The sequence below is a fragment of the uncultured Castellaniella sp. genome, from assembly GCF_937988725.1.
In the GTDB taxonomy this organism is placed as follows: domain Bacteria; phylum Pseudomonadota; class Gammaproteobacteria; order Burkholderiales; family Burkholderiaceae_B; genus Castellaniella.
Genome location: NZ_CALKHS010000003.1, coordinates 1 through 449,872 on the forward strand (window position 1 = coordinate 1; position 449,872 = coordinate 449,872).

Below are 449,872 nucleotides of genomic sequence, written 5' to 3' on the forward strand. Positions count from 1 at the left end.
CTTCCATGGTGGCGGCGGTCTGCGCCAGGGAGCTGGCCTGCTGTTCGGTGCGCGACGATAGATCCAGGTTGCCGGCGGAGATCTGGCTGGCGGCCGAGGCGATCGAGTCGGCGCCGCTGCGCACTTCGCTGACCGCGCCCCGCAGGTTTTCGCCCATGGCGCTCAGGGCCTTCAGCAACAGACCGATCTCGTCCTTGCCGTCGGCCTGGATGTGCTGGCTGAGGTCGCGGCGGGCCACGGACTCGGCCAGGCTGACGGCGTGGCGCAGCGGGTGAGTGACGGACCGCGTCACCAGCCAGGCGAACAGGGGGCCCAGGATGAGCGCCAGCAGAGTGGCGACGCCCAGCGAGACCAAGCCCAGCTGGTTGGCCTGGGCGCCCTCGGCGAACGTGCGCTCGACCATGCCGCTCTGCATGTTGGACAGCTTGTCGATCTCCGCGATGTATTGCGCAGTGATCTTCGGCATTTCCTGGTTGAAGAAGGTGTCGGCCTTGGCGTAATCGCCATTGTCCAGGTCCTTGAATGCCTGCGCGCGCCCGTTGCGGTAGATGTCGCGCTGGGCGGTGGCTTGCTTGAACTGGGCGATCGCTTCGGGGATGTGCAGGCCTTCCTGGATCTGCTTCTGGAGCTCGTCGGAGCGCTTGTCGGAGGCCTCCATGCCGTCCTTGAAGGTCTTCAGCACGTCGGGGTTGGTCAGGTTGGCCGCCGCCAGGGCCTGGTTGGCGTTGACTTCCACCTGGCGCGCCCAGCGCAGCACCTGCGCGTTGTTCGACTGGCGCTGCAGCAGAGTGCCGCTGTCCTGTTCGGTGGCGATCATGCGCCATGCGCCGATGCCGGACATGATCAGCAGCAGAATGATGATGAGGCCAAATCCCAGCGCCAGCCGGGTGCCGATTTTGAGGTTACGCATGGAGTCCTCGAGGTATGGAGAGGCTTTCGGAACCACGCGGGCAGCCTTCCCGACGCGGACCGGACGAAATTTCACTTGATTGTACGAAGTGTGTCCGAATCCAAACGGCATAACAGGGGCCGTGTCGGGGGCCTGTTCTTTCTAAAATATCAGAACTCGGTCCATTCCTCGGTGTCGGCGGTGACGGGCGCCGGCTTGCCGGGCGCGCGCAGCGCCGGGCGGCCGGCGGCCGGGGCGGGCGCGTCCGTCTTGGGCTGGCGGCGGGGTCGTTGCGGGGCCGGGCTGACCACCTTTTCCGGCGCCGAGGCCAGACCGGGGCGCCGCGCGGCCGCGCCGTCATGAGCGCTCGACGAGGCGCGGCCGGCTCCCGTAAGAGGGTTCCGGGCCCCCTCGGCTGGGGCATCGGCCTGGTCCCCCAGCTTGAAGGTGCCCACCAGCCGGGCCAGCGTGTCGGCCTGTTCCTGCAGGCTGGTGGCCGCGGCGGCGGATTCTTCGACCAGGCTGGCGTTCTGCCGGGTGACGTCGTCCATCTGGGTGATGGCGGAATTGATTTCCTCGATGCCGGTGGTCTGCTCGCGGTTGGCGGCGCTGATCTCGCCCATGATGTCGGTGACGCGGTTGATGCTGTCGACGATCTCCTGCATGGTGTCGCCGGCATGGGCGGCCTGCTCGTTGCCCTTGGCGGCGGCCTCGACGGAGGTGTCGATCAGACCCTTGATTTCCTTGGCGGCGCCGGCCGACCGCTGTGCCAGCGCCCGGACTTCGGCGGCGACCACGGCGAAGCCGCGGCCCTGTTCGCCGGCGCGGGCGGCCTCGACAGCGGCGTTCAGCGCCAGGATGTTGGTCTGGAAGGCGATGGAATCGATCACGCCGATGATGTCGGCGACCTGCTGGGACTTGCTGTTGATCTCGCCCATGGTGCCCACCAGTTCGGCGACCAGGGCGCCGCCGTTGCCCGCGGTCCTGGCGGCGGCCGCCGCCAGGGTGTTGGCCTGCTGGGCGTTGTCGGCGTTCTGGCGCACGGTGGCGGTGATTTCTTCCATGGTGGCGGCGGTCTGCGCCAGGGAGCTGGCCTGCTGTTCGGTGCGCGAGGACAGGTCCAGGTTGCCGGCGGAGATCTGGCTGGCGGCCGAGGCGATCGAGTCGGCGCCTGTGCGCACTTCACCCACCGTGCCGCGCAGGTTCTGAGCCATGCGGCCCAGGGCCTGCAGCAATTGGCCGATTTCGTTGCCGGAGCCCGACGTGATCCGGCGGCTGAGGTCGTTGCGGGAAATATCTTCGGCGATGGACACGGCGTCGCGCAGCGGGTGCGTGATGGCGCGCATCACCCGCCAGGCGAACAGCGGCCCCAGGATGAATGCCAGCAGGGTGGCGATGATCAGGATGGCTTCGCTGGTCTGGGCATGCTGCGTGAGCAGGGCCTGGGCGGTGTTGGTGCCTTCACGGTGATAGGCGCGCAGCTTGTCGATGCTGTTGATATAGGCGCTGCCCACTTCCGGCAGCTTGTCGCGCACGATTTCCGTGGCGACGATGGACTGGCGGTTGTCCAGAGCCTGGAAGGCCATGTTCATGTCCGCCAGGTACTGTTTGCGCAGTTCCAGGATTTCGCCGTACATGTGCAGGGAGTCGCCCGATTTGAACAAGGCTCGAGCCCGCTCGTCGTACTGGACGATATTGGCCGTGGCGGTGTCGATGCCTTTTTTCAGATGTTCCAGCACGTCCGGATCGGAGACCAGCACGTAGCCGATGACCTGATTGGCGCGGACTTCCACGGCGCGGACCCATTCGGTCATCAACTGGTTGATCTGCTGGCGTTCGACGATCTCCCTGGAAAGCGCCTGGGAACTGCGGGCATTCCAGATGCCGATCAGAGCCAGGATCAGGGCCAGAAGCAACAGAAATGCGAACGCGGCCGTCAGCCGCGTGCTGATCTTCAGATTTTTCATGAGGGTTCGCCTGGGCGTGTCCGGAAGGAATGCCCATTATGTTAGGGAAAACCCCATGATTCTGATCGTTACAGTAAGCGGTAATTATCCGCCTACTTTTCCCGCCCGGCGTCATCCCCCGACGGATAGCCGTCCGGATTGCCGGATTGCCAGCGCCAGGTGTCGGCCATCATCTGTTCCAGTCCGCGCTGCGCCTGCCAGCCCAGATCGCGCCTGGCCTTGGCCGGATCGGACCAGCAGGCGGCGACGTCGCCCGGCCGGCGCGGGGCCAGGGCATAGGGGATGGGGCGGCCGCAGGCCGTCTCGAAGGCGCGGATCATGTCCAGCACGGAATAGCCGGCGCCGGTGCCCAGATTCCAGACGTGGGCGCCCGGATGCCGCCGCAGATAGGACAGGGCGGCCAGATGCCCCAGGGCCAGGTCCACCACGTGGATGTAGTCGCGCACCCCCGTGCCGTCCGGAGTCGGGTAGTCGTGGCCGAAGACCGACACGCGTTCCAGCCGGCCCACGGCCACCTGGCTGATGTAGGGCAGCAGATTGTTGGGGATGCCGTGGGGGTCTTCGCCGATGCGCCCGCTGGCGTGGGCGCCCACCGGATTGAAGTAGCGCAGCAGGGCGATGGACCAGCGCGGGTCGGCGGCGGCCAGGTCCTGCAGCAGCTGTTCCACCATCAATTTCGATCGGCCGTAGGGGTTGGCGGGCCGGCCCGTCGGACAGTCCTCGGTGATCGGCATGACCGTCGGGTCGCCGTAGACGGTGGCGGAGGAACTGAACACCAGCCGGTGGACGCCGGCGGCGGCCATGGCCCGGCACAGGGTCAGCGTGCCGCCGACGTTGTTGTCGTAGTACCGCAGGGGATCGCGCACGCTTTCGCCCACGGCTTTCAGACCGGCGAAATGCACCACGCCGCTGATGGCATGCTGCTCGAACAGTCGGTCCAGCAGCGCCCGGTCCCGCACGTCGCCCTGGACGAACCCGGGCGTCCGGCCGGTCAGGGCGGCGACCCGGGCCAGGGATTCGCGGGAACTGTTGCTGAGATTGTCCAGCACCAGCACGTCCTGTCCGGTGCTCAGGAATTCCAGGACCGTGTGCGAACCGATGTAGCCGGCGCCGCCCGTGATCAGAAGCGTCATGGTGAAAGACCGATGCGGTGGAAAGGCTCCATGCTATCAGTTTGACGCAGGCGGGGCCGCTAGCGCAGACCGGCGTCCGGCGATCGTGCCGGCCACCGGTCGGGGGTCAGGCTTTGGGCGTGTAGGCGGTGCACCAGCCTTTTTCGGACACGTCCTTGCCGCTGAAGATCGGACAGGGCCCCCAGGCGTCGCCCGCCTTGCCCTGGTACAGCTGGCAGTTGGCGCAGTGTTCGCCCGGCTTGAACTTGGGCTGGGACGCCTGGTCCACCTGGGCCGCGTCGTGCTTGTAGCCCATCTGCTTGGCCAGGGCGCTGTTTTCATCGACGTGATCGGCCGCCAGGACCTGGCGGGACAGCGCCAGGCTGGACACCAGCCCGGCGCTGGAGATCAAGAAAGTTCGACGAGATGTTTTCATGGGGACTCCTGAAAGACCCCCCGCGGGCCGGTGTATCTTTTGAAGCCCATTATTCGCCTGGTCGCCCGGCGTGGCAAGTTGCCCGCCGCCCCGTTTCCGGATGACGCCGCCGTCCGGATCGGGATGCGTCGGGCGCTATCGGGCGGTCAGGCGGTAGACCGTCGTGCTCATGCGGGTGACGCCGCGCGCCGCGAACTTCGGCTCGTTGGCCAGGACGTCGCGGGTTTCCAGGGTGTCGATCCCCCAGCGGGCCTCGTAAAGGGTTCGGACTTCCGCATCCGGCACGGAAAAGGGCGGGCCGTCCATTTCAGCCTGGGGGTAGTCCAGGGTCAGCAGCAAGGTGTGGCAGCCGGCGGGCAACTGTCCGTAGACGTGCGCGGCATAGCGGGCGCGCAGCGCCGGCGTCAGGGCGATCAGGGCGGCGCGATCGTAGCAGGCCTGGCAATCGGCCAGGGCGGCCGCATCCAGGCCGAAGATGTCGCCGCACAGGAAATCGATGCCGCCGGCCTGGTACAGGCGGCCCTGCGGCACGTCCGTCACCGAGGGCGTCAACTGGTGTTCGGCGAAGAACTGCTCGACCGCAAGCGGCGAGAGTTCCACCGCCAGGACGCGATGCCCTTGCGCCGCCAGCCAGGCGACGTCCAGCGATTTGCCGGCCAGGGGCACCAGCACACGGCAGTCCCGGGGCAGGCCCAGGGCGGGCCAGTGTTTCTGCAGCAGGGGCATGACGCGGCTTTGATGAAAGCCGGTCTGCCCGTGTTCCCAGCGTTGCAGCCAGAAATCCGTATCCATTTGTGTGTCCTCCTTGCTGGAATGGGTCGGGGGCCGAAGCTGCGCCCCGCGCCCGGGCGGCGTCAGGCAGCCGGAGAGCGCGCCTGGAAGGCCTTGGTCCGATCAGTGTAGCCGCCGGGGCGCATATTCCGGGAGGGCGGGCCGTGGTATGCCGTTACAGGACTGAGCATCGGGAAACTTGAAACCGGTGGGAGGCGTCGTCATCATGGAAACGTTGTTCACGCGAATCAGGAGTCAGAGATGAATCAGGTGATGAAAGCGTTCATGGCCGCTTCCGTGATCGCCCTGGGGCTGGCCGGACCGATGACGGCGGTCCGCGCGGCAGGGCCGGGCGCCGCCTACGAGACGATCGATCAGCCGACGGATGAACAATTGCAGCGTTACGCCAGCGCTGTGCGCGAGGTCAGCGGCGTGGTGGCCGAATATCAGCCCCGCTTCGAGGCGGCCCCCGACGAGGACGCCAAGCAGGCGGTCCGGGTCGAAGCCGACCAGAAGATGGTGGATCGGGTCGAAGCGGGCGGCATGAGCGTGGCCGAGTACAACGGCATCAGCCAGGCCGTGCGCAAGGACCCCGAATTGCGCAAGAAGGTCGAACGCATGGTCGGACAGAAGTCCCAGTAGGCGGCTACGTCTTTTCAGACCACAGCACGCCGCCGGTGGCCCAGTGATCTTTGCGGATTTCGGTCAGGATGATGTCCACGGCCCCCGGCTGGCAGCCGAGCACCTCGCAGGTGCGTTCGGTCAGGGCCTGCACCAGTTCCCGTTTCTTTTCGGGGGTGCGGCCTTCGAACAGTTCAATGTGCATGGTGGGCATGCGGATCTCCTGAAATTGGGAAAAGACAGGCAAGCCTAGCACATCCTCGCTCCGGCTCCGCGCCGAGCCGGTGTTCAGTGTTTACCCTTAATATGTTGTAAATATATTTATTGGATATTAGACTGGTCGTTCAGCCTCGACGCTGGCATCCACTACTATCCGGGGGAAACATGAAGACCATTTTTCGCAGTCTGGCCATTGCGGCCCTGTCGGCGTGCGCCGTTGGCGCGGCGTCCGCCGCCGACGTGACGTGGCGCGTGCCCACGTCGGTGCCCGAAGGGTCGCCGTTCTATCAGAATTTTCTCGAGCGTTTCGCCACCAACGTGAAGACCATCACGTCCGGGCGCGTGGAGATCCAGCCCTTCGGCGCGGGCGTCATCGTGCCGGCCCTGAAGGTATTCGACTCGGTGCAGGACGGGGTGGTCGAGGCCGGGCATTCGACGTCCAGCTACCTGGTCAACCAGAATCCCGTGAACGCCATCTTCGCCGGCTTCCCCGGCGGCATGGGCCCGGATGCGTACAAAGCCTGGCTGTACCAGGGCGGCGGCAAGGAAAAACTCGAAAAACTGCGCGCGCAACAAGGCCTGAAGACGATGATCGTCGGGATCGGCTCGACCGAAATCCTGGCGCACTCGAACAAGCCGATCCGCAACGCGGAAGACCTGAAAGGCATGAAATACCGCACCTCCGGCGCCTGGGCCGAAGTGATGCGCGATTATTTCGGCGCGGTCCCGACCGTCGTGCCGGCGGGCGAGACCTACACGCTGCTGCAGCGCAAGGGCGTGGACGCGGTCGAATGGGCGCCGCCCTCGGCCAATATGCCGGAAGGCTTCCACCAGGCCGCCAAGTACATCGTGGTGCCCGGCGTGCACCAGCCGACCTTCATGTGGGAAGTCTTCCTGAAGCAGGAAAACTGGGACAAGGTGCCGGCGGATCTGAAGCCGCTGATCGAAGCGGCCGCCCAGCTGACCACCGAGCAGAGCCTGGATTATTTCTATGACGCGGACATGAAGGCCATGGAAAAGTATCGCAGCGGCCGCAACGAGATCATCACGCTGGACCCGGCGTTCGTGAAGCAGCTGTCCGACGCCGGCTACGACTGGATGCACAAGACGGCGGAAGCCCAGAAGGCGGCCGGCAAGCCGGAAATGGCGGAAGTGCTGGCCGACTACGAGGCCTATCACAAGCGCTGGAAGGCCGAAAGCAACTATCTGATCCGTGACTGACGCCAGACCTTTCGTCCGCGAGGCAACGATGCTCAATGCCCTGACCCGATTCTCGAACGGCGTATCGTGGTGCGCTTCCCAGCTGGCCAGCGTGGCGGCGGCCGTGCTGACCCTCTCGATGGTCTATGAAGTGTTCGCCCGCTATGTGTTCGACGCGCCCACGGTCTGGGCTTTCGACATCGCCTACATGGCCAACGGCGCCGTCTTCCTGCTGGGGGTGGCCTACGTGCTGCGCGAAGACGCCCACATCCGCATCGACGTCCTGCGCAACCGCCTGCCCGCGCGCTTCAACGGCGCGGTGCAGGGAGTGGCGTACCTGCTGATCCTGGCGCCGTTCTTCGGCATGCTGTCCTGGATCGCCATGTCGCACACCTGGCGGGCCTGGGTGCGCCACGAAGTGGAAACCGTCAGCCCCTGGGCGCCGCTGATGTGGCCGTTCTATCTGCTCATCGCCATCGGCCTGGTGGCGCTGACTTTGCAGCTGGCGGCGGAAGGCCTGCGGGCCTTCTGCCGCCAGGGTCCGGACGCCAAGAAGGAACATTGATGAATCCGACTGTTGCCGCCCTGATGTTCCCGGGGATGTTCCTGCTGATCTTTCTGGGCATCCCCGTTTCGTTTTCCCTGATCATCCCCGCCCTGGTGGCCGGATGGTTCGCCTTCGGCGATCAGGTCTTCAACCAGCTTTACGGCGGCCTGTATTCGGCCACCACCAACTACATCCTGTCCGCCATCCCCATGTTCGTGTTGATGGGCGCCATCCTCGAACGCTCCGGCATCGCGGCGCGCCTGTTCCGCACGATGCAGCTGTGGCTGGGGCGCCTGCCCGGCGGCCTGGCCGTGGCGACCATCGCCATGGGCGCCACTTTCGCCGCTGCGGCGGGCGTGGTGGGGGCGGTCGAGGTCATGGTCGGCCTGATGGCGATTCCCGCCATGCAGCGCTTTCGCTATGACAATTCCCTGATCGCGGGCACCATCTGCGCGGGCGGGTCCCTCGGGACCATGATCCCGCCGTCCGTCGTGGCCGTGGTGTATGCGTCGCTGGCCCAGATCTCCGTCGGGGAACTGTTCGCGGCGATGCTCTTTCCCGGCCTGATCATGGTGGGGCTGTTCGTGCTGTACATCGTCGGCGTCTGCATCCTGGACCCGAAGAAAGGCCCCCGGGCGGACGATCCCGACATGCGCCTGCCGCTGGCCGAAAAGCTGCGGATCACGGCCAGCGGCCTGCTGCCGACCATGCTGCTGATCTTCGCCGTGCTGGGGTCCCTGATGGCGGGCATCGCCTCGCCCACCGAGGCGGCCGCCGTGGGGGCCATCGGCGCCCTGATCCTGTGCATCTGCTACGGACAGTTCAGCGTGACGATGCTGCGCCAGGCCCTGGCCATCACGGTCAGGATCTCCGCCATGATCCTGCTGATCGTGGCCGGGGGTATCATGTTCACGGGGATCTTCGCCGCCAACGGGGGCGGGCGCCTGATCCAGGCGCTGATCTCCGACATGGGGCTGGGCCTGACCGGCACCCTGGCGCTGTTCCTGTGCATCGTGTTCCTGCTGGGATTCGTGCTGGACTGGACCGCCAACGTCCTGATCTGCGTGCCCTTGTTCCTGCCCGTGCTGACGGCGGCGGGCGTCGATCCGATCTGGTTCGGCACGATGGTCATCATCGTCATCCAGACCAGCTATCTGACTCCCCCGATGGCGTCGTCGATCTTCTACCTGCTGTCCATCGCGCCGCCGGACATGAAATACGGCCAGGTCTGCCGGGGCGTCATCCCCTTCATCCTGGTTCAGTTCCTGACGCTCACGATCGTGGCGCTGTTCCCGGTCCTGGCGACGTGGCTGCCGCAGCGCATCGTGGGTTTCTGATTTTTTGCGGGGCTGTCGGCCCCGGCATCTGCCCGGCTGTCCGGGCATCCTTTTGTCATTAGGAAGGCATATGAATATCGAAGGTATCCTGGTTCCCATCATCACCCCGTTCACGGAAGATGGTCAGGTCAATGCGCAGGCCCTGGCGCAACTGGTGAACCGTTTCGTCGAGGCGGGCGTGGCCGGCATCGTGGCCTGCGGCACCACCGGCGAATACTATGCGCTGAACGACGAGGAACGCGACCTGGTCCTGCGCACCGTGGTCGAGGCCGCCGGGGGCCGGGTGAAGACCATCGCAGGGATCAACGCGCTGTCCACGCCGGAATCGATCGCCCACGCACAGCGCGCCCAGGCCCTGGGCTACGACGGCCTGATGCTGGCCACGCCGCCCTACAGCCTGCCCGAACAGGCCGGGATCCTGCTGCATTTCCGCACCGTGGCTGCCGCCACCCCGCTGCCCATCATCCTGTACGATTTCCCGCAGCGCGTGGGCGTGCAGATCGCGGTGGAAACCGTGATCGAACTGGCCAAGATCCCCAACATCGTCGGCATCAAGGAAAGCAGCGGCAATTTCAACCGCGCCCTGCACCTGATCCAGGCCCGCATCCCGGACTTCCAGATCATCAGCGGGTCCGACGACATGGCGGCCGATTTTCTGTTCTGGGGCGTGCGCTGCTGGATCAGCGGCGGCGCCAATGTCTTCCCGGCCGAACAGGTCGCGATGGTCAAGGCGGCCGTCGAAGGGCGCTGGGACGATGTCCGGTCCCTCATGGCGGGCATGTATCCGGTCATCCTGGCCATGGAGTCCGGCGACTACAACCAGAAAGCCAAGCTGGGCTGCCGCCGGCACGGCGTCGAGGCCGGCACGGTCCGCCTGCCGCTGGCGCCGCTGTCGGACGCCGATGCGCAGGAATTCCAGGCCATGCTCGACGCCTACGAGCGCTAAGGAGATCACCATGCCGCAAAGCAAAGAACAGATTTTCGCGCAGGCCCGCGCCGCCAAGCTGTGGGCCGGAAACCTGATTCCCGGCCAGACCGCGCCGGGCGCGCGCCTGGACAACACCACCCCCATCGACAACAGCGTCATCGGCGCCATCGAAGCCGGCACCGCGGCTGACGTGGACCGGGCCGTCAAGGCGGCGCGCGCCAGCTTCAAGGCCGGCGCCTGGTCCCAGCTGGCCCCCGCCGAACGCAAGCGCGTCGTGCTGCGCTGGACCGACCTGATGACGGAACACGCGGAAGAACTGGCCGCGCTGGACTGCATCGACGCGGGCAAGCCCATCACCGAATGCCTGAACACGGACATGCCGGCGACCCTGGACACCTTCCGCTGGTACGCCGAGGCCATCGACAAGTGCTTCGGCCGCATCGCGCCGACCGGCCCGGACGCCCTGGGCCTGATCGTCAAGGAACCCATCGGCGTGGTGGGGGCCGTGCTGCCCTGGAATTTCCCGGCCCAGATGTATGCCTGGAAGGTCGCTCCGGCGCTGGTGGCGGGCAACTCGGTCATCGTCAAACCGGCCGAACTGACCTCGCTGAGCGCCTACCGCATGACGCAGCTGGCCTACGAGGCCGGGGTGCCGGAGGACGTGCTGATGCTGGTCACCGGCCTGGGCGAGGAAGCCGGCCAGGCGCTGGGCCGGCACATGGACGTGGACGTGGTGTCCTTCACCGGTTCGACCGAGGTCGGACGCTACTTCCTGAAGTATTCCGCCGAGAGCAACCTGAAGGAAATCGTGCTGGAATGCGGCGGCAAGAGCCCGCAGGTGATTTTCGACGACGCCGACCTGGATGGCCTGGTCGACCACGTGCTGGCGGCGGCGTTCTGGAACATGGGCGAGAACTGCAGCTGCGGCTCGCGCCTGATCGTGCAAAGCGGCATCAAGGACGCGCTGCTGGCGCGGCTGCAAGAGCGCCTGTCCACCTGGACGGTGGGCCTGCCCACCGATGAGGCCGTCAAGATCGGTCCGATGGTCGAGCGCGCCCATTTCGACAAGGTGCGCGGCTTCCTGGACGGCGCCGCCGCCGAAGGCGCCAGGCTGGTGCATGGCGGCCGCGTTCACGCGGACCTGGGCAGCGGCTGGTACGTCGAGCCGACCATCTTCGATCAGGTTTCCGCCGGCTCGCGCCTGTTCAAGGAAGAAGTCTTCGGCCCCATCCTGGCGGTGACGCCCTTCGAGACGGAAGCCGAGGCCATCGAACTGGCCAACGACAGCGCCTACGGCCTGGCCGCGTCCCTGTACACCCGGGACGTCGGCCGCGCCCAGCGGGTCTCCCGCGCCATCCAGGCGGGCACGGTGTCCATCAACGGGTTTTCCGAGGGCGACATCAGCACCCCGTTCGGCGGCTACAAGCAGTCCGGCTTCGGCGGCCGCGACAACGGCCTGGAAGCCCTGGACCAGTACCAGCAGACCAAGACGATCTGGTACGTGAACTGATAAGGGCCCCCACGCTGCACGGGCTGCGCCCGCTTGCTGTCCACCTCGCGGCCTGCATGCCGCCCGGATTCGCCAGGCGCGAAGCAGTCCTCAAGGACTGCCTCGCGTCCGGGCTCATCCCCCAGGGGGGCGCTTTTTTCCTTGGGGCGGCCCGGCGGCGGAAGGGGCCTTCTTCTGCAAGGTCTAGGCTTCTATAACGGTACGCGTGAATTCCGTCAGATAGTCCATCAGCGCGTCGGCGCCGGCGACCGCCTGTTCGGGGTCGTTGGCGTGGATGCCTTCGACTTCCATCAGGTGGCTGCGGGCGCCGCGTTCCAGGTCGCCCTCGTGCTGATAGGCGTACCAGAACCGGCGGCACTGGATGATCATGGGCACGATCGCCTGTACCGCATAGGGATTGCGGCAGGCTTCGTGGTTGATGCGGTCCAGCGCCTGATCGGCCTGCATGTAGGCCGCCAGATCGCCGCGCCGGGCCGCATCGACCATGTCCTGGCCGCATTGCAGCAGGCGAGCCCGCTGGTCCGGCGTCGCCCTGCGGGCGGACGAAGTGGCGATCAGGCGTTCCAGCACACGGCGGGTGTCGATCAGGATCAGGTGTTCCGCGATGCGGATCTCGCTCACGCGCAGGCCTCGGCGCGGCTGCTGCTCGATCAGGCCGCTGGCGACCAGCCGCATCAGGGCCTCGCGGATGGGCGTGCGCCCCAGTCCGGTCAATTGGATCAGGTCGCTTTCCACGATGGGCTGGTTGGGTTCCAGCTGCAGCGTGGCGATCAACTGCTCGATGGCGTCGTAGGCGGCTTCGGTGGCGCGCGGCTTGGCGGTGTGGGGGGGGATGGTGGCGGACATGGTCAGGCTGTGATTCCCCAGGCGAAAGGATCGTCGTCCTGCAGGATCAGGGTCGTTTCGCCGCTGATGTGCGCCTGCCCCCGGATGGTGGGGATGACGGTGCCGTCCGGCCCCGGCTCGTAGCTGGCCTGGAAGCGGCTGCCGATGATGCTGGCCTGGTGCCAGATCTGGCCTGGCTGCAGCTTGCCGTCGGCGGCCAGGCAGGCGACTTTGGCGCTGGTGCCGGTGCCGCAGGGCGAGCGGTCGTAGGCCTTGCCGGGGCACAGCACGAAACTGCGGCTGTCGGCTTCGGGATCGTGGCCGAACAGTTCGATGTGATCGATCAGGGCGCCGTCGCGCCCGCGGATGCCCTGGGATTCCAGGGCGTCGCTGATGGCCGCCGCCTGTTCGGTCAGAAGCCGGGTGTCGGCGCCCGGGCGGACCTTGTCCGGGGCATGAACCAGGAAGAACCAGTTTCCGCCCCAGGCGATGTCGCCCGTGACGGGGCCCATCCCGGGCACGTCCACCGTGACGTCCTTGCGGTGGCGGTAGGCGGGGACATTGCGCACGCTGACGCTGCCGTCGGCATGCAGATCGGCTTCCACGGTGCCGACCGGCGTCTCGACCCGGTGCGTGCCGGGCCGGATGCGCCCCAGGTAGGCGAGGGACACGATCAGGCCGATGGTGCCGTGGCCGCACATGCCCAGATAGCCGGTGTTGTTGAAGAAGATCACCCCGGCCGCGGCCTGGGGATCCTGCGGCGGGCAGAGCAGGGCGCCCACCAGCACGTCGTGGCCGCGCGGTTCCAGGATGACGGCCTTGCGCCAGTCGTCGTGCTGCGCGGCCAGGCGGGCGCGGCGCTGGGCCATGTCGCCCGGCCCCGGATCGGGGAAGCCGTCGAGGACCAGGCGCGTGGGTTCGCCGCCGGTATGGGAATCCAGGATGGAAATACGTTTCATGAACGGGCGCCCCATAGGGAAAACCGATCGACCCGGTACGGGCGCAGGTCGATCGCGGAAGGTTGCTGCATCGCCAGGTCGCGGACCAGCCGCGCCGTGGCGGCGCTCTGGGTCAGGCCCAGGTGGCCGTGTCCGAACGCATAGATGACGGACGGATGGCGCGGCGAGCGGGCGATGATGGGCAGGGAATCCGGCAGGCTGGGCCGGAAACCCATCCACTGGGTGCCGCCCGTCGTGTCCAGATCGGGGAAGAAGGTCTTGGCCTTGTCCAGCATGGCCTGGGCCCGGCGATAGTCGGGGGCGCGGTCCAGGCCGCCGAGTTCGACGGCGCCGCCGACGCGGATGCCGCAGGTCAGGGGCGAGATGACGAAGCCGTGGTCGCTGAAGGTGACCTGCTGGCGCAGGTCCAGGGCGTCGGGCGTCAGGGTCGTGTTGTAGCCGCGCTCGGTTTCCAGCGGGATGCGGTCGCCCAGCCCCCGCGCCAGCAGGTGGGACCGGGCGCCGGCCGCCAGCACGACCTGGCGGGCCTGCAGCTGGCTGCCGTCTTCCAGGATCAGCTGGGCGCCGGGCGACGCCGGCAGCAGCCAGCGCACCGACTGGCGCAGCCGCCGCGCGCCCCGGGCCATCGCCTGTTCGCCCAGGGCCTGGCCCAGGGCGTAGGGATCGGCCACATTGCGCCATTCGGGGATGAAGACCCCATGGGTGAAGCGCGGCGACAGGCCCGGCTGCTGCGCGGCCAGGTCGGCGCCCTGCAGCAGGCGGCTTTCGACGCCGTAGCGTTGCCGCCACTGCGCCGTGTCCAGGGATGCCTGATACCGGTCGGCGCCTTCGTAGACTTCCAGCACGCCCTGGCTGTGCAGGTGGCCGGACAGGCCGGTGCGTTCCAGCTGGGCCAGCATTTCGCTGCGGGACAGGTCCATCAGCGCGGCCTGCGCCCGGATGCTGGCCGGGTAGCGGTCGGGCAGGCTGGAACGCCACAGGAGCAGCAGCCAGGGAGCGATGCGCGGCAGGTAGGCGGGCGGCAGGCTGAGAGGCCCCAGGGGGTCGAATAGCCAGTGGAAGGCCTTGCGGATGATGCGGGGGGATGCCAGGGGCAGGATGTCGGCGAAGGCCAGGCCGCCCGCATTGCCCTTGCTGGCGCCGCTGGACAGTTCCTGAGGATCGATCAGGACGACGTCCTGGCCGGTCTCGCTGAGCGCCAGCGCGCAACTGACGCCGATGATGCCGCCGCCGATGACGGCGATGTCGCAGGAAGATGCGTGCATGGGGTCCTTCGGACACTGCCGGCGGCCCTGTCGCCAAGGGCCGGGCCGCCATGAATTCAGGGTGACGGCGCCCGGGCGCGGGAAGTCCGGGCCGACGAGCAGCGCGGGACGCCATTTGCATGGTGGCACAGACCCGACAAATATGCAATGGATATATTTAAGCCGGCGCTGCGGCGCCCGAGAGAGGCTGGCGGCGGGGCGGCCGTTCTATTCGGTGCCCCAGCGGCGGGCCAGGACGGCGCGTTCCAGCGAGCCCACGTACTGCTGGATGGTGATCTCGCGGTTGGCGGGCAGTTTGAAAAAGCGGCAGGCGATGGTCAGCAAGGGTTTGTCGCCGTCCTGGGCGAGCCTGGCCTGGCGCAGCAGCCGCAGGCTGACGTCCAGCGGGCCGACGCCGGGCAGATCCAGGGTGCAGTCGTCGAAGATCGAGCCGATGGCGTGGTTCGCCAGCAGTTCGGCGCGATCGATCAGCTGCGCGCCGCCGGCGCTGATGTTGGCCAGGGGCAGGGTGGCCTTGCCCGAGGGCAGGGCCGGGTCTTCGATGGTGCAGGTGGCCGGGTTGCTGGCGGGGATGTCCATGCGGAAGAATTCCCGGCGCTGCATGCGGCGCAACTGGTCGGGCCAGACCATGGAAAATGCGGGATGGCCGTCGTGGAGGACGGGGCTGATCGGGCCGCTGAATTCGACCATGACGCGATCCAGCATGCCTTGCAGGCGGACCGCCGGCGCCCGCAGCAATTGCGTGTTGAGGGCGTCTTCGGTGGCGTTGTCCAGGACCAGGGTGCCCTGCTTGACGTTCACGTCCAGCAGCGTGGAGATGACCGACACGGCATGGCCGGGGATGTCCAGGCGCACCAGCGTGCGTTTGTTCAGCAGCCCCTGCAGGATGTTCTGGATCTCCAGCCGCTGCGATACCGAATACGGATCGTCTTCCTCGAAGGCCATGGTGGTGATTTATGGAATTGGAATATGTCAGTTTCAATTTTAAACGATTCCGGCCCGCGCAAGCAGGCCGGAAGGCTACGGGTTAGCCAGTATGGAGCCGGTCATTCCAGGGCTTTCAGCATGTCTTCCAGCACCTTTTTGGCGTCGCCGAACACCATCATGGTCTTGTCCATGTAGAACAGTTCGTTGTCCAGGCCCGCGTAGCCGGCCGCCATGGATCGTTTGTTGACGATCACGGTGCGCGCCTTGTAGGCCTCCAGAATCGGCATGCCGGCGATGGGCGACCCGGGGTCGTTCTTCGCCGCCGGGTTGACCACGTCGTTGGCGCCCAGCACCAGCACCACGTCGGTCTGGCCGAACTCGCCGTTGATGTCCTCCATTTCGAAGACCTGATCGTAGGGGACTTCGGCTTCGGCCAGCAGCACGTTCATGTGTCCGGGCATGCGGCCCGCCACCGGGTGGATGGCGTACTTCACCGTGACTCCCTGGCTGGAGAGCTTGCCCGCCAGTTCCTTCAGGGCATGCTGGGCGCGCGCCACGGCCAGGCCGTAGCCCGGGATGATGGTGACGGTGTCCGCATTGCTCATGAGGAAGGCGGCGTCGTCCGGGCTGCCGGACTTGACGCTGCGCTCGCCCGCCGGCCCGCCGCCGCCCGCGGACGCTTCCGCCCCGAAGCCGCCCAGGATCACGTTGAAGAAGGATCGGTTCATGGCCTTGCACATGATGTAGGACAGAATGGCGCCCGACGAGCCCACCAGCGACCCGGCGATGATCAGCATGGGGTTGTTCAGGGAAAAGCCGATGCCCGCCGCCGCCCAGCCCGAATAGCTGTTCAGCATGGAGATCACCACCGGCATGTCGGCCCCGCCGATCGGAATGATGATGAGCACGCCCAGCAGGAAGGCGATGGCCGTCATCAGCACGAAGGGCAGCCAGGACTGCGTGGCCATGAACCAGAAGCCGCAGGCCAGCATGACGATGGCCAGGACCAGGTTCAGCAGATGCTGGCCGGCGAAGGTCACGGGCGAGCCCTGGAACAGCCGGAACTTGTATTTGCCCGACAGCTTGCCGAAGGCGATGACCGAACCCGAGAACGTGATCGCGCCCACGAAGGTGCCGATGAACAGTTCCAGGCGGTTGCCCGTGGGAATCGGGCTGCCGGCCGCCGCGATGCCGAAGGCGTGCGGTTCGGCGACCACGGCGGTTGCGATGGCCACCGCCGCCAGGCCGATCATGCTGTGCATGAAGGCGATCAGTTCCGGCATCTTGGTCATTTCGACCTTGCGGGCCAGCACGGTGCCGATGCTGCCGCCGATCAGCAGCCCCAGGACGACGCGGCCCAGGCCCAGCGCGGCCGAACCGTCGCGGGCCAGGCCGATGATCAGCGCCGCCGTCGTCAGGATGGCGATGACCATGCCGACCATGCCGAAGGCGTTGCCGCGCCGCGAAGTCGTGGGGTGCGACAGGCCCTTCAGCGCCTGGATGAAGCAGACCGAGGCGACCAGGTAGAGCAGGGTGACGAGATTGGCCGAGATCATGCCTGCCCCCCCTTGCGTTCTTTCTTCTTGAACATCTCCAGCATGCGCTGAGTCACGAGAAAGCCGCCGAAGACGTTGACGGCCGCCAGCGCGACGGCCAGCACGCCCATGGTCTGCGCCAGTCCGCCGTCGGTCAGGCCGGTGGCCAGCATGGCGCCGACGATGACGATGGCGGAAATCGCGTTGGTCACGGCCATCAGCGGCGTGTGCAGGGCCGGCGTGACGTTCCAGACCACGTGAAAGCCCACGTAGACGGCCAGCACGAAGATGATGATGTTGATGAGTGTGGGGTTGACCGCTTCCATCAGGCGCTCCTTAGAACCTTGCCGTCCTGGCAGACCAGGCAGGCCTTGATGATGTCGTCGTCGGCGGGCAGCGTGAAGCGCCCTTCGGCGTCGATGACCAGCTTCAGAAAATCCAGCAGATTGCGGGCGTACAGGGCGGACGCGTCGGTGGCCAGCAGGGCGGGCAGATTGTTCAGGCCGACCAGGGTGACGCCGTCGTGGTCCACGACTTCGCCGGCGACCGACAGGGGGCAGTTGCCGCCGCGCTCGACGGCCAGGTCGACGATGACCGACCCCGGCTTCATGGCCGCGACCGTGTCCGCCTGGATCAGCACGGGGGCGGGACGCCCCGGGATCAGGGCCGTGGTGATGACGATGTCCGCCTGCTTGCAGCGTTCGGCGACCAGGGCGGCCTGCCGCGCCATCCAGGCGGCGGGCATGGGGCGGGCGTAGCCGCCGACGCCCTGGGCGATCTCGCGCTCCTCGTCGGTCTCGTAGGGCACGTCGATGAACTTCCCGCCCAGGGATTCCACCTGTTCGCGGGCGGCGGGTCGCACGTCGGACGCCTCGACCACGGCGCCCAGGCGCCGCGCCGTGGCGATGGCCTGCAGGCCGGCCACGCCCGCGCCCAGCACCACCACGCGGGCGGCCTTCAGTGTGCCGGCGGCCGTCATCATCATGGGGAAGATGCGGCCGTAGTACTGGGTGGCCAGCAGCACGGCCTTGTAGCCCGCCAGGTTGGCCTGGGACGACAGCACGTCCAGGCTCTGGGCGCGCGTGGTGCGGGGCGCGGCTTCCAGGGCGAAGGCGGTCAGCCCGGCATCCGCCAGGGTCTTCAGCCCGTCCGCGTCGAAGGGGTCCAGCATGCCCAGCAGCACGCCGCCGGCCTTCATGTGCGCCAGCTCGGCGGCGTCCGGGCGCCGGACCTTGAGCACCAGCTCGCTGCCCAGCGCCCCGGCGGCGTCGACCAGGACGGCGCCGGCCTGTTCGTAGTCGCTGTCGCGATAGCGGGCTGCCAGGCCCGCGCCGCGTTCGAGCCGCACCTGGTGGCCCGCCTGGACCAGCTTCTTGACGGTTTCCGGGGTGGCGGCGACCCGGGCTTCGCCGGGCAGGGTTTCACGGGGGATGCCTACCTGCATGGCGGCCTCCCGCATGTCGGAACAAACGTGGGCATGGCTTCTCCTTGTCTATTTTTTCGATTGCGGCGGCCAGGCGGGAACCTGTTGCGGCAATTGTGAATCATGGTACCGGGGATCGGTGTTTGAAACACGGATTCCGGGGCGGATTTACATATATCCAGTGGTTATATGAAACTGTGTTTTAAGGCTTTGCTAAGATTTTGAGACATAAAGCCCGAGCCGTTGGCCGGATTCCGGGACTATCGGCTGCGGGCATGGGTTAGCATTTCGCTTATTGCCCGCCCGGGTGGCGGCTTGCACTTTGGATATGCGGGATTCATCATGAATGTTTGGTTGAAGCGGGTTCTGTTCAGCCTGGTCGTGGCCTTGCTCGTGGCCGTGGTCGGTCTGGCGATCTTTCTGCTGACCTTCAATCCGAACGCCTACAAATCGCGGCTGGAACAGCTGGTGTTCGACCGCTATGCGCGGACCCTGACCATCGGGGGGGACATCAGCCTGTCCCTGTTTCCCCGCATCGGCCTGTCGGTCAGCGACGTGTCGCTGTCCAATCATTCCTCCAAAGACACCTTCATCTCGGTGGACAGCGCCCGCTTCGCCGTGGCGATCTGGCCCCTGCTGTCCAATCAGTTGGTGGTGGATCACGTGGCCATCGCCGGCCTGAAGGCCTGGGTGGTGCGCGACGGCAAGGGACATTTCAATTTCAGCGACCTGCTGGAATCCGGCGGGCCGGTCCGGACCTCGGGCATGCCGACGGTCGTGGCCGCGCCGCTGGCCGCCGCGGCCAAAGCCGTGTCGGACGACCCCGAGAATCGTTCCGATCTGAACATCGACATCGCGGGGCTGGAGCTCAAGGACGGGCAGATCCATTACCTGGACCAGGTCAGCGGGCTGTCCACGACGCTCTCCTCGATCGAGGCCAACACCGGGCGCGTGACCTACGACCAGCCGTTCGACGTGTCGCTCAAGGCGCAGGTGGCCGGCGACGATCCCGTGCAGGACGCGCAACTGCAGGCCCAGGCCCTGCTGCGCCTGAATCCGGGGGGGCGCGGCTACTACTCGGCGCAGAAGATCAACGTCCAGCTGACGGGGCGGCTGGGCAATCTGGATCAGGCCAATGCCACCCTCAAGGGCAATCTGGGATACAAGGGCAGTGAACGCCGCCTGACGGCCGGCAATCTGGAACTGGCGCTGGCGGGCAATATCGTGGGGGCGCATCCCATCCAGGATCTGAAGGCCAACCTGACCGCCGGGCAACTGCGCCTGGACCCGCGCAATCTCGAATTGAAGGTCGCCAAGCTGGCCTTGCGGGCGTCCGGGCAGGACCGGGGCCGCAACCTGGAATTGGCCCTGGATGCGCCGTCCCTGGCCGTGTCGCCGGAATCCGCGCAGGCGGACCCCGTCGCGGCCACCCTGAAATCGTCGGGAGACCAGACCCTGGCCGTGTCCCTGGGCCTGGAAGGCCTGAGCGGCAATGCCAATGACTGGCAGTTCCGCAAGGCCAGCCTGGATGGCGCCCTGACGCAGGGGAAGCGTCTGGTGCAGGTGAAACTGACCTCGCCCCTGAACTGGAATACCTCGCTGCGCAAGGGTTCGCTGACCGCCCTGAAGGGCGACGTGACCGTGCGGGATCAGGCGCAGCCCAAGTTCATCAACGAAATTCCGATGATCGGCAGCGTGCATCTGGACCTGGTGCGCGACGCGCTGGACGTCGACCTGAACGCGGTCATGGACGGCGGACAGACCTCTCTGAAGTCCACCACGACCCGCCTGATCCAGCCCCGCACCCAGTTTTCCCTGAACGCGGAAAAAATCGACCTGAACCACTGGGTGCCCAAACCCGCGGCCGCCCCTCCCGCCAAGCCGCCGGCCGAGGGCAAGGACGAGTCCGCCAAGGCCTCGGGCGAGAAGCCCGCAGCCGCCGCCCCGGCGCCGGCCGCCGCGCCGGACGTGATCGACCTTTCTTTCCTGAAAGGGCAGGACATCCAGGGCGATCTGCGCATCGCCGATCTGCGCATCCGCGACCTGCAGCTGACCCAGGTGGCCGCTCCGGTGCGCGTGGTCGACGGCGCGCTGACCCTGCCCAAGGTGACTGCGAAGCTGTATGACGGCAGTCTGAACGCCCAGGTGCGGGCCGCCGCGGACCAGACGGTGGCCCTGAAGCTGGGCCTGGACAAGGTGGCCGTCGCCCCCTTGCTGCAGGCGGCGCTGGGGCGCAACCTGCTGTCCGGCCAGGGCGCCGCCCAACTGGATCTCAAGACGCAAGGCAATACGACGGATGCCTGGCTGCGCGGGCTGTCGGGCCGGGCCGCCTGGCAAGTGAAGGACGGCGCGGTGCAGGGCATCGATGCCTCGCAGACGCTCTCGGAAGTATCCGCCGCTCTGGGCAATGTGCTCAAGGGCCGCATGGACGCCCTGGCCTCGCCGTTCAACAAGCAGCGCAGCACGCCCTTCAGTTCCCTGGAAGGCCGGATCGACCTGAAGGACGGGCAGGGCACGGTGTCCAAGCTGCTGCTGGCATCCAGCCTGGTGCGGGTCACGGCCGGCAAACCGGCCCAGATCGATGTGCCGGGGCAGCGCGTCAATCTTCAGCTGCTGGCCCAGGTGGCCGCCCGGGCTCCCAAGCCGCTGGCCGGCGCGCTGGGGTCCCTGCTCGGCGCGACGATTCCCGTGCTGGTCACGGGCGACTGGGAGCATCCCGAATACGTGGTGCAATGGGAGGCCATCCGGAACCAGAGCATCCAGCAGGCGGTCAAGTCAGGCCTGATGGAACTGATCAAGGGCAAGGACCCGATCGAACAGGCCTTGCCCAGCCCCGAACCCGAGCCGCGCCGGCCGGGCGCCGAGGCGCCGGCCAAGTCCGATCCGGTCGAGCGGATCGGCAACGCCCTGAAGGGCCTGCTGGGCCAATGAATCTTCTACAAGGACAATCCGGATGACGCATTCCCTCGCTCAACCCATCGCCTGCGGGCCCGCACTGGCGCAGGCCGATGCCTATGACCGCCGCTGGCTGGTCGTCGATCCGGACCATGCGTGGCTGAGCCTGGATCAGGCGCCGCGCCTGGGTCAACTGGAACTGAGCCTGCGCTTCGGCTATCTGGTCGTGCGGGCGCCGGGCATGCTGCGCCTGGATGTGCCGCTCGATGTGATCGAGGACGACGCCAGCGTGGAACGCAGCGCCCAGGTGGGGTCGCAGGCCGTGCGGGTCGTGGATGAAGGCGACCTGGCGGCTGCCTGGCTGACGGAATGGCTTGGGCAGCCGTGCCGGCTGATGAAGGTCCACCCGGACGCGAGCGCGGTCGCCTGGCCGGATCGGGACTGAGAAAGGACCCCCACGCCGCGCCTACGGCTTGCTGCCCCCCGCGCCGGCCTGGCCGATGACGGGGATCAGGCCAGGCCCTGTTGTTCGCGCAGGATCTTGGCTTTGGCGTGCAGCCAGCGTTCCACCGAGGGAAACACGAACTTGCTGACGTCGCCGCCCAGGATGGCGATTTCCCGCACGATGGTGCCGGAAATGAACTGGTACTGGTCCGACGGCGTCATGAACAGGGTTTCGACTTCCGGCAGCAGGTGGCGGTTCATGCCCGCCATCTGGAATTCGTATTCGAAGTCGGACACGGCCCGCAGGCCGCGCACGATGACCCGGGCGTCCTGTTCGCGCACGAAATCCTTCAGCAGGCCGCTGAAGCTGCGCACGCGCACGTTGGGGTAGTGCCCCAGGACTTCCTCGGCGATTTCCAGGCGTTCCTGCACGCTGAAGAAGGGGCGTTTGTTCTGGCTGACGGCCACGCCCACCACCACCTGGTCGAACAGGCTGGCGGCGCGTCGCACGAGGTCTTCGTGTCCGCGGGTCAGGGGGTCGAACGTTCCGGGATAGACGGCGGTGATCATGCACTCTCCGATGGCGTAGGGGAATCGCAGGCCGATTCCAGCTGGTCATTATTGCGATTTTTTTGCGTTGCAGCAAACTGCAACAGGGCGTAATGCACCTGTCCGGCACGGCCCTGGCGCAGCAGCAGACAGTCGGGCGGCGTGGCGGACAGGGGCGTGCCGGATTCCAGGTAGAGCAGCCCGCCCGGTTCCAGGGCGCGGCCGATCAGGGGATGCACACGTTCCAGCCAGCCGCCGCCGAAGGGCGGATCCAGCATCAGCAGATCGAATGCCGGCGCGGGCAGGGCCTTCAGGTAGGCCAGGGCGTCTCCCGCATGGATGCGGACGGCGGGCGCCAGGAGGCGGGCCTGTACGGCGCGCAGCCCCGCCAGGGCCGCGGGGGCCTGTTCCACCAGCTGGGCCACGTCGACGCCGCGCGAGGCCGCCTCGAAACCCAGCGCCCCGGTGCCGGCGAACAGGTCCAGCGCCCGGTGCCCGGCGAAGGAGCCGCCCCAGAAATGAGCCAGCCAGTTGAACAGCGTTTCCCGGACCCGGTCGGGGGTCGGGCGCAGATGGTCGCCGTCCGGGACCGGAATCGGGGTTTTGCGGTAGTGACCGCCTACAATACGAATCTGATGTTTTTTCATGCGCGGCCCGTGATGTTCGGCACGGCGTCGGGCGCTCGCCGGATCGTTCAGTGTAAAGCCTATGTTCAGTTTTTTTAAACGCAAGAAATCCCCGCCGCAACCGGATTCCGCCGCGCCCGCGGACGCGCCCGAGATCGCTCCGGTCGCGCCCACCGAATTGCCGCCCGAAACCCTGGCCGGCGGCATCGCCGACTCCGATCTGCGGGAAGTCGCTCCGCAGGCGCCGTCCGAGCTGCCCCTGCAGGGGCCGGCGGCTTCGGAACCCGAAGCGCCCCTGCCGCCCGATCCCTGGTCCGATGCGGTGGACTCCGCCAGCGACCCGCTGGCGCGCCTGGATCAGGCGGCGGCCCCTGCGGCGGACGCGGGCTCGTGGCTGTCCCGCCTGCGGCGCGGCCTGTCGCGCACGGGTCAGAGCCTGGGAGGCCTGTTCGTCGGCGTCAAGGTCGATGAAGACCTGTTCGAGGAACTTGAAACCGCGCTGATCATGGCGGATGCCGGGGTCGAGGCCACCGGCAAGCTGCTGACCGAACTGCGGGCGCGGGTGCGCAGGCAGCGCATCGATCAGCCCGATGCCGTGCGGGCCGCTTTGCAGGACATCCTGGCGGATCATCTGAAGGTGCTGGAAAAGCCGTTCGTCGTGGGCGAGACCGCGCCCATGGTGGTGATGATCGCGGGGGTGAACGGGGCGGGCAAGACCACCTCGATCGGCAAGCTGGCGCATGCCCTGCAGGAACGCCAGGCCACGGTGCTGCTGGCGGCGGGGGATACCTTCCGCGCCGCCGCCCGCGAACAGCTGGTGGCCTGGGGCGCCCGCAACGGCGTGACCGTCATCGCCCAGGAGGGCGGCGACCCGGCCGCCGTGGCCTTCGACGCGGTCAATGCCGGGCGCGCGCGGGCCGCCGACGTGGTGCTGGTGGATACGGCCGGCCGGCTGCCCACCCAGCTGCACCTGATGGAAGAACTGAAGAAGATCAAGCGCGTCATCGGCAAGGCCGATGCGGGCGCGCCCCACGAAGTGCTGCTGGTGGTCGACGGCAATACCGGTCAGAACGCCCTGGCGCAGATCCGCGCTTTCGACGCGGCGCTGGGCCTGACGGGCCTGATCGTGACCAAGCTGGACGGCACGGCCCGGGGCGGCACCCTGGCGGCGGTGGCCGCCGGCAGCCAGGGCGTGCGGCCGGTGCCGGTCTACTGGATCGGCGTCGGCGAAGGCATGCGCGACCTGCAGCCTTTCGTGGCGGCGGAATTCGCCGAGGCTTTGCTGGGCAGCCGTTAAAATGGCGCCACAGTCTTTTATTGGGACAGCATTGAAATGAATACGGATACCGGGGCGGTGCGCGACGCATCTTCATCCTTCCAGATCGCTTCCGTCCAGGAAATCGTGGCCGAATTGCGGGCCGGCCACATGGTCATCCTGGTGGACGAGGAAGACCGCGAAAACGAAGGCGATCTGGTGATGGCGGCCGATTTCGTCACCCCCGATGCGATCAACTTCATGGTCACGCATGCGCGCGGCCTGGTGTGCGTGACCCTGACGCAGGAACGCTGCGAACAGCTGCAGCTGCCCTTGATGGCCAACCAGAACGGCACGCGCTACGGCACCAACTTCACCGTCTCGATCGAGGCCGCGCAGGGGGTCAGCACCGGCATCTCGGCGGCGGATCGCGCACGCACCGTCCAGGCGGCGGTGGCGCGGGACGCCCGTCCGGCGGATCTGGTGCAGCCGGGCCACATCTTCCCGGTGCGGGCGGTGCCCGGCGGGGTGCTGGTGCGCGCCGGCCATACCGAAGCCGGCTGCGACCTGACCGCCATGGCCGGCCTGACGCCCGCCGCCGTCATCTGCGAAGTCCTGAAGCCCGACGGCACCATGGCGCGTCTGCCGGACCTGATGGTCTTCGCCCGGGAACACGGCCTGAAGATCGGCACGATCGCCGACCTGATCCAGTACCGCAGCGAACACGAGACCATGGTCGAGCGGTTGGTCGAGCGCGCCGTGACCACGCCCTGGGGGAATTTCCAGGCGGTGGCCTACCGCGACCGCGCCTCGAACGCTCCGCACCTGGCCCTGGTGCACGGGCAGATTCGCGCCGATGCGGAAACCCTGGTGCGGGTGCACGAGCCCACCAGCGTGCTCGACGTGCTGTGCGAAGGCGCCACCCGCCATAGCTGGACGATTCCGCAGGCCCTGCGCACGATCGCCGCGGCCCCCAGCGGGGTGCTGGTGCTGCTGAACTGCCATGGCGAAGCCGACCTGCTGTTCGCCCAGTTCGACGCCTGGGCGCGCAGCGCGGCGGACGCCGCGCCGGCGCCGACCATGCCGGACGGCGAGCGCCACGGGCTGCGCACCTTCGGGATCGGCGCCCAGATCCTGCGGGACCTGGGGGTGGGCCAGGCGCGCCTGCTGGCTCGGCCGCGAAAAATGCCCAGCATGGCAGGGTTCTCCCTGACCATTACGGGGTACCATAACGAACCTGGCGTCTCCGACGCCATCAACTGACATGGAATCACGACTATGAACCCTTATGTGATGACCCCCGACATGAACGGCGAAGGCCTGCACATCGGCATCGTGCGTTCCCGGTTCAACGCCGACATCGGCGAAGCCGAATTGCAGACCTGCCTGGATGAATTGGCCGCCCTGGGCGTGGACGAGCGCGACGTGATGGTCGTCTCTGTGCCCGGCGCGCTGGAACTGGGCGTGGCCCTGGCCCAGATGGCCGAAACCTTCGAATTCGACGCCCTGATCGCCCTGGGCGCCGTGATTCGCGGCGAGACCTATCACTTCGAGATCGTCAGCAACGAATCCGCCTCCGCCATCAGCCGCATCGCCCTGGAAACCGGCATTCCGGTCGCCAACGGGGTGCTGACCGCCGATACCGACGAGCAGGCCCAGGCGCGGGCCGCCGACAAAGGCCGAGACTGCGCGCGCGCCGCGGTCGAGATGGCCAATCTGGTCGCCGCGCTCGAACCCGAATCGGAAGACGACGATGACGGCGACGACGATGACGACGAGGATTTCGACGAGGACGCCGATGACTGAACCCAAGGCGCGTAACGGGCGGGCCAATGCCCGCAGCGCCCGCCGCATGGCGCGTGAATTCGCGCTGCAGGGGGTCTATGCCTGGCTGCTGCGCGGCGGCTCGGATCTGGGCGAACTCGGCGCGATCGACGCGCACGTGCGCGACGGCGAGGACTTCGATCAGGCCGACACGCAGTGGTACCAGACGCTGCTGCAGGGGGCTGCCCGCCAGGCGGAATCCCTGCGGGCCAGCTTCGTGCCCTACATCGACCGGCCCCTGGAAGAACTGTCGCCGATCGAACACGCGGTCCTGCTGATCGGCAGCTTCGAACTGGTCCATCACGTCGAAGTCCCCTATCGCGTGGCCATCAACGAGGCCGTCGAACTGGCCAAGTCCTTCGGCGGCACCGACGGCTATCGTTTCGTGAATGGCGTGCTGGACAAGCTGGCAGCAGAGGTCCGCGCGTCCGAGGTGCAATCCACCGCGCGTCGCTGACGCGCCCAGGTCCGGCCTATGCCTTCAGGCGGCGAATTCGATCTGATTGCCCGGTATTTCAGCCGGCCGGCTCCCAGCGGCATGCTGGGGGTGGGCGACGATTGCGCGCTGCTGGCGCCCTCCCAGGGTTGCGAACTCGCGGTCAGCACCGACATGCTGATCGAGGGCCGGCACTTCTTTCCGGATACCGACCCCGGCCTGCTGGGGCACAAGGCCCTGGCCGTCAATCTGTCGGACCTGGCCGCCATGGGGGCCAAGCCCCTGGCCTGCACGCTGGCCATTTCGCTGCCCCGCATCGACGAGGCCTGGCTGCAGGCATTCGCCGACGGCTTTCATGCCTTGTCGCGGGAATGCCGCTGCCCCCTGGTGGGCGGCGACACCACCGGGGGTTCCTCGGGAGTGGTCCTGAGCATCACCGTCATGGGCGAAGTCCGCCATCACCATGCGCTGCGCCGCGATGCGGCGCGGGCGGGCGACGACGTCTGGGTATCGGGCACGCTGGGCGGGGCGGACGTCGCCCTGCGTCTGGTTCAGGGCCGCCTGCCGCGCGATCCCGCGCGCCTGCGGGCCGCCCTGCCTTTCCTGGAACGGCCCGTTCCGCGCCTGAAGCTGGGCCGCTATCTGGCGGGGATCGCGCATGCGGCCATCGACATCTCGGACGGCCTGCTGCAGGATCTGGGCCATATCCTGGATGCCAGTCATTGCGCGGCCGAACTCTGGCTGGATGCCCTGCCGGCCGATCCGGTGCTCGACGGCCTGGATGAAGACGTCCGCCGCGATGCGCTGCTGGCGGGCGGCGACGTTTATGAATTGTGTTTCACCGCGCACCCGCGCCGCCGCGAACAGATCGAGATCCTGGGGCGCCAGCTGGGCCTGCGGCTTTCGCGGATCGGCGCGATCCAGCGCGGGTCGGGCGTGCGTGTGCTGGATGCCGCCGGCGACGCGCTGACGGTGGCGCACCAGGGCTTCGACCATTTTGCGGACTCCGAATGAGTTCTTCCCCTCCTCCCGACCGGGGCCGCGCGCCCGACAATCCCGAACGGCCGCCCGCGGCCTGGGTGTTCGCGCGTCCCGAACGCATCCTGGCCTTCGGTTTCGGATCCGGTCTGATCCACCCGGCGCCCGGCACCTGGGGCACCCTGACGGGCTGGCTGCTCTGGGCCGTGCTCCTGCGCGGACTGCCGGACGGCTGGATGGTATTCATCCTGCTGCTGGCCTTCGGCGTGGGCTGCTGGGCGGCCCAGCGCTGCAGCGACGACCTGGGCATCGCCGACCACGGCGGCATCAACTGGGATGAGATCGTCGCCATCTGGCTGGTGCTGTGGCTGATGCCGGCCGGTTTCTGGGCCCAATTGGCCGGAGTCGTGCTGTTCCGGATATTCGACATTCTGAAACCGCCGCCCGTCAGCGTGCTGGATCGGCGTTTCAAGAACGGTTTTGGCGTCATGATTGACGACATATTCGCGGCTGTGTACGCCTTGCTGGCGGCCGCCGTGCTCATCCGCCTGGGAGTTCTGTGATGATCGATCGCGACTTGCGCGCCCTCGCGGGCGAACTGGGGGCCGCCCTGCGGGCGGCCGGCTGGCTGTGCGCCACCGCCGAATCCTGCACCGGGGGCCTGCTGGCCGGGGCCATCACCTCGTGCCCGGGGTCCAGCCAGTGGTTCGAGCGCGGTTTCGTCACCTACAGCAATGCGGCCAAGGTCGAACAGCTGCGGGTGTCGGTCGATACGCTGGAACGCTACGGCGCCGTCAGCGAGGAAACCGCCATGGAAATGGCCGGCGGCGTGCTGGGCGCGGTGCCGGCCGCGCGGCTGGCCCTGGCGACCACCGGGATCGCCGGGCCGGGCGGCGCCACGCCGGGCAAGCCGGTCGGCATGGTGTGTTTCGGCATCGCCCATCGGGCGGGCTCGGGCATCACCACCCGGGCCGTGACCCGCATCTTCGAGGGAGACCGGGAGGCCATCCGCTTGGCGTCGGTGCGCTTCGCCCTGCAGGTGGCGCTGGACGACCTGAGCCGCCGCTGATTCCGGATGTCAGCGAGAGGCGGCCGGGGCGGAGGGCTCCAGCGCCTGGCGGATCGCGTCACGGGTGGCGCCGGCCGCCTGGGCGGCGGCTTGCGCCCAGTCGTCCCCCTGGCTGGCGTACAGGATGGCGCGGGATGAATTGATCATCATGCCGGCCCCGGCGGGCGTGCGGCCCGCCCGGACTGTCGCCTGGACGTCGCCGCCCTGGGCGCCGATGCCGGGGATCAGCAGCGGCATGTCGCCCACCCGGCGGCGCACCTGGGCGATTTCCTCTGGAAATGTCGCCCCCACGACCAGAGCGCATTGCCCCGTGGTGTCCCAGACGCGGGCGACCTGGTCCGCTACGTGCAGGTAGAGGGGCGTGCCGTTGGCCAGGCGCATGTCCTGCAGGTCCGCCCCGCCGCGATTGGAAGTCCGGCACAGAATGATCACGCCCCGGTCGCCGTAGTCGATGTAAGGCTGCACCGAATCGCGGCCCATGTACGGGTTGACGGTGACGGCGTCGGCCCCGTAGCGTTCGAAGGCTTCGCGGGCGTATTGCTCGGCCGTGCTGCCGATGTCGCCGCGCTTGGCGTCCAGCACGATGGGCAGGCCGGGATGGTGTTCGTGGATGTGGCGGCAGATGTCCAGCAGCTGGTCTTCCGCGCCCAGGGCCGCGAAATACGCGATCTGCGGCTTGAAGCCGCAGGCGTATGGGGCGGTGGCGTCTACGATCCGGCGGCAGAATTCGAACACGGCGTCCGGGCGGCCCGCCAGTTCCGCCGGAAAGCGGCGGGTGTCCGGGTCCAGCCCGACCATCAGCAGGGAGTCCTGGCCGGCCCAGGCGCGATGCAGTTTGTCGATGAAAGTCATAGGGAGTCTCTTTGCGTCATGGCCTATGCCAGGCGGGGAATCAGCACGCAGGCCCAGGCGGCGCCGGCCAGCAGCAGCATCAGCAGGACGGCGGCGCTGCCGATGTCCTTGGCGCGCCCCAGCAGCGGATGATGGTCCGTGCTGATGGCATCGGCCAGGGCTTCGATCGCGGAATTGAGCAGTTCGACGATCAGCACCGCCACCAGCACGCCGGCCAGCAGCAGCCGTTCCATCACGGTATCGCCCAACCAGAGGCCCAGGGGGATCAGCACCACGGCCAGCAGCGTTTCCTGGCGGAAGGCGGCCTCGTGCCGCCATGCGGCGCCCAGCCCCTGCAGCGAATAGCCGAAGGCGCGGACGATGCGGATCAGTCCGCCGGTGCTTTTATAGGGGGAGGGCTGGGTCATGGCAGCATTGTACTGATCCTGGATCGCGATTCGATCCGGTCTTACACCGCGCTGCCGTGCCTCTGGATGCAGGTGTCCAGCACTTCTCCCATGTCGCGTTGCCACCAGTGCGCCGCCGAGAAGATCTCGACTTCGCTGTAGCCCGCGAAGCCCTGATCCTCGACCCAGCCGCGAATGAGGGGAATGTCGATGGCGCCATCGCCCATCATGCCGCGATCGTTGAGCAGGTCGGTGGTCGGCGTCAGCCAGTCGCAGACGTGAAAAGCCAGCAGCCGGGACCGGCCGGCGCGCTCGATCTGCGCCTGCAGCTTGGGGTCCCACCAGACGTGGTAGACGTCGCAGGCGACGCCCAGGGCGCCGGTCCGCTCGGGGTCGAGCAGGTCGCACAGGTCCAGGGCGTGTTCCATCGTGTTCACGCAGGCCCGATCCGCCGCGTACATGGGATGCAGCGGTTCGATGGCCAGCGGCATGCCGGCCGGGCGCGCGTAGTCCAGCAGGCGGTGGATGCCGTCCGCGACCTGGTGTCGCGACAGCGCGATGTCCTTGTGCAGGGGATGTCCCGCCAACGCGCCCGGCAGGCCGCCGACCACCAGGACCAGGCAGGGCGCGCCCAGTTCGCAGGCTTCGTCGACGGCGCGTCGGTTGTCCTCGTCGGCCGCCCGCAGGCCGGCCTCGTCGGCTGCCGGGAACATGCCGCCTCGGCAATAGCCGGACAACTCCAGTCCCAGGGATCTCAGTTGGCGGGCGATGGGCTTGACGCCGATGGCGGCAACCTGGTCGCGCCAGGGCGATACGGCGCGGATGTCGCGCGCCGCGCAGGCGTCCAGGATCGTGTCCAGGGGCGCGGGCTTGCCCTGGCTGAAGCGCACGGTTGCCGTGTTGATGGATAGCCAGCGATGGCTGGTGCTGAAGTCGCGCATTCGCATGCTCCTGTCTTCTGTGGGGCGTGGCTGCCGGCGTCTCAGTCGATTCCGTGCAGCGCCAGCAAGGTCCGCATGCGGTGTGCGGCCAGATCGGGCGACTGCAGGAGGTCGGCCTGGTCGGCCAGCCGGAACAGTTCGGCCAGGTGCACGAGGCTTCGGGTGCTTTGCTGGCCGCCGACCATGGTGAAGTGACTCTGGTGCCCGTTGAGCCAGGCCATGAATACCACGCCGGTCTTGTAGAAGCGCGTGGGGGCCTGGAAGATGTGCCGCGACAGCGGCACGGTCGGGCTCAGGATGGCGTGGAATCGGTCCGTGTTGCCCTTGGTCAGCTCGGCCAGCGCCGCGCTGGCCGCGGGCGCGATGGCGTCGAATATGCCCAGCAGGGCATCGCTGTGCTGATGTTCGGGCGCCTGGCCCTGGCCGTCGCCCGCGATCAGTTCCGCGTAGTTGAAATCGTCGCCGGTATACATGCGCACGCCGGCGGGCAGGCGGCGGCGCATGGCGATTTCCTTGTCCTTGTCGAGCAGGGAAATCTTGATGCCGTCGACCTTGTCGGCATGCGCGTCGATCACGGCGAGGGCGGTATCCATGGCCTGGTCCAGGTCCCGCGATCCCCAATAGCCGCTTAGCGCGGGGTCGAACATATCGCCCAGCCAGTGCAGGATGACGGGTTCGCGGGCCTGCGTCAGGATGCGGTCATAGACCTGCTGGTAGTCCTGCGGCCCTTTGGCCAGCCGTGTCAGCGCGCGGCTGGCCATGATGATCAGCCGCCCGCCCAGGGCCTCGATGGCTTCCATCTGCATCTGGTAGGCGTCGAGCACGTCCGGCAGCGAACGGGCCTCGTCGGCCGCCAGGTGGTCGGTGCCGCAGCCGCAGGCCACGAGCGCGCCGGGAACGTGCCGGGCGGCCTCCTGGGTGCGCCGGATGAGTTCCAGCGATGTCGGCCAGTCCAGCCCCATGCCGCGCTGGGCGGTGTCCATGGCCTCGGCCACGCCCAGCCCCAGCGACCACAGATGCTGCCGGTAGGTGATGGTGGCATCCCAGTCCACGGCTGTCTGCAGCCAGGGGTCGATGGCGGCGCGGGGGTCGGAGACGACGTGGGCGGCGGAATAGGCGATGCGGTTGAAGGCGTGCCTGCCGCCCGGCGCCGCGACGGGCGGCTTGCCTTGCAGTGCATAGGGGATCAGTCCGCCGTCCGCTTGCGGGAGGTTCAGAATCAGGGACATGGCGAGCTCCTAGAGGGTCAGTTCGGGAACGTCGATCCAGCGCCTTTCGCGCCACGACTGGAGGGCCAGGTCCACCAGCTGCACGCCTTTCGCGCCTTCCAGGAGCGTCCAGCGATAGGGCGCGTCCTCGGCGACGTGGCGAATGAAATGCTCCCACTGGATCTTGAATCCGTTGTCATAGGTTTCGGTATCCGGCACTTCCTGCCACTGGTCGAAGAAGTTCATGGATTGCTTGACGTCCGGGTTCCAGACCGGCCTGGGGGTGGCGACCCGGCTCTGGATGCGGCAGTCCTGCAGGCCGGCGACGGCCGATCCGTGCGTGCCGTCGACGTGGAACGTCACCAGATCGTCGCGCCGCACGCGCGTGGCCCAGGACATGTTCATCTGCGCGATGACGGGTTCCCCCGAATGCCCGATCAGTTCCGCCGTGGCGTAGGCGGCATCGTCCGCCGTGACCCGGTAGGGGCGGCCCGCCTCGTCCCGGCGTTCGGGCACGTGGATGGCGCCGAGGCAGGAAATCGACTTGACCTGGCCGAACAGATTGTCCAGGACGTAGCGCCAGTGGCACATCATGTCCAGTATCATGCCGCCGCCGTCCTCGGCCCGGTAGTTCCAGCTCGGACGCTGGATCGGCTGCAGGTCGCCTTCGAACACCCAGTAGCCGAACTCCAGGCGCACGCTGAGCATGCGCCCGAAGAATCCCGCGCGCCGCAGCATGTCCAGCTTGCGCAGGCCGGGCAGAAAGAGCTTGTCCTGGACCACGCCGTGCTTGAGCCCGGACGATTGCGCCGTGCGCGCGATGGCCAGCGCTTCCTGCAGCGACGTGGCGATCGGCTTTTCGCAATAGATGTGCTTGCCGGCCGCGAGGGCCTGTTCCAGCAGGGCGGGCCGCATCTGGGTGCTGCCGGCGTCGAAGAACACCGTGTCGTCCGGATTGGCGAGCGCGTCCGCCAGGCTGGCGCTCCAGCGCTCGATCCGGTACTGCCGCGCCAGCGACTGGAGCTTCTCCGCGTTGCGGCCCACCAGGATGGGGTCGGGCATCACGCGGTCGCCGTTGGCAAGCGGCACCCCCCCCTGTTCGCGGATGGCCACGATCGACCGGATCAGATGCTGGTTCATGCCCATGCGGCCTGTGACGCCGTGCATGATGATTCCCAATCGTTGTGTGGTCATGGTGAAAACTCCTTTGAGAATGTCGGAAGGGCGCAGGCGTTGCGTCGGTATCCCTCAGTCGCGCATCACGTAGCCCAGGATCAGGTCGCACATGTGCGTCAGGCGCTCCTGGCGCGCCTTGGGCGCGAGCAGCTGGCGGTCGAAGATGGCGGATAAGGTATGGTTGTTGGACAGATAGAAGAACGTGAGCGCGGCGATGGAAATGTAGAGTTGCGTGGGGTCGATGCCGCCGCGAAAAATGCCGTCGCGTCGGCCTTGCTCCAGGATGCGGCCCAGCGTGTCGACGACCGGGGAATTCAGTTCCCGGGCCCGGGATTGGCGCAGATGGCGGGCCTTGTGCACGTTGGCGCTGTTCAGCAGGGATTGGAATTCGGGGTGCGTCGTGCTGTAGTTCCAGGTGAACTCGACCAGCCTGCGCACGGCATCCGGAGGCGATAGCGACAGGAGATTGAGCTTCTGTTCGGCGCTGCGGATGTGCTGGTACGCTTTTTCCAGCACCGCCTGGAACAGCTGGTCCTTGTCGCGGAAGTAGTAGTAGATCAGCCGCTTGTTGACCTGGGCGCGTTTCGCGATCGCGTCCATGCGGGCTCCGTCGAAACCCAGTTCCGCGAACTCGTCCTGGGCCGCGGACAGGATCGCCGCCTGCGAGCGGTCCGCATCGCGTTGACGTTCGGGAACAGGCGCTGGCGCGACGTTGCTCATGTTGCGGCTCCCGGGCCCAAGGCCTGCATGGCGGAAAAATCAGGGTCCGCGCCGCTGGCGTAGCCCGCGCGGTCCAGGGATGCGCACCGGATGCGCCCGGCGCGGATCGCCAGGCGCACGGCGCCGTGACTGCGTTCGTAAAGATCGGGATGCGCCTGCAGGAAGGCTTCCTGTTCCGCCTGGGGCTGCGCGGCCATGCCGTTGACGTAGTGGTGGCCGTTGCGTTCGACGTGGGTGATGCCCAGCAGGTTGACGAGGGCCAGGTCCTGCTGCACCGACAGGCCGGCCTGCGTGGTCAGGTCCTCGGCGGACATGAAATAGCGCGTGCCGCTCTGTTCGCGATTCCAGGCGGCGCAGCGGGCGGCGTTGAGCATCGAGCGATAGATGCCCTTGCAGGTCTTCGACGATACGCCGGCGTAGCCGCATGCCCGGGCCTGCGCGAACGCATCCAGGACCCCGTCGGATTCATCGATGATCACGGGCTTGCCCAGGTCGACGCCGCGCAGGTCGGTCTCGAGCGCGTGCAGGCGCGAGATGGGCTGTTCTATGAAGGCGATGGAGGACCACAGGCGCGCCAGTTTCGGTGTGGCGCGTATCGCCGTGGTCAGTTCCGCCACTTCCCGGGCCGTCGCGTATTGTTCGTTGCCGTCCAGCGAGACGAAGTATGGGTCGGAGCGGCGATCCAGCACCGAAGCGATGTGGCCCAGGCGCTCGATGTCCTGCTGCCGCCGGCCGCTGACCTTGAGCTTGAACCATCGGTGGCCGTAGGCGGCGATGACCTCTTCCAGCGTTTCGGGCAGCCCGTCGTCGACGCGCTGCACCAGGTCAGCCGCCGTGATGGCGTCGAGCAGGCCCACCGTATGGCGGGCCTCGATGGATGCGGCCGGGCGCAGGCTGCGCAGCAATCCGGGCATGTCCAGGCCTGCGAACGAGGGCAGGGCGCCGTCCATGCCCGCCAGATTGGCCTGCATGGCTGCGTAGAATGAGATGTCGTGCAGACGGCATGCCGCGTCCAGCACGGCGCGATCCAGCAGCGCCGGGCCATAGCTGGCCAGCAGCGCATTGAACCCGTGCGCGGCGCAAGCGTCCTCGTGGGCCTGTTGATGGCGGGCAAAGTGGCCGAAGGCGGTGGCGGGCCGGGAGTCCGACAGGTAGGCGTCCCGCGCCATCCACAGGACGGTCCGCAACTGCTGGAAGTTGTCCTCGTTGGACAGCTGCAGGTTCTTGTCGAACCACTTCGGGGCCATGAGTTCCGCCGCCGCGCCCCAGGCGGCGTGTCCGTCGGCGCCTCGTACCCGCACGCGCGCGAAGGCCTGGGGGCATTCGGTCAGTGTCACGACACCGAACCGGAAGGGCAGGCGCAGGCGCACCGGCCGTTCGTACAGCTCGATGGCTTCGATGTTCAGTCGGGGTGCATCAATGGTCACTGCCATGCTCCTGCAGTATGCCGCGCAGGTAGCCGATGGCCCGGGCCGCGCAGCCGGGTCCGTCCGGCACGTAGTCGAAGGGTTCGACGGCGATGATGCCGTGGTAGGCCCCTGTCCGCTGCAGCGTCCGCAGCCGGCGCAGTATGGGGCCGAAGTCCATGGCGCCCTGGCCGGGGCCCTGGCGGTTGGGGTCGTTGACCTGCACGTGCGCGATGTGTCCGCCTGGCACCCAGCGATCGATCAGTTCGGTGACGGATTCCCGCTCGGTCTGCCCGGCGGCGCTGCAGTCGATCATGGTCTTGAACCCCGGGGAATCGATTTCCTCCACCATGCGCACGGCGTCGCCGACGGTATTGACGAAATCCGTTTCGCGCGTCGATAGAGGTTCGAGGCAGTAGTGAAGCTCGCATGCCCGGGCGTGTTCGGCGGCTTTCCGCAGGCAGTCCCGCGCGCGCGCCCAGGCCTGCTCGCGGCTCGATCCTGGCGGAACCGAGCGCTGCTTGGGCGAACCGTGCACCAGATAGCGCCCGTCCATGAGCGCGCAGAGTTCGATCAGCCGCATCATGACCTCGACGGTGCGCTGCCGCTGCGCGGCGTCGGCGCTGACGATGGACAGCCCCGCGGGCGCGACCAGCAGCCAGTGAAGCCCTGAGATGAACAGGCCGTGATCGCGCGCAATGCGCGCGTAGTCCCGCGCCTGCGCGTCCGCGATGCTCAAGGGATCGGAGTTGAGCGTGAACGGGGCGACTTCCAGCGCGTCGTAGCCCAGCTGGGCCGCCAGGCGGCATTGCGCCGGGAAATCCAGCGGCTGCAGCACTTCATTGCATAGAGCGATCCGCATGTGCTTGGCGTGTTCCATTCAGGCGCCTCCCTTGCCGAGGAGTCTGTGCAGATTGCGGCCGGCGAGAGCGGCGAGGCGGCCGATGGCGGCGCGGACCGCCGGCACGTAGAGCAGGAAGGTGAAGATCGTGATGGTGGCCAGGACCAGCGCGATCGGCCGCGTGAAAAACGGGATCAGGCTGCCGTCGGAGAGCACCAGGCCCCGGCGCAGGCTTTTGTCCAGCAGGGGGCCCAGGACGAGTCCGAGGACCAGGGGCGCCATCTCGTAGCCCCGCCGGCGCAGGAAGTAGGCGCCGACGCCGATGGCCACCATGACGTAGACGTCGAACAGCCGTGAAGCGACGGCGAACGAGCCCACGACGCACAGCAGGAATACGATGGGCATCAGGATGTTCCTGGGAACCTTCAGGACCTGCAGCATGGGGCGAACGCCGAACAGGCCGAACAGCAGGATGGCGATGGATGCCAGCGTGGTCATGGCGACCACGTGGTAGATGAAGTCGGGATGTTCGATCATCAGCATCGGGCCGGGCTGCACGCCGTGGATGATCATGGCCGCCATCAGCACCGCTGACGGCGCGGAACCGGGCACGCCCAGGGACAGGACGGGGATGAGGTGGCCGGGGACGGAAGACATGTCGCCGGTTTCGGCAGCCATGAGGCCGTCGATGGATCCCTTGCCGAACTTTTCCTTTTCCTTGCTGACCGCCTTGGCTGCCGCGTAGGACACCCATGATCCCGCGTCTTCGCCGACCCCGGGCAGCAGTCCCGTGAACACGCCGATGAGGCCGGAGCGCATGACGGTCCAGCGATACTGGAACAGATCGCGCCAGCGGGGCAGGACCGAATCGGTGAGGTCGTGGATCTTGCGTTCCACGGGGTCGGACAGCGCCATCAGCACTTCCGCCAGGCCGAAAGCGCCGACCAGGGCCGGTATCAGGGCGATGCCGCCGGCCAGTTCCTCCCAGCCGAAGGTGAATCGGTCGTAGGCATAGAGGCTTTCTTCCCCGACCTGGGCCAGGAAGAGCCCCAGCAAGCCCATCATCCAGCCTTTGAGAGGGTCGCCGCCGACGATGCTGCCGGACAGCGTGACGCCGAACAGAGCCAGCCAGAAGAACTCGAAGGCGCCGAACTGGAGCGCGATGTCGGACAGCAGGGGCGTCAGCGTCGCCAGGAAGATGACGCCGAACAGCGTGCTGGTGACGGCGCCCGATGTGGCGATGCCGATGGCGCGGCCGGCCTGTCCCTGCTGGGCCAGGGCGAAGCCGTCGGCGCAGGAAGCCGCGTTCGCGGCCGTTCCCGGGATGTTCAGCAGGATGGCCGTCCGGGAACCGCCGTACAGGGCGCCGACATAGGAGCAGATCAGCACCAGAATGGCTTCGTTGCCTTGCAGGTTGATGGTGACGGTGGTCAGGAGGGCGATGGCCAGCGTCGCGGAGAGACCCGGCAGAATGCCCATGATGAGGCCGACGAACGCCCCTCCCAGGCCGTACAGCAGGGTCATGGGTTCCATGAAGCTGAGGTAGGCAGCGCCCAGATCTTGCAAACCGTTCAGCATGTGCGTGTCTCGCGAAAAAGAAGTCCGGCCCTAGGGCAGTCGGACCAGGAAAAGCCGTTCGAATACGAGCCAGACGACAATCGAGGAGCCGACGCCGACCAGCAGCGCGTGGCTGAGGGATCTCAGGCTGAAGGGGTGAAGATCCGGGGCCAGGTGGAGGCGGTCCAGCGCCAGGATCGACCCGGTGACGTAGATGGAGGAAGCCAGCCAGAAGGGCAGGCCATGGCCGATCAGCACGATGCTGTAGCCGCAGCACAATATGATCGTCAGCAGCACGCGTTTGCGCCGCAGACGGGCGGTGTCATCGGTCGTCGGCGCGGTGTGCGCGGATTCGCGCCGGTGGCGTTCCCAGCTGCGCAGGCCCAGGATGGCGCCGATGATGATCATGCCCGCGCCCAGCAATCCCGGGACCAGGCCCGGGATCGTGAGCGGGTTGATATGCTGGTCTTCCAGTCGGCTCATCTTCCAGGAGGCGATGACGATCGCCAGGCCGAGCACCATCCAGCCCAGTGCGTCGTGCAGATCGGCCCGGGGCGAAGAGGCCTCGTCGGGTGGCGGGCCTGCGTCCCGGGGCTTGGCGAGATCCGGTTGTGGAAGATCCATGGCGGCCTCAGGGTTTCGGGATGCCGATGGTGTCCGGGGGCACCTTGGCCTTGCCGCTGTTGAAGATGTTCCAGGCGTTCAGCTGCACGGCCGGGAACACGGCTTTCTGGGCGGCTTCGCCATAAAGCGGGTCGTAGACGGCGCCCCGGGATGTGGCGTATTTCTTCAGCGCCGCATCCGCCGGCATTTTCTCGGCCCAGATCTTTTCCAGGGTCTGGATGACGTTGTCGGGCACGCCCTTGGGGATGAAGATGCCGAAATAGTTCAGGGGGGCCTGCAGGTTGGGGATGTCCTTGGACAAGGACGGGATCGTGCCGTAGCCTTCCAGTTCCAGCGGCTTTTCGCCCACGACGCCCAGGGGGCGCAGCCGCTTGCCCCGGATCATGTCGGCCTGTTCGACCGCAAGCTGGGAAGTCAGGTCGGTTTCCCCGGCGACGGCGGCCAGCACGGCCGGATTGCCGCCATCGTAGGACACTTCCTTGTACTTGACGCCGGTCGCGCTGACGATGCGGTCCATGGCCGCGTGGCCCGCCGAGGTGACGCCCGCCGTCGCCACGCTGATCTGCCCGGGTTTGGCTTTCATGGCATCGATCAGTTCCTTGCCGGTTTTCCAGGGGCGCTGGGGATTGACGCCCAGGACGGAGACGTTGGCGACGTTCAGGAACAGATGCCAGTCCTTGATGCTCGCATTCAGGGACCCCAGGGTCTGGTAGGCGCCCAGGTCCTGGGCGGCGCCCGCCGTCCACGTGTAGCCATCCTTGTCGGCGGTCAACGCGTTGCGGGTGCCGATGGCGCCCGATGCGCCGGGCTGGTTGACGATGACGATGGTCTGCCCCAGGATTTTTTCCAGCTCCGCGGCGGTGATGCGGGTGACCTGGTCGGTGGAGCCGCCGGCCGCCCAGGGGACGATCAGATTGATGGGACGCGTCGGCTTCCAGTCCTCGGCGCTGGCGGGAAGTGCTGCGGCCAGCACGGCGAGGGCGGCCGTCGCTTGAAGGAATACACGCTTTTTCATCGGAGCTCTCCTTGTGGTTGCTCAGTGAATCCGGGCGGTAGGGTGGTCACTCCAGCCACCGGCCGAGGTTTTTGGCGACGAATGCATCGTCCACCAAATGCGGGTAATCGTTCTGCACCCGGGTCAGGGCTTCGGCCTGCCCGGGGCTGAGACCTTCGCGCGGGTCCAGGCACCAGATTCCCTTGAACAGGCCCTGGCGGCGCAGGATTTCATGACAGCCCGCGATGCAGCCGCGAAAATCGTGGGCCACGTCGAACAGGGCCGCGTTGCAGTCCGTGATTTGCGCGTCCAGGGTCAGCAGCGCGGCGTCTATCCGTTGCGCATGGGCGGCTTCCTGGATGCGCCTGAATACGTGCGCGGCGCGTTCGGTCCATACGCTCCAGTGGCCCAGCAAACCGCCGCGGATGCGGATCGTGACGGCCTGGCCTTCGCGCATGAATGTGAACGGCGTCAGGAGATCGAGCACGATGTGATCGTCGTTGCCGGTATACAGGGTGACGCGGTCCTCCGCCCTGGCGGCGAGAACGCCGCGGATGACGTCCTGCGTGCGGTAGCGGTTGAAGGGGGCCATCTTGATCGCCAGCACGTTGTCGATGCTCGAGAAGCGTTGCCAGAACGATTGCGACAGGAACAGCCCCCCTACGGCGGGCTGCAGGTAGAAGCCCATTAGCGGCATGACGTCGGCCACGGCCTGGCAGTGGGCGATCAGTTCCGATTCGCCGGCTCCCGGGAACGCGGCCAGGCTGAGCAGTCCGGCGTGGTAGCCGAGATCGCGGGCCGTGCGCGCTTCCGTCACGGCCTGTTCCGTCTTGCCCGCCAGGCCGGCCACCATGAACAGCGGCCGGCGTCCGCCCAGGGGAGTCCAGTCCCGGGCCGTCCGGATGGCGAGTTCCAGGACGGGACGGTACAGGCCGGTTTCGCGGATGACGAATTGGGTCGAGTGCACGCCCACCGCCAGGCCGCCGACCCCGGCGTCCAGGTAGTAGCGCGTCAGGGCTTGCTGGCGGTCGGTGTCGAGGGTCCGATCGGCATTCAGGGCCAGCAGATGCGCTGGAATCATGGACCCTGCGCGCAAGGCCGCCAGAGTGTCGTCAGGCAGGGAGGACCAGTGCATTACCGGGGCCTCGGTTCAGTATTTGCCATCGCGCGCCTCGTAGTGGGTGGGCTTGTCCAGGCTGAGCCCGCCTTGCCGCACCCAGTCGGCGGTCCAGTCCAGCAGCGTGTCCAGGCCGACCCGGGGAGGGCCGAAAAGCCGGTCGGCTTGCGAGCAGTCGACCAGCAGGGCGCTGTCGGCCTCGGCGCCTGTGAAGCCGGGCTCGATGCCCAGGCGTTCGCCCATCCCGGCCGCGACCTCGCGGATCGCGATCCTGGGGCCGCTCAGGTTCAGGGGAGAAGTCGGGGTGTCGCAATGGGCCAGGGCGCGAAGCGCCCGTTCATTGGCGTCCCCCTGCCAGATGATGTTGGCGAACCCCATGTTCAGGTCGATCGGCTGGCGCCGCAGGATCCGGTTGGCTACGTCGTGCAGAACGCCGTATCGCATGTCGATGGCGTAAGACAGCCTGAGCAGGCGTCCGGGCGTCCGGTGCTGGTGCGAAAAATACTGGAACAGGCGTTCCCGTGCGACGCAGGAATTGGCGTATTCACCAACTGGTTCAAGCGCTGCGGATTCCGGAGCCCCCTTGCCGCGCGTTTCCACGAACGGGTAGACGCAGGCGGTGGAAAAAACCACCAGGCGGGATTGCGGGAATCGCTGGGCCACCAGCGCCGGGAGATGGCTGTTCATCGCCCAGGTCATCCATTCGCTGCCGGTGGAGCCGAATTTGCGGCCGGCCATGAAGACGATGTTGGGGGCGGAGGGCAGTTGAAGAAGTGTCCGGGGATCGAGCAGATCGCCCGAAATGCAGTCTATGCCTTGCTCTTGGAGCTGAGCGCGCAGGCCCGGCTCGGAAAATCTGGCCACGGCGATGATGCGCCGGCCGGGAGAGGCGCGCTTGGCCATGCGGGCCAGCGTCGGCCCCATTTTGCCGCCCGCGCCCAGGATCATCAGATCGCCCGGCGCCGTGCCCAGATCTTCGATCAGGGCTTCGGAGGGCCTGGACAGGCATTCTTCCAGCTGGGAGACATCGTTGAAGCGGTGGGGTAGCGACATGGCATTTTCCCAAAGCACGATGCCATTATTTTCACCGGATGGTGAATTGAATCAATCAGGGTATTCCCTGGATGGCCGGAGGCTGCTCTCGCTGCAATGCCGTGTCGTTTTGCCGGTATGAGGCTGATCGGTCGCTCGACTTTGATGTCGTTTGTCGATTGACGAATAGAGATAATAAGGTCACGCTGCAGGCTCAGTTGGAGGGCCGGCCGCAGCCTTGTGCTGCCAATGCCATGCCCATCGCCGTGTCGGGCTCTGATCATCCTCAAAAAAGGCTCATGTCATGGACAGTCTGGACCGGCCCGTCCGGTATTTTCTGAAGATCGCGGAATTGTCTTCGCTGTCGCGCGCGGCCGAAGATCTGGGCCTGAGCCAATCCGGCCTGAGCCGCACGCTGGCCTCTCTGGAGTCCTATCTGGGCAAACCGCTGTTTCTGCGCACCGGCAGGGGCATGGAATTGACCGAGGCGGGCCGCAAACTGGCCGAGGTGGCTGCGCCGGCCTATACGATGGTCGATGACATGCTGGTGCAACTGCGTGACAGGGAAGGCCTGACGCAAGGCAGCTTGAGCATCGCCATCATTCATACCGTCAGCTACTATTTTGCCTCCTCCCTGCTGTCGCGCTTTGTCGGCAAACATTCTCAGGTCAACCTGAATGTCCTGGCGCGCAGCTCTCCGGAAGTGGTCGAATTGGTGGAAAGGGGCAAGGCCGATATCGGCCTGGTCTATGACTCGGCCGTGGCCAGTGACAAACTGGAATCGACCCCGCTGTTCATGGACGAGATGTGTCTCATTGCGCGTGAGCAGGATCTGCCTGACCGGGTGCCTGTGGATCTTGCCAGTTCATCTTTGATGCTGGTGGGCTTTCCGGAGCCCTACGCTTTGCGCCGCATGCTGAAAAGCGCCGGGTTGGACGAGCGCGTGGTCGTGGTGGCGGAAACGGTCGATGCCATGCTGCAGCTCAGCGCGACAGGCATCGGCGCCTGCGTGCTGCCGACCAATATCCCGACGTCGCTGTTGCGGGACTATGGCCTGGTCAAGACTCCCTTGCAGGCGCCCGGGCTGCAACGCCTGGTGGTGGCCATCGTGCGCAGGGACGTCGGCGCCGACAGCCTCGCGCGCCAGTTGCTGAGCATGGCTCGGACCATTTCCACAATGGCATAGCAGGTATGACCTGAGGTTCATGGTTCTGGAAAGACCTTGTCTCTAGAATGACTAATGTCAATCAATCACATAACCGGGACGAGTCATGACAGCGGTACTGAGGGAAAAATCATATTTCGATCAACGCGCTACGCAAGAAATGCGCGAACACCTGCACCCTGTTGAGCGGACTGTCCAGGAAGACTTGGCCTATGCCTGTCGGATCCTGGCCGCGACCGGTCAGGAAGCAGGGCTGGCCGGGCAGATCAGCGCGCGCTCCGACACCCCAGGGGCTTATTGGACTTTGCGCTTTGGCCTGGGCTTTGACGAGGCCACGCCCAATGACTTTATAGAGGTCGGCCCGGATCTGGAAACCCTGTCGGGGCAGGGCATGGCCAATCCGGCCACCCGCTTCCATTTGTGGGTCTACAAGAGCCGGCCGGATGTCAACGCCATCATTCATACGCATTCCCCCTGGGTCAGCGCTCTGGTGGCGGCGCGGCAGCCCTTGGTAGTGGCGCAAATGGACATGACGCCTTTTCACAATGACTGCGCATTTCTGGCCGATTGGCCCGGGGTGCCCATAGCCGACCAGGAAGGTGTGTTGATCTCCGAGGCGCTTGGTGGCAAGCGGTCCATCGTCCTGGCGCATCATGGTTACCTGACGGCTGGCGGCACCGTGGCCGAAGCCGCCTACTTGTCCGTCTACCTGGAGCGTGCGGCCCGCATGCAGACCCGTGCCCGCGTCTATGGCGAGCTGACCCCCGTGCCGGATCATCTGGCGCAGGAAGCCCACGACTATCTGCTCAAGCCCTCGATCGTCAAAGGCACGTTCGATTACTGGTGCCGCCAGATCGACCGATCTGCAGCCTGACGAGCAGTACCCGCCTGATCGGGGCCTGAGACCCCGACGCACAAAATCATCAAAAACATATGCCGGCCAAAGCCGGCAGGGAGACATGCATGCAAAAGCAACAATCTTCTGGCAGGCCGGGCAGGCCTGGGTCATCAAGGCATTACGTGACCGCTGGTGTCGCCAGCATGCTGGGGACCACGATCGAGTGGTATGACTTTTTTCTGTATGGAACGGCAGCCGCCCTGATTTTCAACAAGATATTCTTTCCGGCGTTCGATCCCCTGATGGGGACGCTGGCGGCGTTTGCCACGTATTCGGTAGGTTTTTTCGCCCGTCCGCTGGGCGGGATCGTGTTCGGGCATTTCGGCGACCGGGTCGGACGCAAGTCCATGCTGCTCATTACCCTGGTGATGATGGGAGTGCCCACCATCCTGATCGGCCTGATTCCGTCTTACGACAGCATCGGCTATTGGGCTGCCATTTTGCTGGTCATCCTGCGATTTCTGCAGGGCGTGGCCGTCGGTGGCGAATGGGGGGGCGCCGTGCTGATGGCGGTGGAACACGCCCCCGAAGGCAAGAAAGGCTTTTTCGGCAGTTTGCCCCAGGCCGGGGTGGCGCCGGGCCTGCTTCTGTCGTCTTTTGCCATGGCCGCTGTCGCGGCGTTGCCCGAAGAGCAGATGCTCAGCTGGGGCTGGCGCCTGCCGTTTCTGGCCAGCGTGGTGCTGTTGCTGGTGGGTTGGTTCATTCGTATCCGCGTGGCCGAGTCGCCCGATTTCGAGGCCATGCAATCCGCCGGCAAGAAAGCCGAAGTGCCTCTGCGCACGGTGCTCACCAAGCATCCGCGCAGCGTCTTGCTGGTGATAGGCGCCCGTTTGGGCGAAGTCACCTGGTTCTATACCGTGGTGACGTTCGCCCTGGCCTATGCCACCGGGACATTGGGGATTCCGAAAATCACGGTGCTCGATGCCATCATGTGGGGGGCGGCAGTCTCTTTTTTCACCATGCCTTTGTGCGGCATGCTGGGCGATCGCATCGGGCATAAGTACGTCTTCATGCTTGGCGCCATCGGCGTGCTGATCGTCGGCAATGTGTTTTTCGACCTGCTGGCGACTGCTGAATTCGGCATGATCACCCTGGGCATGGTGCTGGCCATCGGCTGCGTCTATGCCATGCTCTACGGCCCCGAAGGCAGCCTGTTTTCGAGCCAGTTCCCGCCCGAGGTCCGCTATAGCGGCATTTCCCTCGCAGTGCAGATTTCCGGCGCCATCGGCGGCGGTCTGGCTCCCTTGGTGGCTACGTGGCTGCTGGCCTTGGGCGACGGCAATCCGCGCTACGTGGTGTGGTACCTGCTCAGCCTGGGCGCCATCGCCGGCGTGTGCGCCTGGCGGATGCGTTCGCGGTCCCTCGTGCTCGAAGGGCGGCAATATGAAGCGGCTTGATTATTATTTCTGGCTGAATTCCGATTGGGCCTTGCTGGGGGCGGATCGCCTGGCGCTGCTGGCTGATCGCCATGGCGTCCAGGTGAACTACAAACCCGTGGATCTGCTGGATGTCTACGCGCGCACGGGGGGCATCCCCTTGCCCCAGCGCTCAGTCCAGCGCCGGAATTACCGGGAACAGGAATTGCGCCGCTGGATGCCGTTGCTGGGCATGCGGATCAACGTGACGCCCCGGCATATGTGCCCGGACGCTTCGCTGGCTTCGCGATTCTTGATCGCGGCCGCGCTGCTGGGGCATCCCGTGGCTCGGTTGCACAAGGACATTCTGGCGGCGCAGTGGTGCCACGAACAGGATATTTCCCAGGCCGACGTGCTGCTTGATGTAGCCGCGCGGCTGAGCCTGCCCGGGCCTGTCATGCTGCAGCGCGCAGCACAGCCTGATGCGCAGCAGCAGTACCGGCGATACACGGACGAAGCGGTGTCGGCCGGCGTGTTCGGTTCACCCAGCTATGTGCTGGCGGGGGAAGTCTTCTGGGGACAGGACCGGCTGGAATTTCTGGACCGGGCCTTGGCGGCCTGAGACCAGACGCCTGTCTTGTGGCAAGCGTTTCAACATTGAGGATATTCGCATGAGCACTGTCATGATGAGCCCGCCTGAGCCGACACAGGCGCACCCCGTCGTTCCGGTCTGGACGGGGGTTGTGCGGCATCTGCACATCACGCCGCGCGCTTTTTTGCCCATGGAATCTTTCCAGGAACTTACGCTGGTGGCTGGCAAGGGCATTGTCGGTGACCGCTATCTGGTCGGTCATGAAAAAGGGTTTTATTCGCATAAGCCCGAAGACGGGCGCCAGATCACCTTGTTCGAGATCGAAACGCTCGAAGCGCTGCGGCGGGATGCCGGCATTGAAATGCTGCCGCAGGAACATCGCCGTAATGTCACGGTTGAGGGTGTCCCTCTGAACCATCTGGTTGGAAAGCGATTCTGGCTGGGCGAGGCGCTGCTGGAAGCCACGCGCCTGTCCACGCCGTGCCGGCACATCGAGGAAATTCTGGATAAGGCCGTGTTCGATCCCATGATCAATCGGGCGGGGCTCAATTGCAAAATCCTGCAAGGCGGCGTCGTCCGCGTAGGCGATCTCGTTCGGTGGGCGTGATATGGCGTCCCCGATCAAACATCTCCAGTTGATCGTTCAGGCGCTTGACGAGCCGGTTCCCGGCGTGAAGCGGTTGCTGTTGGTCGATCAGGATGGTTGGCGATTGCCGGCTTTTCGGCCCGGAGCGCATATCGATCTGCATTTGGACAGCGGTGTGGTGCGCACCTATTCGCTGTGCAATGACCCCGAGGACAACCGGCGATATATCGTTGCCGTGAAAAAGGAAACGAATGGCCGGGGCGGGTCCCGCTATGTTCACGAAACCCTGCAGCCGGGCCAGATCATTGGCGTCTCGGTGCCCAGATGCGGGCTGGAATTCACCGATTCGGCGATGAATGTCTTCATCGCAGGCGGCATCGGCGTCACGCCCTTTGTGTCGGCCATTCGTACGCTGGAGCACCAGGGCAGGGACAACTACGTTCTGCATTGGGCCAGTATGGGGCCGCCCAGCCTGATTGACATGCTGCAGCCGGCGCTCGCGGCAGGGCGTGTGCATCTATATGATACGAGGCAGGTGGCTCCCCCTGATCTGGGAGCGCTCATTGCATGCTATGGCGGCGCCGCCAAAGCCTTCTGTTGCGGACCCGGCGGCATGCTGGATGCTTTTGAGGCTCTGGTGAGTGATTGGCCCGAAGATCGCAAGCATGTCGAGCGCTTTGTCGCGCCCGTCCATGTGCCGGATCCGCGCGCCCACCCCTATCGTGTCGTCCTGGCCAAGAGCGGTCGTGAACAGGAAGTGCTGCCCGAAGTTGGCTTGCTGGCTACCTTGGAATCCATGGAAGCCGACATCATCGTATCGTGCGGAGGCGGGATCTGTGGGGCATGCCGCACGCCCTGGATCGAAGGGCCGCCCATCCACCATGATCGGGTGCTGACGCCCAGAGAGCGTGAACGCGAGGTCTGCGTTTGCGTTGCGGACTGCGTTGGTCCGACGCTGGTGCTCGATATTTAGGCTTGCTGACGACGATTAGGGCCGCAGACAGGACATCGGAGTCGGCCATGAAAAATCCCCGCTGCGGAAAAACCGCAGCGGGGATTTTTCTGGCATGTCCTGGCGCGGCGTTTGACACGCTGCTCCAGGACGGAGCGAGGCAGGGACTTAGAAGCCGCCCATGCCGCCCATGCCACCCATGCCGCCCATGTCGGGCATGGCCGGGGCCGGCTTGTCTTCGACGATCTCGGCCACGGCGGCTTCGGTCGTCAGCAGCAGGCTGGCCACGGACGCGGCATTTTGCAGCGCGGTGCGAGTGACCTTGGTCGGGTCGATGACGCCTTGCTCGACCAGGTCGCCGTATTCGCCGGTTGCGGCGTTGTAGCCGTAGTTGCCTTCGCCCTTTTCAACGGCGTTGACGATCACGCTGGCTTCGTCGCCGGCGTTGCTGACGATGGTGCGCAGCGGGGCTTCGATGGCGCGCAGGACCAGCTTGATGCCGGCGTCCTGGTCGGCGTTGTCGCCCTTGACCTTGGCCACGGCGACCTTGGCGCGGATCAGCGCGACGCCGCCGCCCGGGACGATGCCTTCCTCGACGGCCGCACGCGTGGCGTGCAGGGCGTCTTCGACGCGGGCCTTCTTTTCCTTCATTTCGACTTCGGTGGCGGCACCGACGCGAATCACGGCAACACCGCCGGCCAGCTTGGCGACGCGTTCCTGCAGCTTTTCACGGTCGTAGTCGGACGTGGCTTCCTCGATCTGGGCGCGGATCTGCTTGACGCGCGCTTCGATGTTGGCGGCCTGACCGGCGCCGTCGATGATGGTGGTGTTTTCCTTGGCCACTTCGATGCGCTTGGCCTGGCCCAGCAGATCCAGCGTGGCTTTTTCCAGCGACAGGCCGGTTTCTTCGGAGATCACCGTGCCGCCCGTCAGGATGGCGATGTCTTCCAGCATGGCCTTGCGGCGGTCGCCGAAGCCCGGGGCCTTGACGGCGGTGGTCTTCAGGATGCCGCGGATGTTGTTGACGACCAGGGTGGCCAGGGCTTCGCCTTCGACGTCTTCAGCCACGATCAGCAGCGGACGGCTGGACTTGGCGACTTGTTCCAGCACCGGCAGCAGGTCGCGGATGTTGCTGATCTTCTTGTCGAAGATCAGGATGAACGGGTCTTCCAGGACGGCGACTTGCTTGTCCGGGTTGTTGATGAAGTAGGGCGACAGGTAGCCGCGGTCGAACTGCATGCCTTCGACGACGTCCAGTTCGTTGTCCAGCGACTTGCCGTCTTCGACGGTGATGACGCCTTCCTTGCCGACCTTGTCCATCGCGTTGGCGATGATTTCACCGACGGAGGTGTCGCTGTTGGCCGAGATCGAGCCGACCTGGGCGATGGCCTTGCTGGTGGTGCAGGGCTTGGACAGGGAGTGCAGTTCGTCGACGGCGGCGACCACGGCCTTGTCGATGCCGCGCTTCAGGTCCATGGGGCTGATGCCGGCGGCCACGTATTTCAGGCCTTCTTCGACGATGGCCTGGGCCAGCACGGTGGCGGTGGTGGTGCCGTCACCGGCGTTGTCGGAGGTCTTGGAGGCGACTTCCTTGACCAGCTGGGCGCCGATGTTCTCGAACTTGTCCTTCAGTTCGATTTCCTTGGCGACGGACACGCCGTCCTTGGTCACGGTGGGGGCGCCGAAGGAGCGGTCCAGCACCACGTTGCGGCCCTTGGGGCCCATGGTGGTCTTGACGGCGTTGGCCAGGATGTTGACGCCGCGGACGATGCGGGTGCGGGCGTCGTCACCGAAATAAACTTGCTTTGCAGCCATGTTGAAATTCCTTAGGTGTGAGCGATGAGGCGGCTTACAGGATCACGGCGAGGATTTCTTCCTCGCGGATGACGAGCACTTCGTCGCCATCGACCTTGACGGACTGGCCGGCGTACTTGCCGAACAGGACCTTGTCGCCGACCTTGACGTCGACGGCGACGACTTTGCCGTCTTCGGTCTTCTTGCCGGGGCCGACGGCCAGGACTTCACCCTGATCGGGTTTTTCAGCGGCGCTGTCGGGGATGACGATACCCGAGGCAGTGGTGCGCTCGTTGTCCAGACGCTTGACGATCACGCGATCGTGCAAAGGACGCAGTGCCATGGAGGAACTCCTGTACATAAGAAATTGAGGGATGCGAGGCGGTGCTGTGTTGTTAGCACTCAACCCCATCGAGTGCTAATTATAGGGATGATTGGCGGCATTTCAAGGGGGCGGCAGGGGCAGTTACATTTGGATGCGGTGCGTCGGAAAGGATGCCGAACCACTGGCGCAGCCTGGAGGGCCGATCTGCGCCGGGTCATTACAGTGTTCGTCATGGTTGTAATTTTTTTAGGGATTTCCCGGATGGCTTAGGGGTCGCCGGTGATTCATTTCAACAGCAACGATAAATTTTAGAAATAGATTTGCCGGGCTTCTCCCTCCAAGATGCATTGACTCGCTACCCGACAGACGTGACTGGGTAACGAGCCGAAATCATTACAGGAGAGCCCTCGAATGACTGCTTTTAACGTCGCTCCGATAGGAACCTGCCGCATCCATACGCCGCTGCGCGATGCCGCGGGGCGCTACCCGATCAAGCTGCAGCTCGGCCGCAACTACGGTTTCGTGCACACGGCTGCCGAAGCGCTGCAGCAGGCGCGATTCATGTTCGGCCAGACCGACATCCCCGCCGACGTCCAGCGTCTGGTCTTCCGACCTTCGAGCGGCGGACAGGCTCGCCGCGGCACCCACAATCCGGCCGACTTGTACGTGGTCGAGCTGTCTTCGCGCAAGCTCCTGACCATTGACGGCTTGCCCATCCAGTCCAACTACCTGGTCCGCTATTTCAGCGAGTTCTTCGCCGACCGGGCGCGCACCCGCCAGTTCTGGTCCATGGCCAACGCCGACCGGCTGGCCGAACGCCGCGCCATCCTGGACCAGGACCCGGTCTTCAGCAGCCTCAACGCGGACGATCGTGACCTGCTCGCCCGCATCGTCAAACGCGATGAGACGGACGAGGAGATCGAACAGGAAATGCGCCAGCTCGTCGAGCTGCTGGGCAGGGACAAGGTGGTGTTCGTCACGCACGTCAATGCCACCACGCCGGACAACGCGACCATCGAACAGCGGGCGCAGCTGATCGCTGCCGTGACCGCCGCCGCCCAGCGCATCGGCGTGCCGTGCTACGACCCGACGCCGCTGATGAACAAGATCGGCCAGGCCGACGCGATGGAGGACGGCGGACTCGATCTGACGCACTACACCGCGGTCTTTGCCGAGCGCCTGTACACGGACTGGTACAAGAACTTCATGCGTCCGCGGATGGGCGAATCCGTCCCGCAGCCCGCCGCGCCCAAGCTCGCCGCCGACGAGAGCGCCGAACACATCGAAAAGCTCTGGGACTCCGGCGATCTGCGAGGGGCCTCGTGCCGCGTGCGCGAAGTGCTTCGCCGCCACCCCGGGCTGCCCGATCATGTGCTGCTGTTCGCCCGGATCCAGGGGGAACTGGGCGACTACGAGGGCTCGAAGGCGCTGCTGGACGGCCTGGATGGCGCCCTGGCATCGGGCAGCAAGGCCGAGCAGATCCTGATGCGAAACGAGTTCAAGCTGGGCCACTATGACGTGGCGTACTCGCTGGCGGCCAGCCTGCTGGGCGACGAAATCGAGACGCCGGACATCGTCCGGATCGCGGCGGTGTCCGCGGGCCATCTGGGCTACGTGGACGAAAGCCTGGGCATGTGGAAGCAGTCGTTCCGCATCTCCTCGCCTCAGGACGCGACGGCGGTGGAAGCGGCCGACACGGTGCTGTCGCTGCTGCAGGCTGCCGGCGACATGGAGGCGGCCGTCCGCTGGGTCCATGAAGTGCGCGCGGCGATCCCTGGTTATGGCCGCGGCTTCGCGGTGCTGTGGCGGGACCGGCTGCTGGCGGGGGACCGCGAAGCGCTGCGCGGCCTGGCCTCGGAGCATCCCGCGCTGGAGGACGCCGACGCCCTGGAACTGGTCAAGGAGGCCTCGTGGCGAGGCTGCATCATGGCTGCGGCGACGCTGGCGGTATCTTGCGGCCTGCTCAAGAGCGAGCGGGAGGAGATCGGCGCATGGCTGCGGACGCAATCTTCGGCCTGGGCCGAGGAAGGCAATCGCGCGCTGGAGGAAGGACGCCTGCGCGACGCGGCCGAGCGGATCTGCGCGCACCGTCTGCTCAATCCCGACGAGTTGGCCGGCGTGCGGGCGCAGCGGGCGTTTGAACGCGCGATGCGCCTGGGCGTTCGCGCCGCGCTGGTGGCTGGCAATCACAAGGAAGTGATCGACCTGACCGACCTGGCCATCGACACCAACGTGGACTTCCCCGAACTGCACGCGATGCGCGGCCGCGCCGCCGATGCGCTGGGGGACAAGGAGACCGCGATGCGGCATCTGGGGCGGGCGGCGGCCGGCGAGGCCGCGCCGCTCAGCGCCAAGCTGCACTTCGCGCGGGTCGCGTTCAGCGGCGGCTGGTTCGGCGAAGCCATCGACGCATACAAGGACGTGCTCGCCCATGCGTCCGCCGACCAGAGCGCTCGCGACGAAGCGCAGCGCCAGCTCGGCAGGCTGGGCCCGCGCGCGATCCGCGGCGCCCGCCAGATACTGTCCCAAGGGGACCATCAGGCCGCCTGGAACCTGCTGGAGCGCGTCGCCCGGTCGTGGCCCGAGATGGCGGAAGTGGCTCACGAGAAGCGGCGCATCCTGGCCTATCTGTACGCCGACGCGCGCGCGCTGGAGTCGTCGAGCACGACCGAGCGCCTGGACCTGGGCGAGCGCATCCTGAAGCTCGTGCCCGATGATCCCATCGGCCTGCGTCTTGCCGCCGTGGGCGCCATGCGCCTGCGCCGCTTCGAACAGGCCTTGCCATACTGGAAAAAGCTGAGAGAACGCTCGGATAACCCCGCGCAGTTCGACCGTTACATCGAGCGCTGCGCGGTGTGGATCGAGAAGTTCAATCGGAGAAAGGTGGCATGAGCTCGCCACTGGTTGTCGAGCAAGAGGACGTCACATTCGATCTTAAACAGGCCCAGGCGCAACTGGCGGAAATCGTCGCGGAGTCGGGGCGGGTCCAGATTGCGCAGGAAAATCTGGCCCGGGCGGAGGCGCTGGCCGAGGGGCACATGCAGGACTCGAGGGTCCGCTTCCTTCTGCTTCGATTGCAGGAGCTGGCGGGCCTGAACGAGGGCATGGCCGAGCAATGGGCGACCTTGCTGGAGGAATGCCCCGACGATCTGCTGATCGTCCGCTACTGCGCCACGCGCCTCGTGAAGGAACGGCGCGTCGAAGAGGCCCTGGCGCTGGTCGATCGCCATCTGCCCGAATCCAAGAGCAACGTCGAGCGCCTGTTCGCGCGGGCGAAGCTGCTGAGCGACATCCGTGCGCATGAACAGTCCGACGCCTTGTTCCGCCGGCTGATCTCGCAGCATACGGATCGCAACATGCGTGCCGAGTTCGCCAAGCGCCTGCGCAAACGCGGCTTGCTGGCCGACGCGTTCGAGGTGATCGCGCCGGTGGTCAAGCACCTGGCGCCCGGCAGCAAGGCGGCCGAGCTCGCCGAGGGGCTGGCAAGCGACTATGCGTTCTACCAGCGCTTCGAATCCGAGGAGGCGCTGGCGGGAAAAGACGTCCGGATCGTGTCGATGAAACATGCGATCCTGCACTTCCGGAACCGGAAGATCGCCGAACATGGGCTGGACAAGTCCGTTTCCGTGGCGCTGGTCACCGGCAGCCTGGGCCCCGGCGGCGCCGAACGGCAGCTGACGCGCCTGGCCGGCGAGCTGACCCGCATGGCCAAATCCCGCCGCCGGCGGCCTTGCGCCGACATCCCCCTGCGGCCCAAGAAGGTCGAGGTGCTGGTCAAGCAACACACCGAGCCGACGGGCTCGCCCAAGAAGCAGGACGATTTTTTCCTTCCCGTCCTGGTCAAGGCGCATATTCCTGTCACGGAGATCAACCGCTTGCCGGCCGTCTCGGTGTCCCACCAGACCGTTCCCGAGGGAAACCTGGCCCGTCTGCTGGAGCAACTGCCCCCGCCTGTCCACTATGGCGTGACGCGGCTTGCGCCGGTGCTGCGGGCCAATCCGTTCGACGTGGTGAGCCTGTGGCAGGACGGCACCTGCCTGTTCGGCGCGCTGGCGGCCTTGCTGGCGGGCACTCCGACCATCCACCTGGTGTTCCGCGGCTTGCCGCCGAACATCCGCAAGGATCGCTTTCGCGCCGAGTATCCGGAGCTCTACCAGGCCCTGGCCCAGGTGCCGGGGGTGGTCTTCGTCAGCAACAGCCGCAAGGCCGCGCAAGCCTACGCGGAATGGCTGGACATTCCGATCGAGCGCTTCCACATCCTGTACAACGGCGTGCCCGAACTGCCGACCAACGCGTCGGCCGCCGACAAGGCGCTGTGGAAGGCCTTCCATGCAAGCACGGACGACGCCACGGAAACGATTGGCGGCGTATTCCGGCTGGAACCGGACAAGCGACCACAACTATGGATCAAGCTGGCCGCGCTGTACCTGAAGGAGCGACCGCATGCGCGCTTCGTCATCGTGGGCGACGGGCGTTTGCGCGAGAACATCGAGGCGCTGGCGCAGGAGCTGCACGTGAACGAGCGGCTGTTGCTGGTGGGCCTGTCGAACCACGTCGGCTATTGGTATTCGCGGATGGATGCCAGTGTGCTGCTGTCGCGCTACGAAGGCTTGCCGAACGTGCTGATCGAGGCTCAGCTGCAGGGGGTTCCCGTGGTCTCGACGCCAGCCGGCGGCGCGGGCGAGTGCTTCGTTGAAAACGAGACGGGCCACCTGCTCAGCGACGTCGTTCATCCGGATCTGCACGAGGCGTGCGAGAAGGTCACATCGATGGTGGACAAGGTGCGCAGCAACGAGGACCTGGGGGCGCACAGCCGCCGCCGGGCGCAGAAGCTGTTTTCGCTCGAGGCGATGCTCACCAAGTTCCTGAGTCTGTGCATGCCCGGCATGTCCGAGCACGATGAGCGCATCGATCTCGCGCCGGCCATGGGCCTGATGCGGGCGTGATCGGCGATTGCTCTTTTTGCCGCCAGGCCGCCCTAAGGCAAAAAGCGCCCCCTTGGGGGCAGCAAGCCGAAGGCGCAGCGTGGGGGTTTTTCCAAGCTGCTGGAGTTGAAGGATCTTATGCACATGAAAGTCCCGACCCTGAACGGGCGGCGGCACGCGACCCTGGCCATGCTGCTGCTTGCCGCGCTGACACTCACGGGTTGCCAGCTGCCGCGGTCCGGCCCCATGCTGAGTGAAATGACGGGGGCTCACGATGACAAGGACGTCATCGTGATGCCCGTGTCGCGCGAACTCGCACAGCAGAGCCGGGATCCCGAGGTGGCCAACTTTCCCGCGCGCTATCGCGACCTGACGCAAGCGGGATTCGACCGCCTGGTGCCCGGCGACGGCATCAACGTCAAGGTGTGGGAGCGCGGCGGCCTGGGCGTGTTCGCGTCGGACCCGTCCGGCGTAAGCGACCTGGGCAATCATGAAATCAACCGTTCGGGCCATGTCTCGTTCCCCATCCTCGGCAAATTCCGGGCCGAGGGCCTGACGCTGGAGCAGCTGCATGACGCCATGATGGCTCGCCTGAGCAAGCTTGCGGTGGGCGCCGACATCAGCGTGACACGTGTTGCCGACGAACGCGGGCAGATGGTGACGGTGCAGGGAAACCTGACCAAGCCCGGCATGTATCCCGTCACGCAGACGTCCCAGCGGCTGAGCAGCGTGCTGGCGCAGGCGGCGCCGGTGCAGGAGAATCCGGAGCAGATGGTCATCAGCCTGCGCCGCAATCACCAGGTGGCGTCGGTGCGGCTGTCGGATATCTACCGGAACCAGAACAACGACATCCTGTTGAGGGCGGGGGATGTCATCACCGCCTATGACCCCAAGGAGTTCCTGACCGTGCTGGGGGCGGCTGGCACTCAAGGGCGCGTGGCCATCAGCAAGCGCAATTACAGCGTGCTGGATGCGCTGGCCGATTCCAGGGGGCTGGACGACAAGCTGGCGGATCCGCGTTCCGTGTTCCTGTTCACGCCCGCGAAGGCCGGGGCGGAAGGCAAGCCGGACATGCTGCCCGTGGTCTACCGGTTCGACATGACCCGCCCGGAACAGGTGGCGCTGGCGCGCGAATTCACGGTGCATGAAGGCCAGGCGATCTACATTTCGGACGCGCCGTTCACGCAGGTGCAGAAGGTCCTGTCGGCCTTCCGCTTCACGATGAGCGCGGGCTTCAGCGCCACGAAGGCCATCGACAGCGATACGGGCGCCGGCGCGTCTCTTCCAGCCCAATAGCATGTCGACGAGCAACGAGGACCGGATCAAAGGCTGGCGATCGCGCCGAAAGGGCGGTCACTACACGGTAGGGGCCGGCGTCGCCAGCTGGCGGCTGGATCCGGCCGCGTTGTTCGAAGCCAGGGCCGCGCCGGCCGTGCTGTTCAAGCCCTTGCTCGCCCGCCTGCAGGGCGAGCCGCACGATTCCGTGGCGGCCCGGCGGGCGGTATACGAGGCGGTGCAGGCGGAGCTGGAGGCGGAGATCGCGCGCAGCGCGGTCGATGAAGACCTGGCCAGTTTTTCCCGGCGGCGCCTGCGCATCATCGTGCGCCTCCTGGAACAGGACATCCGTGCGGGCGTGGCGGTATTCGAGCCGGGCTACATGCCTGCCAGGCTGGTGGCCGAGGACGAACGCCTGGCCGCGGCGCATGCGCGGCGCGTGGAGCGGCGCAAGCAGGACGAGGCGCGTGAAGCGCGGCGCCATGCCTCGCGCAACGACATCGCGCTGGAAATCGAGGTGGCGCGGGACGAAGTGGGCGACCTGGCGATCCTGAGGGACCGTCTGCGCGCCCTGCATGAGGGATGCCCGCAGGACGCGGTCGGCACGGTCCGGCCCGTCGGGCGCACGCTGATGGCGATGTTCATCTACCAGGTGCGCGTGATTCAAGGCGAGAGCCGCATCGCCCTGGTGTGGGCGCTGCTGGGCCCCGTCGTGCTGCTGACCTTGATTTCGTCGCTGTATATCCTGATGGGCATGCATTACATCATGGGCATGGACGTGCAGACGTTCGCGCTGTTGGGTGCGACGACCTGGATCATGTTGCGGCAGATCGCCTTCCGGAGCAGCACGGCCTATGTGTCGGCCCGCGGCCTGTTGAACTTCCAGGGCGTCACGCCCTTGATGTGCGCCCTGGTCCAGTCGCTGATCTATGTGTCGATCTATCTGGTGGTGTTCGGGGTGCTGATCAGCGCGGGCCACGCGCTGGGGTTCATCACCTTGCCGATCAGTTGGGCCGGCTTCATTCTTTTCGTCGTGCTGATGGGGGGTTGCGGCGCGGCGATGGGACTGCTGTTCGGGACGATCGCGACCTTCTGGCCCTTCTTTCTGCGGCTCGCGCCGATCATCGAGCGTTTCCTGCAGATCTTCGCGGCCGTCTTTTTCGTATCGGAACAGCTGCCGGAGCAACTGCGCCCATGGATGCTCTGGTCGCCGTTCGCGCATGGCATGCAGCTGCTGCGTTCGGCTTACTTCCTGGCGTATCAGTCGCAGGATGCCAGCCTGGGCTATTTCCTGACCTCGCTGGTGTTCCTGATGGTGGTCGCCCTGATGGCCGAGAGCCTGGCGCGTCCCAATGTCCAGCCGATGTGAGGTAGAACCTGTGCGAGGTCCCTTTCAGTGTTGACAGATTCCGGAAATGTAATCCATCTCAATGGCGTGACCGACGAGCCCTATGCCTTCGGCCGCAGGCAGCCGCTGCTGGCCAATGCCAACCTCGATATCCCGGTCGGGCGCTACGCCTTGCTGTCGCCCGTGCCGGAAATGCATCGCCAGCTGCTGGACGTGCTGTGCGGCCTGCGTCCGCCGCGCCAGGGATTCGTCAAGCACGATGGCAACGTATCGTGGGCGATCGGCCGGCAGGGTTTCATCCGCGGCAAGGCGACCGGCCTGAGCATGATCGATTTCGTCAGCGACATGTACGAGATCGATGCTGATGCGACGTACGAGCTGGTGGCGGATCTGATCAGCGATCCCGGATGCCTGGCCAAGCCCATGGAGCATTGGCCGCTCTACGCGCGGCAGGAGTTTTCATTCGCGCTGGCCTTGGCGCCGGCGTTCGATGTCTACGTGATTGAAGGGAGCATGCCCTTCGAACCCTGTCGTTTCACGCGCCTCTGGCTCGCCCTGTTCGAAGAGCGGCTGGTGAGCCGGACGCTCATTTTCTCTAGTTATCGCCAGAACCAGTTGGCGGACTATTGTTTCAAAGGCTTGATCTATGAACGAAGCGCGCTCCACATCGACGACGACCTCGACCAGTGCCTCCTCAAGTTTCCCCCGCGACGGTCGCGAAGCGACGCCGGAACGCACGGCGACGACCTCGGAGGCAGCCTCGACGAGGGCCAGCTCGGGTTCTGAAGGCGGGTCGGAGATCGAACGCCGTCGCCGCGAGCGGCAGTCGGCGCTGCGCGAGCGCCGCCGCCATCGCTGGATCAACGCGCTGATCGTCGTCGCGCCGGTGGCGCTCGCCCTGGTCTACGTATGCTTCTTCGCCACGCCGCGCTACGAGGCGGAGTCGCGGTTCTTCGTGCAGTCGGCGTCGGGCCAGCAGGGCGGGGCGGGGGCGGCGGCCAGCCTGCTCACCACCGGAAATTCGGGCGGCATGCTCGGCGGATTCGTGGACGGGTGGGCGGTCGCCGACTTCTTGAAGTCGCGCGACAGCATGCGGCAGCTCGATCAGAAGGTCGACCTGCGCCGCTATCTGACGAACACCGGATGGGATCCGCTGAATCACCTGTCCGAGGATTCCAGCGAGGATGATCTGTACCGGGCCTACCAGGCCTCGGTGCATGTCTCGTTCAACGCCCTGGAGCAGATCGATGTGCTGCGGGTCAGCGCGTTTTCCCCGGAAGCCGCGGCCACGCTTTCCAAGGCGCTGATCGGCCTGGCCGAGGAATTCGTCAATACCATGAACGAGAAGGGCGTCGCCGACAAGCTGACGGTGAGCCAGGAGGCGGTCAAGCTGGCGGAGCAGAAAGCGCTCGCGGCCCGGGACACGCTGACGACATGGCGCACGGCGCATGGAAACGTCGATCCCGCCGCCACGGTGTCGATGCTGTTGAATCTGTCCAGCCAGCTGGAAGGGGAGCTCAGCACCGCGCAGATCAGGCTGGACAAGATCCAGGCCTTGAACAACAAAGATCACTTCATGCTCAAGCCCGCCGAGCAGCAGGTCGCCACCCTGAAAAGGCGGCTCGCGTCCGTGCGCGATCGTCTGAGCGGAGGCGGCAATGCGGAAGTCAAGCTGCTCAAATCGTACGAGGCGCTGCGCAATGCCCAGGCGTTCGCGGACTCGAACCTGACCCTGGCGCAGCAATCGTACCAACAGGCCATGACGGACACTTTGCGCTTGCAGCGGTATCTGTCCATCATCGCGCAACCGGTTCCCACGGACCGGCCCAGCAGCCCGCGCACGGCGATCCTGTTGTTGCAGGCGCTCGCGCTGGGCTTCGTGCTCATGTTCATCGCTCGCGTGGCGATGGCTTTGTTGAGAGGACTCCGCCATGGTTGACACGGCTATGGAGAATCGTCGGCCCGCGGCTGACGCCGACCCGCGGGACGCCACCGCCCGCTTGCGCGAAATCATCGGGCGCATCCGCGACGCGGCCGACCCCGAGCGCGACATGGCTGCGCTCGAACCGGCGTTGCGACAGGCCAGGGACGGCTGGCGCGATGTCCGGCGATTGCTGGTTTCGCCCTTCGTGCGCGAGGGTCGGCTCGGGCCCGCGATCGCCGCGCTGGGCGTGCTGATCGCCGTCCATCCGTCGCGCGCCGAAGACCGCCGCCTGCTCGCCAGTCTGTTCGGGCGCATGGAGCAGTGGGATCGGGCGGTTGCCGAGGCGGATGCCGCCGCCGACATCGAGCCCGGCAACGCGGCCTTGCATGCCGGCCGGATTCAATTGCGCGTGCAGGCGGGCCGGGTGGCCGAGGCGGCCGAAGTCGCCCGCGCAACCCTTGCCCTGGCCCGGAACGAGCCGGGCGAAGCGTATGCCTGGATGATGGCTTTCGTGCGCAACGGCGATGCGGCCGAAGCGGCAGGCATCGCGGCGTCGCTGGATCCGGCCGCGCTGCCGAATGAACGCGTGGCGACGATGGCCGTGCGCGCCCTGATGGAGGATGGCCGCATTGCGGCGGCAATCCAGCTTGGCGACGCCGCGCTGCGCGCGGGCCACGATTGCGCGGCGCTGCGTTCGTCGCTCGGGCTCTCGCACCTGCGGCGCGGCACGGAAGAAGATCGCAAGGTGCATGCGGCGGCGCATTTCGAAGCGGGCTTGGGGATGGCGCCGGAGGACGTGAGGCTGTTGACGCTTTATGGGGAAACCCTGTTGCGCGCGGGCCGCTACCAGGAAGCGGTGGGGCCGCTGGCGCGGGTCATCGAACTGGCGCCGGAACTGGAACAGACGCGCGCCCTGTATGCCCGCGCGCTGCGCCACACCCTGCAGTATGGCGATGCGGCTGATCAGTGGATGAGACTGGTCGAGAAATCACCGGACAAGCTGCTGTGGCAGCGGGCCGCCATCGGCGCGCTCACTCAAGCGGGCCGCAGACAGGAGGCCGGGGCGCTGTTCTCGCAGTACATCGCCACGCGCAGTGCGCGGCTGCCGGACACCTTCCAGGAAGCCCTGGCCCGCATGGAGGAAAAACTGGATACCGCGCCCATTCCGCAGGCGCGGCTGGACTGGGCCTGGTCGCTGCGTGGCGATACGTCCATCGATCGCGCAACCTGGGAGCGCCGGGCGCGCTGGGGCCATATGATCGACCATCTGCTGCTCGATTGGCTCGAATGCCGCGAGGAGCGCGCCGAAGAGGCCATGTACCTGCTGGGCGAACTCGACACCGGCGAACGTTTTTTTGCGCCGCTGCTGGCGGCTGGCCGCGGTGTCGTGGTCGCCACGGCGCACGTGGGCCCCATGTACGCCGGCTTGATGGCCATGGAGCTGGTGGGCATTCCGTCTCGCTGGCTGGCGACGGCGCCCAGCATCGCCCGCAGCAGTTATGCCCAAGCGCTGATCTCCACCGCCGATCAGACCGAGGCCCAGGTCGCCAAGGCCTGCATGCGCGCGATCAACGAGGGCTACGTGCTGTGCCTGGCCATCGATGGCGCAATCAATCCCGCCGCGCCGCGCACGACCTTCGAAGGGCAGGACGTGACGTACTCCGGTTTTGCGTCCCATCTGGCGTATCGCTTGAACGTGCCGTCGGTGTTCTACGTGCCCCGCTGGGAGAGCGGCCGCATGTCCTACACGCTCGCGATGCTGCCGTCGCCCGATCCGGGCGAGGATGCGCAAGCCTATTCGCTGCGCTGGCAGAAGGCGTATTTCGAACGGCTTCGGGAGCACTTGGCCAGCGAGCCGGAGAACCTGCGCCTGAGCGGCGGCATCTGGCGCCATGTGACGCCCGCGGACCGGTCCGCGCAAGAATAGGCGGCTTCGATGCTTGCGCGAACGCACGCGATGATCTGGCTGCTGGCGCTGGCCGCGCTGTGCGGCGGCCCGGCGGCGGCCGGCGAGCGGTGCGCGGCGCCGGATGAACACTGCCCGTTCGTTTCCGCCTTGTTGCAACAGCGCGAAGGCTATGGCGCCAAGGCCACGGGCGGGCTGGGCGGCGAGTTCATCGAGGTGACATCCGACCGGGATGCGGGGCCCGGTACGCTGCGCGCCGCGCTGAAGCGGGCCCGCAAAGGGCGGGCGTGGATACGCTTTGCTGCCGACATGACCATCGTCCTGGATTCGCAGTTGCGCGTGCCGTCCGACACGACCATAGACGGACGCGGCCGGCGGGTGGTCCTGATCGACGATGGCCTGGGTGTGTATGGAAGCCGGAACGTCATCCTGACGCATCTGACGATAGACGGGCGCCTGAATCGGCTTACGCAAGCCGTGAACGTGGCCAATGGCAGCCGCGACGTGTGGGTCGATCACATGGACCTGTCGCGCATGTCCGACCGCCTGTTGAATGTGAAGAACGGTTCGACCGACGTGACGATCTCGTGGACCAAGTTCCATGACTCGAACAAGGTGATGCTGCTCAACAACATCACCTCGAAGAACCTGTTTCACAACTACGCGCGCGATTCGATCGCACGCGTGACGCTGCACCACAACTATTTCTTCAACACCGTGCAGCGCAACCCCAGGGCGCAGTTCGGCACTTTCCACCTGTTCAACAATCTGGTGGAGAACTGGGATTTCTACGGCATGAGCTTCAGCCTGGAGGCCAAGGCCCTGGTCGAGGGCAACATCTTCAACAACGACTCCCGGCGCAAGTGCGTGGAGCCGGCGTTCTTTCCCACGGTGGAAGGCATCAATGTGAATTACTGCCGCTATATCTCCAGCGCGCCCGGACGCAGCGCGCTGGGCAACGGCGAATCCGATCGCGGGGCCTACGAGAAACTGAAGTCCCGATACGGCTATACCCGCGGCTACAAGGCCTTTCTGCGCTTGAAGGACAACCTGTATCTTGGCGATGCGAAGCCGGTGCTGCGGGACTACCGTCCTGAATCGGTTCCGGCGCCTCCGTACTGCTACGGTTACGACGAGCCGACGCAGGCCCTGGCCGAGAAGATACGAAAGTTTGCGGGCAACACGCCCGCGGACGATCCGCCGCCCGAATCGCGCGCAGCCATGCATTGTCCGGGCTGAAGCGGGGGCGCCTCAAAGGCACTCATGCGCCCCCCGGGCGATGGCCCGGGCCAGGCGCGCGATCGTTTCCGGCTTCCCGAGACGGATTTCCTCGCGGGGATTGACGATGACGCCCGCCTCGATCAGGACGGCGGCCATGGGCGCCGTCCGCAGCACCGCCAGGCCGTCGTAGCGGTGGACGCCCAGGCGGCGATCGACGAAGGGGCGGTTCTCGCCTTCGATCGGTTCGGCATGGTATCGGGACGGGTGCTCGCCCGCCGCCTGCAGACGTTCGCCGATGCGTCGGGCGCACCTCAGGCTTTGGGCGGGGCGGGGGTTCAGGCTCGAGACGAAGATCGAATATCCGGCGAATTCGGCCTGGCGGCCCGCCCGGAGATATCGCGCCTGCACCGAATCGTGGTGAATCGAGACGAGCAGGTCGGCGTCCGGGGCGCCCGCCGCGCGCCGGCCCGGCGGGATGTCCGCGCCGACGCCCTCGACCCGGGTCGTCCGGTCGCCCAGCGCGGCAAGCGCGTGAGCGAGGGCGGCGGCCAGGTCCCGGTTGTACAGATACTCGGCGCGGCCGCTGGCGCCCGTCGCGCCCGGGCGTTCCGGGCCGTGGCCCGCGTCCACCAGGATGTGCGCGGCATGCGCCGGCCAGATGCAGCACAGGGCCAGCAACAGGGCCGGCGAGGCGCGGGCGGGAAGTCCGCGAAGAGGACAGGATGGCGTCAAGGGGCGATCCTTCGGAATGAGGAGGCCATGCCTGCAGTGTAAGACCGGGGGGCGGGGAAACCTCGGAATCTTCATGCCGACTGCGAGGTCTGTGCCGCTTCCTCGGTGCTCCTGGGCGGGCCGCCATTTGTCAAAGACCGCGCTGCGGCGATAATCAGGGCACGCATGGGTTGTCTCGATCGGGCGCCCCTGCGGATGGATGAGGATAGGGAATGGTACATCTGATCATGCTGCTCCTGGGCGTCGGCTACCTGCGGCGGCGCGCGCGTGCGCTCTCCGTCGCCGGGTGGATCTTCATCGTCGCGGGGCTCGTCGTGGGCGTGGATGCGCTGGATGGCGCGCCGTATTTCCCCATGAACCTGTTCGCCGCCCTGCTGATGCTGGAAGGGCTGGCGACATTGATGGTCGCCCAGTCCGGCGTCGGGGGACAGCGCGTGTTGCGATACGCCAAAGGCACCTTCGTGCTGCTGGCGGGCGGCATGATCCTGGCGGGGCATCATCACGGGAATCAACTGCTGGCGCTGACCTTTGGCTTGCTGTTCCTGGCGGATGGCCTGCTGCAGTGCACGGCGGCCTATGTCGTGCGCTACGAGCGCTGGCGGTATGCGATGGCGGCCGGCATCGCGGAGATCCTGCTGGCGATTTTCATCTTCCAGCCGTATCCGACGCATTACGTCGGCACGGCCCCCTATTGTCTGGGATTGTTCTTGATGTTCACCGGGGCCTGGATGCTGATGCTCTCGAAGCGCGTGCGGAACATGCAGACCAACCCGGCGCTGGAGGACAACCCGACCGCGGGCGCCGCGCCGATGCGGCCCGAGCTGCCTCGAGGCGGCACCTTTGACGGCCCGCCCGCGGATCACGAACACGCGCTCACCGTGCATGTCTGGACGCCGACCGGTTCGGCGAAGACCGCCACGCGCCGCCAGCCGATCATCGACCGCTATATCGCCGCCGTCGACGTCAACGGCGTCGTCTCCACCGGGCACGCGGCCCTGGAAGCTCCGGAAGGGGTTTACATCAGCCTGTACCCCGCCGAGGAGATCGATCATTCGCCGGAGCAGTTCGGCGCGCTGCTCAAGGCCACGGCGGAAAACAACGTGCCGGGAATATTTCAGCCGGACTATGCGACGGAGTCCGCAGCCTGGTGTCCTTCCACCGCCAAAGTCAGGATCCGCAACTATGGCGCCAGGAAGCTGCAGGCCTTCTGGGCCGACTATCGCCGCGATACGACCTACAACCTGACGCATCGCAATTGTTCCAGTTCCGTGGCGTATGCCCTGGAGGCGGCCCTGGACGGCGCCGTGGGACGCCTGCATGAGGGCAATACGAGCTGGCGCATCCTGTTGCGGCTGTTGCTGACGCCCGAACTCTGGGTCGCCGCGCAGATACGCAAGCGCGCGATGACGATGGCCTGGACGCCGGGCCTGACCCTGGACTACGCCAGAGCCTTGAGCATGCTGGCGGATCCCCGGCCGTTCGCATGGTCGGGCGTCTTGCGGACTTTGCGGCGACGCGCCCCCTGACGGCCGGGCCTCGCGTTCCGGGCCTCTGTTACAGCTTGAAGTGCGGAACCCCGTGGCGCCGGTGTACTGTAGGAAGGCTTCTCATCGACAATCAGACGGGGCGCCGCCCCCGCCTTCAGAAGGAGAATGAACATGGGAATGACACACAAGATCGCCCTGGCTGCCGCCCTGGGCCTGAGCGTCGCGACCCTGGCGGGGTGCTCCGTCGCCAATCATCAGGAATCCATGGGCGAATACGTCGATGGCTCCGTGGTGACCACCCGGGTCAAGGCCAGCATCGCCGATGACCTCGGGGCGGGTCCGGCGGCCAACATCAATGTGAAGACCATTCAGGGCGGCATCGTCCAGCTCTCTGGCTTTGCCAAGACCCAGAAGGAAAAGGACCGTGCCGGCCAGGTTGCCAGTTCGGTCCACGGCGTCAAGGAAGTCCACAACAACATCGTCGTGGCGCCCTGATCGCCCGGGATCCGGCGGCTTGCTGGCGACCCTGCATCGCGCCGGAGCAAGCCGCCGGCCAAGCGCCGCGAAGGCGCGGGAAGATGAGCCGGATGCCGGCTACAAGCGCCGTCCGCTGATCAGTCGCACGAGGATCATGACCACGGCGATCACCAGCAGAATGTGAATGAACCCGCCGATAGTGTACGAACTGACCAGTCCCAACAGCCACAGGATCAGCAGGACGACGGCAATGGTATAGAGCATGTGTTTTCCCTTCTTGTTCGTATGGTCGGATATTGATATTGCCGGGCGGCCGTCCGCCTGAATGCCGGCCGGCCGCCCGGAAGGACGTCATGCAGGGTTATTGCGGAGCGCCGCCTCCGCCACCGGCAGGAGCTCCGCCGCCACCGGCGGGCGCTGGAGACCCCATGGGCGCGGGCTGCGACTGGGATTGCGCGGCCTCTTTCTCCTTGGACTGTTTATCGGCCAGCGTCACATAGGCCGGAGCCTTTTCCAGTTCTTCCTTGCTCATGTGCACGACGGCGGTCTTGGCCTGGGTGTTGAATTCCACCTTGTCCAGCGGCACCCCCACGTCCTTGGAGCCGATCCCCAGGAAGCCGCCCACGCCGATCAGCACGTTGACGGTCTTCTGGTCCTGGTTCAGCACCAGATCGGTGACTTTCCCGATGTCCTGGGCCTTGTCGCCCGTGCCGTTCCTGACTGGCATACCGAGGATATTGCTGGCCAGCATCTGGGATGCTTCCTGCTGACCGGCGGATGCATCGCCGGATGCGCCGCTGGCTGTCGGCGCGGGGGTGGAAGCAGGGCCTGAGCCGGTCTGGGCGAACCCGGTTCCGGCCAACGTCATCGACATCACGGCCATTGCGGCCAGAGTATGTTTTGCTCGCATAAGACGTATCCTCCGTAAAGTGAGAAGGCAGTACTTTCACGCTACCCCCCGTCTTTCGAGACCGTCAACGACCAGATGACTATAACTGTTAGCAATTATTCAGCCGCCATTTTCGGGGCGGTCCGCGCTGAAAACCGGCTGAAAGACGGTGAAGCGCCCGTCACCGGCCATTGGCAATCCCGGATATGATGTCCAGACCGGCGGGATGGAACGCCTTCTTTAAGATGTGGGTACGATTCCGGAGGTCTTGTTGCACGTTTTGCCGGTATTCTGATAGTCAATTCCAATCGTAACAATAAAAACTATCAATTTTACTTATCAATAGGGATTGCCTACACTAGATCCCGTAGCCACTGAGGCAACGTCCTGAACCAACCACAAGGAGTCCTTATGTCCCTGATCAACACCACGATCAAGCCCTTCAAAGCCACCGCCTATCACAATGGCAAGTTCGTCGAGGTCAGCGACCAGACCGTCGCCGGCAAATGGGCAGTGTTTGTGTTCTACCCCGCCGACTTCACCTTCGTGTGCCCCACCGAATTGGAAGACCTGGCCGACCACTACGCTGAATTCCAGAAGCTGGGCGTGGAAGTCTATTCCGTGTCCACCGACACCCATTTCGCCCACAAGGCCTGGCACGACACGTCCGAAGCCATCAAGAAGGTCAGCTACCCGATGATCGGCGACCCGACCCACGCCCTGTCGCGCAACTTCGACGTGCTGATCGAAGAAGAAGGCATCGCCCTGCGCGGCACCTTCGTGGTCAACCCGGCCGGCGAGATCAAGGTCCTGGAAATCCACGACAACGGCATCGGCCGCGATGCGTCCGAACTGCTGCGCAAGGTCAAGGCCGCCCAGTACATCGCCGCTCACCCGGGCGAAGTCTGCCCGGCCAAGTGGGAAGAAGGCGCCAAGACCCTGACCCCGTCCCTGGATCTGGTCGGCAAGATCTGATCTCCGTCGCCTGACGGCGCGCGGCGGCAGGAGCCGCCCGCGTCCCTCGCGATGCGAAGCGGCCCGTCCGCGGGCGGGCCGCCCGTTTTCTCCCCGTGCATTTGATTGGGCAGTGCCATAATGGCTTGTCCGGGGGAAGTTTTTTCCAAAAAGGTGTGAATATGCTGGATGCAAACCTCAAAGGACAATTGGGAACCTATCTCGAGCGGGTCACTCTGCCGGTCGAGCTGCGCGCCTCCCTGGATGGAAGCACCCAGGCGCAGGAATTGCGCGTCTTTCTGGAAGAAATCGCCAGTCTGTCCGACAAGCTGTCCGTATCGGAAGTCGCGGCCGCCGATGGTCGCAGCCCTTCGTTTGAAATCGCCCGCGCCGGCAGCGACATCGGCGTGCGCTTCGCGGGCATTCCGCTGGGCCACGAGTTCACCTCGCTGGTGCTGGCGCTGCTGCAGGTCGGCGGCCATCCGCCCAAGCTGGACGATGCCGTGATCGAGCAGATCCGCGCGCTGCCGGGCGACTACCAGTTCGAAACCTATTTCTCCCTGTCGTGCCAGAACTGCCCGGACGTGGTGCAGGCGCTGAATGCGATGTCGGTCATCAACCCGCGCATCCGCCACGTGGCCATCGACGGCGCCCTGTTCCAGGCCGAAGTGCAGAAGCGCGAGATCCTGTCCGTGCCGGCGGTCTTCCTGAATGGCGAGCTGTTCCATCAGGGCCGCGCCGGGGTCGAGGAATTCCTGGCGAAGCTGGATGCCGGCAATGACGACGCCAAGGTCGAAGCCCTGAACGCCCGCGAAGAATTCGACGTGCTGGTGGTGGGCGGCGGCCCCGCCGGCGCGGCGGCGGCCGTCTATGCGGCCCGCAAGGGCATCCGCACCGGCGTCGTGGCTGAACGCTTCGGCGGCCAGGTGCTGGATACCATGGCGATCGAGAACTACATCTCGGTGCTGGAAACCGAAGGCCCCAAATTCGGCGTGGCGCTGGAACAGCACGTCAAGGCCTACGAAGTGGACATCATGAACCTGCAGCGGGCCACGCGCCTGGTGCCGGGCAAGTCCATCCAGGTGGAACTGGCCAGCGGCGCCGTGCTGAAGGCCAAGAACGTCATCCTGTCCACGGGGGCCCGCTGGCGCCAGATCAACGTGCCGGGCGAGGACGAATACCGTAATCGCGGCGTGGCCTACTGCCCGCACTGCGACGGTCCCCTGTTCAAGGGCAAGCGCGTGGCGGTCATCGGCGGCGGCAATTCGGGCGTCGAGGCGGCGATCGATCTGGCCGGCATCGTCGGCCACGTGACCCTGATCGAGTTCGGCGATGCCTTGCGCGCCGACGAGGTCCTGCAGCGCAAATTGCGCAGCCTGCCCAACGTCGTCGTTCTGACGTCGGCGCAGACCACGGAAATCCACGGCGACGGCAAGCGCGTCACGAGCCTGAGCTACAAGGATCGCAGCAGCGGAGACGTCCATCAGGTGGAGCTGGAAGGCGTGTTCATCCAGATCGGCCTGGTGCCCAACACCGAATGGCTGAAGGGCGTGGTGGACCTGACGCAGCACGGCGAAATCGTGGTCGATGCGCGCGGCCAGACCTCGGTGCCGGGCGTGTTCGCCGCCGGCGACGCGACGACGGTGCCTTACAAGCAGATCATCATCGCCGCCGGCGATGGCGCCAAGGCCGCCTTGTCCGCCTTCGACCACCTGATCCGCAGCTCGGTGGACGCGGACGCGGTCGCCGCCGCCTGATCGGCGTCCCGGTCTCCATCGAACGCGCAGCCGCGAGGCTGCGCGTTCTTCATTCCGGGGCCGATAAAGCCGGACCTGTTTCGAGGGCGTTCGCCGCCAGCCAGTTGCGGGGCGACATGCCAGTCCTTGCCGAGAACGCCCGCGATAGCGCCGAGGGGTTCGCATATCCGAGTTCATCGGCCAGCAGCTTGATCGGACGTCCTTCGCGCAACCGGCTTTGCGCCAATGCGATACGCCAGCTCGCCAGATAGTCGGCGGGCGTCCGCCCCACCGCCTCGCGGAACGCCATGGAAAACGCCGTTCGGGACATTCCCGCGCGTTCGGCCATGCGCTCCAGCGTCCACGGCTCGCCGGGGCGATCATGTACGGCAACCAGGGCGCGCGCCAGACGCGGGTCCGACAGGCCGGTGATGAGCCCAGGGCGGATGCCCGCCGCCTGAGGGTGATCCAGCAGCCAGCGCAGCAGCTGGAGCACCACCACCTCGAACAGCCGGTCGGCGATCAGCCGCTGGCCGCAGCGCACGCGCTCGGTCTCGGCGAATAGCAGTTCCAGCGCCAGGTCCAGCCCGGATACGTGCGCCAGCGGCAGCGCGATCAGGGGCGGCAAGGCCCGCGCCAGAGGGTTCTCAGAGCCGCCGTCGAAGATCAGCCGCGCGCACGTGAAATCGGCGCCTTCCGTGGGCGGGTTGTGGAAACGGTGGGTGAACGGGCGGGGATAGAACAGCAGCGCCGGCTCGTCGAAGCGGAGCCGTGCGGGGACGCCGTGCGCGGCGGGATGGCTCACTTCCAGCCGGCCTCTGCGCAGCACGTGCAGATACCCATGTCCGTCGCAGGCATCGAAATGGTTGAGTCCGCATAGCGCGCCGGAGTGGTGCAGCTGCGCCCGGACGCGGAAGCGCTGGAGGAGGCCGGAGAGGCGGTCTGTGGGCGGATCGGTGCGCATTTGGATGAACGGGTATGTTTTGTGTATTGAACGTATCCAATCATACATTCAATGCACGCATACTGCATGCACAGCCGGCTGCATTTCCTTTCCTGCCGTCTCTAACCGTTCAAGGAGATCAACATGTCTCGCGTCAGCATTGAATCCCGACTCGCCCCTTCCGCCAGCCAGCCCTTGTTGGCCCAGATCGACGAGGCCTTTGGCGCCACGCCCAACATGTTCAAGGCGGTAGCCAACTCGCCGGCCGCCTTGCAGAGCATGTGGGCCGCCTTCGGCGCTTTGGGCAAAGGCGCTCTCGGCGCCAGGCTCGGCGAGCAGATCGCGGTGGCGATCGCCGACCGGAATCGTTGCGAATACTGCCTGGCGGCCCATACTGCGCTTGGGCGGAACGCAGGAGCTTCGGCTGCCGAAATGGCGGCGGCCCAGGCCGGCGAATCCACGGACGCCAGGACCGCCGCGGCGCTCGCCTTTGCCCTGAAAGTGGTGGATCGGCGTGCGCAGATCGGCGACGCCGACGTCGCCCGCCTGCGGCAGGCGGGCTTCGACGACGGGCAGATCGTCGAGATCATGGCTCATATCGCCTTGAATCTCTTTACCAACTACATCAATGTCGCCCTGGACGTTCCGGTCGATTTCCCCAAGGTTGCGCTGCGCGCGAGGTGATCCGGGCGCTTGCGCGCCCGCCATCGGCTGCCTGGCCCATGCATGCCGGGGACCCGATGCAGATACAATGAGCGCTGCGCAATTTCCGCGCGTGGCCGCGTCGGCGCCCGGTACGGATCGACCGGGCCGGGCGCCGGCGCGGCCTGTCTGATCGAGCCCACCCATGCTATCTGAATACGGCGTTCTGGATGTCTGGACCTACCTGGCCGGCGTCATTTTCATCGTGCTGCTTCCGGGACCCAATTCCTTGTTCGTGCTGGCCGTCGGGGCGGGGCGCGGAGTGCGGGCGGGCTATCAGGCCGCCTGCGGGGTGTTCCTGGGGGACTCCATCCTCATGACCCTGACGGCCGCCGGCGCCGCGTCCGTCCTGCGGCTGCTGCCGGTGCTGTTCCTGGCCCTGAAGGCCGTGGGGGCCGTGTATCTCAGCTACCTGGGCATCCGCCTGCTGTGGTCGGCCTGGCGTCCGGGTCAGAGTTCGGCCAGGACTGTTTCCAGTTCCGCCGGCAATCCCTTCCACAAGGCCCTGCTGCTCAGTCTGCTCAATCCCAAGGCCATCCTGTTCCTGCTGTCGTTCTTCGTCCAGTTCGTGGACCCGGCCTATCCGCATCCGGCCCTGTCCTTCCTCATCCTGGCCGCCATCCTGCAGGTGTGCAGCGCGCTGTATCTGTCGTCGCTGATCTTCGGCGGCTCGCGCCTGGCAGCCGCCTTCCGTCGGCGCCAGGGGCTGGCGCGCACCGGCAGCGGCCTGGTGGGCGCGCTGTTCCTGTGGTTCGCCGGCCGCATGGCCTTCGAAGCCTGAGTCAGGGCGCCGGCGGCCGTGCGACGGCCGCATGACAGCTATCATCACTCTGCGCTAATATCCGACATTCATCAAACGTGATGTCCCGGTGCCGGGAACCCGCACACGACCGTGTGGCGGGCCTGGCGGTTCGCGTCGCTCAGGTTCGTCCGGCTTGCCTAGGGGTTTTTCCCCTTTAGGCCGCTTTCCGCTTCCTGAGTAGAATTTTTCGAATCCGGCTGTTTCACGAACGATTCGAACAGGACGCCTGCATGCCGCCGCGACTGGCCTTACGCCGCATCACCAAAACCTACCCCGCCGTCCGCGCCAACGACGCGGTGGACCTGACGGTCGAGCCTGGTGAGATCCATGCCGTGCTGGGTGAAAACGGGGCGGGCAAATCCACGCTGATGAAAATCATCTATGGCGTGGTCCGCCCCGACGAGGGCACCGTCGAATGGGACGGGCAGGCCGTGCAGATCGCCAATCCGGCGGCGGCGCGCGCCCTGGGCCTGGGCATGGTGTTCCAGCATTTTTCGCTGTTCGACACCCTGACGGTGGCGGAAAACATCGCCTTGGGCCTGCCGCCGGACACGCCCTTGCAGGCCCTGGCCGGCCGCATCGAGCAGACCGCCGGGCAATACGGGCTGGATGTCCAGCCGCACCGGCATGTCCATACCCTGTCCGTGGGCGAACGCCAGCGCGTCGAGATCGTCCGCGCCCTGCTGGGCAAACCGCGCCTGCTGATCCTGGACGAACCGACTTCGGTGCTGACCCCGCAGGCCGTGCAGCGGCTCTTCGAAGTGCTGCGCCAGCTGGCCGCCGAAGGCTGCAGCATCCTGTACATCAGCCACAAGCTCGACGAGATCCGCAGCCTGTGCCATCGCTGCACCGTGATGCGCGCGGGGCGGGTGACGGGCGTCTGCGATCCGCGCCAGGAAACCGAGGCCAGCCTGTCGCGCCTGATGATCGGCGCCGATCTGCCGGTGCAGCAGCGCCAGGCGCGCGCGGCCGGGCCGGTGCTGATGCGCGTGCAGGGGCTGGACCTGCCGCGCGCGCATCCCTTCGCCACGCCGCTGTCGCAGGTCGCCTTCGATCTGCATGCCGGGGAGATCCTGGGGGTGGCGGGCGTGTCGGGCAACGGCCAGCAGGAACTCATGGGCGTGCTCTCCGGCGAAGACCCGCGGGCGGCGTCCGATGCCATCGCGCTGGACGGAACGCCCATCGGCCGGCAGTCGGCGGCCTGGCGGCGGGCGCGAGGCCTGGCCTTCGTGCCCGAAGAGCGCCTGGGACGGGGCGCCGTGCCCGAACTCAGCCTGGCCCGCAATCTGCTGCTGTCCCACCAGGAAGCGCAAACCGTCCGCCACGGCTGGATCCGGTCCGGCGTCGTGCAGCGCATCACCGCCGACATCATCGACCGCTTCCACGTCAAGGCCGCCGGGCCGCAGGCCCTGGCCGGCAGCCTGTCGGGGGGCAATCTGCAGAAATTCATCGTCGGCCGGGAAGTCGTACGCCGGCCCCGGCTGCTGATCATCGCCCAGCCCACCTGGGGCGTGGACGTCGGCGCGGCGGCGCAGATCCGGGGCGAACTCCTGGCCCTGCGCGATGCGGGGTGCGCCATCCTGCTGATTTCCGAGGAGCTCGACGAATTGCTGGAACTCTCCGATCGCCTGGTCGTCATGGCCAAGGGCCGCCTGTCTCCATCGATCACGCGGGAACAGGCCAGCCGCGAACAGATCGGCCAGTGGATGAGCGGCCTGTGGCCGGGCGCGGCGCAAGCCGCGCAGGAGACCGCCCATGCTTGAACTGGTCCCGCGCGCCCAGCCTTCGCGCCGCATGGCCTGGGTGTCGCCGCTGCTGGCCCTGGCGCTGACCGCGCTGTGCGGCGTGTTCATGTTCCTGGCGGTCGGCAAATCGCCGCTTCAGGGGCTGGCGGTCTTTTTCATAGAACCTCTCAGCAGCCTGCGGGGCTGGTCGGAGATCGGCGTCAAGGTCGCGCCGCTGCTCCTGTGCTCGGTGGGGCTGGCCCTGTGCTTCCGGGCCAACATCTTCAACATCGGCGCCGAAGGGCAACTGGTCCTGGGCGCGATCACGGCCGGCGCCTTCATCCTGCAGTTCGACGACGGCTCGGGCAGCGGGGGCGGTCCCCTGATGATCACCCTGGCGCTTCTGGCCGGGGCCCTGGGCGGGGCTTTCTGGGCGGCGCTGGTGGCGTGGCTGCGCGACCGCTATCACGCCAACGAGATCCTGGTGTCCCTGATGCTGGTCTATGTGGCGCAACTGCTGCTCAGCTACCTGGTGCACGGTGTGATGCGCGATCCGGACGGCTTCGGCTTCCCGCAGTCCCGCCTGTTCGATCAGGGTTTCCTGCTGCCGGTCTGGCCGGGCACGCGGCTGCATCTGGGCATCGTCCTGGCGCTGCTGGCTGCCTTGTTCGCCTGGTTGCTGCTGTCGCGGCTGTTCGCGGGCTATCGCCTGACGGTCGGCGGCCTGGCGCCGCTGGCCGCCCGCTATGCGGGGTTCTCGTCCAGACGGGCCCTGTGGGGCTGCATGCTGGGATCGGGCGCCCTGGCCGGCGTGGCCGGCGCCTGCGAAATCATGGGGCCCATCGGCCAGGTGACGCCGTCCGTTTCGCCGGGCTACGGCTTCGCCGCCATCATCGTGGCCTTCGTCGGGCGCCTGCATCCGATCGGCGTCATCTTCGCCAGTTTCATCATGGCGCTGTTCTACATCGGCGGGGAATTGTCCCAGACCCGTCTGGGCATGCCCAACGCCATCACAGGCATCTTCCAGGGAATCCTGCTGTTTTCCCTGCTGGCCTGCGATGTCCTGATCCATCAACGACTGCGCTGGAGACGCTGACCATGGATGCTTTGGCGCCTCTCATCGCCGCCGCCATGAACGCCGGCACCCCCCTGATGCTGGCGGCCCTGGGGCTGCTGATCAATGAAAAATCCGGGGTTATCAACCTGGGCTCCGAAGGCATGATGCTGGTGGCGGCGGCCCTGGGCTTCGCGCTCACGGTCCAGACCGGCAGCACGGCGGTCGGTTTCGCCGGGGGCGCCGTCGTGGGCGCCCTGATGGCCGGGCTCTTCGCCTGGCTGGTGGTCTGGCTGGGGGCCAATCAGATCGCCTGCGGGCTGGCCTTGTCCCTGTTCGGGGTGGGCCTGTCGGCCTCGATCGGCCTGCCTTACGTCGGCGCCACGATCCAGGCCTCGACCTGGTCGGTTCCCGTGCTGAGCGGCATCCCCTTCGTCGGGCCGGCTCTGTTCCAGCACCACCCGATGGTCTATGGGGCGCTGGGCCTGTCCGTGCTGCTCAGCCTGTTCCTGTACCGGACCCGCGCCGGGCTGGTGCTGCGGGCGGTGGGCGAATCCCCCGAGTCCGCCCATGCCCTGGGGTATCCGGTGCGCCGCATCCGCCTGGCGGCCCTGCTGTTCGGCGGCGCCTGCTGCGGTCTGGCGGGGGCGTTCATGTCTCTGGTCTATACGCCGATGTGGGTCGAGAACATGGTGGCCGGGCGCGGCTGGATCGCCCTGGCCCTGACGCCGTTCGCCACCTGGCGGCCGCTGCGCGTGCTGATCGGTGCCTACCTGTTCGGCGGCATCACGATCCTGACCTATCACATGCAGGCCCTGGGCGTGCCCATCGCCTCGCAGTTGCTGTCCATGCTGCCCTACCTGGCCACGATCCTGGTGCTGGTCCTCATCTCGCGCAATGTGGACTGGATCCGCATCAACATGCCCGCGTCCCTGGGGCGCGTGTTCAACCCCAACAGCTGACGGCGCCCGCTGTCCGACCCGACCCACACCTTGACCCGACGGAGATCTCCCACCATGAAAACTCGTGTGATACGCCAAACCCTGGGGGCCGTGACGGCCGCCGCCTGCCTGTGGGCCGCCGGCCCCGCCGCGGCCCAGGAACCCCTGAAGATCGGCTTCGTGTACGTCAGCCCCGTGGGCGAGGCGGGCTGGTCCTGGCAGCAGGATCTGGGCCGCAAATACATGGAGAAGCAGCTGGGCGACAAGATCAAGACCCAGTACGTCGAAGACGTGCCGGAAGGCGCCGATGCCGAACGCGTCATCCGCGACCTGGCCCAGCAAGGCAACAAGCTGATCTTCACCACGTCCTTCGGCTTCATGAATCCGACCATCAAGGTCGCCAAGCAGTTTCCCGACGTGAAGTTCGTGCATTCGACCGGCTACAAGACCGCCCCCAACGTCGCCACGACCAATGCGCGCTTCTACCAGGCCCGCTACGTGGCCGGCGTGCTGGCGGGCCACAAGACCCAGACCGGCGTGGTCGGCTATGTCGGCGCCTATCCGATTCCCGAAGTGCTGCAGGGCATCAACGCCTTCACGCGCGGCCTGCGCAGCGTCAAGCCGGACGCGACGGTGCGGGTCATCATGGTCAACAGCTGGTTCGATCCGGGCAAGGAGCGCGACGCCGCCCTGGCGCTGCTGGACCAGGGCGCCGACATCGTCACGCACCACACCGATTCCACCGCCACCGTGCAGGCCGCCGAGGAACGCGGCAAGTGGGCCATCGCCTACCACTCCGACATGCTGAAGTTCGGGCCGCATGCGCAGCTGGGCGCCGTCACCCACCACTGGGGGCCGTACTTCACCCGCGAGGCCCAGGCCATGCTGGACGGCACCTGGAAATCCGATCAGGTCTGGGGCGGCTTCAAGGAACACATGGTGGCTATCGAAGGCTTCGGTCCCGCGGTCGATGACGCCCTGAAGGCGGAGGTCAAATCCAAGGAAGACGCCATCGCCAACGGCACGCTGAACGTCTTCGCCGCGCCCATCAAGACCAATGAAGGCAAGGTCGTGCTGGCTGAAGGCGCCCTGGACGACAAGGGCCTGAACGCCATGGACTACTACGTCGAAGGCGTGGTGGGCAAACTGCAAAAGAATTGAAGCCCCCCACGCTGCGCAGCCTGCGGCCGCTTGCTGCCCCCCCAAGGGGGGCGCTTCCGCCTTGGGGCGGCCCGGCGGCGAAAGGCCTTCTTAACCGGCTTTTTTGGGCACCGACCAGGTGCTCATGACCTGGGCGACGGGTTCCCCGCCGCCTTCGGGCAGCAGCAGGACTTCACCGGCCGTCATGCGGCCGGTTTTCAATATTCGCGCCTGGGCGATGATGCCGCCGGCCGGCGCGCCGCGCAGGAAATGGATGGTCAGGCTGGCCGTGACGGCTTCCGGCACGCCGGTGGCGCTGACCACGGCCGCGTACAGGGCCAGGTCCGCCAGTCCCATCAGCATCGGCCCCGCCACGATGCCCCCCAGGCGCTGGTTGGCCGGGTTCGGGGGTAGGCGCAGGGTGGCCTGCCCGTGGCGGATGTCCTGGACTTCGATTCCCAGCACGGCGGCAAAGGGATGCAGCCGCGCCAGCAGGTCCCGGAAGCCGTCGGGGGTGATGTGCGCGGCGGGCGCAGCGGCTGTGTCCGCTGGTTCGGCAAGATTGGACATGGCGCAAAAGAAAGCGGAAAAGCCCATAGTACACTGGCCTGAGCCGGTGTCGCGCAGAGCCATGGGGGCAGACTGCGCCCCGTTTGAAATGTGGTGGAAAAAAATGAATCGGATAAGAATGATGGCGGGCGGCGTGTCGGCCTGCATGGTGCTGGCGACGTCCGCGTGGGCCGCTGGCCACGGCGCGATGGCGCAGATGCCGGCCGCCGATGCGCCCGTGTCGACGGCCGTCACGGCGTCGGACTGCTGGATCCGCCAGCTGCCGGCCCCGGCGCCCTCGGGCGGCTTTCTCGTCCTGCACAATGCCGGGACGCAAGCCGTGAACCTGGTGGGCGCTCGCTCGTCCGACTATGGCCAGGTCATGATCCATCAGACGAAGGAAGAAAACGGCGTCAGCAAGATGTCCATGGTGCATCAGGTCGCCCTGCCGGCCGGCGGACAGCTGGCGCTCAAGCCCGGCAGCTATCACCTGATGCTGGAACAGGCCCGCAGCGGCCTGAAGGTCGGCGATCAGGCGCAGGTCGACTTCGCCCTGGACAATGGCCAGCGCGTCACGGCGCAGTGCGAGGTCAGGCCCGCCAACGCCATGCCCGGCATGGCCGGCCACGGCATGAAGCATGGCATGAAGCATTGATGCCCTTGCCGGGGTCGTCCATCGGTCCGACTCCGGTCATCAGCGCGCGGCGGCGGAGACGGTCGTCGCGCGAACCGAATCCACGAATTCCAGAACGGACCGGTTGAAGGCCCTGGGGTTGGCCAGGTTCATGCCGTGCGCCGCCAGGGCGATGCGCGCCCGGCGGGCGTGGGGATGCAGCTGTTGCAGCCGGTCCTGGCGGACACCGTATTTGGCGGGGCTGTTGGCTCCGCCCAGCAGCAGCAACGGGCCGTTCAGGGCGGCGGCGTCCAGCAGCCGCACGGGGGTGTTGGCCTCCAGGATCTGCGACAGCAGCGTCATGGCGTTGTCGCGGGTCATGTCCTTGAACCAGCCGACCATCTTGCGCCAGGTATCGGCGCCGTTGACGGTATCGATGAAGCCCTCCAGGGCGCCGTCGACGTCGCCGGCCCGCAGTTGTTCGACCGCGTGCGCGTAGAAGGGCGTGGTTTCCGGCTCGTCGTCGAACCGGAAGCCCGGATCGGCCAGGGTCAGGGACCGGCACAGGGCGGGAGCCTGGACGGCCAGGGCCAGCGCCACCTGGGCGCCGCGCGAATGCCCGACCACATGCACGCCCCGTCCGAGATCCAGCGACCGGATCAGGCGGGCCAGATCGCGCGCATGGGCGTCGACCCGATAGGCGGCCTGCGGATGCGGCTGCGGGTCGGGCCAGCAGCCGCGCAGGCTGGGCGCCAGGACGCGGTGGCGTTCCGCCAGAGCGGGGACCTGCCAGCGCCAGTAGCGATAGTCGCAGAGCGAGCCATGGATCAGCAGGATGGCGTCGCCGCCGTCTCCGGCCTGGGTGTAGTGCAGCTCGCCGTCGTCCAGCGGCAGGATGTGGTGCGGCAGGTCGGGGGCGGCCGGCATTACAGCAGTTTCAGGCGGCTCTTGGCGGTTTCGGCGGCGGAGCTCTTGGGGTAGTCCTTGATGATGCGCTGCAGGCTGGCCTTGGCGCCCTTCATGTCGTTCAGTTCGATCTGGTCGGCGGCCACCACCAGCAGGGCGTCCGGGGCGCGGGCGTCATCCGGATGCGACTTGACCAGCGACTGCATGGTCTGGATGGAATTCTTGAAGTCCTTGGAGGCGTACTGGCTGCTGCCCAGGTAGAACTGGGCGTCGGTGGCCTGCTCGCTGTCGGGATAGGACTGGACGAAGGTCGCGAAACTGCTCGCCGCTTCCTTGTAGCGGCCGTTGCGGTACTGATCGGCTGCGGCCTCGTAGGCGGCTTGCTGTTGCGGGTCGCCGCTTTGCGGGGTCTGTTGCTGGGGCGCATTGCCTTGCCCCGGGGCGGCGGCATTGCGGTTCAGCTGGTTCAGTTCTTCCATGCGCCCGCGCAGGGTGGCGATTTCCTGGTGCAGCATGTCCATCTGGTCGGCCAGTTGCAGTCGGGCCTGCTGGTTCTGGTCTTTCATCTGCTGGATCTGCGTGCGCAGTTCCAGGATGGCGCGGCGGGCCTCGTCGTCGGTAAAGGCATGGGCGGCCGGGGCGGTGAGCGCCAGGGCCAGCAGCGCCGCCGCGGGCAGGGCGTTCAGGCGGTGAGTCGGTGCATGCATGAGTCGGTTCCTTCCATCCAGAGTGTCAGCACAAATGAAAACGCCGTAGCGTCAGCCGCTACGGCGCTGTCATGGCCAGACGGCGATCAACGTTGGTAGTTGATGTCGGCGCGGCGGTTCTCAGCGTAGTCGGCTTCGGTATTGCCTTGAGCCTTGGGACGCTCTTTGCCGTAGCTGATGGCTTCGATCTGGTTGGCGTTGACACCCAGCAGCTTCATCATGCGCGCCACGGCATCCGAACGACGCTGGCCCAGTGCCAGATTATATTCGGAGCTGCCGCGTGCGTCGGTGTTGCCTTCGACGCGGACTTTTTGCGCCTGATGGCTCGTCAGGTAGTTGGCGTGCATTTCGACGACGCTGCGATACTGTTCGGGAACAGTGTAGCTGTCGAAGTCGAAATAGACCGAGCGTTGCTGCGCGAGCGGGCTTTGCGGATTGAACGGATCCATGACTTGCCCGGCGGACGCCGAATCCGAGCCGGCGCCGTTAGCGCCGTTTTGATCCAGCGGCACGGAGCTGCAAGCGGCCAGAGAGGCGGCAAAAGCGGCTATGGTCAGGGTCCTGGTGATGCGCGAGCTCATTTAATGTCCTTTAAGAGAAAGAGTCACACGGAAAAATCAATTCGTGAAAGGGCCCCAGGCCGGCTCGCGGACCTTGCCGTTGAGCACCGACAGCGTCTGACGGACCCGGCCGTCGATCGAAGTCACTGCCAGTACGCTGCGCCCGTTCTGGATGGAACTGTAGAGCACTTGCATGCCGTTGGGAGCGTAACTGGGAGACTGATCGTCCGGACCGTCCGTCAGGATCTGTTCGGAGCCCGAACCCAAGGACAAGCTTGCAATTCTGAAAGCACCGTTTCTGCGAGTAACGTACACCAGTTGCTGTCCATCCGGCGATACCCTAGGTGAGATATTGTAACTGCCGGAGAAGGTCAGGCGCTGGGCATCGCCGCCCGCGGCGGGGACCTTGTAGATCTGGGGGCTGCCGCCCCGGTCGCTGGTGAAGACCAGAGACTGGCCGTCGGGGGTGTAGTTGGGCTCGGTGTCGATCAGCGGCGAGCGCATGACGCGGCGCAGGTTCGAGCCGTCGGCATTGATGGTGTATATCTGCGAGATGCCGTCCATAGACAGCACGATCGCCATGTGGCTGCCGTCGGGCGACCAGGCCGGGGCGCTGTTGTTGCCCTTGTAATTGGAGATCGGCTGGCGCTGGGCGTTGGCCAGCGTCTGCACGTAGATCACGGATTTGCCCGATTCGAAGCTGACGTAGGCCAGTTTGCTGCCGTCCGGAGACCACGTCGGAGAGATGATCGACTGTTTCGAACGCAGCATGACCTGGGGATTTTGACCGTCGGCATCTGCAATTTGTAACTCATAGCCGTTGCTGGTCTGCAACACATAAGCGATCCGGGTGGAGAAAACCCCGCGCACGCCGGTGATCTTTTCGTAGATGCGATCGGCGATCCGGTGGGCGATCCGGCGCATTTCGGCTTCGCCGCCGCTGAACACGGCGGAGTCCAGTTCGGACTTGCGCACGTTGTCCACCAGCCGGTAGCTGACCGTGTATTGGCCGCCGTTCTGCGCCACGGTGCCGTAGGCCAGATAGTCGGCCCCGCGGGACTGCCAGGAGCCGTAGTCGACCGAGCTTTGCGCGGTCAGGTTGGCGCCCGCGGCGTTGATCAGGCGGAACTGGCCGGAGCGGGTCAGGTCGGCGCGGATGACTTCCGGGGTGGACGTGCTGCTGGCGGCGCCGGAAAAGTCCGCGATGGCGATCGGGTACTGGGTGGCGCCGACGCCGGAAATATCGACGCGCAGCTGGGCGTGGGCGGTGGTGGACGCTACGGCGGCCAGCGCCAGACCCAGGCCAGCTGTCGTCGCGCGCCGCCACAGGCGCCCGATGAAGCCGGAGGCTGTAAATACGGTCATGGTAACGATCTCCTTAGTCGTACATGCGGTAATCCACGTCAATATACGATGGATACCGGCCGCTAGGCGGTTTGGGGAAGGGGGAACACGCCAGGATACCCTTGCGCACGGCATCGTCAAAGCGAGGGTCGCCCGAGGACCGGGTCAGGTTGACGTCCTGCACCTGGCCGTTCGATGCCAGGCGCGTGCGGAAGCTGGCGGTGGGGTTGCCCGAGCCGCTGCGCGGCGGGACGTTGTAGATGACGCCGGGCTGGACGCAGGCGCGGACCTTGGCGGCATAGCCGTCATTGCCTCCGCCGCCGCGCTGGTTGCGGTCGGCATTGCCGTTGGGGATGCCGGCGGCTTCCAGGGCGGCGCCGCGCATGGCGGCCTTCAGGGCTTCGCGCTTGGCGGCGGCGTCCTTGGCCGCTTTTTCCTTGGCGGCCTTGTCGGCGGCCGCTTTCTCGGCGGCGGCCTTGGCGGCTTTTTCCTTCGCCGCCTTGTCGGCGGCCGCTTTTTCAGCGGCGGCCTTCTCTTTGGCGGCTTGCTCCTTGGCAGCCTTGTCGGCGGCGGCCTTCTCGGCAGCTTTCTCGGCTGCAGCCTTTTCCGCCGCTTCCTTGGCGGCCTTTTCCTTGGCCGCTTTTTCCTTCGCGGCCTTGTCGGCGGCTTCCTTGGCAGCCTTTTCCTTGGCGGCCTTTTCAGCGGCTTCCTGTTCGGCCTTTTCCTTAGCGGCTTGTTCCTGGGCCAGGCGTTCGGCTTCTTCCTTGGCCTTGCGTTCCTTGGCCAGGGCGATTTCCGCGTCCGCCTGAGCCTTGGCCGCGGCGGCCGCGCGCGCCTGCGCCTCCGCCTGCTGGGCGGCGGCCTGTCGGGCGGCCTCGGCCTTGGCGGCTTCGGCTGCCTTCTGTTCGCTGTCGTCGGGTTTCGGCGGCTCGGGTGTCGGCTCGGGTTTTTCTTCCGGCGTCGGCGCCTCTTCCGGCTGTTCCTGCGGCGGAGCGGCTTCCGCGACCGTGCCCTTGGCCCAGAGCTCGACCTGGACCGGACCGGCGTTGTCGGGCGCGGACGAGAAGCCCACGACCATCAGCAGGATCAGCAGGCCGTGCGCGATCAGCGACAGGATCAGGCCGCGCCGATCGTCGCGCCCATCGGACTGCCCTTCGGTGTCGGTGAAGCGATCAAACCAGTTCATGAAACGGAAGTCCTGCCAGGGGGAGCGTCACTGGCGGCCGCCCGGCGCATTTTGATTGACGAGCAGGCCGAGTTTGGCGACGCCGCCGTTGCGCAGCTCGTCCATGACCTGCATCACGGTTTCGTAGGGCACCTTGCCGTCGGCCGAGATCACGACCGGGGTTTGGGGCGTCGCCGCGGCGCGGACTTCCGCCAGCAGGTTGGCCTTGTCCACGGGGCGGAACGAGGCGCCGCCTTCGCGCAGGCGCATCGCCAGCGCCCCCTGGGCGTCGATCTGCACCTCGATGGGCTGGACCGGGACTTCGGAGGCGGTGCCCACCGAGGGCAGTTCGATCTGGCCCGGGGTGATCATGGGGGCCGTCACCATGAAGATGACCAGCAGGACCAGCATGACGTCGATGTAGGGGACGACATTGATGTCGTTTTTCAATCGCCGTCCGCGACGGCCGCTCAGAGAGGTCATCTCAGTGCACCTGGCGTTGGAGAATGTTCAGGAACTCTTCCACGAAGCTTTCAAAGCGGATCGACAGGCGGTCGATCTGGTTCGTGTAGCGGTTGTAGGCCAGCACGGCGGGAATGGCGGCGAACAGGCCGATGGCGGTGGCGATCAGGGCCTCGGCGATGCCGGGGGCCACGGCCGCCAGCGTGGCCTGCTGCATGGTGGACAGGCCCATGAAGGCGTGCATGATCCCCCAGACCGTGCCCAGCAGGCCGATGTAGGGGCTGACCGAGCCGGTGGAGGCCAGGAAATTGAGGTGGGATTCCAGGCCGTCCATTTCGCGCTGCAGGGCGGCTTTCATGGCGCGGCGCGGCGCGTCAAGCAGGCTGTCGCCCCGGCCGGAGGAACGCCGCGCCTTGACGAATTCCGTCATGCCGGCGTCGAAGATGCGGGCCAGCGCCCCGTGCTCGTTGCGGCGGCTGGCAATGGCCTGCTGCAGGACCGTCAGGTCGCCGCCCGCCCAGAAGTCGTCTTCGAAGCGCCGGGTCTGTTCGTCGGCGCGCCGCAGCGCGGCCCGCTTGCTGAAGATGTAGGTCCAGGACAGGACCGAGGCCGCGAGCAGGATCAACATGACGATCTGCACGGGGATGCTGGCGTTGCCGATCAGGGATAGCAGCGACAAATCGCTAGAGGCTTGCATGGTTAATGAAGGGCCTTGTTCAAAAGATCCCGCAGGGTGGGGGACAGACGGATGGGTTTGAAAGTGGTGGCATGCACGGTGCAGATTTGGACCGTGGCCGAGGCGAGTAGTTCACCGTCGCGTAGCGCCTGCTGCCGGAACACCAGGGTCGATGCCCGCAGATCGGCGACGGTGGTGCGGATGTCGATCTGATCGTCCAGACGGGCCGGTTGCCGATAGGCAATGTCCGCATGTCTGACCACAAACATCATTTGTTCCCGGGCTGCAAGTTCGCGTTGATCGACTCCGAGCGCCCGCAGCCATTCGGTGCGGCCGCGCTCGAAAAATTTCAGGTAATTTGCGTAATATACGACGCCACCGGTATCGGTGTCCTCGTAATATACGCGAATGGACAGGTCGCCGGAAGGATAGTCGGGGCTTGGGCTCATTTTTTCGTTAAGCCGTGTGACATGTCCGGCCGACCCGCGCGATGTCGCGGGCCGGCCGGGCGATGCCGGGTTCAGAGGGCCGCCAGCGCATTCACGATGTGGGCGACGGCGTCGTCCGGGGCCACGCGCTGCGCTTCGGTGTCGCGGCGCGCCTGGATCTCGACGATGCCTTCTTTCAGGCCGCGATCCCCCAGCGTGACCCGCAGCGGCACGCCGATCAGTTCCCAGTCGGCGAACATGATGCCGGGCCGGGTGTCGCGGTCGTCCAAAATGACGTCGACCCCCTGCGCCTGCAAGGCCTGGTACAGGGATTCGGCGGCGTTGCGAACGGTTTCACTTTTGCCCAGGCCGATGGGACACAGCACGACTTCGAACGGCGCCAGGGCGCGCGGCCAGATCATGCCGCGGTCGTCGTGGTTCTGCTCGATGGCGGCGGCGGCGATCCGGCTGATGCCGATGCCGTAGCAGCCCATCTGCAGCACGGCGGGCTTGCCGTCGGTTTCCAGGAAGGTGGCGTTCAGGGCGCGGGAATACTTGTCGCCCAGGAAGAAGACGTGGCCGACTTCGATGCCGCGCTGGATGGCCAGCGTGCCGCCCTGGGGGTCGGGGTCGCCCGCCACCACGTTGCGCAGGTCCGTCACCAGGGCGGGTTCGGGCAGGTCCCGGCCCCAGTTCACGCCGGTCAGGTGGTAGCCGGCCTCGTTGGCGCCGCAGACGAAATCGCCCATGTGCGCGACCGTGCGGTCGGCGATCACCGTGACGGCGGCGTCCAGGCCCACGGGTCCCAGGTAGCCCGGGGCGCAGTGGAAGGCGTCCTGGATCTCGGCTTCGGTGGCCAGGCGGTAGCCGTCCTGGAAGCCGGGCAGCTTGCCGACCTTGATCTCGTTGGTTTCATGATCGCCGCGGATCAGCAGCAGCCACAGGCGCGCGGGGCCGTCGGCCGGGTCGGTCGCCAGCACGACGGCCTTCACCGTGCGCGACAGGGGCAGGCCCAGCTGGTCGGCGACGATTTCGCATTTGGGGGCGTCGGGCGTGGCGCGTTTCGTCAGCGCCTCGCGGGCCGGCTCCCGGGCCGGCAGCAGGCAGGGCGCGTCGGCCAGCTCGATGTTGGCCGCGTAGTCGGAGTCGGGGTTGTAGACGATCAGGTCTTCGCCCGTGTCGGCGATGACCTGGAATTCATGGCTGCGCGAGCCGCCGATGGACCCCGTGTCGGCCGCCACGGCCCGGAACGTCAGACCCAGGCGGGCGAAGATGCGCTGGTAGGCGGCGTACATGATGTCGTAGCTGGCCAGGGCGCCGGCCTCGTCGCGATCGAAGGAATAGGCGTCCTTCATGGTGAATTCGCGTCCGCGCATCAGCCCGAAGCGGGGCCGGCGCTCGTCGCGGAACTTCGTCTGGATGTGGTAGAAGTTCAGCGGCAGCTGGCGCCAGCTGTGGATCTCGTTGCGGGCGATGTCGGTGATGACTTCTTCGGACGTGGGCTGCAGGACGAAGTCGCGTTGGTGGCGGTCCTTGATGCGCAGCAGTTCGGCCCCGTACTGTTCCCAGCGCCCGGATTCCTGCCACAGCTCCGCCGGCTGCACGACCGGCATCAGCAGTTCGATGGCGCCCGAGCGGTTCATTTCCTCGCGGACGATGGCTTCGATCTTGCGCAGCACTTTCAGCCCCAGGGGCATGTAGGTGTACACCCCGCCGGCGATCTTGCGGATCATGCCGGCGCGCGTCATCAGCTGGTGGCTGACGACTTCGGCTTCTGCAGGGGCTTCTTTCAGGGTGTTCAGGTGGTACTTGCTGGCGTGCATGGTAGGGATCCCGCTGGGTACGTATAATCGATGGTAATTGTATTGAATTCACAACCGAGGTGGCCCCATGTTGGATCGCGAAGGCTACCGTCCCAATGTCGGCATCATTCTCGTGAACCAGAAAAACGAGGTTTTCTGGGGTAAGCGCATCCGCGAACACGCGTGGCAATTTCCGCAGGGCGGCATCAAGCACGGCGAAACTCCCGTGCAGGCGATGTATCGAGAACTTCACGAGGAAACCGGCCTGCAGGCCGAACATGTCCGCATTCTGGGGCGTACGCGAGACTGGCTGCGCTATACCGTGCCAGACCATTACGTGCGCCGCGAATTGCGCGGCCACTACAAAGGCCAGAAGCAGATCTGGTTCCTGCTGCGCATGGTGGGGCGCGACAGCGACGTCTCGCTGCGGGCGAGCGATACGCCCGAATTCGACGCCTGGCGCTGGAACGCCTACTGGGTGCCGCTGGATGCCGTGATCGAGTTCAAGCGCGAGGTCTACACCCTGGCGCTCAACGAACTGTCCGGCCTGCTGTTCCGGCGCGGGCGGGAAAACCGGTATTTGCGTCATCGGGGGCACCGCGGTACCGTACAGGCCAGCCCGCCCCCGGCATCGCCGGGAGGGCATTCCTCCCAGTCCTCTTCCTAGGGTAGCCGCATGCTCGAAGATCTCGACGCCTTATCCCGACGTATCCAGACGGTCGTGCAGTTCGCCCAGAGCCTGCAGACCGAACGTCGCACCCTCCAAGCCCGGATCCAGCAGCTGGAACAGGAATGCCAGGCGCTCAAGTCCCAACAGGCGCGTGAACATGACGAATTCGCCCGCATGTCCGAACGCATGGCCCGGCACGACCAGGAATTGCAGGCCGTGCGCGACGAAACCGCGCAAGCCAGCCAGTCGCTGGAAACCCAGTTGCGGGACCACCAGGAACGTTCGGCGTCCCTGCAGCAGCGCCTGACGACGACGCAGGCCGACTACGACCGGCTGCGCGCCGTGGCCAGCGGCGCCCAGCAGCAGATTGATCTCATCCTAGAGCGCCTGCCCGGCGCGGAGGCCTGATCCATGGAACGAGTCGATGTATCCATCCTGGGGCGCGATTATTCGCTGGCGTGCCCTCCCCAGGAAAAAGACGCCTTGCTGGCGGCGGTGCGCCAGGTCGATCAGCGCATGCTGACCATCAAGGGCAATGGCAAGATCGTCAGCAACGAACGTATCGCCGTGATGGCCGCCATCCAGATCGCCAACGAACTTCTCACCCTGCGCGCGCCGGATGGTCCCCTCAGCCATATTGCCCTGGGCGATTTCAGAGGTAAAATTGAGGCCATGAACCGCATGCTCGACTCGGTCTCCGAGGATGCCGTTTAACCGACTTTCCCCGGCCGCGCTCTGGCGTCCGGCTGTTTAAGTCCCTGCCGTGTTCGAGACCTGGCCATACATTCCTTGAACCAATGCTAATTGGCATAGGTTGCCGGATTGACAGATGGGAGCGCTACCTTAACCTGGATAGCCCGAAACCTGGCTGAAGGCGACCACCGTGAACCTCCGGTTCCGGGATGCCGGCCTAGACGGCACAGGTGGGGCATTTACAAATGGTCCGCCGTGGTAACACGGCGGGCTTTTGTTTGCCGCTGGGCCGCCCCAAGGCAAACGCGCCCCCTTGGGGGGCAGCAAGCGGGCGTCAGCCTGCGCAGCGTGGGGGGGCCTTGGTTTGCCTGCTCTTTGCAGGTATCCTGCAGTCTTCCAGCCGCGCTCGGCGGTGCTTGCAGGGATTTTCCATGGCGCATTCTGTCCTGTTTCACAAATCGCTGATGGCCGGCCTAGCGCTGGGTGTCGCACTGGCCGTGGCGCCATCGGCGCGCGCCGAATCCCACCATGACTCGCGGGAATCGCGACAGGATCGCCCGCAGGCGACGCTGTCGGCCCAGGCCAGTGCGGAAGTGCAGCAGGATACGGTGGTGGTCACTCTGGCGGCGGAGGTGTCCGGGACGTCGCAGACCCAGGTGTCCGATCAGCTGAACGGCCGGCTGGATGCCGTGATGAAGCAGGCCAAGGGCAGCGACGGGATCGAAGCCCGCAGCGGCAACTATCGCATTTGGCCCATGACGGATCGGGACGGCCGCATTTCGGAATGGCGGGGGCATGCCGAGATCCTGCTGGAATCCCGGGACTTCGCGGCGGCGTCGAAACTGGCGGCCCAGCTGGCCGATCGGATGCCGATCGCCGGGATGTCGTTTTCGGTGTCCCGGGAACGCCAGGCGGCCGAGGAGCAGAAGCTGATGCGCCAGGCCGTCAAGGCGTTCCAGGACCGCGCCCAGGACCTGACGCAGGCCCTGGGATTCGGCGCCTATCGGCTGTACAACGTGGATCTGGGCGGGGCGGGCGACGTGCCGGCGGCGCCCATGCCGCGCATGATGATGAGCGCCATGACGGCGGACAAGGTCGCCGCACCCATCGAGGGCGGGCGCCAGACGCTCAGCGTGTCCGTTCAGGGGACGATCGTTTTGCTGCCCGAGCGAACAGCCACAGGCCGATGAGCACCATGGGAATGGACAGGATCTGTCCCATGGACAGGCCGCCCACCAGCAGACCCAGGAAGTCGTCCGGCTCCCGGGTGAATTCCACCAGGAATCGGGCGACGCCGTAGCCCATCAGGAATACCGCGCTGACCTGCCCCATGGGGCGGGGCTTGCGGGCGAACCACCAGACCAGCGCGAAGAGCGCGAGCCCTTCCAGCCCCATTTCGTACAGCTGCGAGGGATGACGCGGGGTTTCGTCGTGGGCGCCCGGGAAGATCATGCCCCAGGGCAGGTCCGTGGGGCGGCCCCAGAGTTCGCCGTTGATGAAATTGCCCAGCCGTCCGGCCGCCAGCCCCAGGGGGATCAGCGGGGCGATGAAGTCGCCGATGGCCAGCAGGGGCTGGCCGCGCTTGCGGGCGAAGATCAGCATCGCCAGGATCACGCCCAGCAGGCCGCCGTGAAACGACATGCCGCCCTGCCAGACTTCGAAGATCGACAGCGGGTGGGCCAGGTAATCGTCGAACTTGTAGAACAGCACGTAGCCCAGGCGCCCGCCCAGCACGACGCCCAGCACGCCGTAGAAGATGATGTCTTCCAGATCCCGCAGCGTGAGTCCGTTGGGATGGTGCTGGATGCGCCAGCGGCCCAGCAGCCAGGCCAGGGCGAAGCCGGCCAGGTACATCAGGCCGTACCAGTGGATGGCGATGGGCCCCAGCTGCAGCGCGATGGGGTCGATTTGAGGGTAGTGCATGTGAGACGCCCGCAGGAAAGACAATCAAGGATAATACCGTGATCAGTCTGATGGGGGTGACAGCCACGCCATGCAATATCGTCACACAATGATCCGGATGGCCCGCCTGGGCGCGCTGTCGGGCCTGCTCGCGCTGGCGGTCGGTCCGGCGATGGCGGACGGGGGCAGCCTCGCCGCAGGCCAGGCCCTGGCCAGCCAGCGCCAGTGCCTGGGTTGCCACCAGGTGGATGCCCGCCGGGTGGGGCCTCCCTTCCGCGCCATCGCGCAGCGTTTCCAGGGACAGCCGCAGGCGGCGCAGTATCTGGCGCAGGCCATGCGCCGGGGCAGCAGCGGCCAATGGGGGGCGATCCCCATGCCGGCCCAGACGCGGCTGTCCGATGCCGACGCCCTGCGCCTGGCGCAGTGGATCCTGTCCCTGTCGGATGCCGGGCAGCCCTGAAGATCGGGCGGCCTGGGGTATCCTGAAGGCGAATGATCAACGGACGATCGGGGGAACAACATGGAACAGGCGATTCTTGGCGGCGGGTGCTTCTGGTGCCTGGAACCGGTCTTTCGGGCGCTGGCGGGCGTGCTGGACGTGCAGCCGGGGTACTGCGGCGGGCACGTCGATCACCCCACGTATGAACAGGTCTGTCGCAAGGATACCGGCCACGTCGAAGCCGTGCGAGTGGATTTCGACCCGGATCGCGTCAGCTACCGCACCATTCTGGAAGTCTTTTTCGGCACGCACGATCCGACCACGCCGGATCGCCAGGGACATGACGTCGGCCCCCAGTACGCCTCGGTCATCTTCCATCGGGACGAGGCGCAGCGCATCGCCGCCGAGGCCGCGCGCGACGACGCCCAGGCCTTTTTCGATACGCCGATCTGCACCCGGATCGAGCCGGCGGGCACGTTCTGGCCCGCCGAATCCCTGCATCGGGAATATTTCGAGCGTCATCCGGAACAGGGTTACTGCCAGTTCGTGATCGCTCCGAAAATGGCGAAGTTCCGCCAGCGCTACGCCCACCTGCTGGCGGGTTGAGGGCGCGCCGCTTGCAGGCGGTTCGGGTTCGTCGGATGCACCGCGGTCCGGAGGACCGCGCTGCATCCGGGCTCATTCCCGCTGGCAGCGGGTGCAGACGGCGCGCAGTTCCGTTTCATGGCCGTCCAGCACGAAGCCCGCCTGGGCTACGCAGTCGGCCAGCCGCCGGCTGAGCGCCGGGTCGCTGAGTTCGGCGACGCTGCCGCAGCGGGTGCAGACGATCAGCAGGTCGTGCGGCTTGCCGCCGGCGTCGGTGCAGGCGGTCCAGGCGTTGATGGCGTCCAGCCGGTGGATCAGGCCCTGTTCCGTCAGGAAGTCCAGGGCGCGGTACACCGTGGGCGGGGCGGCGCCGGGCTGGGCGGTGCGCAGCGCATCCAGCAGTTCGTAGGCCTTCAGGCTGCCGGAATGCCGCAGCAGGGTTTCCAGCACCAGGCGGCGCAAGGGCGTCAGCCGCGAGCCGCGCTGGGCGCAGAGCTGTTCCGCCGTGCGCAGCCGCTGAGCGATGGAGGTGGGCGGATGAGAATGGGCCGGAGTCGTCATGATAGTTATGTTATAACATAACGAATCTTCCGAGTCCCTTCAGCCATGCCGCGATTCCTGCCGTCTTCCCGATCCGATCATTACCGGGGGTCTTCCCTGTTGCTGTCGGCCGCGTGCCGCATGCGGCGCGTGGCCTGGGCCGTGCTGCTGCTCTGGGCCCTGACCGGGTGGGCGCTGCAATGGTGGTAGATCATGCGGAGGCCTGCTCCGTGCATGGCGGGGCGGCGGGTGGGGAATCGTCCGCGCCGGCCATCGAACTGCAGCAGGTCTGGCTGGGCTGGCGCGACCGCGTCGCCGTGCGGGACGCCTGCGGCGCCTTTCCCCAGGGGACGCTGACGGCGCTGGTCGGGCCCAACGGCGCGGGCAAATCGACCCTGATCAAGGCGCTGACCGGGCGGCTCAGCCCGATCCGGGGGCACATCCGCATCGAACCCGAGCTGGGGCGCAGCCTGGCCTGCCTGCCGCAGACGGCGGAGCTGGATCTGGACTTTCCCATCAGCACCTTCGATCTGGTGGCGCTGGGCGCCTGGCATCGCGTGGGGGCCTGGAAAGGGCTGGATGGCGGGGGCCGGGATGCCGTGGAATCGGCGCTGCACGCGGTGGGGCTGTCCGGTTTCGGCCATCAGCCGGTGAATACGCTGTCGGGCGGGCAACTGCGCCGGGCCCTGTTCGCCCGGCTGATGCTGCGCGATGCCCGGGTGATCCTGCTGGACGAGCCCTTTGCCGCCGTGGACCGGGCCACGACCGAGGATCTGCTGATCCTGCTGCATCAGTGGCACGAGGAAGGCCGCACCGTGATCGCGGTGCTGCATGACCTGGACATGGTGCGCCACCATTTCCCTGAATCGCTGCTGCTGGCCGGCCAGGTGGTGGATTGGGGGCCCAGCGACCGCGTGCTCAACACCGCCAATCTGCATCTGGCGCGGCACTTGTGCGCCGGGGGGCTGTCATGATGCATCTGTGGGATCTGCTGGTGCAGCCCTTCATCGATTTCGGTTTCATGCGCCGCGCCCTGGCCGGGTCCTGGGCGCTGGCTTTCGCGGCCGGTCCCCTGGGTGTGTTCCTGGTGCTGCGGCGCCTGAGCCTGATGGGCGACGCCATGGCGCATGCCATCCTGCCGGGGGTCGCGGTGGGATTTCTGACCGCCGGCCTGTCGATGACCGCCATGACGGTGGGCGGCCTGGTCACGGGCGTGATCGTCGCTGTGCTGGCCGGGCTGGTGTCGCGCCTGACGCCTTTGCGCGAGGACGCCAGCTTCGCCGCCTTCTATCTGGTGTCCCTGGGGCTCGGGGTGCTGCTGGTGTCCCTGAAGGGCACCAATCTGGACCTGATCCACGTGCTGTTCGGCACCGTGCTGGGCCTGAGCGCCGCCGCGCTGCTGCTGGTGACGCTGGTCAGCAGCATCACCCTGCTGGCGCTGGCGGGCATGTTCCGGGTGCTGGTCACGGAATGCCTGGACCCTCTGTTCCTGCGCACCGAAGGCCGGATCGGCGCCTGGGCCCACATGGGCTTCCTGCTGCTGCTGGTGCTGAACCTGGTCGCGGGCTTTCAGGTGCTGGGCACGCTGATGGTGGTCGGCATCATGATGCTGCCCGCCACGGCAGCCCGGTTCTGGGTGCGGTCGGTCGGCGGCCAGATGGTGCTGGCCGCCATCCTGGGGGCCCTGGCGTCCTATGCGGGCCTGCTCGTGTCGTATTACGCGGATGTGGCGGCGTCGCCCGCCATCATCCTGGCCGCGGGCGCGGCGCATTTCGTGTCGGTGGCCGTCGGGCCCTACGGCGGCCTGCTGCAGACCGCCCGGCAGATCCGGGCGGGACGCGCCCGCTTGTTGCAATCCATGGAGAATGATCATGCGTGAACTCTGGCGGCATCTGGGCGCAGGCCTGGCGCTGTGCCTGGCCCTGGGGGCCGCGGCCCGGGCGCAGGAAGCGCCGGCCCCGCAGGCGCCCGAGGCCCGCCTGCGGGTGGTGGCGTCGTTTTCGATTCTGGCCGACATGACGCGCGAAGTCGGCGGCGACGATATCCGGTTGGATGTCCTGGTGGGGCCGGGGCGCGACGCACATACCTTCGAGCCCAGCCCCAAGGACGCCCGTGCCCTGGGCGCCGCCCAGGTGCTGGTGGTCAACGGCCTGGGCTTCGAATCGTGGATGCCGCGTCTGCTGGAGGCCTCCGGCTTCAAGGGGCGGACCGTCGTCGCGTCCCAGGGGGTGGCGCCGCGCCACCTGAGCGAAGCGGAGGCCGCCCGGGACGAGGAAGGGCACGAGGAGCATCCGCACGATGAGGCGGATGCCGGACACGGCCATGGGCACGAGGCCGGCTCGGTCGACCCCCATGCCTGGCAGGATCTGGGCAACGGCGTGCAGTACGTGCAGAACATCGCCCAGGGGCTGGCGCGGGCCGATCCGGCCCATGAATCGGCCTATTTCGCCCGGGCCGACGCCTACATCCGGCAGTTGCGCAAGGCCGATGCCCAGTGGCGCCAGCAACTGGCCGCCGTGCCGGAAGAGCGCCGGGTCCTGGCGACCTCGCACGATGCCTTCGGCTATTTCGGAGCAGCGTATGGCATCCGCATTCTGTCGCTGGTGGGCCTCTCCAGCGAGGCCGAGCCGTCCGCCCGCGCCATGGCGGATCTGCTGAAGCAGGTCCGCGCGCAGCACGTCAGCGCCGTCTTCCTGGAACATGGCAGCGGTTCCCAGGCCTTGCGCCAGGTGGCCGCCGAAGCCGGCGTCACCCTGGGCGGGGCGCTCTACGCCGACACCCTGGAGCAGCCCGGCCAGGACGCGTCGACGTATCTGGGAATGTTCCGCTGGAACACGAAGCAGCTGCTGGCGGCCTGGCAGGGGGACGCCGCGCCGGCGCAATAGGGCTTGACGCGGCCGTCCGGGTTATCGGGGCGTCTTGTCGTCCCGCGTCCTGCGCCGGGCCCGGGGATGCGCCTGGTCGTAGCTGGCGGCCAGGTGCTGAAAATCCAGCCGGGTGTAGATCTGGGTCGTGGCGATGTTCGCGTGCCCCAGCAGTTCCTGCACCGCGCGCAGGTCCTGGGCGGACTGCAGCAGGTGGCTGGCGAAGCTGTGCCGCAGGCTGTGCGGGTGGACGTGCAGCGGCAGGCCGACGCGCTGCGCCAGCGCCTGGAGCTGCAGTTGCACGACGCGCGGGCTGATGCGCCGGCCCCGGGCGCCGAGAAACAGCGCCGCCCGGGTGTCTGCATCCGGATCCGGGGGCAGCAGCGGGCCACGCGCGGACAGCCAGGCCTGCAGGGCGTCGATGGCATGCTGGCCCAGGGGCACGGCTCGCGTCTTGCGGCCTTTGCCCTGGACGATGGCTTCGCGTTCGGCCAGCTGGATCCAGCTGTGCGAGGCATAGCCGGGTTCGCGCATCGGCTGCCAGTCCAGGCCGACCAGTTCCGACAGCCGCAGCCCGCTGGAATACAGGACCTCGAACATCGCCATGTCGCGTTTTTCGAGCGGGGTTTCCGCCGGCGGCAGGTGCGTGCGATCCAGCAACGCCTGGGCCTGATCCACCGACAGGGCCTTGGGCAGGCTGTGGGGGATGCGGGGCGCCCGCACGCCCTGGGCCGGGTTGCGCCGCAGGCCGGCCTGCGGCGCCCGCCAGGCGAAATAGGCCCGCCAGGCCGATAGCGTGCGCGCCAGGCTGCGCGGCTGATGTCCCTGGGCGTGCAGGCGCCCCAGCGCCTGGCGGATGTGGATCTCTTCCAGGGTGTCCAGGGCGTTGTCCGGAAAGCAGGCCTGCAGGGCCTGCAGGTCGCGCCGGTAGGCGGCGACCGTGTGCGGCGAATACCGCTGCCCGGCGCCCAGCTCGGTCAGCCAGGACTCGATGTGCCGGGTGTCGTCGGCGGACATGGCGCTGCCCGGCGGCTCAGGCCGCCTGGGGCGCGGGATCGATCAGGCGTCCCAGCGCGGCGCCGGCCAGGGATGCGATCAGCGACAGAAAGGCGGTGCCCATGTCGGCGGTGAAGCGCTGGGCGTCCGCGGATCCCAGCACCAGCAGCCCGATGGGGTCCGCGCCGTTGAGCGCGCGCAGGGGCACGATGGCCAGCGACGCGGGCTCGTTGGCCAGCCAGCCGGCGGCGGCCTGGCCCTTGACCGGGCCGCAGTAGGGCTGGTTCATGTCGGCGGCGTCGCGGCGGATGTCGGGCGTCACGTCCTGGGCGAATTCGCTGTCGGCCAGGGCCGGCAGGTCCCAGACGCGCAGGGCGATGGCGTCCAGGTCGAACTGGTCGCCCAGGCTGCGGATGATGTGGGCGGGGATCTGCAGCGCGTCCGGTTCCGCCAGCATGCGGGCGCACCATTGCATCAGCGCCTGGTTGATGCGTTCGTTGCCGCCGGCGTTCTGCAGCAGCTGCATCAGGCGCTGTTCGTGTTCCTTGACCCGGGCGCGCAGCGTCAGGATCTGGCGCTCGCCCAGGGAAATGGTGCGGGCCTGATGCGGGTGGGGCACGCTGAGCGAGGCAAAGACGTCTGCGTGTTCTTCGAAGAACCGGGGGTTCTGGCTCAGGTAGTCGGCGATGTCCTGGGGGCTTGGGGCTTCCTGTGTCATGTGGGGTTCCATCAGCGAGAGGCGACCAGGGCGTCGATATCGACCTGGCCGTGAAAAACCGTGGTGGCCGGGCCGCGCATGTGCAGGGCCTTGCCGTTCCAGTCGATATGCAGGACGCCGCCGCGGGTGTCTACCCGCACGGGGCTGTCCAGCAGGCCGCGGCGGATGCCCGCCACGGCGGCGGCGCAGGCGCCGGTGCCGCATGCCAGGGTTTCGCCGGCCCCGCGCTCGTAGACGCGCAAGCGGATGTGGTGACGGTCCAGCACCTGCATGAAGCCGGCGTTCACCCGGCGGGCGAAGCGGCGATGGCCTTCGATGGCCGGGCCGATGCGGTCGACCGGGAACGTGTCGGCATCGTCCACCAGGGTGACGGCGTGGGGGTTGGAGATCGCCACCAGGGAACACCAGAGCGGGCTGGCTTCGTCCTGCAGGTCCAGACCGTACAGGGTGTCGGCGAAGACGGAGCGGGTCTCCAGCCCAGTGGCGTCGAAGGCCAGCCGGTCGGGCGTGAACGCCGTCTGGCCCATGTCCACGGAAACCGAACCGTCGTCCGCTTCGCGCAGCACGAGCAACCCCGTGGCGATTTCCGCCCGCAGCGGATTGCGCCGCGACAGGCCCTGATCGTGCACGAAGCGCACGAAGCAGCGGGCGCCGTTGCCGCAGTGTTCGACTTCGCCGCCGTCGGCATTGAAGATGCGGTAACGGAAGTCGGCGCTGGGGTCCAGCGGGTCTTCGACCAGCAGAACCTGGTCGGCGCCGATGCCGAAATGCCGGTCCGCCAGAGCGCGGGCGCGTTCCGGGGTCAGGTCGATGGATTGGCGCACACCGTCGAGCACGACGAAGTCGTTGCCGGCGCCCTGCATTTTGGTGAAATTCCAGATCATCCGACAGATTATCCTGCAAAAAACGGAGGGCGCAAGCGCCATTCGGGTCCGGCGGCGCCCTCGCGCCCCGTCCGGCCGCTGCGCGCCCGATCAGGGGCACGGCATGGCCGGGCGGGACGCGGGTCAGTAAAAGCCGGCCTCGCCTTCGGGCCGCGTCTTGAAGCGCCGGTGCACCCAGTAGTATTGCGCCGGATCGGGGCGGACTTCGTTTTCGATCAGGCGGTTCAGGCGGGCCGTGGCGGCTTCGGGAGTGTCGTCCCCCGGGAAATCGTCCACCGGCGGGCCGACGATGACCTGGTAGCGGCCGGTGTCGGGGTCGAGACGGCTGATGACGGGCACCACCGCCGCGTCCCAGGCGGCGGCGATCTGGGCCGCCGACAGCAGCGTGGCGGCCGGCACGCCGAAAAACGGCACGAAGGCGCTGCCCTGGCGGCCGAAGTCCATGTCCGGCAGGTAATAGACGGGGATGCCTTTGCGCAGATGCCGGATCAGGCCGCGCACGCCGTCGTGGCGGCTGACCAGGTGGACCTGGTTGAAGCGCCCGCGCCCCAGGCGCACGATCTCGTCGACGTCGGCATCGCTCTGGCGGGTGTAGAGCGTGGCGGATTCCTTCAGGAACAGGGTCAGGCGGGTGGCGGCCGCGTCCAGCGCGATGAAGTGCGGGGCGAACATCAGGATGCGCCGGCCCTGGCCCAGCAGGGCCTGCAAGTGCTGTTCGCCTTGCAGTTCGACGGTGGACAGGATCCGCTCCGGCGTGCCGAACCAGCACAGGCCGCGGTCGATGAAAGACTGGGCCAGCAGCCGGAAATGACGGCGGGCCAGCGCTTCGCGCTGCGCGTCGCTCAGTTCCGGGAAGCAGCGCGCCAGGTTGACGCGCACGATGTGGGCGCGGGACTTCAGCAGCCGGGGCGTCAGCCAGCCCAGAATGCGTCCCCAGCGCAGCCGGGTGGCGGTCGGACAGCGGCCGAAATACGAGAACACCGCCCGCAGCAGGGGTTTTTTATCGAAAGCCATGATCCGGGCATTGTAGGAGGATCAGGGCCGGCGCGGGCAGGCGGCGCCTGCTTGCCGCCCGCAGGGCCGCCCGGCGGGATGCGTCAGGCATCACGCGGCGGATCGTTCAGGGGATCGGGCTGCGGAATGGCCGGGTCGCCGGGGTGCGGCGGCGCGTCATCCGGCCACTTGTAGCGGTTGTAGCTCCACAGATATTGTTCCGGGAAGCGCCGGATCACGGTTTCCATGGCCTGGTTGATCGCCAGGGCCAGGGCTTCCGGCGTCTGCGGCAGGGGTTCCGGCAGGCGCAGGTAGTGGATGCGCCAGCCGCGTCCGCCGGGCAGGCGTTCGCCGGCCGTCAGGATGACCGCGACCCCCGTCTGCAGGGCCAGGCGGGCCGCCAGCGTCATGGTCAGGGCGTATTCGCCGAAAAACGGCAGCCACAGGCCGTCGCCCTCGCGGGGGACCTGGTCGGGCAGCATGCCCACGGCCTCGCCGCGCTTGAGCGCCCGGACGAATTCGCGCACGCCGTTGCGGTTGGCGGGCACGGCTCGCAGATTGTGCATGTCGCGGGCGGATTCCACGATGGGGTCCAGCAGCGCGCTGCGCGACGGGCGGAACATCACGGTCAGCGGGCCGTGCTGCGTCAGGTGGCGGGCGGTGATCTCGAAGCAGCCCAGATGCGGGGTCAGGTAAAGCACGCCGCGGCCTTCGGCCAGCGCGTCATGCACGACGGATTCCTGGTCGCTGCGAGTCAAGGCCAGGCACTGGGACGTGCGCCACCAGACCTTGGGCATCTCCAGGATCATGGCCCCCGATTCGGCCGCCGCCCGGCGCAGGAACGCGGGCGTGTCGTAGCCGGCCCGGCGGGCGTTGGCCTGCAGGCGGCGCCGATAGCGCCCCGGAAAGCAGTACACGAGCAGGCCGATCAGCCGGCCCAGGGACTGGAGCCAGGACAGGGGCAATCGGGCGAGCAGGCGGACGAGGGACAGCAGCATGAGAGGCAGGATGTCCCTGTCGGGCGAGGCGTTTTCAGCAGGCATGGGGTATTTTCGCTTAAAATCCCCTTGATCGCTGAGTTAACCCGACAACTTGCGGAGCGATCCCCGTGCCGGCGACGGCATGGTCTAAACCGCTAAAGCGTCGCGCCCCGATATATCCAGAGGTGCAACGCGTTTCGTTCAACCTCGCGCCGGTCTCCGGCGTACATACAGGACGTATCGCTGTGGCAAACAACGATTTTCTCTTTACCTCGGAATCCGTTTCCGAAGGCCATCCCGACAAGGTCGCCGACCAGATTTCCGACGCGATTCTCGACGCCTTGCTCGAACAGGACCCGAATTCCCGGGTCGCCGCCGAAACCCTCTGCAATACCGGCCTGGTCGTGCTGGCCGGCGAAATCACGTCCCGCGCCAACGTGGATTACATCCAGGTGGCCCGCGACACGATCCGCCGCATCGGCTACGACAATACCGACTACGGCATCGACTACAAGGGCTGCGCGGTGCTGGTCGCCTACGACAAGCAGTCCCCGGACATCGCCCAGGGCGTGGACCGCACGCCGGAAGAAATCCTGAACCAGGGGGCGGGCGACCAGGGGCTGATGTTCGGCTATGCCTGCGACGAGACACCCGACCTGATGCCGGCGCCCATCTGGTACGCGCACCGCATCGTGCAGCGCCAGGCCGAACTGCGCAAGGACGGCCGCCTGCCCTGGCTGCGCCCGGACGCCAAGTCCCAGGTCACCTTCCGCTACCTGGACGGCAAGCCCGCCGAGGTCGATACTGTGGTGCTGTCCACGCAGCATCATCCGGACATCTCCCAGGCGGAAATCCGCGACGCGGCCATTGAACACATAATCCGCCCGGTCTTCGCGGAAGGCCTGCTGACGGACAAGACCCGGTTCCTGATCAACCCGACGGGCAAATTCGTCATCGGCGGCCCGCAGGGCGATTGCGGCCTGACCGGGCGCAAGATCATCGTCGACACCTACGGCGGGGCCTGCCCGCACGGCGGCGGCGCCTTCTCGGGCAAGGACCCGTCGAAGGTCGACCGCTCGGCCGCCTACGCCGCCCGCTACGTGGCGAAGAACGTCGTCGCCGCCGGCCTGGCCCGCCAGTGCCAGGTGCAGGTCAGCTATGCCATCGGCGTGGCCGAACCGATCAACATCACGGTCTACACCGAGGGCACGGGCGTGATCCCCGACGAGCAGATCGCCCGCCTGGTGCGCGAACACTTCGATCTGCGCCCCAAGGGCATCATCAACATGCTGGACCTGCTGCGTCCCATCTACTCCAAGTCCGCCGCCTACGGCCATTTCGGCCGCAGCGAGCCGGAATTCAGCTGGGAAGCCACCGACAAGGTGCAGGTGCTGAAGGCGGCCGCCTGATCACCCGGACGCGGGGCGCGACGCTATCGCGGATGGGTCGCGCCCTGTTCATTCCGGGCCCCGATCCATGGCGGGCCCCGGTCTGGCTCCTTGAAATTTCTCCTTGCCCCGATGCGACGCGTTCGCTGACGGCGCGTCTCGTTTTCCCGTAAATCCGTTTGAAACCAGGATCTTGGTTCTGGGGTCAGGGTTGTCCCTAATCCATTTTTGCCGCCAAAATTGGATACGATATTGGATATGAAGTAATGAATTCCAGGACTGCTTGTCCTGTCTGGTTCCGGGGGGCGTGTGTCAGAAAACTCAATTCAATCCGTGGATGTGGCGGTGATCGGCGCGGGCAGCGTGGGCATCGCCGTCGCCTATTACCTGGCGGTCGAGGAAGGGGTGCGCAGCGTGGCGCTGATCGACCCGCTTGACCCCATGAGCCTGACTTCGGCCCAGTCCGGGGAAAATTACCGGAACTGGTGGCCGCATCCCGTGATGACCGCCTTCACCGATCACTCGATTTCGCTGATGGAAGGCATCGATCGGCAAAGCGGCGGGCGGCTGAACATGACCCGCGGCGGGTACGCGCTGGTCACCCGGCGGCGCAAGCCGCAGGACCTGATCGACAGCCTGTACCAGGGCTATGCGCAATCGCATGCGCCCATCCGCATCCATGACCATGTGTCGTCGCGCTACGACCCGCCTCGGCGGACGCCCTGGGAAGACGCCCCGAACGGCGTCGATGTGCTGCTGGATGCCGCGACCATCCGCAAGACGTTTCCCACCTGCGCGCAGGACATCGCCACCGTCATCCACATCCGCCGCGCCGGATCCATCAGCGCCCAGCAGATGGGCCAGTACATGCTCGAACAGATCCGGGCCCGGGGCGGGCAACTGATCCGCGCCGAGGTGCGGGGCGTGACGCGTGGCGCGCGATACGGCCTGGATCTGAACGGCGGGGCGGGGCGCGGCACCCTCATGGCGGACCGCGTGGTCAATGCCGCGGGCCCGTACCTCAAGGATGTCGGGCAGATGCTGGGATGCGATCTGCCGGTGAAGTCCGTCTTCCAGCAGAAGATCGCCTTCGAGGACCGCGAGGCGGCGATTCCGCGCGATCTGCCGTTCACCATCGATCTGGACGACCAGGTCCTGTTCTGGGAAGACGAAGACCGGGCCCTGCTGGCCGAAGACCCCGACACCCGCCACCTGACCGAACCGATGCGGGGCGGCATCCATTGCCGTCCGGACGGCGCGCCCGACGGGAAATGGATCAAGCTCGGATGGGCGTACAACCAGACGGCGACGGACCCGCACCAGGAAGATCCCATCGATCCCCAGTTCCCCGATACGGTCCTGCGAGGCGCCAGCCGCCTGCATCCGGGCCTGGCCGCGTATATCGGGCGCCTGCCGCGCGGCGCCCGCCATTACGGCGGGTACTACACCATGACCGAGGAAAACTGGCCACTGATCGGTCCGCTTGACGGGCAGGGCGCCTTTGTCGCCGGGGCCTTGTCGGGGTATGGCTCCATGGGGGCCTGCGCGGCGGGGGCCTTGTGCGCCCGGTGGGTGACGGGCCGGCCGCTGCCGGATTTCGCTTCGTCGCTCAGCCTGAGCCGCCATGCGGATGCGGCCTTGATGGCCGAACTGGCCCGGATGGGCAAGGGCAGCCTTTAAGGATTTCACCGCTAGTCGCGCGGCGCGCATCCCCGCCCGGACGGCGCCGCGATTCGTTCTTGCCACAGGAGTGCGATCGGCCATGTCTGATGCTGAACCGGTATCCCTCAAAATCGTCAGGGCCTTGCGCCATGACATCCTGAACGGCGTCCTGCCTCCGGGCCTGCAGATCCGCCAGGAAGCCCTGGCCGACCAGTACGGCGTCAGCCGCGTGCCCGTGCGGGAAGCCCTGCGCCAGCTCGAGGCCGAGGGCCTGGTGGCGTCGGAACTGCATCGCGGCGCCTTCGTGTCCTCGCGCAGCCTCGACGAACTGGAGGAAATGCTGGACATCCGGATCGCGCTCGAATCGCGCGCCTTGAAGCTGGCCATCCCGAACATGACGCCGGAGGTCATCGCCCAGGCGGAAGCGGTGCTCGCCCGGTACGACGGCAGCGAGAACCCCGAAGAATGGCGCGATCTGAACATGAGCTTCCACATGACGCTCTATCGGCCCTGCGGCAGGAACCGGCTCCTGAAGATGATCGAGGACGCCGTGCTGGTCAATCATCAGTTCCTGCGCACCTATATTTCCGTGACGGTCGGCCGCTCCGGTCCGCAAGCCGACCATCACCGGATCTTGCAGGCGTGCGCGGCGCAGGACGCGAAGCGGGCGGTGCGCCTCCTGGAGGCGCACATCGAGAAGACCCGCACGGTATTGCGCCGCAAGCGGCAGGAAGCATCGCGCGACCGGCCTTTTTAGCATTCGACGGATTATCGGGCTTGCCGCCCGACCCACCAAGGAGACAGACCATGAAGAGATTGTTTGCTGCCCTGCTGGCTTCGGGCGCCGCACTGACGTTTTCCGCCGTCCCCGCCCAGGGACAGGCTCTGGACGGGACGCTTGCGAAGATCAAGCAAAGCGGCGAGATCAGCCTGGGCTATCGGGATGTGTCGGTCCCGTTTTCCTATCTGGACGACCGGCCCAAGCCGGTCGGGTTCGCGATGGATCTTTGCAAGAAGGTGGCCGATGCCGCCCAGGCGAAGCTCAAGCTGCCGGACCTGCGCATCAAGCTCGTCCCGATCCAGCTGAGCAATCAGATCCCCCTCATCCAGAACGGGACCATCGATCTGGTGTGCGGGCCCGCCACCAACACGCTGGAACGGCAGAAGGTCGTGGCGTTCAGCGACACGATCTTCGTGTCCAGCATCCGCGCGGTCGTCCGCAAGGACGGCCCCATCAAGTCCTTCAAGGACCTTGCGGGGAAAAACGTCGCGCTGACGGCGGCGTCCACATCGATCGCCTTGTTGAACGCCTATGAACAGAAGCACGATTTCAAAACGGTCCGGGTGCTCAGTTCCGACCATGCTGGGTCGTTCCTGGCCCTGACGACGGGGCGAGCCGATGCCTTCGTGATGGACGACATCCTGCTGGCCAGCATGGTGGCCAACAGCCAGGATCCCGGGAAATGGCGCCTGCTGGACGATGCCCTGCGCGTGGAGCCCTACGGCCTGATCCTGCGCAAGGACGATCCGCAGTTCAAGACTCTGGTCGACAAGACGCTCGTCGGCCTGATGCGCTCGGGCGAATTCCAGTCCCTGTACGACAAGTGGTTCACGCAGCCGATTCCGCCCAAGGGCCTGAATCTGAACTTCCCCATGACGCAGCCTTTGAAGGACGCGATCGCCCATCCGAATGACAAGGGAGTCTGACCGGACGCTTTGGCTTCCATGAGCCGTCGCCGGCCGCCAGCCCGGGGCCGTCGATGACGCAACGCGATCAGTCTGCGGACAAGCCCCTGACCTTTGCGGGTCGGGGGCTTGCTGTTTCTGGGCGGGCCGCGGCGAAGCCTTTCGCGTAGCGCCGATCAGGAACTGGCGCAGCCAGGCTTGTCCTTTCGTCCTTCGGAACTGGCATCGGGGTTAATCCTGATGAAAATTTTTTTTCATCAAACAAAATTTAATGTAAATTTAATATCAAGTCATCAGCCGGGAATCACAAGCGCCTGCCGAGTCCGAGCCGGGCGTTTCGCGGGGTCCCTGCATCTATCTTTCATCGTGGAGTCCGACATGGCCGAACAGACGATTGCCAGCCGCATCCAGGATGCCATGTCCGCTTTGAGCGAGTCGCATCGCCGGATGGCCGATCATGCGCTGGCCCACCCTTTCAAGGTGGCCACGATGTCCATCGACGAGTTCGCTCAGCAGTGCGGGGTATCCGTGGCGACCGCCAACCGTTTCGCGCGGGCCTTGGGGCTGCCTGGGTACGCGCAGTTTCGCGCGGAACTGGCCCGTGGCTTCGAGGAGGCCCTGGCGCCCGTCGAACGCCTGCGCCTGGAGCGCGGGAAGTCGGCCAGCGCAGCCGACATCTTCGCGGCTTCCCTGTACGAGGACGAACGCAACGCGGAGCACACGCGCATGGCGCTGAGCCCGGAACAGTGCGAGCAAGCGGTGCAGGCCATATTGCGGGCGGAACGGATATTCATCATCGGCTTCGGTTCCAGCGGCTTTCTGGCGGGCTTGCTGCAGCGGGGCCTGAGTCAGCATTGCCGGATGGTCGAATCCCTGGCCGGACCCGGGGGCGTCTCGCATGCGGCGCGCCAGTTGTCGCGCCTGCAGCCCAGCGACCTCGTGATCTGCATTGCCTTTCCCCGCTACCTGGCCGATACCGTCACCCTGGCTCAGGCGGCGCGCAATGCGGGCGTTACGGTTCTGGCGCTGACGGATAAACCCTCTTCGCCCCTGGTGCCCCTGGCCGACATCTGCCTGTATGCCGCTACTCAGCGGCAGCTGCTGTCGAACTCCGAGACCGCCGTGCTGGGCCTGATCGAGGCCTTGTCCGCCGCGGTCGCCCACCAGTCCCAACATTCGCTCGTCGCAGCCGCCCAGCTGGCCGAATCGGTCATGCCCTGGCTGATTTATGGAAAACCACGTCATGATTGAACCCGTCATCGCCATCCACGGAGGCGCCGGCGCCATTTCCCGGTCGCGGATCACGCCGGATATGCAGCGGGCCTACGAAGAGGCTTTGTGCGAGGTTCTCCAGGGGGGCGGCCAGGTGCTGGCCCAGGGCGGCTCCGCGCTGGACGCCGTCACGGAGGCCGTGCGCCTGTTGGAAGAGTGCCCCTTGTTCAACGCAGGCCATGGCGCCGTTTTCACGCGGGATGCCGGTCACGAGCTGGACGCCGCCATCATGGACGGCCGCTCGCGCGCCTGTGGCGCGGTGGCCAATGTGCGCACCGTGCGCAATCCGGTGCTGGCCGCCCGGGCCGTGATGGAACATAGCCCTCATGTGTTCTTCGTCGGCGAAGGCGCTGAAGCGTTTGCGCGCGAACAGGGCCTGGAGTGCGTGGATCCCGCGTTTTTCTCCACCCCGCATCGCCTGGAGCAACTGCGCGAGGCCCAAAGCGCGGGCGCCGAGTTCATCGTGCTGGACCACGACGCGGCCCGCGTTGCGCCGCTGGACGAAACCCGCAAGATGGGGACCGTGGGCGCCGTGGCGCTGGACGCCCGGGGCGATCTGGCAGCGGCCACTTCGACCGGCGGCATGACCAATAAGTGGCCGGGCCGGGTGGGTGACAGCCCCATCGTGGGGGCCGGCTGTTATGCCAATAATGCGACTTGCGCCGTGTCTTCCACCGGCAAGGGCGAAGCTTTCATCCGCGCGGTGGCGGCCTACGATATTTCCGCGCTGATGGAGTACGGCGGCTTGCCGTTGGCCGAGGCCGCCCGTCGCGTGGTGCATGACAAGCTGCCGCTGGTGGACGGTGCGGGGGGGCTGATCGCCGTCGACGCGCAAGGCCATGTCGTGATGCCCTTCAATACGGAAGGGATGTATCGCGGCTGTCTGCGTTCGGGCGGCAAGCCCGAAGTGGCGATCTACCGATGACCGGGCGGGCATGATGCGAACGGCAGACACCACCTTTGCGCCTTCGCCCCTGGAAGAGGGGCGCGTGCTGCGCGTCACGGACCTGAGCGTTCAGTTCCGCAGCGCCGATCGGGTCGTGGACGCGGTGCGCAATCTGTCTTTCCACGTGGATCGGGGCGAGACCCTGGCGGTCGTGGGGGAGTCGGGATCGGGCAAGTCCGTGACGTCGTTGGCGCTGATGCGCCTGCTGCGGCATGGCGGCGGACGCATTTTGCAGGGGGAAATGCTGTTGCGCCGGCGCAGCGGCCAGGTTCTGGACCTGGCGACCGCCGGATCCGCGCAGTTGCGCGGGGTGCGGGGCTCGGACATGGCGATGATCTTCCAGGAGCCCATGACGTCGCTCAACCCCATCTTCACCGTGGGCAACCAGATCGCCGAAAGCCTGATCCTGCACCAGAACATGGGGCGCAGGCAGGCGCTGGCGGAAGCCCGGCGCCTGCTGGACCAGGTGCGCATTCCGGATGCCGCCGCCGTTCTGGATCGTTTCCCCCATCAGCTTTCGGGAGGCATGCGCCAGCGGGTGATGATCGCCATGGCCTTGGCTTGCCGGCCGGTGCTGCTGATCGCCGATGAGCCGACCACGGCCCTGGACGTCACCATCCAGGCGCAGATCCTGCAGTTGATCCGTGAGCTGCAGAATGACATGCACATGGGGGTGATTTTCATCACCCACGATATGGGCGTGGTCGCGGAAGTGGCGGACCGTGTGCTGGTCATGCTGCGCGGGGATCGGGTCGAGGCCGGGCCGGCGCAGCAGATCTTCGATCACCCTCAGCAGGCCTATACCCGCGCGTTATTGGCGGCGGTGCCGCGCCTGGGTTCTATGCAGGGAACCGATCATCCCCGCCATTTCCCGCTGGTGGACGCAGCCGCGGCCATGCCGACCGCGGACGAGCGGCAGGGCGGGCAGCCGGTTACCGTCCCGGACGTGTCGCCGGAGGATGTACGGCCTGATCAGCAGGCAGGTTCGCCCATCCTGCGAGTGCGCGATCTGGTAACGCGCTTTGACATCCGCTCGGGATTGCTGGGCCGGGTCACGCATCGCATCCATGCGGTGGAGAAAGTCAGCTTCGACCTCTACGCCGGCGAAACCCTGGCATTGGTGGGTGAATCGGGGTGCGGAAAGTCCACCACAGGCCGTTCCTTGCTGCGCCTGGTGGACAGCCAGGCCGGCGAGATCGAGTTCGACGGACGCAGCATCGGCGCTCTGAAAGGGGCGGAACTGCAATCCTTGCGTCGCAGCATCCAGTTCATATTCCAGGACCCTTTCGCATCGCTCGACCCGCGTTTGACCGTGGGCTATTCCATCATGGAGCCGCTGCTGATTCATCGCTTGGCGAGTCCCCGGGAAGCCGAGGCCGCCATGCTGGCGCTGCTGGACAAGGTCGGCCTGCCGCGCCAGGCAGCGCAGCGCTATCCCCACGAGTTTTCCGGCGGCCAGCGCCAGCGCATTTGCATCGCGCGGGCGCTGGCCTTGCGCCCCAAGGTCATCATCGCGGACGAATCCGTGTCGGCGCTGGACGTTTCCATCCAGGCCCAGATCGTGAATCTGATGATCGATCTGCAGCGGGAAATGGGACTTGCCTTCCTGTTCATTTCGCACGACATGGCGGTGGTCGAGCGCGTCAGTCACCGGGTGGCCGTGATGTACCTGGGGCAGATCGTCGAGATGGGCCCGCGCCGCGCCGTATTCGAGGACCCGCGCCACCCCTATACCCGCAAACTGATGGCGGCGGTGCCGATCGCCGATCCCGCGAAGCGGCAGCGGGACCGGCGATTGCTGTCCGGCGAAATTCCCAGTCCCCGCCGCCGGGTCGGAGACGAACCTGTGACGCAGCCGCTGGTCGAGGTGGCCGCTGGTCATTTTGTCGCGCCGCATCAGCCTGATGCGGCCTATTGAGGAGAGCACTCATGCAGCATTTCAATCTCAAGCGGACTGTGGCCGCGCTGAGCCTGGGGGTCGGTCTGCTGGCGGGGATGCCCGCCATGGCGAGCGACGATGTCACGGTCGCCGTGCCGATCTCGCTGGATTCGCTGGATCCGTACAATACCAATTCCACCCTGGCTCAGGCGGTGGGCAAGAGCTACTACGAGGGCCTGTTCGCCTTCGACAAGGATTTGAACATCCAGCCGCTGCTGGCCACCGGCCACACGGTCAGCGATGACGGCAAGGTCTATACCTTCACCCTGCGCCAGGGGGTCAAGTTCCATGACGGCACGGACTTCAATGCCGAGGCGGTCAAGGTCAATCTCGAGCGCGTGCTGGACAAGGCCAACGGCCTGGCGCGCTACAACCAGTTCAACCGGATCGAAAAGGTTGAAGCGGTCGACCCTTCCACCGTGAGGATCACGCTCAAGGAGCCGTTCTCGGCCTTCATCAACGCGCTGACGCACCCCTCGGCCATGATGATTTCGCCCACGGCCCTGAAAAAGTGGGGCAAGGACATCACCTTCCATCCGACCGGCACCGGCCCCTTCGAGTTCGTCGAATGGAAGCCCTCCACGCATCTGAAGGTGAAGAAGTTCGCGGGCTACTGGCAGAAAGGCTATCCCAAGATCGACACCCTGACGTTCCGCACGGTGACGGACAATAGCTCCCGGGGAGCCATGGTTCAGACCGGCGAAGCCCAGTTCACCTATCCGCTGCCCTATGAACAGGCCAAGCTGCTGGAGAAGGACGACAAGCTGAGCATTGTGGCCGCCCCCTCCATCGTCGCCGACTATGTCGCCCTGAACGTGCAGCACAAGCCGTTCGATGACGTGCGTGTGCGCCAGGCCCTGAACTACGCGATCAACAAGGAAGCGTTGGCCAAGGTCGCATTCGCCGGCTACGCCGTGCCTTCCGCCGGCGTGATTCCCCAGGGCGTGCAGTATGCCGAAAAGATGGCCCCCTGGCCCTACGATCCCAAGAAAGCGCGCGAGTTGCTGAAGGAAGCGGGCTACCCCGACGGCTTCACCACGTCGCTCTGGTCCGCTTACAACGACGGCACCGCTGCCAAGGTCGTGCAGTTCCTGCAGCAGCAGCTGAGGCAGGTCGGCGTGAAGGCTTCCATCGAGCTGCTGGAGTCCGGCCAGCGCGTCCAGCGGGTGCAGTCGGTCAAGGACGCGAAGACGGCGCCGGTGCGCATGTACTACGCGACCTGGTCGGCCTCCACGGGCGAAGCGGACTGGGCTCTGCGGCCGCTCTTTGCCAGCACGGCCTGGCCGCCTGTGTTCAACAACGTCTCCTACTATGCCGACGCCCAGGTGGACAAGTCCATCAGCGATGCCTTGCTGACCACGGACCCGGCCGCGAAGACCCGCCTCTACAACCAGGCGCAAGAACGGATCTGGGAACAGGCCCCCTGGATGTTCCTGGTCAACCGGCGGCTGTTGTCGGCTCAGAGCAAGTCGCTTGAAGGCTTCTACGTGATGCCCGACGGGTCCTTCCAGTATCGGGACGTTGCCCTGAAGCATTGATCGGGCGGGGGCTTCGGCCCCTTGCTCATCGGCGAGACATTATGTTCAGCTACATCATCAAACGCCTTCTGGGCATGATTCCCACCCTGTTGCTGGTCATGGCGGTGGTCTTCCTGTTCGTGCATGCGCTGCCGGGCGACCCCGCCCGGCTGGCGGCGGGCGCGGAGGCCGATCAGGCCACGGTGGAGATCGTGCGTCATCAGCTGGGGCTGGATCTGCCGCTGCCGCAGCAGTTCGTCCGCTACGTCGATCATCTGGCGCATGGCGACCTGGGGAATTCCTTGCGGACCAAGCGTCCTGTGGCGCAAGAGATCGGCGAACGCTTCATGCCGACCCTGACCCTGACGCTGACCAGCATGATCTGGTCGGTGGTCTTCGGCTTGATGGTGGGCGTGGTGTCCGCCGTCTGGCGCAATCGCCTGCCTGATCACGTCGGCATGACCGTGGCGGTTTCGGGCATTTCCTTCCCGGCATTCGCGCTGGGGATGGTGTTGATCCAGGTGTTCTCGGTGCAATTGGGATGGCTGCCCACGGTCGGGGCGGACACCTGGAGGCATTACATCCTGCCGTCCTTCGCCCTGGGCGCCGGCGTGGCCGCCGTCATGGCCCGGTTCACCCGCGCGGCCTTCATCGAGGTCATGCAGGAAGACTATGTGCGCACGGCGCGCGCCAAGGGCCTGGCGGAGCGGGTCGTGGTGATCAAACATACCTTCCGCAATGCGCTCATTCCGGTGGTCACGATGATGGGACTGCAGTTCGGCTTCCTGCTGGGCGGCTCGATCGTCGTGGAAGTCGTCTTCGCCTGGCCGGGCATGGGCAGCCTGCTGATCGACTCCGTGATCATGCGGGACTATCCCGTGATCCAGGGGCTCATCCTGCTGTTCTCGCTGGAATTCCTGTTGATCAACCTGATCGTCGATGTGCTGTACGGCTTCATCAATCCGACGATCCGCTACAAGTAGGTGAGGGCCATGACACAGACCGCCTCCGCGGCGTCCCTGCCGCTCCCGGAAACGGATGTGCGGGTACGCACGCCCCTGCGCGAGTTCTGGCGCAAATTCCGCAGGCAGAAATTGGCCATGTGGGCCGGCGTCTTCATCCTGCTGCTGATCGTGGTCGCGGTGATCGCGCCCTGGATCGTGCCCTTCGATGCGGAGAATTTCTTCGACTATGACGCTTTGAACAGCCCGCCCAGCGCGGTCCACTGGCTGGGTGTGGATTCGCTGGGCCGGGATATTTTCAGCCGCGTCTTGATGGGCGCGCGTATTTCCCTGGCGGCCGGTTTCGTGTCGGTGGCCCTCGGCGCGCTCGTGGGCACGGTCCTGGGCCTGCTGGCGGGGTACTACGAAGGCTGGTGGGATCGCATCACGATGCGTGTGTCGGACGTGCTGCTGGCTTTCCCGGGCATTCTGCTCGCCATCGGCGTGGTGGCCCTGTTGGGGTCGAGCATGGTGAACGTCATCATCGCGGTGGCCATCTTCAGCGTGCCGGCTTTCGCACGGCTGGTGCGCGGGAGCACGCTGGCGATCAAGCACATGACCTACATCGAGGCCATGCGCAGCATCGGCGCTTCGGATCTCGTCATCCTCATGCGCCATATCCTGCCGGGCACGATCTCCCCCATCGTGGTGTACGGTACGATGCGCATCGGGACTTCGATCATCACGGCCGCCAGCCTGTCTTTTCTGGGGCTGGGCGCGCAGCCGCCCACGCCCGAATGGGGCGCCATGCTGAACGAGGCCCGCGCCGACATGCTGCTGGCCCCGCACGTGGCCATCTTTCCCGCCCTGGCCATTTTCCTGACCGTGCTGGCCTTCAACCTGGTGGGCGATGGCCTGAGGGACGCCCTGGATCCCAAGATCGAATAATGCATTCATCCAACCTACAGGATTTTCCGGCGCCCTGGGCGCCTCGCGTCGGCGTGCTTCCCTCCGGCGCGCTGGATCTGATCAGCGATGTGAGCGGCGTGCGCGTCGGGCATGTCACCCTGGCGCAGGAAGCGGTGCAGACCGGGGTGTCCGTGATCCATCCCCATGATGGCGATCCGTTCCTTGAGCGTGCGCCTGCGGCTGTGACCGTCCTCAACGGGTTCGGCAAGAGCATCGGTCTGGTGCAGGTGCGCGAACTGGGCGTGATTGAAAGCCCCATCGCGCTCACCAACACGTTCTCGGTCGGCGAGGTCGCCATGGCGCAGTTGCGACAGGCCAGCGCCCGGCATCCGCAGATCGGCAGGGATTGGCCGACGCTCAATTCGCTGGTGCTGGAGTGCAACGATGGCTATCTGAACGACATCCAGGCTTTCGCCGTCCAGCGCGCGCATTACGATCAGGCCTGCGCGGATGCCCGCGCTGATTTCGCCTCGGGCAGCGTGGGCGCTGGACGCGGCATGTCTTGTTTTCAGCTCAAGGGCGGCATCGGCTCGGCCTCTCGCCTGGCTCGATGGGACGACGGCCTGGAGCACACGGTCGGCGCCCTGGTGCTGGCCAATTTCGGACAGCAGGCCAATCTGACCGTTGGCGGAGCGCCGCTCGGACAGCGGATCGTCCGCCAGCTTGGCGGCGGAAAGCCTCAGGCCGAACCGGACAAAGGCTCCATCATCATGATCCTGGCGACCGATGCGCCGCTGGACGCGCGCCAGCTGGGGCGCCTGTCGCTGCGCGCGGCGGTCGGGCTGGCTCGCACCGGCTCGGTGTATGGCCATGGCAGCGGGGACATCGCGCTGGCCTTCAGCACCGCCTATCGCATTCCTTTCTCGGCGCAAGCGCCCATGCCGGCGCTGGCCATGCTGCATGAAACCCGCCTGGACGCGCTCTTCGCCGCCGCCGCCGAGTCGGTCGAGCAGGCCATCATTCATGCGCTCTGGTCCGCCGAAACCGTGACCGGTCGGGACGGCCACACGCGCGTCGCCTTGCGCGATCGCTGTCCGGATTGGCGTGGCTGGCTGGCGCCGGTCGCCGAAGGCGCGCAGCCCGAGCCGCAGGCGGCCTGGCGGATTTGAAAGACTGTCGTTAAGGAACACACTGTCATGAAGATTCTGATCTCTGTCGACATCGAAGGCGTGGCCGGCGTTACGCATGCGGAACAGGTGCGGCCGGGCAATCCTGAATACGAGCGCGCCCGCGCCTGGATGACCGCGGAAGCCGACGCGGCCATCCGCGGCGCCTTTGAGGGGGGCGCCGAGGAAGTGCGGGTGAACGATTCGCACGGCGGGTTTCGCAACCTGCTGCTTGACCGCCTGGACGAGCGCGCCCGGATCATCACCGGCAAGCCGCGCAACCTGGGCATGGTGGCTGGCGTGGAAGGTTGCGATGCGGTGTTTCTGATCGGCTATCACGCTGGCGCGGGACGCTCCGGCATTCTGGCGCATACGATCAACAGCTTTGCCTTCCGGCGCGTCAGCGTCAATGGCGCGGAGCTGAACGAGGCCGGGCTCTATGGGGCCCTGGCTGCTGAATATGGCGCCCCCGTGGCGCTGATGGCGGGAGACGATGCCTTCATCGCGGAAACCCGCGATCGTTTTCCCGGTGCTGTGACAGTGCAGACCAAGCAGGCGACGGGCCACGCCAGCGGCGTGTCGCTGGCGCCGGCGCAGTCCTGCGCGGCGATCCGGGCCGCCGCTGTCCGGGCGATGGGGCAGGTGAAGGCGCTGAGTGTTCCGTCGCGGCAAGAACCGGGTTTTCGTTGCGAACTGACGACTCAGACGCCGGGTCTGGCGGACTTGTTCTGCCAGTGGCCGACTCTGGAACGCCTGGATGCCACGACGCTGGCCTTCGAGGCGGATCGCATGGAATCCGTGGTGCGTATTCTGAATTGCCTGTCGGCCATGTCCACGATGCTGCGCTGATCGGGGCGGCCCTGTCCGATGGCGCTTGCTTGCCGATTCGGCGCGTTATAATGACCCCCTTTTCCTGAGGGGCGCTGCACCGGCCCCGCCGGCCCGTCGCGGGCCTCGATGCGGGCCGCCAGGCTCAGGAACCTTCTTCATGAACGGCGCCCATCGTTGCCCTGCGCGGGCAGGGGTGGGCGGCAACCGTTCCCCCGCTGCGCAGGCTCTACAGGGATACCATGAGCACTGCACACGACTACGTCATCGCCGACATCGCCCTGGCCGATTGGGGCCGTCGCGAACTTTCCATTGCCGAAACCGAGATGCCGGGCCTGATGGCCACGCGCGAGGAATTCGCCGCATCGCAGCCGCTGAAGGGCGCCCGCATCGCCGGCAGCCTGCACATGACCATCCAGACGGGTGTGCTGATCGAGACCCTGAAGGCGCTGGGGGCGGAAGTCCGCTGGGCATCGTGCAACATCTTCTCCACCCAGGACCACGCCGCCGCCGCGATCGCCGCCGGCGGCACCCCTGTGTTCGCCGTCAAGGGCGAATCCCTGGAAGACTACTGGCAGTACACCCACCGCATTTTCGACTGGCCCGGCGAACAGGCCAACATGATCCTGGACGACGGCGGCGACGCCACGCTGCTGCTGCACCTGGGCGCGCGCGCCGAGACCGATGCGTCCGTGATCGCCAAGCCCGAAAACGAGGAAGAACGCGTCCTGTTCGCCTCCATCAAGGCGAAACTGGCCCAGGACCCCGCCTGGTATTCCATCCGCCTGGCGCAGATCCGGGGCGTGACCGAGGAAACCACCACGGGCGTGCATCGCCTGTATCAGATGTCCCAGCGCGGCGAACTGAAGATCCCGGCCATCAACGTCAATGACTCGGTGACCAAGTCCAAGTTCGACAACCTGTACGGCTGCCGCGAATCGCTGGTGGACGGCATCAAGCGCGCCACCGACGTCATGGTGGCGGGCAAGATCGCCATCGTCTGCGGTTTCGGCGACGTGGGCAAGGGCTGCGCCCAGGCCCTGGCGGCGCTGCGCGCCCAGGTCTGGGTCACGGAAGTCGATCCCATCTGCGCCCTGCAGGCCTCCATGGAAGGCTACCGGGTCGTGGACCTGAACGACAAGGACGTCGTCGAGCAGGCCGACATCTTCGTCACCGCCACCGGCAACTACCATGTGATCGACCGCGACCATCTGTACCGCATGAAGGACCAGGCCATCGTCTGCAACATCGGCCACTTCGACAGCGAGATCAACGTGGCCTCGGTCGAGGACCTGCAGTGGGAAGAGATCAAGCCCCAGGTCGACCACGTCATCTTCCCCGACGGCAAGCGCATCATCCTGCTGGCCAAGGGCCGCCTGGTGAACCTGGGCTGCGCCACGGGGCACCCGTCCTTCGTGATGTCGGCCTCCTTCACCAACCAGACCATCGCCCAGATCGAGCTGTTCACGCGCGGCGATCAGTACAAGACCGGCCAGGTCTACGTGCTGCCGAAGCATCTGGACGAAAAGGTCGCCCGCCTGCACCTGAAGAAGCTGGGCGTGCGCCTGACGACCCTGTCGCAGAAGCAGGCCGACTACATCGGTGTGCCGGTCAAGGGGCCGTTCAAGCCCGGCCACTATCGCTATTGATCCCCCTAGGAGCCCATCATGCTATTGCTTGTCTGGATCCTGAACGCGGTCGCCCTGCTGGTGGTGGCCTACCTGCTGCCCGGCATCACGGTGGCCTCCTTCGGCTCGGCGCTGATCGCCGCGCTGGTGCTGGGCCTGCTCAATGCCATCGTCAAGCCGTTGCTCATCCTGCTGACCCTGCCGCTGACCATCGTCACGCTGGGCCTGTTCCTGCTCGTGCTCAACGCCCTGGTGTTCTGGTGGGCGGGCTCGATCCTGAAGGGCTTCCAGGTGGACGGCTTCTGGTGGGCCGTGATCGGCGCCATCGTCTACAGCCTGGTGTCCGGCGTGCTGGCCAGCCTGCTGCTGCAATAAGGAATTCCGGGAAACCATGCCACATCCTGCAAAACCGGGGACGTCCGTCCTCAGTCTGGAATATTTTCCGCCCCGCGACATCGCCGCCCAGGAACGCCTGGTGCGCTCGGCCAAGCGCCTGGCGGCCCTGAACCCCGCCTACGTCAGCGTCACGTTCGGCGCGGGCGGGTCCACCCGCACGGGCACGGTCGACACCGTGCAGATGCTGCGCAACCTGGGCACCGACGTGGCGCCGCACCTGTCCTGCATCGGGGCCACGCGCGACGATCTGCGCACGATCCTGGACGACTACCGCAGCCGCGGCATCCACCGGCTGGTGGCCCTGCGCGGCGACCTGCCCTCGGGCATGGGGGGCGACACCGGCGACCTGCATCATGCCAGCGAACTGGTGCGCTTCGTGCGGGAACAATACGGCGACGCCTTCCACATCGAAGTGGCGGCGTACCCGGAAATGCACCCTCAGGCGGAAAGCGCCGAACAGGACCTGCGGCATTTCGTCGACAAGGTGCGGGCCGGCGCCGACGGCGCGATCACGCAGTATTTCTTCAATCCGGATGCGTATTTCGATTTCGTCGATCGGGCGCGCGCCAAAGGCGTCGACATCCCCATCACGCCGGGCATCATGCCCCTGACGAACTACACCCAGCTGGCGCGGTTCTCGTCCATGTGCGGGGCGGAAATCCCGCGCTGGATGCGGCTGCGCCTGCAGGATTTCGGCGACGACAAGGCGTCGATCCGGGCGTTCGGCGTCGACGTCATCACGAGCCTGTGCGCGCGGCTATTGGAAAACGGCGCCCCCGGGGTGCACTTCTACACCCTGAACAATGCGGATGCCGTGGTGCAGATCTGCGACCGGCTGCGGATCGGGGCGTGACGCTTCGCAAGGCCGGGCGGCGCGGCCCGAGCCGGCGCGGCGTTACAGTTCCGGGGCCGGGACGGCCCAGCCCTTGTCGGTCAGGACGGCGTCCAGACGGACGTCGTGCGGGGCCGGAACATAGGTTTCCGCGCTGAGATCCCCGCTGGCCCAGGCGATGCCGATGGTGGTGAAGGCATGGCCGGATGCCTGCAAGGCCGCCAGCGTGCGGTCGTAATAGCCGCCGCCGTACCCCAGGCGGTCGCCCTGGCGGGTGAAGCCCAGGGTCGGCACCAGGATCAGGTCCGGCGCGGGGGCGTCGGGGCCGTCGGGTTCCTGGATGCCGTAGGCGCCCGCGCGCATCGGCGTGTCCGGCGTCCAGCGGCGAAACGACAGCGGGGCCCCGGGGCCCGTCACCACGGGCAGGGATACCGTCAGGGATTCGTCCTGCGCCCACTGGCGCAGCAGCGCCTGCAGGGCGGGTTCGTCGGGCATGGACCAGAAGGCCGCGATGTGGCGGACGTCCGCCCGGCCCGCTTCGCGCAGGGCGGTCCGGCGGCCGGCCAGCCAGGTGTAGAGGCGGCCGCGGATCAGCAGGGCGCCCCGGTCGCGGTCGGCGGCGGGCAGGGCCGCGCGGCGTTGTTTCAGTCGCGTCCTCAGGGGGACTGCGTTATCCTGTGCGTTCTGATTCATAAGGCAAGCAGTAGCTGTGGAGTGGCGTGATGCGCGTGGACATTCTAAGGGATCCGGAACGTTTTGGCCGGGCCGGGCACGCCGGTTCTCCTGAACAGCCGGCGCCGCATGGGCGCATGCTGGCCTGGGGACTGGCGGCCGCGCTGGGCCTGAGCGGCTGCGCGGCGGCCCATGCGCCGACCGAGGCCGAGGCGCAGGCGGGCGAGGCCCCGCAGTCGGTGGTGGCCGCCAGCGGCCCCGCGGCCGCAGGGCAGGCCGCCCCGATTCCGGCGGCCGCCCCCGCAGTCCCCGTGGTGGCGCCCTACGTGGCGCCGGACGTGCCGCCCGACGCCCGGCAGGCCGTGCAGGATGCCTACGACGCCGTGCAGAAGCGCCGCTGGACGGATCTGGATCGCCTGGCTCCGCTGGCGGTCGGCGACCCCGTGCTGGGCCAGTATCCCCGTTTCTGGGCCTTGCTGCATCATCTGCAGGACCGCACGACGCCCGTGCCCGACGACGCCGTTCGGCAGTTCCTGCACGACAATCCGGGCACCTACCTGAACGAACGCATCCGCGCGGACTGGATCCTGGCCTCCGTGCGGGCCGGGAATTACGCGGGGGCCCTGGCCATCGAGCCGGTGGCCAATCCCTCGTCCGCCGTGCAGTGTTCCCTGCTGCTGGCCCGCCACCTGACGGGCAAGCGCGCCCGCGCCGCCGAGGTGATCGACGCCTTCAAGCCCAATTCGGATTGCTGGGAATTGCTGGATCAGGTGGCGGCCGATCATGTGCTCAGCCGCAAGGAACTGAACGGGCTGCTGCGCGACACCATGGAAGCCGGCAAGACCGCCGACATCAATCGCCTGGCCTCGGTGGTCTTCGACGATGCCGCGATGGTGCAGTTCGCCGCCCTGATGAAGGATCCGCGCAAATGGCTGGGGTCCCGGTCCAAGCCCCGCTCGACGACCGAATTCGAGCTGACGACGCTGGCCCTGGCCCGCCTGGCGCGCAGCGACGACCGGCCGGAGGCCGCGCGGTACGTCCAGGATCAATGGGCCGCCGTCATGCCCAAGGCCGATATGCAGTGGGTCTGGGGGCAGTTCGGGCTGGCGGCCGCCCTGAATGTCGAGGCCGACGCCGCCCGCTGGTATCGCCAGTCCGGCTTCATCCCCATGACCGATTACAACCACGCCTGGGAAGTCCGCGCGGAACTGCGGGCTTCGCCCATCCAGTGGGATCGGGTCGCGGCGGCGATCCGCAAGATGTCGGGCGCCCAGGCCGACGAACCCGTCTGGCGCTACTGGTACGGCCGGGCGCTGGCGGCTCAGGGCAATGCGCAGGCCGCGCGGCAGTATTACGAATCGATCGCCGGCGACCTGGGGTTCTATGGCCAGTTGGCGGCCGAAGAACTCGGCCGCACGCCGCGGCTGCCGGAAGCCCCCGCGCCGCTCGATCCCGCCTGGACGGCCCAGGCCCGGGCCAATGCCGGCCTGCAGCGGGCCATCGCGCTGTTCCAGCTGGGCTGGCGGCGGGAAGCCGTGCCCGAATGGAATTTCAACCTGCGCGGCATGAACGACGCCCAGTTGCGCGGCGCGGCGGAATTCGCGCGCTCGGAACACATCTACGACCGGGTGGTGAATACGTCCCTGCAGACGCAGCAGGTGGTGGATTTCAGCCAGCGCTTCATCGCCCCCTTCGAGGGCCGCGTGGCTGAGAAGGCCCGGCAGATCGATCTGGATCCCGCCTGGGTTTATGGCCTGATCCGCCAGGAATCGCGGTTCATCATGGACGCACGGTCATGGGTGGGAGCCTCGGGCCTGATGCAGCTGATGCCGGCCACGGCTAAATATGTGGCCCGCAAGATCGGCATGAAGGACTTCCAGCCGGGGATGGTCAACGATTTCGACACCAACACGGTCCTGGGCACCAACTACATGAACATGGTGCTGCAGGGGCTGGGCGGGTCCCAGCTACTGGCTACGGCGGGCTACAACGCCGGCCCCGGCAGGCCCAAGCGCTGGCGCTCCCAACTGCAGGCGCCGGTCGAAGGCGCGATCTTCGCGGAAACCATTCCCTTCACCGAAACCCGCCTGTACGTGAAGAACGTCATGTCCAACACGGTCTGGTACGCCATGCTGTTTTCCGGCAAGCCGGATTCCCTGAAGGCGCGGCTGGGCACGGTCAGTCCCCTGGACGGCATGCGGACGGCGCGGCCGTGACGGCCTGGGAAGATCCCGTCCTGAAGGACCTGGAAGTCTATGTGGTGGGCGGCGCCGTGCGTGACGCCTTGCTGGGACGGCCTGCGGGCGATCGCGACTGGGTGGTCGTGGGAGCCACACCCGAAATCATGGCCGCGCGGGGCTTCACTCCGGTCGGCGGGGATTTTCCCGTGTTCCTGCATCCCCGGACTCACGAGGAATACGCCCTGGCCCGCACGGAACGGAAATCCGGCCGGGGCTATCACGGTTTCGTCTTTCACGCGGGGCAGGACGTCACCCTGGCGGATGATCTGCGCCGCCGCGACCTGACCGTCAATGCCATTGCGCAGGCGCCGGACGGTGCCCTGATCGACCCCCTGGGCGGGGCGGCGGACGTCCGCGCCCGCGTCCTGCGGCACGTCGGGCCGGCCTTCGTCGAGGATCCGGTGCGCCTGCTGCGCCTGGCCCGCTTCGCCGCGCGGTTCCATGATTTTTCCATCGCTCCCGAAACCCTGGACCTCTGCCGCGCCCTGGTGCTCGACGGCGAGGTCGATGCCCTGGTGCCGGAACGCGTCTGGCAGGAATTCGCCAAGGGCCTGATGACGGACCACCCCGGCCGCATGTTCGACGTGCTGGCGGAATGCGGCGCCCTGGCGCGGGTTGCGCCCGGCCTGGTCTGGGATGCGGAGGTGGCCGCCGGCCTGGCGCAGGGCGCCGCGTGCGGCCTGTCTTTGGCTCAGCGGCACGCCTTGCTGTGCCGCGCGTCGGCCGGCGAACTGCAGGACCGGCTGCGGGCGCCGTCCGCCTGCCGGGATCTGGCGCGCCTGCTGCCGGGCGTGCTGGACCGCCTGGCGGGTATCTCCGGGCCCGCCGATGCGTCCGCTTTGCCGCCCACGCCGGGTGAGCCAAGTGCAGCGGGACTGGCGGGACGCGGCGCGGTGTCGCCGGACGACCCGGATGCCTGGCTGGCCTTGCTGGAATCCTGCGATGCCGTGCGCCGCCCGGACCGTTGCCTGGACTTGCTAGCGGCCGCCGCCTGTGTGCTGGACAGCATCGACCTGGCTGCCTGGGCGCAACGCCTGGATGCCATCCGCTCCGTGGACGCCGGGGCTGTCGCCCGCGCGGCCCGGGGGAATCCGGAGCAGATCCGGATTGGCTTGAGGGCTGCGCGGCTCCAGGCCTTGTTCGCGCTTGCCTGAATCCGCTGGAAGCGCCTGCGGGCCGGCGCGGGGACATCCGAAAAAGAGGACAATCTCCTTTTTCAAACCTTCACTTCAGCCGTGTCCGCTCTGCCACCGCCCGATCGCCCCGATCAACCCGTGCTGGTCTTCGATTCCGGCATCGGCGGCCTGACCGTCCTGCGCGAGGCGCGGGTGCTGATTCCGGAAAGACGCTTCGTCTATGTGGCCGACGATGACGGGTTTCCTTACGGCGGCTGGGCGGAAGATGCCTTGCGGGATCACGTGGTGGCGCTGTTCGGCCGTTTGCTGCGGGATCACGATCCGGCCCTGTGCATCGTGGCCTGCAATACGGCGTTCACGGTGGCGGGCGCCGCGTTGCGGGCGGCCTATCCGGACCGGGTCTTCGTCGGGACGGTGCCGGCCATCAAGCCGGCGGCCGAGCGCACCCGTTCGGGCCTGGTCTCGGTGCTGGCGACGCCCGGCACGGTGCAGCGCGACTATACCCATCGCCTGATCCAGTCCTTCGCGTCGCTGTGCCGGGTGCGGCTGGTGGGATCCACCCGGCTGGCCAGGATCGCGGAAGCCTACATCCGCGGCATGCCGGTCGGCGATGCGGAGATCCGCGCGGAGATCGCGGCCTGCTTCGTGGAGGAAGACGCGGCGCGCACCGACATCGTCGTGCTGGGGTGCACCCACTATCCTTTCCTGGCCAATGTGTTCCGGCGGCTGGCTCCCTGGCCGGTGGACTGGCTGGACCCGGCCGAAGCCATCGCCCGCCATGCCCGCAGCCTGTTGCCCGCCGCCGACCATGCCCTGCATCCGGACGCGGCGGACCGCGCCGTCTTCACCGGCGGCGCGCCGGATTTCCCCACGCGCCGGCTGATGAACAGCTTCGGCCTGGCGGTGGGTTGACGGGGCGTTCGGGCGGCGGGTCCCGGCGGGTGGCGGCGTCCCGGCCTACAGCCGGTCGCGCCGGTCGCCGCGGGCGAAGCCCAGCAGCGGGCCGTCCAGGCCGCGCCCCACGGCCAGCACCTTGAACAGTTCTCCCATTTCGGCCTCGGACAGCAGGGTGTTCAGGGCGGCCATCTGGCGCGCGCGCTGCGCCGGATCGATTCCTGGCGCCTGGATCAGGTCCGTCAGCCCCGCATTCATCAGGAACCGTGCCTGAGAGGTGTAGCCCATGACGTCCAGGCCGCCTTCCAGCGCGGCGTCCGCCATGGCGGTGAAGTCCACGTGGGCGGTGATGTCCTGCAGGCCCGCCAGGACCAGGGCCTGGTCGTGCGCATGATGGCGGAAGTGGCACATCAGCGTGCCGCGCAGGCGTTGGGGGTGGTAGTACTCGGCCTGGGGGAAACCGTAGTCGATCAGAACGGCGGCCCCGCGCCGCAGCCAGCGGCCCAGATCGCGGACCCAGGCCTCGGCCTGCAGGTTGATGTCCGACTGGTAGCCGGGCAGGGGCGGCATGCGGGCTGCGATGGTCGCCGCCGTGCCGGGATCCGCCGGCCGCGCCGCCCAGGCAAAGGGGCTGGCGGCATCCGGGCGCGCGTCGTGTTCGACACCCAGCGCGTCCAGACCGCCCTGGCCGTTCCAGCGGAACAGCGAGACGGGCATGGCGTCCAGGACTTCGTTGGCCAGGACGCAGCCATCGAAGGCCTCGGGCAGCGCATCCAGCCACTGCACCTGGTCTCCCCAGGGCGCCAGCCGTTCCTGCTGCCTGGCCCGCAGGTCGGCGGACAGTTCCAGAATCCGGTAGTCCGCCGCGATGCCCAGCGCCTGCAGGGCAGGGATCAGGGCGGCGGCCAGGGCGCCGGATCCGGCGCCGAATTCCAGCACGGTCCGGCTGCCGCTGGCCTGCAGGATCTGCGCCACCTGGGCCGCCAGCGCCTGGCCGAACAGCGGACTGGTTTCCGGCGCCGTGGTGAAGTCGCCGTCCCGGTGCAGCTTGGTGCTGCCGGCGCTGTAGTAGCCCAGGCCCGGAGCGTACAAGGCCGCCTGCATCCAGGACTCGAAAGGCAGCCAGCCGCCCGCCGCCCGGATCCGGTCCAGCAGCATGGCTTGCACTTGCAAGCCGTGGGCGCGGGCATCGGCATCGGGTTCGGGCAGGTTGGCGGGGATCCGGACGTCGGGCAGTTCGATCATGGGGCGAAGCATAGCAGCTTGGTCAGAGACGCATCGCCCCGGGGGCTCGTGAAGAGCGCCCGGGGCGATGGCGGTGCGGTGGCGTCGGCATCCTGTCCGGACGAGCCGGGCAGGATGCTGGACGCCGGGGTTCGTTCAGGCGAAGCGCGGGCGCTGGACCGGCTTTTTACCCTGGTCCTGGCGGGTCTGGCGCTTGAAAGCGGACTTGGCGCCGACTTTGTCGCCGCGCGGGCCGCGCTGGCCGTGATCGGCGCGGGCGTCGGGGCGGCGGGCGTGGCCGGGCCGGGAAGCGGCATCGGCGGCCGTCCAGTCGGACTGGCGCGCGCCGTGGCTGCGGGGGGCGCGGGCGGGACGCGTGTCGTCATCCATCTGCGGGCGCTCGCGGTGCCAGGGCTTGGCCGCGTCGGCGTGAGGGCGCGAGGCGGCGTCCCGGTCCTTGTGCCAGGGCTTGCGGGCGCCGTGGCTGGGGCCGGCGGCGTCGTTGCGGTCTTGCTGCCAGGGTTGACGGGCGCCGGAACGGGAACCGCCCGCCGCCTCGTCACGATCCTGCTGCCAGGGTTTGCGCGCGCCGTAGCCGGACCCGCTGGACGCCTCGTCGCGGTTCTGCGACCAGGGCTTGCGGCCTTGGTATCCGCCGCCGGGTTTGCCGCCGCGCGGCCGGTTCTGGCTCGGGCGATCCTTCCAGGTCGGACGGACCGACTGGCGCGGCTCCAGGCCCGGGATGGTTTCCATGGGGATGGACTGGCCGATGAATTGTTCGATGCGGCGGATCTTGTGGCGTTCGGCCGTCACGGCCAGCGTGATGGCCTGGCCGTCGCGGCCGGCGCGGCCCGTGCGGCCGATGCGGTGCACGTAGTCTTCGGCCTGCATGGGCAGGTCGTAGTTCACGGCGTGGGTGATGGTCTGCACGTCGATGCCTCGGGCGGCGACGTCGGTGGCCACCAGCACGCGCACGCGGCCGTTCTGCAGCAGGCCCAGGGTGCGGGTGCGCTGGCGCTGGTTCATGTCGCCGTGCAGGGCGGCAGCGGCGAAGCCTTCCTCGGACAGGTGATCGGCCAGGTCGTCGGCGCCGCGCTTGGTGGCGGTGAAGACGATGGCCTGGTCCAGGGAGGTGTCGCGCAGCAGGTGGTCCAGCAGACGCAGTTTGTGCGCGCGGTCATCCGCGTACAGCAGATGTTGCGTGATGTTGGTGTGCTTCTGCTGGGCGGAGGCGATCTCGACGCGTTGCGGTTCGTGCATCAGATTGGCGGCCAGCTTGGCCACCGTGCCGTCCAGCGTGGCGGAGAACAGCAGGGTCTGGCGGTCGTCCGGCGTCGCGCCGACGATGGTTTCGATGTCTTCGATGAAGCCCATGTCCAGCATGCGGTCGGCTTCGTCCAGGATCAGCGTCTGCACGGTGGACAGGTTCACGCGGCGCGCCTGCAGGTGATCGATCAGGCGGCCCGGGGTCGCGACCAGCACGTCCACGCGCTTGGACAGGGATTTGATCTGGGCGCCGTAGGGCATGCCGCCGACCACGGTGGCCACGCGCAGACCGTCCAGATGCTTGCCGTAGGCGCGGGTGGCGTCGGCCACCTGCATCGCCAGTTCACGGGTGGGCGTCAGCACCAGCACCTGCACGCCGCGCCCGCCGGGGCCGGTGCGGTGGCTGAGGTGCTGCAGCGAGGGCAGCATGAAGGCGGCGGTCTTGCCGCTGCCGGTCTGCGAGGACACCATCAGGTCGTGGCCGGCCAGCGCTTTGGGGATGGCGGCGGATTGCACGGAGGTGGGAGTGGCGATGCCCTGTTCCTGAAGAGCGGACACGAGCTTGGGGCCGAGCCCCAGAGAGTCGAAAGACATGATTTCCTTGGGCCCGCGAGAGCGGGCAATGGGTGCGGGGCGCGTCGGTGCGCAAGCCCGTCGGGTTGCTGCTGCGGATGTCTGCCGCAGAGTTCAGTCGCATGCGCCGACCGGATCAACCCAAAAGCGCGCGAAGATCGTGTTCCGTGTGAAGGTCCGAAGCCCGTCGATGAGGGGATTCGGGGAACACCTGGCGCCAAACCAAGGTCAGGAGGTCAGAAAACAAGCAATCAGCAAGTATAGCATAAGTGTTAACCCTTATCTGACAATCGGGATGCGGGTGTCGAATTTGCTGCGGGCTGTGGCAAAGAAGCTACGCACGTTGCGCACCCGGGGGTCTCCCGTCAGCCGGCGCAGGGCCAGATCCTGGTAGGCCGCCATGTCGGCGACCTGGGCCACCAGCACGAAATCGGGGCCGCTGCTGACCCGATAGCATTGCTGAATCTCGGGTTCGAGGACCAGGTCGGCCTCGACGGCATCCAGTTGCGCCGCCGCCTGGACATCCAGCGAGACTTCGATGATGGCGGTCAGCGCGGCGCCCAGCCGTGCCGGGTCCAGGATGGCGACCTGGCGCTGGATCAGGCCGCTTTGCGCAAGCTTGCGCACCCGGCGCAGGCAGGTCGGAGGGGATGCGTGCACGCGGGCCGCCAGGTCCAGGTTGCTCAGCGAACAATCCTGCTGCAGCTGGTCCAGGATGCGGCGATCCAGATCGTCGAGCGGCGGCGGGGCGGTGATATCGGTCATGGTCGGGCGCTCCTGTGGAGTCCGCAACGAATATGAAATTATATTTCATTGCATTTTGATTGCGAAATATTATTTCATAACAATGGAAAAATAGAAATCATATTTCTTGACCCTCGGGACACAATAGCGGCTGGACAGGGCCGGACGGCAATGGCAGGTTCTCCGCGTCCCGCAATTCGAATTTCAGGAGCATCCCTATGTGTGGCATCGTCGGCGCCGTTGCGCGTCACAACATCGTTCCCATCCTGCTGGAAGGCCTGCGCCGCCTGGAATACCGCGGCTACGATTCCTGCGGCGTGGCGGTGCATACCGGCACCGGCCTGCAGCGGGTGCGCAGCACCCAGCGGGTGGCGGAACTCGCCGCCCAGACCACCCAGGATCACGTCGAGGGGCTGACCGGCATCGCCCATACCCGCTGGGCCACCCATGGGGCGCCGCTGACGCATAACGCCCACCCGCATTTTTCCGGCCCGGAGAACGGCGCGCCGCGCATCGCGCTGGTGCACAACGGCATCATCGAGAACCACGACGTGCTGCGGGCGGAACTGCAGGCGGCCGGCTATACCTTCCACAGCCAGACCGATACGGAGGTGATCGCCCACCTGGTGGACCACCTGTATGACGGCGACCTGTTCGCGGCCGTGCAGCAGGCCACCCGGCGCCTGGAAGGCGCCTACGCCATCGCCGTGTTCTGCGCCCAGGAACCCCACCGCGTGGTCGGCGCCCGCCAGGGTTCGCCCCTGGTGGTGGGCCGCAGCGAGCAGGGCAACTATCTGGCCTCGGACGCGTTGGCGCTGGCGGGCACGACCGACCAGATCATATATCTGGAAGACGGCGACGTGGTGGACCTGCAACTGTCCCGCGTCTGGGTCGTCGACGCCCAGGGCCAGCCGGCGGAACGGTCCGTGCATACCGTCCAGATCCATACGGGCGAGGCCGAACTGGGTCCCTACCGCCATTTCATGCAGAAGGAAATCTTCGAACAGCCGCGCGCCGTGGGCGACACCCTGCAGGACATCGACGCCATCATGCCCGAACTGTTCGGCGACGGCGCCCACGGGGTGTTCAAGGCCATCGACCGGGTGCTGATCCTGGCCTGCGGCACCAGCTATTACGCGGGGCTGACGGCGCGGTACTGGATCGAGTCGCTCGCCGGGCTTCCGGTCAATGTCGAGATCGCCAGCGAATACCGCTACCGCACTAGCGTGCCGGACCCGCGCACCCTGGTCGTGACCATCTCCCAGTCGGGCGAGACCGCCGATACCCTGGCCGCCCTGAAGCATGCACGCAGCCTGGGCATGGAACAGACCTTGACCATCTGCAACGTGGGCACCAGCGCCATGGTGCGCGAATGCAAGCTGGCTTTCATCACCCGGGCGGGGGTGGAGATCGGCGTGGCGTCCACCAAGGCCTTCACCACCCAGCTGACGGCCCTGTATCTGCTGACCCTGGCGCTGGCGCAGTCCCACGGCCGGCTGGACGACGGCGCCGAGCAGCAGGCCGTCAAGTCCCTGCGCCACCTGCCGGCGGCCATTTCCGCCGTGCTGGCCCTGGAACCCCAGATCATCGCCTGGGCCGAGCGCTTCGCCAGCAAGGAAAACGCCTTGTTCCTGGGGCGCGGCATGCACTATCCCATCGCCCTGGAAGGCGCGCTGAAGCTGAAGGAAATCAGCTACATCCACGCCGAGGCCTATCCCGCCGGCGAACTGAAGCACGGCCCGCTGGCGCTGGTGACCGACGCCATGCCGGTGGTCACCGTGGCGCCGCACGACGAACTGCTGGAAAAGCTGAAGTCCAACATGCAGGAAGTGCGCGCGCGCGGCGGCGAACTCTACGTCTTCGCCGATGCCGATTCGCAGATCGTGGGCGCCCCGGGCATGCACGTCATCCGCATGCCCGAACACTACGGCAAGCTGTCGCCCATCCTGCACACCGTGCCGCTGCAGCTGCTGGCCTATCACACGGCCTGCGCCCGGGGCACGGACGTGGACAAGCCGCGCAATCTGGCGAAAAGCGTGACCGTGGAGTGATCGGACGGGCGTCAGAGGGACAGTCTGTCGAGCAAGCCGTACCAGGCGACGCCCGCCGAGATGTAGAAGCGCTGCAGGCTGCCGTGCAGCGGAATTTGCCTGAGCGGCGTGATCGGGAAGGGGAATTCCGTCTCGGCGCCGCCGGTCAGAAGCCGCGCCAGGTGGATGCCCATGGCCGTCGCGGCGGCCACGCCCCGTCCGTTGTAGCCCAGGGCGACCAGCATGCCGGGGGCCGGGCGGTGCACGTGCGGCAGGAAATCCCGCGTGATGGCGATGCGGCCCGCCCAGCGGTATTCGTAGTGGAAGGGGGCCAGCTCGGGAAAGATCCGGGTCATCGACCGCGCAATGTGGTCGAAGTCGCCCGGCCCGGCGGGGTCGTCGAACAGGCCGCGCCCGCCCAGCAGCAATCGCCCGTCCGCTTCCTTGCGCAGATAGATCAGCAGGCGCTCGGCCGTGGACAGCGTTTCTCCGGACGGCAGGATGTGGCGGCTCCGGTCGCCCAGGGCCGAGGTGGCGATGATGAAGCTGTTGGCCGGGAGTATGGTTTGCGCAAGCCCCGGCAGCAAGGCGTCGCTGTAGCCGTTCGTCGCCAGGACGACCTGCCCGGCGGTGATGCGGATGCCGCCGGGCAGAGTCGCCGCCCATTGCCTGCCCTGGCGTGAAAGCTGCGTGACGGGGCTGTCGCCGAACACCCTGACGCCCGCGGCCAGGGCCGCCTGGTAGAGGCCGCGCGCGTACGACAGGGGGTGCAGGCTGCCGGCGCGCCGGTCGATCCAGCCGCCGCGAAACGCGTGCGTCCCCGTCAGCCGCCGCGTCGCGGCGTCGTCCAGCGGGTCGGCCGGGTAGCCCCGGTCCTGCCACTGGCGCGCCCGGCGATGCAGCGCCAGGATGCCGGATGCTTTATAGCTGACCTGCAGCCAGCCGCTGCGGACCGGCTTGCAGTCCATCCTGTGCCGGTCGATCAGATCGAAGACCTGGTCGGCCGAGGCCGCGATGGCGTGGATGAGCTTGTCCGCCCGGTCGCCGAACATCGCGGTGAGTTCGTCGGGGTCGTATTTCAGGGTGGGGTTGACCTGGCCGCCGTTGCGGCCCGAGGCCCCCCAGCCGGGCTGATGCGCGTCGACCACCGTCACGGATGCGCCCGATGGCGCCAGGTGCAGGGCCGTCGACAGCCCGGTGAACCCGGCGCCGATGATCAGCACGTCCGTGTGGCGGCTTTCCTCGAGGGCCGGGGCCCGCGGTGCGGGGGTTGCCGTGTCCATCCAGTAGGAATCCGCGCCCGGATGGGCGCTCACCGAGCGGGGCTGCGGCATCATGCGTCCTCTTGGGCGTCGGGGTGCAGGACGCGTCTCAGGAAGTCCTGGGTGCGCGGGTTCTCCGGATGCCCCAGAACCTGTTTCGACGGGCCTTCCTCCAGGATGCGGCCGTCGTACAGGAAGCAGACCCTGTCGGACACTTCGCGGGCAAAGCCCATTTCGTGGGTGACGACCACCATGGTCATGCCTTCCTCGGCGAGGTCGCGCATGACGTGCAGCACGTCGCCCACCAGTTCCGGGTCGAGCGCGGAGGTCGGTTCGTCGAACAGCATGGCGTCGGGCTGCATCGCCAGCGCGCGGGCGATGGCGACGCGCTGCTGCTGCCCGCCGGACAGTTCGGCCGGGTAGGCGTCTTCCTTGCCCTTGAGGCCGACCTTGTCCAGAAGCTCGGCGGCCCTGGCGCGGGCTTGATCGACGGTCTCGCGCTTGACGTACACCGGGCCTTCGATGATGTTCTGCATGACGGTCCGGTGGCTGAACAGGTTGAAGCGCTGGAAGACCATGCCCAGGGAAGCGCGGATGTCGTGGATGTCCCTGGAGGCCTGATCGACCAGGCGGCCGGATATGCGGACTTCTCCGCCGTCGTAGGATTCGAGTCCGTTCAGACAGCGCAGGATGGTGGACTTGCCCGACCCAGAAGGCCCGATCAGGCAGACCACTTCGCCGGGTTCCACGCTCAGCGAGACGCCTTTCAGGACGGCGTGCTTGCCGAAGGATTTCTGCAGGTTGGCGACTTCAATCATGAGCCTTCCTCGTCTTGAGATGCGCCTCGATGCGGTTGAGCACCCAGACCAGCGGCAAACTCAGGACCAGGTACATGATGGCGACCATGGTATAGACGGTGGTGTTCTGGAACGTCGAGGTTGCGATCAGTTGCCCTTGGCGGGTGAGTTCCGCCACCGTGATGGTCGAGACCAGGGAGGAATCCTTGAGCATCATGACGAGGATGTTCCCGTAGGGAGGGAGCGCGATCTTGAACGCCTGGGGCAGGATGACCCGGCGCATCATGAGCGGCATGCGCATCCCGATCGCCTGCGCGGCCTCGCGCTGGCCCGAGTCGACGGCCTCGATCCCCGCGCGGAAGTTCTCGGCTTGGTAGGCGCTGTACGCGATCCCGAGTCCGATGACCCCCGACTGGAAGGCGCTCAGTTCGATGTTGAAATCCGGCAGCACGAAGTAGATGTAGAAGAGCTGCACGATGATCGGCAGCCCGCGGATGACGTTGATGTAGGTCTTTGCGACCGCTCGCAGCGCGGCGATGTGGCTGACACGAAGCAGCGCCACGAACAGGCCGATCGCGCTGCTGAGCAGGAACGACAGGATCGTGACCTGGACGGTGATGAGCGCGCCTTCCAGCAGGAGCGGCAGGAATTCGCGCACGTGCAGCATTGCTTCGTTCATACCGCCTCCTGGCGCGCCTAGATGCCCCACTTGGCGATGATCTTGTCCAGGTCCCCGTTGGCCTTGATCTTGGCGATGCCCGCGTTCAGGGTCTTGAGGAGCTTGGCGTCGCCCTTGCGAACCACCAGGCTGATGTGGCCCACCTGGATGGATACGTAGTGGGGGGCCAGTTCGACCCCTTTGAGGTTTCCGGTCTTGATCTGGTAGGCCATGATCGGCTTGTCGCCCAGTCCGGCGTCGATGCGTCCCAGCGCCAGGTCGCGGGCCATGTCCGCGATCGAATCATAGGTGCGGATGGCCTTGAAGCCGCCCTTCTTGGTCGCGATGTTGTAGTAGACCGTGCCCGCCTGCACGCCCAGAGTCTTGCCTTGCAGGTCGTCCAGCGATTTGATGTCCGCGGTTTCCCCCTGTTTGACGATGAGGCCGTCGCCGTACTTGTCATAGACGGGATCCGTGAAGTCGACCACTTCGGCGCGGGCCGGCGTCTGGATCATGGCGGCGGAGATGAAGTCGATCTTCTTCGTGGTCAGCGAAGGGATGAGCGCCGAGAAGACGGTTTGCGTGATTTCCGCCTGGTCGCCCGAAGCCTTCGCCACGGCGTTGGCGACGTCGACCATCATGCCTTCGATCTTGCCGGTCTTGACGTCGAGGAAGGTGAAGGGGATGCCGGTCGAGGTGGCGCCCACCTTGAGCGTTTCGGCGCCGGCGGGGGCGGCGGCCAACAAGCCGGCCGCCATGCACAGCGATGCGGCGGCGAACTGGATGAAGTGTGTGGTCCTGGCCATCGGTATGTACTCCGGATATGAGCGAGTCCCTGGAACATACTGGCGGGCGGCGCTCTGTTGTGACACAGCCGGGCTTGTTGTGCGACCCGTAGCCGGGCTGACCTCCGTTCAAAGATAGTGGGAGAGTGATCGCTTATGAATTGGTATAAACCACTAATCGCATTTAAGTAATCGATAAGCGATTATTTAGGCTGCGAGAAGCTATACTTCCACTGCCGCATCGAGAGGTTCTGGCCCATGGACAAGGAATCCGTCACCGACAAACTCTTCAACCAGTCCCTGGAAAAGGGCCTGGCGGTCCTGCGCGCCTTCGGGCCGACGCGCAGGACCATGACGATCGGGGAAATCGCCGACGTGGTGGGGATCAATCGCAGCTCCGCGCAGCGGATGGTGTACACGTTGCAGCAGCTGGGGTATCTGCGCACGCACAGCAAGACGCGCCGTTACCAGTTGACCGTCCGGTCGCTGCAACTGGGTTTCGACTACCTCAGCCTGCATCCGCTGATCGGCATCGCCATTCCCTTCCTGATCGAGCTGTCCAATTTCACCCAGGAAACGGTCTGCCTGACCGAGCCGGACGACGGGGAGATGGTCTATATCGCCCGTTTCGTCAGCGCCCGCTACATTCCCATCCACATGCCGACCGGCAGCCGGATTCCGATGTACTGCACGGGTTCCGGCCGAGCCATCCTGAGCGCCCTGCCGGAAGACGAGGCGCGGGGCATCCTGGATCGGCAGCCGATCCGGGCGCACACGGTCCATACCTGCACGGACGTGGAAGCGCTGATGGATGTCCTGCGCGCGGCGCGCGCGCGGGGCTACGCCTTCAACAAGGAAGAATTGTTCCTGGGCGACATGACGCTGGCGGCCCCCGTCCTGAATGGCGAGGGGCGGCCTGTCGCGGCCGTGCACGTGGTCGTGCCGACCAGCCGGTGGGCGCTGCGCGAGGCGGAGGAAAAGATGGCGCCCGCCTTGCTGGCGTGCGCCCGTTCGCTGACGAATGCGATGCGCACGGTCGGCGACTGACGGCGGCGCGATCGCGCCGGCCGGGCCTCAGGCGGCCAGCAGCGCTTCGATGTCCGCCTGGGCCTGCGCCAGGCCGCGTTCGCGGTGCTCGGGGCCCATGTTCAGCCCTTCGGCGCGCACGGAACGGATGTCGGTGACGCCCATGAAACCGAAGATCGATTTCAGGTAGCTTTCCTGGTGTTCCATGGCCGGGTTGGCGGAATAGATGCCGCCGCGGCTCAGCGCCAGGATCACCGTCTTGTCGCCCAGCAGGCCCACCGGGCCGCTTTCGGTGTACTTGAACGTGCGGCCGGCCTGGGCCACGCGATCCAGCCAGGACTTGAGCTGGGCGGGGATCGTAAAGTTGTACATGGGCGCGCCGATGACGACGACGTCCGCCTCGATCAGCTGGCTGACCAGGGCTTCGGAGACTTCGTTCTCGCGGCGCTGGACCTCGCTGAGCGTTTCGGCCGAGCCGGGCGTCCGGAAGCCGAGCGCGTCCAGCGACAGGGGCTGGGGCGCCTGGGCGGCCAGGTCCAGGTATTCGACCTGCAGGTCGGGATGCGCGGCCCGCTGCTGCGCCACGATGTCGTGGGTCAGGCGGCGAGAGACGGAATCGGAGCCGGTGATGCTGGAATCGATGTGCAGCAGTTTCATGGAAACACCTTGTCTGAATGATGGTCGGGACGATGACCTTTGATAGGCGATATTTTCCATTACGAACCGGAAATCGATAATATGTCTGCTGCGCCGTACAGTATTCTATTTTTGAGGTGAATCCGCCATGCAGGACCTGAATGACATGCGGTATTTCGCGGAAGTCGTGGAACATGGCAGCTTCGTGGGCGCGGCCCGCGCGCTGGACCTGCCGACCTCGCGCCTGTCGAGGCGGATCGCGAAGCTGGAGGCGGAGTTGGGGGTGCGGCTCCTGAACCGCACGACGCGCAAGCTGTCCCTGACGCTCGCGGGCGAGCAGTACGTCCGTCATTGCGTCGCGGTCCGGGAAGAGGCCGATCAGGCGCATGCGGAAATCTCCCGGATTCTGGCCGAGCCGCGCGGCCCGCTGCGGGTATCCTGTCCCGTCACGCTCGCCCAGTCGGTGATTGCGCTGCTGATCCCGGACTACCTGAAACGCCATCCGCTGGTCCGGCTGGAAGTCGAGGTCACCAATCGCGTCGTCGATCTGGTCAGCGAGCGCGTGGACATCGCGTTGCGGGTGCGCCAGAGCCTGGAAGACAGCGGCAGCGCCGTCATCAAGCGGCTGGGCCTGAGCCACGGCGTGCTGGTCGCCAGCCCCGAATTGCTGCGTCGTCTCGGCCGGCCGGTTCAGCCCGCCGACCTGGAGCGGTTCGATGCGGTGGGGATGTCGGCGCAGGCCGGCAGGATCCATTTCGCCCTGATCGGGCCGCAGGGCGCGCAATGCCAGGCGGTCTGCCGCGCGCCGTGCGTCGTGGACGATCTGCTGTCGTTGCTCGATGTCATCAAGGGCGGCGTCGGCATCGGCATGATGCCCGATTACATGTGCCGGGAGGACATCGCCCAGGGCCGCCTCGAACCCGTTCTGCCCGGATGGTCCGTGCCGTCCGGCATCGTGCATGCCGCCTACCTGTCGCGCCGCGGCATGTCGCCGGCCGTGCGCTCGTTCCTGGACTACCTGGGAGAATCCATGGGCTCCGATCCGGAGGACATGCCGACGCGGCCGGCGCCGGGGGTCTATTGATGCGCGCCGTCGGGGCCGGCGGGCGCGGCTGAGGATCCCGGCGGTTGCCGGTCATTCGCCAGGATGGGGGCGATGACGGACTGCGCCCAGTCCATGAACGCCAGGGTGCGGCGCGCCAGGTGGCGGCGCCCCTGATGGAGCACGGACACGGGCAGGGGACGGGGCCGGTATTCCGGCAGGATTTCCACCATGTCGCCGGTTTCGATCAGTTGCCGCATCCGGGCTTCCGGCGCCTGGATGATGCCGATGCCTGCAAGCGCCGCCGCTTCGTAGGCGTGCACGTGATTGACCGTGAGCGCCCCCTGCATGGGCAGCAGCCCGTATCCATCCCGGACAGGGTATTCGAATCCCGGGTCGTTCGCGCCCAGATGGCCGACGTAATGGACCATGCGGTGGCGGCGCAGGTCGTCCAGCGTGCGCGGCACGCCGTGGCGCCGCAGGTACGCCGGACTGGCGCAGCTGATGAAAGGCAGGCGGCCGAGCCGGCGCGCCGCCAGATTCAGATCGCCGAGTTCCCCGACCCGGAACACGCAGTCGAATCCGCCCCGCACCAGATCGACGAACTGGTCCGTGGTGCTCATTTCCACGTTCAGCAGGGGGTGCGCGTCCAGGAATTCGGGCAGGCGGGCCAGGATCATGGTCTGCAGGATCCCGTGGGACATGTCGATGCGGATGACACCGGACAGCGCCTCGTCGCCGCTCAGGAACAGGGTCTCCAGTTCTTCGAAGTCGGCCAGCAGGTCCCGGCACCGCTGGTAGAACGCCTCGCCGTCCCGCGTCAGGCGTACGCGCCGCGTGGTGCGGTGGAGCAGCCGCGTCCCGAGCCGGTCTTCCAGGCGGCGCACGGCGCCGGACACGGTCGCCTTGGGCAGCCCCAGGCTGTCGGCCGCCGCGCTGAAGCCGCTCAGTTCCGCCACGCGCCTGAACACTTCCATATCCTGGATACGGTCCATGATTGTCTCTTGAAGTCGAACAATGTTTTCTTGATTTGTGTATTTATATCATTCATCCCGTTCAATAGAATGACCACTGATTCAACAGACTGATACCGGAGGCATCCATGCATCAAACCATTTCGCTCATCACCGGCGGCAGCCGCGGCCTGGGCCGGGATGCGGCGCTCAAGCTGGCCGATCGCGGCAACGACGTGATCCTGACCTATCGCGCGGACCGGACCGCGGCGGACGAAGTCGTGTCCCGCATCCGGGACAAGGGGCGGCGGGCAGCCGCCCTGCAGCTGGACGTCAGCGACAGCGGCGGTTTCGCCGGATTCGCCGCGCAGGTCCGCGGCGTCCTGTCCGACCAGTGGCGCAGCACGGGCTTCGACCATCTGGTGAACAACGCGGGGATGGGGATCTATGCCGCGTTCGCCGACACCACCGAGGCGCAGTTCGACGAGCTGATGCGCACCCATCTGAAAGGCCCGTTCTTCCTGACGCAGGCCTTGTTGCCTCTGCTGCGCGACGGCGGCCGGATCCTGAACGTGTCGACCGGGCTGACGCGTTTCGCGTTGCCCAATTTCGCGGCCTATGCCGTGATGAAAGGCGGGATCGAAGTGATGACGCGCTACCTGGCCAAGGAGCTGGGGCCGCGCGGCATCGCGGTGAATACCCTGGCCCCGGGCGCCATCGAGACGGATTTCCACGGCGGCGCCGTGCGCGACGACCGGGACATGAATGCCTTCGTCGCCTCGGTGACGGCGCTGGGGCGCGCAGGCAAGCCGGACGACATCGGCGACCTGGTCGCCGTCCTGCTGTCGCCGGAAAGCCGCTGGGTCAACGCCCAGCGCATCGAGGCGTCCGGCGGCATGTTCGTCTGACGCTCACTTCGTGAAATTGAAGTCCGCGTTCCACTTCTTCAGATCATCCTTGGAATACTTCATGGAATCCTCGGTGCTCATGCGGAAGTACTGCGCGGATTTGATGGGAGGCAGCGTGACGCCCAGCACCGTGGGCGAGGCGACGTCCGATCGCGCCGGGTATTCGCCGAGCTTGGAGAACACTTCCTGGCCGCGCTTGGACAGGTTGTAGTTGATGAATACCTTCGCTGCCGCGACATTCTTGGCGGCGCTGGTCATGCCCAGGTAGTAGTCGTAGACGGCCACGCCCTCGGTGGGAACGATGAACGTGAGCGGCGCGTTGTCCTTGGTGGCCAGCACCCCGATGTCGCTGACTTTGACGGTCCCGACCGAGACCTCGCCCCTGGCCAGAGCGATGGCCTCCTGCCCGAGCGAGTTGTAGATCACCGGATCCTGGCTGGCGTATTTCTTGAAGTAGTCATCTCCCAGTTTCGACAGCATGAAGCGGTTCAGCGCCGCGGTGCTGCCGCCGGATCCCCCTTGCACGATGCCGATCTTGTTCTTCCATTTTCCGCTGACCATATCGGCCCAGGATTTCGGCGCGGACGCCTTGTCGACCAACTGGGTGTTGTAGCCGATGCTGTAGACGGAGTCGAAGGTCAGGTTGAACTGGCCCTGATCCAGGCTGAGTTCCGGGGTGCCCGCGATGACGGGAGGCAGGTACTTTTGCCATACCCCGGCCTTTTTCATCGCCTGTGCGATCGGGTAGTCGGAGGTGCGGATGACGTCCGCGCCCAGTTTCCCCGCCCCTTGTTCGGACAGGACGCGTTCGGACAGCTGGTTGGGGGTCAGGCGGATCATGCTGACCTTGACGCCGGTGTCTTTCGTGAAGTTGTCGATCAGCGCTTTTTCGGCGGATTGCACGTATCCCGTGTACAGACGCAAGGTTTCCTGTCTGGCCTGCTGGTACGTGGCGCCGTCGGCGATGGTTTCCCCCTCGATGACCAGGGCGCCGTCCGCCCCGTGCGCCACGGTGGCGTAGGCGGACAGGAGCAGGGCGGCGGAGAGCGCCGGCGCCAGATATCTTTTGGTGTGGACGGTGGATGTCATATGAAGTCTCCTTGGATGGAATTCAGCTTGCCAGGCTGTGTGGTTGGTTTTGACTTGCGCTGCGGCGTTTCTCCATCGAGCCCAGGACCTGCCCCAGGATGGCGATGCAGGCGATCACGATGCAGTAGTACACGCTGACGGACGCGGCGGCCTGGATCTGGCCGTTCTCGAAGTTCTCGAACACCATGATCGACAAGATGCGCGTGTCCGACGTGAACAGGAAGATGACGGCGCTCAACTCCCGCATCGACATCATCAGGAACAGCAGGAAGGTCGACGTGATGCCGACGCGCATCAGGGGCACCGTGATCGTCCGGACGGCGCGCGAACGGTTGGCGCCCAGCAGCACGGCGCTGTCTTCCAGGTCGTTGCCGATCTGCAGGATGGAGGCCGAAATGCCCTGATACCCCTGCGGGAAGAACACGGCGATGCAGGCGATCACCAGCACCCATACGGTGCCGTAGACCGGGATGGGAATGAACAGCCAGGTCCACAGCAGGCCCATCCCCATGACGATGGACGGAATCGCCAGGGGCGTCATGGCGATGAAATCGATCAGCCCCCGGCATCCGGAGATCGTGCGGTGCCGGATGTAGGAAGCCAGAAAGCTCAGCAGGGTTCCGAAGGCCGCGGCCAGCACCGACACGATGATGCTGTTGCGCAGGCCGACGTGAAAGTCCAGGGACTGCAGCGTGGCCGACAGCCTGTCCAGCGACAGCGCGCCGGGCTGCATCAGCTGCGTGATCTTGGTGAAGAAGGGCGACGCCTGCATGGCGGTCACCAGCAGCGCGAGCATGGGCAGCACGATCGAGATCAGGAAATAGACCAGGACGTAGCCCATGATCAGCCACTTGAAGCCGCCCAGGGGCACCTTGCGGGGAATGGCGCCCTTGCCGGTGACCGTGGTGAACTTGCGCCGGCTGACCACCCGCTGCTGCAGCACCGTGAAGATCAGCAGGCCGATGGTCAGGATGACGGAGACCGCCGCGGCCTGGTTGCTCTGCGCGGGCGTCGCGCTCATCAGGCGGTAGATGAACGTGGGCAGGGTGTCGACGCGTCCCGGCATGCCGACCACCTGCGCGGCCGGGAAGTTCTGCATGGCCAGCGCGAACACCAGGATGCCCGCGCCCAGGAGCGCGGGCAGCACCAGCGGCAGCGTGATGGTCCGCAGGGTGCGGGCGAACGACGCGCCGTGGACGGCGGCGGCTTCTTCCAGATCGCCACTCATCAGCACGAAGGAGCTGCGCATCAGCAGGAAGCCGTAGGGCGCGTAGTAGATGCCCAGGACGAAGATCAGTCCGCCCAGGCTGTAGATGTTGATGGCGAAGTCCAGGCCCAGGTTTCTCAGGGCCACGTTCAGGAATCCGCTGGACGGCGAGGCCAGGAAGGACCAGGCCAGCGCCCCCACCAGGGCGGGGATGAACATGGGCGAGATGCCGACGAAGAAAATGAAGCGTTTGCCGGGCGCGTCGGTGCGCGCGCACAGGAACGCCAGCGAACCGCCGACCAGCAGCGCGATGACGGCGGCGCCCAGGCCCACGCTCAGGGAATTCACGAAGGCGTTCGCCGCGTTCGGCGTCATCAGAGAGGCGAAGTTCGCCAACGTCAGGCTGCCGAGGCCCGAGCTGCCGGGGCGGGGGACCGTGGTCGAGAGCGACGCGAGGACCACCAGGATCACCGGAATCAGGCAGAGGACGAAGAGGACGGCGCTGATTCCCGCGACGGGGGCGTGGTCGCGCCAGTAACCACGCAGCAGGTTGGCGGCCTTCATGCGGGAAGCTCCGAGGGCAGGATCTGCGCGGCGCCCGGATCCAGGCTGACGGACACGCTGTCCCCGCTGTTCAGCACGGGGCCTTCGGACGTCAGCTGCGCGGCGCTGATCTCGGGGCCCTGGTCCAGCTGGATGGCATATTGCACGTATCCGCCCTGGAAGCTGGCGACCACGACCTTCCCGGGCCAGCGGTTGGCGGCGTCCCCGGCGGCGGGCGCCCGCGGGTCCGCCGCCTGGATGCGGAAGCTTTCGGGCCGCACGCACAGGCTCATGGCGCCTGTCGTCGCAGGCACGGGCAGGCTGGAATGCACGGCCAGCGCGTGGCCGGAAAGTTCCGCGACGTGGCGGCCCGGGTCGACGCGGGTGACGCTGCAGGGGAAGACGTTGGAGACGCCCAGGAAGTCGGCGATCTGCGATGTGATCGGATTGGCGTAGATGTTCTGCGGGGTGTCGATCTGCACGATGCGTCCGCCCTGCATGATGGCGATGCGGTCCGCCAGGGCGAAGGCTTCGCTCTGGTCGTGCGTCACGTAGATGCAGGTCAGGCCCAGCCGCAGCTGCAGTTCGCGCAGTTCGACCCGCAGGCGGTCGCGCAGCCGCGCGTCCAGATTGGACAGGGGTTCGTCCAGCAGCAGCGCGCCGGGTTGCATGACCAGGCTGCGCGCCAGGGCGACCCGCTGCATCTGCCCGCCGCTCAGCAGGCTGGCGCCGCGTTCCGCGAAGGCCTGCAGGCCCACGGTCGTCAGCGCCGCCGTCACCTGTTTGCGGATGTCTTCCTTGGCGATCTTCCGGGTGGCCAGGGAATAGGCGACGTTCTCGAAGACCGTCATGTGCGGCCAGATGGCGTAGGACTGGAACACCATGCCCACGTTGCGCTTGTTGGGCGGCGTGTTGACCCCCGCTGCGCCGTCGAAGACGGTGTCGTCGCCGATGATGATCCGGCCCGAGGTGGGGCGCTCCAGGCCCGCGACGCATCGCATGGCGCTGGTCTTGCCGCAGCCCGACTGCCCCAGCAGGACGATGGATTCTCCATCCTGGATCTGGAGGTCGAATTCGTGCAGGGCGGTGAATTTTCCGTACTGCAGCTTCAGTTGCTGGATTTCGATTTTCATGTCGACCTTACCTGTGCTGGCCGGGCAGGCGTCGGCATGACCCCGCGTCGGCTCGTGATGCGGAAGCGGGGCGATCCGCCGCGCGCGCCGCCGTTGCGGCGAAGGTGTGTCTCATTGTCTGTCTCCGTATTGTTGTCGTCTGTGTTCAGCGAGGGTCGGGAAAGTATGCATCCAGGGCGTGGGTGTCGTGGAGGAAGACCATGCCTTTCATGATCTTCCGCGCGGTCCGGATCACGCCGGCCCGGGCGATCCGGATGGCGTCGCCTTCCTGTCGGATGTCCAGGGCGATGTCGATATGGCCCGCGGGATGCAGGATGGAGACGCGGCTGTCGTCCCGGTGGTCCTCGCACATGCCGTGGGGGACGGTGCCCGGGATGGCGAAACAGCTGGCCAGCGAGATCGCCCCCGTCACTGCGTGGGCCTTGTGGCAGCGGTGGGGCGTCAGATAGCGGGACTGGATCGCCTGGGGACCCGCCGGACTGGCCAGGATGGGTTTGGGCACGACGCTGTGGGTGACGTCCCCCAGCCCCATGCGCCGTCCGGCCTCCAGCCGCAGGGCTTCGATGCGTTCCATCAGGCTCGCGTCCGCATCCAGCGCTTCCGGCGTTTCGTTGCCGGACAGCCCCAGGGCGCGGGCGTCGAGGATCATGACCGGGATGGCGACGTCGATGCAGGTGGCCGCCAGGCCGTCGATCATGTCGATGCGGGAGCCCGTCGGGAACAGGGCCCCGGTGCTGCCTCCCTGGACGTCCAGAAAGTTCAGGATGATCGGGGATCCCGTGCCGGGCACGCCGTCGATGTGCGCCTCGCCCTCATAGATCGGGCGGCCGTGGGGCGTCAGGACTTCCGCCTCGACGACCGTCCTGGCATTGACGTTGTAGATGCGGACCCGGGTGATGCCGTCCTGGGCGGGCACCAGTCCTTCTTCGATGGCGAAGGGGCCCACGCCGGACAGCAGGTTGCCGCAATTGGGGCGGGTGTCGACGATGGCCTGCTCGATGCCGATCTGCGCGAACAGGTAGTCCACGTCGCAGCCCGGGCGCGACGAGCGCGAGATGATGGCGACCTTGCTGGTCAGGGAATTGCCGCCTCCCAGGCCGTTGACCTGCAGCACGTGCGGGGTCCCCATGATCTGCAGCAGGGCGCGATCGCGCTGCGCGCTGTCGGCGGGCAGGTCTTCCGCCCGGAAGTAGAGGCCTCTGGAGGTTCCCCCGCGAAGCACGACACAAGGTATTGACGTTTCCATGGGGGTTATTATGTGGAAATCGCTAGTCAGTGGATTGCAATTTTGGCAATCATAGTTGCATGGCACGCATCAATTTCGATCTGCAGGAATTACAGGCTTTCGTCGCGGTGGCGGAGAAACTGTCGTTTCGCGAAGCCGCCGATTTCCTGAGCATTTCCCCGCCCGCGCTCAGCCGCCGCATTGAAAAGCTGGAAGGGCTGCTCAGCGCCCGGTTGTTCGATCGCAGCACGCGCCGCGTCGAGCTGACCAACGTCGGCCGTGTCTTTCTGGACCGGGCGCGCCGGGCGCTGGACGAGCTGGAAAAGGGGGTGCTGGGCATCGAGGACCTGGCCGCCCACTACAGCGGCGTCGTCACGGTGGCTTGCGTGCCGTCGGTGGCCTATTACTTCCTGCCCAGCGTCATCAAGACCTTCACGCAGCTCTATCCGAAGATCCGCGTGCAGATCCTGGACGAGGGCGCCAACACGGTGCTCAACGACGTCCTGAATTTCCGCGCCGACTTCGGCGTGAACTTCATCGGGACCCAGGAAACCGATCTGCATTTCGAGCCCATTCTCAGCGAACAGTTCGTCCTGGCGGTTCCCGCCAATCACCGCTTCGCCAGGCGCCGCCAGATCCGATGGCGGGAGCTGGTCGGCGAGCGCTTCATCACGGTGGGCAAGAACAGCGGCAACCGGGTGCTGCTGGATTCGGCCCTGGCCAGCCTTCCGGCCCGGCCGACCAGCTTCTTCGAGGTGGCCCACGTGTCCTCGCTGCTGGGGCTGGTCGAAGTCGGCCTGGGGGTGGCCGCCGTGCCCAAGCTCGCCCTGTCGGCGGAGAACCGCTCGACGCACAAGGGCATCGCCCTGATCGAGCCCGAGGTCTCCCGCACCCTGGGGCTGCTTTACCGCAAGAACAACGAACTCTCACCCACGGCGAGAGTGCTGTACGACCTGATCAAGAGCGAGGCCCTGCGCCGCTAGCGCCGGCCCGCGGCCGCCGGGGCGGGGGCTTGCGGCCCGGACGGGGTTTCCACCTGCTCGAAGTGCTGCTTGAGCGTTTCGTAGACATGCAGGGTCAAGGGACTGATCGTGTCCTTGCGCGTCCAGAGCCTGTAGGTGATGGGCGCGAGCGTGGGCAGGCCGTCCGCTTCCCCCAGCACGCGCATGTCGGCGCCCAGGAACTCGATGCTGCGCGCCGTGACGCCCAGCCCGGCCCGGACGGCGGCCTTGATCCCCACGAGCGTCGGCGCCAGGTAGTTGATGCGCCAGGTCAGGCGCGTCTGCTCCAGGGCCTGCAGCGCGATCTTGCGGAAGATGCTCCGTTCGTCGGCCAGGATGAGCGGCAGCGGCGAGCGCTTGTTGTAGGCGTAGTCCGCCGCGCAGATCCAGACGGTCGGCGAGGTGCGCAGGGCGAAGCCGTTCAGGCTGGCGTCCTGGCGGGTGGAGATGGTCAGGTCGATGTCCCCGGATTCGAGGGCGTCCATCAGGAACGGGCTGCGGTCCACCCGGATTTCCAGCCAGACCTTCGGCATCTGACGGGCGATGTGCGTCAGGATGGGCGGCAGGATCGTGTCCGCGACGTCCAGCGGCGCGCCCAGGCGGATCTGGCCTTCCATCTGCTTCTGGCCGACCGTGCGCAGCGCCTCGTCGTTGATGGCCAGCAGCCGGCGTCCGTAGTCGGCCAGTTGCTGGCCCTGGGGAGTCAGAACCCTGCTTCGCCCTTTCTTCTGGAACAGGGGGAATCCCATTTGCGATTCCAGGCGCTGCATCTGCTGGGTGATGGCGGACTGCGTCTTGAACAGGGTCTCGGCGGCGCCGGAAAATCTATTAGTTTGTTCAATGGTTACCAAAGTCCTGATCAGATTCAGATCCAGATTTTTCATAGGGAAATCCCTTGTTCGTCATGCACCGAGAGAGAGCATCTCTATAGATAAAAGATTAGCACCTCTTATGTTTTAGCCAACATAATTAATTTGTTCCCACCCTGATCCCCCCGTATATTTTTCTCATCCACAGGAGATTGAAATGACCCCAACACACGAAAAGCAGATGGCCGTCGCCCGGTTTCTCGATCTGGCCCGGGAGCAGACCGCGGGCGCCGTGACGCGCGAGAACCTGTCCGCCGTCCTGGATGGCCTGATCAAGATCGCGGCTCACCGGGAATGGTGGTCCGAAGATGAATATCCGAAGCCCGAGCAGGGGGAACTGCAGGCGCGCTACCTGATTTCCGAAGACGCCGACAGCACCTACGCCCTGTACTTGAACGTCATGCGGCCGGGCAAGAAGATCGTGCCGCACGACCACACGACCTGGGCCTGCATCGCCGCAGTGGAAGGCACTGAAACGAATTACCTGTACGAACGCACGGATGGCGGCAGCGAGGCCGGCCCCGCGACCCTGAAACAGACCGGCCAGATGCAGGTCGGTCCCGGCACGGGGATCGCCCTGCTGGCGGACGACATCCATGCGGTGCATATCGACGACGAAGGCGGCATCCGCCACCTGCACATGTACGGCCTGGCGCTGGAGAAGCTGCACAAGAGGCTGGCCTACGACATGGAGAGCAACACCTGCAAGGTCATGTCCGTCGGCGTCCAGACGCGTCGGAGCGGCAACTGATGACTTCCGTGTCACGGGCGTCCCTCCTGGCCAGACTGGGCCGGCCGTCGTCTGGCTGGGCCAATACGCCCATTGTGAAAGGCAGCACCTTCCTGTTCGACAACATCGCGCAGTGGCGCGAAGCCAGGACCCGCCGGCAAAGCGAGCGCGTGCTGTCGTATGGCGCGCGCGGCAACGAGACCGTCTATGCGCTGGAGGACGCCATCACGGCCCTGGAGGGCGGCTATCGCTCCAAGCTGTTTCCGACGGGCCTGGCCGCGATCGCGGCGACGTTCCTGGCCTATCTGAAGGCGGGCGATCACGTGCTGCTTTCGGACGGCGCATACCAGCCGGCCAAGCGGCTGTGCGCGGATCAGCTGAGCCGGTACGGCATCGCGCACAGCTTCTTCGATGCCCGGGATGCGGACTGGCGCCGCCACCTGCGCCCCGAGACCCGCATGGTCTATGTGGAATCCCCCGGTTCCCTGCTGTATGACATGTGCGATCTTCCCGAGATGTCGCGGGAATGCCGCCGGCGCGGGATCCTGCTTTGCGCCGACAACACCTGGGGCTCGTCCCTGAATTACCAGCCTCTGGAACTGGGGTGCGACGTCTCCATCCTGGCGGCCACCAAGTACCTCGGGGGCCATTCCGACGTCATGATGGGCTCGGTCACGACGCTCGAGGAGCACTTCCAGCCCCTGGAGGACATCAGCGTCAACCTGGGGCAGGTCGTCTCGGCCGAAGACGCCTTCCTGGTGCTGCGCGGCTTGCGGACCTTGCAGCTGCGCCTGGAACGGCATGCCAGCGGCGCCCTGGAAATCGCTGGCTGGCTGGGCTCGCAAGCCGCTATCCGCACGGTCTGGCATCCCGCCTTGCCCGGCGATGCCAATCACGCGCTGTGGCGGCGCGACGCCCGGGGCGGCAACGGCTTGCTGACGGTGGAATTCGATCCCGCCCTCGACCCGGAGCGGGTGGAACAGGCCATCGATCGCCTGGAATTCTTCGGCATCGGCTCGTCCTGGGGCGGCTACGAAAGCCTCGTGCTGCCCATCGAAGCCTCCGGCACCCGGCTGGCCCGGGAGGCGGAAAAGCCGGGATATCTGCTGCGGCTGCACGTCGGTCTCGAAGACCCCGCCGATTTGAAATCGGACCTGGAACGGCTGCTTGCCGCGCTGGGCTGAACGAACGATCCCTTAATTTGAAAATCCGATGATGAATCCGACCACTCCGCAATATGTTGAAGCGCGCCAGCTGAAGCGCTGGATCCATGATGGCGCCGAACTGGCCTTGCTCGACGTCAGGGAACATGGGCAGTACGGCGAAGATCACCTCTTCTTCGCGACGCCGCTTCCCTACAGCGGTCTCGAGCTTGCCGTCCTGCGCCTGGTGCCGCGCAAGGCGACCCGCGTCGTGGTGTACGGCGACGAGGCGACCGAAGGGGCCGTGCGCTCGTCGGCCGACGCGCTGCTGCGGCTGGGCTATTCGAACGTGCACATTCTGCGGGGCGGCATCGAGGCCTGGAAGGCGGCGGGTCATGCCACGTTCGCGGGCGTGAACCTGCCCAGCAAGACCTTCGGCGAACTTGCCGAGCATGCCTACAAGACGCCCAGCGTGTCCGCCAGCGAGCTGTACGGCATGTTGAACGACGGAAGCAGCAAGGTGGTGGTGCTCGATGGCCGCCCGATACCGGAATACCGGAAGATGAACATTCCCGGTTCGTATTGCTGCCCGAACGGCGAACTGGCCCTGCGGGCGCAGGAACTGGCGCCGGACCCGGACACCACCATCGTGGTGAACTGCGCGGGCCGGACGCGCAGCATCATCGGCGCCCAGACCTTGATTCATCTGGATGTTCCCAACAAGGTCTATGCCCTGGAAAACGGCACGCAGGGCTGGTTTCTGGAAGACCTGCCCCTCGAACACGGCTCCAGCCGCCTGTATCCCGATCACGTCGCCGAGTCGGCCCAGGCCGGGCTGCGCGAACGCGCGGCCCGCCTGGCCAGCCGGTTCAAGATCGGCGCCGTCGACGCCGGCCAGGTGCGCGAATGGCTGCGGGACGACGCGCGCACGGTCTTCCTGTGCGATGTCCGCACGGAAGAGGAATTCAATGCCGGGGGCCTGCCGTCACTGGTGCAGCACGCGCCGGGCGGTCAGCTGATCCAGGCCACCGACCAGTATCTCGGCGTCCGTGGGGCGCGGGTGGTCCTGTGCGACCTGGACGGCATCCGCGCGCCCGTCGTGGCCAGCTGGTTGAAGCAGCTGGGCTGGGATGTCTGCCTGCTGAAGAATCCCGAGGCGCTGGGCGAATTGCCCCAGGCCCCTTCGTACGCCCCGGACCTTGGCCACACGACGATCCTGTCCGCGGATCACCTGGCGGAATATGTGCGGTCCCATCCCCAGGCCCTGGTGCTGGACGCCCGGCCCAGTTCACAATACCGGGCCCTGTCTCTTCGGGACTCCGCGTGGGTGATCCGGCCCGCGCTGGCGACCCATGTCGATGACGCGGCGTCCGGGCCCGTCCTGATCCTGGGCGCCGGGCTGGCGGCCCTGAGCCTGCTGGCCCGGGACCTGGAAGAGGCGGGTTGCCGTTCGGTCGCGCTGTGCGTCGTGGATGCGGCCGGCCTGAAGGCCAGCGGGCTGCCCCTGGTGGCCGATGGCGATCGCCTGCCGGATTCCGCCTGCATCGACTATCTGTTTTTCGTGCACGACCGTCATGATGGCAATAAAGAGGCGGCGCGGAAGTATCTGGAATGGGAAACCAATCTGGTCGCCCAGCTCGACGAGCAGGAGCGGAACACCTTTTCAATCGGCATTTAGTGCCTGTACAGGAGACAAGACATGACAGATAAATTCAAGAAGATTGCGGCATTTTCCATCCTGGCGCTGATGGCGGGGTGGGCGGGGAGCGCGTCCGCGAACCGGCTCGACGACATCAAGCAGCGCGGCACGCTGATCTGCGGAACGCAGAATGCGAGCTCGCCATACGGGTTCCAGGACCCGAAGACCCGCGAATACGTCGGCTACGACGTGGACATGTGCCAGGCGATCGCCAAGCAGCTGGGCGTCAAGCTGCAGCACAAGCCGCTGTCGACCGAGGCGCGCATCCCGGAAGTCAAGATGGGGCGCGTCGACATCGTGGCGGGTTCGGTCGCGTGGCTGCCGAAGCGGGCCGAGCAGGTGGACTTCAGCCTGCAGTACCTGCAGGGCTACATCAAGGTCCTGGTCAAGGAAAACGCGGGCATCAAGACGCTGGCGGATCTCAAGGGCAAGAAGGTCTGCGCCTCCTCGGGCTCCAGTTCGGCGGCGATCGCCCAGAAGGTGCTCAAGGGCACCGACGTCCTGACGTTCCAGAACATTTCCCAGTGCTATCTGGGGCTGCAGAACGACAAGGTCGCCGGCGTGACGGCCGGGGAACTGGTCCTCCTGCGATTCGCCAACGATTCCAAGGGAACCGATTCCCCGACGACGCTGGTGCCCGAGCCCACCTATACCGAGCATATCGGCATCATCATGAACAAGGGAGAGCCCGAGCTCAAGAAAGCCGTCGATCAGGCCATCCTGGACCTGGACAAATCGGGGGAGTTGACCGGAATCTTCGACAAGTGGATGGGCGCCGGCTCGATTTACAAGCTGACGCGCAGCTTCAAGGTCGGGCCTGTCGACGCCGACGTCGCTTCTAAATAACAGCGAGGAAGGGGCGCAATCGCGCCCCTCGTGATTCATGGACCTGTCTTTTTCAATGCTCTCCGACCCGGAGCTGCTGCGCATGCTCGCGGATGGGGTGGCCACCACGCTGCGGCTGTTTGCGGGGGCCTTCGTGTGCGGATTTTCCATCGCCCTGCTGCTGTCCGCGATCAATCTGGCGCCCTCGCGAATCGTTCGCGCAGTGATCGCGCTGTACGTGGAATACCACCGCAACGTGCCCACGGTCGTCCAGATCATGGTCTGGTACTTCGGCATGCCGGAGGTGCTGCCGCAGGCGATCCGGCTGTGGATCAACCAGGGCAATACGGAATTTTCCTTCGCCCTGATCGCGCTCTCCCTGAACGTCAGCGCTTATTACTATGAAGACATCCGGTCGGGCATCAAGGCCATCGCCCGGACGCAGATCGAAGCGGCCCGCGCCATCGGCCTGGGCGCGATGCAGGCCCTGAAATATGTCGTCCTGCCGCAAGCCGTGCGGTACGCCGTGCCGCCCATCATCAACCGGTCGCTCATCCTGTTCAAGGACACCAGCCTCGCCATGGTGATCGGCGTCACGGAGCTGACCTATCAGGTCAAGAAAATAGAGAACGCCACCTTCCAGACGTTCCAGATCTTCGTGATCTCGACCCTGATCTATCTGGCCATCTGCCTGCTGATCAGCGCCCTGGGCGCGCAGGTCGCGCGCCGGTACCCCGCCAACTTCAAGAGCTGACCGATCATGATGGATTTCCTGCATACCTACGGCATGATGTTCCTGGTCGGCTCATGGCCCAATGGCCAGGTCGGCGGCTTCGCGGGGACCTTGCTGCTGGCGGGCCTGGGGCTGGGGCTGGCCTTTCCGTTCGCCTTGCTGATCGGCATCGCCAGAACGTCCGGCATCCGGTCCGTCAAGACGGTCGCCACGATCTGGGTGTATACCTTCCGGTCGATCCCGCTGATCATGATCATCTTCTGGGCCTACTTCATGCTGCCGGTGCTGACGGGCATGGAGATCCCGCCCTTTTCGACCGCATTGTGCGCCATCGTCGTGTATGAATCGGCGTTCCTGGCCGAGATCATCCGGGCCGGCCTGGAATCGCTGCCCAGGGGGCAGGTCGAGGCATCGCGGGCGATCGGCCTGGGCTATTTCAAGACGCTGACGTCCATCCAGCTGCCGCAGGCGCTGAGCAACATGATCCCTTCGCTGTTGAACCAGTTCGTGTCGACGATCAAGGCGACCTCGATCGTCTACATCATCGGGGTCCAGGAGGCCACCTTTTCGGCGCAGCAGATCAACAGCATCGAGCTGACCGGCACCCTGCGCACCTACCTGATCCTGGCGCTGTTCTATTTCCTGCTCTGCGCCCTGCTGTCCAGGCTGTCGAAGGTCCTGGAAACCCACCTGTACAACAGGCGCATGGGCGTCGCGGCATGACACACAATGGAGAGACAAATGATCCAATTCGAAGGCGTGAACAAGTGGTACAAGCAGTACCACGCCCTGAACAACATCTGCGGCGAAGTCAGCCAGGGAGAAGTCCTGGTGGTGTGCGGGCCTTCGGGCTCGGGCAAATCGACCATGATCCGCACCATCAACCGCCTGGAGGAAATCCAGGGCGGCACGATCCGGGTGGAGGGCCGGGATGTGGCCGACAGCAGCCTGGACATCAATCGCCTGCGCGCGGGCATCGGTTTCGTATTCCAGCAGTTCAACCTGTTTCCGCATCTGTCCGTGAAGGAAAACATCGCCTTGTCGCCGATCAAGGTCGGCGGCATGTCGCGCAAGGATGCCTATGCCCTGGCGGAAACGCTGCTCGAGAAGGTCGGGCTGGCGTCCAAGCTGGATGAAATGCCGGCGAATCTGTCCGGGGGACAGCAGCAGCGCGTCGCCATCGCCCGCGCGCTGGCCCAGAAGCCGCCGCTGATCCTGTTCGACGAGCCGACCAGCGCGCTGGATCCGGAAATGGTGGGCGAGGTCCTCAGCGTCATGAAGACGCTGGCCGCGGACGGGATGACCATGGTCTGCGTCACGCACGAAATGAATTTCGCCCGCGAGGTCGCGGACCGCATCTGGTTCATGGACCAGGGCGAAATCCTGGAAGACAGCACGCCGGAATCCTTCTTCAATGCCCCCAGGCATGACCGGGCCAAGAAATTCCTGGCGGACATCCTGCACTAAGAGCGCAAGGCTGCGGCGCCCCTGGCGAATGCGGCCCGGTACCGCCACAGCAGCATCAGGCAGATGCTGGCAGGCGCCATCAGGGTCGCATAGGCGAATCCGTAGCTGCCGGACAGCGACGCGATCCAGCCGAAGATCGGCGGTCCGACGACCACCCCCAGGAAGGTCATGGCCAGCGTGCCGCCGGTGGCGACGCTGGCCTGGCCGGCGGGGGCCTGGCGGGCGACTTCGGCCAGGTACACGCCGTTCCAGCCGATGGCGCTGCCGCCGAACAGGCACAGCACCACCAGCGCGACGGCATCCGAGTCGATCATCCGCAGCAGCGGGGTGCAGAAGGCGCACAGGGCGATCAGGGCGGACAGGCCGGCCAGAGTCCTGACGGGACCGAAGTAATGGTCCGACAGGTAGCCCCACAGCAGGCGGCCGCCGACGCCGGCGGCCTGGGACACCGCCAGAATGAAGCCGGCCGCGATCAGGTCCATCCCCAGGTCGTGGTTCAGGAACGTCACCAGGTACGAGGTCAGGGAAAGCTGGGCGATGGAAAACAGGAAAGAGACGCCGGCCAGCACCGCCAGGCTGCGATGGCTGAAGACCAGCTTCAGCGGCCCGATCAGGCCGTTGCCGGCGGACAGCTTCTGCCTGGGGTCCTGGTCCGCGTCCAGCGCCGGGCGCAGGGGCTGGATCGCCAGGGCGCACAGCAGATTGGCGGCGGCGACGATCATGAAGGCGGCCTGCCAGCCGGTCCAGTGGGCCAGGCCCGGCACGATCAGGCCGGCCAGCACGCCGCCCAGGGGAACGCCCGTCTGCTTGATCGAAAAGACGAAGGACATGCGGTGGGCGGGCGTGGTGCGGGCCAGCAGGTGGGAACTGGCCGGCGTGATGGGGCCGTAGCCCAGCCCGACCAGCAGGGCGCCGACGGCCATGACAGGCACCGAGGGAATCGTGCACAGCAGCAGACCCAGCGCGCACACCACCATGCCGGCCTGGCTGGCGCGGATCGCGCCGTAGCGCCGGGTGGCGGACCCGGACAGCAGGCTGGCGGCCATGGCGCCCAGGTAGGCCAGGGCCACGTAGACGCCGACGTAGGCGGCCGGCACCCGCAGCACGTCCGCGATGACCGGGGCGATGGCCGGCAGGGTCAGCAGGGACATCGACACCAGCGACTGGATGGTCAGGGTGGCGGCCAGCGTCAGCGCGGACGATGCGAGGGGAGGAGCGGAATCAGTCGCAGTAGACACAATGGATCACGTCGGGCCTTGGTGCCGTCAAAGGGGGGCGGGCGCGCCGAGCCGGGGGTGGAAGTCCCCGACCCGCGCCGTATCCGCCAGGCTCCAGACCCGGTCGATCAGCGCATCCAGGTCCGCGTCGCTGGCCACATCATGATAACGCCCCAGGCGGCGGACTTTGTCCTCGATCTCGGAGCGGCTCAAGGTGTTGTCCGGATCGCCCTTGGGGGTGTCGATGCGGCCGTGCAGGGTCTGGCCTTCGCGCGTCATGACGGTCACCTTGCCGAGCCAGCGCCGCGGGTAGGCGCCGTCCACTTCGGGATCCAGCCGCATGGTCACGCGGGACCGGAAAGCGGCGATGTCGGGATCGGCGGGGGCGTCGTCGAATTCCTGCAGGCCGGCCTTCCGGTGCTTGGCGATCAGGCCCAGCACCGTGCCCATGGAAAACTTCGATTGGTGCACCGTCGTCGGGTTCACGACCGGCCCCAGGACGTCGATGGCGCCCTGATGGACGTGCGCGGTCACCTGGGCGATGTCGGCGATGTCCAGATCGTGCGCCTGCACGACGGACAGCAGCGCGTCGGCCGCCGGATGGGTGTGGCGGCAGGATGCGTGATATTTGAAGGACGTTTCCAGCAGCGCCCAGCGCGAGCCCAGGCCGTCGGTCAGGCGGGCCGGATCCGCATCGCTGGACATGCCGGCGGCCATTCCCTGGGGGCCTTCCAGGATGCGGCTCGCGCCGGTGAAGCCTTGCGCGGCCAGCCAGGCGGCCATCAGGCCGTTGGCGGCGGCGCGGGCCGTGTGCAGTTGCTTGGAATCCGCGCCGTCGCGCAGGAATTCCCACAGGCCCCCCGCCTGGGTGCCGGCCGAACCCAGGGCGTGCAGCATCCGGGCGGCGTCCAGTCCCAGCAGCTTGCCGGCGGCCATGGCGGCCGCCGGCGCCCCGGCCGTGCCGGTCGTGTGGAAGATCGTGTAGTGGCTGCGGCCCAGGAATTCGCCGATGCGGATGCCGGCCTCGTAGCCGGCCACGATGGCCGTCAGCAGCTCGCGGCCCGAGGCCCCGCGGGCCTGCGCCATGGCCAGGGCGGGCGGCATGACGACCGCCCCCGGGTGGAAGACGGACCCGTTGTGGACGTCGTCCTGTTCGACCATGTGGGCCGCGGCGGCGTTGCTCATGGCGGCGAAGACCGGGCTGGTGCCGCTGCGGGTGACCAGGTTCTCCGACGGCCCCTGCTGCGGCCCCATGGCCTGCCCGTACTGGGCGATGGCCCGGACGGCGCGCCCGCCCGACCCGGCCAGCATGGAGCCCAGGCAGTCCAGCAGCAGGTCTTCGGCCCGCCGCAGCACGGGGGCCGGGATCTGCTCGTAACGGAGATCCGCCAGGAAGCGGGTCAGTGTGGCGCTGGGATGGGACATGATGTTCCTGTCATGAAAAGTCGGGTGAAGCCGGCGTTGCCGCGAGGCGCGCCGGAGCGCCCCCCGCGAAGGCGTATGGAGCGACTTTGCTTGATCGGGAATTTTTTGCCTATTATTGTTTGCTGAAGACTGGCTTCATCAAACCATAAGGGATCGGCATTCCATGGCGACACGGTTCGACCTCACCGACATGCAGCTCATGGTCAACGTGGCCGGCGCCCAGAGCCTGACCAAGGGCGCGGAGCGCACGTTCCTGTCGCTGCCCGCGGCCAGCAACCGGGTCAAGAGCCTCGAAGAGGCGCTGGGCACGGACCTCTTGTATCGCGGCAGCCAGGGGGTGACCCTGACGCCCTCGGGCGAGGTGTTCGTCAAGCACGCCCGCACGGTGCTGCGCCAGCTGGAACATCTGCGCGGCGAGATCCAGGAATACGCCAAGGGCATCAAGGGCCGGGTCCGGGTCTATGCCAACACCACGGCCATGAATGAATTCATCCCCGCCGTGCTGGGCCGCTATCTGGTCAGCCATCCGGACGTCAATGTCGAACTGCGCGAGCGGCTCAGCTACCAGGTCGTCAAGGCCGTGGCCGACGGCGTGGCGGACATCGGCATCACGGCCCAGGGCAACGGCGGGGCGGGGGTCCGCTACCTGCCGTATCGCAGCGACCGGCTGGTGCTGGTCACGTATCCGGACCATCCCCTGGCCGGGCAGGCCGCCTGCGCGTTCGAGCAGACGCTGGGCGACGATTTCATCAGCCTGTTCGAATCCAGCGCCATCCATTCCTTTCTGCTCAAGGCCGCCGAGGACCTGGGCCGCATCCTGAAATTCCGGGTCGAGGTCGGCAATTTCGAGGCCGTGTGCCGCCTGATCGCGGCGCGGGTGGGCATCGGCGTGATCCCCCAGTCCGCCGCCTTGCGCTATGCGCAGACCCTGCCGATCCGCATCGTCGCGCTGACGGATGACTGGTCGCTGCGCAAGCTGCACATCTGCTGGCGCGAGGCGGGGGAATTGCCGGTCTTTGCGCGGGAACTGGTGGATCTGCTGGTCAGCGACGCGCGGGACGACGCGCCCGCCTGATCTCCAAAAGGCCTGGTTTGGCAAAACAAAATTGCCTGTCCGGACCGATTCCTGCATCCTGCCTTCTCTTCTTCACCATAGGGGCTGTGCATGTTCGACGCTGCGGGACACCATCAGGACATTCGCGATGCGATTCGCGATCTGTGCGCGCAATTCGGCGACGAATATTTCCGGCGAGTGGACGAACAGCGCGGCTATCCGGCGGAATTCGTCGACGCGCTGACCCAGGCCGGCTGGCTGGCGGCCCTGATTCCGGAAGAGTACGGCGGCTCCGGCCTGGGGCTGACCGAGGCTTCCGTGATCATGGAGGAGATCAACCGGGCGGGCGGCAATTCGGGCGCCTGCCACGGGCAGATGTACAACATGGGCACGATCCTGCGGCATGGCTCCGAGGCGCAAAAGCGGCAGTGGCTGCCCAAGATCGCCAGCGGCGAACTGCGCCTGCAGTCCATGGCCGTCACGGAACCGACCACGGGCACGGACACCACAAAGATCAAGACGACGGCCGTGAAGAAGGACGGCCGCTATGTGGTCAACGGGCAGAAGGTCTGGATTTCCCGGGTGCAGCATTCCGACCTGATGGTCCTGCTGGCCCGCACCACGCCGCTGGATCAGGTCCGCAAGAAATCGGAAGGCATGTCGATCTTCATGGTGGACCTGAAGTCCGCCATCGGCCATGGCCTGACCGTGCGGCCGATCCTGAACATGGTCAATCACGAGACCAATGAGCTGTTCTTCGAAGACCTGGAAATCCCGGAGGAAAACCTGATCGGCCAGGAAGGCAAGGGCTTCAAGTACATCCTGGACGGCCTGAACGCCGAACGCACGCTGATCGCCGCCGAGTGCATCGGCGACGGCTACTGGTTCGTGGACCGGGCGAAGAAGTACGTCAGCGAGCGCATCGTGTTCGGCCGCCCCATCGGCCAGAACCAGGGGGTGCAGTTTCCCATCGCGAAGGCCTTCGTCAACGTGGAGGCCGCCAGCCTGATGCGCTACCAGGCCTGCGCCCTGTTCGATGCCCATCAGGATTGCGGCGCCCAGGCCAACATGGCCAAGATGCTGGCGGCTGACGCATCCTGGGAAGCCGCCAACGCCTGCCTGCAGGCCCACGGCGGATTCGGCTTCGCCTGCGAATACGACATCGAGCGCAAGTTCCGCGAAACCCGCCTGTACCAGGTGGCGCCGATTTCCACCAACCTGATCCTGTCGTACGTCGGCCAGCACGTGCTGGGCATGCCGCGTTCGTTCTGAAGAGGTCATCATGCTGCCCTTGCAGGACATCACGGTCATCACCCTGGAACATGCCATCGCCGCGCCTTTCTGCACGCGCCAGCTGGCGGACCTGGGCGCCCGGGTCATCAAGATCGAGCGGCCCGGCGTGGGGGATTTCGCGCGCGGCTACGACGAACGGGTGCGCGGCCTGTCGTCGCACTTCGTCTGGGTGAACCGGTCCAAGGAAAGCCTGGCGCTGGACGTCAAGCAGCCGGCGTCGGCGGACGTCATCGAGCGTCTGCTGGAGAAGGCCGACGTGCTGGTGCAGAACCTGGCGCCGGGCGCCGCCGCGCGCCTGGGCCTGTCCTTCGAGGCCCTGCACGAGCGCTTTCCCCGCCTGATCGTGTGCGATATTTCGGGCTACGGCAATGACGGTCCGTACCGCGACAAGAAGGCCTACGATCTGCTGATCCAGAGCGAATCCGGCTTCCTGTCGGTCACGGGCTCGGCGGACGAACCCGCCAAGGCGGGCTGTTCCATCGCCGACATCGCCGCCGGCATGTATGCCTACACCAACATCCTGGCGGCGCTGATCGAGCGCGGCAAGACGGGGACGGGGCGCCATATCGACGTGTCCATGCTGGAGAGCATGGCCGAATGGATGTCCTACCCGATGTATTACGGCTTCGACGGCGCCCCGCCGCCGGCCCGCAGCGGGGCCTCGCATGCCACGATCTATCCCTATGGCCCCTTCACGGCAGGGGATGGCAAGACCGTGATGCTGGGGCTGCAGAACGAGCGGGAATGGCAGGTCTTCTGCGACAAGGTCCTGCGGCAGCCGGACCTGGCCGTCGACCCGCGCTTTTCAAGCAATTCCCGGCGCTCGGCCGCCCGCGCCGAATTGCGCGCCCTGATCCTGGACGTCTTCGCCGCGCTCAGCATCGATCAGGTCATCGCCCGCCTGGACGAGGCCCGGATCGCCAATGCGCAGATGAACGACATGGCCGATCTGTGGGCGCATCCGCAGCTTCGGGCGCGGGGGCGGTGGACGACGGTCGACAGTCCGGCGGGCGCGCTGCCCGCGCTGTTGCCGCCCGGCGTCGGCGACCCCGCAGAAACCCGGATGGGCGCAATCCCGGCCTTGGGCGAACATACCCGGGCCATCCTGCAGGAATTGGGCTTCTCGGACGACACGCTCTGAGCGCCCGATGATCCACCGGGTCCTTGCCTCACCGGACCCTCACACAGAGCCTGGCAGCTGGAACGATCAGCTGGCTGACCCGGGCCGATACATCACCTTCAAGGAGACAAATCCATGCAATCCCGCACACTCACCCGCCTGGCGCTGGCCCTGGGCATCACGCTGTCCGCCAGCCTGGCGGCCACGGCCGTCCAGGCCGCGCCCATCGTCATCAAGTTCAGCCACGTGGTGGCGGCGACCGCTCCCAAGGGGCAGGGCGCGCTGAAGTTCAAGGAACTGGCCGAGGCCGCCCTGCCGGGCAAGGTCGAAGTCCAGGTCTTCCCGAATTCGCAATTGTTCGGCGACGGCAAGGAAATGGAGGCCCTGCTGCTGGGCGACGTGCAGCTCATCGCGCCGTCGCTGTCCAAGTTCGACCGCTACACCAAGAAGCTGCAGATCTTCGACCTGCCGTTCCTGTTCGACGACATGGACGCCGTGGACCGTTTCCAGGCCAGCCAGGCGGGCCAGAGCCTGCTGAATTCCATGACGTCCAAGGGCATCAAGGGCCTGGCGTACTGGCACAACGGCATGAAGCAGCTGTCCACCAACAAGAGCAAGCTGACGCGTCCGGAAGACATCAAGGGCCTGAAGTTCCGCATCCAGGCGTCCGACGTGCTGGAGGCCCAGTTCCGCCAGTTGGGCGCCAACCCGCAGAAGCTGGCTTTCTCCGAGGTCTATCAGGCCTTGCAGACCGGCGTGGTGGACGGCCAGGAAAACACCTGGTCCAACATCTACACCCAGAAGCTGCATGAGGTGCAGAAGACCATCGCCGTCACCAACCATGGCGACATCGATTACATGGTGATCGCCAACGCCGGCTGGTGGGACGGCCTGCCCAAGGACGTGCAGGCGGGCCTGAGCAAGGCCATGGCGGGCGCCACCGAATACGCCAACAAGCTGGCGGCCGACATCAATGAACGCGATCGCCAGCGGATCGCCGATGCGGGCGCCGCGAAGATCCAGACCCTGTCCAAGGAAGACGTCGCTGCCTGGCGCACGGCCATGCAGCCCGTCTGGAAGAAGTTCGAAGCTCAGATCGGCAAGGACCTGATCGAGGCCGCCCAGGCGTCCAACAAGAGCTGAACCCTGTCGCAGCGGCCCGCCCGGGGCCCTCCGGGCGGGCCGCATTCTTTTGGAGCATCAATGATGGATTTTTCGTCCTGGATCGGCCGCACCGAGACCTGCGATGACACGCTGGATCCGATCCATGCGCAGCGCGTGGCGCTGAGCCTGGACGACCCCTTGGATTCACGCCGCGATCTGCCCTTGCTGTGGCACTGGGCGTTCTTCGTCCACGGCGAGCCCTACGCCAGCCTGGGGCGCGATGGCCATCCCCAGAAGGATGCCTTTCTGCCGCCGGTGGGCAGCCGCAACCGCATGTGGGCCGGCGGGCGCCTTCAGTTTCACGCGCCGCTGGTCGTGGGGCGGCCCGCCCGGAGAGTCTCCAGGATTGCGAACATCGTCGAAAAGACGGGGCGCACCGGCCTGCTGCAGTTCATGACGGTCGAGCATCACTATACCCAGGACGGGGCGCTGTGCATCGCGGAGGAGCAGGACATCGTCTACCGCGAACCGGCCCCCCCCGTGCTGCAGGGCGCCAAGCCCGCGCCGCAGGCGCAATGGACGCAGGCCGTGACGCCCGACTCCACCCGGCTGTTCCGTTATTCCGCCGTCACCTTCAATGGCCATCGCATCCATTACGACGACCGCTACGTGCGCGAGGTCGAAGGCTATCCCGGCCTGGTGGTGCATGGTCCCATGATCGCCACGCTGATGGTGCAGGCGTTCACCCGGGCCCACCCCGATCTGGCCGTGCGGTCCCTGGCCTATCGGGGCCTGCGCCCGCTGATTTCGCCGCGCGCCTTCCAGGTGGGCGGCCGCCTGCAGGACGGACAGGCCGCGCAGCTGTGGGCGGAACAGGACGGCATGCTGGCGCACCAGGCGGACATCACCTTCGCCCGGAGCTGATCGAGGTCTTCAGGAGGGCGTGGGGGTGTTCACCCCCATTTTCGTTCCGCCACGTGCTGGTGCAGATAGTGCACGAAGGCCTCGGCCGCCGGCGGCAGGCTGGCGTGCTGGCGGCTGTAGATGAAGAACTTCCGGCGGACCTGGGGATCGTGCAGCGGCCGCGCCCGCAGGCCGTAGAGGTCCACCAGGCGCTGCGCGTAGGGCAGGCAGGCGGTCACGCCCAGGCCGGCGTTGACCATGCTCAGGGCGGTGCTCATGAAGGTGACTTCGTGGCTGGGGCGCACGATCTGCGCGGGCGACAGCTGGTGGAGGTCCATGGCCAGCTGATCCGTGAACTGCCCGTGCAGCGCGATCAGCGGATGGCGCATCAGGTCCGTCCAGCCGACCCGCTTCAGGGATTCCAGCGGGTGGCCGGCGGGAAACACGGCCATGAAGGGCAGGTCGAACAGCGGATCGGCCGCGATGTCGGACAGGCCCTCGCGATAGGGGCCGATGCTGATGTCGACTTCGCCGCGCATCGCCTGGGTGATGGCGTTTTCCACGGCGCAGTCCAGCAGGTGGACCTGGATGTGGGGGTGCGCCTGGCGAAAGCCGGCGATGACTTCCGGGATCAGCGTGCTGGACATGAGCTGGGGGGCGGCGATCCGGACGATGCCGCGGCGCAGGCGCTTGAGATTGTCGATGTTGTCCAGCGCGCCGTCCAGGTCGCGGAGCACGCGCGTGGCGACGGAATGGAACTCGCGCCCGACCTCCGAGAGCTGGATGCGCCGCGTGCTGCGGTCCACCAGGCGCACGCCCAGCTGGGATTCCAGTTCCTTGATCAGGCCGCTGAGAGCCGACTGGGTGATGTGCAAGGATTCGGCCGCCCGTGTGAAACCTCCGGTGCGGGCCAGCGCCGCGAAGGCGCGCAACTGGCGAAGCGTGACTTCCATCGGAAAATCCTATGAATCAATGAATAAAAACTGTTTGTATGATAGCTGGAAACTCCGTCTAATGGAGCATCCAAGAACAAGGATGCGCGGGCATCGCCCGGCAGGCATCCACACCCGGACCGGAGACAGCCATGACGTCCCTTACCTCGCGCGGTGAACGCCGATGATGAGCCATACCGCCCGCCTGGTCGCCCGGGCTTTCGAAATCCTGATCGTCGCCTGCCTGGCGATCATGGGCATCCTGGTCTTCGGCAATGTCGTGCTGCGCTACGCCTTCAATTCCGGCATCGCCATTTCGGAAGAACTTTCGCGCCTGCTGTTCGTCTGGCTGATCTTCATGGGCGCGGTCCTGGCCTCGGCGCGGCGCATCCACATCGGATTCGACACGCTGCAGCGGGCCGTCGGGCCCCGCGCGCGCCGGATGCTGGTGGTCTTCACCGGCGTGCTGATCCTGGCCGGCTGCGGGATCTTCATCGTCGGCGGCTGGCGCCAGACCTTGATCAACCTGGGCAACTCCTACCCGGTGCTGGGCATTTCCTACGCCTGGCTGTACGGGGCCGCGCTGGTGTTCGGGGTGGCGTTGATCTTTCCGGTGTGCAACAACATCCGACGGGCGCTGGCGGGCATCGACGACGGCCTGACCGAGGACCTGGCTGACCGCATCGAAGTCCAGGCGGAACGCATCGAAGACGAAGCCGCCGCGAAGAAGGGGAATGATCAATGACCGCCTTCGTCTTCATCGGCACCTTGCTGGGCCTGATCGCGCTGGGCCTGCCGATCGCCTTCGCCCTGATGTTCTCCGGGGTGGCGCTGATGCTGCTGATCGGGCAGTTCGACGCCCAGATCGTGGTGCAGAACGCCGTCTCCGGAGCGGACAATTTCGTGCTGATGGCCGTGCCGTTCTTCATCCTGGCGGGCGAATTCATGAACGCGGGCGGGCTGTCCAGGCGCATCGTCGACATGGCCAGCGCCTTCGTCGGCCATTTGCGCGGCGGCCTGGGCTATGTGGCGATCTGCGCCGGCATCCTGCTCGCCAGCCTGTCGGGGTCCGCGGTGGCGGACACGGCGGCGCTGGCGGCCATCCTGGTGCCCATGATGCGCCAGGCCGGCTACGACCCCGCGCGCGCCTGCGGCCTGATGGCCGCCAGCGGCATCATCGCGCCGGTCATCCCGCCGTCGATCGGCTTCCTGATCTTCGGCGTGGTGGCCAATATCTCCATCACCCGCCTGTTCCTGGCCGGCATCGTGCCCGGCGTCCTGATGGGGCTGTTCCTGACCGTGGCCTGGTGGTTCGTCGCCCGGCGGCAGAAGGCGGCGCTGACGCCCCGGGTGCCCTGGGGGCGGCGGCTGCGCCTGCTGGGGCAGGGCGGCTGGGCGCTGATGCTGCCGGTCATCATCATCGGCGGCCTGCGTTTCGGCATCTTCACCCCGACCGAATCCGCCGTGGTGGCGGCCGCCTACGCGCTGTTCGTCGGCGTCGCGGTGTACCGGGAACTCGACTGGCGCAAGGTCTACGAATGCCTGCTGTCCACGGCGCAGACGACGTCGGTCGTGCTGCTGCTGGCCGCGCTGGCGATGGTCGCGTCCTACATGATCACCATCACCGACATTTCCGGCCAGGTGGGCGGCTGGCTGTCCTCGCTGTCGGACCATCCGCTGGTCCTGGTCGCGGCCATGATGGTGGTGGTGTTCTTCGCCGGGATGGTGCTGGACTTCATCCCCATCGTGCTGATCTTCACGCCGGTGTTCATGCCGATCATCCAGGCGGCGGACATCGATCCCGTCTATTTCGGCGTGATCTTCATCATGAACTGCTCGATCGGCATGATCACCCCGCCCGTGGGCGTGGTGCTGAACGTCGTCAGCTCCGTGGGCAAGGTGTCCATGGCCCAGGCCACGCGCGGCATCGCCCCGTTCCTGATCGCCCTGGTCTCGCTGCTGCTCGCCCTGATCCTGTTCCCCGAACTGGTGACCGTGCCCGCCCAATGGTGGCGCTAGCGCCCGGCGCCCCGTCCGATTCCACCCAAGGAGACATTCCATGAAAATCCGCACCACTCTGCTTGTCGGCCTGCTGGCCGCGACGCTGTCCGGCTCCGCCTGGGCGGCCGTCAACGCGAAGTTCGCCGTCACCCTGCCGGAAAAATCCCACCAGGGCCAGGGCGTGGCGAAGTTCGTCGAACTGGTCAAGGCCAAGAGCCATGGCGAGATCAACATCAAGCCCTACTACAGCGGCGCGCTGGGCAACGACGTGCAGGTGACCTCCGCCCTGCAGGGCGGCACGATCGAATTCACCGTGCCCCAGACCACCACCCTGACGGGCATGGTCAAGGCCTATGAAATCCTGGATTTCCCTTTCCTGTTCAAGAACAGCGAACAGGCGGAAAAAGTGCTGGACGGCCCGGTGGGCGAGAAGCTGCTGGAAACCCTGCCGGCGCATGGCCTGGTGGGTCTGGCGTATTGGGAGAACGGCTTTTTCAACGCCACCAACAGCAAGCACCCGATCGCCAAGGTCGAGGATTTCGAGGGCCTGAAGTTCCGTTCGATCCAGGCGAAGATCACCCAGGAGACCATCAAGGCCCTGGGCGCCAATCCGGTGCCGCTGGCCGTGCCCGAACTCTACACGGCGCTGGAAACCCGCACCATCGATGGCCAGGGCACGCCCAACGCCGTGATCGCCGCGCTCAAGCTCTATGAAGTGCAGAAATACCTGTCCATCACGCGCCATAGCTACGGCGCCTTCATCCCGCTGGTGTCCAAGGCCTTCTGGGACAAGCTCACGCCGGACCAGCAGAAGATCCTGAAGGATTCGGCCATCGAAGCCCGCGCCTATCAGCGCCAGGTGGCGCGCGCCCAGGCGCAGTCCGCCAAGGAAACCATGGCCAAGCACGGCATGGAGATCAACGAGGTCAGCGATGCCGAGCACGACCGCATGCGCGAACGCGTCCAGCCGGTGTGGAAGATGTTCATCCCCAGCGTGGGCCAGGATCTGTTCGACCAGGTTCAGGCCGAACTGAAGTAAGTCAGCCTTTGCGCGGGGCCGCGGCCCCGCGCCCCGGGCGCGCTTCGGCGGCCCGGACAACCGGAGTTCCCATGAAGCTTGCCACCTTGAAAAACGAGTCGCGCGACGGCTGCCTGGTCGTCGTGTCCCGGGATCTGACGCAATGCGTCGCCGTGCCTGAGATCGCGCCCACCCTGCAGGCGGCGCTGGACGACTGGGATGCCTGCCTGCCGGCCTTGCGCGCCGCCTATGATCGGGTCAATTCGGGTCAGGATGGCGCAGCCCGCCCCTTCGATCAGGCGGCCTGCCATTCGCCGCTGCCGCGCGCCTACCAGTGGGCGGACGGCTCGGCCTACCTGAACCACGTGGAACTCGTGCGCCGCGCCCGCAACAGCCAGGTGCCGGAATCCTTCTTCACCGATCCGCTGATGTACCAGGGCGGTTCGGACAGTTTCATCGGGCCGCGCGACCCCATCGTCGCGGACACGGAGGACTGGGGCATCGACATGGAGGCCGAGGTCGCCGTCGTCACGGGCGACGTGCCCATGGGCGCGCGCCCGGCGGACGCCGGCGGCGCGATCCGCCTGCTGATGCTGGTCAATGACGTGTCCCTGCGCGGCCTGATTCCGGGAGAACTGGCCAAGGGCTTCGGCTTCTTCCAGTCCAAGCCGTCCAGCGCCTTTTCCCCGGTCGCCGTCACGCCCGACGAACTGGGATCGGCCTGGCGCGACGGCAAGGTCCACCTGCCGCTGCGGGTCGAACTGAACGGCGAGCCCTTCGGCTGCCCGAACGCCGGCCGGGACATGACCTTCGATTTCCCGCAGCTGGTGGCGCATGCCGCCCGCACGCGTCCGCTGTCGGCCGGGACCATCATCGGTTCGGGCACGGTGTCCAACAAGCAGGGCGGGCTGCACGGCTCCAGCATCCGCAACGGCGGCGTGGGCTACTGCTGCATCGCCGAGGTCCGCATGTACGAGACCATCGAAGGCGGCGCGCCGGCCACGCCCTTCATGCGTTTCGGCGACCGGGTGCGCATCCACATGAGCGACGCCGCGGGCGAGGACATCTTCGGCGTCATCGAGCAGACGGTCGAACGCCGCGCGGGGGCCTGAGCGATGCTGGAACTCTATTCCTATTTCCGCAGTTCGGCGGCCTACCGCGTCCGGATCGCGCTGGGCCTGAAGGGCCTGGACTACCGGGTCATCCCGGTGCACCTGCTGCGCCATGGCGGCGAGCAATTCGGGGACGACTACCAGAGCCGCAATCCGGAAGGCCTGGTGCCGGCGCTGGACGAGGACGGCCGGATCCTGACCCAGTCCCTGGCGATCATGGAATACCTGGACGAGACGCACGGCCCCGCCACCCTGCTGCCGGTCGACGCGCCGGGCCGCGCCCGGGTGCGCGCCCTGGCGCTGCACGTCGCCTGCGACATCCACCCCCTGAACAATCTGCGCGTCCTGCGCTGGCTGTCGCGCGAACTGAAGATCGAACAATCCGCCCGCGACGACTGGTACCGGCATTGGGTGGAACTGGGCTTCCGGGCCCTGGAGGCGCAGCTGCGGTCGCCCGCGACGGGGCGCTGCTGCCATGGCGACGAGCCGGGCCTGGCCGACTGCTGCCTGGTGCCCCAGGTCTACAACGCGCGCCGCTATGATGTGGATCTGTCGGCCTTTCCGACGATCGCGCGGATCGCGGCGCATTGCGAGTCGCTGCCCGCCTTCCAGGCGGCGCATCCGGACGCGCAGCCGGATGCGGAGTGACGGCGCGCCGGGCGGATCGGCAGTCGCCGATCGCGGCCCGGCGGATCCGGCGCGCGTGACGCTGCCGCCGGCCGTGTTTTTCGGGAGATCATCATGAGCACGACACCCTCCTTGGAATATCAGAGCGGATTCGGCAACGAGTTCGCCACCGAGGCCCTGCCCGGCGCGCTGCCGGTCGGGCGCAATTCCCCCCAGCGAGCCCCTTACGGCCTGTATGCCGAACAGCTGTCGGGCACGGCGTTCACGGCGCCGCGCCATGCCAATCGGCGATCCTGGCTGTATCGCATCCGGCCGGCGGCCACGCATGGGCCGTTCGAGCCGTCCTCCGCGGGGGCGCGCTGGCTGAGCCGCTACGATGAAGTTCCCACGCCGCCGGACCCGATGCGCTGGGATCCCCTGCCGCTGCCGGGCGACGACGCGGCCACGGATTTCGTGGACGGCATGGTGACCATGGGCGGCAACGTCGGCTGCGGCATCCATCTGTACACCGCCAACCGTTCGATGCGGGACCGCTATTTCTACGATGCCGACGGCGAACTGCTGATCGTGCCGCAGCAAGGTCGCCTGGAACTGGCGACCGAACTGGGCGTGCTGCTGGTCGAGCCCCAGGAAATCGCGGTCGTTCCGCGTGGCGTGCGCTTCCAGGTCCGCCTGCCCGACGGCGTGGCGCGCGGCTACGTGTGCGAGAATCCGGGCGCGCACCTGCGGCTGCCCGATCTGGGCGTGATCGGCTCGAACGGCCTGGCCAACCCGCGCGACTTCCTGGCGCCCGTGGCCGCCTACGAAGACCTCGATGGCGATTTCGAATTGCTGGCGAAATTCCAGGGCCGCTTCTGGAGCGCCCGCATGGACCATTCACCCCTGGACGTGGTGGCCTGGCATGGCAACGACACGCCGTACAAATACGATCTGCGCCGCTTCAACGCGATCGGCTCAATCACCCACGACCACCCGGATCCGTCGATCTTCCTGGTGCTGCATGCGCCCAGCGCCGTGCCGGGCGTGGACACCATCGACTTCGTCGCCTTCGCGCCGCGCATCCTGGCGATGCGGGACACCTTCCGGCCGCCCTGGTTCCACCGCAACCTGGCGGGCGAATTCATGGGCCTGGTGCATGGCCGCTACGACGCCAAGGCCGAAGGCTTCCAGCCCGGCGGCGCGTCGCTGCACAACACCATGACCGGTCATGGTCCGGACGCCGAGACCTTCGCCAAGGCCAGCGCGGCGGATACGTCCAAGCCGGACTACGTCGCCGACACCATGGCGTTTATGTTCGAGACGCCGGTGACGATCCAGGCCACCCGCCAGGCCCTGGAATCGCCGCAGCGGCAGCGGGAATACTACCGCTGCTGGCAGGGCCTGACGAAGCGCTTCGATCCGGCGAAGCGATAAACGTTCAACGCCGGAACCTTGCCGGGCGGGATGCCCGCCCGGCGTTGCGCGCCCGATTCACTCCTTCCACGAATCCACATACCCCGGCACCTTCACACCCTCGGGCAGCGTGTCCAGTTCCAGCGGATAGCGTGAATCGATCATCACCGCGACCTCGTCGGTGTACTTGCGCTCGCCCTTGTTGTTGGCCGCCGCGGCCGCGAAGGCCTTGGGGTGCGGGCCGTGATGGAAGCCCGACGGGTGCAGCGTGAACATGCCCGGCTTGATGTTGTCGCGGCTGAAGAAATTGCCCTGGTGGTAGAAGATCGACTCGTCGAATTCGTCGTTGTTGTGATAGAAGGGCACCTTCAGCGCGCCAGGGTCGCTTTCGATGGGGCGCGGAGCGAAAGTGCAGACGATGATGGTGTTCGACAGAAAGGTCGCGTGCACCGTCGGCGGCAGATGGTAGCGGTCCGACAGCAGTTCGCGGATGTCGCGCCAGTTCAGTTTCACCGGCACGCAGTCGCCGTGCCAGCCGGCCGTGTCCAGGAAGTTGTAGGGGAAGGTCACCGTCGTGACCTGCTGGCGGCGCTTGGCCCGCACGCGGGTTTCATGTTCGCCGTACTGGGCCTTGTAGGCCTCGTCGATCTTCGGCGTGTCCAGCACGGCCAGGTCGAATTGCGCGTGGCGGCCGGTGATGCCGCGTTCCGGCAGCTGGAACAGGTCCTCCGTGGCCTCGATGGTCAGGACCTCGTTGCGCACCGATGTTTCCAGGCGCCAGGTCGTGCCGCGCGGGATGTTTATGTAGTCGCCCTCGCGGTAGCTCATGTGGCCGTAGTCGCAGAAGAACTCGCCTTCGCCCCGGTGGAAGAACAGAATCATGTCGCCGTCGCCGTTGCGCGCCAGGTCCGGCATGGACACGTCGAACTTCCAGAAGCAGACCTGGGTCTGACCGTTGTGCATGAAGCGCCGTGCCTTCCAGGGGCAGGGGGCGCTGTCGTCCAGGCGATTCAGGTCCAGCAGGCTGAGTTCCAGCGGACCTTCCCACTTCGTCCAGCCGGTGGGCTTGTGAGTGTGCAGGATGTGGCTGGCCGGGCCGAAGAAGCCGTTGCGGCCGTGTTCCCGTTCGTACAGGCCGTCGGGAATGTCGCAGTGGGCCTGGCGGGTGTAGATGCCTTCGGCCTTGGGGAAAGTGATGGGGTTTTTCATGGATGTCTCTGTGAGGTTGTTATGAAATAATTAACAGTGTTATCATATAAACAGCACTGATAATCTAAGGCATGCTCCGTCCGTGCGTCCAACAGTTTTTGCCCATGAATGGATCGGCCCCGCTTCTGCACGGGGCGGCCGGTGTGTCATTTCGGCACCCGTGGCGCTGGCTGTTGCGATGGGCGACATGCGGCAGCCGCATCGAAGGACGAAGACGCGCCATGACCTCCGCTGAAAACGATATGCCCCCCGGAATGGCGGGATCCGCGCCGCGAGCCGGCGCATGGCCCGGGGACATCCAGGGCATCCAGTCGGTGGAACTGGGGCTGGACCTGTTTCGCCTGCTGGCGGGCGCAGGCGCGCCGTGCGGCCTGTCGGACCTGGCCCGGCAGGCCGGAATGCACCGGGCCAAGGCCTATCGCTATCTGGTCAGCCTGGCGCGCGCCGGCTGGGTCAGCCAGGATGCGCGCACGGGGCGGTACGACGTCGGCCCGGCGGTGCGCGATCTGGCCCTGTCCTGGCTGGCGCGCCAGGATCCCTTGCGGCTGGCCGGGGAAGAAGCCCGCGCGCTGGCGCAGACGCTGGGGGAAACCTGCTTTGTCGCAGTAAACGGGCAGGGCGGGGTGACGGCCGTCCGGGTCTGCCTGCCCGGCCAGGGGGTCTCCGTCGGGGTCTCCGAGGGCGCTCTCTTCGATCTGGAGTCCTCGGCCACGGGGCGCATCTTCGCCGCCTGGCAGGATCCTCCGTCGCGGCGGCTCGCTCCCGCGGTCCGCCGCGATATCCGGTCCAGCGGCCTGGCGATGGTGGAAGGTGAACACGTCCCGGGCATCAACGCCCTCAGCGTGCCGGTGCTCGATGCGCAGGGCCGGCTGCTGCTGGCCCTGACCCTGGTGGGGCACGCCGGGTCCTTGCGGGCCGACCCGGACAGCCCGGCCGCCCGGGCGCTGCGGGCGGCCGGGCGCCGGGTCTCGGCGGCGGTGGGGGGATAAAAAAGGCCGGCCGCGGAAGCGGCCGGCCCGATCGATGCCAGCGGGTTTGCGGTCAGTCGATCAGCTTCCAGTCGCCATTGTGAATTTCGAGCATGCGGAACGCGCTCAGGTCCAGGCCCATGTGGTCGGCGGCGGACATGTTCACCACGCCGCCCGTGCCGACGTAGCCTTTGGTCTGTTCGATGGCGTCGCGCACCTTGGCCTTGTCGGTGCCGCCGGCCCGCTTGACTGCGTCGACATAGAGCATCAGGCCGTCGTAGGCATGGCCGCCGAAGGTCGAGACCTCGGCTTTCCAGCGCTCCTGGAAGGCCTTGGCGTAGGCGGAGACCACCGGCTTCTGCGGGTCGCTGTCGGGCAGCTTGTCGGCGACCACCAGGGCGGCGCAGGGCAGGCGGACCCCTTCGGCCGCATCGCGGGCGAGCTTGATGAACTCGTTCGAGCATACGCCGTGCGCATGATAGAGCGGCAGCTTGACGCCCAACTGCTTGTAGTTGCGGGTGACCAGCGCCGGGCCCTGGCCCAGCCCGAAGACCAGCACGGCCTGCACGTCGGGCATGTTCTTGATTTTGGTCAGCTGCGGACTCATGTCGGTGTCCTTGGGGCCGTAGGTCTCGTTGGCCACGATCTGGATGCCGTAGTTGGGCGCGACCAGTTCAGATTCCTTCTTGCCGGATTGGCCGAAACCGCTGGTTTCACTGACCAGGGCGATCTTCGTGAAACCGCGCTTTTTCATGTCCTCGAACACCTTTTCGGCGGCCATGCGGTCCGTGTGCGGAGTCTTGAACAGCCACTTCTTCACCGGGTCGATGATCACGACCGCGCCCGCCAGGGAGATGAAGGGGATCCCGGTCTTCTCGGCCAGCGGATCCATGGACATGGTGGAGCCTGTCGTGGTGCCGCCGATGATGACGTCCACCTGGTCGTCGTAGATCAGGCGCTTGGCGAAACCGTTGGCCTTGTTGGCATCGCTGCCGTCGTCATAGTGCACGAGCTGCAGCTGCCGGCCCAGGACGCCGCCCGTCTTGTTGATGGAATCGACGTACATTTCCAGAGTCTTGACTTCCGGGTCGCCCAGGAATGCGGCGGGGCCGGTGGCCGACAGAACGGAGCCGATCTTGATCGGATCGGCGGCTTGCGCGGCGAGCGTGAAAGCGGCCAGCGCGCAGCCGGTCATCAAGCGCCAGGTCGGTGATTTCATGGTGTGTCTCCTTGGGTGGTTTTTTGATGATCGCGGGTGATGCGCTCATTCCTGTTTCGGCCGCTCGTCGAACACGCGGCGGGCCTTGCCGGTCTGCGTGCGCGGCAATTCGCCGTAGTGCATGACGGTGACCCGGGTCGAAATGCCGATATTGGTCTTGATGTGGTGCTGCAGCTGACGGGCCGACTGGTCGATGGACTCGGTCGTGGCGCCGTTGGCTTCGTGCTGCAGCTCGCAGCGGACCTCGACCTGGTCCAGATGATTGATGCGCGAGACGACGATCTGGTAAGTGCCATTGAAGATCGGATTGCGCAGGATCTGTTCCTCGATCTGGGTGGGGAACACATTGACGCCCCTGATGATCAGCATGTCGTCGGTGCGGCCGGTGATGCGGCCCATGCGGCGGAAGCTGCGGGCGGTCGGAGGGAGCAGCCGGGTACGGTCCCGGGTGCGGTAGCGGATGATGGGCAAGGCTTCCTTGGTGAGCGAGGTGAAGACCAGTTCGCCTTCTTCGCCATCGGGCACCGGCTCGTCGGTGGCCGGGTCGATGATCTCCGGGTAGAAATGATCTTCCCAGATGACCGGGCCATCCTTGGATTCGATGCATTCGGAGGCGACCCCCGGACCCATGACTTCGGACAGACCGTAGATGTCCACCGCGTCCAATCCCAGTTTGCGCTCGATTTCCGAGCGCATGCCCTCGCCCCAGGGTTCCGCGCCGAAGATGCCGACCTTCAGCGATATGTCGTCGGGCGCGATCCGCTGACGGTCGAATTCCTCCGCGATGACCAGGGAGTAGGAGGGCGTCACCATGATGATGTCGGGCCTCAGGTCCATGATCAGCTGGACCTGTTTTTCCGTCTGGCCGCCGGACATGGGAATGACGGTGCAGCCGGCGCGTTCCGCGCCGTAGTGGGCGCCCAGCCCGCCGGTGAACAGGCCGTAGCCGTAGGCCACGTGGACGGTGTCGCCCGCTCGCCCTCCCGCCGCCCGGATGGAGCGGGCCACCAGTTCCGCCCAGGTGTCGATGTCTTTCAGGGTGTAGCCGACGACCGTCGGCTTGCCTGTCGTCCCGGAGGATGCGTGCAGGCGGGCCAGGCGTTCCCGAGGCACGGCGAACATGCCGAAGGGGTAGTTGCGCCGCAGGTCTTCCTTGGTCGTGCAGGGGAACTTGCGGATGTCCTCCAGACGTTGCAGGTCGTCGGGGCGGACTCCGCGCGCGTCGAAGGCGTGCCGGTAGTGGGGGACGTTGTCGTAGGCATTGCGCAGAGTCTGTCGCAGGCGTTCGAGCTGCAGCGCGGTGATTTCGTCGCGGCTGGCGGTTTCGATGGGCTCCAGATCCCCGGGGCGGGCGGTCTTGACGGGCATGGCGGTTGTCTCCTTGTCTTATGGTGTTGGTTCGCGGGCGGACTCAGTCCGCAGGCAGGGCGTCGGTCACCAGGCCCTGGATCCGGTGCGATTTGCCCCGGAACAGCGCGACGTCGCGACCCGCCGTCAGATTGTGGACCGTGATGTCATAGACCCCGGTGCGACCGCCCTGGGTCCGGGCTTCAGCGCGCGCCTGCAGACGATCGCCTTCGCGGGCGGGCGCCAGGAAATCGATGTGGCAGGCCGAGGCCACCGTGTTGTGGTTGTCGCTGTTGCAGGCATACGCGAAGGCGGTGTCGGCCAGCGTGAAGATCATGCCGCCGTGGCAGATGCCATGGCCATTGAGCATGTCCCCGCGCACGGTCATCGATAGCCGGGCGCTGCCTGGCGCGATGGAGTCCAACCGCATGTCCAGCGACTGCGCGGCGTGGTCGCGGGACCACATGGCGGCAGCCACGGTTTCGGCCAGAGTCTGAGGGGCGAGGGCTTCATGCGTCATGGAGAGGGTTTCCCGTGTGGATGTCGGATTGCCGGGCGCGTTGAGGACTGTGGCGCGGCGCGATTGGGTTTCATTGCCCGGTGAATCGGGCCGGCCGTTTTTCCAGGAAGGCGGCGACGCCTTCCGCATAATCGGCGCGCCAGCCGAGTTCGCGCATGATGCCGGCTTCCATCGAGAGTTGCTGTTCCAGCGTGTGGGAAGAGGCGGCCTGCATGGCCTGGCGCGTACGCACCAGGGCGCGGGTCGGCGCCTGGGCCAGCTGCGCGGCCAGTCGGTTGATTTCCGCCTCGAAGGCATCGTCGGCGACGCACGACCAGATCAGGCCCCAATCGGCCGCCTGGCGCGCAGGCAGCCGTTCGGCCAGCAGAGCCAGGCCCATGGCGCGCGCCATGCCGATGCGCTGGGGCAACAGCCAGGTGCCTCCCGTGTCCGGGATCAGGCCGATCTTGCTGAAAGCCTGCAGGAAGGAGGCGGATTCCGAAGCGACGACCAGATCGCAGGCCAGCGCGATGGAGGCTCCCGCCCCGGCGGCGATTCCGTTGACGGCCGCCAGTGTCGGCACCCGCAGGTTCTGCAGCGCCAGGATCAGCGGCTTGTAGAAGCCTTCGACGGTGGCGCCCAGATCGGGAGCCTGACCGGAGCCGATCTGCATGGCGCGGTCGCCCAGATCCTGGCCCGCGCAAAAACCGCGGCCGGCGCCGGAGAGGACCAGCGCGCGGACTGCGCTGTTCTCCTGGACCCTGCCCAGCGCATCGCGGACCTCGAGATGCATGGCCTCGGTGAAGCTGTTGAGCTTGTCGGGCCGTGACAGGATCAGGCGGGCGACGCCTTGTTCGATGGAAAAACGGATGTTCTGGTAAGTCACGCCGGGCCTCCGCGGGTGAGTGGGAACGGCTTCAGATATGGGCGCGGCGCTGCACGACCCGAAACCGGTTGGCCACGAAGGCCGAATCGGCGTAGGAGGCGTTGGCTGCCGGATTGCCGCCCGTTCCGTGGAAGTCGGAGAACGCCGCGGACTGATTCACGAACACGCCTCCCGTCAGATTGAAGGACAGTGCGACCTTGGCCCGCCAGGAAACCTGGATGGCGGCGTCCTGCACGGTATCGCGAGTGGTGTACACCGCGAGCGTCAGCGCGCCGTGGCGGCGCGTCAGGCTTTCCACCAGCGTCAAGGCGGCCGCCGTGTCGGCCGCGCGCACCAGGAAGCTGATGGGGCCGAACTGTTCCTGGGCGTAGTGTGCGGCGGCCCGAGCGTCGCAGGCCAGCAGAGCCGGCGTGCGGGCGCGCGCCTGCGGGAATTCGTCGTAGTGCAGCGCGCGGGGCGCCAGCACGACCCGGCCCATGTCGCCACTGGCTGCCTGGTCGATGCGTTTCAGCGTGGCATCGGACTGGATGGCTCCCAGGACGGCCTGGGCGGTTTCCGGTTTCTCCAGGAGGCGCTCGATCGCCTGCGCCAGGTCCTGGCCGACCTGTTCGAAGGTCTTGTGGCCGTCGTCGGTGTCGATGCCTTGCTCCGGGATCACGATGGCCTGGGATGTGGTGCACATCTGTCCCGAATAGAGCGACAGGGTGAAGGCCAGGTTGCGCAGCATGCCCGCGTAGTCGTCCGTGGAATCGATCACGATGCTGTTGACTCCGGCGAGTTCCGCATAGACCTGGGCCTGGCGGCAGTGATCCAGCAGCCATTGGCCGAAGGCGCTGCCCCCCGTGTAGTCGATCGAATGGACATCGGGGTGAGTGTAGAGTCCGTGGGCGGCTTCGTGGTCGGGCGGCAGGCACAGGGTGACCAGATTCGGGTCCAGACCGTTTTCAGCCAGCACGGCGCGGATCGTGCGGACGGTGATGGCGGCGGGCAGGACGACGCTGCCGTGCGGCTTCAGGATGACGGGGTTGCCGGTCGCCAAGGCGGCGAACAGCCCCGGGTAGGTGTTCCAGGTAGGAAAGGTGGCGCAGCCGATGACCACGCCGACGCCCCTGCCGACGATCTCGTAGTGCTTGCGCATGGTCAGGGCCGGATGCTTGCCTTGCGGCTTTTCCCAGACGGCTTCCGGCGGAATGAAAGACATTTCGCGCCAGGCGTAGGCCACGGCTTCCAGGCCCCGGTCCTGAGCATGGGGGCCGCCCGCCTGAAAGGCCATCATCCAGCCTTGGCCGCTGGTCATCATGACGGCGTGAGCGATCTCGAAGCTCTGGCGGTTCAGCCGCATCAGGATTTCCAGGCAGACGCCGACCCGGCCTTCGGCGCCCAGCGCCTGCCAGGCGGGCATCGCTGACAGGGCCGCTTGCACCAGCGCCTGAGGATCGGACTGGGGGTAGCGGATGCCCAAGGGGCGGCCGTACGGCGAGCTTTCCCCGTCGTGCCATCCGATCTGGCCCGGCTGATCGAGTTCGAAGGGTTTGTTCAGGTGGGCTTCAAAAGCGGCGCGGCCGGCTTCCGGGGCGCCTTCGCCGTAGGCCTTGGGGCTGGGGGATTCGGCGAAGGCCGACCAATAGCCGCGCGTGGCGATGGTCTCGAGCGCGTGTTCGAGCAGAGGGCGGTGTTGATCCAGCAAGGGGTGCGACATGGAAGTCTCCGGTACCGGCCATTGGATGGCGCTTCTTGTAGAAATACGAAAAATCAATAATTGATGTGGATTAATGTATCACTTTTGATTAGAAATTTTTCAAGTAGCTTTCATTTATCGGTTTTTGTGATGGACTCATCAATTAATTCAATACCCTGTGAAATCAATGATTTCACAGGGTATTTGATAGCAATTCGTTCCCTATGACCTTTCTGTCGAGGAAAACCCTAGGATTAAAGCGATACAAATAATTTGACAGAAGTGATGTTAAGGTAACATTATGAGCTCATGCCCGATCGAAAGCGGGCAAAAAGGACCCGATACCTGTCCGCCACCCCTTGTACCCGCCATCCAAAGGAGCCTTTTCATGTCCAGCAAAGAACGCTTTTCGGACAAGATGGAATTTCCGCCCGAAATCGAACAGCCCAACGTCTATCCCCTGTCCTGGCATCGCAAGACCCAGAAGCTGCAAGAAGTCTGGGAAGCTTCGCTCAGGGAATATTGGGAGCCCGAGAAACTGCCCTGGGACACGCTCGACGTTGAAAGCTATTCCTGGGAAGAACGCGAATGCATCGCCTATTGGTGGACGCTGCTGTCGGTGTTCGACGCGTCCGCGCCCCCGGTGTTCGCCGAGGCCCTGATCAAGACCTATGAAGTCCACGAGGAAGACCCGGTGCGCAAGTGCTTCTTCTCGGTCGCCAGCGACGAGCAGAATCACGAGATCATGTGCGGGCTGTCGATCACCAAGCTTCTGGATCACCCGGACCCACTGACGTACGAGCCCAAGACCGACATCGGCCGCCGCCTGCAGAAAAACGCCAAGTGGCTGTACTTCAACGGCGCGCGCTATTGGAACGGCTACAAGAACGCCGTGCCCAAATACGATCTGGCTGTGTTGTTCAGTTCCTTCCTGATGGGCGAGATCGCGGCCGCCACCATCTTCAAGCAGATGTACGAGAATTCGCGCGAACCGGTCTTCAAGGAAGCCTTCAAGAACATCGGCCGGGACGAAGGTCGTCACATGGCGATCTGCATGGCCGTGATGGAACGCGACTACCCGGGCCTGAGCGAGGAGCACAAGTCCGTCGTCACCAAGCAGATCCGGGCCGGTTACCTGTTTCTGTCCGCCGTCCTGTTCGAGCCGCCGATGGAGTTCTGGGATCTGCCGGAGGACTTCATCGCCACCCAGCGGGAAGCGGAAGCCATCGCCCGCGATGCCGGTTTCGGCATTCCCACCTACGAGGCCAAGCTCGAGAACTGGAAGAACGCCATGCTCAATCTCAAGGGCGTCCTGGACCGCTACGGCATTCCGTTCCCGGCCATCCCGGAAGTCGGCATCACGGGCCATGAAGTTTCGGACATTGAAATGCAGGACATCATTCCCGTGTTCTGACCGCTTGGGGAAGGGCGTCGCGCCCTTCCCGCATCCGGCGCCATTCCCGGCCGGGCGGTGATGCCGCTGCCCGGCTGCTCCGATCAAGATAGTCAAAAAAGACGGAAGTTTCCATGTCACGCATCACCATCCAACCTTCTGGCAAATCCGTGGAATGCAAGGACAGCGACACGGTCCTGATGGCCCTGGAAAAGGCCGGATACGCGCTGCCCAACAACTGCCGGGCCGGCGCCTGCGGCGAATGCAAGGTCCGGGTCCTGGAGGGCCAGTACGACCAAGGCATGGTGCTGGACATGGCGCTGTCGGCCGACGAGCGCCGTCAGGGCTATGGCCTGATGTGCATGGCCAAGCCGATTTCCGAGGAAATGGTGATCGAATGGGGAACGGCTGATGCGCGCCCGAAGCTGTTCCCGCCCCGGGAAGGCGCGCTGTTCATCCTGATCGAACGTCGCGAGGTCGCCAACCGCACTCTGGAAATCCGCCTGCGCCCGGTGGGTCAGCCGATCCGCTATTGGCCCGGCCAGTACGTCACCGTGGGCGACGAGCGCGCCGGCGTTCCCCGGCGGGCCTATTCGATCGCCAACGCGCCCCGGCCCGACGGCGAGATCTCTCTGCAGGTGGCGCGCGCGGATGATGGCGTCACCAGCGCGTGGATCCACGATGCGTTGCAGGTCGGAGACAGCGTCAAGGTCAATGGCGCCTATGGCACCTTCATCGGCGATCCGTCCGCCGAGACGCCGGTGCTTTGTCTGGCTGCGGGCACGGGTCTGGCGCCGATCCTGGATCTGGCCGAGGCCGCCCTGCGACGCGGCTACCGGAAGAAAGTCGATCTGATCTTCTCGGCGCGCACCGAGGCCGACGTCTATGGCAGGGGCATGATGGCCTGGTGGCGCACCAAGCATCGCAATTTCGACTATAAAATAACCCTCACGCGCGAGCAGCGGGACGGCTATTTGCAGGGGCGTATCGATGCAATCCTGCCCGGGCTGTACCCGGATTTGTCCGCGCACAGTGTTTTCATCGCGGGCAGCCCCGAATTCGTGGATGCCTGCGTCGCGGCGGTCAAGGCGCTGGGCGCGAAGGACGATCTCATCCACAAGGAAGGTTTCTTCGCCATCCAGAATGTCCGATCCGAGGGCCGCCAATCCTGAACCATGAACAGGCCTCAGCCGCCTGAGGACCGCCTTGATTCCAGCCATCCAGCATCGCATCGACCATTTCCGTCAACAACAGCGGGTGCGCGCGGGGTCGCTGATCATGTCCGTCTTCGGCGATGCGGTGCTGCCGCGTGGCGGGCGGATCTGGCTGGGCAGCCTGATCCGGCTGCTCGAACCGCTGGGGCTGAATGAGCGCCTGGTGCGCACTTCAGTATTCCGCCTCGGCAAGGAAAAATGGCTGAGGGCGGACTCCCACGGGCGCCGGGCGGAATATGTGCTGACCGATTCGGGGCGCTTGCGGTTCGAGGAAGCCTCGCGTCACATTTATTCTTCGCACGCGCCGATCTGGGATCGCCGCTGGCGCCTGATCCTGGTGGTGGGCGAACTCGATCCGCGGCAGCGCGAGCGTCTGCGCCAGGCCCTGCAGTGGCAGGGCTTCGGCAGCCTGGGCAGCGATTGCTTCGTCCATCCGTCGACCCACCTGGAAGCCGCCTACGATACGCTGGAGGCCGATGGCCTGGGCGACATGCTGGGTTGCCTGCTGCCCTTGCTGGCGGCCGATGCGCGCATTGCGCTGACGGCGTCCGACGCCGATCTGGTGGCCCGCGCCTGGAACCTGGATCGCCTGGCTGAATCCTATGCGGCCTTCGTGGGCGATTACTTGCCGATCCTGGCCGAATTGCGGCGCGATCGTCAGGTTCGTCTGGAACCCGAGGAAGCCTTTCTGCTGCGCGTGCTGATGATCCATGATTATCGCCGTCTGCTGCTGCGCGATCCCGAATTGCCGGAAGTCCTGCTGCCGGCCGACTGGCCGGGACAGTCCGCGCGCATGGTGTGCCGCGAACTCTACCGACGGCTGGCGGAACCGTCCGAGCGGCATCTGGACGCCCAGATGCTGTTGGCCGACGGCACGGTGCCCGAACGCCTGGAAGACGGCTTCGAGCGGTTCCCCTCGGACGATCCGCTGGTTTCGATCTCGCTTTGATTCACCCGTTTCGCACGATACAAAAAAAATTATAAAAATTAATTTTTCGTGTTGTTGCCGGAGCATGGCATCCAGAGGAACATCCGATGAATCCATCAGTCGGGAATCGAGTTCGCTTGATGGTTTTCCCGAATAAGTGTCGGTTGTTCATCAGATCCTCTTGATCATGGCGGCCAAGTCTTTTATGTTTTCATTGATACCAAATTTAATGGCTAAAGTACCTATTTCGTAATACGTCTGGAAAAGAAGCCCTGCGACATGGGGCCGGCCCCGGACAGACCTTGGCAAGGAGACATGCCGTGCATGCGGAGTTCCTGCAGTTCCTGTTCTCGGGCCTGACCGTCGGGGCGACCTACGCTCTGGCCGCGCTGGGCTTCAATCTGATCTACAACGCCAGTCATGTGATCAATTTCGCTCAAGGCGAGTTCATCATGCTCGGCGGCATGCTGGCGGTTTTCTTCACCCAGGCGGGCCTGCATTGGGCGCCCGCGTTCGCGCTGGCCGTGCTGCTGCCGGCCCTGGTCGGAGTGCTGCTTGAAAAGTGCGCCATCGAACCGGTCAAGGATGCCGATACCGTCACCCTGATCATCATCACGATCGGCGCGTCCCTGGTGTTGCGCGGCCTGATCCAGGTCTGGCTGGGCAAGGGCGCCCACAGCCTGCCGCCGTTTTCCGGACATGCCCCCCTGTCGGTCCTGGGGGCGTCTCTGCAGCCTCAGAGCCTCTGGGTATTCGGGGTGACGGCCATCGTGGTGGCGCTGCTCTGGTACTTCTTCAGCCGCACGCTGGCGGGCAAGGCCATGCTGGCCACGGCCTACAACCGGGTCGCAGCGCAGCTGGTGGGCGTGAGCACCGGCTGGGTCCTGCTCATGAGCTTCGCCCTGGCGGCGGCTCTCGGCGCGCTGGGGGGCATCCTCATCACGCCGATCACGCTGACTTCCTATGACGTGGGCATCATGCTGGGCCTCAAGGGCTTCGTGGCGGCGGTGGTCGGCGGCCTGGGCAGCGGCCTGGGCGCCGTGGTCGGCGGCCTGCTGGTCGGCGTGCTGGAAGCGATGGGCGCGGGCTACGTGTCTTCGGCCTACAAGGACGCCATTCCGTTCGTGCTGATCCTGCTGATCCTGTTCTTCATGCCGCGCGGCCTGTTCGGCGGTCTTTCCACAGAGCGGGTGTGATCATGCGCGGACGCTCTCTGATCGGTCTGGCTCTCCTGGCCGCCGCGCTGGCGGCGGCGCCCTTCCTGGCGCCCAACAGCTATTACCTGGACATCGTCATCCGCATGTGCATCAATGCCGTGATCGTCCTCAGCCTGAATCTGCTGGTCGGCTATGCGGGCCAGATCAGCCTGGGCCATGCGGGCTTCGTCGGTCTGGGGGCTTATGCCTCGTCGGTGCTGCCCGCCCATTTCGGCTGGCACCCGCTGCTGGCCCTGGCGGCCGGCGCCGCGGGCACCGGGCTGCTGGCGCTGCTGGTCGCGCGGCCGATCCTGCGCCTCAAAGGGCACTACCTGGCCATGGCGACGCTGGGCCTGGGCGTCATCATCAACATCGTGATCCGCAACGAGGCTGGCTGGACGGGCGGGCCTGACGGCATGCCGGTGCAGTCCATGGAACTGTTCGGCTACGAACTCGTGCGCGACATCCAGTGGTACTGGGTCGTGGCCGTCTTGCTGCTGCTGAGCGTGTGGGGCGCGCTCAATCTGATCGACTCGCCCTTCGGCCGCGCGCTGAGGGGCCTGCATGGTTCCGAGATCGCTTCCCAGGTCGTGGGCGTGGACGTGCCGCGCTACAAAACGACCGTATTCGTGCTGTCGGCCGTCGCGGCCAGCGTCATGGGCAGCATCCTGGCGCACTACGTCGGCTTCGTGACGCCCGAGATCGCCAACTTCTTCCATTCCATCGAGCTGGTCACCATGGTCGTGGTGGGCGGCATGGCGTCGGTGTTCGGTTCCGTGCTGGGCGCGGTGCTGCTGACGGCGCTGCCGCAGGCGCTGGCGACCTTCGAGGGCTGGGAGATCGTTGTCTTCGGAGCCATCCTGATGCTGTGCATGATCTTCCTGCCGCGCGGCCTGGTGCCCACGCTGGCGGCTCGCCTGCGCATCGGAGACTGACGCCATGGCCCTGCTTGAAGTCGATCGTCTGTCCATCCAGTTCGGCAATGTCCGCGCGGTCCAGGACGTCAGCTTTTCCGTGGACGAGGGCATCGTCTATTCCGTGATCGGCCCCAACGGCGCGGGCAAGACGACCCTGTTCAACCTGATCACCGGGATCTATCGGCCCACGGCGGGCGCCGTTCGCCTCGATGGCCAGGAAATTCAAGGCTGCACGCCCTATGAACTGGCCCGGCGAGGCATGGCGCGCACTTTCCAGAACCTGCAGGTCTGGATGAACATGAGCGCCCTGGAGAACGTCATGGTCGGGGCTCACCTGCATCTGGACGGCAGCCTGTTCAAGGCGCTGCTGCGCACGCCGGGCCTGCGGCGGCGCGAGCATGCGCTGCGCGAGGAAGCCGCGGCCCTGATGGCCTTCGTGGGCCTGGAATCCTACGTCCGGTCGCGCGCCGACAGCATGCCATATGGGGCTCTCAAGCGCCTGGAGATCGCCCGGGCGCTGGCCATGAAACCGCGCCTGCTGTTTCTGGACGAGCCGGCCGCCGGCCTCAATCCCACGGAAACCCGGGAAGCCGACGCGCTGGTGCGCCGGATCGCGGAAACCGGGGTGACGGTCGTCCTGGTCGAGCACGACATGAAGATGGTCATGAATCTGTCGGACCGGATTCTGGTGCTGGATTACGGGAAAAGGCTGGCCGAGGGGTCCGGGCCGGAAGTCCGCGGCAATCCGGATGTGATCGCAGCCTACCTGGGCGGCCACGCCTGATCGGGGAACTCATGCACGCATTGGACATCATCCAGGAAGAACACCGCAATCTCTGGCGCATCGCCACCACCATGGACTGGGTGGCCGGCGAATTGCAGGCGGGCGAGCCGGTCGAGGAAGGCTTCTTCCTGGCCCTGTTCGACTACATCCGGGAGTTCATGGACGGCTGCCATCACGCCAAAGAGGACCAGTACCTGTTCCTGGCGTTGCGGCGGCGCGCGCCCGACGCGGCGGCGCCCATCCTGGATTCCCTTGAGGAAGAACACCGCCAGGGTCCCGCCAGCCTTCAGGATCTGCGCCGGTTCCTGGGAAGAGAAGGCCGCCTGTCGGACCAGTCCGAGTTCATCGAAGGCCTGCGCCGCTATGCGGATCAGCTGAAGCGGCATATCCGGACCGAGGAAAAGAGCATCTTTCCCTTGGCGCGCGAGGTGCTGCTGCCCGAGGACTGGGCAGGCATCGCGGCGGCGTTCTCCGATCACCGCGACCCCCTGTTCGGCGAACAGGCGCGCGCCGAGTACCGCGAACTCTACCACCGCATCGTGTCGCTCGCCCCGGAAACGGTCGGCCTGGGCGGCAGCCAGGCGGGCGGTTTCCGGCACCTGGCCGCCGCCGCGCACGAACCGTTGCTCGAAGTCCGGGACCTCGAGTCCTGTTATGGCCGCATCCAGGCGCTCAAGGGCATCAGCCTCGACGTCTTCAAGGGCGAGCTGGTGGCCCTGGTCGGGGCCAATGGGGCGGGCAAAACGACGTTTCTGCGCGCCTTGTCCGGGATCCAGCCCATGAGCGCCGGCCGGATCCGTTTCGCGGGGCAGGACTTGTCCCGCGTGCGGGCGGATCGCCGGGTGCGGGCCGGCATCTGTCATAGTCCGGAAGGCCGGCAGGTCTTCGGCCCCTTGTCGATCGAAGACAATCTGCGTCTGGGCGCTTACCTGCGGTCCGCCGATCAGGTGGACGAGGATCTGGAGCGTGTCTACGCGATGTTCCCGGTCCTGCGCGAGAAACGGCGCCTGCCCGCCGGGACGCTGTCCGGCGGGCAGCAGCAGATGCTGGCCATCAGCAGGGCCCTGATGGGGCGGCCGCGCCTGCTGCTGCTCGACGAGCCGTCCATGGGCCTGGCGCCTCTGCTGGTCGAGGAAGTCTTCAATGTCATCCGCACGCTCAAGGCCCGGGGCATCACCATCTTGCTGGTCGAGCAGAACGCCTTCGCCGCGCTTGGCATCGCCGACCGCGCCTACGTCCTGGAAACCGGTCAGATCGTGCTGTCGGGCACGGGGCAGGACATGATCCGAAACGAACAGGTGCGCGCCGCGTACCTGGGCATGTGAAACGCCGAAGAGGAAACCACCATGAGCAAGCAATTCGCATCCGTCGCCGACCTGGAGGAGAAGAAGACCACCTTCGCCCGCCTGTCCGGGCACTGCTGGTCCTATACCGCCGAAGGCGACCCGAACACGGGCGTCGTCATCGGCGACGAGGCCGTCCTGATCTGCGACACGCTCGCCACCCCCATGATGGCGCGGCGGTTGATCGCGGAGATCCGCAAGGTGACCGACAAACCCATCAAGTACGCCGTGCTGTCGCACTATCACGCCGTGCGGGTGCTGGGCGCCTCGGCCTACCGCGAAGAGGGCCTGCAGGAAGTCATCGCCAGCCAGGGCACCTACGAGATGATCGCGGAGCGCGGCGCCCAGGACATGCAGTCCGAATATGAACGCTTTCCGCGCCTGTTCCAGGCCTTCGAGTCGATTCCGGGCCTGACCTGGCCGACGCTGGTCTTTCGGGATGGCATCAGTCTGTGGATGGGGCGCGACCTGGAAGTCCGCGTCTTTCACCCCGGCGCGGGCCACACCCGGGGCGACACCGTGGTGTGGGTGCCTTCCGAGAAGGTCCTGTTTTCCGGGGACCTGGTCGAATATGACGCAGCCTGCTACACGGGCGACGCCCAGCTGGCCGACTGGCCGGCCACGCTCGACGCGCTGGCCGCCCTGGGGGCGGAAAAGCTGGTGCCGGGCCGGGGGCCGGCGCTGGATACGCCCGAAAGGGTCGCCGCCGGCCTGGCCTACACGCGCGACTTCGTGTCCACGCTGTACTCGTCCGCCCGCGAGGCGCATGCCCGGGGGATGGATCTGAAACAGGCCATGGAGCACATCCGCGGCGCCATGGACCCCAAGTTCGCCCAGGTCTTCATCTACGAGCATTGCCTGCCATTCGACGTGGTCCGGGCCATGGACGAGGCCGCCGGCATTCGCCACCCCCGCATCTGGACGGCCGAGCGCGACCAGGAAATGTGGCACGGCCTGCAGGCGGAACACTGATTGCGCGGCGGGCGTCGCGGCGCCGAGACCGCGCCCCGCCCCGGAGGAGACACAGACATGCTCAGCACTTATCAGTACCAGAAATTCGAATATCATCCGCCGCGTGAACTGGGGGCGGACAAGGCCGTCCGCCATCCCGTGGTGATCGTGGGCGCCGGTCCGGTCGGCCTTGCCGCCGCCATCGACCTGGCCCAGCAGAACGTGCCCGTGCTGCTGCTCGACGACGACGACACGGTTTCGGTGGGCTCCCGCGGGGTCTGCTACGCCAAGCGGGCGCTGGAAGTGCTGGACCGCCTGGGAGTGGCCGATCCCTGTGTGGACAAGGGCGTCAGCTGGAACGTGGGTCGGACCTTCTTTCGCAGCGAAGAGGTCTACAGCTTCAACCTGCTGCCGCAACCGGATCATCACCGGCCGGGCATGATCAACCTGCAGCAGTACTACCTGGAAGAATTCCTGGTGAAGCGGGCCCGGTCGCTGCCGTCCCTGGACTTGCGATTCCGCAACAAGGTCGTGTCGATGCGCGCGCAGGACGATGCCGTCGCGTTGCAGGTCGAGACCCCGGACGGCGTCTATCCGGTCGAGGCGGACTGGCTCATCGTGGCCGATGGCGCCCGCAGCCCCATCCGCAGGATGATGGGTCTGGAGGCCGAGGGCAAGGTCTTCATGGACCGCTTCCTGATCGCCGACGTGGTCATGAAGGCCGATTTCCCCGCCGAGCGCTGGTTCTGGTTCGATCCGCCTTTCCATCCAGGGCAGTCCGTGCTGCTGCATCACCAGGCCGACAACGTGTGGCGCATCGACTTCCAGCTCGGCTGGGATGCCGATCCCGAAGAAGAGAAGCGTCCGGAGAAGGTCATCCCCCGCATCAAGGCCATGCTGGGCGAGGAGCACGAATTCGAACTCGAATGGGTCAGCGTCTATACCTTCCAGTGCCGGCGCATGGCGAAGTTCCGCCATGGCCGCGTGCTGTTCGTCGGCGATGCCGCGCATCAGGTGTCGCCATTCGGTGCGCGCGGGGCCAATTCCGGCATCCAGGATACGGACAATCTGGCCTGGAAACTGCGGCTGGTCATGGACGGCAAGGCTCCGGATAGCCTGCTGGACACCTACTCCGACGAGCGAACCTGCGCCGCCGACGAGAATCTGCTGAATTCCACGCGCTCGACGGATTTCATCACGCCCAAGACCAAGACCTCGCTGGCCTTTCGCAACGCGGTGCTGGGACTGGCGCGCCACTATCCGTTCGCCAGGGCGCTGGTAAACTCCGGCCGCCTGTCGGTGCCGACGATCCTGGCGGATTCCGTTCTGAACACGCCCGACGAGGCCGCGTTCGCCGGGGACATGGCGCCGGGGGCGCCCTGCGACGACAGCCCTATGAGAGCCCAGGTGGATCACTTCTGGCTGCTGGGCAGGCTGGGCAACCGTTTCCAGCTGCTGGTTTATGCGGACAAGCCGGGCGACGTGACTCAGGCCGACGCCCTGCAGGCGCTGATGTCGGGCTCTCTGCCGGTGGACGTCATCCTCGTGACGCCGTCGGGCGGGCGCTCGCCGCACGGCTTCCGGGTCTTCGAGGATTACACCGGCCGATTCGCCGAGCGCTACGACGCCCGGCCGGGCTCCGCCTGGTTGATCCGCCCCGACCAGCACATCGCCGCCCGCTGGCGCGCCCTCGACGTCCGCCGGGTCCGCCAGGCGCTGGCGCGCGCAACCTGCAACCAGGAATGAATCCCATGGGACTGAGCCTGAACCTGAACTTCGGCGAGCCGGGCCGCAGCTACGCGCGCGCCTATACTCCCGGCGACGACTTCTACGAAGAGCTGATCGCGCTGCACCAGAACCTCAGCGACGAGCAGAGCGCGCAAGTCAATGCCCGCCTGATCCTTCTGCTGGCCAACCACATCGGCGATCTGGCAATCCTGCGCGAGGCCATGACGATCGCCCGGCAGGACCCTTGACCTCGCGTCCGCTCGCCTTGGCGCGAGTCCGGCCAGCGGCGGCCTCAGGCCAGGAACCAGCCCTTGCGGATCGGCCAGGCGCAGACCCGTCGGTAGAGCAGTTCGATCAGCGCCCGCACGCCGGGCACCACCCGACCGCGCAGCGGCAGGCACAGCAGGACCGCGATGAGGGCGTTCAACAGCGCGCCCGCCATGTCCAGCGGCCAGTGGATGCCCATGTAGATGCGGGCCCAGGCTACGGCCAGGCCCAGCAGCCCCAGCACCCAGGCCGCGCGGCGCCGGACGGGGTGGATCCACAGTCCGGCGCAGAGCGCCCAGATGAAGCTCAGGTGGTTGCTGGGGAACGATGCCGTCGGCGCATGGTGCAGATACTGGTGGCCGATGCCCAGGACGAAGGGGCGCGGGTGGAACCACAGCTGGCCGGCGGCCCAGGACAGGAACAGGGCGACGGCGGCGGTCAGGACGGCCTGCACCAGGGCGTCCCGGCCCGCGGTGTCGGCGCGCAGCCAGTTCAAGACTACGTACAGCGGAAAGACGTAGACCAGGCCGTTGGCCAGAAAGGTGCCCAGCGCCAGGCTGAAGGCGGAGGGGTCCACGGCGTTGATCCACAAAAACAGGGTCTGGTTCAGGTGTTCCATGAGCGTATCCGGCCGGAGTGAACGGGTACGGCAGCATAGCACCGGGACCCGCCGGGCGGTGGCGGATCCGGCAATCCGCGCGTGTCATCCTTGACGATGTGTATCAGCGCGTCCGGCCGGCCTCTTGTCATGCTCGGCTTCCCGCCGGAAGCGGCGGGCAGCCGGCGCCGATCAGTGCGCCAGGCTTTTGGCGGGCGTGTCCAGCGTGTCGCAGGCTGTCGTGTCGCCCGGCGCGTGGGCCGTGCCGGCCGCGAAGACCGAGGGCTTGTCCGGGGTGCCGCGTTTGATGTGATTGAACAGCAGGTTCAGGGCGATGGCCATGATGGCGGCCGAGCTGATGCCCGAGTGGAAGATCGTCGCCACCCAGTCCGGGAAATGGCTGTAGAACTTCGGGGCGGCGATGGGGATCATGCCGAAGCCCACGGACGTGGCGACGATGATCAGATTCATGTTGTCTTCGTAGTTGACCTTGGCCAGGGTGCGGATGCCGCTGGCGGCCACGGTGCCGAACAGCACCAGGCCGGCGCCGCCCAGCACGGCGGCGGGCACGGTGGCGATCAGGCGGCCCATCACCGGCAGCAGGCCCAGCACCAGCAGGATGATGCCGCTGGTGGCCACGACGAAGCGGCTTTTCACCCCGGTGACGGCGACCAGGCCGACGTTCTGCGCGAAGGCGCTTTGCGTGAAGGATCCGAAGACCGGCGCGATGACGCTGGACACCATGTCGGCGCGCAGGCCGTCGCCCAGGCGGCGGGAGTTGATCGGGGTCTTGATGATGTCGCCCACCGCCAGGATGTCGGCGGACGTTTCCACCAGCACGACCAGGATCACGATGAACATGGACAGGATGGCGGCCGGATGGAATTCCGGCAGGCCGAAGTGGAACAGCGTGGGCAGGGCGAAGGTCGGGCCGTCGACGACGCGGGAGAAATCCGTCATGCCCGACGCCCAGGCGATCAACGTGCCCAGCACCATGGCCAGCAGGATGGACAGGCGCGAGATGGCGGCATTGCCCAGTTTGCTGAGCAGCAGCACGATCAGCAGCGTGACGGCGGCCAGGCCGATGTTGGCCACGCTGCCGAAATCCGGCGCCTTGGCGTTGCCGCCCATGGACCAGTGGGCGGCCACCGGCATCAGCGACAGGCCGATGGTCGTGATGACGGACCCCGTGACCAGGGGAGGGAAGAAGCGGATGATCTTGGAAAAGATCGGCGTGATCAGCAGTCCCAGCAGCGCGGCCATCATCACGGCCCCGAAGACGGACGGCAGGTCGCCGCCCGAGGACAGAATGGCCAGGATCGTGGCCACGCTGGCGAAGGACACCCCCTGCACCAGGGGCAGCTGGCAGCCGAAGAACGGAATGCCCAGGGTCTGGACCAGGGTGGCCAGGCCGCCCATGAACAGGCAGGAAGCGATCAGGATGCCGATTTCGGCGGGCCCCAGCCCGGCTGCCTGCCCCACGATCAGCGGCACGGCGATGATGCCGCCGTACATGGTCAGCACGTGCTGAAGTCCGTACAGAACGTTGGCGGACAGGCCCAGGTGTTCGTCTTCCGGGCGCTGCGTTTGGGTGTGGGTCGGGGTGTTCAAAGCGGTCTCCATCCTGATTGTCGTCGTGGGTCGGCCCTGACGCGGTGGAATGAGACGGGGCCGATGACGGATGCCTCTGATAAGCCCAGGGCGAGCTGGCCGGCGGTGCGGCTTAGGGTGTATTGTGAACTTCAGTCGGCGCGGCGAGGTATGTGGGCTAACATATTGCCTATCTTCAGGTTTTTATATCGAACAAAGTCCATAGGGGTTTCCGCTAGTCGAACTGGACGGGCCCCGCCGCATGCGGCGGCGTGACTAATGGCAATATGCTCGCTTTCAGACGGACTTGACTGTATGAATACCCTGGCATCTTCCGACGATCAGCAGCCCCCGGCGTCCGGCTCCGACCTGCCGGGCCTGTTCGAGGCCTCGCCCATGGCCTTCTGGCTGGAGGACTACAGCGAGCTGCATGCGCTGTTCGGGCGATTGCGCGGCGCCGGCATCCAGGACATCCGGCCCTGGCTGCAGCAGGACCGCGGCCGCCTGGCGGAATGCGCCGCCCTGATGCGCATTCTGCGCGTCAATCGCCAGACCTTGCAGATGTACGAGGCCGACTCCCAGGAAACGCTGCTGGCGCATCTGGAGGACGTCCTGCGCGGCGACATGCTCGACGGCTTCCTGGAGGAACTGGATCAGCTATGGCGGGGCAAGACCGATTTCCACGGCCTGACCGTCAACTACACGCTGTCGGGCAGGCGCCTGGACCTGTCCCTGAAAGGCGTCGTGCTGCCGCAGGAGCGGCTGCCCTGGGACCGGGTCCTGGTCTCCATGGAAGACGTGACCGAACTGCAGAACCTGAAGCGCCAGGCGCAGGACAGCGCCCGGGACGCCCGGGAATTCTTCGAGCAGGCGCCAGTGTCCCTGTGGGTCGAGGATTTCAGCGCCATCAAGCGCCTGTTCGGCGAGCTGCGCGCGCGGGGCGTCAGCGATTTCCGCACGTTCCTGGACGTGCACGAGGAATTCGTGGACCGCTGCCTGCAGGAAATCCGGGTGCTGGACGTCAATGACTACACGCTGACGATGTTCAAGGCCTCTACGCAGGCCGACCTGCTGGCGCGGCTGGGCGACGTGCTGAGCGACGAGGCCCGCGCGTCGTTCGCCGAACAGCTGATCGATCTCTGGGAAGGCCGTCTGTTCCACCAGAAGGAAGTCCAGAACCGCACGCTGCAGGGCGACGTGCTGTACATCCATTTGCAGCTGTCCGTGTTCGAAGGCTGCGAGGACGACTGGTCCAAGGTGCTGGTGTCGCTCACCGACATCACCGCCCGCAAAAAGGCCGAGGCCTACCTGGAATACCTGGGCCAGCACGACGTGCTGACCCAGCTGAAGAACCGCTCCTTCTTCGTCGACGAGCTGGGCCGCCTGGCTCGCAAGCGCACGCCGATGGTGGCGTTCATCGCCCTGGACCTGAACAACCTGAAGCGCGTCAACGACGAATCCGGCCACGCGGCCGGCGACGATCTGCTGCGCCGCTTCGGCGAGGTCCTGAACAAGGCCGTCGACAAGCCCGGGCAGGCCGCCCGGATCGGCGGGGATGAGTTCATGGTGCTGCTGCCCGGCATGGACGAGGCCGCCGCCCAGGTCGTGCTGGACAACATCCGCGCGCTGGTCGAACTGAACAACCAGTATTACAGCGGCGTGCCGCTGAGCGTGTCGGCCGGGCTGGCCGTCAGCCGGCACCATGCGGATCTGGAATTGACCATGAAGGCCGCCGACCAGGCCATGTATGCCGACAAGATCGCCTATTACCAGACGCACGAACGCCGCCGCCCGGCGGCGGACGCCGATGACTGGCGCGGGGCGCAAGACGGCGCCGAACGCGGGGAAGGGGCCTGACCGTCGCGATCCGGTCCGGGCTGGCGCGGGACAGCGGCCGGGCGGGCCCGGTGCGCCCGCTTGCGGCCCGGTCGGGGATTCAGAGGGATCGTGCCGCCTGACGCGCCTGAAGCGTGATGAGTCCCGGCTGGTCGGCGGCTTCCAGGATGCGGCGCACGCGGTCCTGCCAGAGGCGGGCGAATTCCTGTTTCTCGGGATCGCTGGCCTGGCCGGACAGCACTTTTTGCAGCAGCGGCATGGCGGCGGGCGAGGGCGGCACGCCCTGGGCGCTGTAGGACACGGCCACGCTGGCGCCCGTGTCCTGGCGCGTGAAGCCGATTTCCCCGGGCAGGCTCTGGTCGAACGACAGCAGACGGCGGCGGTCGTAGCGGCCCGCCAGCCCCTTGAAGCCCGTGTCCGTCGTCGATCCCGTGACCAGGCTGACGACGTTGGCGATCACCCCCGTGACCCCGTTGACGGCGCTGTCGGCGAATTCGACCAGGATGCCGCCGCGTTCGGGCAGCGTGTCCGGGTACAGGGCCCGCAGCGCCTTGACTGTCATCAGCCAGGCGCCCGCGACGGTGGGGCAGGAATGGCCGGCCAGGCGCACGGCGTCTTCGTAGCCGTATTCGATCCGGCCATCGTCGGACGCCCCCAGCAGCTGGGCCAGGGGGTCATGCACCGCGATGCGCGGCGCCTGGGTGAAAAATGCGGGAAATGCCATGGAACGACTCCGGAAACGGTCAACGATGGATCAGTGTAGGAGTCGGTCCCGCCCATGCGGCTTTTAACCCTGAGGGATGTCCGGTCGTTTCGATCCCCAGGGCATGACAAGCATCAAGATCCAGGGAATTTTTGCCGCCGGGCCGTCCCGAGGCCGCTCCCCTGGGGGCCGGGCCCGGGCTTGGGGGCATCGGGAGGCTGCGGCCAAATCCCTTCCGGCCGCCGGGGCGGGATGGAGCCCTCGCCGGGATTGCGTGTAAGATGAGTCGAATCGGGTCGGTCAGGGGCCTCGGGGCTCCGGCCGGCCATCAACACGACGGCTTCCAGGAGGACTTGCAATGGCTCATCCCAACAGTTTCGGCGCGCGGACAACTCTGGATGTGGGGGGCAAGCCCTACCATATCTACCGCCTGGGGGCGCTGAAAGACCATGGACTGGATCCGTCCCGCCTGCCGTACGGCCTGAAGATTCTGCTGGAGAACCTGCTGCGCACCGAAGACGGCGGCGACGTCACGGCCGACGACATCCGCGCGCTGGCGTCCTGGGACCCCGACGCCCAGCCCAACCGCGAGATCTCCTTCACCCCGGCGCGCGTCATCCTGCAGGATTTCACCGGCGTGCCGGCGGTGGTCGACCTGGCCGCCATGCGCCAGGCCATGCGGGACCTGGGAGGCGAACCCGACCGCATCAATCCGCTGGCGCCGGTGGAACTGGTGATCGACCACTCGGTCATCGTCGACGACTTCGGTCACAACGACTCCTACCGCCGCAACGTCGAAATCGAATACCAGCGCAACGTCGAACGCTACCAGTTCCTGCGCTGGGGGCAGACGGCGTTCGACGGCTTTCGCGTCGTGCCGCCCAGCACCGGCATCGTGCACCAGGTCAATCTGGAACACCTGGCCCGCGGCGTGTTCACCCGCCAGGTCGACGGGGTCACCGAGGCCTATCCCGATACCTGCGTCGGCACCGACTCGCACACCCCGATGGTCAATGGCCTGGGCGTGGTGGCCTGGGGTGTGGGCGGCATCGAGGCCGAGGCCGCCATGCTGGGCCAGCCGATTTCCATGCTGATTCCCCGCGTCGTGGGGTTCAAGCTGTCGGGCGCCCTGCCCGAGGGCACCACCGCCACCGACCTGGTGCTGACCATCACCGACATGCTGCGCAAGCATGGCGTGGTGGGCAAGTTCGTGGAATTCTACGGCCCGGGGGTGGCGGCCGTGCCGCTGGCCAATCGCGCCACCATCGGCAACATGAGCCCGGAATACGGCTCCACGATCTCGATCTTCCCGATCGACGACGAAACCCTGAACTACATGCGCTTCACCGGGCGCTCGGCCGAACAGGTCGCGCTGGTCGAGGCCTATGCCAAGGCCCAGGGTCTGTGGCACGATCCGCAACACGAACCCGTCTATTCGGAACGGCTGGAACTCGACCTGGGCACGGTCGTGCCGTCCATCGCCGGGCCCAAGCGTCCCCAGGACCGCATCCTGCTGTCCGAGTCCAAACCCTCCTTCCAGAAGTCCCTGGCCGCCCTGCCGGGCTCGCCCGCTTCCAACCCCGCGCCGGTCCATCTGGGCGATGGCGTCGATTTCGAGATCGATCACGGGGCGGTGGCCATCGCCGCCATCACGTCCTGCACCAACACGTCCAACCCTGCCGTGATGGTGGCGGCCGGCCTGCTGGCGAAAAAGGCGGTCGAACGCGGCCTGCAGCGCAAGCCCTGGGTCAAGACCTCCCTGGCTCCCGGATCCCGCGTCGTCACTGACTACTATGAAAAGGCCGACCTGATGAAGTACCTGGAAGCGCTGGGCTTCAATCTGGTGGGCTATGGCTGCACGACCTGTATCGGCAATTCCGGCCCGCTGATCCCGGAAGTGTCCGATGCCGTCCGCAGCCACGATCTGGCCGTGACCTCGGTGCTGTCGGGCAACCGTAACTTCGAAGGCCGCATCCACTCCGAAGTCAAGATGAACTACCTGATGTCCCCGCCGCTGGTGGTGGCGTACGCGCTGGCCGGGTCCATGGACTTCGACCTGTACAAGACGCCGCTGGGCAAGGACAAGAACGGCGTGGACGTGTACCTGCGCGACATCTGGCCCAGCAGCCAGGAAGTCCAGGCCGTCATCCAGTCGTCGATCACGGCGGAAATGTACATGCGCGGCTATTCGGATGTCTTCGCGGGCAACGACGCCTGGCGCAATCTGCCGACGCCCGAAGGCGACCTGTATCGCTGGGACGATGCCTCCACCTACGTGCGCAATCCGCCGTACTTCGAGGGCATGCGCCGCGATCCGGACCCGGTGCACGACATCCGGGGCGCCCGGGTGCTGGCGAAACTGGGCGATTCGGTCACGACCGACCACATCAGCCCGGCCGGCTCGATCGCCAAGGACTCGCCGGCGGCGCTGTACCTGCAATCGCAGGGCGTGCAGCCCAAGGACTTCAACTCCTACGGGTCGCGGCGCGGCAACCACGAGGTCATGATTCGCGGCACCTTCGCCAACGTGCGCCTGCGCAACCAGATCGCCCCGGACACAGAAGGCGGCTGGACGCGCGACTTCACCCGGGACGGCGCTCCGGTCGCGACGATTTTCGATGCCTCGCAGAACTACCAGAAGGCCGGCGTGCCGCTGGTGATCCTGGCGGGCAAGGAATACGGCTCGGGATCGTCGCGCGACTGGGCGGCCAAGGGCACGGTGCTGCTCGGGGTGCGGGCGGTCATCGCCGAATCCTACGAACGGATCCACCGCTCGAACCTGATCGGCATGGGCGTGCTGCCGCTGCAGTTCCCGGAAGGCCAGAACGCCGATTCCCTGGGCCTGCGCGGCAAGGAAACCTTTGAAATCACCGGGATCGAGGCCTTCAACGGCGGCAAGACCCCGAAGATCGTGCACGTGAAGGCGGGCGACGTGGAATTCGACGCGCTGGTGCGCATCGACACCCCCAGCGAGGCCGCGTACTACCGGCACGGCGGGATCCTGCAGTACGCGATCCGCCAGTTGCTGAACTGAGGGTAGCGGCCTGCGGGCCGCTCCGATGATTCAGGCACGGGGCCGTCCGCAGGGACGGCCCCGTGCCCGGAATCACCCTTCCATCAGATGGAAGCTGTCGGGGTCGGGGCCGATGCGGCCGTCGGGACGGTCCAGCGCGGCGATGCGGGCCATGGCGTCGTCGTCCAGGTACAGGTTCCACAGGTTGAAGTTTTCCTGGATCCGGTCCGCGTGGGTGGACTTGGGGATCACCATGTGACCCATCTGGATGTGCCAGCGCAGGATGACCTGGGCCGGCGTGGCCTGCAGATGGTGGGCGATTTCGTGGATCACGGGATCCTGCAGCGCCTGGCCCTGGCCCAGCGGACTCCAGGCCTCGGTCAGGATGTCGTGGTCGGCGTGGTAGGCCCGCAGCTCGGCCTGCTGGAAGTATGGATGCAGCTCGATCTGGTTGACGACGGGCAGCACGCCGGTCTTGTCCAGCAGCTTCTGCAGCTGGTCCACCTGGAAATTGCAGACGCCGATGGATTTCGCCCGGCCGTCGTCGTGCAGCTGGATCAGCGCTTCCCAGGCTTCCAGGTAGCGCCTTTCCTGCGGCACCGGCCAGTGGATCAGATAGAGATCCACGTAATCCAGCTTCAGGCGGTCCAGGCTTTCCTGCAAGGCCGATTTGGCATCGTCCCGGCCATGGCGGTTGTTCCAGAGCTTGGTGGTCACGAACAGGTCTTCGCGCGGGATTCCGCAATCGGCGATGCCCTGGCCGACCTCGGCCTCGTTATAGTAGATGTAGGCCGTGTCGATGGCGCGATAGCCCGCCTCGACGGCGGCCTGGACGGCGGGCGCGGCGTCGTCGCCCGTCACTTTCCAGGTGCCCAGGCCCAGTTGCGGCGCGCGCCGTCCGTCGTGAAACGTCAGGTATGGCTGATTGGATGACATGAGGGTCTCCATGATGGCTCGGCCACTGGCCCTGAAGCCCTGCAATGGCCGACAATGATTCTTTTTCGAGGGTAGACCAATGAGTGTACATAGTCAGGCGCAGCGCGTCACCGTGCCCCAGCTGATGTCTTACAAAGGGACACGCAAGATTGCGGCGCTGACCGCCTATATCGCCCCCATCGCCCGTCTGCTGGATGAATCCGTGGACATGATCCTGGTCGGGGATTCCACCGCCATGGTCGGTTACGCCCTGCCCGATACCCTGTCGATCTCGACGCGGACGATGGCCGCGCATGCCGCAGCCGTCGTGCGGGCCACGCAGCAGGCCTGCGTGATCGTCGACATGCCGTTCGGCAGCTATCAGCAGTCGCCCGCCCAGGCTTTTGACAATGCCGCCTCCATGCTGTCGGCCAGCGGGGTGTCGGGCGTCAAGATGGAAGGCGGCCAGGTGCTGGCCGAGACCACCCGGTTCCTGGTGGACCGGGGCATTCCGGTGCTGGCGCACGTCGGCCTGATGCCGCAGTACGTCAATACCATGGGGGGATTCAAGGCCCAGGGCATGACCGACGAGGCCGCCCGCAGGATCCTGGAAGACGCCCGCGCCCACGCGCAGGCGGGGGCGTTCGGGGTCGTCCTGGAGGGTATCAGCGAACCTCTGGCGCGCCAGATCACGGCCGATCTGGACGTTCCCACGATCGGCATCGGGGCGTCGCCCGCCTGCGACGGCCAGATACTGGTCACGGAAGACATCCTGGGGCTCAGCGGCGACCGGATCCCCAAATTCGCCCGCCGCTTCGCCGACGCGGGCCAGGTCATCCGCGATGCCGCCCGGGACTACGCCCAATCGGTGCGGGAAGAAACTTTTCCCACGCTTGATCACTGCTTTGGCGTGCGCCGTACGCATTAACATGATGACACCAATGGTTTCATCGGGGGGCCGCGCTGCGCGCGATCGCCCCCACCGCGTGTCCTTATGGAAATCCGCCAACTCGAGGCGCTCAACGCCGTTGTCGTCAGCGGCAGCGTGACGGCCGCAGGCCGTCAACTGGGGCGTTCACAGCCCGTCGTCAGCCGCCAGATCAGCGATCTCGAAGGCGAGCTTGGCTTCGTGCTATTCGAACGCACGCGCCCCACCATCACCCTGACCGAATCGGGCGCGGAATTCTATCGCGAAGTCCGCGGCATCCTGGCGGATCTCCAGCAGCTGGAAGCCCGCGTGCTGGGCATGCGCAGCGGCCAGGTCCGTCCCCTGCGCATCCTGGCGACCTCGGATCTGGCCCGGGGCCTGCTGCCCGATGCCCTGGCGCGGATCGATCGCTTCAACGCGGTATTCGGCGGAAACCTGGTCGTGGAAGAAGCCGTGCACGAAGTGACCGCCCAGGAGATCCTCGACGGCCGCTCCGACTTCGCCCTGATCAACCTGCCCATCGACACCGAAGGACTGCGCGTCCATTGGTGCGGGCAGGCGCCCTGCCTGCTGGCCATGCCGGTCGGCCACGTCCTGGCGTCCCAGGAAGCCGTGCGCCTGGACGACATCCGCAATACGGACGTCATCACGCTCCTGAGCCGCTACCGCATGCGCTACCACCTGACCAACAGCCTGGTGCAGGCCACGGCGGGCGATCAGCGCCGCCACATCGAGGTCGGCAGCCAGCAGACGGCGCTGGCCATGGTTCGGGCCGGCCTGGGCGTGGGGCTGATGGATCCGTTTTCCGCGCAGGGCGGCAGCCTGGACGGCGTGGTGGTGCGCCCGGTCCTGTCCGACGTCCATTACCGGATCGGGGTGGTCTCCCCGCTGACGCATGACCTGCCCGAAGGCGCTCAGCGCCTGATCCGCGGGCTGCACAGCCATGTGCTGAAAGTCGTCCCCCAGTTCGTGGAAACGGATCCCAACGGCTTGCCGCATGCGACGCCGGCTCTCGCCGAGACCCTGCATATGGCCTGATGCCGTCCGGGGTGTGCGATGATGTGGTTTTTCGCTACTCAGGATCTGTATCGTGACCGCGTTCTCCCCCGAAATCCTGTTGGGCTGGGCCCTGGCCGCGCTGCTGGGCGGGCTTGCGGGGTGGTGGCTGGCGCGCCGCCGGATGGACGGATTGATGGCGGATCTGGCGCAGCAGACGGCCGAGCGGGTCCGCCTGGATACCACGCAGGCGGAGCAGGCCCGGCAGATCGAGCATCTGCGGGCCGATCTGGCGCAGGCCGCCCGTGATCTCGACGAAGGCCGGGCGCGCGTCCAGGCGCGGGATCTGGAACTGACCCGCCTGCAGGCCGTGCACCAGGAAAAGCTGGCGCTCATCCAGGAATTGCAGCAGACGTTCGAACACTCCAAGGCTGCCATGCGCACGGAATTCCAGAATCTGGCCAACCAGGTCCTGGAAGAAAAGGGCAAGGCCTTCGCCCAGACCAGCCAGACTTCGCTGGATGGCCTGCTGCGGCCCTTCCGGGAACAGATCGACGGCTTCCAGAAGCGCGTCAATGAAATCCACGATGCGTCCCTGCGCGGCCAGACGCAGCTGGGGGCGGAAATCCGCCGCGTGCTGGACATCGGCCTGAAGATGAGCACCGAGGCCAACACCCTGGCCACGGCGCTGAAGGGCGACAAGAAGACCACCGGAAACTGGGGGGAAATCCAACTCGAACGCAGCCTGCAGCTGGCGGGCCTGGTGCCGGGCGACCATTATCAGGCGCAGGCCAGTTTCCGGGATGCGTCCGGCAATCGCCTGCAGCCCGATTTCGTCATCAAGCTGCCGGACGACAAGCACATGGTGATCGACAGCAAGGTCTCGCTGGTGGATTACGATCGCGCGATCGCCGCGCAGACCGATGCCGAGCGCGAAGCGGCCCTGGCCGCGCACGTCCAGGCCGTGCGCCATCACATCGACGATCTGGCCCGCAAGGACTACAGCAATCTGATCGGCCTGAAGAGCCCCAGCTTCGTGCTGATGTTCATGCCCATCGAGCCCGCCTACATCGAGGCCATGAAGCACAACCGCGACCTGTTCGACTACGGCTATCGCCAGAACGTCGTCATGGTGTCGCACACCACGCTGATGCCGATCCTGCGCACGGTGGCCAATCTGTGGATGATCGCCCGCAGCAATGAACAGACCCGCGCGCTCAGCGACATGGCCGGCGGCCTGTACAACCAGGTGGCGGTCGTGGCGGAACGCCTGCAGAAACTGGGCAATACGCTCAATACCGTCAACACGCATTACAACAGCGCGGTGACGGCGGTGGCGGGCCAGCAGGGGCTGTACGGCAAGGTCAACCGTTTCGCGGAGCTCTCGGCCAAGGCCAACAAGCAGATGCCGGACCTGGAGCCGATGCATGCCGACATCGAGGTCCAGCGCCTGCAGGCGGTGATCCCCGACGCGGATGCGGGGCCCGCCGGCGCGTCGGCGCTGCCGGAGCCGGACGAGCCGCCCGCATCGGCCTGATCGGCGCGTACGCCGGGCGGCGCCTCGAAGGAGACAGGATGAACAGCAGGACATCGGCGGCATGCGCGCGCGGCGCGCCACGGCCGGCCCGCATCGGGCCAGGCCGGCTTTTATGCGCGGCGCTGCTGCTGACGGCCATGCTCTGGGGCGGCTGGCCGGTCCGCGGCCTGGCCGCCGAGCCGTCCGCCGGTCAGGCGGCGGCCGCCCCGGCGGCGGGACGCCTGGACGACACGCCGCGCATGGCGATCATGTCCGCCTTCGCGCCGGAACTGGCCCTGTTGCGCGAACGGCTGCGGCAGCCTCATGCGATCACGAGCGACGGCGTGGATTTCACGACCGGCACCCTGGAAGGACAACCGGTCGTCCTGCTGCTGTCGGGCATCAGCATGGTCAATGCCGCCATGAACACCCAGTTGCTGTTCGACCGCTTCAACGTCAGCCATCTGGTGTTCAGCGGCATCGCCGGGGGCGTCAATCCGGAGCTGCGCATCGGCGATGTCAGCGTCCCGGCGCGCTGGGGGCAGTACCTGGAACTCGTGATGATGCGGGAAACCGGCCCCGGCCGGTATCAGGCGCCCGCATCCAAGACGCTGTCCCCGTTCGCCCCTTACGGCATGATGCAGCCGCGCGACGTGCGCGTGCGCCAGGCGGGATCCGCGCGGATCCAGGAAAAGTTCTGGTTCGACGCGGATCCGCGGATGCTGTCGGTGGCCCGCAGCATCGAGACCGTGCCCTTGCGGGCCTGCGACCGCCAGGGCCTTTGCGTGGCCGACCGCCCCCGCCTGGTGGTGGGCGGCAATGGCGTATCGGGCCAGGCCTTCGTGGACAATGCCGATTTTCGCCGCTATGCCTACCGCACCTTCCAGGCCAATGTGCTGGACATGGAAAGCGCCGCCTGCGCCCAGGTGGCCTGGCGCAGCAAGGTCCCCTTCATCGCCTTCCGGTCGCTCAGCGACCTGGCGGGTGGCGGGCCGGGCGAAAACGAAATGAACGCCTTCCTGCACATCGCGGCGGATAATTCGGCCCAGGTGCTGCTGGCATTCCTGCGGGCCTGGCCGCGCTGAACGTATCCGGGGGTGCGATGACGACAGAAGATAGGGACCTGCTGGACGCTTTCCGGCAATCCGCCGTGGCGTCGATCCTGTACACGGCCTCGCAGCCGCCGCAGGACGTCGGGCTCGACGACCTGGGGACCGCCGCCACGGAGGCGGGCTTGCTGTGGGTCGGCCTGAAGGACCCGACGGCGGAATTGATGCAGTCCGTCGGCGAGCGCCTGGACCTGCCGGCCCGCGCCATCGAGGAGATCATCGAGCCCCACCGGCGGCCCAAGGTCATCGAGTACGACCGGCTGACGCTGGTCGTGGCCATCACCGTCGAGATCGTCAATGGGCGCCCCAGTTTCGGCGACACCCAGATCCTGATCGGCCCGGGCTATCTGCTGACGATTCGCCGCCATGCGACCGGATCGCACCTGGCGCTGCGCAGCCTGCTGGCCGATTCGCCGGAATTCCTGGGACGCGGCAGCGACTATGTGGCGTCCGCCCTGCTGGACCTGATGGCGGACCGCTATGTCGAGGCCTTCAACCATCTGGAGGCCAGGGTCGAATCCATCGAGCACCAGTTTCTGCTGCGCGGCTTCCGCGAGAAGGATATCCGCCACCTGTACCGCCTGCGCCGAGACCTGCTGCGCGTCCAGACGACCATTGCGCCGCTGGTGGAAATCTGCCGGCGCCTGGCGCGCGTCGATACCCGCAACATCGACCCCGACAGCCGGGGCTATTTCGGCGAAGTCGCCGACCGTATCCAGCGCGTGGTCGAAGGGCTCGCCGGGCTGCGGGAGGCCCTGGCCTTCGCCTTCGAGGCCAGCATGATGATCAGCCAGATGCAGCAGACCGACATCACGCGCAAGCTGGCCGCCTGGGCCGCCATCCTGGCCGTCCCCACGGCCGTGGCCGGCATCTATGGCATGAACTTCCACGACATGCCGGAGCTCGGCTGGACCTACGGCTATCCCGCCATGCTGACCGGAACCGCCGCCTTCTGCGGGCTGCTGTACTGGAAGTTCCGCCGGATCAAGTGGCTGTGACGCCCCGCGGATAACGGGGGCGGGAGCTCAGGCGCCCGGCGCCTGCGGCGCGGGGAAGACCTCGCCGACCATCAGCCGGCGCGCGCTGCGGCTGGTGACGACTTTCGAGACATGCCAGCCGTTGTCGGTCTTTCGCGCTTCCGCGCCGGCGGCCAGCACGCCGGAGGCATGGCCGATGCGGATCTGTCCGCCCGCGCCTGTGCGCGCCAGGCGCGCCACCACCGTACCGGGGATGGCCGCCGCGGCGGCGATGGCGACGGCGCCGGTCCCCGTCATGGCGTGGTGCAGCCTGCCCATCGACATGATCCGGGCCAGCACGTCGATTTCGTCGGCCGGGACCTGCTTGCCGCCGGCGGCGATGAATGTCTTCGGGGGCGCCAGGAATGCCAGCTTCGGCGTGTGGGGCCTGTTGCGCGTGGCGTCTTCCGCGCTGGCAGCCAGCCCCATGGCCACGGCGCCGTGCGCCCGGATGGTTTCGAGCCGGGCCAGCAGTTCGGGGTCGGCATTGACTTCCGCCTGGGTCTCGTCGCCGCGCAGCCCCAGGTCCCGCGCCGCCACGAAGATCGACGGGTTGCCGGCGTTGATCAGCGTCGCCGCGATCCGTCCGACGCCGGGAACTTCCAGCTCATCCAGCACCCGTCCCGTCGGCAGCATGGCGCCGCCGGCGCCGTCCTCGTCCGCGCCCGGGTCCAGGAACTCGAGCCGGATCTCCGCGCTGGGGAAGGTGACGCCATCGAGCGTGAATCCGCCGGCCTCCACGACTTTCCCGCCGGACACGGGGACGTGGGCGATGATGCGCTTCCCGATGTTCACCTGCCAGATGCGGACCGCCGCGACGCCGTCCGCCGGCACGTCCACCAGGCCGCGCGCGATGGCGAACGGCCCTACGGCCGCGGTCAGATTGCCGCAATTGCCGCTCCAGTCGATGACCGGGGATTCGATGGAGACCGCCCCGAACAGGTAGTCCACGTCGCAGTCGCCGCGCGCGCTGCGGGACACCAGGACGACCTTGCTCGTGCTGGAGGAGCCGCCCCCCATGCCATCGATCTGCTTGCCGTAGGGATCGGGGCTGCCGATCACCCGCAGCAGGAAGCGGTCGCGCGCCGCGCCGGGCGTTCTGACGGCTGCGGGCAGGTCGTCGGGCGTGAAGAACACCCCTTTGCTGGTGCCTCCTCGCATGTACGTTGCCTTGACCGGCGCGTCGCAGGTGGAAAGATCGCTCATCGCTGGATCCTCGGTAAAAAGCGGTGGAAATGCAAGACCGGGCCTTCAGGGCCGGTACGCCTGCGGAGCGGTCCCGTCATGACGGGATGCGGCCGGCCCGGATCGCCAAAGGCCAGGCGACCCGGCGCGGCGTGTCCGGGTCGCCCCATGACCGGCTCAGGGCGATCGCCAGCGCATCCACGGGGTTCGACCCCAGCGCCTTTTCCGCGGCCCTGACCGCCGACCAGGTGTTGAGGTAGCCGATGAGATCGTCCAGGCGCCACTGCACTTCGATGGCCAGCGGAGGCAGCGGGATTTCCTCGAACGGGAAGGGCAGGCTGCGGTAGCCGTTTTCCACGTGCCGGCGCTCGATGGGCCAGTAGGGGTCGAGCGTGTCGTAGTAGAAGCGCTGTACGGCGCCATCCACGGCGCCTTCGACGTGCAGCACACCGTAGCAGATCAGCGCGACGACGGCCTGCGGCCGGGCTACGCGCCGCGCCTCGGCGTAGAACTTGTCCAGGTCCAGCCAGTGGGCCGCCTGGGCGACCGTGATCAGATCCGCGCTGGCGTCGGGAAGCCCGCTGTCTTCCGCCAGCGCGGTGCGGTAGGTCACGCCGTCGCGCAGCCGGGCTTTCTCGATCTGGGCCGCGCTGGCGTCCGTGGCGATGACTTCCTTGAAGCGTTCGGCGAGCAGCACCGACAGCTGTCCCGTGCCGCACCCGCAATCGAGCGCGCGCGTCAGGCCAGGGCTGATGCCGGCCAGGGCGTCCACCAGTCCGATGGGGTAGGTCGGCCGGTAGGTCGCATAACCAGCGGATCCGCTGGAGAAATGATCCTTGAAGTTCGTGCTGCCCATGCGTGCATTCCTGCTTGTCCTTTGACGATATATTACGGGCTTCCCGGCAGGCCGGGGCTACCGGGCCGGGTGGCAAAATGCCGTCATTTCGGTCACACTGCCGCTGTCGTCATAAAAATTTCAACTTCCGGAGACATCCATGAATGCACTGGATCGGCGTGAATTCCTGAAATTGGCCGGCGCCGCCGGCCTGACCGGCATGGCGGGGGCGTTGCCGGCCCGGTCCTGGGCGCAGGGCGTGTCCGCCCAGGCCAAGGCCGAAGGCAAGGCGGTCTTCTACGCCAATATCACGTCGGTCGACAGCGTCATGAAGGCCTTTGATGCGGCCACCGGCCTCCAGGGCCAGTACACGCGGATCTCCAGTTCCAAATTCATTCCCACGATCGTCACCGAACACAATGCCGGCAAATTGCTGGCCGACGTCGTCCAGGCGCCGCGTCCCATGCTCAGCCTGCTCGAAGAGCACGACGTGCTGGCCGCGTACCAGTCTCCGTCCGCCAAGGGCTATCCCGACTGGGCGGTGGAAGACCCGCGCATGACGCTGTTCGGGATCGAATACGTCTCCTATCTGTTCAATACCCAGCACCTGAAAAAGGCCGATGCGCCGCAGCGCTACGAAGATCTCGCCGATCCCAAATGGAAGGGCCGGATCGTCATGGCCAATCCGGCCAATCACTCGTCCACGATTTCCTGGCTGGTCGGCCTGAAGGAACAGGTCTTCAAGTCCGAGTCCGACTGGATGGCGTATCTGAAGGGCCTGGCGGCCAACCAGCCCATGTTCGTGGCCTCGTTCGGCCCCACGCCGGCGCCCATCGAAAGCGGCGAAAAACTGGTGGCGATCTCCATGCCGAAGTACGTCGTGACGAAGGCTCCCGCGCCGCTGGACTGGGGGCCGCGCAGCGGCCAGCCGCTGCTGGGCACGCCGCGGGCCATCGCCATTCCCCGGAAAGCCCCCAGGCCGGCCGCCGCGCGGGCCTTCATGGATTTCTGGCTGTCCAAGGACGCCATGACGCTGCTGGCCAAGCAGGTCGGCGAATACGTGCTGGCTCCGGGCGTGTATCCGGATATCGAAGGCATCGATCAGGTCAAGGTCCTGCCGGTGCGCGATCTGCCCGACAGCGAGATCGAAAAATGGGGCCGGGAATTCGGCAAGATCTTCGGCGCCCGGTAAACGCATGGATATTCATATCGAAGGACTGGTCAAGACCTACCAATCCGAAGGCCGGACCGTCCGCGCGCTGGACGGCATCGACCTGCACATTCCCGCCAACCAGATCTTCACCCTGCTGGGCCCCAGCGGCTGCGGCAAGACCACGCTGCTGCGCTGCATCGTCGGGCTGGAAACGCCGGATGACGGTGAAATCCGCATCGGCGACCAGGTCGTGTGGTCGGGCCGCAAGCGGATTTCGGTGCCTCCGGAAAAGCGCGGCCTGGGCATGGTGTTCCAGACGTATGCCATCTGGCCGCACATGAATGTGTTCGACAACGTGGCGTATCCCCTGCAGGTGCGCGGCGAGCGGCGCGCCGCCATCCGCGAAAAGGTCCTCAAGGCGCTGCGGTTCGTTCAGCTTGAAGGCCTGGAAGGCCGTTCCGCCACGCGCCTGTCGGGCGGGCAGCAGCAGCGCGTCGCCCTGGCGCGTGCCCTGGTGGCCGAACCCAAGGTCATCCTGTTCGACGAACCCCTGAGCAATCTGGACGCGAAGCTGCGCGAGGAAACCCGCAAGATCCTGCGCCGCTTCCTGACGGAGCTGGGCATCACGGCGGTGTACGTCACCCACGACCGGGTCGAGGCCCTGGCCCTGTCGGACTCCATCGCGGTGCTCAATGGCGGCCACATCGTCGAACGCGGCGATCCGCAGAAGATCTATTTCAACGCCGACCACCGCTTCGTGGCGGATTTCATCGGCCGCGCCAACCTGATCGCCGCCACGGTCCAGGCCCAGGAACCCGACGCCACGGTCGTGCAGTCGCCCCTGGGCGTCCTGCGCTGCCAGAAGCGCGACTTTCCGGTGGGCGCCTCCGTCACGCTGTGCATCCGCCCCGAATTCCTGCTGCTGTCCCGTGTCGACGCCGGAGGGGGCGGGGGCGGCGCCGATGCGGCGGGCGCGCCGCCCAACATCATCGAAGGGCGCCTGGAAACGCTGGATTTCGTCGGCGAGGTCTACGAGACGGAAGTCCGCGTCCAGGACCAGCTGCTGCTGGCGCGGGTGGATCCGGGCGTGGCGGCCGCCGCGGGGGACGCGGTGCGCTTCATGCTGGCGCCCGAGCATTGCCTGCTGGTCATGGAATAGGGCGGGCCGATGAATCCCAAACGCCCGGGCCTGACCTGGTCCCTGATCGTCATCGTCGGCTTCCTGACGCTGTGCCCCGTGCTGATGTTGCTGCTGGGCAGCTTTTCCCAGGGGCTGACGGCGTTCGGGCAGTTCACGACGGCCAAGTACGTCGCCGCCTATACCGACCCCCATCTGCTGGAAGTCTTCAGCAACACCGTGATCTTCGTCCTGGGGTCGACGGTGTTCGCCACGCTGCTGGCGCTGGTGCTGGCCTATCTGAACACCCGCACCAACATTCCCTGCAAGTCCCTGTTCACGGTGCTGTCGATCGTTCCGATGATGATCCCGCACCTGCTGTTCTCCGTCAGCTGGGCGCTGCTGCTGAACCCGTCCAACGGCCTGCTGAATCTGTTCCTGAAGGACTTCCTGGGCCTGTCCGCGTCGCCTTTCGACATCTACACCCTGGAAGGCATGATCCTGGTCGAGGGGCTGTTGAACATGCCCATCGCCTACCTGATCATCGCGCCGGCCATGGCGTCTTTCGACGGCGCGCTGGAAGAGGCCTCGCGCGTGGGCGGCGCCGGGGTCTGGCGCACCCTGTGGCGGGTGACGCTGCCCGTGCTGCGCCCCGCCATCCTGGCGGCCTTCGTGCTGGGGATCGTGCGCAGCCTGGCGTCGTATGCGGTGCCCCGGGTGCTGGGCATGCCGGGGCGGGTCGACGTGCTGGCCACCTACCTGTATGAAATGATCTCCACCGGCTTCGCACCTGACTACGGCCAGGCGGCTGCCCTGGGCATGAGCGTGCTGTCGGTCTCCATCGGTCTCATCGTGCTGTACCGTGCGCTGACGGCGTCGGGCGACAAGTTCGTGACGATTTCGGGCCGAGGCTACCGTCCGTCCGTGATCGAACTGAAGAACGCCCGTCTGCCGCTGTTCGCCGCCGTGGGCCTGTTCAGCGTGCTGATGGTGGTCCTGCCCGTCGCCGTGCTGTTCTACACGTCGCTGGTGCCGTATTCCATGGTGCCCAGCGCCCAGGCCTTCGCCTCCATGAGCTGGAATCACTGGGTCGAGGTCCTGCAGGATCCGATATCCCTGCTGGCCTTGCGCAACAGCCTGTTCCTGGCGATTGTCGGGGCGACGCTGGGGGTGATGCTGTCGCTGTTCATCGCCTATGTCGTCGTCAAGATCCGCACCCGGGCGTCCGGTCTGCTGGAATCCCTCAGTTTCCTGTCGTTCTCGTTTCCGGGCATCGTGATCGGCATCGGTTTCATGTGGTTCTTCGTGCAGACGCCGTTGTACGCCACCCTGACTGCCCTGCTGCTGGCCTATGTCGCCACCTACCTGCCATACGGCGTGCGGCCCTTGGCCAGCGCCTTCGTGCAGGTCCATGCCCACCTGGAAGAGTCTTCCCTGGTGTGCGGGGCCGGGCCGCTGACGACCTTCCGGCGCGTCATCGTGCCGCTGGTGGTCCCCGGCATCGTGTCCGCCTGGATTCTGATGGCGACCATGTTCGTGCGTGAACTGACGGTGTCCGTGGTGCTGTCGCGTCCGGGCAGCGAAGTCCTGGCCGTGCAGATCCTGAATTTCGCCGACGATGGCCTGTGGGGCAAGCTGTCCGCCCTGGGGATCGTGATGATCCTGATTTCCACCGGCCTGGTGCTGCTGGCGGCCTATGCCGGCCGACGCTTCAAAGGCATGCGGGCCGGATAGTACACTTGAATCCTGGGGCGCTCAGGCGCCCCGGTTTCAAGAACACGCTTCCCCCTCGGTGAATGAACAGGATTGTCTGGCTATTGGTTGCAGCGGCGCTGTCATGCGGCGCCGGTCTTTCGGCTGCCCGCGCCCAGCAGGCCGCGAGGGGCGGCGCGGGGCTGATCGATCTGTCCCCCCAGCGCTATGCGGTGCCCGACGTGCCCCGGGACGTGCCGCAGCCTCTGGGTCCTGTGGACCCCGCAGCCGACGACGCTTCGGCCGGCGACGATTCCGCGGTCGTCTATCAATGGATTCCCTACGAGGCCCTGTTCCTGGACCTGCCGGGGGCGGATGCGAGCGGCATGCGCGGCTGGGGCGTGCCGGGTGACGCGACGATGCCTTTGACGGCGCGGGACCTGTTCGCCCCGCCGGCGTCCCAGGGCCTGGATTCCTGGTCCCTGGGCGAGCGGCGCTGGCGTTATCTCAGTTCGTCCGGCTACGGCGTGACGCTGGGCAGCCTCGACGCCCGTCTCCCCGCCTGGGGGCAGACCGTGCCCCTGGCGGGCGTGGGGGTGTATCGCCTGCGGCCCTCGGGCGATCTGCCTGCGGGGGCGTGGGATTACGCGGTCGCGGCGGGGGCACTGGATGCGCGCAATGCGCGCCCGGCCGCTGAAGGCGACCTGAGCTATGGAGCCGTGGCCGTCGATGCGTCCGCCAAGTATGCGCTGGACCGCCAGGCCACGCTGGTGTCGCGGCTGCAGCAGGCGCGGGGCCTGTCCGTGCTGGGGGTGGGGGGCGCGTATTCGACGGGCTCCCTGGGCGCCTGGCGCGCGGGCGTGTCCGATGCGCGCCAGGACCAGGGACAGGGACAGGGGCTGCGCCGGCAGCTTGGCTATACCCTGGGGCTGCGGCCCGGGCTGGATGTGTCCTGGGTCAATGTGCGGCAGCAAGCCGGCTACGCCGATCTGGCGTCGTACGGTCTCGACGACGCTTGCGAGTGCATCCGCAACCAGTGGCAGATCGATCTGGCGGCCGGGCGCTGGGGTTCGTTCAGCGGCTCCTTCGAGCGGCGGGAACGCCTGGAGGACGGTCTGGACCAGCCGCTGGAGCAGCAGTTCGGGCTGGTTCACGGTTTCCGCTATGGCCCATACCTGAGAGTGCGCCTGGAAACGACCCGCAACCTGACGTCGGGCGACTATGGCTGGGCCGCCCGGTTTTCCCTGCCCCTGCAATGATCGCGGGGCGCGGCCCGGGGTAGAATTTTCCCGCACCGCCGATGCGGCATGAACGGCAAGGAACCATGAACGATTACGACGAAATCATCCGTTTGTTGAATCAGCAAGGCTGGGCGATTTCCGATACCGCCATCGCCCCGGCCTGGCAGGCGGACCTGCTGGCGCAGGCTCGTCAGCTCTGGGAAGCCGGCCGGTTTTCCGGCGGCGAGATCGGCCGTGGCGCCCAGGATGCCCGCCAGCCCTCCGTTCGCGGAGATTCCATCTGCTGGGTGCCGCCGGCCTCCAGCCTGGCCGGCCATGCGTTCTTCGCCTGGATGGCGCAGTTCCGTCAGGTGCTCAATGATCGCTATGGCATGGGCCTGCGCAGCCAGGAATTCCACTTCGCCCGTTATGCGCCGGGCGCGGGCTACAAAAAGCACATCGATCAGCATCGCGGCACGGATCACCGCAAGGTCTCGATCGTGCTGTACCTGAACGCCGATTGGGACCCGGCCCACGGCGGCGAATTGTGCCTGTACGACCCCTACAACCCGGACGCGGAAATCCAGCGCTTCGCACCCCTGGGCGCCCGGCTGGCGGTCTTCGTCAGCGGCGTCATGCCCCACGAGGTCCTGCCGTCCCGGGCCGTGCGCTGGAGCCTGACGGGCTGGCTGCGCACGGACGACATCGCTTAGGCGGGAAGGCCTCGATCGGGTTGCTTGCGCTGCCACAGATGCAGCCACAGCAGGGTCAGCGCGACCAGCAGCAGGGCGGGCAGCGCCCCGACGTTCAGCCAGGCCCAGCCGCTGGTGGTGGCCACCGCGCCCGAGGTGAACGCGGTGAACGCCATGGTCACGAAGACCCAGAAATTGATCGCTGCCTGGGCGCGATCCTTTTCCTCGGGCCGGTAGGCGCGCAGGGCCAGCGCCGTGCTGCTGGTGAACAGGAAGTTCCAGCCGACGCCCAGCAGGGTGAGCGCCACCATGAAGTGGCTCATGTCGGTGCCTGACAGGGCGACGGCGATGCAGGCGGCCATCAGCAGCACGCCCAGCCCCATGATCGACAGGACGCCGAACCGGCGGATCAGGTGGCCGGTGAAGAATCCGGGCGCATACATGCCGATCACGTGCCATTGCAGCACCGCGGCGATGTGGCCGAATTCGAAGCGGTGGACGTCCATCACCAGGGGCGTGGCGGCCATCAGCAGATTCATCACGCCGTAGCCGATGGCGGCCCCCAGCGTGGCCACGAAGAACACGGGCTGGCGCATGATCTGGCTCATGGGGCGCCCTTGCGGGGCGTGCCGCTGGTTCGCCGGTTCGGATGGGAAGCGGATCAGGGCCATCAGGCCCATGGCCAGCAGCGCCACGACGGACAGGGCCAGGTAGGCGCCCACGAACGGCACGGGCAGCACGGCTCGGGTCCAGTTGGCCAGGTTGGGGCCGACCACGGCGCCCAGCAGGCCGCCGGCCAGCACCAGGGAAACCGCCTTTTCGTGCCAGTCGGGCCGGGTCAGTTCGGTGGCGGCGAAGCGGTACAGCTGGCCGTTGGCGTTGTAATAGCCCGCCACCACGGTGGCCGCCATCAGCAGCCAGAACAGCCGGTATTGTGCGGCCAGCGCGGCCAGCAGCGCGGAACCCAGCGCCACCGCCAGCCCGATCTGGAAGGAGCCGCGCCGGCCGAACCGGATCTGCGTGGCGGCGACCAGCGGCGCGGCCAGGGCGCCGCCCACCACGTAGCCCATGATGGGCAGCGTCGCCATCCAGGCATGCGGCGCCAGTTCCAGCCCGACCAGGCCGTTGATGGCGATGAAGGTGACGTTGTTGATGAGGAACAGCCCCTGACACACGGTCAGCAGCAGGAGATGGCGGTTCATGGAGTATCCGTCGGAAAGAGATTCCCGTCCCGGGAGCGGGGCCGTCCGGCGGACGGCATGGAGTCGAGTCCGGCCATCAGGGCTCCTGGCAGACGTCGACCCAGGCGGCTCCGGCCAGTTCGGCCAGCCGCTGGGGCGCGATGCGCACCGCGCTGTCCAGGGATCCGGCGGCGGGCATGACGATGTCGTATTCGCGCAGCCGCACGTCGCAGTACACCGGCAGCGGCTGCGCCAGGCCGAAGGGGCAGACGCCGCCCACGGGGTGCCCCGTCAGGGCGGCGACCTCGTCGGCGGCCAGCATCTTCGGGCGCCCGCCCAGGGCCTGTTTCAGTTTCTTGTTGTCCAGCCGCGTGTCGCCGCAGGCCACGACCAGGATGACGTCCTGGCCGACCCGCAGCGACAGGGTCTTGGCGATCTGGCCCGGCGCCACACCGTGCGCCCGGGCGGCCAGATCCACCGTCGCCGTGCTCTGCCCCAATTCCAGGATGTGGATGTCCGGAGCGTGTTGCGAGAAGAACTGGCGGACGGAGGCGATGGTCATGAGGAGCGGCGGAGGCGGTGCGAAACAGCCTGTAGTCTACAGGACAATGTCGCCGCGCCGCCCGCCGCGCCTTCGAGGCGACCCCGCCCGCCGGCGGTCGCCGCGTCCGGATCAGGCCGCGGCCAGGGCCTGGTCGACGTCGTCGATCAGGTCGTCGATGTGCTCGATGCCGACGCACAGGCGCACCAGGTCGGCGCTGACGCCGGCCGTCTTCAGCTCTTCTTCCGTCAGTTGGCGGTGGGTGGTGGTGGCCGGATGGCAGGCCAGGGTCTTGGCGTCGCCGATGTTCACCAGGCGCTTGACCAGTTGCAACCGGTCCATGAAGCGGGTGCAGGCCGCGATGCCGCCCTTGACGCCGAAGCTGAACAGGGACGAGGGGATGCCGCCGTCGATGTATTTCTGCGCCAGGGCGTAATCCCGATTGTCTTCCAGGCCGGCGAAATTGACCCAGCCGACCTTGGGGTGCTGTTGCAGGTGGCGGGCCAGGGCCAGCGCGTTCTGGCAATGGCGCTCCATGCGCAGGCCCAGGGTCTCGATGCCCTGCAGGATCAGGAAGGCGTTGAAAGGCGAAATGGCCCCGCCGGTGTTGCGCAGGGCGACGGTGCGGGCGCGCCCGGCAAAGGGCACGGCGGCGAAGTCATCCGCATACACCACGCCGTGGTAGGCGGGTTCCGGCTGGTTGAATTGCGGGAAGCGGGGGTTGTCCTTCCAGGGGAAGCGCCCCGCGTCGATCAGGATGCCGCCGATGCTGGTGCCGTGTCCGCCCAGGTATTTGGTCAGCGCGTGGATGACGATGTCGGCGCCGTGTTCGATGGGGCGGCACAGGGCTGGAGTGGGCACGGTGTTGTCCACGGCCACGGGGATGCCCTGGGCATGGGCGATCTGGGCCAGGGCGGCGATGTCCACCACGTTGCCGGCCGGGTTGCCGACCGATTCGCAATACACCAGGCGGGTGCGGTCATCGATGGCGCGGGCGAAGGCCTGCGGGTCGCGGCCGTCCACCAGCCGGGCCTCGATGCCCAGGTCCTTCAGCGTGTGGCGCAGGAAGGTGTAGGTGCCGCCATAGACCTGGCTGGTCGCCACGATGTTGTCGCCCGCCTTGGCGACGGTCAGCACGCACGCCGTGATGGCCGCCATGCCGGATGCGAACGCCAGGCCCGCCGCGCCGCCTTCCAGCTGGGCCACCCGGTTTTCCAGGACGTCCGTCGTGGGGTTCTGGATCCGGGTGTAGATGTTGCCCGGCACCTTCAGGTCGAACAGGTCGGCGCCGTGCTGGGTGTCGTCGAAGTAGTAGCTGGTGGTCTGGTAGATCGGCACGGCGACGGAGTGCGTCTGGGGGTCGCCGGCGAAGCCGCCGTGGATGGCGATGGTGTCGCGTTGCATGGTGTCTCCTGGTTTGGTGATATGCGGGCATTTTGTCATAGCTTTTCATAACCCGGGGTTATCAGCAATCGTCCGTTCGGGCATGTTCCGGGCGGGGCGTGGGGGCGCGGGAATGCTATTTGCTGGCCGATGCCTGTCGGGTTGATTGACGAAGGAGATTCACATGCCGGCAAAATCGAAAGCTCAGCAACAGGCGGCGGGCATCGCCCTGGCGGCCAAGCGCGGCGAAAAGAAGGTTCGCGAACTGAAAGGCGCGTCCAAGTCCATGTATGAATCGATGTCGGAGAAGGAACTGCTCGAACTGGCCGAGACCGACACCCGGGACATGCCGGACCACAAGTCGGACGAGAAATGAGGAGCGCCGAGATGACTGTCATCGTGGCCGCAAGGTTCGACACATTTTCTCTCGCCGAAGGCGCGGCCGGACAGCTGCATGCGAACGGCTTCCAGGACGAGGACATCACGACTTTCTATCTGGAAGGGTACGAGGCGCGCCAGTCGCACGACGACGTCCGCGCCATGCAGTGGGGAACCGCGGCTGCGGCTGCCGGGATCGGCCTGTTGTTCGCCGTCGTCTGCGGCTTCATCGTGTGGCGGCTGAACGACGCTATCCTGCTGGTGGTCGCCGGGGCGGGCACCGGAGCCTACCTGGGGGCCCTGTGGGGGGCGCTGTGGATGGGCGGCAAGCGCGCTCGTCAGAGCCCCCGGCGCGACTCGGCCGCCGCCCCCGGAGTCTGCGATTCGGGCGTCCTGCTGGTGGTGCGCGCGCAGCCGGACCGGGAAGAACTGGCGCGCCGCGTGCTGCAGGACTCGGGAGGCGATCACGTCGGCCGCGCCCCCGGGCGGTGGCGCCAGGGAAGGTGGGAAGCCACAGGGCTTCCCGACACTCCCGACGCGCCGGATGGGACCTTCAGCGCACCTGCAGATCGTAGTTGACGGTCTGCACGCCCGGAACCTGGCGCGCCGTCTGCACGGCGCTCTGGGCCGCCGCCTGATTGGCGACGGTGCCGCGCAAGGTGACGATGCCATGCAGCGTGCCCACTTGCAGGTTCGATGCCTGCAGGCCCGGCACGGAGGAAAGCGCGTTGATGACGTTCGAGTTGATGATTGCGTCGTTGTTGCCGGCGTTGGCCGCGCCGCTTTCCGTGCCGCGGTAGTTCGTCGGTCCGCTGACGGCGGAATCCATGGTGTCGACGTCGGCCGTGTTCTGGTAGCGGTGGGGCGAGCCGCATGCCGCCAAAGTCAACACAGCTGTGGTCAGCGCCAGCGCCTGGGCAAGTCTGGATTGGGTCATGATGGCCTCCATAAGATTGGCATGAGGCCCGGAAAGGGGGCCTGCACGCCATGCAGCAAGTGGCATGCCGGGTCCTTCCGGCGGTGGCGCGTGGTAACGGCCGCTTGCATTCGATATCTTCCGCCGCGCGCCATAAGTCCTACCATGAAACGATCTGTGGTCCGACTGCCAAGGAGGCTTCCATGAGCGCATTCGCGAAGATGACGGAAGCGAAATATGTCGAGGGATATATCCGCTTCTTCTGGCATAACGGGGATGAAAAACGGGCTTACGAGATTTCCGCGGAGGCGTTGCAGGAATCCTTCGGCGCCCAGGATGCGACGGGCGGCGCGCTGCTCAATGCCTTCGAGCGCGGGCGTGACCGGATCGAGCGCGCCGTCGAGCAGTCCTTGAATACGCCGACCGATGGCGTCACCGAGCTGGGGAGCGGCGACTTCGCGCAGGAAGACTGAACGGGCGCGTCGCGTCAGCGGGCCTTGCGATCATCGGTCCCGGGACCCGGACGCCGGAGTTGGTTTAAGCTGAGGCCTCATCGTGATGACCTTGGAGGGCGGCCGGCAGGCCCCGTCATGGAGTTGCTCAAGATCGCCTTTCTGTTCGCGGTCACGGCCGTCGCCGAAATCATCGGCTGCTACTTGCCGTGGCTGGTGCTCAGGCAGGACAAACCGTGGTGGCTGCTGGCGCCGGCGGCGCTGTCGCTGGGGCTGTTCGTCTGGCTGCTGACGCTGCATCCCACGGCGGCGGGCCGCACCTACGCGGCCTATGGGGGCGTCTACGTCGCCACGGCGCTGGCCTGGCTGTGCTGGGTGGACGGGATCGCGCCGACCCGATGGGACCTCGCGGGGGCCGGCATCGCGCTGGCCGGCATGGCGGTGATCGTGCTGCAGCCTTCGAGCCCCTGAAAGCCGGTCGTCAGTGCAGCGTTCCTGAACCGGGATCCTCGCCGTCCTGCGGGTCGTCCGCGCTGTACTCGTCGATGCGCAGGCTGGGTTCGCCCTGGGCGCTTTCCCAACTGCGCAGAGGCACGCACGTCTGCAGGCGGATGATCGCCTGCCGGATCAGCGCTTCGTGCAGCTCATGGCCGACGTTCGAGGCGATGTCCAGGGTCACGTCGCCCTGCAGTTCCGCCAGTTGCGCGTGAACCTGGCGGGCCTGCCCCGCCGGCGCCACGCGGTCCTCCGCGCCGTGCAGCAGGTGCAGCGTGGCGGTGCGCGGCGCGGTCTCGGGCAGCGTGGCGAAACGCGTGGAGAACAGCAGCGCCCGGCCCGCGAGTCCGGGGACCGAGCAGACGGCTTCCAGCGCCACCGCCGCGCCTTCCGAGAACCCGACCAGCGCGGTCTGTTCGCCGCTCAGGCCATGCAGCTTCTGCCAGGCTGCGACTTCCCCGGCCAGCGCCGCCCCGGCGTCCGCGATCAGCCCGACGTAGGCCTGCGCGTCCGGGGCGCATTCGGCGATCCAGCGGCGATCCGCTTGCGCGCCGAACGGCCCGTAGGGCTGGACGATCACGGCCAGCGGAAACGCCTGTCGGATGGCCGCGACCAACTCCAGCATCTGGCCGGGCTCGGCGGATTCGCCGTGGAGCACGACGAAGAGCTGGGCCGGCGCGCCGTCGGAGGGAAGAATGAGGAGCGGATCGGGCCGCAGGTCCGGCGAATCGGGCGGATTGGGCATGGGAGTCTCCGTTCAGTTGCGCCGCAATAGGACGGCGCTGATGGCCACCACCACGCAAACGACGGCCAGGCCGTCCTGCCAGCTGGGCCATTCGCCGATCAGCATGCTGCTCAGGATGCCGACGATGGGAATCGCGGTGACGCTCATGGCGCTGGTGGAGGCGGGCAGCGCGCGCGCCATGGCGAACCAGATGATCTGGGCCGCGCCGTAATTCAGCAGCATCGACCACAGCAGCACGGCCCACATGGTCCCGCTGGGGAAGGATTGCGGCGCCGGTTCCAGGATGCAGGCCAGCAGGCCCAGCCCCAGCGACGACAGCCCCAGCATCCAGATCACCAGGGTTTCGGGCGCCATCGTCAGGTTCGCCCGCCGCATCCAGACCGTGCCCAGCGCCCAGCAGAAAGCGGCTCCCTGCATCCAGGCGATGCCCACCGGGCTGCCGGCCAGCGTGCTGATCTCGTTCCACAGCAGCAGCGCGATGGCGATCAATACCGCCGTGACGGCCAGGGCCAGGCGCGAGGTGAAGCGTTCGCCATAGAAGAGCACCGACAGCAGGACCGTGAACACGGGCATGGTGAAGCCCAGGATGGCGGCGCGGCCGGCCGGCAGGTGATCGATTCCGATGATGGACAGGCCGTGCCAGCCCATGACGTTGGGCAGGCCCAGCACGACGACGCTGCGCCATTGCTTCGCGCCGCGCGGCAGCAGGGGAACGCCTTGCCGCCAGTAGTAGGCCAGCAGCACCAGCGCGCCGCCGGCCATGGTGACGGTGCGAAACCACAGGGGATTCCAGTCGCGCAGGCCCAGCTTCATCACGGGCCAGTTCAAGCCCCACATCAGCGTCAGCAGGGCGAGGCCGAACAGTTGGCGGGAATTCAAGGCGGATACCAGAGTAAGGGTAGGCAGGTTCGAATCTTAGCATCCGGCCCGGTTGCCGCCTCGATGCGCTAGCGAAGCTCGTATTTGGCGGATCTTGGCCCGTAGAGGATGCCGCCCTGCTGACCCGCTGATAACAGCAGCAGATTGGTTGTGCCTGCTACATGGTAGCTTTGATCCGACAAGTTGTTGGCGATCTGAGTGACAACGGCGTTGACCAGCATTCCGATCAGTCCACCCCCGCTGCCGCTGCTTTGAGCTAATTCCTTGTGGCCCGCCCAGAGCTTGGCCCCCGAGCGCAGGTCGATTAACTCGGCGTCAATGGATACCCGTGTGGTGCTGGATATCACCGCGTATGAGGAGCCGTAGTTCTTTACCGTCATGTACAGCGCGGCATCCGCGCCGAAGATGTCGTGCAGTTTTTTTGCCGGCAGTTCCTGGATGTCGGCGGGAGTTGTCAGGCCGTTCTGGCGGAATGTCTCGGCCATGACGGCTACCGGCACCACGTAATAGCCGGATTCGGCCAGCGGCAGCGTGGCTTGCGCGAGAACAGCGTTGGATGCCTGGACTTCCAGACTCTCATTGAGTGGCGGCAGCACCAGAATGGACGCAGGGCGGCTTTCGCGAAAAGCCGTGTAGTCGACTTGCTGCTGAGGCGCCGCACACCCGGTCAGCAGAATGACGCCGAGCGTGCCCAGCAGACGGAAGTGTTTATAGAGTGTTCGCGTCATGACGGTTGCTTGGCCTTGGTGGGTTCAACGGAACGGGCGGTGGCTGGCGCCTGTCGACCGTTGGGGGTAGTCATGGAGACGTCCTGCTTATCGTTGGATCCTTTGTTCTGACGAAGCAGGAAATCCATGAATGGGGCGGATTCCGGGAATGCAGTGCGCTCGCTTTGGATCTGCTCCATAGCCTGTGAGCCTTTCCCCTGCTGCAGATACAGCAGTCCGAGGTGAGCGTGAAAACCCGGCGGCAGCGCCTTATTACCGGAGCGCGCTGTTTCGATGTTTTTCTCCATGGCCAGCGCCTTGGCGGCAGGGTCTTCATCGCCTTGCAAATAGTCGTAGACAGCGGGTTGATAGCTATCCCAACTGTACATGGTCCGTTGTTGCGCGCAGGCAGCCAGCAGCCCGCTGCTGATGCATAGGGCCGCCAGTCGAACGATGCGTGTGGCTGTAGGCCGCTGTGTTTTCACAAGCGCAGTGACGTGTGTGATCGACATGATGAGCGCCCTTACTTGCCTTGGGGCTGCCAGGCGCCGCTTTGGATCCCTTCGACCAAGTGATTGACGGCCTCTCGAATCGCGAGATCCAGGACTTTGCCGTTGAGTGTCGAGTCGTATCCAGCGGTCCCGCCGAAGCCCACGATTTCGCGATTGGAAAGGCTGTACTCGCCCGCCCCCGCGCTGGAATACACGACTTCCGAGCTGTTCGCATCCACGACATTGAGATTCACCTTGGCATAGGCGACTTGCTTCTTGCCACGTCCGAGGAGGCCGAACAGTTGATGGTCGCCGGTTACCTTTCGGCCAAAGGCCGTGACGTCACCCGTGATGACGTACTGAGCTCCTTTGATCTGGGCGGTTCTCTTGTTGAATTTCGATTCCTGGGCGATTTCCGAGAGATTCTCGCGATCCATCACTTGGAATCGGCCGGTTTGCTGCAGGTGGCTGACCAGGATGGTTTTGGCCTGACCGCCCAATCTGTCGACGCCATCCGAGAACACACCGCGCAGGAAGTCACTGCGGTTGTCGAATTTGCCGACGGAGATCGGGCTGCGGACCCCCTGGTAAGGGGTGCCTGCTGATGCGACGGTCTGGACTTGCAGGGCTTGGGACTGTTCCGTGGCGCAGCCGGCCAACGTGGCGGCAGTGAGCGTTGCGCAAGCGAGGATGGCGAGTGATCTGGACATGAGGCTGCTTCCTGGATAAAGGGGAGAGGCAGCCTTGGCTGCCCTCGTGACGAGGGCTCATTATAGGGATTGAAACTGAAAGAAACAAATAATGATAAATATCATGAATATGAGTCTTTATGTGTCATTTTCATGGTTGGGGGAGAACTGCCGTCGATGTAGTGATCCGCTGGACGCCGTTTCTTTCGACCGGTCATTCCTTGCCGAGCACGCCCCGCCGGATCTGGTCGCGTTCGATCGATTCGAACAGCGCCTTGAAATTGCCTTCGCCGAAGCCGTCGTCGCCCTTGCGCTGGATGAATTCGAAGAAGACCGGGCCCAGCAGGGTTTCCGAGAAAATCTGCAGCAGCAGGCGCGGCTGCCCGTGGGACGTGTCACCGTCCAGCAGCACTCCCCGGGCCTGCAGGTCGGCGACCGTCTGTCCGTGGCCGGGCAGTCGTTCCTCGAGCATCTCGTAGTAGGCGGCCAGCGGCGCGGTCATGAGCGGCACGCCGGCCGCCCGCAGCCTGTCGATCGTGTCCAGCAGGTCGTCGCTGAGCAGCGCGACGTGCTGGATGCCTTCGCCGTTGAACTTCATCAGGAATTCTTCGATCTGTCCGGCGCCCTTGGAGGATTCTTCGTTCAGCGGGATGCGGATCTTGCCGTCCGGCGCCGTCATGGCCTTGGACGTCAGGCCGGTGTATTCGCCCGTGATGTCGAAATAGCGGATCTGCCGGAAGTTGAAGAGCCGTTCATAGAAGCCCGCCCAGAACTCCATCCGGCCGCGATACACGTTGTGGGTGAGGTGATCGACGATGCGCAGGCCATGGCCCTCGGGATGCCGGTCCACGCCGGGAAGGAAGGCGAAATCGATGTCGTAGATGGACTCGCCGTCCTTGAAGCGGTCGATCAGGTACAGCGGCGCGCCGCCGATGCCCTTGATGGCGGGCAGGCGCAGCTCCATGGGCCCCGTGGGGATCTCGACCGGCTGCGCGCCCAGGTCCAGCGCCCGTTGGTAGGCGTGGTGGGCGTCCTTCACGCGGAAGGCCAGCCCGCAGGCGGAAGGGCCGTGTTCGGCCGCGAAATAGGCGGCCGGGCTCTTGGGTTCTCGGTTGATGATGAAATTGATCTCGCCCTGCCGATACAGCAGGACGTCCTTGGACCGGTGCCGCGCGACCAGGGTGAAGCCCAGTTTCTCGAACAGCGGTTCCAGCACGTCGGGCGCGGGCGAGGCGAATTCCACGAATTCGAATCCCATGAGGCCCATCGGATTGTCGAACAGATCAGTCATCTCGGTCTCTCTTCGGAATGGGTGTCGATGCGGTATCGAGCGATCCCTCATGGTGCGCGGTCGGCGGCCGATCGGCAAGTGCGCGGGCCTAGATCATGGGCAGGTAGGCGGGGCGCCGGCCTCTGGGGAATGCGGCGTCCAGCTGGCCGAGGTCGGCGGGCGTCAGGTCGAGCGCCCCGGCCTTCGCGTTTTCCTGGGCGTGGGCGACGGACGACGCCTTCGGAATGGCGAACACGCCGGCTTCCCGCGTCAGCCAGGCGAGCGCCACCTGGCGCGGCGTCGCGCCGTGGCGTTCGGCAACGGCGCGCAGCGCCCGTCCCGATGCGGATGCCTCGTCGGGAAAGTCTCCGTGCCCGAAGGGGCTGTAGGCGACCACGGCGACCTGGTGCGCCCGGCACCAGGGGATGACGGCGTGTTCGATGGCCCGTTCCCGCAGGTGGTACAGCACCTGGTTGCAGGCCAATTTGCCCGGACCCAGGATGGCCAGGGCTTCGTCCAGGTCCTCCACGTCGAAATTGCTGACCCCGAAGGCGCGGATCTTTCCGGCCTGCCGCAGGGCCTCGAACGCCTCGAAGGTTTCTTCCAGAGGGACGGCCCCGCGCCAGTGCAGCAGGTAGACGTCCAGATGGTCCGTGCCCAGCGCTTTGAGGGAGCGCTCGCAGGCTTTGATCACGCCCGTCCTGGACGCGTTGGACGGCAGCACCTTGGAAACCAGGAAGACCTCGTCGCGCCGTCCGCGAATCGCCTCGCCCACGACGGCCTCGGCGGCCCCCGAACCGTACATTTCGGCCGTGTCCAGATGGGTCATGCCCGCATCGATCCCGCGCTGCAGGGCGGCGACGGCCTCGCGGCGGTCGGCGTCTTCGATGTACCAGCTGCCCTGGCCCAGCACGGCGACCTGACGGCCGGTCGCGCCGAATTCCTGTGTTTTCATGACTCTGCTCCCGCAACGGATCTTTCGGCTGAAAAACAGCGCACATTTTAGGCCAGCGGGCCTTGGCGGCCTTCCGCCGACCGATCAGTATCCCGTGATCTTGGCGCGCAACTGCTTGGTGGCGCTGCGTTCGGTCTTGGCCTGCTGGCGGCGGCGCCGGGATCCTTGCGTGGGTCGGGTGGGGCGCCGTATCGCGGCGGTGGCGCCGGCCCGGTCGACGAGTTCCTGCAGACGCGCCAGCGCCTCCAGCCGGTTCTGAGCCTGGCTGCGGCTGGACTGCGCCTTGATCACGATCACCCCCGTCGCCGTGATGCGGTGATCGCGCAGGCTCAGCAGCCGTTCGCGGACGGCTTCGGGCAGCGAGGACGCCCGGATGTCGAAGCGCAGGTGGACGGCGCTCGACACCTTGTTGACGTTCTGACCGCCCGCGCCCTGGGCCCGGATGGCGGTGAACTCGACGTCCTGTTCCTGGATCGGGTGCCGGTGTTGCGTCACGACGGGTCGACCTCGCGCCACGCGCCGGGCTGCAGGCCTTCCAGGCTCCACGGCCCGATGCTCATGCGCACCAGGCGCAAGGTCGGCAGGCCCACGGCGGCCGTCATGCGCCGCACCTGGCGGTTGCGCCCTTCGTGAATCGTGATTTCCAGCCACGCGGTTGGGATGCTTTTGCGAAATCGCACCGGGGGATCCCGCGGCCAGAGCCGTGGCTCCGCCAGGAGGCGGGCCTGGGCGGGCAGGGTGGGGCCGTCCTTCAGAACCACGCCGGTGCGCAGACCTTGCAATTGATCCTCGGTCGGCTGGCCTTCGACCTGAACCCAATAGGTTTTCGCCATCTTGTATCGGGGATCGGCGATGCGCGCCTGCAGCCGGCCGTCGTTCGTCAGCAGGAGCAGGCCTTCGCTGTCGCGATCCAGCCGCCCCGCCGGATAGACGCCGGGCACGTCGACGAGGTCCTTCAGCGTGGCGCGCTCCTGGTCGTCGCTGAACTGGGTCAGCACGCCGAAGGGCTTGTTCAGCACCAGGAGGCGGGGTTGCGCGGGAGGCGCCTTGGCCACACGACGCATCCCGCCCGTGCGGGGGCGTCGACCCGGGGATCCATGGGTCATGGGAGGGACTCGGGTCGGAATTCATGAATGCTCATGCGGATATTCTAGCCGTCCCCGGGGCCGGCATTGGCGGACCGGGCGCTGCGCAAACCATGATCGACATGTTCCTCCACGGAGGGTTCAGGCTTAAAATCCGGAGATCGTCCGATGCCGAGGACAATATGACAGCGGAGGATCCATGGATGCATCGCTCGTTACGCCTGCGGATTCGCGGCCGGAGCTCATCCGGTGGCACTACCTCTGGTATGTCGCGGCGGCCCTGATCGTCCTGGTGGCGGCCATTCTCGCCGGGAATTTCTGGTTTCTCGACTGGGTCCACGTCATGAGCGGCGTATTGTGGACCGGCATCGACCTGTTCATGGGCTTCGTCATCGGCCCGATCATCCGCAGCGTGTCGATCCCCGTGCGCAAGGAAATCATCATCCGGCTGACGCCGGTCACCCTGTTCCTGATGCCGACCCTGTCCGTCATGACCGGGACGGCGGGCTGGTTCCTGGCGGTCCAGATGGGATTCATGCAATTGCCCTGGCCCCAGTTCGGCTGGATCGCCGCGGCGCTGGCGCTGGTGACGCTGATGACGATCCAGGGCCTGGGCTATCTGCTGCCCACCAGCGTGCGGGTGTGTCTCGAATTGCAGAAACCCGCCCCCGACGGCCCGAAGATCGGGCGCATGATGAGCCGGTTCTATTACGTGGTCGCCAGCCAGGGCGTCATGCAGATCGCCATCATCGTCGTCATGGCGAAGCTGGCCACCGGCGTGTGAGCGCGGCAGGCGTGCTCTAGGCGAGATCCTGAGCCTACGCATGTCTTGTCGTCTCGTGCTGGAACAGCTTCTGGCGCACTACCAGGCCAAATACCTCACGCCTATCGCTCGTTCAAGCTGGTTCGTGGGTAAGCCCTCTGTTTCAGGGGCCCCCGGAATCGCCGGCGCTTGATTGTGGGCACCGAGCTATATACAATTGCTATATACGTACTGACATTGCATCCAAGGGAGGCGATATGTCCATTGGTACCGTCTTTATCAATAACCGCACCCAGGCAGTCCGTCTTCCAGTGGAAGTGCGTCTGCCCGAGGGCGTGAGCAAGGTGCAGGTCCGAGTCAGAGGGAATGAGCGCATTCTGGCGCCCCTGGGGCAGTCCTGGGACAGTTTTTTCCGGGATGGTTCTGCCGTCAGCGATGATTTCATGCCTGAGCGTGCCAGCCAGCACCAATCAGAGCGGGAAGCGCTCTGATGCTGCGCTATTTATTGGACACCAATATTGTTATTTATGTCCTGAAGCAGCGCCCCGTCGAAATGCTGCCTATTTTCAATGCAAATGCCAGTCGCATGGCGATCTCTTCCATCACCTTGGCGGAACTTCTGCATGGCGCGGAGAAAAGCAGGCGCGTCAGCGAGAACCTGGCCGTTGTCGAAGATTTTTGCGGCCGCGTTGAAATATTGCCATATGGCGCCAAGGCTGCGCAGCACTATGGCTCCATACGCGCGGCTCTTGAAAAGCTGGGTCGGCCTATCGGGGTGAATGATCTGCACATTGCAGGTCACGCCCGCAGCGAAGGCTTGGTGTTGGTGACCAATAATGTGTCGGAATTTGCGCGCGTGCCGGCGTTGGAGATAGAGAACTGGGCTGACCGGGGGTGAGGCGGCAACGGCCTTTGAGTAGTGCTCAACGCTTAGTGTCGACCACCCGCACGGACCACCTTCCTGATTCTTCCTTCTGGATGGCCAGCCGAACGGCGTCCCCCCCTGTTCAGGCCGCGCGCTCCCACGCCATGTAGTCCGCGAAGGCCAGGTCCGGTGAGAAGCGCGGGACGTAGCCGAAATCCGCCTGCGCCCGCCGGATGCTGAAAGGCGGGCGGGGCGTCGGCGCGGCGACCCCGATGTTCAGCGCCGATGGTTCGTCGGAGATCTCGTAGGAGAATTCCGGGTAGACCGTCGCCAGGCGGTCGCACCAGTCGCTCGCGGACCAGCGGCGGCCCGACGAGACGTGGTAGAGCGCCTGGGGCAGGGCGTCGGGACTGGTCAGGATCCGCACGATGCCGTCCGCCACGTCCGTGGCGTAGACCCAGTCGTCGGGCAGGTGTTTCCGGAACACGGCGCGCTTGCCCGCCTGGGCCAGCCGCATCAGGCCGAACGGGATGCTGAGCGTGTCGCGCTGACCCGTGTCGTGCTCCCAGCGTCCGAAGCACGTTCCCACCCTGACCACGCCGACGTCGAGCCTTCCGGTGGCGCGATAGCGTATGGCGACTCTTTCGGCGGCGTACTTGGTGATGCCGTACAGCGTTTCGGGCACCGGCACGTCGTCGATTTCATCCAGACTGCCGTCCTGCTTCACCGAAGAACCGAAGACCGAGCCCGAACTCAGCTGGACGACCCGCCGCACGCCGCATTGTCTGGCGGCTTCCAGCACCTCGATGGCGCCGCCCAGGTTGACCGCCGCGACCAGATCCGGCTGCCGGGCCTCGCGTTCCGCGCCCGCCGTGATCGCCGCGGCGTGCACCAGCAGGCGCACCTTATGTCGGCGCATCGCTTCCATGAGACGCTGGCGGTCCCGCACGTCGCCGAGTTCGACGTCGATGGCGCCGGGTCCGGCCGCCATTTTGTCCACAAACGCGGCCGACGGCGCTTCCAGGCCGAAGGACACCACGTGCCGCCCGGCGGCCAGCAGCTGTTCCGCGACATTGAGGCCGACGAACCCGGCCCCTCCCGTAATCATGATCGTCATGAGCCCGCTTCCCGAGGTGTGCTGTTGAGCCAGCCGCGGACTCGCGTTGCGACGCCCGCCGGTCTGGGTCTGCGTACCATACCAAGGTTTTCGACACAGTTGTACGAATTAATTGTTGAATTAAGTGTTAACACTTATGTTCTCAAATGGATCGGCAAAATACTATGTGCGGGAATGCAGTCGCCGCTTCATCGAAGCCATGGGCAATACACATAACTACCGCCATCAGCGACCTGCATCGACAGCCCAGCCGGAAAACATATGGCGCAACCAGCTCTACAGGGAGACATGCGATGAGGATTACTTCAGCAATCAAGGGAACAATGGTGGGATTTGCGCTGCTGGGCATGATGCCCGCGCCGCAGGCCCTGGCCGCCCAGCACCTGCGCGTGACGGGCAACTTCCCGGTCGAACATTCGATTTCCAAAGCGATGGAAGTCTTCAAGCAGGAAGTGGAGAAGAACACCAAGGGAGAGCTCGTGATCGATCTCTTCCCCAACATGATGCTCGGCGGCGCCCAGGAAAACGTCGACCAGGCCAGGAACGGGACGACGTTCGGAACGATGCTCAGCGTGGCCTATCTTTCGCGGGTCGTCCCCGAATTCGAGGCCATCAGCCTGCCGTTCATCTTCGACTCGCGGGAAAAGGCCTACGGCGTGGTGGACGGCAAGGTCGGCAAGATCCTGGATGAAAAGATGGCGGCCAAAGGGTTCAAGGGACTGGGCTTTGGTGAACTCGGCTTCCGGAACGTGACGAACAACGTGCGCCCGATCGCCGAACTGAAGGACTTCAAGGACCTGAAGATCCGCCTGCAGCCGAATCAGGTCCATCTGGACACCTTCAGGGCCCTGGGAGCGAACCCGGTGTCGATGGACATCAGCGAAGTCTATTCGGCGCTTCAGCAAGGCGTTCTCGACGGGCAGGAAAATCCTTACGACAGCATCGCCACGCGCCGTTTCAATGAAGTCCAGAAGTACATATCGGGCAGCCGGCATTTGTTCGACTTCGCCGTGTTCGTCGCCAATAAACGAACCTTCGACAAGCTGAGCCCCGAGAACCAGGATATTGTCCTGAAGGCGGCCAATGCGGCCATGCAATGGCAGCGCAATCAGTCGGCGACCCAGGCCATGAAGTGGAAGGACGAGCTCATCAAGCGCGGCATGCAATATACGGAAATCACCAGCGATGCCCGCAAGGAAATGCAGAAAGCGACCTTGCCGGTGATCGAAAAGGTCAAGAAAAACATTGATCCGCAGGTCATCGACGCCGTGCTCTCCGAGGTGGGCGCGTGAGCGGCGCGGAAACCGTCGATAGCTCCAACGAGACGCGCAGCGCCCCCGTGCCGCCCAAGTGGTCGGGGAGCGCGCTGCAGCGTGTCGTGATGGGGGTCGATCGAGCCTCTTTCGGCCTGATCATCGTGACCATGGCCGCGATGACGATCATCGTGACCGCCCAGGTGCTTTGGCGGCACGTGCTCAACTCCTCGATCGACTCGGCCGATGAGCTGTCCCGCCTGCTTTTCGTCTGGGCGATGTTCCTCGCCATCCCTCACGGCATCAAGTACGGGGTTCACGTCGGCATCGACCTGATGGTCAGTTTCATGGCGCCCGCCGTCAAGGAACTGGTGTTCAGGCTGATGTCGCTTGCCGCGGCTGTCCTCATGGCCGCCGTGACGGTCGCCGCTTGGAGCGCCGCCCAGGGGCAATGGGAACAACTCATGCCGACGCTGCCGATCACGGCCGCGATCTTCTACATCGCCATTCTGACCTGCACCGCCCACTCCCTGCTGCACCTCGTGCTGTTCGCCTGGGGCGGATCTTCGATCTGGGGAGGTAAAACGCTATGACAATCGTCATGCTTGTGCTGTTCATTGTCTTTGCGTTCCTGGGAATGCCCCTGGCGTTCGCGCTGGGGTTCACTTCGCTGGGCGCGCTGTATCTTGGCGATTTCCCGGTCACCATGCTGGCTGAGCGCATGCTCTACGCCGTGAACAGCTTCCCCCTGATGGCCATCCCCCTGTTCATCATCGCCGGTGAACTGATGGTGAAGGCGGGCATGATGGAGCGCCTCGTGGCGTTTTCCAACAGCCTGGTGGGGCGGGTGCACGGCGGCCTGGCCAACGTGACCATTGTCGCGGGCACCATCCTGGCCGCGGTGAGCGGCGCCGCGGTGGCCAGCGCCAGCGCCCTGGGCAGCGCCCTGGTCCCGTCCTTGCGCAAATACTATCCCGATTCCTATTCCTGCGCGGTCATCGCTTCGGCGTCCAATCTGGGCCCCATCATCCCTCCCTCCAATGCGATGATCGTCTATGCCTTGATGGCCGGCTCCGCCGTTTCGGTCGGCGGGCTGTTCATGGCGGGCATCGTTCCCGGCGTCATCCTCTGCGCCGGCTTCATCTGCATCGCCAGCTATCTGTCCTGGAAGCGGAAGTACCCGCTGACCGGCCAGCCGTTCAATGCAAAGGTGGCGCTGCGCGAACTGCGCCGCGCCTACGCCATCCTGCTCATGCCGATCGTCGTCCTTGGCGGAATCATCAGCGGCTTGTTCACGGCGACCGAAGGCGCGGCGGTGGCGGTCGTCTATTCCGCGCTCATCGGTTTCTTCGCCACACGCAAGCTCAAACTCAGGGACGTGCCCGGCTGCCTGTTCAGAGCGGCTGTCGTGTCGGCCATGGTGGCCGCCCTGATCGCCTTCGCCGCCACCGTCACCTTCCTTTTCGCGGTGGAGATGGTGCCGCAGCAGCTGGCGCAGTGGATACAGTCCGTGACCACGGATCCCATGACGTTCGTGATCGCCACCATGGTCCTCCTGGTGATCGTCGGCATGTTCCTGGAATCCAACGCCGCGTACATCATGCTGGTGCCGCTGTTCGCGCCGATCGCGCAGACCTTCGGCATCGATCCGCTCTGGTTCGGCCTGCTGTTCGTGCTGAACCTGGTCATCGGCATGATGACCCCGCCGGTCGGGGTGCTGTATTTCGTCGTCTGCGGCATCACTCGGGTTCCGATGGGGCCTGTCGTCCGCGAATGCATCCCCTTCGTCGCGTATCAGTTCCTCGTCATGATTCTGTGCATGATCTTTCCATCCATCGTGACCTGGCTGCCACGCGCCTTGGGATATTGATCCGCCGCAGGCGTAAGCCTGCGGCAAGTTTAGGGAACCGTCATGCGTCTGCTTGTCATCAATCCGAACATCTCCACCAGCGTCAGCGATCTCATCGAGGCCGAAGCCAGGCGCGCCGCGGCCGACGATACTCAGATCACCATGCTGACCGCGCAATTCGGCGTGGCCTACATCGAAACCCGGTTCGAATCGCTGATCGCCGGCTATGCGACCTCCATCCTTGCGGCGGAGCATGCGCCGGCGCACGACGCGGTGATCGTGGCGGCTTTCGGGGATCCCGGCGTCACGGGCCTGCGCGAGGCGCTGGACATCCCCGTCGTCGGCATGACCGAAGCCGCCCTGATGAGCGCGTGCCTGCTGGGGCAGCGCTTTTCGATCATCGCGATTTCGTCCCGGATCACCGCCTGGTATCGCGAGAACGTCGAGCGCAACGGCCTGATATCGCGGCTGGCCAGCATCCGCAATCTGGAGAGCCCGCTGAGGGACATCGGATCCGTCCAGGAAGACCATGCCGAAAAGCTGATCGCCTTGTGCAACGATGCGGTCGAGCACGATCATGCGGACAGCATCATTCTGGCGGGCGCCCCGTTGGCCGGGCTGGCGCGCCGCGTCAGGGACCAGTTGCCGGTGCCCGTCGTCGATGGCGTCTCCAGCGCGGTGTGCCACGCGCAGACGCTCGCCCGCCTGGCGCCCGTCGGGGCGAGCAAGGGCAGTTTCGCCCGGCCTCCCGTCAAGCCCAACGCGGGCCTGCCGGAGCCGATCGTCAGGCTTCTGGGCAGGCAGCCAGCGGGAAATCGATAGGGGCTTCGCGCGCGCCGAATTGATAAAATAGGGCGCCTACGACCTAGAAATGAACCAGTGACTACGACACGACCCGGGAAGAACAGATACCGTCGAGGCGATCTTGGTGCTGCGGAGATCGCCGCCAAACTGTACTCCGCCATTCTCGAACACCGTATCCCTCCCGGGACCAAGCTCGCCGAAAGTCGCCTGGCGACGATATTTGCCGTGAACCGCACCCGCATCCGCGAGGTGCTCTCCCGGCTCGCGTACGAACAGGTGGTAGAACTCGTGCCGCATCACGGCGCGCACGTCGCCAAGCCCAGCGTGGAAGACGCCAGGGATGTCTTCGAAGCAAGGCGCCTGATCGAACCCTTCACGGTTCGCAAGCTCACGGACACCCTGACTGCCGAGAAGACCGTGAAGCTGCGGGAACACCTGGACATGGAGGCGGAGGCGCGGCGCGTCCCGGACGAACCTAGCATCATCCGGCTGTCGGGCGAGTTCCACGTGCTGCTTGCGGACCTGGCCGAGAATGCCGCCTTGCTGCGCACGATCCGCGAACTGTCCATGCGAACCTGCCTGATCATCAGCCTGTACAGCAAGTCCACCACGCAAAGTTGCCGGGCGGATGAACACGAGAGCATCGCCGAATCCATCATCCGCCGGGATGCGGATGCCGCCGTGGCGCTGATTCTGGAACACTTCGACCACGTCCAGGGCAGCCTGGAACTGGACCGGCAGGCGGGGGACGTCGACCTCGAGGGGCTGTTCGCCGAGATGTGAGGCCCGGGTCTCATATCCGGTCTTCATCGTGAAGATTTGCGTCGGTCCCGCCCGCTGCCGTGTTCTTGCCGCCCTGTCACAGCCAAGGAGCCAGGGTCTGGTCGGCGACGTCCGCCCAGCCTCGGTTGGCCGTGGGGTTGGCCGGGCTGGGGTGCAGCAGGTAGGCGGTCGGGATGCCGGCCCCCGTGATGAGCTGCGCCCGGCTATGGGCGAAGCGTCCGATGCCGACCACCACGCGCGGCCTGATGGCGTGGATCACGGCGCCCAGCGCCGCGTCGCAGATGCCGAACAGCGGCTCGCGTTCGGCCTTGTGCAATTGTTCCGGGACCAGGTTGCGGTTGTGGCGCAGAAACAGCAAGGGGCAGTAGTTCCAGACGAAGATGTCCTGGAAGAACCGGGCGGGACTGTCGAAGCGCCGCCGCGCCCAACCCCAGAAGCGATCCCCGCTGCCTTCGCTGCGGCGGCAGGCGAAACCGGTGATCGGGTATTTTTCGTGCTGGCCGGGCAGAGGCCCGCCCAGAGGCTTTTCGATTTCCAGCCAGTCGCGCGCCATGGAGACTTCCCCGAAGGGGACGCCGGTCTGGGCCATGCCCCAGGGGCCGGGATTCATGCCGACCAGCAGGATCCGGCCCGTCCGGGCGCCGTGCCGTTGCAAGTATTCACGGTGCGCCGACCACATGTAGATCAGCGGGTTGTAGACGTGGCTGGCGCTGGGGAATGACAGCACCTGCAGGCTGCCCGCGAGCACGCGGGCGATGGCCGTGCTGGCGTTGTCCAGATCGGGGGCGGATCTTGTGGTCATGGATCTTGCGTGGGCGGCGCCGGAACCGGCGGCTTTCCTCGGAAGCATTCATTATAGGCAGGATGGTTCGCAGCGGTCCCGGGCCATCGGGCCGTATCATACGGAAGGACGAACTCGCGATTCACGCAGAACTGGCAGCAGCATGGCGACACCTTTGATTCCATCCTTGCCGAACGACGCCGACAGAGGCCAATGGCTTCAGCAGATACGAGACTGGGCGCGCGAACTGGGGTTTTCCCAGATCGGCGTCTCGGGGGTGGACCTGTCCTCGGCCGAACCGCTTCTGCTGCAATGGCTGGCCCTGGGCTACCACGGCGACCTGCATTACATGGAACGGCATGGCCTCAAGCGCGCGCGCCCGGCCGAGCTGGTTCCCGGCACGGTCAGCGTGATCACCGCGCGCATGCCCTACCTGCCGCGCGGCACCACCCCGCCCGACTGGCGGGAGCGCGAACTGTCGCGGCTGGAGGATCCGGGCGAGGGCGTGGTTTCGCTGTATGCCCGGGGACGCGACTATCACAAGGTCGTGCGCTCGCGTCTGCAAAAGCTGTGCGGCCGCATCGAGGCGCTGGTCGGCCCGTTCGGTTATCGCGTTTTTTCGGATTCGGCGCCGGTGCTGGAAAAGGAGCTGGCCAGCCGCAGCGGACAGGGGTGGCGCGGCAAGCATTCCATGGTGCTCTCGCGCGATGCGGGGTCGATGTTCTTCCTGGGCGAGATCTTCGTGGATTTCGCGCTGGAGCCCACGGATCCGGTCAGCGACCATTGCGGCACCTGCACCGCCTGCATCGACGTCTGCCCCACGGGCGCCATCGTCGCGCCGGGCGTGGTCGATGCGCGCCGCTGCATTTCCTATCTCACCATCGAAAACCACGGCCCCATTCCCGAGGATTTGCGGCCGCTGATGGGCAATCATATCTATGGCTGTGACGACTGCCAGACGATCTGCCCCTGGAACAAATACGCCCGGACCACGGAGCTGCCCGATTTCGATGAGCGCTCGCTGCTGGTCGGCCGCCGGCTGGTGGATCTGTTCGCCTGGGACGAGGAAACGTTCCTCAAGCGCACCGAGGGCGGGCCGATCCGGCGCATCGACCACGAACGCTGGTTGCGCAATATCGCCGTGGCGCTGGGCAATGCGCTGCGCCAGGCCGATGCGAGCCAGGCCCCGGCGTTACGCGCCGCCTTGCTGAGCCGCGCCGATCATGAAAGCGCCCTGGTGCGCGAACACGTCGCCTGGGCGCTGGCGCAGCGATCCTGCCCCGATGAGCCGGCGCCATCGGGCGGCGGGCGCGTCGACAGAAAAAGCCCCTGAAACCCAGTCATCGTCGTTCTGTTCGTATCAGAAGCCGGGCGGGCTACCCGGCCGCCTTCGGTGCCTTTTTGTGTTTCGCCAGGTACATGGCCTGGTCAGCGTGCTTGAGGAGCTGTTGCGCAAGCTCGCCATGTTCGGGGTAATGCGCGATCCCGATGCTGGGCGCGATGCTCAGGGTATGGCCGTCCAGAATGAACGGGCGGCTCATGGCTTCGTGGATCTTTGCCGCGATCGCCGCGGCCTGTCCGGCTTCGGGAGCGCGCTGGAGGAGCACCACGAACTCATCGCCGCCGATACGCGCCACGGTGTCCGACTCGCGCACGCATTGCATCAGGCGATTGGCGACTTCCTGCAGCAGCAGGTCGCCGACGCTGTGGCCCAGGGTGTCGTTGACCGGCTTGAACCGGTCCAGGTCGATATACAGCACGGACAGCCGTTCGCGTTCCCGCCGCGCCATTGCCAGGGCCGTCCTGAGCCGGTCGTACAGCAGCCCGCGATTGGGCAGTCCGGTCAGTTGATCGTATTGCGCCATGTGCTGAAGCCGGGCTTGCATGCGCTGGCTTTCTATGGCGGTGGCGATCTGGGCGGAGATGAACTGCAGCAATTCCTGGTCTTTCTCGTTGTAGCGCGCGCCGCCCGGGTAGCTCTTCAGCACCAGCACGCCGATGGTGCCCTGGTGCGATTTGAGAGGCACGCCCAGCCGGCAAAGCGGACGGGGGCCGGCATGCACGCCCGGTTCGTCCGCCATGGCCGTTTCCTGCGACAGCAGGAGCGGCTGCCCGCTTTGCAGGATCCTCGCGTACAGCGTCCCGGCCAGCGGTCTGTAGGGTTCGGGCTTGCGGTCGTATTCGTCCGCGTAGTATGGAAAACTCAGCAATTCCGTTTTCTCGTCGTATAGCGCGACGGAGAAATTGTCCGCCGGGAGCAGGGCGCCGACGATCCGGTGAATGCGCTGAATCAGCGTGAGCAGGTCCTGCGCGCCTTGGGAAGCTTCGGAGATCGCATAAAGCGCAGCCTGGATCGCCTCGGCGTGCTTGCGCTCGGTGATGTCGCGCGCCACGCCGATGCGCACCTGATCCTCTGGCGACCAGCGTGTCGCCCACATGAGATGGACGATCTGTCCGTCCTTGCGCACGTAGCGATTCTCGAAGTGAAGCTGGGGGTGGCCGGACATGATCGCGGTCACCGATTGCCGGGTCCGTTCGCGGTCTTCCGGCAGCATGAGGTCGAACATGTTCATGCCGACCATCTCTTCGGGCGTGTACCCGAGGATGCGTTCGCATGCGGCGCTGGCGAACACCACCCGCGCGTCGATATCGACCGCGAACACCGCATCCATGAGGAGGTCGATGAAGTTGGCATCGGGCGTGTAGGTTCTTTTCCGCATGGAAAACTATAGGTTCGGCTCCGGGCTATGCCGTCAAGCATACTGTGATCGCGGGTCGAAGCATATGCCGGGGGTGCCCGGGGCGGGGCCGAAATGGAAAGAGCCCCCATGCAGCGCCTGTGGCTAGCCGCGCCTGTCCGGCCCGAAGCCCCGCGGTTCGAATCCGGCATCCTCCACCGTCTGCCGGATCTTGCGGGTGATCTCGAGCGCCCCCGCCGTATCCCCGTGCACCAGGATCGAGTCCGCCGGCATTTTCAGGACGGTGCCGTCGATGGCCGCCACCTCGCCCTCCAGCAGCACCCGCCGCACCCTGCGGCAGATGGCGTCCGGATCGTGGATGACCGCGCCGGGGGTGCCGCGGCCGACCAGCAAGCCCTCCGGGGTGTAGGCGCGGTCGGCGAGAAACGAGGCCACGACGTCGATGCCCAGCGCCTGGGCCGCCCTGTGCGCCGCCGTGTGCGGCGGGATGACGAATTTGAGGTCGGGATCGAAGTCCTTGAATGCCGACAAGGCGGCGCGGGCGATGGCTTCGTCGGCGAAGCACAGATTGCCCAGGGCGCCATGGAAGTTCGCATGGCTCAGGCGCAGGCCGGCTTGCCGCGCAAAAGCGTCCAGCGCGCCGAGCTGGTAGAGCGACATGCGGGCGATTTCATCGGGTGTATAAGCGATGTGTCGCCGCCCGAAGCCCTGGCGATCCGGGTATCCGATGTGAGCGCCTATCCGCACGCCGTGCTGCGCCGCCAGGGCGACGGTGCGGGCCATGGTGGTGAAATCGCCGGCGTGGAAACCGCAGGCGATATTGGCCGAAGTGATCAGTGCCATCAGGGAGGCGTCATCGGCCATGGCGTAATCGCCGAAGCCTTCGCCCAGATCGGCGTTGAGGTCTATGCTTTTCAAGTCGGCTCCTTTCTCTCTGTTGCGGACGTTCATCGAAACGGGGGGCGCTTAGCTGAAACGCCGGCGGGCAAGTTCGCAGCGCTTCGCGATTTCGTCCAGGAATTTTTCGTGCCTCTGGTGTATGGCCCGGGCCTGGGCGGGATCGCACAGGCTGAAGCGCACGCATTCCCCGGGGCGCAGTTGCGCGAAGCGGTGCAAGTCGGTCTGCAGCACGGTGGCGATGACCGGATAGCCTCCACTGGTATTGCCGTCGCACAGCTGCACCATGGGGCGTCCCGAAGGCGGCAGTTGCACCACGCCTGGCATGATGCCGTGCGAGCGCATCTCGCGGCGGTTCGGCAGAGGAATTTCGGGCCCTTCCAGCAGGCAGCCCACACGGTTGCTTTGCGCCGATACTGCCCAGGCCGTCCGTGTCAGTACATTTCGCGCCTCTGTCGCGATGTCGGCCCACTGAGGGCCTGGCAGGATGTGGACCACCGGTTCCGGATGCGCCTCGGCACCCGAGGCGACGTCGTACGGGTTCAGCAGCCAGGGGCACAGGCCGAGGCCGGGATTCGGTCGGCGCAGCGGCGGGCTGTCATGCAGGGGCAGTTGATCGCCTCGTTTGATCGCCCTGCCTTGGTGGCCGCCGAAACCGCCTTTCAGGTCGGTGGAGGCCGAGCCCAGCACGAGGGCTTCGGCAATGCCGCCGCGCACCGCCAGGTAGCTGCGTACCCCGGTCTGTGTTTCTCCCAGCCGCAGGGTCTGACCGGCCCGCACGCTGCAGGCCCACCAGTTCGGCAGAGCCTGATCGTCCAGCATGGCGTGCGTGCGGGCGCCGGTCAGCGCGATCTCGGTGTCGGCGCTGAAGGCGAAGCTGGCATTGCCCAGTGTGATCTCCAGGCCTGCCGCCCCGGCGGGGTTGCCTAGCATCAGGTTGGCGATCGACAGGGCCAGGGTGTCCATGGCGCCGCTTAAACCCACGCCCAAGTGGCGGTGGGCGAGGCGCCCCAGGTCCTGCACGGAGCTCGCGTAGCCCGCTCGTGTCACCGTGATCATGTATGCAGCTCCTGGACCTGGAAGCGCACGGTATCGCCGGGCGCGAACAGGGCGGGCGAAGACTGGGCGGCGTCGAAGCATTCGAGCTGCGTCTTGCCGATGACGTGCCAGCCCGAAGGCGTGGTGCGGGACTGGATGCCTGTCTGGCTGCCGCCTATCATGATGGCGCCGGCCTCGACCTTGGGCCTTGGCGAGGGGCGGCGCGGCACGGCCAGGCCGGGGTTCAGGCCGCCCAGGTAGGCGAAGCCGGGCTGGCTGCCCAGGGCGTAGACGATGTAGTGGCCGGCCGCGTGCCGTCGCACGTATTCCTCCGGAGCCAGGCCCGCGTGCCGGGCCACCGAGTCCAGATCGGGACCGTATGCGCCGCCGTAGCGCACCGGGACGACGACTTCGCGGCTATCCGGATTGCCGGCCTGGATGGTGTGCCACGCCTGTTCCATGCGTCGGCGGACGGCGTCGAGGTCCGGCGGCATGTGCCTGAAGATCACCAGGAAGTTGTTCATTCCCGGCACGACTTCGAGCACGTCCGCGCAGGCGCCCAGGCGCCGGGACACGGCCCAGACGCGCTGCTGCAGATCGGGCCGGGACACGGGGTCGCCGGCCAGGCCGGCGTCGCACAGGACGGCGTATTCGCCCAGGCGGGCGCATTGGAGCGCGCCATGGCCTGTGGAGGGATGAGATCTGGACATGATGCGAGTGGTCAGCTTTGCAGTTGGCGCGAGAAATCGCAGGTTCCCTTGGCGATCTCCACGCTTTCTTCGATGAAGGCGGAGGGGCGGTCGGAGCGGTACATGGCCGCATAGGGGACGGGGGGCAGCGCCGGGGTGACCGGAATGATCTCCAGCTTGCCGGCGTCGACCAGGGGCTGGAAGCAGGCGCGTGGGAAATAGCTGACCCCCAGGCCGGCCGCGGTCAGGCCCAGCATGGCGTTCAGGCTGTCGCTGGAGATGAGGCGGGAGATCCCCACTCCCTGCTCCTTGAGCCAGCGATTGAAGTGCAGGCCCGAGCCCGAGCGCGAGCCTTGCGCGAGGATGGGATGCTGCACCAGTTCGTCCAGGCGCAGGGCCCGGTCGAGTTTCTTGATCATCCCGGGTCGCGCCATCCAGATGTTCTCCACCGAGGCCAGATGCACCGCGGCGATGTCGTGATCGCGGAAGGTCTCGGGCACGATGATGAGATCCACGGAGCCTTCCCGCAGCCGATCGAAGAGGGCGCGGCTCATGTCCACTTCGGGCTCGATGATGATCTTGGGATAGTGGGCCTGCAGGGCGACGATCAGTCGGGGGAGCCAGGTCCAGGCGGTGAGTTCGGTCACCCCCAGCTTGAGTTTCCTGGCGGGATGCGCGCGCTGGCTTTTGAGATGCAGGATCTGTTCTCCCAAGCCCAGGATCTGCTGGGCCAGCAGCAGCAGTTCTTCGCCTTTCTCGGTGAGCCGCGCCCCGCGCTGGGAACGGTCGAACACTTCGATGTCGCTGATGCTCTCCAGTTCCTGGATGCGTTTGGAAACGGCGGATTGAGTGGTGCACAGTCGGGCGGCCGCTTTTTCGAACGTGCCCAGTTCGGCGATCCAGTACAGCGCTTCAAGCTGCTTGAATGACACCATGGCCATGATCCATTCCTTTTTCCCATCGGGTTCTATTCTTTTTTATTATGAATAAAAGAGATGGTTAATTATAACTATTTATCTCTTTAATGAATACTCTATCTTCCCTAGAATTCTTGACAACCGCAAGACTCGTCAGAAAGGCCCCTGTGCCAGTGAGGCGGGCAAGACCAGACCATGAGCACATGGCCGATCACTATGACTTTGGAGACATCATGATGGTACCGACCCGAATCAAGACCTTTTTTGCCGCGGCCGCCCTGGGCATGCTGACGAGCGCCGGCGCTCAGGCGGCGACCACCTGGGATCTCCCCCTGGCCTGGCCCGAAAGCAATTACATCGTCAAATACGTGGGGCAGTTCGCCGAGGAGGTCAAGCAGGCCACGGGCGGGGAGGTGCAGATCACCCTGCATCCCTCGGGCTCGCTGGGGTTCAAGGGCCCCGAGATGCTGAGCGCCGTGCGCGATGGACTGGTGCCCATCGGCGACATGCTGCTGAACCAGCAAGTGGGTTTCAATCCCTTGCTGGGGCTGGAATCCCTGCCGTTCATGATCGACGACTTTCAAGGGCTGAAAGACTTCGGCAAGGCCTATCTGCCCTTGCTGGATGAAATCTATGCCGCCAACAATCAGAAGATCCTGTTCCGCATCCCATGGCCGCAGCAGCAGATCTACACCCGCAAGGAAGTGAAGTCGCTGGATGATCTGCAAGGCGTGAAGATCCGTTCGTACGATCGTTCTTCGACCGCGATCTTCCGGGCGATCGGCATGAGCCCGGTCCAGTTGCCCTGGAGCGACGTGGTTCCCGCGCTGGCGGCCGGCACCATAGACGCGGTGGCGACGTCTTCGCCCTCGGCCGTGGACGGCTCGTTCTGGGAGTTGCTGAAATATGGCTACCCCACTCGCCAGACCTGGAACACCGACGTCATCAGCGTGAACCTGGATGCCTGGAACAGCCTGAGCGAAAAAGACCGCAAGGCCATCGTCGAGGTCGCCCGGCGCCTGGAGCCGGAATTCTGGGACAAGGCCGATGCCAATGACAAGGTGATGATGGACAAGCTGGCCGGGCACGGCATGGTCAACGGCTCGTTGAGCGACGCGATGCGCGCGCAGTTGCGCGACAAGGCGGCCGCGATACGCAACGACACCATCGCCAAGCTGGGCCCGAAAGCCCAGGCCGTGGTGGACGCCTACCAGAAGCGCTGAGCGCCGACGCGGGCCGATCGGGAGACGCACATGGATACTCTGAGTCGGATGGTGGACCGGTTTTCCCGAGGACTGGGGTACCTGGCCGGCCTGCTCATCTTCATCATCGCCGCCTTGCAGATCAGCGAGATCCTCAGCCGCAATCTGCTGAACACCAGCCTGAGCATCGTCTGGGAAATCGCCGCCTACCTGCATATCGTGGCCATATTCCTGGCCGCGGCATTCACCCTGCGCAGCGGCGGGCATATCCGCGTCACGCTGCTTCAGTCGGCCAACCCGCGCCGCTTCGAACTCATCAGCACGTTCGCGGGCCTGGCGATCTCGGTGTTCCTGAGCTATGCCCTGGTGTCGCTGGCCTGGCGCTACGGCGTCAGCGGCCGCACGTCCGGGACCACCAACGATATCCCCCTGGTGTATCCGGCCTCGCTGGTGGCTTTCGGTTCCGTCCTGCTGAGCATTCAGCTGGCCTTGCGGCTGTTCCAGGCCGCAACGGGCCGCCCGGCCGAGTTGAACGAGCACGAAGCGGTCCTGACCGCCGATTGATTGCCCGAGACTGGAGAGCCCATGCCAATCATCACCACGATCATTTTGCTGTTCGGCCTGCTGGGCGCGGGGGCCTGGATCGGGCTGAGCCTGATGGGAGTCGCCATCGGCAATCTATACCTGTTCCGCTCCATGCCGGTGGACAATCTGCTGGCCCAGTCGATCTGGAACACGCTCACCTCTCCCGAGCTGGTGGCCTTGCCCTTGTTCATTCTGATGGCCGAGTTGCTGTATCGCTCGACCTTCACGCGCAATCTGTTCTCGTCCCTGGAACCCTGGGTGCGCAATCTGCCCGGAGGCCTGCTGCACACCAACGTGCTGGGCTGTACCTTGTTCGCCCTGGTGTCAGGCTCTTCGGCGGCCACGACTTCGGCCATCGGACGCATTACGCTGCCCGAGCTGGAAAAACGCGGCTACGACCGTTCCGTCGCGCTCGGTTCCCTGGGCGGGGCGGGGACGCTCGGCTTCCTGATTCCCCCCAGCATCATCCTGATCATCTACGGGGTGCTGACGCAGACGTCCATCCTCAAGTTGTTCGCCGCGGGCATCGTGCCCGGCCTGGTGCTGGCCGCCAGCTTCATGGGCTTTCTGGCCATCCGTTCCTTGTTCCTGCCCAAGATCGAGGCGCCAGCCACGACGCGCGCGGAACTGTGGCGCATCCGCATCCGGGGCTTGCCCGCCCTGCTGCCGTTCCTCATCTTGATGTCGGTGCTGCTGGGGTCCATGTACGCCGGCTGGGCCAGCCCCTCCGAGGCCGCCTCGGTGGCCGTGGCCGCGACTTGCGGGATCATGGCCTGCGAACGTTCGCTGTCGTGGGCGACGGTCAAGGACGCCTGCATGGGCTGCGCGCGCACCGTCAGCATGCTGGGCCTGATCATCGGCGCCGCCGGCTTTCTCTCTGTCTCCATGGGTTTCCTGGGCCTGCCCCAGGCCATTGCGGCCAAGATACATGCCATGCAGCTGAGTCCCATCCAACTGGTGATTTTTCTGCTGCTGGTCTATGTCGTGCTGGGCATGTTTCTGGAGGGCATGTCCATGCTGGTGATGACGCTGCCCATCGTGGTGCCTCTGATCCTGGCCGCCGGTTACGACAAGGTCTGGTTCGGCATCTTTCTGGTCATCGTGATCGAGCTGGCGCAGATCACTCCCCCCGTGGGCATGAACTTGTTCGTGATTCAGGGGCTGACGAACGAAAAGATGTCGCGTATCGCCGTGGCGACCCTGCCGTTTTTCTCCATCATGGTGATTTTTGTGCTGGTCATGGCCCTGTTTCCCGCCTTGATCTCCTGGTTGCCCACCTTGATTGCGTGAGGATGCATCCGGTCCCTCCGGTGTCTGGTGATCGTGGTTGATCGATCCGCCTGCGCGGCGGAGCGATGTGTCTGTTTTGAATAATCTTTCAAGAGCTTCTTATGCCTTCTTTTCAAGATCAGTTTTTTTCTGAATGTCTGGCGTCCGAGATCAAAAGCAGATTTCATCAGGTGGATCATGACCATGCGGGGCAGAAGCGTTTGTATTTTGACAATGCTGGCGGCGCTTTCCGCTTGAAATCCGTGCTCGACCGCATGGTCGAGCTGGATGCGATCCCGGACAATATAGAGCGCGTTCACACCGTGGCGCGCCACCTGCAGGATGTCCAGGCCAGAGGGGAAGCGGATTTCCGCTGCATGCTGAACGCGAAAGGCGGCAGCATTCATGCGTCCCAGACCGCTTCCTCGGTCATGTTCGACATGGTGCGCGCCATCTCGGAGAACGTTCCCGGGACCAATATGGTGACCACCGTGCTGGAGCATCCTTCGGCTTTTGACGCCATGTCCCTGTATGCCCAACGGTCGGGCAAGGAACTGAGGGTCGCGGGGAGCAACCCCCATACCGGTGGCATCGACGTGGACGAGATCGTGCGCCTGGTCGACCAGGACACCTGCGTGCTCAATGTGATCTGCGCGTCCAATATTTCGGGCGCGAAGCTGGATCTGGAAGCGATCGTCCAGCGGGCGCGCGCCATCAAACCGGATCTTTACATTCTTGTCGATGCCGTCCAGCATGCGCCTCATGGCCTGATCGACCTGCAACGCACGCCGGTGGACGGCATCAATATCGCACCGTACAAATTCTTCGGGGCCCGTGGCTCGGGGGTGGCCTGGCTGTCGGATCGTGCCGCCGTATTGCCGCACCACAAGCTCCATGGGAAGGATGCCGGCTTCTGGGGCCTGGGCAGCGGCACGCCCTGGCAGTTCGCGGCCATGACCGAGATCGTCTCCTATGTCTGCTGGCTGGGTGAGCGGTTTACCGATAGCCGTGATCGCCGCGACCTGTTCGCGAGCGGGATGACCCGGATCGAACTGCAGGAACGCGCCTTGCTGTCACGATTGCTGGATGGGGGCGGGTCGGTCCGCGGGTTGCGGCATATCCCGGGGGTGACGGTGTATCTTGATTATCCCGACCTGAGCAAGCGCGACCTCATCGTCATGATCGGCATGGGAGATCACGATTCTTCGCAAGTCGTTCTGGAATACGAACGGCGCGGCGTGGTGGTCTATCAGCGGACCGCCGGCAGCATCTATTCGAAACGGATGCTGGATTCGTTCAACATCAGCGGGGGCGTGCGGATATCCCCTCTGCATGTGCATACGCCTGAAGACATCGACCGGTTTCTCCAGGTGACTGCCGAGATGGCGGGCGCGCTGGCCTGATTGCCCGGTCACGGGGACGGCGCGCCGGCGTTGTTGCATTAAGTCACTCTCTGTTCGTACGGCCGTCGCCCATCCTACGTAGCATTCGATACAGCGGGCGGCCCGCGTCGCTCATCTGGCATGGAAGCAAGAATGCGCAGAGACGTGAAAATCGGAACATGGGTGGCGGCGGCGCTGCTGGGCGCGCTGGCGCTTTGCGTGGCGGTCATCTGGACCTTCAACTGGAATCTGGTGCGCGCGCCCCTGGATCGCCAGCTCAGCGAGCTGCTGCATCGGCCCGTGTCGATGCAGGACCTGTCCGTCAGCTGGTTCTGGCCTCAGGACCGTTCCGGTTGGCGCGGCTGGTTGCCGCTGCCGCGCATCCGGGTCCAGGGCCTGGTGGTGGGCAATCCGCAATGGATCCAGGGCGACGGGAACCTGCTGCAGGCCGGCGATGTGGCCGTTGTCGTCGACCCCTGGGTATTGCCCGATCGCGTGGCGCGCATCGACAGCCTGCAAGTCACCGCGGCGCAGGCCTCGCTGCAGCGCGCCCAGGACGGCGCCGTCAACTGGAGCCTGACGCAGGCCCCGTCCGCCGACTCTGCGTCGGACTGGAGCTTCGACCTGCGCCGCCTGCAGTTGCAGGACGTGGACGTGCGGGTGCGCGATGCCGCCAATCGGCTCGACCTGCGGGCGAGCCTGAACAGCCTGCCGCAAGTGACTTCCGAGGGCTACGGTTTGGGCTGGAAGCTCAGCGGCAGCTATAACCGCGCGCCTGTCCAGGGGCAGGGCAGTTCCGGCGGCATTCTGTCGCTGCAGCAGGGCGGCCAGCCCTTTCCCATCGACGCCACTGTGAAGATCGGCGAAACGCTGATCCAGGCCCGGGGTTCGGTGACCCGTCCGCAAGACCTGGCGGCGCTGGACGTGCAGCTCAAGCTGCAAGGCGCGACCATGGCCGATCTATATCCCATCTTGGGAGTGGTGCTGCCCAACACCCCCGCCTACAGCACCGAGGGCCATCTGGTCGGCACGCTGCAGCCCGGGCATGAAACCTGGACGTATTCCGGCTTTCGCGGCAAGGTCGGCGCGAGCGACATCGAAGGCACGCTCGAATACCGGATCCGCAAGCCGCGCCCCTTGTTGAGCGGCGAATTGCGGTCATCGCTGCTGAGATTCAAGGACCTGGGCCCGCTGGTCGGGGTCGACTCCGCGGCGCGCAAGGCCCGGCGCCTGGAAGCGGTTCACAATGCCGAAGGGGAAGCGCTGCAGCCTGCCAAGAGAGTGCGGCAGCCCGCCGGCAAGGTGCTGCCGGTCGATCCGATCTCCACCGACAGCTGGGGCACGATGGATGCCGACGTCCGGTTCTCGGGACAGAAGATCGTCCATTCCAAGGAATTGCCGCTGGACCACATCCAGACCCATGTCGTGCTGAGCGATCGGGTGCTGCGCCTGGAGCCGCTGGACTTCGGGGTGGCCGGCGGCACCTTGGCCACCGTGATCCACGTCGATGGCCGCGGCAAGCCCTTGAAGGCGGACATGACGCTGACGGCGCGGCACCTGAAGCTCAAGCGGCTGTTTCCGGGCGCCGAGAGCATGAACGCCAGCTTCGGCGAACTGCATGGGGATGCCAAGCTGGCCGGCGCGGGCAACTCCATCGCCGCGTTGCTGGGCCACGCCAACGGCGATGTGCGCGCCTTGATCAGCAAGGGCACGATCAGCCGCCTGCTGCTCGAGACCGCAGGCTTGAATGTGGCCAACATCCTGATCAACAAGCTGTTCGGCGACAGCCAGGTGGTGCTCAATTGCATGGCCAGCGATTTCAGCGTGCGCGACGGCCTGATGAGCATCCGCGTCTTCAGGCTGGACACCACCGATGCCGTCGTCGATGTCACCGGCACCATCAACCTGGCCACCGAGGCGCTGAACCTGGATGTCACGCCCAAGAACAAGTCGGTGCGCGTCTTTACGCTGCGCACCCCGCTATATGCGCACGGTACGTTCGCACACCCCGACGTGGGCGTCTACAAGGGGCCGCTGCTGTTGCGCGCCGGCGCGGCTGCGCTGCTGGGCGTGGTGGCCACGCCTTTCGCGGCGCTGCTGCCCTTGTTGAATCCGGGCACGACCGAGGCCGCCGATTGCCAGGCCATGCTGGCCCATCCGGGCCGCACGCCGGCGCCCGAGGCGCGATCGAAACGGAAGGCGCCCACTCACTCGGCGCCTGAGCCGCGTTGAACGGGCGCGCGCGCCGATGCCGGAGTTTCAGGCAACAAAAAACCCAGCCGAAACCGACTGGGTTGATTGCAACTGGTGGCCCGGGGCACGATCCCAAAACGGGCGTAAACCAGCATAAATAAAGAACCTTTTCAGAATTGATGAAATCCGAGGGAACAGTTTAGGTAACAGTCCCCATAGATGCAAACATTACGCTTCTAACACCTAGGTACCAATGGCTAGGATGCATCTTGGATTGTACTCCATTTGGAAGTACAATTATCGCTCCAACCCGAGAGGCTTGCCATGTCCAGCATAGTAGAAGCAAAAGATGAGCGGCTTCAGGTACGCCTGAACGCCGAGGCCAAGACCGTGCTTCAGCGCGCGGCGAACTACCGCCATAAGACGGTGAGTCAGTTCGTGCTGACGACGGCTTTGGCCGAGGCTGAAAAGGTCATTCGCGAGAACGAGGCCGTCACCATGTCGGCGGCGGATTGGAAAGTATTTTACGACGCTCTGAACAATCCTCCCGCACCGAATGCCGCGTTGCGGAAGGCGTTTGCCAAGTATCAGAAGTCGGCTGAATGACAGTCGTGCCATTACCCTGGCGAGCCTTGGCGTTTGATAGCAAGGTGCATGATCGCACCGTTTTCTCCTGTGGCGCTGCTGAACTTGACCGCTATCTTCGAGAGCATGCGTCGCAGGACATCAAACGGGATGTTGCTCGTGTCTTTGTGGCTGTGCGGCCCGAAACCACGGCGATCTGCGGTTATTACAGTCTGAGTGCGACGAGCTTCCAGCGGGATGAACTGCCTGCGGAACAGGCCAGGAAGCTACCGCGCTATCCCGTCCCTGCTGTCCTGCTTGGCCGTTTAGCTGTCGATCGTGATGCTCAGGGATCGGGTTTGGGCGAGTTCCTGCTTATGGATGCGATGTATCGTACATTGCTCGCAACACAGGTAATGGCCGTCCACGCGATGGTCGTGGATGCAAAAGACGCTGCTGCCGCTAAGTTCTATCGCAAATACGGGTTTATTGATTTTCCGAACAGTACCCAACGGTTGTTCTTGCCTATGGCGACGATACGTCAATTGCAGGAGTCTTGAACTCGGGGATTTTGGCTGCTGCGGTCTCATACTCGCGAAGCCGCAATACCTTGAGTGCGGAGTATCGATCTCGCATCGCAACCATGCTACCGTGCGTTGGACTTTCAATTGATTACAGAGAATGGTTAATTGGTTTATCCAGTTGATGCGGCTAGCTACCAGTCTAGGCTGCAATCGGAGGCGGCCCGGCCTTACGCTTCTTCGCCGTGTCTTCCGAACGCCTGTGCACGAGTGCGCGCCAGTTCTCAAGTGCAATGATGTCTGTGAGCAGTTCGTCTGGACCAGGAATGGCAATAAGGGCACACTTTCCCGGCGTAGCCGCTACGAGTGTTCGCTACGAGATGAAAAAATCCCCTGCTCGTAGGATAATGTTGCATCTGCATACGGTGGCAGATTACATATTTTCAATTGAACAATTGCCAGGACTCTTGCCAATGACCACGACTAAGAATGGAAACCGGAGCCCTTCCACTCCCCCGATAGCCAGACCGATCGGCACCAGCCGTCCGGGAAGTACACCGGTCAAGGGTGGCATTCCTACGTCTCACATGCCACCCGTACCGCCAAAACCGGCCGGAGGCGGAAGCGGTAAGTGACGGAACAGAGCGTTGCCTCATCCGAGCAGGATACCTCCGCTACCCTGGAAATTTACGTGCCGTCCGAGGAAGCTCAAAAGCTGTTTAAAGAGTTTCTTGATGATGCACGGAAACGTCAGCTTTCCAGTTCGGAAAATTTCGATAAAGCCATTCTCACATACTCCAGTGGAGGACTGGCTCTGTCCTTGGCTTTTCTTAAGGATTTCATCCCGATCAGAACGGCCAAGCTATCTTTTCTGCTGTATGGGTCATGGTCGTTATTCGTGCTGGCGACCGCGTTGACTATCCTCTCTTTTTTGGTGAGTTATCGCGCACAGGAGTTATCCATACTATTTGCACAGAGGTATTATCTGGAAGGAAACTCCCAGTATCTCAATAAGACGTCGTGGTGCGACCTGTACACCAGATTGTCGAATCGATTTGCGGGCAGTGCGTTCATTCTTGCTCTTATTTTTACGTCGGTATTTGTTGCTATCAATCTGAATGAGGCGAATCAAATGTCTGAAAAGAAAGATTTAGCAGTCAATGGCGTGCCAGCCTCCACCATGCAGGAAATGACGAATGTGTCAACGGACGCTCCCCTTCACAAGGGCTTGCCCGCTGGCATCATGACGCCACTTTCCCCCGGCGCTATGCCTTCCTCAGCAGAATCGGCACCCCAGACAACGCCCACCAGTACGAATAACGAACCTTCGTCCGGGCAGACGTCGGAGTAGCAGGGGTCCCCACAATGGCATCCCACGATCCTATTAACCGGAGCCTTGCTGTCGTCGATAAAGCGCTACGCACAGCATTCCCCGATGATTTCGACAAGCGTTGCATGTATGCGGCATTTGGATTGCGTCAACTTTTGCAAGCAGCGGGCTTGACACCTCAAATTGTTGGTGGACAGTTCATGTGCCTTGTTGTGTCGCCAGATGGCAAACAGGCAACCTTTCAAGGTTTTGGTACTCCTAATTCTCAGGCGCCCGAGCCATCGCACTATTGGATAGAGGTCGGGCAGGCATTAGTGGATCTGGGGCCGCATTACTTGCCGCGCCGTTCTAGTCACCCGGCGGCATCGATGCCCTTCGTGCGTTGGTCTTTGCATACCAGTCTTCCCCCCTTTTTGCGTTATCAAGAGGCGGTCCGGTACGATCAGAACGTGATGCTAGCCGCCGACCCCGTTATTACAAAGAGAATGAAGGACTTTCTTGATTACTGTTTGCAAGAAAGCCAAGCTACAACTGTTGAGATGACGCTCCCAGGCTGGCAATTGAAGGATATGACTTCGCTACAGTATGCGGCCCAACGGGGCGATGCTTGGGCGCGGGCAGGTATGTTCTTTCTCAAAAATCGACCTGTCGTTTCTTTACCTTTTTAGCAAGCAGCTGATGGGCATGCACATCTTGCTATTAAACTGGCCGATCGTGTGTCTTTCATGGTCAAGAGAGCAAGTTGAAGTAACTCAACGTGGCGTCTCTTGACTTGATCAGGCCGAACGCCTTCAGGTACGCTATTCGCTCATCCCTGACACCAATCACGTGTCGGGTGGCACTTGCCTTCAAGCTTAGAGTGAGGGTGGGCCTTGCTTTGAGGTCATCGTGCCACGGCGTGCTCCGCGTGCTTGTTTTTCAGCCTTAGCTATGGGGGGCGTCATTTCCTTGTTCTTACTGTCGCCTCTAGCGTTCGAGCTTTACTCGAAGCCTGCGGGCACGCTCCTTGAAGGCCGTATCCCCCCCTTCAAGGATGTCGCACACTTGCTTGCGAATGTCTACGTCCTCCAGTCCACCGGAGGAGTAAGTGAAAGTTGGAAGGTCTGTTCCTGTTGAGGGACTGGCATCGGCGACGATAATCTGATCGGCATCTGTGTTGATCACAAGGTTTGCATTATGTGTCACGATAATGACTTGTCGCTTTGAGCGTGCTTCCATAAAAAGTGGTACTAACTCGTCGTTGACTGATTTAGGATCTAGGTTTTCCTCGGGCTGGTCAATAATAAGAGGTCGATCATCTGCTTCATCAAGCGCAAGATACAGCAAGAGCAGAACGATTCCGCGTGTCCCGGGAGACAGTTTATGGATGTCTGATCTGTCGTAAAGTATTTCGTAGCGTACTGAGATATGGCTTGTATCAAACAGCCAATGAGCAAACTGCAGTGACCACTGCCGGAATGACACCTGATCATCTGGTGCGAATGGAGCATGGGAAAAGAGTGATTTTGAGTACTTGGCGATAAACTCTGACATTGATGTCTGAATATCTGCTGCTGAACCTTGTTCCCACGCTGTTTTTAATTCAGAAAGAGCAATTTCCTCTAACCTCCCACGCCCCATAAATGGGCCAGATTTACGGCAGTCAATGAGATGCTCTTCTCCATGATTTGCCCAACATGCGACATCGGCAGAACGGGATACCCGAATACTGAGCTTCTTGAGAGTGCCGCTGTTGGCGCTAAGTCGAGTCATAAGTGGTGCATACAGATCGACGAGAGCCTGTTGCTCGCTGATTACTGCTTCGAAGAGACGTCCATAGGCATTTTCTCGTTCAGCCTGAAGTGTTTTGCGTCGCTCTGCTGCTCCTTCTGCATCGGCTAGTTGCGTTTTTAACGCCTGCAACGCATGACTTTCGGTGTTAATCCGTTTGGACAACGCTGCATACTGTTTTCTTACGACAGTGTCTGCACTAATTAATTTCTCCAGCCTGTTCATCTCTGCTTTCAATACTGAGAGAGGAATAGTGGAGAGGTCGTCTTCTGGTTTGATAAGCGAAGTATTCGGATCACCGTCTGCTACTGTCGTACCAGTTAGATTCGCGATCTCTTTGTCAGCCCACGCGATGTAGCCGTCCAGGGCACCGTCGACGTCACCCTTGTATACCAGGAGAAATGAGTCCCATTGACTGTCACTCAGGCCGCTGCTGGGATATCTTGCAATGGCTTGCCTAAGCATTTCTGGAGCTTTGGCTACTCGGGTGCTAGTAACTTCGTCCTGCATAGCGACAAATGTTCTGCGTTGCGTAGTAAGTGCCGTAATGCGTGTGGTAAGCATTTGGACGGCAGTGCTTAGCTCGGCATGTCGGTTAGCCTGTGCCTCTGTTCCTTTCAGCACAAATTTTTTTAAATCTGCGGTGTAGCCTTTAATGATCGCTTCCTTACTTGCAACTTGGGTTTTCAAGCTTGCGATTAGTGCCTCCTTTTCAATCTCTGTAGCGATACGATCAGAGATTGAGGCAATTGCTTCAGCTTCGCGCTGACGCGCCTGCTGGAAACGATGCGTTTGTTGTTCACGCAACTGCTCAAAATTAATTGCACCGTCCTGCTCGTCAGGCGTATGAGCCTCGAAGATTACGCGCTCAATCTCGCGGATTAAACCTTGCGATGCGCCGGTTGAAGAGCAGAGTTCTTCAACGAACTGCTGGGATAGATAACGTGCGCGCGCAAAGGTCCACGCGTCGTTGGAGTCTCTACCGTCCAGGTGGCGATTCGTTGTGCTCCCTCCGCCCCAGCGTAGGCAGACTCCACTGTCCCGGAGAAGTGGCCGTGCCCTGGCCAAAAATGATGGACTGATGTCCATGTCGTCTCGCCGAGCTATATCCCCGATGGAGTCACATCCCGCGGCAATCATATCGGCGAGAGCCGTTTTCCCCGAGCCACGCGCGCCAATGATTGCGACTAAACCCGAGTTTAGTGGTATGGATTTGGTCGCCATCCAATCAGCCCCTTCAACGTCAACGCTGGCAATTACTTGTGACGGCATGGCAGTTTTTGGGGGTTCGGCACCGACATAAGCCCTGCTAGCGGGGTCTATGCACGCTTGTCGCAAAGCATCAAAGGTAAGTGCCCCTTTGATCCAAGAAAATCGATCGTCCGCAGGCTGGGCGGTATCTGGGAGACTGTGAGCGTCACTGCCGTGCATACATGGCTTGCAGCCGCCGTATCGTTCTTGCAATTGTTGAAAGGACAGGGCACGTAAACCTAGCCAAAATTCACGCTGGGTAGGGTTACTGGTAAAAATGAAATGAGAAAATTTTTCGATTTCCTGTCGAATGGTCTGATCTGCCGCCTGACGAAGGCCAGATGTGCCATCACCGGAGCCTCCAGCAACTCCAATCAGAATATTGGCCTTTGCCCAAGCGCTATCGGAGTACGCCGTTCGTAAAGTTGTAAAGTTGACTTTAAATTGGGTTGCGCCGTGAGCCAATGCAGCGCGATCATCTTGGATCGAGGGATCTGCAGCTTTGCCGAGACGAATCAGATCATCGACGGTACAGTCAAATCGGTCGTCGTGCGCCGAGAAATGGAGACGAGAGAGAAATCTACGGATTTCAGTAACGTGGTTTGGATCATCAGGATTTACTAAAAGATGGAGATTCACGAATCCGGACTTGGCCGCTACATCCAAACGTACTTCTATGTTGGGAATGATTAGCGAAACGCCAGGAAGTCGCCCTGATTCCTTGTATCGGCAAACTTCCTCATACAGTGTTGTAGTGTAGTAGTCAGTAATAGCAATGGCCTCAATTGGAGGAGAGGCGTTTTCAAGCGTATCTAAATAGCTGTTCCAATCGTCAGATTTAAATTGGTTATTTAGTATCGTCCCGGGAGCATGGATATGAGGCTCCCAACGATGCCACTCAGACCCGCGTGTGATCATTGCTCTTTACTCCAAGTTGGTATTTATAGTGCTCTCCTATCTATGAATGTATCAAAAATCAACTAAATAATGTTATGGCTGACAGTGTTCACTGTATGAGCAAGTCATCCATAGCGTCTCTGCTTCTGCAGACCGCGCTGCTCCAGGTTCGCTATTCACTCATCCCTAACGGGACTGGCCATGGCCAGCCTTGCACATCGCTGACGCCTACGGCCCGGCTTCCCGCTTCGGGCCTGCGCGTCGGGTAGCAGCGGCCCATTGCTGCGCCGCCGCCCCCTAAGAACCGTACGTGCGAGTCACCCCGCATACGGCTCAAGCCATTCATCAGCACCATGGACTGGCACCGGGCAGTTTGACTGAGCGTTTGGAGGCTCGACGACGGGAGAGGTACTTGGCCCATGCCGGGTCGAAGGGATGAGCAGCCGCTGCGATCTTTACGTGACGGATGATCGATACCGCCGGCGCACGGAAGAGTTTGAGCACGACGATTTTGCCGTCGGCCGAGCCCTTCGTGGCGAAGTTCCAGTTGCTGCGTCCAATGACATGGAAATACCGGTCTTTGACCCATCGCGCTCCTTTATTGGGATGCCTTCGCTTGGCCCAATTCCAGAGCAGACGCCAGATGTGGGCGTCAATCCATGAGAAGGCTCGCTTGGCCACGCTGTGACGGTGATACATCACCCAGCCACGGATCACCGGGTTGAGCAGCCGTATCAGCGTTTCCTGCGTAATGCTGGCGTTGCCATTGACGATCTGCCTGACCTTGTCCAGCAGGGACTTGATGCTCTTTTGCGCTGGCATGGTCAGACATAGGTCACCGTACTTGCGCACGTTCTGACCGAGAAAGTCGAATCCTTGCGCTATGTGCGTGATCCGAGTTTTCTCCTCCGACAGTTCCAGCCCGCGCTCTGCCATGAAGCGGCGGATGGCGGGCAGAATCTGGGATTCGAGCACGTCTTTGGACGCACCCGTCACCACGAAGTCATCGGCATAGCGGATGATGTTGATTTTGGCTTTTCGGCGTTCGCGATCCGTTCTACCGGGGTGCACGTGTACTGCTGCCTCCAAACCATCCAACGCCATGTTCGCGATCACGGGCGAGATGATGCCTCCCTGGGGAGTGCCTGCCCGCGTTTCGAACAAAGATCCCTCATCGACGTAGCCGGCCTCCAGCCATTGGCGCAGGATCGACCTGTCCATCGGTATGTGCTCTAGGAACCAGCGGTGGCTGAAGTTGTCGAAACAACCCCGGATGTCACCTTCCAGTATCCACTCTGCCGAGTTGCGCTTGCATAGCGCGTTGAAGCACTGTTCGATGGCGTCGGCCGTCGAGCGTTCCGGTCGGAAGCCATAGGAGTTCGGGTCCGCCAGGGTCTCTGCAATAGGTTCCAGAGCGAGCTTCCACAAAGCCTGCATCGCCCGGTCCCGCATGCAGGGAATTCCCAGCGGCCGTTTCTTCCCATTGCTCTTGGGGATGTAGATGCGCCGCAGCGGCATGGCACGGTATCCGCGTATGTCTCGAATCAGTTGGCCGATCTTCTGCGGTTCTAGGATGGTGGCGTAGTGCTTCACCATCGGGCTGCGTAGTTTGAAATCAGCTACGCCCTTTGCCATGAAGTTATCTCCAGGCTTCAAGAGGCCGAGGGTGACGGCTCGGGCATAGACTCGTTGCAGGCTTTCTCGCAAGCGTATAGCCGTTTCACGGGTTCCTGCGAGTGAGATGGCCTCCAGGCATTGCAGGACGTCTAGCTGGTTCAATGAGCCGATAGGGTGTCGGCCAAGTTTCGGGAAGGCATGCAGCTCTAACTGGCGCAGAATCTTCTGGCTGTAGTCGTCGCTCCACTCATGCACGGCTTTTGCGTGGGTGTGCCATTCCCGGGCAACCTTGTCGAAGGTGGCGAGCTCTTGACGTCGCGCCTCTTGTCGCTCCTCACGCTTTCGCGCGCGAGGATCTTTACCGATAGCGAGGTTCTGGCGTTGCCCTGCTGCCAGTTCACGTGCTCGGGCGAGAGACACTTCAGGGACAGTTCCCAGAGTCAGCTTGACGCGTTTGTTCTCGATGTTGAGGTAGATGAACTGCCAGCTCTTTTTGCCGCTGGGATGGACGCGCAGATACAATTTTTCCCCATCGGACAGCAAATACTCTTTGTCCGCGGGCTGGGCGAGCTCTATGGCTTTGGCGGTAAGCTTCATCGTGTGGCTCCCAATTTGTTCCCTGGAAATATGGGGAACAAGATAAGGGAACGCGGCAGGGAACAAAAACCCTGGGATTCAATGAAACAACGTGGGAAGTGATGAGGCAGATTTTCTTCGCAAGTCCTTGTTTTCTTAGAGAAAATGGGATGCGATGAAACCAGATGGGAAGAGGGGATGGTGGCCCGGGGCGGAATCGAACCACCGACACAAGGATTTTCAATCCTCTGCTCTACCGACTGAGCTACCGGGCCAAGACGTCGAATCATACACGAATTTTTGACCGTGCGCAGACCGCCCGGCCGGAAAACGCCCCAATACCCGCTTCGCGACCTATAATACGAAAGTCTCCATCTGTAAATCTCTCTGCGGCATGTCCGTTGACGTCCTAACCTTTGGCTTGAACCACGTTTCCGCGCCGGTTTCCGTGCGCGAACGGGTGTCGTTTCCGATCGAATTGCTCAAGCCCGCGCTGTCGGCGCTGCGGACCGCGTTCGGCTCCTCGGTGCGCGAAGCCGCGATCCTGTCCACCTGTAATCGCACGGAAATCTACTGTGCGGCCGATCCGGGCGTGCAGGCGAAGCTGCCGGCCTGGCTGGCGGAATTCAATCGCCTGGAAGCCGGCCAGCTGACGCCGCATCTGTATGAATACCAGCACAACGACGCCGTGCGGCACGCGTTTCGCGTGGCCAGCGGGCTGGATTCCATGGTGCTGGGCGAACCGCAGATCCTGGGGCAGATGAAGGACGCCGTGCGGGCCGCCGAACAGGCGGGCACGCTGGGCACCTTGCTGCATCAGTTGTTCCAGCGCACGTTCTCGGTCGCCAAGGAAGTCCGCTCGCAGACCGCGATCGGCGCCCATTCGGTGTCCATGGCGGCCGCCGCCGTGCGCCTAGCCGAACGCGTGCTGGGCGACCTGTCCTGTGCGAACGTGCTGTTCATCGGCGCGGGCGAAATGATCGAACTCTGTGCGACCCACTTCGCGGCGGCGCAACCCCGCCAGATGGCGGTGGCCAACCGCACCGTCGAACGGGCGGAACTGCTGGCCGCGCAATTCGACGCCCGCACGCTGAAATTGTCCGCCTTGCCGGATCATCTGGCCGAATACGACGTGGTCGTCTCCTGTACGGCCTCATCCTTGCCCATCCTCGGTCTGGGGATGGTGGAAACGGCCGCCCGCACGCGCCGCCATCGCCCCATGGTGATGATCGATCTGGCCGTGCCGCGCGACATCGAACCGGAAATCAGCCGCCTGGCGGACGTCTACCTCTATACCGTGGACGACCTGGGGCGCATGGTGCAGTCGGGCACCGATGCCCGGCGGGCCGCCGTGGTGCAGGCCGAAGCCATCATCGAAGCCCGCGTGCAGCATTTCATGCACTGGCTGTCCAACCGCGCCATCGTGCCGGCCATCATCGACTACCAGCAGAACGCCGACGCTCTGCGCCAGGCCGAACTGGACCGCGCCCGGCGCCTGCTGGCGCGCGGCGACGACCCGCAGGCCGTGCTGGAACAGCTGGCCTACAGCCTGACGCACAAATACATGCACGGCCCCCTGGCGGCGCTCAATCGCAGCGAAGGCGCGGAACGCGACCAGCTGCTGACGCTGCTGCCGCGCCTGCTGCCCGAATCCGGCGCCCGCCGCCGGTAGCGGCTCTTTCCCTTTCTCGTCTTCCGATCCGGCGGCCCGCGCCCCGGATCGCGTCCCTCGCATAATCCTCCGGAATCCACGTCATGAAAAGCTCGATGCGCAGCCGCCTGGAACAGCTCAGCCACCGCTTGGCCGAGATCGATGCCATGCTGGCGGAGCCCGACAGCGCCGACGACATGGACCGCTTTCGCAAGCTCACGCGGGAACGTGCCGAACTGGACCCCGTGGTGCAGGCGTTCGGATCCTGGGAACGGGCCTGCGCCGACCGGGACGCGGCCCGCGAGATGCTGTCCGATCCGGACATGAAGACCCTGGCGGAAGAGGAACTGGCGGGGGCGGACGAGCGCATCGAGCAATTGGAAGCCGATCTGCAGATCCTGCTGCTGCCCAAGGACCCGGACGATGACCGCAGCGTCTTTCTGGAAGTCCGCGCCGGGACGGGCGGCGACGAAAGCGCCCTGTTCGCGGGCGACTTGCTGCGCATGTACACGCGCTACGCGGAAATCCGGGGCTGGCGGGTGGAACTGATGTCCGAGAGCGCCGCCGAACTGGGCGGTTACAAGGAAGTCATCGCCCACATTGAAGGCGACGGCGTGTACGGCCAGCTGAAGTTCGAGTCCGGGGCGCACCGGGTGCAGCGCGTGCCGGAAACCGAATCCCAGGGGCGGGTGCACACCTCGGCCTGCACCGTTGCGGTGATGCCGGAGGCCGATGCCCAGTCGGACATCCAGATCAATGCCAACGACCTGCGCATCGACACCTTTCGCGCCAGCGGCGCGGGCGGGCAGCACATCAACAAGACCGATTCCGCCGTGCGGATCACCCACCTGCCCACCGGCCTGGTGGTGGAATGCCAGGACGACCGTTCGCAGCACCGCAACAAGGACAAGGCCATGCAGGTGCTGGCGGCGCGCCTGAAAGACCGCCAGCAGCAGGAAATCCATGCCCGCGAGGCCGCGCAGCGCAAGAGCCTGGTGGGGTCGGGCGACCGGTCCGAGCGCATCCGCACCTACAATTTTCCCCAGGGGCGGGTGACGGACCACCGCATCAATCTGACGCTGTACAAGCTGGCCCAGGTGATGGACGGCGATCTGGACGAAGTCACCAACGCCCTGCTGGCCGAGCACCAGGCCGAACAGCTGGCCTCCCTGGCGCTGGACTAGGCCGGCGGGACGCGGACCATGGCCCATACCTTGCGGGACAGCCTGGCGAACAGCCTCTTGCCGCGCCTGGAGTCCCAGATGTTGTGGCGGCAGGTGCTGGGGGTCTCCCGCGCCTGGCTCATCACGCACGACACCGATGCGCTGGACGCGGCGCACGAAGCCGCCTACCGGGCGCTGGAAGCCCGCCGCCTGGCGGGCGAGCCCATGGCCTACATCCTGGGGCGGCGGGAATTCTGGGGACGGGATTTCCAGGTCACCCCCGCTGTGCTGATTCCCCGGCCGGATACCGAGGCGCTGGTGGAATGCGGCCTGCGGGCCATCGCCGGTTTGCAGGCCCCCCGGGTGCTGGACCTGGGCACCGGCAGCGGCATCGTCGCGGTGTCCATCGCCCTGGATCGCCCCGACGCCCGGGTGCGGGCCACCGACTGCAGCCCGGAGGCGCTGGCCGTGGCGGAAATGAACGCACGCGCCTTAGGGGCAACGCTATTGTTTTCCCTTGGGAATTGGTACGATACCCAGTTGGATTCGGGGCGTTATGACTTGATCGTCTCGAATCCTCCCTATATCGACTCACAAGACATCCACCTGGCCCAGGGCGACCTGCGGTTCGAACCGCAGGGGGCGCTGACCGATGGGGCCGATGGCCTGGGCGCCCTGCGCTGCATCGTGCAGGGGGCGGCGGGCCATCTGCGGCCCGGCGGGGCCTTGTGCGTGGAACATGGCTGGGATCAGGCCGCCGCCGTGCGGGGCCTGTTCCAGTCCTCGGGGTTTTCCGATGCCGTCAGCCTGCGGGACCTGGCCGGCATCGAACGCGTCACCTGGGGCCGCCTGCCGGCCTGAATTTTAAAGAGATCACCATGACCGATACCGTGCAATCCGAAGTCCAGAATTTCATCCGCGAAACCGTCACCAGCCATCCTGTCGTGCTGTTCATGAAGGGCACGGCGCAGTTCCCGCAGTGCGGGTTTTCCGGGCGCGCCATCCAGATCCTGAAGGAAGTCGGCGTCACCAAGCTGGTCACGGTCAACGTCCTGGAAGACGCCGAAGTCCGCCAGGGCGTCAAGGACTACGCCAATTGGCCCACCATCCCCCAGCTCTACGTCCAGGGCGAATTCGTCGGCGGCACCGACATCATGAATGAAATGCACGCCAGCGGCGAACTGGCCACCCTGCTGAAGGACGCCGGGGCGATCGGTGACTGACAGACGCCGGCTGGTGGTCGGCATCAGCGGGGCGACGGGCGCGCAGTACGCCATTCGCCTGCTCGAACTGGCCCGCGGCCAGGATGTCGAAACCCATCTGGTCGTTTCCCCGTCGGGGGCGCTGAACATCCGCCATGAATTGGGCATGAGCCGCCAGGCGGTCCATGCGCTGGCGGATCGGGTCTACAGCCCGCGCGACGTGGGCGCCACCCTGGCCAGCGGCAGCTTCGCCACGACGGGCATGGTGGTGGCGCCGTGCTCCATGCGCACCCTGGCGGCCGTGGCTCACGGCCTGTCCGACAACCTGATCACCCGGGCCGCCGACGTCACCCTGAAGGAACGCCGCCGCCTGGTGCTGATGGTGCGCGAGACCCCCTTCAATCTGGCGCATCTGCGCAACATGACCGCCGTGACGGAAATGGGCGGGGTGATCTTTCCGCCGCTGCCCGCCTTCTACATGCGGCCCGCCAGCCTGGACGAGATGATCGATCATACGGTGTGCCGGGTGCTGGATCTGTTCGACATCCACGTCCCCGGCCCGCGCTGGGAAGGCATGGATACCCCGGAGGGACCCGCCGGGCGGTCTTCGGATACACTTTGACAGGCCGTTCATCCCCTTCCCGACATCCGCAATGATCAAAAAAGTTCCTGTTTCCCAGTTGTGCGTGGGCATGTATGTTCAGGATCTGGGGGGGTCTTTTCTGGACCATTCCTTCTGGCGATCCAGCTTCCTGATCGCCAACGATCGCAAGCTGCAGAAATTGCAGAAATCCCGCCTGGAATGGGTGCTGATCGATACGGATCGCGGCGTGGACGTCCGGGAGACGGCGCAGGGCGCGCCCAGCCATCCCGACCATGCGCCCGCGGCCGCGGGCGCCGCGACGCGGCATCATGCGCCGGCGCGGGCAGCCGCCTCCAGCGAACAGCAGGCTTTCGACGATGCCCGGGAAATCCTGGACGGCTCGCGGGAGCAGGTCAAGCAGCTGTTTGCCGAAGCCGAACTGGGCAGCAAGATCGATTTGCAGCAGGTCCACGGGCTGGTGCAGGACATGGCCGACTCCCTGGACGGTCACCCCGACGCCCTGACCAGCCTGGCCCGCATCAAGAAGGCGGACCAGTATCTGTATGCGCATTCCGTGTCGGTGGCGGCGCTGATGACTTCCCTGGCCCGCACCATGCGGCTGGCCGACGAGCACGTGCATCTGGCGGGGATGGCCGGCCTGCTGCACGACATCGGCAAGGTCCGCGAGCCCGCCGAAGCCCCGGGCAAGATCGGCCGTCCGATCCAGCCGCCCCAGGAACTCCTGCATCAGCATCCCGCCGCGGGCGCGGCGGTGCTGCGGGCCGACTCGTCCATTCCCTCCGAAGTCGTCGAAGTCTGCCTGCACCACCACGAACGCATGGACGGCAAGGGCTTTCCGGACCAGTTGGCCGGCAAGCAGATCGGCCTGCTCTCGCGCATGGCCGCCATCTGCAACTACTACGATGAAATGACGTCCAGCCGCCCTTACCGCAAGGGCTGGGATCCCGCATTCACCCTGTTCAAGATGCTGAAATCCGAAGGCCAGTTCGACATGGACGTGCTGGGGGCTTTCGTGCGCACCGTCGGCCGTTATCCGGTGGGATCCATCATCAGCCTGATCAATAGCGAACTGGGCCTGGTGGTGGCGCAGAACCGCGACTTGCCCGAGCAGCCGGTGGTCAAGGTCTTCTATTCCATCCGCTGGGCGCATGCGATTCCCGAACGCCGGGTGAATCTGGCCGAACCCGATTGCGGCAGCGCCGTGCTGCCGGTGCGCGCGCCGGTGGATTGGGCGCAGTCCGGCCTGCCCGTGCCGCCGGTGGTCGATTAGAGGCTAGCCGGCGCCCCGCGTCCGCCGCCCGATCTGGACGGCCAGGCCGATTCCGAAGAGCGCCAGGGCGCTGGTCGCCACCCAGGTCCATCGCCAGTCTCCGCCCGCCTGATTGACGACCCAGGCGACCAGCGGGGGGCCGACGAACTGCCCCAGGGACGAACATTGCTGCATCCAGCCGATGGTGGTCGACGTGGTTTGAGGGCTGGGCGCCAGGGTCAGGGCCAGCACGAACAGGGTGGCCGGCACCAGGCCGCCCACCAGGGAAAAGGTCAGCACCGCCAGGAATTGCGCCGTGGCCGGCAATTGGGCGCCGAAGGCGGCGTAGGCGCACAGGATCATGGTCCCCAGGCCCAGCGCCAGTAGATGCCAGGCCCGGACGCCGCGGTGCAGCAGGCGTCCGGCCGCCAGGTTGCCGATGGCGTTGACCCCGGCGACGATGGCCGTCAGCAGGCCGGCCGTGGTGCCGGTGATGCCCGCCGCGATATAGATCGTCGGCAGGAACCCGATGACGGCGATCCACTGGCTGGCGTAGGCGCCGAAGGTCAGGGCGACCAGCCAGACGTTCTGCGACCTCAGGGTCGCGCTCACCAGCGTCAGCGTGGCGGGGTGGGGCTGGTCGCCCCGCGCGGGGTCCGGCGGCACGATCGTCAGCGTCAGCAGCAGGCAGCCCAGCGTCAGGACGGCCAGCAGCAGCCACAGCAGCCGCCAGTCGCCCAGGCTCAGCACCCAGGACCCCGACAGCAGGATGATGACCGTGCCCAGCGGCATGTAGCAGCCCCAGAGCCCCATGACCCGGCTGAGGCTTTCCGGCGGGATCAGCCGGCGGATCAGGGACGGCACCGGCATGGCGACCATCAGGAAGCCGCAGCCCTCCACGGCGCGGCACAGCAGGACTGCGGCGGCGGAATCCAGCCAGGCGCCCAGGGCGGATGCCGCCGCCAGCGTGGCCAGCCCGATCAGGATGCAGCGGCGCAGGCCGATGCGCTCGGCCACCAGGCCGATCGGCAGGCCCAGCGCCATGCCGCCCATCTGTACCACGGACAGGAGAAAGCCGGATTGCACCAGGCTCAGTTGAAACTGCGCCTGCAGCTGCGGCAGGGCGGGGGGCAGTTTCCAGATGTGCAGGGCGGCGCAGATGCCGGTCAGCACCAGAAAGAAGGCGGCCCGCATGCCCGTGTCGACGGGTCGCGGGCCGGCGCGGTCGATGGGGGGCGGGGGAGCGCTCATCGGACAACCCGGCCTCGGGGCAGCCAGCGCCAGAACATCCAGGCCGCGACCAGGCCGATGCCGCCGATGGCCGTGATGCCGGTGGCCAGGGATGCCACGGCGGTCAGCCCCGACAGCAGCAGGGGACCGCCGCTGCCGCCCAGATCGGTGATCTGGCGCCAGAGGCCCAGAAAGACGGTGCGGCCTTCGCGGGGCGAGGCATCGGCCCCGATGGTCATGATGATGCCCGAGCCGATGCCGTTGCCGAATCCCAGGACGATGCAGACCGCCAGCAGGCTGACGAAGCCGGTCGTCCAGGGCATGGCCAGCAGGCTGAGCCCCATGACCAGCATGCAGGGCAGGGCCACCCACAGGCGGCCGTGCTGGTCCATGACCTTGCCGGCGGGGTAGAACAGCAGCATGTCCACGCCGCCCATCAGGCCATAGACCAGAGCCGTGGTCGCGGCGTCCAGGCCGATGTGGTCGGCCCACAGCGGGATGACGATCTGCCGGCAGGCCCGCAACGCCGAGACCAGCGCGGTGGCGACGCCCAGCGTCAGGAGCACCCGGGCATGCCGGCGCATCATGGCCTTCATGCTGAGCGGGGGCGGGGTCGCGGCGGCGCCCGGTGCGGCGCGGGGTTCCAGGTCGGGGATGGCCAGCGAGACGGCGCCGGCCCCGAGCATGGCCAGCACGGACAGCCAATAGGCGCCTTGCAGGCCCATCAGATGAATGAAGGCGGCCCCCGCGAACGGGCCGATGAACAGGCCGATGCGCATGACGCCGCCCAGGGTCGACATGGCGCGGGCGCGCATGTGCAGGGGAACGGCCTCGATCAGGAAGGCCTGGCGGGCCAGCAGGAAGACGGCGCTGGAGACGCCGATCATCAGGACGCCGGCGCCGAAGATCCAGGGGTTGGGCGCCAGCAGACAGAGCGCCAGGCCGAGCAGGCTGACCGCCGCGGCTCCCACCATGGCCCGGCGTTCGCCGTATCGGGTGGCCAGGGCGGCGGCCGGCAGGTTGGCCAGGAGCGATCCGATGCCCACCAGGGCGACGATCAGGCCGGCTCCGGCCGAACTGGCGCCCAGTTCGCGGGCGCTGAGGGCGAGCACCGGGAAGATGGCCCCTTCGCCCATGCCGAACAGCAGGGAAGGACCAAAGGCCGGCAGGGCGATCTGGCGCAGGCTGAAGGATTCTGGAGAGGCTGACACGCGATGGGACGTCAAAGGGTCAATTGACTATTGTCGCATACGGCCGTCCGTCCTGCGGCGCGCGAACCCGCGCCGCGCAAGGAAATTGCGGGCCGTCCGCCCTGGCTGCGGGTTGCCGGCAGATTCGGTTCCCGAACCCAGTAAGCGTTATTACTGATTGCGCCGTTGTGGTGTTCACGAGACAATTCGCGCGCTCTCGCTGTTTACAAAACAGTACAAAAATCCGGGTTTACCATCAACTCATAGGGGCTCTCTCTCATGCAACGTCGTTCCTTCCTCAAGAAGGCCGCCTTTGGCGTGGCCGCCGGCGGCACCACCCTCGCCGCTCCCGTCTTCGCCCAGGATGCGCCCACCCTCCAGTGGCGCCTGGCTTCCAGTTTTCCGCGCAGTGCGGATGCCATCTACTCCGGCGGTGAAAACGTCGCAAAATTCGTGTCCGAAGCAACGGGCGGGAAATTCCAGATCCGCGCCTTCCCCGGCGGTGAAATCCTGCCGGCGCTGGGCGTGCTCGATGGCGTGCAGAACGGCACCGTCGAATGCGGCCATACCGCGTCCTACTATTACTTCGGCAAGGATCCGGCCCTGTGCTTCGACGGCGCCGTGCCTTTCGGCCTGAACACGCGCCAGTACAACGCCTGGGTGCGCCATGGCGGCGGCCTGAAGGTCCTGCGCGACCTGTTCGCCAAGTTCAACATCGTCAATTTCCCCTGCGGCTACACGGGCACCCAGATGGGCGGCTGGTTCCGCAAGGAAATCAAGACCGTCGAAGACCTGAAGGGCCTGAAATTCCGCACGGCCGCCTTCGCCGGCGCCGTGCTGATGAAGCTGGGCGTCGTCCCGCAGCAGATCGCGGGCGGCGACATCTATCCCTCGCTGGAAAAGGGCACCATCGACGCCGCCGAATGGATCGGCCCCTACGATGACGAGAAGATGGGCTTCCATCGGGTCGCGCCGTACTACTACTTCCCGGGCTGGTGGGAAGGCACGCTGCAGGTGTCCCTGTACGTGAACAAGGACAAATACGAGGCCCTGCCCAAGCACTATCAGGCCGTGCTGGACCAGGCGTCCGCGCTGGCGACCAACACCATGATCGCCACCTACGACGCCGAGAACCCCAACGCCCTGAAGCGCCTGATCGGCGAAGGCGCCAAGCTGCGGGCCTTCCCCAAGCCCGTCATGGACGCCTGCTACAAGGCCGCCAAGGACACCTACGCCGAACTCTCGGCCAAGGATCCCAACTTCAAGAAGATCCACGACGCCTACATGGGCTTCCGCGACCACGAAATTCCCTGGTTCCGGATCGCCGAAGGCAGCTTCGACCAGTACATGGCCACGGCAGCGAAATAATCGCTTGCGCGCCTTGCGCCAGCCGTTTTCGGCTGGCCCGCATCGCCGGTCCGTGCATCAGCCCCCGCTTGCGGGGGCTTCTGCGTGTCCGGGGTTCTCTCATTTTTTGATTGGTTTTCACCATGAATGCACTCCTAGCCCTGTCACGGGTGATTGACGCCGTCAATCGCCGCGTGGGCCAGGCCGTGACCTGGTTGATCCTGCTTGCCGTGCTCGTCAGCGCCACCAACGCGACGGTACGCAAGGTCTTCAACCTCAGTTCCAATGCCTGGCTCGAATTGCAGTGGTATCTGTTTGGCGGCGTTTTCCTGCTGGCCGCCGGCTATACCCTCTTGAAAAACGAACACGTCCGCGTCGACGTGCTGGCGTCCCACCTCTCCCGCCGGACCCAGCTCTGCATCGAGATCTTCGGGATCCTGTTCTTCCTGCTGCCCATGGCCGGCCTGATCATGTGGCTGTCCTGGCCGTTCTTCATGGACTCGTTCGTGAACCTGGAACAGTCCTCCAATGCCGGCGGCCTGATCCGCTGGCCGGCGAAGTTCCTGATTCCCATCGGCTTCGCCCTGCTGGTGGCGGCCGGCGTGTCGCACCTCATCAAATGCGTCGGTTGTCTGGCCGGACTGTGCCCCGATCCCCGGGATACGCACCCCGGCAAATCAGCGGAAGAGGAACTGGCCGACGAGATCGCCCGGGAAGCTGAACAGCGCGAGGCCGCCTCGCACGAGGAGCGCTGATCATGGAAGCTTTGTTTCTTGCCTATATGGCGCCGATCATGTTCGGCATGCTGGTCATCTTGCTGTTGCTGGGTTTTCCCGTCGCCTTCTCCCTGGCGGCCAACGGCATCCTGTTCGGCCTGATCGGCATCGATCTCGGCCTGCTGTCGCCGGCCTTGTTCCAGGCTCTGCCGCAACGCGTGTTCGGGGTCATGTCCAACGAGTCCCTGCTGGCCGTGCCCTTCTTCACCTTCATGGGGCTGATCCTGGAACGTTCCGGCATGGCCGAGGACCTGCTGGAAACCGTGGGTCAGCTGTTCGGCCCGCTGCGCGGCGGTCTGGCGATCGCGGTCATTCTGGTGGGAGCCATGCTGGCGGCGACCACCGGCGTGGTGTCGGCCTCGGTGATTTCCATGGGTCTGATCTCCCTGCCCATCATGCTGCGCTATGGCTACGACAGGCGCCTGGCAACGGGCGTGATCGCCGCATCGGGCACCCTGTCGCAGATCATTCCGCCGTCGCTGGTGCTGATCGTGCTGGCCGACCAGTTGGGGCGGTCCATCGGCGACATGTACAAAGGCGCCTTCCTGCCGGGCTTCGCCCTGACCGGCCTGTACGTCCTGTACGTGGTGGCCATGGCGATGTTCCGGCCCAAGTCGGCGCCGGCCATTCCGCCCGAGGCCCGCACTTTCGTGGAACCCAATGGCGGCCACGGCGTGCCTTCCCTGCTGGTGCTGATGGCCTTGTCCGTCGCCGTCGCCGTCGGCGGGGTCGAGTTCCTGCTGGACGATCAGGCCCACGTGGACGAACTGATCGTCACCAGCATCCTGCTGTGGGGCGCGGCGGCCTTCGTCATGGCGGTCCTGAACAAGGTCCTGCGCCTGGGCCTGTTGTCGAAGATCGCCGAACGCGTCACCTTCGTCATGATCCCGCCGCTGGCGCTGATCTTCCTGGTGCTGGGCACGATCTTCATCGGCGTGGCCACCCCCACCGAAGGCGGGGCCATGGGGGCGGTGGGCGCCCTGATCATGGCCGTGATCAAGCGCCGGCTGAACCTGAAGCTGCTGCGCCAGGCCATGGACACCACCACCACGCTGACCTGCTTCGTGGTGTTCATCCTGATCGGCTCGTCGGTGTTCAGCCTGACGTTCCGCGGCGTCAACGGCGACCTGTGGGTGGAACACCTGCTGACCGGCCTGCCGGGCGGGCAGATGGGCTTCCTGATCGTCGTCAGCCTGCTGACCTTCGCCCTGGCGTTCTTCCTGGACTTCTTCGAGTTGGCCTTCATCATCGTGCCGCTGATCGGGCCGGTGGCCGACAAGATGGGCATCGACCTGATCTGGCTGGGCGTCCTGCTGGCCGTGAACATGCAGACGTCCTTCATGCACCCGCCCTTCGGCTTCGCGCTGTTCTACCTGAGATCCGTGGCGCCCAAGGAAGACTACAAGGACAAGGTCACGGGCAAGCTGATCGCCAAGGTCACGACGGGCCAGATCTACTGGGGGTCGCTGCCCTTCATCGTCATCCAGATCATCATGGTGGTGGCCGTGCTGGCCTATCCGGGCATGGTGACGCACTACAAGGCGGATCGGCCCCAGATCAACATCGAGGACATCAAGATCGATCCCGGCAATTTCGGCGGCTACGGGGGCGGGGGCTACGGCGATGCCGCCGGCGCCTATGGCGGCGGTTCGGCGGGCGGCGACGCTCCGTCCGACGCCGCGCCGTCGACGCCGTCCGATCAGGACTACAACAATATGTTCAAGTAATCGGCAGCGCGCCGGCTTGCGCCGGCGTCATGCCATGCCCCGTCCCGGGATTCCGGGGCGGGGCATTTTTATTTGGCTGTGGGCTGCGCGAGCTCGGCGACTCTTTCTTTCGTGATGCCCAGGGATCGCTGGAATCCAAGCCATCCTTTTGGGGTGACGGCGATGGCGCGGGTCGAATCGGACCGCCGAAGCCAGCCCTGCTCGCACAGGGTCGCCATCAACCGGGTCCCGAGCGGGCCCGCCAGGTGATGGGTGCGCTCCGTCCAGTCCAGGCATTGCCGGGCCAGTCCGCGCCGGCTCGGCGCGACCGTTGCGATGTCCAGGCCGATGCTGCTCAGCCAGCGCACCCCTGCGGCGGTCACGATGAACTGCTTGTCGTCCGCCCGGCGGATGTAATCGCGGTCCTGCATGGCGCGCGCCATGGCCACGCCCACCTGTCCGGCCAGATGGTCGTAACAGCACCGGCAGAAGGCAAGCTGCCGGTGCCGGGGGCTGAGCGCCATCGGCCGCGCTTTGGCGATCGGCCCGATGGCTGCGAGATGCTCCAGGGTCTGGGCCACGTGTCCGTCCGCGAGCCGGTAATAGCGGTGCCGGCCCTCGGTTTCCACCGAGATAAGGCCGCCGTCCAGGAGCTTGGCCAGGTGCGCGCTGGCGGTTTGCGCCGTCACGCCCGAAGCGCGGGCCAATTCGCCCGCCGGCAGCGCGCGCCCGTCGATCAGCGCCATGAGCATGGCCGCGCGGCTGGAGTCGGCGATCAGAAAGGCGGTTTTCGAGACGTTGGAAAAGGTGGACATGGCGATCTCTCCATACGAGGAAAATACTAACTCATGCCGCGTCCTCATGGTTCGTTGGTCGTCGAATCATTGGATCGGACGCCCTTGGTACGCTGGACTCATGCAGCCGAAACCATTCATCCGCCACAGCGATAGTTCAACGCCGGACGCCTCCGCATCGAAGCGCCGGCATGGCCGTGCGCTGGCGGCGCTGTGCCTGGCCGTGCTGGTGGCCCAGGTCGACACCGCCGTGGTGAATCTGGCGATGCACCGCATCGACGGCGACCTTGGCGCGGGCATGGGCGCCCTGCAATGGGTGCTGGACGGCTACAACCTCGTCTATGCCGTGCTGCTGCTGACGGGCGGCCTGCTGGCGGATCTGTGCGGGCGGCGCCTCGTTTTCGTGATCGGGGCCGTCATTTTCACGGCTTCGTCGCTGCTGTGCGCGGCCGCGCCATCGGTGGCGATCCTGGTCGGCGGCCGGGCGCTGTCAGGGTTCGGAGCGGCTTTGCTCGTACCCGCTTCGCTGGCCATCATTCGCGTGGTCTGGCGCGATCCGGCCGAGCGGGGCCGGGTCCTGGGCCTCTGGGCGGCTTGCAACGGCCTGGCCATGGCAATCGGCCCGACGCTGGGCGGCGTGCTGATCGAACATGCCGGCTGGCGGAGCATCTTTCTCGTCGCCGTGCCGTTCAGCGCGGCGGCGGCCATCCTGGCTCTCGTGTCCATTCCCGAATCCTCCGATCCGCAGGGGCGCCGTTTCGATGGCGCGGCGCAGCTGTTGGGCGCCCTGGCGCTCGGCGGCATGGTCCTGGCGGCCATTCAAGCGCATCGGGCGCCGACCGTGGCAGCGGCCGCCTTTGCCGCCGCGTCCCTGGCGCTGTTGCTGTTCGCCCGCGTGGAAGCGCGCCGCGGAGCGGCCGCCCTGGTGCCGCTGGACGTCTTCCGCTCCCGGACTTTCCGTGGCGCGATGACGGCGACGGCGGGCATGACCTTCGGCATGTATGGCGTGCTGTTTCTGCTCCCGCTTGCCTGGCAGGGCGCCGGCCGGCTCAGCGCTTTGGAGACGGGCCTCGCCTTGATGCCGATGGCACTGGTGTTCCTTGCCGTTTCACCCTGTTCCGGCGCGCTGGCCGAGCGATATGGCGCGCGCATCGTCTCAGCCGGCGGCGTCGCGCTCATCGGCGCCGGACTCGCGCTCATCGGCGTCGAGGCGCATCGGTCGTCGATCATCGCGCAGGAGGCCGGCCTGGCGCTGACTGGCGTCGGCATGGGGCTGGCCACGGGGCCGTTGATGGGTTCGGCCGTGGGCGCCGTGATCGCCGAGCGGGCGGGAACGGCCAGTGCGCTGATCAACGTCGCCCGCATGGCGGGGGCGGCCTTTGGCGTGGCGGCGCTGGGCGCCATCTTCGACGCGGCCGGGGGCGGAGCCGACGGCCTGCGCATCGCGATGCTGATGGGCGGCGCGGTGCAGATCGGCTGCGCCGCCTATGCCTGGCTCGTCATGCCCGCGCCGCGCGGGCATGACGACTATTCAGCCGCCTGACCGCGTTCGCGCACGATGCCGATCCAGGCGTCGATGGGCATGGGGCGGGCCAGCAGGAAGCCCTGCAGGGCGTGGCAGTCGTGCTGGAACAGGAAGCGGGACTGCTCCTCGGTTTCCACGCCTTCGGCCACGACGCGCAGGTTCAATTGGTCGGCCATGGCCAGGATCATCTGCACGATGGCGATGCTGTCGGTGTCGTGGGGCAGGTCCTGGATCAGGCTCTTGTCGATCTTCAGCTCGTACAGGGGCAGGCGCTTGAGGTACGCGAGGTTGGAATAGCCGGTGCCGAAATCGTCGATGGAAAAGCGGATCCCCAGCCGGGCCAGGGCCTGCATGCGGCGGGCGACCGCCTGGATGTCCTGGATCAGGACGCCTTCGGTGACTTCGAAGATCAGGCGGTTGCCGGGCAGGCCCTTTTGTTCCAGCATGTCGCGCACGTAGTCCACGAACTGCGGATCCATCAGGCGCTTGGGGCTGACGTTGATCGACAGCGGATAGGTTTCCCCCAGGGCCTGCAGCGTCAGCAGCGTGTCGCAGGCCACGCTCAGCGTCCAGGCCCCCAGCAGGTTGATCAGGCCGGATTCTTCGGCGATCGGGATGAACAGCGCGGGCGAGATGGCGCCATGGCGCGGATGGCGCCAGCGGGCCAGCAGCTCGCCGCCCGACACGCGGCCGTCCTGGCCGAACTGGGGCTGCAGGTGCAGCGACAGCTGCGGGGTGTTGATGGCCTGCAGCAGATCGTGTTCCAGCCACAGGCGCTGTTCGACTTCCGACTGCAGTTCCTGCTCGTAGAAGGTGGCCTGGTTGCCGCCCTGTTCCTTGGCGCGCTGAGTGGCCATGTCGGCTTCGCGCATCACGCGGTCGGTCGTTTGGCTGGCGGCGTGGATCAGCGTCAGGCCGATGCTGGCGGTGACGAAGGCCGGAGTGCCCTGGATGGTCAGGGCGCTGCCTGAAATCGCCAGCCGCAGTTTCTCGGCGATGTGCATGGCGGTGCGGGCCGCGTCGTGCTGTTCCGGCCCCAGGCCGTCGATCAGCACCGCAAATTCGTCGGCGCTGGTATGGGCCACCAGATCGCGTTCCCGCGTCATGTGGGCCAGCCGTTCGGCGATGGCCGACAGAACCTGATCGCCGACCCGGTAGCCCTGGATATCGTTGATCTTCTTGAAGTTGTCCAGGTCGATCTGCAGCAGGGCGCCGTGGCCGTGTTCCTGCTGCGCATGCTCGATCAGCTGCGTCAGCCGTTCCAGCGCCATGCGCCGGTTGGGCAGGTTGGTCAGGCTGTCGTAGAAGGTCAGGCGATGGGCTGTTTTCTCGGCCAGCAGGCGTTCGGTGATGTCGGTGGCGACGACGCAGATGGCTTCGATGCCGCCATCGGGGGTGTGCAGCGGCGCCTTCATGGTCAGCAGGGTGCGGGCGTCGTCGCTGTCGGGGCGCTTCAGCGTCTGCTGGATGACGCTGCGTTCCCGGGAGTTCATGATGAGCTGGTCGCTCTGTTCGATCGACATCAGGGACTGGGGGTCCGTGATGAAGTCCGCATCGCGCCGGCCGACGATGTCGCCCGGGCCGACGCCCAGGAATTCTTCCAGTTTGTGGTTGGCGAAGATGTAGCGCCCGTTCGGGTCCTTGATGCTGACGATGGCGTCGACGCTGTCCAGGATGGCGTCCAGCCGCCGTTCGCTCGATTGCAGGCGGCGGCGCTGGCGGCTCATCCGGACCTTCATCCCCAGGATGATGCAGAGCACCAGGGCGAGCAGGCCCGCCAGGCCCGCGACGATCCAGACGGCGTTGTCGCTCAGGGCGGACCGGGCGGGCGGGGTGCGCCAGTGATCCAGCGTGCGGAAGTAAAAGGAATTCGGGTCGGCCTGCCAGACGCCCAGGTAGCGATCGATGGCGGCCAGCACGGCCGGGTGTTCGCCCTTCGGCGTGGCGAAGAAGGCCTGGGTGGGCTGGAAGACGATCGCAGTGGCCGCCAGGTTGTAGTCGCGCGCGGTGAGTTCGCCGATGTAGAAATCGGCGGCGACGGCGTCCGCCTGATGCCGGCTGACCATCTGGAAGCCTTCCTCCAGCCGCTGGACGGGGACGATCTGGGCGTCGATGCCCAGGCCGTCGAGCGTGGTGCGCAGGTAGTCCTGCTGAGTGGAACCGGCCAGCGCCGCCACGGAGCGGCCCTTCAGGTCGGTGATCGACTGCAGGCCGCTGGAGGGCAGCGCGTAGATCTGCGACCAGCTGTGCAGGGCCGGCACATGGTGCATGCCGAATGCCAGGGCGCGTTCCGGGGTGTAGTACACGTCGGGCAGCAGGTCGATCTGGCGGCTGGACAGCAGGCGCATGCAGGCTTCCCAGGTGCAGGCCTGGGTCTGCAAGGTCCAGCCTTCGCGGCGCGCGATCTCGACCAGCAGTTCGCCCAGGATGCCCGCGGGCTGGCCGTCGGCGCCGATGTACACGTCGGGCTTCTGGTCATAGATGCCGACTTTCAGGGTCAAAGCCTGCGCCCGTGCGGCGGCCAGACCCAGGCAGCATGTCAGGGCCAGCCGGAAAATTGCAAGAATCGTGCGTGCATGCAGGCGCATAGCGTTGAATATAGAACAGATGTTGCAATCATAGGGCGTCGCGTTGCAGGGCAATGTCACGCACTGGCCGTCAGATTGTCAACAGTTTCGTCGATTGTCCGACAAGCCGGGGCTCGGCGTACAATCCCAGCCAGGTTTCCGACATTCCCCCAAAAGGTGAATCATGTCCCAGGCATTCCTTGCCGATGCGCGGGCCCGGATCGGGCAGCTGCAATCCGACGGCTTCTATAAATCAGAACGCGTCATCGCCAGCCAGCAGGCGGCGCGGATCGAGCTGGCGGACGGCGCCCAGGTCCTGAATTTCTGCGCCAACAATTACCTGGGCCTGGCCAACGATTCCCGCCTGATCCAGTCCGCGCAGGCGGGGCTGGCGGCCGATGGCTTCGGCATGGCGTCGGTGCGGTTCATCTGCGGCACCCAGTCCGGGCACAAGGCGCTGGAATCCGAACTGGCCCATTGGCTGGGCATGGGCGACGCGATCCTGTATTCCAGCTGCTTCGACGCCAATGGCGGCCTGTTCGAGGCCCTGCTGGACGAACAGGACGCCATCGTCAGCGACGCCCTGAATCATGCCAGCATCATCGATGGCATCCGCCTGTGCAAGGCCCGCCGCTATCGCTATGCCAACAACGACATGGCCGATCTGCGCGCCCAGCTGCAGGCCGCCCGCGACGGCGGCGCGCGCCACGTGATGATCGCCACCGACGGCGTGTTTTCCATGGACGGCATCATCGCGGACCTGCCCGCCATCTGCGACCTGGCCGACGAATTCGACGCGCTGGTCATGGTCGATGATTCCCACGCGGTGGGCTTCATGGGCGACGGGGGGCGGGGCACGCCCGAATACTGCGGCGTGCAGGGCAGGGTGCACATCCTGACCGGCACGCTCGGCAAGGCCCTGGGCGGCGCCTCGGGCGGCTACGTGGCCGCCGATCCCGTCGTCGTCGATCTGCTGCGCCAGCGTTCGCGCCCCTATCTGTTTTCCAATACCCTGGCGCCCGCCATCGTGGCCGCGTCTCGCCGGGTGCTGGCCCTGCTGCAGGACGCCGAGGGCGACCGGCTGCGGGCGCAGGTGCATCGCAATGGCCGGCATTTCCGCCAGGCCATGGAAGCGCTGGGCTTCACCCTGGTGCCGGGGCGGCATCCGATCATTCCCGTCATGCTCGGGGATGCCGCGCTGGCCGGCCGCATGGCCGACGCTCTGCTGGAGCAGGGCATCTACGTGATCGGTTTCTCCTTCCCCGTGGTGCCCAAGGGCAAGGCCCGCATCCGGACCCAGATGAGCGCGGCGCATTCGCTGGCGGACATCGACCGGGCGGTGGACGCGTTCGCCCGCGTCGGCCGCGAACTGGGCGTCATCGGGCGGGCCTGACGGCATCGCCGGAACAGATCCGGCAGGCCGCGCGCGGCCTGCCTTTCACTTTCCTTCTATCGGAGCTTCCATGAGAGCCTTGGCCAAGACCCAGCCTGCCGCAGGGCTGGAACTGGTGGACGTGCCCAAACCCGCGATCGGCCACAACGACATCCTGATCCGCATCCGCAAGACCGCGATCTGCGGAACCGACATCCACATCTGGAAATGGGACGAATGGGCGGCCCGCACCATTCCCGTGCCCATGCACGTGGGCCACGAATACGTGGGCGAGATCGTCGAGATCGGCCAGGAAGTGCAGGGGTTCAAGATCGGCGACCGGGTGTCCGGCGAAGGCCACATCACCTGCGGGCATTGCCGCAACTGCCGGGCGGGTCGCCGCCACCTGTGCCGCAACACCCAGGGCGTGGGGGTCAACCGGCCGGGGGCTTTCGCCGACTATCTGGCGATTCCGGCCTTCAACGCCTTTCGCATCCCGGACGATGTCTCCGACGACCTGGCCGCCATCTTCGACCCGTATGGCAATGCCACGCATACCGCGCTGGCCTTCGATCTGGTGGGCGAGGACGTGCTGATCACCGGCGCCGGGCCGATCGGCGCCATGGCGGCCGCCATCGCCCGCCACGTGGGGGCCCGCAACGTCGTCATCACCGACGTGAACGATTACCGCCTGGACCTGGCGGCCCGCATGGGGGCCAGCCGCACCGTGAACGTCGCGCGGGAAGATCTGCGCGACGTGATGCGCGAACTGGGCATGGCCGAAGGCTTCGACGTCGGTCTGGAAATGTCGGGCGTGCCCAGCGCGTTCGCCACCATGCTCGAACAGATGAACCATGGCGGCAAGATCGCCATGCTGGGCATCCTGCCCGACGGGGTGGGCGCGGCCTGGAGCCAGATCATCTTCAAGGGCCTGGAAATCAAGGGCATCTATGGCCGGCAGATGTTCGAGACCTGGTACAAGATGGTGGCGATGCTGCAAAGCGGGCTGGATCTGTCTCCCATCCTGACGCACAGCTTCCCGGTTGCGGAGTACCGCCAGGGCTTCGATGCCATGCTGTCGGGGCAGAGCGGCAAGGTCGTCCTGGACTGGATGAATCAGGACGCGAATTAGCCCCTGCGGGCTATTTCACGCCTGATTCATCCGAGCCGCCTGCAAGCGGCGAGGTGGAGAGATGCCACGGCGTCTTTCTACAGCTGCCGCAACAACGCCCCGATCGCGTCTCGGTCCCAGCCGTGCGCCAGCGCCAGGCGCAGCGCGATGCGGGCCTGCAGCGGATTCAGTTCGTGCGAGGCCAGCAGGCCTGAATCGGCGTCGGACGCCTTGGCCGTGACCGGGCCGCGCGGCACGTGGCTGGCCCGGACGCAGATCAGCCCTTTGCGGCGCGCCTGGGCGCAGCCGCGCTCGGCCGCCTGGCTGAGGCTGCCGTTGCCCATGCCCGCCACCACGATGCCCCGGGCTCCGGCCTGGATGGCGGCCTGATAGGGGTGCGGCGGGGCATCCTGGTAATCCTGGATGATGTCCACGAGAGGCAGCGACCGCAGGCCCGCCAGGGGCAGCGCGGGCGCCGTCAGCGGATCGGGGCGCTGCCGGTAGCGGACCTGCCCGTCGCAGACCGACCCCAGGACGCCCACGCCGTCGCCGCCGAAGGCGTCCACCCGGGTGGTGTGGCCCTTGGCCGCCTGGCGGGCCGCCAGGATGAGATCGTTCATGGCGATCAGGACGCCGCGCCCCTCGCTGGCCGGATCGCGGGCCGTCAGCAGGGCGTTGATCAGGTTCAGGGGGCCGTCGGCGCTGGGGGCCGAGGCGGGACGCATGGCCCCTGTCAGCACCACGGGTTTCGGCGTGCGCACGGTCAGGTGCAGCAGGAAGGCGGTTTCTTCCAGGCTGTCGGTGCCGTGCGTGATGACGATGCCGTCCACCGTGTCGTCCTGGACGGCCTGCGACACGCGCCGGGCCAGCTGCAGCACCTGCGCGGTGCGCAGCGCCCGGCTGTCCACGTTGAACGGCTGTTCGCAGCGGATGGCGGCCAGATCGCCGGCCCCGGGAATGGCGGCCAGCATGGAGTCTATGCCTTCCGTGACCTGGTAGTCGGTCAGCCGGTGGGCGTCGGCCGTGGCGGCGATCGTGCCGCCCGTGCCGATCAGCAGCAGGCGGCGGCGCATCAGGGGTAGAGGCCGCGCACCTGGCGGGCTTCGAGGATGCGCGTGCAGGCCACGATGAAGGCCGCCGTGCGCAGCGACACGCCGTGCTGGCGGGCCACGCCGGACATGGCGCTGTAGGCCGAGCGCATCATGGCTTCCAGGCGGTGATTGATTTCCTGTTCCGTCCAGAAGAAGCTGGAGAAGTCCTGCACCCATTCGAAGTAGCTGACCGTGACCCCGCCGGCGTTGGCGACCACGTCGGGCACGATGACCGTGCCCTTGGCCGAGATGATGTCGTCGGCTTCGGGGGTGGTCGGGCCGTTGGCGCCTTCGACCAGGATGCGGGTGTGGATCAGGTCGGCGTTTTCATGCGTGATCTGGCCTTCCAGGGCGGCCGGGATCAGGATGTCGGTTTCCAGCGACCAGAATTCCTTGGGGCTGAGCGACTGGGTTCCGGCGGCGCCGCCCACGCCGCCCGTTTCGTGCACGTGGTCGATCAGGCCGGGGACGTTCAGGCCGCGTTCGTCGTAGACGATGCCGGTGTGGTCGTACACGGCGACGACCAGGGCGCCGGCTTCGTGGAACAGCCGCGCCGCCGTGCCGCCCACATTGCCGAAGCCCTGGATGGCGACGCGCGCGCCTTTGATGTCGATGCCCGATTCGCGCGCGGCTTCGCAGGCGATCACGTAGACGCCGCGCCCGGTGGCCTCGACGCGGCCCAGGCTGCCGCCCAGCGAGACGGGTTTGCCCGTCACCACGCCGGTCGTGGTGCAGCCCTCGTTCATGGAATACGTGTCCATCATCCAGGCCATGACCTGGCCGTTCGTGTTGACGTCCGGCGCGGGGATGTCCTTGCTGGGCCCGATGATGTCGTGGATTTCGCTGGTGTAGCGGCGCGTGATGCGTTCGAGTTCGGATTGGGAATGCTGGCGCGGATCGATGCGGATGCCGCCCTTGGCCCCGCCGAAGGGGAGGTTGACGGCGGCGGATTTCACCGACATCCAGGCCGACAGGGCCATGACTTCGGACAGCGTGACGTCCTGGTGGAAGCGCACGCCGCCCTTGCCCGGCCCGCGCGACGTGTTGTGCTGCACCCGATAGCCTTCGAAGTGGGCCACGGTGCCGTTGTCCAGTTCGATGGGCACGTCCACGACCAGGATGCGCTTGGGGCGCTTCAGGGTTTCAACCCATCGGGCCAGGTTGCCCAGGTACGGAGTCACCCGGTCGACCTGCTCCAGGTAGATCCCCCAGGGCCCCGGATGAGCAGGGTCCAGATACGAGGGCAAGGGGTGGGAATGCGGTTCAGCCATGATGTGCAGCCTTTTGATGAATTCAGAAATGACAAGGACATACAACCGGCACCATTTTAGTGCGGCCCCGCGCATCTGTGGAGTCAGGGAAGATCATCATATGCGGCGGCGGGCGGTCCCGCCGCGCCGGTTGCGGCGCTTCCAGGGTTATATGGAATCAACGATTTGTTCGTTCCGTTGCGGCGCCCGCGCGGGCACACTGTTTTTCGTCGCGGGGCGTCGCCGCCTGTTTTCGCGACGCCCCCCATCCTGATGGAGACATGCCGTGCCCGCCGCCCTGACCGATCCGCTCCTGCTTCGTTGGCAAGCCTTGCTGGCCCGCCTGGAGACGATCGCGGCGGACCATCCCGACGCCGTCCTGGCCTCGTCCATGGGGGTGGAGGACACGCTGCTGATCCATGCCCTGGCGCAGCTGCCGCGGCCCCTGGGAGTCTTCATGCTGGATACAGGGCGGCTGCATGCGCAGACCCTCGGCATGGTGGACGTGATCCGGGATCGCTACGGCATCGAGGTGCGGGTCATGCATCCCGATCCCGCCGCCGTGCGGGCCCACGTGGCGGCGCATGGGGAATTCGCCTTCTACGACAGCGTCGCGCTGCGCAAGGAATGCTGCGGCATCCGCAAGGTCGAACCCTTGCGCCGGGCGCTGGCGGGGCGTTCGGCCTGGATCACCGGGCAGCGCCGCGAACAGTCCGTGACCCGCACGGACCTGCCCGAGTCGCAGCGGGACGAGACCTTCGGGCTGCGGAAATACAACCCGCTGGCGGCCTGGACGACCGACGAGGTCTGGGCCGTCGTGCGGGCGCTGGACATTCCCTACAACCCCCTGCATGACCGAGGCTATCCGTCCATCGGCTGCGAGCCCTGTACCCGCGCCGTGCGCCCGGGCGAAGACCCCCGCGCCGGCCGCTGGTGGTGGGAACAGCGCGACAGCCGCGAATGCGGCCTGCATGCCTCCAATCTTAGAGAAACTTCATCATGACGACTGCGATTGCTTCCTCGACCCGTACCCACCTGGACTGGCTGGAATCCGAAGCCATCCACATCCTGCGCGAAGTGGCCGCCGAATGCGCCCGGCCCGTGCTGCTGTTTTCCGGGGGCAAGGATTCCTGCGTGCTGCTGCGGCTGGCGGAAAAGGCCTTCCGGCCGGGGCGCTTCCCCTTTCCCCTGATGCACATCGACACCGGGCACAACTTCCCCGAAGTCATCGAATTCCGGGATCGCCGCGTGGCGGAACTGGGGGAGGAACTGATCGTGCGCGGGGTCGAGGACTCCATCGCCCGGGGCACGGTGGTGCTGCGCCACGCCACGGATTCGCGCAATGCCGCCCAGGCCACGACGCTGCTGGAAGCCATCGCGGAATTCGGCTTCGACGCCTGCATCGGCGGCGCCCGGCGCGATGAGGAAAAAGCCCGCGCCAAAGAGCGCATCTGTTCCTTCCGAGACGAGTTCGGCCAGTGGGATCCCAAGGCCCAGCGCCCCGAACTCTGGAACCTGTACAACACGCGCGTCCACCCCGGCGAGAACATCCGCGTGTTCCCCATTTCCAACTGGACGGAACTGGACGTCTGGCAATACATCGAACGCGAAGGGCTGGACCTGCCGTCCCTGTATTACGCGCATGAACGCGAGGTCGTGCGCCGCCAGGGCCTGCTGGTCCCCGTGACCCCGCTGACGCCGCCGCGCGAAGGCGAGCGGGGCGAGCGCCTGACCGTGCGCTTCCGCACCGTGGGCGACGTGTCCTGCACCTGCCCGGTGGCCTCCGACGCCGCCACGCCGGCCGACATCATCGCCGAGACGGCCGTCGCCACCCTGACCGAGCGCGGCGCCACGCGCATGGACGACCAGACCTCCGAAGCATCGATGGAACGGCGCAAGAAACAAGGATATTTCTGATGAACGCAATCAATGAACAATGGCCGGCCGACCCTGAAACCGGGGTGCTGCGCCTGATCACGGCGGGGTCCGTGGACGATGGCAAATCCACGCTGATCGGGCGCCTGCTGCTGGACAGCAAGGGCGTGTTCGCCGATCAGCTGCAGGCCATCGCCGGGTCCAAGTACACCCGGGCGCCGGACGCGCAATACGACCTGGCCCTGCTGACCGACGGCCTGGAAGCCGAGCGCGAGCAGGGCATCACCATCGACGTCGCCTACCGCTATTTCGCCACCCCGGCGCGCAAGTTCATCGTGGCGGACGCGCCCGGACACGAACAGTACACGCGCAACATGGTCACGGGGGCTTCGACGGCGGATGCCGCCATCATCCTGATCGACGCCAGCCGCGTGGCCGACGGCGAACTGCTGCCGCAGACCAAGCGGCACAGCACCCTGGCGCGCCTGCTGGGCCTGCAGCACATCATCGTGGCCGTGAACAAGATGGATCTGGTGAACTGGGACAAGGCGGTGTTCGACCGCATCCACGCCGCCTACCAGGACCTGGCCGCGCGGCTGGAGATCCCCCGTTTCCATATCGTGCCCCTGTCGGCCCTGTCGGGCGACAACGTCGTCCAGCCCAGCGGCCTGGCGCCCTGGTATCGCGGCCTGCCGCTCTTGCCGCTGCTGGAAAGCCTGCCGCTGGACCCGCATCAGGGCAACGGCCAGGCGCGCTTTTTCGTGCAGTGGGTGATCCGCCATCAGGGCAGCGGTCCCAATGCTTTCCGGGGCTATGCCGGCCAGCTGCAGGGCGGCGCCTGGCGGGTGGGCGACACCGTGCGGGTTCTGCCCAGCCAGGAACCGGCGACCATCGCGCGCCTGTTGCGCGGCGACCGGGAACTGGATGAAGCCCGGCCGGGGGACAGCATCACCGTGGTGCTGGATCGGGACATCGACGTGTCGCGCGGCGACCTGCTGGTCGACGGCCATGCGCAGCCCGCGCTGCGGCAGGATTTCGACGCGGACCTGTGCTGGCTGGACCAGCAGGCCCTGAATCCCGCCCGCCTGTACTGGCTGAAGCTGGGCAGCCGCCTGACCCAGGCCCGGATCCAGGCGGTGCAGACCCGGCGCGACATCCATGAATTGCGCGCGGTGGAGTGGAACGGCACCCTGGCCATGAACGACATCGGCCGGGTCCGCCTGCGGACCCGCGACGCCCTGGCGCTGGATGACTATGAAACGCAGCGGGCGACGGGGTCGTTCATCCTGATCGACACCGCCACGAACCAGACGGCGGCCGCCGGGCTGGTGCGCCTGGGGTGATCGCGGCCCCGGGCGTCATACCCCGTACTGCTTCAGGCCGTCCAGGTCCAGCACCTGGACGGCGCCGTATTCGACCTTCAACAGCCGGGCCGCTTCCAGGGCGCGCAGCGCCTGGTTGGTGCGCTGGCGGGAGATGCGGGCCAGATAGCCGATTTCTTCCTGGGTGATTTCCAGGCGGGTGGAATTGCCGGGATACAGCAGCGGATTGAACAGTTCCGCCAGGCAGCGGGCGACGCGCGCGTCCGGGGCCAGCAGGCGATCGTGCTCGGCCTTGCCGATGAACTGGGCCACCCGTTCGTTCAACTGATGCAGCAGGAAGCGGTTGAAGGGAATACTGTTGTCCAGCAGCCAGTCGAAGGTGTCGCCGCGCAGCCGGGCGATGACGCTGCGGCGCAGGGCGATGATGTCGTATTTGCGGGCTTCGCGTTTCAGCAGGGAGCCTTCGCCGATCCAGCCGCCCGCGGGAACGCCCGTCAGCGAGGCCAGCTTGCCGTCGGCATTGCCCACCGAGACCTTGATCAGGCCGTCGATCACCCCGATCCATGCGCCGGCCACCACGCCCTTGTGTTCGATGATGGTCCCGGCCTCGACCTGGGCCAGGGTCGTGTCGCGGATGACGCGGGCCTGCTGGGCGTCGTCCAGCAAGTCAAACCAGGCGGCATGGGTCTGCAAAGCCCGTGACAGGTTCATGGGGAATTACCCTAGATCGTATGCGAATGTCATATGTGCGACAGTCCGGCGTGGATGCGCCCTGTACCTTAGGACGCATGACGCCCCGGATAAGGGGCGCACCACCCGGCCGCCTGCGATGGCATGCGGCCTGGCCAAGGAGACATCATGGTACAGGAATCCGCCGCGGCGGTGACGTTCCCCGCCTTGTTGATGCACCATGCGCAGGCGCGCGGCCAGCGGCCTGCCATCCGGGAAAAGGACCTGGGCATCTGGCAGACCCTCAACTGGCGCCAGGTGGCCGACGAAGTCCGCCGCATCGCGGCCGGGCTGGCCGATCTGGGCGTGGCCGCGGGCGAGCACGTGGCCGTCGTGGGTGAAAATCGTCCTCGGCTGTATATGGCGATGATGGCCGCCCAGTGCCTGGGGGCCATTCCGGTGCCGCTCTACCAGGATGCCGTGGCCGAGGAAATGGCTTTCGTCCTGCAGGACGCCGAGGTCGGCGTCGTCGTCGTGGAAGACCAGGAACAGCTGGACAAGATGCTGGAAGTCTCCGGCCGCTGCCCGGCGCTGCGGGCGCTGGTCTACGACGATCCGCGCGGCCTGCGCCACTACCGCGACGCCCGGCTGCTGTCCTGGGAAGCCCTGCTGGAACGCGGCGACGCCCGCATCGGCCAGCGGCCCGGGGAAATCGACGAGCGCATGGCCGCCGTCGGGCCGGCCGACACGGCAGCCATGTTCTATACCTCCGGCACCACGGGCAAGCCCAAGGGCGTGGTGCTCAGCCACCAGGCGCTGATCGACCGGGCGCGGGTGATCGAGCGCTTCGAGGGCCTGACCGACCAGGAAGACGTGCTGGCCTACCTGCCGCCCGCCTGGATCGGCCAGAACATGTTTTCCTACACGCAGTTCCTGACCACCGGCTTCACGGTGAATCATCCCGAATCGCCGGATACGGTGTCCATCGACATGCGCGACATCGGCCCCACCTACTATTTCGCGCCGCCCCGGGTGCTGGAAGGCCTGCTCACCCACGTCATGATCCGCATGGAAGACGCCGGCCGCTTCAAGCGCTGGCTGTTCCATCGGGCGATGCGCCTGGCGCGGCGGGTCGGTACGCACGTGCTGGACGGCGACGGGTCCGTGGGGGCCTGGGACCGCTTCAAATATGCGCTGGGGGACCTGCTGATCTACGGGCCGCTGCGCAATACCCTGGGCATGAGCCGGGTCCGCGTGGCGTACACGGCGGGCGAGGCCATCGGGCCGGATCTGTTCGTCTTCTACCGGTCCATCGGCATCAACCTGAAGCAGCTGTACGGTTCCACCGAGACCTCGGTCTTCGTCTGCGTTCAGGCCAACGGCCAAGTGCGCGACGACACGGTGGGGCCGCCCTGCGAAGGCGTGGACATCCGCGTGGCCGACACCGGAGAGATCCAGGTGCGCAGCCCCGGGCTGTTCACCGGCTACTACCGGAATCCCCAGGCGACGGCCGAATCCTATACGCAGGACGGCTGGTATCACACCGGGGACGCTGGCTACCTGGACGCGGACGGCCAGCTCAAGATCATCGACCGCGCGAAGGACGTCGGGCATCTGGCGGACGGCAGCCTGTTCGCGCCCAAGTACATCGAAAACAAGCTCAAGTTCTTCCCCTTCATCAAGGAAGCCGTGGCCTTCGGCGCCGACCGCCCGGAGGTCTGCGCCTTCGTGAACATCGACCTGGAGGCCGTCGGCAACTGGGCCGAACGGCGCGGGTTGCCCTACGCCGGCTACACCGACCTGGCCTCCAAGGACGAGGTCTACGACCTGATCCGCGACTGCGTCGAGCAGACCAACCGGGACCTGGCGCAGGACCCGAAGCTGTCGGCGTCGCAGATCGCCCGGTTCCTGATCCTCCACAAGGAACTGGACCCCGATGACGACGAACTGACCCGCACCCGCAAAGTCCGCCGCGCCTTCATCGCCCAGAAATACGCCGTGCTGGTGGACGCCCTGTTCGAGGGCCGCGCCCGGCAGTACGTCGAAACCGAGGTGAAGTTCGAAGACGGGCGCAGCGGCCGGATCGCCGCCGACCTGCGGATCGAACCGGCCGCCGTCGCCCGGCCCGAAGCCCTGAAGAAGGTGGCCTGAATGACCGAACAGATCGCCTCCGTGGCGGACGAACTCCAGCCCGGCGCCGCCCGCGCCGCCCGCATCGGGCCGGCCATCCTGGACCTGCAGAACATTTCCCTGTCCTTCGGCGGGGTCAAGGCCCTGACCGACATCTCCTTCGACGTGCGCGAACACGAAATCCGCGCCATCATCGGCCCCAATGGCGCGGGGAAAAGCTCCATGCTGAACGTCATCAACGGCGTCTACACCCCGCAGGAAGGCCGCATCCTGCTGCAGGACCAGCAGTTCACGCGCATGAATCCGCGCCGCGCCGCCGAAATGGGCATCGCCCGCACCTTCCAGAACCTGGCCCTGTTCAAGGGCATGAGCGTGCTGGACAACATCATGACCGGCCGCAATCTGCGCATGAAAAGCGGGGTGCTGGCCCAGGCCCTGCGCCTGGGCTCGGCCGAACGCGAGGAGCTCGCCCACCGCGCCGTCGTGGAAAACATCATCGACTTCCTGGAAATCCAGGCCTGGCGCAAGACGCCCGTCGGACGCCTGCCCTACGGCCTGCAAAAGCGCGTCGACCTGGGCCGCGCCCTGGCCATGGAACCGCGCATCCTGTTGCTGGACGAGCCCATGGCCGGCATGAACATGGAAGAAAAGCAGGACATGAGCCGCTACATCCTGGACGTGAACGACGAGTTCGGCACGACCATCGTGCTGATCGAGCACGACATGGGCGTGGTGATGGATATTTCCGACCGGGTGGTGGTGCTGGACTACGGCCGCAAGATCGGCGACGGCACGCCCGACGAAGTCCGGGGCAATCCGGAAGTCATCCGCGCCTATCTGGGCACCACACACTAGGGAAACAGCATGGGATTCTTTCTGGAAACCGTGATCGGCGGCCTGATGAGCGGCATGCTGTATGCGCTGGTGGCGCTGGGCTTCGTACTGATCTTCAAGGCCTCGGGGGTGTTCAACTTCGCCCAGGGCGCCATGGTGCTGATCGCCGCCCTGGCCATGGCCCGGCTGTCGGGCTGGATCGACGGCTGGCTGGGCGGGCAGTCCCTGTGGCTGGCCAACCTGCTGGCCTTCGCGCTTAGCGCCGCCTTCATGTGGCTGATCGCCGTGCTGGTCGAACGCTGGGTGCTGCGCCACCTGGTCAACCAGGAAGCCACCACCTTGCTGATGGCCACGATCGGCATCAGCTATTTCCTGGACGGCATCGGCCAGATCCTGTTCGGCAGTTCGGTGTATTCGATCGACGTGGGCATGCCCAAGGACCCGGTCATCATCCTCGATTCCATGTTCGAAGGCGGCGTCCTGGTCAGCCTGGAAGACCTGACCGCGGCGGTCGTGGCCGCCGTGCTGGTCGCCGCGCTGGCGTTCTTCTTTCAGTACACCACGGTGGGGCGGGCCCTGCGCGCCGTGGCCGACGATCACCAGGCGGCCCAGTCGGTGGGCATCCCCCTGAACCGCATCTGGGTGGTGGTCTGGACCGTCGCGGGCCTGGTGGCCCTGGTGACGGGCATCGTCTGGGGGTCGAAGTTCGGCGTGCAGTTCACCCTGTCCACCGCCGCCCTGCGGGCGCTGCCGGTGGTGATCCTGGGCGGGCTGACCTCGGTGCCGGGGGCCATCGTGGGCGGTCTCATCATCGGCGTGGGCGAAAAACTGTCCGAGGTCTACCTGGGGCCGTTCGTGGGCGGCGGCATCGAGATCTGGTTCGCCTACGTGCTGGCCCTGGTGTTCCTGCTGTTCCGTCCGCAGGGGCTGTTCGGCGAAAAAATCATTGACCGCGTCTGACCGGTTCAGGCGTCACGGGGGAGTCCGCATCCATGTTCTATCGTGAAAACGGCCAGTTCAAGAGCACCTATCGCTCGGATCAGCAGATCTTTCCGATCCGCCAGGACCGCTGGTTCATGGGCGCCCTGCTGGTCGCCGCCTTCGTGGGCGTGCCGGCGCTGGCGTCGGAATACTGGCTGCAGGCCATCCTGATTCCCTTCCTGATCCTGGCGCTGGCGGCCATCGGCCTGAACGTGCTGGTGGGCTATTGCGGGCAGATCTCCATCGGCTCGGGGGCCTTCATGGCCGTGGGCGCCTACGCCGCCTGGAATTTCGGCGTGCGCCTGGACCTGCCCCTGGTGGTGCAGATCCTGCTGGGCGGGGTCTTCGCCACCCTGGCGGGCGTCGTGTTCGGCGTGCCCAGCCTGCGCATCCGCGGCCTGTACCTGGCGGTGACCACGCTGGCGGCGCAGTTCTTCATGGACTGGGCTTTTCTGCGCATTCCGTATTTCACCAATTATTCGACCTCCGGCAATGTGTCCGTCCCGGCCCTGGATTTCTTCGGCCTGCCGGTGGTCACGCCGGTCCAGAAGTACTTGTTCGTGCTGTGCTTCGTCGCGGTGATCGGCGTGCTGACGAAGAACCTGGTGCGCGGGGCGATCGGCCGGCAATGGATGGCCATCCGCGACATGGACGTGGCCGCCGCCGTCATCGGCATCCGCCCGGTCTACGCCAAGCTGACCGCCTTCGCTGTCAGTTCCTTCATCATCGGCGTGGCGGGCGCTCTGTGGGCCTACGTCCACCTGGGGTCCTGGGAACCTCTGGCCTTCGACCTGAATCGTTCGCTGCAGCTGCTGTTCATCATCATCATCGGCGGCCTGGGCTCGGTCATCGGCAGCTTCTTCGGGGCGGCCTTCATGGTGCTGGTGCCCGTGCTGCTGACCAACGTGCCGCACGCCCTGGGGCTGTCCCTCCCCGTGGACGTCGCCGCCCACATCGAACACATGGTGTTCGGCTTCCTGATCGTGTTCTTTCTGATCGTGGAGCCGCACGGCCTGGCCAGGCTGTGGAGCATTGCCAAGGAGAAGCTGAGGATCTGGCCGTTTCCCCACTAGGGCGCGCCGCCCGGCGCAGGCGTGGTCCTGTGCCGGCGGCGGGTCCCGGTGGCGTCATCCCGGGATGCATCCAGCCGGATGCGTTTCATAAATAAGGTGCCATCAGCACCAGGAGGAGCTCAAGATGAAACATGCATTGACCAAGGCCACGGCGGCCGTCGTGATGGCAGCCGCCGGGCTGGCGGGCGTCGCCAGCACCGCCCAGGCCGCCGAAGAGAATTTCATTCCCCTGCTGGTGTACCGCACGGGCTCGTTCGCGCCGCTGGGGATTCCCTGGGCCAACGGCAAGCTGGATTACCTGAAGCTGGTCAACGAGCGTGACGGCGGGGTCAATGGCGTCAAGATCGTCTACGAGGAATGCGAAACCGCCTATTCCACGGACAAGGGTGTCGAATGCTACGAGCGCCTGAAGGACAAGTTCGGCGGCGCGACCGGATACGACACGCAATCCACCGGCATCACCTTCGCCGTGACCGACAAGGCCATGGTGGACGGCCGCTCCGTCGTGACGGTGGGCTATGGCCTGTCGCAGTCGGCCGATGGGCGGGTGTTCAAATGGAACTTCCCGCTGCTGGGCAATTACTGGACCGCCTACGACTCCATGATCCAGGACATCGCCAAGAACCTGGGCGGCGCGGACAAGCTCAAGGGCAAGAAGATCGCCCTGATCTACCACGATTCGCCGTTCGGCAAGGAACCCATCCCGCTGCTGGAGGCGCGCGCCAAGGACAATGGCTTCGAGCTGCAGGTCTACCCCGTGGCCGCCCCCGGGGTGGAACAGAAATCCACCTGGCTGCAGATCCGCAAGAACCGGCCCGACTTCGTCCTGCTGCAAAGCGCCGGCATCATGACGCCGACCGCCATCCGCGAGGCCCAGGCGGTGGGCTATCCGCGCGACAAGATGTACGGCATCTGGTGGGCCAGTTCGGAGACCGACGTGGCCGACCTGGGCGACACGGCCAAGGGCTATCACGGCATCACCATCCAGAACAGCGCCGAACACGGCCGCGTGCACGAGGACGTCAAGAAGTACGTCTACGACAAGGGCCAGGGCGCCGACAAGGACGGCAAGACCTTCGGGTCCATCGCCTACACGCGCGGCATGATGATTTCCATGCTGCAGGTGGAAGCCATCCGCACGGCCCAGGAAAAGTTCGGCAAGGGCAAGGTCATGACGCCTGAACAGGTGCGCTGGGGCTATGAGAACCTGAACCTGGACGAGGCCCGCCTGGAGAAACTGGGGTTCGCCAAGCTGATGCGGCCGGTCAAGACCACGTGCGAGAACCACATGGGCACGGACTGGGCGCGGATCATCCAGTGGGACGGCAAGAAGTTCAATGTGGTGTCCGACTGGTATCAGTCCGACCCGAAATACATCAAGCCGCTGGTGCAGTCTCTGGGTGAAAAATACGCCACGGAAAAGAAACTGCCCGTGCGGGATTGTGCAGCCGAGTAAGCCGTGCCGGGGCCGGGCGCATGCCCGGCCCCCAGGAGAAGATTCATGGAAAGCGCACAGGCCCCCGAACCCGCCGTCCTGCTGAACGTCAACGGCATCGAGGTCATCTACAACCACGTGATCCTGGTGCTGAAGGGCGTGTCGCTCAGCGTGCCCGAAGGCCGCATCGTGGCGCTGCTGGGCGCCAACGGCGCGGGCAAGACCACGACGCTGCGGGCGATCTCGAATCTGCTGCGGGGCGAACGCGGCGAAGTCACCAAGGGCAGCATCGACTATCGCGGCGAACGCATCGAATCGCTGTCGCCGGCCGACCTGGTGCAGCGCGGAGTCATCCAGGTGATGGAGGGCAGGCATTGCTTCGCCCACCTGAGCATCGAGGAAAACCTGCTGACCGGCGCCTATACCCGCAAGCTGGGGCGCGGCGACCTGACGGCCGCGCTGGACCGCGTCTACCAGTATTTTCCGCGCCTGAAGCAGCGCCGCAAGAGCCAGGCGGGTTACACGTCGGGCGGCGAGCAGCAGATGGCCGCCATCGGCCGGGCGCTGATGGCCGACCCGCGCATGATCCTGCTGGATGAGCCTTCCATGGGGCTGGCGCCGCAGATCGTCGAGGAAATCTTCGAGATCGTGCGCGACCTGAACCAGCGCGAAGGCGTCAGCTTCCTGCTGGCCGAACAGAACACCAACGTGGCGCTGCGGTATGCTGATTACGGCTACATCCTGGAAAACGGCCGCGTCATGATGGACGGTTCGGCTCGGTCGCTGGCTGAGAATGAAGACGTCAAGGAATTCTATCTGGGAGTTTCGGGATCTGGCCGCACCAGCTTTCGCGACACCAAGTTCTACCGCCGGCGCAAGCGCTGGCTGGCCTGATTCACGGGAGATGGCATGCAGGCTTACTACGATGCGCGTGAGACGGCGTCCGCCGAGCAGCGGGAACAGGCGCTGTTCGCCCGCCTGCCCGCCGTGGTGGCGGCCGCCCGGGACCGGGCGCCGGCCATCGCCCGGCAGCTGCAAGGCGTCGATCCCGCCGGCCTGACGTCGCGCGGCGCCCTGGCGCGGATTCCGGTGCTGCGCAAAAGCGAACTGCTGCAGATCCAGCACGCCGCCCGCATCGCCCGGCCGGCCGCGCAGGGCGATGCGGAACGGGTGCGGGTGTTCGGCGGGGTGTCGGCCATCGGCTGGGGCGAGGCGCGGCGCGTGTTCGCGTCGCCGGGGCCGATCTACGAACCCGAAAGCGCCCGCTCCGACTATTGGGGCTTCGCCCGCGCCCTGCACGCGGCGGGGGTGCGGCCGGGGGATCTGGTGCACAACTGTTTTTCTTATCACTTCACCCCCGCGGGCTCGATGATGGAGACCGCCGCCCACGCCCTGGGGTGCACGGTGTTTCCCGGCGGGGTCGGGCAGACGGAGCAGCAGGTGCGGGCCATGGCCGACCTGGCGCCCCAGGCCTACACCGGCACGCCCAGCTTCTTGCGCATCATCCTGGAAAAGGCGGATGAAATGGGGGTGGCGCTGCCGTCCCTGCATCGCGCGCTGTTTTCGGGCGAGGCCTATCCGCCGTCGCTGCAGGCCTGGTTCCAGGCGCGCGGCATCCAGGGCTTCCAGGCGTACGGCAGCGCGGATCTGGGCATGATCGCCTTCGAGACCGGCGCCCGCGACGGCCTGGTCCTGAACGAGGACCTGATCGTGGAAATCGTGCGGCCGGGCACCGGCCAGCCCGTGCCGGACGGCGAAGTCGGCGAAGTCGTGGTGACGACCTTCAATCCGGATTATCCGCTGCTGCGCTTCGGCACCGGGGATCTGTCCGCCCTGATGTCGGGGTCGTCGCCCTGCGGCCGCACCAACGGCCGCATCCGCGGCTGGATGGGGCGCGCCGATCAGACGACCAAGGTGCGCGGCATGTTCGTGCATCCCGAGCAGATCGCCCGGGTGTTGGACCGCCACCCGCAGATCGGCCGCGCCCGCCTGGTCGTGTCCGGCGAGATGGGGCACGACGTCATGACGCTGAAGGTCGAATCGGCCGACGGCCTGGACGTGGCCCGCGTGGCCGAGACGGTGCGGGACCAGACCAAGCTGCGGGCCGTCGTGGACGTGGTGCCGGCGGGCAGCCTGCCCAACGACGGCAAGGTGATCGAGGACGTCCGCCGCTACGACTGAATCCGGCGCGCCGGCCGGGAGCGCGGCCGAGCCCGCCGGTGCGTCGACGGTCGGGGCATGGGCCGGCTTGCGTGCGGGTCAGATCTTCTTGCGGTAGACCAGGCTGATGCGTGCGAAGGCCGCCTGCAGTTCGGGGCTGCCCGCCTGGAACACCAGCGGCCGCCCCTTCTGCACGAAGCACACCAGTTTCTTCGAGGCGAACAGCGGGATGAACTTGGTGGACTGGATGTCGCCCCAGGCGACCTCGCGGCGCGAGATCCAGGACTGGCGGATGCCCCAGTCGGAAATTTCCGTCACCGATGTCCACATATGCCAGCTCATCCACAGCAGCGCGGCGAAGCACACCACCAGGCTGGCGACGACCGGCAGCGGCAGGGCGCTTTCGGGCGCGAGCCGCAGCACCAGGAACAGGCGCGTCGCGATGAAGGCCATGATGAGCCAGGCGATCACGCCGATCCAGCGCGGCCAGGCGCGCCCGCGCAGCGGCAGGGGGGCGATCTGTTCCATGAGAGTGGCGTGTTCTTCGGGAGTGGGGCGGTCGAAAGGGGACATTGGTTCGTGAGTCGGAGCGGCGCGGCCGGCCGGATCGGCCCGGCTGCGGGGTTGGGGGACGCCGCGCGGGCCGGGCGGCCTCGCGGGCGGGATTCCGGATCAGGCCTTTTTCAGCGCCAGCGCCCGGCCGGCGCGGCTGGACGTGGGCCGGCCGATCTGGCCGGAGATCCATTGCCCGATGTCCACGACCGCATCCAGGTTCACGCCGGTGCTCAGGCCCTGGCCCTGCAGCAGGTACAGCACGTCTTCGGTGGCCACGTTGCCGGTGGCGCCCTTGGCGTAGGGGCAGCCGCCCAGGCCGGCCACGGAACTATGGAAGATTCGCACCCCGCAGTCCAGGGCCGACAGGATGTTGGCCAGGGCCTGGCCGTAGGTGTCGTGGAAATGCCCGGACACCCGGGTGCCCAGGTCGGTGATCCGGCCCACGGCGCGCAATACCCGGGCTACCTGGGCCGCCGTGCCCACGCCGATGGTGTCGGCCACGTCGATTTCGTCGCAGCCCAGCTGCAGAAAGCGTTCGGCCACGTCCACGACAGCGCCGACGGGGACTTCGCCCTGGTAGGGGCAGCCCAGGGAACAGCTGATGCTGCCGCGCAGGCGCAGACCGGCCTGTTTGGCCGCCGCGGCCACGGGCTCGAAGCGGGCGATCGATTCGGCGATGGAGCAGTTGATGTTGCGCTGGGAAAAGGCTTCGCTGGCGGCTCCGAAGATCACCACTTCGTCCACCCGCGCGGCCAGCGCGCCTTCCAGGCCGCGCATATTGGGGACCAGGGCCGAGTAGATCGTGCCGGGCCGTCGGGCGATGCCGTCCATGACCTGCGCGCCGTCCGCCATCTGGGGGACCCATTTGGGCGAGACGAAGGACACCGCTTCGACGTTGGGGAAGCCGGCGGCGGCCAGCCGGTCGACGAGTTCGATCTTCACCGCCGAATCGAGGAACTGCTTTTCATTCTGCAGGCCGTCTCGCGGACCGACTTCGACGATCTTGACGTATTCGCTCATGGGGATCCTTGCCGATGCATGAAGCCCGGCCCGATGCGCCCGGAGCCGGTCTGTGGAGTCATGCCACGATCATAGCGCGCCGCCTGCGGGCGTGGGAGGCAGGGCCCCTGGATGGGGCTTACGCCCGGTCCGGCAGCCGCCGGTAGCGGCCGTCCGGCTGGCGTTCCAGCGCGCCGCTGATTTCCAGGAGGGTCAGGCGGCTCGTCAATCGGTCGATGGACCAGCCTGTCCGGGCCTGCAGGGTGTCGAGGTCGGCGGGTTCGTAGCCCAGGGCTTGCAGCAGGGGCGCCGCCTCGGGATCCGGTTCCTGTTGCGGGACCGGGCGCGGCGCGGCGGGACCGGCGGCGATTCCCGGGAGTCCGCCCTGGCGCAGTTCCTCGACGATGTCCTGCCCGGATTCGACCAGCTTGGCCCCCTGGCGGATCAGCGCATGGCAGCCGCGCGACAGCGGGGAATGGATGGAACCGGGGATGGCGAAGACCTCGCGTCCCAGTTCGCCCGCGAGCCGCGCGGTGATCAGCGATCCGCTGCGGGCGGCGGCCTCGACCACCAGTACGCCCCGGCCCAGCGCCGCCACGATGCGGTTGCGCTGGGGAAAATGAAAAGGCAGGCCCTGGGCGCCCAGCGGGAATTCCGACAGCATCAGGCCGTGTTCCGCGATGCGGTGCGCCAGGGCGCGATGGGCGGGCGGATAGACCCGGTCGATGCCGGTTCCCAGCACGGCCAGGGTGCCGCCGCCCGACGCGCCCGCGTCCAGCGCGCCGGCATGGGCCGCCCCGTCGATGCCGCTGGCCAGGCCGCTGACCACGCACCAGCCCTGTTGCGCCAGGTGGCGCGCGAAATCGTGCGCGTTGCGGGCGCCTTCGGGCGTGGCGCTGCGGGCGCCGACGATGGCCAGCATCGGCCGGCTCAGGATGTCCAGCTGCCCGTGCGCGTACAGGATGGGCGGCGGATCGTTCAATTCGAACAGGGCCTGGGGATACAGGGGGTCGGCCAGCGTCAGCAGATGATGGCCGGGTTCCGCCAGCCAGCCCAGACTGGCGGCTATGGCCTGCCGCAGGGGCTCGTCGGGGGCCTGGCGCAGCCGCGCCGCCAGGCCGGGATCCAGGTACCGGGCCAGGCTGCCGGTGGACGCCGCGCAGATGTCCTGCGGCATGCCGAAGACCGACAGGAGCAGGCGGATGCGCGCCGCCCCCAGTTCGGGTTCGAGGCTCAGGCGGATCCAGGCCCGCAGTTCGTCTTCGGCAATGGTCAGTGGCATGGCGCCAGTGTGCCATGAATGAACGCCCCGGGCCGGTCCCGGCGGGATGTTTCTGTCTTGGCCCGTGGACGGTTTCATCGGGAAAACATGTTTTATGATAGAGCTTTAGGCATCACAGAATCAGGCAATCAACATGGCTTTGCTTCCCATCCTCAAATATCCGGATCCCCGGCTGCACAAGGTCGCTGCCCCGGTGCAGCAGGTGGATGACCGCATTCGCCAACTGGTGCGCGACATGGCCGAAACCATGTATGCCGCGCCGGGCGTGGGCCTGGCGGCCACGCAGGTCGATGTCCACGAACGCGTGGTCGTCATCGACGTGTCCGAAGACGGCGACGACCTGCATGTGCTGATCAATCCCGAGATCACCTGGAAAAGCGACGAACTGCAGGTCTACGAAGAAGGCTGCCTGTCGGTGCCGGGCGTCTACGACGAAGTCGAGCGTTCGGCCCGCATCCACGTGCGCGCGCTCAACGAGCAGGGCGAGCCCTACGAATTCGACGCCGAAGGCCTGCTGGCCGTCTGCGTGCAGCATGAACTGGACCATCTGCTGGGCAAGGTCTTCGTCGAATACCTGTCCGTGCTGAAGCAGAACCGCATCCGCACGCGCCTGCGCAAGCAGCAGCGCGAATCCCAGCGCGAAGCCGCCGGGGTCTGAGGGCATGCGGGTCGTCTTTGCCGGAACCCCCGAATTCGCCCGCCAGGCCCTGGCCGCCATCCTGCAGGCGGGGCACCAGGTCGCGGGTGTCCTGACCCAGCCGGATCGCCCTTCCGGGCGAGGCATGAAATTGCAGCCCGGCCCCGTCAAGCAGGCGGCGCTGGACGCCGGCGTGGCCGTGCAGCAGCCGCGCAGCCTGCGCCTGGACGGCAAGTTCGCCGACGAGGCCCGGTCCGCGCAGGCCGCGCTGCAGGCCTGGGCGCCGGACGTGATGGTGGTGGCGGCCTATGGCCTTATCCTGCCCCAGTGGGTGCTGGATCTGCCGCGCCACGGCTGCCTGAACATCCACGTCAGCCTCCTGCCGCGCTGGCGGGGGGCGGCGCCCATCCAGCGGGCCATCGAGGCCGGGGATGCGGCCAGCGGCATCACGATCATGCAGATGGATGCGGGCCTGGACACCGGCGCCATGCTGCTGCAGGTGGAACGGCCCATCGGGCCGGACGACACCGGCGCCAGCCTGCATGATGCGCTGGCGCAGGACGGCGCCGGGGCCATCGTCCGGGTGCTGGGCGAGCTGGATGCGGGGCGCGCGCCGGCGCCCGTGCCGCAGCCTCTGGATGGCATCACGTACGCCGACAAGCTGCAGAAATCCGAATCGGTCCTGGATTTTTCCCTGCCGGCGGCCGTGCTGGCCCGCCGCATCCGAGCCTTCGATCCGTTTCCGGGGACGACGATGGTCCTGCCGGGGATCGATCAGCCGGTGAAGGTCTGGGCCGCGCATGCCTTGCCCCCGGATCGTCGCCCGGGCGGGGAAGCGCCCGGCGCCGTCGTGCGCACGGGCCGCGAAGGCATCGACGTGGCGACGGCGGATGGCCTGCTGCGGATCACCGTGCTGCAGAAGCCCGGCAGCCGGCGTCAGCCGGCGGATGTCTTCCTGCAATCGTACCGGGCGCCGTGACCGCGCGGCCGTTCAGCCGCCGGATGATTTCTTGCGCGACGTGTCGATGCCCAGCTGTTTGAGCTTGCGGTACAGGTGGGTGCGTTCCAGCCCGGTGCGTTCGGATACCCGCGTCATGCTGTGATTTTCGTGCAGCAGGTGGTATTCGAAATAGATGCGCTCGAATTCGTCGCGCGCTTCGCGCAGCGGCTGGTTCAGGGAAATCGCGCCCAGGTGGGAATCGTCCGTGGCCGCGACGGCGGCCGGAGCAGGCGCTGCCGCTGTCGCGGCGTTGTTGATCGCGGGCGGCTGGGTGAACACCGGGTCGGGCATGACGGGCCGTTCAGTGCGGCTGCGCATGGACGCCGGGATGACCGGACGGGCCAGGCCGGCCGCCACGGTCTTCAGCAGCTTTTGCAGGGTGATGGGTTTTTCCAGGAAGTCGACGGCGCCGATGCGGGTGGCTTCCACGGCGGTGTCCACCGTGGCGTGGCCGCTCATCATGATGACCGGCATGTTCAGCAGACCCTGGCTGGACCATTCCTTCAGCAGGCTGACCCCGTCGATGTCGGGCATCCAGATGTCCAGCAGGACCAGATCCGGTCTTTGACGCAGGCGGTAGTCGCGGGCCTGAGCGGCATTTTCCGCGAGTTCGACCGTGTGGCCTTCGTCGTAGAGAATTTCGGACAGCAGTTCGCGAATGCCGATTTCGTCGTCGACCACCAGAATTCTGGCCATATCACCTCACCTGTGTATTGTGCGTATTATCCTGTGCCTGATCCTCGGCGTCCAGCCGGACAATCCCGTCGGCCAGACGCGAGAACAGGATCGAAATGCGGGCGCCGCCTTCGGACCGGTTGGAAATGTCCACCTGGGCGCCGTGTTCTTCGATGATCTTCTTGACGATGGCCAGGCCCAGGCCGGTGCCCGTGGCTTTGGTGGTGACGTAGGGCTCGAAGACCCGGTGCAGGACTTCCGGCGCGAAGCCGGGGCCGTTGTCCGAGACGGTCAGGCGGATGCGGGCGTGGTCGGCCGGGTCGTCGGGGGCGATCAGCCGCGTCTGGATCCGGATTTCCGCCGTGCCGGGCGCCGCATGGGTGCTGGCGGCGTCGCGGGCATTGGCCAGCAGATTGTGGATCACCTGGCGCAGCTGCGCGGGGTCTCCCTGGATCAGGGGCAGCGGCTCGGCCAGGCGGGCGTCGATGCGCACCCCCGACCGGGCGGGCGCGTGGCCCGGTTCGGCCGGATCCCAGCCGTACAGGGTCAGCACGTCGGTCAGCAGGGCGTTCAGGTCGATGTCCTGCATCTGCGCCGGCGGCGTGCGGGCGTATTCGCGGAAGTCGTCGACCATGTGCTTGAGCGACGTCACCTGGTTGACGATGGTCTGGGTGGATCGCTGCAGCATGGCGGCGTCGTCGGCGTCCAGGCGGTCGGCCAGCTTCATGGCCAGGCGCTCGGCCGACAGCTGGATGGGGGTCAGCGGATTCTTGATTTCGTGCGCCAGGCGGCGGGCGACTTCGCCCCAGGCGACCGTGCGGCTGGCGGAGATGACCTCGCTGATGTCGTCGAACACCACCAGGTAGCCGTCTTCGTGGCCGTCCATGATCAGCCGGGTGCCGCGGGCCAGCAGGGTGATGACGTGCTTCTTGCGTTCATTGTCCGGCGCCTGCTGCAGCTCGATCTCGAACTGCTGCTGCCAGTAGGGGCGGGTGGACTCCACTGCGTCGTGGGACGCGAAGGCCTGGCGGATCAGCTGCGACAGCGCCAGGGCGCCGTCCACGGTTTCCAGGGGCCGGCCCTGGCAGGTGCGCAGGTCCAGATGCAGGATGGCCTGCGCCCCCTGGTTGAACAGGCTCAGGCGGAAGGCGTGGTCGAAGACCAGCACCCCGGACGACAGATTGCTCAGCACCGATTCCAGGTACAGATTGCTTTGTTCCAGCTGGCGCCGGTGGCGGTCCACCATCTGGCGGGCCTCGTCCAGCTGGCGCGTCATGGCGTTGAATGACCGGGTCAGCTGGCCGACCTCGTCGCGCGCCGGCGGTTCCGGCAGGGGGCGGTAGTCGCCCACGCCCACCGCCTGGGTGCCCGAGGCCAGCGTCAGCAGGGGCCGCACCAGCCGGCGCGACACCGCCAGGGCGACGACGACGGCGGCGAACACCGCGAGGATCAGGGCCAGGGTCAGGGTGATGCCGTAGAGCTTGCGCAGCCCCAGCCGCGACAGGGCCAGTTCCTGGTAGTCCCGGAAACCCTGCTGCACCTGGCTGGCGTTATGGGCGATGCGCTCGGGCACGGCCTGGATCACCTGCAGCCAGCGGGTGTCGCTGCCCAGGCCCATCGGGGTGCCCAGGCGGTCCGCGGTGGAACCCAGCGGGATGATGATGCGCAGATGCAGGCCGGTGCTGGTGGGGCCGCTGGCGGGGGCGACGTCGGCTTCCGCCGCCGCATAGCCCTGCGAAACCCGCAGCTGGTTCATGACGCTGCTGGGCGGCAGATCCGGCAGCAGCTGGCCGAAGGCCGACGAGGAAAAGGCGACCAGGCGGCCGTTGCCGGTGAACACCATGGTCTCGTCGATGCCATTGCTTTCCCGCAGCGACGTGATCAGCAGCGCGGTCTCGGCGTCGCTGGCGTTGTTCAGCCGCAGCGCCATGCTGCGCGCTTTGCCGTTCAGCTCGTTCAGCTGGGCGTCCAGGGCAGCGCGGCCCAGGTTCAGACCCGCTTCCAGGGCGCTGTCCACGCGCACGTTGAACCAGGATTCGATCGAGCGCGACATGAACTGCACCGACAGCACGTAGATGATGACGCCGGGCAGGATGCCGATCAGGGTGAAGTACAGCGTGAAGCGGGCGGTCATCCGGGCGCCGAACTGGCGGCGCCGGATCTGGCGGACCAGCCGGATCGCCAGCATGGCCACCCAGGACATCAGGGCGACGGCCAGGACGCCGTTGAGCAGCAGCAGCAGGTCGTACTGCTGCGCGTAGCGCGAAGCGTTGCCCGTGGACCAGACCAGCAGCCCCAGCAGGGCCACGGCGCTGATGGCCGCGACCAGCAGCGCGATGCGCAGCGCCCAGCGGATCAGTTTCGGGGCGTGCCGGCGGAAAGAGAAAACGTGAATTTTTTCCATGGGGTCGTCAGGGACCAGGCGTTGCTGTTGATGGCGTCGACCTGGAACGGTCGGGCCAGCCGCGAGGTATCCAGCCGCAGACGCAGTTGCCCCTGGTATTCGATGTCGGGCTTGAACTCGTCGGCGGGGGCCACCTGCCAGCCGCGGATGTGGCGCACCAGGTCCAGGGCCTCATCCAGCGTGGCGGCGGGCAGGGACAGGTCGTCCAGGCTGACGCGCCATTGGCGGGTCAGGGCGTTGAACTGGATGCGCCAGGTCTGTTCCGTGGTGACGACGGTCTTGTCGAACCACCACCAGCGGGGGCGCAGGATTTCGAGGTCGGCGGTGAAGTACAGGGGCACGCCTTTCTGCGCGGCGTCGTGGAGCTCGCTGCCCAGGGTGAAGTCGATGTCGGCGTCGATCAGCAGCTGGCCTTGCTGCACCAGCGGTTCGATGCGCACGACCTGGCCGTCGCGGCCATAGGCGGCCGGCAGCAGGTTCAGCAGGCAGAAGGTCAGGGCGGTCAGAAAACGGAGCATGCTCGAAGCCGGGCGACGGGGCGGACAATGGCGGTATTGTTGATGACCCCGCGCCCGAGCGCAAGCCGGGGATGAGATCGCCCCCCGGTTTTCGGTTCCCCAGCCGGGCGATCGAGGCGGCGCGAGGCCCGGTCCGGCCGGCGCGTACTATCGGGGCGCCTGCTCCGGCTTGCGCAGCAGCGCGTAGAAAAATCCGTCGCCCTGGTCCGCGCCGCCCGGCAGGATCTGGCCGGGCGCCGGCAGGCGTTGCGCGTCGGGGTGGCGGTCCAGAAAGGCCCGGATCTGCCATTCGCCTTCCTGGGGGAAGATCGAGCAGGTGGCATACAGCAGATGGCCGCCGGGCGCCAGCAGCGGCCACAGCGCATCCGTGATGCGGGCCTGCAGCGCCGCGGTGCGGACCACGTCTTCGGCTCGCCGCAGCCAGCGGATGTCGGGGTGGCGGCGCACCACGCCGGACGCCGTGCAGGGCACGTCCGCCAGGATGGCGTCGTAGGGCTGGCCGTCCCACCAGGCGGCGGGGTCGGCGGCGTCGGCGCAGCGCAGCCGCACGTCGCCGGATTGCAGGCGCAGGCGCTGCAGCGTGTCCGCCACCCGCGACAGCCGCTGATCCTCGCTGTCCAGCGCCGTCAGGGTCAGGACGTGGCGTTCCAGCAGATGGGCGGTCTTGCCGCCCGGCGCGGCGCAGGCGTCCAGTACCCGCATGCCGTCTCGCAGGGGCAGCAGTTCGCCCGCCCGCTGGGCCGAGGTGTCCTGCACCGACCACCAGCCTTCGGCGAAGCCGGGGATGTCGCGCACGGGCCTCGGGCGGTCCAGGATCAGGCCGGCGGCGCCGACCGGCCCGGCGGCGATTCCCGCCTGCCGCAGCCGCTCCAGCAGCGCGTCGCGGCCGATCTGGCGGGCGTTCGCCCGCAGCGTCATGGGCGGGGGCAGGTCGGCCGCCCGCAGAATCGCCTCCCAGTCCTGCGGCCAGGCCTGCCGCAGGGCATCGATCCACCAGTCCGGGTGGTTCCAGCGGGCCAGCGGCTTTTCCAGGATCCGCGGCAGCAGCGTGTCCCGTTCCCGTCCGTAGCGGCGCAGGACCGCGTTGATCAGGTTCTTCGCGGGGCGCGTGTGGCGGTCGGAGTCGGCGGCCTGCACCAGTTGGTGGACCAGCGTGTGTTCGGCATAGACCGGCGTGCCGGGAGGCTGGTCGGCGCCGTCGGCCTGGCGCCGGCTGGCTTCCAGCAGGCTCAGGCCCAGCAGCAGCAAGGCCTCGGTCAGGCGGTCGGACGGTCGGCGCGGCGCCAGCAGCGCCCGCGCCGTCTGGGCGAATCCCAGCTGGCGCATGGCATGAAAGGAGAGCGCCTGGGCGGCCGGCCGCAGGTCCGGCGGCGACCGGTCCAGGGACTCGGACAAGGACAGTCCGGTCAGCACGCCGCGCACGGCACGGGCGGCGGCCAGCAGCTGGCTGGCCAGGGAGGCGTCCGCCGCATGGCTTGTCCCGCCCGCGGGGGCGGTCCTGGGAGAGTGTGGTGATTCTGGCACGATAAAAAGGGGAATTCCGCCGGTGAGGAACGTTTTTTGGGGACTGTAGCACCAATTCATTAAAATCAAGGGTTTGCTCTGCACCTTGAGGATTTCATGAGCCCATCCCCCCGCGTCGGTTTCGTCAGCCTGGGCTGCCCCAAGGCCCTGGTCGATTCGGAACGCATCCTGACCCAGCTGCGCATGGACGGCTACACCATCAGCGCCGATTACGACGGCGCCGACGTGGTGGTGGTCAACACCTGCGGTTTCATCGACAGCGCCAAGGCCGAATCGCTGGATGCCATCGGCGAAGCCATCGTCGAGAACGGCAAGGTCATCGTCACCGGCTGCCTGGGCGTCGAAGCCGACATGATCCGCGACGTGCACCCGGCGGTCCTGGCCGTGACCGGCCCGCAGCAGTACGAGCAGGTGGTGCGCGCGGTGCACGAGGCCGCGCCGCACGAACGCGCCCACGACCCCTATGTGGATCTGGTGCCGCCCCAGGGCATCCGCCTGACCCCGCGCCACTACGCCTACCTGAAGATCTCCGAAGGCTGCAATCACAACTGCAGCTTCTGCATCATTCCTTCCATGCGCGGACGCCTGGTCAGCCGGCCGATCGGCGACGTGCTGGGCGAGGCCCGCCGCCTGGTGGATGCCGGCGTGAAGGAACTGCTGGTGATTTCCCAGGACACCAGCGCCTACGGCGTGGACGTCAAATACCGCACGGGTTTCTGGGATGGCCGCCCCGTCAAGACCCGCCTGACCGAACTGGCCCAGGCCCTGGGGGAATTCGGCGTCTGGGTGCGCATGCACTACGTCTACCCCTATCCGCACGTGGACGAACTGATTCCCCTGATGGCCGAGGGCCGCATCCTGCCGTATCTGGATATTCCTTTCCAGCATGCCAGCCCGCGCATCCTGAAGGCCATGAAGCGTCCCGCCTTCGAGGACCGCACCCTGGCCCGCATCCGCCAATGGCGCGAGGCCTGTCCGGACCTGACGCTGCGCTCCACTTTCATCGTCGGCTTCCCGGGCGAGACCGAGGAGGACTTCCAGTATCTGCTGGACTGGATGAGCGAGGCCCAGTTGGACCGCGTCGGCTGTTTCCAGTATTCGCCGGTGGAAGGCGCCCGGGCGAATGAACTGGCCGATCCGGTGCCCGATGAGGTCAAGGCGGAACGCTGGGAACGCTTCATGGCGCATCAGCAGGCCATTTCCACCCAGCGCCTGGCGGCCAAGATCGGCCGCACGCTGACGGTGCTGGTGGACGAGGTCGACGACCAGGGCGGCGCTACTGCCCGCTCGATGGCCGACGCCCCCGAGATCGACGGCAGCGTGCTGCTGCGCGACGCCGCCGGTCGCGCCCCCGGCGATCTGATCCAGGTCCGCATCGAGGACGCCGACGAATACGATCTGTACGGAACGCCGGTCTAGCGTCCCGTGCGGATCAGCCGTCCTGGGCGCTAGCTTTCTTCGGAAGGCTTGCGCGGCACCACCCGGGGCGGCGGTTTGCCGTCTTCCAGGGGCTGGGCCCGCTTGAAGACCGTGACGGGCAGGTCGCCGATCACTCCGCGCCGGGCGGCCGCCCGCCAGGCGTGGCCGTAGGCGACTTCCAGGCTGAGATGGATGGTGCCGTCCTGGTGGCGGCGGCGCTCCAGCGCCTGGACCAGGCGGTCGCGCCAGGCGCGCCCGGCCAGCCCGGGCCGCCGCCGTGCATGCGGGTTGCCGCCCAGGGCATAGACGTCTTCCAGCAGCTTGTCGGCGGTCTTGTAGGTCAGGGTGATGATTTCCTGATCCATCACGGGGTCGGCGAAGCCGACCTGCAGCATCAGGTCGCCGAAATCATGCATGTCCACGAATTCCATGGGCTGGGTGTCCAGGCCCGCCTCGGCGACGGCGTCGCGCAGTTCGCGCAGCGATCCCGGCCCCAGGCTGGAATACATGGCCAGGGCGTCGTTGCGCAGGATGCGGCGCCATTCCTGCAGCACCAGGTGCGGTTCGGGGTGCCAGTGCAGAGCCAGGTTCGACCACACCAGATCCAGGCTTTCATCGGGCAGGCCGGTCTCGGCCAGGTCCGCCTGCAGGAAGTCGGGCTGCGGCGTGGGCTTGTTGCGCAGGCGATGCCAGAAGCCGGGCTTGCTCAGGTAGCGTTCGCGGGCTGTGTCCAGCAGCGCGGCGCAGTGATCCTGGCCGATGTAGCGCAGGTTCGGATAGCGGGCCCGCAGCGGGTCCAGGGCGTGCGCCGCCCCGCAGCCGGCGTCCAGGATGTCGTGCGGATCGATCCGGATGTAGCTGAGCCGGCGCAGCATGCGCTGGGCGATCTCGCCGAACAGGAACTGGGGTGCGTCCAGGGGCGCGCGCCGGGCGAATTGCCGCGAAACGGCCGCTGGGTCGATGGGCAGGCGGGGAAGCTGTGACATAAAGGATCAAGGCCGGTGCCGCCGCGCCCCGGGCTGTGGTGTGATGGAGCGCACTGGCGAAAAGGAAGGTGACATTATGCGGCATCTGACAGCCTGGCGCGACTGGCGCGGCTGGGTCCCGGCCGAATGCCCGGGCTGCGGGCTGCGGATGGCCGGGCAGGGGCTGTGCCCCGCGTGCGCGGGGGCGCTGGCCATGGACCCGGGTCTCCCGCGATGCGCGGTCTGCATGCATCCCCTGGCGGCGGGCCGGTGCCCGGACTGCGCGCCCGCCGCGCCGGCGTACGACCGGATCATCGCCGCTTTCGACTACCGGGACCTGGGCCGCGAGTTGGTCCAGGCCTACAAGATCCGATGCCGCCTGTCGCTGGCCGATGTGCTGGCGGACCGGATGGCCTGCGCCGTGCGCGGGGCGTGGGCGGCCGGCGCGGATGTTCCCCGCTGGATCGTCCCTGTGCCGGCCCGGCGCCTAGCCTTGCGCCAGCGCGGCTTCAGCCCTCCCGCCGAGATCGCCCGCCTGCTGGCGCCGCGCCTGGGGCTGGCCTGCCGTCTGACGGCGGTGCGCCGCCTGCGGGACGGCCGCAAGCAGGCGGCGCTGGGGCGCGCGGACCGGCTGGAGGCCCAGGCGGGCCTGTACGCCTGCGACGGTCCGCGGGACCGGCGCGGCCTGTCCGGGGCATGGCGCCGTCCGGCGGCGGACCTGGCGGGCGCCCGGATCGCCGTCGTTGATGACGTGCTGACGACCGGCGCGACGATGCATGCGGTGGCCATGGCGCTGAAGGCGGCGGGGGCGGGCAGCGTGGAGGGCTGGGTACTGGCCCGCGCCGTGCGTCACGGGGCGGGGCCTCGATCCTGAGGGCGCCGGCGGCGCTCTACAATCGGGGCCTGTCCCTTGTGACCGTCACCGTCCCGCATCCATGTTTCACATCGTTCTGGTCGAACCCGAAATCCCGCCCAACACGGGCAACATCATCCGGCTGACCGCCAATACCGGCGCCCATCTGCACCTGGTGCGTCCGCTGGGGTTTCCCCTGGACGACGCCCGCATGCGCCGGGCGGGGCTGGACTATCACGAATGGGCCGACATGCGGGTGCACGACAGCCTGGCCCAGGCGCTGGAGGCCATCGGCGGAGATCCCGCCCGACGTTTCGCCCTGACGACGCGCGGTTCGGTCCTGATCGGGGAATGTCCCCTGCGGGCGGGCGACGTCTTCGTCTTCGGCCGGGAAACCGCCGGCCTGTCGGATGAACAGATGCGGTTCTTTCCGCCCGGCCAGCGCATCCGCCTGCCCATGCGGCCGCAGCAGCGCAGCCTGAACCTGTCCAATGCCGTGGCGGTGACGGTATTCGAGGCCTGGCGGCAGGCCGGTTACGAAGGCGGCGTCTGACGCCAGGGCGCGGGCCGCGCAAGGGGCGCGCCCGGATCGTGGCGGCGAGCGCTTATTCCGACCGCGCTTCGCGGGCCAGCAGCGCCGCGACGGCCTGACGAGGCGACAGGCCTTCGAACAGCACCTGGCAGACCGCTTCCGTGATGGGCAGCTCGATCTCGTGGCGCCGCCCCAGCGCCAGGGCCGCGCGGGCGCAGCGCACCCCTTCGGCCGTCATGCCGCCGGCCAGGATGGCGTCCAGCGGCCGGCCCTGGCCGATCGCCACGCCGACCTGGCGGTTGCGGGACAGATCCCCCGTGGCGGTCAGCACCAGGTCGCCCAGGCCCGTCAGGCCCGTGAAGGTTTCCGCCCGTCCGCCCAGGGCCACGCCCAGGCGCTGGATTTCCGCCAGGCCGCGAGTGATGAGCGCCGCCCGGGCGTTGGTGCCCAGGTTCAGCCCGTCGCTGATGCCGCAGGCGATGGCCATGACGTTCTTCAGGGCGCCGCCGACTTCCACGCCGATGATGTCCCGCGTGGTGTAGATGCGGGCCTGGGTGCCGTGGAAGGCCGCTTGCGCCGCTTGCCCGGTTTCCGCGTGGGAACTGGCGACCGTCAGCGCGACGGGCAGGCCCTGGGCGACTTCCCGGGCGAAAGAAGGGCCGGACAGCACCCCGGCCTGCAGCCGGTCGTCATGGGGCAGCGAGCCGCTGACGATCTGGTGCGGCCATTGCAGGGTGTCCGGGCTGATGCCCTTGCACGTCCACAGCAGGTGGATGGGCGAATGCGACCCGGCGGACAGGTCCCGGGCCAGTTGCCGGCACACATCGCCCAGCCCCGCCATGGGCACCCCAAGCACGATCAACCGGATGGCGTCGTCCGGACCTTGCCGCACGTGGGCCAGGGCGGCCGACCAGTCATCGGTGGCCGTCAGCGAGGACGGCAGATCGATGTCCGGCAGGTAGCGCGGATTGCGCCGGGTCTGCCGGACGGCGCGGACCGTATCGGCGTCGCGCGCCCAGAGCAGGGTGTCGCTGCGCTGGCTGGCCAGCGCGGCCAGCGCCGTGCCCCAGCTGCCTGCGCCCAGCACCGTGAGCCGAACGGATGACATAGGGTGGGTCCTGGTGGTGGCCGTGGGCGGCGGGTTCCGACGACCGGGGGCCGGACGGAACCCGCCGGTTTCGTCAGTTGCGGGCGCCCGGGGGCAGGATCAGGCCCGAGTCTTCGCCCTGGGACTGTTCGCCGGCCTGTTGGGCCATCCGTTGCTCGTACAGCGCCTGGAAGTTCATTTCGCTGAGATGCAGCGGCGGCAGCGAGGTGCGCGTGATGGCATCGGCCACGTTGGCCCGCAGGTAGGGGTAGAGCATCGTCGGGCAGACGATGCCCAGCAGCGGGTCGAGCTGGTCGGCCGGGATGTTGGAGGCTTCGAAGATGCCGGCCTGGCTGAGTTCGACCAGGTACAGGACCTTGTCGCCGATGCGCGTGGTGACGGTGGCGGTGACCACGGATTCGAAGACGGATTCAGCCAGCTGCTGGCCGCCGACCTGGATCGAGACTTCCACGGTCGGGCCTTCCGGTTCCAGGAAGATGGCCGGCGCATTGGGCATTTCCAGCGACAGGTCCTTGACGTAGGTGCGTTGCAGCCCGAAGCTTGGGGCTTGGCCGTTTTCGGTTTGGTTTTCTTCAGACATGGGGTTTTCCGTGCGAGATGGGGTGGGGTATCGGAATCAGGCCTGCAGCAGCGGCAACAGGCCGTTGGCGCGGTCCAGGGCGGAAAGGTCGTCGAAGCCGCCGACATGGCGCTCGTCGATGTAGATCTGCGGGACCGTGCGCCGGCCGGTGCGTTCCATCATGACGGCGCGCTGGGCGGGATCGCGGTCCACGTAGATTTTACGGATGTCCTGGACGCCGCGTTGTTTCAGCAGCATCTCGGCGCGTGTGCAGTAGGGGCACACGGTGGTGCAGTACATGGTGACTTGGGCCATCTTGGGGACTCGATCAGGATTTTTTCAGCGGCATGCCGCCTTCGGTCCAGGCGTTCAGGCCGCCGTCCAGGCAGAACGCGCGGGTGAAGCCGTGCTTGCGCAGTTGCGCCACGGCGCGGGCGCCTTCACGGCCCTGGGCATCGACGATGACCACGGGCTTGTCCTGGGACAGGGTGCCCAGGTGGGCGTCCAGCGTGTCCAGGGTGATGTTGCGCGCCTGGGGGATGTGGCCGGCCTTGAATTGCTCGGCCGGGCGGATGTCCACGAACACGCCTTGCTCGCGGTTGATCTGGTCGATGGCGTCGGTCAGGGCGATGCGCGCGTTCGAGCGCCCTTTGCTCAGGCCGGGCCACAGCAGCATGGCGCCCGACGCCAGGGCGATGAGCAGGATCCAGAGGTTGTTCTGGCTGAGTAAAAAGTCCACAGAGGTTCCTGTAACAACGGTCAAGGGAAATTGTATGCCGGGGATTATAAAATGGTCGGCAGTTTTGAACTTCGCAGGTTAACCGATCATGCACAAACTGGTCCTCATGCGCCATGGTGAAAGCCAATGGAATCTCGAAAACCGCTTCACCGGATGGACCGATGTGGACCTGACGGACACCGGCCGAGCCCAGGCGCGGCAGGCGGGCGAACTGTTGCGCGCCCAGGGATATGAATTCGATCTGGCCTTCGCGTCGGTGCTCAAGCGCGCCATCCGCACGCTCTGGATCGCCCTGGATGCGATGGATGCCATGCATACGCCGATCGGGCTGAGCTGGCGCCTGAACGAACGCCATTACGGCGCCCTGCAGGGGCTGAACAAGGCCGAGACCGCCGCCAAATACGGCGAAGCCCAGGTGCTGCAGTGGCGCCGCGCCTATGCCATCGCCCCGGAACCCCTGTCGGAAGACGATCCCCGTCACCCGCGGTTCGACGAGCGGTACCGCCGCGTGCCGGCGGACCAGCTGCCCGCCACGGAATGCCTGCGCGACACCGTCGACCGGGTGGTGCCGTTCTGGAACGATTCCATCGCGCCGGCGATCCGGTCGGGGCGGCGGGTGCTGGTGTCGGCCCACGGCAACAGTCTGCGGGCGCTGATCAAGCATCTGGACGGCGTGTCCGACGAGGACATCGTCGGACTGAATATCCCGACCGGCCAGCCGCTGGTCTACGAACTGGACGACGAACTTCGGCCCCTGCGCCACTACTACCTGGGCGACGAGGAGCAGATCCGCGCCGCCATGCAGGCGGTGGCGAATCAGGGCAAGGCAAGCCAGGCCTGATATGCGTCATGTCGGCCTGGGGCTGTTGCTGTGTCTGGCCGCGGTCTGCGCCCAGGCGCAATCTTCTTTGCAGACGCGCCAGACGCAGGCCCGCGAGGACCGGCAGGCGCTGCGCGAGCAGATCGACGCCTTGCAGAAGCGCATCGGGGCGACCGAGTCCGCCCGCCAGGACGCCACCGTCGCGCTGAAGGATTCGGAACAGGCGATTTCCGACATCAGCCGCAAGCTGGCCGATCTGGACCAGCGCCACAAGGCGCTGACCGAGACCCTGCAGCGCCTCCAGGCCGCCCGCCAGCAGCAGACCGCCGAATTCGACCGCCAGCGCAAGGCGCTGGCCGACCAGTTGCGGGCGCAGTACGCCAGCGGCCTGTCGCCCTGGACGGCCCTGCTGTCCGGCCGGGATCCCCAGGAAATCGGCCGCGAGCTGGCCTACCTGGCCTATGTGTCGCGGGCCCGGACCAAGGACCTGAAGGCCTTGCAGGACACCGTGGCGCGGCTGTCGGAACTGCAGCGGCAGACCGATGCCAGCCAGAAGGAACTGGCCGCCCTGGTGGAGGACACCCAGGCGCAGAAGCAGGCCTTGCAGACCCAGCAGGCTCAGCGCCAGGATGTTCTGGCTCAGGTGCAGTCGCGCCTGAAGGACGAACACCGGCAGGCCAAGGATCTCCAGGCCCGGGACGGGCGGCTGGGGAATCTGATCCAGTCGCTGGATGTCGAGATCGCCCGGGCGGAGGCCCGCCGCCAGGCGGCGCTCAAGGCCGCGGCCGAGCGCCGCGCCAAGGAACGGGCGGAACAGGCGCGGCGCGAACAGCAGCGCCTGAAGGCGCAGCGCGAGCAGGCGGCCCGTGAGGCGCAGCAGGTGCGCGAACAGGCCGAACGCCACGTTCGGGAATCGGCGGGGCAGGGCCTGTCCGCCGAAGAACAGGCTGCGACTCCGGCCTCCGCCCGGTCCGAGCCGCCCGCGTCGTCCCCCGCCGAGGACGAAGTCCGGGCGGTGCCCGACAAGGGCTTCGCCGGTCTGCACAAGAACCTGATCCGCCCGGTGTCAGGCGAGGTCCAGGGGCGCTTCGGCATGCAGCGTCCCGAAGGCGGCGTGTGGCGCGGCATCGTGCTGCGCGCGGCCGTAGGCACGCCGGTGCGCGCCGTGGCCTCCGGCCGGGTCGTGTATGCGCATTGGCTCAGCGGTTTCGGCAATCTGCTCATCATCGACCACGGCCAGCAGTATCTCAGCATCTATGGCTACAACCAGGCCCTGCTCAAGCAGGTGGGCGACGTGGTCTCGGCCGGGGACGTCGTCGCCCGGGTCGGCGCCACCGGAGGGCAGGTGGAACCAGGCCTGTATTTCGAGTTGCGCCATCAGGGGGCCCCGATCAATCCCCAACTATGGCTGCGGCCTTAATTTCTGTACTATGTTGAGTTTGGCGCGGGCGCATTGCGTGGCGGGCCGGTCTGACGGCAGGACACTTGTTTAGGAAACGTGCATGGGCATGCGAAAGAATCGATCATTGGGGTGGATTGCGGCAGGTTTTCTGGGAGGCATCCTGGTCAGCCTGGGCATCACGGCAGCCGCCCAGAAGGGCGAACCGCTGCCGCTCAAAAGCCTGCAGCAGTTCGCCAACGTCTATGGCGCCATCAAGTCCAGCTACGTCGAACCCGTGGCCGACCAGGTGCTGATGGACGATGCCATCAAGGGCCTGTTCGCCGATCTGGATCCGCATTCCGTCTATCTGGACGAGGAAGCCTACAAGCAGATGCAGGACATCACGCGCGGCGGCTTCGGCGGGCTGGGCATCGAAATCGGCACCCAGGACGGCATGCCCAAGGTCATCGCCCCCATCGAGGACACCCCGGCGGCGCGCGCCGGCATCCTGACCGGCGACCTGATCACGCAGATCAATGGCGAACCCACCAAGGGCATGTCCCTGAACGATGCCGTCAAGAAAATGCGCGGCGAACCGGGCACCCCCATCGACCTGACCGTCGAACGCGCCGGCAGTCCCAAGCCGCTGAAATTCCACATCGTCCGGGAAATGATCAAGACCCGCAGCGTGCGGGGCAAGATGCTGGCGCACGACATCGCCTATGTGCGCATCAGCCAGTTCCAGGACCGCACGACCACCGACCTGGTCAAGATGCTGTCTGATCTGTCCAAGAAGCAGGCGCCCAAGGGCCTGGTCCTGGATCTGCGCAACGACCCGGGCGGCCTGCTGGACGGGGCGATCGGCGTGACCTCGGCCTTCATCGATTCCGGCAAGCTGGTGGTCTCGACCAAAGGCCGCATTCCCTCGTCCAACGAAGAATTCTATGCGCGCTCCCTGAACAGCAGCCATGGCGTCGATGCCGGGGTCACGCTGCCCTCCTGGACGCGCACGGTGCCCATGGTCGTGCTGGTCAACGTCGGCTCGGCCTCGGCCTCGGAGATCGTGGCGGGCGCCCTGCAGGATTACAAGCGCGCCCAGATCATCGGCAACCGCACGTTCGGCAAGGGGTCGGTGCAATCGGTGCTGCAGCTCAGCAAGGACACCGGCATCAAGCTGACCACGGCCCGCTATTACACGCCCAATGGGCGCTCCATCCAGAATACCGGGGTGGCGCCCGACCACGTCGTCGACGACAGCGCCGCCGGCAATCTGTTCCGCATCCAGCGCGAGGTCGATCTGCAGCATCACCTGACCAACCAGGCCGCGCAGCAGACCGACAAAGACGATGAGAACGACTTCGTGCCGGGCGAAATCAAGATGTTCGAATTCGGCGGCGCCGATGACTGGCAGCTGCAGCAGGCGCTCAATGCCCTGCAGGGGCGTCCGGTGCTGAAGTCCGACCCGGCGCAGGTGCGCCAGGCGCGGGCCGCCACGGACAAGGAAAATTCGGCGAAACCGGCGCCTTCGGCCTCCAGACCGGCTCCGGCTGAAAAAAAAACCCTGAATAATGGCTCGGGCGCGGTGGAACACTACCGGATCACCCCGGAAGGGATGATCAAGGTCCAATGACGCCCGATGATCCGGCTGCGCTGGGCGATGCGCAGCTGATGCGCTACGCCCGGCACATCCTCCTGGATGAGCTGGGCATCGAAGGCCAGGAACGCCTGCTGGCTGCCCGGGTGCTGATCCTGGGGGCCGGCGGCCTGGGGTCTCCCGCCGCCCTGTATCTGGCCGCCGCGGGGGTGGGAAAGCTGCTGCTGGTCGACGACGACGCCGTCGAACTCAGCAATCTGCAGCGCCAGATCCTGCATACGATGGCGGGCCTGGGGCGGCCCAAGGCCGAATCAGGGCGCGATGCCCTGCTGGCCATCAATCCCGACATCCAGGTGCAGGCCCTGGTCGAGCGGCTGGACGAGACCCGCCTGCGCGAACTGACCGCCCAGGTCGACCTGGTGCTGGATTGCAGCGACAATTTCGCCACCCGGCATGCCATCAACCGGGCGTGCGTGGCCAACCGGGTGCCTCTGGTGTCGGGGGCCGCCATCAAGTTTTCCGGCCAGATCAGCGTCTACGATCTGCGCGACGACGCGTCCCCCTGCTACCACTGTCTGTTCCCCGAGGCCGACGACGTCGAGGAACTGCGCTGCGCCACCACCGGGGTGCTGGGGCCTCTGGTGGGCATGGTGGGCAGCGTGCAGGCCGCCGAGGCCATCAAGCTGATCGCCGGCATGGGCGAACCCCTGGTCGGGCGTCTGCTGTCGGTGGATGCCCTGCGCATGCAGTGGCACACGATCCGTTTCAGGCGCGATCCCGAGTGCCCGGTATGCGCCCGGCGTGCGCCTGCCGCAGCAGGGCGCTCAGGCGATTGACCCGCACGTCCACATAGAGATCGCGGCCGCGCTGCTGCCGCGAGAACGGCGTGCCCGGATGGTATAGATAGGCGGTGCCCAGCCCCGCCTGGCGGGCGGCCTTCAGGTTGCGCAGCGTGTCTTCCACCAGGATGATGCGGCGCGCGGGGACGTTCAGCCGGGCGACGATCTGTCGCATCAGGCCCAGCGACGGCTTGGGACGCGGCAGGCCCATGGGCATCATGTGGTCGATGGCCCACAGTCCGTCGAATTCCTGCAGCACGCCCAGCGCCTTCAGCACCCGGCGGGCATAGTGCGCAGGGGCGTTGGTCAGCACGATGCGGGTGCCGGGCAGTTCACGCAGCCGGGCCTTCAGGCCGGTTTCCGCGCGGACCAGCGCGGCGACGTCGAAATCGTGGCAGGTGGCCAGGAACTGGCGCAGGTTCACGCCGTGATGCCGCGCCAGGCCGATCGCTGTCGCGCCGTAGCGCTTCCAGTAGCGCTGCCGCAGCACGTTGGCCTGGTCGGCAGGCAGGTTCAGGGCCTGGGCGACGGCGGCGCTCATGCGCTGGTCGATCATGCCGAAAATCGCATGGGACGCGTCGTGCAGGGTGTTGTCCAGGTCGAACAGCCAGACCGGAGCGTCGGGAGGGACGGGCCGCCCCCGCCGCAGCGGGCTGGGGGCGCGTAGGGGTGACATTTAGTGCGAGCTGATCATGGTGCCGACGCCGCGGTCGGTCAGGATTTCCAGCAGCAGGCAGTGGGGGACCCGGCCGTCGATGATGTGGACCGAGTTGACGCCGTAGCGCGCGGCATCCAGGGCGGACGAGATCTTCGGCAGCATGCCGCCCGACAGCGTGCCGTCCTGGAACAGCGTGTCGATGGTCTGGGCCGAGAGGCTGCGCAGCAGTTCGCCGTTCTTGTCCAGCACGCCGGGCGTGTTGGTCAGCATGACCAGCTTTTCAGCCCCCAGGACCTCGGCCATCTTGCCGGCGACCACGTCGGCATTGATGTTGTAGGCCTGGCCGTCCTCGCCGTAGCCGATGGACGAGATGATGGGAATGAACTGATCGTCCTGCAGGGCCTTGACCACGGCCGGTTCGATGCGTTCGATGTCGCCCACGAAGCCGATGTCCAGCATCTCGCCGGGGTGCTCGGGGTCGGGCATCAGTTTCTTGCGCGCCTGGATCAGGCAGCCGTCCTTGCCGGTCAGGCCCACGGCCTTGCCGCCGGCCTCGTTGACCATCATGACGATGTCCTGCTGCACCTGGCCGCCCAGCACCCATTCGACGACTTCCATGGTTTCGGCGTCGGTGACGCGCATGCCCTGGATGAAGGTGCCTTCCTTGCCGATGCGCTTCAGGGCGCTGTTGATCTGCGGCCCGCCGCCGTGCACCACGACCGGGTTCAATCCGACCAGCTTCAGCAGCACCACGTCGTGGGCGAAGCTGCGCTGCAGGTGTTCGTCGGTCATGGCGTTGCCGCCGTATTTGATGACGACGGTCTTGCCGTGGAAGCGGCGGATGTAGGGCAGGGCCTCGGAGAGCACTTCGGCCTTGGTGGCGGCCGACAGTGCCGGGGCGGTGTCCGCAAGCGTGCTCATGAAGCCAGTGCCTTTTCCACAGTGGCCAGGAAGGCCTGTTCGTCGTAGTTGCCCAGATAGCGCTTGATGATGCGGCCCTGCTTGTCGATCAGGAAGGCCGTCGGGGTCAGGCGCACGTCGCCGAACGCCTGGGCGAGCTTGCCCTGGGCGTCGATCACCACCGGGAACGGCAGCTGGCGGGTTTCCGTGTAGTTCTTGACGTAGTTGGGCGGGTCGTACTGCATGGCCACGCCGATGGTGTCGAAGCCCCGGGACTTGAGGTCCTGGTAGTGGCGGATGGTGTCGGGCATCTGGGCGATGCAGGTGACGCAGCTGGTGGCCCAGAACTTCACCAGCACGACCTTGCCGCGCAGGTCCTGCGTGGTGACGGTCTGGCCCTGCAGATCGGTGAACGCGACGTTGGGCGCCGCCTGGGCGGAACCCTGGAATTGCCAGAGGGCAGCGCCGCCGATTGCAATCGCCGCTGCCAGGCCGAGAACGATTTTCTTCATTTCACAGGCATGGGTTGCGCGCCGCCGTCACCCGCCGCCGGCGTGGAGGCCGGTGCGGCAGTGGAGCCGGAAGCGCTGGAATCCGTGACGGGCGCCGGTTTGCCGGAATCGGTGATCAGGCTTTCCCGCGACACGAGCTGGAACAATTTTACGACTTTGTTGACCCCGGAGATACCCGAGACGACCTTGGCGGCCAGTTCGCCTTCGGTGGCGGTGACCTTGCCCATCAGGTAGACGATGCCGCGCTCGGTCGTGACCTTGATCGTGCGGAAGGGCACGTTCTCGGTCGTCATCAACTGGGTCTTGACCTTCGAGGTGATCCAGGTGTCGTTGGTGCGCACGCTGAGCGGCGTCAGGTCGCCCACGCGGATGTAGTCGTCGACTTCGCGGACCTTGGTGATGCCGCGGGCGATCTTGACGGCCTGCTGGCGGTCGGCGTCGGTGGGCACGTCGCCCACCAGCAGCAGCCGGCCGGCGTAGGCCGTGCCGACGACGCGGGCCTTGTCGCCGAAGGCCTTGTTCATTTCGCTGGAGACCCGCAATTCGATGGTCTGGTCGTCGACCTGTTCGCCGGCCGTGCGGCGGTCGGTGGCGACGACGGTCGTGGTGGCGGCCGTGCCGCCCACGACCAGCAGGCTGCAGCCGGACAGGGTGGACAGGCAGGCCAGGCCGAGCAGGCAGCGGGCCAGGGAGCGGGAGGCGGACAGGCGGTCGGGCAGAGGCATCAGAGAGGGTCTCCCAGGAGCAGGGCGTCGATGCCGTCGCACAGCGCGTGCAGCAGCAGGATGTGGACTTCCTGGATGCGCATGGTGCGATCGTGCGGGACGCACAGATGGATGTCGGTCTCGTAGAGCAGGCTGTTGATCTGGCCGCCGCCCTTGCCGGACAGGGCGATGACCTGCATTTCGCGTTCGTGGGCGGCTTCGATGGCCTTCAGGACGTTGGGAGAATTGCCGCTGGTGGAAATGGCCACCAGCACGTCGCCGGGCTGGCCCAGGGCGTTGACCTGGCGTTCGAAGACGGAGGCGAAGCTGTAGTCGTTGCCCACCGCCGTCATGATGGAGGTGTCGGTGTTCAGGGCGATGCCGGCCAGGGGCAGGCGGTCGCGCTCGAAGCGGCCCACCAGTTCGGCCACGAAGTGCTGGGCGTCGGCCGCCGAGCCGCCGTTGCCGCAGGCCAGGATGCGGGCGTTGTTGGTCAGCGCGCCGAAGAGCAGGTCCACCCCCGCCGCCAGGGCGGGGGCCAGTTCGCGGGCGCTGGCCTTGAAGGTGTCGACGGCATCATCGAAGTGCGACGTCATGCGGGAGGTCATATCCATGCGCCTGATTATCGCATGACCGCGCCGGACGGGTACGGGTGAACGTAACCGTTTTCACATCCGGAAGGCGTCCCGGATCCAGTCGATCCGGCCGTCTTCGATGCTGACCACGTCGAAGCGGCAGGGGGGCTGGACGCCTGCGAAGTGGGCGCGGCTCAGAGCGGGCAGGAAGTAGCGGGCCGCCCGGATGAGGCGGGCCTGCTTGGCGCGGTTTACACTGGCGGCGGCGCCGCCGTAGCGCCGGTCGCGGCGCTGGCGCACCTCGACGAAGACCAGGACGGGGCCGTCCCGGGCGACCAGGTCGATCTCGCCGGCCCTGCAGCGCAGGTTGCGGGCCAGCGTCGGCACGCCTCGGGCGCCCAGATGCAGGGCCGCCCGGGTTTCGGCGGCGTGTCCCCGGCGCTGCGTCGGCGACCCCGCCGCGGCGGACGCCGCCTCCGGCGTCGCCTGCGGCGCCGGCTGGCGGGCGGCGGCGCGCAGCGCCCGCTGGCGCCGTTGCCGGGCCAGGCGCTGGGCCTCTTGCGCCCGGGCGTGGGAATCGATGGACATGGGGCGGGATCATTCGGGGATAGGGATTCAGTATGATGGAAACAGACGGTCTGGACGAAGGGGCGGTGACGTGGAAACGTCTCGCCCTTCAGGTGGCGGAGCAGGCCTGGCCCGCCGCCTGCCTGTACGTGGTGGCCACACCGATCGGCAATCTGGGCGATCTCAGTCTGCGGGCCTGGGAGGCCCTGCGGCGCTGCGATGCCATCGCGGCGGAAGACACGCGCACCAGCCGGACCCTGCTGGATGCCTGGGGCATCGCCACGCCCCTGCTGGCGGCCCACCGGCACAATGAACAGCAGGCGGCCGATGCCATCGTGCAGCGCCTGGCCCAGGGGCAGCGCATCGCCCTGGTGTCCGACGCGGGCGCGCCGGCCGTCAGCGACCCCGGCGCCCGCATCGTCCGCCAGGTGCGGGCGGCGGGCTATCGGGTCATGCCCCTGCCGGGCCCCAGCGCCGTAATCACCGCCCTGATGGCCAGCGGCGCCACCCGCGATGACGAGCCCGGCTTCGCGTTCGCCGGCTTTCTGCCGTCCAAGGCCCAGGCGCGCCGCAAATGGCTGGCGCGCTGGCTGGACTGGCCCGTGCCGGTGGTGATGTTCGAGACCCCTCATCGCCTGCAGGCGGCCCTGGCCGACCTGTGCGAACTGGCGGGGGAACATCGCGTGCTGACGGTGGCGCGCGAGCTGAGCAAGCGGTTCGAGGAAATCAGCACCCAGCCCCTGGGGCGGGTGCTGGACTGGCTGGCGCAGGACCCCCATCGCGGTCAGGGGGAATTCGTGCTGGTGCTGCATGCGCCCGAACAGGCCGCCGAGATGCGGGAAGAAGACCTGTCCGCGGACCAGGAACGGCTGATGCGGGCGCTGCTGGCGGAATTGTCCGTGCGCGATGCGGCGCGGATCGGGGCGGCGGCCACCGGGGCGCCGCGCGACCGCCTATATGCCTGGGCGCTGCGTCAAAGCCCCTGATCCATGGCGATGACGGGGCTCAGCCCGGCCGATGCCGACAGGGTGCTGGCGGTCTGGTGGGCCTGGTCGCGGGACGGGAACGGACCCATGCGGACTTTATAGAGCGGCGGTTGATAGCTGACGGATGCCCGGCCCAGGCCCTGGTCCATTTGCGCGTTGACGCGTTGCGCCAGGGCCTGTGCGTTGTCCTCGGAGGAAAACGCCCCGAACTGCAGGTAGATGCCTCCGCCGGTCGGGGATGCCGGCGCCATGGCGGCGGGCATGGGCGTCGGCGCCGGCAGGGGCGCCGGTGCGGGCGAGGGCGGCGGCGCGCGGACCGGGCTGGCTTGCGTCCGCGCCGGTTCGGCCGTTGGCGCGGCCGAGGCCATCAGCGGGGCGCCGGGGTAGCGTCCGGCGCGGATGTCCGCATTGGTGATGGCCTGGACCGTCACGCGGCCGCTGCCCGGGCCGATCAGGCCCAGCTTGGCGGCGGCCACGTAGGACAGGTCGATGATGCGCCCCGTGTGGAAGGGGCCCCGGTCGTTGATGCGCACGATGACGGACCGCCCGTTGGCGCGGTTGGTGACCCGGGCGTAGCTGGGGATCGGCAGCGTCGGGTGGGCCGCCGTCATGGCGTACATGTCGTAGGTTTCGCCGTTGGCGGTCTTTTCCCCGTGGAACTTGCGGCCGTACCACGAGGCGATGCCTTCCTGGCGGTAGGGCTGGTCTTCGCCGATGGGGACGTACTGCACGCCGAAGACTTCGTAGGGCCGGAAGTTGGCCGGGGCGTGGCGTTCGAGGCGCGGCACGGCATCTGGAATCGAGGCGATGTCGGCCGGGATGTCGCTGCCGGGACCGTCGTCCTTGTAGTAGCCGCCGGACCGGGACGCGCATCCCGCCAGCACCGCCAGCAGCACGCACAGGCCGCCCATCAGCAGGGCCCGCAGGGCGGCGGGCCGGCGGACGGAGGCGGCGGGAGCGTCTGGCAGGGCGTGGATCATGGAATCGGAGTGTGCAGCATCGGGTTGCGGTGGCGCACCAGCAGGGGCGAATGGTCGGCGAAGCGCCGGGCCAGCTGTTCGGTGACGTAGACCGAGCGGTGCTGCCCGCCGGTGCAGCCGATGGCGACCGTCAGGTAGTTGCGCGTGTCCTGCATGTACAGCGGCAGCCATTTGCGGATGAAGTTCGAGATGTCCTCGATCATGGCGTCGACGCTGCCGAACTGGGCCAGCCAGGCGGCGACCGGTTCGTCGCGCCCGGTCAGGGGGCGCAGCTGGGGGTCGTAGTGGGGGTTGGGCAGGCAGCGCACGTCGAAGACCAGGTCCGCATCGTGCGGCACGCCGCGCTTGTAGGCGAAGGACTCGAAGGTCAGGATGACCGAGGCCCGGTCCACCTGAACCAGATTGCGGACCCAGCTGCGCAGCTGGCCGGGCGTCAGGTCGGACGTGTCGATGACGTGTTCCTGGTGGCGCAGGGGCGCCAGCAGTTCCCGCTCGCGGCTGATGCATTCCTGCAGCGAGGCGTCCAGGCCTTCCTGCCGCAGCCGGTCAGTCAGGGGGTGGCGGCGGCGGGATTCCGAGTACCGCTGCATCAGGGTGTGGTCGTCGGCATCCAGGAAGATGACGTGCAGGGCCATGCCCATCGCCCGCAGGCTGGTCAGGATGCCGGGCAGTTCGTCCAGGTCGCCCGGGGTGCGCACGTCGATGGAGACGGCCACCCGTTCCAGGCCGCTGTCCTGGGTGCTGGCGATGAATTCGTGCAGGAAGCGGACGGGCAGATTGTCGATGCAGGTGTAGCCGGTGTCTTCCAACATGCGCAGGGCCACGGATTTCCCCGACCCCGAAATGCCGGTGATGAGGACGATGTTCAGCATCGGGCGCCTCGGCGTTCCGGTCGTGCCGGGCGACAGGGAGGAGAAGGCGGCGTCACGGGCGTTTCTCCCGGGTGCTTTCCATGATGGCCAGGGCCTGGCGTTCGATGAATTCGCCCATGGTGTCGATGCCGCGCAGGCTGAGGATGGTGTTGCGCACGGCCGCCTCGACCAGCACGGCCAGGTTGCGGCCCGCCGCCACCTGCAGCATGACGCGCCGGATGGGGATGCCCAGGATGTCCTGGTATTCGTCCTGCATGGGCAGCCGTTCGAAGTTGTCGGGCGTCATGCGCACCAGGTGCACGATGAGCTTGATCTTCATCTTGCGGCGCACGGATGTCTCGCCGAAGATGGTGCGGATGTCCAGCAGGCCCAGGCCGCGGACTTCCAGCAGGTTCTGCAGCAGCGAGGGGCATTGGCCCTCGACGAAATTGGGGGCGGTGCGCGACAGTTCGACCGCGTCGTCGGCCACCAGGCCGTGGCCGCGTGAAATCAGTTCCAGGGCCAGTTCGCTTTTTCCCAGCCCCGATTCGCCGGTGATCAGCACCCCCAGGCCCAGCACGTCCATGAAGACGCCGTGCACCGTGGTCTTGGGAGCGATGCGCTTGCCCAGGTAGATGCGCAGCAGATCGATCAGGTGGGCCGCGTCGGTGGCGGTGCCCACCAGGGGGATGGCCTGTTCCTGGCAGAAGGCCTGCAGGTCGTCGGGCGGCACCGTGCCTCCGGCCATGACGATGGCCGGGACGCCGCCCGCGACCAGGTCTTCCAGGTGGTGACGGCGGCGTTTGGGGTCCAGGCGCCTGTAATAGGAGATTTCCTCGGCGCCGAAGACCTGGATGCGGCTGGGGTGGATCAGGTTCAGGTGGCCGACCAGGTCGGCGGCGGCCTCCCGGGTGTCCGGAATGGGGCGGTTGGCGGCGGCGTCCTGCCCCGCTAGCCAGGTGAAGCTGATTTTGTCGGCATTGTCACGAATCAGCTCTTGGATGGTCAGCATGGTCGGTGGTCGGGGACTGGGCGCCGTTCAGGATGAGTTGGTGGATCTGCTGCGGGTCCGTGGACTGGGCCAGCGTCTGGCGCACCTGGGCGTCGGACAGCAGGCGGGCGATGCCGGCCAGCAGGTCCAGATGGGTCTGGGTGGCGGCTTCGGGCATCAACAGGAAGAACAGGAGCCGCGCGGTGCGTCCGTCGTTGGCATCGAAGCGGATGGAGCTGGCCAGCCGGATGAAGGCCGCGTGCGGTTCGCGCAGGTCTTTCAGCCGCCCGTGGGGGATGGCGACGTCGTGTCCCAGGGCCGTGGAGCCCAGGCGTTCGCGCGCCAGCAGACTGTGGAAGACCGACATGCGGGCCACGCCCTGGTGGTTCTCAAACAGCAGGCCGGCGTGTTCGAAGGCACGTTTCTTGCTGGTGGCCGCCAGATCCAGGACGATGTTGCCAGGCGGCAGGATGCGGGAACTGAGGTTCATGGCGACATTATAGGTGCCAGACGCCCCCGGACATCAACATGGCCCCGGAGCAACGCTGCGAGGCCATGGAGTCAATGACGGCCGGATCGAGCCAGCCGGTCAGGATGCTTATTCAGCGTGGATTTCCTGACGTTTCGGGGGTTCGTGCGCGTAGGTTTGAGCCTTGGATTTGTATTTGATCACCTGGCGGTCGACTTTGTCGACCAGCAGGTCGATGGCCGCGTACAGATTGTCATCCGAGGCTTCGCAGTGCAGGTCCTTGCCGCGCAGGCGCATGGTGATTTCGGCCGTGTGCTTGAGCGGTTCGATGGAGAGCATGACCTGGGTATCGATGACCTGATCGAAGTGCCGCAGGACGCGAGCCGTCTTGGTGTGGACGTATTCGCGGATGGCGGGGGTGATTTCCAGATGACGACCGGTGATTGTCAGGCTCATAGTGCAGGCTCCTTGCGGAAAAAGACAGGGGCGGTTCGGTGAAGAACCGGTGATGTGGGGAATCGGCCTCCTTTTCTGACAGATTGATGACAGGCCCAGTGTACCGGTTGGCAAAAAGACAGCAAGAGGGGCAAAAAGGGGTAAGATAGCTGGATTGGTCGCGGGGCGATTGTCCCGTGGCGCACAAGAAAATCGCCCCTGCATGCAGGGGCGATTCGTTTTCGGGCGGCGGCCGGCGTTGCGGGGCCAGCTGCGCGGCGGCTACATGCGGAAGTTCTTGCCCAGGTACACCTGGCGCACGGCCTCGTTGTCGACGATCTCGTTGGGGTGCCCGCTGGTCAGCACCCGGCCTTCGCTGATGATGTAGGCCCGGTCGCAGATGCCCAGGGTTTCGCGCACGTTGTGGTCGGTGATCAGGACGCCGATATTGCGCCCGCGCAGGAACTGCACGATGCGCTGGATCTCGATGACGGCGATCGGGTCGACCCCGGCGAAGGGTTCGTCCAGCAGGATGAATCGCGGGTGCGTGGCCAGGGCGCGGGCGATTTCCACCCGGCGACGTTCCCCGCCGGACAGCGACAGCGCCATGTTGCGGCGGATGTGTTCGATCTGCAGTTCGTCGATCAGGGATTCAAGGTGTTCCTCGATCGCGTGGGACGACAGGGCGTGGCCGTGCGCGTCGCGCTGCAGTTCCAGCACGGCGCGGATGTTCTGTTCCACGGTCAGGCGGCGGAAGACGGAGGCGTCCTGGGGCAGGTACGACAGCCCCAGCCGGGCGCGCTTGTGCATGGGCACGCCCGTGACGTCGTGGTGGTCGATGGCGATGCGGCCGGTGTCGGCCGGGATCAGGCCGACGATCATGTAGAAGCTGGTGGTCTTTCCCGCGCCGTTGGGGCCCAGCAGGCCGACGACTTCGCCGCTGTCGACGGACAGGGAAACGTCCTGGACGACCGTGCGCCGGCCGAAGGTCTTGCCCAGGCCGATGGCCTGAAGGCAGCCGCTGCCGCGCGGGGGTTCGGAAGATGAATGTACGATGGCGGACATGGGATTCAGGCTGTTACGAGCGCCCGGCGGAGCGCCCGGCGCGGCACTTGGCGATGGCCTGGTCGATGCGGGATTGCGGCTGGGCCAGCGAACGGACGCGTCCGCCCGCCGCGGCGGAGTTCTTGCCGCCGAAGGCTTCGTAGGTGCCGGTCTTGTCGTGGTAGATGATCTTGGCGCCGCGGACGTTGTCGAACATCTGGCCGCAGATCTGGCGCGTCACGGTGGCCTGGCCGGTCAGGGTGATGTCGCCGGCCTGCCCGACGTAGTCCGCCTGCTGGCCGGTGGCGATGAGGGTTTCGAATTTTTCCGGGTTTTCCTGGCGGATGGTGACGATGCCGCTCTTGTCCGCCGTGGCGGTGCCGAACTGGTTGCCCTGCGCGTCTTCGTGGGTGACGAGCTTGTCAGCCCGCAGGGTCATGGCGCCCCGGGTCAGGACCACGTTGCCGGTGAAGGTGCTGGTCTTGCTGACGTCGTCGTAATGCAGCGTGTCGGATAGGATGACGGTGTCGGGTTCCGCCGCTTTGGAGTCCGCCGCCTTGTTCTGGGCGGACGCCGCCTGGACGGACAGGGCCAGGCAACAGGCTGCCGACGCGGCAAGCAGGGCTGGAGGCAAGGTTTTCATGGTTGTGGAGCCTTTTTGGGTCCGGCATTGCGGGCCGCCTGATCTTCGCCGGAAATCTTGACGTCGCTGGCGGCATTGACCGTCAGCTGGCGGGTGCGGTTATCGTAGCGCATCCCCTGGCCGCGCATCGTGGAATTGCCGTTGATGACCAGCGCCGGGCGGTCAGTGTAGACCAGGTCCCGATTGGGCTCGATGGTCAGCTGGTCGCTGCGCACGTCCAGCAGCTTGTGGCTGGCGTCGGGCAGCCGTTTCAGGTGGGCGTTGCCGTTCAGGACGATGCGCTCGCCATGCTGGTCCATGGTGCCCATGTCGGCGGTGCCGATGGTGGTGGGCGAATCGGGCTGGTGGCCGACCGCGCGGGGCGCCGTGATGTCGTAGCTGTCGGTGTCGGGGAAGTGTTCCATCGCGCTGCCTTCCAGGCGGTTGATGGCGTGTCCCTGCGGATCCGTGCGCACCATCACGAAGGCGCTGGACCAGGAATCGCGTTCGTGGGTCATGCGCCGGGGCGGGTCGACCTGGATGGACCGCAGGGCGTAGTCGGACGCCCACCAGGTGCCCAGCACCAGCAGGCCCAGCAGCAGAATGGCGACCAGGCTGGGCAGCCGGTCCTTCATTGGATGGCCCCGCCCAGGGTGGATAGGGATGCCGTGAAGCAGGCGCCCAGGCGCCCCTGGGCCGCCAGGATCAGGTCGCAGCATTCGCGCACGGCGCCCCGTCCGCCGGGCAGGCCCGTGACCCAGTGGGCCGCCTGGCCGACGTAGAACGGCGCATTGGGCACGCTGACGGCGAAGCCCACGCGCCGCAGCACGGGCAGATCGATGATGTCGTCGCCCATGTAGCCCACGGCGCCCAGCCCCAGCCCCGCGTCGCGGGCCAGTTCTTCGACCGTGGTGATCTTGTCGTGGACGCCTTGCAGGGCGGGCGAGATGCCGAGTTCGGCGGCGCGGCGGGCGGTGATGGCGCTTTTGCGGCCGCTGACCCAGGCCACGCGGATTCCCTGTTCGCGCAGCAGCCGCAGGCCGTGGCCGTCCAGGGCGTTGAAGGGCTTGACGGCTTCGCCGTGTTCGCCGTACCAGAGGCTGCCGTCCGTCAGGATGCCGTCCACGTCGAAGACCATCAGGCGCACGGCGCTGGCGCGGCCGCGGACGTCCGCCGTCACGCGCGCCAGGATCTGGGCTTCGGCGGGGTGGGAGAAACCGGGCAGTTCGTTCATCAGATCACCTTGGCGGCCAGGAGGTCGTGCATGTGCAAAGCACCCAATAATAGCCCGTCGGCGTCCAGCACCAGCATCTGATTGAGTTTGTGGGCGTCCATAATGGTCGCGGCCTCGATGGCCGGAGCGGAGGCGGCGATGGTCCGGGGGTGGCTGCTCATGCCGGCCGACACGGTCAGCGCGCGGATGTCGCCGTGCTGGGCGATCATGCGGCGCAGGTCGCCGTCCGTGAAGATGCCCACGGGACGGTCCTGGTCCAGCACGATGGTCATGCCCATGCCTTTCGCGGACATTTCCGTCAGCGCGTCGGGAATCAGCGTGTCTGGCGCCACGCGCGGCAGGGCGGCGCCGCTGCGCATGATGTCGGCCACGGAAGTCAGCAGGCGGCGGCCCAGCGCCCCGCCCGGATGGGAGCGGGCGAAGTCGTCGCGGCTGAAACCCCGGGCTTCCATGCAGGCGACGGCGATGGCGTCGCCCAGCACCAGCGCCGCCGTCGTGCTGGCCGTCGGCGCCAGATGCAGCGGGCAGGCCTCGTGTTCGACGGCCGCGTCCAGGGCCAGATCGGCGTTGCGCGCCAGTTCGGAATCATCGTGGCCCGTCATGGCGATGATGCGCGTGCCCATGCGCTTGGCCACGGAAATGATGGTGATCAGTTCCTGGGCCGAGCCGGAGTAGGAGATCGCCAGCAGGATGTCCTGGCCGGTCAGCATGCCCAGGTCGCCGTGGATGGCTTCGGCGGCGTGCATGAAGAACGCCGGCGTGCCGGTCGAGGCCAGCGTGGCGGCGATCTTGCGGGCGATGTGGCCCGATTTGCCGATGCCCGTGACGACCACGCGCCCCGAGCAGTCCAGGATCAGCCGCACCGCCTGTTCGAAGCGCCCATCGAGGCGTCCCTGCAGGGCCTGCAGGGCCTGGATCTCGATGTCGAAGGTACGAACCGCGCTCTGGCGCAGGGCGTCCGGGGTGATCTGGGGTTGAATGTGCATCCGTCGATTTTACTGTGAAAGATGTGGGGGCTTGTTAAACTGTCGCCGCCTTGCTTTCTATCAGGATGATGCCATGCAAACCGATCCGGCCCAGTACATCCGCGACACGATCCGGACCGTGCCCGACTGGCCGAAACCGGGTGTCCAGTTTCGTGACATCACGCCCGTGCTGCAGGACCCCCGTTCGTTCCGGGTCCTGATCGACCTGTTCGTCTACCGCTACATGCGTCAGCGCCTGGACCTGGTCGCGGGCGTGGACGCGCGCGGCTTCATCGTCGGGTCCGTCCTGGCCTACGAATTGAACCTGGGCTTCGTGCCCGTGCGCAAGCAGGGCAAGCTGCCCTACCGCACCGTGGCGGAAGAATACGCCCTGGAATACGGCAACGCCACCGTGGAAATGCACACGGATTCCGTGCGCCCCGGCCAGCGGGTCCTGCTGATCGACGACCTGATCGCCACCGGCGGCACCATGCTGGCGGCGTCCCGCCTGCTGCAGCGTTTGGGCGCCAACGTCGCCGAAGCAGCCGCCATCATCGACCTGCCCGAGCTGGGCGGCTCCAAGGCCGTCCGCGATTCGGGCCTGCCCGTCTACACCGTCTGCGAATTCGAGACTGGCCCCGAGGCCTGATAGGCCCAAATACCCGCCAAATCCCGCCGTCGTCGGTTCTGCGCTGCGCAGAACCGCCCACCGCAGCAACAGCCCCTTTAGACCAGCACCCGCTCGATCCCGCCGGAATTGGCCGCCTTCACATAGTCCGGCATCCAGTTTTCCCCCAGCAGGTGCTTGGCCATCTCCACCACGATGTAGTCGGCCGACAGCCCCGTGTCCTGTTCGTAGCGGGCCAGGCCCTGCAGACAGGACGGGCAGGACGTCACCATCTTCACTTCGCCCTGGAAACCGTCCGCGCGGATCGCCGCCGTGTTCTTCGCCAGTTCTTCCTGTTTGCGAAACCGGATCTGCGTCGAAATATCGGGCCGCGACACCGCCAGCGTGCCCGATTCCCCGCAACAGCGGTCCGTCTTGATGGCGTTCGATTCGCCCAGCAGCGACTTCACCGTCTTCATCGGATCCTGCTGCTTCATCGGCGTGTGACAGGGATCGTGATAGATGTAGCGCACCCCCTGCACCCCCGCGATGTCCACGCCCTTTTCCAGCAGGTATTCGTGGATGTCGATCAGCCGGCAACCCGGGAAGATCTTGTCGAATTCATAGCTTTCCAGCTGGTCGTAGCAGGTGCCGCAGCTGACCACCACCGTCTTGATGTCCAGGTAGTTCAGCGTCGTCGCCATGCGGTGGAACAGCACCCGGTTGTCCGTCACCATCTGTTCGGCCTTTTCGGCCAGGCCGTTGCCGCGCTGCGGGTAGCCGCAGCACAGGTAGCCCGGCGGCAGCACCGTCTGCACCCCCACGTGCCACAGCATCGCCTGGGTCGCCAGGCCCACTTGGGAAAACAGGCGTTCCGACCCGCAGCCCGGGAAATAGAACACGGCTTCGCTGTCGGGGGCGGTGGCCGCCGGATTGCGGATGATGGGGACGATGTTCGGGTCTTCGATGTCCAGCAGCTTGCGGGCGGTCTGCTTGGGCAGGCCGCCGGGCATCTTCTTGTTGATGAAGTGGATCACCTGTTCGCGCACCGGCGCCTTGCCCACCGTGGCCGGCGGGTGCGCCACCTGCTTCTTCGCCACCGGGGCCAGCAGATCGTGGGCCAGGCGCTGCGCCTTGTAGCCCATGTCGATCATGGCCGTGCGGGTCGCCTTGATCACGCGCGGGTCCTTCGCGTTCAGGAAGAACATGGAGGCCGCCGTGCCGGGATTGAAGGACTTCTTTCCCATGCGCCTCAGCAGGGCGCGCATTTCCATGGACACGTCGCCGAAGTCGATGTCCACCGGACAGGGGTTGTAGCACTTGTGGCAGAGCGTGCAGTGATCGCCCACGTCCTCGAATTCTTCCCAGTGGCGGATGCTGACGCCGCGCCGGGTCTGTTCCTCGTACAGGAAGGCCTCGATCAGCAGGGACGTCGCCAGGATCTTGTTGCGCGGCGAATACAGCAGGTTGGCGCGCGGCACGTGCGTGGCGCACACGGGCTTGCACTTGCCGCAGCGCAGGCAGTCCTTGATGGCATTGGAGATCGCGCCGATTTCGCTGCGCTGCATGATCAGCGATTCGTAGCCCAGCAGGTTGAAGCTGGGCGTCCAGGCGCGGGACAGGTCGGCGCCGGGCATCAGCTTGCCCGCGTTGAAGTGTCCGTGCGGATCGATGCGCCGCTTGTAATCCTGGAAGGGGCCCAGCTCGGCCTCGGTCAGGAACTCGAATTTCGTCAGGCCGATGCCGTGCTCGCCCGAAATCACGCCGTCCAGGCCGCGGGCGATGCCCATGATGCGCGCCACGGCCTGGTTGGCCTCGCGCAGCATCTCGTAGTCGTCCGAATTGACCGGGATGTTGGTGTGCACGTTGCCGTCGCCGGCGTGCATGTGCAGGGCGACGAAGACCCGGCTCTTCAGGATGCGGTCATGCGTGGCCTGCAGGCCGGCCAGGACGGCGGCGCATTCCGCGCCGGCGAAGTGGCGTTCCATGGCGCCCCGGATGTCGGCCTTCCAGGAGATGCGCAGCGTATGGTCCTGGATGATGTCCACGATGCGGCTGTCGGGCTGCGCGGCCAGGCGTTCCCCCAGGGCGGGCAGCAGGGGTTCCAGGCCCAGGGAGGACAGGGTGCCCAGGTGGTCGGCCAGGGGCGCGTCCAGATTGTCCAGCAGCCAGGCCCAGCGCAGGCGCACGGCGGCCAGCGTGTCCAGGGCGTCGTGGCGCCGGGTGGACAGGATGAATTCGCGGGTGTGCTCGGCGTCGTCAGGGTCTTCCGCCTTGCCGACGGGCAGGTCCCCCTGCAGATAGCCTTCCAGGGCGTCGATCAGGCGCAGCTTGTTGCGCGTGGACAGCTCGATGTTGATGCGCTCGATGGCGTCCGTGTATTCGCCCATGCGCGGCAGCGGAATCACGACGTCTTCATTGATCTTGAAGGCGTTGGTGTGGCGGGAGATCGCGGCCGTGCGGGCGCGGTCCAGCCAGAATTTCTTGCGGGATTCCGGGCTGACGGCGATGAAGCCTTCCCCGTGGCGCGAATTGGCGATGCGCACGACTTCGCTGGCGGCCAGGGCCACCGCGTGTTCGTCGTCGCCCACGATGTCGCCGATCAGCACCATCTTGGGCAGGATGCCGCGCTTGCTCTTGGTGGCGTAGCCCACGGCCCGCAGGTAGCGTTCGTCCAGATGCTCCAGGCCGGCCAGGATGGCGCCGGCGGCGCGGCCGTCCGTGTCCAGGTAGTGCTTGACTTCGACGATGGACGGCACGGCGTGGCGGGCCTGGCCGAAGAATTCCATGCAGACCGTGCGCGTATGGGCGGGCATGCGGTGCAGGATCCAGCGCGCGGCTGTGATCAGCCCGTCGCAGCCTTCCTTCTGCACGCCCGGCAGGCCGGCCAGGAACTTGTCGGTCACGTCCTTGCCCAGGCCGGCCTTGCGAAAGCGCCGCCCTTCGATGGACAGGATCTCCGTCTTCAGCAGTGTCTGGCCGGGGGCCTTGCCGCCGTCGAACCATTTCAGTTCGAAGCGGGCCTGCTCGACGTCGTGGATCTTGCCCAGATTGTGGTCCAGGCGGGTGACTTCCAGCCAGTCGCCCTGGGGATCGACCATGCGCCACCAGGCCAGATTGTCCAGCGCCGTGCCCCATAGCACGGCTTTCTTGCCGCCCGCGTTCATGGCCACGTTTCCGCCCACGCAGGAGGCGTCCGCCGAGGTCGGATCCACCGCGAAGACGCGGCCCGCGGCCTCGGCGGCCTCGGCCACGCGGCGCGTGACGACGCCGGCGCCGGTCAGGATGGTGTGCACGGGCTGTTCCACGCCAGGCAGTGCGATGGCTTCGACGGCGCCGATGGCATCCAGTTTTTCGGTGTTGATCACCGCCGAGCGCCAGGTCAGCGGGATCGCGCCGCCCGTGTAGCCGGTGCCGCCGCCGCGCGGCACGATGGTCAGGCCCAGGCGGATGCAGGCCCGCACCAGGGCGGCGATTTCATCTTCCGTGTCGGGCATCAGCACGACGAAGGGGTATTCCACGCGCCAGTCGGTGGCGTCGGTGACGTGGGACACCCGTGACAGGCCGTCGAAGCGGATGTTGTCGCGCTTGGTCAGGCGCGACAGCTGCTTGAGGGCGTCGTGACGCAGTTTCTCGACCGCGACGAAGCCTTCCTCGAACGTGGCGACCGCGCCTCGGGCCGCCGCCAGCAGCTGCTGGACCTGGGCGTCGCGCACCCCGTGGTCGTCGTCGCGGCGCTGGTCGATTTCGTTCAGGCGGTGATTCAGGGCCTCGACCAGCTGGTGCCGGCGTTTCGGGTTGTCCAGCAGGTCGTCCTGCAGGTAGGGGTTGCGCTGCACCACCCAGATGTCGCCCAGCACCTCGAACAGCATCCGCGCCGACCGGCCCGTGCGCCGCTGGCCGCGCAGTTCGGACAGCAGCCGCCAGGCCGGTTCGCCCAGCAGGCGGCAGACGATCTCGCGGTCCGACCAGGACGTGTAGTTGTAGGGGATTTCACGCAGGCGGGGCGCCTGAGCGGGTTCGAGCAGTTCGGGGGCGACGTGGGCGTTCATGGGGGCATCGTGAAGATAGTGCCCCGGTGGGAGCCAGGGGCAATCTCTTAGTGTAATGGCAAAATCCCCGGCATCCGACGGTCCGATCCTCAAGGAGGCGGCAGATGGATGCTGAAACGGGATCCGCGCCCCGGTTCGCTGGCGCAACTGGCCTGCCCGCCGTGGCGTTGGGCGACCGCCTGGACGAATGCCAGCCCCAGCCCGTTGCCGGCCGGTTTCTTGCCGTCTCCGGCCGCGCGCCAGAACCGGGTGAAAAGATGGGGGATCTGGTCCGGCCCGATGCCGGGGCCCGCGTCCTGGACGTGGATGCGCCAGGCCGATGCGTCCCGCTCGATGACGCATCGCACTTCCGTGCCTTCGAAGCTGTACTGGATGGCGTTGTCCAGCAGGTTGCCGATGGCCCGGCGCATCAGTTCGATGTCGATGTCGATGGTGTCTTCGTGGTCGGAGGGGTCGAAGCGCAGCGTGATGCGGCGCTGCGCCGCCTGCGACCAGCGCTGGTCGCAGCAGTCCTGGACCAGGTCGTCCAGCAGGCAGGGGTGTTTGCGCAGGGGGGCGGATTCGGCGCGGGCCAGCTGGACGAAATTGTCCACCAGGCGCAGGGTCGCGTGGGTCTGCTGCTCGATGTGGGCCAGGGTGCCGGACTCCGTCCATTGCTCCGGGGCCTGACGGCGCAGTTCGATGGCGGCCAGGATGGCGTTTTGCGGGGATCTCATGTCGTGGGAAATGAATCCCAGAGTGTCCTGCTGATCCCGGGCGGCCGCTTTCAGGCGGGATACGGCCTGATGCAGGCGGGCGGCGCGTTCCGGCAGAGTGTCGGGGCCGGTTCCCCGGGCGGCCTGCGCCGGATTCCGTCTGGGGTGGATCTGCAGACGTTCCAGTTCCCGGTCGATGTGTTGCAGAGATGCCTCCTGGATGCGCCAGGTCCACAGGGGGTACGCCAGGAGAATCGCCACCAGCAGGCCCGCGGGCGGGATCCAGAGTCCGCCCTGGGCCAGCAGCCAGGCGTCCGCCGACAGGAAACCCAGCAGGGCGGCCAGCGCGCCCGCCAGGCCGTGGCGGGGGGACAGCCGGCGCAGCCCGAGGCAGACCAGCCACAGGACGCACAGGGACGCCAGGATGGTGACCCAGGGCGGCGCGATGCGGATCCACAGGGACTGCTTCAGGTTCTGGATGCTGTCGGCCAGGACCTCCACCCCGGTGGTCAGGCCGCTGCCCATCGCGGTGGGCAACTGATCGCCCAGTCCGGAGGCCCATGCGCCGATCAGGACGATCCGGTTCTCGAAGGCCGATTCGGGAACTTCGCCGCGCAGGACGGCTGCATAGGGGTAGCGGACGAAGGTCCTGGCCGGATCGATGAACTGCAGATGGGATGGCCTGTCGTCTGGCCGTTCGGTCGCGGCGTCCAGGCCGGCCACCCGCGCCAGGGCCACGCTGAGATGGGGCAGGCGCGCGCCCTGGCTGGTCGTGCGCCACAGCTGGATGGCGCGCAGGCGTCCGTCGGGATCGGCTTGCGCGTCGATGCGGCCGATGGCGGCGGCCGCGTCCGCGAGCACCGGCAGGGGGCGGATGACGTGCCGGCCTTCCGGACCCAGCACCTCGGGCAGCACGACACGCCTATGGGCGGCGATGGCGGCGGCCAGCAGGGCGTCGTCCCCGGGGTAGGCGAGGCGGGAATCCGACAGGATCAGGTCCAGGACGACCGCCCGCGCCAGGCGCAGATGCGGCAGCAGCGCGGCGTGCGTGGCCCGCCGCCAGGGCCAGTAGCCCAGCGCCTCGATGCTGGCGTCGTCGATGGTGATCACCACGATGTCGCGATCGGCCGCCGGGCGCGGCGTGAGCTGCATGCTCAGGTCGTAGGCCTGCTGGTTGATGTCGCGCAGCACAGGAAGCCGGCCCCAGATCGAAAGAGCGGCGATCAGCAGCGACAGCGCCAGCGCCAGGCCCAGCCATTCCGCCCGCAGCCGGCGTTGCAGGCCGGTCGGGTAGGCGTCGGACGGCCGGGACATGCCTCAGTCGCCGCCCACGCGGATCGGCGCGCCGCTGCCGTCCAGCACCGCGCTTCCGTCCGAACTGGCGAGGCCGGGCAGGAGCCGGATGCTCAGCATCGCATCGCTGCCTTCGATGCCCAGGGCATCGATCGCGCGCACGAAGACGTAGCGCAAGCCGGTTCCCGTCATGGCGAGCGCGGCGCTGCTTTGCGCCGTGAGCCGGCTGGATTCCAGCCGGGTTCCGCCATCGTCCAGCGCAACCTGGACCCGGTAGGACGCGGCGCCGGGCACCGGCGCCCACGTCAGCAGGGACGCGCCCGGCGCGAGCGGCCGCAGCGTCGGGGCGGGGAGCAGGGTCTGGACGCCCAGCAGGGCGCCCGTGGCGTCGTAAGCGGCCCCGTGAGCCTGCGCCAGCCGCTGCTCGGCCTGGTCGGGATTGCGAATCGCGGCTTCTCCGTGCAGGACTTCGTGGCGGGACCCCGATCCGCCCGTGTGGACGCGCAGCTGCGTGCCGCGCACGCCGGTCACGGTGGCGGGCGTACGGATCTCGAAGCGGCCCACGCCGGTGTCGTCGGGCGCCACGGAGGACTCCACGCTGCCGCGCGGCAGATCCAGCACCGTGTCCGTGAGGCCGGCGCCGTCGAAAGTCTGGAGATTGCGGATCCGGACTTCGCTGTCGGGCGCGATGGTGAGCAGGCTGTGATCTTCCAGCGACAGCGTGGCGGAGCCCCGGCCGCTGCGCAGGACGTCGCCGGTTTCCAGCGTGTCGCCGACCCGCAGGGCTTTCCCGTCCCGGGTCACCGACCCGTGGATGTAGGTCACCGTGGCCCGGGCCGGCAGCCGGGGGATGAGGGCCAGCGGTATGCGCAGGACCTTGGCGACGGGCAGTTGGTGGGGGTCCGCGATCCGGTTCACGTTCTGCAGCGCGCGCCAGTTGTCGGGGTCCCGGGTGTAGCGCCGCGCCAGCGCTTCCAGCGTATCGCCCGGTTCGACCCGGTAGAGGAAGTCGTCGCCCTGGGCGCCCAGCGGCCGGGCCTGCGCGGCGGCGCCGGCAAGCAGCAGCGCCAGGCCGGCGCCCAGCAGGGGCAGACGGGACGGGGCGCGGGAAAACGCGGTGAAAAGAGGCAGGGATGTCGTCATGGAGTGGTCGTCGGTTTTTGTTCGTCCAGCAGTTCGAGCCGGTAGCCCAGCGCGTAGGATGCGCTCAGCAGCGCGCCGGAGGCCGGGCCGAGCTGGAGTTTTTTTCGGATATTGGACAAGTGCGTGTCCAGCGTGCGGGACGTGCTGGGAATCTCCCGATTCCAGATCAGGGCGCTCAGGTCGTCGCGGGAGAACAGCCGCCAGGGATGCCGCAGAAACAGGGCGGCCAGTTCGAATTCCTTGGGGGTCATGCGGATGATCTCGCCGCGCAGCTCGATGTGCCGGGCGATGGTGTCGACCGAGAACTCGCCCAGGCGGAAAGAGGCGTTCTGGCTGGCATGAGAGTGCTGCGGACGCAATTGGGCGCGGATGCGGGCGAGCAGTTCGGCGGGCCGGCAGGGCTTGCAGATGTAGTCGTTGGCCCCCGCGTCGAGCCCCTCGACGAGGTCGCTTTCCAGTGTGCGGCTGGTGACGAAGATGACCGGCGGGTTGCTGGGCACATTGGCCCGGACCCAGCGCAGGACTTCCATGCCGCTGATGCCGGGCAGTTCCCAATCCAGCAGCAGGAGCTGGAAGATGTCGGAGGTCCGCAGGGTGGCCAGCAGGTCGTTGCCATTGTCGAAGGCCCTGCAGTCGAATCCGGCGGGCTGCAGGATCCTTTGCAGCCACGCGGATTGCGTGGGGTCGTCTTCCAGCAGGGCGATCAGGGGGGTGTCGTCGGTATCGGCAGTCATGGCTATTCCGTTTGTAACTGACATTATGCTAGCGGCGGCGTCGGCCGGCGGCGACGGTGAGCCGTCCGGGATGATCTCCTCGGCTTTTCCGGCGGTCCGCGGACCGTCCCGGCAGACGGAAATCTGATTGCGGCCGTTGCGTTTCGCCTGGTAGAGCGCCTGGTCGGCATGGGCCAGCAGTTCCTCGGGGCTGCCGTGGGGGCTTTCCGAAGTATGGGCGACCCCGATGCTGACGGTGATGGACAGGTCCGTGCCGTCGGGCAGGCGGATGACCAGCGCTTCGACGCAGGCGCGCAGGCGTTCGGCGATGCGGACGGAGGCTGGCAGCGAGGTGTCCGGCAGGGTGATGCCGAATTCCTCCCCGCCCATCCGGCCGAACAGGTCCTGAGGCCGGATGGCCGCGTGGATGCAGCTCGAGAATTCTCTCAGCGCCTGGTCTCCCGCGGCGTGGCCGTGGCGGTCGTTCAGATCCTTGAAGTGGTCGAGGTCCAGCATCAGCATGCCGGCCTTCGCGGCGCGAATCGGCGTGTTGCGCAGGCATGCCCGGGAATACTGCAGGAATGCTGCGCGCGACAGGGCCCGGGTCAGTGTGTCGTGATCCAGGGCCTGAGTCAGCGTGAAGATCTGGTCATCGCGCCCCGCCGCCGCGCCCGACAGCAGCAGCGGCGCGGCCACCAGCAGCAGGATGCCCAGATGCAGGGAGGCGGCCTCCCAGGGGGAGGCCTGCGCATCCGGCGGCGCGATGTAGGTGGGGATCCATCCGTGCGCCATGCTCAAGACGAGCAGCGTGGCGGTGCCGGCCGTCAGCCAGGCGCTGGCCCGCTGCGGGTAGATCCAGGCGCAGTACAGCAGGGCGGGGATGGGGAAGGCGATGGCGCCCAGACCGCCCAGCAGGAAGCACAGCCCGGTGCTGATCGCCAGGGCGACGAGCGGCAGCGGCGAGATCGGATGCCGCAGGCGCTTCAGCCACCCATGGGGGGTGGCGGCCCGGTCCGTTGACCGCGAACCATGCCTGGGCAGCAGCAGAAGGGGCGGCAGGAAGGTGCAGTAGCCCAGCAGCTGGCTGAAAAACCAGTTGGCGGCCATCGACGCCGGGTCGTCGCGCAGCTGGGACCCGGGCAGCAGGGCCAGCGCCAGTCCGGCGGTGATGGCGGCTGCCGCCGCGCCGGCCAGCAGCACCCGGCCTATCGCCTGGGGGCTGCGCAGGCTTGCGGGCGCCCATCGGGAAATCAGGATGAGCCGGATCGCCAGGATTCCCGAGAGATCGATCAGGCTGTAGAGATTGGCGAGACTCCAGGACATGCCCAGGAACAGCCGGGCGAGGGTCGGGCCGGCGTAGATGGCCAGCCAGAACGAATAATGCCGAAGGATCCGGAATCTCAGCAGCAGTCCCGCCAGGATGGCGTGCGTGGGCCACAGGATGGTCGGATCCTTTGCCGGAGCCATCGGCTGGCTTAGCAGGGTCAAGAGGAATGCGGCCGGCAGCACCAGGATTGCCCAGGCGCTGGAACGGCCCGCGGGTTCCGGAGGACTGTCGGCTTGGAACATGAAATGCCAGGGAAGCGGTCATTGACTTGTGGGCAACTCTATCAGAATGTGTCCGCGTTTTTACGTTTCTTGATGATTTTTGATGATTGCCTCCAGGCTCGATCAGGACGGAGTCCCGGGGTGGAATCTTCAAATGTAAATGAACGTAGCGGCATGCCGAGGGGCCGGGACGCGCTACAGCCATTGGCTGACCCAGGGCCAGGCATGCATCAGCGCGGCCGTCATGGCGATGTAGCGCAGCAGCTTGCCGATCGCCATGTAGGCGACGCAGGGCCAGAAGGACAGACGCAGCCACCCCGCCACGGCGCAGAGCGGGTCGCCGACGGCAGGCAGCCAGGACAGCAGCAGGGCCGGCGGGCCGTAGCGCTGGAACCAGTCCATGATCAGGCCGTGCCAGCGGCCGCCCACCGGAGATCGCGCCGCCTGGCCGCCGGCGGAGGGATGGTGGGTGTCTTCGGCGTTCCGGCGCCAGTGCTGCCAGGCGGTCTGCGCCCCGGCTCCCATCGCGTAGCTGATGGCCCCGCCGATCGTGTTGCCCAGGGTGGCGACCAGCACGGCGGGCCAGAACATGTGCGGGGCGATCTGGACGTAGCCGAAGACGGCGGGCTCCGATCCCAGCGGCAGCAGCGTCGCCGAGACCAGGCTGATCAGGAAGATGGCGGGCAGACCGATTTCCGGCAGCGCCAGTGCGGCCAGGAGGGCGTGTATCGAGGATTGCAGCCAGGCTTCCATGGTCCGCAGAGTGTAATCCAGGATCCGTGGAGCGGCCTTTCAGCAGTTCGGCTGGAAGGGCGCGGGATCGATGGCGGGCGCGGACCCGTCCATCAGGCTGCCCAGCAGGCGGCTGCTGCCGCAGGCCAGCGTGAAACCCAGGGCGCCGTGGCCGATGTTCAGCCACAGATTGCCGGCGGCCCGGCTGCGCCCGATCAGGGGGCGGCCGTGCGGGGTGGCGGGCCGGTAGCCGGCCCAGGCCTGGGCCTGGTCCATGTCCGCCCGGGGCAGCAGTTCGCGCGCCTGCTGCCTGACCAGGGCGATGCGGTCGGCTTCGATGCCGTGGTCCGCCACGCCGATGCCGACCATGGCGGCGATGCGCAGAGTGCCGCCCAGATTGGCGTACACCGTCTTGCGTTCGTAATCCGTCACGCTGATGGCCGGCGCCTGTTCGGGCGCGCAGGGCAGGCTCAGGCTGTAGCCCTTCAGGGGATACAGGGGCGCGCGGGCGCCCAGGGCCGCCATGAGCGGGCGGCTGCCCATGCCGGCGGCCATGACGAACTGGTCGGCTTCGATAGATTCGCCGGACGCGGTCACCAGGCTGCGGATGCGGCCGCCGCCGCGCTCCAGGCGCCGGATGGGCGTGCGCATGCGCAGCGTGACCTGGTCCATGGCGGCCAGTTGCCCGAACAGGCCCCGCGTGAAGCGGGCGCAATCGCCCGACTCTTCGCTGGGCGTGTAGACGGCGCCCGCCAGCCGGGAGCGGACGGGCTCCAGGGCAGGTTCCCGTTCGATCAACTGGTCGGCGTTCAGGACTTGCTGGTCCGAGCCCAGTTCCGCCTGCAGGGCGACCTGTGCCCGGGCCTTTTCCAGCAGCGCGGGCGTGCGATAGACGATCAGCTTGCCGTTGCGGGCATGACCGAAATCGATGGGTGATTCCCGCTGGATATCGTGCAGCGCCTGGCGGCTGAGGTAGGACAGCGACAGCAACTGGGCGGAGGTGGCCGATGCCGAGCGGGCATTGCAGGCCCGCAGGAACTGCAGGCACCAGCGCCATTGCAGCGGATCGGCCCGCAGGCGGAATCTCAGCGGCGAGGCCCGATCGAGCAGCCAGGTCGGCAGATGCGGCAGCACGCCGGGCTCGGCCAGGGGGGCCACGTAGCTATAGCTGAGCTGCCCGCCATTGGCATGGCTGGCGCCGTCGGCCGGCTCGGCCGCGGTATCGACCAGCGTGACCTGCCAGCCCTGACGGGCCAGTTGCCAGGCCGACGTGACGCCGATGACACCGGCGCCGATCACACATGCATGCATTTTCCATACCCATGAACAGAGGACAGGGGAAATTGTCGATCCGGCGCATGATCGTGACAAATGCCGATCACGCCATCATCCATACCTATTGGTTATGGACTCGGCCCTTGGGTGCGGAGGAGGCGGGCGACAGTTCCGTGCAGATGTCGCGGGCGCAGTCGATGAAATCGCGATGCAGCAGGCTCAGGGGGTCGTTGGCGTGCACCATGATGTTGATGGGGATGGGCACGGGCGGGTCCAGGCGGCTGAGGGTCATGCCGGGTTTGAGCATGGCCCGGCCGGTCAGCAGATCCACGATGGCGTCGCCGCAGCCGGCCTCGACCAGGCTGCAGGCCACGTAGTGGGTCTGGACGATGATGCGGGTGTCCAGATCGATGCCCGCCTGCTGCAGCGCCTGGTCCATGATCGTGCCCACCTGGTCCCGGGTGTCCAGCGCGATCACGGGCCGGCCCGCCAGTTGCCGGATCTGAATGGGGTTGGGGGTGGGCGTCAGGCTCAGGTAGGCCAGTTCCGTGGCGCCGATGGGCAGACGGCGCAGGCCCGGATGATCGTGATTGTCGAACGTGATGGCCAGGTCCAGTTCCTGGGCATGCAGGCTTTCGACCAGGTCGGGGCTGTGCAGGGTGCTGATCTTGAAGGAGGCGGCCGATGCCGGATGGAAGCGCTGGATGGCCATGGGCAGCAGCCCCAGGCCGATGGCCGGCGCGCAGCCGATGCGCAGATGTCCCTGGCGCCCCTGGCGCAGATTGGCCGCCAGCCGGCGCACGTGGGCCAGTTCCTGGCCCAGCAGTTCGATCTGGGGGCTGAGGATCTCGGCTTCGCGGGTGGGAACCAGCCGGCCCTTGACGCGGTCGAACAGCTTGAATCCCAGCTGGGATTCGGCGTGCGCCAGGGTTTTGCTGGCTGCCGGCTGCGAGATGTTCAGCAGGGCGGCGGCCTGGGTCAGCGAACCGGCCTGGCGGATGGCTTCGAAGATTTCGATGTGCCGCAACCGCATGGAGGATGCCTGGAGGAAACGGAATGGCGCCGGGCTGCGCGCCCGACAGTCCAGCAGTATAGAGCATAGCCTGCTGTTATGGGACCCCGTGAAATTGCTATTTGTTGGATCCCGGCGATCTGCTGATAATGGATGGATCACCTTGCCGCTTTGCGGTCTGGTGCCGAGGATGACAAATGATTACACTAGCGGTCGCCTGCCGCACCCCTGGCAGGCCCGTTCCCGTCAAGAACGACGGAAACCCAATAAAACAGGCTTTCTAGGAGGAACCATGAAAATATTGCCTATCATTCTGGCGACGACTGTTGCAGTAGCGGGCATGACCACCGCCCAGGCTGAAACCAGCCGGATGGACAAGATCAAGTCCACGGGCGAACTGACGCTCGGGTATCGCGAGTCATCGATTCCGTTTTCCTATCTGGATGACAACCAGAAGCCCGTCGGCTATTCCATGGACATCTGCTATGGCATCGCCGACGCCCTGAAGAAAGACCTGAAGCTGCCCAACCTGAAGATCAAGCTGGTGTCCGTGACCTCCTCCACGCGGATCCCGCTGGTGGCCAACGGCACGGTGGACATCGCCTGCGGTTCCGCCACCAACAATGCCCAGCGCCAGGAACAGGTCGCCTTCGCGCCCACCACTTTCGTGACGGCCACGCGCTTCACCGCCCTGAAATCCTCGAACCTGAAAGACCTGGCCGACTTCAAGGGCAAGACCGTCGTCTCCACGTCGGGCACCAGCAACCTGAAATGGCTGACCCAGGTCAATGCCGAGCAGAACCTGGGCATGCGCATCATCCCGGCCAAGGACCACTCCGAAGCCTTCCTGACGGTGGCCAACGGCCGCGCCACGGCATTCTTCATGGATGACATCCTGCTGGCGGGCCTGGTCGCGAACTCCCAGAACGCCAAGGACTGGATGATCAGCGAAAAGGCCTACACGATCGAGCCCTACGGCATGATCGAACCCAAGGGCGATCCGCAGTTCAAGACAGCGGTGGACAACGCCGTCAAGGCCATGATGAAGGACGGCAAGATCGACACGCTGTACAAGAAGTGGTTCATGTCGCCGATCCCGCCGAAGAACATCAACCTGAACTGGCCGATGACGCCGGAACTGAAGAAAGTCATCGCGAATCCCACCGATTCGCCCAACCCCGCCGACTACAAGCAGTAATCCGTAGTCCTCAGGGAAACACGGCGAAAGTGGCGGCACCTCCCGGACCCGGCGCTGGGGGGTGCCGTTTGCATCACAGGCGCCCATGGCTGCAGTCTCTGCGTCCATGGGCGCCCCACAGGATATCCATATGAATTACCACTGGAACTGGCTGATTTTCTGGGCGGACGCCCCTGATGGCACCGGAACCTATCTGCACACCCTGATCCGGGGCGCGTACTGGACGCTCGGCGTGTCGGCCCTGGCCTGGATCATCGCCCTGGTCTTCGGCGTCATCATCGGGGTCCTGCGCACCGCCCGCGTCGGCTGGGTCGAACGCGTGTGCGCCGGCTACGTCGAACTCTTCCGCAACGTGCCGCTGCTGGTGCAGATGTTCTTGTGGTATTTCGTCTTTCCCGAAGTCGTGCCCCAGTCGCTGGGCAACGCGATCAAGCAGGCGGATCCGGTCTGGAGCACCTTCTGGACGGCGACCGTCTGCCTGGGGCTGTTCACCTCGTCCCGGATCGCGGAACAGGTGCGGGCGGGCATCACCGCGCTGCCGCGCGGGCAGAACATGGCGGGCACCGCGCTGGGCCTGACCCGGCCGCAGGTCTACCGCTACATCCTGCTGCCCATGACGGTGCGCATCATCATGCCGCCGCTCACGTCCGAGGCCTTGAACCTGATCAAGAACTCGTCGATCGCCTTTACCATCGGCCTGCTGGAAATCACCGGGGCCGCCCGGTCCATGCAGGAATTTTCCTTCCAGATTTTCGAAAGCTTCACGGCCGCCACCATCCTGTACCTGATCATCAATCTGGTGGTCGTGGTGCTGATGCGCCTGATCGAAAAATGGATCAGCGTGCCGGGCTTCATCGGCACCAAGCGCTAAGGAGACGACCATGTTCGGATTCGATTTTGACGTCATCTGGCGCACGCTGCCCTACGTGCTGGGCACGGGCCTGGTGTTCACGGTGAAACTGACGGTGGTGGCCACGATCGGCGCGGTGATCCTCGGCACCCTGATGGCCATGATGCGGCTGTCCTCCAATCCGGTGATTTCGGGGGTGGCCGGGTTCTACGTCAACCTGATGCGGGCCCTGCCGCTGATCCTGATCATCTTCTGGTTCTATTTCCTGGTGCCCTACATCATTGGCTGGGTGACCGGGGCGGGCCGACCGATCGCCGTCGGCGGATTCACCTCGGCGCTGATCACCTTCATTCTGTTCGAGGCCGCGTATTTCTGCGAAATCATGCGCGCCGGCATCCAGTCGATTCCTTTCGGGCAGATCGGCGCGGGTTATGCGCTGGGCCTGAATTACTGGCAGGTCATGGGCCAGATCGTGCTGCCGCAGGCGTTCCGCAACATGACGCCGGTGCTGCTGACGCAGATGATCGTGCTGTTCCAGGACACGTCCCTGGTCTACGTGCTGTCGTTGACCGACTTCCTGGGGGCCGCCAACAACATCGCGCAGCGCGACGGCCGGATGGTCGAGATGTTCGTCTTCGCCGCCGTCGTCTATTTCCTCATTTCGTATGTCGCGTCCCGCTCCGTCAAACGGCTGGAGCGCCGCATCGCCATCGTGCGCTAAGGACAGGAGTTATTCATGATTGAATTCAAGAACGTCAGCAAGTGGTATGGGTCTTTTCAAGTCCTGACGGATTGCACGACATCGGTGTCCAAGGGCGAAGTCGTGGTGATCTGCGGCCCGTCCGGGTCCGGAAAGTCCACGCTGATCAAGACCGCCAATGCGCTGGAACCCTTCCAGAAGGGCGAGATCTTCATCGACGGGGTGTCGGTGGGCGCCGCGGGCACCAATCTGCCGAAACTGCGCTCGCGCATCGGCATGGTGTTCCAGCACTTCGAACTCTTCCCCCATCTGTCGGTCATGCGCAATCTGACCCTGGCGCAGATCAAAGTGCTGGGTCGGTCCGAATCCGAGGCCAAGGAACGCGGCCGGGCCCTGCTGGATCGCGTGGGCCTGAGCGCCCACATGGACAAATACCCCGGCCAGCTCTCCGGCGGCCAGCAGCAGCGCGTCGCGATCGCCCGGGCGCTGGCCATGAACCCCATGGCCATGCTGTTCGACGAGCCCACCTCGGCGCTGGACCCGGAAATGGTCAACGAGGTGCTGGACGTGATGGTGGACCTGGCCAAGGAAGGCATGACCATGATGGTCGTGACCCACGAAATGGGTTTTGCCCGCAGCGTGGCCGACCGGGTGGTCTTCATGGACCAGGGGGCCATCGTCGAGGACTGCGCGAAGGACGAATTCTTCGGCAACCCGGAAGCCCGTTCCGATCGCGCCAAGCATTTCCTGTCGAAGATCCTGCACCACTGATGGTGCGTCGGGCCGGCCGTTCCGGCCGGCTCTGTTTTTTGTTTGTGAAAGGTGTGAGTCATGATTCCCGGTGTCGACAATGACAGCATTGTCTATCTGAATGGCGATTACGTCCGCTTGGGCGATGCCAAGATCTCGGTCCTGGACCGGGGTTTCATTTTTGGCGACGGCATCTACGAAGTCGTCCCCTGCTATGGGGGCAAGCCCTTCCTGATGCAGAACCACCTGGCCCGCCTGCAGCGCAGCCTGAAGGCCATCCGCCTGGAGACCGGGCGCGGCATCGCGGACTGGGAAGCGCTGGTCGCGGACATGCTGTCGCGTTCCGGCGCCCGGGGGGATTGCTCGGTGTATCTGCAGGTCACGCGCGGCGTGGCGAAACGGGATCATGGCTTTCCGGCCGACAGCCAGGCCACGGTCTTTTGCATGGTCTCGCCGTTGAAGCGCCCCAATGCGCACAAGCGCGGACAGGGCATGACGGCGGTCAGCATGCCCGACGAACGCTGGCTGCACTGTGAAATCAAGTCCGTGTCCCTGCTGGGCAATGTGCTGGCGAAGCAATACGCCGCGGACGCGGGCGTGGACGAAGTCCTGCAGTTCCGCGACGGCAACCTGTCCGAGGGCTCGTCCTGCAACATCTGGGTGGTCAAGAACGGCGTAATGCGCGCTCCGGTGCGCGATAACCTCATCCTGGAAGGCATCCGCTACGGCTTCCTGGAACAATTGGCCGCCGATGCCGGCATTCCCTTCGAGTCCCGGCCGATCCCCAAGGCCGAGGTCGCCGAAGCCGACGAGCTGATGCTTTCGTCGGCCACCAAGGAAGTCCTGCCGATCACGCAATATGACGGCCGCCCGGTGGGTTCGGGCACACCGGGGCCGGTGTACGCCCGCCTGCGGGCCGCCTACGATCAGGCCATCGCCGCCCTGTGATGAGTCCGGACGGCGGGGGTCAGTCCACCTGTCCTCCCGCCGACCACCAGACGAATTGATTCTTGCCGGCGTTCTTCGCCGCGTACATGGCGGTGTCGGCCCGGCCGATCAGGGTATCCAGGTCCACGCCGTGCAGGGGATACTGCACGGCGCCGATGCTGGCGGAAATCCGCACTTCGATGCCGTCCAGGTCGAACGGCTGGCACAGCGCGTGCAGGACGTTGCGGATGATGCGCTCTCCCTCTTCCTGGGTCTGCAGCCCGCCCAGCGCAATGGCGAATTCGTCGCCGCCAAACCGCGCCACCGTGTCTTCCGACGTCGCCCGGACCTGACGCTTGAGCCGCTGGGCCACCTGCTGCAGCAGAACGTCGCCCGTGACGTGGCCGTAGCTGTCGTTCACGGCCTTGAATCCATCCAGGTCCAGGTACAGGATGGCGGCCTGCTTCCCGTGGCGGCGGGCGGATTCCAGCGCCCGCAGGCAGCGTTCCTGGAACAGGACGCGGTTGGGCAGCCCGGTCAGGTGATCATGCCGTGCGGCGTGCGTCAACCGGGATTCGCTGGCCTGCAGGGCCAGGGTGATGGCTCGCTGGCGGCTTATGCCCAGGATCAGGGCGGCGGCAAAGCCCAGGATCAGGATCGAAGAAGCGCCGGCGGCCAATAGATAGCCGGTGCGCCGGTGCAGGACAGGGGCGACGGCCTCGTCGTAGGCCGTGCCGACCACGGCCATCAGGGGGTAGCCGCCCAGCGTGCGGTAGCTGATGATGCGCCGGACGCCGTCCGGATCGGCGCCATCCACGAAATTGCCCGTCGGCTGGTCGGCGCGGCGGATGAACCAGGGCAGCTTGCGGGCGTCCTCGTTGAAGCTGACTTTGTCGCCCGTCTTGCGCGCGCGGGTATACCCGTCCAGCCCCGTGACTTCCAGCAAGCCGTGGGCGCCCAGGTCGGCCTGGCGATAGAAATTGGTCAGGTAGGCCGGGTCGATGGCGACGACGACCACTCCGCCGAAGCGCCTGTCCGGCAGCGTGATCCGCAGGGACAGCGGGATGCGCCATTGCCCCGACACCCGGCCCAGGACGGGGCGGCTGATGAACAGGGTGTCGACGGGGTTGTTGCGTTCCGCCACGAAGAAGTCCCGGTCCACATAGTTCACATTGGGCGGGGTGTCCTGGGAACTGGCGATGATCGCGCCTTGCTCGTCCACCACGCTGATGATGGTGAACATGTCTTCGCGGATCACGCCCGCCTTGACCCAGCCCCGCAGATCGGGGGGCGTGCCGTGCCGCAGGTAGCCTTCGCGGGCGAAGGCGGCGACCTGTTCGGCGGCCTTCAGGGTGCGGAAGATGTCCTGCTCGAATGCGATGGTCAGGTTGGAATTGGCCCGCATGGCGGCGTTGACCGCCTGGTCGAGCTCGCTGTCGATCCGCTGCTGCACGGCCAGCCAGATGGCGCCGATGACGGCCAGGCACAGCAATGCGGTGGCAAGGCACAGCGGCGTATTGAATGCGTAGCGCTGTTCGGAGCCCATGGTGTGGTGTGTTCATCTTTTGAAACATTGCCACTGTACCGGTCCCCCGGGTTTTCGTCGAGGGCCGCCTGAAGCGCTGTGGCCGCCGGGCGACGCGGCGGAGGGGGCGGGGCGGGCGCCGCGGTCCGGTTTTCCCCTGTGATATTCTTTTCAGTTCCCTCCATCATTCTCCGCGTGCCATGTCCGTCGATTATCTGAAGCGCATTCTGACGTCCAAAGTCTATGACGTCGCTCATGAAACCCCCCTGGACCTGGCCCCCCGAATCAGCAAGCGCATCGGCAACACCGTGCTGCTCAAGCGCGAGGACACCCAGCCTGTGTTCAGCTTCAAGCTGCGCGGCGCGTACAACAAGATGGCGCACCTGAGCGCCGACGAGCTCAAGCGCGGCGTGATCGCGGCCTCGGCCGGCAATCATGCCCAGGGCGTCGCGCTCGCCGCCAGCCGCCTGAAATGCAGGGCGGTGATCGTGATGCCCGTGACGACGCCCCAGGTCAAGATCGACGCGGTGCGCGCCCTGGGCGGCGAGGTCGTGCTGTTTGGCGACAGCTTCACCGACGCGGCCGAGCACGCCGCCGAATTGCAGGCGCGCGACGGGCTGACCTTCGTGCATCCCTTCGACGATCCGGACGTGATCGCGGGGCAGGGCACGGTGGGCATGGAAATCCTGCGCCAGCACCCGGGCCCCATCGATGCCGTGTTCGTGGCGATCGGCGGCGGCGGGCTGATTTCCGGCGTGGCGGCCTACATCAAGCAGTTGCGGCCCGACATCCAGGTGATCGGCGTGCAGACGGAAGACTCCGACGCCATGATCCGCAGCGTGCGGGCCGGGCGCCGCGTGCGCCTGAACGACGTGGGCCTGTTTTCCGACGGCACGGCGGTCAAGCAGGTCGGCCAGGAAACCTTCCGCCTGGTGCGGGAGTACGTGGATGATTTCGTGACGGTCGATACGGACGCCATCTGCGCCGGCATCAAGGACGTCTTCCAGGACACGCGCAGCGTGCTGGAGCCGGCCGGCGCCCTGGCGCTGGCGGGGGCGAAACGCTATGCGGCGCAGCAGAAATGGAAGGGCAAGACCCTGGTGGCCATCACCTGCGGCGCCAACATGAACTTCGACCGCCTGCGCTTCGTGGCGGAGCGCGCCGACGTGGGCGAAGCCCGCGAGGCGCTGTTCGCCATCACGCTGCCTGAAAAGCGCGGCAGCTTCCTGCGCCTGTGCGAAGCGGTGGGCCAGCGCGCCGTGACAGAATTCAATTACCGGATCTCCGATGCCGAGCAGGCCCATGTGTACGTCGGGCTGCAGATCCGCTCGGAACCGGAAATCGAGAAGCTGGCCGCGCATTTCCGCAAGCTGGATTTCCCCACGCTGGACCTGACCGGCAATGAAATGGCCAAGACGCACCTGCGCTACATGGTGGGCGGCCATTCGGGCCTGGCCAAGCACGAGGTGCTCTATCGCTTCGAATTTCCGGAGCGCCCGGGCGCCCTGATGAAGTTCCTGGGCGCCATGAATCCCGACTGGAACATCAGCCTGTTCCATTACCGGAACCAGGGCGACGATTACGGCCGCATCCTGGTCGGCATCCAGGTGCCGCCCGACGACAAGAAAGCCTTCAAGGACTTCCTGGCGACCCTGGGCTATCCGTACTGGAACGAAACGGAAAACCCGGCCTATCAGCTGTTTCTGTAGGCCTGCGGGATTTCAGGCCGCGTGTCCCTCCGGGTCCGCGGCCCGGACGGCCGCCGCGCCGACCCGCGCGGCGGGAAAGACGATCGAAAACGCGCTGCCGGCCCCCGGCGTGCTGGCTATGTCCAGCGCGGCCTGGTGGCGCAGCACCACGTGCTTGGTGATGGCCAGCCCCAGGCCTGTGCCGCCGGTGGCGCGGGACCGCCCCCGGTCCACCCGGAAAAAGCGCTCGGTCAGGCGAGGAATGTCGTCCGGGGCGATGCCGATGCCGGTGTCGCGCACCTGGTAGCGGGCGCCGCCGTCGGGCCGCCGTTCCCAGGTCACCGTGATCGTGCCGCCTGCCGGGGTGTAGCGCACGGCGTTGGTCAGCAGGTTGCTGAGCGCCGACGAGAGTTCGCTGTCCTGGCCGATGACCTGCAGCGTGTCGTCCACGCGCACCTCGAACCGGTGCTGGCCCTTGGACAGCGCCTGGCATTGGGTCAGGGCCGTGCGGATCAGCGCCGGCACGGGAACGGGGGTGCCGGGGCCGTTGGGCGTGGTTTCCAGGGACGACAGGGTCAGCAGATCGGCCACCAGCGCCTGCATGTTGTGGGCCTGCTGGGCCATGAGTTCCAGATAGTGGCGCCGCTGCTCGGCGCTGATGGCCTCTTCGGGCAGGTCCAGCAGTGTTTCCACGAAACCGGACAGCACGGTCAGCGGGGTGCGCATTTCATGGGAAACGTTGGCGACAAAATCCTTGCGGGTGTTCTCCAGCCGTTCGATCTGGGTGATGTCGCGCGTGACCATCAGGAACTGGCCGACGCCGTAGGGCGCCAGATGCAGCATCAGGGTGCGGGTCTGGCCGCCGCGGTTCAGGTGCAGGATCAGGGGCTTGTCCCAGCTGTCCTGGCGCGCGTAGCGGGCGAATTCCGGCGCCCGGATGATGTTCAGGATGCTGTGCCCGCGGTCCTGGCCCTGGTCCAGGCCCAGATGGTCGGCCGCGGTCTGGTTGCACCACAGCAGGGACTTGTCCGGCGCCAGGGTCAGGGCGCCGTCGGGCAGGGCCTCGGCGGCCAGCAGGGCGCGCTGGAAGTTGCGGCTGCGCTCCTGCAGGTCCAGGCGGTTCTGTTTCAGCTTGCGGTAGATGGGCGCCAGGACTTCGTCCCAGGGGCCGATCGAGGGAGGCGGCGGGTCGTCGATGTTGCGCACCCAGCGGGCGATGCGGGACAGCTGCAGGCCGCTGGCCAGGACCATGGCGAGCAGCCCCAGGGCGAAGACCGCCCAGCCGGTGGCGGCGCCCAGCCAGGCGCCCAGCAGCCAGCCGCCCAGCGCCCAGAGCGCGATGGAAACAAGCGTTTTGGTCATTCCGTATGTGTCGTGCTGAAACGGTAGCCGGCTCCCCGGACGGTCTGGATGGTGTGATCCTGGCGGGCGGGGGAGAGCGCTTTGCGCAGGCGGCGGATGTGGACGTCCACGGTGCGTTCTTCCACGAAGACGTGATCGCCCCAGACCTGGTCCAGCAACTGGCCGCGGCTGTACACGCGCTGCGCATGCGTCATCAGGAAGTGTAGCAGGCGGAATTCGGTCGGTCCCATGGGCAGGGCCTGCTGGCCTCCGAAGACCTGCCGGGTATTGGGATCCAGCCGGAGGTCTCCCGCCTGGATCGGGTCCGGGGTGAGCTGCGGCGCGCGGCGGCGCAGCAGCGATTTGATGCGGGCCAGCAGTTCGCGCGGGGAGAAGGGCTTGGTCAGGTAATCGTCGGCGCCGGCTTCCAGACCATCGACCTTGTCCTGTTCCGTGCCGCGCGCGGTCAGCATGATCAGCGGTATTTCGCGGGTGCGGGGCGCGGCGCGCAGTTGCTGGGCCAGACGGATGCCGGGCTGGTCCGGCAGCATCCAGTCCAGCAGGATCAGGTCGGGCAGCACGCTCTGGATCTGGGCCAGCGCTTGCCGGGTGTCCTGCGCCGTGTTGACCGCATAGCCGGCGTGCTGCAGGTTGATGGACAGCAGTTCCAGGATGGCGGGTTCGTCTTCGATGATCAGGATCGTGGCGGACATGACGGATGTGTGAATTCAGGTGTCGTGTTGAGCATGGTCATCATACGGTCACATTATTTCATTCATGTGACGCCGCCGCAGCCGGGTTCGGGGATGCCTGAACGGAGGAATGCGGTACGATACGCGGATCATGAGCGAATCATCCCAACAGCCCGGCCAGGGGCCGGAAACCCATTTCGGATTCGAGACCGTCCGCGAGGCCGACAAGGCCCATCGCGTGGCCGAGGTCTTCCATTCGGTCGCCAGCCGCTACGACGTGATGAACGATCTGATGTCGGGCGGCCTGCACCGGGTCTGGAAGGCCTTTACGGTCGGCCGGGCGCAGATCCGCCCGGGCATGCGGGTGCTGGACATCGCCGGGGGCACCGGCGATCTGGCGCGGGCGTTCGCCAAGCGGGCCGGGCCGACGGGCGAGGTCTGGCTGACCGACATCAACGATTCCATGCTGCGGGTGGGGCGGGACCGCCTGCTGGACCGCGGGCTGGTGACGCCGGTGGCGGTGTGCGACGCCGAATGCCTGCCGTTTCCCGATCGGCATTTCGACCGGGTGTCGGTGGCGTTCGGTTTGCGCAACATGACGCACAAGGATCGCGCCCTGGCCGAAATGCATCGGGTGCTGAAGCCCGGCGGCAAGCTGCTGGTGCTGGAATTTTCCCGCGTGGCTCCGCCGCTGGCGCCCGCCTACGACTGGTATTCCTTCAACATCCTGCCCAAGATCGGCCGGTTCGTGGCGTCCGACGAGGCCAGCTACCGGTACCTGGCGGAATCCATCCGCATGCATCCGGACCAGGCAACGCTGGCCGACATGCTGCGCACGGCCGGGTTCGGCCGGGTGCAGTATTTCAACATGACGGCCGGCGTGGTGGCGCTGCACGAAGGCGTGCGGCTGGACTGATCTCTTCCGTCCCAGGCATTGATCGGGGCCGCATGATGCGGCCCCGTCCGTTTCCGGGCCCGTCCGTCGGCGGGATGGGCCGTTCGCGCTTGCGGTTTCTACTGCGAAGCGGGGAAATCTGTGGTAATTTACAGAAATTCAGCTTCCTGTCAGCTTGAGATTCAAGCCGGCAGCCGCAAGCCGATGAACGATTTCCCAGGAGACTCCATGATTGTTCAAATGCCACGCTGGTTCCTTGCCACGCTGCTGCTGGTTGCGGCCCTGCTGATGCTGGCCGTCACCTCCGATGCCCATGCGCGTCGCATGGGCGGCGGCATGAGCTTCGGCCGCCAGTCCTCCAACGTCACGAGTCAGCGCCAGGCGGTCACGCCGCCCACGGCCACGACGACGCAGCGGTCCGCGACTTCGACGACGGGCGCGGCGGCCGGCACGGCTGCCGCGGGCACCGCCGCCAAAACCGGCATGTCCCGCTGGCTGGGCCCCATCGCGGGCATCGCGGCCGGCCTGGGCATCGCCGCCCTGCTGTCCAGCATGGGGCTGTCGGGCGCCTTCCTGGAATTCCTGTCCAGCGCCTTGCTGATCGGGCTGGTGATCTTCGCCGTCATGTTCCTGGTGCGGCGCCTGCGCGGCGCGCAGCGTCCGCTGGCGGCCGCCGGGGCCGGGGCGGGCAACAGCTATCGCCAGGCGCAACAGCCGTCCTCCTGGACGCCGCCTGCCTCGGCGGCTCCAGCCGCGTCGGCCGCGCCGGTGATCGAAGCCGTGCCTTCCACCGCCGTCCAGGATCCGTCCTGGTTCATTCCCGGCGACTTCGACGTGCCGGCCTTCCTGACGCAGGCCAAGCAGCAGTTCACCCAGGTCCAGGCTCTGTGGGACGCGGGCGACCGCGCCGCGCTGCGCGAGCTGCTGACCGACGATCTGCTGGCGGAAATCACTCCGCGCCTGCCCCAGCCGGGCGAAGGCAATCACACGGAAATCGTGCTGCTGAACGCCGAACTGCTGGGGATCGAAACCGTGGCGGGCGGCCATCTGGCCAGCGTGCGCTATTCGGGCATGCTGCGCGAAGCCGCCGGCGCCGAGGCCTTCCGCGTGGAAGAAGTCTGGAATCTGTACAAGGCCGACGGCGCGGGCTGGCTGCTGGCCGGCATCCAGCAGCTGAATCCGCAGTCCTGATCCGGCTCGCGGGGCGGGCCGGGCCTGCATGCCGCGGCCCGAAGCCCCGCATGGGCTCAGGGATCCTCTGAACAAGTCGTCGCGCCGCGTGCATCTGCGGATTCGGGTGGTCTGCGGCGTTGCTCATCCTCGCGATAGCTACGGCTATCGCTGCGGTTCGCGCCTTGCATCCCATCCCGATCCGCAGCGCCCGCTTGCCGCGCGACTTGTTCAGAGGATCCCTTGCCCAAAACCAGTAAACTGAGGGTCCGGGAACATCGCCACGGCGTGTCCCGGACCTTCTGTTTTCCGGGCTGCCTTGGCCCGGTCATCGGTTCCCTGCGCATGAACATATTGCTTCCTCCCTTCCTGCCCCGGCCTGCGGACCTTCTGCTGCGCGGGTTCAATGCCTTGCTGCGCCGGGAACCCTGGGCGGGCGAACGGCTGGCCAGTCATGCCGGCAAGTCCGTCCGGGTCGCCTCGGGGGCGTGGTCGCTGCAGATCAGCATCGGCTCGGATGGCGCCTTGCAGGCCTGCGATGCCTCCGTGGTGCCCGACGTCACGCTGTCCATCCCGGCCGACCGCCTGCGCGATCTGCCGGCCGCCTGGCGCGGCCAGGGCCTGGCCGGGATCACGGCCCTGGCCCGGATCCAGGGCGATGCGGGTCTGGCGCACCTGGTGTCCGACCTGGCGCGGGACCTGCGCTGGGACGTCGAAGACGATCTGTCCCGCGTCGTGGGCGACGTGATGGCGGTGCGCCTGGTCCAGGGCGGGCGGCGGCTGGCCGCCGGCGCACGGCTCGGCGCCACGCGGGCGCAGGACAATCTGGCCGAATACCTGGCCGAAGAATCCGGCATCGGGGTGCGCGGCGCGGATTTCCGCCGCTGGCGCGGCGACCTGAGATCGCTCGAATCCCGGCTGGACCGCCTGGATGCCCGCCTGCGGCAACTGCCGGGGGCCGCATGCTGACGTTCTGGCGTCTCAGCTACATCTTGTGGGTCGGCCTGCGTTACCGGCTGGACGAGCTGGTGCTCTCCAGCCTGCAGCATCCCTGGGCGCACAGGCTGCTGCGCCTGATCTGTCTGGGGCATCGCCCGCGCCGCCCCCGGGGCGAGCGGCTGCGGCTGGCCCTGGAAACCCTGGGGCCGATCTATGTGAAATTCGGCCAGGTGCTGTCCACGCGCCGCGATCTGGTGCCGGCGGACCTGGCCGACGAACTGGCGCGCCTGCAGGATCGCGTGCCGCCGTTTCCCTCCGACCAGGCGGCGGCCATCATCGAGGAATCCCTGGGGGCGTCGCCCCAGGTCCTGTTCGCGCAGTTCGACCGCGATCCGGTCGCCTCCGCCTCGATCGCCCAGGTGCATTTCGCCGTCCTGCACGATGGGCGCGAGGTCGCCGTCAAGGTCCTGCGTCCCGGCATGCGCGAGGCCATCGAGCGCGACCTGACCCTGTTGCGCTCGCTGGCCGGCCTGGTCGAACGGCTGGCGCCGGATGGCCGCCGCCTGAAGCCACGCGAGGTCGTCGCCGAATTCGACAAGTACCTGCACGATGAATTGGACCTGATCCGCGAGGCGGCCAACTGCAGTCAGCTGCGGCGCAATTTCGGGCCGGATACCGGCCGTGCCGACCTGCTGCTGGTGCCCGAAGTCGTCTGGGAATTCTGCGCCAGCCAGGTCTTCACCATGCAGCGCATGCGCGGGGTGCCGGTCAGCCGGGTGGCCCAGCTGCGCGAGCTCGGGGTGGACATCCCCCTGCTGGCTCGCCAGGGCGTGGAAATCTTTTTCATGCAGGTGTTCATCGACGGCTTCTTCCATGCCGACATGCACCCGGGCAACATCTATGTGTCCGACGGCCCGGATTCCCTGGGGCGCTACATCGCCCTGGATTTCGGCATCGTCGGCTCGCTGTCGGAATTCGACAAGAACTATCTGGCGCAGAATTTCCTGGCCTTCTTCCGCCGCGATTACCGCCGGGTGGCGCAGCTGCACATCGAATCGGGCTGGGTCCCGCCCACCACCCGCGAAGAAGAACTCGAAGGCGCGGTGCGGGCCGTGTGCGAACCCTATTTCGACCGGCCGCTGGCGGAGATCTCCCTGGGGCAGGTGCTGCTGCGCCTGTTCCAGACTTCGCGCCGCTTCAATGTCGAGATCCAGCCCCAGCTGGTGCTGCTGCAGAAAACCCTGCTGAACGTCGAGGGCATGGGGCGCGAGCTGGACCCGAATCTGGATCTCTGGCAGACCGCCAAGCCCTTCCTGGAACGCTGGATGCATCAGCGCGTGGGGCTGCGGGGCCTGCGCCAGCGGCTGGACCAGGAAGCCAGCCAGTGGGCGCAGATCCTGCCGCAGATTCCCCGCCTGGTCTACACCCGCCTGAACCACCCCGATCCGGGCCCCGCCATGCGGGCCGAACTGGAACGGCTGCGCCGCGCCCAGGAAGGCGCCAATCGCCTGCTGGTCGTCTTGTGCGGCATCCTGGCGGTGGGGCTGGGGGTCGCCGTGTGGGCTTTGACGCGGGGGGGCGGATTATGACCTCCGGACCGGCCGATACCGCGCGCCGCGCCGCAGCGGCCGGCGCTGCCGGGGCGGGCACGGCCCGGGGCGTTCCCGCGCCCCGCTTCGAATCCAAGATCCTGTCCCCCGACGAATGCCGCCAGGCCATCGCCCGGGGCGGCTTGCCGCGCCCGCTGGTGTTCACCAACGGGGTGTTCGACATCCTGCATCGCGGCCACGTCACGTATCTGGATCAGGCGGCGCAGCTGGGCGGGACGCTGATCGTGGCGGTCAATACCGACGCGTCCGTGCGCCGGCTGGGCAAAGGCGCGGACCGGCCCCTGAACGCCTGCGCGGACCGGGCGGCCCTGCTGGCGGCCCTGGCCTGCGTGGACCTGGTGACCTGGTTCGAGGAAGACACCCCGCTGGAACTGATCCAGGCGCTGCGGCCGGACATCATCGTCAAGGGCGGCGACTACGACATGGACCTGCTGCCGGAAACCGTCGCCGTGCGCGGCTGGGGCGGCCGGGCAGTGGCCATTCCGTTCGAGCATCAACGGTCCACCACGGCCCTGCTGAAGAAGATCAGGCAGTAGCAGGCTGCGCCGGCCTTGCCAAAAGAAAAGCCTCTTTCATCCGAAGAGGCTTTTCAAGGCGGAGCGGCCGGTTCTGGCGGCCGCCGGTCGATCAGAACTTGAAGCGCGAACGCGCGGTGCCGCGCAGGGGCTTGGTCCAGGTGTCGAAGATCTGCACGGTCTCGAAATTCGCGGCGCTGGTGCGCGTGATGCGGCAGGCGGTCATGATGGGGTTGTGCCCCACGATGGCCACCAGGCGTCCGCCCACGGCCAGCTGGTATTTCAGCGCGTCGGGCACGGCCGGCACCGATCCGGTGATCAGGATGGCGTCGTATTCCGCGGTGCCCCAGCCCGCGTGGGCGTCGCCGGTTTCCTGCACGACGTTGCCGATCTGGCTGCGGGACAGATTGTTCTGGGCGAAGGCCGCCAGGCGGCTGTCGATTTCAATGGACGTGACCTGCTGGCACAGGCGCGACAGCAGCGCCGCCTGATAGCCGGACCCGGTGCCGATTTCCAGCACGCAGTCGGTGGGGGTCAGGTGCAGTTCTTCGATGAGTTTCGTTTCGACCTTGGGCGAGAGCATGTGTTCGCGCGTGTCGATGCCATCGATCACCAGGGGCAGTTCCGTGTCCGTGAACGCCAGGGCCTGCAGCTGCGGCGGCACGAAGCGTTCGCGCGGCAGGTCGAAGGCCGCCTGCAGCAGGCGTTCGTCCTGGACGTTCCAGGGGCGGATCTGCTGTTCGACCATGTTGAAACGGGCACGTTCGGCGTCGCTGATGTCGTTGACGTTCATGTCTCGTAAGCCTTAGGGTTAACGTGAGTCGATTATAGGACAGACCCCCGCTCCTGCGGGGCGGGCGAGGGCCGACGGCGGGTTCAGGCGGGCCGGCCCCACCAGGCGTGGAAGTGCTGCACGGGCCCGTGGCCGGACCCTACCTGCAACTGGCCGGACGCCGCGATGGCCTGCTCCAGATAGTGCTTGGCCTGGCGGGCGGCCTCCGGCACGTCGCCGGCGCGCGGCAGCAGGGCGGCCAGGGCGGCCGACAGGGTGCAGCCGGTGCCGTGGGTGTTGGGGGTGTCGATGCGCCGGCCCGGCAGCTCGATCATGCGGTCGCCGTCGTGCAGCAGGTCGATGGTGTCGTTGCCGGGCAGGTGGCCGCCCTTCAGGAAGACCCACCGGCGGGCGTCGTCCGGCAGCAGGCGGCGCAGGCGTTCGGCCGCCCGGCGCATGTCCTTCAGGTTGTCGACCGGACCCTGGTCCAGCAGCACGCCGGCCTCGGGCAGGTTGGGGGTGATGATGGTGGCCAGCGGAATCAGGCCTTCGCGCAGCGCCTCGACGGCCTGGCGTTCCAGCAGGTGGTCGCCGCTCTTGGCGACCATGACCGGGTCCAGCACCAGATGAGCGGGCCGCCAGTGGGCCAGCCGGTCCGCCACGGCGCGCGTCACGCCCGCCTGGCCCAGCATGCCGATCTTCACGGCGTCGACGCGCACGTCGGCGAACAGCGTGTCGATCTGCGCGGCGACGAATTCCGGCGGCACCGGGGCGATGTGCGTGACGGCCTGGGTGTTCTGGGCCGTCAGGGCGGCGATCACCGCCATGCCGTAGGCGCCCAGGGCGCTCATGGTCTTGACGTCGGCCAGCACGCCGGCGCCGCCGGAGGGGTCCACGCCGGCGATGGATAGGGTGTTCGGAATCATCGAGGGTTCTGCGTCGGTCGTAAGGGCCTGGCGCCCCCGTTCGGTCAAGACCCGTTCAAACGGGGCGGCCGAACGGGGCGCCGGGCGGTTGCGGATTCAGGGGCCGGGAAGAATCAGGCCGCCCGTGTCGAGGGCAGCAGGCCTTCGACGGGCGAACTGGGATCGGCGTCGTAGTATTTGCGCTTCACGCGGCCGGCCAGGTAGGCTTCGCGGCCGGCTTCCACGCCCAGGCGCATGGCCCGCGCCATGCGGATCGGATCGCGGGCGCCGGCGATGGCGGTGTTCATCAGGATGGCGTCGCAGCCCAGTTCCATGGCGATGGCGGCGTCGGACGCCGTGCCGACCCCCGCGTCGACCAGCACGGGCACGGAGGCCTGGTCGATGATCAGCCGCAGGTTCCAGGGATTGACGATGCCCATGCCCGAGCCGATCAGGGATGCCAGCGGCATCACGGCCGACACGCCGATGTCTTCCAGCATGCGGCACTGGATGGGGTCGTCGCTGCAGTAGACCATGACGTCGAAGCCGTCGGCCACCAGCGTGCGGGCCGCCGCCAGGGTCTCCGGCATGTTGGGAAACAGATTGCCGGCGTCGCCCAGCACTTCCAGCTTGCACAGATTGTGGCCGTCCAGCAGTTCGCGGGCCAGCCGCAGGGTGCGCACGGCGTCGTCGGCCGTGTAGCAGCCCGCCGTGTTGGGCAGGATGGTGTAGCGGTCCGGCGACAGGAAATCCAGCAGATTGGGTTCACCCGGGTTCTGGCCGATGTTGGTGCGGCGGATGGCGACGGTGACGATTTCCGTGCCGCTGGCCTCGATGGCATCGCGGGTCTGGTCGAAATCGCGGTATTTGCCGGTGCCGACCAGCAGGCGGGACTGGAAGGTGCGGTCGGCGATGGTGAGGGTGTCTGCGGTGTTCATGGCGTTGTCGTGGGCGAAGCGGTGATGGATGCCGCCGTGCGTGGCGGCTATTGGGGGACAGGATAATCCATTTGCGGCATGGTTGCGGGCCGGTTGCTTCGTGGACAGCGCCTTCCAGCGAAGTCCCGCCGTGCTTATCGAAATAATCTTATAAGGGGAATGCGAAGGCCGAATGTATAAATTTGTTTAAAATATAGCACTTTGAATCAAACGTCAGTTCGGCTGGGCGGATCGTTGTTCAGCGTCATCACAAGTCTGGGAGGATAACGTGCTGGGAAGCAAAAAAGTTTTAGTGGCTGCCTTGGTGGCTTCTGTGTTTGCGACGGGGTGCGCGACGGATGGCAGTGGCGGCGGCTGGGGCACTAAACAGTCCATCGGGACCGCGATCGGCGCTGTTGCCGGTGTGCTTCTGGGCAGCCAGATCGGGGGCGGTACGGGCCGCACCGTGGCGATGATCGCCGGCGCGCTGGCAGGCGGTGCGCTGGGCAACTGGATCGGATCGAATCTGGATGCGAAGGACCAGGAAGCGTTGGCCGCTAGCACGCAGCGCGCCTTGGCTAGCGGGGAAGCGCAGAACTGGAAGTCCGATCATAGCGGAGCGACGGCGGTGATCCGTCCTGTGTCCTCCAAAACCGAAACCCGCGAAGCGTCCGTCAAGCGTTCCCAGAACGTGGTTCAGGTCAAGAATCTGGTTGCTCTGAACGAAACCTGGCAGGCGAAATCCTCGACCAACCTGCGGGCGGGGCCTGGCACGGAGAACGCCAAGATCGGCGGCCTGTCCAGCGGTCAGACGTTTACCGCGCTGGGGCGCACGGATAACAATTGGGTGGCTGTCGGCCGCAAGGGCGTGACGGTCGGCTATGTGTCTGGTTCGCTGGTTCAGCCTGTCGCCGTGGCGAAGGCGGATCAGGCGGTTGATCTGGATACCATCACGGTCGCCCAGGCTCAGTCCCAGGGTTTCGATCTGGATACGATCGAGCCGGCAAAGCCGGTCGTGGATACGGTCGCTGTGCAAACGACCTGCCGCACGGTGCAGTATGACGTCACGACCGCCAAGGGCAGTGAGTCCAAGACCGTCGATGCGTGCCAGCAGCCGGATGGCGCATGGCAGATCGGGTGAGTCTCATGACGCAACGTATGCTGGTGTGGGCAATGGCGGGCGCCTTTGCCTGCGGCCCTGCGTGGGCCGAATCCTCCCGCTTGGCGTTTTCCAAGGCGGAGAACATCGAGATTTTCGTCGAACACGCTGCGGGCGCTCCGTGGTGTTCGGAACGTCCGGATCTTCGAGTGGTGTTTCATGGTGCGCCGGATATGGCGGCGCTTGAACGCCTAATGCCCAAGCTGGGCGCTTTGCTGGGGCAGCAATGCCCGCAAGCCAGCGATGTAACCTGGCGTAGCCAGGACAGTGCAGGCAAGGTCGTGGCGGCGGGGATCAGCAGCAAGGCTGGTCAGTGGAAGGCTGTCGTCGCGCAGCCGCAGGTTGCGGACAAGAGCGTGGCCAGTGGCAATGCGCCTGTAGTGGCTGTTGCGCCGGTGGCGGCGGCCACGCATGAACAGGCCGATCCTCAACCGAAGGTTGTTGTCGCGGCTCCTCCACGGCCGGCCCAGGGTGCTGTTGCTGCGGGTGAAAAGATTGCGGCGGATCGGATTGCAGCGGACAAGGCTGCGGCCGAACAAGCTGCGGCAGAGAAAGCAGCGGCTGAGCGGGTGGCGGCAGAGAAGCTGGCTCTCGAGAAAGCCGCCGCCGACGAAGCCGCCAAGAAGGCAGCGGCACAGGCTGAGCCGCAGGCCACGCTGGGGGCGGCAGACTTCGACGTCAAGGGTTGGAAACCGCAAAATGAAGCGGATGCGCTGGCCGCGTCGCCGTTTATCAAGACCCTGCAGGACCAGAACGGTTGCAACATCCGGATCGGCTATCGCCTGGACGAGGCGGATGCGAAGTATGTCTCTTTGTTGAGTTCGGGCCTGAGCTGCGATGCGCGGGGCTTTGCTCAGGGAATGGGCGGCCTGACGCTGCAGCGGTCCGACGGTGCGGTGATCGCGCGGGAAAGCAAGGTCTACTTTCAGGATGGCTATGCGTTCAACACGCCGGTCCAGGCCGCGCGCCTGGTTGGCAGCAACGGCCGAGATGTCGTCTGGTTCAGCGTGGGCCACAATGCGGCGACTCAATCGTATTTTCTGCTGCGTGCCACGGTCGCGGCATGGGGCGGCGGTTTGCAGCCGTTGCGCGTCAACCCGGATCTGGACGTGCTGACTTCTCAGGAGTCCAACTTCCGCCAGGCTGCGGATATTTCCCATCAGATTGAGGCAGCCTTGAGGGCTTTGCAGACTCAGGCCTTGCCAGATGCAAATGGGGTGAATGTCCGATTTGCCGATGGTTTGGATGGTGTCGTCGCTCAGAATCGGGATCGCATGATGTATGCCATCCATGCGACGCGCGATTGGGATTACCGGAAGCGTCATGCCGTCGGAGCCTGGAAATATCGCCTGGATCGGGGGGATAACTACGTCTTCGCGCGTGAAAAGCGCAAGGCGGAAGAGGAACGCCAGCGCCAGCAGCAGGCCGAGCGGCAGGAAAAGCAGCGTCAACAGCAGCTGGCGTGGGAAAAGCGCCGTGCGTTGCAGGACAAGGCTCGGGAAGCGGAACGGCAATTGGCTCAGTATCAAGAACTGGTCGCGAAGGACAAGGCGGCACCGGATAGCCTGTTGGCCCAGTACTTTGTCCGTTCCGCCTCGTACACCCCCCTGAAAGGAGGGCAGTACGCCCGTTTCTACGCAGGCAACCCCCTGACGTTTCAGCAGATCGTGCGCGTCAGCGGCCACGATGGCAATGACGCCAAGGTGGATTTCCCGTATGACTTGCGGATTGCGGGTGGCAAGGATCTGAAGGAATCCTGGTATGCCGTCAGCGGGGCTGCGCGTGCTGATCAGAAACGTCTGGATGACGCGGGTTTGCCGATGACGGTGGTGACGCCCAAGTCCGCAGGCGGGATTCAGGCCTGCAAGAAAGAAGGATGTTCTGATCTGGCGGATCCGCTGACGGTCATGCGCTTGCTGCATGGTGTGCCGGATTGGACGCCGGAAACCGCTCAGCGGCAGATTGATCAAGCCAAAGCCGAAGGATGATGAAGATGGATCGACAAAAGAAATTCCTGGCGATTGGCGGCGCGACCGCTCTGATCCTGGCGGGCGTTTGGGTGACAGCATCCTCGGTGGCGACTCGCCGCGCGGAGGATAAGCTCTATGGCCTGTTGGATCAATACAAGCTGCGGGACGCCGTGCATTGGCAGGATCTGTCGGCTTCGCCGCTGGGTTCGGCAACGCTAAAAGATGTGACGATCCGGTTTGGGTCCGCAAAAAATCCCGAGCAGATCGCCATCGAGCGCGTGACGCTGTCAGACCTGGAGGATTCAGCGGATCGGAAGACGGCTCGTGTTGAAATTTCCGGTATCGCGGGGGCCGGCGGGTTCAGTCCCTTGGCGCAAGTCGGCGTGATTCAGGCCGCTGGCCGTACCGATTTGCCGCCGTTTTCGCTGGCATTGGCGTGGGATCTGGATGGCCGAGCGGATACCGGGTCGCTGCAGTTGTCCCTGGATCAGCCCGAGGCGTTCAAGGGCGATTTCAATGTGAACATGAGCCGTTTGCGGGAGCTTCTGCGTTTCACGGATCGCCTGGCCGACAGCAAAGCGGAAGAGATCCCGAAAATGCTGGGCGGCTTCGGCTTTTTCGGGCCTTGGGGCGTTCTGATGGCCATCGGCCAGAAGGTGCAGCAGGTGGAAGTCGGCTCCATCACGGCGAGTGTGAAGAATGACGGCTATGTGACACGTTCCCGTGCGTTGGCGCTCAGGCACGATGTTGATGTCGCTCCAGGACAGGGCTCGGCGGAAAAGCAAAGGAAGAAATGGCTGGAAGACAAAATCGATGCGGGCAAGGAACAGTGTAAGCGCGATCCTGAAGGCGCTTTCGATGGGGCGCCTCTGCGGCGCGAGGACTGTCTTGCACTGCTGGATTTCGTGACGGGTGGTTCTTCCAAACTGTCGATGACGATGGAACCCGCCCGGCCGGTCTCTTTGGAACAGCTCTTTGATGGCGGCGGGCGTCGCGATTCGTATCGCCCCTTGCGCTTGCTGGAGATGAAGCTGAGCAATTGAGGTTGGAAGGCCGCGTGCGCGCCAGTGGATGCGCGGCGGCTGATTTTTCCAGTTCGACTGTTGTGGCTTTGTTGATCAGCCCTCAGCGCGGGCTTGTAGGCGGCTGCCGATGATCGCGCAGATCCGCGCAGATCGCCTCGGCCGCGTCCACCAGGCGCGGGCCCGGCCGGTGCAACTGGTCCGGGTCGATGGCGTAGATGCGGCCCGTGCGGGCGGCCGTCAGCCCGTGCCGCGCCCACCAGGCCCGCCGGGCGGCCAGGGTTTCGCGACCGTAGGGCGACAGCAGCAGCACCTGCGGGTTCAGGTGCAACACCGACTCCACGCTGACCTGTGGTGCCGGGATCGCGTTCGCGGCGTAGGGATTGACGCCGCCGCAGCGCGCCAGCAGGTCATTGATCAGAGGATCCCTGCCCAGGGTGTACAGCGGATCGGCGCTGATTTCGATGAAGACGGTCTGAGGCGGGGGCGGCGCCGCCCGCAGGTCGCGGATGCGGTGTTCCAGGCCGCGCGCGGCGGCGTCGGCGACGGACCGGGTGTCCAGGCGTTCGCCCAGGTCGCGGATCAGCGATGGAATGTCGTCCAGCGATTCCGGGTCGGCGTAGATCAGGGGCACGCCCAGCGGGGCCAGGCGCCGCGCCAGGGAGCGCGTGCCGTCGGAGGGCTGCCAGCCGATCACCAGGGTCGGATGCAGGGTCAGGATGAGTTCTTCGCTGAATTGGATGCCGTCGCCGATGCGTGGGATGGCGCGCGCTGCGGGCGGGTAGTCGCTGCTCAGGACGGTGCCGACGATGTCGGCGCCGGCCCCGGCGGCGTAGACCAGTTCCGTGGCGTTGGGCGCCAGGGTAACGATGCGGGGCGTGGCGGCCGCGCCAGCGATGCCCGCCCAGGCGGCGCACAGGCCGAAGCAGACGGCGGCGGCCAGACGCGGCAGGCATTGCCGCACCTTTCCGAAGCCGTCCGTCGTCGGCTGCTTCATGTCTACATCCGCCAGGACAGGTTCACGAACACGTTGGAGCCCGGCGTGTTGTAGCCGTCCACCAGCACGTAGTCCTTGTCCAGGATGTTGTTCCAGCGCACCTGCATGCCCAGGGACTTGCTGAAATCGTAGGCGGCGGTCAGGTTGACCAGGGAATAGCCGCCCAGGCGGGCTTGCGTCGAGGCATCGACGCGATTGCCGGTGTATTGGTATTCGGCGCCCAGTTTCCAATCCTGGATGCGATGTTCGGCACCGAGATGGAAGACCTGGCGGGCGCGTTGCGGGAGTTGAGAGTTTTCGCCCGCCTTGGGGTCGTCGTTGCGCGGCTCCATCAGGTCGGCGCTTGCGCGGATCGTCGTGTCACCGAAACTGTGCTCGCCTGTCAGGGTCACGCCACGGATCGTCGCATGATCGATATTTTGCGGGGTGATCGCGAAGGTCGCGGGATCCGTCATGTTGGTGATCAGATTGCGAATCTTGTTCTGGTACGCGGTGAGCCGCAGCAGGGTGCTGTCATCCTGGTATTGAACGTGCGCTTCGACATTGCGGGATTTCTCCGGCTTCAAGTCTGGATTGCCCGCGAAGGAACCGTAGGGGCCGAAATCCTCGAAGGGCCAATACAGGTCGTTGAAGGTCGGCGCGTGGAAGCCGGTGTTGCCCGCGATTCCGATCTGCCAGGTGTCCGTCAGATCGAAATCCAGCCCCAGGCTGCCTGTCGTCTGGTTGCCATAGCCCGAGATATTGTCGTTGCGCACGCTGGCCTGGGTATGCAGGCGGTCAAACTTGCCTTTGTAGATCAGGGCGGCGGCATTGGTATTGCGCGCGTCCCGGTCGTATTGCGTCGTGCTCTGGACACGTTCTTCCTGGCGCTCCAACAGGACCGACATCCTTTGGTCGACGAGGGGCTTGAACGTATTGGTCCAGCTGTAGTGGCGTTTGAGCGAATTGACGACGCTTTGGTAACCCCGGTCGTCGTAGCCGTCCTTGGTGAAACCGAAGCGCAGGTCGCTGTCCCACCAATCCGTGATGCGATCGGCGCTGCTCAGGCTGTAGGCTTGTTGCCTGTGGAGCGCATAGGCATCGCTTGTGAAAGTGCCTGCATCGTAATCGCCTCGTGTGTAGCCGTTGTAGGCCGTCAGACCGATGCGGTGGCCTTCGGCCCAGCGGTAGCCCAGCGTGCCCGAGACGGCATGGCTGCGGTAGCCGTCTTTGTCCGGGTAGTGATTGAAGTTGAGGGCATTGTTGGCGGTGTGGCGGCGGGTGGCATCGAACCCCTTGCTGGTTGCCGCACTGGTCGAAAAGCTGTAGTCCCAGCCCTGAGCCGCGCCCGACAAGCCCAGACTGGACTTGGCGGTTTCGTAGGTTCCGTAGCCGACATTCGCCCAGGCCGACAGGGGACGGTCCTGTTCGCCCTTCTTCGTGATGATGTTGATCACGCCGCCGATGGCATCCGAGCCGTACAGGCTGCTGGCGGCGCCGCGCAGGATCTCGACGCGTTCCACCATGGCCGGGTCGATGGCCGGGAAGCTGACGGTGCCCGAGGCCGAGCCGTTGATTCGCATGCCGTCGATCAGCACCAGCGTGTGATTGGAGTTCGCCCCGCGCAGGAACAGGCTGGTCACCGTCTGCGGCCCGCCGTTCGACGTGAATTGCACGCCGGGCGCGCGCCCGATGATCTCGGCGATGCTGTCGCCGCGCGCCTCGGCCAGTTGCTTCGGCCCGATCACCGTCACGTCGCCGACCGCGTCGGACAAGGGTTCGGCAGTACGGCTGGGGGTGACGACAATGTCCTGCAGCGCGGGAACGGCTGCGGCATCGGATTGGGCCGTGGCGGCCAGGGGGAACAGACAGATGGTTGCGGCGAGCGTGCGCCGCGAAAACGAGATGGTCATGACAGGCCCTGTAGGGTGCGCGTCCCCGCACACCGGAATCATCAACACCTGCAGGCCGTGGTGAATCCGCCCGGATGATTTGGTGATCGGGCGCGGCGAACAGGCAATCAGGAGATCGAATCAGGCCGGTATCGGGCTGACGCGGGCCGGGCCGAAGGCCTGGCGGACGCGCTCACCGTTGCGGGGGCAGCACAGCTGGGTTCAGTGATGAACCGCCTGTTTCCCGTTTAAACGCCGGGCGCGGACAAGCCGTCCCGGCATACCTTGTTTCGGAGGGCATTATAAAGGCCTTCCGCGCAAGATTTTGTTGCGATTCCTGGTGCCTTGCTGTCGCAGGCCGCCGTCGTGCCTCTGTGCGATGCGGCCTGTTTCGAGAATGCGGGAGTCAGCGATGTGAAGGGGAAGAGCTGCTCATGCAATCCCCGTAACGACTAGAAGGGCTCGTTCCACGGCTTGGATCGTGGCTCTATCCAGTCGCCCGAATACCGGCCCGACTCGGACTTTGGGCAGTGTCGAAATCTTGTCCACCATCACTTGCGACTGGGTGTGCAGTCCATTGGTGGTGTCGGGTTCGACCAGGACCCTGAAAGCGGCTTCGCGAATTTCGCTGGTGATGGGGCAGATGATGATGCTATCGAGTTCGGACAGCAGGTTGGATTGAATGACCAAGGCGGGCCTGGGCTTGCCATAGGCGCCAGGCAACGATACAGAGACAACGCTGCCGCGGTGCATCAGCGCCAGCTTTCAATATCGTGCGCAGCGGCTTCGGCGAATGCCAGGGCATCCTGTTCCGCCGCATCATGCTTGAGTGCCACGCATTGAGCTTTGACCTGTGTGGCGTAGCCGGCATCCCGGGTATCGGGAACCCATATTTGCAGGCGGCGCATCCCATTGGATGTCGGGCGCGGGGCCTGTGATGCTTTGTGAGAGAGTACATGCGACATGGAACCCCCTGTGTGAATGCCTGGGGGATAGGCTACCCTGTGTCATGCTGAGCGGCAAGCGCTTCTGTAGCCTTTTTATCCTGCTTTTGATATGGCTTGCAGAACGTTGCGCGGGCGTCCTGCGATCGGATAGCACCCGTTCCGCCACCGCCGACCGGTGGTGCGCGGCAAGCCAGGTTGTGACGACGGGTGTCGCCTGCCGCCGATCAGGATCAGGCGACGGCGGGAGCCGGCATGCGGGCGCCGAACAGGACGTCCAGGATGCGGGCGATCAGGCCTTCCTGAGGACGATTCGCGCGGGCGGCGAGTTCTTCCGCCATCATGCGCTCAAAAGCTTCGTTCACGGGGTAGTTCGAAAAGGGGGCCAACATGCTGTACTCCTTGAGGATGTTTGCTCGCCATCGAGCGACTAGTGAAAACCCTTATAGGGTTAACCCTAGTGTAGTGGATTACCCCTCTTTGCGTCAATCGGCATGTCATGGCGCTGGGCGGCGCTGTTGGAGCTTACTCGTCCACATCCGGCGAAGCCGCCAAAATGCGACCGGCGCCGCCCAGCGCCATGACATGCCGATGAGATCTCCGGGCCCGGACCCCGGCACAGCTCTCCACGACACTCGATGAGGTCCCGCACCCCCAGCGATACAATGAAAGTTTGTCCATCAGCCCCGGATCCCGCCGTGTCCTATCCCGCCCTGCCATATCCCGTCGAATCCTATACCCGCGGCGCCGACTTCGTCCGCCTCCTGGGCAAGCGCATCGTGGTGCTGGACGGGGCCATGGGCACCATGATCCAGCGCTACAAACTCACCGAGGCCGACTTCCGCGGCGAACGCTTCGCCGGCCATGACCGGGACGTCAAAGGCGACAACGACCTTCTGTCCCTGACACGGCCCGACGTCATCCGGGAAATCCACCAGGCCTACCTGGAAGCCGGCGCCGACGTCGTCGAAACCAACACTTTCGGCGCCACCCGCGTCGCCCAGGGCGATTACGGCCTGCTGGACATCGCCTACGACCTGAACGTGGCGGCGGCCCGGTTGGCTCGCGAAGCCTGCGACGCCGTGTCCACGCCCGACCGCCCGCGCTTCGTCGCCGGGTCCCTGGGGCCCCAGCCCAAGACCGCGTCCCTGTCGCCGGACGTCAACGATCCGGGCGCGCGCAACGTCACCTTCGAAGAACTGCGCGTCGCCTATACCGAACAGATCAACGGCCTCATCGACGGCGGCGTGGACATCCTGCTGGTCGAGACCATTTTCGACACCCTGAACGCCAAGGCCGCCATCTTCGCCATCGAATCCGTGTTCGAAGAGCGCAACATCCGCCTGCCCGTCATGGTGTCGGGCACCGTGACCGATGCGTCGGGCCGCATCCTGTCGGGCCAGACCGTCGAGGCCTTCTGGAACTCCGTGCGCCATGCCCGGCCCGTCACCATCGGCCTGAACTGCGCCCTGGGCGCCGCCCTGATGCGCCCCTACGTCGCGGAACTGTCCAAGATCTGCGATACCTACGTCTGCGTCTATCCCAATGCGGGTCTGCCCAATCCGATGGCGGAAACCGGCTTCGACGAAACCCCTTCGGACACCTCCGGCCTGCTTGAAGAATTCGCCCAGGCCGGGCTGGTGAACGTGGTCGGCGGCTGCTGCGGCACCACCCCGGACCACATCCGCGAAATCGCCCGCAAAGTCCGCGATCTGCCCATGCGCCAGCCGCCGGTCATTCCGGTCAAGACCCGCCTGTCGGGCCTGGAGCCGCTGAATTTCGACCGCGACACGCTGTTCATCAACGTCGGCGAACGCACCAACGTGACGGGCAGCAAGATGTTCCTGCGCCTGATCCGCGAAGAAAAATTCGACGAGGCCCTGTCCGTCGCCCGCCAGCAGGTCGAAAACGGCGCCCAGATCATCGACGTCAACATGGACGAGGGCATGCTCGACGCCCTGGCCATCATGCCGCGCTTTCTGAATCTGCTGGCGTCCGAACCTGACATCTCCCGCGTGCCGGTGATGATCGACAGCTCCAAATGGCCGGTGATCGAAGCCGGCCTGCGCTGCGTGCAGGGCAAGTGCGTGGTGAACTCGATTTCCATGAAGGAAGGCGAAGAGGCCTTCATCGAACACGCCCGGCTGTGCCGCAAATACGGCGCGGCCGTGGTGGTCATGGCCTTCGACACCGACGGCCAGGCCGATACCCTGCAGCGGCGCATCGACATCTGCGCCAAGGCCTACGACATCCTGGTCAATCAGGTGGGTTTCCCGCCGGAAGACATCATCTTCGACCCCAACGTATTCGCCATCGCGACCGGGCTCGACGAGCACAACCATTACGCGATGGATTTCATCGAGGCCACCGGCTGGATCACGGAAAACCTGCCCCACGCCCGCGTGTCGGGCGGGATTTCCAACGTCAGCTTCTCCTTCCGCGGCAACGAGGCCATGCGCGAGGCCATCCACGCCGTGTTCCTGTACTACGCCGTGCAGCGCGGCCTGACCATGGGCATCGTCAACGCGGGCCAGCTGGGCGTGTATTCGGAACTGGACAAGCAGGTGCGCGATCTGGTCGAGGACGTGGTGATGGACCGCCCCGAACCGGTCGGCAAGACCGACCCGGCGGACGAGCGCACCTCGACCGAGCGCCTGGTGGAACTGGCCGAGACCATCCGGGGCTCGGGCACGAAGAAGGAAGAAGACCTGACGTGGCGCCAGGGCACGGTGCGCGAGCGCCTGACCCATTCGCTGGTGCACGGCATCACGACCTTCATCGTCGAGGACACGGAAGAAGTCCGCGTGGAAATCGACGCGGCCGGCGGACGCACCATCGAAGTGATCGAAGGGCCGCTGATGGACGGCATGAACGTCGTGGGCGACCTGTTCGGCGCGGGCAAGATGTTCCTGCCGCAGGTGGTGAAATCCGCTCGCGTGATGAAGCAGGCCGTGGCCCACCTGCTGCCCTTCATCGAGGAAGAAAAGCGCCTGCTGGAAGAAGCCGGCGGCGACGTGCGGTCCAAGGGCAAGATGGTCATCGCCACGGTCAAGGGCGACGTGCACGACATCGGCAAGAACATCGTCACGGTGGTCCTGCAGTGCAACAACTTCGAAGTCATCAATATGGGCGTCATGGTGCCCTGCGCCAAGATCCTGGACAAGGCCAAGGAAGTCGGCGCGGACATGGTCGGGCTGTCCGGCCTGATCACGCCCAGCCTCGAGGAGATGGCCTACGTCGCCTCCGAAATGCAGCGCGACCCGTATTTCCGCGAGCGCAACGTCCCGCTGCTGGTGGGCGGAGCCACCACCAGCCGGGTGCACACGGCCGTGAAGATCGCGCCCAATTACGAAGGTCCCGTGATCTACGTGCCCGACGCCAGCCGTTCGGTGGGCGTGGCCACCAGCCTGATGTCCGATCAGGTCGAGACCTACCTGAAGGAAGTCGCCGACGAATACGAACTGGTGCGCGAACGCCATGCCAACCGCAAGGCTACGCCCATGGTCACCATCCAGGAAGCGCGGGCCGCCAAGCCCGCCATCGACTGGGCGAATTACACGCCGCCCCGGCCCAAGTTCATCGGCCGGCGCACCTTCCAGCATTACGATCTGCACGAGATCCTGAAGTTCCTGGACTGGACGCCGTTCTTCCAGTCCTGGGGCCTGATGGCGCAGTTCCCCGCCATCCTGACCGACGATGTGGTGGGCGAGCAGGCCGTCAAGCTGTACGAGGAAGGCCAGGCCATGATGAAGCGCATCGTCGAAGGGCGCTGGCTGACGGCCAACGGCATCGTGGCGTTCTATCCGGCCAACAGCGTCAATGACGACGACATCGAGATCTACCGCGACGAGACCCGCAGCGAGGTCCTGCTGACCTGGCGCGGCGTGCGCCAGCAGACGCAGAAGCGCGAGGGCGTGGACAACAAGTGCCTGGCGGACTTCATCGCGCCCAGGGATTCGGGCGTCACCGACTACATCGGCATGTTCGCCGTGACCGGCGGCATCGGCATCGAGAAATACGAAAAGCAGTTCCAGGACGCCGGCGACGACTATTCCGTGATCATGCTCAAGGCGCTGGCGGACCGCCTGGCCGAGGGCTTCGCCGAAACCCTGCATGCCCGGGTGCGCCGCGACCTGTGGGGCTACGTGCCCGACGAGGCGCTGTCCAACGAGGACATCATCGGTGAGAAATACCAGGGCATCCGCCCGGCGCCCGGCTACCCCGCCTGCCCGGAGCACATCGTCAAGCGCGCTATGTTCGACCTGCTGGATTGCGGCGAAATCGGCATGCAGCTGACCGAAGGCTACGCCATGATGCCGGCGTCCAGCGTCTGCGGCTTCTATTTCAGCCATCCGCAATCCCAGTATTTCAACGTCGGCAACATCGGCGCCGACCAGGTGGCCGATTATGTGCGCCGCACGGGGCGGGAGGAAGACGATGTGCGCCGCACGCTGGCCAGCACCCTGCGCTGACGACCCGGGGCGGGGCGGGGGCGGCGTGCCGCGCCTGGCGGTCTGCCGGGAGCGCCGTCATGCCGCGTGACGATGCGGCCCGGCGCCAGTCCCTGGGGGCGTTCCTGCGCAGCGCGCGCGCCCGGGTCAGCCCGGGCGACCACGGCCTGCCGCCGGGGTTGCGGCGGCGCACGCCCGGCCTGCGCCGCGAGGAAGTCGCCCAGCTCTGCGGCATCAGCACGACCTGGTACACCTGGATCGAGCAGGGCCGTGAAGTCTCCGTGTCGGTCGATGTCTGGCGCCGGCTGGCCGAAACATTGCGGCTGGCGCGCGCCGAACGGCATTATCTGTTCAGCCTGGCGGAATGCGCCGATCCGCAGGCGGGGCAGCTGGATGCCGTGGCCCTGCCCGATGGACTGAGCGACTGCGTGGACAGCATCCAGGGGCCGGCCTACATCCTGGACCAGGCCTGGAACGTGCTGGCCTGGAATCCGCCGTTGCAGCGGCTGTTCGACGGCTGGCCAGGGCAGGGGCGGGCCAATCTGCTGCATTACATCTTCATGGATCCGGCCGCTCGCACCCTGGTGGTGGACTGGGAAGAGCGCGCCAGCCGCGTGGTGGCGGAATTCCGCGCCGACGTGGCGGCGCTGGCCGGAGACCCCGCCATCGGCGCCCTGGTGGCCGAATTGCAGGCGGGCAGCCCCTTGTTCGCCGGCTGCTGGACGCGCCAGACCGTGGTGGACCGGGAAGGCGGCGTGCGCGAATTCCAGCACCCGGCGCGCGGCCGACTGATGTTCCGGCAGTTCACGTTCCGGCTGGCGGTGCGCCCGGACTGCAAACTGGTCATGCTGCTAGACCAGGCCTGAGCTGCGAGGCGGCCCGGCCGGGCTCAGGCTTCGCGGCGGTGGCGCAGCTGATTGCCCGATCTGTTCGACAGCCTGCGGAACGACAGGGCCGATGCCGCCACGCATAGCGCCGTCGCCGCGAAACCCCACATCACGTCGATGCGGTCGGCCTCGATGCCGCCGCGCAGGCTGATGCTGAGGTTCAGCGTGACCGCCGCGCAGGCCACGCCCAGGCTGATGCCCAGCTGCTGCGCCATGGCCGAGAAGCTGCTGGCGCGGCTCATCTGCGCGGAATCCAGGTCGGCGTAGGTCAGGGCGTTGACGGCCGTGAACTGCAGCGAGCGGAAGAAGCCCCCGATCAGCAGCACCGCGACCATCAGCCAGACGGGCGTGCTGGCCTGGAACAGGGCGCAGGCGGCCGTGAAGCAGGCGGCGATCAGCGCATTCCACATCAGCACGCGGCGAAAGCCGAAGCGGTGCACGATGGGCGTGGCGACCAGTTTCATCAGCAGGGCGCCGGCCGCCGAGGTGAAGGTGATCATGCCGGCCGAGAAGGCGGACAGGCCGAAGCCCACCTGCAGCAGGATGGCCAGCAGGAAAGGCGAGGCGCCGCTACCGAAGCGGCACAGATTGCCGCCCAGCACCGAGACGGCGAAGGTCTGGACGCGCAGCAGGCTGAGGTCGATGATCGGATAGGTGGCGTGGCGGGCGTGGCGGATGTACAGCACCCCGCAGACCAGGCCCAGCAGGAGCAGGCTCACGATCACGTCGGCGCCCAGGTCACCGTGGCCGACGGCTTCCAGGCAGATCATCAGCGCCGCCATGGACACGGCGCTGAGCAGGAAACCGAGCGTGTCCAGCCGCGGCTTGCCGTCCGGGACGTCGCGGGCGATGTAGCGCCGCACCAGCGCGATGCCCAGGATGCCGACGGGGATGTTGATCAGGAAGATCCAGTGCCAGGATGCGTACGTCACCAGGAAGCCGCCGACCGGCGGACCGATGACGGGCCCCAGCAGGGCGGGCAGGGTCAGGAACGCCATGGCCTGGACCAGTTCGGATTTGGGGATGCGCCGCAGCAGGATGATGCGCCCGACGGGCACCATCATGGCGCCCGCCGCGCCCTGGACCACTCGGGAGATCACCAGCTGCGAAAGGGTCTGCGACGCGGCGCAGGCCGCCGAACTGAGGCCGAACAGCAGGATGGCGGCCAGGAAGACCCGCTGCGCCCCGAACCGGTCGGCCGCCCAGCCGCTGATGGGCACGAAGACGGCCGTGGCCAGCAGATAGCCCGTGATGGTGATGTTCATGTGCACGGCGGTGGTGCCGAAATCCCGCGCCATGGCGGGCAGGGCCGTGGCCACCACCGTGGAATCCAGCATCTGCATGAACAGGGCGCAGCCGACGATGAAGGGGATCATCCGTTGTTCCCGGGTGCGGGCGGCGGGGGGCGGGGCGGAAGATCTACTGGGGTCGGGCATAGGCACGCGCGGGCGTCGGAGTGCAGTACACTTGGAGCGCATCGGTCATGAGAATCGGCAACGGCACTATTATGGCAAACAACTTCACCTCCGAACTGACACAATTCATCAACCAGTACAAGACGGAACATCCCGACACCGAAGCGCGCCAGCGCGCCGGGCGCTTCCGCCTCTGGGACAAGGAACTGGATGCCGAACAGCAGGACGGCTTTCGCGCCGCCCGGGTCGCCCAGGATCCCTACGTCTATTATCAAAAGGCCTGACCGGCCGTCATGCCGCCAGAGCCCGCCACCGGGCTGGATGCCTTGATGGCGCCGGCTGTGGACAGCACGCCCGACGTGGTCGATCACGTGGCGCTGGCGCGGCTGTACGGCGAACCCCTGTTCGCCATCCCCCAGGACCTGTACATCCCGCCCGATGCCCTGGAAGTCTTCCTGGAAGCCTTCGAGGGCCCGCTGGACCTGCTGCTCTACCTGATCCGCAAGCAGAATTTCAATGTGCTGGACATCCCCATGGCGGAAGTCACGGCGCAGTATCTCAGCTATGTCGAGCAGGTCCGCCGCACCAATCTGGAACTGGCCGGTGAATACCTGCTGATGGCGGCGTTGCTGATCGAGATCAAATCGCGCATGCTGCTGCCCGTGCGCCAGTCCGATACCGGCGAGGAAGTCGAGGATCCCCGGGCCGAACTGGTGCGCCGCCTGCTGGAATACGAGCGCATGAAGCTGGCCGCGCAGCGCCTGGATGCCCTGCCGCGCGTCGGCCGCGATTTCCACGTAGCGCATGCGCAGGCCGACCTGGATGTCGAGACCGTGCTGCCGGCCGTCAGCCCCGCGGACCTGCGCGATGCGTGGACCGCCATTTTGCAGCGGGCGCGCCTGAACGCCAGCCACCGCATCACCCGCGAACAGCTGTCCGTGCGGGATCACATGAGCCATATCCTGCGCCGGCTCTCGGACGTGCGCTTCATGGAGTTCACGGATCTGTTCATGGAACGCATCCGCATGGGTGAGCCGGCCGCCGTCATCGTCGTGCACTTTCTGGCCCTGCTGGAACTGGCGCGCGAATCCCTGCTGGAAATCACCCAGGCGGCGCCCTATGCGCCGCTGTATGTCAGACTGTCCTATACGCGCTCGGCCTGAGTGCCCGCGCCGGAGCTTGCCTTGAAAGTCGTCCATTCCATCGAAGATCTGCGTGACCAGCTGCGGGGCCAGTTGCGCGTGGCTTTCGTGCCCACCATGGGTAATCTGCATGCCGCCCATCTGTCGCTGATGCGCCTGGCCCGCCAGCATGGCGATCCGGTGGTGGCCAGCATTTTCGTCAATCGCCTGCAATTCGGCCCCAACGAGGATTTCGACCGCTATCCGCGCACGCTGGCCGAGGACATCGAAAAACTGGAAGGCGAGCGCGACGTCTACGTGCTGTTCGCTCCGGACGAGCGCGAACTCTATCCCGAGCCGCAGAATTTCCGCATCCAGCCCGGCGAGGCCCTGGGCAAGATCCTGGAAGGCGAATTCCGCCCGGATTTCTTCATGGGCGTGAGCACCGTGGTGCTCAAGCTGTTTTCCTGCGTGCAGCCGCGCGTGGCGGTGTTCGGCAAAAAGGACTATCAGCAGTTGATGGTGGTGCGGGCCATGTGCCGGCAGTTCCAGCTGCCGGTGGAAATCCTGGCCCACGAAACCGTGCGTGACGCCGACGGCCTGGCGCTGTCATCGCGCAACCGCTTCCTGTCGACCGTGGAACGTGCCGAGGCTCCCCAGCTGTACGGCCTGCTGCAGCGGGTGCGCGACACGATCGGGGGCGGCCAGGATGACTGCGCCGTGGTCGAGGCCCAGGCCATGCAGACGCTGCGGGATCGGGGCTGGGACCCGGATTACGTGGCCGTGCGCCGGCAGCGCGATCTCCTGCCTCCCACCGTGGAGGAAATCCGCCAGGGCGAACCGCTGGTGGTGCTGACGGCCGCCCGCCTGGGCAGCACGCGCCTGATCGACAACCTGGAATTCCAGGCGGGGCGCTGACGGGCCCGGGGCGGCGCCCCGGGAAGTTCCCGCATCCGCGCGTCTGGCAGGCCTGACAGCTGCCGGGCGTCGGGCCGCATGACAGAATCCCCTCACCAGAAACAACACACGGGGGATTGCCATGGCGATCATGGGCATGAATCTGGGAGACGCGCAGGGTTCGATCACCCGGCGCCTGACGCTTCGGGAACGCGAAGTCGCGGACTACATCACCCGGGGGCGTTCCAACAAATACATTGCCGCCGAACTCGGGGTGTCGCAGCGCACCATCGAGGCGCACCGGGCGCGCATCTTCATGAAGGTCGGCGTGCGCAACGCGGTGGAACTGACCCAGCATTACGTGCGCCTGAAACTGCCCCTGTCGGACGATCAGGGGGCGAGCCCGTCGCCGCGCCCTGACGTGGCGCGGCATCCCTGGCGCCCGGCGCGGGCCGGATCAGCGTGCGGCGCAGTGCTGGGCGGGCTTGGAAGCTAGTTCCGTGATCGGGTCCAGATCCGCCTGGCGGGTCAGACTGGATTCCAGTAGAGGCGCCTGACCGTTCAGGCGTGTGACCCGCAGCACGTTGGATGTGCTGAATTCCAGGCTGGCGCGGGCCTGGTCGCCGGTCTGCAGCACGATGCGCACCGGATCGGTGCCCGTCAGGTACCAGCAGCCCAGCGTGGCGCGGGCGGGCCCGCTACCGTCCACCGGCGTGTTGCGGGCGCGCCATTGGCCGTCCGGAGCCAGGGTTAGGGTCATGCGGCTGGGCGGGCATTGGCCGCCGTCCATGCAGGCGATGGTGCCCAGATAAGTGCGGGATTCGGCCAGTTCGCGGGGCACGGCGGCGCCTGCCGGCTGGGCGGCGCCGGCGCTTGCGCCGGATTCCGCCGCCGGGGCGGCCGCGGACTTGGATTTCTGTTCCTGGCCGCCGAAGCCCAGTTGCAGCTGGGCCGGCGCCTGGGTACCGGAATCGCCCTGGGCGCGGTGCAGGGCGTCGGACGTGGTGCTTTCACGCGGGGTGTCGTAATAACCCGGCGCGCTTTGCTGGGCGCAAGCGCCCAGCAGCGTCAGCAGGCTAAGGCCCAGCAGGCGGGTCAGTGAAGTGGCAATGGGGCGCGGCATGACAGTATCGGTCGGAGGGGCGGAAACGCCATTCTACGCATTTGCGGCCCGCTTGGGCAGGGCTGGCCGCCATGGCGGTTGACGGCGGCGGGGCCTGGCTGGCGATGGCCGGGGCGGCGATCCTGTGCGCGGGCGCCGGGTTGCGGTTCGAACCCTGGTCGCGGGAATATGCTGCCCGCCTTCGGGCGGGTGCGCCCGCGACTGCGGGCACGCTGTGGCGGGCGGCGGGCCAAACCTACCGGCGGCCCGTCCGGTGGCGGCGGGACGGCTGGGGCGCCCTGGCGACAGGGGGATTGGCGGCCGGGCTGCTGGCTCTGCAAGGCTGGGCCGGCCTTGCACTCCTGCCGCTGGGACTGGGATTGGCTGCATTGGCCTGGCTGGATGGACGCAGCGGCCTTTTGCCGGACGCCCTGACGCTGCCCCTGATGGCTGCGGGCTGGTGGCTGGGGCCGCAGGGCCTGCCGGATGCGCCGTGCGCCTCCATCGCGGTGTGGGGAGGCCTGGCGGCGGCCGCCGGCCTGTATCGCCGCGTGCGCGGCCGGGACGGTTTTGGCGGCGGGGACGTCAAATGCCTGGCCATGCTGGCGGGCTGGCTGGGCGGGTCCGCCGCGCTGGCGATCCTGTGGGGGGCCAGCATCCTGGGTCTGCTGGCCTGGGTCTGCCGCCCGGGATACCGGCTGCGGGCCCACCCCTTCGGTCCGTATCTGGCGCTGGCCGCCTGTCCGTGGATTCTATGGCCCGAGGCCGCCGGGGCCTGGCTGACCCGTCTGGGGTAGGGGCGCGCGTCCCGGGCCGTGATCCCCGGGCCCCCGTCTGGGGTAAAGTCATGTTTTCACCTTGGGGCGGGATTCGCGCATGTTTTCGATCGGCCTGACGGGCGGGATCGGGTCCGGCAAGACCCAGGTAGCCGATTGGCTGGCCCAGTGGGGGGCGGCCGTGATCGATACCGATCAGATCGCCCATGACCTGACGGCAGCCGGGGGCGCCGCGATCGATCCGTTGCGCCAGGCCTTCGGCGCGCAGGCCATCGCGGCGGACGGCCGCCTGGATCGCGCCTGGATGCGCGACCGGGCCTTCGCCGATCCGGCCGTCCGGCAGCGTCTGGAAACCATCCTGCATCCCTTGATCGACCAGGCCGTGCGGGCCCGGGCCGAGGCCGCGCAGGGGCTGTACCGGGTGTTTGTGGTGCCGCTGCTGGTGGAATCCGGTCGCTGGCGCGACCGCGTGGACCGCATCTGCGTCGTCGATTGCGATCCGGCCACGCAGGTGCGCCGGGTGCAGGGCCGCAGCGGGCTGACGCCGGAGACCATTGGGCGTATCATGTCCGCTCAGGCTTCCCGGGAAGACCGCTTGGCCGTTGCCGACGACATCATCCTCAACGATGGCGCCACCGATCTGGATGCGCTGCGCCGGCGGTCCTGGTCCTGCCATCAGTCCTGGTGCGACCTGGCTTCCCGATCGCGCCATGGATCGGCCATTCATGATTAGGGTCTTTTGCGTGTGATTCTGTACGAGTACCCCTGTAATGAACGTGTACGCACTCTGCTCCGGGTAGAGTATCTCTTCGACCGCCTGTTCTATTTCGCGCGCGGCGAAGACGCGCATCATCACCAGATCGCCATGATCACGCTCTTCGACCTGCTCGACGTGTGTGAACGGGCCGATGTCCGCACGGCGGTCCTGCAGGATCTCGACCGGCACCGCACGGCCCTGGCGGCCCTGCGCGAACATCCGGGCGTCGATCGCCCCACGCTGGACAGCCTGCTCGACGAAATTCAATCCGTGTCCGGCGCGCTGGCGGGGCAGGGGCGCATCGGCCAGTGCCTGCGCGACAACGAATGGCTGGCCAGCCTGCGCGGGCGGATCACCGTGCCCGGCGGCTCGTCGCCCATCGACCTGCCGTCCTACTACGCCTGGCAGATCAAGCCTCCCGAAGCTCGGGTGCGCGACCTGCATGGCTGGATCGAACCCATCTTGCCGCTGCACCGCGCCATGGCCCTGATCCTGCAGCTGCTGCGCGATGCGGGCGACGCCCGCGACCAGTTGGCCGGCCAGGGCGCCTACCAGGAAATGCTGGGCGGAAAGACCTTCCAGCTGCTGCGGGTCTGGGTCGATCCCCAGCAAGGGGTGTTCCCCGAAATCAGCGCCAACAAATACGTCATCTGGGTGCGGTTTTCCATGCAGGACAATGTCATGAAGCCGCAACCGGCCAGCCGTGACATCGCCTTCCGCCTCGCCCGCTGCAACATCTAGGACTTCCCATCATGATCGAATCCTCGACGCGGCCTGCGGGCGGGCGCCGTCGCTTGTGGGTCTGGATCGCGCTGTGCGCGGCGGCGGTCCTGGCGCTTTGGCTGTTCTGGCCGCGAGGCGCGGATCAGTCCGGCGGGCGGGGATTCCGGGGCGGGGCGGGGCAAGCCACGCCGGTATCCGTCGTCGCCGTGACGTCCGGTCGGATCGACCGCGCGCTGCGGGCGCTGGGCACGGTCACCGCGCCGGCGACCGTGACGATCCGCTCTCGGGTCGACGGGCCTTTGCAGTCCCTGCATTTCACCGACGGCCAGTCGGTGCAGGCCGGCGATCTGCTGGCGGTGATCGATCCGCGCCCCTTCCAGATCCAGTTGCAGCAGGCCCAGGGGCAGCAGGCGCAGCACGCCGCCCAGCTGGAAAATGCCCGCCTGGACCTGGCCCGGTACGAGCGGCTGTTCAAACAGGATTCCGTCGCCCGCCAGCAGCTGGATGCCGCCCGCGCCCAGGTGCGGGAGCTGCAGGGCCAGGCCAAGATCGATCAGGCCGCGGTGGACGACGCCCGGCTGCAGCTCGGCTACACGCGGATCACGGCCCCCGTATCCGGGCGGCTGGGCTTGCGCAAGGTGGACGTCGGCAACATGGTGCACGCCTCGGACGCCGATGGCCTGGTCGTGCTGACCCAGAACCAGCCCATCGACGTGGTGTTCGCCATTGCGCAGACCCGCCTGCCGGCCCTGCTGGCGGCTCGCCGCGCGGATCTGGGCCTGCAGGCGCAGCTGCTGGGCCAGGCGGGCGGCCCCGTGCTGGCGACCGGGCAGCTGATCGCCGTGGACAATCAGATCGACGTGGCCACGGGCACGGTCCAGCTCAAGGCGCGTTTCGACAACGCCGACGAGTCCCTGTTTCCCAATCAGTTCGTGCAGGTGCGCCTGCGCCTGGGGCTGGAAGACGGCCTGGTCCTGCCCTTGCGGGCCGTGCAGCGCGGTTCGGCGGGCGAGTACGTCTACCGCGTGGATGCCCAGCGCAAGGCGCATGTCGTGCCGGTGACGACGGGGGTGGATGACGGCAATCAGGTGGTGATCGAATCCGGCGTGCAGGCCGGCGACAGCATCGTGCTCGAGGGCACGGATCGCCTGCGCGAAGGCAGCCTGGTTGAAATCGTGACGCCGCAGGCCGCCGCGGCGGGCCCGGATGCCGCGCCGGCCGCAAAGGCCCCGGCGGACGGAGGTTCGCAACGCGGGACGGCCGACGCGGCCCCGCCCGCGGGAGGCGCCCCGAAAGGCCCGGCTTCGTGAACCTCTCGCGCCCGTTCATCCTCAGGCCCATCGCCACGCTGCTGGCGATGGTGGCCCTGGCGTTGGCCGGTTTCATGGGGTATCGGGAGTTGCCGGTGTCGGCCTTGCCGCAGGTGGATTTCCCCACCATCCAGGTGACGACCCTCTACCCCGGGGCCGGGCCGGACGTGATGACCGCGCTCGTGACCTCGCCCCTGGAACGCCAGTTCGGCCAGATGCCGGGCCTGTCGCAGATGCTGTCCACCAGTTCGGGAGGGTCTTCGCGCATCACCTTGCGTTTCGACCTGGGCCTGCCGCTGGACGTGGCCGAACAGGAGGTGCAGGCGGCCATCAACGCGGCGTCGAACCTGCTGCCGTCGGACATGCCTTCGCCGCCAATCTACCGCAAGGTCAACCCGGCCGACGCGCCGGTGATGACCCTGGCGGTGACCTCGCCCACGCTGCCGCTGGACCAGGTGCGCGACCTGATCGAAGTGCGGGTGGCGCAGAAGCTTTCGCAGATCGGCGGCGTGGGCCTGGTCAGCGTCACCGGCGGGCAGCGGCCTGCCGTGCGCATCCAGGTTGATCCCCAGGCGCTGGCGGCGCACAAGCTGACCCTGGCCGACGTGCGCCGCGCCGTGACCCAGTCCAACGTCAATCAGCCCAAGGGCAATCTGGACGGCCCGCAGCGTTCGCTCACCATCAGCGTGAATGACCAGCTGAAGGACCCGTCCGACTACGAACGCCTGATCCTGGCCTACGAGAATGGCGCCCCCCTGCGCCTGGGCGACGTCGCCCAGGTGCGCCGGGATGCCGAGAACCTGTACCAGGCGGCCTGGTTCGACCGCACGCCGGCCGTGCTGTTGAACATCCAGCGCCAGCCCGGCGCCAACGTCATCCAGGTGGTCGACCGGATCGAGGAACTGCTGCCGGGACTGCGGCAGACCCTGCCCACGGGCGTGGACCTGCAGGTGGCGTCGGACCGCACGCATACGATCCGCGATTCGGTGGAACACGTGCAGATCGAAATGCTGCTGGCCATCGCCCTGGTGGTGGCCGTCACCTTCGTGTTCCTGCGCACCTGGCGGGCCACCCTGATCCCGGGTGTGGTGGTGCCGCTGTCGCTGGTCGGCACCTTCGGCCTGATGTTCCTGCTGGGATTCAGCATCAACAATCTGACCCTGATGGCGCTGACGATCGCCACCGGTTTCGTGGTGGACGACGCCATCGTCATGATCGAGAACATCGCCCGCCACATCGAGGAGGGCGAAAGCGCCATGACGGCCGCCCTGCGCGGGGCGCGGCAGATCGGCTTCACCCTGGTGTCGCTGACCGTCTCGCTGATCGCCGTGCTGATCCCGCTGCTCTTCATGGCGGACGTGGTCGGGCGCCTGTTCCGCGAATTCGCCGTGACGCTGGCGGTGGCGATCCTTCTGTCCCTGCTGATTTCCCTGACCCTGACGCCCATGATGTGCGCCCGCATGCTGCGGCCGGAATCGGAAGCGGGGCACGGCCGCTTCCTGCGGCAGGCGGGCCGCATGATGGATGGCCTGGTCGCCTGGTACGACCGGGGCCTGCTGTGGGTGCTGGGCCATCAGCGGGCGACCCTGTGGTTCGCCGTGGGCACGCTGGCCGTCACGGCCGCGCTGTACGCGGGCATCCCCAAGGGCTTTTTCCCGCAGCAGGACACCGGGGCGATCCAGGCGATCACGCAAGGTCCGCAGACGGCCTCGTTCGCCGTCATGTCGCGCCTGCAGCAGGACGCCGTCGCGCGGGTGCTGCGGGATCCGGCCGTCGCATCCGTCACGTCCTTCATCGGCATCGACGGCGACAACACCACCCTGAACACCGGGCGCCTGCAGATCACCTTGAAGCCGCTGGCCGATCGCGGCGACCGCGCGGACGCCGTCATCGACCGCCTGAACCAGTCTCTGCACGGCAGCGTCGGCCTGCAGGTCTGGCTGCAGCCCGTGCAGGAACTCTCGGTCGAGGATCAGGTCAGCCGGGCGCAGTTCCAGATGACGCTGTCCAGTCCCGACGAGACCGTGCTGACGGCGTGGACGCCGCGCCTGGTCCAGGCCATGCAGGACCTGCCGCAACTGCGCGACGTGGCGGGCGATCTGCAGGACCGGGGGCTGGCCCTGCAGGTGCAGGTGGACCGGGACGCCGCTGCGCGGCTGGGGGTCACGCAGTCCTCCATCGACGATGCCTTGTACGACGCCTTCGGCCAGCGCCTGATTTCCACCATTTATACCCAGTCGGCCCAGTATCGCGTGGTGCTGGAGGCCGACGCCGCCTTCATCGACGGCGGGCCGCGGGCCCTGGCGCAGATCCACGTGCCGACGGCGGACGGCGGGGTGACGCCGCTGGCGACCGTCGCCCGTTTCGTGCCGGGCGTCGCGCACCTGGCCGTGCAGCGCCTGGGGCAGTTCCCGGCCGCCACGGTGTCCTTCAATCTGGCGCCGGGGGCGGCGCTGTCGGACGCGGTGCAGGCCATCGAATCGGCCCGCGATGCGCTGGGAGTGCCGGATTCCGTGGATATCCAGTTCCAGGGGGCGGCGCAGGCCTTCCAGGCGTCCCTGTCCAGCACCCTGTGGCTGCTGCTGGCCGCGGTCGTCACCATGTACATCGTGCTGGGCGTGCTGTATGAAAGCCTGATCCATCCGGTGACGATCCTGTCCACGCTGCCGTCGGCGGCCATCGGCGCCCTGCTGGCGCTGTGGATCGGCGGGATCGAACTGGACATGATCGGCGTGATCGGCATCATCCTGCTGATCGGTATCGTGAAGAAGAACGCCATCCTGATGATCGACTTCGCCCTGGACGCCCAGCGCGAGCGCGGGCTGGGTCCGCAGGCGGCCATCCACGAGGCCGCCCTGCTGCGCTTCCGGCCCATCCTGATGACCACGCTGGCGGCGTTCTTCAGCGCCATTCCCCTGATGCTGGCGACGGGCTCGGGGGCGGAATTGCGCCAGCCGCTGGGCCTGGCCATGGTGGGCGGCCTGTTGTGCAGCCAGTTGCTGACCCTGTTCACCACGCCGGTCATTTATCTGATGTTTGAACGGCTGGCCCGCCGCAGGGCGGGCCCGGAACAGCCATGAGGTTCTTCGCCCTGTTCCTGCGCCGGCCGGTGGGCACGTCCCTGCTGTGCCTGGCCATGGTGCTGGCCGGGGCGCTGGCCCTGCGTTTCCTGCCGGTGGCGCCCCTGCCGCAGGTGGATTTCCCCATGATCTCGGTGTCGGCCTCTTTGCCGGGGGCCAGTCCGGAAACCATGGCCACCAGCGTGGCCATGCCGCTGGAACAGTCGCTGGGGGCCATCGCGGGCGTGAGCAGCATGAGTTCGCGCAGCAGCGAGGGCCAGACCACCATCACCCTGATGTTCGAGCTGGACCGCGACATCAACAACGCGGCGCGCGACGTGCAGGCCGCCATCAATGCCGCGCGGCCCCTGCTGCCCTCGGGCATGCGCGGCAACCCCGTCTACCGCAAGGTCGATTCCTCGTCCTCGCCCATCATGACGCTGGCGCTGACCTCGGACACGGCGACGCAGGGGGAACTGTACGACCTGGCGTCCACCGTGCTGGCGCAGAAACTGTCGCAGGTCGGCGGCGTGGGGCAGGTGACGGTGGGCGGCAGTTCGCTGCCGGCCGTGCGCGTGCTGCTGGATCCGCGCGCCCTGGAATCCATGGGCGTGCCGCTGGACCGGGTGCGCCAGGTGTTGCAGGACGTCAATTCCCTGCGTCCGGGCGGGCTGGTGCAGCTCGACGACCGGCAGTGGCAGATCCGCGCCAACGCCCAGCTGCGCAAGGCGGCCGACTACGCCCCCCTGATCGTGGCCTGGAAGGACGGCCGCCCGGTGCGCCTGGCCGACGTGGCCCAGGTCAGCGATTCGGTCGAGGACACCAACCAGGTCGGCTATTTCAATGACCGGCCGGCCGTGCTGCTGATCATCCGCCGCCAGACCGACGCCAACATCATCGACACCGTCGATGCGGTGCGCGAACTGCTGCCCGCCTTCCAGTCCCTGCTGCCCGAGCGGGTCCGCCTGACCATCGCCCAGGACCGCACGCCCAGCATCCGGGCGTCCCTGCACGAGGCCGAACTGACCCTGGTGCTGTCGGTGATCCTGGTGGTGGCGGTGGTGTTCGCCTTCCTGGGCAACTGGCGGGCGGCCCTGATTCCGGCGATCGCCGTGCCGGCGTCGCTCATCAGCACCTTCAGCCTGATGTGGTGGTTCGGTTTCAGTCTGAACAGCATTTCCCTGATGGCGCTGATCGTCGCCACCGGTTTCGTGGTGGACGATGCCATCGTGGTGCTGGAAAACATCATGCGCCACATCGAGCGCGGCATGCGCCCGGCCCGCGCCGCCCTGCGCGGCGTCACCGAAGTCGGCTTCACGGTCCTGGCCATGAGCGTGTCGCTGATCGCCGTTTTCATCCCCTTGTGGCTGGTGGGCGGCCTGGTGGGGCGTTTGTTCGAGGAGTTCGCCGTCACCCTGTCGGCGGCCATCGGCGTGTCCCTGCTGATTTCCGTCACGCTGACGCCCGTGATGGCGTCGCGCCTGCTGCGGGTGACGCCGGCGGACCGGCCCGCGCGGCGCAACCGGCTGGCGAGGCTGTCGCAGCGGGTGGGGGAATCCTGCCTGCGGGCCTATCAGATGTCCCTGCGCTGGGCGCTGGATCATTCCCGCATCGTGCTGCTGCTTCTGCTGGCCACGGTCGGGCTGAATGTCTACTTGTACATCAGCGTGCCCAAGGGGTTTTTCCCGCAGCAGGACACTGGGCAGCTGATGGGGTTCTTTCGCGTCGACACGGGAACTTCGTTCGGCGAGACCCAGCAGCGCCTGGATGCCTTCCGCAAGATTCTGCTGTCGGACCCCGCCGTGGATACGGTCACCGCCACGGCCGGCGGGCGCGGCGGCAGCAATTCCAGTTTCATCCAGATCCAGCTCAAACCCCTGGATCAGCGCCGGGTCAGCGCCACCCAGGTCGTCAACCGGCTGCGCTCGCGCTTCGAGCACACCCCGGGCGCGCGGATGTTCCTGGTGCCGCAGCAGGATATCTTCGTGGGACACTCCTCGCGCGCGGGGTCCTATTCGTATCAGTTGATGGGCAGCGACCTGGCGCTGCTGAATCAATGGCTGCAGAAAGTGCGCACGGTGCTGGCCGGGCTGCCGGAACTGGTGGACGTCGACGACGACGTCGAGGACAAGGGCCGGCGCCTGGAACTGGTCGTGGACCGCGACGCCGCGCGGCGCCTGGGCGTGCAGATGGCGGACCTGGCCGGGGTGCTGAACAACGCCTTCAGCCAGCGTCAGGTGGCCGTGCTGTACGGCAGGCTGAACCAGTACCACGTGGTCATGGGCGTGCAGCCGCAATACGCGCAGGACGCCCATTCCCTGCAGGCCCTGCAGGTGATCAATGCGCAGGGCGAGCGCGTCCCCGTGATGGCCTTCACGCGCATCGAAGAAGGCACGGCCCCGAGATCCGTCAATCATGACGGCCTGCTGGCGGCCGATTCCATTTCCTTCGGGCTGGCGCCGGGGGTGTCGCTGGACCAGGCCCTGAGCGCCATCGACCAGGCCGTGGCCCGGATCGGCCTGCCGACCCAGGAGCTCCAGGGCGGGCTGGACCAGAGCTCGGGACTGATGCGCGATGCCGTCGCCCAGCAGCCCTGGATGCTGGTCGCCGCCCTGGTGGCGATGTACCTGGTGCTGGGCATGCTGTACGAAAGCACCGTGCACCCGATCACCATCCTGTCCACGCTGCCCTCGGCCGGGATCGGCGCCTTGCTGGCCCTGCGCCTGGTGAACATGGAATTCACCCTGATCGCGCTGATCGGCGTGTTCCTGCTGATCGGCATCGTCAAGAAAAATGCCATCATGATGGTGGATTTCGCCCTGCAGGCCCAGCGCCGCGAAGGCCTGGACCCGCGCGAAGCGATTTACCGGGCCTGCCTGGCACGCCTGCGCCCCATCCTGATGACGACGCTGTCGGCCATGCTGGGCGCGCTGCCGCTGCTGCTGGCGACGGGGGCGGGGGTGGAAATGCGCCAGCCCCTGGGCCTGACGATCCTGGGCGGCCTGCTGGTCAGCCAGATTTTGACCTTGTATACGACGCCGGTGGTGTATCTGAGCCTGGATCGCCTGCGGGGCGCGCGTCGTTCGACCGATCATCTCCGGAATGTGGTGCCGCATGTCTGATGCTTCTGTGGATTCCCTGTTTGCAGCCGGGGTGGATCGCCGTCCTTCGTCCGGCGGGCGGACGCTCCACGACGGACGGGCCTTCCGGCGCGCCCGCCTGGGCCTGGCGCTGGCGCTGGGCCTGTCCCTGGGCGCCTGCGCCGTCGGTCCCGACTACCAGCGCCCGGCGCAGGACCTCGGCGCCGCCTATGCCCATGCCCCGGCGGGCCAGTGGCAGCCCGCGCAGCCGGGCGACACGGCGCTGGCCTCGGACTGGTGGCGGATGTTCGGCGATGCCGGGCTGGATGACCTGATGGCGCGCATGCCCGCCGGCAATCTGGACGTGGCCCAGGCCGAAGCCCAGTATCGCCAGGCGCAGGCCGCACTGGGGTCGGCGCGGGCGGGGCTGTTCCCGTCCGTGGGCGTGTCGTCCTCCGCCACCCGGTCGGGGCAGGGACTGTCCGGCGCCAACAATCCTTCCAATAATTTCTCCTTGTCGGGCAGCGTCAGCTGGGAAGTCGATCTGTGGGGCCGGGTGCGCCGCAGCGTCGAAGCCGCCCGGGCCGGCGCCCAGGCCAGCGCGGCGGATCTGGCCGCCATGCGCCTGAGCCTGCAGTCCACCCTGGCGCAGACCTACGTCGGCGTGCGCGCCAGCCAGCTCCAGGATGCGCTGTTGGCCCGCACCCTGGACGAGTACGAGCGGGCGCTGCGGATGACGCGCAACCGCTATGAGGCCGGCGTGGCGTCGTCGGCCGACGTGGCGGCCGCCTCGGCCCAGCTGGACCAGACGCGGGTGCAGCGCATCCGCCTGGGCTGGCAGCGGGAACAGCAGGTGCATGCCCTGGCTATCCTGCTGGGCCAGGTTCCCGCGGGCTTCCGGATGCCGGCGGGCGAGGGCCTGCCGTCCGTGCCCGCCGTGCCGGTGGGCGTGCCTTCGGCCCTGCTGCAGCAGCGTCCGGACGTGGCGGCGGCCGAGCGCCGCGCGGCGCAGGCCAATGCCCAGATCGGTGTGGCCCGGGCCGCCTGGTTCCCGGATCTGACGCTCGATGCCCAGGGGGGCTATCGGGCCGGGGAATTCGCATCCTGGATCATGGCCCCGGCCAGGTTCTGGACGCTGGGGCCCAGCCTGGCGCTCAGCCTGTTCGACGGCGGCGCCCGCAGCGCGGCCGTCGAGTCGGCCCGCGCCGCCTACGACGCCCAGGCGGCGCAATACCGCAAGACCGTGCTGGATGCCCTGCGCGAGGTCGAGGACGCTCTGGTGCAGTCGCAGGCTCTGGTGCGGGAACAAGAGGCCCAGGAGCGCGCCCTGGCGGCATCCCGCGAAACGCTGCGGCAGGTGACGAACCAGTACCAGGCCGGCCTGGTGGATTATCTGAGCGTGGTGCAGGCGCAGACCAGCGCCCTGAGCGCGGAACAGAACGTGCTGAGCCTGCGGTCGCAGCGCCTGACCGCCGCCGTGCAGCTGGTCGCGGCCCTGGGCGGCGGCTACGTCGAACCCTTGCGGGACGCGGCGCCCGCCGCCGGAGCGGTCTCCGGCGCGGGCGGGCGCTGACCCGGGGTCAGGCCGGAAGTCAGCAGGCTTCGATCAGCGGCCCGCGCAGGGCGGCGATGCCGTGGGCGCCGTTGCGCCGCGCGGCTTCCTGGGTATCCAGGGACTGCCCGCCGATGGCGAAGACCGGCCGGCCGGCCGTCGCGGCCAGCGTGCGGAACCGTTCCCAGCCCAGAGGCTCGGCGTCCGGGTGGCTGTCGGTCGCATGCACGTGGCCCAGCACCACGAAATCGGCCTGCAGTTCCCGGGCGATCGCGATGCCCTGCTCGTCGTGCGCCGAGACCCCCAGCCAGCCGGGCGGGCGCGTGTCCTGCTGCAGGACGCGCACGGCGTCGGCGGCGCGCAGCTGCACGCCGTCGGCCTGCGACCACCAGGCGTGCGGGTGGCAGCTGTTGATCAGGCACCGGGCGCCTTGCTGGCGGCACAGCGCCAGGGTGGCCTGGAAGGCGGCCTGCAGGCTGTCGGCGTCTCCGGCCCAGCCGGGCTCGCGGAACTGCACCAGTTGCAGGCCGCCCAGCAGTTCCTGGCGCAGCCTGGCCAGCCAGCCTTCGATATGGTCGGGATGGCCGATGCGGCTGATGCGGTAGCGGGTGGGCAGGCGCAGCCAGCGCAGCGGCGGCGCGGCGGCCGGCAGCAGCGAACCGCCGCCCGGCGCGATCGGATGTTCCGATTCGTCCAGGCGGACGTCCCAGGGGTCCACCCAGTCCAGCGCCTGATTTTCGCGGCCGTGAGGTTCCCCGTCCCAGGCCGTGACCTGGCAGAAGGCCAGTTCGACGATGGACTTGGGATATTCATGCACGTACACCACCCAGGGATAGACGCGGGTGACGCGGATGCCCAGCTCTTCGTCCAGTTCGCGGATCAGGGCCTGTTCGACGGTTTCGCCGGCCTCGATCTTGCCGCCCGGGAATTCCCACCAACCCGACCAGGCCTTGCCTTCGGGGCGCTGGCCCAGCAGCAGCCGGCCCCGGGCGTCGAGAATCAGGCCGGCGGCCACGCGTACATAGGGTTTTGGATCAGTCATGGCGAATCAGGGACAGAGGTTTCAGTGGGCGGCCGGGGCGGCGTCAGACATGGCGGGCCGCCCAGTCGCGGGCGAACTGCCGGGCGACCCGGCCCGAGCGCGAGCCGCGCTCCAGCGCCCATTGCAGGGCTTCGGGACGGGACGCGTCGATTTGTTCGGCCGTGCAGCCGTGGAACGCCAGCCAATGGTTGACGATGTCCAGGTAGTCGTTCTGCGCGAAGGGGTAGAACGACAGCCACAGGCCGAAGCGTTCCGACAGGGAGATCTTTTCTTCCACGGTTTCGCCGGGATGGATTTCGCCGTCGGGCTGGTGCTGGGCTTCCAGGTTCTCGTGCATGTATTCCGGCATCAGGTGGCGCCGGTTGGACGTCGCGTAGATCAGCAGATTGTCGCCGGGCGAGGCCACCGAGCCGTCCAGGGCGGATTTCAGGGCCTTGTAGCCGGCCTCGCCTTCCTCGAAGGACAGGTCGTCGCAAAAGACGATGTAGCGTTCCGGCCGGTCGGAAATCAGTTCGATGATCTGGCCCAGGTCGCCCAGGTCGGACTTGTCGATCTCGATCAGGCGCAGGCCCTGGCCGGCATGGGCATCCAGCAGGGCGCGGACCAGGGAGCTCTTGCCCGTGCCGCGCGCGCCGGTCATCAGCACGTTGTTGGCGGGTTTGCCCTGCAGGAAGGCCAGGGTATTGCGTTCCAGCGTGGTCTTCTGACGTTCGACGTGCTGCAGGTCGTCCAGGCGGATGGGCGCGATGCGGTGGACGGCGTCCAGCCAGCCGCGCGCGCCGCGCCGCTGCCAGCGGTAGGCATGAGCGCTCCAGTCGATGGCGGGCGGCGCGGGCGGCAGCCAGGCCTCGATCTGGGCGAGCACGCCCATCGCGCGGTCCATGAGTGCCTGCAATTGTGGGTCAGCCACTGGGTTCTCCTGATTGTGATCCGGAAAGTATAATCTGGGTCTTTGCGGCCGGCGCCGCGCCCACCAGTATCCGGGTCCGCCTTGAATTTCTCCGAACTCTTCGCCCCCATTGTGTCCGACATGCAGGCGGTCGACGCCGTCATCCGCGCCCGTCTGGATTCCGAAGTCGTCCTGATCCGCACGATCGGCGATTACATCGTCGGCGCGGGCGGCAAGCGCATGCGCCCGGCCATGGTGCTGCTGGTGGCGGGCGCCCTGGGCTATCAGGGGAACAATCATCACCGCCTGGCGGCCGTGGTGGAATTCATCCATACCGCCACGCTGCTGCACGACGACGTGGTCGATGAATCCGACATGCGCCGGGGCCGCGACACGGCCAATGCCGTGTTCGGCAACGCCGCCAGCGTGCTGGTGGGCGATTACCTGTATTCGCGGTCCTTCGAAATGATGGTCGAATCGGATTCGATGGCGGCCATGGCCGTGCTATCGGCCGCCACCACGATCATCGCGGAAGGCGAGGTCCTGCAGCTGCTGAACGTCCACGATCCGGACGTCTCCCTGGACCGCTATCTGCAGGTCGTGCGCTACAAGACCGCGAAACTCTTCGAAGCCGCCGCCCAGGTGGGAGCCATCATTTCCGGCGCCACGCCCGAACAGGAATCCGCCGCTGCGGCCTACGGCCGCCACATGGGCACGGCCTTCCAGCTGATCGACGACGTGCTGGACTACAGCGGCGACGTGCAGGCGCTGGGCAAGAACGTGGGCGACGATCTGCGCGAAGGCAAGCCTACGCTGCCGCTGATCCGCGTGCTGGAGACGGGCTCCGCCGAACAGCGCGCCCTGATCCGCCGCGCCATCGAAACCGGCGACGCCGACTTCGAGGCCGTGGCCCGCGCCATCCACGCCACCGATGCGCTGGACTACACCCGCAAGGCCGCCCAGGCCGAAGCCGATCTGGCCCGCCAGGCGCTGTCCGCCTTCCCGAATTCCGTTTACCGCGAAACTCTGCTAAAATTCTGTGCTTTCGCGGTCGAGCGCGACCGTTGAAAATTCCCGAGAAGGGCGCGTGTGCTGGGGTTTCCCGGCTTGCCGTTCTTCGAAGCATCACCGTCGGGGTGTAGCTCAGCCTGGTAGAGTACTACGTTCGGGACGTAGGAGTCGCATGTTCGAATCATGTCACCCCGACCACCATTCAAAAAGCCGGATCACGCGTTTCGCTGATCCGGCTTTTTTCATGGCCCTGGTCCGTAAGCGGAGGATGGGCGTTCATCGTGTTCCTGCCGTCAGCCGCAGCAGCGCGGCATCGGCGCCGTCCTGGATGATCCAGACCGCGCCGTCGGGGGCCACGGCGACGTCGCGGATGCGCGCGCCCAGGGACCAGCGGTCGGCCTGCCGGGCGCTGTCGGATTCGAAGGCGATCCTGACCAGGCCGCGCGCGACCAGTCCGCCGATCAATGCGGATCCTCGCCATGCCGGAAATTGCGATCCCTGGTAGAACGCCAATCCTGCGGGGGCGATCACCGGAGTCCAGTAGACGAAGGGGGCTTCGAATTCCGGATGGGTGCCGTGCCGGGGAATCGGGATGCCGCTGTATTGGTCGCCGTTGGACACCACCGGCCAGCCGTAGTTCTTGCTGGGCAGGATCAGGTTCAGTTCGTCGCCGCCCCGGGGGCCCATCTCGTGTTCCCACAGCCGCCCGTCGGGGGCGAAGGCCAGGCCGTAGGGGTTGCGGTGGCCGGTCGTCCAGGTCAGCGCGCGGATGCCGGCCTGTCCGGCCATGGGGTTGTCGGCCGGGGCGGAGCCGTCCCGGTTCAGGCGCAGGATCTTGCCTCGGGCGGCATCGGGGTCCTGGGCGGTCTCGGGCTCCATCCGGTCGCCGACCGCCAGGAACACATGCCTGCCGTCGGGCGAAAAGGCGATGATGCCGCCCGGCTGGCCGCCGCGGCTGGACGGTTGTTGCCGCCACAGGGTTTCCGGCGCGCTCAGGCGCGCGCCGCCGGCGGATTCTTCCAGCCGGGCGCGGGCCAGGACCAGCGCGCCGCCCGCCCTGTCGAGCGCCACGAAGGTGAAATACAGGGTGCGATCCCGGTCGAAATCCGGCGAGGGCGCCACGTCCAGCAGGCCGTCCTGGCCCCGGTCATAGACGGCGGGAATGCCGTGGATGGCGGTCTTTGCGCCGGCCTGCGTGGCCAGGAACATGCGGCCGGCTTTTTCGGTGACCACGAGGCGGCCGTCCGGCAGGAAGGCGATGGCCCAGGGGCCATCGAACGTGGCGATGTTCCGGACGGCAAAGGGCGCGGCGGCGTCCGGCGCGATGGCGCCTGCGTTGACCGACGCGGCCTGGGTGGCGCGTGGCAGCGGCAGGGTCAGCAAGGCGGCCAGCACCAGGCTGGTCCGGAGAGCGGGTAGGTTCATGGCGTGCGCGGCTTTCTGGGGCGATGCTTGCACGGTAGTGTCCCGCCCGTCCCGGGTCAATACGGCCGGGCCGTGAGCCTGTCTTCCGTGTCTTATACTGGCTCGATCTGTATGAATTTCATCCCCTTTATCTCCGAAGGTCCTGAACGATGGCAACTCACGCGTATCCCGACACACAGCTCCTGATCGACAACCAATGGGTGGATGCGGCCGACGGCCGCACGCTGGACGTGCTCAATCCGGCGACCGGGCAGGTCATCGGCAAGGTGGCCCACGCCGGCATCCCCGACCTGGACCGCGCCCTGGCGGCTGCTCAGCGCGGTTTCGAGGTGTGGCGGGACACGCCGGCGCACGAACGCGCCGCCGTCATGCGTCGCGCTGCTGCGCTGCTGCGCGAACGCGCGGAAGACATCGCCCGCCTGCTGACGCAGGAACAGGGCAAGCCGCTGGCCGAGGCCCGGGGCGAGACCCTGGCCGGCGCCACGCTGCTGGAATGGTTCGCCGACGAAGGGCTGCGGGTGTACGGCCGCATCGTGCCGTCGCGCAATCTGCAGGCCCTGCAGCTGGTCGTGAAGGAACCCGTCGGGCCGGTGGCGGCGTTCACGCCCTGGAATTTCCCCATCAATCAGGTCGTGCGCAAACTGGGCGCGGCATTGGCGACGGGCTGCTCCTTCCTGTGCAAGGCGCCTGAAGAAACGCCGGCTTCGCCGGCCGCATTGCTCAGGACCTTCGTTGATGCCGGCCTGCCGCCGGGCGTGGTCGGCCTGGTCTACGGCAATCCGGCGGAAATCTCGGGCTACCTGATCCCGCACCCCGTCATCCGCAAGGTCACGTTCACCGGGTCCACCCCGGTCGGCAAGCAGCTGGCCGCCCTGGCGGGCGCCCACATGAAGCGGGTGTCGATGGAACTGGGCGGCCACGCGCCGGTCATCATCGCCGAAGACGCCGACGTGGAACTGGCGGTCAAGATCTCCGGCGCCAGCAAATTCCGCAATGCCGGCCAGGTCTGCATTTCGCCCACGCGGTTCCTGGTGCACAGCAGCCTGGCCAAGGAATTCACGCAGGCCTTCGTGCGCCACGCCGAATCCCTGACCCTGGGCGACGGCCTGGCCGAAGGCACCACCCTGGGGCCCCTGGCCAACGCCCGCCGCGTCTCGGCCATCGCCCAGGTGGTCGAGGACGCCCGTCAGCGCGGCGCGGAGGTCCTGACCGGCGGCAGCCGCGTCGGCGACACGGGCAACTTCTTCGCGCCGACCATCATCGCGGGTCTGACCACGGACGCCGATCTGTTCAATAACGAGCCTTTCGGTCCGGTGGCGGGCATCCGCACCTTCGACCGCCTGGAAGAAGCCATCACCGAGGCCAACCGCCTGTCCTACGGGCTGTCGGCCTACGCCTTCACCCGTTCGCTGCGCAATGTGCAGCAACTGGTCAGCCGCGTGGAAACCGGCATGCTGTGGATCAACCAGCCCGCCACGCCGTCGGCCGAACTGCCGTTCGGCGGAGTCAAGGATTCCGGCTACGGGTCGGAAGGCGGACCCGAAGCGCTGGAAGCCTACCTGAACACCAAGGCGGTGTCGGCCGTCGGGGTGTAGCGAACCCGTTCCCGGCCTTTGACCGCAGGGGTGTGAAGTGTCTTTCACACCCCTGTCACATTCGATCCCTAGAATTTTTCTCGCTCGACCCGAGCCCAACGAGAGAGAAGAATTTCTGATGCGTGAACCGATTCTGCTGACCCCGGGGCCGCTGAGCACCAGCCTGGCCACCAAGACCGCCATGCTGAGCGACTGGGGCTCCCGGGATGGCGCTTTCAATGCCCTGACCGCCAAGGTCTGCCGCCAGCTGGTGGCGATCGCCGGGGCGCAGGCCAGCCACGTCTGCGTGCCGCTGCAGGGCTCGGGAACCTTCGCCGTCGAAGCGGCCGTGGGCACCCTGGTGCCGCGCGGCGGCAAGCTGCTGGCGCTGGTCAACGGCGCCTACGGCAAGCGGATGGCGCGCATCGCCGGCGCCATCGGCCGCCGGGTGTCGGTCTACGAGGTGGCCGATGATGCCCGCCATGATCTGGCGGAGGTCGCCGCGCGGCTGGCCGGCGATCCGGCCATCACCCACGTCGGGATCATCCAGTGCGAAACCAGCACGGGCATCCTGAACCCGGTGGCCGCCATCGCCCGAGTGGTGGCGCAGGCCGGCCGGCGCCTGATCGTCGATGCCATGAGCGCCTTCGGCGCACTGCCGCTGGATGCCCGCGAGGTGCCCTACGATGCCTTGATCGCGTCCAGCAACAAATGCCTGGAAGGCGTGCCCGGCATGGGGTTCGTCATCGTGCGCCACGAGGCCCTGATCGCGGCGGAAGGCAACAGCCATTCCCTGGCCCTGGATCTGGCGGACCAGCATCGGCATCTGCGGCGGACCGGACAATGGCGCTTCACGCCGCCCACCCATGTGGTGGCGGCGTTTGCCAGCGCGCTGGATCAGTACCGGGACGAGGGCGGGCAGCCGGCCCGCCTGGCCCGCTATGCCGCCAATTGCGCCGTTCTGTGCTCGAGCCTGGAAGACCTGGGGCTGCGGCGGTTCCTGGCAGCCGATGTCCAGGCGCCGGTGATCGTCACCTGGCATGCTCCAGAGCATCCGGACTATGATTTCAAACGCTTCTACGAGGCCGTGCGGGCGCGGGGGTTTCTCTTGTATCCCGGCAAGCTGACCCGGGTGGAGACTTTCCGCGTCGGCTGCATCGGCGCCATCGGCCAGGCCGAGATCCGCCAGGCCGTCGCGGCCATCCGGGCCGCGCTGCTGGAACTGGGCTGGTTGTCCGAACTGGAGGCCGCGCATGCGGCAAGGAGTTTTCATGAAGCAGCATGATGAAGCGCCGTCGCGGGCGCGCGTCGACACGGTCATCTTCGACTGGGCCGGCACGGTGGTCGACTTCGGGTCCTTTGCGCCGACCCAGGTGATGGTGGACGTGTTCACCGAACAGGGCGTGCCCATTTCCCTGGCCGAGGCGCGCGGCCCGATGGGCGTGGCCAAGCGGGACCACATACAGGCCCTGGGCCGGAACCCGGCCATTGCCGCCCGGTGGCAGGACCGCCATGGCCGGCCGATGGGCACCGACGACGTCGATGCCCTGTATGCGACCTTCATGCCTCTGCAGGTCGAGCGCGTGGGCCGCTATTCCGAGTTGATCCCCGGGGCGCTGGACACCGTGGCGGTATTGCGCGAACGGGGGATCCGGATCGGCTCCTGCTCGGGCTATCCCCGGGTGGTGATGGATGCGCTGGCGCCCTTGGCGGCGCAGCGGGGCTATCGCCCGGATTGCGTGGTGGCCGCCGACGACCTGAAGGCTGGCGGGCGTCCCGGCCCCTGGATGGCGCTGGCCAATATGATCGAACTGGGCAGCCGCAGCGTGGCGTCCTGCGTGAAGGTCGACGATACCGTGCCGGGGATCGCCGAAGGGCTGGCCGCCGGCATGTGGACCGTGGGCCTGTCGGCCTCGGGCAACGAGGTCGGCCTGGACTGGGACGCCTGGTCCTCGCTGTCGCCGCAGGCCCAGGCGGCGGCCTGCGAGCCGGCGCAAGCCATCCTGTCGCGGGCGGGGGCGCACTACGTGGTGCGCACCATCGCCGATCTGCCCGCCGTGATCCGGGACATCGACACCCGCCTGGCGCGGGGAGAGCGGCCCTGAGACGCTTGCCCACGGACTGTGCGTCTTGACTTTCAGCGGTCAGGCTGACACATTCCAATATCATCAGGTCCAGTAAGTTCCCTGGAGTGGGCATGACGCCATTTTCTGCCGAGGATCTCCCCTTGTTGGCGGAGGTCGATCTCGTTCTGACCGATGTGGACGATACGCTGACCCAACGCGGCCGGCTCTCGGCCCGCACGCTGGATGCGCTCTGGCGCCTGTCCCTGGACGGTGTGCGCGTGGTGCCCGTCACCGGGGGCTGCGCAGGCTGGTGCGATCACCTGGTGCGGGCCTGGCCCGTGGCGGCCGTCATCGGCGAAAGCGGCGCGTTCCGGTTTCGCATCCGACCCGACGGCGCGCTCGAACAGCGCTACGCGCGGCCCCTGGACGAGATGCGCGCGGATCAGCGCCGCCTGTTGGACATCGCCCAGCAGGCTTTGCGGCGGGTTCCGGCGGCCCGCCTGGCCAACGACCAGCATTACCGGCTGGCCGATGTGGCCGTGGATCACGCGCAAGACATCGCGCCGCTGCCGGCGGACCAGGTGCGGGCGCTGATCGATGTGTTCCAGGCCGCCGGGGCTCATGCGCGCGCCAGTTCCATCCATGTGAACGCCTGGTTCGGCGATCACGACAAGGCCAGCATGGCCCGCCAGGTGCTGGAACAGGATTTCGGCATCGACGCGGCAGATCGCGCCACACGGGTGCTGTTCATCGGCGACGCCCCCAATGACGAGACCCTGTTCGGCCAGACCGAATTGTCGTTCGGCGTCGCCAATATCCGCCCCCATCTGGCCGCCATGGCGCACAAGCCGCGCTGGGTATGCCAGGCGGCCTATGGCGACGGCTTTGTCGAGATGGCCGATTGCCTGCTGGCCGCCCGGGCGGGCGCGCACTCGCTGCCCGGCCGGAATGTCGCGCGCTCCATGTCCGAGGCCTCGTCATGCTGATCGCGCAGATCACCGACCTGCACTTGCAGGAAACCCCCGGGCTGGACGGCATATCGGCCGCCGACCATCTGCAGCGCGCCATTCTGGACTTGAATCGCCTGGATCCGCGCCCGGACGTCGTCCTGATCACCGGCGACCTGGCCGAGCACGGCTCGCCGGCGGAATACGCCATGCTGCGTGAGCATCTGGATCGGCTGGCCCTGCCGTACCGCTTGATTCCCGGCAATCACGACCATCCCGGCCATTTGCGGGACGCCTTCCCGGAATTGTCGGCCTGGGGGCTGGATCCTCAGTCCATCCTGTATGCCGACGAGGCCTGGCCGGTGCGCCTGATCGCGCTGGACACGACAGTGTTCGGCAAGCCGCACGGGGCGCTGGCCGCGCATCGCCTGCGGTGGCTGTCCGATCGCCTGGCGGAACAGCCCGACAAGCCGGTGGTGATCTTCATGCATCACCCGCCCTTTCAGACCGGCATCCGGCCCATGGACGACATCGGCCTGCTGGAAGGCCGGGATGATTTCATCCGTATCGTGTCGCGGCACCCTCGCATCGAAAGAATCCTCTGCGGCCATCTGCACCGCACCATCGTCTGTCAGGTGGGCGGCGTGATCGCCTGCACGTGCCCGGGCACGGCGCAGCAGATCCGCCTGAACCTGTCGGAATCCGCCCGCCTCGCGGCGCGGTTCGAGCCCCCCGGATACCAGCTGCACCAGGTCCGTCCCGGCAATACCGTCACGCACCACGCCGTCGTGGGCGATTACGCCTCCGCCTACTACGCATAACGACAAGTCGCCACGCCATGTCCGCCGTCACTCTGGAAAACGTCACCAAGCAATATGGAACCGCGCCCGCGGCGGTCAATCAGGTCAGTTTCGAGGTTCCCGCTGGCACCTTCACGGTGCTGCTGGGGCCGTCCGGGTGCGGCAAATCGACCACGCTACGCATGATCGCTGGGCTGGACACGCCGACGTCCGGACGCATCCTGATCGGCGGCCGGGACGTGACCGACCTGCCGCCCGCCAAGCGCCGCATCTCGATGGTGTTCCAGTCCTATGCCCTGTTTCCCCACCTGTCCGTCCGGGAAAACATCCTGTTCGGCCTGAAGGTCCGCAAGGAACCCGCGCGCGATTTCGCCCGTCGCCTGAGCGCCGTGGCGGAACTGCTGGGGCTCGAGCAGCTGCTGGATCGCAAGCCCGCCCAGTTGTCCGGCGGCCAGCAGCAGCGGGTCGCCCTGGGCCGCGCTGTGATTTCCGAGGCGCCCGTCTGCCTGATGGACGAGCCGCTGTCCAATCTGGACGCCCAGTTGCGCCACGAGATGCGCCGTGAAATCCGGGGCCTGCAGCAGAAGCTGGGCATCACCATGATCTACGTGACTCATGACCAGACCGAGGCCATGAGCATGGCGGACCAGGTCGTGCTGTTGAATGGCGGCCAGGTGGAACAGCACGATGTGCCCGACCAGCTGTATGCCCGCCCGCGCACGGAATTCGCGGCGCGATTCATCGGGACGCCCCCGATGAATCTGATGACGCTGGCCGAGGGCGGGGCCCGCATCGACGGGTGCGAGCGGCCGCTGGATCAGCCGCCGGGCCCGGCGGCGGCCAAGCTGGGCGTGCGGCCGGAACATATCGAATTGACGGACCACGGAGGCGTGTCCGCCCGCATCCAGGGCGTGGAATATTTCGGCGCCGACACCATCGTCGTGTGCGAGGTGGGCCGCAATCCCGGCATCACCCTGCGGGTGGCGGGCCACCTGAAAGCGCAGTCGGGCGAACCGGTCCGTCTGCGGTGGCCGCGTGCGGCTGAACATCTGTTTGATCATGCCGGGCTGGCCATTCCGGCCGGTTCTTAACTGGAGGTCTTCCTGATGCAACGCTTCGTTCTGAAAGCCCTGACCCTGGGCGTGGCCGGCGTGCTGGCCACGCTGCCCGCCTGGTCGCAAGCCAAGCCCGTCGAACTGGAATTCTATTATCCGGTCGCGGTCGGCGGCCCCATCACCAAGATCGTCGACGATGCCGTCGACAAGTTCGAAAAGAGCCATCCCGACATCAAGATCAAGTCGATCTATGCCGGTTCCTACCAGGATTCCGTGGCCAAGGCGCTGACGGCCCAGAAAGGCGGCAATCCCCCGCAGGTGGCGGTCCTGCTGTCGACCGACATGTTCACTCTGATCGATCAGGATGCGATCATCCCCATCGACGGCTTCATCAAGACCGACGCGGACAAGCAGTGGCTGGGCAGCTTCTACGATGCCTTCATGCAGAACAGCCGCACGGACGGCAAGACCTGGGGGATCCCGTTCCAGCGGTCCACCATCGTCATGTACTACAACAAGCAGAAGTTCAAGGAAGCCGGCCTGAACCCCGATCAGCCGCCGGCCACCTGGGAACAACTGGTGGCCGATGCCAAGAAGCTGACGAAGACCGGCGCCGACGGGCAGGTGACCCAGTGGGGGCTGGAAATCCCGTCGGGCGGCGCCTTCGCCTACTGGCTGTTCCAGGCCCTGACCACGCCCAATGACGCGATCCTGATGAATGCCGCGGGCAACGAGGTCTACCTGAACAAGCCCGCCGTCATCGAGTCGCTGCAGTTCTGGCACGACCTGGCCTACAAGGACAAGGTCATGCCCACCGGCACCACCGACTGGGGCACAACCCCGCAGGACTTCCTGGTCGGCAAGACCGCCATGATGTGGACCACGACCGGCAACCTGACCAACGTGCGCAAGAACGCCAAGTTCGATTTCGGCGTGGCGCCGATGCCCAAGGCCAAGCGCGGCGGCAGCCCGACGGGCGGCGGCAACTTCTACATCTTCAAGGACGCCACGCCGGAACAGCAGCAGGCCGCCTTCGAATTCGCGAAATGGATGACCAACCCGGAAAACGCGGCCCAGTGGAGCATCGATACCGGGTACGTCGCCGTGACCAAGCCGGCCTGGGAAACGGACGCCATGAAGTCCTACCTGAGCAGCGTGCCGCAAGCGGCGGTGGCGCGCGACCAGCTGGCGGTCAGCGTGGCGGAATTCTCCACGCATGACAATCAGCGGGTCACCAAGCTGCTCAACGACAATCTGCAGGCGGTGCTGACCAACAGCAAGACGCCGGCGCAGGCCATGGCCGACGCCCAGTCCGGCGCCGATCGCATCCTGCGTTCCTATCGCTGATGTCCGCGGCATGAAAACACGCGCTTCCATGAATGCCGTCTATGGCTGGCTGCTGTTGCTGCCGGCCATGGTCCTGCTCATCGCCTTCACGCACTATCCGGCCTTGTCCACCTTGTGGCACAGTTTTTTTTCCACGCCGCGCGGCGCCCGGCCGGCCCGCTTCGTGGGGATGGACAACTATGCGGCGATGATCGACGACCCGGTGTTCTGGGAAGCGCTTTGGAACAACCTGTATTTCGCCCTGGGCACCATCCCGCTGTCCATCCTGCTCGCCCTGATCATGGCCTTGTGGGTCAACGGCAAGCTGCATGGGCGCGGGTTCCTGCGCATGGCGTACTTCACCCCCACCGTGCTGCCCATGGTGGCCGTGGCCAACATCTGGCTGTTCTTCTACACGCCGCAATACGGCCTGCTGGATCAGATCGGCCAGTTCCTGGGCTTTCCCGCGGTGAACTGGCTGGGCAACCGCGATACCGTGCTGCCGGCCATCATGGCGGTCACCGTCTGGAAGGAGGCCGGCTTCTTCATGATCTTCTATCTGGCGGCCCTGCAGCAGATGTCGCCGTCCGTGCGCGAGGCGGCCCTGCTGGAAGGCGCGTCGCGCTGGCAGTATTTCTGGCGCATCCTGCTGCCGCTGCTGATGCCCACGACGCTGTTCGTCCTGATCAATGCGCTGATCAATGCCTTTCGCGTCGTCGACCAGATCGTGGTCATGACCGGCGGCGGGCCGGACAACGCCAGCATGCTGCTGCTGTTCTACATCTATCAGGCGGGATTCCGGTTCTGGGATTCGGCCTATGCGGCGACGCTGACGGTCGTCCTGCTGGTGATCCTGGGCATCACCGCCCTGGTGAATTTCAATTGGCTTGACCGCAAGACGCATTACCAATGAAAACGACCTGGCTCGATACTCTGGGCGCCTGGCTGCTGGGCCTGCTGTGGTTTCTGCCCCTGGCCTACACCGTGTGGGCGGCCTTCCATCCGTCCGCCTACGCCACCCGCTTCGATCTGACGGCGCCGCTGACCCTGGATAATTTCGTGGCGGCCTGGAATGCGGCGCCTTTCGCCCATTATTTCCTGAACACCTTCATGCTGGTCACGATGGTGCTGGCGGCGCAGTTCGTCCTGTGCACGCTGGCGGCCTACGCGTTCGCGCGCTTCGAATTCCGGGGCAAGGATTTCATGTTCATGCTGGTGCTGCTGCAGCTCATGATCATGCCCGACGTACTCATCGTGGAAAACTACCGCGAGATGAGCTGGCTCGGTGTCAACGACACGATCTTCGCCGTCGGACTGCCGTACTTCGCCTCGGCATTCGGCATTTTCCTGCTGCGCCAGACCTTCAAGACGGTGCCCCGGGAACTGGAAGAGGTCGCCCGGGTCGAAGGCGCGGGGCCGTGGACCATCCTGATGCGCATTTACGTGCCGCTGGCCAGGCCCATCTATGTGGCCTACGGGCTGGTGTCCGTCAGCTATCACTGGAACAATTTCCTGTGGCCCTTGATCATCACCAAGTCGGTCACCACCCGGCCGATCACGGTGGGCCTGCAGGTCTTTGCCGCGTCCGATCAGGGGATCGACTGGTCGATCATCACGGCGGCGACGCTGCTGAGCGCCGCGCCTCTGCTGGTGGCGTTCCTGCTGTTCCAGCGCCAGTTCGTGCAATCCTTCATGCGGGCGGGGATACGCTAGCCCTCAGGGCGAAGCCGCCTGCGCCTCCGCGGCCAGGCGCTCGGTGAGCTGCGCGGCCGTCATCGGCCGCGCATGCCAGTAGCCCTGGCCGTAGTCGCAGCCGATGTCCCGCAGGATCTGGTGCTGTTCGGGGGTTTCGATCCCTTCGGCGATGACTTTTAGGCCCAGCTGGTGCGACATCGCGATGATGGCCTGGCACAGGATCTGGTCGCTGGATTCGGGCCCCAGGTTGGCGACGAAGCAGCGGTCGATCTTCAGGTAATCCACGTGGAAGCGCTGCAGATAGGCCAGGGAAGAATAGCCGGTGCCGAAGTCGTCCAGGGCCACCCGGATGCCGGCGTCGCGGAACTGCAGCAGGCGCGAGCCGACCTGTTCTTCGACGCCCATCAGGACCTGTTCCGTGATTTCGACGATCAGGGCGCTGCCCGGCAGATCCAGCGCGCGCAGGGTCCGGATCCAGGCGGCCGGGTCCAGGCCGTCGCGTTCGAACTGGACCGGCGATACGTTGATCCCCACCATGAAGGACGGAAGCATGCCGCGGCGCCATTGCGCCAGCTGCCGGCTGGCGGTTTCGAAGACCCATTCGCCGATCCGGGTGATCAGGCCCGACTCCTCGGCCAGGCCGATGAAGTCCGCCGGAGCGATCATGCCGCGCTGCGGATGCCGCCAGCGGATCAGGGCCTCGGCCTTGATGGTGCGGCCGCTGCGCATGTCCACCACCGGCTGGTAGAGCAGCTCGAACTGCTGTTCCCGCACGGCGGCGTGCAGGTCCTGCAGCAGTTCGCGCCGCGCCTGGGCCGTCCGCCGCAGCGTGTCGGAGTAACGGTGGAAGCGGTTGCGCCCCTGGTTCTTGGCCGCGTACAGGGCCAGATCCGCATGCTTGAGCAGGGTGGCGCCGTCCGCGCCGTCCTGCGGGAAGATCGTGATGCCGGCGCTGATGGAAATCTGCACGCTGTGTTCGTGCAGGGTGAACGGCTGCGCGATGGACTGCAGGACTTGCCGGCAGACGGTGTCTATCCTGTCCTGCGTGGCCGGCGCGGCCAGGAGCAGGGTGAACTCATCGCCGCCCAGGCGGGCGAGCTGATCGGTGTCCCGTATGCAGGCCTGCAGGCGCCGGGCGACTTGCAGCAGCAGTTCGTCGCCGACGTGGTGTCCGTGCGAATCATTGACGTCCTTGAACTGGTCCAGGTCCAGAAAGACCAGGGCGAACGGCTGGCCCAGGTCCGTGGACAGATCGATGCTGTCTCGCAGCCGTTCCTGGAAGGACTCGCGGTTGGGCAACTGGGTCAGGGAATCGAAGTGCGCCTGGTGCCAGACGACGGCCTCGGCCCGCTTGCGTTCGCTGATGTCCAGCATCATGCCGATGATGATGGGGCGTCCGTCCAGCAGGATCCGCGACCCGTAGACTTCCACGTCGATGGGGGTGCCGTCGCTGCGCACGGCGGGACATTCATAGCGGGCGCGGGCCACTTCGCCGGACAGACGCTGGCCGGCCCGACGGCGGATGTCCTGGTAGGTCAGGGGCGGGAAGATGCGGTCCAGGGGGAAATGATCGGCCAATGTCTGCTGGTCGTATCCCAGCATGCGCGCCAGCTGCGCATTCGCATAGGTGAACTGCACGGCCGCGTTGACCATGTAGATGCCGATCACGGTGTTGCCGTTCAGGCCGTCGAACATGGACTGCACGCGCGCCCGCGCCCTTCGCTCGGCCTCGGCCAGCCGCCGCAGGCGCCACAGGCAGCGGATCGCCGCCAGCGCCCCGATGTTGATCAGCAGCAGCGCCGCGGCGCCCGGCCAGACGGCCGATGCCGTATCGCCGCCGGCCCGCGAGGCCGCCGCCAGCGCGGCGATCAGGGCGATGTCGCACAGCGCCAGCAGGCACAGTCCCGCGATGATCGCCAGCCGGAATCCATGCTGTCCCGATGGGAGATCGAGGGCATCGGCCAGGCGCGGAAGAGGGGGTGGCGGCATTGGGGGGGTAACGATTTGAAATACCGTGTCCAGCATACCCGAAATGGGCCGCCGGAGACGGAGAAATGGGCCGCCGGAAACGGAGAATCGCCCTGCGGGCCTAGGAATCCCGGCCTTTCCGTCCAGGCGCCCGCTGGGCGAAATAGGCCTGCAGGTATTCGATGCAGGCCTTGATCTTGGCGGAATTGCCCAGCCGCTGGGGGTACACGGCCCAGATGCCGGCGTCCTGCCGGTAGCCGGGCAGCAGATGGACCAGCGCGCCCGCCTGGATGTGCTTGTGGGCGTCCCAGACGGAACGCAGGATGATGCCGTGCCCTTCCAGCGCCCAGGCCAGCGCGATCTCGCCATTGTTGGTGATCAGCGATCCGTTGACCTTCACGTTGGTCGTCACGTCCCGGCGCGACAGCGCCCAGATCCCCACCGGGTGGTCGCGTTCGCGCACGATCAGGCAGTTGTGCCCCGGCAGGTCCTGCAGCTTGCGGGGGGCTCCGTGCCGTTCGAGGTAGGCGGGAGCGGCGCACAGGATGCGGTGGTTGGCCGCCAGCGGGCGGGCGATGTAGTTGGGGTCGATCAGGTCGCCGATGCGGATGTCCAGGTCGTATTGCTCTTTGGCCATGTTGACCAGTTGATCCAGGACGTCCAGCTTGACCTGGATGGCGGGGTAGCGCAGGGAGAAGCCGGCCAGCGCCGGGGCGACCACCTGGCGCCCGAACCCCATGCTGGTCGAGATGCGCAACGGGCCCTTCGGATCCCCCTTGAACTGCGCGATGCGGTCGTGCAGCTGTTCGACATTCCGGAGGATCTGCAGCGCCATGTCGTAAGCCTGCTCGCCCTGCTCGGTCAGCGTGACCTGGCGCGTGGTGCGGTGAAACAGCAGCGTGTCCAGTTCCGATTCCAGCAGCTTGATGTGCTTGGTCACGTAGGCGGGCGAGATTCCGATCATCCTGGCCGCCTGCGAGAAGTTTTCGTATTGGGCCGCTTCGCAAAAGACCTTCAGGCTGTCGATCGTCAGGTTTTCTTTCATGAATAGTAAAAACAGTTTTCACGGAATGGGAATTGTAGGCCGGAATCCTTCTGAATAGACTTCTCCCTATTCGACATGAACTGTCGCCTGGAACCGCGCCGACATGCGCGCGCCCTGCGACACAGAAACGCCGGCACAGGCGGTTCATCCGATCGGGGGGATACATGGATCTGAGACGGCTTTCTCTTGGGCAACTGCACGCTGGCTTGCGGTCGCGGGAATATTCGGCGGCGGCGCTGGCGAGCGCCTGCCAGGAAAACTACCGGCGGCACGAGCCGGCGCTGAACGCCTACAAGACCTGGAACGGCGATGCGGCCCGGACGACGGCCGGCCTGGCCGACCGATTGCTGGATCGCGGCGTGGATCTGGGGCCGCTGATGGGCATGCCCGTGTCGGTCAAGGACCTGTTTGCCGTGCGCGGCCTGCCCACGTTCGCCGGCTCGGTCGAATCCCTGGGGCCGTCCTGGGAACGGCCCGGGCCGCTGGTCGACATTCTGGAACGCCAGCTGGCCCCGGTCATGGGGAAGACGCACACCGTAGAATTCGCGTTCGGCGGCATCGGGGCGAATGCGCATTGGGGCACGCCCTGCAATCCCTGGGGCGTCCGGGAACACCGCATCCCGGGAGGATCGAGCTCCGGCGCGGGCGTCTCGCTGGCCCAGGGCTCGGCCTTGCTGGCCTTGGGGACCGATACGGCGGGTTCCGTGCGGATCCCGGCCTCGGTGACGGGGCAGGCGGGGCTGAAACTGACCCACGGGCGCTGGCCCGCCGACGGGATCGTGCCGCTGTCTCCCAGCCTGGATACGCCGGGCATCCTGGCCCGTTCGGTCGAAGATCTCGCGTTCGCGTTTCAGGCGATCGAAGCGGGCCGGGGTGCGGCGCAGCCGTCCATCCGCGCGATGGATTCGATGGCGGGCCTGCGCCTGGGGCGGGTGGACCGGTTCTTCCTGGGAGGGGCGGACGCATCGATCGTGGAAGTCTTCGACCGGGCCCTGCTGCGTCTGGCCGAATCCGGCGCGCGTGTCGGCGACGCGGCGCTGCCGGGCTGTCACGAGGCCTATGCCATCTTCCAGCAGGGCGGCCTGGCCGCTCCCGAATTCTGCGCATTCCTGAAGGCGGAGCTGCCCGGGCGCATGGATCGCCTGGACCCGGTGGTGCGGCTGCGGGTCGAAGGCGCCGAGTCGCTGTCCTCCGTCGATTATCTGCTGCGCGTCCATGCCTTGCGGCAGGCCGCCCGGCAGGCCCTGGGCGCTTTCGAGGCGGCCGACGTGCTGGTGACGCCGACGGTGGCGATCGCGCCTCCGCGCCTGGCGGATCTGCAGGCCGAGGACGCCTATCGCCGCGCCAACATGATGGTGTTGCGCAATACCAGCATCGCCAATCTGCTGGGCCTGTGCGCGGTGACGCTGCCGGTGGGGCTGGACGCGCTGGGCCTGCCGGTGGGGCTGCAGCTGATGGCGCCGCCGCATGCCGAAGAGCGTCTGCTGGCAGCGGCGCTGAGCATCGAATCGTGTCTGGGCAAGCCTGTCGATGTCCTGGGATGCCCTGACTTTTTGCTGTGACCATGCGCCCCGTGCAGGCCGCGCCATGGGTGGCGGGGCCGGGCGGGGCACCAAAGGAGAGAGACCATGAATATTTCCCCTATCGGAAAACTATCCCTCGGTATCGCCGGCGCCCTGCTGAGCGCCTCGTTCGCTCAGGCGGCGGATTACACCTTCACGTTCGCCCACGTCCTGACCGAACAGACGCCCAATGCCCAGGCTGCCGTCAAGTTCAAGGAAGAGGTCGAGAAGAACTCGCAGGGCCGCATCGAGATCAACATCCGGCCGGCCGCCCAGCTGGGCGGCGACGTCGAGATCATCGAACAGACCCAGATGGGGCTGGTCCAGATCGCCATTCCGCCGACCGGCAACCTGGCCAACTTCGAGCCGAAGATGTTCCTGTTCGACCTGCCCTACCTGATGAAGGGCGAACAATCGATGAAGCAGCTGCTGGACGGCGACGTGGGCCGCGAACTGCTGGCGACCCTGGAAAAAAGCAATCTGCATGGCGTGAACTATTGGGGGGCTGGGTTCCGGAACATCACCAACAACGTCCGTGAGATCCACCAGCCGGACGACCTGAAGAACATCAAGATGCGGACGCTGCAGGCGCCGACCATCCTGTCCACGTACCGGACCTGGGGCGCGAACCCGACGGCCATGGCCTATACCGAGGTCTACAACGGCCTGCAGCAGGGCGTGGTCGAAGGGCAGGAAAACCCGCTGGCCAACATCGACTCGATGAAGTTCTACGAAGTCCAGAAATACATGACCCTGACCGGCCATGCCTATCACACCTATGCGGCCGTGATGAACAAGGGGGCCTGGGAATCGCTGCCCGACGATCTGAAGAAAGTCGTGTCCGACGCCTTCGACGTGGCGCGCGATTACGGGCGCGAACTGACGGCTAAGGACGAGGCCCGCATCATCGAGAAGATCAAGGGCCAGATCAAGATCACCGAACTGACCGACGCGGACCGCCAGAAGTTCATCGAGCGTTCCGAGCCGATCTACAAGCAGTTCGAAGCCAACATCACGCCTGAGCTGCTGCAGCGCGCGATCAAGGCCGCCACGGTGAGCTGATCCGGTCCATCACAGGAGAGTCCCCATGCTTGCAGGAATCAATCGGTGCCTGGACAAGATCGAATCATTCGCCATGATCGTCTTCATGCTGGTGGCGACCTTCGTCGCCGTCATCCAGGTCATTGCGCGCTATGTATTCAACAATTCGCTGTACTGGTCCGAGGAAACGGTGCTGTATGCGCTGATCATGATGAGCTTCCTGACCTGCAGCATGGGGGTGCGGTATGCCGCGCACATCTGCGTCGAGGTCCTGCCGTTGATGGTCGGGCCCCGGCTGGCCCGGGTGCTGCACTATCTCGCGAACGTGCTGGGCCTGATGTTCGCCGGCGTGCTGGTGTATTACGGCGCGCGGCTGGCCATCAACACCTTGGCCATGAACCAGCTCTCGCCCGCGATGCGCATTCCGGTCGGGTACGTCTACATGGTGATCCCGGTGTCGGCCGCCTTCATGGGCTTGCGGTATCTGTGGATTCTATGGTGCATGCTCAGCGGCAAGGAGTATCAGCCGCTGGCCATGGATATCAGCGCGACCGCCTGACGGCGCGCCGATCTTCGATCCCGGATCCCATTCGATAGAGAATCCCCATGATTGCTGCTCTCGTTCCCATCTTTTTTGTCCTGTTGCTGTTCGGGCTGCCGATTTTCGCGTCTTTGGCATTCGCCGTGTCCCTGGCCCTGAAGGGCTTCGGCACGATCGACCCGCTGGTCGTGCCCATGCGCATGTTTTCGGGGATGAACAATTTCTCCCTGATGTCGATTCCGTTCTTCATCCTGGCGGCCGAGCTGATGCGCATCGGCGGCCTGTCGGATCGACTGATCGGTCTGGCGCGCGCCCTGATCGGCTGGATGCCGGGCGGGATGGCGGCGGCCACCGTGCTGTCCTGCCTGTTCTTCGGTTCGATTTCCGGCTCCAGCCCGGCCACCGTGATCGCCATCGGCAGCATTATGTACCCCGCGCTGGTCGCTGCGGGCTACAACAAATACTTTTCCATCGGCCTGATCACGACCGCCGGCACCCTGGGGCCGATCGTGCCGCCCAGCATCGCCCTGATCATCTACGGGTCGGTGACCGGCTCTTCGGTGGGCAAGCTGTTCGCGGCCGGCATCCTGCCCGCGGTCCTGATCGCCACCCTGCTGATCGTGTACTGCTGCTGGTACGCCATGGCGAAGCGCTATCCGCGCGAACCCTTCCCGACGCTGGGGGAAATCTGGGACGCGCTGCGCCGGTCCCTGTGGGGCCTGGGGCTGCCCGTGGTCCTGCTGGGCGGCATCTACACCGGCCTGTTCACGCCGACGGAATCGGCCGCCGCCGCGTGCCTGTACGGCTGGTTCGTCGGGGCCGTCATCTATCGCACCATTTCTATTTCCCAGTCGCTGACGATCCTGCGCAATACCGGCGTGCTCTCGGGCACCCTGCTGCTGATCACGGCGGGCGCTTCGGCGTTTTCCTGGATCCTGGCCAGCACCGGGGCGCCCACGAAACTGGCGACCGAAGTCCTGTCGGGCACGAATTCCCCCATCGTCATCCTGATGCTGTTCAATGCCATCATGCTGGTGGCCGGAGCCTTCCTGGACAGCGCGTCGGCCATCATCGTGCTGGCGCCGCTGATGCAGCCGATCGCCGCCCAGGTCGGGGTCGATGCCATCCATTTCGGCATCATCACCCTGGTGAACCTGTCGATCGGCATGCTGACCCCGCCCGTGGGCCTGAACTTGTTCGTCGCCATGGGGATCGCCAAGATGAGCCTCTTCGAGGTGTTCAAGGCGGCGCTGCCGACCATTCTGCTGATGTTCCTGGCGCTGATCGCGATCACCTACGTCCCGTGGTTCAGCACGGCCATCCCCAGTCTGTTGTATTGATGCGTGGCGCCGGGGGATGGGATCCTCCGGCGTTCTGTTCTTGAATGGAGAAATCGTCATGAAGGATCAAGCCGTCGTCTTCGCCGCGGGCAATTATCGCTATGTGCCCAGCGGCGTCATGCAGTATTCCGGAGGGGCGGCCGCCGAGCCGGGCTACACGATCCGGCGCGTCGTGTTTTCCCGGCCGGTGCCGTTGCTGGATGGCTTTGCCCGCATCCGGCAGGTCCTGGAATCCGAGGGCCGGCCGCTGGCGGCCCTGTGCGGTTGCGAATTGCGCTCGCCGGGGCAGTTCAGCGAAGAAGGCTTCGCCAGGTTCAATGCCGAATATGTCGGCACCTTGCAGGCCTGGGGCATCGCGAGCGACACGGTCAATCCCGTGCCGCGCAGCAATGTCTGCCCGGAAATCGATCCGCCCGCGCAGCCTTCCTTTCATGCCTTCAGCTATACCGTGCCGTCCTCCGAGGACGAGCGCGCCTTCGTGGTGGCCGGCAGCAGCGAAGTGCCGGAAGGCCATGCCAACTACAAGGATCATCTGATCGCCTATCAGGACATTTCGCCCGAAGGCATGCGCAAGAAGGCCCGCTGGGTGCTGGACGAAATGCAGCGCCGCATGGCGGTGCTGGGCTATGGTTGGCCGGACTGCACCGGCACGCAGCTCTACATGATCCATGACCCCCATCCCTTCCTGGCGGACGAATTCGTGCGCCGGGGCGCGATGCGCCTGGGGCTGACCTGGCACTTCGTGCGTCCGCCCGTCGTCGACATGGAGTTTGAAATGGACTGCCGCCGTGTCCTGGCCGAGCGCGTTCTGCCGGTGAGCGCCTGATGAGGCGCGTGGCCGTGGTGTCCACGGGCGGGACCATCGCCAGCCTGCCCGGCCCGGAGGGCCGCAACATCGCCGGAGCCTTGTCGGGGCAGGCCTTGCTGGGCGGCGTGCCCGAGGCTGCCGACATCCGGGTCGAAGTGCTGTCCCTGTTCCAGAAACCCAGCAACGCCCTGACGCTGGACGATCTGCAGGGCCTGCGCGCGCAATGCCAGTCGCTGATCGACGGCGGCGAGGTGGACGGCATCGTGGTGACGCATGGCACCGACACGCTGGAAGACACGGCCTATTTTCTGGAAAGCAGCCTGCGGACGCGCGATGTGGTGGTGGCCGTGACGGGTTCGCAGCGCGTGCCGCATGCGCCCGGCACGGATGCGTATCTGAACCTGCGCCATGCCTTGCGGGTGGCGGCGTCCCCGGACTGCCGCGGCCTGGGCGTGCTGGTGGTGTTCAATGAAACGGTGCATGCCGCCGCCTTCGTGCGCAAGACCAGCAGCTTCCAGTTGAACGGCTTCGATTCGCCCGGCTTCGGCTGCCTGGGGTTCATCGATGATGACGCCGTGCTGATCTATCAGCAGCCCCGGCGCCAGCCCCTGTTGCAGCCGCCGCCGGGGAAATTGCCGGCCGTGGAGCTGCTGGGCGCGAACCTCGGAGCCGGGCCGCTGGCGCTCAAGGCCCTGGTGGATGCCGGCGCGCCCGGCATCGTCCTGGAAGGCACCGGCCGGGGCCAGGTGCCGCCGGACTGGGTGCCCGAAGTCCGCCGGGCCGCCGCCGCGGGCTGCAAGGTGCTGGTGTGCAGTTCCACGCTGACCGGACCTGTCCAGCCTTGTTATGAATATGCCGGATCCCTGCACGATCTGCAGGCGGCCGGCGCGCTGGGAGTCAGCGGGCTGTCGGGCCGCAAGGCGCGCCTGCGCCTGATGCTCGCCCTGGCTTGCCTGGGGGACGATTGCGGCCCGGATGCCCTGCGCCGCGTGTTTTCCTGGGGGGCGGACCGTTCCGCCTGACCCTTCTTTTCCACATTCGATTGAGCTGTCCCACTATGCACACATTCAAGATCGCCGTGATTCCGGGAGACGGAATCGGCAAGGAAGTCATGCCCGAAGCCCTGCGGGCGCTGGACGTCTTGCAGGACCGGCATGGCCTGTCGCTGCAGTACGAGCACCTGGACTGGGCCTGCGCGGAATACTGGCAGCGCCATGGCGACATGTTGCCGCCGGACTGGTTCGAGCGCCTGAGGGGCTTCGACGCCATCCTGTTCGGGGCGGTGGGCTGGCCCGATGTGGTGCCGGACCACGTGTCTTTGTGGGGGTCGCTGCTGAAATTCCGCCGGGGCTTTGATCAGTACATCAATCTGCGGCCCGTGCGCCAGATGCCGGGCGTGCGGGCCCCGCTGGCGGGACGGCAGCCGGGAGACATCGATTTCCTGGTCGTGCGTGAAAACACCGAAGGCGAATATACGAACCTGGGCGGGCGGATGTACGAGGGGACCGATCGGGAGATCGTCATCCAGGAATCCGTGTTTTCCCGCCATGGCATCGACCGGGTGCTGAAGTACGCTTTCGATCTCGCCCAGCGCCGGCCGCGCCGCGCCTTGACCTCGGCGACGAAATCCAACGGCATCGCCCTCAGCATGCCGTATTGGGACGAGCGCCTGGAAGCCATGGCGGCGCAATATCCCGACGTGGCCTGGGACAAGCACCACATCGACATCCTGTGCGCGCGTTTCGTCCTGCAGCCCGAACGATTCGATGTGGTGGTGGCGTCCAATCTGTTCGGCGACATCCTGTCCGACCTGGGTCCCGCCTGCACGGGCACCATCGGTATCGCTCCCTCGGCCAACCTCAATCCGGAACGCCGATTCCCGTCGCTGTTCGAGCCCGTGCATGGCTCGGCCCCCGACATCTACGGGCGCAACGTCGCCAATCCGGTGGGCATGATCTGGTCCGCCGTCATGATGCTGGACTTCCTGGGGCAGCAGGACCCCGCCTGCCAGGCGGCCGCGGCCGAACTGATGGCGGCCATCGAGCATGTCCTGGATCAGGGGCCGCGCACCCGCGATCTGGGCGGTTCCGCCAGCACCACCGACATGGGCGCCGCCATCGCGCAGCGCATCGGCGCCCTGTAGCGGGACCGGGGGAGCGTCAGCCGAGGTGATCCATGAACACCTGGCACAGCGCTTCCATCCCCGCGCGGTCGTCTTCATCGAAGCGGCCGGTCACGGGGCTGTCCACGTCCCAGACGCCCAGCAGCGATCCGTCTGCGCGCACCAGCGGCACGACGATTTCGGATTGCGATGCCGAGTCGCAGGGGATGTGGCCGTCGAACTGATTCACGTCCCGCACGACCTGCGTCCGCCGGGCCAGGGCCGCGGCGCCGCACACGCCCGATCCGATGGGGATGCGGATGCAGGCCGGTTTGCCCTGGAAGGGGCCGACGACCAGTTCCGTGCCGTCGAACAGGTAAAAGCCCGCCCAGTTCAGTTGCGGCAGGCTGTGGAACACCAGGGCGCTGAAATTGGCCGCGTTGGCGATCAGGTCGGATTCGCCGGCGATCAGGTGCCGCGCCTGGTCCGCCAGGCTGGCATAGTGGGCGGCCTTGCTGGCGAAGGTCTCGGGGGATAGATGGAACATGAATGCCTTCCAGGCGCGATCGTTGACCGCGTCATTTTAGACCGCGTGTCCGCCGCGCGGCGCCCGGCGGCGCGCCGCGCATCGGGGCGCGACCCCCGAAGACCTTCAGGCTGCGTGGGTTTCCGTGTATATTGGCCTGTCTGTAGGCTTGGCCTGTCGCCGGGCCGGACTTGCACAAGGAAACAGCGTTGTCTGGTGCGTTGAGGCGTCTTTTCTCCGCAAGCCGTGCCGACTCCCGCCCAGGCGTGCTGGGCAATCTGCGTCTGCGCCTGTTCATGGCGGTCCTGGCGACCGCCATTCCCATCATCGGGGGCCTGGGCTATTACATCTGGCATCAGTACCAGGGCCTGATGCTCAGCAGCGAACGCTCGGCCGAAAACCTGGTGCAGGTGACGGCCGCCTACGACCGCACCCTGCTGAACGATGCGCGCGACGTGCTGCTGTCCTTGTCGAATTCGCCGGTGCTGCGCGACGCCCGCTGGCATGAATGCCGGGGATACTTCACATCGCTGCTGGCGCATCTGCCGCGCTACCTGAACCTGGGAGTGATCGGCGCGGACGGCCGGCAGGTCTGTTCGGGCCTGCCGGACCCCGACCGGAAAGGCTCCTTCCTGGGCGACCGATCCTATTTCCACGCGGCCATGGAAGAGCCGGACGTCATCCTGGGCGGCTTCATCATCGGCCGGATGTCCGGGGTTCCCACGGTGGTGCTGGCCGTGCGCGTGCCGGGGGATTCCGGGATCACCGCCGGGGTCGCCTACGCGGGCATGAACCTGGGGTATCTGCGGGCCGGGGCGGCCATCCCGGAACTGCTGCCGCAGGCCCGCCTGTGGATCCTCGACCGCCAGGGCTACATCCTGCAGCGCGTGCCGGGGAATTCCAGCCACCTGGGCGAGCGCCTGGACCCGTATCCCGATCAGCAGACCGGCCTGCTGCGCAACGCCTACACCGATGCGGACCAGGTGCGGTGGATCGTCTATTCCGTGCCGGCCGGGCCCAGAGGAGATCCCCAGGGCCTGTCCGTGCGCTACGAAATCCCCGAAGCGGCCCTGTATGCCGAAGCCAGGCGGGCGCTGTGGACCGGCCTGCTGATCATGGGCCTGCTGCTGTGCGTCGCCTTGCTGGCGGCGGGGAACCTGATGCAGCGCGCCCTGGCCCACCAGGCCTCGCACGATTCCCTGACCCGCTTGCTCAACCGGGGCGCCATCCTGCATCGCCTGCAGATGCGCACCCAACAGGGGCTGGACAAGCCCTGGACGCTGGTCATCTCCAACATCGATGGATTCAAGGAGGTCAACGGGGCCCTGGGGCACGACGTGGGCGATCGTCTGCTGCAGGCGGTCGCGCTCCGGTTCCGGGATTGCCTGGGCGGCGCCTGTTCGCTGGCGCGGCTGGGCAGCGACGAATTCGCCTTCCTGCTGGATACGGACGATCCGGCCCAGGCCGACGCCCTGGTGCGCGATCTGCTGGCGGCCACCCGCGAACCCTTCACCGTCAATGCGCTGCAGGTGCGCATCAATTGCAGCTTCGGCCTGGCGGTCTATCCGGAACATGCCCATGCGCCCGACGAGCTGATCCGCTGCGCCGATACGGCCATGCGCCGAGCCAAGCGCGAAGGCCTGGGCAGCGCCGTCTTCGACGTCCGGGACCGGGCCCAGGTGCAGGACCGCCAGCTGCTGCGGGCGGATCTGCGCGCCGCCCTGGCGCAGGGGCAGTTCCTGCTGCATCTGCAGCCGAAGATCGCGCTGGGCAACGATGCGCTGGCGCCCGGCACGCCGGTCGGGTTCGAGGCGCTGGCGCGCTGGCAGCATCCGGACCGCGGCCTGGTGTCCCCCGCCCAGTTCATTCCCATCATCGAGGTCAGCGACCTGATCCACCCGTTCACCCGCTGGGTCGTCGACCAGGCCGTGGCGGCGTGCGTGCGGCTGCAGGCCGTTCGCCCAGGGGTCATCATGGCAGTCAATATTTCGGCCCGCAACCTGCTGGACGAATATTTTCCGCAGCAGGTCGAAGACGCCCTGGCGCAACACAGCCTGGACCCGGCGCTGCTGGAACTGGAAGTCACCGAAAGCGTCATCATGGCCGATCCCGCCCGGTCCCTGCGCACGCTGTACGCCCTGCATGCCCTGGGCGTGCGTCTGTCCATCGACGATTTCGGGACGGGGTATTCCTCGTTCGCCTACCTGAACCGCCTGCCGGTCGATGCGCTGAAGATCGACCAGTCTTTCGTCGCCGGCATGGCGGGCGACTCGGACCTGCGGGCCATCGTGCGGTCCATCATCGAAATGAGCCACACCCTGGGCCTGCAGGTGATCGCCGAAGGCATCGAGACCCGCGCCGTCCAGGACATGCTGCGCGACCTGGGCTGCGACGTGGGTCAGGGATACGGGATTGGCCGCCCCATGCCGGAAGAACGCGCCGCCGCCTGGCTGCGAGACGCCATTGCCACTTGAAGGAGACACCGTGCCGGATGACTCGGACCGCCATTTGCTGGAAACCCGCATCGCCAGCGAAACCCTGTGCGAAGGCAGCTTTCTGAAGGGCCGCCGCGATACCGTGCGCATGCCCGACGGCAGCACGTCCACCCGCGAATACATCATTCATCCGGGGGCGGTCGTCGTCATTCCGCTGCTGGATGACGCGCGCGTGCTGCTGGAGCGACAGTTCCGCTACCCCGTGGGGCGGGTCATGACGGAATTTCCCGCGGGCAAGCTGGAGCCGGGCGAAGACCCCCTGCGTTGCGCGCAGCGGGAGCTGCTGGAGGAAACCGGCTACACCGCCGGGCAGTGGGCGCATGCGGGCGCTCTGCACCTGGCCATTGCGTACTCCACGGAAATCATCCACATTTTCTTCGCGCGAGACCTGCGGGCGGGCGAGCGCCATCTGGATGCGGATGAGTTCCTGGACGTCTGCGCCCTGTCGGACGAAGATTTCGCCGCCGCCTGCCGGCAGGGCCGCGTCACCGACGCCAAGACCCTGAGCTGCGCGCTATGGCTGCAGAACGTGCGCAGCGGCGCCTGGGTTCTGGACTGGCGGCCCGCTTAGGCGGGGTCCGGGCGAAGACCGGACAGCGCCGCTTTCCGGGCCGCGCGGCCGCCTATTCCCGATAGGGCTCGAACACGCCGGTGTCTGGATCGCGGATGAACAGCACCCCGGTGGCCACGCCGAAATAGGCGCCGTGGATGGTCAGCTTGCCGGCCTGGACGCGCTCGCGCACGGCGGGGAAGGTCAGCAGGTTGTTCATGCTGTATTCGACCACGCCCCATTCCATGTTGCGGATCCATTCGGCGCGGTCGCCCGTCTGCGGGCCGACCTTGTCGGCCACGGGCTTGATCTGCGACATCCATTTGCCGATGAAGTCGCGCTTGGACAGCGGTTCGGCCTTGTTGGCGTAGGCGGCGACGCCGCCGCAGCTGGCGTGCCCCATGACGACGATGTGGGCGACTTCCAGGGCATTGACGGCGAATTCCACGCAGGCGCTGGTGCCGTGGAAGGCGGTCTCGGGATCTTCATCGCACGGCGGAACGATGCCGGCGATGTTGCGCACGACGAACATCTCGCCGGGGCCGGCGTCGAAGATGGTTTCGGGCGCGACGCGGGAATCGCCGCAGCTGATCAGCATGATGTCCGGGTGCTGGCCGTGTTCGGCCAGGTTCAGGTATCGCGCGCGTTCGGTGGCGAGGCGCCCGTGCAGGAATGAGGCGTAGCCTTCCGTCAGTCGTTGAGGGAACACGATGATGTCCTTGTCGGTTGAAGGGATTCGGATGATTCGGGTGGCGCTGCGCCCAGGATGTCCCCGGTCGCCGCGCGCGACAGCAGCCGGTTGAGGGGCCCCGCCAGATGGCCGTGCTGGACCGTGATGGCGTAGAAATGTTCGGTCAGCTGCGAGGACTGGCCGACGTGCACCAGTTCGCCCGAGTGCAGCTCGTCCTGCACGACGACTTCCGGCAGCACCGTGATCCAGCCGCTGTCGCGCGCGATCAGGCGCAGCATGGTCATGTCGTCGATCTCGGCGCGCAGCCTGGGCTGCACGCCGGCGGAAAAGCACAGGGCGTCGAACTGCAGGCGCACGTTGTGGCGCGTGCTGGGCATGGCCATTTCGACGTCTTCGAGATCTTCCGGGACTTGCAGCGTGGCGCCGGCCCAGCGGTCGGACCGGCCCACCAGCGAGATGACCTGGCTGCCGAGAAAACGCGACGAGACCGGCCGTGTCGGATCGGACGAGACGGGCTCGTTGGCCAGCACCACGTCCAGCTGATGGCGCAGCAGGCGTTCGATCAGCGTCTGCAGGGGGCCGGAATCCACGGACAGCAGAATGGTCGGGTCCTGGAACAGAGGGCGCAGCCAGTTGACCTGGAAGTTGCGCGACATGGTCGACACGCTGCCCACGCGCACGCGGGTGACGCCGGCGTCGCGGCCGTCGAGCCACCCCAGCATCTGTTCGCCCAGCCCGAAGATGTTTTCCGCATAGGTGAAGACCTGCTGGCCCGTCGCGGTGAGTTCCAGGTGGCGTCCCTGGCGGTCGAACAGGGGCGTTCCCAGTCGGTTCTCCAGCTGTCTGATCTGCGTGGAGAGGGCGGACTGCGAAGTATGGATCTGCTCCGCCGCGTGGGTGAGGGAACCCTGTTTCGCCACGCGCCAGAAGTAGAACAAATGCTTGAAGTTCAGCTGGTTGATGTCCATAGTTCTGTTTTATAGAACGTTCCAATATTATAAATGTAATTTACAGAATAGATAAAAAATCCAAGAATACGCGTGTCGTTTTTTCAGGGGCGCACGTGTTGAATCTGCTTGAGGAAGGAAATGTCGCGCTGGGCTTGGCGCCTGTAGCGCTGATGGCGGGCGCCGCGATCTGGTCGGTGCGCGGCCGCGCGCCCGTGCGGCGCGCATGGGCGCGGTTCAATGCGCTGACGTTCGCGGCGCTGGCCGTGTCGCTGGCGGAACTGGCCTGGGAACTTGCGCTACTGTCGGCCGGCGGAACGGCGGGGCCGGGCGCGGGCCGATGGCTGGCGGTGAATCCGTTCGGCGCCTGGGCCGGCCTGCTGGTGCAATTGCTCGGCGCGGCCATCGCCGTCTATTCCTCGCATCACCTCAACGGCGAACCCCGCCAGCCGGTGTACATGGCGGCCCTGGGCGCGGTGCTGGCGGCGGTGCATCTGCTGTTGCTGGCCGACCACTGGGTCGTCCTGATCGCCGCGTGGGCGGCCATCGGCCATGCCATGCATCACCTGCTGTGCTTTTATCCGGATCGGCCCTTCGCGCTGCTGGCGGCGCACAAGAAAAGGGTGACGGACCGCGCCGCCGATGCGCTGCTGATCGCTGCCGCCTTGCTGGCGTGGTCGCAGACGGGCAGCGGGTCTCTGTCCGTCCTGCGGGCGCATCTCGCGGCGGGTCCCGCCTCCGCCGCCCTGCAATGGAGCGGCGTGTGCCTGGCGCTGGCCGTCATCGCCCGCACGGCGCTGATGCCGGTGCATGGCTGGCTGGTCCAGGTGATGGAAGCGCCGACGCCGGTGTCGGCGCTGCTGCATGCCGGGGTGGTCAATCTGGGCGGATACGTGCTGGTGCTGTTCGCGCCCTTGCTGGGCGCGTCGCCGGCGGCGCGCTGGCTGCTGGTGGGCTTCGGTCTGGCGTCGGCGGTGGTGGCGGGCCTGGTGCTGCTGACGCGCGTCAGCCAGAAGGTGCACCTGGCATGGTCCACGATCGCGCAGATGGGATTCATGCTGCTGGAATGCGGCCTGGGCCTGTATCTCTTCGCGGCGCTGCACTTGCTGGGCCATTCCCTGTACAAGGCGCACAACTTCCTGAACGCATCCGGCGCTGTCCGGGAGTGCGAGCGCAAGCTCCTGACGGGCGAGGCCCGCAATTCCGCCCTGAGCATGATCCTGGCCGTGCCGGTCTCCCTGGCCATCGTCTTCGGCCTGCAGGCCGCGTTGGGGGACCGGGCCTGGCCATGGTGGTGGAGCGCCGTGCTGGCGCTGGCGTGGGCGCCGATCCTGTGGGCGCCGAAGGCGCAGGCGGGCGGCGCCCGGACGGTGGCCGCGCGGATCGCGGCGGCCGTGTTCATGGCCATCGTCCTGACGCTGGCCGCCGGCATCGTGGACCATGCGCCCATCGGCGTGCTGAACGATCCGCTGGATGGCGCCGGCATCGTCGCCCTGGTCGGCCTGGGCGTGATGTACCTGGGGATGGTGGCGTTCCAGGTGTGGCCGCAGTCGGTCGTGACCGCGCGCCGCTGGGTGTATGCCGGCTTCTACATGGACGAGGGCTACACCCACTGGGTGCTGCGGCTGTGGCCCGCCGCCTGGGCCGGCGCCGGCCGCAAGGCGACGCCGCCGTCCTGGCGTCCGCAGGAATCCGTCTATGAGGGCGTCCGCTCATGAGCGCCGTCATGCGGGACATGGAGATTGCGGAAGCGCCGGAAGGGGCCGCGCGGGCCGCCGGGGATCGCGAAGCGTTGCGCCGGGCCGTCGAACAGGCGTGCTCCGGCATCATGCCGGCCTGGCCGCTGGACCAGGCGGTGGCGGTCAACCCCCACTGGCGCCGCATCGATCAGCCGATCCGCCGCGTGGCGGCGCGCCTGGCCGTGCTGGGCGACTTCCGCGTGTTCCCCGCGCGGGACTACATCCGGCGGGAATGGGAGGCGGGCCGCATCGCGCGCGAGGACCTGAATACCGCGCTGGACCGCCGCGCCGCGCAGGACGCCTGCGAGGTGACGGCCGAACAGTGCATCGCAGGGCTGGCGGCCGCGCCCGCGCTGCGCCGCGAGCCGCTGCTGGTGGACCTGCTGGACGATGCGGTGCAGAAGAACAGGCGCTGGCCCTGGCGCGCCGCCATCGTGTTCCAGATGAGCCAGGCCTGCGCGACCTACTTCGATCGCCATCAGGCGGATTGGCGCGCCTCGGGCAGCCCTGGCCTGTACGGGTTCTGGCGCGAAAGCATGGTCGGCGACCATGGCCTGGGCGCCAGGCTGGGCCTGCCCGGGTTCGCGAAGCGCTTGAGCGCGCTTCCCCTGCGGGCCGAGGACGCTCTGCGCTGGGCGCTGGCCGAACTGTCGCTGGACGCATCCGTCTGGCGCGATTATTTCGAGGCGCTGCTGCTGTCGATCAACGGTTGGGCGGCGTGGTGCGCCTATATCGGCTGGCAGAAGATTCCCGCCGGGCAGGAGGACCTGCGCCTGAGCGACCTGCTGGCCTGCCGGATCGCCTGGGAAACCTTGCTGGCCCGCGCCGTGCCTCCGGGCGCGCGCGGCGCCGCCGTGTCCGCGCTGGACGCGCATTGGCGGGATTTTCCCCGGCGCGTCGCGCAAGCCGAGACGGCGCTGGCGGTGGATGAATGCTGGCAGCGGGCGCTGGAGATCAGCTTCCAGCGCGGCTTTGCGCGGACACTGCGCGCCCCGGCGACAGCGTCGGCCTCCGCCGCCCGGGCGCCCGAAGTGCAGGCCGTCTTCTGCATCGATACGCGCAGCGAGCGCATGCGGCGCGCGCTGGAGGCCGTGTGGCCGGGCGTCCAGACACGGGCGTTCGCGGGCTTCTTCGGCATCCCCATCCATTACACGCCGCTGGGCACGGACGTCCGCCGGCCGCAGTTGCCGGGCCTGGCCTATCCCAGCGTCGCGGTGCAGGACGTGGTGACGGCGCCGGGCGGAACGGCGGTCGATGCGGCGGGCCTCGCGCAGGCCCGCTCGGCGCGCCGGGTCCGCCTGGCGGGGCTGGATCAGTGGCTGGGCGCCGTGCGCTGGTCGAACGCGACCTTTTCCTTCGTCGAAGTGCTGGGAGCGGGCTATCTCGGCAAGATCGCGCGGTGGATCAGGCCGCCGGCCGCGCCGCGCGCCAGCGCGGATCGCCTGGGCCTGCCCGGTTCGATCCAGGACCGGTGCAGGCCGATGGTGGCCGGCCTGGATCTCGCGAAGCGCGTGGAACTGGCGGCCGGCGTCCTGCGGACGATGGGGCTGGACGACCGGCTGGCGCCGCTGGTGATCCTGTGCGGCCATGCGGGGCACAGCACCAACAATGCGCACGCCTCGACCCTGGATTGCGGCGCCTGCTACGGCCGGCCCGGCGAGGCCAACGCGCGCGCGCTGGCGCTGTTGCTGAACGATCCCGAGGTGCGCGAAGGTCTGCGTTCGCGCGGGCTCCGCATCCCGGACGGCACCGTCTTCATGGGGGCTCTGCACAATACGACGACCGACGAAGTGACGGGCTTCGACCTGGATCTGCTGCCGCCGCCGGCGCGGGCGCGCTGGCATCGGATGGAGCAGGCCTTCGCCCGGGCGGGCGACCGGGTCCGCCGCGAACGGGCGCCGGCATTGCGGATGGATGCGAATCTGGCCCCGAAGCCGTTGCTGGCGTCCTTCCGGCGCCGGGCCAACGACGGGTCCCAGACCCGACCGGAATGGGGACTGACCCGCAACGCGGCGTTCATCATCGGTCCGCGCGACCGCAGCCGCGGCCGGGTGCTCAGCCGCGCCTACCTGCACGACTACGACGCGCGGCTGGACCCTGATGGCGCGGTGCTGGAGAAGCTCATGATGGGGCCGATGCTGGTCACCAACTGGCTGTCCTGGCAGTACCACGCGTCCACCTGCGATCCCGTGCACTACGGCGCGGGCAACAAGGTGCTGCACAACGTCGTGGACGGCCACGTCGGGGTGTTCGAGGGCAATGGCGGCGATCTGCGCATCGGGCTGCCCAGGCAGTCCCTGCACGATGGCGAGGGCTGGCATCATCAGCCCGTGCGCCTGACGGTCGTGATCGATGCGCCCGCCCGATGGATCGACGACATCATCGCGCGCAATGCGGTGCTGGCCCGATTGTGCGACAACGGCTGGATGCTGTTGTGGCGCTACGAGGGCGATGCGCTGCAGCGCTACGAACGGGGGCGCTGGCTGCCGCTGGAAATCTGAGGGACGCCCCGCTGCGGCCTCAGCGCCGCCCCAGGCGCAGCAGCGCGGCGCCGGCCCGCCGGACCTGGGGCACCGAGAGCACCAGCCCGCCCAGGGCGATGACCAGAATGCCCAGCCAGGCCATGGCGTCGGGCATGGCGCCGAAGGCCAGCCAGCCCAGCAGCGTCGCCCACAGGATCTGCGAGTAGCTGTAGGCCCCGAGCGATGCCGCCGAGGCATGCAGCAGGGAATAGGTGATGGTCAGGTGGCCGATCGAGGCGATGCCGCCGATGCCCAGCAGCAGCAGGAAATCCGGCGTGGCCATCGGCGTCCAGGCGCTGGCGCCCCAGGGGGTCAGCGCCAGCGCGCCGATCAGGCCGGTGTAGAAGTTGCTGGTGGCGGCATGTTCGGAACTGCGGGTGGATCGCGTGACCAGCTGGTAGAAGGCGTTGCACAGGGCCGAACCCATGGGAAACAGGATAGCCCAGGTCAGCAGGCCGCCGCCCGGCCGGGCGATGATCAGGACCCCGGCGAAGCCGCAGGTGACGGCCAGCCAGTCCATGGACCGGGCTTTTTCCTTCAGCAGGAGGCCGGACAGGATGGTGATCAGGACGGGGCCCAGAAAGACGATGGCCGTGGCCTCGGCCAGCGGCAGGCGGGCCAGGCCGTTGATGACGAACACGCTGCCGCAGCACAGGCACAGGCCCCGGAACAGCTGGATGCCGTAGTTGTGGGCTTCCAGCAGATGCAGGCGCATGCTGGGGCCGAAGATCAGCACGACGCCGATCATCTGCGCGATGTAGCGGACCCAGACGACCTGCAGCAGCGGATAGTGGGCCGCCAGGTACTTGGTGCCCGTGTCCAGCATGGCGAAACACAGGCTGGCGCCGCACATCAGCGCGGGGCCCAGCCAGGCGGGGGAACGTTGGTCGGTCGTCATGGGATGGGAAAAAAACTGCCAGGCGCCGCGAATCGGCTGCCTGGCAAGGGCATCATAGTGCTTTTCCTGAGAGCTTGCGGGCTCAGCGCACCAGGCAGGGCCGTTTGTTGTCGAAACGCCAGCCCGGAATCAGGAACTGCATGCCGACGGAATCGTCCCGGCCACCCAGGCCTTTTTCCTGGTACAGGGCGTGGGCCCGGGCCAGGCGGTCGGGGTCGATGCGCACCCCCAGGCCGGGCGCGCGCGGCACGGCGATGCGCCCGTCGACGATGCGCAGGGGGTCGGTCGTCAGGTGCTGGCCGTCCTGCCAGATCCAGTGCGTGTCGATGGCGGTGATGTCGCCGGGGGCGGCGGCCGCGACGTGCGTGAACATGGCCAGCGAGATGTCGAAGTGGTTGTTGGAATGCGAACCCCAGGTCAGGCCCCATTCGTGGCACATCTGGGCCACGCGCACCGAGCCGCGCATCGTCCAGAAGTGCGGGTCGGCCAGCGGGATGTCCACGGATTGCAGCTGGATGGCGTGCATCATTTCGCGCCAGTCGGTGGCGATCATGTTCGTGGCCGTGCGCAGGCCCGTGGCGCGGCGGAATTCCGCCATGACTTCGCGGCCGGAATAGCCGGCTTCCGCCCCGCAGGGGTCTTCCGCGTAGGCCAGGACATGATGCTGGTCGCGGCACAGGCGGATGGCTTCTTTCAGGGACCAGGCGCCGTTGGGGTCCAGGGTGATGTGGGCGTCGGGAAACTGTTCGGCCAGCGCGGCGACGGCTTCGATTTCCGCGTCGCCGGCCAGCACGCCGCCCTTCAGCTTGAAGTGCCGGAAGCCGTAGCGGTCCCGGGCCGCCCGGGCCAGGCGCACGACGGCGTCCGGAGTCAGGGCTTCGCGATTGCGCAACTGGAACCATTCGTTGTCGGCGTCGTCTTCCCGGCGGTAGCCCAGGGACGTCTTGCCGGCGTCGCCGATGTAGAACAGGTACCCCAGGGCTTCGACGGCGTCGCGCTGGCGGCCGTCGGCCAGCAGCGCCGCGACCGGGACCCCCAGATGCTGGCCCAGCAGGTCCAGCAGCGCGGATTCCAGCGCGGTGACGACGTGGACGCCGGTGCGCAGGTCGAAGGTCTGGGTGCCGCGACGGTCCTCCGCGCCGCCCTGGGTGGCGCGGCGGCATTGTTCCAGCAGTTCGTTCATGCGGCCGATGGGCTGGCCGATCAGCTGCCGGCCCAGGCGCTGGGCCTCGGCCCGGATCGCCTCGCCGCCGGGGACTTCGCCCAGGCCCTGGCGGCCGGCCTCATCGTCGATCAGGACGATGTTGCGGGTGAAATAGGGGCCGTGGGCGCCGCTGAGGTTCAGCAGCATGCTGTCCTGGCCGGCCACGGGCACGACCTGGACCTGGGTGATCCGCGGGGTCTGGACTTCGGGGGATGCGCTGGGGCTCATGGTCTATCGCTCGGTACGGGTGATGTGCCAGGGGTTGGCGGCCCGCAGGGCGGCGGGCAGCAGGGCGTCGGGGATGTCCTGGTAGCAGACGGGACGCAGGAAGCGGCGGATGGCCAGCGTGCCGACCGAGGTGGTGCGGCTGTCGGACGTCGCCGGGAAGGGGCCGCCGTGCACCATGGCGTCGCAGACTTCCACCCCGGTGGGGAATCCGTTGGCCAGGATCCGGCCCGCCTTCAGTTCCAGGATCGGGATCAGCTGGGCGGCCAGCGCGTCGTCCGCGCCGGGTTCCAGGTGCAGGGTGGCCGTCAGCTGGCCTTCCAGGGCCCGGGCGATGGCCTGGAATTCGCTGGCGTCCGCGCAGCGGATGACCAGGGAACTGGCCCCGAAGATTTCCGATCCCAGGTGTTCCGGGTCGGCCAGGAAACCCTGCGCCGTCGTGACCGCCAGGTTGGCCTGGCAATGGGCGGGCGCGTCGTCGGCCAGGCCGCGCGCCAGGGACTGGACGGCGGGATGATCCAGCTGGCGCTGCACTCCCTGCCGGTAGGCTTGCGCGATGCCGGTGGTCAGCATGGTGGCGGCGGGGGCCGCCTGGATGTTCCGCGTGGCGCGGGCGATGAAGCGGTCCAGTTCCGGGCTGTCCAGAGCGATGATCAGCCCCGGGTTGGTGCACAGCTGGCCGGCGCTGCCCAGCAGCGAGACCGAGAACTGGTCCGCCAGCGCGTCGGCGCGAGCCGCCAGCGCGCCCGGCAGCAGGTAGACGGGGTTGGTGCTGCTCATTTCCGCGTAGACGGGGATCGGCACCGGGCGCTGGGCGGCGGCCTGCATCAGGGCGATGCCGCCCTGGCGCGAGCCGGTGAAGCCCACGGCCTGGATGCCGGGGTGGCGGACCAGCGCCAGACCCAGGTCGATGCCGGGGCCGGCCAGCAGGGAAAACACGCCTTCGTGCAGGCCGCATTGCTGCACGGCGTTGCGAATGGCCTGTCCCACCAGTTCGGACGTGCCGGGGTGGGCGGGGTGGGTCTTGACGACCACCGGAGCGCCGGCGGCCAGGGCGGACGCCGTGTCGCCCCCGGCGACGGAAAAGGCCAGCGGGAAATTGCTGGACCCGAAAACAGCCACCGGTCCCAGCGGAATCTGGCGCATGCGCAGATCGCTGCGGGGCGCGGGCTTGCGGTCGGGCAGGGCGTGATCGATGCGCGCATCCAGCCAGTCGCCGTCGCGCACGACGCGGGCGAACAGCCGCAGCTGGTTGACGGTGCGGCCGCGTTCGCCTTCCAGGCGCGGGCGGGGCAGGCCGGTTTCCAGCATGGCGCGCTCGATCAGTTCATCGCCCAGATCCAGGATGGCCTGGGCGACGGCTTCCAGAAAGGCGGCGCGCTGTTCCGGCGTGGTTTCCCGATAGGAGACGAAGGCGGCGGTCGCCAGCTGGACGGCCTGATCCACCTGCCGGGCATCCGCGCCCTGCCAGGACGGCGGAATCTCCCGGCCGTCCGCCGGGTTGACGGCCTGGAAAGAAGGGCCGGCGCCAGCGACGTTCTGGCTGCCGATGAGCTGCATGCCGGTGATGGGCATAGGGGAACCTCCGGGGTGGCAAAATTTCACAAGTAAGTTATCATACAACTCATCATGACGGAAAGGAAACTCTGGGAAACAAGCACGTTTTCCTTGAGTCAACGATGGTTTTTCGGCTGCCTTGCGGTCATGGTAAGAGATAGTATCTGTTCTCTGTTCCGGTCTGTCCGGGTCAACCCCGGGGCGGGCTGTGTCCCTATTTTGACGTTTCGTTTTCAAAAGGATTGCCCTCATGTCCCGCCCAGAATCCGCCGCGTTTTCCGAACCGGCGCATGCGGCTGTCGTCTCCGATGGCGGCAGCGACCGCATCGCCTGGATCAAGCTGTCCCTGGCCTTCCTGCCGCTGCCCACGCCCATCAGCGACGCCAAGGTCTTCACCGGCCGCCAGAAGCCCCTGACCGAAGTCGCGATGATCTTCTGCGAGATCCGCACCCGCGATGGCCATGAAGGGCTGGGCTTCGCCTATTCCAAGCGGGCGGGCGGTCCGGGCATGTATGCCCACGCCAAGGAAATCGCCCCCACGCTGCTGGGCGAGGACCCCAGCGACATCCAGAGGCTCTGGGACCGCCTGTGCTGGGCGGGGGCTTCGGTCGGGCGCAGCGGCCTGACGGTGCAGGCCATTGCGCCCTTCGACGTGGCCTTGTGGGACATGAAGGCCAAGCGGGCCGGCCTGTCGCTGGCCAAGCTGCTGGGCGCGCACCGGGATACGGTGCGCCTGTACAACACCTCGGGCGGCTTCCTGTCCACTCCGCTGGACCAGGTTCTGGACAACGTCGATGCGTCGCGGGCGCGCGGCATCGGCGGCATCAAGATCAAGGTCGGCCATCCCGACCATGCGGTCGACCTGCAGCGGGTCGATGCCGTGCGCAAGAAACTGGGCGACAGCTTCCCCCTGATGGTCGACGCCAACCAGCAGTGGGATCGCATGACGGCCGCCCGCATGTGCCGGGTGATGGAACAATATGGCCTGACCTGGATCGAGGAACCGCTGGACGCCTATGACGTCCAGGGCCATGCGGCGCTGGCGGCCACCTTCGACACGCCGATCGCCACCGGCGAAATGCTGACCAGCTTCCGCGAACACGCCGAGTTGATCGAGGCGCATGCGTCCGATTTCTTCCAGCCCGACGCCCCGCGCGTGGGCGGCATCACCCAGTTCCTGAAGATCATGCAGCTGGCCGATTACCACGGCCTGAGCATGGCGCCGCACTTCGCCATGGAAATCCACCTGCATCTGGCGGCGGCCTATCCCCGCGAGCCCTGGCTGGAACATTTCGAGTGGCTGGAACCGCTGTTCAATGAGCGTCTGGTCATGAAGGACGGACGCATGGAAGTGCCCAATCGTCCGGGCCTGGGCTTCACGCTGAGCGAGCAGGCGCGCGCCTGGACGACGGAAACCGCCGAATGCGGCCAGCGGCCCTGACACCCTGACATACCGATGGCGGGGACGGGAAGGGCGGCTCGTGGGCCGCTCTTCCCGTTTTGTGCGCTTGCCGAGATGTGGCCGCCCCTGTGCGTGGGCGGGCAAGGCCGCGTCGTGGTCGCGGACCCGGATCAGGCCAGGATGCTGAGCGTCATGCCCACAGTGAGCGTGTCTTCCGGTTCCAGCGTCCGCAGGCCGGTGCCCGGGATGCCGGCGGCGGCCAGGTTCACGGCGTCGCAGACGTGGGTGGCGGGTTCCACGCACAGGTAGCGCCCGGCATTGCAGTGCAGCACCAGGTGGTCCAGGGGGCCGCGGGCCTGCATGCGCAGACCCGGACCGCCGGGCCAGCGGATGTCGGCGCCGCCCGCCCAGCCGGACAGGAAACGCGTCCAGGTGTCGGGGGTGCGCCGCCAGTCGCTTTGCGAGTTGGGCCTGGGGAACAGGGCCAGCTCCTGGTCGTGAGCCCAGTCCGTGTCGGCGCGGGCCTGGACGCCGTCGGCGGTGAAATAGGGGTGCAGGCCCAGGCCGGCCGGCATGGGCTGCGAGTCGTCGTTGGTGAGCGCCAGTTCGATGTCCAGCCGCCCGTCCGCCGACAGGCGGATGATCTGCCGCAGCGACCAGGCCCAGGGCCAGCCGTCCTCCCCGGCCGGGTGGCGCGCTTCCAGCGTGATCCGGTCGGCCGTCGCGTCCAGCACGTTCCAGGCCATGCGCTGCGCCTGTCCGTGCAGGGCGTGGGCCTGGCCGCGCAGGGGCTGGATCAGGATTTCCCGGCCCGCCCAGTTCATGCGGGCGTCGCGGATGCGGTTGGAGAACGGCGCCAGGGGAAACAGGCCCCCCTTGGGCCATTCGTGCGCCGGCCATTCCTGGACGTCAATCGGCGTCAGCCAGTCACGGGGGCCGTCGGCCAGGTCGCTGGTCCAGCCGAGGATCCGGCCGCCCGCGGCCGGCGCCACCCGCAAGCGGTGCGGCCCCTGGATCAGGGTCAGGCATCGCTGCGGGGCGGCGTCCATGCGCGCCGGCATCATGGCCGCGCGTCCCGCTCAGGCTTCACGCGGCGCTTCCTTGACCCGGCTGACCAGCTGGGTCGGGCTGACGAAGCGCAGGGCGATCAGCACCCAGACCATGGTGATGGCCATGTAGATCATGGCCATGGCGTCGATGGCCTGCGGCGCCCGCACGCCGGTGGAGAACACCGCGTAGTACAGGGCCACCACCAGTGTCTGGGAATCCGGACCGGCGGTGAAGAAGGTCAGTTCGAACAGGCTGATGGTGCGCACCAGCACCAGCAGCCCGGCCGCCAGCATGCCCGGCACCAGCAGCGGCGCCAGCACGTGGCGGAAATACTGGAAGGTGTTGGCGCTGAAGATGCGGGCCGCCGATTCCAGGCCCGGATCGATCTGCTCGATGAAGGGCGTCATGACCAGGATCACGAAGGGCAGGGCCGGCACCAGATTGGACAGGATGACCCCCGCCAGGGTGCCGCCCACGCCGATCTGGTACATGGCCGTGGCCATGGGAATCCCGTAGGTGACCGGCGGCACCAGCATGGGGATCAGGATCAGCAGCATCACCAGCCGCTTGCCGGGGAAGCGAGCGCGGGCCAGCGCATAGGCGGCCGGCACCCCCAGCGCGATGGCCAGGACGACGACCGAGGCGACGACTTCCAGCGTGACCACCAGGATGTGGGCCAGCTGGAATTCGTCCCAGGCGCGGCCGTACCAGCCCAGCGTCAGGCCTTCGGGCAGCAGGGTGCCGAACCAGCGGGTGGCCACGGAATTGACCATGACGGTGAGGATCATGAAGACGACGTTCAGCAGGAAAAATCCCATGACCGTCCAGACCGTGGCGCGCCAGAGCTTGCCCCAGCGCCGGTGGTTCCCGGCTGCCGCGTGTGTTGTGGATTGCATGTGCGTCACCCCTTGCCGCTGGTGGCCGGGCCGGTGTAGAAGGCCCGCCGGAATGCGAAGATCGCGCAGACGATCAACAGCTGCGCGAATCCCATGACGATGGCGATGGCCGACGCCATGCCGTAGTCGTATTGTTCAAAGGCCGCCTCGTAGGCCGCGATGGAGATCACCCGGGTCGGACCCGCGGGCGCCCCCAGCAGGATGGCGGATGGGAAGACGGCGAAGGTCTGGACGAAGGACAGGGCGGCCGCCATGCTCAGCCCCGGCACCAGCAGGGGCAGGTAGATCAGGCGGAATTGCTGCCAGGTGTTGGCGCCCAGCGTGCCCGCGGCCTTGGCCAGCGTCGGGTCGATGCCGGAAATGTAGGACAGGGTCAGCAGAAAGACGAAGGGGAAGTCGGAGATCACCAGGGAAATCAGGACCCCCCAGTAATTGTGCGTCAGGCGGACTTCCTGGGAGTACAGGTTCAGGCCGTGGACGAGTTGCGAGAACCAGCCCACCGGGCTGTAGAACGTCAGCATGCCGTCGGCGATCAGCACCGTGCCCAGCGTGATGGGGATGACCAGAATGGTGGTGACGATGCGCTGCTTGCGGCTGTTGCGGCGCAGCGCGAACGCGACCGGCACGGCCATCCCGACGTTGATCAGGGTGGCGGGGGCCGCCAGCTTGAAGGTCGCCCACAGGGTGTTGAATTCCGTCGACGTCGTGAAGAAGTGGATGTAATTGGCCCAGATGCTGCCGCCGTCCATGGGCTGGAAGGAAATCACCACCCCGTAGATGAAGGGATAGACGAACAGCGCCAGCAGCACCACCACGGCGGGAGCGACCAGCCAGCCTCGGCGGTCGCCCCGGGGGGCCATGGCCAGGTCGGCGGCGCTCATAGGGCCTCCGCGTAGGTCAGCACCCGGTCGGCGGGGATGTGCAGGCGCACCTGGTCGCCCGGCTGGAAGTCGCCGCTGACCCGCACGAAAAGTTCGCCGATGAGGCTGTTGACGACCAGCAGGGAGCTGCGCCCGCCGAATTCGATCTGCTGAATCGTCGCGTCCAGAGTGTTGGCCGAATTTTCGGAGGCCAGTTCGAAGTCGTCGGGCCGCATGGCGACGGCGACCGTCCGGGTGCCTGCGGGCACCGAGATCGCAGTGCCCTGCAGCTGGACCTGGCCCTGCTGCACGGTGATGTGTTCGCCTTCGTGGCGCATCACCTGGAAGGCCAGCACGTTGCGATAGCCCATGAACCGGGCGACATGCAGATTGTGGGGCTGGCCGTAGACTTCGCGGGGCGTGCCGACCTGCTGCACGCTGCCCGCCCGCATGACCACGATGCGGTCGGCCATGGAAAGGGCCTCGTCCTGATCGTGGGTGACGTAGATGGTGGCGCGTTCCAGCTGGCGGTGGATGCGGCGGATTTCCGCCCGCATTTCGACGCGCAGCTTGGCATCCAGGTTGGACAGGGGCTCGTCCATCAGGATGACCGGCGGTTCGATGACGATGGCGCGGGCGATGGCCACGCGCTGCTGCTGGCCGCCGGAGAGCTGGCCGGGCAGCTTGGATTCGTGGCCTTCGAGCTGCACCAGGGACAGCGCAGCCTTGACCCGCTGGGCCGTTTCCTGCTTCGACACGCCGCGCATGCGCAGGCCGAAGCCGACGTTGTCGCGGACCGACATGTGGGGAAACAGGGCATAGTTCTGGAAGACCATTCCGAAGCCGCGCCGTTCGGGCGGCAGCACGTCGATGCGCGTGTCGTCCAGCCAGATGCTGCCGGAACTGAGGTCGGCCAGCCCCGCCAGGCAATTCAGCGCGGTCGATTTGCCGCAGCCCGAAGGCCCAAGCAGGGCGATGAACTCGCCGCGCCGGATGTCCAGGCTGAGATCCTTCAGGGCGGCGACGGTCGAACCGGATGCGGTGGGATACTGCCGCCCGACGCCATCCAGACGCAGCTGTTGGAAAGAATCATTCATATTGCGAAATCCAGGGAGATACAGGCCGCCCGCGCCCGGAAAGGGCAGGCGGGCGGGGCGTTATCGGACAGCGATCACTTCTTCAGGGCGCCGATGTCGGTGTCCCATTTGTGGAAGGCCGCCACCATGGCCTTGGCGTCCAGCGGCACGGCGCTGGGGCGGCGGGCCGTCAGTTCCTCGTATTCAGGACGACCGTACTTGGCGATGATGTCCTGGCTTTCCTTCGGGGCGGCCGACAGCGGCACGTCGCGGATGGCGGGGCCGGGATAGAAATAGCCGGAGTCGTAGGTCATGGCCTGCTGCTTGGGCTGCATCATGAAATCCATCAGCTTGAACAGGACTTCCTGCTTTTCCTTGGAAACGCCCTTGGGGATGACCATGTAGTGGGCGTCGTTGACCCAGGTGAAGTTGTCGAAGGCCTGGATCTTGAAGTCCGCCGGCACGATGCCCAGGGCGCGCGGGTTGATGTCCCAGCCCGTCACGGTCGGGGTCATGGTGCGGCTGCCCTGGCCGAGTTCCTTCATGATGGCCGAGGTGCCGCCCGGATAGTAGGGCACGCACTCGTTGAGTTCCTTCAGGAATTTCCAGGTGTTGTCCCAGCCCTTGATCGGGTCATAGGGATCCTTGTCGCCCAGCAGGTAGGGCAGGCCCATCAGGAAGGTGCGGCCCGGGCCCGAGTTGGCGGGGCGGGCGTACAGGAACTGGCCCGGATTGGCCTTGCACCAGGCCAGCAGCTCGGCCGGGGTCTTGGGCGGGTTCTTGACCTTGTCCGGGTTGTATTCCAGCAGCGGGCCGGACTGCATGAAGCTGACTTCCAGGCCGTAGCCCTTGGCCAGTTCCTGCATGCGGGCGGCGTTGCGGTGGTATTTGTTCAGGATGTCCTTGAACTTGTCCTGGTGGTCGGGCAGCAGTTTCACCCACAGGTCCTGCTCGATGCCGGCGGCCAGGGCGTCGGTGCCGGTCAGCACCAGATCGATGTCGGCGCGATTGGCCTTTTGCATGGCCTTGATCTTGCCCGGGATCTGCGGCGCCGGCGCGTTGGTGAAGGTCATGGTGGAAACCAGATCCGGGTTCTGGTCGCGGAAGGATTCCAGCGCCTTCTGGGTGACGGCCAGGTTGCCGGCCACATCGACGATGTTCAGCGCGACGGGAGCGGCCTGCGCCGAGACGGCGGCGCAGGCCAGGGCCAGGGCGCCCGCCAGGGCGTGTAGGCGCACATGCCGCGCGCTTTGCTTATTGCCTTTCATGGTGTCTCCTTGAGTGTTCACCTGTGCGCGGAAGGAGGCGGCTCCAGGAAAACCGGTGGATTTTTGATGTTCAGGATGAATCCTTCCTTATAAGTCATCATATAACTTAGATTGGATTTGGAATAGTGGGTTTTCCTCCGGGAAAGGTCGATCTGCCCGGAGTTCGGTTTTTTATTTTCAGTAAATCGATGATTAGAAATGTGTTTTTCGTATATCCGGTGGACCTTAGTACATTCCCTAATATCCCGGTACTTGGCTTGTCGAGGAGCTGTTTTGTTGTATGACATCATCGAGGAAAGCGGGCTTTCGAGACGTTTCCGGCATGATGGAAAGGTTGTGAAATCTGATATATCATATACCAACGAATCATGAGGTTGAACAAGGTGATGAAGCACGATGACGATCCCGTCAGGGGATCATTGACGTTCACGCTGGCGCCCATCCAGACGACCAGCCTGCGCGACGAAGTCCATGAAAGACTGCGTCTCGCCATCGTCTCCGGGTACTACAAAGCGGGCACGCGGCTGAACGAACGCAAGCTGGCCGCGGAAATGGGGGTCAGCACCAGCCCGGTGAAAGAGGGGCTGCGGCGTCTGGAAGCCGAGGGCCTGGTGCGCACGGAGCCCAGGCGGGGCAGCTTCGTCACTTTCGAGGCCCGCCAGGCAGAAGAGATGACGCTCGCCCGCGCGGCGCTGGAAAGCCTGGTCGCCGGCATGGCCGCGCAGCATGCGACGCAGGACGATCTGGAACGCATGCGGGCGTTGCTCGGGCGGATGAAGGCCGCCCTGGAGGGCGACGACGTGGATCACCTGGTCTCGCTCAATAGCGCCTTCCACGACGCGGTGCGCGCCGCCTCGGGGGGGACCTATCTGCTCGGCCTGCTGAACACCCTGCACGCCTTCAACCACGGCACGCGAGTGGCGGTGCTGTCGGATCGGCGTGTCCGCAAGGCCTCGCTGCGTGAACACACGGCGATCTACGAGGCCATCGCCGGACGCGACGTCGCGCGGGCCGAAGCGCTGATGCGCAGCCACGTCACGGATGCGGGCAAGACGCACATCGAACTGCTGTTTCAGGCAGACCGGGAATCCACAGGAGCACACACATGACATTCGAGCAGTATCGCAAGGCCCTTCATGGCGTATCCGGAGTGCATGCCACCGCCTACGCGGCCGACGGAGACATCGACGCGGCGCTGACCGGTCGGATCGTGCGGCGCATCGCGCAAGCCGGCGTTCACAACATCGTGTCGGGCGGCAATACGGGCGAATTCTTCAGCCTGACCGATGCGGAGACCCGGCGGCTGCATGCCGTCGCCATCCAGGCAGCCGAGGGCGGCGCGGCCGTGACGGCCGCGGTGGGCCGTTCCCTGAAAGAGGCGATCGCTACAGCCCGGGCGGCGAAAGGCGAAGGAGCGGACGGCGTCATGGCGCACCAGCCGCGCGACCCGTTCGCGGCGCCGTCGGCGCAGATCGACTACTTCCTGGACATCGCCGATGCCGTGGACCTGCCGGTAGTGGCGTATGTCCGCGCGGACGACATCCCCCTGGCGGAACTGGTGCGCTTGGCCACGCACCCGGCGATCGCCGGGGTGAAGTTCGCTTCCCGGAATCTGATGCTCTTTGGCGATTGCATCCGGGCGACGCAGGGGCTGGGCGCCACCTGGATCTGCGGTCTGGCGGAACGCTGGGCATTGCCGTTCTATGCGCTGGGCGGCGCCGGCTTCACGTCGGGCCTGGTCAATGTGGCGCCCGAATTGTCGCTGGCGACCTGGCGGGCCCTGGAGTTGGGGGACTTTTCCAAGGCCCGGCATCTGGTGGACCTGATTGCGCCCTTCGAGGCCATGCGGACCCAGTTCCACGACGGCGCCAATGTCACGGTCGTCAAGGAAGCCCTGCAATTGCAGGGCCTGCCGGTCGGCAAGGTCCGCCTGCCCGGCCTGCCTGAACTGTCCGGAGAAGACCGCCAGGCGCTGCGCGGGATTCTGGACACCTGGACCCGGGCCTCGGCCGCCTAGGCTGGTTCCCGACCATTGACCATTCGAGGAGACAAAAAAATGACAGCTCACTTTTCCCGTCGCGGCTTCCTGGCCGGCGCCGGCGCCCTGGTCGGCACCGGGGTCCTCGGAACGCACAGCCCCGTGGCCCGGGCGCTGACGGCGCCCGCCAGCCCCCTGGCGCTCAACATCGTGGATGCGGCCGGCAACCTGGCGCTGACGCGCCCCATCTTCGACGATTTCGCGGCGCAGCACAAAGACCTCGTCTCCCGGTTCGTCTTCAGCAACGCGCTGTCCCCGCAGCTGCCTTCGAAAGTCCAGGCGCAGCAGCGCGCCAGGCGCGTGGACATCGACATGGTCATCATCGGCCCCGATGCGATGTCCGAGGGCCTGCAGTCCGATCTCTGGCTGGACATCATGGCGCTTCCGGACAACGGGCTGCCCGACCTGGAGAGCCTCTATCAGCCGCCCGCTGGTCGCCGCCTTCCATCGCTGGGATCAGGACATCGCGGCATCCAAGTAAAGCCCGCGTCCGACCGCCTCCGCCCCTGACGGGCCCGCATTCTTTCAGCCTTTCGCCATGAAGATCACAGCCTTAGAGACAGTACAGCTTCCCCATCTGGACAACATCATGTGGCTCCGCCTGCATACCGATGAGGGACTCGTCGGCCTGGGAGAAGTCTTCCGGGGCACGAACGCGGTCGCGGCCTATCTGCATCACGACGTCGCGCCGCAGATCCTGGATCAGGACCCCCGCCACATCGATCGTATTTCCAGTCTGCTGCTGTCGCCGTACAACGGGTTCCGGTCTTCGGGCGTCGAAGTGCGGGCGGCTTCGGCGGTGGACGTGGCCTTGTGGGACATCTTCGGCCAGTCCGCGGGGCAGCCCATCCACCAGATGCTGGGCGGCCTGTCCCATCCATCCATCCGGACCTACAACACCTGCGCCGGCTACATGTACAACAAGACCGGCGCGCGCCGCTACATCCAGACGGCCGATCACCCCGAGGGGCCCTATGACGATCAGATCGCCTTCAGCCGGGATGCGGGCGCGCTGGCCCGCAGCCTGCTGGACGAAGGCATCACCGCCATGAAGATCTGGCCCTTCGATCCCTATGCGGTGCAGTCGGGCGGGCACTTCATCCACGCGAAGGACGTGGATCGCGCCCTGACCCCTTTCCGGCAGATCCGCGATGCTGTGGGCAACGACATGGAAGTCATGGTCGAGCTGCATTCCATGTGGGATCTGCCGGCCGCCCTGAAGATCGCCCGCGCGCTGCGGGAATTCAATCCCTTCTGGGCCGAGGACCCCATCAAGATGATGAATCCCCAGGCCCTGGCGTCCTATCGGTCCCATGCCGGCCTTCCCGTCTGCGCCAGCGAGACGCTGGCGACGCGCTCGCAGTTCCTGGACATCCTGCAGGCGGATGCGACGGACTACGTCATGCTGGATGTTTCCTGGTGCGGCGGCCTGTCGGAGGCCAAGAAGATCGGCGCTTTGGCCGAGGCCTTCCAGCGTCCGGTCGCGCCGCACGATTGCACGGGGCCGGTCACGTTCGCCGCCGCCATCCATCTGTCGCTGAACCTGCCCAATGCGGTCTTCCAGGAATCGGTCCGGGCGTATTGCAGTTCCTGGTACCGGGATCTGGTGACGGTCATGCCCCGCATCGAGAACGGCCAGATCTATCCCCTGACCGGGCCGGGGCTGGGGCTGGCGCTGTCGGATTCGGTGCTGGAACACCCCGATGCGGTGCGCCAGATGACCCGGCCCTAGGCGCCGAGGCCTCGTTTCGCCTGTACGGGGGACGATGGGATCGGGGCGCAGCCTTTGGGCGGCGCCCCGGCCGTTTTCAGCGCGGCTTTCTGGATTGGTAGAGGCTCCAGAGCACCGAGGCCAGCGACAGGGCCAGGAAGGCGGCCGAGATCGGATTGGTGAGGAAGCCGGTGAAATCGCCGTCCGACAGCTGCAGCCCGCGGCGCAGATTGGTTTCCGCCATGGGGCCCAGGATGAAGCCGATGATGAAAGGCGGCAGGCTGATGCCCACTTTCAGGAAGCCGTAGCCGATCAGGCCGAACAGCAGGATCGTCCAGACGTCGAACAGGTTGCTGTCCAGGCCGAAAGAGCCCACCACGCACAGCACCAGGATGATGGGCAGTAGGATGTGCTTGGGGACGGCCAGCAGTTTGATGAAGATGCGCAGGCCGTAGAATTCGCACACCAGCATCATGACGGTGGACAGCAGCAGCGCGACGAAGATCGTGTAGACCAGGGCGCCCTGGGACACGAACAGCAGCGGCCCGGGCTGGATGCCCTGGATCATGAAGCCGCCCAGCATGACGGCGGTCACGGCGTCGCCGGGGATGCCCAGGGTCAGCAGCGGCACCATGGCCCCGCCGATGGACGCGTTGTTGGCCGTTTCCGAGGCCACCACGCCGTCCAGGATGCCGGTGCCGAATTTTTCCGGGTGCTTGGACCGGTTCTTGGCGACGATGTAGGACACGATGTTGGAGGTGCCCCCGCCGATGCCGGGCAGGATGCCGATGCCGGTGCCGATGATGGAGGAGCGGATGAAGTTCCAGCCCTGGCCGAAGAATTCCTGCATCGAAAAGCCGAATCCCTTGATGTTCTTCATGCTGACGGTGCCGATCGACGCCTTCTGTTCGTGCCTGACGGTCTCGGCGACCTTGATGATCTCGGACACCGCGAACAGGCCGATCAGCACGGTCAGGATCTGGAAGCCGCCGTTCAGGTCCGCGTAGCCGAAGGTGTAGCGGGTCACGGCGTCCACCGGGGCGATGCCGACCGTGGCGAAGGCGAAGCCCACCACGCCTGAAAAGATGCCCTTGATCATCGAACCGCTGGCCAGCGTGGCGATCAGGGTCAGGGAAAAGACCGCGATGGCGAAGTATTCGTGCGGTCCGAATCGCAGCGCGACCTTGGCCAGGGTCGGGGCGATGAAGACCAGGGCGGCGATGCTGAACAGGGTGCCGAGAAAGGAAAATACGATGCCGGCGCCCAGAGCCTTGACCGCTTCGCCTTTCTCCATCATGGGGCCGCCGTCGAAGGTGGTGGCGATGGACGACGGCGTGCCGGGGATTTTCAGCAGAATGGCGGAAATCAGCCCGCCCGAGGTGCCGCCCACGAACAGCGCGACCAGCAGCGAGATGCCGGCGCCGGGGCTCAGGGTGTAGGTGATGGGCAGGAACAGGGCGACCGCCATGGTCGAGGTCAGCCCGGGAATGGCGCCGAAGATGATGCCGATGACCGTGCCGAACAGCACCAGGCCGAGCACCTGGAACGTGAAGACGGCGTCGAGACCTTGCTGCAGCAGGGATAGCATGGGGAGTCTCCTAGAATCCGAAGAGGCCGACTGGCAGCACCATGTCGAAGGCGTATCTGAAAATCGCGTAGGTGATGCCGGAGGTCAGCACCGCGATCAGCGCGTACAGGGGAATGTTCGGTTTCCTGTCCGCGGGCGTCAGCAGGGTGAACTGGATCACCAGGTAGACGACGGTCGCCAGCAGGAACCCGACGGGCTCCAGCAGCGCCACGTACGCGATGATGAGGGCGATGGTCTTGAAGACCGTCCGCTGGTCCGCGCTCGTCGTCGCCCCGGCGTCCGCCTCCTTGGCGGGCTGGCGGGCCGTCAGGATCTGCAGGACGCCCAGCAGGCACATGATGGCGCTGAGCACGTAGGGAACGAAGGTGGCGTCCACGAAGCCGTACTGGTTCTTGATGTGCGGGATCTGGCTGGTCAGCGCCATGTATCCCAGACCGCAGGCCAGCATGATGGCGCCGACGGTGAATTCTCGCTTTGTGATCCTGTCCATGAGGCTGTGATTCCACTATCAGAAAGAAGAGCCCCGGAGGCGGCGACGGCCGGTCCCCCGGGACCCCGGCCCCTGCCGCGCCGGGACGGCGGGCCGGGGACGAGGGGGCGGGATGCGGATCAGCGCTGGCGCAGCAGATCCTTGTACTGCATCAGGTCCGTGCGGATCTCGTTGAGCTTCTGCACGGCGGCTTGCGTCGGATAGAAGGTGACGGGCTGCTTGAAGCCGTCCTTCAGGGCCTTGGCGTAGTCCGGATCCTGGGTGATCTTTTCCATGACGTCCGACATTTTCTTGACGATCGCCGGATCGGTGCCCTTGGGGAAGGCGATGATGTAGGGCTTGGTCATGTCCAGCTTGATGCCTTGATCGTCGAAGGTCTTGATGTCGCCCAGCAGCGGGTTCGGCGTGCTGCTGTACTGGGCCACCATGGCCATGTCGCCGGTCTTCTGGTAGTCCTGGACCGCGCCGTAGGAGATCGAGGCCAGGGCGATTCGTCCCCCCAGCAGGGACGTGATCTTGTCCGACGCCGAGCCGACGTCCACGAACTTCATCTGGATGCCCGCGGCCTTCTGGAACATCAGCCCCTGCAGGTGGGAAAACCCGCCGAATTCCGTGCCGTAGATCACCGAATTCGGCGCGGCCTTGGATTTCTTGACGATGTCGCCGACCGTCTTCAGGCCCGATTCTTTGCCGGCGACCAGGACGACGCTCTTGTCGACGGCGGGGATGCACGAGATCTCCAGCTTGTCGTCGAACTTGTAGTTGATCAGGCCGGAGACCTCGTTGACGATCAACTGGCCCGTGTGGGCGAACAGCAGCGTGTTGCCGTCCGGCTTGGCGGTTTCCACCTTGTTCATGGCGATCGTGCCGCCGCCGCCGTTCATGTTGGTGACGATCATGGTGGCGCCGGTCAGCTTTTCGAAGTACCGGGCCATGGTGCGGGCGTTGAAGTCGGTATCGCCGCCGGCGCCGGCCGGGACGACGACCTGGACAGGTTTGCTGGGCCATGCGGCGTCGGCGGCCTGGGATGCCAGCGGCAGGGCGGCCGTCAGGGTGATGGCCAGGGCGCTCAGGGCAGGATGTCGAAAGGGTTTCATGTCTTCTCCTTGATGTGGCGTCTGTTGCTTCGGGTGGTGGAAAGGAAACTCCCGCGGGTGATGAGGGACGGGGTCACGGCGGCTGCCTGCAGTCCGATTGCGCGATCGTCCAGCGGGCGGCCTGTTCGCTCAGGCCGAGCCCCAGCCCCGGCAGGGCGGGGACCCGGATGCGGCCTTCGCGGATGTCGGGGCCTTCGTTGAACACGGGGCGCAGCCAGTCGAAGTGCTCGATCCAGGGCGTGTTGTCGTGGGGATAGGCGGCCGCCAGATGCACGTGGATTTCCATGACGAAATGCGGGGCCAGGCCCAGGCCACGCCGCGCGGCCAGATCCATGACCCGCAGGAACGGCGTGACGCCGCCGATGCGGGCTGCGTCGGGCTGCAGGAAGGCGATGGGGCAGCGGTTCAGCAGGGCTTCGTGTTCCCTCAGGCTGCTGAGCATTTCCCCGGTGGACAGCGGGGCGGCGCTGGCGGCCGCCAGTTCGGCGTAGCCCTGGTGGTCGTAGGCGTTCAGGGGTTCCTCGATCCAGGTCAGGCCGAAGGGGGCCAGTCTTTGGCTGGCCCGCAGCGCGGCGGCGCGATCCCACTGCTGGTTGGCGTCCACCATCAGGGGGACAGTGTCGCCCAGCCTGGCCTTGATCGCGCTCAGGCGCCGCACGTCCTCGTCCAGATCGGGCTGGCCGACCTTGATCTTGATGCCGCCGATTCCCGCCGCCAGCGACGCGTCGATGTTGTCCAGCACCTGGTCCAGCGGCGTGGACAGATAGCCGCCCGAGGTGTTGTAGACCGGTATCGAATCGCGGCGGGCCCCCAGGTGCCGGGACAGCGGCTGGTTCGCCCGCCGGGCCCGGATGTCCCACAAGGCGATGTCGAACGGGGCGATGGCGTGCATGGCCAGCCCGCTTTGCCCGATCGATGCCAATGCCCAGGCCAGCTTGTCCCAGAGGGCGGGGATGTCGTCGCTTCGTTCGCCGATCAGCAACGGCGCGATTTCGCGGACGAGTTCATACAGGGCGGGGCCCCCGGTGCGCAAGGCGTAGCTGAACCCCAGGCCCTCGAGGCCGTCCCGGGTCCGCAGCTGCGCGACCACCAGGGCGACGTCCGTCAGGGGCTTCTGCCGCCCGGCCAGGACCTTGGCGTCGCTGATGGGACGCGGCAGGGGCAGCCGGATGAGCGATATCCGCGCCGCGCGGATCGTGTCATGCGGGCCGGCGGGCGCGGCGCAGGGCGGTGTGGCGGGGATGACGGTCGTCATGGGCTGGGAAACAGGCATTCGACAGGATCTCATCACTCTTTATATGTCATCGTATAACTAGTTTTTTGTTTGGACAATAGCGAGGCGTTCCCGAATCGCCAGGGAGCGGATTTTCGCCCGATGTGATTTGATTAAATGGCTGATATATATGATTGTTTTGTTAATTGAGAAAAATTTTAGGGGAATTCCCTGATAAGCAATCGGCATCGGGTGATATACAGTTCACATGTCATACATCTAACGATTTCCAGACCCGGATTCCGCTTCCTCCATTCCCTTCGGACCGATCATGCGCTTGCTGTCAGCCAAAATCACCCCCATCGCCTTCAAGGATCCGCCGCTGCTGAACGCGGCCGGCATCCACGAACCCTATGCCCTGCGTTCCATCATCGAACTGGAAAGCGATACCGGACATATCGGACTGGGGGAATCCTATGGCGACGCCTCGGTGCTGGAGCTGCTGCAGGCGCTGGCGCCCCTGCTGGCCGGCATGGACCCCTTCGATCTGAACGGTCTGCGCCGGCGTGTGGAACAGGTGGTCAGCCAGACGCGCGTCAGCGCCGGCGCGGCTTTCACCCTGGCGCCCGGCACGGACCCGGCCAAGAACGTCCAGAAACTGTATTCCGCTTTCGAAGTCGCCTTCCTGGATCTGCAGGCCCGCTACCTGGGCATGCCGCTGGTCGATCTGCTGGGCGGGCGGGTGCGCGACGCGGTGCCGTTCAGCGCCTATCTGTTTTTCAAGTATGCGCGGCACGTGGATGCCGACTATCCGGACGATGCCTGGGGCGAGGCCCTGACGCCGGCGCAATTGGTCGCCCAGGCGGAAACCATGACCGCCCGGTACGGCTTCAAGAGCATCAAGCTGAAGGGCGGGGTGCTGCCTCCCCAGGAAGAAGTCGCCTGCGTCCGGGCGCTGGCCGAACGATTCCCGGGCATGCCGCTGCGCATCGACCCCAATGGCAATTGGGCTCTGGATACCGCCATCGAGATGGGCAAGCAGCTGGACGGCCTGCTGGAATACTACGAGGACCCGTGCCCCACGTTGGCCGACATGGCCGCCCTGCATCAGGCCACGGGCCTGCCGCTGGCCACCAACATGGTGGTCACGGACCTGGCCCAGTTCCGCGCCAACACGACGGCGCATGGGTGCCAGATCATCCTGTCCGACCACCATTACTGGGGCGGCCTGCGCGACACCCAGCTGCTGGCGCGCATGTGCGAGACCTTCGGCCTGGGGCTGTCCATGCATTCCAATTCCCATCTGGGGATCAGCCTGATGGCGATGGCGCACGTGGCGGCCAGCGTGCCCCTGCTCAGCTATGCCTGCGATACGCATTACCCCTGGCTGGATCCCGAGGGAGAGGTCGTGGCCGGCGGGCACCTGCGGTTTCACGACGGCGCGATCGTGCTGGGGGATGCTCCCGGCCTGGGCCTGGAGATCGATCAGGACGCGCTGGCGCGGCTGCACCGGCAATACCTGGACTGCGGAATCCGGTCCCGCAACGATGCGGCCCAGATGCGCAAATACCAGCCCGACTGGACAGGCAAGGCCCCGCGTTTTTAGACGGTTTTTTCGAGGGCGTTCGACGGGCTTGAAGTATGATGACAGTTCTCTAACCCAATGTGATCCCACCATGGCACCTGCTACCGTTCGGCGTTCTCGCAGCTTGACCCAGAATGTGGTGTCGTCGTTGTCCGAACGCATCCGCAATGGCGAATTCCATGTGGGAGAGAAGCTGCCGACGGAATCCGAATTGATGGAAGCCTTCGGCGTGAGCCGCACGGTCATCCGCGAGGCCATTTCCAGGCTGCAGGCCGCCGGTCTGGTGGAAACCCGACATGGCATCGGCACGTTCCTGCTGGAACCGCAGAACGAGCAGCAACTGCGCATCCGCACGGAAAACATCCTGACCATGCTGGACGTCATGGCGATCCTGGAATTGCGCATCAGCCTGGAAACCGAGGCCGCCGGCCTGGCCGCCCTGCGGCGCACCGATGCCCACATGCAGCAGCTGCGCGCGACGCTGGACGAATTCGCCGAGCACATCCGCAAGAAAACCGGCAATGCCGTGGTGTCGGACGTGGCCTTTCACCTGCTGGTGGCCACGGCGACCGGCAACCGCTATTTCCACGACATCCTGAAGCAGCTGGGGAAGGCGATCATTCCGCGCACCCGGGTGGATTCCGCCGCGCTGGCGGACGACGACCGCGTCCGCTATCTGGAACGCGTCCACCTCGAACACGAGGACATTTTCAACGCCATCGCCCGCAAGGACCCGGACGCCGCGCGGGCGGCCATGCGCACCCACCTGGCCAACAGCCGCGAACGGTTGCGCAAGGCTCAGGAAACCGTCGCCCGGAAGGGCTGACCCGGCATCATCCGGCGCTGCCGGCCGGATGGTGGATCCCTCATGTCGTCATACCTGTGATCAGTGCGCCTGCCGCACCGGGCGCCGCCGTGTCCTGTCTTCGAAGATCCGGATCAGTAGAAACACCGAGTCTTCCGGCCCGCTTTTCATTGCCCCTTGAATGCCTACGTTGTATGATAACGTATATCTAAATATGGGAAGCGAGGGTCAGTCCGCGCTTTCGCCACCAGAGGACGTGCTCATGATCTCGTGCCAGGAACTCAAGGACATAATGAACGACGGGCTGCTGTCGTTTCCCGTCACCGACTTCGACGCCAACGGCGACTTCGACCCCAAGGGCTATCAGGCCCGCCTGGAATGGCTGATGCCCTTTGGCGCACGCGCCCTGTTCGCCGCCGGGGGCACAGGGGAATACTTCTCGCTGACCCTGGACGATTACTCCAAGGTCGTGGAAACGGCCGTCAGGACCTGTCAGAACCACACGCCCATCCTGGCCGGGGCAGGCGGCCCCACGCGCAACGCCATCGCCTTCGCCCGCGAAGCCCAGCGCCAGGGCGCCGCCGGTCTGCTGCTGATGCCCCACTACCTGACCGAAGCTCCGCAAGACGGCATCGCCCGCCACGTCAAGGAAGTCTGCCAGTCCGTGGAGATCGGCGTGGTCCTCTACAACCGCGGCCAGTGCCGCCTGTCGGCCGACGTGCTCGAACAGCTCGCCGAGGAATGCCCCAACCTGATCGGCTTCAAGGACGGGGTGGGCGACATCGAGAACATGGTGCGGGTGCGCCGGCGCCTGGGCGATCGCTTCGCCTACCTGGGCGGGCTGCCCACGGCCGAGGTCTTCGCCGCGGCCTATCGCGCCCTGGGCGTGCCGGTGTATTCCTCGGCGGTGTTCAACTTCATCCCGGCCACCGCCATGAAGTTCTACGAGGCCGTCAAGGCGGGCGACCAGGCCACCACCGGCCACCTGCTGGACACGTTCTTTCTGCCGATGCTGGAGATCCGCAACCGCAAGGCCGGCTATGCTGTCAGCATCGTCAAGGCGGGCGCGCGCATTGTCGGCCACTCCGCCGGGCCCGTGCGCGCCCCCCTGGCCGAGCTGAGCGCCCAGGAAGAAGGCGCCCTGCGCGACCTTATCGAAGCGTTGTGAACGGAGCGCGCCCATGACCGTGGACTCTGGAAGCGCTCGAACCTATGACCGGATCCTGCTGACCGGCGCGGCGGGGGGCCTGGGCAAGGTCCTGCGCGAAACGCTGCGGCCCTACGCGCGGGTGCTGCGCCTGTCCGACATCGCCAGCATGGCGCCCGCCGCCGGCGAACACGAGGAAGTCGTTTCCTGCGATCTCGCCGACAAGGACGCGGTGGACGCCTTGCTCGACGGCGTGGATGCCGTCGTGCATCTGGGCGGGGTCTCGGTCGAGCGGCCCTTCGAGGAGATCATCGAGGCCAACATCCGGGGCACGTACCACCTGTACGAGGCGGCGCGCCGCCATGGCGTGCGGCGGATCGTGTTCGCCAGTTCCAACCACGTCATCGGCTTTCACAAACAGGGCGTGCGCCTGGATGATCGTTCCCCGCGCCGGCCCGACGGCTATTACGGCCTGTCCAAATCCTTCGGCGAGGATCTGGCGAATTTCTACCACGACCGCTACGGCATCGAGACCGTCAGCATGCGGATCGGCTCCTCCTTCCCCCAGCCGCGCAACCGCCGGATGATGCACACCTGGCTCAGCTACCGGGACCTGACGGAACTGGTGCGCCGCGGCCTGTTCACGCCCGGGGTCGGCCATACCGTCGTCTACGGGGTATCGGACAATCGGGACGTCTGGTGGGACAACAGCGGCGCGGCGGTTCTGGGCTATCAGCCGCAGGACAGCTCCGAGACCTATCGCGACGAAGTCGAGCGCCAGCCCGAGCTTGCCGCCGATGATCCCGATGCCGTCTATCAGGGCGGGGCGTTCACCGCGGCGGGACCTTACGAGAAAACCCCGCCCGTGCGGCGCGCCACCCGTTCCGCGGGGGATGCGGAACTGGTGCTGCAGCTGCGCAACCAGACCGGGGAAAGCCCGGTCTGGCATGCGGGCGAGCAGGCCCTGTACTGGGTGGACATCCCGGCGGGCGTCCTGCATCGCTGGCGTCCGTCCGATCAGCAGCACGCCAGTTGGCGCGCGAACCAGCAATTGAGCTGCATCGCGGCGCTGCCGTCGGGCGGCTGGGTGGGCGGCATGGAGGACGGCATCTATCGCCTGACGCCGGGCCAGGACCAGACGCTGGCCGCCGAAAGGCTGGTCCTGGCTCCGCATGCGCGGGCCGGGATGCGCTTCAACGACGGGCGCTGCGACCGGCAGGGGCGCCTCTGGGCCGGCACCATGCTGTCCGACATGTCCCGGCCCGCCGCCGTCGGCGCGCTGTACCGCCTGACGGGCAGGGGGGCCGGATTGCGCCTCGAACAGGTGTTCGACGGCATGCTCGTGCCCAACGGCCTGGCCTTCAGTCCCGACGGCAGGACGATGTACCTGTCCGACTCGCATCCGCAACAGCAGCGCGTCTGGGCCTTCGATTACGACATCGAGCGGGGCGTGCCCGGCAATCGCCGGCTGTTCATCGAGAAGCTGGCCGGCGGCCGGCCGGACGGCGCGGCCATCGACGCCGACGGCTGCTACTGGATCTGCGGCAACGACGCGGGCCTGGTGCACCGCTACACGCCGGAGGGCCGGCTGGATCGCAGCCTGCGCGTACCGGTGGCCAAGCCCGCCATGTGCGCGTTCGGCGGCAAGGACCTGGACATTCTGTTCGTCACCTCCATCCGCCTGCCCGATGCGGCGCCGCAGGCGCTGGACGGCGCCGTGTTCGCCCTGAACCCGGGAGTGCGCGGGGTGGCGGAATCTGCCTGTATCATTTCATGATCCCTGTAGCCTGCGTTCCCTCGTGAGCCGCCCGAGCGGCGGCTGTCCTGTCGGTGGGGTTGGAGTTTTTGCATGCAGTCTTCTTCCTTGCCGCACCGCACGGCGGTTGCCGTTTTATTGACGGTGGGTTCGCTGTTCGCCGCGAATCACGTGGCGGCCCGCCTGGCGTTCGATGATCAGGCAGGCTTGCTGCTGGCCGTCCTGTGCCGATCCGGCCTGGCCTTGCTGGCCCTGGTGGCGTTCGTGCTGTGGCAGCAGCCGCGCCTGCGGCTGGCGCCCGGGCTGGCGAAGTGGCAGATCATCCTGGGCCTGCTGATCGCGCTCCAGAGCCTGTGCCTGTATTCCGCCGTGGCGCGCATCCCGGTCGCGCTGGCGCTCTTGATCGGCAACACCTTTCCGATTCTCCTGGCCCTGCTGACCTGGCTGCTGGGCGGCCCGCCGCCCACCCGGCGGGCCTGCGTCCTGATGGGGGTGATTCTGTGCGGACTGGTGCTGGTGCTGGACCTGCCGGCCTGGCTCTCGTCCTCGGGGCGGATCACGCCCGCCTGGCGGCTGGGCGTGGGTTTCGCGTTCGCGGGCGCCTGCCTGTTCGCGTGCGGCCTGTGGATCACGGAACATCGCCTGAGCGCTTTGCCGGGGGCCGTGCGCAGCCTTTATACGATCGTGATCGTGTTCTGCGGCATGCTGCTGGCCGGCGCGGCCGGCCTGGTGCCCGGCGGGATGAACCCGCCCGCCAGCGGCTCGGGATGGCTGGCGCTGCTGGCCTTGTCGGTCCTGTACGCGACGGCCTTTTCCGTGCTGTTCATTTGCGTGCCGCGCCTGAACATGGCGCGCAATGCGCCGGTCATGAACATCGAGCCGGTGGCCAGCCTGCTGTTCGCCTGGCTGATGCTGGACCAGGTCTTCGGCGGCATGCAGCTGCTGGGCGGCGCGGTCGTGCTGGGCAGCATCGTGATGCTGGCGTATTCGCGCCGCGCCTGAACGGGAAACGGCCCCTCGGGGCCGTTTCGTCGTTGCGCCTGGCGGCGGCGCTGATGTTACGCGGGCAGCGCCTCAATGAGCGCGCGTAGTTCGGCTTCTTCCTGGGGGCTCAGTTCGGCCAGGGGGGCGCGCACGGGCCCGGCGGAGTGGCCGACGATGCGCGCGCCCGCCTTGACGATGCTGACAGCATAGCCGGCCTTGCGGTTGCGGATCTCCAGCATCGGCAGAAAGAACGTGTCCAGCAGGTGGCCGGTGGTGGCCTGGTCGCCCGCCTTGACGGCCTCGTAGAACTTCATGGCGGTGGCCGGGATGAAGTTGAACACCGCCGAGGAATACACCGGCACGCCCAGGGCGCGATAGGCCGCGGCGAAGACCTCGGCCGTGGGCAGCCCGCCCAGGTAGGCGAAGCGATCGCCCAGGCGCCGGCGCACCCGCACCATGTTCTCGATGTCGCCCACCCCGTCCTTGAAGCCGATCAGGTTGGGGCATTCCTCGGCGAGCTGTTCGAGCACGTCGGCCGACAGGCGGCACTGGCCGCGGTTGTAGAGGACCACGCCGATCTCCACGGACTGGCAGACTTCCTTGACGTGGCGGGCGATGCCGTCTTGCGGAGCTTCGGTCAGGTAGTGGGGCATCAGCAGCAGACCGGCGGCGCCCTGGCGCTGGGCTTCGCGGGCGAAGGCGATGGCGTTGCGCGTGGGGCCGCCTGCCCCGGCCAGGATGGGCGTGTGGTTCTGACAGGTCCTGACGGCCGTTTCCACGACCTTGGAGTAATCGTCCAGGGTCAGCGAGAAGTATTCCCCTGTGCCCCCGGCGGCGAACAGGGCGCGTGCGCCAAAGGGCATCAGCCATTCCAGGCGGGCCTGATAGCCCTTGGGGTCGAAGTCGCCGTTGGCGTCGAAGTCGGTGACGGGAAACGACAGCAGCCCGTCGTTCATTATGTCCTTGAGTTCCTGGCACGAGATCATGAGCACGTCCTCTGGTGGCGAAAGCGTGGATTGACCTTCGCTTTCATTTTTAGTCATACGTCATCATACAACATGATCTGGAATGAATCAACGCGGAAAACGGATCCATGGTTACCTTTGTATTCCTTTATATTCCGTTCAGCTTCAGGAAATTCCTAGGGTAATTGCGGATTTCTAGTTATACGACAACATATCACAATATGGCCGCGATTCATGTGGAGAAGAATGTGGCTGAACACAAGTTCGAACGACTGTTGCTGACCGGCGCCGCCGGCGGGCTGGGGCGGGTCCTGCGGGATACGCTCAAGCCCATGGCGGACATCCTGCGCCTTTCGGACGTGCAGCCCCTGGGCGACCCTCAGGCGAACGAGGAAACGCGCCTGTGCGACCTGGCCGACCGGCAAGCCGTCGATGAACTGGTGCGGGGCTGCGACGCCATCGTCCACATGGGCGGGGTGTCGGTCGAGCGTCCTTTCGAAGAAATCCTCGAAGCCAACATCAAGGGCGTGTTCCACATCTACGAAGCGGCGCGGCGCCACGGCGTGCGCCGGGTCATCTACGCCAGTTCCGTCCATGCGGTCGGCTTCTACCGCCAGTCCGAACACCTGGACGCCACGATGCCCACCCGTCCGGACGGCTACTACGGCCTGTCGAAGGTCTATGGCGAAGGCATGGCCAGCTTCTATCACGACCGCTACGGGATCGAGACGCTGACCATCCGCATCGGCTCTTCGTTTCCGGAACCCAAGGACCGCCGGATGATGCATACGTGGCTCAGCGGTCGGGACCTGACGGAACTGATCCGCCGCGGCCTGTTCACGCCCGGCATCGGCCACACCATCGCCTTCGGCATGTCGGCGAACAAGGAAGTCTGGTGGGACAACGCGCGGGCCGCTCATCTGGGCTATGCGCCGCAGGACAGCTCGGAACATTTCCGCGACCAGATCGAACGCCAGCCCATGCCGGCGGCCGACGATCCGTCCATGGTCTGGCAGGGCGGCGTCTTCACCGTCCAGGGGCCGTTCGACCCCGTCAAGACGCCCGGCTGACGGGCTGCCATTCATCATCACGCCAGACACGAGGCTCAGTGTGCGTTACACCTTCGATTTTTCAGGATTGGCGCCTTATTGGCAGATGTTCCTGGACGGCGCGATCACCACCCTGGAACTGACGCTGGCCTCGACCGTGTTCGGCCTGATCCTGGGCATTCTGTGCGCGATCGGGCGGCGCGGCAGCCGGCGCTGGCTGTCGGGCCTGTGCGGCGTCTACATAGAAACCGTGCGCAACACGCCGTTCCTGGTGCAGATCTTCATCTTCTATTTCGGCCTGTCCAGCCTGGGCTACACCATGCCGGCGGCCGTGGCGGCGGTGATCACCATGGTCATCAACGTGGGCGCCTATTCGGCGGAGATCATCCGCGCCGGCATGGACGCCGTGCCGCCGGGCCAGGTCGAGGCCGCCGAATGCCTGGGCCTGTCGCGCCCCCGCATCTATTGGCATGTCGTCATGCTGCCCGCCTTTGAAAAGGTCTACCCGTCCATCACCAGCCAGTTCGTGCTGATGATGCTGATGTCGTCCGTGACCTCGCAGATTTCCGCCGAGGAACTGACGGGGGCGGCCAACAACATCCAGTCGATCACCTTCCTGTCGCTGGAAACCTATATCGTCGTCGCCGGCCTGTATCTCGTGCTGGCCGTCATCCTGAAGGCGCTGTTCTGGCTGGGCGGCACGCTCCTGTTCCGCAGGCGCCGCGTCGTCGCGCGGGCGGCCCGCGCCGCATCGGCGGGCCCGCGCGACGATGCGCGCCGCAAGACCCCGCCTTCGGCGACCGCCCGCCGGTCGGCTGCCTAGGAGGCCTTCATGGATCATTTCACCTTCGTGCAATTCGTCTACCTGCTCAAGGGCCTGGGCTGGACCCTGGTGCTGTCGGCCCTGTCCTTCGTCCTGGGATCCGTCGGAGGGTTCGGGGTCATGCTGGCGCGGGTGTCGCGCTTCGGCGTCGTCCGGGCCATCGCGGCCGTGTTCATCCAGGGCATCCAGGGCATTCCCCTGCTGGTCCTGCTGTTCATCGTCTATTTCGGCGTGGGCATCTTCGGCATCGACGTGCCGCCGCTGGCCGCGGCGGGCATCGCCCTGATGGTCTACGTCAGCGCCTTCCTGGGCGAGATCTGGCGCGGCAGCGTGGAATCGATCGAAAAGATCCAGTGGGAAGCCGCCGAATGCCTGGGCCTGTCGCGCTGGCAGTCGCTGATCCTGGTGGTGATTCCGCAGGCCGTGCGCCTGTCGCTGCCGGCGACGGTCGGCTTCCTGGTGCAGGTGCTCAAGTCCACCTCGCTGGCGTCCGTGGTCGGCTTCGTCGAACTGACCCGCGCGGGCCAGATCATCAACAACTCGCTGTTCCAGCCGTTCCTGGTGTTCGCGCTGGTCGGCGGTTTCTACTTTTTACTGTGCTACCCCTTGTCGAAGTGGAGCCGGGCCATGGAAAGGAAGTTGAATGTCAGTCGTCGTTAGCCTCCAGAACGTCCACAAGAGTTTCGGCCAGAACCAGGTGCTCAAGGGCGTGACCTTTGACATCACCCGGGGGCAGGTCGTCGCGATCATCGGCCAGAGCGGGTCCGGGAAGAGCACCGCGCTGCGGTGCATGGACCGCCTGGAAACCATCGATGACGGCGCCATCCAGGTGTGCGGCCACCAGCTCGGCGGCGGCAAGGTCGATCTGGAACAGCTGCGCAAGGACGTCGGCATCGTGTTCCAGAGCTACAACCTCTTTCCCCACCTGACGGTCGGCCACAACATCACCCTGGCGCTCAGGCACGTGCGCAAGCTGTCGCGCAAGGCGGCGGAAGAACGCGCGCGCGCCGTGCTGGAAACCGTGGGCCTGCTGGAAAAGTACGACAGCTATCCGGAACAGCTGTCGGGCGGGCAGCAGCAGCGGGTCGCCATCGCCCGGTCGCTGGCCATGGAACCGCAGGTCATGCTGTTCGACGAGGTCACGTCCGCGCTGGATCCGAAGCTGACCGGAGAAGTCCTCAAGGTCATCGAGAAACTGGCCGAGGGCGGGATGACGATGGTGCTGGTGACGCACGAGATGGCCTTCGCCCGGCGCGTGGCGGACAAGATCATCTTCATGCACGAAGGGCAGGTCTGGGAAGCCGGCGGCCCGGACATCCTGGTCAATCCCGCCACCCAGGAACTGCAGGATTTCATAGGCAACGGCCTATAAATATCAGAGGCGCGCAGCCTCGAGACAACCCACGGAAGGAGACTTGGATGAAGTTCAGGAAGACAGCATGGATCGCCGCCGCAAGCTTGTGCGCCTTTGGCGCGGCGGCGCACGCGGGCGATCTGGATCAGATCAAGAAGGATGGCGTGATCCGGGTCGCCATCGCCATGGGGGTGCCCATGTTCAGCTATGCCAATGCCCAGATGCAGCCGGAAGGGTCGGACGTGTCCACGGCCGAAATGCTGGCCAAGGACCTGGGGGTCAAGCTGGAACTGGTGCCCATCACCAACGCGGCCCGCATCCCCACCATCCAGACCGGCAAGGCGGACATCGCCGTCGCCAATCTGTCGATCACGGCGGAGCGCTCCAAGGTCATCGATTTTTCCGTGCCGTATGCGTCCCTGCAGATCATCGTGGCCGCTCCGAAGGAACTGAAGATCAAGGACTACAAGGACCTGAAGGGCGTCAAGATCGGCGTGACCCGCGCGACGGTGAACGACACCGACATCACGAAGAACGCGCCGGACGCCAACATCCGCCGCTTCGAGGACGACGCCACGCTGGTCACGGCGGCGGCTTCCAGGCAGGTCCAGGCCATCTCGTCGCAGTGGCCCAACGTGGCGGAAGTCAACAAGAAGCTGAAGAACGATCCCTACGAGACCAAGTTCGTCCAGCATGAATTCATGCTGGGGATCGCCATGCCCAAGCAGACCCCGAAACTGAAGGCCTGGCTGGACGAGTGGGTGCGCAAGAACCTGAAGAACGGCAATCTGAACGCCGCCTACAAGAAGTACCACGGCAGCGACCTGAGCCCGTCGGTATTGGCGAACGGGGCTTAACCGGAGTTCCTGAGTCCTGCGGCGATCCCGTTGATGGTCATGTGGATCGCCCGCTGGTCGCGGGATTCCTGTTCGTTGGCGCGGTGCGCCGACGCCGGGCCCGAACGCATGCGGCGCAGCAGCTCCACCTGCAGGCGGTTCAGCGGGTCGATGTAGGCGAAGCGCTCGGCCAGGGCGTCCCGCAGCGGGGCGTCGTGGGCCAGCAGGTCGTGCCCCGTGATGTCGCGGAACACGCCGACGGTGGCGTGGTATTCGCTTTCGATGCGGGCGAAGATCCGCTTGCGCAGGGCCTTGTCCGTCAGCAGTTCGGCATAGGCGCGGCCGATGGCCAGATCGGTCTTGGCCAGCACCTGTTCCATGTTCGACAGCAGGGTGCGGAAGAAAGGCCAGTCGCGGGCCATGGCCTGCAGGCGCGACAGGCGCGCTTCGCGGCTCAGGGCGTGATCCGGGCCGCCTTCGTCCAGATAGCGGCTCAGGGCCGAGCCGACCCCGTACCAGCCGGGCAGCGGCAGCCGGCACTGCGCCCAGGAAAACGACCAGGGGATGGCGCGCAGGTCCTCGATGCGCTGCAGGGCCTTGCGCGATGACGGCCGCGAACCGATGTTCAGGCCGGCGATCTCGCGGATCGGGGTCGAGGCGAAGAAGTACTCCGTGAATCCTTCCGTGCCGTAGACCAGGTCGCGATAGGCCTCGCGGGCCGTCTGCGACATCCAGGCCATGGCCTCGCCGTATTCGGTGGCATGCCGGTCTTCGTTGCGCGCGGCGGGGGCGCCCGCCAGGCTGGCTTCCAGGGTGGCGGCGACGAACAGTTCCAGGTGCCAGCGGCCGACCTCGGCGTCCTTGTAGCGGCCCTGGATGATTTCCCCCTGTTCCGTCAGGCGGATCTGGTTGTTCACGGTGCCGGGCGGCTGGGCGATGATGGAATCGTAGCTGGGGCCGCCGCCCCGTCCCACGGAACCGCCCCGGCCGTGGAACAGGCGCAGGCGGGTGCGGTGCTTGCGGAACACGTCCACCAGGCGGCGTTCGGCCTGGTACAGCGACCAGTGGGACGTCAGGTAGCCGCCGTCCTTGTTGCTGTCCGAATAGCCCAGCATGACTTCCTGGATGCCGTCCTGGGCCTGGCGCACGCGGGTTGCGACCTCCGGCAGCGACAGCCAGGCGTCCATGATCCCGGGGCCGCGCTCCAGGTCGGGGATGGTCTCGAACAGCGGCACCACCATCAGGCCTTCCCGCGGCGCGGTCTTGCCCACCGTGGGCGCGATCAGGCCGGTTTCCTGCTGCAGCACCAGCGCTTCCAGCAGGTCGCTGAGGGTTTCCGTGTGCGACACGATGGACTGGCGGATGGCGGCGGCGCCGAAGCGGCGCCGGCAGTCGGCGGCCATGCGCAGGATGGCCAGTTCCTTGGTGGTTTCCGCCGAGTATTCCACCCAGGGGGACGCCAGCGGGCGCGGCTCGCGCAGTTCCTGGCGCAGGACCCGGACGCGGTCCGCTTCGGACAGCCGCGCGTAGCGCACGGGCTTGCCGTCCAGCGCGACCCCGGCGTGCTGCATCAGTTCGTCGAAGACGCGCTCGTGCACGTCGGAACTCTGGCGCAGATCGACGGTGGCCAGGTGGAAGCCGAAGATCTCCACCGCCTGGCGCAGGTGCGTCAGGCGCAGCCGGCCCACCAGGGCGCCGTGGTGGGCGTCCAGCGATTCGGCGACCGTGCGCAGGTCGGCGGCCAGGTCGACCGCCGCCGCGTAGGCGGGCGCGTCGTAGATGTTGCGCCGGGCCAGCCGCCGCCCCGTCAGCGCCTGGGCCGTGGCGGCCAGCCGGGCGTAGATGTGGATGCAGGCCCGCCGGTAGGGTTCGTCCTGGCGGTGGGTGGAGGAATCCTGGCTGACGGCGGCCAGCGCGGCCAGGGCGGGCGTGACCTGCATCAGCGATTGGGACACCGACAGTTCCGCCCCCAGGGCGTGGACTTCGGTCAGGTAGTAGCGCAGGACGTGGGTGGATTGGCGCAGCAGCGCCTGTTCCAGCGTGTCGGCATTGACGTTGGGGTTGCCGTCGCGGTCCCCGCCGATCCAGCTGCCCATGTGGGCGAAGGGCGGCAGCGGCGAGTTGTCCGCGTCGAAGACCGATTTCGGCGGCTTGCGCAGCAGGGCGCCCATGTCCAGGTGCAGCTGGGGCAGGGTGCTGAAAAAGGTGCTGGTGTAGTAGGACAGGGCGTTGTCGATTTCGTCCAGCACCGTCAGCTTGCTCTGGCGCAGCATGCGGGTCTGCCACAGCGCGGCGATCAGGCCCGTCAGCCGTTCCCGCAGCTGCGCGGCTTCCAGGGGCGCGTGGGGCATGTCCATCTGCCGCAGGTGCCGGGCGACTTCCTGATGCAGGTCCAGCGTGCTCTTGCGCTGCACTTCGGTCGGGTGGGCGGTCAGCACCGGGACGATGCAGGCCTGGGCCAGGTGCTGGCGGATGCGCTTGCCCGACAGGCCGCCCGCTTGCAGGCGCGCCACGGCGTGCTGCAGGCTGCCCGGCGCCGCCGGACCGTCGGCCAGCCATTGCCGGCGCTGGCGGCGTGTCTGGTCGCGGTCCTCGGCGATGTTGGACAGGTGCAGGAAGTAGCTGAAGGCGCGGGCGACCGAGTTGGCTTCGCCGTCCGCCAGCTTGCGGATCTGGCGTTCCAGCATGCGGCCGTCGCTGTCCCGCCCCTCGCGGCGGAAGGTGACGGCGGCGCGCCGCAGTTTCTCGATCACGTCATAGATGGGGCGGCCTTCGCATTCCCGGATGACTTCCCCCAGCGTTCGGCCCAGCAGCCGGATGTCCTGTCGCAGGGGGGAGATGGCGTCGTTCGGGGATGCGGGCTTCACGGGGGCTCCATTGGGGGTCGGGGATCGGATGGCATCGGGGTGCCGTTGCCGCGCGGGGTTCTTCGCCGGGGCAGCCGTCCATCATAAGCGCATTATGGCGATCCTCGCATAGCTGTTATGCGTTTTCCTTATAACCATGTTGCCCGGGGCCGGAAGGCGGAGCGGTCTACAGGCCGCCCGCGCAGGCCACCGTGGTGCCGGTGATGTAGGATGCGGCCGGCGACAGCAGCCAGGCGATGGCCGCCGCGATTTCATCGGGCTGCGCCAGCCGGCCCAGCGGAATCCTGGGCGCGACGCGGGCGGGGCGGTCCGGCTCCCCGGCTGCCGCATGGATGCCGGTCAGGGTGCTGCCGGGCGCCAGGCCGCAGACGCGGATGCCCTCGGCCGCGACCTCCCGCGCCAATCCCAGGGTGAAGGCGTCGAGCGCCGCCTTGCTGGCCGCATAGTGCACGTATTCGCCCGGGCTGCCGGTGCGCGCCGCGACGGACGACACGTTCACGATCACGCCGGCCAGGCCGTGGCGCCTGAAGCGGGCCAGGGCTTCGCGCGCGCAGCGCATGGCGCCCAGCACGTTGACGTCGAACACCTGTTCGATCACTTCGTCGGGCGTCCGGTCGAACGGTCCGATCGGACCCGTGACGCCCGCGTTGTTGACCAGGCCGGCGATCCGTCCGGCCTCGGATTCCGCCTCCTGGAACAGGCGCCGGATCTCGTCCGGACGGGCGACGTCGGCCCGGATGGCGAAGGCCCGGCGGCCCAGCGCCCGGACCTGGTCCGCGACGGTCGCCGCCGCCGCGGCGTCGCGCGCGTAATTGACGATCACGTCGTGACCGGCGCGCGCCACGGCAAGCGCCGTGGCCGCGCCGATGCCCCGGCCCGCGCCGGTGATGAGGATGGCGCCGGCCGGTTCGGCCGGCCGGGTCTGGCCGTTCATGATGGGGTTTCCTCGGCGGTTGGCTTGCCTGGGCCTCGCGCCCGGAAGCGGCGCGGGCCGGCGGACTCATTATGCCGGATGGCTCCGGAGGCCGGATATTGCGGGCGCGCTCCGGGCATATCGCGGGCGCGCTCCGGGAGCGGGCCGCCACCCGCCGCCGGCCGGCGGGCGTCCGGCCCCGACGCGGTATGATATTTTCGGGGTTTCCACCTGATGGCTGCGGGCTCATCAGCCGCGCGCCGTCTCATTCACAGGCTTGGATTGACGATGACGAAAGTCGATGGGGGCGGGGATTTCCCCGCCCAGGTCTTTGGCCACCCGCTGTTCCAGGGCGTGCCCGCGGACATGCGGGCGGCCCTGCTGCGCGATGCCGCCGTCCTGCACGTCGAGGGCGGCCGCACCCTGTTCCGGGAAGGCGGCGAAGCGGTCGAATACCTGTACGTCTTCAGCGGCAGCGTCGAGGTGCTGCGCCATACCCAGGACGGCGAGGAGCGCGTGTTCTCGATCTTCCACGCGGGGCAGATGCTGGCGGAAACGGCCATGTTCATGAGCCACGGCCGCTATCCCATGGAAGCGCGCTCGCGGGGCGACGCGGTCGTCCTGTGCCTGAAGCGCGCCGGCCTGCAGGAAGCCGTCCGGGCCTGGCCCGAACTGGCCATGCGGCTCTTGAACCGTCTCAGCGACCGCGTCTACCAGCGCGTCAACGATGTCGAGTGGTACAGCGACAGCACCGCCGCCCAGCGCCTGGCCGACTATCTGCTGCGCCTGCCCAGCGACCACGCGGGCACGGTGCGCCTGCCCCTGACCCAGCGGCAGCTGGCCACGCACCTGGGGGTGCGGCCGGAAACGCTCAGCCGGCTGCTGGCCGACTGGGTGGCGCAGGGCCATCTCTCCGGGGCCCGGCGGGACTGGGCCGTGTTGAACCCCGGATTCCTGGAATCCCTGGCGCAGCCCGCCCGGCGCAGCTTCTGAACACCGGATGCCCCCGTCGCGCGCCGACGTTCCATGCGCCTGCGGCAAACAAGCCGTACACTTGAAGATTGTCCTCTGAAACAACCCGTAAGGATCCGCTCATGTCCAAGCCTTTGCGCTCATCCAACATCACCCAGGGGGTGGCCCGCGCACCGAACCGTTCCATGTATTACGCCCTGGGCTACACCGAGGACGATTTCAACAAGCCCATGATCGGCATCGCCAATGGGCAAAGCACGATCACGCCCTGCAACAGCGGCCTGCAGCCCCTGGCGGACGCCGCCGCGGCGGCCGTGAAGGACGCGGGCGGCAATCCGCAGATGTTCGGCACGCCGACGATTTCCGACGGCATGGCCATGGGCACGGAAGGCATGAAGTATTCCCTGGTGTCGCGCGAAGTCATCGCCGACTGCGTGGAAACCTGCGTGCAGGGCCAGTGGATGGACGGCGTGCTGGTGATCGGCGGCTGCGACAAGAACATGCCGGGCGGCATGATGGGCATGCTGCGCGCCAATGTGCCGTCCATCTATGTCTATGGCGGCACCATCCTGGCGGGCAGCTGCGGTGGCAAGGACCTGAACATCGTCAGTGTGTTCGAAGCCGTGGGCGAACACGCCGCCGGCCGCATGTCCGACGTTGACCTGCACGAAATCGAAACCCATGCCATTCCCTGCAGCGGGTCCTGTGGCGGCATGTACACGGCCAACACCATGAGCTCGGCCTTCGAGGTCATGGGCATGAGCCTGCCGTATTCCTCGACCATGGCCAACGTGCACCAGGAAAAGATCGATTCGGCCGCCGAATCGGCCCGCGTGCTGCTGAACGCCGTGAAGCTGGACCTGAAGCCGCGCGACATCGTCACGCGCAAATCCATCGAAAACGCCGTGGCCGTCATCATGGCCACGGGCGGTTCGACCAATGCCGTGCTGCACATCCTGGCCATCGCCCACGCCGCCGGCGTCGAATGGACCATCGACGACTTCGAACGCGTGCGCCGCCGCGTGCCGGTCATCTGCGACCTGAAGCCCAGCGGCAAGTACCTGGTGGTCGATTTCCACAAGGCGGGCGGCGTGCCCCAGGTGATGAAGCTGCTGCTGAACGCCGGCCTGCTGCATGGCGACTGCATCACCATCACCGGCAAGACCATCGCCGAAACGCTGAAGGACGTGCCCGACGCGCCCGCCAACCAGGACGTGATCCACACCCTGGACAATGCCCTGTACGCCGAAGGCCACCTGGCCATCCTGAAGGGCAATCTGGCCGAGCGGGGCGCCGTGGCGAAGATCACCGGCCTGAAGAACCCGGCCATCACCGGCCCGGCGCGGGTGTTCAACGACGAACAGTCCGCCATGGACGCCATCCTGGCCGGCAAGATCCACGCCGGCGACGTGCTGATCCTGCGCTACCTGGGCCCCAAGGGCGGCCCGGGCATGCCGGAAATGCTGGCCCCGACCAGCGCCCTGGTGGGCGAAGGGCTGGGCGATTCCGTGGGCCTGATCACCGACGGCCGCTTCTCGGGCGGCACCTGGGGCATGGTCGTGGGCCACGTGGCCCCCGAAGCCGCCGTGGGCGGCACGATCGCCCTGGTCGAGGAAGGCGATTCCGTCACCATCGACGCCCACAAGCAGCTGCTGCAGGTGAACGTGTCCGACGAAGTCCTGGCCAAGCGCCGCGCCGCCTGGACGGCGCCGAAACCCCGCTACACGCGCGGGGTGCAGGCGAAATTCGCCTTCAACTGCTCCGACGCCAGCACCGGCGCGGTGCTGGACCGCTTCGAAGACCGCGGCTGATCCCGCGGCGGCCCGCCCTTGCGGCGGGCCATTCTGCGGTATCGTATCGGGCTGGATCCCCTGGCGGGGGCCAGCCCGTTTTTGATGGAGAGATACTTTGCTGACTGCCGAACAACGCGCCCTGCAATTGCAGATCCGCCTGGGCCTGGGGGTGCGCGATCATTTCGATGCCGCCGCCGAGATCGAACAGCGGGTGGACTTCCTGGTCGAGCTGCTGCGCAACACGGGCGCGCGCGCCCTGGTGCTGGGCATCAGCGGCGGGGTGGATTCCCTGACGGCGGGCTGCCTGTCGCAGCGGGCCGTGCAGCGGGTGCGCGAGCAGGGCGGGGATGCCCGGTTCGTGGCCATGCGCCTGCCTTACGGCACGCAGCTGGACGAGGCCGACGCCCAGGCCGGCCTGCAGGTCATCCAGCCCGACGAAACCCTGACGGTGGACGTGCGGTCCGCATCCGACGCCATGCTGGCGGCGGTGCAGGCCGCCGGGCAGATCTTCCGCGACGCCGGGCAGCAGGATTTCCTGCATGGCAACATCAAGGCCCGCGAGCGCATGATCGCCCAGTACGCTGTCGCTGGCGCGCGCGGCGGCCTGGTGGTGGGCACGGACCACGCGGCCGAGGCCCTGATGGGGTTCTTCACCAAATTCGGCGACGGCGCGGCCGACGTCACTCCGCTGGCCGGGCTGAACAAGCGCCGGGTGCGGGCGCTGGCCGGCGCCATGGGGGCGCCGGAAGCGCTGGTGTTCAAGGTGCCCACCGCCGACCTGGAACTGCTCAAGCCCCTGAAGCCGGACGAAGACGCCTTCGGCGTCAGCTACCAGCAGATCGACGATTTCCTGGAAGGTCGGGACGTGTCCCCCGAGGCCTTCGAGATCATCGTGGACACTTGGCGGCGCAGCGCCCACAAGCGGGCGCTGCCGATCGCCCCCTGACGCCGCCGGGCGCCCTTTCGAGCGCCGGACGGCCGGTCAGGCCCCTGCCGTCTGGCGGGCGCGATGCGCCGGATCCATCAGCCCGGACACGATCTCGTAAGACCGCAGCCGCGCCGCATGGTCGTACATATTGCAGGTGATCATCAGCTCGTCCGCCCCCGTGCGGGCGATGAAGGACCGCATCTGGGCCGCCACCGCGTCCGGCGAGCCCACGGCCGCGCAGGACAGGATGTGGTCCAGCAGGTCGCGCGCGTTGGGGGGCAGGCTGTCCAGATAGCCGTCCACCGGCCTGGGCAGGCGGCCCGGCCGCCCGGTGCGCAGGTTGATGAAGGACTGCTGCCAGGAACTGGCCAGGAAGCGCGCCTCTTCGTCCGTATCGGCGGCGAAGACGTTGAACCCCAGCATGACGTAGGGCTTGTCCAGCTGTTCGGACGGCTGGAAGTGCTGCCGGTAGACGCGGATCGCGTCCATCATCTGGGCCGGCGCGAAATGCGAGGCGAAGGCGTAGGGCAACCCCAGCGCCGCCGCCAGCTGGGCGCCGAACAGGCTGGATCCCAGGATCCAGACGGGCACGCCGTGGCCCTCGCCGGGGACGGCGCGCACCGGGTTCTCGCCCCGGAAATAGCCCATCAGTTCCACCACGTCGCGGGGGAATGCGTCGGGGTCGGTCTGCAGCGTGCGCCGCAGGGCGCGGGCCGTCGTCTGGTCCGATCCCGGCGCCCGACCCAGGCCCAGGTCGATGCGGCCCGGATGCAGGGCCTCCAGCGTGCCGAACTGTTCGGCGATGACCAGGGGCGAGTGATTGGGCAGCATGATGCCGCCGGCCCCCACGCGGATGCGGGTGGTGGCCGCCGCCACGTGATTGATCAGGATGGCGGTGGCGGCGCTGGCGATGCCCGTCATGCCATGGTGTTCGGCCATCCAGTAGCGGCGGTAGCCCCAGGCGTCCGCGTGGCGCGCCAGGTCGGCCGTGTGGGCGAAGGATTCGGCGGCGCCGCCGTCTTCCGTGATGGGGGCCAGGTCCAGCACCGACAAGGGAATGGCGATGCTCATGGCTGGCGGTCCGGCAGGTTCATGACGGTCTGCTGCATCAGGGCGACGGGGGTCTTCTGCCCGGCATTCAGGGCGAAGACGTCCACCTGCACGATGGTCAGGGTGCGGCCCTTGCGGATCACCTGGCCGATGGCTTCCAGGGATTCGCCCTGGGCGGGGGCCAGCAGGTTGATCTTGAATTCCACGGACAGCACCGTGTGGCCGTCGGGCGCCTGGGTCATGGCGGCAAAGCCGCCCGCGGTGTCCGCGATGGCGCTGGTCGCCCCCGCGTGGAACAGGCCCAGGTGCTGGGTCAGGGCGGGGGAAAACGGCAGGTGCACGTGCACGCGGCCGCTGCTCACGTCGCCCAGCGTCGCGCCCAAGTGCTGCATCAGGCCGGAACGATCGAAGAGGTCCTGGATGCGGTCGCGCAAGGCCGCCGCGTTCCGGGAAAGTGAAGAAGGTGCCATCGCGAGGTCCTGTATAGTCGTATGTCTTGAAAATCGACGGGCGGCGGATGCCGCCGCGCCCAACCGCAGTGTCAAACGATAAGCCATTTTCACCCGCCGCCCAAGGCGCATGCGCCGGCGGGGCCGAATCCCGCATGGCGGAAGGCAGGGACGCGCCCCCCGCGGACGGCGCCGGCCGGTCGATGCCGGGCGGCGGCGTCCTGCTGGCGGTGGGGCTGGCCATCGCCTCGATGATCAGCGTCCAGACCGGCGTGTCGCTGGCGGTGCCCGTGATCGCGGATTACGGGCCGCTGAGCACGTCCGCGCTGCGGATCTGCTGGGCGGCCGTGGTGCTGTTCATCTTCGTGCGGCCGCCCCTGCACCGCTTCAGCGCCGCGCAATGGCGCGCGACGCTGGTGCTGGGCGCCGGCATGGCCGTGATGTCCCTGGCCTTTTTCATCGCCCTGGAACGGCTTCCGCAGCACCTGACCGTGGCCCTGGAATTCTGCGGGCCGCTGGCCGTGGCCGCCCTGGGGGTGCGCGGCTGGCGGGCCCTGGCCTGGCCCCTGCTGGCCGCCATCGGCATCCTGCTGCTGGCCTGGGGCGACGCGCATGACGGCCCGGGCGCCGACCCGGTCGGCATCGCCTTCGCCTTGCTGGCGGCCGGCGGCTGGGCCGTCTACATCATCATGATGAAACGCGTCGGCCGAAGCCTGCCGGGCCTGCAGGGCCTGTCGGCCTCGCTGCTGGCGGCGGCCGCGCTGTCGCTGCCCTTCGCCATGGCGGAATCCGGCACGGCCCTGTTCCCCTGGCAGCAGCTGGGGCTGACGGCGGGCCTGGCGGTGCTGGTGCCGCTGGTGCCCTACATCCTGGAAATGCAGGCCCTGCGCCGCCTGCCAGCGGCCGCCTTCGGCGTGCTGATGAGCCTGGAGCCCGCCATCGGCGCCCTGTCGGGCTGGCTGATACTGGGGCAGGGCATGGATGGCGGCCAGATGCTGGGCGTGGGCCTGGTGGTGGCCGCCAGCATCGGCGTGGTGCGGGCGGGCCGCTAGGCGGTCAGCATTCCACCACGTTGACCGCCAGGCCCCCGCGCGACGTTTCCTTGTATTTGGACTTCATGTCGGCGCCGGTCTGACGCATGGTTTCGATCACCATGTCCAGCGTCACGTGGTGCTTGCCGTTGCCATGCAGCGCCAGGCGCGACGCGTTGATCGCCTTGTTGCCGCCCATGGCGTTGCGCTCGATGCAGGGAATCTGCACCAGCCCCCCCACCGGGTCGCAGGTCAGGCCCAGATTGTGTTCCATGCCGATCTCGGCCGCATTTTCGATCTGCGCCACGGTGCCGCCCATCACGGCCGTCAGGCCGGCGGCGGCCATGGAACAGGCCACGCCGACTTCGCCCTGGCAGCCGACCTCCGCCCCGGAAATCGAGGCGTTTTCCTTGTACAGGAAACCGATGGCGGCCGCCGTCAGCAGAAAGTCCACCACGCCGTCTTCCGACCAGCCGGGGATGAAGGTGCGGTAATAGCGCAGCACCGCCGGCAGCAGGCCCGAGGCCCCGTTGGTCGGCGCCGTGACCACGCGGCCGCTGGCGGCGTTTTCCTCGTTCACGGCCATGGCGTAGAGATTGACCCAGTCCATGGCGAACATCACGTCGTCCGGGCTGGACGGGCAGGGGGTCCTGGATTCGCCCGATTTCGCCTTCAGTTCGCGATACAGGGCCGGCGCCCGGCGGCGGACCTTCAGCCCGCCGGGCAGGATCTCGTCGGCGAAGTCGCCCTGCAGGCCGCAGCCCCGGTCGATGGCGTCGTCCATGACCCGGGCGATGCGCAGCACCCCCGCGCGGACCTCGTCCGCCGATCGCAGCGTGGTTTCGTTGGCCATCATCAGCTGCGGGATGCTGAGCCCGTGGCGGGCGCACTGGGCCATCAGTTCCGCCGCATTGGCGAAGGGGTAGGGCATGGGCTCGTGCTCGGGCACGGTTTCATCGGTTTCGATGCTGTCCAGCGCCCGGATGAAGCCCCCGCCGATGGAGACGTAGCGTTCGTCGAGCACGGTGCGGCCCCGGTCGTCCCGGGCGATGAAGCGCATGCCGTTGGGGTGTTCCGGCAGGGGCTGGACCCGCCCGGAAAACACGGTCTTGGGGTCGAAGGCGATGGCGTGGTGGTTCCACAGGGCCAGGCGGTGATCGCGGGCCACGGCGCCGATCAGTTCGCCGATGGCGGCCGGATCCACCGTGTCCGGGGCCTCGCCCATCAGGCCCAGCATGATGCCCATGTCGGTGCGGTGCCCCGCGCCGGTTTCCGCCAGGGACCCGTACAGGTGGATGGACAAGCCGGCCACCTGGTCCAGCAGCCCGCGCGCGTCCAGGTTGCGGGCGAAATTGCGGGCGGCCCGCATGGGGCCCACCGTGTGGGAACTGGACGGTCCGATGCCGATCTTGAAGATGTCGAAAACGGATAAAGCCATGATGATCTCTTGTGCAATGGGTATGGGGGCATGGCGCGCCGCCGGGCGGCTGCGAATGTTCCCTGCTTGCTTCAGATTCTAGTGATTTGGCAAAATATGGATTGAATGGAAGCGACATTCATCAGGTATTTATATGCCGGTTTCTCTATTTGAGGATTTGTAGCGCTTTGATGTGCTTAGGCCTGGGCTTATATTGATGGTATAAAAACGACTTATCGGCTTTATAAATGAATAAAAGCGACATCGTGGCGGCTGAGAATATTTCCGTGCGCCTGGGCTTCGTCCTGCTGCCCCAGTTCGCGCTGGGCGCCTTTGCCGCATTCGCCGACCTGCTGGGCCTGCTGGATGCCCAGACCGACACGCCCGGCCCGTGTTCCTGGGAAGTGGTGGCTGACACCCTGATCCCCGTGCGCTGCGCCAGCGGCGTGCAGGTCGTGCCCACAGACTTGCTGGGGGACCCCTTGCGCTTCGACTACATCGTCGTCGTGGGCGGCCCCCAGCAGCCGCAGGACAGTCCCGGCCCGGCCCTGCTGGCCTGGCTGCGCCAGGCCGCCCGGGGCGGGCGCCGTCTGGTGGGCCTGTGCAACGGCGTCTTCGCGCTGGCCCAGGCCGGCGTGATGGCCGGCCACCGCCTGGCGGTCAGCAGCAGCCTGTATCGCGAATTCACCGAACGCCATCCGGCCTTCGGGCCGGACGCGCTGGTCACCGACCAGCCCGCCGCCTTCGACCGGCGGCGCATCAGCTGCGTCGGCGGCCCTGCCGTCACCGACGTCGCCGTGCGCATCCTGAGCCGCTACCTGCCCCAGGCCGACATTCGCCGCGCCCTGCGCCTGCTGCAGATCCAGGCTGGCGAACCCCACCGCCAGGTCCAGCCCCCGCCGCCCGACGTTCCCGCAGACAGCCCCCCCGCCGTGCGCCGCGCCGTCCTGCTGATCCAGCAGTACGCCGGCCAGGCCCTGGGCCTGGACGACTTGGCCAGCCGCCTGGGCCTGTCCCCGCGCCAGTTGCAGCGCCTGTTTCGCCAGCACCTGGGCATCACCCCCCAGGCCTACGCCCGCGTCGTGCGCCTGCGTCTGGCCGCCTGGATGCTGCGCCAGACCGACAAGAGCATCGCCGCCATCGCATCCGACTGCGGCTTCGCCGATGCCGCCCACATGGGACGCAGCTTCCGAGCGGAGTACGGTTCGTCTCCTGGAGTGTGGCGCCGCCGGGCAGGCGAGACCGAAAACACCGTATAATGGCGGTCCATTTCCGGGGTGGCAGTCTGCCGCCCCGACTCAGCCCGAGTGGTGAAATTGGTAGACGCAGGGGACTCAAAAATAGGTACTTCTACCTATGGTCAGCCTCGGTTCAGCGTCTACAAAGCCGCGTCGGGCAAGGGTTTGGAGAGATTCTAGGAGGCTGGGCCGGAAACCCGTTTTTCTGTTCAGGAGCCAACTGGGAGCCAGCAGCGATCGTGGCGGCTCCTAGCAGGTAGTACAAGGTAGTAGTGCTGTAGACTGCTGCACAATTTAGCCCGAGTGGTGGAATTGGTAGACGCAGGGGACTCAGACCAAATTTGAGCCCTCCGGGGGAAACCCCAGAGGTGAAGCCCGTCAAACTCGGTGAAGGCCCTGGACGCGAGTCCGAGCTAATGCCGAGCCAAGCCCTTGAGCCGAAAGGTTCGAGGGAAGGTGTAGAGAGCAGACGGCGGGCACCTAAGGCTGGAAAGCTATGGTGAAGGCGTGCTCCAGACCACGAACGCCGTTTCTTCGGAAACGTCGGCGGCGAAAGCCGAAGTGGGAAGAAAATCCCCCGCCGCAAGGCTTGTCGGTTCGAGTCCGACCTCGGGCACCAATTCGGAGCCGCCTCTGTTCACACAGGGGCGGCTTTCTCATTTTTTGGACGACTCGACGATACGCTCGACCGCTTGAATGCGCGATCTGCTGCCATGAACGCGTCTAGCATGAGCGGAATCAGCGTCACGGCATCGACCGCCTCGCTATAGGTCTGCGCGTGCAGCGCCGCATAGCGGTCAAGATCGGCCTTGAGCCGGGCGGGACACGCAAAGGCCAGCTTGACGGTCTGCGTGTCGGGCAGCGGTCCCAGTCGCAGTTTTTTCGGTGGCGTGCTCACGGCATCGGCCCTCGCTGGATGAAAAGTGGCTGGTACGGCCGCAGCATCAAGTCCTTATTGACCATGACGTTGACCTGGAATCCCGGCCGCACGGTCAGCGTCGGCTGGATGCTCAGGTTGCGCCGGGTGATCTCCTGGCCGATCTGGTTGGTGGTGTCCTGCGCGCTGTCGCGCAAAGCGATCACGGTGTTGCCGTTGGCCTGATTCTGATTGGAGACGGCCAGTTCGGCGTTGACCCCCAGCAGCGTGGACAGCGCCGCACCCGCCAAGATGCGGCTCCAGTGCCAGTCCACGCCGTCCTCCAAGCCGGCATAGCCCGCGGGGTCGATGCCGGGCAGCTTGTCCAAGGCAATCGATGAGGTGTCGGGCAGCACCAGACGCAGCCACACCAGCAGCACGCGCCGCTGCCCGAAGGCCACCTGACTGTCGTAGCGGCCGATCAGGCGCGAACCCTGCGGAATCAAGAGATAGTGGCCCGTCGCGGTGTCGTACACCGGCTGCGTCACCTCGGCGATGATCTGCCCCGGCAGGTCGGAGTTGATCCCGGTAATCAGCGCGGCCGGAATGATGGTTCCGGCCATCACGGTGTACGGCGAAGCCGGCGTCTGGAGGGTGCCGGTGTTGCTCGTCGCGGCATCGCCACCCTTCGCCATGAACGCTTCCTTCTGCCCTTGCCGATTCTGGATGGCCATCGGATCGTTGGGCTGTGCCGCCGTGGAAGCCGGGCCGGCGCCCATCGGATTGAATGCACCGGCGGCGGCATTGGCCACCGGCAAGGTGTTCGCCCTTGCCGAAGCGGCGTCGGGCTTTCCCGTGTTGTTGCTGGTACGGAAGAACACCGCCGACCGCGCGACTTCTTCGGCCTGGCGCTGCCGATCGACACTCTCGGCCGACGGCCCTTGGTTCACAGCGCCGCTTTGCAATGGCGTCACAGCCGAAGCCACCCCTACATCACCGGGCAACGGCGGCCCGAGCTGGGGCACGCTCGCGGCAGGAGCCGGTGCGGGCTTCTCGGGCAGCTTGGAATAGTCGGCCGGCAACTGGTCGAGGTCGTCGGCCTTGGCGACGCGATCGACGTTGTAGAGGTTGGTCTGATTGGCGGGGTTGCGTCTGCCCTTCGATTGCAGTGCCCACATCGAGGCTGCGGCAACCGCGACCACCAGGAGCGTGGTGGACACCGCGAGCGTACGCCGGTTGAGCCGCGTGACCGGACGCGGCGCCGCGCGCAGTGCCATGCCCTCGGGCGCGACTTTCGGGGTCGGCTGGGTTTCGCGGTCAGTTGTGTCCATGGCCCGCTCCCGCGGCCACGCCATCGGTGCGCTCGATGCGCACCACGGCGGCCTTCTTTCCACCCAACCGCAACTCAGCAGCGCCGAACAGGCGATCCACGACGTCATAGGGTGCGCGGAACCGGTAGTTCACCAGCTCGCCCTTGCCATCCGGCCCGACCACGAACAGCGGCGGCAACTCGCCCTGCGCGATGCCGGCCGGGAACTGGATGTAGACGTGCCGGCCATCGTCGAAGGCCCGCACCGGTTTCCACGGCGGGTCGTCACCCGTGATCGTATAGCGGAAATGCAACTGGTCGAGCGACAGCCCGCCCGCCACCGGCGCCTGGGCATCGGCGGCCTGCGCCTGGGCCTGCAAGGCCAGCATCTGGTCCTTCGGATACTCCCACGACACCGAGGCCATCCACGCTTTGGGGGTGGACGTGAGTTCCAGCAGATAGGTGCGCCGGCTGGTGGTGATGACGAGGTTCGTCTTGATGCCCACGCGCACCGGCTTGACCATGACGGCGACACGCCGGTTCGCACCGCTGCCGCTGGCCGTATCGCCCACGATCCATTGCACGGTATCGCCGGCAGCGACCGTCACGAGATCCTCACCGGGCTGCAGGCGGATCACCGTCACGCGCCCAGGGCTCGTATAGACCTGGTACAGCGCCCCGTCGGAGAAGGGCCAGACCTGGATCGCGTTGATGTAGCCCTCGCGGGTGGGCGCCATGCTGGCTT

At 66.5% G+C, this 449,872-nt stretch carries 424 protein-coding genes, 2 tRNA genes, 1 other RNA gene, 3 pseudogenes and 2 riboswitches; of the genes and pseudogenes, 241 read left to right on the forward strand and 189 right to left on the reverse strand.

The annotated features are described in order from the left end of the window. From Q0263_RS01380 to Q0263_RS01400, 5 genes are all read right to left on the reverse strand, one after another. Positions 1-910 (reverse strand): MCP four helix bundle domain-containing protein (locus Q0263_RS01380; RefSeq protein ID WP_298012624.1); only part of this gene is annotated, 910 nt, incomplete at its 3' end. Positions 911-1,059: 149 nt separating this feature from the next. Next, complete coding sequence (locus Q0263_RS01385; protein ID WP_298012626.1) at positions 1,060-2,856, reverse strand: methyl-accepting chemotaxis protein; 1,797 nt, start codon at positions 2,854-2,856, stop codon at positions 1,060-1,062. Positions 2,857-2,948: 92 nt separating this feature from the next. Continuing rightward, a complete protein-coding gene (galE, locus tag Q0263_RS01390; protein WP_298012628.1) occupies positions 2,949-3,989 on the reverse strand; it encodes a UDP-glucose 4-epimerase GalE in 1,041 nt (346 codons plus the stop codon). A 106-nt stretch (positions 3,990-4,095) separates the two neighbouring features. After that, entirely contained in the window at positions 4,096-4,404 is a 309-nt protein-coding gene (locus Q0263_RS01395) for a high-potential iron-sulfur protein (RefSeq protein ID WP_298012630.1), read from the reverse strand. Between the two features lie 135 nt (positions 4,405-4,539). Continuing rightward, positions 4,540-5,196 (reverse strand): thiopurine S-methyltransferase, encoded by a 657-nt coding sequence (locus Q0263_RS01400; protein ID WP_298012632.1) that lies wholly within the window; start codon positions 5,194-5,196, stop codon positions 4,540-4,542. Positions 5,197-5,436: 240 nt separating this feature from the next. Between Q0263_RS01400 and Q0263_RS01405 the strand changes: the two genes are divergently transcribed. Further along, the gene (locus tag Q0263_RS01405; protein ID WP_298012634.1) at positions 5,437-5,817 is read left to right on the forward strand and encodes a DUF4168 domain-containing protein; all 381 of its coding nucleotides are present in this window, start codon (positions 5,437-5,439) and stop codon (positions 5,815-5,817) included. 4 nt (positions 5,818-5,821) lie between these two features. Here the strand turns inward: Q0263_RS01405 and Q0263_RS01410 are convergent, their stop codons facing one another. Continuing rightward, complete coding sequence (locus Q0263_RS01410) at positions 5,822-6,010, reverse strand: 4-oxalocrotonate tautomerase (protein ID WP_298012636.1); 189 nt, start codon at positions 6,008-6,010, stop codon at positions 5,822-5,824. A gap of 170 nt (positions 6,011-6,180) precedes the next feature. On the opposite strand from Q0263_RS01410, the gene dctP reads away from it, so the two are divergent. From dctP to Q0263_RS01435, 5 genes are all read left to right on the forward strand, one after another. Beyond that, positions 6,181-7,236 (forward strand): TRAP transporter substrate-binding protein DctP, encoded by a 1,056-nt coding sequence (dctP, locus tag Q0263_RS01415; protein ID WP_298012639.1) that lies wholly within the window; start codon positions 6,181-6,183, stop codon positions 7,234-7,236. Further along, positions 7,229-7,780, forward strand: a complete 552-nt coding sequence (locus tag Q0263_RS01420) for a TRAP transporter small permease (protein ID WP_298012642.1) — start codon at positions 7,229-7,231, stop codon at positions 7,778-7,780. Before dctP ends, Q0263_RS01420 begins: the two co-directional genes overlap by 8 nt. Further along, positions 7,780-9,099 (forward strand): TRAP transporter large permease subunit, encoded by a 1,320-nt coding sequence (locus Q0263_RS01425; RefSeq protein ID WP_298012645.1) that lies wholly within the window; start codon positions 7,780-7,782, stop codon positions 9,097-9,099. The genes Q0263_RS01420 and Q0263_RS01425 overlap by 1 nt, the downstream gene beginning before the upstream one ends. A gap of 70 nt (positions 9,100-9,169) precedes the next feature. Next, on the forward strand, positions 9,170-10,045 hold the full coding sequence (gene dapA, locus Q0263_RS01430) for a 4-hydroxy-tetrahydrodipicolinate synthase (RefSeq protein WP_298012647.1): 876 nt from the start codon (positions 9,170-9,172) through the stop codon (positions 10,043-10,045). A 10-nt stretch (positions 10,046-10,055) separates the two neighbouring features. Beyond that, the gene (locus Q0263_RS01435; RefSeq protein ID WP_298012648.1) at positions 10,056-11,537 is read left to right on the forward strand and encodes an aldehyde dehydrogenase; all 1,482 of its coding nucleotides are present in this window, start codon (positions 10,056-10,058) and stop codon (positions 11,535-11,537) included. A gap of 183 nt (positions 11,538-11,720) precedes the next feature. On the opposite strand, the gene Q0263_RS01440 is transcribed toward Q0263_RS01435, so the two are convergent. The 7 genes from Q0263_RS01440 to Q0263_RS01470 form a co-directional block, all read right to left on the reverse strand. Beyond that, positions 11,721-12,383, reverse strand: coding sequence for a GntR family transcriptional regulator (locus Q0263_RS01440; RefSeq protein WP_298012650.1), 663 nt, complete (start codon positions 12,381-12,383; stop codon positions 11,721-11,723). 2 nt (positions 12,384-12,385) lie between these two features. After that, complete coding sequence (locus Q0263_RS01445; RefSeq protein WP_298012652.1) at positions 12,386-13,321, reverse strand: 4-hydroxyproline epimerase; 936 nt, start codon at positions 13,319-13,321, stop codon at positions 12,386-12,388. Continuing rightward, entirely contained in the window at positions 13,318-14,586 is a 1,269-nt protein-coding gene (locus Q0263_RS01450) for an FAD-binding oxidoreductase (protein WP_298012655.1), read from the reverse strand. The genes Q0263_RS01445 and Q0263_RS01450 overlap by 4 nt, the downstream gene beginning before the upstream one ends. A 207-nt stretch (positions 14,587-14,793) precedes the next feature. Further along, the gene (locus Q0263_RS01455) at positions 14,794-15,531 is read right to left on the reverse strand and encodes a flagellar brake protein (protein WP_298012657.1); all 738 of its coding nucleotides are present in this window, start codon (positions 15,529-15,531) and stop codon (positions 14,794-14,796) included. Positions 15,532-15,632: 101 nt separating this feature from the next. Continuing rightward, complete coding sequence (locus Q0263_RS01460) at positions 15,633-17,069, reverse strand: NAD(P)(+) transhydrogenase (Re/Si-specific) subunit beta (protein ID WP_298012660.1); 1,437 nt, start codon at positions 17,067-17,069, stop codon at positions 15,633-15,635. After that, positions 17,066-17,374, reverse strand: a complete 309-nt coding sequence (locus tag Q0263_RS01465; protein ID WP_298012663.1) for an NAD(P) transhydrogenase subunit alpha — start codon at positions 17,372-17,374, stop codon at positions 17,066-17,068. The genes Q0263_RS01460 and Q0263_RS01465 overlap by 4 nt, the downstream gene beginning before the upstream one ends. Continuing rightward, the gene (locus tag Q0263_RS01470) at positions 17,374-18,492 is read right to left on the reverse strand and encodes a Re/Si-specific NAD(P)(+) transhydrogenase subunit alpha (protein WP_298012665.1); all 1,119 of its coding nucleotides are present in this window, start codon (positions 18,490-18,492) and stop codon (positions 17,374-17,376) included. Before Q0263_RS01470 ends, Q0263_RS01465 begins: the two co-directional genes overlap by 1 nt. 321 nt (positions 18,493-18,813) lie before the next feature. Between Q0263_RS01470 and Q0263_RS01475 the strand changes: the two genes are divergently transcribed. Next, entirely contained in the window at positions 18,814-21,402 is a 2,589-nt protein-coding gene (locus Q0263_RS01475; RefSeq protein WP_298012666.1) for an AsmA family protein, read from the forward strand. 22 nt (positions 21,403-21,424) lie between these two features. Continuing rightward, the gene (locus Q0263_RS01480) at positions 21,425-21,811 is read left to right on the forward strand and encodes an MOSC N-terminal beta barrel domain-containing protein (protein ID WP_298012669.1); all 387 of its coding nucleotides are present in this window, start codon (positions 21,425-21,427) and stop codon (positions 21,809-21,811) included. 65 nt (positions 21,812-21,876) lie between these two features. Here the strand turns inward: Q0263_RS01480 and coaD are convergent, their stop codons facing one another. Together coaD and Q0263_RS01490 are read right to left on the reverse strand one after the other, a co-directional pair. After that, positions 21,877-22,380 (reverse strand): pantetheine-phosphate adenylyltransferase, encoded by a 504-nt coding sequence (coaD, locus tag Q0263_RS01485; RefSeq protein WP_298012671.1) that lies wholly within the window; start codon positions 22,378-22,380, stop codon positions 21,877-21,879. Further along, positions 22,377-23,006: an RsmD family RNA methyltransferase gene (locus Q0263_RS01490; RefSeq protein WP_298012673.1), complete on the reverse strand. Its 630-nt coding sequence runs from the start codon at positions 23,004-23,006 to the stop codon at positions 22,377-22,379. Before Q0263_RS01490 ends, coaD begins: the two co-directional genes overlap by 4 nt. A 61-nt stretch (positions 23,007-23,067) precedes the next feature. Here Q0263_RS01490 and ftsY point away from each other — a divergent pair, with 61 nt between their 5' ends. Genes ftsY through Q0263_RS01525 form a run of 7 tightly spaced genes read left to right on the forward strand, consistent with a single transcriptional unit; the run spans position 23,068 to position 28,547 of the window. Then, a complete protein-coding gene (gene ftsY, locus Q0263_RS01495; RefSeq protein WP_298012675.1) occupies positions 23,068-24,282 on the forward strand; it encodes a signal recognition particle-docking protein FtsY in 1,215 nt (404 codons plus the stop codon). 36 nt (positions 24,283-24,318) lie between these two features. After that, positions 24,319-25,503 carry a bifunctional 3,4-dihydroxy-2-butanone-4-phosphate synthase/GTP cyclohydrolase II gene (gene ribBA, locus Q0263_RS01500; RefSeq protein ID WP_298012677.1) on the forward strand — a complete coding sequence of 395 codons (1,185 nt, stop codon included), beginning with the start codon at positions 24,319-24,321 and terminating at the stop codon, positions 25,501-25,503. A gap of 15 nt (positions 25,504-25,518) precedes the next feature. After that, positions 25,519-26,046: a 6,7-dimethyl-8-ribityllumazine synthase gene (gene ribH / locus Q0263_RS01505; RefSeq protein WP_298012679.1), complete on the forward strand. Its 528-nt coding sequence runs from the start codon at positions 25,519-25,521 to the stop codon at positions 26,044-26,046. Next, a complete protein-coding gene (nusB, locus tag Q0263_RS01510) occupies positions 26,009-26,521 on the forward strand; it encodes a transcription antitermination factor NusB (RefSeq protein WP_298012681.1) in 513 nt (170 codons plus the stop codon). Before ribH ends, nusB begins: the two co-directional genes overlap by 38 nt. Positions 26,522-26,539: 18 nt before the next feature. Continuing rightward, a complete protein-coding gene (gene thiL, locus Q0263_RS01515; RefSeq protein ID WP_298012683.1) occupies positions 26,540-27,514 on the forward strand; it encodes a thiamine-phosphate kinase in 975 nt (324 codons plus the stop codon). Next, entirely contained in the window at positions 27,511-28,041 is a 531-nt protein-coding gene (locus Q0263_RS01520) for a phosphatidylglycerophosphatase A (RefSeq protein ID WP_298012685.1), read from the forward strand. The genes thiL and Q0263_RS01520 overlap by 4 nt, the downstream gene beginning before the upstream one ends. Further along, positions 28,041-28,547 (forward strand): nicotinamide-nucleotide amidohydrolase family protein, encoded by a 507-nt coding sequence (locus tag Q0263_RS01525; RefSeq protein WP_298012687.1) that lies wholly within the window; start codon positions 28,041-28,043, stop codon positions 28,545-28,547. The genes Q0263_RS01520 and Q0263_RS01525 overlap by 1 nt, the downstream gene beginning before the upstream one ends. Before the next feature lie 9 nt (positions 28,548-28,556). On the opposite strand, the gene pyrF is transcribed toward Q0263_RS01525, so the two are convergent. From pyrF to Q0263_RS01590, 13 genes are read right to left on the reverse strand one after another with little or no spacing between them, the layout of a single operon-like run. Beyond that, on the reverse strand, positions 28,557-29,399 hold the full coding sequence (gene pyrF / locus Q0263_RS01530) for an orotidine-5'-phosphate decarboxylase (protein WP_298012691.1): 843 nt from the start codon (positions 29,397-29,399) through the stop codon (positions 28,557-28,559). 23 nt (positions 29,400-29,422) lie between these two features. Continuing rightward, positions 29,423-29,806: a diacylglycerol kinase gene (locus Q0263_RS01535; protein ID WP_298012692.1), complete on the reverse strand. Its 384-nt coding sequence runs from the start codon at positions 29,804-29,806 to the stop codon at positions 29,423-29,425. A 41-nt stretch (positions 29,807-29,847) separates the two neighbouring features. After that, complete coding sequence (locus Q0263_RS01540; RefSeq protein WP_298012694.1) at positions 29,848-30,726, reverse strand: sugar phosphate isomerase/epimerase; 879 nt, start codon at positions 30,724-30,726, stop codon at positions 29,848-29,850. A 41-nt stretch (positions 30,727-30,767) separates the two neighbouring features. Then, entirely contained in the window at positions 30,768-31,955 is a 1,188-nt protein-coding gene (locus Q0263_RS01545; RefSeq protein ID WP_298012695.1) for a dihydrodipicolinate synthase family protein, read from the reverse strand. A 9-nt stretch (positions 31,956-31,964) separates the two neighbouring features. Next, positions 31,965-33,128, reverse strand: a complete 1,164-nt coding sequence (locus tag Q0263_RS01550; protein ID WP_298012697.1) for a Gfo/Idh/MocA family oxidoreductase — start codon at positions 33,126-33,128, stop codon at positions 31,965-31,967. Positions 33,129-33,182: 54 nt separating this feature from the next. Next, a complete protein-coding gene (locus Q0263_RS01555) occupies positions 33,183-33,830 on the reverse strand; it encodes a TetR/AcrR family transcriptional regulator (protein WP_298012700.1) in 648 nt (215 codons plus the stop codon). Next, complete coding sequence (locus Q0263_RS01560) at positions 33,827-35,257, reverse strand: enolase C-terminal domain-like protein (protein ID WP_298012702.1); 1,431 nt, start codon at positions 35,255-35,257, stop codon at positions 33,827-33,829. The genes Q0263_RS01555 and Q0263_RS01560 overlap by 4 nt, the downstream gene beginning before the upstream one ends. Next, positions 35,247-36,116, reverse strand: coding sequence for a sugar phosphate isomerase/epimerase family protein (locus tag Q0263_RS01565; RefSeq protein WP_298012704.1), 870 nt, complete (start codon positions 36,114-36,116; stop codon positions 35,247-35,249). The genes Q0263_RS01560 and Q0263_RS01565 overlap by 11 nt, the downstream gene beginning before the upstream one ends. Continuing rightward, positions 36,117-37,655: a tripartite tricarboxylate transporter permease gene (locus Q0263_RS01570; protein WP_298012706.1), complete on the reverse strand. Its 1,539-nt coding sequence runs from the start codon at positions 37,653-37,655 to the stop codon at positions 36,117-36,119. It abuts the gene before it with no gap. Between the two features lie 30 nt (positions 37,656-37,685). Further along, entirely contained in the window at positions 37,686-38,258 is a 573-nt protein-coding gene (locus tag Q0263_RS01575) for a tripartite tricarboxylate transporter TctB family protein (RefSeq protein WP_298012708.1), read from the reverse strand. A 7-nt stretch (positions 38,259-38,265) separates the two neighbouring features. Beyond that, positions 38,266-39,273: a tripartite tricarboxylate transporter substrate binding protein gene (locus Q0263_RS01580; RefSeq protein ID WP_298012710.1), complete on the reverse strand. Its 1,008-nt coding sequence runs from the start codon at positions 39,271-39,273 to the stop codon at positions 38,266-38,268. Positions 39,274-39,319: 46 nt separating this feature from the next. Continuing rightward, positions 39,320-40,387: a dihydrodipicolinate synthase family protein gene (locus Q0263_RS01585; protein WP_298012712.1), complete on the reverse strand. Its 1,068-nt coding sequence runs from the start codon at positions 40,385-40,387 to the stop codon at positions 39,320-39,322. Between the two features lie 15 nt (positions 40,388-40,402). Then, positions 40,403-41,422: an NAD(P)-dependent oxidoreductase gene (locus Q0263_RS01590; protein ID WP_298012714.1), complete on the reverse strand. Its 1,020-nt coding sequence runs from the start codon at positions 41,420-41,422 to the stop codon at positions 40,403-40,405. 283 nt (positions 41,423-41,705) lie between these two features. On the opposite strand from Q0263_RS01590, the gene Q0263_RS01595 reads away from it, so the two are divergent. The 6 genes from Q0263_RS01595 (at position 41,706) to Q0263_RS01620 (ending at position 46,970) form a co-directional block, all read left to right on the forward strand. Beyond that, the gene (locus tag Q0263_RS01595; RefSeq protein ID WP_298012716.1) at positions 41,706-42,587 is read left to right on the forward strand and encodes a LysR family transcriptional regulator; all 882 of its coding nucleotides are present in this window, start codon (positions 41,706-41,708) and stop codon (positions 42,585-42,587) included. 85 nt (positions 42,588-42,672) lie between these two features. Next, positions 42,673-43,440, forward strand: coding sequence for an aldolase (locus Q0263_RS01600; RefSeq protein ID WP_298012718.1), 768 nt, complete (start codon positions 42,673-42,675; stop codon positions 43,438-43,440). An 89-nt stretch (positions 43,441-43,529) separates the two neighbouring features. Further along, on the forward strand, positions 43,530-44,861 hold the full coding sequence (locus Q0263_RS01605; RefSeq protein WP_298012720.1) for an MFS transporter: 1,332 nt from the start codon (positions 43,530-43,532) through the stop codon (positions 44,859-44,861). After that, entirely contained in the window at positions 44,848-45,441 is a 594-nt protein-coding gene (locus Q0263_RS01610; RefSeq protein ID WP_298012722.1) for a 2-hydroxychromene-2-carboxylate isomerase, read from the forward strand. Before Q0263_RS01605 ends, Q0263_RS01610 begins: the two co-directional genes overlap by 14 nt. A 49-nt stretch (positions 45,442-45,490) precedes the next feature. Continuing rightward, on the forward strand, positions 45,491-46,018 hold the full coding sequence (locus Q0263_RS01615) for an MOSC domain-containing protein (protein ID WP_298012724.1): 528 nt from the start codon (positions 45,491-45,493) through the stop codon (positions 46,016-46,018). Between the two features lies 1 nt (position 46,019). Beyond that, positions 46,020-46,970, forward strand: a complete 951-nt coding sequence (locus tag Q0263_RS01620; RefSeq protein ID WP_298012726.1) for a PDR/VanB family oxidoreductase — start codon at positions 46,020-46,022, stop codon at positions 46,968-46,970. A 147-nt stretch (positions 46,971-47,117) separates the two neighbouring features. On the opposite strand, the gene groL is transcribed toward Q0263_RS01620, so the two are convergent. After that, a complete protein-coding gene (gene groL / locus Q0263_RS01625) occupies positions 47,118-48,764 on the reverse strand; it encodes a chaperonin GroEL (protein ID WP_298012728.1) in 1,647 nt (548 codons plus the stop codon). A 34-nt stretch (positions 48,765-48,798) separates the two neighbouring features. Then, positions 48,799-49,086 (reverse strand): co-chaperone GroES, encoded by a 288-nt coding sequence (locus Q0263_RS01630; RefSeq protein WP_298012730.1) that lies wholly within the window; start codon positions 49,084-49,086, stop codon positions 48,799-48,801. A gap of 393 nt (positions 49,087-49,479) precedes the next feature. Between Q0263_RS01630 and Q0263_RS01635 the strand changes: the two genes are divergently transcribed. The 8 genes from Q0263_RS01635 to Q0263_RS01670 all read left to right on the forward strand — a co-directional run bounded on the left by Q0263_RS01635 (position 49,480) and on the right by Q0263_RS01670 (position 61,685). After that, on the forward strand, positions 49,480-51,960 hold the full coding sequence (locus Q0263_RS01635; protein WP_298012732.1) for a hypothetical protein: 2,481 nt from the start codon (positions 49,480-49,482) through the stop codon (positions 51,958-51,960). Then, positions 51,957-54,014, forward strand: a complete 2,058-nt coding sequence (locus Q0263_RS01640; RefSeq protein ID WP_298012734.1) for a glycosyltransferase — start codon at positions 51,957-51,959, stop codon at positions 54,012-54,014. Before Q0263_RS01635 ends, Q0263_RS01640 begins: the two co-directional genes overlap by 4 nt. 117 nt (positions 54,015-54,131) lie before the next feature. Continuing rightward, positions 54,132-55,289 carry a polysaccharide biosynthesis/export family protein gene (locus Q0263_RS01645; RefSeq protein WP_298012736.1) on the forward strand — a complete coding sequence of 386 codons (1,158 nt, stop codon included), beginning with the start codon at positions 54,132-54,134 and terminating at the stop codon, positions 55,287-55,289. Position 55,290: 1 nt separating this feature from the next. Then, the gene (locus Q0263_RS01650) at positions 55,291-56,637 is read left to right on the forward strand and encodes a sugar ABC transporter permease (RefSeq protein ID WP_298012738.1); all 1,347 of its coding nucleotides are present in this window, start codon (positions 55,291-55,293) and stop codon (positions 56,635-56,637) included. Between the two features lie 66 nt (positions 56,638-56,703). Beyond that, on the forward strand, positions 56,704-57,402 hold the full coding sequence (locus tag Q0263_RS01655; RefSeq protein WP_298012740.1) for an ATPase: 699 nt from the start codon (positions 56,704-56,706) through the stop codon (positions 57,400-57,402). A 100-nt stretch (positions 57,403-57,502) separates the two neighbouring features. Further along, the gene (locus Q0263_RS01660) at positions 57,503-58,555 is read left to right on the forward strand and encodes a sugar ABC transporter (RefSeq protein ID WP_298013362.1); all 1,053 of its coding nucleotides are present in this window, start codon (positions 57,503-57,505) and stop codon (positions 58,553-58,555) included. After that, positions 58,548-60,467 carry a Vi polysaccharide transport protein VexE gene (locus Q0263_RS01665; RefSeq protein WP_298012742.1) on the forward strand — a complete coding sequence of 640 codons (1,920 nt, stop codon included), beginning with the start codon at positions 58,548-58,550 and terminating at the stop codon, positions 60,465-60,467. Before Q0263_RS01660 ends, Q0263_RS01665 begins: the two co-directional genes overlap by 8 nt. 9 nt (positions 60,468-60,476) lie before the next feature. After that, positions 60,477-61,685 carry a polysaccharide lyase family 1 protein gene (locus tag Q0263_RS01670; protein WP_298012743.1) on the forward strand — a complete coding sequence of 403 codons (1,209 nt, stop codon included), beginning with the start codon at positions 60,477-60,479 and terminating at the stop codon, positions 61,683-61,685. A gap of 12 nt (positions 61,686-61,697) precedes the next feature. On the opposite strand, the gene Q0263_RS01675 is transcribed toward Q0263_RS01670, so the two are convergent. Further along, complete coding sequence (locus tag Q0263_RS01675) at positions 61,698-62,348, reverse strand: N-acetylmuramoyl-L-alanine amidase (protein ID WP_298013364.1); 651 nt, start codon at positions 62,346-62,348, stop codon at positions 61,698-61,700. A 263-nt stretch (positions 62,349-62,611) separates the two neighbouring features. Between Q0263_RS01675 and Q0263_RS01680 the strand changes: the two genes are divergently transcribed. Together Q0263_RS01680 and Q0263_RS01685 are read left to right on the forward strand one after the other, a co-directional pair. Beyond that, complete coding sequence (locus tag Q0263_RS01680; protein WP_298012745.1) at positions 62,612-63,925, forward strand: DUF308 domain-containing protein; 1,314 nt, start codon at positions 62,612-62,614, stop codon at positions 63,923-63,925. A gap of 132 nt (positions 63,926-64,057) precedes the next feature. Further along, the gene (locus tag Q0263_RS01685; protein WP_298012747.1) at positions 64,058-64,381 is read left to right on the forward strand and encodes a BON domain-containing protein; all 324 of its coding nucleotides are present in this window, start codon (positions 64,058-64,060) and stop codon (positions 64,379-64,381) included. 99 nt (positions 64,382-64,480) lie between these two features. Here the strand turns inward: Q0263_RS01685 and Q0263_RS01690 are convergent, their stop codons facing one another. Both Q0263_RS01690 and Q0263_RS01695 read right to left on the reverse strand, forming a co-directional pair. After that, on the reverse strand, positions 64,481-64,627 hold the full coding sequence (locus Q0263_RS01690) for a lmo0937 family membrane protein (RefSeq protein ID WP_298012749.1): 147 nt from the start codon (positions 64,625-64,627) through the stop codon (positions 64,481-64,483). Positions 64,628-64,724: 97 nt separating this feature from the next. After that, positions 64,725-65,273, reverse strand: coding sequence for a PRC-barrel domain-containing protein (locus Q0263_RS01695; RefSeq protein WP_298012751.1), 549 nt, complete (start codon positions 65,271-65,273; stop codon positions 64,725-64,727). A 390-nt stretch (positions 65,274-65,663) separates the two neighbouring features. On the opposite strand from Q0263_RS01695, the gene ahpC reads away from it, so the two are divergent. Together ahpC and ahpF are read left to right on the forward strand one after the other, a co-directional pair. Continuing rightward, positions 65,664-66,227 (forward strand): alkyl hydroperoxide reductase subunit C, encoded by a 564-nt coding sequence (gene ahpC, locus Q0263_RS01700; protein WP_298012754.1) that lies wholly within the window; start codon positions 65,664-65,666, stop codon positions 66,225-66,227. A gap of 161 nt (positions 66,228-66,388) precedes the next feature. Next, a complete protein-coding gene (ahpF, locus tag Q0263_RS01705) occupies positions 66,389-67,963 on the forward strand; it encodes an alkyl hydroperoxide reductase subunit F (protein ID WP_298012755.1) in 1,575 nt (524 codons plus the stop codon). A gap of 49 nt (positions 67,964-68,012) precedes the next feature. On the opposite strand, the gene Q0263_RS01710 is transcribed toward ahpF, so the two are convergent. Then, positions 68,013-68,906, reverse strand: coding sequence for an AraC family transcriptional regulator (locus tag Q0263_RS01710; protein WP_298012757.1), 894 nt, complete (start codon positions 68,904-68,906; stop codon positions 68,013-68,015). A gap of 123 nt (positions 68,907-69,029) precedes the next feature. Between Q0263_RS01710 and Q0263_RS01715 the strand changes: the two genes are divergently transcribed. From Q0263_RS01715 to Q0263_RS01740, 6 genes are all read left to right on the forward strand, one after another. After that, positions 69,030-69,569: a peroxidase-related enzyme gene (locus Q0263_RS01715; protein ID WP_298012759.1), complete on the forward strand. Its 540-nt coding sequence runs from the start codon at positions 69,030-69,032 to the stop codon at positions 69,567-69,569. A 163-nt stretch (positions 69,570-69,732) separates the two neighbouring features. Beyond that, positions 69,733-70,368, forward strand: a complete 636-nt coding sequence (gene leuE, locus Q0263_RS01720) for a leucine efflux protein LeuE (protein WP_298012761.1) — start codon at positions 69,733-69,735, stop codon at positions 70,366-70,368. Positions 70,369-70,619: 251 nt separating this feature from the next. Beyond that, positions 70,620-72,152 (forward strand): ABC transporter ATP-binding protein, encoded by a 1,533-nt coding sequence (locus tag Q0263_RS01725; protein WP_298012763.1) that lies wholly within the window; start codon positions 70,620-70,622, stop codon positions 72,150-72,152. After that, the gene (locus Q0263_RS01730; RefSeq protein ID WP_298012766.1) at positions 72,145-73,209 is read left to right on the forward strand and encodes an ABC transporter permease; all 1,065 of its coding nucleotides are present in this window, start codon (positions 72,145-72,147) and stop codon (positions 73,207-73,209) included. Before Q0263_RS01725 ends, Q0263_RS01730 begins: the two co-directional genes overlap by 8 nt. A gap of 2 nt (positions 73,210-73,211) precedes the next feature. Beyond that, on the forward strand, positions 73,212-74,129 hold the full coding sequence (locus tag Q0263_RS01735) for an ABC transporter permease (protein ID WP_298012767.1): 918 nt from the start codon (positions 73,212-73,214) through the stop codon (positions 74,127-74,129). 54 nt (positions 74,130-74,183) lie between these two features. Then, complete coding sequence (locus Q0263_RS01740) at positions 74,184-75,269, forward strand: BMP family ABC transporter substrate-binding protein (RefSeq protein WP_298012769.1); 1,086 nt, start codon at positions 74,184-74,186, stop codon at positions 75,267-75,269. 90 nt (positions 75,270-75,359) lie between these two features. Here Q0263_RS01740 and Q0263_RS01745 read toward each other — a convergent pair whose 3' ends face one another. Then, positions 75,360-75,818 carry a PaaI family thioesterase gene (locus Q0263_RS01745; RefSeq protein WP_298012771.1) on the reverse strand — a complete coding sequence of 153 codons (459 nt, stop codon included), beginning with the start codon at positions 75,816-75,818 and terminating at the stop codon, positions 75,360-75,362. A 103-nt stretch (positions 75,819-75,921) separates the two neighbouring features. On the opposite strand from Q0263_RS01745, the gene Q0263_RS01750 reads away from it, so the two are divergent. Then, a complete protein-coding gene (locus tag Q0263_RS01750; RefSeq protein WP_298012773.1) occupies positions 75,922-76,452 on the forward strand; it encodes a copper chaperone PCu(A)C in 531 nt (176 codons plus the stop codon). A 39-nt stretch (positions 76,453-76,491) separates the two neighbouring features. On the opposite strand, the gene Q0263_RS01755 is transcribed toward Q0263_RS01750, so the two are convergent. The 9 genes from Q0263_RS01755 to Q0263_RS01795 form a co-directional block, all read right to left on the reverse strand. Beyond that, on the reverse strand, positions 76,492-77,337 hold the full coding sequence (locus Q0263_RS01755) for an alpha/beta hydrolase (protein WP_298012775.1): 846 nt from the start codon (positions 77,335-77,337) through the stop codon (positions 76,492-76,494). Then, positions 77,337-78,023, reverse strand: a complete 687-nt coding sequence (gene ybgF, locus Q0263_RS01760) for a tol-pal system protein YbgF (RefSeq protein WP_298012777.1) — start codon at positions 78,021-78,023, stop codon at positions 77,337-77,339. Before ybgF ends, Q0263_RS01755 begins: the two co-directional genes overlap by 1 nt. Positions 78,024-78,109: 86 nt before the next feature. Next, the gene (gene pal / locus Q0263_RS01765; protein ID WP_298012779.1) at positions 78,110-78,604 is read right to left on the reverse strand and encodes a peptidoglycan-associated lipoprotein Pal; all 495 of its coding nucleotides are present in this window, start codon (positions 78,602-78,604) and stop codon (positions 78,110-78,112) included. Positions 78,605-78,640: 36 nt separating this feature from the next. Beyond that, positions 78,641-79,948 carry a Tol-Pal system beta propeller repeat protein TolB gene (gene tolB / locus Q0263_RS01770; protein WP_298012781.1) on the reverse strand — a complete coding sequence of 436 codons (1,308 nt, stop codon included), beginning with the start codon at positions 79,946-79,948 and terminating at the stop codon, positions 78,641-78,643. Positions 79,949-79,961: 13 nt separating this feature from the next. Continuing rightward, positions 79,962-81,113 carry a cell envelope integrity protein TolA gene (tolA, locus tag Q0263_RS01775; protein ID WP_298012783.1) on the reverse strand — a complete coding sequence of 384 codons (1,152 nt, stop codon included), beginning with the start codon at positions 81,111-81,113 and terminating at the stop codon, positions 79,962-79,964. Positions 81,114-81,140: 27 nt separating this feature from the next. Next, a complete protein-coding gene (gene tolR, locus Q0263_RS01780; RefSeq protein WP_298012784.1) occupies positions 81,141-81,575 on the reverse strand; it encodes a protein TolR in 435 nt (144 codons plus the stop codon). 1 nt (position 81,576) lies between these two features. After that, entirely contained in the window at positions 81,577-82,251 is a 675-nt protein-coding gene (tolQ, locus tag Q0263_RS01785) for a protein TolQ (protein WP_298012786.1), read from the reverse strand. Between the two features lie 2 nt (positions 82,252-82,253). Continuing rightward, positions 82,254-82,679, reverse strand: coding sequence for a tol-pal system-associated acyl-CoA thioesterase (gene ybgC / locus Q0263_RS01790; protein ID WP_298012788.1), 426 nt, complete (start codon positions 82,677-82,679; stop codon positions 82,254-82,256). A gap of 71 nt (positions 82,680-82,750) precedes the next feature. Continuing rightward, the gene (locus tag Q0263_RS01795) at positions 82,751-84,481 is read right to left on the reverse strand and encodes a proline--tRNA ligase (RefSeq protein ID WP_298012790.1); all 1,731 of its coding nucleotides are present in this window, start codon (positions 84,479-84,481) and stop codon (positions 82,751-82,753) included. A 67-nt stretch (positions 84,482-84,548) separates the two neighbouring features. On the opposite strand from Q0263_RS01795, the gene Q0263_RS01800 reads away from it, so the two are divergent. The 5 genes from Q0263_RS01800 (at position 84,549) to Q0263_RS01820 (ending at position 87,013) form a co-directional block, all read left to right on the forward strand. After that, entirely contained in the window at positions 84,549-85,127 is a 579-nt protein-coding gene (locus tag Q0263_RS01800; protein WP_298012792.1) for an RNA pyrophosphohydrolase, read from the forward strand. Between the two features lie 9 nt (positions 85,128-85,136). Further along, complete coding sequence (locus tag Q0263_RS01805) at positions 85,137-85,538, forward strand: hypothetical protein (RefSeq protein ID WP_298012794.1); 402 nt, start codon at positions 85,137-85,139, stop codon at positions 85,536-85,538. Positions 85,539-85,541: 3 nt separating this feature from the next. Then, positions 85,542-85,844 carry a cell division protein ZapA gene (locus Q0263_RS01810; protein ID WP_298012796.1) on the forward strand — a complete coding sequence of 101 codons (303 nt, stop codon included), beginning with the start codon at positions 85,542-85,544 and terminating at the stop codon, positions 85,842-85,844. A gap of 38 nt (positions 85,845-85,882) precedes the next feature. Beyond that, positions 85,883-86,064, forward strand: a non-coding RNA gene (gene ssrS / locus Q0263_RS01815) — 6S RNA. Between the two features lie 190 nt (positions 86,065-86,254). After that, positions 86,255-87,013, forward strand: a complete 759-nt coding sequence (locus Q0263_RS01820) for an SIMPL domain-containing protein (protein ID WP_298012798.1) — start codon at positions 86,255-86,257, stop codon at positions 87,011-87,013. Here Q0263_RS01820 and lgt read toward each other — a convergent pair. Next, positions 86,952-87,746, reverse strand: a complete 795-nt coding sequence (gene lgt, locus Q0263_RS01825) for a prolipoprotein diacylglyceryl transferase (protein ID WP_298012800.1) — start codon at positions 87,744-87,746, stop codon at positions 86,952-86,954. The genes Q0263_RS01820 and lgt overlap by 62 nt on opposite strands. Positions 87,747-87,816: 70 nt before the next feature. On the opposite strand from lgt, the gene Q0263_RS01830 reads away from it, so the two are divergent. Then, complete coding sequence (locus Q0263_RS01830; RefSeq protein WP_298012802.1) at positions 87,817-88,185, forward strand: c-type cytochrome; 369 nt, start codon at positions 87,817-87,819, stop codon at positions 88,183-88,185. A 60-nt stretch (positions 88,186-88,245) separates the two neighbouring features. Then, entirely contained in the window at positions 88,246-88,770 is a 525-nt protein-coding gene (msrA, locus tag Q0263_RS01835; RefSeq protein WP_298012803.1) for a peptide-methionine (S)-S-oxide reductase MsrA, read from the forward strand. 72 nt (positions 88,771-88,842) lie between these two features. Here the strand turns inward: msrA and Q0263_RS01840 are convergent, their stop codons facing one another. Next, positions 88,843-89,310, reverse strand: a complete 468-nt coding sequence (locus tag Q0263_RS01840; protein ID WP_298012805.1) for a Fur family transcriptional regulator — start codon at positions 89,308-89,310, stop codon at positions 88,843-88,845. A 45-nt stretch (positions 89,311-89,355) separates the two neighbouring features. On the opposite strand from Q0263_RS01840, the gene Q0263_RS01845 reads away from it, so the two are divergent. Genes Q0263_RS01845 through Q0263_RS01860 form a run of 4 tightly spaced genes read left to right on the forward strand, consistent with a single transcriptional unit; the run spans position 89,356 to position 92,174 of the window. Further along, positions 89,356-89,499, forward strand: a complete 144-nt coding sequence (locus tag Q0263_RS01845) for a hypothetical protein (protein WP_298012807.1) — start codon at positions 89,356-89,358, stop codon at positions 89,497-89,499. Further along, a complete protein-coding gene (locus Q0263_RS01850) occupies positions 89,490-90,263 on the forward strand; it encodes an ABC transporter ATP-binding protein (RefSeq protein WP_298012809.1) in 774 nt (257 codons plus the stop codon). The genes Q0263_RS01845 and Q0263_RS01850 overlap by 10 nt, the downstream gene beginning before the upstream one ends. After that, complete coding sequence (locus tag Q0263_RS01855; RefSeq protein ID WP_298013366.1) at positions 90,263-91,168, forward strand: metal ABC transporter permease; 906 nt, start codon at positions 90,263-90,265, stop codon at positions 91,166-91,168. The genes Q0263_RS01850 and Q0263_RS01855 overlap by 1 nt, the downstream gene beginning before the upstream one ends. After that, positions 91,161-92,174, forward strand: a complete 1,014-nt coding sequence (locus tag Q0263_RS01860; protein ID WP_298012810.1) for a zinc ABC transporter substrate-binding protein — start codon at positions 91,161-91,163, stop codon at positions 92,172-92,174. The genes Q0263_RS01855 and Q0263_RS01860 overlap by 8 nt, the downstream gene beginning before the upstream one ends. Positions 92,175-92,195: 21 nt before the next feature. Here the strand turns inward: Q0263_RS01860 and xerC are convergent, their stop codons facing one another. From xerC to Q0263_RS01885, 5 genes are all read right to left on the reverse strand, one after another. Continuing rightward, positions 92,196-93,170 carry a tyrosine recombinase XerC gene (gene xerC, locus Q0263_RS01865; protein WP_298012812.1) on the reverse strand — a complete coding sequence of 325 codons (975 nt, stop codon included), beginning with the start codon at positions 93,168-93,170 and terminating at the stop codon, positions 92,196-92,198. Between the two features lie 16 nt (positions 93,171-93,186). Next, the gene (locus Q0263_RS01870; protein WP_298012814.1) at positions 93,187-93,867 is read right to left on the reverse strand and encodes a DUF484 family protein; all 681 of its coding nucleotides are present in this window, start codon (positions 93,865-93,867) and stop codon (positions 93,187-93,189) included. 11 nt (positions 93,868-93,878) lie between these two features. After that, positions 93,879-94,751 carry a diaminopimelate epimerase gene (gene dapF, locus Q0263_RS01875; RefSeq protein ID WP_298012815.1) on the reverse strand — a complete coding sequence of 291 codons (873 nt, stop codon included), beginning with the start codon at positions 94,749-94,751 and terminating at the stop codon, positions 93,879-93,881. A 123-nt stretch (positions 94,752-94,874) separates the two neighbouring features. Further along, positions 94,875-95,765: a lysophospholipid acyltransferase family protein gene (locus Q0263_RS01880; protein WP_298012817.1), complete on the reverse strand. Its 891-nt coding sequence runs from the start codon at positions 95,763-95,765 to the stop codon at positions 94,875-94,877. 83 nt (positions 95,766-95,848) lie between these two features. Next, positions 95,849-96,742 carry a lysophospholipid acyltransferase family protein gene (locus tag Q0263_RS01885; RefSeq protein WP_298013368.1) on the reverse strand — a complete coding sequence of 298 codons (894 nt, stop codon included), beginning with the start codon at positions 96,740-96,742 and terminating at the stop codon, positions 95,849-95,851. Positions 96,743-96,969: 227 nt separating this feature from the next. On the opposite strand from Q0263_RS01885, the gene metK reads away from it, so the two are divergent. The 15 genes from metK (at position 96,970) to metF (ending at position 113,855) form a co-directional block, all read left to right on the forward strand. After that, the gene (gene metK, locus Q0263_RS01890) at positions 96,970-98,133 is read left to right on the forward strand and encodes a methionine adenosyltransferase (protein ID WP_298012819.1); all 1,164 of its coding nucleotides are present in this window, start codon (positions 96,970-96,972) and stop codon (positions 98,131-98,133) included. 288 nt (positions 98,134-98,421) lie between these two features. Beyond that, positions 98,422-99,792 carry an FAD-dependent oxidoreductase gene (locus tag Q0263_RS01895; protein ID WP_298012820.1) on the forward strand — a complete coding sequence of 457 codons (1,371 nt, stop codon included), beginning with the start codon at positions 98,422-98,424 and terminating at the stop codon, positions 99,790-99,792. Between the two features lie 82 nt (positions 99,793-99,874). Next, positions 99,875-100,531 (forward strand): GntR family transcriptional regulator, encoded by a 657-nt coding sequence (locus tag Q0263_RS01900; RefSeq protein WP_298012822.1) that lies wholly within the window; start codon positions 99,875-99,877, stop codon positions 100,529-100,531. A gap of 50 nt (positions 100,532-100,581) precedes the next feature. Then, on the forward strand, positions 100,582-101,481 hold the full coding sequence (locus Q0263_RS01905; RefSeq protein ID WP_298012824.1) for a transporter substrate-binding domain-containing protein: 900 nt from the start codon (positions 100,582-100,584) through the stop codon (positions 101,479-101,481). A gap of 357 nt (positions 101,482-101,838) precedes the next feature. Beyond that, positions 101,839-102,711: a MurR/RpiR family transcriptional regulator gene (locus tag Q0263_RS01910; RefSeq protein WP_298012825.1), complete on the forward strand. Its 873-nt coding sequence runs from the start codon at positions 101,839-101,841 to the stop codon at positions 102,709-102,711. Then, positions 102,704-103,657 carry an isoaspartyl peptidase/L-asparaginase family protein gene (locus Q0263_RS01915; protein WP_298012827.1) on the forward strand — a complete coding sequence of 318 codons (954 nt, stop codon included), beginning with the start codon at positions 102,704-102,706 and terminating at the stop codon, positions 103,655-103,657. The genes Q0263_RS01910 and Q0263_RS01915 overlap by 8 nt, the downstream gene beginning before the upstream one ends. A 10-nt stretch (positions 103,658-103,667) precedes the next feature. Continuing rightward, positions 103,668-105,596, forward strand: a complete 1,929-nt coding sequence (locus Q0263_RS01920) for a dipeptide ABC transporter ATP-binding protein (RefSeq protein ID WP_298012829.1) — start codon at positions 103,668-103,670, stop codon at positions 105,594-105,596. An 11-nt stretch (positions 105,597-105,607) separates the two neighbouring features. After that, positions 105,608-107,155, forward strand: coding sequence for a glutathione ABC transporter substrate-binding protein GsiB (gene gsiB, locus Q0263_RS01925; RefSeq protein ID WP_298012830.1), 1,548 nt, complete (start codon positions 105,608-105,610; stop codon positions 107,153-107,155). A gap of 41 nt (positions 107,156-107,196) precedes the next feature. After that, positions 107,197-108,117, forward strand: a complete 921-nt coding sequence (gene gsiC / locus Q0263_RS01930) for a glutathione ABC transporter permease GsiC (protein WP_298012832.1) — start codon at positions 107,197-107,199, stop codon at positions 108,115-108,117. A 9-nt stretch (positions 108,118-108,126) separates the two neighbouring features. Beyond that, a complete protein-coding gene (gene gsiD / locus Q0263_RS01935) occupies positions 108,127-109,023 on the forward strand; it encodes a glutathione ABC transporter permease GsiD (protein WP_298012834.1) in 897 nt (298 codons plus the stop codon). Continuing rightward, entirely contained in the window at positions 109,023-110,153 is a 1,131-nt protein-coding gene (locus Q0263_RS01940) for a P1 family peptidase (RefSeq protein WP_298012835.1), read from the forward strand. Before gsiD ends, Q0263_RS01940 begins: the two co-directional genes overlap by 1 nt. Positions 110,154-110,180: 27 nt before the next feature. Next, entirely contained in the window at positions 110,181-110,999 is an 819-nt protein-coding gene (locus Q0263_RS01945; protein WP_298012837.1) for a M55 family metallopeptidase, read from the forward strand. Between the two features lie 60 nt (positions 111,000-111,059). Beyond that, positions 111,060-111,158: riboswitch (S-adenosyl-L-homocysteine riboswitch) on the forward strand. 62 nt (positions 111,159-111,220) lie between these two features. Then, positions 111,221-112,627 (forward strand): adenosylhomocysteinase, encoded by a 1,407-nt coding sequence (gene ahcY, locus Q0263_RS01950; RefSeq protein WP_298012838.1) that lies wholly within the window; start codon positions 111,221-111,223, stop codon positions 112,625-112,627. Between the two features lie 15 nt (positions 112,628-112,642). Next, positions 112,643-112,981, forward strand: coding sequence for a phage holin family protein (locus Q0263_RS01955; protein WP_298013370.1), 339 nt, complete (start codon positions 112,643-112,645; stop codon positions 112,979-112,981). A gap of 16 nt (positions 112,982-112,997) precedes the next feature. Continuing rightward, positions 112,998-113,855, forward strand: coding sequence for a methylenetetrahydrofolate reductase [NAD(P)H] (gene metF, locus Q0263_RS01960; protein ID WP_298012840.1), 858 nt, complete (start codon positions 112,998-113,000; stop codon positions 113,853-113,855). A gap of 42 nt (positions 113,856-113,897) precedes the next feature. Here the strand turns inward: metF and Q0263_RS01965 are convergent, their stop codons facing one another. Beyond that, positions 113,898-114,527 carry a 5-formyltetrahydrofolate cyclo-ligase gene (locus tag Q0263_RS01965; RefSeq protein ID WP_298012842.1) on the reverse strand — a complete coding sequence of 210 codons (630 nt, stop codon included), beginning with the start codon at positions 114,525-114,527 and terminating at the stop codon, positions 113,898-113,900. A 29-nt stretch (positions 114,528-114,556) separates the two neighbouring features. Here Q0263_RS01965 and Q0263_RS01970 point away from each other — a divergent pair, with 29 nt between their 5' ends. The 3 genes from Q0263_RS01970 (at position 114,557) to murI (ending at position 118,794) form a co-directional block, all read left to right on the forward strand. Further along, a complete protein-coding gene (locus Q0263_RS01970) occupies positions 114,557-116,722 on the forward strand; it encodes a lytic transglycosylase domain-containing protein (protein ID WP_298012844.1) in 2,166 nt (721 codons plus the stop codon). Then, complete coding sequence (locus Q0263_RS01975) at positions 116,719-117,900, forward strand: tRNA CCA-pyrophosphorylase (RefSeq protein WP_298012846.1); 1,182 nt, start codon at positions 116,719-116,721, stop codon at positions 117,898-117,900. Before Q0263_RS01970 ends, Q0263_RS01975 begins: the two co-directional genes overlap by 4 nt. A gap of 81 nt (positions 117,901-117,981) precedes the next feature. After that, entirely contained in the window at positions 117,982-118,794 is an 813-nt protein-coding gene (gene murI / locus Q0263_RS01980) for a glutamate racemase (RefSeq protein ID WP_298012848.1), read from the forward strand. A gap of 45 nt (positions 118,795-118,839) precedes the next feature. On the opposite strand, the gene Q0263_RS01985 is transcribed toward murI, so the two are convergent. From Q0263_RS01985 to Q0263_RS01995, 3 genes are all read right to left on the reverse strand, one after another. Then, positions 118,840-120,021, reverse strand: a complete 1,182-nt coding sequence (locus Q0263_RS01985; protein ID WP_298012850.1) for an SAM-dependent methyltransferase — start codon at positions 120,019-120,021, stop codon at positions 118,840-118,842. Between the two features lie 135 nt (positions 120,022-120,156). Continuing rightward, positions 120,157-121,860, reverse strand: a complete 1,704-nt coding sequence (locus Q0263_RS01990) for a DEAD/DEAH box helicase (protein WP_298012852.1) — start codon at positions 121,858-121,860, stop codon at positions 120,157-120,159. A 258-nt stretch (positions 121,861-122,118) separates the two neighbouring features. Next, positions 122,119-122,604 carry an Lrp/AsnC family transcriptional regulator gene (locus Q0263_RS01995; protein WP_298012854.1) on the reverse strand — a complete coding sequence of 162 codons (486 nt, stop codon included), beginning with the start codon at positions 122,602-122,604 and terminating at the stop codon, positions 122,119-122,121. Between the two features lie 197 nt (positions 122,605-122,801). Between Q0263_RS01995 and glmS the strand changes: the two genes are divergently transcribed. After that, a complete protein-coding gene (gene glmS / locus Q0263_RS02000; protein WP_298012856.1) occupies positions 122,802-124,634 on the forward strand; it encodes a glutamine--fructose-6-phosphate transaminase (isomerizing) in 1,833 nt (610 codons plus the stop codon). A gap of 11 nt (positions 124,635-124,645) precedes the next feature. Here glmS and Q0263_RS02005 read toward each other — a convergent pair whose 3' ends face one another. From Q0263_RS02005 to Q0263_RS02020, 4 genes are read right to left on the reverse strand one after another with little or no spacing between them, the layout of a single operon-like run. Beyond that, positions 124,646-125,950 (reverse strand): FAD-binding oxidoreductase, encoded by a 1,305-nt coding sequence (locus Q0263_RS02005; protein WP_298012858.1) that lies wholly within the window; start codon positions 125,948-125,950, stop codon positions 124,646-124,648. Next, a complete protein-coding gene (locus Q0263_RS02010; RefSeq protein ID WP_298012860.1) occupies positions 125,947-126,693 on the reverse strand; it encodes an amino acid ABC transporter ATP-binding protein in 747 nt (248 codons plus the stop codon). Before Q0263_RS02010 ends, Q0263_RS02005 begins: the two co-directional genes overlap by 4 nt. Next, a complete protein-coding gene (locus Q0263_RS02015) occupies positions 126,686-127,351 on the reverse strand; it encodes an amino acid ABC transporter permease (protein ID WP_298012862.1) in 666 nt (221 codons plus the stop codon). The genes Q0263_RS02010 and Q0263_RS02015 overlap by 8 nt, the downstream gene beginning before the upstream one ends. A gap of 17 nt (positions 127,352-127,368) precedes the next feature. Beyond that, a complete protein-coding gene (locus Q0263_RS02020) occupies positions 127,369-128,088 on the reverse strand; it encodes an ABC transporter substrate-binding protein (RefSeq protein WP_298013372.1) in 720 nt (239 codons plus the stop codon). A gap of 285 nt (positions 128,089-128,373) precedes the next feature. Between Q0263_RS02020 and Q0263_RS02025 the strand changes: the two genes are divergently transcribed. Further along, complete coding sequence (locus tag Q0263_RS02025; protein WP_298012864.1) at positions 128,374-129,162, forward strand: IclR family transcriptional regulator; 789 nt, start codon at positions 128,374-128,376, stop codon at positions 129,160-129,162. Positions 129,163-129,189: 27 nt separating this feature from the next. Here Q0263_RS02025 and Q0263_RS02030 read toward each other — a convergent pair whose 3' ends face one another. Next, positions 129,190-129,798, reverse strand: coding sequence for an NAD(P)H-dependent oxidoreductase (locus Q0263_RS02030; RefSeq protein ID WP_298012865.1), 609 nt, complete (start codon positions 129,796-129,798; stop codon positions 129,190-129,192). Between the two features lie 127 nt (positions 129,799-129,925). Here Q0263_RS02030 and Q0263_RS02035 point away from each other — a divergent pair, with 127 nt between their 5' ends. Continuing rightward, positions 129,926-130,861 (forward strand): LysR family transcriptional regulator, encoded by a 936-nt coding sequence (locus tag Q0263_RS02035; protein ID WP_298012866.1) that lies wholly within the window; start codon positions 129,926-129,928, stop codon positions 130,859-130,861. Here Q0263_RS02035 and Q0263_RS02040 read toward each other — a convergent pair. Further along, positions 130,855-131,814: a LysR family transcriptional regulator gene (locus Q0263_RS02040; protein WP_298012867.1), complete on the reverse strand. Its 960-nt coding sequence runs from the start codon at positions 131,812-131,814 to the stop codon at positions 130,855-130,857. The two genes, Q0263_RS02035 and Q0263_RS02040, sit on opposite strands and share 7 nt — an antisense overlap. A 107-nt stretch (positions 131,815-131,921) precedes the next feature. On the opposite strand from Q0263_RS02040, the gene Q0263_RS02045 reads away from it, so the two are divergent. Beyond that, entirely contained in the window at positions 131,922-132,680 is a 759-nt protein-coding gene (locus Q0263_RS02045) for an SDR family oxidoreductase (protein ID WP_298012868.1), read from the forward strand. Positions 132,681-132,683: 3 nt separating this feature from the next. Here the strand turns inward: Q0263_RS02045 and Q0263_RS02050 are convergent, their stop codons facing one another. The 4 genes from Q0263_RS02050 to Q0263_RS02065 form a co-directional block, all read right to left on the reverse strand. Continuing rightward, entirely contained in the window at positions 132,684-133,769 is a 1,086-nt protein-coding gene (locus Q0263_RS02050) for an extracellular solute-binding protein (protein WP_298012869.1), read from the reverse strand. Between the two features lie 22 nt (positions 133,770-133,791). Further along, positions 133,792-135,540: an iron ABC transporter permease gene (locus Q0263_RS02055; RefSeq protein WP_298012870.1), complete on the reverse strand. Its 1,749-nt coding sequence runs from the start codon at positions 135,538-135,540 to the stop codon at positions 133,792-133,794. After that, positions 135,537-136,652 (reverse strand): ABC transporter ATP-binding protein, encoded by a 1,116-nt coding sequence (locus tag Q0263_RS02060; RefSeq protein WP_298012871.1) that lies wholly within the window; start codon positions 136,650-136,652, stop codon positions 135,537-135,539. Before Q0263_RS02060 ends, Q0263_RS02055 begins: the two co-directional genes overlap by 4 nt. Before the next feature lie 145 nt (positions 136,653-136,797). Continuing rightward, the gene (locus tag Q0263_RS02065) at positions 136,798-137,898 is read right to left on the reverse strand and encodes a 4-oxalomesaconate tautomerase (protein ID WP_298012872.1); all 1,101 of its coding nucleotides are present in this window, start codon (positions 137,896-137,898) and stop codon (positions 136,798-136,800) included. Positions 137,899-137,957: 59 nt separating this feature from the next. Here Q0263_RS02065 and Q0263_RS02070 point away from each other — a divergent pair, with 59 nt between their 5' ends. Then, positions 137,958-138,860: a LysR family transcriptional regulator gene (locus Q0263_RS02070; RefSeq protein ID WP_298012873.1), complete on the forward strand. Its 903-nt coding sequence runs from the start codon at positions 137,958-137,960 to the stop codon at positions 138,858-138,860. On the opposite strand, the gene Q0263_RS02075 is transcribed toward Q0263_RS02070, so the two are convergent. Then, entirely contained in the window at positions 138,857-139,762 is a 906-nt protein-coding gene (locus Q0263_RS02075; RefSeq protein ID WP_298012875.1) for a LysR substrate-binding domain-containing protein, read from the reverse strand. The two genes, Q0263_RS02070 and Q0263_RS02075, sit on opposite strands and share 4 nt — an antisense overlap. A gap of 166 nt (positions 139,763-139,928) precedes the next feature. On the opposite strand from Q0263_RS02075, the gene Q0263_RS02080 reads away from it, so the two are divergent. From Q0263_RS02080 to Q0263_RS02110, 7 genes are read left to right on the forward strand one after another with little or no spacing between them, the layout of a single operon-like run. Beyond that, positions 139,929-140,498, forward strand: coding sequence for a hypothetical protein (locus Q0263_RS02080; protein ID WP_298013374.1), 570 nt, complete (start codon positions 139,929-139,931; stop codon positions 140,496-140,498). Then, the gene (locus Q0263_RS02085) at positions 140,498-141,661 is read left to right on the forward strand and encodes a PLP-dependent aspartate aminotransferase family protein (RefSeq protein ID WP_298012877.1); all 1,164 of its coding nucleotides are present in this window, start codon (positions 140,498-140,500) and stop codon (positions 141,659-141,661) included. The genes Q0263_RS02080 and Q0263_RS02085 overlap by 1 nt, the downstream gene beginning before the upstream one ends. A 28-nt stretch (positions 141,662-141,689) precedes the next feature. Then, on the forward strand, positions 141,690-143,297 hold the full coding sequence (locus Q0263_RS02090) for a rhodanese-like domain-containing protein (protein ID WP_298012878.1): 1,608 nt from the start codon (positions 141,690-141,692) through the stop codon (positions 143,295-143,297). Between the two features lie 21 nt (positions 143,298-143,318). Further along, positions 143,319-144,164, forward strand: coding sequence for an ABC transporter substrate-binding protein (locus tag Q0263_RS02095; RefSeq protein ID WP_298012880.1), 846 nt, complete (start codon positions 143,319-143,321; stop codon positions 144,162-144,164). 55 nt (positions 144,165-144,219) lie between these two features. Continuing rightward, positions 144,220-144,897, forward strand: a complete 678-nt coding sequence (locus Q0263_RS02100; RefSeq protein WP_298012882.1) for an amino acid ABC transporter permease — start codon at positions 144,220-144,222, stop codon at positions 144,895-144,897. A gap of 6 nt (positions 144,898-144,903) precedes the next feature. Continuing rightward, the gene (locus tag Q0263_RS02105) at positions 144,904-145,599 is read left to right on the forward strand and encodes an amino acid ABC transporter permease (RefSeq protein ID WP_298012884.1); all 696 of its coding nucleotides are present in this window, start codon (positions 144,904-144,906) and stop codon (positions 145,597-145,599) included. 18 nt (positions 145,600-145,617) lie between these two features. Beyond that, positions 145,618-146,343: an amino acid ABC transporter ATP-binding protein gene (locus tag Q0263_RS02110; RefSeq protein ID WP_298012886.1), complete on the forward strand. Its 726-nt coding sequence runs from the start codon at positions 145,618-145,620 to the stop codon at positions 146,341-146,343. Here Q0263_RS02110 and Q0263_RS02115 read toward each other — a convergent pair. Beyond that, positions 146,340-147,581 carry an MFS transporter gene (locus tag Q0263_RS02115; RefSeq protein WP_298012888.1) on the reverse strand — a complete coding sequence of 414 codons (1,242 nt, stop codon included), beginning with the start codon at positions 147,579-147,581 and terminating at the stop codon, positions 146,340-146,342. The two genes, Q0263_RS02110 and Q0263_RS02115, sit on opposite strands and share 4 nt — an antisense overlap. A 27-nt stretch (positions 147,582-147,608) precedes the next feature. Next, positions 147,609-148,985, reverse strand: coding sequence for an MmgE/PrpD family protein (locus Q0263_RS02120; RefSeq protein ID WP_298012889.1), 1,377 nt, complete (start codon positions 148,983-148,985; stop codon positions 147,609-147,611). Between the two features lie 163 nt (positions 148,986-149,148). On the opposite strand from Q0263_RS02120, the gene Q0263_RS02125 reads away from it, so the two are divergent. From Q0263_RS02125 to Q0263_RS02145, 5 genes are all read left to right on the forward strand, one after another. After that, positions 149,149-150,060, forward strand: coding sequence for a LysR substrate-binding domain-containing protein (locus Q0263_RS02125; protein ID WP_298012891.1), 912 nt, complete (start codon positions 149,149-149,151; stop codon positions 150,058-150,060). 90 nt (positions 150,061-150,150) lie between these two features. Continuing rightward, positions 150,151-151,311: an acyl-CoA dehydrogenase family protein gene (locus Q0263_RS02130; RefSeq protein WP_298012893.1), complete on the forward strand. Its 1,161-nt coding sequence runs from the start codon at positions 150,151-150,153 to the stop codon at positions 151,309-151,311. A gap of 10 nt (positions 151,312-151,321) precedes the next feature. Then, positions 151,322-152,473: a CaiB/BaiF CoA-transferase family protein gene (locus tag Q0263_RS02135; RefSeq protein ID WP_298012895.1), complete on the forward strand. Its 1,152-nt coding sequence runs from the start codon at positions 151,322-151,324 to the stop codon at positions 152,471-152,473. A gap of 114 nt (positions 152,474-152,587) precedes the next feature. Then, entirely contained in the window at positions 152,588-153,595 is a 1,008-nt protein-coding gene (locus Q0263_RS02140; protein WP_298012897.1) for a TRAP transporter substrate-binding protein, read from the forward strand. 60 nt (positions 153,596-153,655) lie between these two features. Continuing rightward, entirely contained in the window at positions 153,656-154,480 is an 825-nt protein-coding gene (locus tag Q0263_RS02145; RefSeq protein WP_298012899.1) for a MaoC family dehydratase N-terminal domain-containing protein, read from the forward strand. Positions 154,481-154,509: 29 nt separating this feature from the next. On the opposite strand, the gene Q0263_RS02150 is transcribed toward Q0263_RS02145, so the two are convergent. Continuing rightward, complete coding sequence (locus Q0263_RS02150; RefSeq protein ID WP_298012901.1) at positions 154,510-155,412, reverse strand: LysR family transcriptional regulator; 903 nt, start codon at positions 155,410-155,412, stop codon at positions 154,510-154,512. Positions 155,413-155,575: 163 nt separating this feature from the next. Here Q0263_RS02150 and Q0263_RS02155 point away from each other — a divergent pair, with 163 nt between their 5' ends. The 6 genes from Q0263_RS02155 to hmgA all read left to right on the forward strand — a co-directional run bounded on the left by Q0263_RS02155 (position 155,576) and on the right by hmgA (position 161,562). Then, entirely contained in the window at positions 155,576-156,136 is a 561-nt protein-coding gene (locus tag Q0263_RS02155; RefSeq protein WP_298012903.1) for a TRAP transporter small permease, read from the forward strand. Next, positions 156,133-157,410, forward strand: coding sequence for a TRAP transporter large permease subunit (locus tag Q0263_RS02160; RefSeq protein ID WP_298012905.1), 1,278 nt, complete (start codon positions 156,133-156,135; stop codon positions 157,408-157,410). Before Q0263_RS02155 ends, Q0263_RS02160 begins: the two co-directional genes overlap by 4 nt. 40 nt (positions 157,411-157,450) lie before the next feature. Beyond that, positions 157,451-158,431 (forward strand): TRAP transporter substrate-binding protein, encoded by a 981-nt coding sequence (locus tag Q0263_RS02165; protein ID WP_298012907.1) that lies wholly within the window; start codon positions 157,451-157,453, stop codon positions 158,429-158,431. A gap of 71 nt (positions 158,432-158,502) precedes the next feature. Next, positions 158,503-159,522: a fumarylacetoacetate hydrolase family protein gene (locus tag Q0263_RS02170; protein WP_298012909.1), complete on the forward strand. Its 1,020-nt coding sequence runs from the start codon at positions 158,503-158,505 to the stop codon at positions 159,520-159,522. A 6-nt stretch (positions 159,523-159,528) separates the two neighbouring features. Beyond that, positions 159,529-160,170, forward strand: a complete 642-nt coding sequence (gene maiA / locus Q0263_RS02175; RefSeq protein ID WP_298013376.1) for a maleylacetoacetate isomerase — start codon at positions 159,529-159,531, stop codon at positions 160,168-160,170. A gap of 93 nt (positions 160,171-160,263) precedes the next feature. Continuing rightward, complete coding sequence (gene hmgA / locus Q0263_RS02180; protein WP_298012912.1) at positions 160,264-161,562, forward strand: homogentisate 1,2-dioxygenase; 1,299 nt, start codon at positions 160,264-160,266, stop codon at positions 161,560-161,562. Positions 161,563-161,619: 57 nt separating this feature from the next. Here hmgA and Q0263_RS02185 read toward each other — a convergent pair whose 3' ends face one another. After that, the gene (locus Q0263_RS02185) at positions 161,620-162,750 is read right to left on the reverse strand and encodes a homogentisate 1,2-dioxygenase (RefSeq protein ID WP_298012913.1); all 1,131 of its coding nucleotides are present in this window, start codon (positions 162,748-162,750) and stop codon (positions 161,620-161,622) included. A gap of 221 nt (positions 162,751-162,971) precedes the next feature. Here Q0263_RS02185 and Q0263_RS02190 point away from each other — a divergent pair, with 221 nt between their 5' ends. Further along, the gene (locus Q0263_RS02190; RefSeq protein ID WP_298012915.1) at positions 162,972-163,739 is read left to right on the forward strand and encodes an IclR family transcriptional regulator; all 768 of its coding nucleotides are present in this window, start codon (positions 162,972-162,974) and stop codon (positions 163,737-163,739) included. 52 nt (positions 163,740-163,791) lie between these two features. Here Q0263_RS02190 and Q0263_RS02195 read toward each other — a convergent pair whose 3' ends face one another. The 5 genes from Q0263_RS02195 to paaN all read right to left on the reverse strand — a co-directional run bounded on the left by Q0263_RS02195 (position 163,792) and on the right by paaN (position 169,368). Beyond that, positions 163,792-164,913, reverse strand: coding sequence for an ABC transporter substrate-binding protein (locus Q0263_RS02195; RefSeq protein ID WP_366140674.1), 1,122 nt, complete (start codon positions 164,911-164,913; stop codon positions 163,792-163,794). 69 nt (positions 164,914-164,982) lie between these two features. Beyond that, positions 164,983-166,305, reverse strand: a complete 1,323-nt coding sequence (paaK, locus tag Q0263_RS02200) for a phenylacetate--CoA ligase PaaK (RefSeq protein ID WP_298012918.1) — start codon at positions 166,303-166,305, stop codon at positions 164,983-164,985. 43 nt (positions 166,306-166,348) lie between these two features. Beyond that, entirely contained in the window at positions 166,349-166,804 is a 456-nt protein-coding gene (paaI, locus tag Q0263_RS02205) for a hydroxyphenylacetyl-CoA thioesterase PaaI (protein ID WP_298012920.1), read from the reverse strand. A gap of 70 nt (positions 166,805-166,874) precedes the next feature. After that, on the reverse strand, positions 166,875-167,669 hold the full coding sequence (gene paaG / locus Q0263_RS02210; RefSeq protein ID WP_298012922.1) for a 2-(1,2-epoxy-1,2-dihydrophenyl)acetyl-CoA isomerase PaaG: 795 nt from the start codon (positions 167,667-167,669) through the stop codon (positions 166,875-166,877). 31 nt (positions 167,670-167,700) lie between these two features. Then, on the reverse strand, positions 167,701-169,368 hold the full coding sequence (gene paaN, locus Q0263_RS02215) for a phenylacetic acid degradation protein PaaN (protein WP_298012924.1): 1,668 nt from the start codon (positions 169,366-169,368) through the stop codon (positions 167,701-167,703). A 367-nt stretch (positions 169,369-169,735) separates the two neighbouring features. Here paaN and Q0263_RS02220 point away from each other — a divergent pair, with 367 nt between their 5' ends. The 11 genes and pseudogenes from Q0263_RS02220 to Q0263_RS02270 all read left to right on the forward strand — a co-directional run bounded on the left by Q0263_RS02220 (position 169,736) and on the right by Q0263_RS02270 (position 180,049). Next, on the forward strand, positions 169,736-170,761 hold the full coding sequence (locus tag Q0263_RS02220; protein WP_298012926.1) for a hypothetical protein: 1,026 nt from the start codon (positions 169,736-169,738) through the stop codon (positions 170,759-170,761). A 113-nt stretch (positions 170,762-170,874) separates the two neighbouring features. Next, entirely contained in the window at positions 170,875-171,912 is a 1,038-nt protein-coding gene (locus Q0263_RS02225; protein ID WP_298012928.1) for a 2Fe-2S iron-sulfur cluster-binding protein, read from the forward strand. A gap of 34 nt (positions 171,913-171,946) precedes the next feature. Then, entirely contained in the window at positions 171,947-172,903 is a 957-nt protein-coding gene (gene paaX, locus Q0263_RS02230; RefSeq protein WP_298012930.1) for a phenylacetic acid degradation operon negative regulatory protein PaaX, read from the forward strand. Between the two features lie 299 nt (positions 172,904-173,202). Beyond that, positions 173,203-174,078: a branched-chain amino acid ABC transporter permease gene (locus tag Q0263_RS02235; RefSeq protein ID WP_298012931.1), complete on the forward strand. Its 876-nt coding sequence runs from the start codon at positions 173,203-173,205 to the stop codon at positions 174,076-174,078. A gap of 2 nt (positions 174,079-174,080) precedes the next feature. Beyond that, on the forward strand, positions 174,081-175,013 hold the full coding sequence (locus tag Q0263_RS02240) for a branched-chain amino acid ABC transporter permease (protein ID WP_298012932.1): 933 nt from the start codon (positions 174,081-174,083) through the stop codon (positions 175,011-175,013). 4 nt (positions 175,014-175,017) lie between these two features. Next, positions 175,018-175,779, forward strand: coding sequence for an ABC transporter ATP-binding protein (locus Q0263_RS02245; protein ID WP_298012934.1), 762 nt, complete (start codon positions 175,018-175,020; stop codon positions 175,777-175,779). Positions 175,780-175,790: 11 nt separating this feature from the next. Continuing rightward, positions 175,791-176,189: pseudogene (locus Q0263_RS02250) on the forward strand (hemerythrin domain-containing protein); the annotation flags it as partial. Between the two features lie 213 nt (positions 176,190-176,402). Next, a complete protein-coding gene (locus Q0263_RS02255) occupies positions 176,403-177,104 on the forward strand; it encodes an ABC transporter ATP-binding protein (RefSeq protein ID WP_298013377.1) in 702 nt (233 codons plus the stop codon). A gap of 21 nt (positions 177,105-177,125) precedes the next feature. Further along, a complete protein-coding gene (locus tag Q0263_RS02260; RefSeq protein WP_298012936.1) occupies positions 177,126-178,094 on the forward strand; it encodes an MBL fold metallo-hydrolase in 969 nt (322 codons plus the stop codon). Positions 178,095-178,151: 57 nt separating this feature from the next. Then, positions 178,152-179,819, forward strand: coding sequence for an FAD-dependent oxidoreductase (locus Q0263_RS02265; protein WP_298012938.1), 1,668 nt, complete (start codon positions 178,152-178,154; stop codon positions 179,817-179,819). A gap of 5 nt (positions 179,820-179,824) precedes the next feature. Continuing rightward, positions 179,825-180,049: a DUF2783 domain-containing protein gene (locus Q0263_RS02270; protein WP_366140664.1), complete on the forward strand. Its 225-nt coding sequence runs from the start codon at positions 179,825-179,827 to the stop codon at positions 180,047-180,049. Between the two features lie 44 nt (positions 180,050-180,093). Here Q0263_RS02270 and Q0263_RS02275 read toward each other — a convergent pair whose 3' ends face one another. After that, the gene (locus Q0263_RS02275) at positions 180,094-180,687 is read right to left on the reverse strand and encodes a phosphatase PAP2 family protein (RefSeq protein ID WP_298012942.1); all 594 of its coding nucleotides are present in this window, start codon (positions 180,685-180,687) and stop codon (positions 180,094-180,096) included. A gap of 171 nt (positions 180,688-180,858) precedes the next feature. Then, positions 180,859-182,277, reverse strand: coding sequence for a nucleobase:cation symporter-2 family protein (locus Q0263_RS02280; RefSeq protein ID WP_298012944.1), 1,419 nt, complete (start codon positions 182,275-182,277; stop codon positions 180,859-180,861). A 294-nt stretch (positions 182,278-182,571) separates the two neighbouring features. On the opposite strand from Q0263_RS02280, the gene Q0263_RS02285 reads away from it, so the two are divergent. Further along, entirely contained in the window at positions 182,572-184,113 is a 1,542-nt protein-coding gene (locus tag Q0263_RS02285) for a sensor domain-containing diguanylate cyclase (protein WP_298012946.1), read from the forward strand. A gap of 79 nt (positions 184,114-184,192) precedes the next feature. On the opposite strand, the gene Q0263_RS02290 is transcribed toward Q0263_RS02285, so the two are convergent. Further along, positions 184,193-184,816 carry an FmdE family protein gene (locus Q0263_RS02290; RefSeq protein ID WP_298012948.1) on the reverse strand — a complete coding sequence of 208 codons (624 nt, stop codon included), beginning with the start codon at positions 184,814-184,816 and terminating at the stop codon, positions 184,193-184,195. A gap of 337 nt (positions 184,817-185,153) precedes the next feature. Here Q0263_RS02290 and acnA point away from each other — a divergent pair, with 337 nt between their 5' ends. Beyond that, the gene (acnA, locus tag Q0263_RS02295; protein ID WP_298012950.1) at positions 185,154-187,829 is read left to right on the forward strand and encodes an aconitate hydratase AcnA; all 2,676 of its coding nucleotides are present in this window, start codon (positions 185,154-185,156) and stop codon (positions 187,827-187,829) included. A gap of 72 nt (positions 187,830-187,901) precedes the next feature. Here the strand turns inward: acnA and Q0263_RS02300 are convergent, their stop codons facing one another. After that, a complete protein-coding gene (locus Q0263_RS02300; RefSeq protein WP_298012952.1) occupies positions 187,902-188,744 on the reverse strand; it encodes an aldo/keto reductase in 843 nt (280 codons plus the stop codon). Positions 188,745-188,823: 79 nt separating this feature from the next. Here Q0263_RS02300 and panB point away from each other — a divergent pair, with 79 nt between their 5' ends. The 5 genes from panB (at position 188,824) to Q0263_RS02325 (ending at position 194,270) form a co-directional block, all read left to right on the forward strand. Further along, positions 188,824-189,651: a 3-methyl-2-oxobutanoate hydroxymethyltransferase gene (gene panB, locus Q0263_RS02305; protein WP_298012954.1), complete on the forward strand. Its 828-nt coding sequence runs from the start codon at positions 188,824-188,826 to the stop codon at positions 189,649-189,651. Positions 189,652-189,717: 66 nt separating this feature from the next. After that, positions 189,718-190,689, forward strand: coding sequence for a LysR family transcriptional regulator (locus Q0263_RS02310; protein ID WP_298012956.1), 972 nt, complete (start codon positions 189,718-189,720; stop codon positions 190,687-190,689). Positions 190,690-190,741: 52 nt separating this feature from the next. Beyond that, a complete protein-coding gene (gene rmuC / locus Q0263_RS02315) occupies positions 190,742-192,184 on the forward strand; it encodes a DNA recombination protein RmuC (protein ID WP_298012958.1) in 1,443 nt (480 codons plus the stop codon). Between the two features lie 38 nt (positions 192,185-192,222). After that, positions 192,223-193,248, forward strand: coding sequence for a 5'-methylthioadenosine/S-adenosylhomocysteine nucleosidase (locus Q0263_RS02320; RefSeq protein ID WP_298012959.1), 1,026 nt, complete (start codon positions 192,223-192,225; stop codon positions 193,246-193,248). A gap of 17 nt (positions 193,249-193,265) precedes the next feature. Continuing rightward, positions 193,266-194,270, forward strand: coding sequence for a magnesium and cobalt transport protein CorA (locus Q0263_RS02325; RefSeq protein WP_298012960.1), 1,005 nt, complete (start codon positions 193,266-193,268; stop codon positions 194,268-194,270). Between the two features lie 27 nt (positions 194,271-194,297). Here Q0263_RS02325 and prpF read toward each other — a convergent pair whose 3' ends face one another. Together prpF and Q0263_RS02335 are read right to left on the reverse strand one after the other, a co-directional pair. Then, complete coding sequence (gene prpF / locus Q0263_RS02330; RefSeq protein ID WP_298012963.1) at positions 194,298-195,494, reverse strand: 2-methylaconitate cis-trans isomerase PrpF; 1,197 nt, start codon at positions 195,492-195,494, stop codon at positions 194,298-194,300. Positions 195,495-195,570: 76 nt separating this feature from the next. Continuing rightward, positions 195,571-196,329 (reverse strand): class I SAM-dependent methyltransferase, encoded by a 759-nt coding sequence (locus Q0263_RS02335; protein WP_298012965.1) that lies wholly within the window; start codon positions 196,327-196,329, stop codon positions 195,571-195,573. 139 nt (positions 196,330-196,468) lie between these two features. Here Q0263_RS02335 and Q0263_RS02340 point away from each other — a divergent pair, with 139 nt between their 5' ends. The 5 genes from Q0263_RS02340 (at position 196,469) to Q0263_RS02360 (ending at position 202,203) form a co-directional block, all read left to right on the forward strand. Next, the gene (locus Q0263_RS02340; RefSeq protein ID WP_298012967.1) at positions 196,469-197,500 is read left to right on the forward strand and encodes an extracellular solute-binding protein; all 1,032 of its coding nucleotides are present in this window, start codon (positions 196,469-196,471) and stop codon (positions 197,498-197,500) included. Between the two features lie 4 nt (positions 197,501-197,504). Beyond that, the gene (locus Q0263_RS02345; protein WP_298012969.1) at positions 197,505-198,620 is read left to right on the forward strand and encodes an ABC transporter ATP-binding protein; all 1,116 of its coding nucleotides are present in this window, start codon (positions 197,505-197,507) and stop codon (positions 198,618-198,620) included. 9 nt (positions 198,621-198,629) lie between these two features. Further along, on the forward strand, positions 198,630-200,312 hold the full coding sequence (locus Q0263_RS02350; protein ID WP_298012971.1) for an iron ABC transporter permease: 1,683 nt from the start codon (positions 198,630-198,632) through the stop codon (positions 200,310-200,312). 62 nt (positions 200,313-200,374) lie between these two features. After that, positions 200,375-201,529, forward strand: a complete 1,155-nt coding sequence (locus Q0263_RS02355; RefSeq protein ID WP_298012973.1) for a hypothetical protein — start codon at positions 200,375-200,377, stop codon at positions 201,527-201,529. 65 nt (positions 201,530-201,594) lie between these two features. Further along, a complete protein-coding gene (locus Q0263_RS02360; protein ID WP_298012975.1) occupies positions 201,595-202,203 on the forward strand; it encodes a 2OG-Fe(II) oxygenase in 609 nt (202 codons plus the stop codon). Here the strand turns inward: Q0263_RS02360 and Q0263_RS02365 are convergent. From Q0263_RS02365 to Q0263_RS02375, 3 genes are all read right to left on the reverse strand, one after another. After that, complete coding sequence (locus Q0263_RS02365) at positions 202,200-203,384, reverse strand: MFS transporter (protein ID WP_298012976.1); 1,185 nt, start codon at positions 203,382-203,384, stop codon at positions 202,200-202,202. The genes Q0263_RS02360 and Q0263_RS02365 overlap by 4 nt on opposite strands. A 76-nt stretch (positions 203,385-203,460) precedes the next feature. Beyond that, complete coding sequence (locus tag Q0263_RS02370; protein WP_298012977.1) at positions 203,461-203,925, reverse strand: YbaK/EbsC family protein; 465 nt, start codon at positions 203,923-203,925, stop codon at positions 203,461-203,463. A 111-nt stretch (positions 203,926-204,036) separates the two neighbouring features. Further along, positions 204,037-205,308 (reverse strand): O-acetylhomoserine aminocarboxypropyltransferase/cysteine synthase family protein, encoded by a 1,272-nt coding sequence (locus Q0263_RS02375; protein WP_298012979.1) that lies wholly within the window; start codon positions 205,306-205,308, stop codon positions 204,037-204,039. A gap of 163 nt (positions 205,309-205,471) precedes the next feature. Between Q0263_RS02375 and Q0263_RS02380 the strand changes: the two genes are divergently transcribed. Beyond that, entirely contained in the window at positions 205,472-205,663 is a 192-nt protein-coding gene (locus tag Q0263_RS02380; RefSeq protein ID WP_298012980.1) for a DUF3008 family protein, read from the forward strand. Positions 205,664-205,674: 11 nt separating this feature from the next. Next, complete coding sequence (locus tag Q0263_RS02385; RefSeq protein WP_298012982.1) at positions 205,675-206,244, forward strand: hypothetical protein; 570 nt, start codon at positions 205,675-205,677, stop codon at positions 206,242-206,244. Here Q0263_RS02385 and Q0263_RS02390 read toward each other — a convergent pair. Beyond that, positions 206,219-206,602, reverse strand: coding sequence for a BON domain-containing protein (locus tag Q0263_RS02390; RefSeq protein WP_298012983.1), 384 nt, complete (start codon positions 206,600-206,602; stop codon positions 206,219-206,221). The two genes, Q0263_RS02385 and Q0263_RS02390, sit on opposite strands and share 26 nt — an antisense overlap. A 182-nt stretch (positions 206,603-206,784) precedes the next feature. Here Q0263_RS02390 and Q0263_RS02395 point away from each other — a divergent pair, with 182 nt between their 5' ends. Both Q0263_RS02395 and Q0263_RS02400 read left to right on the forward strand, forming a co-directional pair. Next, complete coding sequence (locus Q0263_RS02395; protein WP_298012985.1) at positions 206,785-207,054, forward strand: DUF1488 family protein; 270 nt, start codon at positions 206,785-206,787, stop codon at positions 207,052-207,054. A 117-nt stretch (positions 207,055-207,171) separates the two neighbouring features. After that, complete coding sequence (locus Q0263_RS02400; protein ID WP_298012986.1) at positions 207,172-207,504, forward strand: YnfA family protein; 333 nt, start codon at positions 207,172-207,174, stop codon at positions 207,502-207,504. Between the two features lie 10 nt (positions 207,505-207,514). Here the strand turns inward: Q0263_RS02400 and ypfH are convergent, their stop codons facing one another. The 9 genes from ypfH to Q0263_RS02445 all read right to left on the reverse strand — a co-directional run bounded on the left by ypfH (position 207,515) and on the right by Q0263_RS02445 (position 214,328). After that, positions 207,515-208,273 (reverse strand): esterase, encoded by a 759-nt coding sequence (gene ypfH, locus Q0263_RS02405; protein WP_298012987.1) that lies wholly within the window; start codon positions 208,271-208,273, stop codon positions 207,515-207,517. Between the two features lie 12 nt (positions 208,274-208,285). Then, positions 208,286-209,152 carry a DMT family transporter gene (locus Q0263_RS02410; RefSeq protein WP_298012989.1) on the reverse strand — a complete coding sequence of 289 codons (867 nt, stop codon included), beginning with the start codon at positions 209,150-209,152 and terminating at the stop codon, positions 208,286-208,288. 68 nt (positions 209,153-209,220) lie between these two features. Next, complete coding sequence (locus tag Q0263_RS02415) at positions 209,221-209,880, reverse strand: DUF799 domain-containing protein (RefSeq protein ID WP_298012991.1); 660 nt, start codon at positions 209,878-209,880, stop codon at positions 209,221-209,223. Then, on the reverse strand, positions 209,877-210,371 hold the full coding sequence (locus tag Q0263_RS02420; protein ID WP_298012992.1) for a DUF4810 domain-containing protein: 495 nt from the start codon (positions 210,369-210,371) through the stop codon (positions 209,877-209,879). Before Q0263_RS02420 ends, Q0263_RS02415 begins: the two co-directional genes overlap by 4 nt. An 11-nt stretch (positions 210,372-210,382) precedes the next feature. Next, complete coding sequence (locus Q0263_RS02425) at positions 210,383-211,060, reverse strand: CsgG/HfaB family protein (RefSeq protein ID WP_298012994.1); 678 nt, start codon at positions 211,058-211,060, stop codon at positions 210,383-210,385. A gap of 193 nt (positions 211,061-211,253) precedes the next feature. Beyond that, positions 211,254-212,330 carry a 4-hydroxyphenylpyruvate dioxygenase gene (hppD, locus tag Q0263_RS02430; protein ID WP_298012995.1) on the reverse strand — a complete coding sequence of 359 codons (1,077 nt, stop codon included), beginning with the start codon at positions 212,328-212,330 and terminating at the stop codon, positions 211,254-211,256. 88 nt (positions 212,331-212,418) lie between these two features. Beyond that, positions 212,419-213,264 (reverse strand): aldo/keto reductase, encoded by an 846-nt coding sequence (locus Q0263_RS02435; RefSeq protein ID WP_298012997.1) that lies wholly within the window; start codon positions 213,262-213,264, stop codon positions 212,419-212,421. Between the two features lie 84 nt (positions 213,265-213,348). Further along, complete coding sequence (gene arfB / locus Q0263_RS02440) at positions 213,349-213,759, reverse strand: alternative ribosome rescue aminoacyl-tRNA hydrolase ArfB (RefSeq protein ID WP_298012999.1); 411 nt, start codon at positions 213,757-213,759, stop codon at positions 213,349-213,351. Then, entirely contained in the window at positions 213,756-214,328 is a 573-nt protein-coding gene (locus Q0263_RS02445; protein ID WP_298013379.1) for a pseudouridine synthase, read from the reverse strand. Before Q0263_RS02445 ends, arfB begins: the two co-directional genes overlap by 4 nt. 220 nt (positions 214,329-214,548) lie before the next feature. Between Q0263_RS02445 and Q0263_RS02450 the strand changes: the two genes are divergently transcribed. The 3 genes from Q0263_RS02450 (at position 214,549) to Q0263_RS02460 (ending at position 216,010) form a co-directional block, all read left to right on the forward strand. Then, positions 214,549-215,133, forward strand: coding sequence for a hypothetical protein (locus tag Q0263_RS02450; RefSeq protein WP_298013001.1), 585 nt, complete (start codon positions 214,549-214,551; stop codon positions 215,131-215,133). A gap of 236 nt (positions 215,134-215,369) precedes the next feature. Further along, complete coding sequence (gene vapB / locus Q0263_RS02455) at positions 215,370-215,603, forward strand: type II toxin-antitoxin system VapB family antitoxin (protein ID WP_298013002.1); 234 nt, start codon at positions 215,370-215,372, stop codon at positions 215,601-215,603. Then, on the forward strand, positions 215,603-216,010 hold the full coding sequence (locus Q0263_RS02460) for a type II toxin-antitoxin system VapC family toxin (RefSeq protein WP_298013004.1): 408 nt from the start codon (positions 215,603-215,605) through the stop codon (positions 216,008-216,010). Before vapB ends, Q0263_RS02460 begins: the two co-directional genes overlap by 1 nt. Positions 216,011-216,119: 109 nt before the next feature. Here the strand turns inward: Q0263_RS02460 and Q0263_RS02465 are convergent, their stop codons facing one another. Next, a complete protein-coding gene (locus tag Q0263_RS02465; protein ID WP_298013005.1) occupies positions 216,120-217,094 on the reverse strand; it encodes an NAD(P)-dependent oxidoreductase in 975 nt (324 codons plus the stop codon). A 146-nt stretch (positions 217,095-217,240) separates the two neighbouring features. Here Q0263_RS02465 and Q0263_RS02470 point away from each other — a divergent pair, with 146 nt between their 5' ends. The 5 genes from Q0263_RS02470 to Q0263_RS02490 are packed head-to-tail and all read left to right on the forward strand — an operon-like array spanning position 217,241 to position 221,783. Then, a complete protein-coding gene (locus Q0263_RS02470; protein ID WP_298013007.1) occupies positions 217,241-218,386 on the forward strand; it encodes a TRAP transporter substrate-binding protein in 1,146 nt (381 codons plus the stop codon). Further along, positions 218,383-218,940, forward strand: coding sequence for a TRAP transporter small permease (locus tag Q0263_RS02475; RefSeq protein ID WP_298013009.1), 558 nt, complete (start codon positions 218,383-218,385; stop codon positions 218,938-218,940). Before Q0263_RS02470 ends, Q0263_RS02475 begins: the two co-directional genes overlap by 4 nt. Continuing rightward, complete coding sequence (locus Q0263_RS02480) at positions 218,937-220,217, forward strand: TRAP transporter large permease (RefSeq protein ID WP_298013010.1); 1,281 nt, start codon at positions 218,937-218,939, stop codon at positions 220,215-220,217. The genes Q0263_RS02475 and Q0263_RS02480 overlap by 4 nt, the downstream gene beginning before the upstream one ends. 42 nt (positions 220,218-220,259) lie before the next feature. Next, positions 220,260-221,018 (forward strand): aspartate/glutamate racemase family protein, encoded by a 759-nt coding sequence (locus tag Q0263_RS02485; protein WP_298013012.1) that lies wholly within the window; start codon positions 220,260-220,262, stop codon positions 221,016-221,018. A 57-nt stretch (positions 221,019-221,075) separates the two neighbouring features. Beyond that, on the forward strand, positions 221,076-221,783 hold the full coding sequence (locus Q0263_RS02490) for a GntR family transcriptional regulator (RefSeq protein WP_298013013.1): 708 nt from the start codon (positions 221,076-221,078) through the stop codon (positions 221,781-221,783). A 76-nt stretch (positions 221,784-221,859) separates the two neighbouring features. Here Q0263_RS02490 and Q0263_RS02495 read toward each other — a convergent pair whose 3' ends face one another. Then, positions 221,860-222,585 (reverse strand): uracil-DNA glycosylase family protein, encoded by a 726-nt coding sequence (locus Q0263_RS02495; protein WP_298013015.1) that lies wholly within the window; start codon positions 222,583-222,585, stop codon positions 221,860-221,862. 205 nt (positions 222,586-222,790) lie between these two features. On the opposite strand from Q0263_RS02495, the gene queG reads away from it, so the two are divergent. Further along, on the forward strand, positions 222,791-223,897 hold the full coding sequence (queG, locus tag Q0263_RS02500; RefSeq protein WP_298013381.1) for a tRNA epoxyqueuosine(34) reductase QueG: 1,107 nt from the start codon (positions 222,791-222,793) through the stop codon (positions 223,895-223,897). Between the two features lie 43 nt (positions 223,898-223,940). Here queG and Q0263_RS02505 read toward each other — a convergent pair whose 3' ends face one another. From Q0263_RS02505 to Q0263_RS02525, 5 genes are all read right to left on the reverse strand, one after another. Further along, on the reverse strand, positions 223,941-225,284 hold the full coding sequence (locus Q0263_RS02505) for a diguanylate cyclase (RefSeq protein WP_298013017.1): 1,344 nt from the start codon (positions 225,282-225,284) through the stop codon (positions 223,941-223,943). A gap of 123 nt (positions 225,285-225,407) precedes the next feature. Further along, the gene (locus tag Q0263_RS02510; RefSeq protein WP_298013019.1) at positions 225,408-226,181 is read right to left on the reverse strand and encodes a 5-oxoprolinase subunit PxpA; all 774 of its coding nucleotides are present in this window, start codon (positions 226,179-226,181) and stop codon (positions 225,408-225,410) included. Between the two features lie 48 nt (positions 226,182-226,229). Further along, complete coding sequence (locus tag Q0263_RS02515; RefSeq protein WP_298013021.1) at positions 226,230-227,219, reverse strand: biotin-dependent carboxyltransferase family protein; 990 nt, start codon at positions 227,217-227,219, stop codon at positions 226,230-226,232. Beyond that, positions 227,216-227,908: a 5-oxoprolinase subunit PxpB gene (gene pxpB, locus Q0263_RS02520; RefSeq protein WP_298013023.1), complete on the reverse strand. Its 693-nt coding sequence runs from the start codon at positions 227,906-227,908 to the stop codon at positions 227,216-227,218. Before pxpB ends, Q0263_RS02515 begins: the two co-directional genes overlap by 4 nt. Before the next feature lie 11 nt (positions 227,909-227,919). Further along, a complete protein-coding gene (locus Q0263_RS02525) occupies positions 227,920-228,828 on the reverse strand; it encodes a LysR family transcriptional regulator (protein WP_298013025.1) in 909 nt (302 codons plus the stop codon). A gap of 209 nt (positions 228,829-229,037) precedes the next feature. Between Q0263_RS02525 and Q0263_RS02530 the strand changes: the two genes are divergently transcribed. The 9 genes from Q0263_RS02530 (at position 229,038) to Q0263_RS02570 (ending at position 238,518) form a co-directional block, all read left to right on the forward strand. Next, entirely contained in the window at positions 229,038-230,027 is a 990-nt protein-coding gene (locus Q0263_RS02530; protein ID WP_298013027.1) for a TRAP transporter substrate-binding protein, read from the forward strand. A gap of 30 nt (positions 230,028-230,057) precedes the next feature. Then, positions 230,058-230,570: a TRAP transporter small permease subunit gene (locus Q0263_RS02535; protein ID WP_298013029.1), complete on the forward strand. Its 513-nt coding sequence runs from the start codon at positions 230,058-230,060 to the stop codon at positions 230,568-230,570. A gap of 21 nt (positions 230,571-230,591) precedes the next feature. Next, positions 230,592-231,881, forward strand: coding sequence for a TRAP transporter large permease subunit (locus tag Q0263_RS02540; protein ID WP_298013031.1), 1,290 nt, complete (start codon positions 230,592-230,594; stop codon positions 231,879-231,881). 101 nt (positions 231,882-231,982) lie between these two features. Beyond that, a complete protein-coding gene (locus Q0263_RS02545; RefSeq protein ID WP_298013033.1) occupies positions 231,983-233,263 on the forward strand; it encodes an aminotransferase class V-fold PLP-dependent enzyme in 1,281 nt (426 codons plus the stop codon). Between the two features lie 144 nt (positions 233,264-233,407). After that, the gene (locus Q0263_RS02550; protein WP_298013035.1) at positions 233,408-235,474 is read left to right on the forward strand and encodes an AsmA family protein; all 2,067 of its coding nucleotides are present in this window, start codon (positions 233,408-233,410) and stop codon (positions 235,472-235,474) included. A gap of 285 nt (positions 235,475-235,759) precedes the next feature. Further along, a complete protein-coding gene (locus Q0263_RS02555) occupies positions 235,760-236,041 on the forward strand; it encodes a DUF1778 domain-containing protein (protein WP_298013037.1) in 282 nt (93 codons plus the stop codon). Then, positions 236,038-236,559, forward strand: a complete 522-nt coding sequence (locus Q0263_RS02560; RefSeq protein ID WP_298013039.1) for a GNAT family N-acetyltransferase — start codon at positions 236,038-236,040, stop codon at positions 236,557-236,559. Before Q0263_RS02555 ends, Q0263_RS02560 begins: the two co-directional genes overlap by 4 nt. 592 nt (positions 236,560-237,151) lie before the next feature. Then, positions 237,152-237,871 (forward strand): hypothetical protein, encoded by a 720-nt coding sequence (locus Q0263_RS02565; RefSeq protein WP_298013040.1) that lies wholly within the window; start codon positions 237,152-237,154, stop codon positions 237,869-237,871. A gap of 14 nt (positions 237,872-237,885) precedes the next feature. After that, positions 237,886-238,518 (forward strand): hypothetical protein, encoded by a 633-nt coding sequence (locus Q0263_RS02570; protein ID WP_298013042.1) that lies wholly within the window; start codon positions 237,886-237,888, stop codon positions 238,516-238,518. 298 nt (positions 238,519-238,816) lie between these two features. Here Q0263_RS02570 and Q0263_RS02575 read toward each other — a convergent pair whose 3' ends face one another. The 3 genes from Q0263_RS02575 to Q0263_RS02585 form a co-directional block, all read right to left on the reverse strand. Then, positions 238,817-241,789: a TrlF family AAA-like ATPase gene (locus Q0263_RS02575; protein ID WP_298013044.1), complete on the reverse strand. Its 2,973-nt coding sequence runs from the start codon at positions 241,787-241,789 to the stop codon at positions 238,817-238,819. A gap of 324 nt (positions 241,790-242,113) precedes the next feature. Next, positions 242,114-243,982: a group II intron reverse transcriptase/maturase gene (ltrA, locus tag Q0263_RS02580; protein WP_298013046.1), complete on the reverse strand. Its 1,869-nt coding sequence runs from the start codon at positions 243,980-243,982 to the stop codon at positions 242,114-242,116. 178 nt (positions 243,983-244,160) lie between these two features. Continuing rightward, positions 244,161-244,236, reverse strand: a tRNA-Phe gene (locus tag Q0263_RS02585). Positions 244,237-244,355: 119 nt separating this feature from the next. Between Q0263_RS02585 and hemA the strand changes: the two genes are divergently transcribed. The 6 genes from hemA (at position 244,356) to Q0263_RS02615 (ending at position 249,851) form a co-directional block, all read left to right on the forward strand. Further along, positions 244,356-245,633 (forward strand): glutamyl-tRNA reductase, encoded by a 1,278-nt coding sequence (hemA, locus tag Q0263_RS02590; protein WP_298013047.1) that lies wholly within the window; start codon positions 244,356-244,358, stop codon positions 245,631-245,633. An 83-nt stretch (positions 245,634-245,716) separates the two neighbouring features. Next, the gene (gene prfA / locus Q0263_RS02595) at positions 245,717-246,796 is read left to right on the forward strand and encodes a peptide chain release factor 1 (RefSeq protein ID WP_298013049.1); all 1,080 of its coding nucleotides are present in this window, start codon (positions 245,717-245,719) and stop codon (positions 246,794-246,796) included. 18 nt (positions 246,797-246,814) lie between these two features. Then, positions 246,815-247,636, forward strand: a complete 822-nt coding sequence (gene prmC / locus Q0263_RS02600) for a peptide chain release factor N(5)-glutamine methyltransferase (protein ID WP_298013051.1) — start codon at positions 246,815-246,817, stop codon at positions 247,634-247,636. 17 nt (positions 247,637-247,653) lie between these two features. Continuing rightward, a complete protein-coding gene (gene grxD / locus Q0263_RS02605) occupies positions 247,654-247,998 on the forward strand; it encodes a Grx4 family monothiol glutaredoxin (protein ID WP_298013053.1) in 345 nt (114 codons plus the stop codon). After that, positions 247,991-248,599, forward strand: coding sequence for a UbiX family flavin prenyltransferase (locus tag Q0263_RS02610; RefSeq protein ID WP_298013055.1), 609 nt, complete (start codon positions 247,991-247,993; stop codon positions 248,597-248,599). The genes grxD and Q0263_RS02610 overlap by 8 nt, the downstream gene beginning before the upstream one ends. 31 nt (positions 248,600-248,630) lie before the next feature. Continuing rightward, positions 248,631-249,851 (forward strand): HD-GYP domain-containing protein, encoded by a 1,221-nt coding sequence (locus Q0263_RS02615; RefSeq protein WP_298013057.1) that lies wholly within the window; start codon positions 248,631-248,633, stop codon positions 249,849-249,851. Between the two features lie 3 nt (positions 249,852-249,854). Here Q0263_RS02615 and Q0263_RS02620 read toward each other — a convergent pair whose 3' ends face one another. Beyond that, positions 249,855-251,081 carry an MFS transporter gene (locus tag Q0263_RS02620; protein ID WP_298013059.1) on the reverse strand — a complete coding sequence of 409 codons (1,227 nt, stop codon included), beginning with the start codon at positions 251,079-251,081 and terminating at the stop codon, positions 249,855-249,857. After that, positions 251,078-252,271: an MFS transporter gene (locus Q0263_RS02625; protein ID WP_298013061.1), complete on the reverse strand. Its 1,194-nt coding sequence runs from the start codon at positions 252,269-252,271 to the stop codon at positions 251,078-251,080. Before Q0263_RS02625 ends, Q0263_RS02620 begins: the two co-directional genes overlap by 4 nt. Positions 252,272-252,529: 258 nt before the next feature. Between Q0263_RS02625 and Q0263_RS02630 the strand changes: the two genes are divergently transcribed. From Q0263_RS02630 to Q0263_RS02640, 3 genes are all read left to right on the forward strand, one after another. Then, entirely contained in the window at positions 252,530-253,618 is a 1,089-nt protein-coding gene (locus Q0263_RS02630; RefSeq protein WP_298013062.1) for a TRAP transporter substrate-binding protein, read from the forward strand. 122 nt (positions 253,619-253,740) lie between these two features. After that, entirely contained in the window at positions 253,741-254,352 is a 612-nt protein-coding gene (locus Q0263_RS02635; protein WP_298013064.1) for a TRAP transporter small permease subunit, read from the forward strand. Positions 254,353-254,354: 2 nt separating this feature from the next. Next, positions 254,355-256,100, forward strand: a complete 1,746-nt coding sequence (locus Q0263_RS02640) for a TRAP transporter large permease subunit (RefSeq protein ID WP_298013065.1) — start codon at positions 254,355-254,357, stop codon at positions 256,098-256,100. A 68-nt stretch (positions 256,101-256,168) separates the two neighbouring features. Here the strand turns inward: Q0263_RS02640 and Q0263_RS02645 are convergent, their stop codons facing one another. Further along, the gene (locus Q0263_RS02645; RefSeq protein ID WP_298013067.1) at positions 256,169-256,894 is read right to left on the reverse strand and encodes a winged helix-turn-helix domain-containing protein; all 726 of its coding nucleotides are present in this window, start codon (positions 256,892-256,894) and stop codon (positions 256,169-256,171) included. 100 nt (positions 256,895-256,994) lie between these two features. On the opposite strand from Q0263_RS02645, the gene Q0263_RS02650 reads away from it, so the two are divergent. After that, positions 256,995-258,416: an MFS transporter gene (locus Q0263_RS02650; protein ID WP_298013069.1), complete on the forward strand. Its 1,422-nt coding sequence runs from the start codon at positions 256,995-256,997 to the stop codon at positions 258,414-258,416. Here the strand turns inward: Q0263_RS02650 and Q0263_RS02655 are convergent. Further along, positions 258,401-260,899 carry an EAL domain-containing protein gene (locus Q0263_RS02655; protein WP_298013071.1) on the reverse strand — a complete coding sequence of 833 codons (2,499 nt, stop codon included), beginning with the start codon at positions 260,897-260,899 and terminating at the stop codon, positions 258,401-258,403. The genes Q0263_RS02650 and Q0263_RS02655 overlap by 16 nt on opposite strands. 250 nt (positions 260,900-261,149) lie before the next feature. On the opposite strand from Q0263_RS02655, the gene Q0263_RS02660 reads away from it, so the two are divergent. Next, positions 261,150-262,358, forward strand: a complete 1,209-nt coding sequence (locus Q0263_RS02660; protein ID WP_298013073.1) for a glycine C-acetyltransferase — start codon at positions 261,150-261,152, stop codon at positions 262,356-262,358. Positions 262,359-262,428: 70 nt separating this feature from the next. Continuing rightward, positions 262,429-263,469: an L-threonine 3-dehydrogenase gene (gene tdh, locus Q0263_RS02665; protein ID WP_298013075.1), complete on the forward strand. Its 1,041-nt coding sequence runs from the start codon at positions 262,429-262,431 to the stop codon at positions 263,467-263,469. Between the two features lie 77 nt (positions 263,470-263,546). Here the strand turns inward: tdh and Q0263_RS02670 are convergent, their stop codons facing one another. After that, the gene (locus Q0263_RS02670) at positions 263,547-264,521 is read right to left on the reverse strand and encodes an asparaginase (RefSeq protein ID WP_298013077.1); all 975 of its coding nucleotides are present in this window, start codon (positions 264,519-264,521) and stop codon (positions 263,547-263,549) included. After that, entirely contained in the window at positions 264,521-265,810 is a 1,290-nt protein-coding gene (locus Q0263_RS02675) for a Glu/Leu/Phe/Val dehydrogenase (RefSeq protein WP_298013078.1), read from the reverse strand. Before Q0263_RS02675 ends, Q0263_RS02670 begins: the two co-directional genes overlap by 1 nt. A gap of 265 nt (positions 265,811-266,075) precedes the next feature. On the opposite strand from Q0263_RS02675, the gene Q0263_RS02680 reads away from it, so the two are divergent. Genes Q0263_RS02680 through Q0263_RS02690 form a run of 3 tightly spaced genes read left to right on the forward strand, consistent with a single transcriptional unit; the run spans position 266,076 to position 269,007 of the window. Beyond that, positions 266,076-266,792: a phosphoadenylyl-sulfate reductase gene (locus Q0263_RS02680; protein ID WP_298013080.1), complete on the forward strand. Its 717-nt coding sequence runs from the start codon at positions 266,076-266,078 to the stop codon at positions 266,790-266,792. Further along, the gene (gene cysD / locus Q0263_RS02685; RefSeq protein ID WP_298013082.1) at positions 266,789-267,706 is read left to right on the forward strand and encodes a sulfate adenylyltransferase subunit CysD; all 918 of its coding nucleotides are present in this window, start codon (positions 266,789-266,791) and stop codon (positions 267,704-267,706) included. Before Q0263_RS02680 ends, cysD begins: the two co-directional genes overlap by 4 nt. Beyond that, entirely contained in the window at positions 267,706-269,007 is a 1,302-nt protein-coding gene (locus Q0263_RS02690; RefSeq protein ID WP_298013084.1) for a GTP-binding protein, read from the forward strand. Before cysD ends, Q0263_RS02690 begins: the two co-directional genes overlap by 1 nt. Positions 269,008-269,022: 15 nt before the next feature. Here the strand turns inward: Q0263_RS02690 and Q0263_RS02695 are convergent, their stop codons facing one another. Continuing rightward, positions 269,023-269,697, reverse strand: a complete 675-nt coding sequence (locus tag Q0263_RS02695) for a Crp/Fnr family transcriptional regulator (RefSeq protein WP_298013085.1) — start codon at positions 269,695-269,697, stop codon at positions 269,023-269,025. 147 nt (positions 269,698-269,844) lie between these two features. On the opposite strand from Q0263_RS02695, the gene Q0263_RS02700 reads away from it, so the two are divergent. The 7 genes from Q0263_RS02700 to Q0263_RS02730 all read left to right on the forward strand — a co-directional run bounded on the left by Q0263_RS02700 (position 269,845) and on the right by Q0263_RS02730 (position 278,289). Continuing rightward, a complete protein-coding gene (locus Q0263_RS02700) occupies positions 269,845-271,806 on the forward strand; it encodes an AMP-binding protein (RefSeq protein ID WP_298013087.1) in 1,962 nt (653 codons plus the stop codon). Continuing rightward, positions 271,807-272,640 carry an ABC transporter ATP-binding protein gene (locus tag Q0263_RS02705; RefSeq protein WP_298013090.1) on the forward strand — a complete coding sequence of 278 codons (834 nt, stop codon included), beginning with the start codon at positions 271,807-271,809 and terminating at the stop codon, positions 272,638-272,640. It begins immediately after the preceding gene. A gap of 9 nt (positions 272,641-272,649) precedes the next feature. Then, on the forward strand, positions 272,650-273,579 hold the full coding sequence (locus Q0263_RS02710) for a branched-chain amino acid ABC transporter permease (RefSeq protein WP_298013092.1): 930 nt from the start codon (positions 272,650-272,652) through the stop codon (positions 273,577-273,579). 32 nt (positions 273,580-273,611) lie between these two features. Then, positions 273,612-274,673: a branched-chain amino acid ABC transporter permease gene (locus tag Q0263_RS02715; RefSeq protein ID WP_298013094.1), complete on the forward strand. Its 1,062-nt coding sequence runs from the start codon at positions 273,612-273,614 to the stop codon at positions 274,671-274,673. 124 nt (positions 274,674-274,797) lie between these two features. Then, a complete protein-coding gene (locus Q0263_RS02720; protein ID WP_298013096.1) occupies positions 274,798-276,129 on the forward strand; it encodes an ABC transporter substrate-binding protein in 1,332 nt (443 codons plus the stop codon). 45 nt (positions 276,130-276,174) lie between these two features. Further along, the gene (locus tag Q0263_RS02725) at positions 276,175-277,002 is read left to right on the forward strand and encodes an ABC transporter ATP-binding protein (protein ID WP_298013098.1); all 828 of its coding nucleotides are present in this window, start codon (positions 276,175-276,177) and stop codon (positions 277,000-277,002) included. Between the two features lie 15 nt (positions 277,003-277,017). Continuing rightward, a complete protein-coding gene (locus tag Q0263_RS02730) occupies positions 277,018-278,289 on the forward strand; it encodes an AMP-binding protein (protein WP_298013100.1) in 1,272 nt (423 codons plus the stop codon). Between the two features lie 78 nt (positions 278,290-278,367). Here Q0263_RS02730 and Q0263_RS02735 read toward each other — a convergent pair whose 3' ends face one another. From Q0263_RS02735 to dprA, 3 genes are all read right to left on the reverse strand, one after another. Further along, positions 278,368-278,841, reverse strand: coding sequence for a hypothetical protein (locus Q0263_RS02735; RefSeq protein WP_298013102.1), 474 nt, complete (start codon positions 278,839-278,841; stop codon positions 278,368-278,370). 99 nt (positions 278,842-278,940) lie between these two features. Continuing rightward, positions 278,941-279,843, reverse strand: coding sequence for a hydroxymethylglutaryl-CoA lyase (locus Q0263_RS02740; protein ID WP_298013103.1), 903 nt, complete (start codon positions 279,841-279,843; stop codon positions 278,941-278,943). A 118-nt stretch (positions 279,844-279,961) separates the two neighbouring features. Continuing rightward, positions 279,962-281,104, reverse strand: coding sequence for a DNA-processing protein DprA (gene dprA / locus Q0263_RS02745; RefSeq protein WP_298013105.1), 1,143 nt, complete (start codon positions 281,102-281,104; stop codon positions 279,962-279,964). A 133-nt stretch (positions 281,105-281,237) separates the two neighbouring features. On the opposite strand from dprA, the gene def reads away from it, so the two are divergent. Beyond that, positions 281,238-281,762 (forward strand): peptide deformylase, encoded by a 525-nt coding sequence (def, locus tag Q0263_RS02750; RefSeq protein ID WP_298013107.1) that lies wholly within the window; start codon positions 281,238-281,240, stop codon positions 281,760-281,762. 4 nt (positions 281,763-281,766) lie between these two features. After that, positions 281,767-282,720 (forward strand): methionyl-tRNA formyltransferase, encoded by a 954-nt coding sequence (gene fmt, locus Q0263_RS02755; RefSeq protein ID WP_298013109.1) that lies wholly within the window; start codon positions 281,767-281,769, stop codon positions 282,718-282,720. Positions 282,721-282,732: 12 nt separating this feature from the next. On the opposite strand, the gene Q0263_RS02760 is transcribed toward fmt, so the two are convergent. The 4 genes from Q0263_RS02760 to rsmB form a co-directional block, all read right to left on the reverse strand. Further along, positions 282,733-283,437 carry a response regulator gene (locus Q0263_RS02760; RefSeq protein WP_298013111.1) on the reverse strand — a complete coding sequence of 235 codons (705 nt, stop codon included), beginning with the start codon at positions 283,435-283,437 and terminating at the stop codon, positions 282,733-282,735. A gap of 1 nt (position 283,438) precedes the next feature. After that, on the reverse strand, positions 283,439-285,772 hold the full coding sequence (locus Q0263_RS02765; RefSeq protein WP_298013383.1) for an ATP-binding protein: 2,334 nt from the start codon (positions 285,770-285,772) through the stop codon (positions 283,439-283,441). Next, the gene (locus Q0263_RS02770; RefSeq protein ID WP_298013113.1) at positions 285,772-286,338 is read right to left on the reverse strand and encodes a DUF4390 domain-containing protein; all 567 of its coding nucleotides are present in this window, start codon (positions 286,336-286,338) and stop codon (positions 285,772-285,774) included. Before Q0263_RS02770 ends, Q0263_RS02765 begins: the two co-directional genes overlap by 1 nt. A gap of 147 nt (positions 286,339-286,485) precedes the next feature. After that, the gene (gene rsmB, locus Q0263_RS02775; protein ID WP_298013115.1) at positions 286,486-287,862 is read right to left on the reverse strand and encodes a 16S rRNA (cytosine(967)-C(5))-methyltransferase RsmB; all 1,377 of its coding nucleotides are present in this window, start codon (positions 287,860-287,862) and stop codon (positions 286,486-286,488) included. Between the two features lie 96 nt (positions 287,863-287,958). Between rsmB and rimO the strand changes: the two genes are divergently transcribed. Then, positions 287,959-289,281 (forward strand): 30S ribosomal protein S12 methylthiotransferase RimO, encoded by a 1,323-nt coding sequence (gene rimO, locus Q0263_RS02780; protein WP_298013116.1) that lies wholly within the window; start codon positions 287,959-287,961, stop codon positions 289,279-289,281. A 29-nt stretch (positions 289,282-289,310) separates the two neighbouring features. Here rimO and Q0263_RS02785 read toward each other — a convergent pair whose 3' ends face one another. Beyond that, positions 289,311-290,267, reverse strand: a complete 957-nt coding sequence (locus Q0263_RS02785) for a methyltransferase domain-containing protein (protein WP_298013118.1) — start codon at positions 290,265-290,267, stop codon at positions 289,311-289,313. Between the two features lie 76 nt (positions 290,268-290,343). On the opposite strand from Q0263_RS02785, the gene Q0263_RS02790 reads away from it, so the two are divergent. Together Q0263_RS02790 and Q0263_RS02795 are read left to right on the forward strand one after the other, a co-directional pair. Continuing rightward, positions 290,344-291,120: a ComF family protein gene (locus Q0263_RS02790; protein ID WP_298013120.1), complete on the forward strand. Its 777-nt coding sequence runs from the start codon at positions 290,344-290,346 to the stop codon at positions 291,118-291,120. Positions 291,121-291,181: 61 nt separating this feature from the next. After that, complete coding sequence (locus Q0263_RS02795) at positions 291,182-291,652, forward strand: tRNA (cytidine(34)-2'-O)-methyltransferase (protein WP_298013122.1); 471 nt, start codon at positions 291,182-291,184, stop codon at positions 291,650-291,652. 52 nt (positions 291,653-291,704) lie between these two features. Here the strand turns inward: Q0263_RS02795 and Q0263_RS02800 are convergent, their stop codons facing one another. From Q0263_RS02800 to Q0263_RS02815, 4 genes are all read right to left on the reverse strand, one after another. Next, positions 291,705-292,739 (reverse strand): NAD(P)H-dependent glycerol-3-phosphate dehydrogenase, encoded by a 1,035-nt coding sequence (locus Q0263_RS02800; RefSeq protein WP_298013123.1) that lies wholly within the window; start codon positions 292,737-292,739, stop codon positions 291,705-291,707. A 73-nt stretch (positions 292,740-292,812) separates the two neighbouring features. Beyond that, complete coding sequence (secB, locus tag Q0263_RS02805) at positions 292,813-293,319, reverse strand: protein-export chaperone SecB (RefSeq protein ID WP_298013125.1); 507 nt, start codon at positions 293,317-293,319, stop codon at positions 292,813-292,815. 36 nt (positions 293,320-293,355) lie between these two features. After that, complete coding sequence (grxC, locus tag Q0263_RS02810) at positions 293,356-293,613, reverse strand: glutaredoxin 3 (protein WP_298013127.1); 258 nt, start codon at positions 293,611-293,613, stop codon at positions 293,356-293,358. Between the two features lie 13 nt (positions 293,614-293,626). After that, the gene (locus Q0263_RS02815; protein WP_298013129.1) at positions 293,627-294,037 is read right to left on the reverse strand and encodes a rhodanese-like domain-containing protein; all 411 of its coding nucleotides are present in this window, start codon (positions 294,035-294,037) and stop codon (positions 293,627-293,629) included. Between the two features lie 88 nt (positions 294,038-294,125). Here Q0263_RS02815 and gpmA point away from each other — a divergent pair, with 88 nt between their 5' ends. From gpmA to moeB, 4 genes are all read left to right on the forward strand, one after another. After that, on the forward strand, positions 294,126-294,878 hold the full coding sequence (gpmA, locus tag Q0263_RS02820; RefSeq protein ID WP_298013131.1) for a 2,3-diphosphoglycerate-dependent phosphoglycerate mutase: 753 nt from the start codon (positions 294,126-294,128) through the stop codon (positions 294,876-294,878). Between the two features lies 1 nt (position 294,879). Beyond that, positions 294,880-296,277, forward strand: a complete 1,398-nt coding sequence (locus Q0263_RS02825; RefSeq protein WP_298013133.1) for a peptidoglycan DD-metalloendopeptidase family protein — start codon at positions 294,880-294,882, stop codon at positions 296,275-296,277. Positions 296,278-296,365: 88 nt separating this feature from the next. Further along, positions 296,366-297,868: a S41 family peptidase gene (locus tag Q0263_RS02830; protein ID WP_298013135.1), complete on the forward strand. Its 1,503-nt coding sequence runs from the start codon at positions 296,366-296,368 to the stop codon at positions 297,866-297,868. Positions 297,869-297,888: 20 nt separating this feature from the next. Then, complete coding sequence (gene moeB, locus Q0263_RS02835; RefSeq protein ID WP_298013384.1) at positions 297,889-298,668, forward strand: molybdopterin-synthase adenylyltransferase MoeB; 780 nt, start codon at positions 297,889-297,891, stop codon at positions 298,666-298,668. On the opposite strand, the gene Q0263_RS02840 is transcribed toward moeB, so the two are convergent. The 6 genes from Q0263_RS02840 to Q0263_RS02865 are packed head-to-tail and all read right to left on the reverse strand — an operon-like array spanning position 298,598 to position 302,608. Further along, positions 298,598-299,347 carry a pyrimidine 5'-nucleotidase gene (locus tag Q0263_RS02840; RefSeq protein WP_298013137.1) on the reverse strand — a complete coding sequence of 250 codons (750 nt, stop codon included), beginning with the start codon at positions 299,345-299,347 and terminating at the stop codon, positions 298,598-298,600. The genes moeB and Q0263_RS02840 overlap by 71 nt on opposite strands. After that, positions 299,348-300,250, reverse strand: coding sequence for an acetylglutamate kinase (gene argB, locus Q0263_RS02845; protein ID WP_298013139.1), 903 nt, complete (start codon positions 300,248-300,250; stop codon positions 299,348-299,350). Beyond that, on the reverse strand, positions 300,247-300,741 hold the full coding sequence (locus Q0263_RS02850; protein WP_298013141.1) for a TlpA disulfide reductase family protein: 495 nt from the start codon (positions 300,739-300,741) through the stop codon (positions 300,247-300,249). The genes argB and Q0263_RS02850 overlap by 4 nt, the downstream gene beginning before the upstream one ends. Beyond that, a complete protein-coding gene (locus Q0263_RS02855) occupies positions 300,738-301,466 on the reverse strand; it encodes a BON domain-containing protein (RefSeq protein ID WP_298013142.1) in 729 nt (242 codons plus the stop codon). The genes Q0263_RS02850 and Q0263_RS02855 overlap by 4 nt, the downstream gene beginning before the upstream one ends. After that, positions 301,466-302,059 carry a phosphoheptose isomerase gene (locus Q0263_RS02860; protein WP_298013143.1) on the reverse strand — a complete coding sequence of 198 codons (594 nt, stop codon included), beginning with the start codon at positions 302,057-302,059 and terminating at the stop codon, positions 301,466-301,468. Before Q0263_RS02860 ends, Q0263_RS02855 begins: the two co-directional genes overlap by 1 nt. 54 nt (positions 302,060-302,113) lie before the next feature. Next, positions 302,114-302,608: a YraN family protein gene (locus Q0263_RS02865; protein ID WP_298013144.1), complete on the reverse strand. Its 495-nt coding sequence runs from the start codon at positions 302,606-302,608 to the stop codon at positions 302,114-302,116. A 32-nt stretch (positions 302,609-302,640) separates the two neighbouring features. On the opposite strand from Q0263_RS02865, the gene rsmI reads away from it, so the two are divergent. Beyond that, positions 302,641-303,573, forward strand: a complete 933-nt coding sequence (gene rsmI / locus Q0263_RS02870; protein WP_298013145.1) for a 16S rRNA (cytidine(1402)-2'-O)-methyltransferase — start codon at positions 302,641-302,643, stop codon at positions 303,571-303,573. Here rsmI and Q0263_RS02875 read toward each other — a convergent pair. The 10 genes from Q0263_RS02875 to Q0263_RS02920 form a co-directional block, all read right to left on the reverse strand. Next, the gene (locus tag Q0263_RS02875; protein ID WP_298013146.1) at positions 303,561-304,553 is read right to left on the reverse strand and encodes a septal ring lytic transglycosylase RlpA family protein; all 993 of its coding nucleotides are present in this window, start codon (positions 304,551-304,553) and stop codon (positions 303,561-303,563) included. The genes rsmI and Q0263_RS02875 overlap by 13 nt on opposite strands. Further along, the gene (rapZ, locus tag Q0263_RS02880) at positions 304,550-305,425 is read right to left on the reverse strand and encodes an RNase adapter RapZ (protein WP_298013147.1); all 876 of its coding nucleotides are present in this window, start codon (positions 305,423-305,425) and stop codon (positions 304,550-304,552) included. Before rapZ ends, Q0263_RS02875 begins: the two co-directional genes overlap by 4 nt. Before the next feature lie 52 nt (positions 305,426-305,477). Beyond that, positions 305,478-306,416 (reverse strand): HPr(Ser) kinase/phosphatase, encoded by a 939-nt coding sequence (gene hprK, locus Q0263_RS02885; RefSeq protein WP_298013148.1) that lies wholly within the window; start codon positions 306,414-306,416, stop codon positions 305,478-305,480. Beyond that, positions 306,388-306,885, reverse strand: coding sequence for a PTS sugar transporter subunit IIA (locus tag Q0263_RS02890; protein WP_298013150.1), 498 nt, complete (start codon positions 306,883-306,885; stop codon positions 306,388-306,390). Before Q0263_RS02890 ends, hprK begins: the two co-directional genes overlap by 29 nt. A gap of 108 nt (positions 306,886-306,993) precedes the next feature. Then, positions 306,994-307,320, reverse strand: a complete 327-nt coding sequence (raiA, locus tag Q0263_RS02895; protein WP_298013151.1) for a ribosome-associated translation inhibitor RaiA — start codon at positions 307,318-307,320, stop codon at positions 306,994-306,996. A 261-nt stretch (positions 307,321-307,581) separates the two neighbouring features. Then, positions 307,582-308,364 (reverse strand): LPS export ABC transporter ATP-binding protein, encoded by a 783-nt coding sequence (gene lptB / locus Q0263_RS02900; RefSeq protein ID WP_298013153.1) that lies wholly within the window; start codon positions 308,362-308,364, stop codon positions 307,582-307,584. 13 nt (positions 308,365-308,377) lie between these two features. Beyond that, the gene (lptA, locus tag Q0263_RS02905; protein WP_298013154.1) at positions 308,378-308,986 is read right to left on the reverse strand and encodes a lipopolysaccharide transport periplasmic protein LptA; all 609 of its coding nucleotides are present in this window, start codon (positions 308,984-308,986) and stop codon (positions 308,378-308,380) included. After that, the gene (gene lptC, locus Q0263_RS02910; protein ID WP_298013156.1) at positions 308,983-309,600 is read right to left on the reverse strand and encodes an LPS export ABC transporter periplasmic protein LptC; all 618 of its coding nucleotides are present in this window, start codon (positions 309,598-309,600) and stop codon (positions 308,983-308,985) included. The genes lptA and lptC overlap by 4 nt, the downstream gene beginning before the upstream one ends. Continuing rightward, positions 309,597-310,199 (reverse strand): HAD hydrolase family protein, encoded by a 603-nt coding sequence (locus Q0263_RS02915; RefSeq protein WP_298013158.1) that lies wholly within the window; start codon positions 310,197-310,199, stop codon positions 309,597-309,599. The genes lptC and Q0263_RS02915 overlap by 4 nt, the downstream gene beginning before the upstream one ends. Further along, entirely contained in the window at positions 310,199-311,185 is a 987-nt protein-coding gene (locus Q0263_RS02920; RefSeq protein WP_298013160.1) for a KpsF/GutQ family sugar-phosphate isomerase, read from the reverse strand. Before Q0263_RS02920 ends, Q0263_RS02915 begins: the two co-directional genes overlap by 1 nt. 73 nt (positions 311,186-311,258) lie before the next feature. Here Q0263_RS02920 and Q0263_RS02925 point away from each other — a divergent pair, with 73 nt between their 5' ends. Further along, on the forward strand, positions 311,259-311,813 hold the full coding sequence (locus Q0263_RS02925) for an adenine phosphoribosyltransferase (RefSeq protein ID WP_298013162.1): 555 nt from the start codon (positions 311,259-311,261) through the stop codon (positions 311,811-311,813). A 77-nt stretch (positions 311,814-311,890) separates the two neighbouring features. Here Q0263_RS02925 and Q0263_RS02930 read toward each other — a convergent pair whose 3' ends face one another. The 8 genes and pseudogenes from Q0263_RS02930 to Q0263_RS02965 all read right to left on the reverse strand — a co-directional run bounded on the left by Q0263_RS02930 (position 311,891) and on the right by Q0263_RS02965 (position 324,255). Beyond that, a complete protein-coding gene (locus Q0263_RS02930; protein WP_298013164.1) occupies positions 311,891-315,823 on the reverse strand; it encodes an FAD/FMN-binding oxidoreductase in 3,933 nt (1,310 codons plus the stop codon). Between the two features lie 89 nt (positions 315,824-315,912). Continuing rightward, the gene (locus tag Q0263_RS02935; RefSeq protein ID WP_298013166.1) at positions 315,913-317,832 is read right to left on the reverse strand and encodes a CHASE2 and HATPase_c domain-containing protein; all 1,920 of its coding nucleotides are present in this window, start codon (positions 317,830-317,832) and stop codon (positions 315,913-315,915) included. 3 nt (positions 317,833-317,835) lie between these two features. Continuing rightward, positions 317,836-318,954: a FecR domain-containing protein gene (locus tag Q0263_RS02940; RefSeq protein ID WP_298013168.1), complete on the reverse strand. Its 1,119-nt coding sequence runs from the start codon at positions 318,952-318,954 to the stop codon at positions 317,836-317,838. After that, positions 318,951-319,688 carry a response regulator transcription factor gene (locus Q0263_RS02945; RefSeq protein WP_298013385.1) on the reverse strand — a complete coding sequence of 246 codons (738 nt, stop codon included), beginning with the start codon at positions 319,686-319,688 and terminating at the stop codon, positions 318,951-318,953. Before Q0263_RS02945 ends, Q0263_RS02940 begins: the two co-directional genes overlap by 4 nt. A 126-nt stretch (positions 319,689-319,814) precedes the next feature. Further along, positions 319,815-321,236, reverse strand: a pseudogene (locus Q0263_RS17390) (GGDEF domain-containing protein); the annotation flags it as partial. A gap of 174 nt (positions 321,237-321,410) precedes the next feature. Continuing rightward, positions 321,411-321,968 (reverse strand): YqaA family protein, encoded by a 558-nt coding sequence (locus Q0263_RS02955; protein ID WP_298013169.1) that lies wholly within the window; start codon positions 321,966-321,968, stop codon positions 321,411-321,413. Between the two features lie 39 nt (positions 321,969-322,007). Further along, on the reverse strand, positions 322,008-323,258 hold the full coding sequence (locus tag Q0263_RS02960) for a D-amino acid dehydrogenase (protein WP_298013171.1): 1,251 nt from the start codon (positions 323,256-323,258) through the stop codon (positions 322,008-322,010). 85 nt (positions 323,259-323,343) lie between these two features. Continuing rightward, positions 323,344-324,255, reverse strand: a complete 912-nt coding sequence (locus Q0263_RS02965) for a LysR substrate-binding domain-containing protein (RefSeq protein WP_298013173.1) — start codon at positions 324,253-324,255, stop codon at positions 323,344-323,346. Between the two features lie 271 nt (positions 324,256-324,526). Here Q0263_RS02965 and Q0263_RS02970 point away from each other — a divergent pair, with 271 nt between their 5' ends. The 5 genes from Q0263_RS02970 (at position 324,527) to Q0263_RS02990 (ending at position 328,680) form a co-directional block, all read left to right on the forward strand. Then, positions 324,527-325,432 (forward strand): amino acid ABC transporter substrate-binding protein, encoded by a 906-nt coding sequence (locus Q0263_RS02970; protein ID WP_298013175.1) that lies wholly within the window; start codon positions 324,527-324,529, stop codon positions 325,430-325,432. Between the two features lie 130 nt (positions 325,433-325,562). Continuing rightward, on the forward strand, positions 325,563-326,303 hold the full coding sequence (locus tag Q0263_RS02975; RefSeq protein ID WP_298013177.1) for an amino acid ABC transporter permease: 741 nt from the start codon (positions 325,563-325,565) through the stop codon (positions 326,301-326,303). A 10-nt stretch (positions 326,304-326,313) separates the two neighbouring features. Beyond that, positions 326,314-327,003, forward strand: coding sequence for an ABC transporter permease subunit (locus Q0263_RS02980; RefSeq protein ID WP_298013179.1), 690 nt, complete (start codon positions 326,314-326,316; stop codon positions 327,001-327,003). Positions 327,004-327,018: 15 nt separating this feature from the next. Continuing rightward, a complete protein-coding gene (locus Q0263_RS02985; RefSeq protein ID WP_298013181.1) occupies positions 327,019-327,753 on the forward strand; it encodes an amino acid ABC transporter ATP-binding protein in 735 nt (244 codons plus the stop codon). Between the two features lie 60 nt (positions 327,754-327,813). Further along, on the forward strand, positions 327,814-328,680 hold the full coding sequence (locus tag Q0263_RS02990) for a D-amino acid aminotransferase (protein WP_298013183.1): 867 nt from the start codon (positions 327,814-327,816) through the stop codon (positions 328,678-328,680). A 19-nt stretch (positions 328,681-328,699) separates the two neighbouring features. Here Q0263_RS02990 and Q0263_RS02995 read toward each other — a convergent pair whose 3' ends face one another. Further along, complete coding sequence (locus tag Q0263_RS02995) at positions 328,700-330,205, reverse strand: sensor domain-containing diguanylate cyclase (protein ID WP_298013184.1); 1,506 nt, start codon at positions 330,203-330,205, stop codon at positions 328,700-328,702. A 143-nt stretch (positions 330,206-330,348) separates the two neighbouring features. On the opposite strand from Q0263_RS02995, the gene ilvA reads away from it, so the two are divergent. Continuing rightward, positions 330,349-331,893 (forward strand): threonine ammonia-lyase, biosynthetic, encoded by a 1,545-nt coding sequence (gene ilvA / locus Q0263_RS03000; RefSeq protein WP_298013387.1) that lies wholly within the window; start codon positions 330,349-330,351, stop codon positions 331,891-331,893. Between the two features lie 12 nt (positions 331,894-331,905). On the opposite strand, the gene phoR is transcribed toward ilvA, so the two are convergent. Together phoR and phoB are read right to left on the reverse strand one after the other, a co-directional pair. Further along, positions 331,906-333,234, reverse strand: a complete 1,329-nt coding sequence (gene phoR / locus Q0263_RS03005; protein WP_298013185.1) for a phosphate regulon sensor histidine kinase PhoR — start codon at positions 333,232-333,234, stop codon at positions 331,906-331,908. Continuing rightward, the gene (gene phoB, locus Q0263_RS03010) at positions 333,231-333,926 is read right to left on the reverse strand and encodes a phosphate regulon transcriptional regulator PhoB (RefSeq protein ID WP_298013187.1); all 696 of its coding nucleotides are present in this window, start codon (positions 333,924-333,926) and stop codon (positions 333,231-333,233) included. The genes phoR and phoB overlap by 4 nt, the downstream gene beginning before the upstream one ends. Before the next feature lie 130 nt (positions 333,927-334,056). Here phoB and ubiE point away from each other — a divergent pair, with 130 nt between their 5' ends. The 5 genes from ubiE to rfaE2 all read left to right on the forward strand — a co-directional run bounded on the left by ubiE (position 334,057) and on the right by rfaE2 (position 339,055). Continuing rightward, complete coding sequence (gene ubiE / locus Q0263_RS03015) at positions 334,057-334,821, forward strand: bifunctional demethylmenaquinone methyltransferase/2-methoxy-6-polyprenyl-1,4-benzoquinol methylase UbiE (protein WP_298013188.1); 765 nt, start codon at positions 334,057-334,059, stop codon at positions 334,819-334,821. Positions 334,822-335,028: 207 nt separating this feature from the next. Then, entirely contained in the window at positions 335,029-335,991 is a 963-nt protein-coding gene (locus Q0263_RS03020; RefSeq protein ID WP_298013190.1) for a Tim44-like domain-containing protein, read from the forward strand. Positions 335,992-336,315: 324 nt separating this feature from the next. After that, positions 336,316-336,939, forward strand: a complete 624-nt coding sequence (locus Q0263_RS03025; protein ID WP_298013191.1) for an SCP2 sterol-binding domain-containing protein — start codon at positions 336,316-336,318, stop codon at positions 336,937-336,939. After that, positions 336,933-338,498, forward strand: a complete 1,566-nt coding sequence (ubiB, locus tag Q0263_RS03030) for a ubiquinone biosynthesis regulatory protein kinase UbiB (RefSeq protein ID WP_298013193.1) — start codon at positions 336,933-336,935, stop codon at positions 338,496-338,498. Before Q0263_RS03025 ends, ubiB begins: the two co-directional genes overlap by 7 nt. Beyond that, complete coding sequence (gene rfaE2, locus Q0263_RS03035; protein ID WP_298013194.1) at positions 338,495-339,055, forward strand: D-glycero-beta-D-manno-heptose 1-phosphate adenylyltransferase; 561 nt, start codon at positions 338,495-338,497, stop codon at positions 339,053-339,055. Before ubiB ends, rfaE2 begins: the two co-directional genes overlap by 4 nt. A 91-nt stretch (positions 339,056-339,146) precedes the next feature. Here the strand turns inward: rfaE2 and Q0263_RS03040 are convergent, their stop codons facing one another. The 3 genes from Q0263_RS03040 to Q0263_RS03050 form a co-directional block, all read right to left on the reverse strand. Continuing rightward, positions 339,147-339,827 (reverse strand): protein-L-isoaspartate O-methyltransferase, encoded by a 681-nt coding sequence (locus Q0263_RS03040; protein WP_298013196.1) that lies wholly within the window; start codon positions 339,825-339,827, stop codon positions 339,147-339,149. A gap of 83 nt (positions 339,828-339,910) precedes the next feature. Then, positions 339,911-340,732 carry a bifunctional hydroxymethylpyrimidine kinase/phosphomethylpyrimidine kinase gene (gene thiD / locus Q0263_RS03045; RefSeq protein ID WP_298013197.1) on the reverse strand — a complete coding sequence of 274 codons (822 nt, stop codon included), beginning with the start codon at positions 340,730-340,732 and terminating at the stop codon, positions 339,911-339,913. A 113-nt stretch (positions 340,733-340,845) separates the two neighbouring features. Further along, positions 340,846-341,649, reverse strand: a complete 804-nt coding sequence (locus Q0263_RS03050) for a thiazole synthase (protein ID WP_298013199.1) — start codon at positions 341,647-341,649, stop codon at positions 340,846-340,848. Between the two features lie 268 nt (positions 341,650-341,917). Here Q0263_RS03050 and Q0263_RS03055 point away from each other — a divergent pair, with 268 nt between their 5' ends. The 3 genes from Q0263_RS03055 to Q0263_RS03065 are packed head-to-tail and all read left to right on the forward strand — an operon-like array spanning position 341,918 to position 345,800. Further along, positions 341,918-342,769: an SH3 domain-containing protein gene (locus Q0263_RS03055; RefSeq protein ID WP_298013200.1), complete on the forward strand. Its 852-nt coding sequence runs from the start codon at positions 341,918-341,920 to the stop codon at positions 342,767-342,769. Positions 342,770-342,774: 5 nt separating this feature from the next. Next, positions 342,775-344,775, forward strand: coding sequence for a hypothetical protein (locus Q0263_RS03060; protein ID WP_298013202.1), 2,001 nt, complete (start codon positions 342,775-342,777; stop codon positions 344,773-344,775). Between the two features lie 5 nt (positions 344,776-344,780). Continuing rightward, on the forward strand, positions 344,781-345,800 hold the full coding sequence (locus Q0263_RS03065) for a hypothetical protein (RefSeq protein WP_298013203.1): 1,020 nt from the start codon (positions 344,781-344,783) through the stop codon (positions 345,798-345,800). Positions 345,801-345,882: 82 nt separating this feature from the next. Here the strand turns inward: Q0263_RS03065 and Q0263_RS03070 are convergent, their stop codons facing one another. The 5 genes from Q0263_RS03070 to Q0263_RS03090 all read right to left on the reverse strand — a co-directional run bounded on the left by Q0263_RS03070 (position 345,883) and on the right by Q0263_RS03090 (position 349,983). After that, positions 345,883-346,776, reverse strand: a complete 894-nt coding sequence (locus tag Q0263_RS03070) for a cobalamin-binding protein (RefSeq protein ID WP_298013205.1) — start codon at positions 346,774-346,776, stop codon at positions 345,883-345,885. A 2-nt stretch (positions 346,777-346,778) separates the two neighbouring features. Continuing rightward, positions 346,779-348,668 (reverse strand): TonB-dependent receptor, encoded by a 1,890-nt coding sequence (locus tag Q0263_RS03075; RefSeq protein ID WP_298013207.1) that lies wholly within the window; start codon positions 348,666-348,668, stop codon positions 346,779-346,781. Positions 348,669-348,773: 105 nt separating this feature from the next. Continuing rightward, positions 348,774-348,950, reverse strand: a riboswitch (cobalamin riboswitch). 129 nt (positions 348,951-349,079) lie between these two features. Beyond that, positions 349,080-349,400, reverse strand: a complete 321-nt coding sequence (locus tag Q0263_RS03080; RefSeq protein ID WP_298013208.1) for a type II toxin-antitoxin system PemK/MazF family toxin — start codon at positions 349,398-349,400, stop codon at positions 349,080-349,082. After that, a complete protein-coding gene (locus Q0263_RS03085) occupies positions 349,400-349,612 on the reverse strand; it encodes an antitoxin MazE-like protein (RefSeq protein ID WP_298013210.1) in 213 nt (70 codons plus the stop codon). The genes Q0263_RS03080 and Q0263_RS03085 overlap by 1 nt, the downstream gene beginning before the upstream one ends. A gap of 212 nt (positions 349,613-349,824) precedes the next feature. Next, positions 349,825-349,983: a hypothetical protein gene (locus tag Q0263_RS03090; RefSeq protein WP_298013212.1), complete on the reverse strand. Its 159-nt coding sequence runs from the start codon at positions 349,981-349,983 to the stop codon at positions 349,825-349,827. 306 nt (positions 349,984-350,289) lie between these two features. Between Q0263_RS03090 and metH the strand changes: the two genes are divergently transcribed. Then, a complete protein-coding gene (gene metH / locus Q0263_RS03095; protein ID WP_298013214.1) occupies positions 350,290-354,063 on the forward strand; it encodes a methionine synthase in 3,774 nt (1,257 codons plus the stop codon). A 59-nt stretch (positions 354,064-354,122) separates the two neighbouring features. Beyond that, a complete protein-coding gene (locus Q0263_RS03100; RefSeq protein WP_298013215.1) occupies positions 354,123-354,908 on the forward strand; it encodes a helix-turn-helix transcriptional regulator in 786 nt (261 codons plus the stop codon). 23 nt (positions 354,909-354,931) lie between these two features. Here the strand turns inward: Q0263_RS03100 and Q0263_RS03105 are convergent, their stop codons facing one another. Further along, positions 354,932-356,365 (reverse strand): DHA2 family efflux MFS transporter permease subunit, encoded by a 1,434-nt coding sequence (locus Q0263_RS03105; RefSeq protein ID WP_298013217.1) that lies wholly within the window; start codon positions 356,363-356,365, stop codon positions 354,932-354,934. 71 nt (positions 356,366-356,436) lie between these two features. Between Q0263_RS03105 and Q0263_RS03110 the strand changes: the two genes are divergently transcribed. The 4 genes from Q0263_RS03110 (at position 356,437) to Q0263_RS03125 (ending at position 358,858) form a co-directional block, all read left to right on the forward strand. Beyond that, the gene (locus tag Q0263_RS03110; RefSeq protein ID WP_298013218.1) at positions 356,437-356,628 is read left to right on the forward strand and encodes a DUF3460 family protein; all 192 of its coding nucleotides are present in this window, start codon (positions 356,437-356,439) and stop codon (positions 356,626-356,628) included. A gap of 9 nt (positions 356,629-356,637) precedes the next feature. Continuing rightward, positions 356,638-357,507 carry a ScpA family protein gene (locus tag Q0263_RS03115; RefSeq protein ID WP_298013220.1) on the forward strand — a complete coding sequence of 290 codons (870 nt, stop codon included), beginning with the start codon at positions 356,638-356,640 and terminating at the stop codon, positions 357,505-357,507. Positions 357,508-357,528: 21 nt separating this feature from the next. Further along, positions 357,529-358,383 carry a pantoate--beta-alanine ligase gene (gene panC / locus Q0263_RS03120; RefSeq protein WP_298013222.1) on the forward strand — a complete coding sequence of 285 codons (855 nt, stop codon included), beginning with the start codon at positions 357,529-357,531 and terminating at the stop codon, positions 358,381-358,383. Between the two features lie 136 nt (positions 358,384-358,519). Then, positions 358,520-358,858 (forward strand): helix-turn-helix transcriptional regulator, encoded by a 339-nt coding sequence (locus tag Q0263_RS03125; protein WP_298013224.1) that lies wholly within the window; start codon positions 358,520-358,522, stop codon positions 358,856-358,858. Here Q0263_RS03125 and Q0263_RS03130 read toward each other — a convergent pair. After that, positions 358,820-359,485: a hypothetical protein gene (locus Q0263_RS03130; protein WP_298013226.1), complete on the reverse strand. Its 666-nt coding sequence runs from the start codon at positions 359,483-359,485 to the stop codon at positions 358,820-358,822. The genes Q0263_RS03125 and Q0263_RS03130 overlap by 39 nt on opposite strands. Before the next feature lie 71 nt (positions 359,486-359,556). Between Q0263_RS03130 and Q0263_RS03135 the strand changes: the two genes are divergently transcribed. The 7 genes from Q0263_RS03135 to Q0263_RS03165 all read left to right on the forward strand — a co-directional run bounded on the left by Q0263_RS03135 (position 359,557) and on the right by Q0263_RS03165 (position 370,742). Beyond that, a complete protein-coding gene (locus tag Q0263_RS03135; RefSeq protein ID WP_298013228.1) occupies positions 359,557-360,261 on the forward strand; it encodes a prepilin peptidase in 705 nt (234 codons plus the stop codon). 79 nt (positions 360,262-360,340) lie between these two features. Further along, on the forward strand, positions 360,341-360,973 hold the full coding sequence (gene coaE, locus Q0263_RS03140; RefSeq protein ID WP_298013230.1) for a dephospho-CoA kinase: 633 nt from the start codon (positions 360,341-360,343) through the stop codon (positions 360,971-360,973). A gap of 12 nt (positions 360,974-360,985) precedes the next feature. Further along, positions 360,986-361,738, forward strand: coding sequence for a cell division protein ZapD (gene zapD, locus Q0263_RS03145; RefSeq protein WP_298013388.1), 753 nt, complete (start codon positions 360,986-360,988; stop codon positions 361,736-361,738). Between the two features lie 11 nt (positions 361,739-361,749). Continuing rightward, entirely contained in the window at positions 361,750-363,030 is a 1,281-nt protein-coding gene (locus Q0263_RS03150; RefSeq protein WP_298013232.1) for an MdtA/MuxA family multidrug efflux RND transporter periplasmic adaptor subunit, read from the forward strand. Further along, on the forward strand, positions 363,027-366,110 hold the full coding sequence (locus Q0263_RS03155) for a multidrug efflux RND transporter permease subunit (RefSeq protein ID WP_298013234.1): 3,084 nt from the start codon (positions 363,027-363,029) through the stop codon (positions 366,108-366,110). The genes Q0263_RS03150 and Q0263_RS03155 overlap by 4 nt, the downstream gene beginning before the upstream one ends. Beyond that, entirely contained in the window at positions 366,107-369,211 is a 3,105-nt protein-coding gene (locus Q0263_RS03160; protein WP_298013236.1) for an efflux RND transporter permease subunit, read from the forward strand. The genes Q0263_RS03155 and Q0263_RS03160 overlap by 4 nt, the downstream gene beginning before the upstream one ends. After that, on the forward strand, positions 369,204-370,742 hold the full coding sequence (locus Q0263_RS03165; RefSeq protein ID WP_298013238.1) for an efflux transporter outer membrane subunit: 1,539 nt from the start codon (positions 369,204-369,206) through the stop codon (positions 370,740-370,742). Before Q0263_RS03160 ends, Q0263_RS03165 begins: the two co-directional genes overlap by 8 nt. A gap of 19 nt (positions 370,743-370,761) precedes the next feature. Here Q0263_RS03165 and Q0263_RS03170 read toward each other — a convergent pair whose 3' ends face one another. Together Q0263_RS03170 and Q0263_RS03175 are read right to left on the reverse strand one after the other, a co-directional pair. Beyond that, positions 370,762-371,763: a Nudix family hydrolase gene (locus Q0263_RS03170; protein WP_298013240.1), complete on the reverse strand. Its 1,002-nt coding sequence runs from the start codon at positions 371,761-371,763 to the stop codon at positions 370,762-370,764. A gap of 43 nt (positions 371,764-371,806) precedes the next feature. Then, on the reverse strand, positions 371,807-372,646 hold the full coding sequence (locus Q0263_RS03175; protein WP_298013390.1) for an ATP-binding protein: 840 nt from the start codon (positions 372,644-372,646) through the stop codon (positions 371,807-371,809). Positions 372,647-372,754: 108 nt separating this feature from the next. Between Q0263_RS03175 and ispB the strand changes: the two genes are divergently transcribed. Beyond that, a complete protein-coding gene (gene ispB, locus Q0263_RS03180; protein WP_298013241.1) occupies positions 372,755-373,720 on the forward strand; it encodes an octaprenyl diphosphate synthase in 966 nt (321 codons plus the stop codon). Between the two features lie 64 nt (positions 373,721-373,784). Next, positions 373,785-373,861 (forward strand) — tRNA-Pro (locus tag Q0263_RS03185). Between the two features lie 78 nt (positions 373,862-373,939). Here the strand turns inward: Q0263_RS03185 and Q0263_RS03190 are convergent. Then, positions 373,940-375,121 (reverse strand): PQQ-dependent sugar dehydrogenase, encoded by a 1,182-nt coding sequence (locus Q0263_RS03190; RefSeq protein ID WP_298013243.1) that lies wholly within the window; start codon positions 375,119-375,121, stop codon positions 373,940-373,942. A gap of 116 nt (positions 375,122-375,237) precedes the next feature. On the opposite strand from Q0263_RS03190, the gene Q0263_RS03195 reads away from it, so the two are divergent. From Q0263_RS03195 to Q0263_RS03235, 9 genes are all read left to right on the forward strand, one after another. Then, the gene (locus tag Q0263_RS03195) at positions 375,238-376,683 is read left to right on the forward strand and encodes an NAD-dependent succinate-semialdehyde dehydrogenase (protein WP_298013245.1); all 1,446 of its coding nucleotides are present in this window, start codon (positions 375,238-375,240) and stop codon (positions 376,681-376,683) included. A 118-nt stretch (positions 376,684-376,801) separates the two neighbouring features. After that, positions 376,802-377,947: a 2-aminoethylphosphonate--pyruvate transaminase gene (locus Q0263_RS03200; protein WP_298013247.1), complete on the forward strand. Its 1,146-nt coding sequence runs from the start codon at positions 376,802-376,804 to the stop codon at positions 377,945-377,947. Then, a complete protein-coding gene (gene phnX / locus Q0263_RS03205) occupies positions 377,934-378,767 on the forward strand; it encodes a phosphonoacetaldehyde hydrolase (RefSeq protein ID WP_298013249.1) in 834 nt (277 codons plus the stop codon). The genes Q0263_RS03200 and phnX overlap by 14 nt, the downstream gene beginning before the upstream one ends. 92 nt (positions 378,768-378,859) lie before the next feature. After that, entirely contained in the window at positions 378,860-379,714 is an 855-nt protein-coding gene (locus tag Q0263_RS03210) for an HAD-IIB family hydrolase (RefSeq protein WP_298013251.1), read from the forward strand. Continuing rightward, the gene (locus tag Q0263_RS03215) at positions 379,708-380,496 is read left to right on the forward strand and encodes a phosphodiesterase (RefSeq protein ID WP_298013253.1); all 789 of its coding nucleotides are present in this window, start codon (positions 379,708-379,710) and stop codon (positions 380,494-380,496) included. Before Q0263_RS03210 ends, Q0263_RS03215 begins: the two co-directional genes overlap by 7 nt. Positions 380,497-380,513: 17 nt before the next feature. Continuing rightward, positions 380,514-381,566: an ABC transporter ATP-binding protein gene (locus tag Q0263_RS03220; RefSeq protein ID WP_298013255.1), complete on the forward strand. Its 1,053-nt coding sequence runs from the start codon at positions 380,514-380,516 to the stop codon at positions 381,564-381,566. Between the two features lie 15 nt (positions 381,567-381,581). Beyond that, positions 381,582-382,877 carry an ABC transporter substrate-binding protein gene (locus Q0263_RS03225; protein WP_298013256.1) on the forward strand — a complete coding sequence of 432 codons (1,296 nt, stop codon included), beginning with the start codon at positions 381,582-381,584 and terminating at the stop codon, positions 382,875-382,877. 10 nt (positions 382,878-382,887) lie between these two features. Further along, positions 382,888-383,769, forward strand: a complete 882-nt coding sequence (locus tag Q0263_RS03230) for a sugar ABC transporter permease (protein ID WP_298013258.1) — start codon at positions 382,888-382,890, stop codon at positions 383,767-383,769. Beyond that, the gene (locus tag Q0263_RS03235; RefSeq protein ID WP_298013260.1) at positions 383,766-384,569 is read left to right on the forward strand and encodes a carbohydrate ABC transporter permease; all 804 of its coding nucleotides are present in this window, start codon (positions 383,766-383,768) and stop codon (positions 384,567-384,569) included. Before Q0263_RS03230 ends, Q0263_RS03235 begins: the two co-directional genes overlap by 4 nt. 3 nt (positions 384,570-384,572) lie before the next feature. Here Q0263_RS03235 and Q0263_RS03240 read toward each other — a convergent pair whose 3' ends face one another. Next, positions 384,573-386,540, reverse strand: a complete 1,968-nt coding sequence (locus Q0263_RS03240; protein WP_298013262.1) for an EAL domain-containing protein — start codon at positions 386,538-386,540, stop codon at positions 384,573-384,575. A gap of 100 nt (positions 386,541-386,640) precedes the next feature. Then, the gene (locus Q0263_RS03245) at positions 386,641-387,564 is read right to left on the reverse strand and encodes a LysR family transcriptional regulator (RefSeq protein WP_298013265.1); all 924 of its coding nucleotides are present in this window, start codon (positions 387,562-387,564) and stop codon (positions 386,641-386,643) included. Between the two features lie 164 nt (positions 387,565-387,728). Between Q0263_RS03245 and Q0263_RS03250 the strand changes: the two genes are divergently transcribed. From Q0263_RS03250 to Q0263_RS03280, 7 genes are all read left to right on the forward strand, one after another. Continuing rightward, positions 387,729-389,126: an amidase gene (locus tag Q0263_RS03250; protein WP_298013266.1), complete on the forward strand. Its 1,398-nt coding sequence runs from the start codon at positions 387,729-387,731 to the stop codon at positions 389,124-389,126. A 66-nt stretch (positions 389,127-389,192) separates the two neighbouring features. Then, positions 389,193-390,188 (forward strand): TRAP transporter substrate-binding protein, encoded by a 996-nt coding sequence (locus Q0263_RS03255; protein WP_298013268.1) that lies wholly within the window; start codon positions 389,193-389,195, stop codon positions 390,186-390,188. Between the two features lie 25 nt (positions 390,189-390,213). Then, complete coding sequence (locus Q0263_RS03260; RefSeq protein WP_298013270.1) at positions 390,214-390,726, forward strand: TRAP transporter small permease; 513 nt, start codon at positions 390,214-390,216, stop codon at positions 390,724-390,726. Between the two features lie 47 nt (positions 390,727-390,773). After that, complete coding sequence (locus Q0263_RS03265; protein ID WP_298013272.1) at positions 390,774-392,048, forward strand: TRAP transporter large permease; 1,275 nt, start codon at positions 390,774-390,776, stop codon at positions 392,046-392,048. A 58-nt stretch (positions 392,049-392,106) separates the two neighbouring features. Next, the gene (locus Q0263_RS03270) at positions 392,107-392,874 is read left to right on the forward strand and encodes a hypothetical protein (RefSeq protein WP_298013274.1); all 768 of its coding nucleotides are present in this window, start codon (positions 392,107-392,109) and stop codon (positions 392,872-392,874) included. Then, positions 392,874-393,878, forward strand: a complete 1,005-nt coding sequence (locus Q0263_RS03275; RefSeq protein WP_298013276.1) for an asparaginase — start codon at positions 392,874-392,876, stop codon at positions 393,876-393,878. Before Q0263_RS03270 ends, Q0263_RS03275 begins: the two co-directional genes overlap by 1 nt. 35 nt (positions 393,879-393,913) lie before the next feature. After that, positions 393,914-394,999: a tartrate dehydrogenase gene (locus Q0263_RS03280; protein ID WP_298013278.1), complete on the forward strand. Its 1,086-nt coding sequence runs from the start codon at positions 393,914-393,916 to the stop codon at positions 394,997-394,999. Positions 395,000-395,015: 16 nt separating this feature from the next. Here Q0263_RS03280 and Q0263_RS03285 read toward each other — a convergent pair whose 3' ends face one another. Then, complete coding sequence (locus tag Q0263_RS03285) at positions 395,016-395,504, reverse strand: GAF domain-containing protein (RefSeq protein ID WP_298013280.1); 489 nt, start codon at positions 395,502-395,504, stop codon at positions 395,016-395,018. Positions 395,505-395,692: 188 nt separating this feature from the next. On the opposite strand from Q0263_RS03285, the gene Q0263_RS03290 reads away from it, so the two are divergent. Both Q0263_RS03290 and Q0263_RS03295 read left to right on the forward strand, forming a co-directional pair. After that, positions 395,693-397,957, forward strand: a complete 2,265-nt coding sequence (locus Q0263_RS03290; protein WP_298013281.1) for an EAL domain-containing protein — start codon at positions 395,693-395,695, stop codon at positions 397,955-397,957. A gap of 10 nt (positions 397,958-397,967) precedes the next feature. Then, positions 397,968-398,549 carry an NUDIX hydrolase gene (locus tag Q0263_RS03295; protein ID WP_298013283.1) on the forward strand — a complete coding sequence of 194 codons (582 nt, stop codon included), beginning with the start codon at positions 397,968-397,970 and terminating at the stop codon, positions 398,547-398,549. 52 nt (positions 398,550-398,601) lie between these two features. On the opposite strand, the gene Q0263_RS03300 is transcribed toward Q0263_RS03295, so the two are convergent. Both Q0263_RS03300 and Q0263_RS03305 read right to left on the reverse strand, forming a co-directional pair. Beyond that, positions 398,602-399,237: a carbonic anhydrase gene (locus Q0263_RS03300; protein ID WP_298013285.1), complete on the reverse strand. Its 636-nt coding sequence runs from the start codon at positions 399,235-399,237 to the stop codon at positions 398,602-398,604. After that, positions 399,219-400,187, reverse strand: a complete 969-nt coding sequence (locus Q0263_RS03305; RefSeq protein ID WP_298013287.1) for a LysR family transcriptional regulator — start codon at positions 400,185-400,187, stop codon at positions 399,219-399,221. Before Q0263_RS03305 ends, Q0263_RS03300 begins: the two co-directional genes overlap by 19 nt. 95 nt (positions 400,188-400,282) lie before the next feature. On the opposite strand from Q0263_RS03305, the gene Q0263_RS03310 reads away from it, so the two are divergent. Both Q0263_RS03310 and Q0263_RS03315 read left to right on the forward strand, forming a co-directional pair. Continuing rightward, positions 400,283-401,884 (forward strand): NADH-quinone oxidoreductase subunit L, encoded by a 1,602-nt coding sequence (locus tag Q0263_RS03310; RefSeq protein WP_298013289.1) that lies wholly within the window; start codon positions 400,283-400,285, stop codon positions 401,882-401,884. Beyond that, a complete protein-coding gene (locus tag Q0263_RS03315; protein WP_298013291.1) occupies positions 401,881-404,406 on the forward strand; it encodes a DUF2309 domain-containing protein in 2,526 nt (841 codons plus the stop codon). Before Q0263_RS03310 ends, Q0263_RS03315 begins: the two co-directional genes overlap by 4 nt. A 19-nt stretch (positions 404,407-404,425) precedes the next feature. On the opposite strand, the gene Q0263_RS03320 is transcribed toward Q0263_RS03315, so the two are convergent. From Q0263_RS03320 to Q0263_RS03330, 3 genes are all read right to left on the reverse strand, one after another. Then, positions 404,426-405,325 carry a DMT family transporter gene (locus tag Q0263_RS03320; RefSeq protein ID WP_298013293.1) on the reverse strand — a complete coding sequence of 300 codons (900 nt, stop codon included), beginning with the start codon at positions 405,323-405,325 and terminating at the stop codon, positions 404,426-404,428. Positions 405,326-405,407: 82 nt separating this feature from the next. Further along, positions 405,408-406,757 carry an enolase C-terminal domain-like protein gene (locus tag Q0263_RS03325; protein ID WP_298013294.1) on the reverse strand — a complete coding sequence of 450 codons (1,350 nt, stop codon included), beginning with the start codon at positions 406,755-406,757 and terminating at the stop codon, positions 405,408-405,410. A gap of 3 nt (positions 406,758-406,760) precedes the next feature. Further along, positions 406,761-408,329, reverse strand: coding sequence for an aldehyde dehydrogenase (NADP(+)) (locus Q0263_RS03330; protein WP_298013296.1), 1,569 nt, complete (start codon positions 408,327-408,329; stop codon positions 406,761-406,763). Between the two features lie 232 nt (positions 408,330-408,561). Here Q0263_RS03330 and Q0263_RS03335 point away from each other — a divergent pair, with 232 nt between their 5' ends. Next, entirely contained in the window at positions 408,562-409,752 is a 1,191-nt protein-coding gene (locus Q0263_RS03335) for a mandelate racemase/muconate lactonizing enzyme family protein (RefSeq protein ID WP_298013298.1), read from the forward strand. 131 nt (positions 409,753-409,883) lie between these two features. Here Q0263_RS03335 and Q0263_RS03340 read toward each other — a convergent pair whose 3' ends face one another. The 5 genes from Q0263_RS03340 to Q0263_RS03360 all read right to left on the reverse strand — a co-directional run bounded on the left by Q0263_RS03340 (position 409,884) and on the right by Q0263_RS03360 (position 414,863). Beyond that, positions 409,884-410,762: an aldose epimerase gene (locus Q0263_RS03340; protein WP_298013300.1), complete on the reverse strand. Its 879-nt coding sequence runs from the start codon at positions 410,760-410,762 to the stop codon at positions 409,884-409,886. A gap of 30 nt (positions 410,763-410,792) precedes the next feature. After that, positions 410,793-411,659: an ABC transporter permease gene (locus tag Q0263_RS03345; protein ID WP_298013302.1), complete on the reverse strand. Its 867-nt coding sequence runs from the start codon at positions 411,657-411,659 to the stop codon at positions 410,793-410,795. 5 nt (positions 411,660-411,664) lie between these two features. Continuing rightward, positions 411,665-412,540, reverse strand: coding sequence for a sugar ABC transporter permease (locus Q0263_RS03350; RefSeq protein ID WP_298013304.1), 876 nt, complete (start codon positions 412,538-412,540; stop codon positions 411,665-411,667). Further along, positions 412,537-413,616, reverse strand: coding sequence for an ABC transporter ATP-binding protein (locus Q0263_RS03355; RefSeq protein ID WP_298013306.1), 1,080 nt, complete (start codon positions 413,614-413,616; stop codon positions 412,537-412,539). The genes Q0263_RS03350 and Q0263_RS03355 overlap by 4 nt, the downstream gene beginning before the upstream one ends. 74 nt (positions 413,617-413,690) lie before the next feature. Further along, positions 413,691-414,863 (reverse strand): extracellular solute-binding protein, encoded by a 1,173-nt coding sequence (locus Q0263_RS03360; protein WP_298013308.1) that lies wholly within the window; start codon positions 414,861-414,863, stop codon positions 413,691-413,693. Between the two features lie 368 nt (positions 414,864-415,231). Here Q0263_RS03360 and Q0263_RS03365 point away from each other — a divergent pair, with 368 nt between their 5' ends. From Q0263_RS03365 to Q0263_RS03380, 4 genes are all read left to right on the forward strand, one after another. Then, positions 415,232-415,972: a GntR family transcriptional regulator gene (locus Q0263_RS03365; RefSeq protein ID WP_298013309.1), complete on the forward strand. Its 741-nt coding sequence runs from the start codon at positions 415,232-415,234 to the stop codon at positions 415,970-415,972. Continuing rightward, positions 415,969-416,880, forward strand: coding sequence for a dihydrodipicolinate synthase family protein (locus tag Q0263_RS03370; protein WP_298013310.1), 912 nt, complete (start codon positions 415,969-415,971; stop codon positions 416,878-416,880). The genes Q0263_RS03365 and Q0263_RS03370 overlap by 4 nt, the downstream gene beginning before the upstream one ends. Positions 416,881-416,919: 39 nt before the next feature. Further along, positions 416,920-417,411, forward strand: a complete 492-nt coding sequence (locus tag Q0263_RS03375; RefSeq protein ID WP_298013312.1) for a twin-arginine translocation signal domain-containing protein — start codon at positions 416,920-416,922, stop codon at positions 417,409-417,411. 79 nt (positions 417,412-417,490) lie between these two features. After that, complete coding sequence (locus Q0263_RS03380) at positions 417,491-418,633, forward strand: mandelate racemase/muconate lactonizing enzyme family protein (RefSeq protein ID WP_366140673.1); 1,143 nt, start codon at positions 417,491-417,493, stop codon at positions 418,631-418,633. Positions 418,634-418,709: 76 nt separating this feature from the next. On the opposite strand, the gene Q0263_RS03385 is transcribed toward Q0263_RS03380, so the two are convergent. The 4 genes from Q0263_RS03385 to Q0263_RS03400 all read right to left on the reverse strand — a co-directional run bounded on the left by Q0263_RS03385 (position 418,710) and on the right by Q0263_RS03400 (position 423,060). Next, positions 418,710-420,200, reverse strand: a complete 1,491-nt coding sequence (locus tag Q0263_RS03385; protein WP_298013316.1) for a tripartite tricarboxylate transporter permease — start codon at positions 420,198-420,200, stop codon at positions 418,710-418,712. Positions 420,201-420,210: 10 nt separating this feature from the next. Next, entirely contained in the window at positions 420,211-420,690 is a 480-nt protein-coding gene (locus tag Q0263_RS03390; protein ID WP_298013317.1) for a tripartite tricarboxylate transporter TctB family protein, read from the reverse strand. Positions 420,691-420,809: 119 nt separating this feature from the next. Beyond that, positions 420,810-421,787, reverse strand: coding sequence for a tripartite tricarboxylate transporter substrate binding protein (locus Q0263_RS03395; RefSeq protein ID WP_298013319.1), 978 nt, complete (start codon positions 421,785-421,787; stop codon positions 420,810-420,812). Between the two features lie 73 nt (positions 421,788-421,860). Next, on the reverse strand, positions 421,861-423,060 hold the full coding sequence (locus Q0263_RS03400; protein WP_298013321.1) for a mandelate racemase/muconate lactonizing enzyme family protein: 1,200 nt from the start codon (positions 423,058-423,060) through the stop codon (positions 421,861-421,863). Positions 423,061-423,331: 271 nt separating this feature from the next. Here Q0263_RS03400 and Q0263_RS03405 point away from each other — a divergent pair, with 271 nt between their 5' ends. From Q0263_RS03405 to Q0263_RS03430, 6 genes and pseudogenes are all read left to right on the forward strand, one after another. Continuing rightward, complete coding sequence (locus Q0263_RS03405) at positions 423,332-424,606, forward strand: glucarate dehydratase family protein (protein ID WP_298013323.1); 1,275 nt, start codon at positions 423,332-423,334, stop codon at positions 424,604-424,606. Between the two features lie 70 nt (positions 424,607-424,676). Beyond that, positions 424,677-425,411: a FadR/GntR family transcriptional regulator gene (locus Q0263_RS03410; protein ID WP_298013325.1), complete on the forward strand. Its 735-nt coding sequence runs from the start codon at positions 424,677-424,679 to the stop codon at positions 425,409-425,411. A 241-nt stretch (positions 425,412-425,652) separates the two neighbouring features. After that, entirely contained in the window at positions 425,653-426,558 is a 906-nt protein-coding gene (kdgD, locus tag Q0263_RS03415) for a 5-dehydro-4-deoxyglucarate dehydratase (RefSeq protein WP_298013326.1), read from the forward strand. Between the two features lie 13 nt (positions 426,559-426,571). Next, positions 426,572-427,387: pseudogene (locus tag Q0263_RS03420) on the forward strand (NAD(P)-dependent oxidoreductase); the annotation flags it as partial. A gap of 15 nt (positions 427,388-427,402) precedes the next feature. Further along, positions 427,403-428,314: an SMP-30/gluconolactonase/LRE family protein gene (locus tag Q0263_RS03425; RefSeq protein WP_298013392.1), complete on the forward strand. Its 912-nt coding sequence runs from the start codon at positions 427,403-427,405 to the stop codon at positions 428,312-428,314. Positions 428,315-428,386: 72 nt separating this feature from the next. Further along, complete coding sequence (locus Q0263_RS03430) at positions 428,387-429,295, forward strand: DMT family transporter (protein WP_298013328.1); 909 nt, start codon at positions 428,387-428,389, stop codon at positions 429,293-429,295. Between the two features lie 56 nt (positions 429,296-429,351). Here Q0263_RS03430 and kdgD (Q0263_RS03435) read toward each other — a convergent pair whose 3' ends face one another. Next, positions 429,352-430,263: a 5-dehydro-4-deoxyglucarate dehydratase gene (kdgD, locus tag Q0263_RS03435; protein WP_298013330.1), complete on the reverse strand. Its 912-nt coding sequence runs from the start codon at positions 430,261-430,263 to the stop codon at positions 429,352-429,354. Positions 430,264-430,490: 227 nt separating this feature from the next. Between kdgD (Q0263_RS03435) and Q0263_RS03440 the strand changes: the two genes are divergently transcribed. The 5 genes from Q0263_RS03440 to Q0263_RS03460 are packed head-to-tail and all read left to right on the forward strand — an operon-like array spanning position 430,491 to position 434,325. After that, positions 430,491-431,312, forward strand: a complete 822-nt coding sequence (locus Q0263_RS03440; RefSeq protein WP_298013332.1) for an NAD(P)-dependent oxidoreductase — start codon at positions 430,491-430,493, stop codon at positions 431,310-431,312. 40 nt (positions 431,313-431,352) lie between these two features. Beyond that, on the forward strand, positions 431,353-432,114 hold the full coding sequence (locus tag Q0263_RS03445; RefSeq protein ID WP_298013334.1) for an amino acid ABC transporter permease: 762 nt from the start codon (positions 431,353-431,355) through the stop codon (positions 432,112-432,114). Positions 432,115-432,123: 9 nt separating this feature from the next. Then, positions 432,124-432,774, forward strand: a complete 651-nt coding sequence (locus Q0263_RS03450; protein WP_298013335.1) for an amino acid ABC transporter permease — start codon at positions 432,124-432,126, stop codon at positions 432,772-432,774. Continuing rightward, a complete protein-coding gene (locus Q0263_RS03455) occupies positions 432,758-433,486 on the forward strand; it encodes an amino acid ABC transporter ATP-binding protein (RefSeq protein ID WP_298013337.1) in 729 nt (242 codons plus the stop codon). The genes Q0263_RS03450 and Q0263_RS03455 overlap by 17 nt, the downstream gene beginning before the upstream one ends. A 47-nt stretch (positions 433,487-433,533) precedes the next feature. Further along, positions 433,534-434,325 (forward strand): transporter substrate-binding domain-containing protein, encoded by a 792-nt coding sequence (locus Q0263_RS03460; protein WP_298013339.1) that lies wholly within the window; start codon positions 433,534-433,536, stop codon positions 434,323-434,325. Here Q0263_RS03460 and ppc read toward each other — a convergent pair. Both ppc and Q0263_RS03470 read right to left on the reverse strand, forming a co-directional pair. Beyond that, positions 434,322-437,171: a phosphoenolpyruvate carboxylase gene (gene ppc / locus Q0263_RS03465; RefSeq protein ID WP_298013341.1), complete on the reverse strand. Its 2,850-nt coding sequence runs from the start codon at positions 437,169-437,171 to the stop codon at positions 434,322-434,324. The two genes, Q0263_RS03460 and ppc, sit on opposite strands and share 4 nt — an antisense overlap. 166 nt (positions 437,172-437,337) lie before the next feature. Continuing rightward, complete coding sequence (locus Q0263_RS03470; protein ID WP_298013343.1) at positions 437,338-438,105, reverse strand: SDR family oxidoreductase; 768 nt, start codon at positions 438,103-438,105, stop codon at positions 437,338-437,340. A gap of 267 nt (positions 438,106-438,372) precedes the next feature. Between Q0263_RS03470 and Q0263_RS03475 the strand changes: the two genes are divergently transcribed. The 3 genes from Q0263_RS03475 to nadE all read left to right on the forward strand — a co-directional run bounded on the left by Q0263_RS03475 (position 438,373) and on the right by nadE (position 441,795). Then, positions 438,373-439,077, forward strand: a complete 705-nt coding sequence (locus Q0263_RS03475; RefSeq protein WP_298013345.1) for a Crp/Fnr family transcriptional regulator — start codon at positions 438,373-438,375, stop codon at positions 439,075-439,077. 101 nt (positions 439,078-439,178) lie between these two features. Next, positions 439,179-440,867, forward strand: a complete 1,689-nt coding sequence (gene ilvD, locus Q0263_RS03480; protein ID WP_298013346.1) for a dihydroxy-acid dehydratase — start codon at positions 439,179-439,181, stop codon at positions 440,865-440,867. A gap of 121 nt (positions 440,868-440,988) precedes the next feature. Next, on the forward strand, positions 440,989-441,795 hold the full coding sequence (gene nadE, locus Q0263_RS03485; protein ID WP_298013393.1) for an ammonia-dependent NAD(+) synthetase: 807 nt from the start codon (positions 440,989-440,991) through the stop codon (positions 441,793-441,795). A gap of 36 nt (positions 441,796-441,831) precedes the next feature. Here nadE and Q0263_RS03490 read toward each other — a convergent pair whose 3' ends face one another. Beyond that, a complete protein-coding gene (locus Q0263_RS03490) occupies positions 441,832-442,848 on the reverse strand; it encodes an LLM class flavin-dependent oxidoreductase (RefSeq protein ID WP_298013347.1) in 1,017 nt (338 codons plus the stop codon). Beyond that, positions 442,845-443,297 (reverse strand): PaaI family thioesterase, encoded by a 453-nt coding sequence (locus tag Q0263_RS03495; protein WP_298013349.1) that lies wholly within the window; start codon positions 443,295-443,297, stop codon positions 442,845-442,847. Before Q0263_RS03495 ends, Q0263_RS03490 begins: the two co-directional genes overlap by 4 nt. A 134-nt stretch (positions 443,298-443,431) precedes the next feature. Between Q0263_RS03495 and Q0263_RS03500 the strand changes: the two genes are divergently transcribed. Continuing rightward, positions 443,432-444,328, forward strand: coding sequence for an EamA family transporter (locus tag Q0263_RS03500; RefSeq protein ID WP_298013351.1), 897 nt, complete (start codon positions 443,432-443,434; stop codon positions 444,326-444,328). 4 nt (positions 444,329-444,332) lie between these two features. Here the strand turns inward: Q0263_RS03500 and Q0263_RS03505 are convergent, their stop codons facing one another. Continuing rightward, complete coding sequence (locus Q0263_RS03505; protein ID WP_298013353.1) at positions 444,333-445,745, reverse strand: L-serine ammonia-lyase; 1,413 nt, start codon at positions 445,743-445,745, stop codon at positions 444,333-444,335. Positions 445,746-445,972: 227 nt separating this feature from the next. Here Q0263_RS03505 and Q0263_RS03510 point away from each other — a divergent pair, with 227 nt between their 5' ends. Beyond that, on the forward strand, positions 445,973-446,983 hold the full coding sequence (locus Q0263_RS03510; RefSeq protein WP_298013354.1) for a helix-turn-helix domain-containing protein: 1,011 nt from the start codon (positions 445,973-445,975) through the stop codon (positions 446,981-446,983). Positions 446,984-447,599: 616 nt separating this feature from the next. Here Q0263_RS03510 and Q0263_RS03515 read toward each other — a convergent pair. The 3 genes from Q0263_RS03515 to trbG form a co-directional block, all read right to left on the reverse strand. Next, positions 447,600-447,860, reverse strand: coding sequence for a DUF2274 domain-containing protein (locus Q0263_RS03515; protein WP_298013356.1), 261 nt, complete (start codon positions 447,858-447,860; stop codon positions 447,600-447,602). Continuing rightward, positions 447,857-449,149, reverse strand: coding sequence for a TrbI/VirB10 family protein (locus Q0263_RS03520; RefSeq protein ID WP_298013358.1), 1,293 nt, complete (start codon positions 449,147-449,149; stop codon positions 447,857-447,859). The genes Q0263_RS03515 and Q0263_RS03520 overlap by 4 nt, the downstream gene beginning before the upstream one ends. Beyond that, the coding region (trbG, locus tag Q0263_RS03525) for a P-type conjugative transfer protein TrbG (protein WP_298013360.1) at positions 449,136-449,872 on the reverse strand (737 nt) is incomplete at its 5' end. The genes trbG and Q0263_RS03520, both read right to left, overlap by 14 nt.

What these genes read in the sequence shown, in the direction of transcription:
- Q0263_RS01385 (WP_298012626.1), bottom strand. Translation starts at nt 2,856, where the DNA reads ATGAAAAATCTGAAGATCAGCACGCGGCTGACGGCCGCGTTCGCATTT.
- galE (WP_298012628.1), bottom strand. Translation starts at nt 3,989, where the DNA reads ATGACGCTTCTGATCACGGGCGGCGCCGGCTACATCGGTTCGCACACG.
- Q0263_RS01395 (WP_298012630.1), bottom strand. Translation starts at nt 4,404, where the DNA reads ATGAAAACATCTCGTCGAACTTTCTTGATCTCCAGCGCCGGGCTGGTG.
- Q0263_RS01400 (WP_298012632.1), bottom strand. Translation starts at nt 5,196, where the DNA reads ATGGATACGGATTTCTGGCTGCAACGCTGGGAACACGGGCAGACCGGC.
- Q0263_RS01405 (WP_298012634.1), top strand. Translation starts at nt 5,437, where the DNA reads ATGAATCAGGTGATGAAAGCGTTCATGGCCGCTTCCGTGATCGCCCTG.
- Q0263_RS01410 (WP_298012636.1), bottom strand. Translation starts at nt 6,010, where the DNA reads ATGCCCACCATGCACATTGAACTGTTCGAAGGCCGCACCCCCGAAAAG.
- dctP (WP_298012639.1), top strand. Translation starts at nt 6,181, where the DNA reads ATGAAGACCATTTTTCGCAGTCTGGCCATTGCGGCCCTGTCGGCGTGC.
- Q0263_RS01425 (WP_298012645.1), top strand. Translation starts at nt 7,780, where the DNA reads ATGAATCCGACTGTTGCCGCCCTGATGTTCCCGGGGATGTTCCTGCTG.
- dapA (WP_298012647.1), top strand. Translation starts at nt 9,170, where the DNA reads ATGAATATCGAAGGTATCCTGGTTCCCATCATCACCCCGTTCACGGAA.
- Q0263_RS01435 (WP_298012648.1), top strand. Translation starts at nt 10,056, where the DNA reads ATGCCGCAAAGCAAAGAACAGATTTTCGCGCAGGCCCGCGCCGCCAAG.
- Q0263_RS01440 (WP_298012650.1), bottom strand. Translation starts at nt 12,383, where the DNA reads ATGTCCGCCACCATCCCCCCCCACACCGCCAAGCCGCGCGCCACCGAA.
- Q0263_RS01445 (WP_298012652.1), bottom strand. Translation starts at nt 13,321, where the DNA reads ATGAAACGTATTTCCATCCTGGATTCCCATACCGGCGGCGAACCCACG.
- Q0263_RS01450 (WP_298012655.1), bottom strand. Translation starts at nt 14,586, where the DNA reads ATGCACGCATCTTCCTGCGACATCGCCGTCATCGGCGGCGGCATCATC.
- Q0263_RS01455 (WP_298012657.1), bottom strand. Translation starts at nt 15,531, where the DNA reads ATGGCCTTCGAGGAAGACGATCCGTATTCGGTATCGCAGCGGCTGGAG.
- Q0263_RS01460 (WP_298012660.1), bottom strand. Translation starts at nt 17,069, where the DNA reads ATGATCTCGGCCAATCTCGTCACCCTGCTCTACCTGGTCGCCTCGGTC.
- Q0263_RS01465 (WP_298012663.1), bottom strand. Translation starts at nt 17,374, where the DNA reads ATGGAAGCGGTCAACCCCACACTCATCAACATCATCATCTTCGTGCTG.
- Q0263_RS01470 (WP_298012665.1), bottom strand. Translation starts at nt 18,492, where the DNA reads ATGCAGGTAGGCATCCCCCGTGAAACCCTGCCCGGCGAAGCCCGGGTC.
- Q0263_RS01475 (WP_298012666.1), top strand. Translation starts at nt 18,814, where the DNA reads ATGAATGTTTGGTTGAAGCGGGTTCTGTTCAGCCTGGTCGTGGCCTTG.
- Q0263_RS01480 (WP_298012669.1), top strand. Translation starts at nt 21,425, where the DNA reads ATGACGCATTCCCTCGCTCAACCCATCGCCTGCGGGCCCGCACTGGCG.
- coaD (WP_298012671.1), bottom strand. Translation starts at nt 22,380, where the DNA reads ATGATCACCGCCGTCTATCCCGGAACGTTCGACCCCCTGACCCGCGGA.
- Q0263_RS01490 (WP_298012673.1), bottom strand. Translation starts at nt 23,006, where the DNA reads ATGAAAAAACATCAGATTCGTATTGTAGGCGGTCACTACCGCAAAACC.
- ftsY (WP_298012675.1), top strand. Translation starts at nt 23,068, where the DNA reads ATGTTCAGTTTTTTTAAACGCAAGAAATCCCCGCCGCAACCGGATTCC.
- ribBA (WP_298012677.1), top strand. Translation starts at nt 24,319, where the DNA reads ATGAATACGGATACCGGGGCGGTGCGCGACGCATCTTCATCCTTCCAG.
- ribH (WP_298012679.1), top strand. Translation starts at nt 25,519, where the DNA reads ATGAACCCTTATGTGATGACCCCCGACATGAACGGCGAAGGCCTGCAC.
- nusB (WP_298012681.1), top strand. Translation starts at nt 26,009, where the DNA reads ATGACGACGAGGATTTCGACGAGGACGCCGATGACTGAACCCAAGGCG.
- thiL (WP_298012683.1), top strand. Translation starts at nt 26,540, where the DNA reads ATGCCTTCAGGCGGCGAATTCGATCTGATTGCCCGGTATTTCAGCCGG.
- Q0263_RS01520 (WP_298012685.1), top strand. Translation starts at nt 27,511, where the DNA reads ATGAGTTCTTCCCCTCCTCCCGACCGGGGCCGCGCGCCCGACAATCCC.
- Q0263_RS01525 (WP_298012687.1), top strand. Translation starts at nt 28,041, where the DNA reads ATGATCGATCGCGACTTGCGCGCCCTCGCGGGCGAACTGGGGGCCGCC.
- pyrF (WP_298012691.1), bottom strand. Translation starts at nt 29,399, where the DNA reads ATGACTTTCATCGACAAACTGCATCGCGCCTGGGCCGGCCAGGACTCC.
- Q0263_RS01535 (WP_298012692.1), bottom strand. Translation starts at nt 29,806, where the DNA reads ATGACCCAGCCCTCCCCCTATAAAAGCACCGGCGGACTGATCCGCATC.
- Q0263_RS01540 (WP_298012694.1), bottom strand. Translation starts at nt 30,726, where the DNA reads ATGCGCGACTTCAGCACCAGCCATCGCTGGCTATCCATCAACACGGCA.
- Q0263_RS01545 (WP_298012695.1), bottom strand. Translation starts at nt 31,955, where the DNA reads ATGTCCCTGATTCTGAACCTCCCGCAAGCGGACGGCGGACTGATCCCC.
- Q0263_RS01550 (WP_298012697.1), bottom strand. Translation starts at nt 33,128, where the DNA reads ATGACCACACAACGATTGGGAATCATCATGCACGGCGTCACAGGCCGC.
- Q0263_RS01555 (WP_298012700.1), bottom strand. Translation starts at nt 33,830, where the DNA reads ATGAGCAACGTCGCGCCAGCGCCTGTTCCCGAACGTCAACGCGATGCG.
- Q0263_RS01565 (WP_298012704.1), bottom strand. Translation starts at nt 36,116, where the DNA reads ATGGAACACGCCAAGCACATGCGGATCGCTCTATGCAATGAAGTGCTG.
- Q0263_RS01570 (WP_298012706.1), bottom strand. Translation starts at nt 37,655, where the DNA reads ATGCTGAACGGTTTGCAAGATCTGGGCGCTGCCTACCTCAGCTTCATG.
- Q0263_RS01575 (WP_298012708.1), bottom strand. Translation starts at nt 38,258, where the DNA reads ATGGATCTTCCACAACCGGATCTCGCCAAGCCCCGGGACGCAGGCCCG.
- Q0263_RS01580 (WP_298012710.1), bottom strand. Translation starts at nt 39,273, where the DNA reads ATGAAAAAGCGTGTATTCCTTCAAGCGACGGCCGCCCTCGCCGTGCTG.
- Q0263_RS01585 (WP_298012712.1), bottom strand. Translation starts at nt 40,387, where the DNA reads ATGCACTGGTCCTCCCTGCCTGACGACACTCTGGCGGCCTTGCGCGCA.
- Q0263_RS01590 (WP_298012714.1), bottom strand. Translation starts at nt 41,422, where the DNA reads ATGTCGCTACCCCACCGCTTCAACGATGTCTCCCAGCTGGAAGAATGC.
- Q0263_RS01595 (WP_298012716.1), top strand. Translation starts at nt 41,706, where the DNA reads ATGGACAGTCTGGACCGGCCCGTCCGGTATTTTCTGAAGATCGCGGAA.
- Q0263_RS01600 (WP_298012718.1), top strand. Translation starts at nt 42,673, where the DNA reads ATGACAGCGGTACTGAGGGAAAAATCATATTTCGATCAACGCGCTACG.
- Q0263_RS01605 (WP_298012720.1), top strand. Translation starts at nt 43,530, where the DNA reads ATGCAAAAGCAACAATCTTCTGGCAGGCCGGGCAGGCCTGGGTCATCA.
- Q0263_RS01610 (WP_298012722.1), top strand. Translation starts at nt 44,848, where the DNA reads ATGAAGCGGCTTGATTATTATTTCTGGCTGAATTCCGATTGGGCCTTG.
- Q0263_RS01615 (WP_298012724.1), top strand. Translation starts at nt 45,491, where the DNA reads ATGAGCACTGTCATGATGAGCCCGCCTGAGCCGACACAGGCGCACCCC.
- Q0263_RS01620 (WP_298012726.1), top strand. Translation starts at nt 46,020, where the DNA reads ATGGCGTCCCCGATCAAACATCTCCAGTTGATCGTTCAGGCGCTTGAC.
- groL (WP_298012728.1), bottom strand. Translation starts at nt 48,764, where the DNA reads ATGGCTGCAAAGCAAGTTTATTTCGGTGACGACGCCCGCACCCGCATC.
- Q0263_RS01630 (WP_298012730.1), bottom strand. Translation starts at nt 49,086, where the DNA reads ATGGCACTGCGTCCTTTGCACGATCGCGTGATCGTCAAGCGTCTGGAC.
- Q0263_RS01635 (WP_298012732.1), top strand. Translation starts at nt 49,480, where the DNA reads ATGACTGCTTTTAACGTCGCTCCGATAGGAACCTGCCGCATCCATACG.
- Q0263_RS01640 (WP_298012734.1), top strand. Translation starts at nt 51,957, where the DNA reads ATGAGCTCGCCACTGGTTGTCGAGCAAGAGGACGTCACATTCGATCTT.
- Q0263_RS01645 (WP_298012736.1), top strand. Translation starts at nt 54,132, where the DNA reads ATGCACATGAAAGTCCCGACCCTGAACGGGCGGCGGCACGCGACCCTG.
- Q0263_RS01650 (WP_298012738.1), top strand. Translation starts at nt 55,291, where the DNA reads ATGTCGACGAGCAACGAGGACCGGATCAAAGGCTGGCGATCGCGCCGA.
- Q0263_RS01665 (WP_298012742.1), top strand. Translation starts at nt 58,548, where the DNA reads ATGGTTGACACGGCTATGGAGAATCGTCGGCCCGCGGCTGACGCCGAC.
- Q0263_RS01670 (WP_298012743.1), top strand. Translation starts at nt 60,477, where the DNA reads ATGCTTGCGCGAACGCACGCGATGATCTGGCTGCTGGCGCTGGCCGCG.
- Q0263_RS01680 (WP_298012745.1), top strand. Translation starts at nt 62,612, where the DNA reads ATGGTACATCTGATCATGCTGCTCCTGGGCGTCGGCTACCTGCGGCGG.
- Q0263_RS01685 (WP_298012747.1), top strand. Translation starts at nt 64,058, where the DNA reads ATGGGAATGACACACAAGATCGCCCTGGCTGCCGCCCTGGGCCTGAGC.
- Q0263_RS01690 (WP_298012749.1), bottom strand. Translation starts at nt 64,627, where the DNA reads ATGCTCTATACCATTGCCGTCGTCCTGCTGATCCTGTGGCTGTTGGGA.
- Q0263_RS01695 (WP_298012751.1), bottom strand. Translation starts at nt 65,273, where the DNA reads ATGCGAGCAAAACATACTCTGGCCGCAATGGCCGTGATGTCGATGACG.
- ahpC (WP_298012754.1), top strand. Translation starts at nt 65,664, where the DNA reads ATGTCCCTGATCAACACCACGATCAAGCCCTTCAAAGCCACCGCCTAT.
- ahpF (WP_298012755.1), top strand. Translation starts at nt 66,389, where the DNA reads ATGCTGGATGCAAACCTCAAAGGACAATTGGGAACCTATCTCGAGCGG.
- Q0263_RS01710 (WP_298012757.1), bottom strand. Translation starts at nt 68,906, where the DNA reads ATGCGCACCGATCCGCCCACAGACCGCCTCTCCGGCCTCCTCCAGCGC.
- Q0263_RS01715 (WP_298012759.1), top strand. Translation starts at nt 69,030, where the DNA reads ATGTCTCGCGTCAGCATTGAATCCCGACTCGCCCCTTCCGCCAGCCAG.
- leuE (WP_298012761.1), top strand. Translation starts at nt 69,733, where the DNA reads ATGCTATCTGAATACGGCGTTCTGGATGTCTGGACCTACCTGGCCGGC.
- Q0263_RS01725 (WP_298012763.1), top strand. Translation starts at nt 70,620, where the DNA reads ATGCCGCCGCGACTGGCCTTACGCCGCATCACCAAAACCTACCCCGCC.
- Q0263_RS01730 (WP_298012766.1), top strand. Translation starts at nt 72,145, where the DNA reads ATGCTTGAACTGGTCCCGCGCGCCCAGCCTTCGCGCCGCATGGCCTGG.
- Q0263_RS01735 (WP_298012767.1), top strand. Translation starts at nt 73,212, where the DNA reads ATGGATGCTTTGGCGCCTCTCATCGCCGCCGCCATGAACGCCGGCACC.
- Q0263_RS01740 (WP_298012769.1), top strand. Translation starts at nt 74,184, where the DNA reads ATGAAAACTCGTGTGATACGCCAAACCCTGGGGGCCGTGACGGCCGCC.
- Q0263_RS01745 (WP_298012771.1), bottom strand. Translation starts at nt 75,818, where the DNA reads ATGTCCAATCTTGCCGAACCAGCGGACACAGCCGCTGCGCCCGCCGCG.
- Q0263_RS01750 (WP_298012773.1), top strand. Translation starts at nt 75,922, where the DNA reads ATGAATCGGATAAGAATGATGGCGGGCGGCGTGTCGGCCTGCATGGTG.
- Q0263_RS01755 (WP_298012775.1), bottom strand. Translation starts at nt 77,337, where the DNA reads ATGCCGGCCGCCCCCGACCTGCCGCACCACATCCTGCCGCTGGACGAC.
- ybgF (WP_298012777.1), bottom strand. Translation starts at nt 78,023, where the DNA reads ATGCATGCACCGACTCACCGCCTGAACGCCCTGCCCGCGGCGGCGCTG.
- pal (WP_298012779.1), bottom strand. Translation starts at nt 78,604, where the DNA reads ATGAGCTCGCGCATCACCAGGACCCTGACCATAGCCGCTTTTGCCGCC.
- tolB (WP_298012781.1), bottom strand. Translation starts at nt 79,948, where the DNA reads ATGACCGTATTTACAGCCTCCGGCTTCATCGGGCGCCTGTGGCGGCGC.
- tolA (WP_298012783.1), bottom strand. Translation starts at nt 81,113, where the DNA reads ATGAACTGGTTTGATCGCTTCACCGACACCGAAGGGCAGTCCGATGGG.
- tolR (WP_298012784.1), bottom strand. Translation starts at nt 81,575, where the DNA reads ATGACCTCTCTGAGCGGCCGTCGCGGACGGCGATTGAAAAACGACATC.
- tolQ (WP_298012786.1), bottom strand. Translation starts at nt 82,251, where the DNA reads ATGCAAGCCTCTAGCGATTTGTCGCTGCTATCCCTGATCGGCAACGCC.
- ybgC (WP_298012788.1), bottom strand. Translation starts at nt 82,679, where the DNA reads ATGAGCCCAAGCCCCGACTATCCTTCCGGCGACCTGTCCATTCGCGTA.
- Q0263_RS01795 (WP_298012790.1), bottom strand. Translation starts at nt 84,481, where the DNA reads ATGCACGCCAGCAAGTACCACCTGAACACCCTGAAAGAAGCCCCTGCA.
- Q0263_RS01800 (WP_298012792.1), top strand. Translation starts at nt 84,549, where the DNA reads ATGTTGGATCGCGAAGGCTACCGTCCCAATGTCGGCATCATTCTCGTG.
- Q0263_RS01805 (WP_298012794.1), top strand. Translation starts at nt 85,137, where the DNA reads ATGCTCGAAGATCTCGACGCCTTATCCCGACGTATCCAGACGGTCGTG.
- Q0263_RS01810 (WP_298012796.1), top strand. Translation starts at nt 85,542, where the DNA reads ATGGAACGAGTCGATGTATCCATCCTGGGGCGCGATTATTCGCTGGCG.
- Q0263_RS01820 (WP_298012798.1), top strand. Translation starts at nt 86,255, where the DNA reads ATGGCGCATTCTGTCCTGTTTCACAAATCGCTGATGGCCGGCCTAGCG.
- lgt (WP_298012800.1), bottom strand. Translation starts at nt 87,746, where the DNA reads ATGCACTACCCTCAAATCGACCCCATCGCGCTGCAGCTGGGGCCCATC.
- Q0263_RS01830 (WP_298012802.1), top strand. Translation starts at nt 87,817, where the DNA reads ATGCAATATCGTCACACAATGATCCGGATGGCCCGCCTGGGCGCGCTG.
- msrA (WP_298012803.1), top strand. Translation starts at nt 88,246, where the DNA reads ATGGAACAGGCGATTCTTGGCGGCGGGTGCTTCTGGTGCCTGGAACCG.
- Q0263_RS01840 (WP_298012805.1), bottom strand. Translation starts at nt 89,310, where the DNA reads ATGACGACTCCGGCCCATTCTCATCCGCCCACCTCCATCGCTCAGCGG.
- Q0263_RS01845 (WP_298012807.1), top strand. Translation starts at nt 89,356, where the DNA reads ATGCCGCGATTCCTGCCGTCTTCCCGATCCGATCATTACCGGGGGTCT.
- Q0263_RS01850 (WP_298012809.1), top strand. Translation starts at nt 89,490, where the DNA reads ATGGTGGTAGATCATGCGGAGGCCTGCTCCGTGCATGGCGGGGCGGCG.
- Q0263_RS01855 (WP_298013366.1), top strand. Translation starts at nt 90,263, where the DNA reads ATGCATCTGTGGGATCTGCTGGTGCAGCCCTTCATCGATTTCGGTTTC.
- Q0263_RS01860 (WP_298012810.1), top strand. Translation starts at nt 91,161, where the DNA reads ATGCGTGAACTCTGGCGGCATCTGGGCGCAGGCCTGGCGCTGTGCCTG.
- xerC (WP_298012812.1), bottom strand. Translation starts at nt 93,170, where the DNA reads ATGTCCGCCGACGACACCCGGCACATCGAGTCCTGGCTGACCGAGCTG.
- Q0263_RS01870 (WP_298012814.1), bottom strand. Translation starts at nt 93,867, where the DNA reads ATGACACAGGAAGCCCCAAGCCCCCAGGACATCGCCGACTACCTGAGC.
- dapF (WP_298012815.1), bottom strand. Translation starts at nt 94,751, where the DNA reads ATGATCTGGAATTTCACCAAAATGCAGGGCGCCGGCAACGACTTCGTC.
- Q0263_RS01880 (WP_298012817.1), bottom strand. Translation starts at nt 95,765, where the DNA reads ATGGCTTTCGATAAAAAACCCCTGCTGCGGGCGGTGTTCTCGTATTTC.
- Q0263_RS01885 (WP_298013368.1), bottom strand. Translation starts at nt 96,742, where the DNA reads ATGCTGCTGTCCCTCGTCCGCCTGCTCGCCCGATTGCCCCTGTCCTGG.
- Q0263_RS01900 (WP_298012822.1), top strand. Translation starts at nt 99,875, where the DNA reads ATGTCTGATGCTGAACCGGTATCCCTCAAAATCGTCAGGGCCTTGCGC.
- Q0263_RS01905 (WP_298012824.1), top strand. Translation starts at nt 100,582, where the DNA reads ATGAAGAGATTGTTTGCTGCCCTGCTGGCTTCGGGCGCCGCACTGACG.
- Q0263_RS01910 (WP_298012825.1), top strand. Translation starts at nt 101,839, where the DNA reads ATGGCCGAACAGACGATTGCCAGCCGCATCCAGGATGCCATGTCCGCT.
- Q0263_RS01915 (WP_298012827.1), top strand. Translation starts at nt 102,704, where the DNA reads ATGATTGAACCCGTCATCGCCATCCACGGAGGCGCCGGCGCCATTTCC.
- Q0263_RS01920 (WP_298012829.1), top strand. Translation starts at nt 103,668, where the DNA reads ATGATGCGAACGGCAGACACCACCTTTGCGCCTTCGCCCCTGGAAGAG.
- gsiB (WP_298012830.1), top strand. Translation starts at nt 105,608, where the DNA reads ATGCAGCATTTCAATCTCAAGCGGACTGTGGCCGCGCTGAGCCTGGGG.
- gsiC (WP_298012832.1), top strand. Translation starts at nt 107,197, where the DNA reads ATGTTCAGCTACATCATCAAACGCCTTCTGGGCATGATTCCCACCCTG.
- gsiD (WP_298012834.1), top strand. Translation starts at nt 108,127, where the DNA reads ATGACACAGACCGCCTCCGCGGCGTCCCTGCCGCTCCCGGAAACGGAT.
- Q0263_RS01940 (WP_298012835.1), top strand. Translation starts at nt 109,023, where the DNA reads ATGCATTCATCCAACCTACAGGATTTTCCGGCGCCCTGGGCGCCTCGC.
- Q0263_RS01945 (WP_298012837.1), top strand. Translation starts at nt 110,181, where the DNA reads ATGAAGATTCTGATCTCTGTCGACATCGAAGGCGTGGCCGGCGTTACG.
- ahcY (WP_298012838.1), top strand. Translation starts at nt 111,221, where the DNA reads ATGAGCACTGCACACGACTACGTCATCGCCGACATCGCCCTGGCCGAT.
- metF (WP_298012840.1), top strand. Translation starts at nt 112,998, where the DNA reads ATGCCACATCCTGCAAAACCGGGGACGTCCGTCCTCAGTCTGGAATAT.
- Q0263_RS01965 (WP_298012842.1), bottom strand. Translation starts at nt 114,527, where the DNA reads ATGAATCAGAACGCACAGGATAACGCAGTCCCCCTGAGGACGCGACTG.
- Q0263_RS01970 (WP_298012844.1), top strand. Translation starts at nt 114,557, where the DNA reads ATGCGCGTGGACATTCTAAGGGATCCGGAACGTTTTGGCCGGGCCGGG.
- Q0263_RS01985 (WP_298012850.1), bottom strand. Translation starts at nt 120,021, where the DNA reads ATGATCGAACTGCCCGACGTCCGGATCCCCGCCAACCTGCCCGAACCC.
- Q0263_RS01990 (WP_298012852.1), bottom strand. Translation starts at nt 121,860, where the DNA reads ATGTCTTTCGACTCTCTGGGGCTCGGCCCCAAGCTCGTGTCCGCTCTT.
- Q0263_RS01995 (WP_298012854.1), bottom strand. Translation starts at nt 122,604, where the DNA reads ATGACCGATATCACCGCCCCGCCGCCGCTCGACGATCTGGATCGCCGC.
- glmS (WP_298012856.1), top strand. Translation starts at nt 122,802, where the DNA reads ATGTGTGGCATCGTCGGCGCCGTTGCGCGTCACAACATCGTTCCCATC.
- Q0263_RS02005 (WP_298012858.1), bottom strand. Translation starts at nt 125,950, where the DNA reads ATGATGCCGCAGCCCCGCTCGGTGAGCGCCCATCCGGGCGCGGATTCC.
- Q0263_RS02010 (WP_298012860.1), bottom strand. Translation starts at nt 126,693, where the DNA reads ATGATTGAAGTCGCCAACCTGCAGAAATCCTTCGGCAAGCACGCCGTC.
- Q0263_RS02015 (WP_298012862.1), bottom strand. Translation starts at nt 127,351, where the DNA reads ATGAACGAAGCAATGCTGCACGTGCGCGAATTCCTGCCGCTCCTGCTG.
- Q0263_RS02020 (WP_298013372.1), bottom strand. Translation starts at nt 128,088, where the DNA reads ATGGCGGCCGGCTTGTTGGCCGCCGCCCCCGCCGGCGCCGAAACGCTC.
- Q0263_RS02025 (WP_298012864.1), top strand. Translation starts at nt 128,374, where the DNA reads ATGGACAAGGAATCCGTCACCGACAAACTCTTCAACCAGTCCCTGGAA.
- Q0263_RS02030 (WP_298012865.1), bottom strand. Translation starts at nt 129,798, where the DNA reads ATGAAACTGCTGCACATCGATTCCAGCATCACCGGCTCCGATTCCGTC.
- Q0263_RS02035 (WP_298012866.1), top strand. Translation starts at nt 129,926, where the DNA reads ATGCAGGACCTGAATGACATGCGGTATTTCGCGGAAGTCGTGGAACAT.
- Q0263_RS02040 (WP_298012867.1), bottom strand. Translation starts at nt 131,814, where the DNA reads ATGGACCGTATCCAGGATATGGAAGTGTTCAGGCGCGTGGCGGAACTG.
- Q0263_RS02045 (WP_298012868.1), top strand. Translation starts at nt 131,922, where the DNA reads ATGCATCAAACCATTTCGCTCATCACCGGCGGCAGCCGCGGCCTGGGC.
- Q0263_RS02050 (WP_298012869.1), bottom strand. Translation starts at nt 133,769, where the DNA reads ATGACATCCACCGTCCACACCAAAAGATATCTGGCGCCGGCGCTCTCC.
- Q0263_RS02055 (WP_298012870.1), bottom strand. Translation starts at nt 135,540, where the DNA reads ATGAAGGCCGCCAACCTGCTGCGTGGTTACTGGCGCGACCACGCCCCC.
- Q0263_RS02060 (WP_298012871.1), bottom strand. Translation starts at nt 136,652, where the DNA reads ATGAAAATCGAAATCCAGCAACTGAAGCTGCAGTACGGAAAATTCACC.
- Q0263_RS02065 (WP_298012872.1), bottom strand. Translation starts at nt 137,898, where the DNA reads ATGGAAACGTCAATACCTTGTGTCGTGCTTCGCGGGGGAACCTCCAGA.
- Q0263_RS02070 (WP_298012873.1), top strand. Translation starts at nt 137,958, where the DNA reads ATGGCACGCATCAATTTCGATCTGCAGGAATTACAGGCTTTCGTCGCG.
- Q0263_RS02075 (WP_298012875.1), bottom strand. Translation starts at nt 139,762, where the DNA reads ATGAAAAATCTGGATCTGAATCTGATCAGGACTTTGGTAACCATTGAA.
- Q0263_RS02080 (WP_298013374.1), top strand. Translation starts at nt 139,929, where the DNA reads ATGGCCGTCGCCCGGTTTCTCGATCTGGCCCGGGAGCAGACCGCGGGC.
- Q0263_RS02085 (WP_298012877.1), top strand. Translation starts at nt 140,498, where the DNA reads ATGACTTCCGTGTCACGGGCGTCCCTCCTGGCCAGACTGGGCCGGCCG.
- Q0263_RS02090 (WP_298012878.1), top strand. Translation starts at nt 141,690, where the DNA reads ATGATGAATCCGACCACTCCGCAATATGTTGAAGCGCGCCAGCTGAAG.
- Q0263_RS02095 (WP_298012880.1), top strand. Translation starts at nt 143,319, where the DNA reads ATGACAGATAAATTCAAGAAGATTGCGGCATTTTCCATCCTGGCGCTG.
- Q0263_RS02100 (WP_298012882.1), top strand. Translation starts at nt 144,220, where the DNA reads ATGCTCTCCGACCCGGAGCTGCTGCGCATGCTCGCGGATGGGGTGGCC.
- Q0263_RS02105 (WP_298012884.1), top strand. Translation starts at nt 144,904, where the DNA reads ATGATGGATTTCCTGCATACCTACGGCATGATGTTCCTGGTCGGCTCA.
- Q0263_RS02110 (WP_298012886.1), top strand. Translation starts at nt 145,618, where the DNA reads ATGATCCAATTCGAAGGCGTGAACAAGTGGTACAAGCAGTACCACGCC.
- Q0263_RS02120 (WP_298012889.1), bottom strand. Translation starts at nt 148,985, where the DNA reads ATGTCCCATCCCAGCGCCACACTGACCCGCTTCCTGGCGGATCTCCGT.
- Q0263_RS02125 (WP_298012891.1), top strand. Translation starts at nt 149,149, where the DNA reads ATGGCGACACGGTTCGACCTCACCGACATGCAGCTCATGGTCAACGTG.
- Q0263_RS02130 (WP_298012893.1), top strand. Translation starts at nt 150,151, where the DNA reads ATGTTCGACGCTGCGGGACACCATCAGGACATTCGCGATGCGATTCGC.
- Q0263_RS02135 (WP_298012895.1), top strand. Translation starts at nt 151,322, where the DNA reads ATGCTGCCCTTGCAGGACATCACGGTCATCACCCTGGAACATGCCATC.
- Q0263_RS02140 (WP_298012897.1), top strand. Translation starts at nt 152,588, where the DNA reads ATGCAATCCCGCACACTCACCCGCCTGGCGCTGGCCCTGGGCATCACG.
- Q0263_RS02145 (WP_298012899.1), top strand. Translation starts at nt 153,656, where the DNA reads ATGATGGATTTTTCGTCCTGGATCGGCCGCACCGAGACCTGCGATGAC.
- Q0263_RS02150 (WP_298012901.1), bottom strand. Translation starts at nt 155,412, where the DNA reads ATGGAAGTCACGCTTCGCCAGTTGCGCGCCTTCGCGGCGCTGGCCCGC.
- Q0263_RS02155 (WP_298012903.1), top strand. Translation starts at nt 155,576, where the DNA reads ATGATGAGCCATACCGCCCGCCTGGTCGCCCGGGCTTTCGAAATCCTG.
- Q0263_RS02160 (WP_298012905.1), top strand. Translation starts at nt 156,133, where the DNA reads ATGACCGCCTTCGTCTTCATCGGCACCTTGCTGGGCCTGATCGCGCTG.
- Q0263_RS02165 (WP_298012907.1), top strand. Translation starts at nt 157,451, where the DNA reads ATGAAAATCCGCACCACTCTGCTTGTCGGCCTGCTGGCCGCGACGCTG.
- Q0263_RS02170 (WP_298012909.1), top strand. Translation starts at nt 158,503, where the DNA reads ATGAAGCTTGCCACCTTGAAAAACGAGTCGCGCGACGGCTGCCTGGTC.
- hmgA (WP_298012912.1), top strand. Translation starts at nt 160,264, where the DNA reads ATGAGCACGACACCCTCCTTGGAATATCAGAGCGGATTCGGCAACGAG.
- Q0263_RS02185 (WP_298012913.1), bottom strand. Translation starts at nt 162,750, where the DNA reads ATGAAAAACCCCATCACTTTCCCCAAGGCCGAAGGCATCTACACCCGC.
- Q0263_RS02190 (WP_298012915.1), top strand. Translation starts at nt 162,972, where the DNA reads ATGACCTCCGCTGAAAACGATATGCCCCCCGGAATGGCGGGATCCGCG.
- Q0263_RS02195 (WP_366140674.1), bottom strand. Translation starts at nt 164,913, where the DNA reads ATGACCGGCTGCGCGCTGGCCGCTTTCACGCTCGCCGCGCAAGCCGCC.
- paaK (WP_298012918.1), bottom strand. Translation starts at nt 166,305, where the DNA reads ATGCCCGTCAAGACCGCCCGCCCCGGGGATCTGGAGCCCATCGAAACC.
- paaI (WP_298012920.1), bottom strand. Translation starts at nt 166,804, where the DNA reads ATGACGCATGAAGCCCTCGCCCCTCAGACTCTGGCCGAAACCGTGGCT.
- paaN (WP_298012924.1), bottom strand. Translation starts at nt 169,368, where the DNA reads ATGTCGCACCCCTTGCTGGATCAACACCGCCCTCTGCTCGAACACGCG.
- Q0263_RS02220 (WP_298012926.1), top strand. Translation starts at nt 169,736, where the DNA reads ATGTCCAGCAAAGAACGCTTTTCGGACAAGATGGAATTTCCGCCCGAA.
- Q0263_RS02225 (WP_298012928.1), top strand. Translation starts at nt 170,875, where the DNA reads ATGTCACGCATCACCATCCAACCTTCTGGCAAATCCGTGGAATGCAAG.
- Q0263_RS02240 (WP_298012932.1), top strand. Translation starts at nt 174,081, where the DNA reads ATGCGCGGACGCTCTCTGATCGGTCTGGCTCTCCTGGCCGCCGCGCTG.
- Q0263_RS02245 (WP_298012934.1), top strand. Translation starts at nt 175,018, where the DNA reads ATGGCCCTGCTTGAAGTCGATCGTCTGTCCATCCAGTTCGGCAATGTC.
- Q0263_RS02260 (WP_298012936.1), top strand. Translation starts at nt 177,126, where the DNA reads ATGAGCAAGCAATTCGCATCCGTCGCCGACCTGGAGGAGAAGAAGACC.
- Q0263_RS02265 (WP_298012938.1), top strand. Translation starts at nt 178,152, where the DNA reads ATGCTCAGCACTTATCAGTACCAGAAATTCGAATATCATCCGCCGCGT.
- Q0263_RS02270 (WP_366140664.1), top strand. Translation starts at nt 179,825, where the DNA reads ATGGGACTGAGCCTGAACCTGAACTTCGGCGAGCCGGGCCGCAGCTAC.
- Q0263_RS02275 (WP_298012942.1), bottom strand. Translation starts at nt 180,687, where the DNA reads ATGGAACACCTGAACCAGACCCTGTTTTTGTGGATCAACGCCGTGGAC.
- Q0263_RS02285 (WP_298012946.1), top strand. Translation starts at nt 182,572, where the DNA reads ATGAATACCCTGGCATCTTCCGACGATCAGCAGCCCCCGGCGTCCGGC.
- Q0263_RS02290 (WP_298012948.1), bottom strand. Translation starts at nt 184,816, where the DNA reads ATGGCATTTCCCGCATTTTTCACCCAGGCGCCGCGCATCGCGGTGCAT.
- acnA (WP_298012950.1), top strand. Translation starts at nt 185,154, where the DNA reads ATGGCTCATCCCAACAGTTTCGGCGCGCGGACAACTCTGGATGTGGGG.
- Q0263_RS02300 (WP_298012952.1), bottom strand. Translation starts at nt 188,744, where the DNA reads ATGTCATCCAATCAGCCATACCTGACGTTTCACGACGGACGGCGCGCG.
- panB (WP_298012954.1), top strand. Translation starts at nt 188,824, where the DNA reads ATGAGTGTACATAGTCAGGCGCAGCGCGTCACCGTGCCCCAGCTGATG.
- Q0263_RS02310 (WP_298012956.1), top strand. Translation starts at nt 189,718, where the DNA reads ATGGAAATCCGCCAACTCGAGGCGCTCAACGCCGTTGTCGTCAGCGGC.
- Q0263_RS02320 (WP_298012959.1), top strand. Translation starts at nt 192,223, where the DNA reads ATGAACAGCAGGACATCGGCGGCATGCGCGCGCGGCGCGCCACGGCCG.
- Q0263_RS02325 (WP_298012960.1), top strand. Translation starts at nt 193,266, where the DNA reads ATGACGACAGAAGATAGGGACCTGCTGGACGCTTTCCGGCAATCCGCC.
- prpF (WP_298012963.1), bottom strand. Translation starts at nt 195,494, where the DNA reads ATGAGCGATCTTTCCACCTGCGACGCGCCGGTCAAGGCAACGTACATG.
- Q0263_RS02335 (WP_298012965.1), bottom strand. Translation starts at nt 196,329, where the DNA reads ATGGGCAGCACGAACTTCAAGGATCATTTCTCCAGCGGATCCGCTGGT.
- Q0263_RS02340 (WP_298012967.1), top strand. Translation starts at nt 196,469, where the DNA reads ATGAATGCACTGGATCGGCGTGAATTCCTGAAATTGGCCGGCGCCGCC.
- Q0263_RS02345 (WP_298012969.1), top strand. Translation starts at nt 197,505, where the DNA reads ATGGATATTCATATCGAAGGACTGGTCAAGACCTACCAATCCGAAGGC.
- Q0263_RS02350 (WP_298012971.1), top strand. Translation starts at nt 198,630, where the DNA reads ATGAATCCCAAACGCCCGGGCCTGACCTGGTCCCTGATCGTCATCGTC.
- Q0263_RS02355 (WP_298012973.1), top strand. Translation starts at nt 200,375, where the DNA reads ATGAACAGGATTGTCTGGCTATTGGTTGCAGCGGCGCTGTCATGCGGC.
- Q0263_RS02360 (WP_298012975.1), top strand. Translation starts at nt 201,595, where the DNA reads ATGAACGATTACGACGAAATCATCCGTTTGTTGAATCAGCAAGGCTGG.
- Q0263_RS02365 (WP_298012976.1), bottom strand. Translation starts at nt 203,384, where the DNA reads ATGAACCGCCATCTCCTGCTGCTGACCGTGTGTCAGGGGCTGTTCCTC.
- Q0263_RS02370 (WP_298012977.1), bottom strand. Translation starts at nt 203,925, where the DNA reads ATGACCATCGCCTCCGTCCGCCAGTTCTTCTCGCAACACGCTCCGGAC.
- Q0263_RS02375 (WP_298012979.1), bottom strand. Translation starts at nt 205,308, where the DNA reads ATGCAACGCGACACCATCGCCATCCACGGCGGCTTCGCCGGCGACCCC.
- Q0263_RS02380 (WP_298012980.1), top strand. Translation starts at nt 205,472, where the DNA reads ATGCCGGCAAAATCGAAAGCTCAGCAACAGGCGGCGGGCATCGCCCTG.
- Q0263_RS02385 (WP_298012982.1), top strand. Translation starts at nt 205,675, where the DNA reads ATGACTGTCATCGTGGCCGCAAGGTTCGACACATTTTCTCTCGCCGAA.
- Q0263_RS02390 (WP_298012983.1), bottom strand. Translation starts at nt 206,602, where the DNA reads ATGACCCAATCCAGACTTGCCCAGGCGCTGGCGCTGACCACAGCTGTG.
- Q0263_RS02395 (WP_298012985.1), top strand. Translation starts at nt 206,785, where the DNA reads ATGAGCGCATTCGCGAAGATGACGGAAGCGAAATATGTCGAGGGATAT.
- Q0263_RS02400 (WP_298012986.1), top strand. Translation starts at nt 207,172, where the DNA reads ATGGAGTTGCTCAAGATCGCCTTTCTGTTCGCGGTCACGGCCGTCGCC.
- ypfH (WP_298012987.1), bottom strand. Translation starts at nt 208,273, where the DNA reads ATGCCCAATCCGCCCGATTCGCCGGACCTGCGGCCCGATCCGCTCCTC.
- Q0263_RS02415 (WP_298012991.1), bottom strand. Translation starts at nt 209,880, where the DNA reads ATGACGCGAACACTCTATAAACACTTCCGTCTGCTGGGCACGCTCGGC.
- Q0263_RS02420 (WP_298012992.1), bottom strand. Translation starts at nt 210,371, where the DNA reads ATGTCGATCACACACGTCACTGCGCTTGTGAAAACACAGCGGCCTACA.
- Q0263_RS02425 (WP_298012994.1), bottom strand. Translation starts at nt 211,060, where the DNA reads ATGTCCAGATCACTCGCCATCCTCGCTTGCGCAACGCTCACTGCCGCC.
- hppD (WP_298012995.1), bottom strand. Translation starts at nt 212,330, where the DNA reads ATGACTGATCTGTTCGACAATCCGATGGGCCTCATGGGATTCGAATTC.
- Q0263_RS02435 (WP_298012997.1), bottom strand. Translation starts at nt 213,264, where the DNA reads ATGAAAACACAGGAATTCGGCGCGACCGGCCGTCAGGTCGCCGTGCTG.
- Q0263_RS02445 (WP_298013379.1), bottom strand. Translation starts at nt 214,328, where the DNA reads ATGCGTCGTGTGGCCAAGGCGCCTCCCGCGCAACCCCGCCTCCTGGTG.
- Q0263_RS02450 (WP_298013001.1), top strand. Translation starts at nt 214,549, where the DNA reads ATGGATGCATCGCTCGTTACGCCTGCGGATTCGCGGCCGGAGCTCATC.
- vapB (WP_298013002.1), top strand. Translation starts at nt 215,370, where the DNA reads ATGTCCATTGGTACCGTCTTTATCAATAACCGCACCCAGGCAGTCCGT.
- Q0263_RS02460 (WP_298013004.1), top strand. Translation starts at nt 215,603, where the DNA reads ATGCTGCGCTATTTATTGGACACCAATATTGTTATTTATGTCCTGAAG.
- Q0263_RS02465 (WP_298013005.1), bottom strand. Translation starts at nt 217,094, where the DNA reads ATGACGATCATGATTACGGGAGGGGCCGGGTTCGTCGGCCTCAATGTC.
- Q0263_RS02470 (WP_298013007.1), top strand. Translation starts at nt 217,241, where the DNA reads ATGGATCGGCAAAATACTATGTGCGGGAATGCAGTCGCCGCTTCATCG.
- Q0263_RS02480 (WP_298013010.1), top strand. Translation starts at nt 218,937, where the DNA reads ATGACAATCGTCATGCTTGTGCTGTTCATTGTCTTTGCGTTCCTGGGA.
- Q0263_RS02485 (WP_298013012.1), top strand. Translation starts at nt 220,260, where the DNA reads ATGCGTCTGCTTGTCATCAATCCGAACATCTCCACCAGCGTCAGCGAT.
- Q0263_RS02495 (WP_298013015.1), bottom strand. Translation starts at nt 222,585, where the DNA reads ATGACCACAAGATCCGCCCCCGATCTGGACAACGCCAGCACGGCCATC.
- Q0263_RS02505 (WP_298013017.1), bottom strand. Translation starts at nt 225,284, where the DNA reads ATGCGGAAAAGAACCTACACGCCCGATGCCAACTTCATCGACCTCCTC.
- Q0263_RS02515 (WP_298013021.1), bottom strand. Translation starts at nt 227,219, where the DNA reads ATGATCACGGTGACACGAGCGGGCTACGCGAGCTCCGTGCAGGACCTG.
- pxpB (WP_298013023.1), bottom strand. Translation starts at nt 227,908, where the DNA reads ATGTCCAGATCTCATCCCTCCACAGGCCATGGCGCGCTCCAATGCGCC.
- Q0263_RS02525 (WP_298013025.1), bottom strand. Translation starts at nt 228,828, where the DNA reads ATGGCCATGGTGTCATTCAAGCAGCTTGAAGCGCTGTACTGGATCGCC.
- Q0263_RS02530 (WP_298013027.1), top strand. Translation starts at nt 229,038, where the DNA reads ATGATGGTACCGACCCGAATCAAGACCTTTTTTGCCGCGGCCGCCCTG.
- Q0263_RS02535 (WP_298013029.1), top strand. Translation starts at nt 230,058, where the DNA reads ATGGATACTCTGAGTCGGATGGTGGACCGGTTTTCCCGAGGACTGGGG.
- Q0263_RS02540 (WP_298013031.1), top strand. Translation starts at nt 230,592, where the DNA reads ATGCCAATCATCACCACGATCATTTTGCTGTTCGGCCTGCTGGGCGCG.
- Q0263_RS02545 (WP_298013033.1), top strand. Translation starts at nt 231,983, where the DNA reads ATGCCTTCTTTTCAAGATCAGTTTTTTTCTGAATGTCTGGCGTCCGAG.
- Q0263_RS02555 (WP_298013037.1), top strand. Translation starts at nt 235,760, where the DNA reads ATGTCCAGCATAGTAGAAGCAAAAGATGAGCGGCTTCAGGTACGCCTG.
- Q0263_RS02560 (WP_298013039.1), top strand. Translation starts at nt 236,038, where the DNA reads ATGACAGTCGTGCCATTACCCTGGCGAGCCTTGGCGTTTGATAGCAAG.
- Q0263_RS02570 (WP_298013042.1), top strand. Translation starts at nt 237,886, where the DNA reads ATGGCATCCCACGATCCTATTAACCGGAGCCTTGCTGTCGTCGATAAA.
- Q0263_RS02575 (WP_298013044.1), bottom strand. Translation starts at nt 241,789, where the DNA reads ATGATCACACGCGGGTCTGAGTGGCATCGTTGGGAGCCTCATATCCAT.
- ltrA (WP_298013046.1), bottom strand. Translation starts at nt 243,982, where the DNA reads ATGAAGCTTACCGCCAAAGCCATAGAGCTCGCCCAGCCCGCGGACAAA.
- hemA (WP_298013047.1), top strand. Translation starts at nt 244,356, where the DNA reads ATGTCCGTTGACGTCCTAACCTTTGGCTTGAACCACGTTTCCGCGCCG.
- prfA (WP_298013049.1), top strand. Translation starts at nt 245,717, where the DNA reads ATGAAAAGCTCGATGCGCAGCCGCCTGGAACAGCTCAGCCACCGCTTG.
- prmC (WP_298013051.1), top strand. Translation starts at nt 246,815, where the DNA reads ATGGCCCATACCTTGCGGGACAGCCTGGCGAACAGCCTCTTGCCGCGC.
- grxD (WP_298013053.1), top strand. Translation starts at nt 247,654, where the DNA reads ATGACCGATACCGTGCAATCCGAAGTCCAGAATTTCATCCGCGAAACC.
- Q0263_RS02615 (WP_298013057.1), top strand. Translation starts at nt 248,631, where the DNA reads ATGATCAAAAAAGTTCCTGTTTCCCAGTTGTGCGTGGGCATGTATGTT.
- Q0263_RS02620 (WP_298013059.1), bottom strand. Translation starts at nt 251,081, where the DNA reads ATGAGCGCTCCCCCGCCCCCCATCGACCGCGCCGGCCCGCGACCCGTC.
- Q0263_RS02630 (WP_298013062.1), top strand. Translation starts at nt 252,530, where the DNA reads ATGCAACGTCGTTCCTTCCTCAAGAAGGCCGCCTTTGGCGTGGCCGCC.
- Q0263_RS02635 (WP_298013064.1), top strand. Translation starts at nt 253,741, where the DNA reads ATGAATGCACTCCTAGCCCTGTCACGGGTGATTGACGCCGTCAATCGC.
- Q0263_RS02640 (WP_298013065.1), top strand. Translation starts at nt 254,355, where the DNA reads ATGGAAGCTTTGTTTCTTGCCTATATGGCGCCGATCATGTTCGGCATG.
- Q0263_RS02645 (WP_298013067.1), bottom strand. Translation starts at nt 256,894, where the DNA reads ATGTCCACCTTTTCCAACGTCTCGAAAACCGCCTTTCTGATCGCCGAC.
- Q0263_RS02650 (WP_298013069.1), top strand. Translation starts at nt 256,995, where the DNA reads ATGCAGCCGAAACCATTCATCCGCCACAGCGATAGTTCAACGCCGGAC.
- Q0263_RS02660 (WP_298013073.1), top strand. Translation starts at nt 261,150, where the DNA reads ATGTCCCAGGCATTCCTTGCCGATGCGCGGGCCCGGATCGGGCAGCTG.
- tdh (WP_298013075.1), top strand. Translation starts at nt 262,429, where the DNA reads ATGAGAGCCTTGGCCAAGACCCAGCCTGCCGCAGGGCTGGAACTGGTG.
- Q0263_RS02670 (WP_298013077.1), bottom strand. Translation starts at nt 264,521, where the DNA reads ATGCGCCGCCGCCTGCTGCTGATCGGCACGGGCGGCACGATCGCCGCC.
- Q0263_RS02675 (WP_298013078.1), bottom strand. Translation starts at nt 265,810, where the DNA reads ATGGCTGAACCGCATTCCCACCCCTTGCCCTCGTATCTGGACCCTGCT.
- cysD (WP_298013082.1), top strand. Translation starts at nt 266,789, where the DNA reads ATGACGACTGCGATTGCTTCCTCGACCCGTACCCACCTGGACTGGCTG.
- Q0263_RS02690 (WP_298013084.1), top strand. Translation starts at nt 267,706, where the DNA reads ATGAACGCAATCAATGAACAATGGCCGGCCGACCCTGAAACCGGGGTG.
- Q0263_RS02695 (WP_298013085.1), bottom strand. Translation starts at nt 269,697, where the DNA reads ATGAACCTGTCACGGGCTTTGCAGACCCATGCCGCCTGGTTTGACTTG.
- Q0263_RS02700 (WP_298013087.1), top strand. Translation starts at nt 269,845, where the DNA reads ATGGTACAGGAATCCGCCGCGGCGGTGACGTTCCCCGCCTTGTTGATG.
- Q0263_RS02705 (WP_298013090.1), top strand. Translation starts at nt 271,807, where the DNA reads ATGACCGAACAGATCGCCTCCGTGGCGGACGAACTCCAGCCCGGCGCC.
- Q0263_RS02710 (WP_298013092.1), top strand. Translation starts at nt 272,650, where the DNA reads ATGGGATTCTTTCTGGAAACCGTGATCGGCGGCCTGATGAGCGGCATG.
- Q0263_RS02715 (WP_298013094.1), top strand. Translation starts at nt 273,612, where the DNA reads ATGTTCTATCGTGAAAACGGCCAGTTCAAGAGCACCTATCGCTCGGAT.
- Q0263_RS02720 (WP_298013096.1), top strand. Translation starts at nt 274,798, where the DNA reads ATGAAACATGCATTGACCAAGGCCACGGCGGCCGTCGTGATGGCAGCC.
- Q0263_RS02725 (WP_298013098.1), top strand. Translation starts at nt 276,175, where the DNA reads ATGGAAAGCGCACAGGCCCCCGAACCCGCCGTCCTGCTGAACGTCAAC.
- Q0263_RS02730 (WP_298013100.1), top strand. Translation starts at nt 277,018, where the DNA reads ATGCAGGCTTACTACGATGCGCGTGAGACGGCGTCCGCCGAGCAGCGG.
- Q0263_RS02735 (WP_298013102.1), bottom strand. Translation starts at nt 278,841, where the DNA reads ATGTCCCCTTTCGACCGCCCCACTCCCGAAGAACACGCCACTCTCATG.
- Q0263_RS02740 (WP_298013103.1), bottom strand. Translation starts at nt 279,843, where the DNA reads ATGAGCGAATACGTCAAGATCGTCGAAGTCGGTCCGCGAGACGGCCTG.
- dprA (WP_298013105.1), bottom strand. Translation starts at nt 281,104, where the DNA reads ATGCCACTGACCATTGCCGAAGACGAACTGCGGGCCTGGATCCGCCTG.
- def (WP_298013107.1), top strand. Translation starts at nt 281,238, where the DNA reads ATGGCTTTGCTTCCCATCCTCAAATATCCGGATCCCCGGCTGCACAAG.
- fmt (WP_298013109.1), top strand. Translation starts at nt 281,767, where the DNA reads ATGCGGGTCGTCTTTGCCGGAACCCCCGAATTCGCCCGCCAGGCCCTG.
- Q0263_RS02760 (WP_298013111.1), bottom strand. Translation starts at nt 283,437, where the DNA reads ATGGCCAGAATTCTGGTGGTCGACGACGAAATCGGCATTCGCGAACTG.
- Q0263_RS02770 (WP_298013113.1), bottom strand. Translation starts at nt 286,338, where the DNA reads ATGCTCCGTTTTCTGACCGCCCTGACCTTCTGCCTGCTGAACCTGCTG.
- rimO (WP_298013116.1), top strand. Translation starts at nt 287,959, where the DNA reads ATGAGCCCATCCCCCCGCGTCGGTTTCGTCAGCCTGGGCTGCCCCAAG.
- Q0263_RS02785 (WP_298013118.1), bottom strand. Translation starts at nt 290,267, where the DNA reads ATGTCACAGCTTCCCCGCCTGCCCATCGACCCAGCGGCCGTTTCGCGG.
- Q0263_RS02790 (WP_298013120.1), top strand. Translation starts at nt 290,344, where the DNA reads ATGCGGCATCTGACAGCCTGGCGCGACTGGCGCGGCTGGGTCCCGGCC.
- Q0263_RS02795 (WP_298013122.1), top strand. Translation starts at nt 291,182, where the DNA reads ATGTTTCACATCGTTCTGGTCGAACCCGAAATCCCGCCCAACACGGGC.
- Q0263_RS02800 (WP_298013123.1), bottom strand. Translation starts at nt 292,739, where the DNA reads ATGTCATCCGTTCGGCTCACGGTGCTGGGCGCAGGCAGCTGGGGCACG.
- secB (WP_298013125.1), bottom strand. Translation starts at nt 293,319, where the DNA reads ATGTCTGAAGAAAACCAAACCGAAAACGGCCAAGCCCCAAGCTTCGGG.
- grxC (WP_298013127.1), bottom strand. Translation starts at nt 293,613, where the DNA reads ATGGCCCAAGTCACCATGTACTGCACCACCGTGTGCCCCTACTGCACA.
- gpmA (WP_298013131.1), top strand. Translation starts at nt 294,126, where the DNA reads ATGCACAAACTGGTCCTCATGCGCCATGGTGAAAGCCAATGGAATCTC.
- Q0263_RS02825 (WP_298013133.1), top strand. Translation starts at nt 294,880, where the DNA reads ATGCGTCATGTCGGCCTGGGGCTGTTGCTGTGTCTGGCCGCGGTCTGC.
- Q0263_RS02830 (WP_298013135.1), top strand. Translation starts at nt 296,366, where the DNA reads ATGCGAAAGAATCGATCATTGGGGTGGATTGCGGCAGGTTTTCTGGGA.
- Q0263_RS02840 (WP_298013137.1), bottom strand. Translation starts at nt 299,347, where the DNA reads ATGTCACCCCTACGCGCCCCCAGCCCGCTGCGGCGGGGGCGGCCCGTC.
- argB (WP_298013139.1), bottom strand. Translation starts at nt 300,250, where the DNA reads ATGAGCACGCTTGCGGACACCGCCCCGGCACTGTCGGCCGCCACCAAG.
- Q0263_RS02850 (WP_298013141.1), bottom strand. Translation starts at nt 300,741, where the DNA reads ATGAAGAAAATCGTTCTCGGCCTGGCAGCGGCGATTGCAATCGGCGGC.
- Q0263_RS02855 (WP_298013142.1), bottom strand. Translation starts at nt 301,466, where the DNA reads ATGCCTCTGCCCGACCGCCTGTCCGCCTCCCGCTCCCTGGCCCGCTGC.
- Q0263_RS02860 (WP_298013143.1), bottom strand. Translation starts at nt 302,059, where the DNA reads ATGGATATGACCTCCCGCATGACGTCGCACTTCGATGATGCCGTCGAC.
- Q0263_RS02865 (WP_298013144.1), bottom strand. Translation starts at nt 302,608, where the DNA reads ATGTCCATCGATTCCCACGCCCGGGCGCAAGAGGCCCAGCGCCTGGCC.
- rsmI (WP_298013145.1), top strand. Translation starts at nt 302,641, where the DNA reads ATGATGGAAACAGACGGTCTGGACGAAGGGGCGGTGACGTGGAAACGT.
- Q0263_RS02875 (WP_298013146.1), bottom strand. Translation starts at nt 304,553, where the DNA reads ATGATCCACGCCCTGCCAGACGCTCCCGCCGCCTCCGTCCGCCGGCCC.
- rapZ (WP_298013147.1), bottom strand. Translation starts at nt 305,425, where the DNA reads ATGCTGAACATCGTCCTCATCACCGGCATTTCGGGGTCGGGGAAATCC.
- hprK (WP_298013148.1), bottom strand. Translation starts at nt 306,416, where the DNA reads ATGCTGACCATCCAAGAGCTGATTCGTGACAATGCCGACAAAATCAGC.
- Q0263_RS02890 (WP_298013150.1), bottom strand. Translation starts at nt 306,885, where the DNA reads ATGAACCTCAGTTCCCGCATCCTGCCGCCTGGCAACATCGTCCTGGAT.
- raiA (WP_298013151.1), bottom strand. Translation starts at nt 307,320, where the DNA reads ATGAGCCTGACAATCACCGGTCGTCATCTGGAAATCACCCCCGCCATC.
- lptB (WP_298013153.1), bottom strand. Translation starts at nt 308,364, where the DNA reads ATGTCCGCCATCGTACATTCATCTTCCGAACCCCCGCGCGGCAGCGGC.
- lptA (WP_298013154.1), bottom strand. Translation starts at nt 308,986, where the DNA reads ATGAAAACCTTGCCTCCAGCCCTGCTTGCCGCGTCGGCAGCCTGTTGC.
- lptC (WP_298013156.1), bottom strand. Translation starts at nt 309,600, where the DNA reads ATGAAGGACCGGCTGCCCAGCCTGGTCGCCATTCTGCTGCTGGGCCTG.
- Q0263_RS02915 (WP_298013158.1), bottom strand. Translation starts at nt 310,199, where the DNA reads ATGAACGAACTGCCCGGTTTCTCCCACCCCGCCGAAGCCCAGATCCTG.
- Q0263_RS02920 (WP_298013160.1), bottom strand. Translation starts at nt 311,185, where the DNA reads ATGCACATTCAACCCCAGATCACCCCGGACGCCCTGCGCCAGAGCGCG.
- Q0263_RS02925 (WP_298013162.1), top strand. Translation starts at nt 311,259, where the DNA reads ATGCAAACCGATCCGGCCCAGTACATCCGCGACACGATCCGGACCGTG.
- Q0263_RS02930 (WP_298013164.1), bottom strand. Translation starts at nt 315,823, where the DNA reads ATGAACGCCCACGTCGCCCCCGAACTGCTCGAACCCGCTCAGGCGCCC.
- Q0263_RS02935 (WP_298013166.1), bottom strand. Translation starts at nt 317,832, where the DNA reads ATGTCCCGGCCGTCCGACGCCTACCCGACCGGCCTGCAACGCCGGCTG.
- Q0263_RS02940 (WP_298013168.1), bottom strand. Translation starts at nt 318,954, where the DNA reads ATGACGACATCCCTGCCTCTTTTCACCGCGTTTTCCCGCGCCCCGTCC.
- Q0263_RS02945 (WP_298013385.1), bottom strand. Translation starts at nt 319,688, where the DNA reads ATGACTGCCGATACCGACGACACCCCCCTGATCGCCCTGCTGGAAGAC.
- Q0263_RS02955 (WP_298013169.1), bottom strand. Translation starts at nt 321,968, where the DNA reads ATGGAAGCCTGGCTGCAATCCTCGATACACGCCCTCCTGGCCGCACTG.
- Q0263_RS02960 (WP_298013171.1), bottom strand. Translation starts at nt 323,258, where the DNA reads ATGCATGCATGTGTGATCGGCGCCGGTGTCATCGGCGTCACGTCGGCC.
- Q0263_RS02965 (WP_298013173.1), bottom strand. Translation starts at nt 324,255, where the DNA reads ATGCGGTTGCGGCACATCGAAATCTTCGAAGCCATCCGCCAGGCCGGT.
- Q0263_RS02970 (WP_298013175.1), top strand. Translation starts at nt 324,527, where the DNA reads ATGAAAATATTGCCTATCATTCTGGCGACGACTGTTGCAGTAGCGGGC.
- Q0263_RS02975 (WP_298013177.1), top strand. Translation starts at nt 325,563, where the DNA reads ATGAATTACCACTGGAACTGGCTGATTTTCTGGGCGGACGCCCCTGAT.
- Q0263_RS02980 (WP_298013179.1), top strand. Translation starts at nt 326,314, where the DNA reads ATGTTCGGATTCGATTTTGACGTCATCTGGCGCACGCTGCCCTACGTG.
- Q0263_RS02985 (WP_298013181.1), top strand. Translation starts at nt 327,019, where the DNA reads ATGATTGAATTCAAGAACGTCAGCAAGTGGTATGGGTCTTTTCAAGTC.
- Q0263_RS02990 (WP_298013183.1), top strand. Translation starts at nt 327,814, where the DNA reads ATGATTCCCGGTGTCGACAATGACAGCATTGTCTATCTGAATGGCGAT.
- Q0263_RS02995 (WP_298013184.1), bottom strand. Translation starts at nt 330,205, where the DNA reads ATGGGCTCCGAACAGCGCTACGCATTCAATACGCCGCTGTGCCTTGCC.
- phoR (WP_298013185.1), bottom strand. Translation starts at nt 333,234, where the DNA reads ATGACCAAAACGCTTGTTTCCATCGCGCTCTGGGCGCTGGGCGGCTGG.
- phoB (WP_298013187.1), bottom strand. Translation starts at nt 333,926, where the DNA reads ATGTCCGCCACGATCCTGATCATCGAAGACGAACCCGCCATCCTGGAA.
- ubiE (WP_298013188.1), top strand. Translation starts at nt 334,057, where the DNA reads ATGAGCGAATCATCCCAACAGCCCGGCCAGGGGCCGGAAACCCATTTC.
- Q0263_RS03020 (WP_298013190.1), top strand. Translation starts at nt 335,029, where the DNA reads ATGATTGTTCAAATGCCACGCTGGTTCCTTGCCACGCTGCTGCTGGTT.
- Q0263_RS03025 (WP_298013191.1), top strand. Translation starts at nt 336,316, where the DNA reads ATGAACATATTGCTTCCTCCCTTCCTGCCCCGGCCTGCGGACCTTCTG.
- ubiB (WP_298013193.1), top strand. Translation starts at nt 336,933, where the DNA reads ATGCTGACGTTCTGGCGTCTCAGCTACATCTTGTGGGTCGGCCTGCGT.
- rfaE2 (WP_298013194.1), top strand. Translation starts at nt 338,495, where the DNA reads ATGACCTCCGGACCGGCCGATACCGCGCGCCGCGCCGCAGCGGCCGGC.
- Q0263_RS03040 (WP_298013196.1), bottom strand. Translation starts at nt 339,827, where the DNA reads ATGAACGTCAACGACATCAGCGACGCCGAACGTGCCCGTTTCAACATG.
- thiD (WP_298013197.1), bottom strand. Translation starts at nt 340,732, where the DNA reads ATGATTCCGAACACCCTATCCATCGCCGGCGTGGACCCCTCCGGCGGC.
- Q0263_RS03050 (WP_298013199.1), bottom strand. Translation starts at nt 341,649, where the DNA reads ATGAACACCGCAGACACCCTCACCATCGCCGACCGCACCTTCCAGTCC.
- Q0263_RS03060 (WP_298013202.1), top strand. Translation starts at nt 342,775, where the DNA reads ATGACGCAACGTATGCTGGTGTGGGCAATGGCGGGCGCCTTTGCCTGC.
- Q0263_RS03065 (WP_298013203.1), top strand. Translation starts at nt 344,781, where the DNA reads ATGGATCGACAAAAGAAATTCCTGGCGATTGGCGGCGCGACCGCTCTG.
- Q0263_RS03070 (WP_298013205.1), bottom strand. Translation starts at nt 346,776, where the DNA reads ATGAAGCAGCCGACGACGGACGGCTTCGGAAAGGTGCGGCAATGCCTG.
- Q0263_RS03075 (WP_298013207.1), bottom strand. Translation starts at nt 348,668, where the DNA reads ATGACCATCTCGTTTTCGCGGCGCACGCTCGCCGCAACCATCTGTCTG.
- Q0263_RS03080 (WP_298013208.1), bottom strand. Translation starts at nt 349,400, where the DNA reads ATGCACCGCGGCAGCGTTGTCTCTGTATCGTTGCCTGGCGCCTATGGC.
- Q0263_RS03085 (WP_298013210.1), bottom strand. Translation starts at nt 349,612, where the DNA reads ATGTCGCATGTACTCTCTCACAAAGCATCACAGGCCCCGCGCCCGACA.
- Q0263_RS03090 (WP_298013212.1), bottom strand. Translation starts at nt 349,983, where the DNA reads ATGTTGGCCCCCTTTTCGAACTACCCCGTGAACGAAGCTTTTGAGCGC.
- Q0263_RS03100 (WP_298013215.1), top strand. Translation starts at nt 354,123, where the DNA reads ATGCCGCGTGACGATGCGGCCCGGCGCCAGTCCCTGGGGGCGTTCCTG.
- Q0263_RS03105 (WP_298013217.1), bottom strand. Translation starts at nt 356,365, where the DNA reads ATGCCCGACCCCAGTAGATCTTCCGCCCCGCCCCCCGCCGCCCGCACC.
- Q0263_RS03110 (WP_298013218.1), top strand. Translation starts at nt 356,437, where the DNA reads ATGGCAAACAACTTCACCTCCGAACTGACACAATTCATCAACCAGTAC.
- Q0263_RS03115 (WP_298013220.1), top strand. Translation starts at nt 356,638, where the DNA reads ATGCCGCCAGAGCCCGCCACCGGGCTGGATGCCTTGATGGCGCCGGCT.
- Q0263_RS03125 (WP_298013224.1), top strand. Translation starts at nt 358,520, where the DNA reads ATGAATCTGGGAGACGCGCAGGGTTCGATCACCCGGCGCCTGACGCTT.
- Q0263_RS03130 (WP_298013226.1), bottom strand. Translation starts at nt 359,485, where the DNA reads ATGCCGCGCCCCATTGCCACTTCACTGACCCGCCTGCTGGGCCTTAGC.
- Q0263_RS03135 (WP_298013228.1), top strand. Translation starts at nt 359,557, where the DNA reads ATGGCGGTTGACGGCGGCGGGGCCTGGCTGGCGATGGCCGGGGCGGCG.
- coaE (WP_298013230.1), top strand. Translation starts at nt 360,341, where the DNA reads ATGTTTTCGATCGGCCTGACGGGCGGGATCGGGTCCGGCAAGACCCAG.
- Q0263_RS03150 (WP_298013232.1), top strand. Translation starts at nt 361,750, where the DNA reads ATGATCGAATCCTCGACGCGGCCTGCGGGCGGGCGCCGTCGCTTGTGG.
- Q0263_RS03160 (WP_298013236.1), top strand. Translation starts at nt 366,107, where the DNA reads ATGAGGTTCTTCGCCCTGTTCCTGCGCCGGCCGGTGGGCACGTCCCTG.
- Q0263_RS03165 (WP_298013238.1), top strand. Translation starts at nt 369,204, where the DNA reads ATGTCTGATGCTTCTGTGGATTCCCTGTTTGCAGCCGGGGTGGATCGC.
- Q0263_RS03170 (WP_298013240.1), bottom strand. Translation starts at nt 371,763, where the DNA reads ATGACTGATCCAAAACCCTATGTACGCGTGGCCGCCGGCCTGATTCTC.
- Q0263_RS03175 (WP_298013390.1), bottom strand. Translation starts at nt 372,646, where the DNA reads ATGGACCGCGCGATGGGCGTGCTCGCCCAGATCGAGGCCTGGCTGCCG.
- Q0263_RS03195 (WP_298013245.1), top strand. Translation starts at nt 375,238, where the DNA reads ATGGCAACTCACGCGTATCCCGACACACAGCTCCTGATCGACAACCAA.
- Q0263_RS03200 (WP_298013247.1), top strand. Translation starts at nt 376,802, where the DNA reads ATGCGTGAACCGATTCTGCTGACCCCGGGGCCGCTGAGCACCAGCCTG.
- phnX (WP_298013249.1), top strand. Translation starts at nt 377,934, where the DNA reads ATGAAGCAGCATGATGAAGCGCCGTCGCGGGCGCGCGTCGACACGGTC.
- Q0263_RS03210 (WP_298013251.1), top strand. Translation starts at nt 378,860, where the DNA reads ATGACGCCATTTTCTGCCGAGGATCTCCCCTTGTTGGCGGAGGTCGAT.
- Q0263_RS03215 (WP_298013253.1), top strand. Translation starts at nt 379,708, where the DNA reads ATGCTGATCGCGCAGATCACCGACCTGCACTTGCAGGAAACCCCCGGG.
- Q0263_RS03220 (WP_298013255.1), top strand. Translation starts at nt 380,514, where the DNA reads ATGTCCGCCGTCACTCTGGAAAACGTCACCAAGCAATATGGAACCGCG.
- Q0263_RS03225 (WP_298013256.1), top strand. Translation starts at nt 381,582, where the DNA reads ATGCAACGCTTCGTTCTGAAAGCCCTGACCCTGGGCGTGGCCGGCGTG.
- Q0263_RS03230 (WP_298013258.1), top strand. Translation starts at nt 382,888, where the DNA reads ATGAAAACACGCGCTTCCATGAATGCCGTCTATGGCTGGCTGCTGTTG.
- Q0263_RS03235 (WP_298013260.1), top strand. Translation starts at nt 383,766, where the DNA reads ATGAAAACGACCTGGCTCGATACTCTGGGCGCCTGGCTGCTGGGCCTG.
- Q0263_RS03240 (WP_298013262.1), bottom strand. Translation starts at nt 386,540, where the DNA reads ATGCCGCCACCCCCTCTTCCGCGCCTGGCCGATGCCCTCGATCTCCCA.
- Q0263_RS03245 (WP_298013265.1), bottom strand. Translation starts at nt 387,564, where the DNA reads ATGAAAGAAAACCTGACGATCGACAGCCTGAAGGTCTTTTGCGAAGCG.
- Q0263_RS03250 (WP_298013266.1), top strand. Translation starts at nt 387,729, where the DNA reads ATGGATCTGAGACGGCTTTCTCTTGGGCAACTGCACGCTGGCTTGCGG.
- Q0263_RS03255 (WP_298013268.1), top strand. Translation starts at nt 389,193, where the DNA reads ATGAATATTTCCCCTATCGGAAAACTATCCCTCGGTATCGCCGGCGCC.
- Q0263_RS03260 (WP_298013270.1), top strand. Translation starts at nt 390,214, where the DNA reads ATGCTTGCAGGAATCAATCGGTGCCTGGACAAGATCGAATCATTCGCC.
- Q0263_RS03265 (WP_298013272.1), top strand. Translation starts at nt 390,774, where the DNA reads ATGATTGCTGCTCTCGTTCCCATCTTTTTTGTCCTGTTGCTGTTCGGG.
- Q0263_RS03270 (WP_298013274.1), top strand. Translation starts at nt 392,107, where the DNA reads ATGAAGGATCAAGCCGTCGTCTTCGCCGCGGGCAATTATCGCTATGTG.
- Q0263_RS03275 (WP_298013276.1), top strand. Translation starts at nt 392,874, where the DNA reads ATGAGGCGCGTGGCCGTGGTGTCCACGGGCGGGACCATCGCCAGCCTG.
- Q0263_RS03280 (WP_298013278.1), top strand. Translation starts at nt 393,914, where the DNA reads ATGCACACATTCAAGATCGCCGTGATTCCGGGAGACGGAATCGGCAAG.
- Q0263_RS03285 (WP_298013280.1), bottom strand. Translation starts at nt 395,504, where the DNA reads ATGTTCCATCTATCCCCCGAGACCTTCGCCAGCAAGGCCGCCCACTAT.
- Q0263_RS03305 (WP_298013287.1), bottom strand. Translation starts at nt 400,187, where the DNA reads ATGGACATCAACCAGCTGAACTTCAAGCATTTGTTCTACTTCTGGCGC.
- Q0263_RS03315 (WP_298013291.1), top strand. Translation starts at nt 401,881, where the DNA reads ATGAGCGCCGTCATGCGGGACATGGAGATTGCGGAAGCGCCGGAAGGG.
- Q0263_RS03320 (WP_298013293.1), bottom strand. Translation starts at nt 405,325, where the DNA reads ATGACGACCGACCAACGTTCCCCCGCCTGGCTGGGCCCCGCGCTGATG.
- Q0263_RS03325 (WP_298013294.1), bottom strand. Translation starts at nt 406,757, where the DNA reads ATGAGCCCCAGCGCATCCCCCGAAGTCCAGACCCCGCGGATCACCCAG.
- Q0263_RS03330 (WP_298013296.1), bottom strand. Translation starts at nt 408,329, where the DNA reads ATGCCCATCACCGGCATGCAGCTCATCGGCAGCCAGAACGTCGCTGGC.
- Q0263_RS03335 (WP_298013298.1), top strand. Translation starts at nt 408,562, where the DNA reads ATGTCCCGCCCAGAATCCGCCGCGTTTTCCGAACCGGCGCATGCGGCT.
- Q0263_RS03340 (WP_298013300.1), bottom strand. Translation starts at nt 410,762, where the DNA reads ATGGACGCCGCCCCGCAGCGATGCCTGACCCTGATCCAGGGGCCGCAC.
- Q0263_RS03345 (WP_298013302.1), bottom strand. Translation starts at nt 411,659, where the DNA reads ATGCAATCCACAACACACGCGGCAGCCGGGAACCACCGGCGCTGGGGC.
- Q0263_RS03350 (WP_298013304.1), bottom strand. Translation starts at nt 412,540, where the DNA reads ATGAGCGCCGCCGACCTGGCCATGGCCCCCCGGGGCGACCGCCGAGGC.
- Q0263_RS03355 (WP_298013306.1), bottom strand. Translation starts at nt 413,616, where the DNA reads ATGAATGATTCTTTCCAACAGCTGCGTCTGGATGGCGTCGGGCGGCAG.
- Q0263_RS03360 (WP_298013308.1), bottom strand. Translation starts at nt 414,863, where the DNA reads ATGAAAGGCAATAAGCAAAGCGCGCGGCATGTGCGCCTACACGCCCTG.
- Q0263_RS03365 (WP_298013309.1), top strand. Translation starts at nt 415,232, where the DNA reads ATGAGGTTGAACAAGGTGATGAAGCACGATGACGATCCCGTCAGGGGA.
- Q0263_RS03370 (WP_298013310.1), top strand. Translation starts at nt 415,969, where the DNA reads ATGACATTCGAGCAGTATCGCAAGGCCCTTCATGGCGTATCCGGAGTG.
- Q0263_RS03375 (WP_298013312.1), top strand. Translation starts at nt 416,920, where the DNA reads ATGACAGCTCACTTTTCCCGTCGCGGCTTCCTGGCCGGCGCCGGCGCC.
- Q0263_RS03380 (WP_366140673.1), top strand. Translation starts at nt 417,491, where the DNA reads ATGTGGCTCCGCCTGCATACCGATGAGGGACTCGTCGGCCTGGGAGAA.
- Q0263_RS03385 (WP_298013316.1), bottom strand. Translation starts at nt 420,200, where the DNA reads ATGCTATCCCTGCTGCAGCAAGGTCTCGACGCCGTCTTCACGTTCCAG.
- Q0263_RS03390 (WP_298013317.1), bottom strand. Translation starts at nt 420,690, where the DNA reads ATGGACAGGATCACAAAGCGAGAATTCACCGTCGGCGCCATCATGCTG.
- Q0263_RS03395 (WP_298013319.1), bottom strand. Translation starts at nt 421,787, where the DNA reads ATGAAACCCTTTCGACATCCTGCCCTGAGCGCCCTGGCCATCACCCTG.
- Q0263_RS03400 (WP_298013321.1), bottom strand. Translation starts at nt 423,060, where the DNA reads ATGCCTGTTTCCCAGCCCATGACGACCGTCATCCCCGCCACACCGCCC.
- Q0263_RS03405 (WP_298013323.1), top strand. Translation starts at nt 423,332, where the DNA reads ATGCGCTTGCTGTCAGCCAAAATCACCCCCATCGCCTTCAAGGATCCG.
- Q0263_RS03410 (WP_298013325.1), top strand. Translation starts at nt 424,677, where the DNA reads ATGGCACCTGCTACCGTTCGGCGTTCTCGCAGCTTGACCCAGAATGTG.
- kdgD (WP_298013326.1), top strand. Translation starts at nt 425,653, where the DNA reads ATGATCTCGTGCCAGGAACTCAAGGACATAATGAACGACGGGCTGCTG.
- Q0263_RS03430 (WP_298013328.1), top strand. Translation starts at nt 428,387, where the DNA reads ATGCAGTCTTCTTCCTTGCCGCACCGCACGGCGGTTGCCGTTTTATTG.
- kdgD (WP_298013330.1), bottom strand. Translation starts at nt 430,263, where the DNA reads ATGATCTCGTGCCAGGAACTCAAGGACATAATGAACGACGGGCTGCTG.
- Q0263_RS03450 (WP_298013335.1), top strand. Translation starts at nt 432,124, where the DNA reads ATGGATCATTTCACCTTCGTGCAATTCGTCTACCTGCTCAAGGGCCTG.
- Q0263_RS03455 (WP_298013337.1), top strand. Translation starts at nt 432,758, where the DNA reads ATGTCAGTCGTCGTTAGCCTCCAGAACGTCCACAAGAGTTTCGGCCAG.
- Q0263_RS03460 (WP_298013339.1), top strand. Translation starts at nt 433,534, where the DNA reads ATGAAGTTCAGGAAGACAGCATGGATCGCCGCCGCAAGCTTGTGCGCC.
- Q0263_RS03470 (WP_298013343.1), bottom strand. Translation starts at nt 438,105, where the DNA reads ATGAACGGCCAGACCCGGCCGGCCGAACCGGCCGGCGCCATCCTCATC.
- Q0263_RS03475 (WP_298013345.1), top strand. Translation starts at nt 438,373, where the DNA reads ATGACGAAAGTCGATGGGGGCGGGGATTTCCCCGCCCAGGTCTTTGGC.
- ilvD (WP_298013346.1), top strand. Translation starts at nt 439,179, where the DNA reads ATGTCCAAGCCTTTGCGCTCATCCAACATCACCCAGGGGGTGGCCCGC.
- Q0263_RS03490 (WP_298013347.1), bottom strand. Translation starts at nt 442,848, where the DNA reads ATGAGCATCGCCATTCCCTTGTCGGTGCTGGACCTGGCCCCCATCACG.
- Q0263_RS03495 (WP_298013349.1), bottom strand. Translation starts at nt 443,297, where the DNA reads ATGGCACCTTCTTCACTTTCCCGGAACGCGGCGGCCTTGCGCGACCGC.
- Q0263_RS03500 (WP_298013351.1), top strand. Translation starts at nt 443,432, where the DNA reads ATGGCGGAAGGCAGGGACGCGCCCCCCGCGGACGGCGCCGGCCGGTCG.
- Q0263_RS03505 (WP_298013353.1), bottom strand. Translation starts at nt 445,745, where the DNA reads ATGGCTTTATCCGTTTTCGACATCTTCAAGATCGGCATCGGACCGTCC.
- Q0263_RS03510 (WP_298013354.1), top strand. Translation starts at nt 445,973, where the DNA reads ATGAATAAAAGCGACATCGTGGCGGCTGAGAATATTTCCGTGCGCCTG.
- Q0263_RS03520 (WP_298013358.1), bottom strand. Translation starts at nt 449,149, where the DNA reads ATGGACACAACTGACCGCGAAACCCAGCCGACCCCGAAAGTCGCGCCC.